This is a genomic window from Ruegeria sp. AP12 (assembly GCF_056540025.1).
Map to the genome: position 1 here is coordinate 172,028 of NZ_JBQFVZ010000002.1, position 438,000 is coordinate 610,027.

General features: G+C 58.4%; 426 protein-coding genes, 5 tRNA genes, 1 pseudogene and 1 riboswitch (1 of these 433 running past the window's edge). Of the genes and pseudogenes, 182 read left to right on the forward strand and 250 right to left on the reverse strand.

Translation table 11 applies throughout. The annotated features are described in order from the left end of the window. From ACR0E6_RS08735 to ACR0E6_RS08765, 7 genes are all read right to left on the reverse strand, one after another. Window positions 1-331 carry the 5' portion of a gluconokinase gene (locus ACR0E6_RS08735; protein WP_170525039.1) on the reverse strand. Its footprint begins 200 nt before the window's first position, so only the first 331 of its 531 coding nucleotides appear in the window; it begins with the start codon at window positions 329-331; its stop codon lies beyond the left edge, outside the window. Window positions 332-342: 11 nt separating this feature from the next. Continuing rightward, on the reverse strand, window positions 343-1,476 hold the full coding sequence (locus ACR0E6_RS08740; RefSeq protein ID WP_170525036.1) for a Gfo/Idh/MocA family protein: 1,134 nt from the start codon (window positions 1,474-1,476) through the stop codon (window positions 343-345). A 12-nt stretch (window positions 1,477-1,488) separates the two neighbouring features. Next, window positions 1,489-2,229 (reverse strand): sugar phosphate isomerase/epimerase family protein, encoded by a 741-nt coding sequence (locus ACR0E6_RS08745; protein ID WP_480582430.1) that lies wholly within the window; start codon window positions 2,227-2,229, stop codon window positions 1,489-1,491. 64 nt (window positions 2,230-2,293) lie between these two features. Continuing rightward, on the reverse strand, window positions 2,294-3,373 hold the full coding sequence (locus tag ACR0E6_RS08750; RefSeq protein ID WP_170525028.1) for an ABC transporter ATP-binding protein: 1,080 nt from the start codon (window positions 3,371-3,373) through the stop codon (window positions 2,294-2,296). Between the two features lie 5 nt (window positions 3,374-3,378). Then, window positions 3,379-4,284: a carbohydrate ABC transporter permease gene (locus ACR0E6_RS08755; protein WP_170525025.1), complete on the reverse strand. Its 906-nt coding sequence runs from the start codon at window positions 4,282-4,284 to the stop codon at window positions 3,379-3,381. After that, a complete protein-coding gene (locus tag ACR0E6_RS08760; RefSeq protein WP_170525021.1) occupies window positions 4,277-5,167 on the reverse strand; it encodes a carbohydrate ABC transporter permease in 891 nt (296 codons plus the stop codon). The genes ACR0E6_RS08755 and ACR0E6_RS08760 overlap by 8 nt, the downstream gene beginning before the upstream one ends. A 79-nt stretch (window positions 5,168-5,246) precedes the next feature. After that, a complete protein-coding gene (locus ACR0E6_RS08765; protein WP_480582431.1) occupies window positions 5,247-6,473 on the reverse strand; it encodes an ABC transporter substrate-binding protein in 1,227 nt (408 codons plus the stop codon). Between the two features lie 174 nt (window positions 6,474-6,647). Here ACR0E6_RS08765 and ACR0E6_RS08770 point away from each other — a divergent pair, with 174 nt between their 5' ends. From ACR0E6_RS08770 to ACR0E6_RS08780, 3 genes are read left to right on the forward strand one after another with little or no spacing between them, the layout of a single operon-like run. Then, window positions 6,648-7,700, forward strand: coding sequence for a LacI family transcriptional regulator (locus ACR0E6_RS08770; RefSeq protein WP_170525018.1), 1,053 nt, complete (start codon window positions 6,648-6,650; stop codon window positions 7,698-7,700). Between the two features lie 23 nt (window positions 7,701-7,723). Then, window positions 7,724-8,779 (forward strand): sugar phosphate isomerase/epimerase family protein, encoded by a 1,056-nt coding sequence (locus ACR0E6_RS08775; protein WP_170525015.1) that lies wholly within the window; start codon window positions 7,724-7,726, stop codon window positions 8,777-8,779. Continuing rightward, entirely contained in the window at window positions 8,776-9,894 is a 1,119-nt protein-coding gene (locus ACR0E6_RS08780; protein WP_480582433.1) for a Gfo/Idh/MocA family protein, read from the forward strand. Before ACR0E6_RS08775 ends, ACR0E6_RS08780 begins: the two co-directional genes overlap by 4 nt. A gap of 334 nt (window positions 9,895-10,228) precedes the next feature. Here the strand turns inward: ACR0E6_RS08780 and ACR0E6_RS08785 are convergent, their stop codons facing one another. Next, complete coding sequence (locus ACR0E6_RS08785) at window positions 10,229-11,041, reverse strand: DEAD/DEAH box helicase family protein (protein WP_480582435.1); 813 nt, start codon at window positions 11,039-11,041, stop codon at window positions 10,229-10,231. A 188-nt stretch (window positions 11,042-11,229) separates the two neighbouring features. Beyond that, complete coding sequence (locus ACR0E6_RS08790) at window positions 11,230-11,928, reverse strand: hypothetical protein (RefSeq protein ID WP_480582436.1); 699 nt, start codon at window positions 11,926-11,928, stop codon at window positions 11,230-11,232. Window positions 11,929-12,296: 368 nt separating this feature from the next. Between ACR0E6_RS08790 and ACR0E6_RS08795 the strand changes: the two genes are divergently transcribed. Next, complete coding sequence (locus ACR0E6_RS08795) at window positions 12,297-12,695, forward strand: nuclear transport factor 2 family protein (protein WP_480582438.1); 399 nt, start codon at window positions 12,297-12,299, stop codon at window positions 12,693-12,695. 213 nt (window positions 12,696-12,908) lie between these two features. Here the strand turns inward: ACR0E6_RS08795 and ACR0E6_RS08800 are convergent, their stop codons facing one another. Beyond that, entirely contained in the window at window positions 12,909-13,394 is a 486-nt protein-coding gene (locus ACR0E6_RS08800; protein WP_480582439.1) for a hypothetical protein, read from the reverse strand. A 71-nt stretch (window positions 13,395-13,465) separates the two neighbouring features. Here ACR0E6_RS08800 and ACR0E6_RS08805 point away from each other — a divergent pair, with 71 nt between their 5' ends. The 3 genes from ACR0E6_RS08805 to ACR0E6_RS08815 all read left to right on the forward strand — a co-directional run bounded on the left by ACR0E6_RS08805 (window position 13,466) and on the right by ACR0E6_RS08815 (window position 15,377). After that, a complete protein-coding gene (locus tag ACR0E6_RS08805) occupies window positions 13,466-13,939 on the forward strand; it encodes a DUF6714 family protein (RefSeq protein ID WP_480582441.1) in 474 nt (157 codons plus the stop codon). Window positions 13,940-13,956: 17 nt separating this feature from the next. After that, on the forward strand, window positions 13,957-14,265 hold the full coding sequence (locus ACR0E6_RS08810; RefSeq protein ID WP_480582443.1) for a hypothetical protein: 309 nt from the start codon (window positions 13,957-13,959) through the stop codon (window positions 14,263-14,265). A gap of 773 nt (window positions 14,266-15,038) precedes the next feature. Next, complete coding sequence (locus ACR0E6_RS08815) at window positions 15,039-15,377, forward strand: type 2 periplasmic-binding domain-containing protein (protein ID WP_480582445.1); 339 nt, start codon at window positions 15,039-15,041, stop codon at window positions 15,375-15,377. Window positions 15,378-15,512: 135 nt separating this feature from the next. On the opposite strand, the gene ACR0E6_RS08820 is transcribed toward ACR0E6_RS08815, so the two are convergent. Continuing rightward, a complete protein-coding gene (locus ACR0E6_RS08820; RefSeq protein ID WP_480582447.1) occupies window positions 15,513-16,862 on the reverse strand; it encodes a tetratricopeptide repeat protein in 1,350 nt (449 codons plus the stop codon). A 434-nt stretch (window positions 16,863-17,296) separates the two neighbouring features. Between ACR0E6_RS08820 and ACR0E6_RS08825 the strand changes: the two genes are divergently transcribed. The 3 genes from ACR0E6_RS08825 (at window position 17,297) to ACR0E6_RS08835 (ending at window position 21,123) form a co-directional block, all read left to right on the forward strand. After that, window positions 17,297-18,559 (forward strand): DUF3179 domain-containing (seleno)protein, encoded by a 1,263-nt coding sequence (locus ACR0E6_RS08825; RefSeq protein WP_170452387.1) that lies wholly within the window; start codon window positions 17,297-17,299, stop codon window positions 18,557-18,559. Between the two features lie 11 nt (window positions 18,560-18,570). Then, window positions 18,571-20,235 carry a sulfatase-like hydrolase/transferase gene (locus ACR0E6_RS08830; RefSeq protein ID WP_480582449.1) on the forward strand — a complete coding sequence of 555 codons (1,665 nt, stop codon included), beginning with the start codon at window positions 18,571-18,573 and terminating at the stop codon, window positions 20,233-20,235. A 69-nt stretch (window positions 20,236-20,304) separates the two neighbouring features. Further along, complete coding sequence (locus ACR0E6_RS08835; RefSeq protein WP_480582451.1) at window positions 20,305-21,123, forward strand: hypothetical protein; 819 nt, start codon at window positions 20,305-20,307, stop codon at window positions 21,121-21,123. Window positions 21,124-21,184: 61 nt separating this feature from the next. Here the strand turns inward: ACR0E6_RS08835 and ACR0E6_RS08840 are convergent, their stop codons facing one another. The 6 genes from ACR0E6_RS08840 to ACR0E6_RS08865 all read right to left on the reverse strand — a co-directional run bounded on the left by ACR0E6_RS08840 (window position 21,185) and on the right by ACR0E6_RS08865 (window position 27,615). Next, window positions 21,185-22,033: a hypothetical protein gene (locus ACR0E6_RS08840; protein ID WP_480582453.1), complete on the reverse strand. Its 849-nt coding sequence runs from the start codon at window positions 22,031-22,033 to the stop codon at window positions 21,185-21,187. A 142-nt stretch (window positions 22,034-22,175) separates the two neighbouring features. Beyond that, window positions 22,176-22,940 carry a hypothetical protein gene (locus tag ACR0E6_RS08845; protein ID WP_480582455.1) on the reverse strand — a complete coding sequence of 255 codons (765 nt, stop codon included), beginning with the start codon at window positions 22,938-22,940 and terminating at the stop codon, window positions 22,176-22,178. Further along, window positions 22,940-23,761: a hypothetical protein gene (locus ACR0E6_RS08850; RefSeq protein ID WP_480552450.1), complete on the reverse strand. Its 822-nt coding sequence runs from the start codon at window positions 23,759-23,761 to the stop codon at window positions 22,940-22,942. Before ACR0E6_RS08850 ends, ACR0E6_RS08845 begins: the two co-directional genes overlap by 1 nt. A 12-nt stretch (window positions 23,762-23,773) precedes the next feature. Continuing rightward, the gene (locus ACR0E6_RS08855; RefSeq protein ID WP_480582457.1) at window positions 23,774-25,738 is read right to left on the reverse strand and encodes a hypothetical protein; all 1,965 of its coding nucleotides are present in this window, start codon (window positions 25,736-25,738) and stop codon (window positions 23,774-23,776) included. A gap of 14 nt (window positions 25,739-25,752) precedes the next feature. Beyond that, on the reverse strand, window positions 25,753-25,977 hold the full coding sequence (locus tag ACR0E6_RS08860) for a hypothetical protein (protein WP_480582459.1): 225 nt from the start codon (window positions 25,975-25,977) through the stop codon (window positions 25,753-25,755). A 123-nt stretch (window positions 25,978-26,100) separates the two neighbouring features. Next, a complete protein-coding gene (locus ACR0E6_RS08865) occupies window positions 26,101-27,615 on the reverse strand; it encodes a DNA cytosine methyltransferase (protein ID WP_480582461.1) in 1,515 nt (504 codons plus the stop codon). An 85-nt stretch (window positions 27,616-27,700) separates the two neighbouring features. Between ACR0E6_RS08865 and ACR0E6_RS08870 the strand changes: the two genes are divergently transcribed. Next, entirely contained in the window at window positions 27,701-28,144 is a 444-nt protein-coding gene (locus tag ACR0E6_RS08870) for a very short patch repair endonuclease (protein ID WP_480552446.1), read from the forward strand. Between the two features lie 164 nt (window positions 28,145-28,308). Here the strand turns inward: ACR0E6_RS08870 and ACR0E6_RS08875 are convergent. The 16 genes from ACR0E6_RS08875 to ACR0E6_RS08950 all read right to left on the reverse strand — a co-directional run bounded on the left by ACR0E6_RS08875 (window position 28,309) and on the right by ACR0E6_RS08950 (window position 37,791). Next, window positions 28,309-28,383 (reverse strand) — tRNA-Phe (locus ACR0E6_RS08875). 79 nt (window positions 28,384-28,462) lie between these two features. Next, entirely contained in the window at window positions 28,463-28,645 is a 183-nt protein-coding gene (locus ACR0E6_RS08880) for a DNA gyrase inhibitor YacG (protein WP_170622997.1), read from the reverse strand. Further along, window positions 28,642-29,664: a ribonuclease E/G gene (locus tag ACR0E6_RS08885; RefSeq protein WP_480582463.1), complete on the reverse strand. Its 1,023-nt coding sequence runs from the start codon at window positions 29,662-29,664 to the stop codon at window positions 28,642-28,644. The genes ACR0E6_RS08880 and ACR0E6_RS08885 overlap by 4 nt, the downstream gene beginning before the upstream one ends. Beyond that, window positions 29,661-30,239: a Maf family protein gene (locus ACR0E6_RS08890; RefSeq protein ID WP_480582465.1), complete on the reverse strand. Its 579-nt coding sequence runs from the start codon at window positions 30,237-30,239 to the stop codon at window positions 29,661-29,663. The genes ACR0E6_RS08885 and ACR0E6_RS08890 overlap by 4 nt, the downstream gene beginning before the upstream one ends. Before the next feature lie 11 nt (window positions 30,240-30,250). Next, entirely contained in the window at window positions 30,251-30,469 is a 219-nt protein-coding gene (infA, locus tag ACR0E6_RS08895; RefSeq protein ID WP_005978431.1) for a translation initiation factor IF-1, read from the reverse strand. A 90-nt stretch (window positions 30,470-30,559) separates the two neighbouring features. Beyond that, window positions 30,560-31,435, reverse strand: coding sequence for a carbon-nitrogen hydrolase family protein (locus tag ACR0E6_RS08900; RefSeq protein ID WP_480582467.1), 876 nt, complete (start codon window positions 31,433-31,435; stop codon window positions 30,560-30,562). Between the two features lie 126 nt (window positions 31,436-31,561). Next, window positions 31,562-31,825, reverse strand: a complete 264-nt coding sequence (locus ACR0E6_RS08905; RefSeq protein WP_170521877.1) for a hypothetical protein — start codon at window positions 31,823-31,825, stop codon at window positions 31,562-31,564. 167 nt (window positions 31,826-31,992) lie between these two features. Then, window positions 31,993-32,586: a GNAT family N-acetyltransferase gene (locus ACR0E6_RS08910; protein WP_480582469.1), complete on the reverse strand. Its 594-nt coding sequence runs from the start codon at window positions 32,584-32,586 to the stop codon at window positions 31,993-31,995. After that, on the reverse strand, window positions 32,579-32,977 hold the full coding sequence (locus ACR0E6_RS08915; RefSeq protein WP_170452409.1) for a ketosteroid isomerase-related protein: 399 nt from the start codon (window positions 32,975-32,977) through the stop codon (window positions 32,579-32,581). Before ACR0E6_RS08915 ends, ACR0E6_RS08910 begins: the two co-directional genes overlap by 8 nt. A gap of 3 nt (window positions 32,978-32,980) precedes the next feature. Then, window positions 32,981-33,433, reverse strand: coding sequence for an arsenate-mycothiol transferase ArsC (locus ACR0E6_RS08920; protein ID WP_170452411.1), 453 nt, complete (start codon window positions 33,431-33,433; stop codon window positions 32,981-32,983). A 3-nt stretch (window positions 33,434-33,436) separates the two neighbouring features. After that, the gene (locus ACR0E6_RS08925; RefSeq protein WP_170452413.1) at window positions 33,437-33,916 is read right to left on the reverse strand and encodes a UPF0262 family protein; all 480 of its coding nucleotides are present in this window, start codon (window positions 33,914-33,916) and stop codon (window positions 33,437-33,439) included. A 99-nt stretch (window positions 33,917-34,015) separates the two neighbouring features. Then, window positions 34,016-35,317, reverse strand: a complete 1,302-nt coding sequence (gene hisD / locus ACR0E6_RS08930) for a histidinol dehydrogenase (RefSeq protein WP_480582471.1) — start codon at window positions 35,315-35,317, stop codon at window positions 34,016-34,018. Window positions 35,318-35,370: 53 nt separating this feature from the next. Further along, window positions 35,371-35,844: a GNAT family N-acetyltransferase gene (locus ACR0E6_RS08935; protein ID WP_480582473.1), complete on the reverse strand. Its 474-nt coding sequence runs from the start codon at window positions 35,842-35,844 to the stop codon at window positions 35,371-35,373. 43 nt (window positions 35,845-35,887) lie between these two features. Continuing rightward, complete coding sequence (locus tag ACR0E6_RS08940; protein WP_170452417.1) at window positions 35,888-36,364, reverse strand: DUF2948 family protein; 477 nt, start codon at window positions 36,362-36,364, stop codon at window positions 35,888-35,890. Further along, window positions 36,361-37,629, reverse strand: coding sequence for a UDP-N-acetylglucosamine 1-carboxyvinyltransferase (murA, locus tag ACR0E6_RS08945; protein ID WP_170452419.1), 1,269 nt, complete (start codon window positions 37,627-37,629; stop codon window positions 36,361-36,363). Before murA ends, ACR0E6_RS08940 begins: the two co-directional genes overlap by 4 nt. A gap of 6 nt (window positions 37,630-37,635) precedes the next feature. After that, the gene (locus ACR0E6_RS08950; protein WP_170452420.1) at window positions 37,636-37,791 is read right to left on the reverse strand and encodes a hypothetical protein; all 156 of its coding nucleotides are present in this window, start codon (window positions 37,789-37,791) and stop codon (window positions 37,636-37,638) included. Window positions 37,792-37,874: 83 nt separating this feature from the next. Between ACR0E6_RS08950 and ACR0E6_RS08955 the strand changes: the two genes are divergently transcribed. Together ACR0E6_RS08955 and ACR0E6_RS08960 are read left to right on the forward strand one after the other, a co-directional pair. Next, window positions 37,875-37,949 (forward strand) — tRNA-Thr (locus ACR0E6_RS08955). A 265-nt stretch (window positions 37,950-38,214) separates the two neighbouring features. Further along, a complete protein-coding gene (locus ACR0E6_RS08960) occupies window positions 38,215-39,222 on the forward strand; it encodes an endonuclease/exonuclease/phosphatase family protein (RefSeq protein ID WP_480582475.1) in 1,008 nt (335 codons plus the stop codon). Between the two features lie 294 nt (window positions 39,223-39,516). Here ACR0E6_RS08960 and ACR0E6_RS08965 read toward each other — a convergent pair whose 3' ends face one another. Continuing rightward, window positions 39,517-40,467 carry a GlxA family transcriptional regulator gene (locus ACR0E6_RS08965; RefSeq protein WP_170521863.1) on the reverse strand — a complete coding sequence of 317 codons (951 nt, stop codon included), beginning with the start codon at window positions 40,465-40,467 and terminating at the stop codon, window positions 39,517-39,519. A 156-nt stretch (window positions 40,468-40,623) separates the two neighbouring features. Between ACR0E6_RS08965 and ACR0E6_RS08970 the strand changes: the two genes are divergently transcribed. From ACR0E6_RS08970 to ACR0E6_RS08985, 4 genes are read left to right on the forward strand one after another with little or no spacing between them, the layout of a single operon-like run. Further along, window positions 40,624-41,331 (forward strand): GntR family transcriptional regulator, encoded by a 708-nt coding sequence (locus ACR0E6_RS08970; protein ID WP_480582477.1) that lies wholly within the window; start codon window positions 40,624-40,626, stop codon window positions 41,329-41,331. A 7-nt stretch (window positions 41,332-41,338) separates the two neighbouring features. Beyond that, on the forward strand, window positions 41,339-42,256 hold the full coding sequence (locus ACR0E6_RS08975; protein WP_480582479.1) for a dihydrodipicolinate synthase family protein: 918 nt from the start codon (window positions 41,339-41,341) through the stop codon (window positions 42,254-42,256). A gap of 3 nt (window positions 42,257-42,259) precedes the next feature. Beyond that, window positions 42,260-43,756, forward strand: coding sequence for an aldehyde dehydrogenase (locus ACR0E6_RS08980; protein ID WP_480582481.1), 1,497 nt, complete (start codon window positions 42,260-42,262; stop codon window positions 43,754-43,756). Beyond that, window positions 43,753-45,093 (forward strand): NAD(P)/FAD-dependent oxidoreductase, encoded by a 1,341-nt coding sequence (locus ACR0E6_RS08985; RefSeq protein ID WP_480582483.1) that lies wholly within the window; start codon window positions 43,753-43,755, stop codon window positions 45,091-45,093. Before ACR0E6_RS08980 ends, ACR0E6_RS08985 begins: the two co-directional genes overlap by 4 nt. An 11-nt stretch (window positions 45,094-45,104) precedes the next feature. Here the strand turns inward: ACR0E6_RS08985 and ACR0E6_RS08990 are convergent, their stop codons facing one another. The 5 genes from ACR0E6_RS08990 to ACR0E6_RS09010 form a co-directional block, all read right to left on the reverse strand. Further along, window positions 45,105-45,839 carry an SDR family NAD(P)-dependent oxidoreductase gene (locus tag ACR0E6_RS08990; protein WP_480582485.1) on the reverse strand — a complete coding sequence of 245 codons (735 nt, stop codon included), beginning with the start codon at window positions 45,837-45,839 and terminating at the stop codon, window positions 45,105-45,107. Then, window positions 45,836-46,567: an SDR family NAD(P)-dependent oxidoreductase gene (locus ACR0E6_RS08995; protein WP_480582487.1), complete on the reverse strand. Its 732-nt coding sequence runs from the start codon at window positions 46,565-46,567 to the stop codon at window positions 45,836-45,838. Before ACR0E6_RS08995 ends, ACR0E6_RS08990 begins: the two co-directional genes overlap by 4 nt. Before the next feature lie 13 nt (window positions 46,568-46,580). After that, the gene (locus ACR0E6_RS09000) at window positions 46,581-47,684 is read right to left on the reverse strand and encodes a mandelate racemase/muconate lactonizing enzyme family protein (protein WP_480582489.1); all 1,104 of its coding nucleotides are present in this window, start codon (window positions 47,682-47,684) and stop codon (window positions 46,581-46,583) included. A 69-nt stretch (window positions 47,685-47,753) separates the two neighbouring features. Continuing rightward, the gene (locus tag ACR0E6_RS09005) at window positions 47,754-49,301 is read right to left on the reverse strand and encodes a trimethylamine methyltransferase family protein (protein WP_480582491.1); all 1,548 of its coding nucleotides are present in this window, start codon (window positions 49,299-49,301) and stop codon (window positions 47,754-47,756) included. A 146-nt stretch (window positions 49,302-49,447) separates the two neighbouring features. Next, the gene (locus tag ACR0E6_RS09010; protein WP_480582493.1) at window positions 49,448-51,274 is read right to left on the reverse strand and encodes a BCCT family transporter; all 1,827 of its coding nucleotides are present in this window, start codon (window positions 51,272-51,274) and stop codon (window positions 49,448-49,450) included. Window positions 51,275-51,726: 452 nt separating this feature from the next. Between ACR0E6_RS09010 and ACR0E6_RS09015 the strand changes: the two genes are divergently transcribed. The 6 genes from ACR0E6_RS09015 to ACR0E6_RS09040 all read left to right on the forward strand — a co-directional run bounded on the left by ACR0E6_RS09015 (window position 51,727) and on the right by ACR0E6_RS09040 (window position 56,880). Then, entirely contained in the window at window positions 51,727-52,632 is a 906-nt protein-coding gene (locus ACR0E6_RS09015; protein WP_480582495.1) for a LysR substrate-binding domain-containing protein, read from the forward strand. Between the two features lie 99 nt (window positions 52,633-52,731). Further along, window positions 52,732-53,886, forward strand: coding sequence for an aromatic ring-hydroxylating oxygenase subunit alpha (locus ACR0E6_RS09020; protein ID WP_480582497.1), 1,155 nt, complete (start codon window positions 52,732-52,734; stop codon window positions 53,884-53,886). Window positions 53,887-53,896: 10 nt separating this feature from the next. Beyond that, window positions 53,897-54,136, forward strand: a complete 240-nt coding sequence (locus ACR0E6_RS09025) for a hypothetical protein (RefSeq protein WP_480582500.1) — start codon at window positions 53,897-53,899, stop codon at window positions 54,134-54,136. A 133-nt stretch (window positions 54,137-54,269) separates the two neighbouring features. Beyond that, a complete protein-coding gene (locus tag ACR0E6_RS09030; protein WP_170622968.1) occupies window positions 54,270-55,739 on the forward strand; it encodes a flavin-containing monooxygenase in 1,470 nt (489 codons plus the stop codon). 4 nt (window positions 55,740-55,743) lie between these two features. Beyond that, window positions 55,744-56,730, forward strand: coding sequence for an alpha/beta fold hydrolase (locus ACR0E6_RS09035; RefSeq protein WP_480582502.1), 987 nt, complete (start codon window positions 55,744-55,746; stop codon window positions 56,728-56,730). A 73-nt stretch (window positions 56,731-56,803) separates the two neighbouring features. Then, window positions 56,804-56,880: transfer RNA gene (locus ACR0E6_RS09040), tRNA-Met, on the forward strand. 71 nt (window positions 56,881-56,951) lie between these two features. On the opposite strand, the gene ACR0E6_RS09045 is transcribed toward ACR0E6_RS09040, so the two are convergent. Beyond that, on the reverse strand, window positions 56,952-57,488 hold the full coding sequence (locus ACR0E6_RS09045) for a ZrgA family zinc uptake protein (RefSeq protein ID WP_170521835.1): 537 nt from the start codon (window positions 57,486-57,488) through the stop codon (window positions 56,952-56,954). 270 nt (window positions 57,489-57,758) lie between these two features. Between ACR0E6_RS09045 and ACR0E6_RS09050 the strand changes: the two genes are divergently transcribed. From ACR0E6_RS09050 to speB, 10 genes are all read left to right on the forward strand, one after another. Next, entirely contained in the window at window positions 57,759-59,030 is a 1,272-nt protein-coding gene (locus ACR0E6_RS09050) for an imelysin family protein (RefSeq protein ID WP_480582505.1), read from the forward strand. Window positions 59,031-59,164: 134 nt separating this feature from the next. Further along, a complete protein-coding gene (locus ACR0E6_RS09055) occupies window positions 59,165-59,458 on the forward strand; it encodes a (2Fe-2S)-binding protein (protein ID WP_170452471.1) in 294 nt (97 codons plus the stop codon). After that, window positions 59,406-59,891 carry a bacterioferritin gene (gene bfr, locus ACR0E6_RS09060; protein WP_170452473.1) on the forward strand — a complete coding sequence of 162 codons (486 nt, stop codon included), beginning with the start codon at window positions 59,406-59,408 and terminating at the stop codon, window positions 59,889-59,891. Before ACR0E6_RS09055 ends, bfr begins: the two co-directional genes overlap by 53 nt. Continuing rightward, complete coding sequence (locus ACR0E6_RS09065) at window positions 59,851-61,413, forward strand: di-heme oxidoreductase family protein (protein WP_480582507.1); 1,563 nt, start codon at window positions 59,851-59,853, stop codon at window positions 61,411-61,413. Before bfr ends, ACR0E6_RS09065 begins: the two co-directional genes overlap by 41 nt. A gap of 1 nt (window position 61,414) precedes the next feature. Continuing rightward, complete coding sequence (locus ACR0E6_RS09070) at window positions 61,415-62,428, forward strand: imelysin family protein (RefSeq protein WP_480582509.1); 1,014 nt, start codon at window positions 61,415-61,417, stop codon at window positions 62,426-62,428. Between the two features lie 3 nt (window positions 62,429-62,431). Continuing rightward, window positions 62,432-63,517 carry a DUF1513 domain-containing protein gene (locus tag ACR0E6_RS09075; protein WP_480582511.1) on the forward strand — a complete coding sequence of 362 codons (1,086 nt, stop codon included), beginning with the start codon at window positions 62,432-62,434 and terminating at the stop codon, window positions 63,515-63,517. A 101-nt stretch (window positions 63,518-63,618) separates the two neighbouring features. After that, on the forward strand, window positions 63,619-65,508 hold the full coding sequence (speA, locus tag ACR0E6_RS09080; RefSeq protein ID WP_480582513.1) for a biosynthetic arginine decarboxylase: 1,890 nt from the start codon (window positions 63,619-63,621) through the stop codon (window positions 65,506-65,508). Between the two features lie 19 nt (window positions 65,509-65,527). Beyond that, complete coding sequence (locus ACR0E6_RS09085) at window positions 65,528-66,739, forward strand: saccharopine dehydrogenase family protein (protein WP_480582515.1); 1,212 nt, start codon at window positions 65,528-65,530, stop codon at window positions 66,737-66,739. A gap of 76 nt (window positions 66,740-66,815) precedes the next feature. Further along, window positions 66,816-67,985 (forward strand): carboxynorspermidine decarboxylase, encoded by a 1,170-nt coding sequence (nspC, locus tag ACR0E6_RS09090; RefSeq protein WP_480582517.1) that lies wholly within the window; start codon window positions 66,816-66,818, stop codon window positions 67,983-67,985. Next, window positions 67,982-68,824, forward strand: coding sequence for an agmatinase (speB, locus tag ACR0E6_RS09095; RefSeq protein ID WP_170736375.1), 843 nt, complete (start codon window positions 67,982-67,984; stop codon window positions 68,822-68,824). Before nspC ends, speB begins: the two co-directional genes overlap by 4 nt. On the opposite strand, the gene ACR0E6_RS09100 is transcribed toward speB, so the two are convergent. After that, the gene (locus ACR0E6_RS09100) at window positions 68,821-69,411 is read right to left on the reverse strand and encodes an HD domain-containing protein (protein WP_480583144.1); all 591 of its coding nucleotides are present in this window, start codon (window positions 69,409-69,411) and stop codon (window positions 68,821-68,823) included. The genes speB and ACR0E6_RS09100 overlap by 4 nt on opposite strands. A 100-nt stretch (window positions 69,412-69,511) precedes the next feature. On the opposite strand from ACR0E6_RS09100, the gene ACR0E6_RS09105 reads away from it, so the two are divergent. Then, the gene (locus tag ACR0E6_RS09105) at window positions 69,512-70,339 is read left to right on the forward strand and encodes a LysR family transcriptional regulator (protein WP_170736377.1); all 828 of its coding nucleotides are present in this window, start codon (window positions 69,512-69,514) and stop codon (window positions 70,337-70,339) included. 2 nt (window positions 70,340-70,341) lie between these two features. Here the strand turns inward: ACR0E6_RS09105 and lptF are convergent, their stop codons facing one another. After that, a complete protein-coding gene (gene lptF, locus ACR0E6_RS09110) occupies window positions 70,342-71,481 on the reverse strand; it encodes an LPS export ABC transporter permease LptF (RefSeq protein ID WP_480582519.1) in 1,140 nt (379 codons plus the stop codon). Window positions 71,482-71,874: 393 nt separating this feature from the next. On the opposite strand from lptF, the gene ACR0E6_RS09115 reads away from it, so the two are divergent. Together ACR0E6_RS09115 and ACR0E6_RS09120 are read left to right on the forward strand one after the other, a co-directional pair. After that, window positions 71,875-73,059, forward strand: a complete 1,185-nt coding sequence (locus ACR0E6_RS09115; protein WP_480582521.1) for a hypothetical protein — start codon at window positions 71,875-71,877, stop codon at window positions 73,057-73,059. 420 nt (window positions 73,060-73,479) lie between these two features. Further along, window positions 73,480-73,875, forward strand: coding sequence for a hypothetical protein (locus ACR0E6_RS09120; protein WP_170622941.1), 396 nt, complete (start codon window positions 73,480-73,482; stop codon window positions 73,873-73,875). 482 nt (window positions 73,876-74,357) lie between these two features. Here ACR0E6_RS09120 and ACR0E6_RS09125 read toward each other — a convergent pair. Beyond that, window positions 74,358-74,433: transfer RNA gene (locus ACR0E6_RS09125), tRNA-Trp, on the reverse strand. A gap of 142 nt (window positions 74,434-74,575) precedes the next feature. Here ACR0E6_RS09125 and ACR0E6_RS09130 point away from each other — a divergent pair. Beyond that, the gene (locus ACR0E6_RS09130) at window positions 74,576-75,283 is read left to right on the forward strand and encodes a DUF374 domain-containing protein (RefSeq protein ID WP_170622939.1); all 708 of its coding nucleotides are present in this window, start codon (window positions 74,576-74,578) and stop codon (window positions 75,281-75,283) included. Here the strand turns inward: ACR0E6_RS09130 and ACR0E6_RS09135 are convergent. The 5 genes from ACR0E6_RS09135 to ACR0E6_RS09155 form a co-directional block, all read right to left on the reverse strand. Then, complete coding sequence (locus ACR0E6_RS09135; RefSeq protein ID WP_170521810.1) at window positions 75,280-75,525, reverse strand: MoaD/ThiS family protein; 246 nt, start codon at window positions 75,523-75,525, stop codon at window positions 75,280-75,282. The genes ACR0E6_RS09130 and ACR0E6_RS09135 overlap by 4 nt on opposite strands. Beyond that, window positions 75,518-77,773, reverse strand: coding sequence for a xanthine dehydrogenase family protein molybdopterin-binding subunit (locus tag ACR0E6_RS09140; protein WP_480582524.1), 2,256 nt, complete (start codon window positions 77,771-77,773; stop codon window positions 75,518-75,520). Before ACR0E6_RS09140 ends, ACR0E6_RS09135 begins: the two co-directional genes overlap by 8 nt. Then, on the reverse strand, window positions 77,773-78,252 hold the full coding sequence (locus tag ACR0E6_RS09145) for a (2Fe-2S)-binding protein (RefSeq protein WP_170452503.1): 480 nt from the start codon (window positions 78,250-78,252) through the stop codon (window positions 77,773-77,775). Before ACR0E6_RS09145 ends, ACR0E6_RS09140 begins: the two co-directional genes overlap by 1 nt. Beyond that, complete coding sequence (locus tag ACR0E6_RS09150; protein WP_480582526.1) at window positions 78,249-79,115, reverse strand: FAD binding domain-containing protein; 867 nt, start codon at window positions 79,113-79,115, stop codon at window positions 78,249-78,251. The genes ACR0E6_RS09145 and ACR0E6_RS09150 overlap by 4 nt, the downstream gene beginning before the upstream one ends. Before the next feature lie 162 nt (window positions 79,116-79,277). After that, entirely contained in the window at window positions 79,278-80,129 is an 852-nt protein-coding gene (locus tag ACR0E6_RS09155; RefSeq protein ID WP_480582528.1) for a LysR substrate-binding domain-containing protein, read from the reverse strand. 104 nt (window positions 80,130-80,233) lie between these two features. Here ACR0E6_RS09155 and ACR0E6_RS09160 point away from each other — a divergent pair, with 104 nt between their 5' ends. Then, window positions 80,234-80,938, forward strand: a complete 705-nt coding sequence (locus ACR0E6_RS09160; RefSeq protein WP_170622931.1) for an SDR family oxidoreductase — start codon at window positions 80,234-80,236, stop codon at window positions 80,936-80,938. Between the two features lie 4 nt (window positions 80,939-80,942). Here the strand turns inward: ACR0E6_RS09160 and ACR0E6_RS09165 are convergent, their stop codons facing one another. The 3 genes from ACR0E6_RS09165 to ACR0E6_RS09175 all read right to left on the reverse strand — a co-directional run bounded on the left by ACR0E6_RS09165 (window position 80,943) and on the right by ACR0E6_RS09175 (window position 84,332). Further along, window positions 80,943-82,214 carry an NAD(P)/FAD-dependent oxidoreductase gene (locus tag ACR0E6_RS09165; RefSeq protein WP_480582530.1) on the reverse strand — a complete coding sequence of 424 codons (1,272 nt, stop codon included), beginning with the start codon at window positions 82,212-82,214 and terminating at the stop codon, window positions 80,943-80,945. A 284-nt stretch (window positions 82,215-82,498) separates the two neighbouring features. Beyond that, a complete protein-coding gene (locus tag ACR0E6_RS09170; protein WP_170452523.1) occupies window positions 82,499-83,656 on the reverse strand; it encodes an acyl-CoA dehydrogenase family protein in 1,158 nt (385 codons plus the stop codon). Window positions 83,657-83,768: 112 nt separating this feature from the next. Continuing rightward, window positions 83,769-84,332 (reverse strand): TetR family transcriptional regulator, encoded by a 564-nt coding sequence (locus tag ACR0E6_RS09175; protein WP_170452525.1) that lies wholly within the window; start codon window positions 84,330-84,332, stop codon window positions 83,769-83,771. A 303-nt stretch (window positions 84,333-84,635) separates the two neighbouring features. Here ACR0E6_RS09175 and ACR0E6_RS09180 point away from each other — a divergent pair, with 303 nt between their 5' ends. The 7 genes from ACR0E6_RS09180 to ACR0E6_RS09210 all read left to right on the forward strand — a co-directional run bounded on the left by ACR0E6_RS09180 (window position 84,636) and on the right by ACR0E6_RS09210 (window position 93,078). Next, a complete protein-coding gene (locus tag ACR0E6_RS09180) occupies window positions 84,636-85,100 on the forward strand; it encodes a nuclear transport factor 2 family protein (RefSeq protein ID WP_170452529.1) in 465 nt (154 codons plus the stop codon). Between the two features lie 11 nt (window positions 85,101-85,111). Then, the gene (locus tag ACR0E6_RS09185) at window positions 85,112-85,732 is read left to right on the forward strand and encodes a pyridoxamine 5'-phosphate oxidase family protein (RefSeq protein ID WP_480582532.1); all 621 of its coding nucleotides are present in this window, start codon (window positions 85,112-85,114) and stop codon (window positions 85,730-85,732) included. A gap of 48 nt (window positions 85,733-85,780) precedes the next feature. Further along, complete coding sequence (locus ACR0E6_RS09190) at window positions 85,781-85,942, forward strand: hypothetical protein (protein ID WP_480582534.1); 162 nt, start codon at window positions 85,781-85,783, stop codon at window positions 85,940-85,942. A 140-nt stretch (window positions 85,943-86,082) separates the two neighbouring features. Then, window positions 86,083-88,554, forward strand: coding sequence for a heavy metal translocating P-type ATPase (locus ACR0E6_RS09195; RefSeq protein ID WP_480582536.1), 2,472 nt, complete (start codon window positions 86,083-86,085; stop codon window positions 88,552-88,554). Then, complete coding sequence (cueR, locus tag ACR0E6_RS09200) at window positions 88,551-88,940, forward strand: Cu(I)-responsive transcriptional regulator (RefSeq protein ID WP_170452536.1); 390 nt, start codon at window positions 88,551-88,553, stop codon at window positions 88,938-88,940. Before ACR0E6_RS09195 ends, cueR begins: the two co-directional genes overlap by 4 nt. A 96-nt stretch (window positions 88,941-89,036) precedes the next feature. Next, entirely contained in the window at window positions 89,037-89,909 is an 873-nt protein-coding gene (locus ACR0E6_RS09205) for an NAD(P)-dependent oxidoreductase (protein WP_480582538.1), read from the forward strand. 70 nt (window positions 89,910-89,979) lie between these two features. Beyond that, on the forward strand, window positions 89,980-93,078 hold the full coding sequence (locus ACR0E6_RS09210; RefSeq protein ID WP_480582540.1) for an aminotransferase class III-fold pyridoxal phosphate-dependent enzyme: 3,099 nt from the start codon (window positions 89,980-89,982) through the stop codon (window positions 93,076-93,078). A 41-nt stretch (window positions 93,079-93,119) separates the two neighbouring features. Here ACR0E6_RS09210 and ACR0E6_RS09215 read toward each other — a convergent pair whose 3' ends face one another. Both ACR0E6_RS09215 and hemP read right to left on the reverse strand, forming a co-directional pair. Beyond that, the gene (locus tag ACR0E6_RS09215; RefSeq protein ID WP_480582542.1) at window positions 93,120-93,596 is read right to left on the reverse strand and encodes a hypothetical protein; all 477 of its coding nucleotides are present in this window, start codon (window positions 93,594-93,596) and stop codon (window positions 93,120-93,122) included. Next, window positions 93,593-93,760 carry a hemin uptake protein HemP gene (gene hemP, locus ACR0E6_RS09220; protein ID WP_170736394.1) on the reverse strand — a complete coding sequence of 56 codons (168 nt, stop codon included), beginning with the start codon at window positions 93,758-93,760 and terminating at the stop codon, window positions 93,593-93,595. The genes ACR0E6_RS09215 and hemP overlap by 4 nt, the downstream gene beginning before the upstream one ends. A 224-nt stretch (window positions 93,761-93,984) precedes the next feature. Here hemP and gph point away from each other — a divergent pair, with 224 nt between their 5' ends. Continuing rightward, window positions 93,985-94,647, forward strand: coding sequence for a phosphoglycolate phosphatase (gene gph / locus ACR0E6_RS09225; RefSeq protein WP_480582544.1), 663 nt, complete (start codon window positions 93,985-93,987; stop codon window positions 94,645-94,647). A 269-nt stretch (window positions 94,648-94,916) separates the two neighbouring features. Here the strand turns inward: gph and dld are convergent, their stop codons facing one another. The 4 genes from dld to ACR0E6_RS09245 all read right to left on the reverse strand — a co-directional run bounded on the left by dld (window position 94,917) and on the right by ACR0E6_RS09245 (window position 101,040). Continuing rightward, window positions 94,917-96,626 (reverse strand): D-lactate dehydrogenase, encoded by a 1,710-nt coding sequence (gene dld, locus ACR0E6_RS09230; RefSeq protein WP_480582546.1) that lies wholly within the window; start codon window positions 96,624-96,626, stop codon window positions 94,917-94,919. 18 nt (window positions 96,627-96,644) lie between these two features. Further along, complete coding sequence (locus tag ACR0E6_RS09235) at window positions 96,645-97,796, reverse strand: alpha-hydroxy acid oxidase (RefSeq protein WP_170452549.1); 1,152 nt, start codon at window positions 97,794-97,796, stop codon at window positions 96,645-96,647. A 12-nt stretch (window positions 97,797-97,808) separates the two neighbouring features. Further along, a complete protein-coding gene (locus tag ACR0E6_RS09240; RefSeq protein WP_480582548.1) occupies window positions 97,809-99,872 on the reverse strand; it encodes a TRAP transporter large permease subunit in 2,064 nt (687 codons plus the stop codon). A gap of 118 nt (window positions 99,873-99,990) precedes the next feature. Continuing rightward, the gene (locus ACR0E6_RS09245; RefSeq protein ID WP_170521774.1) at window positions 99,991-101,040 is read right to left on the reverse strand and encodes a TRAP transporter substrate-binding protein; all 1,050 of its coding nucleotides are present in this window, start codon (window positions 101,038-101,040) and stop codon (window positions 99,991-99,993) included. A gap of 334 nt (window positions 101,041-101,374) precedes the next feature. Between ACR0E6_RS09245 and ACR0E6_RS09250 the strand changes: the two genes are divergently transcribed. Both ACR0E6_RS09250 and ACR0E6_RS09255 read left to right on the forward strand, forming a co-directional pair. Continuing rightward, the gene (locus ACR0E6_RS09250) at window positions 101,375-102,148 is read left to right on the forward strand and encodes a FadR/GntR family transcriptional regulator (protein ID WP_170452553.1); all 774 of its coding nucleotides are present in this window, start codon (window positions 101,375-101,377) and stop codon (window positions 102,146-102,148) included. A 112-nt stretch (window positions 102,149-102,260) separates the two neighbouring features. After that, window positions 102,261-103,085 carry an IclR family transcriptional regulator gene (locus tag ACR0E6_RS09255; RefSeq protein WP_480582550.1) on the forward strand — a complete coding sequence of 275 codons (825 nt, stop codon included), beginning with the start codon at window positions 102,261-102,263 and terminating at the stop codon, window positions 103,083-103,085. Here ACR0E6_RS09255 and ACR0E6_RS09260 read toward each other — a convergent pair. Together ACR0E6_RS09260 and ACR0E6_RS09265 are read right to left on the reverse strand one after the other, a co-directional pair. Next, a complete protein-coding gene (locus tag ACR0E6_RS09260) occupies window positions 103,082-103,648 on the reverse strand; it encodes a tetratricopeptide repeat protein (RefSeq protein WP_480582552.1) in 567 nt (188 codons plus the stop codon). The two genes, ACR0E6_RS09255 and ACR0E6_RS09260, sit on opposite strands and share 4 nt — an antisense overlap. Window positions 103,649-103,678: 30 nt before the next feature. Continuing rightward, window positions 103,679-104,164: an Lrp/AsnC family transcriptional regulator gene (locus ACR0E6_RS09265; RefSeq protein ID WP_480582554.1), complete on the reverse strand. Its 486-nt coding sequence runs from the start codon at window positions 104,162-104,164 to the stop codon at window positions 103,679-103,681. Window positions 104,165-104,267: 103 nt separating this feature from the next. On the opposite strand from ACR0E6_RS09265, the gene putA reads away from it, so the two are divergent. Both putA and ACR0E6_RS09275 read left to right on the forward strand, forming a co-directional pair. Next, window positions 104,268-107,666, forward strand: coding sequence for a bifunctional proline dehydrogenase/L-glutamate gamma-semialdehyde dehydrogenase PutA (putA, locus tag ACR0E6_RS09270; RefSeq protein ID WP_480582556.1), 3,399 nt, complete (start codon window positions 104,268-104,270; stop codon window positions 107,664-107,666). A gap of 42 nt (window positions 107,667-107,708) precedes the next feature. Beyond that, complete coding sequence (locus ACR0E6_RS09275) at window positions 107,709-108,452, forward strand: rhomboid family intramembrane serine protease (RefSeq protein WP_480582558.1); 744 nt, start codon at window positions 107,709-107,711, stop codon at window positions 108,450-108,452. A 7-nt stretch (window positions 108,453-108,459) separates the two neighbouring features. On the opposite strand, the gene ACR0E6_RS09280 is transcribed toward ACR0E6_RS09275, so the two are convergent. Together ACR0E6_RS09280 and ACR0E6_RS09285 are read right to left on the reverse strand one after the other, a co-directional pair. After that, window positions 108,460-109,245, reverse strand: a complete 786-nt coding sequence (locus ACR0E6_RS09280) for an inositol monophosphatase family protein (RefSeq protein ID WP_170622909.1) — start codon at window positions 109,243-109,245, stop codon at window positions 108,460-108,462. Between the two features lie 98 nt (window positions 109,246-109,343). Next, window positions 109,344-110,249: a LysR family transcriptional regulator gene (locus ACR0E6_RS09285; RefSeq protein ID WP_480582560.1), complete on the reverse strand. Its 906-nt coding sequence runs from the start codon at window positions 110,247-110,249 to the stop codon at window positions 109,344-109,346. A 94-nt stretch (window positions 110,250-110,343) separates the two neighbouring features. Between ACR0E6_RS09285 and metF the strand changes: the two genes are divergently transcribed. Both metF and ACR0E6_RS09295 read left to right on the forward strand, forming a co-directional pair. Further along, a complete protein-coding gene (gene metF / locus ACR0E6_RS09290; protein ID WP_480582562.1) occupies window positions 110,344-111,210 on the forward strand; it encodes a methylenetetrahydrofolate reductase [NAD(P)H] in 867 nt (288 codons plus the stop codon). Between the two features lie 234 nt (window positions 111,211-111,444). Next, on the forward strand, window positions 111,445-112,095 hold the full coding sequence (locus tag ACR0E6_RS09295) for a J domain-containing protein (RefSeq protein ID WP_170453140.1): 651 nt from the start codon (window positions 111,445-111,447) through the stop codon (window positions 112,093-112,095). A gap of 59 nt (window positions 112,096-112,154) precedes the next feature. Here the strand turns inward: ACR0E6_RS09295 and ACR0E6_RS09300 are convergent, their stop codons facing one another. Then, on the reverse strand, window positions 112,155-112,673 hold the full coding sequence (locus tag ACR0E6_RS09300; RefSeq protein WP_170622905.1) for a YHS domain-containing (seleno)protein: 519 nt from the start codon (window positions 112,671-112,673) through the stop codon (window positions 112,155-112,157). Between the two features lie 239 nt (window positions 112,674-112,912). Here ACR0E6_RS09300 and yghU point away from each other — a divergent pair, with 239 nt between their 5' ends. Further along, window positions 112,913-113,791 (forward strand): glutathione-dependent disulfide-bond oxidoreductase, encoded by an 879-nt coding sequence (gene yghU, locus ACR0E6_RS09305; RefSeq protein WP_480582565.1) that lies wholly within the window; start codon window positions 112,913-112,915, stop codon window positions 113,789-113,791. A 57-nt stretch (window positions 113,792-113,848) separates the two neighbouring features. Here the strand turns inward: yghU and ACR0E6_RS09310 are convergent, their stop codons facing one another. Both ACR0E6_RS09310 and ACR0E6_RS09315 read right to left on the reverse strand, forming a co-directional pair. Beyond that, window positions 113,849-114,637, reverse strand: a complete 789-nt coding sequence (locus tag ACR0E6_RS09310; protein ID WP_480582567.1) for an SseB family protein — start codon at window positions 114,635-114,637, stop codon at window positions 113,849-113,851. Beyond that, window positions 114,630-115,217 carry a uracil-DNA glycosylase family protein gene (locus tag ACR0E6_RS09315; protein ID WP_480582569.1) on the reverse strand — a complete coding sequence of 196 codons (588 nt, stop codon included), beginning with the start codon at window positions 115,215-115,217 and terminating at the stop codon, window positions 114,630-114,632. The genes ACR0E6_RS09310 and ACR0E6_RS09315 overlap by 8 nt, the downstream gene beginning before the upstream one ends. A gap of 151 nt (window positions 115,218-115,368) precedes the next feature. Between ACR0E6_RS09315 and ACR0E6_RS09320 the strand changes: the two genes are divergently transcribed. From ACR0E6_RS09320 to ACR0E6_RS09335, 4 genes are read left to right on the forward strand one after another with little or no spacing between them, the layout of a single operon-like run. Continuing rightward, window positions 115,369-116,028, forward strand: a complete 660-nt coding sequence (locus ACR0E6_RS09320) for an ATP-binding cassette domain-containing protein (RefSeq protein ID WP_170452578.1) — start codon at window positions 115,369-115,371, stop codon at window positions 116,026-116,028. Then, window positions 116,006-117,592 (forward strand): KpsE/RkpR family capsule polysaccharide export protein, encoded by a 1,587-nt coding sequence (locus tag ACR0E6_RS09325; protein WP_480582571.1) that lies wholly within the window; start codon window positions 116,006-116,008, stop codon window positions 117,590-117,592. Before ACR0E6_RS09320 ends, ACR0E6_RS09325 begins: the two co-directional genes overlap by 23 nt. A 5-nt stretch (window positions 117,593-117,597) precedes the next feature. After that, the gene (gene kdsA / locus ACR0E6_RS09330; RefSeq protein ID WP_170736420.1) at window positions 117,598-118,431 is read left to right on the forward strand and encodes a 3-deoxy-8-phosphooctulonate synthase; all 834 of its coding nucleotides are present in this window, start codon (window positions 117,598-117,600) and stop codon (window positions 118,429-118,431) included. A 15-nt stretch (window positions 118,432-118,446) separates the two neighbouring features. Continuing rightward, window positions 118,447-119,943 carry a phosphomannomutase/phosphoglucomutase gene (locus ACR0E6_RS09335; protein ID WP_480582573.1) on the forward strand — a complete coding sequence of 499 codons (1,497 nt, stop codon included), beginning with the start codon at window positions 118,447-118,449 and terminating at the stop codon, window positions 119,941-119,943. 31 nt (window positions 119,944-119,974) lie between these two features. Here ACR0E6_RS09335 and ACR0E6_RS09340 read toward each other — a convergent pair whose 3' ends face one another. Further along, window positions 119,975-121,927, reverse strand: a complete 1,953-nt coding sequence (locus ACR0E6_RS09340) for an AsmA family protein (protein ID WP_480582575.1) — start codon at window positions 121,925-121,927, stop codon at window positions 119,975-119,977. Window positions 121,928-122,022: 95 nt separating this feature from the next. Here ACR0E6_RS09340 and rimO point away from each other — a divergent pair, with 95 nt between their 5' ends. Both rimO and ACR0E6_RS09350 read left to right on the forward strand, forming a co-directional pair. After that, the gene (gene rimO, locus ACR0E6_RS09345) at window positions 122,023-123,411 is read left to right on the forward strand and encodes a 30S ribosomal protein S12 methylthiotransferase RimO (RefSeq protein ID WP_480582577.1); all 1,389 of its coding nucleotides are present in this window, start codon (window positions 122,023-122,025) and stop codon (window positions 123,409-123,411) included. Between the two features lie 110 nt (window positions 123,412-123,521). After that, a complete protein-coding gene (locus ACR0E6_RS09350) occupies window positions 123,522-123,872 on the forward strand; it encodes a hypothetical protein (protein WP_480582579.1) in 351 nt (116 codons plus the stop codon). Window positions 123,873-123,996: 124 nt separating this feature from the next. Here ACR0E6_RS09350 and ACR0E6_RS09355 read toward each other — a convergent pair whose 3' ends face one another. Then, entirely contained in the window at window positions 123,997-124,182 is a 186-nt protein-coding gene (locus ACR0E6_RS09355) for a hypothetical protein (protein ID WP_170452593.1), read from the reverse strand. A 229-nt stretch (window positions 124,183-124,411) separates the two neighbouring features. Between ACR0E6_RS09355 and ACR0E6_RS09360 the strand changes: the two genes are divergently transcribed. After that, window positions 124,412-124,654 (forward strand): CDGSH iron-sulfur domain-containing protein, encoded by a 243-nt coding sequence (locus tag ACR0E6_RS09360; protein ID WP_170622891.1) that lies wholly within the window; start codon window positions 124,412-124,414, stop codon window positions 124,652-124,654. Here ACR0E6_RS09360 and ACR0E6_RS09365 read toward each other — a convergent pair. The 5 genes from ACR0E6_RS09365 to ACR0E6_RS09385 all read right to left on the reverse strand — a co-directional run bounded on the left by ACR0E6_RS09365 (window position 124,637) and on the right by ACR0E6_RS09385 (window position 126,591). Then, complete coding sequence (locus tag ACR0E6_RS09365) at window positions 124,637-124,915, reverse strand: DUF6455 family protein (protein WP_170521744.1); 279 nt, start codon at window positions 124,913-124,915, stop codon at window positions 124,637-124,639. The genes ACR0E6_RS09360 and ACR0E6_RS09365 overlap by 18 nt on opposite strands. Next, window positions 124,915-125,184, reverse strand: a complete 270-nt coding sequence (locus ACR0E6_RS09370) for a DUF6455 family protein (RefSeq protein ID WP_480582581.1) — start codon at window positions 125,182-125,184, stop codon at window positions 124,915-124,917. Before ACR0E6_RS09370 ends, ACR0E6_RS09365 begins: the two co-directional genes overlap by 1 nt. Window positions 125,185-125,197: 13 nt before the next feature. Then, complete coding sequence (locus ACR0E6_RS09375) at window positions 125,198-125,449, reverse strand: DUF6455 family protein (RefSeq protein WP_170452601.1); 252 nt, start codon at window positions 125,447-125,449, stop codon at window positions 125,198-125,200. A 69-nt stretch (window positions 125,450-125,518) separates the two neighbouring features. Continuing rightward, the gene (locus ACR0E6_RS09380) at window positions 125,519-125,887 is read right to left on the reverse strand and encodes a YigZ family protein (protein WP_170622887.1); all 369 of its coding nucleotides are present in this window, start codon (window positions 125,885-125,887) and stop codon (window positions 125,519-125,521) included. Then, entirely contained in the window at window positions 125,884-126,591 is a 708-nt protein-coding gene (locus tag ACR0E6_RS09385) for a M48 family metallopeptidase (protein ID WP_170622885.1), read from the reverse strand. Before ACR0E6_RS09385 ends, ACR0E6_RS09380 begins: the two co-directional genes overlap by 4 nt. 121 nt (window positions 126,592-126,712) lie before the next feature. On the opposite strand from ACR0E6_RS09385, the gene ACR0E6_RS09390 reads away from it, so the two are divergent. From ACR0E6_RS09390 to ACR0E6_RS09400, 3 genes are all read left to right on the forward strand, one after another. Beyond that, window positions 126,713-126,961 carry a hypothetical protein gene (locus tag ACR0E6_RS09390; RefSeq protein WP_170452608.1) on the forward strand — a complete coding sequence of 83 codons (249 nt, stop codon included), beginning with the start codon at window positions 126,713-126,715 and terminating at the stop codon, window positions 126,959-126,961. A gap of 221 nt (window positions 126,962-127,182) precedes the next feature. Then, on the forward strand, window positions 127,183-127,761 hold the full coding sequence (locus tag ACR0E6_RS09395; protein ID WP_170452610.1) for a nitroreductase family protein: 579 nt from the start codon (window positions 127,183-127,185) through the stop codon (window positions 127,759-127,761). Then, window positions 127,758-128,456, forward strand: a complete 699-nt coding sequence (locus ACR0E6_RS09400; RefSeq protein ID WP_480582585.1) for an EI24 domain-containing protein — start codon at window positions 127,758-127,760, stop codon at window positions 128,454-128,456. The genes ACR0E6_RS09395 and ACR0E6_RS09400 overlap by 4 nt, the downstream gene beginning before the upstream one ends. Before the next feature lie 6 nt (window positions 128,457-128,462). On the opposite strand, the gene ACR0E6_RS09405 is transcribed toward ACR0E6_RS09400, so the two are convergent. Beyond that, complete coding sequence (locus tag ACR0E6_RS09405) at window positions 128,463-128,735, reverse strand: DUF1467 family protein (RefSeq protein ID WP_170452611.1); 273 nt, start codon at window positions 128,733-128,735, stop codon at window positions 128,463-128,465. A gap of 24 nt (window positions 128,736-128,759) precedes the next feature. Next, window positions 128,760-129,164, reverse strand: coding sequence for a methylmalonyl-CoA epimerase (mce, locus tag ACR0E6_RS09410; protein WP_170452613.1), 405 nt, complete (start codon window positions 129,162-129,164; stop codon window positions 128,760-128,762). A 261-nt stretch (window positions 129,165-129,425) separates the two neighbouring features. Here mce and ACR0E6_RS09415 point away from each other — a divergent pair, with 261 nt between their 5' ends. Beyond that, window positions 129,426-130,349 (forward strand): hypothetical protein, encoded by a 924-nt coding sequence (locus tag ACR0E6_RS09415; RefSeq protein ID WP_480582588.1) that lies wholly within the window; start codon window positions 129,426-129,428, stop codon window positions 130,347-130,349. 272 nt (window positions 130,350-130,621) lie between these two features. Beyond that, on the forward strand, window positions 130,622-131,341 hold the full coding sequence (locus tag ACR0E6_RS09420) for a response regulator (RefSeq protein ID WP_480582590.1): 720 nt from the start codon (window positions 130,622-130,624) through the stop codon (window positions 131,339-131,341). A 272-nt stretch (window positions 131,342-131,613) separates the two neighbouring features. Here ACR0E6_RS09420 and aspS read toward each other — a convergent pair whose 3' ends face one another. From aspS to ACR0E6_RS09440, 4 genes are all read right to left on the reverse strand, one after another. Continuing rightward, window positions 131,614-133,389 (reverse strand): aspartate--tRNA ligase, encoded by a 1,776-nt coding sequence (gene aspS, locus ACR0E6_RS09425; protein ID WP_480582592.1) that lies wholly within the window; start codon window positions 133,387-133,389, stop codon window positions 131,614-131,616. A 77-nt stretch (window positions 133,390-133,466) separates the two neighbouring features. Next, the gene (locus tag ACR0E6_RS09430) at window positions 133,467-134,138 is read right to left on the reverse strand and encodes a CPBP family intramembrane glutamic endopeptidase (RefSeq protein ID WP_480582594.1); all 672 of its coding nucleotides are present in this window, start codon (window positions 134,136-134,138) and stop codon (window positions 133,467-133,469) included. Next, on the reverse strand, window positions 134,135-134,782 hold the full coding sequence (locus tag ACR0E6_RS09435; RefSeq protein WP_480582596.1) for an aminotransferase class IV family protein: 648 nt from the start codon (window positions 134,780-134,782) through the stop codon (window positions 134,135-134,137). Before ACR0E6_RS09435 ends, ACR0E6_RS09430 begins: the two co-directional genes overlap by 4 nt. Beyond that, window positions 134,737-135,864, reverse strand: a complete 1,128-nt coding sequence (locus ACR0E6_RS09440; RefSeq protein ID WP_480582598.1) for an aminodeoxychorismate synthase component I — start codon at window positions 135,862-135,864, stop codon at window positions 134,737-134,739. Before ACR0E6_RS09440 ends, ACR0E6_RS09435 begins: the two co-directional genes overlap by 46 nt. Window positions 135,865-136,041: 177 nt before the next feature. Here ACR0E6_RS09440 and carB point away from each other — a divergent pair, with 177 nt between their 5' ends. After that, window positions 136,042-139,386, forward strand: coding sequence for a carbamoyl-phosphate synthase large subunit (gene carB / locus ACR0E6_RS09445; RefSeq protein ID WP_480582600.1), 3,345 nt, complete (start codon window positions 136,042-136,044; stop codon window positions 139,384-139,386). A gap of 58 nt (window positions 139,387-139,444) precedes the next feature. Here the strand turns inward: carB and ACR0E6_RS09450 are convergent, their stop codons facing one another. The 3 genes from ACR0E6_RS09450 to ACR0E6_RS09460 are packed head-to-tail and all read right to left on the reverse strand — an operon-like array spanning window position 139,445 to window position 144,008. Beyond that, window positions 139,445-142,495, reverse strand: coding sequence for an efflux RND transporter permease subunit (locus tag ACR0E6_RS09450; RefSeq protein ID WP_480582602.1), 3,051 nt, complete (start codon window positions 142,493-142,495; stop codon window positions 139,445-139,447). An 11-nt stretch (window positions 142,496-142,506) separates the two neighbouring features. Next, window positions 142,507-143,544: an efflux RND transporter periplasmic adaptor subunit gene (locus tag ACR0E6_RS09455; protein WP_480582604.1), complete on the reverse strand. Its 1,038-nt coding sequence runs from the start codon at window positions 143,542-143,544 to the stop codon at window positions 142,507-142,509. After that, window positions 143,541-144,008, reverse strand: coding sequence for a MarR family winged helix-turn-helix transcriptional regulator (locus tag ACR0E6_RS09460; RefSeq protein WP_480582606.1), 468 nt, complete (start codon window positions 144,006-144,008; stop codon window positions 143,541-143,543). Before ACR0E6_RS09460 ends, ACR0E6_RS09455 begins: the two co-directional genes overlap by 4 nt. 165 nt (window positions 144,009-144,173) lie before the next feature. Here ACR0E6_RS09460 and ACR0E6_RS09465 point away from each other — a divergent pair, with 165 nt between their 5' ends. Beyond that, window positions 144,174-145,298, forward strand: a complete 1,125-nt coding sequence (locus ACR0E6_RS09465; protein WP_480582608.1) for a beta-ketoacyl-ACP synthase III — start codon at window positions 144,174-144,176, stop codon at window positions 145,296-145,298. A 137-nt stretch (window positions 145,299-145,435) separates the two neighbouring features. Here the strand turns inward: ACR0E6_RS09465 and ACR0E6_RS09470 are convergent, their stop codons facing one another. Beyond that, window positions 145,436-145,897, reverse strand: coding sequence for a hypothetical protein (locus tag ACR0E6_RS09470; RefSeq protein WP_170452637.1), 462 nt, complete (start codon window positions 145,895-145,897; stop codon window positions 145,436-145,438). A 359-nt stretch (window positions 145,898-146,256) separates the two neighbouring features. On the opposite strand from ACR0E6_RS09470, the gene ACR0E6_RS09475 reads away from it, so the two are divergent. Continuing rightward, on the forward strand, window positions 146,257-146,835 hold the full coding sequence (locus ACR0E6_RS09475) for a thymidine kinase (protein ID WP_170452639.1): 579 nt from the start codon (window positions 146,257-146,259) through the stop codon (window positions 146,833-146,835). Here ACR0E6_RS09475 and ACR0E6_RS09480 read toward each other — a convergent pair. The 5 genes from ACR0E6_RS09480 to ACR0E6_RS09500 all read right to left on the reverse strand — a co-directional run bounded on the left by ACR0E6_RS09480 (window position 146,832) and on the right by ACR0E6_RS09500 (window position 150,027). Beyond that, window positions 146,832-147,782 carry a 2-hydroxyacid dehydrogenase gene (locus ACR0E6_RS09480; RefSeq protein WP_480582611.1) on the reverse strand — a complete coding sequence of 317 codons (951 nt, stop codon included), beginning with the start codon at window positions 147,780-147,782 and terminating at the stop codon, window positions 146,832-146,834. The two genes, ACR0E6_RS09475 and ACR0E6_RS09480, sit on opposite strands and share 4 nt — an antisense overlap. After that, entirely contained in the window at window positions 147,782-148,120 is a 339-nt protein-coding gene (locus ACR0E6_RS09485; RefSeq protein ID WP_480582613.1) for a tRNA-binding protein, read from the reverse strand. Before ACR0E6_RS09485 ends, ACR0E6_RS09480 begins: the two co-directional genes overlap by 1 nt. Further along, on the reverse strand, window positions 148,113-148,928 hold the full coding sequence (proC, locus tag ACR0E6_RS09490) for a pyrroline-5-carboxylate reductase (RefSeq protein WP_480582615.1): 816 nt from the start codon (window positions 148,926-148,928) through the stop codon (window positions 148,113-148,115). The genes ACR0E6_RS09485 and proC overlap by 8 nt, the downstream gene beginning before the upstream one ends. A 39-nt stretch (window positions 148,929-148,967) precedes the next feature. Beyond that, window positions 148,968-149,468, reverse strand: coding sequence for a YbjN domain-containing protein (locus tag ACR0E6_RS09495; protein ID WP_170452647.1), 501 nt, complete (start codon window positions 149,466-149,468; stop codon window positions 148,968-148,970). 310 nt (window positions 149,469-149,778) lie between these two features. Further along, window positions 149,779-150,027, reverse strand: a complete 249-nt coding sequence (locus tag ACR0E6_RS09500) for an accessory factor UbiK family protein (RefSeq protein ID WP_480582617.1) — start codon at window positions 150,025-150,027, stop codon at window positions 149,779-149,781. 96 nt (window positions 150,028-150,123) lie between these two features. Between ACR0E6_RS09500 and lgt the strand changes: the two genes are divergently transcribed. The 4 genes from lgt to ACR0E6_RS09520 all read left to right on the forward strand — a co-directional run bounded on the left by lgt (window position 150,124) and on the right by ACR0E6_RS09520 (window position 154,342). Beyond that, window positions 150,124-151,011 (forward strand): prolipoprotein diacylglyceryl transferase, encoded by an 888-nt coding sequence (lgt, locus tag ACR0E6_RS09505; protein WP_480582619.1) that lies wholly within the window; start codon window positions 150,124-150,126, stop codon window positions 151,009-151,011. Then, a complete protein-coding gene (locus ACR0E6_RS09510) occupies window positions 151,008-152,075 on the forward strand; it encodes a class I SAM-dependent methyltransferase (protein ID WP_480582621.1) in 1,068 nt (355 codons plus the stop codon). Before lgt ends, ACR0E6_RS09510 begins: the two co-directional genes overlap by 4 nt. Then, complete coding sequence (gene pgeF, locus ACR0E6_RS09515) at window positions 152,072-152,830, forward strand: peptidoglycan editing factor PgeF (RefSeq protein WP_480582623.1); 759 nt, start codon at window positions 152,072-152,074, stop codon at window positions 152,828-152,830. Before ACR0E6_RS09510 ends, pgeF begins: the two co-directional genes overlap by 4 nt. Before the next feature lie 729 nt (window positions 152,831-153,559). After that, window positions 153,560-154,342 carry a Hint domain-containing protein gene (locus ACR0E6_RS09520; RefSeq protein WP_170521706.1) on the forward strand — a complete coding sequence of 261 codons (783 nt, stop codon included), beginning with the start codon at window positions 153,560-153,562 and terminating at the stop codon, window positions 154,340-154,342. Window positions 154,343-154,458: 116 nt separating this feature from the next. Here ACR0E6_RS09520 and ACR0E6_RS09525 read toward each other — a convergent pair whose 3' ends face one another. Continuing rightward, entirely contained in the window at window positions 154,459-154,959 is a 501-nt protein-coding gene (locus ACR0E6_RS09525; protein ID WP_170452655.1) for an Lrp/AsnC family transcriptional regulator, read from the reverse strand. A gap of 215 nt (window positions 154,960-155,174) precedes the next feature. Here ACR0E6_RS09525 and trxB point away from each other — a divergent pair, with 215 nt between their 5' ends. The 3 genes from trxB to ACR0E6_RS09540 all read left to right on the forward strand — a co-directional run bounded on the left by trxB (window position 155,175) and on the right by ACR0E6_RS09540 (window position 159,852). Continuing rightward, complete coding sequence (gene trxB, locus ACR0E6_RS09530) at window positions 155,175-156,116, forward strand: thioredoxin-disulfide reductase (RefSeq protein WP_170736458.1); 942 nt, start codon at window positions 155,175-155,177, stop codon at window positions 156,114-156,116. Between the two features lie 129 nt (window positions 156,117-156,245). After that, window positions 156,246-157,937, forward strand: a complete 1,692-nt coding sequence (locus ACR0E6_RS09535) for an adenylate/guanylate cyclase domain-containing protein (RefSeq protein WP_480582625.1) — start codon at window positions 156,246-156,248, stop codon at window positions 157,935-157,937. Between the two features lie 196 nt (window positions 157,938-158,133). Continuing rightward, window positions 158,134-159,852: a bifunctional sulfate adenylyltransferase/adenylylsulfate kinase gene (locus tag ACR0E6_RS09540; RefSeq protein WP_170736461.1), complete on the forward strand. Its 1,719-nt coding sequence runs from the start codon at window positions 158,134-158,136 to the stop codon at window positions 159,850-159,852. An 86-nt stretch (window positions 159,853-159,938) separates the two neighbouring features. Here ACR0E6_RS09540 and ACR0E6_RS09545 read toward each other — a convergent pair whose 3' ends face one another. The 3 genes from ACR0E6_RS09545 to ACR0E6_RS09555 all read right to left on the reverse strand — a co-directional run bounded on the left by ACR0E6_RS09545 (window position 159,939) and on the right by ACR0E6_RS09555 (window position 161,560). Next, the gene (locus ACR0E6_RS09545; RefSeq protein WP_480582627.1) at window positions 159,939-160,814 is read right to left on the reverse strand and encodes a PhzF family phenazine biosynthesis protein; all 876 of its coding nucleotides are present in this window, start codon (window positions 160,812-160,814) and stop codon (window positions 159,939-159,941) included. A 102-nt stretch (window positions 160,815-160,916) separates the two neighbouring features. Continuing rightward, the gene (locus tag ACR0E6_RS09550) at window positions 160,917-161,141 is read right to left on the reverse strand and encodes a DUF1150 family protein (protein ID WP_050604806.1); all 225 of its coding nucleotides are present in this window, start codon (window positions 161,139-161,141) and stop codon (window positions 160,917-160,919) included. Between the two features lie 5 nt (window positions 161,142-161,146). Then, window positions 161,147-161,560, reverse strand: coding sequence for an Hsp20 family protein (locus ACR0E6_RS09555; RefSeq protein WP_058275530.1), 414 nt, complete (start codon window positions 161,558-161,560; stop codon window positions 161,147-161,149). Between the two features lie 163 nt (window positions 161,561-161,723). Here ACR0E6_RS09555 and ACR0E6_RS09560 point away from each other — a divergent pair, with 163 nt between their 5' ends. From ACR0E6_RS09560 to ACR0E6_RS09575, 4 genes are all read left to right on the forward strand, one after another. Beyond that, window positions 161,724-161,948 carry a DUF465 domain-containing protein gene (locus ACR0E6_RS09560; protein WP_170453145.1) on the forward strand — a complete coding sequence of 75 codons (225 nt, stop codon included), beginning with the start codon at window positions 161,724-161,726 and terminating at the stop codon, window positions 161,946-161,948. 64 nt (window positions 161,949-162,012) lie between these two features. Beyond that, the gene (gene purE / locus ACR0E6_RS09565) at window positions 162,013-162,498 is read left to right on the forward strand and encodes a 5-(carboxyamino)imidazole ribonucleotide mutase (protein WP_170452665.1); all 486 of its coding nucleotides are present in this window, start codon (window positions 162,013-162,015) and stop codon (window positions 162,496-162,498) included. Then, entirely contained in the window at window positions 162,495-163,250 is a 756-nt protein-coding gene (locus ACR0E6_RS09570) for an NAD(P)-binding domain-containing protein (RefSeq protein ID WP_170736464.1), read from the forward strand. Before purE ends, ACR0E6_RS09570 begins: the two co-directional genes overlap by 4 nt. A gap of 2 nt (window positions 163,251-163,252) precedes the next feature. Further along, complete coding sequence (locus tag ACR0E6_RS09575) at window positions 163,253-164,323, forward strand: 5-(carboxyamino)imidazole ribonucleotide synthase (protein WP_170736465.1); 1,071 nt, start codon at window positions 163,253-163,255, stop codon at window positions 164,321-164,323. Between the two features lie 64 nt (window positions 164,324-164,387). Here ACR0E6_RS09575 and ACR0E6_RS09580 read toward each other — a convergent pair whose 3' ends face one another. The 6 genes from ACR0E6_RS09580 to ACR0E6_RS09605 all read right to left on the reverse strand — a co-directional run bounded on the left by ACR0E6_RS09580 (window position 164,388) and on the right by ACR0E6_RS09605 (window position 170,180). Next, window positions 164,388-165,539 carry an alpha-D-ribose 1-methylphosphonate 5-triphosphate diphosphatase gene (locus ACR0E6_RS09580; protein WP_480582629.1) on the reverse strand — a complete coding sequence of 384 codons (1,152 nt, stop codon included), beginning with the start codon at window positions 165,537-165,539 and terminating at the stop codon, window positions 164,388-164,390. Further along, complete coding sequence (locus ACR0E6_RS09585; RefSeq protein ID WP_480582631.1) at window positions 165,536-166,309, reverse strand: alpha/beta fold hydrolase; 774 nt, start codon at window positions 166,307-166,309, stop codon at window positions 165,536-165,538. Before ACR0E6_RS09585 ends, ACR0E6_RS09580 begins: the two co-directional genes overlap by 4 nt. A 38-nt stretch (window positions 166,310-166,347) precedes the next feature. Further along, window positions 166,348-167,190, reverse strand: a complete 843-nt coding sequence (locus tag ACR0E6_RS09590; protein WP_480582633.1) for a DMT family transporter — start codon at window positions 167,188-167,190, stop codon at window positions 166,348-166,350. Window positions 167,191-167,366: 176 nt separating this feature from the next. Continuing rightward, window positions 167,367-169,010: a chaperonin GroEL gene (gene groL / locus ACR0E6_RS09595; protein ID WP_170452676.1), complete on the reverse strand. Its 1,644-nt coding sequence runs from the start codon at window positions 169,008-169,010 to the stop codon at window positions 167,367-167,369. Between the two features lie 55 nt (window positions 169,011-169,065). Further along, window positions 169,066-169,353, reverse strand: coding sequence for a co-chaperone GroES (gene groES, locus ACR0E6_RS09600; protein WP_170352338.1), 288 nt, complete (start codon window positions 169,351-169,353; stop codon window positions 169,066-169,068). A 152-nt stretch (window positions 169,354-169,505) separates the two neighbouring features. Further along, window positions 169,506-170,180 (reverse strand): DUF2161 domain-containing phosphodiesterase, encoded by a 675-nt coding sequence (locus ACR0E6_RS09605; RefSeq protein WP_480582635.1) that lies wholly within the window; start codon window positions 170,178-170,180, stop codon window positions 169,506-169,508. 113 nt (window positions 170,181-170,293) lie between these two features. On the opposite strand from ACR0E6_RS09605, the gene ACR0E6_RS09610 reads away from it, so the two are divergent. From ACR0E6_RS09610 to ACR0E6_RS09650, 9 genes are all read left to right on the forward strand, one after another. Continuing rightward, window positions 170,294-171,274: a TraB/GumN family protein gene (locus tag ACR0E6_RS09610; RefSeq protein WP_480582637.1), complete on the forward strand. Its 981-nt coding sequence runs from the start codon at window positions 170,294-170,296 to the stop codon at window positions 171,272-171,274. Window positions 171,275-171,380: 106 nt separating this feature from the next. Continuing rightward, complete coding sequence (locus ACR0E6_RS09615; protein WP_170452681.1) at window positions 171,381-172,301, forward strand: manganese-dependent inorganic pyrophosphatase; 921 nt, start codon at window positions 171,381-171,383, stop codon at window positions 172,299-172,301. 240 nt (window positions 172,302-172,541) lie between these two features. Next, a complete protein-coding gene (locus ACR0E6_RS09620) occupies window positions 172,542-173,417 on the forward strand; it encodes a TIGR01459 family HAD-type hydrolase (protein WP_480582640.1) in 876 nt (291 codons plus the stop codon). A 101-nt stretch (window positions 173,418-173,518) separates the two neighbouring features. Further along, the gene (locus ACR0E6_RS09625; protein ID WP_170452686.1) at window positions 173,519-173,962 is read left to right on the forward strand and encodes a MaoC family dehydratase; all 444 of its coding nucleotides are present in this window, start codon (window positions 173,519-173,521) and stop codon (window positions 173,960-173,962) included. 183 nt (window positions 173,963-174,145) lie between these two features. Then, window positions 174,146-174,223, forward strand: a complete 78-nt coding sequence (locus ACR0E6_RS09630) for a Stf0 family sulfotransferase (protein WP_480583147.1) — start codon at window positions 174,146-174,148, stop codon at window positions 174,221-174,223. Further along, window positions 174,223-174,339, forward strand: a complete 117-nt coding sequence (locus tag ACR0E6_RS09635; protein WP_480582642.1) for a Stf0 family sulfotransferase — start codon at window positions 174,223-174,225, stop codon at window positions 174,337-174,339. The genes ACR0E6_RS09630 and ACR0E6_RS09635 overlap by 1 nt, the downstream gene beginning before the upstream one ends. 65 nt (window positions 174,340-174,404) lie before the next feature. Continuing rightward, window positions 174,405-175,337, forward strand: a complete 933-nt coding sequence (locus ACR0E6_RS09640) for a bifunctional riboflavin kinase/FAD synthetase (protein ID WP_480582644.1) — start codon at window positions 174,405-174,407, stop codon at window positions 175,335-175,337. Next, complete coding sequence (locus tag ACR0E6_RS09645) at window positions 175,334-175,807, forward strand: YcgN family cysteine cluster protein (RefSeq protein WP_170631967.1); 474 nt, start codon at window positions 175,334-175,336, stop codon at window positions 175,805-175,807. Before ACR0E6_RS09640 ends, ACR0E6_RS09645 begins: the two co-directional genes overlap by 4 nt. Next, window positions 175,807-176,841 (forward strand): threonine aldolase family protein, encoded by a 1,035-nt coding sequence (locus ACR0E6_RS09650; protein WP_480582646.1) that lies wholly within the window; start codon window positions 175,807-175,809, stop codon window positions 176,839-176,841. Before ACR0E6_RS09645 ends, ACR0E6_RS09650 begins: the two co-directional genes overlap by 1 nt. Here the strand turns inward: ACR0E6_RS09650 and ACR0E6_RS09655 are convergent. Together ACR0E6_RS09655 and ACR0E6_RS09660 are read right to left on the reverse strand one after the other, a co-directional pair. Next, window positions 176,828-177,598 carry an alpha/beta fold hydrolase gene (locus ACR0E6_RS09655; protein WP_480582648.1) on the reverse strand — a complete coding sequence of 257 codons (771 nt, stop codon included), beginning with the start codon at window positions 177,596-177,598 and terminating at the stop codon, window positions 176,828-176,830. The genes ACR0E6_RS09650 and ACR0E6_RS09655 overlap by 14 nt on opposite strands. 62 nt (window positions 177,599-177,660) lie before the next feature. Then, window positions 177,661-178,263, reverse strand: coding sequence for a DsbA family protein (locus ACR0E6_RS09660; protein ID WP_480582650.1), 603 nt, complete (start codon window positions 178,261-178,263; stop codon window positions 177,661-177,663). 107 nt (window positions 178,264-178,370) lie between these two features. Between ACR0E6_RS09660 and ACR0E6_RS09665 the strand changes: the two genes are divergently transcribed. Together ACR0E6_RS09665 and rpiB are read left to right on the forward strand one after the other, a co-directional pair. After that, on the forward strand, window positions 178,371-179,390 hold the full coding sequence (locus tag ACR0E6_RS09665; protein ID WP_170452698.1) for a ribose-phosphate pyrophosphokinase: 1,020 nt from the start codon (window positions 178,371-178,373) through the stop codon (window positions 179,388-179,390). Between the two features lie 5 nt (window positions 179,391-179,395). Continuing rightward, on the forward strand, window positions 179,396-179,845 hold the full coding sequence (rpiB, locus tag ACR0E6_RS09670; protein ID WP_170452700.1) for a ribose 5-phosphate isomerase B: 450 nt from the start codon (window positions 179,396-179,398) through the stop codon (window positions 179,843-179,845). A gap of 17 nt (window positions 179,846-179,862) precedes the next feature. Here rpiB and ACR0E6_RS09675 read toward each other — a convergent pair whose 3' ends face one another. The 7 genes from ACR0E6_RS09675 to ACR0E6_RS09705 form a co-directional block, all read right to left on the reverse strand. Then, a complete protein-coding gene (locus tag ACR0E6_RS09675; protein WP_170452701.1) occupies window positions 179,863-180,213 on the reverse strand; it encodes an H-type lectin domain-containing protein in 351 nt (116 codons plus the stop codon). 114 nt (window positions 180,214-180,327) lie between these two features. Further along, window positions 180,328-180,738: a F0F1 ATP synthase subunit epsilon gene (locus tag ACR0E6_RS09680; protein WP_050604827.1), complete on the reverse strand. Its 411-nt coding sequence runs from the start codon at window positions 180,736-180,738 to the stop codon at window positions 180,328-180,330. Window positions 180,739-180,750: 12 nt separating this feature from the next. Further along, a complete protein-coding gene (atpD, locus tag ACR0E6_RS09685) occupies window positions 180,751-182,175 on the reverse strand; it encodes a F0F1 ATP synthase subunit beta (RefSeq protein ID WP_170521672.1) in 1,425 nt (474 codons plus the stop codon). An 18-nt stretch (window positions 182,176-182,193) separates the two neighbouring features. Next, a complete protein-coding gene (locus tag ACR0E6_RS09690; protein ID WP_480582653.1) occupies window positions 182,194-183,072 on the reverse strand; it encodes a F0F1 ATP synthase subunit gamma in 879 nt (292 codons plus the stop codon). A gap of 15 nt (window positions 183,073-183,087) precedes the next feature. Continuing rightward, complete coding sequence (gene atpA, locus ACR0E6_RS09695) at window positions 183,088-184,626, reverse strand: F0F1 ATP synthase subunit alpha (RefSeq protein ID WP_170736488.1); 1,539 nt, start codon at window positions 184,624-184,626, stop codon at window positions 183,088-183,090. Further along, the gene (locus tag ACR0E6_RS09700; protein ID WP_480582655.1) at window positions 184,627-185,187 is read right to left on the reverse strand and encodes a F0F1 ATP synthase subunit delta; all 561 of its coding nucleotides are present in this window, start codon (window positions 185,185-185,187) and stop codon (window positions 184,627-184,629) included. 311 nt (window positions 185,188-185,498) lie between these two features. Next, window positions 185,499-186,233 carry a methyltransferase domain-containing protein gene (locus tag ACR0E6_RS09705; protein ID WP_170622838.1) on the reverse strand — a complete coding sequence of 245 codons (735 nt, stop codon included), beginning with the start codon at window positions 186,231-186,233 and terminating at the stop codon, window positions 185,499-185,501. A 61-nt stretch (window positions 186,234-186,294) separates the two neighbouring features. Here ACR0E6_RS09705 and gloB point away from each other — a divergent pair, with 61 nt between their 5' ends. Both gloB and clpA read left to right on the forward strand, forming a co-directional pair. Beyond that, entirely contained in the window at window positions 186,295-187,062 is a 768-nt protein-coding gene (gloB, locus tag ACR0E6_RS09710) for a hydroxyacylglutathione hydrolase (protein WP_480582657.1), read from the forward strand. Between the two features lie 174 nt (window positions 187,063-187,236). Beyond that, the gene (gene clpA, locus ACR0E6_RS09715; RefSeq protein WP_170452709.1) at window positions 187,237-189,561 is read left to right on the forward strand and encodes an ATP-dependent Clp protease ATP-binding subunit ClpA; all 2,325 of its coding nucleotides are present in this window, start codon (window positions 187,237-187,239) and stop codon (window positions 189,559-189,561) included. A 100-nt stretch (window positions 189,562-189,661) separates the two neighbouring features. Here the strand turns inward: clpA and ACR0E6_RS09720 are convergent, their stop codons facing one another. The 4 genes from ACR0E6_RS09720 to ACR0E6_RS09735 all read right to left on the reverse strand — a co-directional run bounded on the left by ACR0E6_RS09720 (window position 189,662) and on the right by ACR0E6_RS09735 (window position 193,886). Further along, a complete protein-coding gene (locus ACR0E6_RS09720; RefSeq protein ID WP_480582659.1) occupies window positions 189,662-190,318 on the reverse strand; it encodes a phosphotransferase in 657 nt (218 codons plus the stop codon). Between the two features lie 106 nt (window positions 190,319-190,424). Next, window positions 190,425-192,104, reverse strand: a complete 1,680-nt coding sequence (locus ACR0E6_RS09725) for a peptidoglycan -binding protein (RefSeq protein WP_480582661.1) — start codon at window positions 192,102-192,104, stop codon at window positions 190,425-190,427. Window positions 192,105-192,107: 3 nt separating this feature from the next. Further along, complete coding sequence (locus ACR0E6_RS09730; RefSeq protein ID WP_480582663.1) at window positions 192,108-193,286, reverse strand: biopolymer transporter ExbB; 1,179 nt, start codon at window positions 193,284-193,286, stop codon at window positions 192,108-192,110. A gap of 69 nt (window positions 193,287-193,355) precedes the next feature. Next, window positions 193,356-193,886: a gamma-glutamylcyclotransferase gene (locus ACR0E6_RS09735; protein WP_480582665.1), complete on the reverse strand. Its 531-nt coding sequence runs from the start codon at window positions 193,884-193,886 to the stop codon at window positions 193,356-193,358. 67 nt (window positions 193,887-193,953) lie between these two features. Here ACR0E6_RS09735 and ACR0E6_RS09740 point away from each other — a divergent pair, with 67 nt between their 5' ends. Then, entirely contained in the window at window positions 193,954-194,955 is a 1,002-nt protein-coding gene (locus tag ACR0E6_RS09740; RefSeq protein WP_480582667.1) for a DUF2125 domain-containing protein, read from the forward strand. Here ACR0E6_RS09740 and ACR0E6_RS09745 read toward each other — a convergent pair. From ACR0E6_RS09745 to ACR0E6_RS09760, 4 genes are all read right to left on the reverse strand, one after another. Continuing rightward, the gene (locus tag ACR0E6_RS09745) at window positions 194,952-195,782 is read right to left on the reverse strand and encodes an extensin-like domain-containing protein (RefSeq protein ID WP_480583150.1); all 831 of its coding nucleotides are present in this window, start codon (window positions 195,780-195,782) and stop codon (window positions 194,952-194,954) included. The genes ACR0E6_RS09740 and ACR0E6_RS09745 overlap by 4 nt on opposite strands. Before the next feature lie 17 nt (window positions 195,783-195,799). Then, the gene (locus ACR0E6_RS09750) at window positions 195,800-196,720 is read right to left on the reverse strand and encodes a prephenate/arogenate dehydrogenase family protein (protein WP_480582669.1); all 921 of its coding nucleotides are present in this window, start codon (window positions 196,718-196,720) and stop codon (window positions 195,800-195,802) included. Continuing rightward, a complete protein-coding gene (gene hisC / locus ACR0E6_RS09755) occupies window positions 196,717-197,802 on the reverse strand; it encodes a histidinol-phosphate transaminase (RefSeq protein WP_480582671.1) in 1,086 nt (361 codons plus the stop codon). Before hisC ends, ACR0E6_RS09750 begins: the two co-directional genes overlap by 4 nt. 66 nt (window positions 197,803-197,868) lie before the next feature. Beyond that, window positions 197,869-199,284: an aminotransferase class V-fold PLP-dependent enzyme gene (locus ACR0E6_RS09760; protein WP_480582674.1), complete on the reverse strand. Its 1,416-nt coding sequence runs from the start codon at window positions 199,282-199,284 to the stop codon at window positions 197,869-197,871. Window positions 199,285-199,386: 102 nt separating this feature from the next. On the opposite strand from ACR0E6_RS09760, the gene ACR0E6_RS09765 reads away from it, so the two are divergent. Beyond that, window positions 199,387-199,848, forward strand: coding sequence for an Lrp/AsnC family transcriptional regulator (locus tag ACR0E6_RS09765; RefSeq protein ID WP_480582676.1), 462 nt, complete (start codon window positions 199,387-199,389; stop codon window positions 199,846-199,848). 124 nt (window positions 199,849-199,972) lie between these two features. On the opposite strand, the gene rpsD is transcribed toward ACR0E6_RS09765, so the two are convergent. The 3 genes from rpsD to ACR0E6_RS09780 form a co-directional block, all read right to left on the reverse strand. Continuing rightward, a complete protein-coding gene (gene rpsD, locus ACR0E6_RS09770) occupies window positions 199,973-200,593 on the reverse strand; it encodes a 30S ribosomal protein S4 (protein WP_039537647.1) in 621 nt (206 codons plus the stop codon). 311 nt (window positions 200,594-200,904) lie between these two features. Beyond that, complete coding sequence (locus ACR0E6_RS09775; protein ID WP_480582678.1) at window positions 200,905-201,369, reverse strand: hypothetical protein; 465 nt, start codon at window positions 201,367-201,369, stop codon at window positions 200,905-200,907. Window positions 201,370-201,555: 186 nt separating this feature from the next. Further along, window positions 201,556-203,838, reverse strand: coding sequence for an adenosylcobalamin-dependent ribonucleoside-diphosphate reductase (locus ACR0E6_RS09780; protein ID WP_480582680.1), 2,283 nt, complete (start codon window positions 203,836-203,838; stop codon window positions 201,556-201,558). A gap of 129 nt (window positions 203,839-203,967) precedes the next feature. On the opposite strand from ACR0E6_RS09780, the gene ACR0E6_RS09785 reads away from it, so the two are divergent. Both ACR0E6_RS09785 and ACR0E6_RS09790 read left to right on the forward strand, forming a co-directional pair. Continuing rightward, window positions 203,968-204,399, forward strand: coding sequence for a DUF1489 family protein (locus ACR0E6_RS09785; RefSeq protein ID WP_480582682.1), 432 nt, complete (start codon window positions 203,968-203,970; stop codon window positions 204,397-204,399). Window positions 204,400-204,496: 97 nt separating this feature from the next. Beyond that, the gene (locus tag ACR0E6_RS09790) at window positions 204,497-204,880 is read left to right on the forward strand and encodes a hypothetical protein (RefSeq protein ID WP_480582684.1); all 384 of its coding nucleotides are present in this window, start codon (window positions 204,497-204,499) and stop codon (window positions 204,878-204,880) included. Here the strand turns inward: ACR0E6_RS09790 and hisG are convergent. The 3 genes from hisG to hisS are packed head-to-tail and all read right to left on the reverse strand — an operon-like array spanning window position 204,877 to window position 208,148. Beyond that, a complete protein-coding gene (gene hisG, locus ACR0E6_RS09795) occupies window positions 204,877-205,572 on the reverse strand; it encodes an ATP phosphoribosyltransferase (protein WP_170521640.1) in 696 nt (231 codons plus the stop codon). The two genes, ACR0E6_RS09790 and hisG, sit on opposite strands and share 4 nt — an antisense overlap. Further along, complete coding sequence (locus ACR0E6_RS09800) at window positions 205,569-206,657, reverse strand: ATP phosphoribosyltransferase regulatory subunit (RefSeq protein ID WP_170521638.1); 1,089 nt, start codon at window positions 206,655-206,657, stop codon at window positions 205,569-205,571. Before ACR0E6_RS09800 ends, hisG begins: the two co-directional genes overlap by 4 nt. 3 nt (window positions 206,658-206,660) lie before the next feature. After that, a complete protein-coding gene (gene hisS, locus ACR0E6_RS09805; protein ID WP_480582687.1) occupies window positions 206,661-208,148 on the reverse strand; it encodes a histidine--tRNA ligase in 1,488 nt (495 codons plus the stop codon). Between the two features lie 126 nt (window positions 208,149-208,274). Here hisS and ACR0E6_RS09810 point away from each other — a divergent pair, with 126 nt between their 5' ends. Continuing rightward, window positions 208,275-208,469 carry a SlyX family protein gene (locus ACR0E6_RS09810; protein WP_170452743.1) on the forward strand — a complete coding sequence of 65 codons (195 nt, stop codon included), beginning with the start codon at window positions 208,275-208,277 and terminating at the stop codon, window positions 208,467-208,469. 4 nt (window positions 208,470-208,473) lie between these two features. Here ACR0E6_RS09810 and ACR0E6_RS09815 read toward each other — a convergent pair whose 3' ends face one another. The 3 genes from ACR0E6_RS09815 to dnaE all read right to left on the reverse strand — a co-directional run bounded on the left by ACR0E6_RS09815 (window position 208,474) and on the right by dnaE (window position 212,645). Then, complete coding sequence (locus ACR0E6_RS09815; protein ID WP_480583153.1) at window positions 208,474-208,842, reverse strand: hypothetical protein; 369 nt, start codon at window positions 208,840-208,842, stop codon at window positions 208,474-208,476. Window positions 208,843-208,847: 5 nt separating this feature from the next. After that, window positions 208,848-209,060 (reverse strand): YMGG-like glycine zipper-containing protein, encoded by a 213-nt coding sequence (locus ACR0E6_RS09820; protein WP_480582689.1) that lies wholly within the window; start codon window positions 209,058-209,060, stop codon window positions 208,848-208,850. Between the two features lie 84 nt (window positions 209,061-209,144). Further along, window positions 209,145-212,645 (reverse strand): DNA polymerase III subunit alpha, encoded by a 3,501-nt coding sequence (gene dnaE, locus ACR0E6_RS09825; RefSeq protein ID WP_480582691.1) that lies wholly within the window; start codon window positions 212,643-212,645, stop codon window positions 209,145-209,147. A 344-nt stretch (window positions 212,646-212,989) separates the two neighbouring features. Here dnaE and xdhA point away from each other — a divergent pair, with 344 nt between their 5' ends. The 7 genes from xdhA (at window position 212,990) to ACR0E6_RS09860 (ending at window position 222,407) form a co-directional block, all read left to right on the forward strand. Next, entirely contained in the window at window positions 212,990-214,387 is a 1,398-nt protein-coding gene (gene xdhA / locus ACR0E6_RS09830) for a xanthine dehydrogenase small subunit (protein ID WP_480582693.1), read from the forward strand. Further along, the gene (gene xdhB / locus ACR0E6_RS09835; RefSeq protein ID WP_480582695.1) at window positions 214,384-216,786 is read left to right on the forward strand and encodes a xanthine dehydrogenase molybdopterin binding subunit; all 2,403 of its coding nucleotides are present in this window, start codon (window positions 214,384-214,386) and stop codon (window positions 216,784-216,786) included. The genes xdhA and xdhB overlap by 4 nt, the downstream gene beginning before the upstream one ends. After that, window positions 216,786-217,721, forward strand: a complete 936-nt coding sequence (gene xdhC, locus ACR0E6_RS09840) for a xanthine dehydrogenase accessory protein XdhC (protein ID WP_480582697.1) — start codon at window positions 216,786-216,788, stop codon at window positions 217,719-217,721. Before xdhB ends, xdhC begins: the two co-directional genes overlap by 1 nt. Next, window positions 217,718-219,235 (forward strand): ABC transporter ATP-binding protein, encoded by a 1,518-nt coding sequence (locus ACR0E6_RS09845; protein WP_480582699.1) that lies wholly within the window; start codon window positions 217,718-217,720, stop codon window positions 219,233-219,235. The genes xdhC and ACR0E6_RS09845 overlap by 4 nt, the downstream gene beginning before the upstream one ends. A 63-nt stretch (window positions 219,236-219,298) precedes the next feature. Beyond that, the gene (locus ACR0E6_RS09850) at window positions 219,299-220,381 is read left to right on the forward strand and encodes an ABC transporter permease (RefSeq protein ID WP_480582702.1); all 1,083 of its coding nucleotides are present in this window, start codon (window positions 219,299-219,301) and stop codon (window positions 220,379-220,381) included. Next, window positions 220,381-221,301, forward strand: coding sequence for an ABC transporter permease (locus tag ACR0E6_RS09855; protein WP_170452756.1), 921 nt, complete (start codon window positions 220,381-220,383; stop codon window positions 221,299-221,301). Before ACR0E6_RS09850 ends, ACR0E6_RS09855 begins: the two co-directional genes overlap by 1 nt. 32 nt (window positions 221,302-221,333) lie before the next feature. Beyond that, window positions 221,334-222,407 carry a BMP family ABC transporter substrate-binding protein gene (locus tag ACR0E6_RS09860; RefSeq protein ID WP_170521608.1) on the forward strand — a complete coding sequence of 358 codons (1,074 nt, stop codon included), beginning with the start codon at window positions 221,334-221,336 and terminating at the stop codon, window positions 222,405-222,407. 69 nt (window positions 222,408-222,476) lie between these two features. Here the strand turns inward: ACR0E6_RS09860 and ACR0E6_RS09865 are convergent, their stop codons facing one another. From ACR0E6_RS09865 to ACR0E6_RS09880, 4 genes are all read right to left on the reverse strand, one after another. Beyond that, window positions 222,477-223,124: a sulfotransferase family protein gene (locus tag ACR0E6_RS09865; protein WP_480582705.1), complete on the reverse strand. Its 648-nt coding sequence runs from the start codon at window positions 223,122-223,124 to the stop codon at window positions 222,477-222,479. Between the two features lie 100 nt (window positions 223,125-223,224). After that, window positions 223,225-223,881, reverse strand: coding sequence for an outer membrane protein (locus ACR0E6_RS09870; RefSeq protein WP_480582707.1), 657 nt, complete (start codon window positions 223,879-223,881; stop codon window positions 223,225-223,227). Between the two features lie 414 nt (window positions 223,882-224,295). Further along, window positions 224,296-225,924: a N,N-dimethylformamidase beta subunit family domain-containing protein gene (locus ACR0E6_RS09875; protein ID WP_480582709.1), complete on the reverse strand. Its 1,629-nt coding sequence runs from the start codon at window positions 225,922-225,924 to the stop codon at window positions 224,296-224,298. A gap of 27 nt (window positions 225,925-225,951) precedes the next feature. Then, a complete protein-coding gene (locus tag ACR0E6_RS09880) occupies window positions 225,952-227,394 on the reverse strand; it encodes a metallophosphoesterase family protein (protein ID WP_480582711.1) in 1,443 nt (480 codons plus the stop codon). 158 nt (window positions 227,395-227,552) lie between these two features. Here ACR0E6_RS09880 and ACR0E6_RS09885 point away from each other — a divergent pair, with 158 nt between their 5' ends. From ACR0E6_RS09885 to metH, 6 genes are all read left to right on the forward strand, one after another. After that, window positions 227,553-230,621, forward strand: a complete 3,069-nt coding sequence (locus ACR0E6_RS09885) for an ATP-binding protein (protein WP_480582713.1) — start codon at window positions 227,553-227,555, stop codon at window positions 230,619-230,621. 31 nt (window positions 230,622-230,652) lie between these two features. Further along, complete coding sequence (locus ACR0E6_RS09890; protein WP_170452775.1) at window positions 230,653-231,357, forward strand: nucleoside 2-deoxyribosyltransferase; 705 nt, start codon at window positions 230,653-230,655, stop codon at window positions 231,355-231,357. A 220-nt stretch (window positions 231,358-231,577) separates the two neighbouring features. After that, the gene (locus tag ACR0E6_RS09895) at window positions 231,578-232,642 is read left to right on the forward strand and encodes an AbrB family transcriptional regulator (RefSeq protein ID WP_480582715.1); all 1,065 of its coding nucleotides are present in this window, start codon (window positions 231,578-231,580) and stop codon (window positions 232,640-232,642) included. A gap of 95 nt (window positions 232,643-232,737) precedes the next feature. Further along, window positions 232,738-232,949, forward strand: a riboswitch (cobalamin riboswitch). Window positions 232,950-233,071: 122 nt separating this feature from the next. After that, window positions 233,072-233,371, forward strand: coding sequence for a hypothetical protein (locus ACR0E6_RS09900; RefSeq protein ID WP_170452778.1), 300 nt, complete (start codon window positions 233,072-233,074; stop codon window positions 233,369-233,371). A 214-nt stretch (window positions 233,372-233,585) separates the two neighbouring features. Beyond that, a complete protein-coding gene (locus ACR0E6_RS09905) occupies window positions 233,586-234,638 on the forward strand; it encodes a homocysteine S-methyltransferase family protein (RefSeq protein WP_480582717.1) in 1,053 nt (350 codons plus the stop codon). Next, window positions 234,635-237,364 (forward strand): methionine synthase, encoded by a 2,730-nt coding sequence (metH, locus tag ACR0E6_RS09910; RefSeq protein ID WP_480582720.1) that lies wholly within the window; start codon window positions 234,635-234,637, stop codon window positions 237,362-237,364. The genes ACR0E6_RS09905 and metH overlap by 4 nt, the downstream gene beginning before the upstream one ends. Before the next feature lie 28 nt (window positions 237,365-237,392). Here metH and ACR0E6_RS09915 read toward each other — a convergent pair whose 3' ends face one another. From ACR0E6_RS09915 to ACR0E6_RS09930, 4 genes are all read right to left on the reverse strand, one after another. Further along, window positions 237,393-238,172 carry an IclR family transcriptional regulator gene (locus ACR0E6_RS09915; RefSeq protein WP_170521590.1) on the reverse strand — a complete coding sequence of 260 codons (780 nt, stop codon included), beginning with the start codon at window positions 238,170-238,172 and terminating at the stop codon, window positions 237,393-237,395. A gap of 11 nt (window positions 238,173-238,183) precedes the next feature. Next, window positions 238,184-239,542, reverse strand: a complete 1,359-nt coding sequence (locus ACR0E6_RS09920; protein ID WP_480582722.1) for a TRAP transporter large permease — start codon at window positions 239,540-239,542, stop codon at window positions 238,184-238,186. Continuing rightward, the gene (locus ACR0E6_RS09925) at window positions 239,542-240,207 is read right to left on the reverse strand and encodes a TRAP transporter small permease (protein ID WP_480582725.1); all 666 of its coding nucleotides are present in this window, start codon (window positions 240,205-240,207) and stop codon (window positions 239,542-239,544) included. The genes ACR0E6_RS09920 and ACR0E6_RS09925 overlap by 1 nt, the downstream gene beginning before the upstream one ends. A 68-nt stretch (window positions 240,208-240,275) precedes the next feature. Continuing rightward, window positions 240,276-241,514, reverse strand: coding sequence for a TRAP transporter substrate-binding protein (locus tag ACR0E6_RS09930; protein WP_170521586.1), 1,239 nt, complete (start codon window positions 241,512-241,514; stop codon window positions 240,276-240,278). A gap of 109 nt (window positions 241,515-241,623) precedes the next feature. Here ACR0E6_RS09930 and ACR0E6_RS09935 point away from each other — a divergent pair, with 109 nt between their 5' ends. Further along, window positions 241,624-243,219 (forward strand): GMC family oxidoreductase, encoded by a 1,596-nt coding sequence (locus ACR0E6_RS09935; RefSeq protein ID WP_480582728.1) that lies wholly within the window; start codon window positions 241,624-241,626, stop codon window positions 243,217-243,219. An 89-nt stretch (window positions 243,220-243,308) separates the two neighbouring features. Beyond that, complete coding sequence (locus ACR0E6_RS09940; RefSeq protein WP_480582731.1) at window positions 243,309-244,127, forward strand: DUF2189 domain-containing protein; 819 nt, start codon at window positions 243,309-243,311, stop codon at window positions 244,125-244,127. A gap of 31 nt (window positions 244,128-244,158) precedes the next feature. Here ACR0E6_RS09940 and ACR0E6_RS09945 read toward each other — a convergent pair whose 3' ends face one another. From ACR0E6_RS09945 to ACR0E6_RS09965, 5 genes are read right to left on the reverse strand one after another with little or no spacing between them, the layout of a single operon-like run. Continuing rightward, entirely contained in the window at window positions 244,159-245,832 is a 1,674-nt protein-coding gene (locus tag ACR0E6_RS09945; RefSeq protein ID WP_480582734.1) for a thiamine pyrophosphate-binding protein, read from the reverse strand. 4 nt (window positions 245,833-245,836) lie between these two features. Further along, a complete protein-coding gene (locus ACR0E6_RS09950) occupies window positions 245,837-248,248 on the reverse strand; it encodes an FAD-dependent oxidoreductase (protein WP_480582737.1) in 2,412 nt (803 codons plus the stop codon). Next, window positions 248,245-250,656, reverse strand: coding sequence for a GcvT family protein (locus ACR0E6_RS09955; protein WP_480582740.1), 2,412 nt, complete (start codon window positions 250,654-250,656; stop codon window positions 248,245-248,247). The genes ACR0E6_RS09950 and ACR0E6_RS09955 overlap by 4 nt, the downstream gene beginning before the upstream one ends. Continuing rightward, window positions 250,653-251,942, reverse strand: a complete 1,290-nt coding sequence (locus ACR0E6_RS09960; RefSeq protein ID WP_480582743.1) for an aspartate aminotransferase family protein — start codon at window positions 251,940-251,942, stop codon at window positions 250,653-250,655. The genes ACR0E6_RS09955 and ACR0E6_RS09960 overlap by 4 nt, the downstream gene beginning before the upstream one ends. After that, window positions 251,939-253,483: a trimethylamine methyltransferase family protein gene (locus ACR0E6_RS09965; RefSeq protein WP_480582746.1), complete on the reverse strand. Its 1,545-nt coding sequence runs from the start codon at window positions 253,481-253,483 to the stop codon at window positions 251,939-251,941. Before ACR0E6_RS09965 ends, ACR0E6_RS09960 begins: the two co-directional genes overlap by 4 nt. A 109-nt stretch (window positions 253,484-253,592) precedes the next feature. Between ACR0E6_RS09965 and ACR0E6_RS09970 the strand changes: the two genes are divergently transcribed. Beyond that, complete coding sequence (locus ACR0E6_RS09970) at window positions 253,593-254,453, forward strand: LysR substrate-binding domain-containing protein (RefSeq protein WP_480582749.1); 861 nt, start codon at window positions 253,593-253,595, stop codon at window positions 254,451-254,453. A gap of 45 nt (window positions 254,454-254,498) precedes the next feature. Here the strand turns inward: ACR0E6_RS09970 and xylA are convergent, their stop codons facing one another. The 4 genes from xylA to xylF are packed head-to-tail and all read right to left on the reverse strand — an operon-like array spanning window position 254,499 to window position 258,997. Continuing rightward, complete coding sequence (gene xylA, locus ACR0E6_RS09975) at window positions 254,499-255,806, reverse strand: xylose isomerase (RefSeq protein ID WP_480582752.1); 1,308 nt, start codon at window positions 255,804-255,806, stop codon at window positions 254,499-254,501. Window positions 255,807-255,815: 9 nt separating this feature from the next. Then, complete coding sequence (locus ACR0E6_RS09980) at window positions 255,816-256,619, reverse strand: ATP-binding cassette domain-containing protein (RefSeq protein WP_170452837.1); 804 nt, start codon at window positions 256,617-256,619, stop codon at window positions 255,816-255,818. Next, the gene (locus tag ACR0E6_RS09985) at window positions 256,619-257,917 is read right to left on the reverse strand and encodes a sugar ABC transporter permease (protein ID WP_480582755.1); all 1,299 of its coding nucleotides are present in this window, start codon (window positions 257,915-257,917) and stop codon (window positions 256,619-256,621) included. Before ACR0E6_RS09985 ends, ACR0E6_RS09980 begins: the two co-directional genes overlap by 1 nt. Before the next feature lie 60 nt (window positions 257,918-257,977). Next, window positions 257,978-258,997, reverse strand: a complete 1,020-nt coding sequence (xylF, locus tag ACR0E6_RS09990; RefSeq protein ID WP_170521563.1) for a D-xylose ABC transporter substrate-binding protein — start codon at window positions 258,995-258,997, stop codon at window positions 257,978-257,980. 151 nt (window positions 258,998-259,148) lie between these two features. On the opposite strand from xylF, the gene ACR0E6_RS09995 reads away from it, so the two are divergent. Then, window positions 259,149-260,366, forward strand: a complete 1,218-nt coding sequence (locus tag ACR0E6_RS09995) for an ROK family protein (protein WP_480582759.1) — start codon at window positions 259,149-259,151, stop codon at window positions 260,364-260,366. Beyond that, entirely contained in the window at window positions 260,356-261,867 is a 1,512-nt protein-coding gene (locus ACR0E6_RS10000; RefSeq protein ID WP_480582761.1) for a CRTAC1 family protein, read from the forward strand. Before ACR0E6_RS09995 ends, ACR0E6_RS10000 begins: the two co-directional genes overlap by 11 nt. Here the strand turns inward: ACR0E6_RS10000 and ACR0E6_RS10005 are convergent, their stop codons facing one another. From ACR0E6_RS10005 to xylB, 3 genes are read right to left on the reverse strand one after another with little or no spacing between them, the layout of a single operon-like run. Then, the gene (locus ACR0E6_RS10005) at window positions 261,868-263,169 is read right to left on the reverse strand and encodes a cytochrome-c peroxidase (RefSeq protein WP_480582764.1); all 1,302 of its coding nucleotides are present in this window, start codon (window positions 263,167-263,169) and stop codon (window positions 261,868-261,870) included. It lies immediately after the preceding gene. After that, on the reverse strand, window positions 263,159-264,118 hold the full coding sequence (locus ACR0E6_RS10010; RefSeq protein WP_480582767.1) for an aldose epimerase family protein: 960 nt from the start codon (window positions 264,116-264,118) through the stop codon (window positions 263,159-263,161). Before ACR0E6_RS10010 ends, ACR0E6_RS10005 begins: the two co-directional genes overlap by 11 nt. Next, window positions 264,115-265,572 carry a xylulokinase gene (gene xylB / locus ACR0E6_RS10015; RefSeq protein ID WP_480582770.1) on the reverse strand — a complete coding sequence of 486 codons (1,458 nt, stop codon included), beginning with the start codon at window positions 265,570-265,572 and terminating at the stop codon, window positions 264,115-264,117. The genes ACR0E6_RS10010 and xylB overlap by 4 nt, the downstream gene beginning before the upstream one ends. Before the next feature lie 409 nt (window positions 265,573-265,981). Here xylB and speD point away from each other — a divergent pair, with 409 nt between their 5' ends. The 8 genes from speD to ACR0E6_RS10055 all read left to right on the forward strand — a co-directional run bounded on the left by speD (window position 265,982) and on the right by ACR0E6_RS10055 (window position 275,455). Continuing rightward, window positions 265,982-266,371: an adenosylmethionine decarboxylase gene (speD, locus tag ACR0E6_RS10020; protein WP_480582773.1), complete on the forward strand. Its 390-nt coding sequence runs from the start codon at window positions 265,982-265,984 to the stop codon at window positions 266,369-266,371. A gap of 7 nt (window positions 266,372-266,378) precedes the next feature. Next, on the forward strand, window positions 266,379-267,671 hold the full coding sequence (locus ACR0E6_RS10025) for a GNAT family N-acetyltransferase (RefSeq protein WP_480582776.1): 1,293 nt from the start codon (window positions 266,379-266,381) through the stop codon (window positions 267,669-267,671). Between the two features lie 30 nt (window positions 267,672-267,701). Next, entirely contained in the window at window positions 267,702-268,289 is a 588-nt protein-coding gene (locus tag ACR0E6_RS10030; protein WP_170622765.1) for a hypothetical protein, read from the forward strand. 77 nt (window positions 268,290-268,366) lie between these two features. Further along, on the forward strand, window positions 268,367-269,917 hold the full coding sequence (locus ACR0E6_RS10035; RefSeq protein ID WP_480582779.1) for a polyamine aminopropyltransferase: 1,551 nt from the start codon (window positions 268,367-268,369) through the stop codon (window positions 269,915-269,917). Window positions 269,918-270,330: 413 nt separating this feature from the next. After that, window positions 270,331-271,302 (forward strand): hypothetical protein, encoded by a 972-nt coding sequence (locus ACR0E6_RS10040; RefSeq protein WP_480582782.1) that lies wholly within the window; start codon window positions 270,331-270,333, stop codon window positions 271,300-271,302. A 254-nt stretch (window positions 271,303-271,556) separates the two neighbouring features. Beyond that, window positions 271,557-273,479, forward strand: coding sequence for a DUF3604 domain-containing protein (locus ACR0E6_RS10045; RefSeq protein WP_170452890.1), 1,923 nt, complete (start codon window positions 271,557-271,559; stop codon window positions 273,477-273,479). Between the two features lie 159 nt (window positions 273,480-273,638). Then, entirely contained in the window at window positions 273,639-274,469 is an 831-nt protein-coding gene (locus tag ACR0E6_RS10050; RefSeq protein ID WP_480582786.1) for a peptidyl-prolyl cis-trans isomerase, read from the forward strand. Next, window positions 274,466-275,455 carry a HupE/UreJ family protein gene (locus tag ACR0E6_RS10055; protein WP_480582789.1) on the forward strand — a complete coding sequence of 330 codons (990 nt, stop codon included), beginning with the start codon at window positions 274,466-274,468 and terminating at the stop codon, window positions 275,453-275,455. Before ACR0E6_RS10050 ends, ACR0E6_RS10055 begins: the two co-directional genes overlap by 4 nt. A gap of 90 nt (window positions 275,456-275,545) precedes the next feature. Here ACR0E6_RS10055 and ACR0E6_RS10060 read toward each other — a convergent pair whose 3' ends face one another. The 16 genes from ACR0E6_RS10060 to ACR0E6_RS10135 form a co-directional block, all read right to left on the reverse strand. Further along, on the reverse strand, window positions 275,546-277,441 hold the full coding sequence (locus tag ACR0E6_RS10060) for an adenylate/guanylate cyclase domain-containing protein (protein WP_480582792.1): 1,896 nt from the start codon (window positions 277,439-277,441) through the stop codon (window positions 275,546-275,548). A 175-nt stretch (window positions 277,442-277,616) separates the two neighbouring features. Further along, window positions 277,617-278,312, reverse strand: coding sequence for an RraA family protein (locus ACR0E6_RS10065; RefSeq protein ID WP_480582795.1), 696 nt, complete (start codon window positions 278,310-278,312; stop codon window positions 277,617-277,619). Then, window positions 278,309-279,004 (reverse strand): alpha/beta fold hydrolase, encoded by a 696-nt coding sequence (locus ACR0E6_RS10070; protein WP_480582798.1) that lies wholly within the window; start codon window positions 279,002-279,004, stop codon window positions 278,309-278,311. The genes ACR0E6_RS10065 and ACR0E6_RS10070 overlap by 4 nt, the downstream gene beginning before the upstream one ends. Continuing rightward, window positions 279,001-280,125, reverse strand: a complete 1,125-nt coding sequence (locus ACR0E6_RS10075) for a cobalamin-independent methionine synthase II family protein (RefSeq protein ID WP_480582801.1) — start codon at window positions 280,123-280,125, stop codon at window positions 279,001-279,003. Before ACR0E6_RS10075 ends, ACR0E6_RS10070 begins: the two co-directional genes overlap by 4 nt. A gap of 12 nt (window positions 280,126-280,137) precedes the next feature. Beyond that, the gene (locus ACR0E6_RS10080; RefSeq protein ID WP_480582804.1) at window positions 280,138-280,740 is read right to left on the reverse strand and encodes a class I SAM-dependent methyltransferase; all 603 of its coding nucleotides are present in this window, start codon (window positions 280,738-280,740) and stop codon (window positions 280,138-280,140) included. After that, window positions 280,737-281,696 carry a cupin domain-containing protein gene (locus ACR0E6_RS10085; protein WP_170452910.1) on the reverse strand — a complete coding sequence of 320 codons (960 nt, stop codon included), beginning with the start codon at window positions 281,694-281,696 and terminating at the stop codon, window positions 280,737-280,739. The genes ACR0E6_RS10080 and ACR0E6_RS10085 overlap by 4 nt, the downstream gene beginning before the upstream one ends. A 150-nt stretch (window positions 281,697-281,846) precedes the next feature. Next, window positions 281,847-282,821, reverse strand: coding sequence for a nuclear transport factor 2 family protein (locus tag ACR0E6_RS10090; RefSeq protein WP_170452913.1), 975 nt, complete (start codon window positions 282,819-282,821; stop codon window positions 281,847-281,849). Continuing rightward, window positions 282,818-283,837, reverse strand: a complete 1,020-nt coding sequence (locus ACR0E6_RS10095; RefSeq protein WP_480582809.1) for a LacI family DNA-binding transcriptional regulator — start codon at window positions 283,835-283,837, stop codon at window positions 282,818-282,820. Before ACR0E6_RS10095 ends, ACR0E6_RS10090 begins: the two co-directional genes overlap by 4 nt. Next, on the reverse strand, window positions 283,837-284,604 hold the full coding sequence (locus ACR0E6_RS10100; protein WP_170521527.1) for an SDR family oxidoreductase: 768 nt from the start codon (window positions 284,602-284,604) through the stop codon (window positions 283,837-283,839). The genes ACR0E6_RS10095 and ACR0E6_RS10100 overlap by 1 nt, the downstream gene beginning before the upstream one ends. Window position 284,605: 1 nt before the next feature. Then, window positions 284,606-285,658 (reverse strand): ester cyclase, encoded by a 1,053-nt coding sequence (locus ACR0E6_RS10105; RefSeq protein ID WP_480582812.1) that lies wholly within the window; start codon window positions 285,656-285,658, stop codon window positions 284,606-284,608. Next, on the reverse strand, window positions 285,655-286,986 hold the full coding sequence (gene hisD, locus ACR0E6_RS10110; RefSeq protein ID WP_480582815.1) for a histidinol dehydrogenase: 1,332 nt from the start codon (window positions 286,984-286,986) through the stop codon (window positions 285,655-285,657). Before hisD (ACR0E6_RS10110) ends, ACR0E6_RS10105 begins: the two co-directional genes overlap by 4 nt. An 11-nt stretch (window positions 286,987-286,997) precedes the next feature. Further along, a complete protein-coding gene (locus ACR0E6_RS10115; protein WP_170521521.1) occupies window positions 286,998-287,528 on the reverse strand; it encodes an ester cyclase in 531 nt (176 codons plus the stop codon). A 135-nt stretch (window positions 287,529-287,663) separates the two neighbouring features. After that, window positions 287,664-288,545 carry a carbohydrate ABC transporter permease gene (locus tag ACR0E6_RS10120; RefSeq protein WP_170452930.1) on the reverse strand — a complete coding sequence of 294 codons (882 nt, stop codon included), beginning with the start codon at window positions 288,543-288,545 and terminating at the stop codon, window positions 287,664-287,666. 9 nt (window positions 288,546-288,554) lie between these two features. After that, complete coding sequence (locus ACR0E6_RS10125) at window positions 288,555-289,586, reverse strand: carbohydrate ABC transporter permease (RefSeq protein WP_480582818.1); 1,032 nt, start codon at window positions 289,584-289,586, stop codon at window positions 288,555-288,557. Between the two features lie 67 nt (window positions 289,587-289,653). Beyond that, complete coding sequence (locus tag ACR0E6_RS10130; protein WP_480582822.1) at window positions 289,654-290,907, reverse strand: ABC transporter substrate-binding protein; 1,254 nt, start codon at window positions 290,905-290,907, stop codon at window positions 289,654-289,656. A 95-nt stretch (window positions 290,908-291,002) separates the two neighbouring features. Beyond that, on the reverse strand, window positions 291,003-292,049 hold the full coding sequence (locus ACR0E6_RS10135) for an ABC transporter ATP-binding protein (RefSeq protein WP_170521510.1): 1,047 nt from the start codon (window positions 292,047-292,049) through the stop codon (window positions 291,003-291,005). A gap of 105 nt (window positions 292,050-292,154) precedes the next feature. Here ACR0E6_RS10135 and ACR0E6_RS10140 point away from each other — a divergent pair, with 105 nt between their 5' ends. The 6 genes from ACR0E6_RS10140 (at window position 292,155) to ACR0E6_RS10165 (ending at window position 301,122) form a co-directional block, all read left to right on the forward strand. Then, on the forward strand, window positions 292,155-293,159 hold the full coding sequence (locus ACR0E6_RS10140) for a nuclear transport factor 2 family protein (protein WP_480582825.1): 1,005 nt from the start codon (window positions 292,155-292,157) through the stop codon (window positions 293,157-293,159). After that, window positions 293,156-294,040: an amidohydrolase family protein gene (locus ACR0E6_RS10145; RefSeq protein WP_480582828.1), complete on the forward strand. Its 885-nt coding sequence runs from the start codon at window positions 293,156-293,158 to the stop codon at window positions 294,038-294,040. The genes ACR0E6_RS10140 and ACR0E6_RS10145 overlap by 4 nt, the downstream gene beginning before the upstream one ends. Window positions 294,041-294,171: 131 nt before the next feature. After that, window positions 294,172-294,309 carry a hypothetical protein gene (locus ACR0E6_RS10150; protein WP_170452947.1) on the forward strand — a complete coding sequence of 46 codons (138 nt, stop codon included), beginning with the start codon at window positions 294,172-294,174 and terminating at the stop codon, window positions 294,307-294,309. Window positions 294,310-294,488: 179 nt separating this feature from the next. Next, entirely contained in the window at window positions 294,489-296,114 is a 1,626-nt protein-coding gene (locus ACR0E6_RS10155) for a B12-binding domain-containing radical SAM protein (RefSeq protein ID WP_480582831.1), read from the forward strand. Further along, window positions 296,108-299,251 (forward strand): ATP-binding protein, encoded by a 3,144-nt coding sequence (locus tag ACR0E6_RS10160; RefSeq protein ID WP_480582834.1) that lies wholly within the window; start codon window positions 296,108-296,110, stop codon window positions 299,249-299,251. Before ACR0E6_RS10155 ends, ACR0E6_RS10160 begins: the two co-directional genes overlap by 7 nt. Window positions 299,252-299,367: 116 nt before the next feature. Next, complete coding sequence (locus ACR0E6_RS10165; RefSeq protein WP_480582837.1) at window positions 299,368-301,122, forward strand: amidohydrolase family protein; 1,755 nt, start codon at window positions 299,368-299,370, stop codon at window positions 301,120-301,122. A 145-nt stretch (window positions 301,123-301,267) separates the two neighbouring features. Here ACR0E6_RS10165 and ACR0E6_RS10170 read toward each other — a convergent pair whose 3' ends face one another. Continuing rightward, on the reverse strand, window positions 301,268-303,778 hold the full coding sequence (locus ACR0E6_RS10170; protein ID WP_480582840.1) for a CoA transferase: 2,511 nt from the start codon (window positions 303,776-303,778) through the stop codon (window positions 301,268-301,270). Window positions 303,779-303,819: 41 nt separating this feature from the next. Further along, a complete protein-coding gene (locus tag ACR0E6_RS10175; RefSeq protein WP_480582844.1) occupies window positions 303,820-305,487 on the reverse strand; it encodes a GMC family oxidoreductase in 1,668 nt (555 codons plus the stop codon). A 169-nt stretch (window positions 305,488-305,656) separates the two neighbouring features. On the opposite strand from ACR0E6_RS10175, the gene ACR0E6_RS10180 reads away from it, so the two are divergent. Further along, window positions 305,657-306,568 (forward strand): LysR family transcriptional regulator, encoded by a 912-nt coding sequence (locus tag ACR0E6_RS10180; protein WP_480582847.1) that lies wholly within the window; start codon window positions 305,657-305,659, stop codon window positions 306,566-306,568. A gap of 353 nt (window positions 306,569-306,921) precedes the next feature. On the opposite strand, the gene ACR0E6_RS10185 is transcribed toward ACR0E6_RS10180, so the two are convergent. Further along, on the reverse strand, window positions 306,922-307,881 hold the full coding sequence (locus tag ACR0E6_RS10185) for a MurR/RpiR family transcriptional regulator (protein WP_480582850.1): 960 nt from the start codon (window positions 307,879-307,881) through the stop codon (window positions 306,922-306,924). A gap of 164 nt (window positions 307,882-308,045) precedes the next feature. Between ACR0E6_RS10185 and ACR0E6_RS10190 the strand changes: the two genes are divergently transcribed. The 7 genes from ACR0E6_RS10190 (at window position 308,046) to ACR0E6_RS10220 (ending at window position 314,854) form a co-directional block, all read left to right on the forward strand. Continuing rightward, complete coding sequence (locus ACR0E6_RS10190) at window positions 308,046-308,564, forward strand: TRAP transporter small permease (protein ID WP_480582852.1); 519 nt, start codon at window positions 308,046-308,048, stop codon at window positions 308,562-308,564. Beyond that, window positions 308,561-309,844: a TRAP transporter large permease gene (locus ACR0E6_RS10195; protein ID WP_480582855.1), complete on the forward strand. Its 1,284-nt coding sequence runs from the start codon at window positions 308,561-308,563 to the stop codon at window positions 309,842-309,844. Before ACR0E6_RS10190 ends, ACR0E6_RS10195 begins: the two co-directional genes overlap by 4 nt. Before the next feature lie 36 nt (window positions 309,845-309,880). Beyond that, a complete protein-coding gene (locus ACR0E6_RS10200; protein WP_170521489.1) occupies window positions 309,881-310,921 on the forward strand; it encodes a TRAP transporter substrate-binding protein in 1,041 nt (346 codons plus the stop codon). 88 nt (window positions 310,922-311,009) lie between these two features. Then, a complete protein-coding gene (locus ACR0E6_RS10205; RefSeq protein WP_480582858.1) occupies window positions 311,010-312,476 on the forward strand; it encodes a M81 family metallopeptidase in 1,467 nt (488 codons plus the stop codon). Then, window positions 312,473-313,528: a D-TA family PLP-dependent enzyme gene (locus ACR0E6_RS10210; RefSeq protein ID WP_480582861.1), complete on the forward strand. Its 1,056-nt coding sequence runs from the start codon at window positions 312,473-312,475 to the stop codon at window positions 313,526-313,528. The genes ACR0E6_RS10205 and ACR0E6_RS10210 overlap by 4 nt, the downstream gene beginning before the upstream one ends. Before the next feature lie 21 nt (window positions 313,529-313,549). Beyond that, a complete protein-coding gene (locus ACR0E6_RS10215) occupies window positions 313,550-314,455 on the forward strand; it encodes a sugar kinase (protein WP_480582864.1) in 906 nt (301 codons plus the stop codon). Beyond that, window positions 314,456-314,854: a RidA family protein gene (locus ACR0E6_RS10220; protein WP_480582867.1), complete on the forward strand. Its 399-nt coding sequence runs from the start codon at window positions 314,456-314,458 to the stop codon at window positions 314,852-314,854. It begins immediately after the preceding gene. Between the two features lie 164 nt (window positions 314,855-315,018). On the opposite strand, the gene ACR0E6_RS10225 is transcribed toward ACR0E6_RS10220, so the two are convergent. The 12 genes from ACR0E6_RS10225 to ACR0E6_RS10280 form a co-directional block, all read right to left on the reverse strand. Continuing rightward, window positions 315,019-316,803, reverse strand: coding sequence for a thiamine pyrophosphate-binding protein (locus ACR0E6_RS10225; RefSeq protein WP_480582871.1), 1,785 nt, complete (start codon window positions 316,801-316,803; stop codon window positions 315,019-315,021). Beyond that, entirely contained in the window at window positions 316,800-318,209 is a 1,410-nt protein-coding gene (locus ACR0E6_RS10230) for an aldehyde dehydrogenase family protein (RefSeq protein ID WP_480582874.1), read from the reverse strand. Before ACR0E6_RS10230 ends, ACR0E6_RS10225 begins: the two co-directional genes overlap by 4 nt. Further along, window positions 318,190-319,104, reverse strand: a complete 915-nt coding sequence (locus tag ACR0E6_RS10235; RefSeq protein WP_480582877.1) for a sugar phosphate isomerase/epimerase family protein — start codon at window positions 319,102-319,104, stop codon at window positions 318,190-318,192. The genes ACR0E6_RS10230 and ACR0E6_RS10235 overlap by 20 nt, the downstream gene beginning before the upstream one ends. Window positions 319,105-319,258: 154 nt before the next feature. Next, entirely contained in the window at window positions 319,259-320,449 is a 1,191-nt protein-coding gene (locus tag ACR0E6_RS10240) for a Gfo/Idh/MocA family protein (RefSeq protein WP_480582880.1), read from the reverse strand. Then, the gene (locus tag ACR0E6_RS10245) at window positions 320,442-321,116 is read right to left on the reverse strand and encodes a hypothetical protein (protein ID WP_480582883.1); all 675 of its coding nucleotides are present in this window, start codon (window positions 321,114-321,116) and stop codon (window positions 320,442-320,444) included. The genes ACR0E6_RS10240 and ACR0E6_RS10245 overlap by 8 nt, the downstream gene beginning before the upstream one ends. Next, window positions 321,106-322,293: a Gfo/Idh/MocA family protein gene (locus tag ACR0E6_RS10250; protein ID WP_480582886.1), complete on the reverse strand. Its 1,188-nt coding sequence runs from the start codon at window positions 322,291-322,293 to the stop codon at window positions 321,106-321,108. The genes ACR0E6_RS10245 and ACR0E6_RS10250 overlap by 11 nt, the downstream gene beginning before the upstream one ends. Further along, window positions 322,283-323,098 (reverse strand): citryl-CoA lyase, encoded by an 816-nt coding sequence (locus ACR0E6_RS10255; RefSeq protein WP_480583156.1) that lies wholly within the window; start codon window positions 323,096-323,098, stop codon window positions 322,283-322,285. Before ACR0E6_RS10255 ends, ACR0E6_RS10250 begins: the two co-directional genes overlap by 11 nt. An 8-nt stretch (window positions 323,099-323,106) precedes the next feature. Beyond that, complete coding sequence (locus ACR0E6_RS10260) at window positions 323,107-324,999, reverse strand: bifunctional sugar phosphate isomerase/epimerase/4-hydroxyphenylpyruvate dioxygenase family protein (protein ID WP_480582889.1); 1,893 nt, start codon at window positions 324,997-324,999, stop codon at window positions 323,107-323,109. Further along, window positions 324,999-326,294: a TRAP transporter large permease gene (locus ACR0E6_RS10265; RefSeq protein WP_480582892.1), complete on the reverse strand. Its 1,296-nt coding sequence runs from the start codon at window positions 326,292-326,294 to the stop codon at window positions 324,999-325,001. The genes ACR0E6_RS10260 and ACR0E6_RS10265 overlap by 1 nt, the downstream gene beginning before the upstream one ends. Then, window positions 326,291-326,866 (reverse strand): TRAP transporter small permease subunit, encoded by a 576-nt coding sequence (locus ACR0E6_RS10270; RefSeq protein WP_170521464.1) that lies wholly within the window; start codon window positions 326,864-326,866, stop codon window positions 326,291-326,293. The genes ACR0E6_RS10265 and ACR0E6_RS10270 overlap by 4 nt, the downstream gene beginning before the upstream one ends. Window positions 326,867-326,892: 26 nt before the next feature. Further along, on the reverse strand, window positions 326,893-327,903 hold the full coding sequence (gene dctP, locus ACR0E6_RS10275) for a TRAP transporter substrate-binding protein DctP (protein WP_480582896.1): 1,011 nt from the start codon (window positions 327,901-327,903) through the stop codon (window positions 326,893-326,895). A 97-nt stretch (window positions 327,904-328,000) separates the two neighbouring features. Next, window positions 328,001-329,083: a Gfo/Idh/MocA family protein gene (locus tag ACR0E6_RS10280; protein ID WP_480582899.1), complete on the reverse strand. Its 1,083-nt coding sequence runs from the start codon at window positions 329,081-329,083 to the stop codon at window positions 328,001-328,003. A gap of 208 nt (window positions 329,084-329,291) precedes the next feature. Here ACR0E6_RS10280 and ACR0E6_RS10285 point away from each other — a divergent pair, with 208 nt between their 5' ends. Then, a complete protein-coding gene (locus ACR0E6_RS10285) occupies window positions 329,292-329,945 on the forward strand; it encodes a GntR family transcriptional regulator (RefSeq protein WP_480582902.1) in 654 nt (217 codons plus the stop codon). A 267-nt stretch (window positions 329,946-330,212) separates the two neighbouring features. Here the strand turns inward: ACR0E6_RS10285 and ACR0E6_RS10290 are convergent, their stop codons facing one another. Continuing rightward, on the reverse strand, window positions 330,213-331,172 hold the full coding sequence (locus tag ACR0E6_RS10290) for a hypothetical protein (protein ID WP_480582906.1): 960 nt from the start codon (window positions 331,170-331,172) through the stop codon (window positions 330,213-330,215). Between the two features lie 46 nt (window positions 331,173-331,218). Here ACR0E6_RS10290 and ACR0E6_RS10295 point away from each other — a divergent pair, with 46 nt between their 5' ends. Continuing rightward, window positions 331,219-332,148 carry a LysR family transcriptional regulator gene (locus ACR0E6_RS10295; protein ID WP_480582909.1) on the forward strand — a complete coding sequence of 310 codons (930 nt, stop codon included), beginning with the start codon at window positions 331,219-331,221 and terminating at the stop codon, window positions 332,146-332,148. Between the two features lie 172 nt (window positions 332,149-332,320). Here ACR0E6_RS10295 and ACR0E6_RS10300 read toward each other — a convergent pair whose 3' ends face one another. The 6 genes from ACR0E6_RS10300 to ACR0E6_RS10325 form a co-directional block, all read right to left on the reverse strand. Next, window positions 332,321-333,313, reverse strand: a complete 993-nt coding sequence (locus tag ACR0E6_RS10300; protein WP_480582911.1) for a LacI family DNA-binding transcriptional regulator — start codon at window positions 333,311-333,313, stop codon at window positions 332,321-332,323. 52 nt (window positions 333,314-333,365) lie between these two features. Next, a complete protein-coding gene (locus ACR0E6_RS10305; RefSeq protein ID WP_480582914.1) occupies window positions 333,366-334,310 on the reverse strand; it encodes a ribokinase in 945 nt (314 codons plus the stop codon). Then, window positions 334,307-334,717 carry a D-ribose pyranase gene (gene rbsD / locus ACR0E6_RS10310; RefSeq protein WP_480582917.1) on the reverse strand — a complete coding sequence of 137 codons (411 nt, stop codon included), beginning with the start codon at window positions 334,715-334,717 and terminating at the stop codon, window positions 334,307-334,309. The genes ACR0E6_RS10305 and rbsD overlap by 4 nt, the downstream gene beginning before the upstream one ends. After that, window positions 334,714-335,667, reverse strand: coding sequence for an ABC transporter permease (locus ACR0E6_RS10315; RefSeq protein WP_480582921.1), 954 nt, complete (start codon window positions 335,665-335,667; stop codon window positions 334,714-334,716). Before ACR0E6_RS10315 ends, rbsD begins: the two co-directional genes overlap by 4 nt. A 41-nt stretch (window positions 335,668-335,708) precedes the next feature. Continuing rightward, entirely contained in the window at window positions 335,709-337,244 is a 1,536-nt protein-coding gene (locus ACR0E6_RS10320) for a sugar ABC transporter ATP-binding protein (protein WP_480582924.1), read from the reverse strand. 73 nt (window positions 337,245-337,317) lie between these two features. Then, window positions 337,318-338,235 carry a substrate-binding domain-containing protein gene (locus tag ACR0E6_RS10325; RefSeq protein ID WP_480582927.1) on the reverse strand — a complete coding sequence of 306 codons (918 nt, stop codon included), beginning with the start codon at window positions 338,233-338,235 and terminating at the stop codon, window positions 337,318-337,320. Between the two features lie 696 nt (window positions 338,236-338,931). Between ACR0E6_RS10325 and ACR0E6_RS10330 the strand changes: the two genes are divergently transcribed. From ACR0E6_RS10330 to ACR0E6_RS10360, 7 genes are all read left to right on the forward strand, one after another. Beyond that, window positions 338,932-340,185 (forward strand): ABC transporter substrate-binding protein, encoded by a 1,254-nt coding sequence (locus ACR0E6_RS10330; protein ID WP_480582930.1) that lies wholly within the window; start codon window positions 338,932-338,934, stop codon window positions 340,183-340,185. 90 nt (window positions 340,186-340,275) lie between these two features. Further along, a complete protein-coding gene (locus tag ACR0E6_RS10335) occupies window positions 340,276-341,163 on the forward strand; it encodes a carbohydrate ABC transporter permease (RefSeq protein WP_170622694.1) in 888 nt (295 codons plus the stop codon). Further along, the gene (locus tag ACR0E6_RS10340) at window positions 341,163-341,972 is read left to right on the forward strand and encodes a carbohydrate ABC transporter permease (protein ID WP_480582933.1); all 810 of its coding nucleotides are present in this window, start codon (window positions 341,163-341,165) and stop codon (window positions 341,970-341,972) included. Before ACR0E6_RS10335 ends, ACR0E6_RS10340 begins: the two co-directional genes overlap by 1 nt. An 8-nt stretch (window positions 341,973-341,980) precedes the next feature. Beyond that, window positions 341,981-343,009 carry an NAD(P)-dependent oxidoreductase gene (locus ACR0E6_RS10345; RefSeq protein ID WP_480582936.1) on the forward strand — a complete coding sequence of 343 codons (1,029 nt, stop codon included), beginning with the start codon at window positions 341,981-341,983 and terminating at the stop codon, window positions 343,007-343,009. A gap of 11 nt (window positions 343,010-343,020) precedes the next feature. Next, window positions 343,021-344,025: an ABC transporter ATP-binding protein gene (locus tag ACR0E6_RS10350; RefSeq protein ID WP_480582939.1), complete on the forward strand. Its 1,005-nt coding sequence runs from the start codon at window positions 343,021-343,023 to the stop codon at window positions 344,023-344,025. A gap of 18 nt (window positions 344,026-344,043) precedes the next feature. Next, a complete protein-coding gene (locus ACR0E6_RS10355) occupies window positions 344,044-345,072 on the forward strand; it encodes a LacI family DNA-binding transcriptional regulator (RefSeq protein ID WP_480582943.1) in 1,029 nt (342 codons plus the stop codon). Window positions 345,073-345,087: 15 nt separating this feature from the next. Beyond that, a complete protein-coding gene (locus ACR0E6_RS10360; RefSeq protein ID WP_480582946.1) occupies window positions 345,088-345,870 on the forward strand; it encodes a ThuA domain-containing protein in 783 nt (260 codons plus the stop codon). A gap of 243 nt (window positions 345,871-346,113) precedes the next feature. Here ACR0E6_RS10360 and ACR0E6_RS10365 read toward each other — a convergent pair whose 3' ends face one another. Beyond that, complete coding sequence (locus tag ACR0E6_RS10365) at window positions 346,114-347,607, reverse strand: cryptochrome/photolyase family protein (RefSeq protein WP_480582949.1); 1,494 nt, start codon at window positions 347,605-347,607, stop codon at window positions 346,114-346,116. A 657-nt stretch (window positions 347,608-348,264) separates the two neighbouring features. On the opposite strand from ACR0E6_RS10365, the gene ACR0E6_RS10370 reads away from it, so the two are divergent. Continuing rightward, complete coding sequence (locus tag ACR0E6_RS10370; protein ID WP_480582951.1) at window positions 348,265-348,450, forward strand: hypothetical protein; 186 nt, start codon at window positions 348,265-348,267, stop codon at window positions 348,448-348,450. A 466-nt stretch (window positions 348,451-348,916) separates the two neighbouring features. Here ACR0E6_RS10370 and ACR0E6_RS10375 read toward each other — a convergent pair whose 3' ends face one another. The 3 genes from ACR0E6_RS10375 to ACR0E6_RS10385 form a co-directional block, all read right to left on the reverse strand. Next, the gene (locus tag ACR0E6_RS10375; protein ID WP_480583159.1) at window positions 348,917-350,170 is read right to left on the reverse strand and encodes a sensor histidine kinase; all 1,254 of its coding nucleotides are present in this window, start codon (window positions 350,168-350,170) and stop codon (window positions 348,917-348,919) included. A gap of 74 nt (window positions 350,171-350,244) precedes the next feature. After that, entirely contained in the window at window positions 350,245-350,904 is a 660-nt protein-coding gene (locus ACR0E6_RS10380; protein WP_480582954.1) for a response regulator transcription factor, read from the reverse strand. A gap of 37 nt (window positions 350,905-350,941) precedes the next feature. Continuing rightward, window positions 350,942-351,427 carry a PepSY domain-containing protein gene (locus ACR0E6_RS10385; protein WP_480582957.1) on the reverse strand — a complete coding sequence of 162 codons (486 nt, stop codon included), beginning with the start codon at window positions 351,425-351,427 and terminating at the stop codon, window positions 350,942-350,944. A 310-nt stretch (window positions 351,428-351,737) separates the two neighbouring features. On the opposite strand from ACR0E6_RS10385, the gene ACR0E6_RS10390 reads away from it, so the two are divergent. Continuing rightward, window positions 351,738-352,829 carry a hypothetical protein gene (locus ACR0E6_RS10390; RefSeq protein WP_480582960.1) on the forward strand — a complete coding sequence of 364 codons (1,092 nt, stop codon included), beginning with the start codon at window positions 351,738-351,740 and terminating at the stop codon, window positions 352,827-352,829. 192 nt (window positions 352,830-353,021) lie between these two features. Here ACR0E6_RS10390 and ACR0E6_RS10395 read toward each other — a convergent pair whose 3' ends face one another. Beyond that, window positions 353,022-353,225: a hypothetical protein gene (locus ACR0E6_RS10395; RefSeq protein WP_480582963.1), complete on the reverse strand. Its 204-nt coding sequence runs from the start codon at window positions 353,223-353,225 to the stop codon at window positions 353,022-353,024. 329 nt (window positions 353,226-353,554) lie between these two features. Between ACR0E6_RS10395 and ACR0E6_RS10400 the strand changes: the two genes are divergently transcribed. Beyond that, complete coding sequence (locus ACR0E6_RS10400; protein ID WP_480582966.1) at window positions 353,555-353,947, forward strand: hypothetical protein; 393 nt, start codon at window positions 353,555-353,557, stop codon at window positions 353,945-353,947. A 161-nt stretch (window positions 353,948-354,108) separates the two neighbouring features. Beyond that, window positions 354,109-354,588 (forward strand): annotated as a pseudogene (locus tag ACR0E6_RS10405) (AbrB family transcriptional regulator); the annotation flags it as partial. Here the strand turns inward: ACR0E6_RS10405 and ACR0E6_RS10410 are convergent. The 5 genes from ACR0E6_RS10410 to ACR0E6_RS10430 all read right to left on the reverse strand — a co-directional run bounded on the left by ACR0E6_RS10410 (window position 354,557) and on the right by ACR0E6_RS10430 (window position 360,115). Beyond that, on the reverse strand, window positions 354,557-355,537 hold the full coding sequence (locus ACR0E6_RS10410; RefSeq protein WP_170456740.1) for a D-2-hydroxyacid dehydrogenase family protein: 981 nt from the start codon (window positions 355,535-355,537) through the stop codon (window positions 354,557-354,559). The pseudogene ACR0E6_RS10405 and the gene ACR0E6_RS10410 sit on opposite strands and share 32 nt — an antisense overlap. Beyond that, window positions 355,534-355,770, reverse strand: a complete 237-nt coding sequence (locus ACR0E6_RS10415; RefSeq protein ID WP_170456743.1) for a hypothetical protein — start codon at window positions 355,768-355,770, stop codon at window positions 355,534-355,536. The genes ACR0E6_RS10410 and ACR0E6_RS10415 overlap by 4 nt, the downstream gene beginning before the upstream one ends. Before the next feature lie 50 nt (window positions 355,771-355,820). Further along, the gene (locus tag ACR0E6_RS10420; RefSeq protein ID WP_480582969.1) at window positions 355,821-356,909 is read right to left on the reverse strand and encodes a 4-oxalomesaconate tautomerase; all 1,089 of its coding nucleotides are present in this window, start codon (window positions 356,907-356,909) and stop codon (window positions 355,821-355,823) included. Between the two features lie 10 nt (window positions 356,910-356,919). Beyond that, window positions 356,920-358,950, reverse strand: coding sequence for a tripartite tricarboxylate transporter permease (locus ACR0E6_RS10425; protein ID WP_480582972.1), 2,031 nt, complete (start codon window positions 358,948-358,950; stop codon window positions 356,920-356,922). A gap of 76 nt (window positions 358,951-359,026) precedes the next feature. Continuing rightward, on the reverse strand, window positions 359,027-360,115 hold the full coding sequence (locus ACR0E6_RS10430; RefSeq protein WP_480582976.1) for a tricarboxylate transporter: 1,089 nt from the start codon (window positions 360,113-360,115) through the stop codon (window positions 359,027-359,029). Between the two features lie 139 nt (window positions 360,116-360,254). Between ACR0E6_RS10430 and ACR0E6_RS10435 the strand changes: the two genes are divergently transcribed. Next, window positions 360,255-360,923 (forward strand): response regulator transcription factor, encoded by a 669-nt coding sequence (locus ACR0E6_RS10435; protein WP_480582979.1) that lies wholly within the window; start codon window positions 360,255-360,257, stop codon window positions 360,921-360,923. Window positions 360,924-360,976: 53 nt separating this feature from the next. After that, window positions 360,977-362,287 carry a sensor histidine kinase gene (locus ACR0E6_RS10440; RefSeq protein ID WP_480583162.1) on the forward strand — a complete coding sequence of 437 codons (1,311 nt, stop codon included), beginning with the start codon at window positions 360,977-360,979 and terminating at the stop codon, window positions 362,285-362,287. 747 nt (window positions 362,288-363,034) lie between these two features. Here the strand turns inward: ACR0E6_RS10440 and ACR0E6_RS10445 are convergent. Together ACR0E6_RS10445 and ACR0E6_RS10450 are read right to left on the reverse strand one after the other, a co-directional pair. Continuing rightward, the gene (locus ACR0E6_RS10445) at window positions 363,035-364,636 is read right to left on the reverse strand and encodes a trypsin-like serine protease (protein WP_480582982.1); all 1,602 of its coding nucleotides are present in this window, start codon (window positions 364,634-364,636) and stop codon (window positions 363,035-363,037) included. Between the two features lie 158 nt (window positions 364,637-364,794). Further along, complete coding sequence (locus tag ACR0E6_RS10450) at window positions 364,795-365,472, reverse strand: DUF1353 domain-containing protein (RefSeq protein WP_480582985.1); 678 nt, start codon at window positions 365,470-365,472, stop codon at window positions 364,795-364,797. A 245-nt stretch (window positions 365,473-365,717) separates the two neighbouring features. On the opposite strand from ACR0E6_RS10450, the gene ACR0E6_RS10455 reads away from it, so the two are divergent. Then, a complete protein-coding gene (locus tag ACR0E6_RS10455) occupies window positions 365,718-366,650 on the forward strand; it encodes an IS5 family transposase (RefSeq protein ID WP_480582988.1) in 933 nt (310 codons plus the stop codon). A gap of 179 nt (window positions 366,651-366,829) precedes the next feature. Here the strand turns inward: ACR0E6_RS10455 and ACR0E6_RS10460 are convergent, their stop codons facing one another. Together ACR0E6_RS10460 and ACR0E6_RS10465 are read right to left on the reverse strand one after the other, a co-directional pair. After that, a complete protein-coding gene (locus ACR0E6_RS10460) occupies window positions 366,830-367,822 on the reverse strand; it encodes an MBL fold metallo-hydrolase (protein WP_480582991.1) in 993 nt (330 codons plus the stop codon). A gap of 109 nt (window positions 367,823-367,931) precedes the next feature. Further along, window positions 367,932-368,906, reverse strand: coding sequence for a Mu transposase C-terminal domain-containing protein (locus ACR0E6_RS10465; RefSeq protein ID WP_480582994.1), 975 nt, complete (start codon window positions 368,904-368,906; stop codon window positions 367,932-367,934). Window positions 368,907-369,422: 516 nt separating this feature from the next. On the opposite strand from ACR0E6_RS10465, the gene ACR0E6_RS10470 reads away from it, so the two are divergent. The 15 genes from ACR0E6_RS10470 (at window position 369,423) to ACR0E6_RS10540 (ending at window position 382,568) form a co-directional block, all read left to right on the forward strand. Continuing rightward, window positions 369,423-370,370, forward strand: a complete 948-nt coding sequence (locus ACR0E6_RS10470; protein WP_480582997.1) for a hypothetical protein — start codon at window positions 369,423-369,425, stop codon at window positions 370,368-370,370. Between the two features lie 342 nt (window positions 370,371-370,712). Next, window positions 370,713-371,801, forward strand: a complete 1,089-nt coding sequence (locus ACR0E6_RS10475; protein ID WP_480582999.1) for a hypothetical protein — start codon at window positions 370,713-370,715, stop codon at window positions 371,799-371,801. A gap of 834 nt (window positions 371,802-372,635) precedes the next feature. After that, complete coding sequence (locus ACR0E6_RS10480) at window positions 372,636-373,778, forward strand: tyrosine-type recombinase/integrase (RefSeq protein WP_480583002.1); 1,143 nt, start codon at window positions 372,636-372,638, stop codon at window positions 373,776-373,778. After that, window positions 373,775-374,278: a hypothetical protein gene (locus ACR0E6_RS10485; protein WP_480583005.1), complete on the forward strand. Its 504-nt coding sequence runs from the start codon at window positions 373,775-373,777 to the stop codon at window positions 374,276-374,278. The genes ACR0E6_RS10480 and ACR0E6_RS10485 overlap by 4 nt, the downstream gene beginning before the upstream one ends. Continuing rightward, the gene (locus ACR0E6_RS10490) at window positions 374,268-374,945 is read left to right on the forward strand and encodes a hypothetical protein (protein WP_480583007.1); all 678 of its coding nucleotides are present in this window, start codon (window positions 374,268-374,270) and stop codon (window positions 374,943-374,945) included. The genes ACR0E6_RS10485 and ACR0E6_RS10490 overlap by 11 nt, the downstream gene beginning before the upstream one ends. 92 nt (window positions 374,946-375,037) lie before the next feature. Then, window positions 375,038-375,238 (forward strand): helix-turn-helix transcriptional regulator, encoded by a 201-nt coding sequence (locus tag ACR0E6_RS10495; protein ID WP_480583010.1) that lies wholly within the window; start codon window positions 375,038-375,040, stop codon window positions 375,236-375,238. 130 nt (window positions 375,239-375,368) lie between these two features. Then, window positions 375,369-375,617 (forward strand): hypothetical protein, encoded by a 249-nt coding sequence (locus ACR0E6_RS10500; protein WP_480583013.1) that lies wholly within the window; start codon window positions 375,369-375,371, stop codon window positions 375,615-375,617. After that, entirely contained in the window at window positions 375,614-377,701 is a 2,088-nt protein-coding gene (locus ACR0E6_RS10505; RefSeq protein WP_480583016.1) for an AAA family ATPase, read from the forward strand. Before ACR0E6_RS10500 ends, ACR0E6_RS10505 begins: the two co-directional genes overlap by 4 nt. A gap of 313 nt (window positions 377,702-378,014) precedes the next feature. Then, window positions 378,015-378,431 carry an HNH endonuclease signature motif containing protein gene (locus ACR0E6_RS10510; protein WP_480583018.1) on the forward strand — a complete coding sequence of 139 codons (417 nt, stop codon included), beginning with the start codon at window positions 378,015-378,017 and terminating at the stop codon, window positions 378,429-378,431. A 6-nt stretch (window positions 378,432-378,437) separates the two neighbouring features. After that, window positions 378,438-378,857 carry a hypothetical protein gene (locus ACR0E6_RS10515; RefSeq protein ID WP_480583021.1) on the forward strand — a complete coding sequence of 140 codons (420 nt, stop codon included), beginning with the start codon at window positions 378,438-378,440 and terminating at the stop codon, window positions 378,855-378,857. Further along, window positions 378,857-380,521: a terminase large subunit domain-containing protein gene (locus ACR0E6_RS10520; RefSeq protein WP_480583024.1), complete on the forward strand. Its 1,665-nt coding sequence runs from the start codon at window positions 378,857-378,859 to the stop codon at window positions 380,519-380,521. Before ACR0E6_RS10515 ends, ACR0E6_RS10520 begins: the two co-directional genes overlap by 1 nt. A gap of 481 nt (window positions 380,522-381,002) precedes the next feature. Next, window positions 381,003-381,386, forward strand: coding sequence for a type II toxin-antitoxin system death-on-curing family toxin (locus ACR0E6_RS10525; protein ID WP_480583027.1), 384 nt, complete (start codon window positions 381,003-381,005; stop codon window positions 381,384-381,386). 17 nt (window positions 381,387-381,403) lie between these two features. After that, window positions 381,404-381,640 (forward strand): hypothetical protein, encoded by a 237-nt coding sequence (locus tag ACR0E6_RS10530; RefSeq protein ID WP_480583030.1) that lies wholly within the window; start codon window positions 381,404-381,406, stop codon window positions 381,638-381,640. Beyond that, complete coding sequence (locus ACR0E6_RS10535) at window positions 381,637-381,837, forward strand: hypothetical protein (protein ID WP_480583033.1); 201 nt, start codon at window positions 381,637-381,639, stop codon at window positions 381,835-381,837. The genes ACR0E6_RS10530 and ACR0E6_RS10535 overlap by 4 nt, the downstream gene beginning before the upstream one ends. An 86-nt stretch (window positions 381,838-381,923) precedes the next feature. Continuing rightward, complete coding sequence (locus ACR0E6_RS10540; RefSeq protein ID WP_480583036.1) at window positions 381,924-382,568, forward strand: hypothetical protein; 645 nt, start codon at window positions 381,924-381,926, stop codon at window positions 382,566-382,568. A gap of 172 nt (window positions 382,569-382,740) precedes the next feature. Here ACR0E6_RS10540 and ACR0E6_RS10545 read toward each other — a convergent pair whose 3' ends face one another. Beyond that, window positions 382,741-383,607, reverse strand: a complete 867-nt coding sequence (locus tag ACR0E6_RS10545; protein WP_480583039.1) for a hypothetical protein — start codon at window positions 383,605-383,607, stop codon at window positions 382,741-382,743. A 349-nt stretch (window positions 383,608-383,956) separates the two neighbouring features. Here ACR0E6_RS10545 and ACR0E6_RS10550 point away from each other — a divergent pair, with 349 nt between their 5' ends. After that, window positions 383,957-384,304, forward strand: a complete 348-nt coding sequence (locus ACR0E6_RS10550; protein WP_480583042.1) for a hypothetical protein — start codon at window positions 383,957-383,959, stop codon at window positions 384,302-384,304. 176 nt (window positions 384,305-384,480) lie between these two features. Beyond that, on the forward strand, window positions 384,481-384,798 hold the full coding sequence (locus ACR0E6_RS10555; protein ID WP_480583045.1) for a hypothetical protein: 318 nt from the start codon (window positions 384,481-384,483) through the stop codon (window positions 384,796-384,798). Window positions 384,799-384,898: 100 nt separating this feature from the next. Here ACR0E6_RS10555 and ACR0E6_RS10560 read toward each other — a convergent pair whose 3' ends face one another. From ACR0E6_RS10560 to ACR0E6_RS10585, 6 genes are all read right to left on the reverse strand, one after another. After that, window positions 384,899-385,201 (reverse strand): hypothetical protein, encoded by a 303-nt coding sequence (locus tag ACR0E6_RS10560; RefSeq protein WP_480583048.1) that lies wholly within the window; start codon window positions 385,199-385,201, stop codon window positions 384,899-384,901. A 69-nt stretch (window positions 385,202-385,270) separates the two neighbouring features. After that, window positions 385,271-385,645 carry a VOC family protein gene (locus ACR0E6_RS10565; RefSeq protein ID WP_480583051.1) on the reverse strand — a complete coding sequence of 125 codons (375 nt, stop codon included), beginning with the start codon at window positions 385,643-385,645 and terminating at the stop codon, window positions 385,271-385,273. 567 nt (window positions 385,646-386,212) lie between these two features. Further along, a tRNA-Arg gene (locus tag ACR0E6_RS10570) sits at window positions 386,213-386,289 on the reverse strand. 64 nt (window positions 386,290-386,353) lie between these two features. Continuing rightward, window positions 386,354-387,736: an ATP-binding protein gene (locus tag ACR0E6_RS10575; protein WP_480583054.1), complete on the reverse strand. Its 1,383-nt coding sequence runs from the start codon at window positions 387,734-387,736 to the stop codon at window positions 386,354-386,356. A 19-nt stretch (window positions 387,737-387,755) separates the two neighbouring features. Then, complete coding sequence (locus ACR0E6_RS10580; RefSeq protein ID WP_480583057.1) at window positions 387,756-389,174, reverse strand: dihydrolipoyl dehydrogenase family protein; 1,419 nt, start codon at window positions 389,172-389,174, stop codon at window positions 387,756-387,758. Between the two features lie 3 nt (window positions 389,175-389,177). Next, window positions 389,178-389,909 carry a TVP38/TMEM64 family protein gene (locus tag ACR0E6_RS10585; protein ID WP_480583060.1) on the reverse strand — a complete coding sequence of 244 codons (732 nt, stop codon included), beginning with the start codon at window positions 389,907-389,909 and terminating at the stop codon, window positions 389,178-389,180. Window positions 389,910-390,205: 296 nt separating this feature from the next. On the opposite strand from ACR0E6_RS10585, the gene rpmH reads away from it, so the two are divergent. Genes rpmH through yidD form a run of 3 tightly spaced genes read left to right on the forward strand, consistent with a single transcriptional unit; the run spans window position 390,206 to window position 391,030 of the window. Next, window positions 390,206-390,340 carry a 50S ribosomal protein L34 gene (gene rpmH / locus ACR0E6_RS10590; protein ID WP_005980833.1) on the forward strand — a complete coding sequence of 45 codons (135 nt, stop codon included), beginning with the start codon at window positions 390,206-390,208 and terminating at the stop codon, window positions 390,338-390,340. A gap of 25 nt (window positions 390,341-390,365) precedes the next feature. After that, complete coding sequence (rnpA, locus tag ACR0E6_RS10595; RefSeq protein ID WP_480583063.1) at window positions 390,366-390,791, forward strand: ribonuclease P protein component; 426 nt, start codon at window positions 390,366-390,368, stop codon at window positions 390,789-390,791. Beyond that, a complete protein-coding gene (yidD, locus tag ACR0E6_RS10600; protein WP_480583068.1) occupies window positions 390,788-391,030 on the forward strand; it encodes a membrane protein insertion efficiency factor YidD in 243 nt (80 codons plus the stop codon). The genes rnpA and yidD overlap by 4 nt, the downstream gene beginning before the upstream one ends. Here yidD and ACR0E6_RS10605 read toward each other — a convergent pair. Further along, window positions 391,027-391,962, reverse strand: a complete 936-nt coding sequence (locus tag ACR0E6_RS10605; protein ID WP_480583070.1) for an alpha/beta hydrolase — start codon at window positions 391,960-391,962, stop codon at window positions 391,027-391,029. The two genes, yidD and ACR0E6_RS10605, sit on opposite strands and share 4 nt — an antisense overlap. 110 nt (window positions 391,963-392,072) lie before the next feature. On the opposite strand from ACR0E6_RS10605, the gene ttcA reads away from it, so the two are divergent. The 8 genes from ttcA (at window position 392,073) to ACR0E6_RS10645 (ending at window position 400,023) form a co-directional block, all read left to right on the forward strand. Further along, window positions 392,073-392,966, forward strand: a complete 894-nt coding sequence (gene ttcA / locus ACR0E6_RS10610) for a tRNA 2-thiocytidine(32) synthetase TtcA (RefSeq protein ID WP_170634811.1) — start codon at window positions 392,073-392,075, stop codon at window positions 392,964-392,966. Between the two features lie 64 nt (window positions 392,967-393,030). Next, on the forward strand, window positions 393,031-394,563 hold the full coding sequence (locus tag ACR0E6_RS10615) for a putative bifunctional diguanylate cyclase/phosphodiesterase (protein WP_480583073.1): 1,533 nt from the start codon (window positions 393,031-393,033) through the stop codon (window positions 394,561-394,563). 123 nt (window positions 394,564-394,686) lie between these two features. Then, complete coding sequence (gene yidC, locus ACR0E6_RS10620; protein ID WP_480583076.1) at window positions 394,687-396,516, forward strand: membrane protein insertase YidC; 1,830 nt, start codon at window positions 394,687-394,689, stop codon at window positions 396,514-396,516. Then, window positions 396,513-397,250: an MOSC domain-containing protein gene (locus ACR0E6_RS10625; protein ID WP_480583079.1), complete on the forward strand. Its 738-nt coding sequence runs from the start codon at window positions 396,513-396,515 to the stop codon at window positions 397,248-397,250. Before yidC ends, ACR0E6_RS10625 begins: the two co-directional genes overlap by 4 nt. Further along, the gene (yihA, locus tag ACR0E6_RS10630; protein WP_170456095.1) at window positions 397,247-397,900 is read left to right on the forward strand and encodes a ribosome biogenesis GTP-binding protein YihA/YsxC; all 654 of its coding nucleotides are present in this window, start codon (window positions 397,247-397,249) and stop codon (window positions 397,898-397,900) included. Before ACR0E6_RS10625 ends, yihA begins: the two co-directional genes overlap by 4 nt. A gap of 59 nt (window positions 397,901-397,959) precedes the next feature. Further along, window positions 397,960-398,823: an acetylglutamate kinase gene (argB, locus tag ACR0E6_RS10635; protein ID WP_170456097.1), complete on the forward strand. Its 864-nt coding sequence runs from the start codon at window positions 397,960-397,962 to the stop codon at window positions 398,821-398,823. Window positions 398,824-398,842: 19 nt separating this feature from the next. Next, window positions 398,843-399,529 carry a ferredoxin gene (locus ACR0E6_RS10640; RefSeq protein ID WP_480583082.1) on the forward strand — a complete coding sequence of 229 codons (687 nt, stop codon included), beginning with the start codon at window positions 398,843-398,845 and terminating at the stop codon, window positions 399,527-399,529. After that, on the forward strand, window positions 399,526-400,023 hold the full coding sequence (locus ACR0E6_RS10645) for a SixA phosphatase family protein (protein WP_480583085.1): 498 nt from the start codon (window positions 399,526-399,528) through the stop codon (window positions 400,021-400,023). Before ACR0E6_RS10640 ends, ACR0E6_RS10645 begins: the two co-directional genes overlap by 4 nt. A gap of 45 nt (window positions 400,024-400,068) precedes the next feature. Here the strand turns inward: ACR0E6_RS10645 and ACR0E6_RS10650 are convergent, their stop codons facing one another. The 18 genes from ACR0E6_RS10650 to ACR0E6_RS10735 form a co-directional block, all read right to left on the reverse strand. Then, entirely contained in the window at window positions 400,069-400,860 is a 792-nt protein-coding gene (locus ACR0E6_RS10650; protein ID WP_480583087.1) for an amino acid ABC transporter ATP-binding protein, read from the reverse strand. Window positions 400,861-400,872: 12 nt separating this feature from the next. Then, on the reverse strand, window positions 400,873-402,171 hold the full coding sequence (locus ACR0E6_RS10655; protein WP_170456101.1) for an amino acid ABC transporter permease: 1,299 nt from the start codon (window positions 402,169-402,171) through the stop codon (window positions 400,873-400,875). Between the two features lie 3 nt (window positions 402,172-402,174). Beyond that, window positions 402,175-403,407 (reverse strand): ABC transporter permease subunit, encoded by a 1,233-nt coding sequence (locus tag ACR0E6_RS10660; RefSeq protein ID WP_170456103.1) that lies wholly within the window; start codon window positions 403,405-403,407, stop codon window positions 402,175-402,177. A gap of 126 nt (window positions 403,408-403,533) precedes the next feature. After that, window positions 403,534-404,550 (reverse strand): amino acid ABC transporter substrate-binding protein, encoded by a 1,017-nt coding sequence (locus ACR0E6_RS10665; RefSeq protein ID WP_170456105.1) that lies wholly within the window; start codon window positions 404,548-404,550, stop codon window positions 403,534-403,536. 206 nt (window positions 404,551-404,756) lie between these two features. Continuing rightward, a complete protein-coding gene (locus ACR0E6_RS10670; protein WP_480583090.1) occupies window positions 404,757-405,464 on the reverse strand; it encodes an ATP12 family chaperone protein in 708 nt (235 codons plus the stop codon). Window positions 405,465-405,467: 3 nt separating this feature from the next. After that, window positions 405,468-406,139, reverse strand: coding sequence for an HAD-IA family hydrolase (locus tag ACR0E6_RS10675; RefSeq protein WP_480583093.1), 672 nt, complete (start codon window positions 406,137-406,139; stop codon window positions 405,468-405,470). Continuing rightward, a complete protein-coding gene (locus ACR0E6_RS10680; protein ID WP_170624830.1) occupies window positions 406,136-407,179 on the reverse strand; it encodes an RluA family pseudouridine synthase in 1,044 nt (347 codons plus the stop codon). Before ACR0E6_RS10680 ends, ACR0E6_RS10675 begins: the two co-directional genes overlap by 4 nt. A gap of 117 nt (window positions 407,180-407,296) precedes the next feature. Beyond that, on the reverse strand, window positions 407,297-408,103 hold the full coding sequence (locus ACR0E6_RS10685) for a crotonase/enoyl-CoA hydratase family protein (RefSeq protein ID WP_480583096.1): 807 nt from the start codon (window positions 408,101-408,103) through the stop codon (window positions 407,297-407,299). Window positions 408,104-408,198: 95 nt separating this feature from the next. Then, complete coding sequence (locus ACR0E6_RS10690; RefSeq protein ID WP_480583099.1) at window positions 408,199-409,512, reverse strand: replication-associated recombination protein A; 1,314 nt, start codon at window positions 409,510-409,512, stop codon at window positions 408,199-408,201. Between the two features lie 4 nt (window positions 409,513-409,516). Next, the gene (locus tag ACR0E6_RS10695) at window positions 409,517-410,902 is read right to left on the reverse strand and encodes a trypsin-like peptidase domain-containing protein (protein ID WP_480583102.1); all 1,386 of its coding nucleotides are present in this window, start codon (window positions 410,900-410,902) and stop codon (window positions 409,517-409,519) included. Between the two features lie 142 nt (window positions 410,903-411,044). Continuing rightward, window positions 411,045-411,464 (reverse strand): 50S ribosomal protein L17, encoded by a 420-nt coding sequence (gene rplQ / locus ACR0E6_RS10700; protein ID WP_170334079.1) that lies wholly within the window; start codon window positions 411,462-411,464, stop codon window positions 411,045-411,047. 175 nt (window positions 411,465-411,639) lie between these two features. Next, complete coding sequence (locus tag ACR0E6_RS10705) at window positions 411,640-412,656, reverse strand: DNA-directed RNA polymerase subunit alpha (RefSeq protein ID WP_170377644.1); 1,017 nt, start codon at window positions 412,654-412,656, stop codon at window positions 411,640-411,642. A 115-nt stretch (window positions 412,657-412,771) separates the two neighbouring features. After that, complete coding sequence (gene rpsK, locus ACR0E6_RS10710) at window positions 412,772-413,161, reverse strand: 30S ribosomal protein S11 (RefSeq protein WP_008757289.1); 390 nt, start codon at window positions 413,159-413,161, stop codon at window positions 412,772-412,774. Between the two features lie 15 nt (window positions 413,162-413,176). Then, window positions 413,177-413,545: a 30S ribosomal protein S13 gene (gene rpsM / locus ACR0E6_RS10715; RefSeq protein WP_170456119.1), complete on the reverse strand. Its 369-nt coding sequence runs from the start codon at window positions 413,543-413,545 to the stop codon at window positions 413,177-413,179. A 210-nt stretch (window positions 413,546-413,755) separates the two neighbouring features. Then, window positions 413,756-414,403, reverse strand: coding sequence for an adenylate kinase (locus tag ACR0E6_RS10720; RefSeq protein WP_170634780.1), 648 nt, complete (start codon window positions 414,401-414,403; stop codon window positions 413,756-413,758). Beyond that, complete coding sequence (gene secY, locus ACR0E6_RS10725; protein WP_170456125.1) at window positions 414,400-415,764, reverse strand: preprotein translocase subunit SecY; 1,365 nt, start codon at window positions 415,762-415,764, stop codon at window positions 414,400-414,402. The genes ACR0E6_RS10720 and secY overlap by 4 nt, the downstream gene beginning before the upstream one ends. A 109-nt stretch (window positions 415,765-415,873) precedes the next feature. After that, a complete protein-coding gene (gene rplO, locus ACR0E6_RS10730; RefSeq protein WP_170456127.1) occupies window positions 415,874-416,347 on the reverse strand; it encodes a 50S ribosomal protein L15 in 474 nt (157 codons plus the stop codon). Between the two features lie 202 nt (window positions 416,348-416,549). Then, entirely contained in the window at window positions 416,550-416,765 is a 216-nt protein-coding gene (locus tag ACR0E6_RS10735; protein ID WP_170524959.1) for a DUF1127 domain-containing protein, read from the reverse strand. A 267-nt stretch (window positions 416,766-417,032) separates the two neighbouring features. Here ACR0E6_RS10735 and ACR0E6_RS10740 point away from each other — a divergent pair, with 267 nt between their 5' ends. Then, window positions 417,033-417,977: a homocysteine S-methyltransferase family protein gene (locus ACR0E6_RS10740; RefSeq protein ID WP_480583106.1), complete on the forward strand. Its 945-nt coding sequence runs from the start codon at window positions 417,033-417,035 to the stop codon at window positions 417,975-417,977. Window positions 417,978-419,902: 1,925 nt separating this feature from the next. On the opposite strand, the gene rpmD is transcribed toward ACR0E6_RS10740, so the two are convergent. The 30 genes from rpmD to ACR0E6_RS10890 all read right to left on the reverse strand — a co-directional run. Then, window positions 419,903-420,091: a 50S ribosomal protein L30 gene (rpmD, locus tag ACR0E6_RS10745; protein ID WP_170456133.1), complete on the reverse strand. Its 189-nt coding sequence runs from the start codon at window positions 420,089-420,091 to the stop codon at window positions 419,903-419,905. Between the two features lie 12 nt (window positions 420,092-420,103). After that, entirely contained in the window at window positions 420,104-420,673 is a 570-nt protein-coding gene (rpsE, locus tag ACR0E6_RS10750; RefSeq protein ID WP_155148691.1) for a 30S ribosomal protein S5, read from the reverse strand. A 183-nt stretch (window positions 420,674-420,856) separates the two neighbouring features. Then, a complete protein-coding gene (gene rplR, locus ACR0E6_RS10755) occupies window positions 420,857-421,216 on the reverse strand; it encodes a 50S ribosomal protein L18 (protein ID WP_039523386.1) in 360 nt (119 codons plus the stop codon). Between the two features lie 11 nt (window positions 421,217-421,227). Then, window positions 421,228-421,761, reverse strand: a complete 534-nt coding sequence (gene rplF / locus ACR0E6_RS10760; protein ID WP_170456135.1) for a 50S ribosomal protein L6 — start codon at window positions 421,759-421,761, stop codon at window positions 421,228-421,230. Between the two features lie 11 nt (window positions 421,762-421,772). Continuing rightward, window positions 421,773-422,165, reverse strand: a complete 393-nt coding sequence (gene rpsH / locus ACR0E6_RS10765) for a 30S ribosomal protein S8 (protein ID WP_068340741.1) — start codon at window positions 422,163-422,165, stop codon at window positions 421,773-421,775. 13 nt (window positions 422,166-422,178) lie between these two features. Continuing rightward, the gene (rpsN, locus tag ACR0E6_RS10770; protein WP_068340744.1) at window positions 422,179-422,484 is read right to left on the reverse strand and encodes a 30S ribosomal protein S14; all 306 of its coding nucleotides are present in this window, start codon (window positions 422,482-422,484) and stop codon (window positions 422,179-422,181) included. Between the two features lie 19 nt (window positions 422,485-422,503). Then, on the reverse strand, window positions 422,504-423,064 hold the full coding sequence (gene rplE, locus ACR0E6_RS10775; RefSeq protein ID WP_170524974.1) for a 50S ribosomal protein L5: 561 nt from the start codon (window positions 423,062-423,064) through the stop codon (window positions 422,504-422,506). After that, entirely contained in the window at window positions 423,057-423,368 is a 312-nt protein-coding gene (gene rplX, locus ACR0E6_RS10780; protein WP_170456139.1) for a 50S ribosomal protein L24, read from the reverse strand. The genes rplE and rplX overlap by 8 nt, the downstream gene beginning before the upstream one ends. Window positions 423,369-423,370: 2 nt before the next feature. Next, window positions 423,371-423,739, reverse strand: a complete 369-nt coding sequence (gene rplN / locus ACR0E6_RS10785; RefSeq protein WP_008757934.1) for a 50S ribosomal protein L14 — start codon at window positions 423,737-423,739, stop codon at window positions 423,371-423,373. 76 nt (window positions 423,740-423,815) lie between these two features. After that, the gene (rpsQ, locus tag ACR0E6_RS10790; protein ID WP_068340771.1) at window positions 423,816-424,046 is read right to left on the reverse strand and encodes a 30S ribosomal protein S17; all 231 of its coding nucleotides are present in this window, start codon (window positions 424,044-424,046) and stop codon (window positions 423,816-423,818) included. Window positions 424,047-424,050: 4 nt separating this feature from the next. Beyond that, window positions 424,051-424,257, reverse strand: a complete 207-nt coding sequence (rpmC, locus tag ACR0E6_RS10795; RefSeq protein ID WP_010437082.1) for a 50S ribosomal protein L29 — start codon at window positions 424,255-424,257, stop codon at window positions 424,051-424,053. Window positions 424,258-424,436: 179 nt separating this feature from the next. Further along, window positions 424,437-424,787 carry a hypothetical protein gene (locus ACR0E6_RS10800; protein WP_170456140.1) on the reverse strand — a complete coding sequence of 117 codons (351 nt, stop codon included), beginning with the start codon at window positions 424,785-424,787 and terminating at the stop codon, window positions 424,437-424,439. Window positions 424,788-424,984: 197 nt separating this feature from the next. Next, window positions 424,985-425,605, reverse strand: a complete 621-nt coding sequence (locus ACR0E6_RS10805) for a 2OG-Fe(II) oxygenase family protein (RefSeq protein ID WP_480583111.1) — start codon at window positions 425,603-425,605, stop codon at window positions 424,985-424,987. Window positions 425,606-425,787: 182 nt separating this feature from the next. Then, window positions 425,788-427,155 carry an ArsB/NhaD family transporter gene (locus ACR0E6_RS10810; protein WP_170456144.1) on the reverse strand — a complete coding sequence of 456 codons (1,368 nt, stop codon included), beginning with the start codon at window positions 427,153-427,155 and terminating at the stop codon, window positions 425,788-425,790. A 24-nt stretch (window positions 427,156-427,179) separates the two neighbouring features. Further along, window positions 427,180-427,668 carry a CBS domain-containing protein gene (locus ACR0E6_RS10815; protein ID WP_170456146.1) on the reverse strand — a complete coding sequence of 163 codons (489 nt, stop codon included), beginning with the start codon at window positions 427,666-427,668 and terminating at the stop codon, window positions 427,180-427,182. A gap of 227 nt (window positions 427,669-427,895) precedes the next feature. Next, window positions 427,896-428,372, reverse strand: coding sequence for a YHS domain-containing (seleno)protein (locus ACR0E6_RS10820; protein ID WP_480583115.1), 477 nt, complete (start codon window positions 428,370-428,372; stop codon window positions 427,896-427,898). Between the two features lie 185 nt (window positions 428,373-428,557). Beyond that, complete coding sequence (locus tag ACR0E6_RS10825) at window positions 428,558-429,106, reverse strand: amino acid synthesis family protein (RefSeq protein ID WP_480583118.1); 549 nt, start codon at window positions 429,104-429,106, stop codon at window positions 428,558-428,560. A 160-nt stretch (window positions 429,107-429,266) separates the two neighbouring features. Beyond that, a complete protein-coding gene (gene rplP / locus ACR0E6_RS10830; RefSeq protein WP_058283513.1) occupies window positions 429,267-429,680 on the reverse strand; it encodes a 50S ribosomal protein L16 in 414 nt (137 codons plus the stop codon). A 12-nt stretch (window positions 429,681-429,692) separates the two neighbouring features. Continuing rightward, entirely contained in the window at window positions 429,693-430,403 is a 711-nt protein-coding gene (gene rpsC / locus ACR0E6_RS10835; protein ID WP_008758042.1) for a 30S ribosomal protein S3, read from the reverse strand. Next, window positions 430,403-430,783 (reverse strand): 50S ribosomal protein L22, encoded by a 381-nt coding sequence (rplV, locus tag ACR0E6_RS10840; RefSeq protein WP_039538267.1) that lies wholly within the window; start codon window positions 430,781-430,783, stop codon window positions 430,403-430,405. The genes rpsC and rplV overlap by 1 nt, the downstream gene beginning before the upstream one ends. 3 nt (window positions 430,784-430,786) lie before the next feature. Beyond that, window positions 430,787-431,065 (reverse strand): 30S ribosomal protein S19, encoded by a 279-nt coding sequence (gene rpsS, locus ACR0E6_RS10845; protein ID WP_005980699.1) that lies wholly within the window; start codon window positions 431,063-431,065, stop codon window positions 430,787-430,789. A 3-nt stretch (window positions 431,066-431,068) separates the two neighbouring features. Next, entirely contained in the window at window positions 431,069-431,911 is an 843-nt protein-coding gene (gene rplB / locus ACR0E6_RS10850; protein WP_170356688.1) for a 50S ribosomal protein L2, read from the reverse strand. Window positions 431,912-432,137: 226 nt separating this feature from the next. After that, window positions 432,138-433,220, reverse strand: coding sequence for a hypothetical protein (locus ACR0E6_RS10855; protein WP_170456152.1), 1,083 nt, complete (start codon window positions 433,218-433,220; stop codon window positions 432,138-432,140). A 29-nt stretch (window positions 433,221-433,249) separates the two neighbouring features. Beyond that, a complete protein-coding gene (locus ACR0E6_RS10860; protein WP_480583165.1) occupies window positions 433,250-434,398 on the reverse strand; it encodes an alpha/beta hydrolase in 1,149 nt (382 codons plus the stop codon). A gap of 203 nt (window positions 434,399-434,601) precedes the next feature. Beyond that, window positions 434,602-434,898 carry a 50S ribosomal protein L23 gene (locus ACR0E6_RS10865; protein WP_008757532.1) on the reverse strand — a complete coding sequence of 99 codons (297 nt, stop codon included), beginning with the start codon at window positions 434,896-434,898 and terminating at the stop codon, window positions 434,602-434,604. Next, on the reverse strand, window positions 434,895-435,512 hold the full coding sequence (gene rplD / locus ACR0E6_RS10870) for a 50S ribosomal protein L4 (protein WP_155148664.1): 618 nt from the start codon (window positions 435,510-435,512) through the stop codon (window positions 434,895-434,897). Before rplD ends, ACR0E6_RS10865 begins: the two co-directional genes overlap by 4 nt. Then, the gene (gene rplC, locus ACR0E6_RS10875; RefSeq protein WP_170351686.1) at window positions 435,509-436,234 is read right to left on the reverse strand and encodes a 50S ribosomal protein L3; all 726 of its coding nucleotides are present in this window, start codon (window positions 436,232-436,234) and stop codon (window positions 435,509-435,511) included. Before rplC ends, rplD begins: the two co-directional genes overlap by 4 nt. A gap of 18 nt (window positions 436,235-436,252) precedes the next feature. After that, complete coding sequence (gene rpsJ / locus ACR0E6_RS10880; RefSeq protein WP_008756422.1) at window positions 436,253-436,567, reverse strand: 30S ribosomal protein S10; 315 nt, start codon at window positions 436,565-436,567, stop codon at window positions 436,253-436,255. A gap of 198 nt (window positions 436,568-436,765) precedes the next feature. Next, window positions 436,766-437,563: a hypothetical protein gene (locus ACR0E6_RS10885; protein WP_480583122.1), complete on the reverse strand. Its 798-nt coding sequence runs from the start codon at window positions 437,561-437,563 to the stop codon at window positions 436,766-436,768. A 114-nt stretch (window positions 437,564-437,677) separates the two neighbouring features. Continuing rightward, window positions 437,678-438,000: EF-Tu C-terminal domain-related protein (locus tag ACR0E6_RS10890; protein ID WP_480583125.1), on the reverse strand; the 323-nt coding region annotated here is incomplete at its 5' end.

Here is a 438,000-nt window from a genome sequence, read left to right on the forward strand (position 1 = left end):
AAAAAATGAACTTTAAATGCCCGACGTGGGTGCGAAACAGGTCACGATACTGCCGTTTAAGGGCAGAGCAGGCCATGACGACATGCCCCTGACATCGGGCGGTTTCTGCGGCCTCACACAATGCATGCAGCCACGGCAATCGCATCTCATCGTTGAGCGGGGTACCCCGATTCATGGCCCTTCGATTGGCTTCCGGATGGTAATGGTCGGCTTCAATGAATTTAGCGTCCAGTCGCTCCGCGAGACTGCGTGCGATAGTGGTTTTGCCAACACCAGACACGCCCATGACAATAAAGACATGATTTCGGGTGGCCTTTGGGGGTTCAACCATAGGAGTGCAACTCAAATGAGTAGAGCGCGGGCTTGATCCGGGAGCAACGCATCCGGACGTTCGCAAGAGGTGACTATATCGACCCAGCGTCGTTCTTCAGCTGACTGTAGGATTGCGGTCATTATCTCGACCACGTGAGTCGCTAGTTCCAAGCTGCAACGATGCGGCCTTCCCGTGGCGACGGCAGCGGCCATATCCGCAAGTCCTGCACAGCGGTAGTTGGCACGGTCATTCCCTTGCCCGTCCTTGGCATTGGGGATCTCAAATGCATGATTGCGAGACGCAATAGCGGTGGCATCGCCGTCCTGCTTAGCTAGATAAACCTCACCCCCAAAGAAATTTGGATCAGGAAGGTACAGCGAACCATCAGTTCCATAGAGCTCCATATTCTCATGGCGATGGGCGCAAACATCCCAACTCGCGCCAAGGGTGATCAGCGCGCCGTTTTCGAATTCAAGCACGGCGTGAATATTGGTCGGCGTGTCCACAGGCACGGTTTCGCCTTCGCGCGGGCCATTGCCGATGGTGCGGGTCGGAAAGCTGGCCGAAGCCATGGCTGTCACCGCTTTCACCGGCCCGATAAGTTGCACCAGGCTGGTCACATAATAGGGACCGAGGTCAAGAATGGGTCCGCCACCGGGCTGGAAAAAGAAGTCCGGATTGGGGTGCCAAGCCTCCATTCCGCGCGACATTACGTGACAGGTACCACCGATGATGTCCCCGACCAGATTTTCGTCAATGGCTGCACGAGCGAGTTGATGGGCACCGCCTAGGAAGGTGTCCGGCGCCGATCCTACGCGCAGACCTTTTTCCGCCGCCAGGCTCCGCAGTGCTTCGCCCTCTTCAAGGGTCAGCACGAAGGGCTTTTCGGAATAAGCGTGTTTGCCTGCCTCCAAAATCCGTTTGGTCACATCGAAATGTGCCGCCGGGATCGTCAGGTTGACGATGATCTCAATGTCATCAGCAGACAGCAGATCGTCATTCGTATCGGCGCGGACGGAAAACTCTTCGGCCCGTGCCTTGGCGGCATCCATGTTCAGGTCGGCAACCGCCCGGACCTCAAGCGCCTCAAAAAGAGGCGCGAGCTTAAGGTAAGAGTTCGAGATATTTCCGCAGCCGATGATGCCGACACCAACAGTCTTCATGTCTGCGATCCCTCAAAATGCCTGAACAGTGGCCAGCGAGCGGGTCGCCATGCGGACGTGGTCATTGGGGTTGTCATGCTCGATGACATAACGCTCGACCCCGGCGGCATCCATCGCCTGCTTGATCGCGGGCCAGTCCATGATGCCGTGACCAACATCGGCCCAGCCGCTCTCATCGGCATTTTCACCTTCGGGGGCTCGGTCCTTGACGTGCACGGTGGTGATGCGGTCGGCATATTTCGCTAGCCATTTCGCTGGGTTGTGCCCAGCCACTTTGACCCAGGCCAAATCCAGCTCAAGCATGATGTCGTCCGAAGCGGCGGCGATGATATCCAGCGGAATCTGCCCGTCGACAGGAACAAACTCGAAATCGTGGTTGTGCCAGCCGAACTCAAACCCAGCGGCGGTGATCGGTTCGCCGGCTTTGGCCAGACGCGTGGCAAATTCCTGCCAACCGGCCAGAGTTGTCGGGCGTTCGGCCGGCGGAATGAAGGGCACGATCACCGTCTTGATTCCTAGAATCTTGGCAATCTCGATGGCTTTTTGCGGTTCGTGCTCTACGAGATCGGGCGCGAAATGGCCCGTCGGCATGGTCATGCCATGGGTCTCGAGCAAGGCTTTGGTCTTGGCCAGGTCTTCATAGTAAGGGCCAACACCTTCGACCTCTTTGACGCCCAACTCGGCGAGCATCTTGAAGGTCTCTTCAACGTCCCAATTGCGGGAGGAATAAAGCTGATAGGATATAGACGGCATGATCTGTCCTTTAAGATCAAGTTGAGGGGATGGCTTCGGCCCGTTTTCTGGATTGGAAAGCGGCTTAGAGCCGCAATTCCGATTGAATATCAAAGAGCGAGGATTGTGACAGGTCGAAACCAAGTCGCAGTTTCTCACCGACCTTCACATCGGCCTGCCCCTCCATGCGCACGCGGAAATGGTTGCCCGCAACAACACAATCCACCAGCTTGTCTGAGCCAGTTGGTTCAATCAGGTCGATATCCACATCGATCAGATAGGGCGCGTTCTGCACAAGCTCTCCGGTGACCACATGTTCTGGGCGGATGCCCAAGGTCGCAGGGCCTTCGATCGAACCCTCCGAAGAGAATTCGTAGCCGGACAGCGGGATCTTCTGCTCGCCCACTTCGAAGTGACCGTCCTTGATCTGGCCATCCATGAAATTCATTGACGGCGATCCGATGAAGCCCGCCACATATTTGTTGACCGGGCGGCTGTAGATTTCATCAGGGGACGACAGCTGCATGATCTGACCGCCCCGCATGATCGCGATCCGATCGGCCAGCGTCATCGCTTCGATCTGGTCGTGGGTGACGTAGATCATGGTGTTTTCGAGGTTCTGGTGCAGGCGCTTGATTTCGACCCTCAGATCCGCGCGTAGTTTCGCATCGAGGTTCGACAACGGCTCGTCAAACAGAAATACATCGACGTCGCGCACCAACGCACGCCCGATGGCCACACGCTGACGCTGACCACCGGACAGGGCGGCAGGTTTGCGTTTCAAAAGCGGCTCGATTTGCAGGATTTCCGAGGCGCGTTTGATCCGCTCGGCGATCTCAGGCTTTGGCAGGCCCGCATTCTTAAGGCCGAAGGACAGGTTCCCCTCGACCGTCATCTGCGGGTAGAGCGCATAGGACTGGAACACCATGCCGATGCCACGTTCGGACGGCTCGGCCCAGGTAACGTTCTGACCGTTTATGTGGATCTGCCCAGCGGAGATATCCAGCAGGCCTGCAATACAGTTCAACAGGGTGGACTTGCCGCATCCGGACGAGCCCAGGAGCACCAGGAATTCGCCCTTTCCGATATCGAGATTGAGGTCTTTGAGGACTTCAACCGATCCAAACCGCAGGTCGAGATTTTTGATTTCTACTGAATTTCCCATGATGTTCAGCCTTTCACCGCGCCGGCGGCGATGCCGCGCACAAAGAGTCTTCCCGAGACGAAATATATAGTCAGTGGCACCAATCCGGTGAGGATCGTGGCGGCCATATTGACGTTGTATTCCTTCACGCCTTGGGTCGTGTTGACGATATTGTTCAGCGACACAGTCATCGGATAGCTTTCCGGGCCGGTGTAGACGACGCCGAACAGGAAGTCGTTCCAGATGCCTGTCACTTGCAGGATCATCGCGACCGTGAAGATCGGCAGCGACATGGGCACCATGATGCGGAAATAGATGCCCCAGAAGCCCGCCCCGTCGACGCGTGCAGCCTTGAACAGCTCTTCAGGCAGCGACGTGAAATAGTTGCGGAACAGCAGCGTCAGGATCGGCATCCCGAAGATTGTGTGAACAATGACCAACCCCGATAACGATCCGTATAAGCCAATCTCGCGCAGCATGATGACAATCGGATAGAGCATCACCTGATAGGGGATGAAGGCGCCAAAGATCAGGATGGTGAAGAACAAATCCGCGCCTTTGAACTTCCAGTTGGCCAAAGCGTAGCCGTTCACCGATGCGATGATGATCGACAGGATCACCGAGGGGATCGTGATCTGGACCGAATTCCAGAACCCAGTACTGAGACCGTTACAGGTCAGACCGGTACAAGCCTCGGACCAGGCTTTGACCCAGGGCTGAAAAGTCACCTCCATCGGCGGGGCAAAGATATTGCCCATCCGGATTTCCGGCATACCTTTCAGCGACGTCACGATCATGATGTAGAGCGGCAGAGCGTAGTAGGCAGCCACTACAAAGAGCGTGCCGTAGAGAAAGATATTGCGCCGCGAGAAGGCCTTTTGCGGTTTTGGCCCATGTGGGTCGGTGAAAGCGGAAGCGGAAGTATTAGCCACGGTTCTTGCCTCCAAACTCGAGGATAGCCCAGGGGATCACGATGATTGCGACCGTCACCAACATCATGGTCGAGGCAGCAAAGCCCTGACCCAAATTGTTGGCCTGGAACATCATGTCATAGACGTATTTGGCGGGAACTTCGGTGGCGATGCCCGGACCCCCGCCCGTTTGCGCCACGATCAGGTCATAGAGTTTCACAATGCCCGTCACCACCAGTACAAGGGTCGTGATAAAGACCGGGCGCATCATCGGGATGACAATGAAGATATAAGTTTTCCAGGCGGGGATACCGTCGACACGGGCCGCCTTCCAGACCTCTTGATCGATACCGCGAAGACCGGCGAGCATCAGCACCATAACGAGCCCGCTGCCCTGCCAGAGGCCAGCTATGAGCACGCCGTAAATCGCGATATCGGCCGTATAGAGCGGGTCGAAGGTGAAGCTTTCCCAACCCAGACCACGCACGATATTTTGCACGCCGAATTCCGGGTTCAGAATCCATTGCCAGACCAGACCGGTGACAACGAAGCTGAGCGCATACGGGTAAAGAATAATGGTCCGAATGGTATTCTCAAATCGAATCTTTTGGTCAATCAGCGCAGCCAGAATGAAGCCGATCACAAACATCAGAACCAGCATACAGAAGCCATAGATGGCAAGGTTCTCGATTGAAACCAGCCATTTACGCGTTGTCCATAGCCGCTCATACTGGTCAAGGCCAACCCAATTCAAGCGCGGTAAAAGCCCTGAATCGGTAAAACTGTAAACAACCGTCCACACGGTTCCGCCAACAAAGACAAAGAGAGCGGTCAACACCATTGGTATTGCTGCAATCTTTGCTGATTTGTTCCGGAACAGCTGGTTTGGGCGCGTCGAAGTCATCGCCTATCTCCCTGCTGAAAGCCCGACAATCAAAGTGGATGGGTTAGCCCGTTCGAAAACGCGCCAACCCCAGAGTTGTTTAGTTTGCGCGTTCAATAATGCGCACGAAATCGGCGTGTGCATCTTCCGGGGAGTAGGAAGGATCGGCAAAGAACTGCACCATAAGATCGTCGATCTGAGATTTGGTGTCAGGGGTCACCAGCATGTTGAAGTCCGGCAGAAGTGCGCCTTCCGCAAGCAAGGCCAGACCCTGCTGCATGCAATCATTGGCTGCTTCGAGGTCGATATCACCCCGGACCGGCAACGAGCCTTTCGCTAGGTTAAAGCTTACCTGCGTTTCAGGCTTGAGAAGCAGGGCTGCGAGTTCGGCTTGGGCCGCCGATAACTCCGCGTCGTCGAGCACGGGGAAGTAGAATGCGTCACCGCCCGTTGATAGACGCGGGTTTACGCCAAGACCAGGCAAGCAACTATAGTCTTCACCGGCAACCTGACCGGCAACCGCGAATTCACCTTGTGCCCAATCACCCATGATCTGGCCACCAGCCTTGCCCGTGATCAGCATGTTGGTGGCGTCGTTCCAGTTCTGGACGTTGGAGTTGGCAGCCATATCCCGCGCGGACGCGGCTGCGGCGAACACGGAAGCCACGTCTTCGCCCGCGGCAATCTCGATGTTCTTGTCGCCATAAACGCTGGTGAATACGTCGCTTGGCGGCAAGCTTGCCATGAAGACATTGAATGCGCCGGCCTGCTGCCAGCCCTGCTGACCTATGGCCATCGGGATTTTCCCGGCAGCCTCAAGAGCGTCTGAAGCGGCAACGAATTCATTCCAATTGGTCGGTACCGCGACACCGGCGTCTTCAAAAGCACCATGGCTTACCCAGAGCCACTGCCAGGAATGGATGTTCACCGGGGCGCAATAGACGCGCCCGTCGACGGTGCAGGCTTCCAGCAAGCTGGGAGGGTTCACAAGGTCAAGCCAGCCTTCGGCCTCGGCGATGTCGGTGATGTCGCGCAGCAGCCCTGCTTCGATCAGCTCTTCGGCCTGACGACCGTGGTTGAACTGGAACGCGCCCATTGGGTCGCCACCTGTCAGGCGGCTCACCATAACAGCGCGCGCGGCGTCGCCTCCAGCGATCGCGCCGTCAACCCAAGTATTGCCCGTGGCATTAAAAGCATCGGCGAACTGCTGGACCGCTACGGCCTCACCGCCCGACGTCCACCAGTGCATAACTTCAAGCTCAGCGGCTGAAGCGCTGGATGCGGCGACAATCGCCGTTGCTGACATCAGCATTTTAGTCCGGTTCATGGTTTCCTCCCACCTATAACGATATAGTTTTTCTCCTATAACGTTATAGTTTCTCCTTGCAAGTGTTTTTTTGTACGCTTTATTATTGGGGTGCGACCTTTCGCAGACGGAGGCGAAGCAAGAATTGCTGAATAGGTTCAGGCCTGTCTAAGCAATGTTCTGAGGTGTAGGCTAATGAGACGAAGCGCAGATGTAATCGCTGGATTGAGCAAAAAAGAACTGTCGGCGCTGGTTCATCCAGGCGAACGACCGACCCTGAAGACAATCTCGCGAATCAGCGGTTTGGCCGTCGCAACGGTCTCACGCGCGTTGGGGGATGCTCCGGATATCGGCAGCGACACCAAAGAGCTTGTACGCAAAATCGCCGATGCGGTTGGCTATGTCCCAAACCGAGCCGGGGTCCGCCTCCGGACAGGACGAACAAATGTTGTCACCCTCGTCGTGCCCGCGGAGGGCGATGTCATCAGCAGCGCAACTCGCCTTACGAGTTCAATCGCACTCGAGTTGCGCGGGACACAGTTTCACCTGAACGTGTTGCCATGGTTTCCAGACGAAGATTCGTTGCGGCCGATCAAGTACATCGTCGAAACGCGGTCAGCCGATGCGGTGATCTTCAATATGGTCGAACCAGAAGACCAGCGCGTCGCGTATCTGATGGAACGCAAGTTTCCATTTGCGACGCACGGGCGTTCGAAGTGGTGCGCCGATCACGCCTATTCCGACTACGACAACGCTGCATTCATGCGCATCGCTCTAAACCGTCTTGCAGAGCGTGGACGCAGAAACATCCACGCAATTCTACCACCGCTGCATCAGGCCTATGCCACGGACATGAAGCGCAGCCTGCTTGAAACCGCACCTCATCTGAATCTGAGCTATCGAATTGCCGAGAAGATCTCCAGCGACGATTCTTCCGACGACATCCGGCATTGGCTGCTGAACAGGTTTGAAAAGTCACCAGATATCGATGCTGTTGTCTGCGCTTCCCCCAAAGTAGCCATCGCGACCATCGGTGTTCTCGAAGGCCTAGGGCGCAAGCTGGGCAAGGATATCGACGTGTATTCGAAAGAAACCGTGCCGTTGCTGAAGACATTCCGCGACGACATCCTCGTCGAAACTGAGGATGTCGGGAAGACGGGCCGGTTCCTCGCAAAGGCTGTCATGCAGCAGCTGATCGCACCCGATGAGCCGTTGATGCAAAGGCTGCACGTTCCTCCTGAACACTAACAATCCATCGCAAGGAGAAAACGATGGCAACTCAAATCAAGGGGCCAGCCCTTTTTCTGGCCCAATTCGCGGGCAACGAAGCGCCCTTCGACTCCCTGGCCGGGATCACCCGCTGGGCCGCGGGGTTGGGCTACAAGGGCGTGCAGATCCCGACCTTCGACGCACGCCTGTTTGACCTTGAACAGGCAGCGACCAGCCAGGCCTATTGCGACGAGATTAAAGGGATTTGCGCGGACGCGGGTGTCGAGATCACCGAACTATCGACCCATCTTCAGGGCCAATTGGTGGCCGTGAACCCCGCCTATGACGAAGCCTTTGACGCCTTCGCGCCTGAGGTTGTGCATGGTAATCCCAAGACGCGGCAGGAATGGGCCGTGGATCAGATGATGAAGGCCGCCGTCGCCTCCGAACGGCTTGGCCTCAAGCACACGGTCAGTTTCACAGGGTCTCTGGCATTCCCCTATCTCTATCCCTGGCCGCAACGCCCTGCAGGCCTAATCGAAGAAGCTTTTGCCGAACTAGGTCGCCGTTGGATACCGATCCTGAACCATTACAAGGATCACGGGCAGGATATCGGGTTTGAAATCCACCCCGGCGAAGATGTCTTCGACGGCGCCACCTTCGAGATGTTTGTGGATGCCTGTGGCGGCCATGAAGCGGCGATGATCAACTACGACCCGTCGCATTTTCTGCTGCAGCAACTGGATTACCTGCAGTTCATCGACCTCTATCACGACCGCATCAACGCGTTCCACGTCAAGGATGCCGAGTTCAATCCGACCGGGCGTCAGGGCGTCTATTCCGGCTATCAGGGGTGGACGGATCGCGCCGGGCGGTTCCGGTCGCTTGGCGATGGCCAAGTCGATTTCGCGGGCATCTTCTCGAAACTGACCCAATATGGCTATGACAGCTGGGCCGTTCTTGAATGGGAATGCTGCATCAAATCACCGGAACAGGGTGCGGCCGAAGGAGCGCCCTTTATCGAGAAACACCTGATCGAGGTGACCGGAAAAGCCTTTGACGACTTCGCCGGTGCAGAGCGTGACGATGCGCAAATCAAACGGATGCTAGGACTATGAAAAAACTAAAACTTGGAATGGTCGGCGGCGGCCAAGGCGCATTTATCGGTGGTGTGCACCGCATCGCCGCGCGTATCGACGGCAAGTGGGATCTGGTCGCGGGAGCGTTGTCATCCAACCCTGAACGCGCGGCGGCCTCGGCGGTGGAGCTGGGCATCGCGCCGGAGCGGTCTTACGACAGTTTCGAAGTCATGGCCCAGCAGGAAGCCGCACGTGAAGATGGCATTGATGCGGTTGCGATTGTAACGCCAAATCACATGCATGCAGGCCCTACGATCGCGTTTTTGAATGCTGGGATTAACGTGATCTGTGACAAACCCCTTGCCGCGACACAGGACGATGCTGAGGCAATCAAAGTCGCCGTGGACACTTCAAAGGCAAAATTTATCCTGACTCACAACTACACAGGTTACCCGCTTATGCGACAAGCCCGTGAGATGATTGCACGTGGAGATCTGGGGAAATTACGGGTGGTTCAGGCCGAATATGCCCAGGATTGGCTGGCCGAAGACACCAGCAACAAACAGGCCGATTGGCGCACCGATCCCAATATGTCCGGCGCTGGAGCGATAGGCGACATCGGCACGCATGCCTTCAATCTTCTCTCTTTCGTATCGGGTCTTGGTACGGAAGCGCTGTGTGCAGACCTGCATTGTTTCGTAGATGGCCGTAAGGTCGATGACAATGCCCACATCCTTTTACGTTTGGAGGGTGGCGCGAAGGGTATGATTTGGGCCAGTCAAGTTGCCGTTGGTTGCGAAAACAGCCTGACATTGCGCATCTATGGCGATAAGGGCAGCATTGAGTGGAACCAAGAGAACCCAAATCAGATGAGTTTCACCAGATTTGGGGCGGCCACACAAATCCTCACACGGGGCGGCTCTCATTTAGGCGATGAAAATGACCGTTGGACGCGCATCCCTCCTGGGCATCCCGAGGGGTATCTAGAGGGGTTCGCCAATCTCTACAGTGACGCAGCAGATCTTATCAGCGGATCTAGCGATGGGCTTCTCCTCCCAGGGATTGACGTTGCTATGAATGGGATGTGGTTTATCGCAGCGTGTCAGGCAAGCTCCAAAAATGACGCGTCTTGGGTGCACAAAAAATCAAATTAAGGCTTTAAGTGCTTGGGGTAAGCTAAATTGCAGCCGTTACAATATATATAGCGAAAGCCCGCTTCGTCTCGCGTTCTGTAAATTGCCGCCTTTAATAATGTTGCGTCGCTCACGAAGGGTCGAAATCGCTGCCGCACCGCGTCATGGAATTTCGTGCTTGTGCAGAATATTTGCCGCTGCGCGCACTCGCGGCATGAAATTAAGATGACCGGCTTGGGCTCGTTGCCGCCTTTCACTACTTTTTACATCAATGACCGGCCACAGCCCAATTTGGACCTTCGCGACCAACCTTAGCGGTTTCGGATATACCAATGGAGCTGACTTTTACCCGGGACTACACTTGATACCAGTTTTCGACGTCTCGGGCGACTTCCTCGACTGTGAAAGCAGCCTCTACCTCTGCGACAGCACGTTGCACTTCGTTTGGGCTTGCACTGAGCTCCAAGATGTTCGCATTCAGGTCATGGGCTGATCCGGCATCTGAATAAATCGTATCGACCGCAATTCCGATGGCATTTCGGTGTTGCAGCAGGTGTTCAAAAAACCGCAAATAGATCGTCTCCTCGTACGGGGAGTGAATATCCACCTCAGAGACTAAGCCCAATTCTGCGGCTTTGGCGCATGTCTGGCGCCAAGCCAGTTCCATTGTCGATGGTGGCGCATCTCTGGCCTCATCAGGATGTTTTGGGTTCGCAAACGTAGACCTTCGGATGGCTTCGAGATTGGCGCGCAAGCTCTTTGTGGGAACAGGAAAGATGAATGTGGTTTCCTCGGAAGCCAAGGCTGGTTCAACCTGATCCGGCTGCGCCTGGATGAACTCGGAAAACCTGTTTCCGATGATAGGGACTTCACCGATAATCATGTCTGTGAGGTCGGTTTTCTCTGCCAGCCATCGCGCCAGGGCTCTCCGACCCCACAATCCAGCTGCCCTTCGTATCAACGGATGAGTTCCATCCGAAACATCTGGATACTTTGTTAGTATGTCTTCGGTCTGAAACGCCGCGAGCCCCTTATCCCAACGCATGATATGCACGCGACGTCCCAAGGAGACCGAAATGGATATCTGCTGACGCAACAGGAATGACTTTCCAGATGCTGGTAGTCCGGTGAAGAAAACCATGCGGCAACGACGAGCAGCGTCGGCCAAGTGTCTTCCAATCTCAGTGTCCGCAAAACTGTCGATAGAAATTGCGAATCTCCTAATTCGGTGTCGGCCACAGGCCAAAACGGCAATTGGGCTTTGCTGCCCAAAAACCGTTTCCAGAACGCGACCTTTAAAGCCAACCAGACAATATCAGGTGCAATGCGGGTGACACGCGCACCAATGCTGCCTGATCAGTCAGTTGCGAAGCAATAAAACAGGCCCGCCCCGCCAGAACGTGGCAGATGTTCCTCCCCGCAACCGCGCGAGCCGTGCGATGAGTTCCAGGACAACATGTTTCGAGCATCGTTGAGACCTACACGGTCATGGTGTCCGACAATCGCGGATCCGTCCTCACTATTCGAAGTCCAGTTGCTGCATGTCGTGTCACCACCTGCCGTCGAGAAATATCCAGCGGAATCGGAGCCGGTAAGAATGTCATGTTTGTTCGGCTGACTGCCACGCCCATTGACAGGGTTGCCGTTTTCGTCGAGCGCGGTTTGAAGATTAATATTCACGCCGTCACTGTGCAGGTCTTCAACATTGTTGGCGATGAGCTCTCCATTGGCATTATACCAAGGACCCGACCCGATCCGGTCGCGTGCAGAAATGCCATTGGTGATTGTCATCGGGTCAGTGCTGCGATCAATGGACATTGAGGTGCTCAGATAAGCCGCAAAAGCTTTGGAAGAACCGGCCGCCGACGCAAGCGCGTTGCAATGAGCATCGGCACCTTCGAGGCCGCCTAGATTGGCACCATCCCCCTTGCCTACACTAGTGATGAAGAATGACATCTCCTCACCTGCCGATTGCGCCTGTGCGGCCGTTGCGAAACAGCAGACTACGAGTGCAGCAACCCCATGAACAGTTGTTCTGTTGGTGAACTTCGACATGTTTGTCTCCCTTCGTGCTGAGTAATCACTGATGCTAGTCGTATGCTCTGATTGGGTCCACGAAATAGCGCTCACGAATTTGGGAACGTGGCAGTGAAGCGCGCGAGGCATATGCTGATGGAATATCGGTTGGCTCAGATGTGTAGCCGACTTTCGTCACACCCGCAGAAAACAGAAATTTGGGTGCGTCCGACGCTGTCGCTGCGAGTTTTGCGAACGCCCGGTTCGGAGGAGTGCTCTTTATGCTGCGCTGGGATTGAACGCCTAAAACGCGGACCTATGACTTATTGCACGTACGCGTCTAAGATACATCTATGGTCTCACCTTCAAAGCCAAAGAGCGGCCATGTCCGAGAAAGGGCAACCGAAATGTTGTTTGCTGATGCGCTAGAGAAAGCTTCTTCGTACGCTGCTGCTTGGAGTTCCAACGATCCAGCGCAGGTAGCGGCACATTTCGCTGAAGATGGGGCGGCACGGCTCAATTCCGGCAAAGCAATTCGAGGTCGGGGAGCGATTGCTTCGGATTACGCAGCACCGTTCTTCCGTGATTTTCCTGGTTCTTCTGTGTTGCTGCATGATTTTCGTTTATCAGGGAACCACGCTCTCTTCACCGGCATGCTCGTCGGTCCCGGAAAGCGTGAAGATTCTCCTGTTCGCCTGTTGGGCTGGGAGGAGTGGACCCTCGACGAAAATGGCTTGATACAATTGTCTTTGGTTTGGTTCGACAGCGACGACCGTGCCAGACAGGGCGGTGGCACTTTCTCATAGTATTATCGCCACGCAAAGCGGGTATTTTAGCATTTGAGAAGGCAGCAAAGCTGATCCTCAGCAAACGAAAACTCGTTTACGTATTCGGTCTAACTATGCGGAATGTACTCGCAGCCAACTGTGACAGGTGCAGTACCTCCTACCAAATGCGTACCCAATTGCGATTGAAGTGAGATGGCAGGTGGGCTCCAATGGCATTCGTTGCCGAGGTGGTCACACAGTCTTCTGAATCTCCTGCGTTAGGCGCCAATGTTTGGGTATACATTGTTCCTCGCAGGTGACGGGTTTTCCGACCCTTTCAAAGCGATACCCAGTGGCGTGGAAGCAAATGTGACCGCCGCGACGGTCATTCAGTTCGATGGTCCAGGCAAATTCGGAATATTCTTTTCCGTGGATCCGAACCGGTTCTCTGGACCGGGTAATCCGGTCGATTGGCAGCGGTGTAACGGTCGATTTCGGAAACGAAAAGAAAACGGACAGATCGGAAACGCCCTCGAAACACAGATTGACCTGGGAAACGGAGAAACTGAATTGCCCGTTGTCCTGCCTGATCCATTCCTCAATATGATCAATGTCGAGTTTTAGCTCACTCACCCAGTCATCGTTGTCTGGGTCAGGCGAAATCAATTTTAGGGCATAAATGGAATTGTCGTGGAATTCATGACTGACGTCCTGAAAGAGCTTTTGTCCGTTATCCATCGCAATCACTCGAATCCGAATCGTTGCTGATACACTCGATTTCGGGGTTTCAGCCAGTTTAATGTGGCACCATGCCAAAGGTAACGACAACAACGGAAGATCTTGCGACCCAGATCATTGCTGCATTTGACGGCCTTGATCCACCTGCTGATGATGAACTTCTTCACCCCGAATGTATGGATGACGTGGATATTCTTGAATTCTACGGCGGGGTCAAATGGCATGAGATGACCGATCAAATGATCGTTTACGGTTACGCTGCCCCCACTGCCTTCAGCGCCAAGGCATTTCAGTACTATTTGCCTGCGTATCTGCTTTGGGCTCTGCGAAATTCAGACAGTCCGGAATATGCCAGTGAAAGCATCCTACTTGCACTCGACCCTGGCGCATCGAAAGAAATGCTGCACGAGTTCAGGAAGTCCAAGTTCACCCAATTGACGCCTGCACAGACGGAGGCCGTGTCGAGGTTTCTGTACCACTTCAGCGACCATCCTAATCTTGGTGAATTTGCACAAGCCGCATTGATTAACTACTGGATAGAATAAGGCATGTGGTTACCGGCTTGATGTTGTTTACGTATTTGATGTGGCTCTTCGCAGCGCTTTTTGTCGTAACCGGTTTGCCGTTGGCATTGGCTGAGGATGAGCAATGGCAACGGGTATGGGGGGGATCCAGTGCGCTGTCACTTGGCCTTTTTGCGATATCGATGGCAGCAGATGGTTTGCTTAGAGGCCAGATAAGAATTCACTTTTCGGTTATCCGCCGCTCCAGCCAACCGCGTTTGTTCTTCAGCGCTATCGCATTGGTGTTCGCAGCCGGCGCCGGAGTCATCATTGCTGCTATCTGGGCGATTCTCTTTAAGGATTGGTAAGATTTGCCCAGCACGGTGTGACTTCAGAACCAATGGACCAATTTAGACTGAACGAATACGACCGTTGCGATTTCGTTGGTTTGTCAATTTTCCATGCTTTCGAACCAGTCGAACACCATAGTACCCCACTCCATTGAGAAGGAAGTATTGTAGCCTACAGCATTGCACATTCAGCGGGTGCAGACGGAAAAGCCCTAAACCGATCACCCGAGTGGAGCACATGGATGACGGAAGGGTCGGCATAACCTCCGGATGTTTACAACAATCAAAACGGGCAAATTGGGCTCACAACAGCCGTTGGTTACACTTCACGTGAATGTCGGCTTCCGACATTCAGATCAGGTTTGTTTAGCCCGCTCCCCCTATCCTCTTCACTGTTAGTCGTAAGAAATTCCCTGATCATCAGAGAAAAATTCCCTGTTAATCGATCTAGGGAAAATCCACGCAAGCCACTGTTTTTAAGAGTAACTTCGAGCTCCAAACCTCCGAAAACGGCCTAAATCTATTAGTTTTCCCTGTAAATTCCCTGTTTACAGGGAATTTTGGGCCGAGACTAGCTAGCTACAAACTGCCTGCACAGCCATGATCTTCCGATAGAGCAACAAAAAAAAAATCCTCCCGTTTCACCTGATGTGTCTCCAAGTCTCCCGACAATGGGACGAAAGATCGGTTGCACACTTCCTGTCCCAAAATCGAATATCGTAGCCCACGACGCAGCCGCGTCGGGTCTTTTCTCCAGCCTCGCGGTCGCTCCTTCTAATTCATGAAGCGCCTTGTCTATTTGCGTTGATCTGTTGAACGCCTACGGCAGGAAATTGGAACTGAGATCATCGGAACGCTTCGGCGGCCTGGCTTGCGGAACAACGATCTGTATTCGAGGAGGTACGCATTTTTGGGCGGACGGTATGGTGTATCTTGGCGCGATCCAAAAAGGCATGGGCATCGGGATCGGTTGGCGTCCGATGCTCAGTGAGTTTCTGGCAAATGAAACACTGGCTCTTGCCTGCAGCCACGAACACCCAGCATCGCGTGGCTATATTTGCTCGATCACGCCGGAGGGTTCAAGAAAGCCCGGCACGGCGCGGTTCCTGGATTGGATAGGCACAACATAGCCTGAACCATGTGACGGCGGAGCGAGACACTTCCGATTGGAATTTTTGCATATTCAATTCTGGCATCGCAGATTCAGGCAAAATACGAGCGCCTTGCTTCCGGAGTTTGAATTTCAGCGTCGGATGTTTACCGGATCATTGATCAACAGGTAACGGCGCAATTTCGTCCAATGCGGACAGGATATCCTCGGCATGGGCCGGATCAGCAAACAAGGTCCGAAACAAAGCCGCAAGGGGGTAGTCAGGCCAGGCTTCCTGCAAAAGCAGGATTGTTGCAACGGCTTGTTCGTGTTCTCCCAACCGTTGATATCCGGCGGCCAGATACCCAATCGAAATTGCGCTTACCGGGTCGCCCAGTCTTATCGCTTCGTTGAACTGGTCCACTGAATCCTGAAAATCCCCCAAATGGAAACTCGCAGAGGCCAGGACGCTTCGATATGGGAACCTTCGATTGTTCGGGTCGCTCTCTTGCGCGCGCGTGGCAGACGCTATTGCGCGTTCGAACGCGCCGCCAAACAATGCAAACAAAGCGTCAAAATTTGTGACATGGATGTCGTCCGGCGCGAGGCTGATCGCGCGCGCGGATTGCTTGAGTGCTGCATCAAAATCGCGATTGGCGAATGAGACCAAAGCAAGCGCAGAGTGGCTCCACCCCTCATCGGGGGCCAGTTCCACTGCCTTGTTCGCACGCACCCTTGCGAGGTTCAGCAGGTCGCGTTTTCCCTCACCGGGCGGAGCGGTGATTGCCAGAATTCCCATGGCTTGGGCCGAGCCTGCGAAACCGCCGAAATATGTCTCATCCAAAGCGATAGCCCGGTCGAACATACCACGTACTGCGTGCAGCCGTTCACGATCAAGAACCGGAAACATCAACGGGCGCGCCTCGGCGGCCAGGTTCACCGCCTGCAACTTTGTGGGGTTGGTGGAAAACAACGCTTCTCTGACCGCTTGCTGTTTCAAGGTGTCATCGGACTGAACAGAGGTGACTTGCGGCACGTCTGCAGCCTTCGAGAAAAAGACGATTGCCCCAACCCCCAGTGCCAACAGAATGGCCATTCCGGGCAGCAGGTATCTCGGCAACGGCCGCTTCCGTCTCTTTCCTCGCTCGGGCTCCAGCAACTCGAACCGGGGCACGTACCCACCGGGATCGACATGAATACGCAGGCGCTGATCCTTCCCGGAATTCGAGTAATAACTGGCCAGCCGTCGGCGCATTCGGCCCGCGTCGACACGTACCACCGCCATCGGGTCGCCACCTGCGTCCAGCGATCTGCCATAGACGTCCTCGGCAATTGACTTGGCGCGAATGTCCTTGGATTGCCCCGTCAAAAGCTTTTCGACGACGTAGCTTAGAAAAGACTGCAAACGCTCTGCCCCGTCAAATTCGGGGCTTTCCAGAATCGATGCCAAAGCCTGCCGGATTTCTACATCCGAAAGAGTCGACCCAACCGGATCAGGACCCGGATCTGTCTGTAATTTCGTCAACGACATCGCCTTGGAAGCTTTCAGGCAACCTATAAGCCTCTGAAAAATAACATGTTACGTCGTAACATACGTTAAGATACCTGAATATGTAAATGAATTTCAGCGATATTGGATGGGAAAGGAGGGGGAGCGCGCCTCGTCGCTGGGGCAGAACTTGGGAACATGCGATTTGAGGATCACTATGGACACACTGTCGATGTTGTTTCCGGACCGGGCGAATGAAATCGGACGCCTTCGAAGCGCGGACACTGTGTTCGCCCAAATCTGCGTTGATTATGAAAGCCTGGCTGCCCTGTTACCCTGCGATGCCAGTGATCCGACCTACTCTGATTTAATCGATAGCCTTCGGGGGCTTGAGGACGAAATTCACCTTTACCTCGCGTCCAGATCAAAACCTCCCGAAGGCTAACCAGAACACAGCAAAGGCGATCCAAATGCTGGCAAATCTCTTATTCTACGCGGGTCTCATCGTATCGTTGACGATAGGGTTCATGTATTTCCGCGACCTCGGCGACATCAGCCAAATGGTGTTGAAGGTGAAGCGGAACAACATGATCCGATTTATCCGCAACGAAAACGCCTATCTGGCCGCCGGTATCGGAGCATTGATCCTTATGCTTATTGGCCATTTGATGGGCGGTGGCCCCGGATGGTTGTTTTTCCTGGGCATGCCGGCCGTGACCGTGCTGATCATCTTCCTGTTCGTCTTCCCCTGGGTTTGGGTCCACATCGGCCTGCGCAATCAGCAAAACAGCGCGCAGTATTTCCCGATCTCAGAAGCGCGCGATTACATCAATCCATCGGCAAGCGTTCTGGTGATCGAGAACAATGGCCACGCACGCGCTCATTCCGACGCGCAGTTGATGCGCCCGCATCTGGCCGGGAATGCGAAAGGGCTGGGTGGAGACGACATCGTGATGACCTATTGCGCGATGGCCAATCTGGGTCTGGCCTACAAGCCCTTAGTCGATGGCAAAAGACTGGACCTGGAAGTTCTGGCCCAGCACGGCAACAACCTGATCCTGCGCGACAACACCAGTGGCGAACCGATCCAACAGATCTATGGCCATTTCGACAGCGACGCCTCAGGGCAGTCCGCAATGCAGCCCTGGCCAACCTTCCGGATGAGCTTTCGTGGATTTCAGAAAGCCTACCCGGACGGTGAGGTTTTTCTGAACAAACCGTCATCGAACCCATTTCTAAGGCTGTTCGATATGTTCACAGAAACCGTGTTCTCGTCGGGCATCGCAAAGCAGCATCAGGAATCCGCGCCGGTCATGGACAACATGAGCCACAGCGACGACCGCCTTCCAAACAAGACATACGTCTGGGGCGTGACGGTTGGTGACGATGCCGTGTGCTGGACCGATGATTTCATTGCCGAACATCACGGGCTGATCAACGCCACGGTGGGCGGTCGCGAGGTCGTCGTGTCCTATGACCCGACCTATGAAAGCGTTGGCGTCTGGTACAATGACAGCGGCACGCCAGTGACAGAGATCGATTTCTTCGGAAATGCAAATTGCGGCAGGCTGAACCGGGTCGAAACCCTGCGATCCGGGATGTTCTGGCACGTCTGGGTCGAGTTCTTCCCCGGCACCGACATCAACCGCACAACCGCAGGGCACACCGAGCCCACTCGCCCGCAGTCCGCTGTCGACTCCGCAACCGAACAAACACCGGAGCAGAACCAATGAGGAGCACCGAAATGAAAAAACGGATTGGCCTTTCGGCACTCATCTGTCTCGCTGCAAACGTCGCAACAGCGCAGAACGCACCCATTGTCCACGACGCCGAGTACTACATCCTCGAAGCGCAAAACGCGGAACAATGGGCGGCGGATAATGCCGAGGTCGATCAGCTGCTGGAGGACTTCCGGGCCACAAACGAAGGTAAGCCGCCGAACATCCTAAACATATTGATTGACGATATTGGTTTCGGCGATCTGGGCATTCCCGAACTCAACGCTGTGCGCGGGTATTCCACCCCGAACATCAACGATTTTTCGGATCAGGCGATGCGTATGGTGCGCATGTATACCGAGCCTTCGTGCACACCCACCCGGGTTGCGATGATGACCGGACGGCTGCCGGTGCGGATGGGAATGGGCGACACCACCGTCGACATCGCAGGGTTCGGCCTGCCCGCTGAAGAGGTGACACTGGCCGAGGTCCTGTCAGGTGCGGGGTATGCGACAGCGCATGTCGGCAAATGGCATATGGGCGATATCCCCGAAGCCTGGCCGCATAATCAGGGGTTCGACTGGGCCGGTTTCCCGGTGCACCAGCAGGGGCAGCTTACGATCTTCAATGATGACGCAATCCGGGAACAGGTCTCTGTCGGGATATCGGATTTCGATGATCGCTTTGTTCTGGACCACTTCTTTCGCCCCGACCCGGCAGCCATGGTGACCGGGCTAGAGGCCGAAAAAGGAGGAACCGCGCGCGAAGTTCATATGACCGCGGGCGAACGCTGGACAGCAGAAAAATACGACGACATGAACCAGCGCTATCAGGATCAGACCCTGGAACAGCTGCGCAAGCTTGCGGGCGGTGATCAGCCCTTTTTCCTGCAATACTGGCCTCTGATCCCGCTCGATAATACACGCGCAGGCCGCAGCGGGCCGCAATCGCCAAACGGCGGGCTTTATGTCGACAAGATGCAACTGCTTGATGAGTGGCTGGGCGACATCTTTGCCGAATTAGAGGCACTTGGCATCGCCCAAAACACCATCGTCGTCGTCATGGGCGACAACGGTCACTTCACCAAATACGCCCCTCAGTCCGGGTTCACGCCGATGGTTTTCTCGGGCGGCAAAGGCGATGTGTCCGAAGGCGGTATCCGGGTCGACAGCTTCATCCGCTGGCCCGGCATGATCGAGGCAGACGGGATTGTCGGGGATATCGTCCATGTCTCTGATCTGTACACAACACTGGCTCGGTTTGCGGGGGCGGATGCAGGTATCCCCAGGGACCGGTTGGTAGATGGCGTCGATCAATCTGCGCTGTTGCTTTTGGGGGAAACCAAAGGCCGGCGGGATCACCTGATCGTGTATTCGGTCAAAACGCCCAAGGCGATCATCAAGGATCAGCTCAAGCTGCGTATTCCAGGATCCGGTGAAAGCGCAATCCTTGCTGACTTCTTCGATGTTTACCGGGACACGCATGAAAAATACCCGGTCTCTACCGAGGTTGGCGCCTGGGGCGGGCAGGAATTTGTACGCATTCTCGGACGGCATCTGAAGCGCAAGGAAATGTACCCCGACACCGAACCCGCACGCGGCGTTCCTTATGAAGGCATCGACAACCTGCGTCCCGAAACCCAGGCCGCTGTTGAGGCCTTCCTGCTCAAACAATCCTCGGTCAGCAAGTGACCAGCGGCACTGCATTCGTGACGAACTGACTATCCGCCTGGCCGCGGAGTAGATTAAGGAGATTGAGACATGACCATCAGATCAGCCGCCTGCACCGCAAGCACAATTGCTCTGCCCTGTCTGCTTGCTTTTGGCGCATCTGCTCAATCTCTGCCCGCGCCCGGCCAGAATGACGAAGGGTGGCGACATACCCTGGGCTTCTATCTGTTTACGCCACTCAGGACCTCTGGAACGTCAACGGTTGCGGGTGTTTCCGCCGATATTGACCTTGATCTCGGCGATGTGCTGAGCGTTCTGGATTTCGCGGCCGCCGGGCGGTACGAGGCATGGAACGGCGATCTGGGGATTATAGTCGACGCCAATTATGTGGGCATCGAAGAGGATGCAACACTTCCCGGCCCACGCGCGACAGCCGTGAACGTGGATGTCCGGCAGAAGTGGTTCGCGATCCTCGGCGCATATCGCATAGCGGACGGAACCTATGGAGCGAACAACCAACGCTACACCGTCGATCTGCAAGGCGGCCTCCGCTATAACTCGATCCGGCAAGAGATCGATTTCACCACAACCGGGCCAGCAAACCCACCCACCCTTGGCGGAGACCAGGACTGGATCGAACCAGTCATAGGGGCCCGCGGCATGTGGCGCCTCAACGAGCGCTGGACGACCATCGCCTCACTGGATCTTGGCGGCTTCGGGGCCGGAGGCAACGACCTTCAGGTCGGGGCCAATATCGGATTTGACTATCAGCCTTGGGAGAATACGGCGATTACGTTTGGCTATCGTTTTTTCAGTGTCGATTACAGCGATACACTCGACACTGGCGACTTTGCCTATGACGTCACACAGCACGGGCCCTATTTCGGGGTTAAGATTTTTCTGAACTAGGCTCTGGACCCAGTGCTTTCAGAGTTTCGGCATTTTTCCCGGCCAAATGTCGAGTGAGGCATTACCCCGCTCTCATCATATTTCGACAGTGCCGATAGAACTGCATTAGCTCCCAATCCTGCACTGGTGCGCAGTATTCTTCTCGAGGTGTTTCCGCTGCTTTCGCCAGAAGAAAATCCTCATCGATTTTCAAGGTATCTCGGGCCCATTCGATGTCGTCTGATGCCGCTTCTCTGCATCTGTCTAGTGTCTTGCGTTGAAGGGAAAACTTTCTCCCTCCAAACTCACTACAGTAGCTTTGCACGAGCGGTCGATACTTGCTGTAATTGCGACTAGCCCTTTGCCGACAAAGCGGGATTACCTTAGACGCAACTTTAGCTTCAAACAGACTAATAGATGTGTTTCTATTAATTACAGGGATTTCGGCTCCAATAATATCACATTTGCTTAGAAAGTCAGCAACAATGCATCCGCTTTTCAACGCTGACTTGTCAAAAGCACTTATGTGAACGTTTTTTTCGCCAAATAGATCAATGAATTTTTCAAAATTCTCCCGGTACTTTGGGTAGATTTCGATTTCAGAAACCTCATCGATTGTCTGCACCCCTTGTTTAATAATTTGCTGGGAAAAACTATTTGCCCAACTTTCTACACTGCGAGCGTACCCGATCACGCGCACCCTTGATACTCCGAGTTCGCTAAAAAATAGTTTGGCGGCTGCCAACTCCTCATAAGAAAGAGCGCAAAAATCCTCAGCAGAAAGAATAAGCGGGACCATTTGGAAGCGAAAATCGAACACGCTCGACAGCGGCTCAGGGATCTTCAGGCGCAGGCGCAAAAACAGAAGCGCCGCAACGAGACGCGAAGGAAAATCATCTACGGCGCCGCTTTGCAAGAACACCTCGGGCAATTGGAAGCCTCGAAGAGGGAGGCCACCTTGGCATGGTTACACAAGAGAATTACTCGGCCCACCGACCGGCGTTTTTTGGGGCTGCCAGATGCCTTGAAAAACGGCGATCCTGAAAAGAAAGCTTGAACCCTATTTGCACCCGCTACTTTTTCCAGGCATCGAATTCGGCAGGTAGGAGACTGTAAACTTGTTCCTTGCTCATCGAATGCATGTCGAAATTCATTTGCAACTGTTTCGCCACCTTGGTCGCCAAGCGTCTGGCGCTGCCAGGGGTTTCTTTGCCAAGCGCCTTTTTCTTCATAGCTCCGCTGTCGGCATCCAAGTACATTTCGACCGACACCTCCAACAAAGCCGGTGTTGTCAGGAAATCCTTGTCGGAGGTATAGAGCTGCTCGATTGCATCGGAGTGCTCATACATGGGCCGAGACAAGAACAGGCGCGCAGCAGTCTCTCCCAGTTGCCTGTGAAGCCAGAACGAAATGAAAGCCAGATGCCTGTAGTAACGGAACTTGCTGTAGGCGAGAGGAATATACCGATAGGTACTCCATAGATCATGTGAGTTTCCCCGACTGGATCGCTTCAGCAATTGAGGGAGATAGACCGCCGATATCCAAGCCCATAGTCCCACATTCGAATACTGGACCTTGGACAATTCGGCAGGAAGTGTCTCGTGAAGATAGTGGCCGAATTCGTACCTTGAATCGAAGACCATGGAGTCATCGATTGGGTCAGCTCCAGGCACCTGTCGAACCAATTCTGAAGCCCCAGCGATTTTTTCAACCATGGAAAAGAAATCTTCGGAAACCTTCGCTGGCTGCGAAGATTTCACCTTTGCCCTCTCCGCATCCATCAGTTCCTGAAAGGCGGTTACACCATCCGAATTGAACTCGCAAAGCGTTCTCTCCATTACAAAATCTCCTCGATCAGGGTTTTGCCGTCCCGCCATTTCTGACTGGTGAACGCAGCAACGATCTGTTCGACGAGGTCGAGCCTATCAATGTTGTCTGCATCGTTGAGATGGGCAGCTTCTTCTCCCTCGAGGGGTATTGCGAGCCGTTGCTGAATAAAGCTCACCCACTTTGCCAATAGAGAATCCTCGTCAATGTCCTTGATGCTGTCAAATCTCAGAAGAATTCCTGTGGCGACACTTCTCACGATCTCGGGGAAGACATGTGCGGCGAACAGTGGATCGTCGACGAATTTGTGGAAATAGTCGGCGTGCACGAACACCTCGAAGTCTCCTTGCCCATCCCAGCCGACTTGCCAAATGCGATCCCCAATGCTTGTTGAGGGCTTGGGATGGAAGATACCCTGGTTCTGTTCTCCTGAGCCTTCGTCCCCGCTGCCGGTATGGAGCCTTACACGCCCACCTGTCGCGGCGAGGATCTTCCCTGAAGCATCTATAGAACGTGAAATCACCTTCAGGCGAAATTCCAAGTTTGCTCCATCCGGGATCTCATCCAACTCGATTTCATCCTCGGACCTGTATTCCGGAAGCACATGTCGACGAATGTCGCCAAGCGCGAAGACATCGAGAACAAACTCCTTGGGTTCTTCTTTGTCGAGCTTGCACTCTTTCTCGATCGCGGCCCTGTCGAATTTTGCATGTATTCGGACAGTTTCCCCTTGGCGGTCAAGGAGTTGTAAAGAGAAAAGCTCGCTTTTCTGTTTGATCCGAGCTCGACCAGTGAAATTGTGCGTGTCGTTGAATTCAAGCTGAATGGTCATCGGCTAACCTCATCACAATTTAATTCTCGGATGGATCAGCAAGTCCCGGTTTCCATCGAAACCTTTTGCTGAAATCCGAAACTCCGGCTGGAGCAACTCAACGGTGAAGGTATTCTCCGACGCCGAAACAATTTTTGCTGCCCCTTTTGGCGAAATCTCGATTGGAATGGTCTTTCCAAATTGGAAATCAATTTTGCTGTAGTCCCGCCATGATCTGCTTTTTCCGAGAGCCGATACATATGCCGCTTTCACGGAAACTTCGACCGGGAAGGCAACTTCCTCTTCTTCGAACAGTTCGGCAATGTTCCCCACCGGGACCAGGTCGAAACCCGGGTTCTCTGTATCCCTTTCGACCCGAATGGCAGGCGACCTCTTCACTGGGGGGATGTCATCCGGTTCCTCCGACTTTTTCCGCTTCTGTCCACGTTTCTTCTTGGAACCAATCCCCATCGGTTCCATTACAGAGAAGATATCATCTGCGAAATTCTCGTATGTGTTCGCATCCTCATCTTCCCGAGAAAGGATGCGATACATGTATGCTGGGAGATCCATCACAAACCGCAGCGCCCAATCGGATGTGAAGCTTTTTTGTTCATTGAACCGATTCAGGAACCACCTCGTATGCGCCGGCTCTTCGGCTTCCTTGAGGTAGTCCGACATATCTCGATCTTCAGCGATCAAGAAGCAGGTGACATTCTTTGCCGGGATGTTTGAGGGTTGCCTCGATATGATGATCTGGTTCCGGATGAATTGCGCATTATCGGTCAGCTTGTAGTCATCTTTTTTGAAATATACTTCGACCAAACCGACTTGCTGCTCTCCATCAACGGTCTCGAATTTCAGGCTGAAACTGAACCCAACCAATTGACCTTTCTCGAATGCAGAAAACATCCTTCCAAGGTTGTCTTCCGAAAAACAATCCTTGGTAACTGCCCCCCGAGTGTCTCCATGGGCTGTGTGTGTCATGATCGGCTCATTACCAGCAAACCAGTTTGGCTTCCCGCCGGTCTTGAGTTCAAGGATCTCCCGCACAATTCCGACGCGGTGTTCAGTGTCCGAAACAGCTTTCCTGAGCCGCTCCCCTTGATCTGCAATATGCGTGATCACTTCTGATAGGTTTTCCGCGCACACCGTCGTCGTCTCACCGGAAAGGCGATCGACGACTTCGACAACAAGATCACCCTTCAGGATGGGCCAGTAGTAATCGCGTACCGTCGCAAGGAGAAGCCCACCGCTGTCGACTGAACTGGGAATGCCCGGGATGAAGACCGACAAGCCGCTCTCGTCACGCTTCAAGGAGAACTCGGACAGGAACCTCTCAACGTCAGTAGTTTCCTCGATTGGCATGAACTTTTCATTGCCGCCTTCATGAACCGATTGGCCAAATCGGCCGTAGCCGAGATAACTGCTTCCGTTCACTCGATGGTAGGGCAAGTTCGCAAAGCCAAGAAGATACCTCTTCTGATCATCGCTGCGCTTTGTCACCGCCAAAAACAGCGACATCCCGGAAATACGAGTAAGAGTGGTTTTACCAACGCCGTGACTGCCGCTGGATCCTTTACCCTTGCCACTGATCCCATCGTTCCACCAGAAGCCGACGAAGTTGGATCCCGAATGAGCGTTGCTCTTGTCAGTTTCGCCGATAAGGCCCTTGGTGCCTTCATCTTCGATAATCAAACAGCGAAGCTCCCTTCCGGCAAAACTCTCCGCGAATTTTCCCAGATCGATGCTCGACAGGTGGTTGTCAACGGTCTCTCCTGCTTGACCAGTCCGGAGGAATGGCTCGAGGGTTTCCCATGGGAACGAGGCCAACGAAAGACGCACTCTGACCGGCTTCGTCGGATCAAGAGCTGCGTCCAATGAGTTCTGGACGGCTTCTCGAACCAGAGCCGTCGAAGCATCCTGATCGTTGAAGAACTCATTCAGTTTCGAACTTGAATTGCTGTGCTCTGGGCCGGCCTTTGGAAAACTCCACATCACATCTTCCTAATTTACAATTTGAAATCTTGGTCCGAGGCGCGGGTCTGTGCAAAACGCCCCTTCAATGCTCTCATTTCATCGTCGAGCGCCTTCATGATTTTCCGAACATCACCATCATCGAACGAGTAGTTGTTCCTGTTCGAGAGGTTTCCGATGAGGCGGAGATCCTTGATCGCCTTGTTCACGCGCTTCTCGGCGAGTTCCTCAAATTTCTGTCGCTTGTCTCGTTCAACCATCGGCCGTCACCTCCAATTCGCGTGGCGCCCGACTCATATAGTTATTCAATATTGAAAATGTCAACTACATATGAAAAATGTAGTTACCATTTTCGAACTGAAGACTATTTTCGACCTAAGTGACTACCCCTTCGTCGCTTGTTTCAACATGCTGGAAACCGCGCTTGCGATCTGAAATGCCAGATACGGAGGCACTGCATTGCCCACCTGATGGTACTGGGCCGTTCTGCCCCCATGGAAGAAATAGTTATCAGGGAACGTCTGCAACCTGGCTGCCTCTCGGACCGTCAAGGATCGACACTGTGTAGGGTCAGGATGAATGAAATAATGCCCATCCTTTGAAATATGACTCGTCACCGTGGTAGAAGGGCGGCTACCTACCTGAGTCCGGAATCGATCAGCAAAGTGCCCTGTTCCACGGTTCTTATGATCAGGTTGCAGAAAATCAGGGAACTCAGACAATTTCGGAGCCTTCTGATGCTCCTCTGCAAAGATGGAAGAGAACAGGTAACGCCCGAGATCGCCGGTGATGTGCCCTCTGGTTTCATGATGAAGGACGGCCTCCAGTTTTTCGTCCAATAGCCATTCTTCCAGATCCTTCGGAAGCTGATGACCATCAGAGTAGGCTCGCGCCTGTCGTGCCAATGGAAGCTCATTTGTCTTGGCAATTCGTCGGGCACGTTTCCTGACTTCTTCAGGCACATCCCTTGCCTCTGAGATCTCCTTTGCCTGGCCTCGAACTGCATCGATCCAAGCTTCCAGTTGATCACCTCGGCTCAGCCCGCTCCGAACACGTGGGATCCCGGAGAGCGCTCTTTCAACGGTCGTTTGCCGATCTCGGCGCACAAGGAGGGGTTCCTCCCCGAAGTCCAAATTTTCAGAGATATCTTTCCGCACGCCGACCACGATCACCCTGTGCCGGGCTTGCGGTACACCGTGATCTTCTGCGCGGAGAATGAAGTCTCGCGCCGGAGGGTGCCCCACCCCGAGATGTGGCGCAGCAGTCAGCGGAATCAGAGTGTAACCTCTTCCAGCCCCGGCAAGATCATCCAGCACTCGATGGAAGATTCCCCCGCCATCAACCTTGCTCGACAGCATTCCCTTGACGTTTTCCATCACGAAGGCTGCCGGTTCGAGACGCTCCAAGATGTTCACGTATTCTTTATAGAGATAATGCCGGTGATCGTTTTCGAGGACATAGTCCTCTTTGCCCTTGTTGCGCGATCTGCCAGCCAGTGAGTAGGCTTGGCAGGGCGGACCACCAATCAGGATAGTGTTTCCTTGGTAGTCTGCGCGAACCTTGTCGAGAACCCCTGCAATTTCGTCAAAAACACCGGCATCCCCCAGAACCAATTGCCGGACTTCCTGCTCTGCGTGTTTCCATTCTTCCGGATAGAGTTCCGACCAGTTGGGAAATTCCAGGCCCCCATTCAGTGCCGCATAGTACTCCTTTGGAAACTCTTCGCCAAAGCGGCGCAGAAAGGAGCGCAGACGCAATGTCTGCACGGCGTTGGTCTCCATTTCCACAGACAGATGGATTTTCATGCTGACGTCGCCATCACGGCCTGCCTGAGTAAACCCCTCGCCAAGCCCTCCCGGCCCCGCAAACAGGTCGATTATTGCGAATTCACTGCTCATCTACGTCCCTTCTTTGTATTATTCTTTTATCTTCAAGAGCATGATGTGCGCCAGGGCAAACCTGTCACGGCGAGAATGGGATCACATGGCAGACATAGTAACACCCGAAGTGCGCTCCAGGATGATGTCGCGCATTCGTGGTCGAAATACCAGGCCGGAGGTAGTTCTGCGAAAGGCCCTTCATCGCAGAGGATTTCGATTTCGACTGAATGCCAAAAAGTTGCCTGGTTCACCGGACATCGTGCTGCCGAGGTGGAAAACCGTTCTGTTTGTTCATGGTTGCTACTGGCACCGCCACCCAGGGTGCCGGAAAGCCACAACTCCTTCCAGCAACGTCGAATTCTGGGCAAAAAAATTTCGCCAGAATGTGGAAAGAGATGCGCGCAACATCCGCGACCTTCAGGAGGCCGGATGGCGTGTGGGTGTAGTCTGGGAGTGTGCCATAGGCAGCGAGCCACCGCCCGGTTTGATTATTAAGGTGGAAGAGTTCATTGAGGGTGGGCAGCCTGCCCGGATGGATTTCGAGTGACGTGCGACGTCCTTGGCGTTGGCCTCAAAAAAATCAGAGTGTGTGGAGCAGAATGTGGAGCAAATTGTGTAGCAAGCCAGGGCAATCCACGCCTTCCCAACAGTAGATCATCACGCTTTATTGTTATAAAGCAATGACATATATTATTTTTCCTGCGGGAAAAGTGGTGCCCGGGGGCGGAATCGAACCACCGACACGAGGATTTTCAATCCACTGCTCTACCCCTGAGCTACCCGGGCACGGGAACGGTGTTTGCCGTTGGGTGGAGGCGTTCTATGACTTGCGTTCAGCAGTGTCCAGAGGCTTTTTTACATTTTTTCAATGTGGCCGCTGATGGGCTTCGGGCGCGTCAGAAATGTCGGCCTCGATGTCCTCTTCGCGTTGCGATGGAACCGCGTATGAGCCGTTGAGCCATTTGGCCAGATCAATATCCGCGCAACGCTTGGAGCAGAAAGGGCGGAAGCGGTTCACTGTCTCTTCACCACAGATCGGGCAGCTCATTTCCACACCTCTTTCAAAGGGATACGACCCCTTTTGCGCTGCAGCTCGAAGTGGCCCAGAGGGGTCCAGCCTGCCAGCGTTGTTTCGACGGGGTCGTGCCGGAAGGCGGTGCGCAAGGCTTGTTCGAAGCCGCGGCGGTCCTTCTTGGGCATCGGGGCCAGATCCAGCGTGATTTGCCCGCCAAGACCACGCACACGCAAGGCGCGGGCCAATTGTTTCGCACAGGCGAAGTTGGCCTTGGTTCCGGCCGCCAAGGACGTGTCCGAGCCGGTGTTTACGTCCACTGCCACCAGTGCCCGCGTGGGTTCGATGTACAGGAACCCTCCTCCGGTCAAAGGCTCTTTGATACTGCGCGCGGTTTCGAGCGCGTCCAGCACGCCGTGGGTTTCAAACCCGCCGGTCTGGGTGACAACTTCTGCCGGATCGGTCCAGTCGCGCCATGCAAGCAGATGTGGACCATCCCCTTCGCACAGGGTTTCCGGCTCTGTTCCGGGATCGTTCACCACCTGTTCGGACTGTGCGAGCATGGCGCTGATGTCTTCGGCAACCTCATCGGCATCGGCCCCGACACAGCAGGAGCGCAGGATCAGCCCGTAGGGACTGTCGCCCATCATCTCATGCGCAATTTCAAGCAGCCGGTCCCGCTCATCCTCGTCCCTGATACTGCGCGAGATGTTCAGGCCGGGCGCATCAGGTGTGACAATGGCGTAGCGGCTTTTGAACAGAACGCGATCCGTGACCGGCAGTGCCTTGCCGTCTTCTGCGTAGCCCGTGACCTGAACCAGCACCAAGGCACCCGGGGCTAGACCCTTCACCTGCCGCAGAAACGCAGGGCCGTCTGGGGTTGTCAGGAACATGCCCCCCTGCCCCTTGACCGGGCGATCCGCGCGGGCGCGGTAGATCGTACCGGGGGTTGGCGCGTCGCCAGCGATCAGAAAGTCGTCCAGTTTGCCGTCCACCATCAAGGCCGCAGCTTCGCGGCCTTCTATGTGATCCAGAACAATGGTGCGGCCCTTCATGGCGTTCCTCGATGTAATGGGTAACCGATCGCTTGCAGCAGCCCCGATGTTTCGGCCAAAGGCAGACCAACGATGCCGGTGAATGAACCGGAAATCCAGGGGATGAAAGCGCCCGCCGGACCTTGGATGGCATAGGCTCCGGCCTTGCCTTGCCAGTCCCCTGTTTCAAGGTAGGCGTTGACCTCAGTATCGGACAGACGCTTTACCCGAACTTGCGAAACCACGTCCTTTTGCAGAACACGGTCACCACGGCGTACGGCAACCGAGGTGATGACGCGGTGACGCCGACCGGACAGGGCAAAAAGAAATGCCGCCGCCTCACCTGCATCTTCAGGCTTTCCCAGAATGCGGCGGCCCAAAGCAACCGTGGTATCCGCGCACAGAACGATATCCTCGGCATCGGCCTGCACGGCCTGCACTTTTTCGCGTGCGATGCGGCTGCAATAGGGAACCGGCAGTTCCCCTTTCAGCGGCGTTTCGTCGATATTCGGGGGTCTGACAGCATCGGGCTGCACGCCAAGCTGGGCCAGCAGGTCCAGCCGCCTTGGGCTGCCCGATCCTAAGATAAACGCCATTGCGGCAGGCGTTACTTGAAGCGGTAGTTGATCCGACCCTTGGTCAGATCATAGGGGGTCATCTCGACCTGAACCTTGTCGCCGGCCAGAACACGGATGCGGTTCTTGCGCATCTTGCCTGCCGTATGTGCGATGATCTCATGGCCGTTTTCCAGCTCGACCCGAAACGTCGCATTAGGCAGGAGTTCCTTCACGACACCGGGAAATTCGAGCGTATCTTCCTTGGCCATGTTGTCTCCATCGTTACGTTGCACCCGCAGAATCTGCGGGGATGTGCGCTTAAATGAGCCTATTTCGGCCTTATTTCAAGGCCAGAATCATCAAAGCTGAGAGATTGTGGCCGATTCGACTCGGGGGATTTGTTCGTCCCAATGGGTTCGGTTCAGAACATGGCCGTCTGCGCGGACGTTGGCGATGGCAGTCAGATCGACGTCGGCATAAGTCCAGCCGGGCTGGTTCAAGGCACCTTCGGCCAGCACGCCGGTTTGCGGAAATCCCTTGTCGGGCGGGCCAAAGATGCCCCCGGTGCCGGTGTTCATATCAACCGCCTCGGACCAGTCATTGCTGCCGACCAGCGAGGACATCACCGTCACACACTGGCTTTCCAACGCCCGCGACATTGCACCAATCCGAACCCGCCAATAGCCCGAAAGCGCCTCGGTACAGGACGGAACGAGGATGATATCCGCATCGCTCAGCGCCCGGCCCAGCAGGGGAAATTCACTGTCATAGCAGATCAGAATACCGATCTTGCCCAGTGCCGTATCGAACAGTTTGAGCGGACCGCCAGGGGCGATGTCCCAATCTTCACGCTCGAACCGGGTCATGATTTGCTTGTCCTGATGATCCTGCCGACCGTCCGGCGCATATAGCTCGGCGCGATTCACAGGACGGCCAGGCCCGGTAATCACCGGTGCCGAGGCACCCAGAATGTACACTTTGTGCTCAGCCGCAAGGCGCTGATGCAGGGCCTGCGCATCCTCCATCCGGTCGGACACCGCCCGGATCGAGCGTTCCAGATCGCCTGCCACCTCGGGCCCGTCCAGTGTCGACAACTCCATCGCACCATATTCAGGGAAAACCAGAAGCTCGGCCCCCTGCCCTACGGCGTCCGAGACCCAGCGGTCCAGCTTGTCCTCATACTGCGCCCAACTGTCGAGCCAGTCGAGGTTGTAGGCGGCGGTGGCGACTTTCATGTCAGCGATCCCAGCTTATCGGTCCGCGGGCGAGACTAATCGTCTATGTCCGAGTTTGTATAGTGAGCATGGGCGCGGAAACGCGAAAACCGTCGATTTGCCAAACAACTTTTGGCCGGTGTCAGGTCAATCGGTCCGTTGGCTGCCCGAAGCTAGACCCCAACTCTCTTCGTACTGCCCCAAAAGCCGCGACATATTCAGCAGGGAATCAAACAATCTGGCGTATACGTCCCGTGACATCATCGGCTTACTGTCATCCAGCACATTCACAAGGTCCACGATGGTTGAGGCGAAACGTTCATAGACCACAGCATCTGCCGCTGTTGGGTCCAATGTCCAAATATCGTGCTCGTCATAATAGCGGGCTGGCTTGGGTTCGTTCTCAATCATTCTGTGACCTCGTTAATCCAAGGCCAACTTGAGGGGAAAACCCTCGCCGACAAGTCTGCTGGCAAGAAGTCACAAGATGTTGGCAGGAAAAAAGGTCCAAGCAACAGCCACTTGGACGATCTGGTCGGCTCCGGCTGTCTTAAGGTGTTCCGCCTATCAAGAAATGCCTAAAGATTTCTGATCCAGAACTGCAACGGCTTCAGCGTCTCACCGCCTTCCCCGATATCCTTCCACGAAAACTGCGCAATCACACCCTGCAGGGGCTCATAGCCACGGGCGCGCCAGAATACGTCCAGCGGGCGATAGTTCTCGGGTCTCAATGGGTGATTCGACGGGCGCTGCACGCCGCAAAAGGCGCATTTGGTGAAGCCCAAGGCGCGCGCATGAGCTTCGCGCAAGTCAAAGAACTTATGCCCGACGCCCTGCCCGCGATAGTCAGGCAACAGGACGGATTCCGCACAATAGAAGATCTGCGACAGGTCCAGTCCCGTTCCATCGAACGCCGCCGCGAAATCGTCAGCGTGATCCATCAACGGTGCGCCTGTTGACGCACCAACCAGACGATTCCCATCAAACGCGCCAACAACAATGGCCTTGTCACTGTCGCGGTAGGATTGCAGATACGTCCGCTCGTACTCCAGATCGCCGTCGTACAAATACGGCCAGGCCCGAAACACCTCGATCCGCAGGCGCGCCACGTCGTCCAGAGCAGCCTCAAGCGCCGCTCCGGTCAGGGCGCGAACCGCAGTGACCTCAGCCATTCGAGACCTGCTTGGTCCAATCCGCAAGGTTGTAGAAAGTGGTGACGCGAGTGATTTTGCCGTCTTTCAGATCGAAGAACGACCCGGCAGGCAAGCGATAGGTCTGACCATGGGCATCCGGCAACCCTTCGTCGGTTTCCAGATAGGTGCCGTTGACGATGAACTCGGCTGCCGCACGGGTGCCGCCTTCGGCCTCGAACACTACGATGTCGGTCAGGTTCTCGCTATAGCAGCGGTTCATATGGGCGCAGAAAGCCGCGAATTTCTCTTTGCCGACGCGAATCTGGCCTTCGTTCACGTGATGGGCCACGTCATCGGACAAACAGGCCAGCATGCCGTCTAGATCCCCGGCGTTGAAGGCATCGAAATAGGTTTGAACGGTCTGTTTCATGTGTCACTCCGTTGGTTCGCCCCAGCGGTCTTTCAGATGCTTGATGATCTGATCGCGGGTCTGTCGGTAGTGGTGTAGCTTTGTTTCGCGCGTTTCACCCATCCCGGTAGGGTCCATTATTGGCCAATAATCGACATCCAGATGAAAAATCCGGGTCAGTTCCAGCGCTTTGCGCTGACTGGCGGGGGACAGGGCGACGATCAGGTCGAAGGAACTGAGGTCATCGCCCCATTCCTCCATCTCGTCGAATGAGCGTGAACGATGGCGGGACAGCTCAACATCGATCTCGTGGCAGACCGAGATGCAGAACCCGTCAATCTCAAGATCATTATGCACGCCGGCAGACTGCACATAGGTGCCGGTGCCGTAGAACTTTTTCATGATGCCCTCGGCCATCGGAGACCGAACCGAGTTGTGGTCGCAACAGAACAGGATCGACTGCGGCAGAGGCGTCACCCGTTAGCCTCCGAAATGCAGCACGCAGATCAGCGTGAACAGGCGTCGGGCGGTGTCGGTATCCACATCGGCCTTGCCCTCAAGCCGTTCCTGCAACACCCGGCTGCCTTCGTTGTGGATGCCGCGCCGGGCCATGTCGATGGTCTCGATCTGGCTGGGCGGCAGGGTTTTGACCGCGTTGAAATAGCTTTCGCAAATCTGGAAATAGTCTTTGACCACCTGACGGAACGGGCCAAGCGACAGATGGAACTCAGCCGCTTTTTCCGCAGCTTCGGTGGCAATGTCGAAAACCAGCCGCTTGTCGCGGATCGACAGTTGCAGATGATACGGGCCGTCCGGCACCTGACGCCCGTCCCGCGCTGGCAGGGCAAAGCTGTTGTCTTCCAACAGATCATAGATGGCGACCTTACGCTCCTGCTCGATCTCCGGGGTCGGCGGGGGCAGGTTACGGTCGTCCAGTTCGATATGCGAAATGCGGGTCATCTTAACGGTCACAATCCTTCACGTCTGCTCAGACCTATAACAACGCATTTCATTGGGCAACGCACAGAAGCGCCATATTCCACAGGTCTTTGCGTCACATCAGCCGTTCAGCCGTTTCAGACGCGCCGTCACCGACAATCCATGCGCCTCAAGGCTTTCGGATTGCGCCAGTTGTTCGGCTGCCGGGCCGATGGCACGCAACGCTTCGGGGGTCATCTGGCTCAGCGTCGTGCGTTTGAGGAAATCCATAACGCTCAGGCCGGACGAAAACCGCGCAGACCGTGCCGTGGGCAGCACGTGGTTGGGGCCGCCCACATAATCGCCAATGGCTTCAGGCGTGTATTGACCCAGGAAGATCGCGCCCGCGTGGATGGTCTTTTCACTCAGCACCACCGGGTCTGCGACACACAGCTCAAGATGTTCAGGGGCAATACGGTTGGACAGCGCAGCGGCTTCCTCAAGATCACACACGGTGATGATCGCGCCAAAATCGCGCCAGCTTGCCCCGGCAATCTCGCGCCGCTGCAGGGTTTCCAGCCGCTTTTCAACGGCCCGCGCCACGGCCTGTCCGAATGCGGCATCATCCGTGATCAGGATCGACTGCGCGCTTTCGTCATGTTCGGCCTGGCTGAGCAGGTCCAGCGCGATCCAGTCCGGGTCATTGTCCTTGTCGGCAATGACCAGAATCTCGGACGGGCCCGCGATCATGTCGATGCCCACTTTGCCGAAAACCCGCCGCTTGGCAGCCGCGACAAAGGCATTGCCCGGACCTGTGATCTTGTCGACCGGCGCAATGGTCTGCGTGCCATGGGCCAGCGCGGCAACAGCCTGCGCGCCGCCGATGCGATAGATCTCGTCCACGCCTGCCAGTTGCGCCGCCAGCAGAACCAATGGATTTACCTGACCGCCCGGCGTCGGCACCACGATGGCCAGCCGTTCCACGCCCGCCACCTTTGCCGGTATGGCGTTCATCAGCACGGATGAGGGGTAAGAGGCCAACCCGCCCGGCACATAAAGCCCCGCCGCCGAAACCGCCGACCAGCGCCAGCCCAGCGTAGCCCCAGCAGCATCCGTCCATTGCTGATCCTGAGGCATCTGTTTTTCGTGATAGTCACGGATACGCGCAGCCGCCAGTTCCAATGCCGCACGGTCGGCCTCTGATACCTGTGCAACCGCTTCCGTCACCTCTTCGGCCGAAAACGCCAGCGTGTCAGGCGTCAGTTCCAGCCGGTCGAATTTGGCGGTCAGCTCGATCACTGCTGCATCGCCGCGTGCCCGGACATCCTCGATGATCCCGGCTACAACTGCATCAACATCCGGGCTGTCCTCGCGCTTGGCGGACAGCAGGGTTTGAAAAGCGGCTTCAAACTCGGGCGATGTGGTATCAAGGAATACGGGCATGATCGGGCACTCCGGAGCGTTTCACGGGGACATATCGCCGGGACCCGCAGGTCTCAACCCTTCTTGGCGGGGTGCAGCGATTTGCGCATGGGAAACTGGGTCATCCCGCGCCAGTCTTCCGGCTCGCCCGCCTGCACCCACCCGTATCTCAGGTAGAAGGCGCGCGCGGTATGCGTGGCATCCAAGGACGCTTGTTCACATTCCTGATCTGCAAGTTCTTGCTCCAGCCGCGCCAAAAGCGCCCGACCGATCCCACGACGGACATAAGACGGATCGACGTATAGCAGAGAAATCTTGGACCCCAGCCGCACGCCGCCGACGGCTGCAATCTGCCCGGCCAGTTCTGCGACCCAGACTTCGGACCCGGATTGAATCCATCCCCGAATGGTCTGCGGATCCTTGTTGGCCGTCCACAGGGACAGAAGATGCGGGTCTTTCCCATGATCCGCAGCACAAAGATGGGTGATCGACCGGATCAACACCTGGCTCATCTGGAACACGTCGAACACGGTGGCGCGGCGCAGCACCACCCCCTCGACAGGGTTGGTGAACGCCTGCGATATGCCGCGTTTATTCCGGATGGTTCGGTGCCTGACCGGACGGGGCCTGATAGGGCCGCGTCACGTCTTTGAGCGTTGCTTCAATGGCCTCAACCGTCAGTCGGATCGCTCCATCTCCGGCGAGCGTCAGCATGATCTGGCCCGCGCCATCTTCACCGGGCTCAAAATCGACCGACAGAAGCGACATGACCATATCCGTGTCGCTGCGATCGACACCCTGACTGGCCACCGACAGCACGGAATCAAAAACCAACACCGATTGCACCCGCTCGAACGGGCGGTCACGGCGCGTGGCTGCGTCCTTGTCCTCCCAGCGGAACCGGTTGAGCAGCAGGCCAAACCGGCGCTGCGAGGGATGCCATGTCATCTCTGTCACCGGAAACACGGCGTCCTGCGCGAGGGTTGAGATTACCTGCAGGTCATCCGCATCCTCGGCCCCCAGATTCAGCGGGGCCTCGCGCCCGTCTTCAAAGCTTGCGTCTGTCATTGGCCCTTGATCCGTTCGATTTTGGCACCCACACCTTCCAGCTTGCGCACCACATGTTCATATCCCCGATCCAGATGATAGACCCGGCTGACCGTAGTCTCACCTTCCGCCGCCAGCCCCGCAAGGATCAGCGAGACCGAGGCGCGCAGGTCGGTCGCCATTACCGGCGCACCTTTCAGACGTTCGACACCCGTCACCGTGGCGGTGCCGCCATGTACCTCGATATTCGCACCCATGCGCACGAGTTCGGGCGCATGCATAAAGCGGTTCTCGAAGATACGCTCTTCCAGTACCGAAGTCCCCTCGGCCGTGCACATCAGCGCCATCATCTGCGCCTGCAGATCGGTCGGGAAACCGGGGAAGGGCTCGGTCACCACGTCCACAGCGCGCACCGGTCCGTTTTTGCGGGTCACTTTCAGGCCTTTCTCGGTCTCTGTCACGCTGACGCCCGCTGCATCCAGCTTGGCCGCAAACGACTCGACGAGAGACAAACGCCCTCCAAGCAACTCCACCTCACCGCCGCAAATCGCCGGGGCCAGCATATAGGTGCCCAGCTCGATCCGGTCGGTCACAACCTGATGCGTTGCACCGTGCAGCCGCTCGACCCCCTGAATTTCGATGGTCGAAGTGCCCTCGCCGGAAATCTGCGCCCCCATCTTGCGCAAGCAGTCGACCAGATCGACAATCTCGGGCTCGCGCGCAGCGTTTTTCAGAACCGTAGTGCCCTTGGCCAGCGTCGCGGCCATGACGATGTTCTCGGTCGCACCCACCGAGGCAAAGCGCATCTCGTGCATCGCACCTTTCAATCCGCCCGGTGCCTTGGCGTGCAAATAGCCGTCTTTCAGCTCAATCTCGGCGCCCAGCGCCTCAAGCCCTTCGACATGCAGGTCCATCGGCCGCGCGCCAATCGCACACCCGCCCGGCAGCGACACAACCGCCTGTCCGAACCGCGCCAGCAACGGTCCCAGCACCAGATTCGAGGCGCGCATCTTGCGCACGATGTCATAATCAGCTGTCTGGCTGGTCAGGCTGTGGCTGGACATCGCGATCACCTGTCCATCCTGCAATGACGACACCTCGGCCCCCAACGACTGCAACAAGGCTGTCATGGTCTTGATGTCACTCAGCCGCGGCGCATTGGTCAGCGTCAGCGGTTCTTCGCTCAACAGCGTTGCAGGCATCAGCGTCAGACACGCGTTCTTGGCCCCCGCAATCGGTATCTGACCGTTTAGCGGCCCGTTGCCCGTCACCAGAATCGAATCCATCTGCTCTTATCCCTCGTCCTTACCGGCCTTGTTGTCGGATGCCGCCCGCGCCCTGGCCTGCGCCTTGCGCCGCGCCATGTTCGCCTTAAGCGCAGCCTTCAAACGCTCTTCCCGCGCATCCCCGGATTTGCCGTGTTTTTTAGGTGTATCTTTGTCTGCCATGGTCTTTCTCTACAGGAGGCGAAAAAAACCGTCCAGACACCCTTGCGCCCCGTTTCGTTTGAGTCTAATCACCCGCCCACAGCGCTGCTGTAGCTCAGAGGTAGAGCACTCCCTTGGTAAGGGAGAGGTCGAGAGTTCAATTCTCTCCAGCAGCACCATCCCGCTTTTAGTGTTGTGCAATCCTAGCGAAGCCATGATTTCGCTGGCGGCAATGGTCGCCTCGGGCAATCCTTAGGCAAACCCACAGAGTATGACCCTTGAACCGGGCGGTAAACTTGTCCTCAGGGTCCAGTTTTTGCACGAATGGCAATCATGAGGCTGTATCAGAAGATCCGCCATCTGTTCAGCCGTTTGTCTCAAAACGGTATCATTTCTACCCCAATATGTTAGCGTTTTTGTATTCATTTCATTGAGGATCACCCCATGCGTTTTGCGACTTTCAACATTGAGAACCTCGACGACGGCACATCAGAAAACAGCACCGCCGCCTTTAACGATCGCGTCAAAATCCTGCAGCCGATGCTGGAAAGACTGCGGGCAGATGTCATCTGTTTTCAGGAAGTTCACGGGCAGGATATGGACAGCGGCCCGCGAAAGCTTCGGGCGCTTGGCACGTTGCTGACGGGCACCAGGTACGAGCAATTTACACTCTCTTCTACCACGCTGAAAAACAAACCCGATGTCGAAAGATACCGCAATCTGGTTGTTGCGTCCTCGCCCGACATGGCCGTTGAAGAGGTTCGGGAGGTTCAGAACACGCTGGTAAATCCACCATCCTATTCACGGGTCACCGCAACCGGCAATCCGGACCCCTTGGACGTCAAATGGGAACGCCCATCCCTGTATGTACGGTTGAGGAAAGGTCAGGAGGATCCGATCCACATTCTGAACGTCCACTTCAAGTCGAAGATCCCCACTCCGATTCCGGGACAGGGGCCAACAAATTACAAATGGGCCAGCGCGGCGGGCTGGGCCGAAGGGTACTTCATTTCATCCATGAAACGGGTCGGCGCAGCGCTGGAGGCGCGTTTGTTTGTCGACGGTATCTTCGAGAACGAGCCGAACGCCAAAATCCTGATCTGCGGCGATTTCAACGCCGAACCCAACGACGTGCCGATCATGGCCATTCGCGGTACGACCGAAGACACTGGAAACCCCGCGTTGAATGACCGGGTCATGCACCCTGTCGCGCTATCCGTCGCGCAAAGCCGTCGCTTTACCCTGTATCACCACGGAAAGCCCAACCTGCTGGACCATATGCTTGTGTCGCGCCGAATGATGGCAAGTTTTGTGAATGCCGAGATTCATAACGAACTTATCCACGACGAAAGCATCGCCTTCGCAACCGACAGCAAATTCCCAGAATCCGACCACGCACCCATGGTCGCCGAGTTTGACGAAAGCTCTTTCGGGATGTGGGCGGGCGGTTGATAAAGGGCCGTTTTTGGGGAGGTTAGCCGCGATCATCAGCGCCCGATTTCGCGTTTCATACCCAGCATCTGACCTCGTCAAAGTTCAAATGTTAATCATTGTGGCAGAAACTAACGCACAAGTGACATGATCTCGCAATAGTTATGCCAATATCGATATATATCGACACCTAAGCCCGCCGAACGGTTGACTAGTCAGATTTTTTAACGAGGGGGTATCTCGGCGGGTTCAGGGGGTGAGCACGCGATTGTCCGATTTTCGGATGATTGCTGTGCTCCCCCCGCCTTGCCGTTCTCAGTCGATCTTGTTTCTTTGCGAATGCGGCGTCACACCAAAGCTTGACCGGTACACGCGTGAGAAATGGCCGGGATTTTCAAAGCCGCAGGCAATGGCGACCTCGGTGATCGAGGCTTCGGTTTGCAACAACAGCTTCTGTGCCCGCTCCAACCGCATTTCCATCAGATATTTCTTGGGCGAGGTGTTGAGGTACTTGCCGAACAAACGCTCTAACTGACGGGTTGAAATGCCCAAGGTCTCGGCAATATCCGAAGGTGACACCGGCGTTTCGATACTGCCCTGCATGATCTGGATTGCCTTGGCCAGATGTGCATTGCGCATCCCGTTGCGCGACTGAAGCGAGACGCGCTGTTTTGCGGTGGCGTTTCGGACGGCGTTATAGACCATCTGATCGGCCACCTCGATGGCCAGTTCCTCTCCGTGGTCGCGTTCGATCAGGTGCAGCATCAGGTCCGCCGTCGCCGTGCCGCCCGAGGCGGTGATGTGTTTTTCGTCAGCCACAAACACGCTGCGCACCAGGTTCACTTCGGGAAACGCTTCCATGAACGCGTCGTGATATTCCCAGTGAATTGCGGCCTGCATCCCGTCCAGAAAACCAGCCTCGGCCAGCAGCCACGCCCCGGAACACAACGCCCCAATTGGTGTTCCCCGCGCCCGTTCGCGCCTGAGAGTGGACAGCAACGGTCGCGTGACGTGATTGCGCATGTGAATGCCCGACAACACGAATAATTGGTCCGTTTTGGTCAGGTCATCCAAACCGCCATGCACCAAAGTCACCAGCTCGTTCGAGCACACCGCACGTTCGCCATCTTCGGACAGCAGGGTCCACTCATATAGCTTTTCATCGCTGACCAGATTGGCAATCCGCAACGGCTCGACCGCGCAGGAAAAGGCGAGGTGCGAAAACTCCTCGACCAGGATGAAGGTGATGTGCCGCGTATGGCGCATGGTGTTTCCAGTTCAATTGGGCAGTTCGCGCCCGAGTCTTTCAAGAAGTGACATGCTGCACGATTTTTTTCTGTATACAAGTTGTATTTTTTTCGAATACAGGTGGTGCACAGCGACCGAATTTGTGATTCGCCCGCGCCAAGCCAGAGGGCCCTGATGAAAGACGATGCCAAGTCCCGAAAAACCGAACTGACCGAGCATCTGAAGGTCGCAATCCTGACGCTGCGCCTGCAACCCGGCACCGATCTGGATGAGGCGCATCTGTCCGATGCGTTTGGACTGTCCCGCACGCCGCTGCGCGAAGTGTTCCGGCAATTGGCAGGCGAGGGCTATCTGGATCTGCGCGCCAACCGCAGCGCGCGGGTGTCCGAGATGTCTTACACCACGTTGCGCGACTTCTTTCTGGCAGCCCCAATGATCTACGGCGCAATCCTTCGGCTGGCGGCGCAAAACGCCACGCACGCGCAGATCGACGCTTTGAAGGACGCACAACAGGCCTTTAAGGCAGCGCTGCGGTCGGGGTCTGCCGAGGATCGCGCGCTGGCCAACAACCGCTTTCATGACGTGACCGGAGAGATGTCAGGCAATGTCTACTTGCTGCCGTCGTTTAACCGGTTGCTGATCGATCACGCCCGGATCGGGATGACCTTTTACCGGCCTCAGACGGCCAAGATGTCCGAAAACCTGTCAGAAGCCAGCCGTCAGCACGACGCCATCATCGCCGCCATCGAGGCGGGCGATGAGGCGGCTGCTGCGCAGCTGGCCGAGGACCACTGGAACCTGTCACGCGATCAGATCGAGCTGTTCGTGATGCCTGACGCGCTGGATGTCCCGATGGGCATTCCACTTTCGAAACCTGCATGAGGACGGAATGAACCCGATTTTCAGATTTGAGGGGATCTATACCCCGGTGGTCACGCCCTATCACGACGATGGAAGCGTGAATTGGGACGCTCTGGCGCAGGTGATCGAATACCTGATTGAGAACGGCGTGCACGGTCTGATCTCGGGCGGGTCGACCGGTGAGAACTATGCGCAGACTGTCGAGGAACGGCTGGAACTGGCGCGGTTCACACATGAGCAGTTGAAGGGCCGATTGCCCTTGGTTGTCGGAACGGGCGCAATGCTGACGCCGGATTCGATTGCCCTGGCCTCGGGCGCGCGTGAGATCGGTGCCGATGCCATCCTTCTGGCCAGCCCGCCTTATTCGGTGCCGACCGACCGGGAAAATGCGCTGAACGCACTGACCATCGACAAGGCCGCTGACCTGCCTGTCATGCTGTACAACTACCCACACCGCACCGGCACGATGATGGGTGAGGAGTTCCTTGATCGCGTGGGCCGCAGTCGCAACTTCTGCGGCATCAAGGAAAGCTCGGGGGATATCAACCGGGTGCATCTGCTGGCGCGCGATTATCCGCATATCCAGCTGGGCTGCGGCATGGACGATCAAGCGCTGGAGTTCTTTGCCTGGGGCGCACCGTTCTGGGTCTGCGGCGGGTCCAACTTCCTGCCTGCAGAGCATGTGGCCCTGTATCAGGCCTGCGTGACCCAGGGCAATTTCGCCAAGGGCCGCAGGATCATGTCCGCCATGATGCCGCTGATGCGGGTGCTGGAACAGGGCGGCAAGTTTATCCAGACCATCAAACATGGCGTGACCATGAACGGGATCGACGCGGGCGCGATGCGGCCTCCGCTGAAAGGCCTGAACAAGGACGACAAGCGCGCGCTGGAACAGGTGACGCGCGTATTGAAAAAGACAATCGCAGATATCGTGGCGGAGGGCTAAGGCATGGGATTGCTTACTAAGGACGAATACAAATCCATCGCTACCAATCTGGAACTGCCGACCGGAGCCTTCATTGATGGCGCATTCCGCCCGGCGATCTCGGGTGAGACATTCGGGACGGTGAACCCCGCCACCGGCGAAAAACTGGCCGAAATCGCCGCCTGCGGTGCGGCGGATGTGGATTTTGCTGTCGAAAAGGCGCGTGAGGCATTTGACGATGGCCGCTGGTCGAAACTGCATCCATCCAAGCGCAAGGACGTGCTGATCCGGCTGTGCAAGCTGATGACACGCAACGCGCGCGAACTGGCGGTGATGGAGAGCATCGACAGCGGCAAGACCATCTATGACTGCGAAACCGTGGACGTGCCCGAGACGATTCACTGCCTGAAATGGCACGCCGAGGCGATTGACAAGATTTACGATCAGGTCTCACCCGCCAGCGACGATCACATCGCCATGGTGGTGCGCGAACCCATCGGCGTTGTCGGGCTGGTGCTACCGTGGAACTTCCCCCTGCTGATGCTGGCGTGGAAGATCGGGCCTGCTCTGGCAGCAGGCTGTTCGGTCGTTGTCAAACCGGCAGCGGAAACCACGCTGACTGCTTTGCGTCTGGCCGAACTGGCGATGGAGGCCGGTCTGCCGCGCGGCGTGCTGAATATCGTGCCCGGTGGCGGGGCCGACGTCGGAGAACCGATTGGGCGGCATCCGGATATCGACATGGTGTCCTTCACCGGATCGACCGTCACCGGAAAGCGGTTCCTGACCTACTCTGCTGAAAGCAACGCCAAAGAGGTGGTGCTGGAAATGGGAGGCAAGAACCCCGCCATCGTAATGGAGGACGCCGAAAACCTCGACCGTGTGGCCGCGCATGTGGTGAACGGTGCGTTCTGGAACATGGGCGAGAACTGCTCGGCCTCGTCCCGCCTGATCGTGCATAAGGACGTCAAAAAGGAACTTCTGGAGCGCATCGCGCATCACGCCAAACAGTGGAATATCGGCGACCCGCTTGATCCGGAAACCCGTATGGGCGCGCTGGTCAGCGAAGGGCACTACAACAAAGTGTGCGGCTATCTGGATCAGGCCGAAAACGTGGTTATTGGAGGAAAAGCAGAGAAGGGCTTTGTCGAAGCCACTGTGGTCGAGGTGCCCGGAAACGATGCCACTCTGGCGCGCGAGGAAATTTTCGGCCCCGTTCTGTCGGTGATCGAAGTGTCGGGCTTTGATGAGGCCATCAAGATCGCCAATGACACCGACTATGGCCTCTGCGCCTCGATCTTCACCGCCAACGCAAAGCGCGCCATTCGCGGCGCAAGGGCGATCCGGGCGGGTACCGTCACAGTCAACAGTTTTGGTGAGGGCGACATCACCACCCCGTTTGGCGGCTACAAGCAATCGGGTTTTGGTGGTCGCGACAACTCGGTCCATGCCCATGACCAGTACACTCAGTTGAAAACCATCTGGATCGATCTGGCCGATGACGCGGACGAGGCCGTGGATTGACACGGTTCAAGGCCAAAAGACTGCCCCGGCAGACCGGCCCGGCGGGATGGAACGCCATCCTGCCATCCCAGACGCCCCTGCCGGTGCTGGAACAGGACCAAAACGCCGACATCACCATTGTCGGTGGCGGGTTTGCCGGGCTCAGCACGGCGCGACGGCTGCACCAACTGGATCCGTCCCTGAAAATCGTTCTGCTGGAGGCGGCCCAATTCGCTGACAGCTCGGCAGGGCGGAACTCGGGGTTCATGATCGACCTGCCGCATGATCTGGCCTCGGACAATTACGCGGGCGAAGGGTTAGAGGCGGATCGCGCCGCCATCGCGCTGAACCGCAAGGCCATCGGTTTTGCGACCGAAGTGGCCGATGAGTGCGACCTGCCGCAGGAGATGTTCGACCCGTGCGGCAAGTACAACGCCGCCGCCACCAAGGCGGGTGACGCGCATAATCACGAATTTGCCGAGCATCTGACCAAACTGGGCGAGCCGCATACGCTTTATGATCAACAGCAGATGCAAGAGATTACGGGCAGCCCGCATTATACCTCGGGTCTTTATGCACCGGGAACGGTGATGATCCAGCCAGCAGCCTATATCCGGGCGCTGTCGGCCCGACTGGCGGAACAGATCGACGTGTTCGAGAACTCTCCGGTCACCGGTTTTGAAAAGCAAGGTGCAGGCTGGGTGGTCAACACCCCCAAGGCCAAGGTTAGCACCGGGCGGATCATTCTGGCCAACAACGGCCATCTTGAAAGCTTTGGATTCTACCAGCGGCAGTTGATGCATATCTGCCTTTATGCCTCGATCACAGCCCCACTGACCGAGGCGCAGATCAATACGCTGGGCGGGCAGTTGCGCTGGTCGGCAACGCCAGCCGATCCGATGGGCACCTCGGTCCGGCGCGTGTCGGGTAGCTATGGGGATCGTATCCTGATCCGCACCTGTTCCAGCTTTCACCCGAGCATCGAGACCAGCCCGATGCGGTTGCGCAACGCGGGCTGGGTGCATGACCGGAAGTTCATGGAACGCTTCCCGCATTTGCCTGATGTGAAGATGGAGCATCGCTGGGCCGGAATGCTCTGCCTCAGTCGCAATGGATCGGCCGCGTTTGGGCAGTTGGAGGACGGCGTCTTTTCTGTCTGCTGCCAGAACGGCCTCGGCATCGCCCGAGGGACGTTGCAAGGAATGGGCATTGCCGAGCTTGTGCTGCAGGGCGGTTCAGAAATCGCGGATCACTTTCTGGCGCAGCCGGACCTGCCGCGCCTGCCGCCCGAGCCCTTCGCCTCGCTTGGGGCAAACAGCTATCTGATCTGGAAGGAATGGCGCTCGGGCAAGGAATAGAACCGAAGGTCTCAGGGCAGGCTGAGCTTTGCCATTCGCCCGCCATCAACGGTGTAGATCTGCCCGGTGATGAATGCCGCATCCTCCGAGGCCAGAAACGCGACAAGCGCCGCAACTTCCTCGGGCCGTCCGGTCCGGGCGACAGGGTGGATATTTGCAATATCTCGGCGAAACGCATCGGGATCGGGCATCGCGTTGACGAAATCCTCGTTCAGGTCGGTGTCGATCCACCCCGGCGCGACCGCGTTGCAGCGGACGCCTTCGGCCCCGTGATCCACAGCAACAGCGCGGGTCAGGCCATGCAATCCCGCCTTGGACGCGCAATAAGCCGCGTGACCGGGATTGCTGCCCAAACCTTCGATCGATCCGGTGTTTACTATGGAACCCCGCGTTTTGCGCAGATGCGGCAGCGCGGCTTTTATCATCAGGAAGGGCGCGGTCAGATTGACGGTCAGAATGCGCTGCCAGTCCTCAAGGCTCATATCCTCGACCGAGGATTCCTGCATCACGCCTGCGTTGTTGACCAGAACATCCAGACGCCCGGCCTTGGCGATAACGGCATCCACCACTCGCTGCGGGCTGTCCGGATCGGTAAAGTCCGCCGTGATCCCCTCAAACTCCGGGTCTGCCCCACGCTGAGTCGTAAACACGCGCGCGCCTTCGTGCCGCAGCCGTTCGGCGATGGCCCGGCCAATCCCGCTGCGTCCGCCGGTAACAAGCGCGGTTTTGCCTTCAAATCGCGTCATGAGACAGGTTTGCCTCCGTTCACCTCAACCAACGTGCCGCAAACATAGCGCGACGCGTCCGAGACAAGGAACATGATAACATCTGCGATATCCTCAGGCTCGGCTATGCGGCCCAGCGGTACGGTCTGGCCCAGCTCGGCCACGGCGGTGTCGGGGTCAAATCCCCGCTTTTCAAAGCCCGAGCGCAACATCGGCGTGTTCACCTCATTCGGGCAAACGGCATTGATGCGGATGCCCTGATGCGCATGATCCATACCCATGCATTGCGTTAGCGACGCGATGGCCGCCTTGGTCATGCAATAGACCGCGTGGTTCGGCCCCGGACGCAGCCCCCAGCAAGAGGCCGTGTTGACGATCACCCCGCCGCCACCATCAGCCATGATCGGAATCGCGGCCCGGCAGATGCGAAACGGGGCTTCGACATTCACGCCCAAAGACAAGGACCAATCGTCATCCGAGGTCTCGGCGACAGACCCACGCGTAATAACGCCCGCATTGTTGAGAACGATGTCCAAACCACCCAAAGCCGAAGCTGCCGCCTTGGGCAAAGCGTCCGCGTAATCAGGGTTCAGAAGATCACCCGGCAAATGCGCCTCGGCCTCGATCCCGTCCACATTGCGATCAGCCACGGCGACACGCGCACCGGCATCGCGCAAACGCTGCACCAGTGCGATGCCGATCCCACCTGCCGCACCTGTCACAAGGGCTGCTTTTCCGTTCAAATCCATTCTCTGACCCCATCTAAAATGACGCGGCAGGCGCGCCGAACAGGCTTTCGTCAGGCATAACACCCAAGCCCGGCCCGGTTGGCAGATCGATATGCCCGCCGTTGATTTGAATGCCATTTTTCGGATCGTAATGCCCATCAATATAAGGTGCTGCGAGCCAGACGCCCTCCAACAAGTCCGGGCGCACAGTCGCGGCGATATGTGTGCAGGCGGCAGCGATGATATCCCCGCCCCAACTGTCATCGCAGGTATGCGGCAGGTTGCGCGCCTCGCAAATGTCACGGAAGGCGCGCATGGGGTGCAAACCGCCGATCCGAGTGAGTTTCATACCGAATCCGTCCACCAGCCCGGTTCCCGCGGCAGTGATAACGGTGTTCAGGCTGGTGCTGTTTTCATCCATGTAGATCGGATGCTGAATCTGTGGCCGGATTTTCTGCAGATCCTCAATGGTGTTGCAGGGTTGTTCCATGATGAACGGGATCTCGGGGCATTCGCGACTGACACGCAGCGCGTCGTGGGTGGTCCAGCCCCGATTGCCATCGACCGCCAGCTTCATGCCCGAGCCCCGGATCACCTCCCACACTTTGCGGATCGTCTCGATATCCAGCTCGACCGGGCGCCCGCCAACCTTGATCTGCAATCGAGGATAGCCTTCTGCCAGCTTCTCACCCGCCAGCCGCGCGATGTCGTCCGGTGCCCCGACCCCGGTCGCGTAGTAGGACGGCAATCTGCGGCTCACTGCGCCACCCAACAAATCAGCAACCGAAACGCCCAGCGCTTTGCCCAACAGATCATGCGCCGCAATATCCACCGCCGCCTTGGCGTAGTTATGCCCGTTCAACACCGCATCCATCCTGCGATGCAGCGGCACCGGCAGCACCTCGGCCCCGATCAGGCCCGGTGCCATTGTGGCCAATGCGGCGCGGGCACCGGCGGCATGGGCCTCGGCATAGGTCGGACCGACCGGGCAGGTTTCCCCCCACCCCACCAGACCATTCTCGGCCACAAGTTTCACAAGGGTCGTGTCCAGCGCCCAAACTTCGGCATTTGCCATCGTGTAGGGGCCGTTTTTGACCGGCAGTTCGTGGCTGTAGATGTGAATTTCGGCGATCTTCATTTTGGCCTTCGGATCATGAACAAAAAAGGGCCCGCCTGTGCAGGGGCGGGCCAGTACGGGGAGTGTTCTTCAGTAGGTCTGGTTCAACTCATCGGCGGCCGGGATCTCTCGTTCCCGGCGGGCGATGTAGTCCAACAGCTCTTCGTTCTTGGCGATGTCGAGCGTGGGTTCCTGATACTCGGCCAGCAGTTTACGGGCGTGGTTCAGGGCGCGTTCGGTTATTTCGACCTCACCTTCGGCCACCCATTGTTCGATCGAGTTGTTGTCGAACATCTCGGGCATGAAGAACGCGGTTTGGAAATTGTCCTGCGTATGGGGATGGCCCAGATAGTGCCCGCCAGGCCCGACATCCGGAACAGCGGCAAGCGCTTCGTCGAAATCCCCCCATTTCGGCCCCTCGGCCATGCGGTAGGCCATCGCGCATTGCTCGGCATCGACAATGAACTTGGCAACCGAACAGTGCATCCCGGCCTCGTTCCACCCGGCGCTGTGCCAGATGTAATTCGCCCCGGCATGCATAACCGCGCTTAGCGTGGTGGCCGATTCATACCCGGCCTGCGCGTCAAAGGTTTTGGCCCCACCCAACGTGTTCGAGGTGCGCCAAGGAACGTCATAGTACCGCGCCATCTGGCCGATCATGAAGTTCATCAGACTGATCTCGGGCGTGCCTGCCATTGGCGCGCCGGACTTCATCGATACGGTCGACAGGTAATGGCCATAGATCGCCGGAGCCCCTTTGCGGATGACCTGCGTATAGGCCAGCGCGCTCAGCGCCTCGGCGTTTAGCTGTGCGACCGTGGCGGGAACAGAGGCAGGCGTATTGGCCCCGCCCAAAACGAACGGAGAACACAAGACAGGCTGATTGCGACGGCAAAAGGCCCGCATCGCACCCAGCATCGTCTCATCCCAGACCAGCGGCGAATTGCCGTTGCAATTGCCGGTGGTCACCGGGTGATCCTCAAGGAAATCCTCGCCAAACAGGATCGCGCACATCTCCATCACGTCTTCGGCGTTCTTGGGCGAGGTGGTCATGCCCATGAATGTCTTGTCCGAGTGTTTCATTGACGAATAGGTTATGCGCAGATGCCGCTGGCTGATCGGATGGTCATACGGTTCCACGATATGATGCGCCGAGGAATGCAACGCGGGCATCATGTGGCTGAGTTTGTGAAACATTGCCAGATCGTCCAGCGTGGGGTTCCTGCGCACATCGTCCAGATCGCGCAGGAACGGCGCGCCGGTCATCGGCACAAAGATCGAGTGCTTCCCGCCCAAACGCACATTCTTGTTAGGATCGCGGGCGTGGTAGGTGAAGTCCGATGGGATCGTCGCGATCAACTCTCGCACAAGGCCCCGATCCAGATAGACCAACTCACCCTCGACCTTGGCCCCTGCCCTCTTCCAGTCCTCCAGGGCAATCGGGTCGCGGAACTGAACGCCGACGTTTTCAAGTATGTCCATCGAGGCGTTGTCGATGCGTTCCACCTGGCTGCCGTCCATGACCTCGCATAGCGGAATGCCCCGGGTCAGACCGGGCAACATGTCAAAATTCGGTGCGGTGCGCAGTGCGCGGCGGGCCGAGCGCCCACCGGCGCGCGTTGTCGTACGGACGTTCACTTGGCAATCCTCCATCTTGCGTTTCACTTTGGGGGATTCGCCGGGCCGTCACCTCTCTGATTGCGATATGTGCTTGCAGGAAGCGACACGAAAAACGCCGCCCGGATTGGGCGGCGTCTTTTGTTTTCAAGGGATCGCAACAGGCGTTATTCAGCCGCCTGCGCAGACGAGGCCGCGTGTTTGTCGCGCTGCCCGTCGCGGAACAGGGCCTTGCCCAGTGCGACGCACATCAAGCCCATGACCATCGTGAAGGGCAACGCCCCGATGATCATCGCGTTGCGCAGTGCGTCCATCGGGTTGTTGTCCCCGGCTGCAAGGATCAGCGCGCCAATCACAGCGGTCAGGATAACGCCCCAGATGATGCGATGCTTGACGCCGGTTTCCTGACTGCCGCCCGACATGATGGTGTTCATCACCAGAATGCCCGAGTCCGCTGAGGTCACGAGGAAAGTCATGATCAGGATCACGCACATGACGTTCAGCATGGACAGCAGCCCACCGTCGATCATGTAAGACAGGGTCACGAACAGTTTGTTGGTGTTCGATGCCCCGATGATCGCACCTTCTGCGGCACCTGCCAGTTCCAGATCAATCGCCGTACCACCCAGAACCGTCATCCAGGCAAAGCAGACCAGTGCAGGTGCAAAGACACAGCCCAGAATGAACTCGCGCACCGAACGACCCTTGGAGATACGCGCAAGGAACAGGCCCACGAAGGGCGAGAACGCGATCCACCAGGCCCAGTAGAACGTGGTCCAACCGGCTTGCCATCCGAACTGACGGCCCTGCTCACCAGCAGCGTATGCAGCGGTCAGAGTGGCCTCGTCCAACTCGGCTGCGGCGCCTTCAAGGCCGCCTTTGAAGCCGTCAAAGCTGCCCCAGGCGTTGGTTGCGCCGCCGAACAGGTCGTTGGCGTGGGCCTGCGCCTCGGCAGGCAAGGCCGCTGCGAAGGATTCCGCAGACAACGGGCCATAGGCGCTGAAGCTGAGCGACAGGAAGTTCAGGATGTAATCGACCATCGCCGAACCATAGGTCGTCATGGCAAAGACGAACGATCCGAACACGACGAACGTTCCCAGCAGGATGATCGAAAGCACCAGATTGAGGTTCGACAGGTACTTTACCCCGCGCCCGACGCCCGAAACAGCCGAGATGATCGACAGGCACATGATGACCAGCAGACCTGCAATCAGACCCACTTTGCTTGGGGTTGGCACGTCACCGCCCAGATCCATGACCCACTGCATGCCGGTGATGGCGTAGACCCCATCGATGAACTGGCTGACGCCGTAGCCGATGGTCACCGAAACACCGAGGATCGTCGCCACAACGCCCAGCACGTCGACCACATGACCAAGGAACCCGTTCATCAGCCGACCGAACAAAGGCGTCAGCGCCGAGCGAATGGTAAGGGGCATGTTGCGCGTATATGCGTAATAGGCCAGCGACAGGCCGGTCACCACGTAGATCGCCCAGGCGTGGAAGCCATAGTGCAGATAGGTGAACCGGTAAGCCGATTGCAGCGCCTCAGGGCTGTTGCCTTCGACCGAGCCGGACACGACTACGGGGTTCGACCCCCACAGGCCCAGCGGTTCGGCGGTGGCAAACACCATCAGGCCAACGCCCAGACCAGCGCCGAACATCATCGAAAACCACGAGAAATTCGAGAATTCGGGCTTTTCACCCGGCGTGCCCATGATCCGCTTTCCGGTCGAGGGGATGATCGCGACAATCGCCAGAAAGAAAAAGAACAGGCCAACAATAATCACGTAAAAGCCGTTGAAGCTTTCGAGCAGCCGACCGTTCCAGCTGCCCAATGTGCTGTTTGCGTTTGCCGGAAACACCAGCGCCCACAGCACCAAGGCCACCATGATGCCCTTGCTGATCAGCGCGATTGGCACGCTGTAATTTTCATAGAATCCGGCGTCGGCCGTTTCTATCTCTAGATCCGTGAATGGTTCAGGTACCGACATAATTCTCCTCCGTGTTGTCGATCCGATTATCCGGAGAGCTTTTGCAAACGCAGTGCCCTCTCATCTTGTTTTTCTCTCTAGTGCGCGTTTCGCGTCCGCATTCCTGTGCTTGCGCGGGTGTCCTCGGTAGGCGCCGGTTTGGCGTCTTTTGCCGGGCCGTTCGCCTTTGGTCCTTTGCCTTGGTCAGCCAGCCAGATGGGCTCGGACATCTCGGGCCGGGCCCAAAACGCGTTGCTGACAACGTGTGGGACATGACATTTCTTAGGTCGGCTGTTTAAAGCGCCCTTCGCCACAGCGGCTCACTAAAACCGACCCGTTCGGGGGGGATTGACGACTCCAAATTCGCAAACATCAGAATTTGGCGCATTCTCAATGCATCAAATGCTGGCGTTCAACGACAAAAATTTTCATAGTCGCACGAGCATGACTAACCCGAAGCCAGCCAGGTCCCTATGTCCCGTCGCCACTACAAACTGCCGCCCCTGACAACCCTGTCGGCTTTTGAGGCGGCCGCCCGCCATCTCAGCTTCAAAAACGCCGCCGAAGAGCTTTCGGTGACACCCGGCGCGGTCAGCCATCAGATCAAGGCGTTGGAGGCCTATCTGGAGGCACCGCTGTTTCAGCGCAAACACCGCAGCGTTGCCCTGACGGATGACGGCAAGGCCCTGTACGAGGCGCTGTCATCATCCTTCGGGCGCATCTCGAAATCGCTTTCGACCATCCGGGATCGGTCATATGGCGGTAAGGTCACGGTCGGATCGACCACCTCAGTCGCGGCCTTGTGGCTGTCGCCATCCGTGATCCGGTTCTGGCGAGACATGCCCGAAGTAAGCATCGACCAGATCTCGCAGGATCGCCCGTTCAAGGATCGATCCGATCTGGACTTTTTTATCCGCTACGGGCGCGATGGTGATCCCAACTTGGATCATACGCCGCTGTACCGGGATCACCTGATGCCGGTTGGCAGCCCCGAACTTGCCGAACAGTTGGCGGGCACCGGGCTAAGTACCATTGCGCAACAGCGGCTGATACATCTTGATTCCGAAGACAACAGTTGGACAACCTGGCCCGACTGGTTTCGTCAACTCGGCCATACAGACCGGATCACGATGGAAACGCGGGTCAACAGCTATTCGGTCGCATTGCAGATGGCCCGCAAGGGGGCGGGTCTGGCCCTGGGGTGGAAACGCTTGATTCAACCGATGCTGCAATCCGGTAAACTGGTGCCGATCGGATCACATTTTCTGGAAGCGCCGAACCAGTTTTACCTTGTCGGACGCCCGGATGAGGAGTTGTCCGACAACGCCCGCGCCCTGAAAAATTGGATCATCGACGAGGTGCGCGATGGTTCGGTTTAGTTTAACTCATCCATTGATGAGCTTTTCTGATATTGATGTCCCCCCAACCTGTCCGCCAATAGGAAACTGAAAGGCAATTCCCAACCGCAGGAGAGTTCGATGAACAAGCACAGCCCGCTCTCGTCGGTTCTGACCGATGTGAACACAGCCAATGGTCTGCCGAATGAACATTACGTCGATCCGGCCATGTTCGCGGAGGAACGGAAATCTGTCCTGTACGCGAATTGGTCAGGCATCGGGTTCGGCAAGGACGTGCCTGAAATCGGTGATGCCAAGCCGGTCGATTTTCTGGGAATGCCGCTGCTGATCGTCCGGGATCGCGATGGGCAGATCGGCGTGTTTCAAAACACCTGCCGCCACCGGGGCATGATCCTTGTGGACGCGCCAAAGAAGATCGGCGGGGCCATCCGCTGCCCCTATCACAGCTGGTGCTACAGCCTGAAGGGTGAGCTGCGTGCGACACCTCATGTCGGCGGCCCGGGCCAGAACAAGCACGAAGACGTCAAGAACGAAGACCTCGGGCTGGTGCGTATCCGATCGCATATCTGGCGTGATGTGATCTTTGTGAATGTCGACGGCAATGCGCCTTCTTTCGAAGACGCCCACGGCGAGCTGCTGGAACGTTGGAAAGAATTCGAAACCCCGCTATTTCACGGCGGCGACGAATCCTCCTTCAAGCTGGAGGTGAAAACCAACTGGAAGCTGGCGGTCGAGAATTACTGCGAAAGCTATCACCTGCCCTGGGTGCACCCCGGCCTGAACAGCTATTCCCGGCTGGAAGATCACTACAATATCGAAAAGCGCGGGCATTACTCGGGTCAGGGCACTTTGGTTTATCGGCAACTGACAGATCAGGACGGTGCGACCCTGCCGGATTTCGAGGGCCTCAGCGACAAATGGGATGAGGGCGCGGAATATGTGGCGCTGTATCCCAACGTGCTGTTGGGCGTTCAGCGCGATCACAGCTTTGCCATCGTGCTGGAACCGGTGGATCAGGAAAACACCGTCGAGCATATCGAGCTCTACTATGCCAAAAGCGAGGCTGAGACGCCCCAGCATGACGGTCTGAGGGCATCAAACGCGCAGCTTTGGAAAACCGTGTTCGAAGAGGATGTCTTTGTCGTCGAAGGGATGCAAAAGGGGCGTCACGGTATGCTGTTCGACGGTGGCCGCTTTTCACCCGCGATGGATGGTCCCACGCATAATTTCCACCATTGGGTGGCGACACAGATTGAAAATGGACGGTCAGAATAGGCCGTTGGGCATGGACAGGGCCGCGCTTGACGATTTGCTTCTGGCTGCGCACGTGCGCAACGATCACGCGGCCCTTGTACGATACTACACCATGGCCGCTGGTGAACGCGAAGAGGCAGGCGACATTGACGCCGCCTGTTTCTACCTGACCCACGCCTTTGTCTTTGCGCTGGAACACGGCGCACCCGAGGCGGATGAGCTGAACCTGCGATTGGTGCAACACGGGCGGGCCGATCGGCTGAACCTGTGACACGCACACGTGCCAATTGTTCACAGCGCAAGCACCCGCTGATTTACTTTTATTCCCGATAACTTGCTTCTCAAAACCACACCCCTTCCTATCTTTGGTTTATCTCCATATGGTTGTGCCGGGAGGCAAGGTTTTGACGCAAAAGACACAGATGCTGATTGTCGGCGCGGGGTTCGCCGGGTTGACCATGGCGCTGGAGGCCCGCAAACGCGGCATTCGCGACATCATCATTCTTGAAAAGGCCGATGACATCGGCGGCACCTGGCGCGAGAACACCTATCCCGGTGTTGCCTGCGACGTGCCCTCGCACCTGTATTCCATGGCAACGCATCCGAATCCGGACTGGAGCCAGTCTTATGCGGGCGGCGCGGAAATACAGGCTTACCTGCAGAACGTCGCGCGGAATGAAGGACTGTACGATCTGTGCCAGTTCAACCAACGCCTGAAATCCGCCAAATGGGATGGGGATCACTGGCATGTCGAAAGCGAAAGCGGCCAGACCTGGACGGCACGGTTTCTGGTGTCCGCAATCGGTGCGCTGCATATTCCAAGCATTCCGACCATTCCCGGTGCCGACAGCTTCCCCGGTCCCAGCTTCCATTCAGCGGAATGGAACCACGACGTTGACATGACCGGCGCGAGCGTTGCTGTTGTCGGAACCGGGGCATCGGCCATTCAGTTTGTGCCCGAAATCGCAAAGACCGCGAAACAGGTGACGGTCTTTCAACGCAGTGCGCCCTATGTCCTGCCGCGCCCGGACGGTCCAATTGCGCCCTGGGTCCGGCGGCTGTACCGGCGCGTCCCCTTGCTGGCCCGGATCAGACGCGGGTTGATTTTCGCCTTTTTCGAGTTTCGCCACCGCGTGTTCCGGGGCGAAAAGCTCATGGTGGCGTATGCGATGAACATGTGGCGCAAATCGCTGCACGGGGCCATATCCGATCCGGCCGAGCGCGAGAAGCTGACCCCGGACTATCAGATCGGTTGCAAGCGCATCCTCAGTTCCAACGACTGGTACCCCACCCTGACACGGGACAATGTTCACGTTATCCCGTCGGGCGTGGCATCCATCGACGGCGACAAGATACTTGCGACCGATGGGTCAGAAACGCAGGCCGACATTCTGGTCTGGGGCACCGGCTTTCACGTCACCGACATTGCCGAACGTCTGGACATTACCGGCCTGGACGGTCTGACGCTGAGGCAGGCGTGGTCGGACGGGATGCAGGCCAATCTGGGCACCGCCGTCGCGGGTTTCCCGAATTTCTTCATTCTGCTCGGGCCACATACCGGGCTTGGCCACAACTCGGTCGTGCTGATGATCGAAGCGCAGGTCAGCCATATCGGCGAAGTACTGAGCGCGATGGCGGATCAAGGGCTGGACGCCATCACGCCGCATGCCGAGAAACAAGAGGCGTTCACCAAAGAAATGCAGGACCGCCACGCAGACGGTGTCTGGAAATCCGGCGGTTGCACGTCCTGGTATCTGGATGCCAAGGGGCGCAACACGACGCTGTGGCCCGGAACCGTCGCAGAATTCCAAAAGCGTATGGCCCGGTCAGGAATGGAACACTACGGGCCCGCGCCTGACGCGGCAGGAGATTGATGAGATGACAATTGTGCTGATCCTAATCGCCCTTTTGGTGGCCGTCCTGCTGGTTATGCACCTCTGGACCCGGCATCTGACCAACGAGGGGTTCAAAACTGTTCCGCAGTTGGGGCAGATCGTTCCTGTCACCGGGGGCAGCATTCACTATGTTGAAAAAGGCAACCCCGAGGCGCAAACCATTGTCATGATCCACGGTCTGGCCGGGCAGTTGCAGCATTTCACCTATGCTTTGGTCGACGCGCTGGCCGATGAATATCACGTCATCGCCCTGGATCGCCCCGGCTGCGGCTACTCGACCCGCGAAGCGCCCGAGGTCGGGCGGCTGCCGGAACAGGCCCGGATGATCAACGAATTTCTTGAGGTCAAAGGCATATCCGACGCGGTGCTGGTGGGGCATTCCTTGGGCGGCGCGCTGTCACTGGCCATCGCACTGGATTACCCGGACCGGGTGGCAGCCCTTGCCCTGCTGGCACCCCTGACCCACAAGATGCCCGCCCCGCCAGTGATCTTCAAATCGCTGGAAATCCGTTCGGAATGGATACGCAATCTGGTTGGCAACACGCTGGCGGTTCCGATTGCCGCCAAAACGGCCCCCCATTCCCTGCATTTCGCCTTTGACCCGGAACCGGTGCCAGACGACTTTCTAAGCCGCGCGGGCGGCGCATTGGGGTTAAGGCCGTCAGCCTTCGTCACCGCCTCGCAGGATCTTGTCGGCGTGGATGACAGCATCGCAGCCCAAAGCGCCCGCTACCCCGAACTGCGAACCCCGGGCAGCGTGTTCTACGGCGCGCAGGACACGATCCTGTCTCCGGCGCTGCACGGACCTCCGATGACGGAGTTTGGGTTGTTCTACGAAGAGGTTGACGGACTGGGCCACATGACGCCAATCACGGTTCCGGACCAGTGCGCAGATTTCATCCGCAGGGTCATTCAATCCGCTGCGGACACATCGAATTCCGGCGAGGACGAAAACACGCAAACGATCTGAAAGAATCCGCTGTGATCCGGTCTTTTCCCCCTTGACCCTCCCCAGCGGCTCCCTTAAATCGCCTCTCACTCATGGCGGAGTAGCTCAGTTGGTTAGAGCAGCGGAATCATAATCCGCGTGTCGGGGGTTCAAGTCCCTCCTCCGCTACCAAAATTCCCGACAACAGATGGTTTGAATGTCCCCTTGGCGGGCTCATTGGGCGTTGAGCGCTAGGATTGTCTCTAAAGCCCCGACAGATCCACCAGTGGCGTGGCGCGGGTGACGTCGAATGTGTGCAGCCCATCAGATCGCTCGACGCTGACCTGAAATTTCTGAGTCGCTTCGAACCGATCAAAATAGGCGAATTCGATTGTGTTCAGCGCCTCGATGCTCTGACATTGGATCACGTAATCGGCCTGAAACTCGGACAATTCGGGGGTCTCGGATGGGCTTGTTTCGGTTCCGATCGCCTGAGTTGGCTCGCCTTGCGTATCAGATGTCAGGGCCACATTGGCCGAAGCAGTAAAGCACCCGGCTTCTTCCGGAAGTACGAACAACTCCAATGGTTTAGACAAGTCCGAAATTGCCACCGCAACCATGGCGCGGTCCTCATCCGAGGCGGCAGGCCGCTCGAACCCGACGATATCTGCGCTGGGAACCGCCAGAGACAGTGCAAACTCGGCACCCGAAAATTGAATGGCTAACCGTCCGGTCCCACGTTCAGGCTGGCTTTCCAGCTGCGTTGCCTGGGCCGTGACAGCCGCCGGCAAAAGGGACAATGCCAAAACCGCGCATTTCATTAACCAAGTACCACCAAAATAGAATCACACCGATCAGTTTAGCCCGAATCCCCTGTTGCGCAACGCAAGCCCGGCGTTCAGGCCTCGCCAGATATGGGGAATAAGCGGGTGATTGCTACCTTGCCCGGCTTAATTTCTGACAATAAAACTCAGGTTGACAAATCTTACTTAATCACTCAGTTATTGATGCATAACTCCATGTGGCCACTCGCCCACTTAGCCGTTTCTGACAGGAAAGACTCAAACCTCATGACCAGATTATTGACCGCTGCCAGCGCTTTGACACTTTGTGCCGCAACCAGCGCTTTTGCCGGTGATGCGCCCGCAAAAGCCGATGTTCTGAACACCTATGCCGACATCGCCGAAGCCAAATATGACGACAGCCTGATCGCGGCAAAATCGCTGCAAGCGGCCGTTAACGCCCTGATCGCCGATCCGTCGGATGCCACGCTGAACGCCGTCCGCGCAGCATGGCTGGCGGCGCGTGTTCCCTATCAGCAGACCGAGGTCTATCGCTTTGGGAATGCCATCGTCGATGACTGGGAAGGCAAGGTGAACGCATGGCCGCTGGACGAGGGGCTGATCGACTATGTTGACGCCTCTTATGGTGGGCCCAGCGACGAAAACGAGTTCGCCGTTCTGAACGTGATCGCCAACCCCAGCTTTGATCTGTCGGGCAACACGGTTGACGCGTCCCGGATCACGCCGGAGCTGCTGGCCGACACGCTGCACGAGGCAGATGGGGTCGAGGCAAACGTCGCCACCGGCTACCACGCGATCGAGTTCCTTTTGTGGGGTCAGGATCTGAACGGCCACGGTGCTGGCGCGGGCAACCGTCCGGCCACCGACTATGCGCAGGGCGATGACTGCACCAACGGCAATTGCGACCGCCGCGCGCAATATCTGAGCGCTGCCACCGATCTGCTGGTCAGCGATCTGGAATGGATGGCGGCACAGTGGGCCGAAGGTGGAGAAGCCCGCGCCGCTCTGACCCAAAACGAAGACGCTGGCATCAGTGCAATCCTGACCGGCATGGGTTCGCTGTCATATGGGGAAACCGCAGGTGAACGCATGCGGTTGGGCGTGATGCTGAACGATCCAGAAGAAGAGCATTCGTGCTTTGCCGACAACACCCATAACGACCACTACTATAACGGGGTTGGCATCCAGAACGTCTATCTGGGCAGCTATACCCGTATCGACGGTACGCCGGTCAGCGGCGCATCGCTGTCGGAGCTGGTGATCGCAAGCGATCCTGCGCTGGACGCGGAAATGAAGACCAAGCTGGCAAACACGATGCTGGCGCTTGGCGTGATGAAATCGACCGCCGAGGCCGGATTTGCCTATGACCAGATGCTGGAACGCGGCAATGCCGGTGGCGAGGCGCTGATCATGGGCGGCGTCAACGGCCTGATCGACCAGACCAAGACCATCGAACGCATCGTCACAGCACTTGAGCTTGACAACATCGAGTTCGAAGGCTCGGACAGCCTGGACAACCCCGACGCGGTTTTCCACTAAACGGCCCCGTCGGTCGGAAACGGGGCGACACCTCGGTTCCGACCGGTCTGGTCACGAAGACGTATGAAAGCGCGCTGGACCTGAAACAAATAACCTACTATTTAAGTAAGAAATCTAACGAGCCTCGATTCGCCATGATCGTATGCCACTGCACCAACATCTCTGACCACGACATCCGCGCCGCGATTGACTGGATGCGCGCGGCGGATTCGCAGGCCATCATCACGCCGGGCAAAATCTACCACGCCCTCGGAAAGTCGGCGGATTGCGGCGGGTGCATGCCGCTTTTCCTAGACACGATGCGTTCAAGCGATAATCTGGAAGTCCCCATGCAACTCCGCGCGTTGCGCAGCGGAGTATCACAGGAGAAAGCTGATGAAGGGCGATCCCAAGGTCATAGAATATCTCAACAAATCCCTGCGGCATGAACTGACCGCGGTCAGCCAGTATTGGCTACACTACAGGCTTCAGGAAGATTGGGGCCTTGGCCATATGGCCAAGAAAAGCCGCGAAGAAAGCATCGAGGAGATGGGGCACGCGGACAAGCTGATTGAGCGCATCATCTTTCTGGAAGGTCACCCGAACCTGCAAAAGCTGGACCCGCTGCGTATCGGTCAGAACCCAAAGGAAACGTTGGAGTGTGATCTGGCCGCCGAACTGGACGCTCGTGCCCTTTATGCCGAAGCGCGCGACTATTGTAGGGAAGCCGGGGACTACGTCTCTATGACGCTGTTCGAAGGATTGATCGCAGATGAGGAAGGCCATATCGACTTCCTGGAAACGCAGCTCGACCTGTACGAAAGGATCGGCGAAGCCAATTATGCGCAACTCAACGCATCGAAAATGGACGAAGGCGAATAGTCTTTTTGCCCTGTCAGTGGCCGCCCTGGCGGCCACCCCGGCCCTGCCTGCTGAAACCCAAAACCTTCCCCTGCAGGACCTTCACCTGAACATCACCCCCCGCACCGATGACGAACGCGCCCGCGTTGAGGCGGTCACTGCACCGCCGCAGGACTTCAGCGTGCCGCAGCGGTTCGAAGACCTGCCCGCCGGGGCCGCAACGGTTCGCGTGCGCAACGATGCGGATGCGTTTTCCCAACCCTCGGGCAACCTAAGCTTTGAGCAAGAGCTTGATTTCAAGGTCGGCAACGGGCTGTTCAAGAAAATCTGGGTGTCGTCGCCGTCATCGACGCTGGCATCTGACGGGTTGGGTCCGCTTTACAACGCGCGGTCCTGCCAGCGGTGTCACATCAAGGACGGGCGCGGGCACACGCCGAACGGGCCGGATGACAATGCGGTGTCTATGTTCCTGCGAGTCTCCATACCGGGCGGCCCAAACGACGGCTTTCCCGAGATCGAGGATTATATCGCGACCCTGCCAGAGCCGACATATGGTGGCCAGATGCAAGACTTCGCGCTGGCCGGACACCCGGCGGAATACCAGTTGGACATCACTTACGAAGAGGTCCCGGTCGCGCTGTCGGACGGCGAAATCGTGTCGTTGCGCCGCCCGACCTATCGGGCCGCCGATCTGGGCTATGGTCCGTTGCACCCGGATGCGATGCTCAGCCCCCGCGTCGCGCCGCAGATGATCGGCCTTGGTTTGCTGGAGGCGATCCCGGTCGATGATCTGCTGGCCAAAGCCGACCCCGAAGATGCGGATGGCGATGGGATCTCGGGCCGGGCGAACATCGTCTGGTCGGCAGAATACAATGCCCCCATGATGGGCCGGTTTGGGCACAAGGCGGGCATGCCAACGATCATGGAGCAGTCAGCGGCGGCCTTTGCCGGGGATATCGGCATCTCAAGCCCACTGTTCCCGGCCCCGCACGGGGATTGTACCGACGCGCAGATCACCTGCACGGACGCGCCGCATGGCGATGATGACACGCGCGGGTTTGAGATCGATCAGATCGGCATGGATCTTGTGGCCTTCTACAGCCGCAATCTGGGCGTGCCCGGCCGCCGCGACGTAGATAACCCTGAGGTTCTGCGCGGCAAAGAGGTGTTCTACACCACGGGCTGCACCGCATGCCACACGCCGTCCCATGTGACACACCGCATGGACGACCGGCCCGAACAGAGTTTTCAGTTGATCTGGCCCTATACCGACCTGCTGCTGCACGACATGGGCGAAGGTCTGGCCGACAACCGCCCCGAAGCCCGCGCAACCGGTCGCGAATGGCGCACGCCTCCGCTGTGGGGCGTTGGCCTGACCGAACGAGTCTCGGGCCACACGCAATTCCTGCATGACGGGCGCGCCCGCAATCTGCTGGAGGCGATCCTGTGGCACGGGGGCGAGGCGCAGGCGGCGCGCCATGCCGTCGTCTCAATGCCCAAGGCCGACCGGGACGCCCTGATCCGTTTCCTTGAGAGCCTTTGACATGCGCATACTGCCCCTCATCGCCGCATCACTGATGCTACCGGTTAGCGCTTTGGCACAGGATCGTTCCGCAATCCTGCTGGATGCGACCCAGTCGCATATCCTGCCCCGATTCGCAGAACTGGCGGATACCGCTGACGCGCTGGCCGAGACTGCACAGCAGGACTGCGAACCAACCTCACCCGCCTTGCGCGCGGCCTATAGCGCGGCATTTGACGGCTGGATTTCCGTCAGCCATTTACGCTTTGGGCCGACCGAGGTGGATGACCGCGCCTTTGCCATGGCCTTCTGGCCCGACACCAAAGGGTTTACCTCCAAAGCCCTGTCGCAGCACATCGCCGCCGAAGACGCGGCCGTTGAAAGCGTTGAGGTCTACGCCGAAACCTCGGTGGCTGGGCGTGGTTTTTTTGCCTTGGAACGAATGCTGTTTGACCCCGCCTTTGCCGATCAGGGCAGCGCCGACTACCGCTGCGCCCTGATTCAGGTGATCGCGGCAGATATTGGCGTCAACGCCCATGCGATGGCCGAAGACTGGCAGGCCTACGCCCCCAGCCTGACCCAACCCGGCGATGACAGCCGCTATCGAACACAGGACGAGGCACTGCAGGAGTTGTTCAAAGCGCTCTCGACCGGTCTTGAGTTCACCGCAGCAACACGGCTGGGGCGACCGCTCGGAACATTCGACCGCCCGCGCCCCAAACGAGCCGAGGCGCGACGCTCTGAACGATCCTTGCGGCATGTGGAACTGTCGCTGATCGCGCTGCGCGATTTGGCGGCGCGGTTGTCCTCTGATCACCCCGAGGTCGCCGCGGATCTGGACGCCGCCTTCGCCCGCGCGATAGACACTGCACAATCGATTGATGACCCGGCATTGGCCGGCGTGGCGGACCCTGCGGCGCGGTTTCGGATCGAAGCCCTGCAACAATCCATCACCGACATCCGCACCATCGCCTCAACCGAACTTGGCCCGACACTTGGGATCAGCGCAGGCTTCAACTCATTGGACGGGGACTGAGCCTTGACCAGTCGCAGGCGTTTTCTTGCCGGGTTGGCGGCGGCGAGCATCACCCCGATCCGGGGATGGGCATCCGTTGGCGCGCCAGACTATCTGGCTGCAGGGCTGTTCCCCGACGGTTCATTCCGTCTGGCGGGGTTGACCGCCGAAGGAGATATCCTGTTCGCCCTGCCCCTGCCCGCGCGCGGCCACGCCGCCGCCGCACATCCGAACAAAGCGCAGGCTGTCGCCTTCGCGCGCCGCCCCGGAACTTTCGCCGTTGTGATCGATTGCGCCAACGGCACGGAACTGGCCCGGCTTGAAGCCCCGGAGGGGCGACATTTCTATGGTCACGGCACGTTTTCGGCCGATGGCATGCACTTCTTTGCCACCGAAAACGACTATGAAGCCGGTACCGGCAAGGTCAGCATTTGGGACGCGGACAGCTTTGAACGATTGGGAGAGTTCTCGTCGGGCGGCATTGGCCCCCATGACATGCGCCTGATGCCGGATGGGCAATCGATTGTGATTGCCAATGGCGGGATTGAAACCCATCCCGACACCGGGCGCACCAAACTGAACCTGCCGGTGATGCGCCCGAATCTGAGTTACCTCGATCTGTCCGGAACACTGCTGGAACAGGTGGAACTGCCGCGCGCCATGCACAAGAACTCGATCCGGCATCTGGCCGTGCGCGATGATGGGCTTGTCGGTTTTGCGATGCAATGGCAGGGCAGCGCGTCCGAGCATCCTCCGCTTGTAGGTCTGCACCGCCGGGGTGAGGCTGTTACCCTGATCTCAGCCCCCGAAGCGGATCAAAGCCAATTGCAGGGATATGCAGGCAGTATCGCGTTTTCAGCCGATGGGGCGGCCATCGCCATCACCTGCCCGCGCGGCAACGCTCTGCACCGGTTCGATGTGCAGACTGCAACCTTCATGGACGCCTTCGCCTTGAACGATGTCTGCGGTCTCGGGGCCGGTCCGGGCGGGTTGGTCTTCACAGCAGGAACCGGCCTTGTCGGCACGCTGGACGGGCCGCGGACACAGATCCTGACGCGGTCTGATTGCCAATGGGACAACCATCTGATCCCGATCCGCAGTTTCGCATAAAATTCGGCAATCCCTGTCACATAGTTTACACTTGGAAGAATCAAACTGCTGCCGTATTGGCGGGCGCGAAACCGGCACCCCTGACCCAAGGACTGACTTGATTGAAACACACGCCCGACGCACCGCATTCCATCTACGGGGTTGAGAAATGGGGCAAGGGCCTCATCGAGGTGACGGAGGCGGGCGAGATCGGTCTGCGCAATCCGATGGCCCCCGAGGCCGACGCAATCAGCCTGCCCGGCATCCTGACCGATCTGGACGACCGCGGCATCAAGGCCCCGATGCTGCTGCGCGTGACATCCTATCTGGAACACGAGATTGCGCATCTGAACGAAAGCTTCCGCGATGCGATTGCCCGCACCGGCTACCAAGGGGCCTATCGCGGCGTGTTTCCGATCAAAGTGAACCAGCAGGCGCAGGTGGTCGACCGGATCGTCGAATTCGGCAAGACATACGATTATGGGCTCGAGGCCGGGTCGAAACCCGAACTGGTCATTGCCCTGGCGCATCGGCTGTCGCGCGACGCGCTGATCGTTTGCAACGGCGTCAAGGATGCCGAGTTCATCCAGCTTGCCATCCTCAGCCGCAAGATCGGCTTCAATACGGTGATCGTGCTGGAAAGCCCGAAAGAGGCCGACACGGTGATCGAGGTCTATAACGAGTTGGGCATCGAACCGCTGCTGGGCGCGCGGGTGAAACTGACCAACCAGATCAGCGGCAAATGGGAGGAAAGCTCGGGCGACCGATCCGCCTTTGGCATGAACACCGACCAGTTGGTGGCCACCGTGGACAAGCTGAAGGAGGCCGGGCTGCTGCATTGCCTGAAACTGCAGCACTCGCATTTGGGCAGCCAGGTGCAGGACGTCAACGACGTGCGCCGCGCCGTGGGTGAGGCGTGCCGTTATTACACCGAACTGACCCGAGAGGGCGTTCCGCTGACCCATCTGGACCTCGGCGGCGGCATGGGCGTGGACTATACAGGCGAGAAAAAGGCCGCCGAAAACTCGATCAACTACACGGTCGAGGAATATTGCGCCAACGTCGTCGAAACCGTTGCCTATGCGCTGGACGAGGCCGAGGTGCCCCACCCCACGCTGGTCACCGAAAGCGGCCGCGCGGTGGTTGCGACATCCTCGATGCTGGTGTTCAACGTGCTGGAAAGCACGCTTTATGACGCCCCCAACGGCCCCGAGGTTGAACCCGACGACCATCACATGGTCTCGGACCTTGCCGCCGTGCATGGCTACCTGTCCAGCGACCGGCTGCAGGAATGCTGGAATGACGCCAATTTCTATCGCAATGAACTGCGCGCGCTGTTCAGACGCGGCTATGTCGACCTGCGCCAGATGGCCCGTGCCGAACGTATCTACCTGTCGCTGATGGCCCGCCTCAAGGCGCTGGCGGAAAGCGACGAGCTGGACACGGATGTGGACGACCAGCTTGAGAAAGTGGCCGATATCTACCACTGCAACTTCTCGCTGTTCCAGTCCCTGCCTGATGTCTGGGCCATCGATCAGCTGCACCCGATCGTGCCACTGCAAGGGCTGAACGACACCCCCGACCGCCGCGCGGTCCTGTCCGACATCACCTGCGACAGCGACGGCAAGATCGACCGTTTCATTCTGGCTGACGGTGTTTCGCCCAGCCTGCCGGTGCATTCCCTGCCCGAGGATGGCGAATATTATATGGGCGTCTTCTTTGTCGGTGCCTATCAGGAAACACTGGGCGATCTGCACAACCTGTTCGGCGACACCAACGTTGTCACCATCGACCTGCGCGCCGATGGCGGCTTTGACCTGCTGCACGAACAAGAGGGCGACACCATCAGTCAAGTCCTGTCCTATGTCGAGTTCGACCCGCAGGACTGCGTCGCCGCCTTCCGCAAAATGGTGGACGAGGCGATCTCGACCGGTACTCTGCTGGCCAAAGACCGCAAAACCCTGATGGCCGCCTACCGCGACAGCATCAACGGCTACACCTATTACGAATAACCCGAGAGGAGAGGACACCATGGGCAAAACACTGGTTGTCGGCGCAGGCGGCGTATCCCACGCTGCTGTGCACAAGATGGCGATGAATTCGGACATCTTCACCGAAATCACTCTGGCCAGCCGCACGAAATCGAAATGCGACGCCATCGCCGCAGCCGTCAAGGACCGCGTCGGCGTGGACATCAAAACCGCCGAACTGGACGCCTATAAGGTCGAGGACACGGTCAGGCTGATCAAGGAAACCGGGGCGGAAATCCTCGTGAACCTTGCCCTGCCCTATCAGGATCTGGTGCTGATGGATGCGTGCCTCGAGGCCGGTATCCACTATCTCGACACCGCGAATTATGAGCCCGAGGATGAGGCCAAGTTCGAATACCACTGGCAATGGGCCTATCAGGAACGGTTCAAAGCGGCCGGCCTGACAGCCATCCTCGGCTCGGGTTTCGATCCGGGCGTGACCTCCGTCTTTGCCACATGGCTGAAGAAACACAAGCTGGACACCATCCGCCAGATTGACGTTCTAGACGCCAATGGCGGCAGCAACGATCAGGAGTTTGCCACCAATTTCAACCCCGAGATCAACCTGCGCGAAGTGCTGGCCGAAGTGCGCCACTGGGAAGGTGGCGCGTGGAAACACTCCCCAGCCATGACCCACAAGGTCGAGTTCGACTTCCCCGCCATCGGCCCCAAGAACATGTACCTGATGTATCACGAGGAACTGGAGTCGCTCTCGACCCACTTCCCCGAGATCGAGCGCGCCCGCTTCTGGATGACTTTCGGCGACGCCTACATTACTCACGCCAAGGTGCTGGAAAACGTTGGCATGACCCGCATCGACCCGGTGATGCATGACGGCAAGGAAATCATCCCGATCCAGTTCCTGAAAACCCTGCTGCCCGATCCCGGCGATCTGGGCGCGGAAACCAAGGGCAAGGCCTGCATCGGCGACATCGCCACAGGTCAGGCCAAGGACGGCTCAGGCGAGAAGACCTACTACATCTACAACATCTGCGACCACGAAGAATGCTATGCCGAGGTCGGCAGTCAGGCCGTCAGCTACACCACCGGCGTCCCCGCCATGATCGGTGCCGCTCAGGTGCTGAAAGGCAACTGGCGCGAACCCGGCGTGTGGAACATGGAACAGCTGGACCCGGACAACTTCATGGACATGCTGAACGAACACGGTCTGCCCTGGCAGGTCCACGAGCTTGACGGCCCGGTCGAATTTTAACTTCATCTTTTCCTAAATACTCCGGGGGGTCCGGGGGGCTGGCCCCCCGGCCTCTCCAATTCAGGAGACGCCGGTTATGTCCGACATGATGACCACACAAGCCGGAGACGCCGGCGCCTTCCGCAATTTCGACCTCGCCCGCGTCCCCACGCCCTGCTTCGTGGTCGATGAAAGGGCGGTCGAACGCAACCTGACCATCCTCGCCGATATCGGCGCACGGTCCGGCGCGCATGTCCTCAGCGCGCTCAAGGCGTTTTCGATGTTCTCGCTGGCCCCGCTGGTGCGTCAGCATCTCGGCGGCACCTGCGCCAGCGGCATATTCGAGGCACGTCTGGGCCGCGAAGAATATGGCGGTGAGGTCGCCACCTTCTGCGCCGGGTACAAAGACGCCGACATGGATGAAATCCTGTCGCTGTCCGACCACATCATCTTCAACAGCCCGGCCCAGAAGGACCGCTTTCTCGCCAAAGCCCAAGCCGCCAATGTGCAGGTGGGCCTGCGCATCAACCCGGAACATTCCGAAGGCGAGATCCCCAAATACGACCCCTGCGCGCCCTGCTCGCGCCTTGGGACGCCGGTCAGCCAAATGACCTCTGAGACGCTGCAAGGAGTCGACGGCCTGCATATGCACACCCTCTGCGAACAGGGCTTCGAGCCGTTACAGCGCACATGGGCCGCCGTCGAACCCAAACTCGCCCCGTTCATGGACCAGCTCAAATGGCTGAACTTCGGTGGCGGGCATCACATCACCCGCGATGACTATGACCGCGACGGGCTGGTCGCTTTCATCAAGGCCATCCGCGCAAAACACAACATCGACGTCTACCTCGAACCCGGTGAGGCCGTCGCGCTGGATGCGGGCATTCTGGTCGGCGAAATCCTCGACCTGCCCACCAATGGCATGAAGCTTGCGATCACCGATATCTCGGCCACCTGCCATATGCCCGACGTGATCGAGGCCCCCTATCGCCCTGCCCTCATGGACGAGGCCGAGGCTGGCCACACCTACCGCCTTGGCGGTCCATCCTGTCTGGCGGGCGACGTGATCGGCGATTACACATGGGACAAACCGCTGGAGATCGGCCAGCGCTTTGCCTTCCTCGATCAGGCGCACTATTCCATGGTCAAGACCAACACGTTCAACGGTGTTCCCCTGCCGACCATCGCCCTATGGAACAGCGAAACGGATGCGCTGAAGATCATCAAACAGTTCGGCTATGACGACTTTAAGGACCGCCTCTCATGAGCATTTTCCTCGACAGTGAACTGACCGCATCCGAGCGCAGCGAAGACGCCCGGTTCCGCGTGATCCCCGTGCCGCTGGAACGCACCGTCTCATACGGTTCAGGCACCGCCAAAGGCCCCGATGCGATCATCGAGGCCAGCAACGAACTGGAACGCATCACCGGCCACGCCGAGCCCTGCGTCGAAGGCATCTTTACCGAAGAGCCCGTCGATTGCGACGCCGCCCTGTCCGAGATCATGGAACGCATCGCCGAACGCACCGAAACTGCCATTCGCGCGGGTAAGGTGCCGGTGACGCTGGGCGGAGAACACTCGCTCAGCTACGGCGCAGTGATGGGCGTGGCGCGGGCGTTGGGTCAGCCCATCGGCATCGTCCAGATCGACGCCCATGCCGACCTGCGCAACGCCTATCAGGGTGAAAAGCACTCCCACGCCTCGGTCATGCACCTGCTGGCCGAAGAAGGCGTCCGGCTGGCCCAGTTCGGCGTGCGTGCCTTTTCCACCGAAGAGGCGCAAAGCCGCCTAAAGAACCACGTCTTCCACGTAGACGCCGAGGAACTGGTCACCGGCAACATCCACGCGGTCGACCTGCCCGAGGATTTCCCCGAGCTGGTCTATGTCAGCTTCGACGTCGACGGTCTGGACCCGTCGCAGATGCCCGCGACGGGCACGCCCGTCCCCGGTGGCCTGGGCTATTATCAGGCGCTGCGACTGGTCGAACACGCCCTGAAAGGGCGTAAATGCGTGGGCTTCGACGTGGTCGAACTGGCCCCGGATGGCAATGCCGCCTGGGACTTTACCGCCGCGCAGATCGTCTATCGCCTGATGGCGGCCTGTTAACCCTCGGCCGTTTCGTTCAGTTCCATGTGCCCTTCGCCCTTGTTCAGGACACGGCGCAGCATGGGTTCAAAGAATTCCAGCGGTTTGGTCGGATAGTCCGGGTCGAACGCTTTCTGATCGTATTCATGGCAGAAATAGCGGCAGTCCTCCCAATGGGGGCTGTCGCGATACTTGTCCCGCGCGTTGCGGTCGCCGCCAAGGTGATGGTTGTAATAGTACCCTTGGAACACGCAATGATGTTTGAGAATCCAATAGGTTTTCTCGCTGACATAGGGTTTCATCATCGCCGCTGACAGTTCACCGTGATTGTACGGCGACAGAATATCGCCCGTGTCATGGATCAGCGCGGCGACCACCAGTTCCTCATCCGCCCCATCCTCATAAGCGCGCGTGGCGGCCTGCAGGCTGTGCTGATAACGGTTCACCGGATAGGGCGTCCAGTCCTCGTCCAGCGACCGGATTGCATCCAGGATCCGATCCGGCAGGGCCGCGTTATACGCCTCTTCATACTCCATAACGGCGTCCCAGTCGGCTTTGGTCGCCTCTTCGAAACTGGTCCAGGTGGGTTTGTGGCTTTTGTCCAGCATGACATGTCCTTTGGCTTGCGTGTTGGCATCAGAATACTGCACGCTGGCCATCCAAAAAAATGAATTGATTTTATCGGATCGATCAAAAAATACTTTCGATATGCAAACCAAAGCTCTGGAAACTTTTCTATGTGTGGCAGAGACCGGCGGATTTCACGCTGCCGCCCGCAAGCTGAACGTCACACAAACCGCCGTCAGCGCCCGGATACGCGCGCTTGAAGAGGCGGCGGGCAAACCCCTGTTCTCGCGCGGGGCCGGAGGGACGGCTTTGACCGAGTATGGCCGTCAGTTCAAACCCTATGCCGAGCAGATGTTGTCCCTGTGGTCCTTTGCAGCCAATGATCTGCCCGATCAGGTTCACAACCGGCTGGCGCTGCGCCTTGGTGCCCAACTCAGCGTGTGGGACCCGTTGCTGGTGGATTTGGCCGTGCGCTTCGAACAGCGGTTCGGGCAATTGCTGCTGACCTTGAACTATGACCACGACCTGAACATGGTCGATGCGGTTGCAACCCATGTTCTGGATGCCGCCCTGACCCACGAAAGACCCGTGGACCGGCGCGTGATCTGTCACGAACTTCCGCCAGAACGCCTGTGTCTGGTTGAAAGCAAGACGAACACGGAATCCGATCAGGTTTTCGTCAACATAGAACTGGGCGAGGCCTATCAGGATCACGTCAGATCCACCGCGCGCCGCGCATCCGGGCAGACGATATTTCTGGGCAATTGCCTGATGGCCCTGCGCTATCTTCTACAGCGCGGCGGCTATGGATATTTCCCCGACTATGTCATCACGCAGCATTTGAACTCGGGCGAGTTATTGCGCGTGACGGGCGCGCGCGATTTGATGCTGCCGGTGTATCTGGTGGTGCGCGCGGACAATGAAGAGGTCGAGAACATCCTGCAATGCCTGTCTGACCTCCGCCAGTGATCTCAGGCTGGCGAGGGCAATGGCGTCCCGTCTCGGGTCCGTTTGCGCAACAAAGGCCTGCCCGCGATCAGCAGGAACAGCGCCGACACGATCACTCCGATAACAGCGGGAACGTAAAGCAGACCCCACAGCCTTGGATCATCGATGACAACTGGTGACACGAAACCTCGAACCCCTTCGAGCAGGACCAGGATAGTAAAGGCGCCCAGAATCTGGGGCCAAAGGCCAAAGCGGGAAAAGCTGCCCAGCATCAGGGTCGAATACCCTGCCAGCGACACCGCGATACAGATGGCAATCCATGAGAATCGCTGGTGCAACTCTTCGACCAAATGGCCCCGGCTGTGCCGTTCGGCCACTTCCACCGACTTCATGTCATAGATCAGCTCGGCGGTTGAAATCGCCTCGAGACTGCGGCGAGTCATGCCACCGGATCGCGTAAGGTCCGAGATGTCGTAGGACGCATCCTGAAACAGGGTCGACGACAGGGTCCGACCCTCTTGGTTCAGGCGCAGCGCGACCCCGTCCACCATGACCAGATGGATGCCCGCGCTATTGTTGACCAGATAGGCGGTCGCGCTGGAATAGCTCACCGCATTTTCCGGATCACGCCGGTCCGAGACAAAAACCTCTTTCAACGTGCCGTCCAGATCGATGCGCCCGATATAGACGGTCACATTCTCGGCCGGATGCAGGAACTCGCCTTCATTCAGCAACTGAGCGGTCACATCGCCTGCAACCTCGGCCTGTCTGATCTCAAGCTGTTCGACCGAGGCCGGGCGCAGAAACACACTGATCACCGCCATCATCAAGCCTGTGATCAAGCCGAACAGAACCACCGCCCGCGCCAGCCGCCAGGGGCTGGACCCGGTCGCCAGCATCACCGTCAGCTCGCTTTCCCGGCTCAGACGGTTGGTGACGTACACCGCCGCCGCAAACACCGCCATTGGCATCACGGTGCGGATCAGAGTTGGCAAGGTCAGCGCAGTGAATTCCAGAAACACCATGGCCGACTGCCCGCCGCTGATCACGCTGTCAAACAGGCTGACAGACCGGGTAATCCAGAAGACCCCGACAAGGACCAGAGTGAAAAAGCCGAACAGAATCAGCAATTGCCGCAGGAAATATCCATCGAAACGCGACATGGGCCCTCTTTCCGGTTTCTGTTCTGCCGGGACATTAGGCCATTCATCCGCCAGAGGAAACCGGGTTCCGCGCGATGAACGCCCGCGCCCAAGATACCTGTTTAGGGGAAGTGACAGCGGCAGGCAGCCAATCTGCACGCTTCGGGCTTACCAATAGACTTGTAACATGTAGCAGTAGCCAAGTGGCCGATCTGAGGCTAGCCAACGGCGGCAGCCCTCACTGGCTTGGCTTTCCAACTGTGACGCTGTTTAAACAAAGTTGAATTCTTGGTCAGGTATCTGATTGTCGGCAATGCCATGAAAACGCGGTTCGGTCGCGCGATTGGTGGCAAAATAAGAAGCAGGGCCAAATTTCCACGTGGGAACAAGGTTCAACACATAGCAGAGGGCGACGTGGCAAATCAGGAAGAAGCTAATAAGAAGATAGTCTATTTGCACGTGGGGCACGCCAAAACAGGCACGTCCGCACTTCAGACGTTTTTTGCCCGACACACTGAAGAGCTATCTCAAGCGGGAATCTACTATCCACCTCTGGTCGATTTGACCGATGCTATCAAGGGAAAGGCCACAGGCGGCAACGGTACGCCCCTGGGTTCCGTCCTGGCAAAAGACATCGAAGAAACAAGTATCTTCAAAAGAAAAGAGGCTGTTCGAGAAACGGTAGGCGACTTTGTCGCTCGAAATTTGGCGGTGTTTCAAAGGAATGAGCCGCATGTCCTGATCTCAAGCGAATTCCTGCAGGCTTTTGACAGCAAGCGTTTGAAAGAATTTGCGTTGGAGTTGCAAAACTTGGGCTTTGCAACTCACATCGTGTTTTTTGCCAGAAACTACAGTGAGCTATTATTTTCAAGCTGGCAGCAAGGCATCAAACGCGGTCGATTTACCGGTGACTTTCGTCAGTTTATTGAAGCCGCAGAAGACACTATGGGCGCAACTATGGAAGAGATTTTAGCCGCCCAAAGATTGGGTTTGACCTTTGATGTCTTTAACTACGACGATGCCAAACGCGACATATGCAGCTTCTTCTTGGAAAAGGTTCTGAACCTACCACCTGGGAACTGGCCAACAGTGAGCCCTCTCAGGGTCAATCGATCGTTAACTGAACGCGAAAGTCAGTTTCTTCGAATGATAAACGGCGTATTTGATCATGCAACTTATCCGCTGATTGCGGATCGTCTGATCGAGGCTTCCCCGGAACTCGAATTTAGTCATGGTCCATCACCGGATGACATTGCTATCGTCAATCAGAAATTTGCAAAACAAACGGCACTTATTAATCAACAAATCAAGGGAAGCCCACTCACCGAGCCAACGGCAGAACAGGACAACCAAGAAGACGAAACTCAAACCCTAATGCGAATTATGGCCGTCTTCTTTAGATACGTTGAAAATGAAAAAAGACGTGATTTCCGGGGATTGAACCCAGCTGGCACCAAGCATGCAAGGTTGAGTCGCAAGGAGTTGGAAGAGCGCCTTGAGGTAGAAACAAGAAAGACAAATTTGTTGGAGACAAAGCTTGCCAACCTTCGGCGACATCCATTGAAAAAGTTGTACCACAGAGTCGTCAAACGGCTTTAGAGCGACTTTCTGCAACTCTACTCAGCGAAACCAGTGCCTTACGTGGTTGCAGGTGCTGTTCGCGAAGGTTAGGCCCCCGGCACATCTTGCCCCACCCTTCCCTCAATGCAGGAAAGCAACTCGCCCCATCCGGTGGCAGGCTGCTCGTGGCCTGCGTCCCAACAGCAAGGTTTAGGCAAGGGCTCACCCAGCCTCTCTAGCCTTCGTGTATTTCCTATGTGAATTGGTTCCTTTGTCGGAATGCGGACTCGAGTTAAGATTATTTCAAATATGGCGCGCCTGAACGATACCCAGATATTTCAAGCCCTGGCGCCCACCTCAAATTTCATAGTCCGTTCAATGGAGTAACCCATGCCTAAACTTGATCCTCAAACGCAAAAGAAGGTCAACGCATTCTGAAAAAAGAAAAAGCCGGCAGCCGTGAAACACAGCGCGAAAAAAGCGAAGAAACGTGCCGAAACGGCCCTAGCAAAAGCGAAATGGTCCGTGAAACAAGCGCCAGCACCCGAGAAAAAAGCCTATGCCGAAGTAGAGCAAGCGGTCGTGGAAATGTGCGCTGAAGAAGGGCTGGAGGAAGTGCAAAAAGCAATGTCCGACGCAAAAGTGGAAAAGGCAAAAAAGGAAGTAAAGGCGCGGATCAAACAGAGGGTGGGTCAAATTCAGAAGGCCAAACAGCGTGTCAAAAAAGCCTTGGCCAAACTGCCACCGAAACCGGCGCAGGCCGTCGAAAAAGAACTGGAATCCACTTTCAAGTCCACGCTGAAATTCTGGAAAGACCTTGAGGCTGACGCCAAGAAAGAAGGTCTGGCCGATTAATTTGCTCGGCATTTCGCCGCACCGGCCCTAAATTCGCTCGTCAGACGCGTTAAGGCAGTTTCCTGTTTGCCGACCTATGGCCTATGTACTACGCCCACCGGGGTATCAGTATTTGCGACCCCAATTGCTGTCGCTGGGTTGGCAAAGTTTGCAACCCCTCTTTCGCTCTAATCAACAGGGACTAACAGCGAGAGCCCAGGATGTTACGCTGACCTACAGACCAAATGGTGATGGCAGTTTCTTTGTCCTTACCGTTGTTGTGGCCCAGCTCTTTCAGCAACGACGTGTACAAACCCCGCATTTTGCTGGGTCCTGCTCGCTGGCCGCAAAGGTTCTCCCTGAAACCTGGCCGACCACCTAATAAGGTGGAAACGATGCCGGGCTTGATTTGAACCCTGCTTCACACGCTCTTTCAAACGCACAAAAAACGCGCCGAGGTCAGTGACGAGCGCGGTGATACAGTTACGTGATTGGTTTGGAAATGGCAGGGGCAGCAGGGTTCGAACCCGCGACCTACGGTTTTGGAGACCGTCGCTCTACCAACTGAGCTATACCCCTATGGTGAGGCCCCAAATAGGCCAGCCGCGCGGCGGACTCAAGAGGCTTTTTTACAATCTCTCATACTTCGCAATCTGACAAACAAGTTGCGCGGGCCGTGCAGTTGGGTAAGACAAGGTCTGGTCAGCAAAAGGAACCCGGTGTGAGCCTCCGCAAGAAGATCGCAGACAGCGAAGCCGTACTGAACTGGACCGCGCGGCGGATTGCCAGCTATATCCGGATGGTCAACCGCAACACGCGCTGGCAGCGCATCGGGTATGAGGAGCTGGACCAGCTGGCCGAACAGGGTGAGCCGGTCATTGTCGTCCTCTGGCACCAGCGGCTGGCCCAATCCCCTTATTTCTTTCCGCTGGATAAAGGGCGCATCTGTTCAATTACGTCCTCGGCGCGGGCAGGCAGCATGGTAGGTCGGGTGCAGAAGCTGTTCGGCATGGACACGATCGCCATGACCAGCAAAAATTCCAACAATATTGCCGTGTCGCGCGAAGTGATCGGAAAAGTGAAGCAGGGCATTTCCATCGGAATCGCCGCGGACGGTCCGCGAGGGCCGGAACGGGTTCTGTCGACCGTGCCTCTGGTATGGGCGCGCACCTCGGGCAAGCGCGTGTTCGGCATCACTTTTTCCGCCAAACACGGGCGCGAGGCGGGAACCTGGGACCGGTTGCTGATGCCGCGCCCGTGGCGCAACGAAGGCGTGTTTCTGTGCCGTGAGTGGACGGAAACCGTACCGCGCAAGGCCAGCGAAGACACCCTTGAGACCCTTCGCCTCAGCCTTGAGGCGCATATGAACGACATCACAGCCGAGGCTGACCGTATGGTCGGGCGCGCGCCTTGGACGCCCAAGGGCTAACCGCCCCGCAACCTCTGCATCAGATAAACTTCGCTGCCTTCCGGGATAGGTTCGGTCAGGCCGGTTGCAATGACGCGCCCGTCGATGGCGATGGACACACCCGCGTCGATGGGGGCCTGCAATTGCGGGTAGGCGCGCACCAGGGCGCTCAACAGCTCTCCGGTGGTGGTGGCCTCGACCGTCACCACTTGCCTGCCCCCGGTCAGTGACCGGAGGCTAGACCAGAGGTGGACGTCAATCATTGTCCTTCAACGCAGCCAGAATGCGCGGCGGTGACATGGGCAGTTGTTTCATCCGAACCCCTGCCGCGTTCGACACCGCATTGGCGATGGCAGCGAGGGGCGGCACGATGCCTGTCTCGCCGACCCCACGCACACCAAACGGATGGCCGGGGTTCGGAACCTCGACGATCACTGTGTCAATCATCGGCAGGTCGCTGGCGACCGGGATGCGGTAGTCGAGGAAGACCGAGTTTTGCAACCGTCCATCCTCGCCATAGATGTATTCCTCGTTCAGCGCCCAGCCGATGCCTTGTGCAGCCCCGCCCTGATACTGGCCTTCGACATATGCCGGGTGGATCGCCTTGCCTGCGTCCTGAATGACCGTGTAGCGGGTGATCGAGGTTTTGCCGGTTTCCGGATCGACCTCGGCATCGACGATATGGGTGCCGAAGGACACGCCCGCGCCTTCGGGGGTGGCCTCGAAATGCCCCGAGATCGGACCGCCGGTGCGACCCATGTTCGCCGTGATATCGGCCAGCGGTAAGGGATCGAAATCGCCCGCATTGGGCCCGGAAGGAACCGCGCAGCCGTTTTCCCATTTCACCGCGTCCACAGGGATGCCCCATTTGGCCGCCGCGCGTTCGCACAGCTTTTCAACCGCATGTTTCGCCGCCTTGATGGTCGCCAGACCGCTGGCATAGGTCACGCGGCTTCCGTGCGAGACGTCGTTATAACCCAGCGTTGCCGTGTCGGCGATGGTGACGCGGATGTTCTCGTACGGAATGCCCAACACTTCGGCCGCCATCAACGCCATGGACGCGCGCGAGCCGCCGATATCGGGCGTTCCGACCATCAACTGGGCCGAGCCGTCCTCGGACAGCGCCAGCGATACCGAGGTTTCGCCGCCGTGGTTGAACCAGAACCCGCAGGAAATCCCACGCCCCTGCCCCGGTTTCAGTGGGGCCGCGTAATGGGGGTGCGCCTTGGCGGCTTCCAGAGTTTCAACCAGGCCGATGCGTTCGAAGGTTGGGCCGTAGCTGGCCCTTGTGCCCTCATGCGCGGCGTTTTTCAGGCGCACCTCAACCGGGTCGAGGCCCAGCTTGTTGCACAGCTCATCGATCACCGATTCGACGGCGAAGGCCCCCATCGGCGCGCCCGGAGCGCGATAAGCCGCCTGTTTCGGACGGTTGGCCATGACGTCATAACCGATCTGCCTGACGTTGGTCAGGTTATAGGGCGCAAAGGCGCACATGGCGGTCATGTCGCCCGGCGCACCAGGGAAGGCCCCGCCTTGCAGGCGGAACACGCCCTGCGCCGCCGAAATCGTGCCGTCCTTCTTCATCCCGATTTTCACATCCATCGACGCGGATGAGGTCGGACCGGTGGCCCGGAACACCTCGGAGCGCGACATAACGATTTTCACCGGACGGTTGGCCTTGCGGCTCAGCGCCAGTGCGACGGGTTCAATGAAAACGGTGGTTTTGCCGCCGAACCCTCCGCCGATTTCCGACGCGGTTACGCGCAATTGCGAGGTCTCAATGCCCAGCAGCGCGGCGCAGGTTTTCTGTGCGATCCAGTGGCCCTGGGTGGTGCACCACAGCTCACCCTTGCCGTCATTGCCCAGCATACCCAGACAGGCATGCGGTTCGATATAGCCCTGATGCGTCGCCTCGGTCACAAAGCTGTCTTCGATGACCAGATCAGCCTCGGCAAAGCCAGCCTCGACATCGCCATGGCCGCTTTCGTGATAGCGGACAACGTTCGGATGCATGCCTTGCGGCACCGAGTAATCCGCAGCCCCTTCGCGGATCACCGGCGCGTCCGCTGCCATCGCTTTGTCTACATCGGTGACATGGGGCAGAACTTCGTATTCAACCTCGATCAGCTTGAGCGCATCGCGGGCCGCCAAAGCCGAACTTGCGGCAACCGCTGCGACCGCGTGACCGTCATACAGCGCGTTTTCACCGGCCATGACGTTTTCCAGCACGTTCCAGAACTCGCCCGCCAGACCGGGGGCAAAGGGCACGTCAGCGAAATCGGCGCGTGTCACGACGGCTTTGACGTCCTTGTGCGCCTCGGCTTTCGAGGTGTCGATCTTCACGATCCGCGCATGGGCATGGGGCGAGCGCAGAACCGCGCCGTGCAACATGCCGGGGGCCGACATATCCGCGCCGAACTTGGCACGGCCCGTGACCTTGTCCAAACCATCGGGGCGGTTCGGGCGGGTGCCCACAAAGGTGAAGTCAGATTTGCGATCGTCCAGAGCCATTATGACGCCTCCCGCAGGTCTGCTGCCGTTTCCATCACGGCGCGAATGATCTTGTCGTACCCGGTGCAGCGGCAGAGGTTGCCTGCCAGCCAATACCGCGCCTCTTCCTCGGTGGGGTCCGGGTTCTTTTCCAGCAGCGATTTGGCCGCCACCAGAATGCCGGGCGTGCAGATGCCGCATTGCAGGGCAGCGTGCTCGATGAACTTCTGCTGCAATGGATGCAGCACGTCACCGTCTGCAATCCCTTCCACGGTTTCGATCTGTTTGCCGTCCGCTTCGACCCCCAGCACAAGGCAGGAACAGACCAGACGACCGTCAACTGTGACCGAACAGGCCCCGCAGTCTCCGGTGCCGCAGCCCTCTTTCGCGCCGGTCAGGTTCAGTTTGTCGCGCAGACAGTCCAGCAGTGTTTCGCGCGGGTCGCACAGGTATTCGACCGTGTCCCCATTCACGGTTGTGGATACGTGGAGCTTGCTCATACATCTTCTCCCTTCGCACGGGCATAGGCGATCTTTGCGGCGCGCTTGGCCAGAACGCCTGCGACCTCGGTGCGGAATTCAATTGTGCCACGCTTGTCGTCAATCGGGTTGCAGGCGGCAGAGGCCGCAGCGGCCAGCGCGTCAAGCGCTGCATCGTCCAGCGTACTGCCAATGATCGCCGTGGCGCAGTCTTCCACCAGCAGAACAGTCGGTGCCACGGCACCCAAAGACACACGCGCTTCGGTTACGGTATCGCCGTCCAGACGCAGGCTGACCCCGACGCCGACAACCGCAATGTCCATCTCGGTCCGCGGAATGAACCGCAGATAGGCGTCGCCTGCGTTGTCGCCACGGGCGGGGATGTTGACGGCGGACACCAACTCTCCCTTCGCCAGCGAGGTTTTGCCCGGTCCGGTCGGAATATCCTCAACCGCGACCTCTCGGGTGCCATCCGGTCCGGTGACCGTGACCGTCACACCCGCAGCCACCATGGCAGGCACCGAGTCCGCCGCAGGCGACCCGTTGCACAGATTGCCGGTCAAAGTCGCGCGCCCCTGAACCTGAGTCGAGCCGATCAGGTCCATCGCCTCGACCACGCCGGGCCAGTCGCGGCCGAGTTCGGCATGCTCGCTCATTTCCGCGCCGGTGGTTGCCACGCCTAGCGTCCAACTGCCGTCCGCGTTGCGGGTGATGTCATGCACACCGTTGATTTTCTTGACATCGATCAGCGTGTCGGGCGTCACCAGTTCGGCGCGCAACTGCACCAATACATCGGTGCCGCCTGCCAGAAATCGCGTTATGCCCGTTGCGTTTGCCGCCAGGGCCGATGCTTCGGCAAAGCTGGCAGGACTGTGATAATCCATGAATTTACCTCGCGCCTGTTTGTCAGGGTTCACTGGGGATCGGGGCGACGTTAGAGGAGCCTAATGCCCGCGTCTATGGCTGGAATGGTAAATTTTCGCGGTCCCATTTTGCACGGTCGGGGGAACAGCAAACGCTCGGTCCGCCGAGCGCGCTACGGACGCTTAGACCTGTGACAGCAACCAACGCCGCATCGCTTCGACCAGTTTGGGCTGGCGCGGCTTCCTCGGGGTCACGATGTAAAACCCCGGATCACCGCTCAGCACCTGTTCGAAGGGTTTGACCAACTGGCCTAAGGTCAGTTCGGACCCGACAAGCGCCGCATCTGCCAGGGCAAACCCCTGCCCCGCCACAGCCGCATCAATTGCAAGGCTGGTGTGGTTGAAAGTCATCATGCGCGGCCTTCCGTCCACCCCGGCATGTTCCAGAAACAGCGGCCAAAGTCCATGTGAATCGCTAAGCAACGTATGCCCCAACAAATCCGGCACATCAGACGCGCGCCCGGCCAGATCTGGCGCGCAAACCACAATAAGCTCGGTTGAAAACAAGGGCTCGGCCCGCAGATCGGATGTCAGATGCGATTGACCGTGGCGCACAGCGATGTCGGCCCCGTCCTTGCCGAATTCGGCAAGATGTTCCTGTGCATCGATCTGAACCTGAATATCCGGGTGCTTCGCCGTGAAATCCGACAGCCTGGGCACCAGCCATTTCGACGCAAAACTGGGTGTCACGGATATCGTGATCCGACGCTGGTCTGCCGCCTCTTCCACCGCGTTTTCGATCAGGCGAAACGCGCGTCCCAGCGGCGCGCTGAACTTGCGGCCCTCTTCCGTCAGGTGCAGACCGCGCGGCATCCGGTCGAACAGGGCAACGCCCAACCGCGCCTCAAGCCCCCGAACCTGCTGCGCCACAGCCCCTTGCGTGACGCCCAGTTCTTCCGCTGCAAGGCGAAAGTTCAGATGTCTGGCCGTAGCTTCAAAAGCACGCAAAGCGTTCAGAGGTGGAAGGGCTGGCATATCCGCACACAGTAGATTTTCTACAGGCTTAGAGCAGAAGAACTGATTGGTCAAACGCAGCGCCGCGGCTCATTCTCAGGAAAGATGCAAATTGGAGCGCGAAAATGACCGAAAAAGTTGCCCTGATCACAGCCGGCGGCAGCGGGATGGGCGCTGACGCGGCCCGTCGGCTGGCCGCTGACGGGTTCAAAACCGGTATCCTGTCCTCATCCGGCAAAGGCGAGGCATTGGCCCGGGAACTGGGTGGCGTCGGTATAACCGGGTCCAACCAATCCAACGACGATCTGCAACGGCTGGTGGATGCGGCCATGTCCCATTGGGGGCGGATCGACGTTCTGGTCAATTCAGCCGGGCATGGCCCAAAAGGCGCGGTGCTGGATCTGTCGGATGACGACTGGCATCTGGGGATGGAGGTGTATTTTCTAAACGCCGTCCGCCCGACCCGGCTGGTGACCCCGATCATGCAGGCCCAAGGCGGTGGATCGATCATCAATATCTCAACCTTCGCCGCATTCGAACCGGACCCGGCCTTTCCGACCTCGGGCGTATTTCGCTCTGGCCTCGCGGCTTTCACCAAGCTCTATGCCGACAAATACGCGGCAGACAACATCCGCATGAACAATGTGCTGCCCGGCTTCATCGACAGCCTGCCCGAGAAACAGGACTTCCGCGACAGGATTCCGATGGGCCGCTATGGGCGCAGTCGCGACGAAATCGCGCCGGTGATTTCTCTGCTGGCTTCTGAGGGAGGCGGATACATCACCGGACAAAACATCCGGGTCGATGGTGGTATCACCCGCTCGGTCTGACGTATCAGAGCCGCGCCTTGATCAGATGCGTCAGCGCCGCGCCGGTTTCGAAATAAGCACGGCGCAGGCGCGTCCAGCTTTCGCGGTGCTCGGATACGACTGGCACCGGCAGGCATGAGAAATCCCCTGTCAAAAGGCTTTCAGCCATCAACCGCCCGAACATCGTGCCGGGCCCGATGCCGCGCCCGGAAAACCCATGGGCGGACAGGGCGTTTGGGCCAAGCTGAGAGATTTTGGGAATATGATCCGACGTCATGGCAATCCGCCCGTGCCAGCCCTGAACCAGGGGTTGATCGGATAGGTGCGGAAACAGTTCGGCCAATTTGCGACTGACCCATCCTTCATGCGCCGCGCGGCCAGCATGGCTTAGGTCCCCCATCCCGCCGATGATCATGCGCCCGTCCTGATCCAGCCGGAACGATGTCATGATCAGGCCGGTATCCCAGCATCCTTCGCCCTGCGGCAGAATGCTGTTGCGCAGATTGTGGGACAAAGGCGCGGTCGCATATTGAAAGTAGTAGACCGGCACATAGGCGGGCGCGGTGTCGTCGATGCCTTGGTGATAGGCGTTTGTGGCTTGAATGACCGCCCTTGCGCGCACCGATCCGTCGGGGGTTTCCAGAACCCAAACCTCACCTTCTCGGCGCAGTTTGCAGACCGGACTGTTGGTGTAAATCTGTGCGCCGAACTCACGCGCCACTCGCGCCAGACCCCGCACATAGGACAGTGGCTGGATCGTACCGGCCCGAGGATCAAACAGCGCCCCATGGAACGCGTCGCTGCCGGTTCTCTGCGCTGCGGTCTGGGCCGACAACAGTTCGACCGGAGCGCCCGCCGCGCTAAGCTGCGCGTGGCGGGTTTTCAGATCGCGCAACCCGGCAGGTGAATGTGCGCAATGAAGTGTTCCGTTCCGCACCGGCTCGCAATCGATCTGGTGCTTTTCGATCAGGGCAAAGACCTCGGACGGAGCTTGGGACAGAAGGTCAATCAGGCGGTCGCCAGTTGCCTGACCCAAGTGTTTGCGAATGTCGTCGGGGGGCAACCAAAGGCCCGCATTGACCAACCCGACATTCCGCCCCGAGCCGCCATGGCCGATGCCCTGCGCCTCCAACAGACAGACCGACGCGCCGGATTTCGCAGCGTGCAGCGCAGCGGAACAGCCGGTGTATCCGCCCCCGATCACGGCCAGATCGACCGTCACATGGGCTGAGAGCGTCTCGGCGCTCAAGTCTTCACGGCACGTCTCGCGCCACAGAGAGTGTTCAGGGTTGGTCACGGGTCACCTTTCATCCTTGCACGCAGCATTAGCGCGCAAGGCAGCGGCAACTCAAGATGAGGAAAGCGGAACGTGGTTGTCAGGGTCGTGTCGGCGCAAATTTCGATGGCAGCGCTGAATATGCCCCTTGGGCCTGAACAAACCGCCCTCTGCAAACTGCGCGGCCTTTGGCCTTGCGTCCTGCGGACGGCAGGGGACCGGGCAGGCGCGGGCATTGCCCGCGCCTGCCCGGCCCAACCAGCACAGTCGTTTCGACAGAAACGACGAAGATGGGCGGGAGCCCCCTAGACGTCGAGTGACCGCGCGATCAGTTCTTTCATCACTTCGTTGGTGCCGCCATAGATCATCTGCACGCGTGCATCCGCATAAAGACGGGCAATCGGGTATTCCATCATAAACCCATAGCCGCCAAACAGTTGCAGGCATTCGTGCATGATTTCGTTCTGCACCTCGGACCCCCAGTATTTGACCATCGAGGCTGTCGCGGCGTCCAACTCTCCGGCCTCCAGCTTGGCGATACAGTCGTTCACAAAGCTGCGCAGCACTTCGGCCTTGGTCTTGCACTCGGCCAGTTTGAAACGCGTGTTCTGGAAGTCCATGACACGCTGACCGAAGGCCTTACGCTCTTGCACGTATTTCACCGTCTCGGCGATGGCGAAATCGATTGCCCCAAGGGCCATCAGACCGATGGTCAGACGTTCCCAGGGCAATTGCTTCATCAACTGATAAAACCCCTGCCCCTCATCCGGGCCCAGCAGGTTCGTCAACGGCACTTTGACATCCTCAAAGAAGAGCTCGGCGGTGTCGTTGCCCTTCATGCCCAGCTTCTTGAGGTTGCGACCCCGGCGAAACCCATCCGCGCCCTCGGTTTCGACCGCGATCAGGGAGACGCCTTTTGCCCCAAGGGACTTATCCGTTTTCGCCGCAACAACGATCAGGTCCGCCGACTGACCGTTGGTGATGAAAATCTTGGACCCGTTGAGCTTGTAAGAGTTGCCATCCTTCTCGGCCGTCGTCCGCACGGCCTGAACATCGGACCCGGTGCCCGGTTCAGTCATTGCAAGCGCGCCTACCATTTCGCCCGAGATCAGCTTGGGCAGCCATTTTTGCTTTTGGTCTTCGCTGCCATAGGTCGCGATGTAGTGGGTCACGATGGACTGAATCCCATACCCCCAACCCGCATCACCGCGCGCGGCCTGTTCATAGATCGTCACGGCATCAAAGCCCATGCCGCCACCAACGCCGCCATATTCTTCGGCGACCGAACCCGCCATCAGCCCTGCTTCGCCGACCTTGTGCCAAAACGCGCGGTCGACAACGCCGTTGTCGGCCCATGTTTCAACATTCGGGGAAAGTTCATCATCCATGAACCGGCCTGCCATATCGGCAAACATGCGGTGTTCATCTGTAACCCAGGCGGCGGACGAGGTGAAAAGCGACATCTTCAGATCTCCGGATAAGCGTTTGTTATAGGCTACCTAGCCCAGCGCTTCCCGCCAATCCATGTGACGTGGCGTTGGGCCCCTGAACAACGCAACGTTCTTTCCCGGCGGGTTAGGCCAAGGCGGTTTTCAGCAGTAATGCGGCAGCCTCTTTGGCGTCTTCGGCAGGGTCGCCGCTTTTCAACAGCACGGCAGAGACTATTGCACCTTCCTGCAGCAAGACAATCTGTCGTGCCAGCGTTTCAGGTGCAGGGGCGCCCGCCTTTTGTGCAAGGTGCGTGAAATGATCCAGCATCACCTGCTTGTGTCTGGCGGCCTGAACATGGATCGGATGATCGGCTTCCTGATACTCGGCCCCCGCCTTGATGAACATGCAGCCGCGAAACTCGTCCTGTTCGAACCATTCCTTGAGGGCGTCGAAACTGGCCAGGATTTGCCCCGCCGGCGTGTCGGCCCTGTCTGACATACGCCCCAGAACCCACTCGCGAAAGCTTTCGTCCCGCAGGCGCAGGACGGCCAGGATCAACTCTTCCTTGGTGCGGAAATGCTTGTACATCGAGGTTTTCGACACGCCCGTTTCCACCACCAGCTTGTCCATGCCAGTCGCGTGAAACCCGTCGCGATAGAACACCTGCATCGCCTTGCGAACAAGCTCATCTCGTTTGTTTGGGCGCATGATCCCGCTCCTGCATGTACTGACCTGTACATATTAAACTTGGCCGCGCGGTTCAATCCACCTTGCCTACCCCGTTGAAATACATAGCTTTTCGCCCCGTTTCTTAAGGAATTACATCAAGTCACAAAATAATACTTGAGTTTATTGACAGATCGGTACACTTTAGAGGTATTCTTACCGATCAGTTCACCCAAGGATTTGACCGATGAAACGACACGCCAACCTTGTTCCACCACAATATCTGCCGGTCCTGTTGACCCTGGCGATGATCGCCGCTGCACTCGTCTGAAAGAGCACCCGAAAATGTCCCGACCACCGCTGCCGCCCTTCACCGTCGAAACCGCCACGCAAAAGGTTCGTATGGCAGAAAACGCCTGGAATTCCCGTGATGCAGATGTCGTGACCCCGGCCTATACCGAACACAGCCAATGGCGGAACCGGGCCGAATTTCTGTCCGGCCACGCCGACATCCACGCCTTCCTGACCCGCAAGTGGCGCAAGGAACTGGACTATCGCCTGATAAAAGAGCTTTGGGCCTTTTCCGACAATCGCATTGCGGTGCGCTATGCCTATGAATGGCACGATGACAGCGGTCAGTGGTTCCGGTCTTATGGCAATGAGAATTGGGAATTTGCCGAGGACGGGCGCATGTCGCATCGTCACGCCTCGTTAAACGACTTGCCGATCACCGAGGATGACCGCCTGTTTCACTGGCCGCAGGGCGAACGCCCGGAAGACCATCCGGGGCTGTCAGACTTGGGTCTGTGAAAGGACAAACCATGCCGCGCGCCTTTTCCGAACTGACCTTCACCCCAGCCGTTCGCGCCCATCAGGAACGGATGGGATCGGGAAAAACCTATGCCAAGTTTATCGAAGGTGGCCCACAGCAAGGCCACCTGATCGGCGATGCGGAAAAAGCGTTTATCACAGCGCGGGACGGGTTCTATCAGGCCACCGCGTCCGAGACCGGATGGCCTTATGTTCAGTATCGCGGCGGCCCTGTCGGGTTCCTGAAGGTGCTGGGGGCTCAGACCATCGGCTACGCCGATTTTTCCGGCAACAAGCAGTATATCTCGCGCGGGAATCTGGACGGGAACGATCGAATTGCGATGATCCTGATGGATTACGCCAATCAGCGCCGTCTCAAGATTCTGGGGCGTGTGGAGTTTACCGAAGGCGAGGCGGCCACAACCAGCCTGTATCCCGACGGGGCCACCACACGCGCCGAACGCGCCGTGATCATCCGGGTCGAGGCGCTGGACTGGAATTGCCCCAGCCATATCACGCCCCGTTATACCGAGGCTGAACTGCGCCCGCATCTGAACGCTTTGGGACAGCAACTGGCGCAGTTGCAGGCTGAAAACGAACGGCTGAAACAAGCACTAGCCCAATCGGATTAGGTCGCAGAGACCCTTCAAATCACCTTCGCTGACGGAGGACGGACTACCATGCTACGTTCAACGATGAATATCGCGCTGATCGCGCTTGCAGGTGCCGGTTGCGCCTTGCTTGTTGTCCTCTATGGTTTTTTTGCCTCCCCGAATGCGGTCCGGACACAGCCTGCGACGGGCGAACAGACATTGTTGCTGGACCGTTTGCTGCAAAACTGACGGTGCACCTCGTCAAGTGCCCTTCCGAATGCCGCAACTGCATTGACGCCTGTTTTCCGCGAAAATCCATGGCGCCCCCTTGACCTTCCCGTCACTGGAACCCTCATGTGGAGGGCGAAGACAGTTCCGAGACGAGTCGTATGGCACAGCCTCAACCAATACAGATCAAGATCACCGGACTGAACTGCGCCTCCTGCGTTGCGCGGGCCGAAGCTGCGTTGAACGGTGTTACAGGCGTCGAGTCCGCCTCGGTCAACTTTGCAACCCACACTGCGCAGGTCGTAACCACGGGTCCGGTTACGGCGCTGACCGCAGCGCTGGACGATGCCGGTTATCCTGCGGCGATCGAACAGACTGTCCTTGCGCTCACCGGGATGAACTGCGCCTCTTGCGTGGCGAAGATCGAACGTGCGCTTGCCGCGACCACAGGTGTTTTGAATGCGGACGTCAATCTGGCGACCGGGGCGGCTCGGGTGACTTATCTTGAGGATGCCACCACGCCCGCGACACTGGCTCGGGTCGCGGCCGATCTTGGTTATCCGGCCCGGATCGAGGGGCAGAATGGCACTGCCCCCGCGACGCAGGATGATGAGGCGCAAAAGCTGAAGCAGACCACGTTGCTGGCCGCGCTGCTTGCGGCACCGGTGTTCATTCTTGAGATGGGCGGCCACATGATCCCCGCCTTCCACCACTGGGTGCACGGCACCATTGGCGCGCAAACCAGTCAGTTGATTCAATTCGCGCTGACGACCGTTTTGCTTATCGGTCCCGGGCGGGTGTTCTATCAAAAGGGCACCCCGTCCCTGCTGCGCGGAACACCGGATATGAACGCGCTGGTCGCGTTGGGAACCGGTGCCGCCTACCTCTATTCGGTGACCGCGACCTTTGCGCCCGGCGTGCTGCCGCAGGGCACAGCAAATGTGTATTTCGAAGCCGCCGCTGTCATCGTGGTTCTGATCCTTCTGGGCCGCTGGATGGAGGCGCGCGCCAAAGGCAAAACCGGCGCAGCCATTCGCAAGCTGATCGGGCTGCAGCCCAAAACCGCGCGAGTTGAACAGGGTGGCGCTGCTGCCGACCGCCCCATTGCCGAAATCACTGTGGGCGACATCCTGCAAATTCGACCCGGTGAACGCATCGCGGTCGATGGGCAGGTGTTGGAGGGCTCTACGTTTGTGGATGAAAGCATGATCACAGGCGAGCCCGTTCCGGTCGGCAAATCACCCGGCGATCCGGTTGTTGGGGGCACCGTGAACGGAACCGGTGCTCTGCGGGTGCAGGCCACGCGTGTCGGGGCCGATACAGTCCTGGCGCAGGTCATTCGTTTGGTGGAACAGGCGCAGGGGGCCAAATTGCCGATTCAGGGGCTGGTGGACCGGATAACCTATCGCTTTGTTCCGGCGGTCATCACTGTCGCTGTTCTGACCGTCCTCGCGTGGTTGCTATTCGGGCCTGCGCCCTCTTTGCCGCTGGCGCTGGTGGCCGGGGTCTCGGTCCTGATCATCGCCTGCCCCTGCGCCATGGGTCTGGCAACACCGACCTCGATCATGGTCGGCACCGGCCGTGCAGCCGAGCTGGGCGTGCTGTTCCGCAAGGGCGATGCGTTGCAGCAATTGCAACAGGCGACGGTGATCGCATTGGACAAGACCGGTACGTTGACACTGGGCCGTCCCGAATTCGACAATATCACAACGACAACCGGGTTCGATCCGACCGAGGTGCTTCGTTTGGCTGCGGCGCTGGAAGCACGTTCAGAGCATCCGATCGCATCGGCAATCACGCGCGCCGGTCCCGCAGATTTGCCCGATGCCTCCGAGGTTCAATCCCTGACGGGCCTCGGGGTGCGGGGCGTGGTCGAAGGTCGGCGCGTTCTGATCGGATCCAAGACCCTGATGCAGCAGCAAGGCCTTGACCTTGACGACCTGCAAGCCGAGTCCGACGCCCGCGCCACCGAAGGCGCAACGCCGCTTTTCGTGGCGATTGAAGGGCGGCTGGCGGCAGCGCTGTATGTTTCCGACCCAATCAAACCCGGCACGCCCGAGGCTTTGGCGCGTCTGCGCGAGGCCGGTTTGACGTTGGCGATGGTCACCGGCGACAACACCCGTACGGCGAGGGCATTGGCGAACCGTTTGGGTATCGACCATGTCACGGCCGAAGTCCTGCCGGATGGGAAACGGGACGCGATACAATCATTGCAGGACCGGTTTGGCTCCCTGGCTTTCGTCGGCGACGGCATCAACGACGCCCCTGCCCTTGCTGCAGCCGACATAGGTGTCGCCATAGGCACCGGCACAGACGTAGCGATTGAGACTGCGGACGTCGTTCTGATGTCCGGCGATTTGCGCGGTGTTGCGAATGCCGTTGAAATCAGTCGCCGCACAATGCGTAACATCCGGCAGAATCTGGGCTGGGCCTTTGGATATAACATCCTTCTGATCCCGGTTGCAGCGGGGGTTCTCTATCCGTTTGGGGGTCACTTGCTGTCCCCGGCCTTGGCCGCAGGGGCGATGGCCTTGTCCAGTGTTTTTGTCGTCTCAAACGCGCTGCGCCTTCGGCGGGTGCGCGCGGATCTGCCTGATAACGCAAAGGCGACATCCAAGGAGGTCCGTGCATGAATATCGGAGATGTCGCCGCGCAAACCGGCCTGCCCGCCAAAACCATCCGCTACTACGAAGAGATTGCTCTGATCAAACCCTTGCGCGACGACAATGGGTACCGGGTCTTCCGCCCTCAGGACCTGCACAAGCTGACATTTCTGGGCCGGGCCCGCGCTTTGGGCTTCACCATCGAGGATTGTCGCACCCTGCTGGCGCTGTACGAGGACGAAACGCGGGCCAGTGCGGATGTCAAACGGGTGGCCCGCGATCATCTGGCGCAGATCGATGCCAAGATCGCAGACCTGAAGGCCATGCGCGACACGCTGAGTCACCTGATCGACGCCTGTGCAGGGGATGATCGCCCCGACTGCCCGATCCTTCAGGATCTGGGCGGCAAGGCGTGACGCGGGGTTGCTCTTTGGGCGCAGCTTTGCTTTGTCTCTGACCAACACTCCGGCCCGCTGAATGATACGGGGCCGGTCAGCAGAGGGGATCACCAAATGGCAAAAGTTGCGTTTCTGGGTTTGGGCGTCATGGGCTATCCAATGGCCGGACATTTGCAGGCGGCAGGTCATGAGGTGACCGTTTTCAATCGGACGGCTGCAAAGGCCGAAGCCTGGGTTGCCCAACATGGCGGCGCGATGGCGCTCACCCCACAAGAGGCTGCTCAGGGTGCAGACTTCGTGATGGCCTGCGTCGGCAATGACGACGACCTGCGTATGGTCTGCACCGGCGAGGACGGCGCCTTTCACGGCATGGCCGAAGGGGCAACATTCGTTGATCACACCACCGTGTCCGCCAAGGTCACACGCGAGCTGTATGCCGCGGCGCAAAGCAAGGGAATTGCCTTTGTGGACGCCCCGATCTCGGGCGGTCAGGCGGGTGCCGAGAATGGCGCATTGTCGATCATGTGCGGCGGCGATCAGGTGGCTTATGACGCGGCAGAGCCGATCATGCAGGTCTATTCCAAGATCTGCCGCAGGATCGGTGACAGCGGCGCGGGGCAGATGACCAAGATGTGCAACCAGATTGCGATTGCCGGTCTGGTTCAGGGCCTGAGCGAAGCGTTGCATTTTGCCGAAAAGGCCGGGCTGGATGGGCGCTCGGTCGTTGAGGTGATCAGCCAGGGTGCTGCGGGCAGCTGGCAGATGGCGAACCGCTATGAAACCATGCTGGACGATCATTTCGATCATGGGTTTGCGGTGGACTGGATGCGCAAGGACTTGGGGATCTGTCTGGAGACGGCGAATGAAACCGGGGCCTCCTTGCCAGTGACGGCTTTGGTCGACCAGTTCTACAAGGATGTGCAAAAGCTGGGTGGCGGTCGGTGGGACACGTCCTCGCTGTTCAAACGTTTGCGCGCGCTGGACTGAGGTCAGGGGGGCTGTCTGCCCCCCGCCGCGCCTGAGGGCGCGTCTCCCCCCCGAAGATATTTTCAGCCAGATGAAGGGGATCCTGGTGTCGGACGAACAGGGTATGAGCGATATGACTGTGTTCTGGGCAACTGCGCTGCGGCTGCACTGGGGGCTTGAGGCGCGTTTGACGCGGCTGGATGGTGAGTATGATCTGAACTTTCTGGTGCAGGCAAAAAACGGGCAGGATTACATTCTCAAGGTCATGCGCCCCGGCTGCGCACCCGGATTGGTGGATCTGCAGATCAAGGCGTTGGAGCATATTGCCGCGACGGCCCCGGGCCTGCCCTTCCCAAAGGTCTTTGCGGATTTGAATGGCGACGTTTTGCCGGAGATTCAGGACGAAACCGGTGCATCCCGTTTGGTCTGGCTGCTTGAGTGCTTGCCCGGCGAGTGTTACGCGCAAGCCGCGCCCAAAAGCGAGGAATTGATCCTGAGGTTGGGGCGCGTTCTTGGCGCGACGGATCGGGCGTTGGAAGGCTTCGCGCATGACGGGTTGGATCGGGCAGGGTTCAAGTGGGATCTGACGCAGGCCGGTTGGATTGCGGATCAACTGGACGTCGTTCAGGATGAAGACCGACGCAGATTGCTGGGCGAAATCGTCGCCGGGTTCGACGCCATTTCGGACACGCTTGCGAGCCTGCCGAGACAGGCCACTCACAACGACGCCAACGATTACAATGTTCTGGTCGAGAGCGCGCTGGGTCAGGGCCAGACCGTCACGGGCCTGATCGATCTGGGCGATATGTGCGCCGCGCCCCGCGTGTGCGACCTGGCCATTGCCGGTGCCTATGTCGTGCTGGATCACCCGAAACCCGAACGCGCCCTGACAGCGTTGGTACGCGGCTATCACGCCGCGAACCGCCTGAGCCCGCAGGAGCTTGATCTGATCTGGCCACTTCTGCGGATGCGGTTGGCTGTGTCCGTGGTGAACTCGACCCTGATGGCGGCGGAGTACCCGGTTGATCCCTATGTGACGATTTCACAGGCTCCGGCGTGGCGGTTTCTGGAAAACGCTGCGGTCAATGGCGGCTTGATGCCAGCGCGTCTACGCGCCGCATGTCACCTGCCGGTCACCGACGGGGCCGAGCGTGTTCACGCTTATCTGGCGGCACATCGCGGTCACTTTGCCCTGATGTTCGGACAAGACCTTGGCGAGGTTCCCATGGGCTCGCTGTCGGTGGAAAACTCGACCTGGCCGCAAAACCCGTTCCACATGCCTTTGGCAGAGGCCGCGCGGGTCGGGGAAGAGTTCGGAGACGGGCTCTGGCTGGGATATTACAACGAACCGCGGCTGATTTATGCGGAACCGGGGTTTCGCAAAGGCCCGTGGAAGGCGTCCGACCGGCGGACAGTGCATCTGGCGGTGGATGTCTTTGCCCCGGCAGGGACCGCATTGCACGCGCCTGTCAGTGGGCGGGTCGAAGTGGTCGAAAACCGGGACAGCCATCTGGATTATGGCGGCGTGGTGATCCTGCGCCATGAAACGCCCCAAGGCGATCCGTTCTACACCCTCTACGGCCATCTGGACCCCGAGGTCTGTGATCGGCTGAAACCGGGCGATCCCGTGGCGCAGGGCGCGGCCTTCGCACAGCTTGGCGATGCCCGCCAGAATGGCGGCTGGGCCCCGCATGTGCATTTCCAATTGGCGCTGACAACGGTTGGGATGGAGGCCGACTGGCCCGGCGTGGGCGACCCGGACGAGATGTTCCTGTGGCACGCGGTCTGCCCGAACCCCGCCGCGTTGTTGAACTTGCCGGATGACAAGGTGCTCTATCAACCCACCGACAAGCAGACCATTCTGCAAGGCCGTCACGACCATTTCGGCGGTAACCTGTCGTTGACCTATGATGATCCGGTCATGCTGGTGCGCGGATGGAAGCACCATCTGTTCGACGAATGGGGCCGCCCCTATCTGGACGCGTATAACAATGTCCCCCATGTGGGCCATGCGCATCCTCGCATTCAGGCCGTTGCGGCGGATCAGTTGAAGCGCATGAACTCGAACACGCGGTATCTGCACCCGGCACAGACGGCGTTTTCCGATAAGATCTTGTCGAAACTGCCCGATCACCTTGAGGTCTGTTTCTTCGTCAATTCCGGCACCGAGGCCAACGAACTGGCCCTGCGGCTGGCCCGCGCCCATACCGGGGCCAAGGGGATCGTGACGCCGGACCATGGCTATCACGGCAATACCAACGCGGCGGTGGCAATCTCGGCCTATAAGTTCAACAAACCCGGCGGGGTTGGTCAGGCGGATTGGGTTGAACTGGTCGAGGTCGCGGATGATTATCGCGGATCGTTCCGGCGCGACGATCCGGACCGCGCCCAGAAGTTCGCCGATTTCGTCGATCCGGCGATTGCCGCGTTGCAAGGCAAAGGCCATGGGCTTGCCGGGTTTATCGCGGAAACCTTCCCCTCGGTCGGGGGGCAGATCATTCCACCCAAGGGCTATCTGCCTGCTGTTTATGAGAAAATTCGCACCGCCGGGGGGGTTTGCATCGCGGATGAGGTGCAAACCGGGCTGGGTCGTTTGGGTGACTACTATTTCGGTTTTGAGCATCAGGGCGCGCTGCCGGACATCGTTGTGCTGGGCAAGCCCATCGGCAACGGCCACCCTCTGGGCGTTGTGGTCACCACCAAAGAGATCGCCCAAAGCTTTGACAACGGGATCGAGTTTTTCTCGACCTTTGGCGGCTCGACCCTGTCGTGCCGGATCGGCAAAGAGGTGCTGGATATCGTCGATGGCGAAGGTCTGCAGGAGAATGCGCGCCTGATGGGTGCGCGGCTGATCGACGGGTTGCGTCAGATTGAGACTGATTTCGGATGTGTCGGCGACGTAAGGGGGATGGGGCTGTTTCTGGGGGTGGAGTTGATCAACCCTGACGGCTCAGAAGGCACTGAAATCTGCAAATACGTCAAGAACCGGATGCGTGACCATCGCATCCTGATTGGCAGTGAGGGGCCAAAGGACAATATCCTGAAAATCCGCCCGCCGCTGACCATCGAGGCCGAGGATGTGGATATGATTCTGTTCGCGCTGAGGGATGTGTTGTCAGAGGTCGGTGATTTCACCCCGGCGCAGGTTTGCGATCACGACCACCATCACGCGGCATGTGGCTGCTGTTGACAAAGTAACCCCGGCCGTTAAGCCGGGGTTTACCGCGTCGCTTAATGCAACACGGTCGAGGGGGTCTGGTGGCCGGTGGTCTGCACCGGAATGGCCGTCATCATGCGCCGCAGGGTCAGGCCCAGTTCCTCGGACAGTGATGCCAGAGCCGGAGCAAAATCCGGGCGCACGATCAAGGATGCCATCATCATCGCATCCTCGCGCGCGCCTTCGGCTGCCGCGCCAATCATCTGCGCGAAACAGTTTTCATCCGCGCACAGGCATCCGCATCCCAACCCATGCCGCACCAGCGGTCGGCGACCGTGATGGGCACACAGCGAGCACAGTCGATCCAGCGTCAGCATCGCCGCCCGGCCCTGATCCGCGCCCAGCGCAATGTCGAAATCACTTGCGGCATCGGCACGGCCCTTGGGGCCATCGCCCCAAAGCCGCAGATACATAACAGCACCTGCTTCGATCGGGTCGAGGTCGGACAACCGGCCAACGGATGCCCCACCCCGCGACGTCGGCGCGCTCATTTGGTGAGAATCAATTTGCCCGCGCGAGTGATGCGCAGGGTATACATTTGATCGCCCAGCTCGATATGGGCCAGGTTGCCACCCTTTGTCAGCTCTTCGGCTTTGTGCGAAGGCAGCATGGACACAGCATAGGATTGAGTAGGGGTCGGGGTCTGCGCGTTCATCGGTCAACTCCAGAAGTTTTCAGGCAAACGGCCTTGTTTGTTCGCGGTTTTTTACTCTGGCTGACCCGAGAAAGGGCTGGCTCTCTGTTCCTGCGCTTAATCTGATTATTTTAGTAAGGTATGTCAAGTGCCCTGTTTGCACTTGCGAGCATTTGCCGGTTTGCGACCAGCGCCAAGCCGCGATAAGTCTTTGACAAATTCAGCAATTAGGCAGGTATTCAGTGATGGCAGCGGTTGTTTTTGACCTCGATGGAACTTTGGTCGACAGCCTCGGCGATATCGTGGCAGCAGCGAACCGGACGCTGGACGACGTCGGCCTGCCGCCCCTGCCCCCAGAGGTCATCGGTCGATTCGTCGGCAACGGCCTGCCCAAGCTGGTCGAGCGCGTGGTCCTGCACCGCAACCTGCCGATGGACCGTCACGGCGAACTGACCAACGTGATGCTGGCCCATTACAATGCCGGGGCCAGCAAAACGACCGTGCCCTATGATGGAATTCCCGAGGCGTTGGGCGACCTCAAACGCATGGGATGCACCCTTGGCGTCTGTACCAACAAGCCTGAGGTCCCGGCCCGTCACGTGCTGGATGCGCTGAACTTGTCGCATTTCTTCGATGCGGTCCTTGGCGGCGACAGCCTGAACACTCGAAAACCGGACCCCAACCACCTGTTCGCCAGCTTCGACGCGCTCAGCGCCCCAGGGCCACGCCTGTTTGTCGGGGACAGCGAAGTGGATGCAGAAACCTCGGACCGGGCGGGGATTCCGTTTTTGCTGTTTACACAAGGCTACCGAAAATCGCCGGTCGCGGACATTCCGCACACCGTTGCCTATGACAGCGCAACAGAATTGCCGGCGTTGGTATCCCGGATGCTGGAAGAGGCACAGTAAACCCACGTCCAAAGATTATTGAGGGGCCGGCCGAGGGGGTAGTGACCAGCCCCTCATCGGGGAAAAACTGTTTGGTCGCGCGCGACTTGTGGTTGGGTTCGTTCTAACGAATCCCTTTTCGCGGCGAAATTGGGGGTTTCCCGTAGAGAAACAAAAAAAATGAAAAAGGCTGCTTTGGATACCTGCGACGGTCCCGCAGTTTCAATCAGACCGAACTGGCGAACAGGATGCTGTTCACGCTCGTTCCGCGACTTCTGCGAGCCTTAGTCCTATTGTGCGGCAGAGTTCACACCGCGTTGATCCTGATAGTGTTTTGCCTTCGACATTTTCCCGATACCCGGATTGAACGAGTTGGTCGGATCGCAGCATGTGTAATGTGCCGCCAGATCGGGCTTGGCCTTATACAGGTGGCCAACATTGTGTTCTGCCGGGTATTCCGCCCCGCGCTGATCGAACAGCTTCAGCATCGCAGCCTTGAGCGCCTTGGGATCTGCCCCCTTCCGGACCACGTAATCCTGATGCATCACGTGGCACATGAAGTGGCCGTAATAGAGTTTGTGGACCAGTTGATCCTCGATCTCGGGGGGCAGTTTTTCCAACCATTCCCTATCGTTGCGGCGCAGGGCGACATCCAGCGCGATGATGTCTTCAACCTCATTGGCATGGATGGCCATATAGCGCACGGCGGCACCCGCGGCGGCAAACCGGTGCAGACCGGCAATCTTGGCCTCGCGCGCGTCGCATTCGAAGAAATCCGCATCACGGTCTTTCAGAAATTCCGGCAACCAACTGGCGGCCTCGGCGATGCCACCCTCTTTCATCTTCAGGATCAGGTGGTGTTCGTACTTGTCCCGGAACTGCGTCATTCGTTTAGGCAGTACGCGGGGCCACAAAGACACCGCCATTTGCATGAACCTGTCGGTAAAACTGCTGAGGAACGGAACGCGGCGCAAACGGGCATCCACGGCCCCCTTCATGGCAAAGAAGAATGGCAGCCGATCTGTGCCCAGCTTGTCGATCATCACCACCGTGTCCTTGCCGTATTTCGCGGTGATGTCGAATACCTCACGCTGCATGTATTCGGCGGATACCGGCAGAGACTGGAACTCGGACAGGATATGTCGACGCAAGTCTGCCAGATCCTCGGGGTCGTTGGTTCCGATATAGAAGACCTGTTCGGCCTTGTTCTTGGGGAAGGTATCAAGACGCACGGCAAACACCGCCAATTTTCCGGCGGATCCGGCGGATTCGAACAGTTTGGCCTTGTCCGCGTTGAACCGCGCAGGTGTTTCGGCATCCACGTCCCGTACGATCTGCGCATAGTCGCTGGCCGAGGCGCGCTTGTTCGTCGCCCCCGGATTGCGCTCGAACTGTCCTGCATCGAGATTGGCAAGGATTTCCTCGGGCGTTTCGCCCAGATCGATGCCCAGATGGTTGACCAGTTCCAACTCGCCCTGTTCGGTGATCCGGGCATAGACGGACAGTTCCGTATAAACCGGCCCGCGTTCAACCAGCGAACCGCCCGAGTTGTTGCAGACGCCACCCACAATCGACGCGCCGATACAGGATGATCCGATCACCGAATGCGGCTCGCGCCCAAGCGGGGCCAGCAGTTTCTCCAATGCAAACAGGGTGGCGCCCGGAAAGCTGACGATCTGCGCGCCATCATTCAGGGGCACCAGAGCATCCATCCGCCGCGTGTTGATCAGCACCACATCGCGATCATAACTGCCCGAAGGGGTCGACCCCTCGGTCAGTCCGGTATTGGCCGCCTGCATAATGACGATCTTGTCGGCGGCAACGCAGGCTTGCAGCACCTTCCACTGTTCCGACAAAGAACCGGGTTGAATGACGCACAGCGCCTCCCCCTCGCCCGAGCGGAAGCCGCGCCGGAACCGTTCGGTCGCGCGTTCGCCTGTCAGGACATGGCGCGATCCGACGATGGAACGGAAATGTTTGATCAGCGCGTCATTGGTCATGGCAGCCTCCGGCCCGTTCTATACGTTGCGAAAACGGATGTTCTCGCGGCTCAGTTGATCGATGCTGGTGACGCCCATCAGTTTCATGTCGCGTTCAATCTCGGCCCGCATCAAGCCAAGGGAGCGTTCGACCCCCGCCTGCCCTGCAGCGGCCAGCGGGTACAGATAGTGCCGTCCGACGCCCACAGCTTTGGCCCCTATCGACAGTGCCTTCAGCACATGCGTGCCACGTTGGATGCCACTGTCCATCATCACGTCCAGCTTGTCACCCACCGCATCGACAATCTCGGCCAGTTGATCGAACGGCGTGCGCGATCCGTCCAGTTGCCGCCCGCCGTGGTTCGACAGGATGATGCCGGTGCAGCCGATCTCAGCCGCGCGTTTGGCGTCCTCGACGGTCATGACGCCCTTGAGGCAGAACTGACCGTCCCAGTCGCGCACCATCTGCGCCACGTCATCCCAGTTCATCGACGGATCCAGCATGTCGGTGAAATACCCACCGATGGAGCTGGCCCCACCGCCCATATCCACATGCTCCTCTAGCTGCGGCAGGCGAAATTTCTCATGCGTGACATAGTTGATCCCCCACATCGGCTTGATTGCGAACTGGATCATGCCGCCCAGCGTCAGGCGGAACGGGATCGAGAACCCGGTGCGCAGGTCGCGTTCGCGGTTGCCGCCGGTGATGCTGTCAACGGTCAGCATCATCACCTCGACACCAGCCTCTTTAGCGCGCTGCATCATGGCCGAGTTCAACCCGCGATCCTTGTGGAAGTAAAACTGATAGACCTGTGGGTTCTTGTGTTTCTGGCGCAGTTCTTCCAGCGACACCGTCCCCAGTGACGAGACCCCGAACATCGTCCCGTATTTCTCAGCCGCCGCCGCCACCGCGCGTTCCCCCTGATGGTGGAACAGGCGCTGCAGGGCGGTGGGTGAGCAATAGACCGGCATATCCAGCTTTTGCCCCATCACCGTCACCGACATATCCACGTCCTTCACGCCGCGCAGGACCGAGGGCAACAGGTCGCAACGGTCGAACGCGTTGGTATTTTCGCGATACGTCACCTCATCATCCGCGCCACCGTCGATGTAGTTGAAGATCGGTCCCGGCAGCCGCTGTTTGGCCAACCGCCGGAAATCGTGGAAGTTATGACATTGGGTCAGGCGCATTGTTGAGGCTCCTTAATAGGCGACCGAGGGCAGCCAGGTGGCCAATTTGGGCCACAGGAAGACCAGCGCCAGACCGGTCAGCTGCAACAGGACAAAGGGGATGATGCCTTTGTAGATGTGGGTCAGCTTGATCTCGGGCGGGCAGACGCCTTTCAGATAGAACAGGGCGAATCCAACCGGCGGTGTCAGGAAGCTGGTTTGCAGCGTCACCGCGACAAGGATGACAAACCACACCAGCGCCGGTTCATCCAGAACGCCAAAACCGGGAATGTCGATGCCCAACCCGTTCACGATGGGGCGCATCAGGGGCAGCACGATCAGCGTGATCTCGATCCAGTCCAGCACAAAGCCCAGGAGGAAGACGATGAACAGGATGAATAGGATCGTGCCGTTAGCACCGAACCCGGTTGATTGGACGACGTGTTCGATCAGCTCGTCCCCACCCAGTTCCCGCAGGACGTAGGAGAAAACGGTCGCGCCAAGGAAGATCGCGAAGATATAGGCGGTGGTGTTGAAGGTCGAGACCAGCACGTTCCACAGTTTCGCGAAGGTCAGCTTGCGATAGCCAAGCGCCAGCAGCGTCGCACCCAACGCACCGATACCTGAGGCCTCGGTTGGAGTGGTCAGACCAGCAAAGATCGACCCCAGAACCGCGAGGATCAGCATCAGCGTCGGGATGACCGCGATCAGCACGTCCTTGACGGCGGCCCAGTCGGGGGCCTTTGCGCCCTCGGGCACCGGGGCTGCGTCGCGTTTCACCAGCGCGAGGATGAAGATATAGGTCAGGTACAGACCACCGATGATCACGCCCGGAAAGACGGCGGCCATGAACAGGTCTCCGACAGACAGGGCCATCTGGTCGGCCATGATCACCAGCATGATCGACGGCGGGATCAGAATGCCCAGCGTGCCCGAGGCTGAAACCACACCCGCCGCTAGTGTCGGCTGGTATTTCTGCTGCATCATCGAAGGCAGCGACAGCACACCCAGCAGAACAACCGACGCACCAATGATGCCGGTCGAGGCAGCCAGAATGATCCCGATCAGGGTCACGGTGATCGCCAGCCCCCCGCGCACCGTCCCGAACAGGCGCTGCATCGAGGACATCAGACGCTCGGCCACACCGGATTCGTCCAGCATCAGGCCCATGAAAATGAACATCGGCAGGGCCACCAGAACCGCATTAGACATGGTCGCATAGACCCGGTTCACAACAGCACCGAGGGTCAGGTAGTCGAGCCCGGTAAAGGTGCTCTCCAGCCCCGTCCACAGCATCAGATCATTGTCGAACAGGTAAGCCAGACCACAATAGGCCACACCGACACCGGCCAGAACCCAAGCCACCGGGTAGCCGGTAAACAACAGCGCGATGAAGGTCAGGAACATCGCGATGACCAGCTTTTCCTCGGTCGTCTCGACAAGGAAGGTCAGGCCCACGCAAACGGCGGCAAAGACAGCCAGCACCAGCAGGATACGGCGCAGCGGTGCGCCTTCACGTTCCGAGGCCGGTCCGTATAGCAACGCGTGCCCATCGTGGATCAGCCGCGCCAGCGCCGCCAGCGCCAGCAGGATGAAACTGATCGGAATGACCGCCTTGAACGCCCAGCGTGCAGGCAGACCGGTCGGGCTGTCAGACCGTTCATTGACGCGGAAGCTTTCGTAGAAATAGTCGTACCCTTGATCGATCATCAGATAGATGAACGGGGTCAGCAGGGTCAGGATGCCGATCACTTCGATGATCCGCTGCGCCCGGCGTGACAGCTGCATATGCAAGACGTCCACACGCACATGGCTGTCGGTGATCAGGGCATATGAAATGCCAATCATCGTGACGATGCCGTAAAAGTGCCACTGGATCTCATCCAGCTTGGGATAGTTCTGGCTGAACAGGTAACGCAGCGAGACCTGAGAAAAGATCGCCGCCATCAGCAGGACGTTCGCCCACATGACCACGTGACCTACGGCCTTGACGCTGGTGTCGATCGCCACGGCGATTTTCTGGCGGTCAGTCTCGGGATGTTCCAGGATGCCTTCATAGGCTTCGACCGGATCGTTGAGGTTCTTTTGCGTGGCCATGGTCATTCCTCGCTCAGCAGCCCGGCGCGCGGGCGGTGAAAGGTTAGAAAGTCCGAAATTCAGAAACAAAGAACCGGAGCGACGGTTGCCGCCGCCCCGGTTGCGTCAGTCAGGAAGGTTACTGACGCGGGAGGAAGGCGTTGGTCTTCCACAGGTCATAGCCGTCACGGAATTCGTTCATGTCGGCTAGGACTTTGGCAAAGAAGGCGTCGTTTGCGGCTTCTTCAGCAGCAACCTCTTCCCAGGTCGCGCGGAAGGTATCCAGCATCTCGGGCGACCATTGCTTGATGGTGACACCGTTGTTTTCGACATTGTCGATCAGGGCCGCGTGCTGAATGGCTTCGCCTTCGGCAAAGCTGTCCGCCATCGAGGCCTTACAGGCGTTTTCGATGATCGCCTTGTGCTGATCGCTGGTCTCGTTCCAGACATCCTTGTTGATCATCAGCTCAAACACGGTCGCCTGCTGGTGCCAGCCGGGGAAATAGTTGAACTTGACCAGCTTGTGGAAGCCCAGACGCGCGTCGATCGCGGGCATCGAGAATTCGGTCGCGTCGATAGCACCTTTTTCCAGTGCTGGGAAAATCTCACCACCCGGCAGCAGCGAGGTTGCGACGCCCAGTTTCTGCATGACTTTGCCGCCCAGACCGAAGAAGCGCATCTTCAGACCGTTCAGATCTTCGGGCGAATTGATCTCGGTGGCGAACCAGCCAGAGGTTTCGGGGGCAATTACCGCGCAAGGGATGACGTGGACGTTGTAGCCGGCCTGATCGTACATCTCCTGATACAGGCTCATGCCGTTGCCGTAATACAGCCATGCCATGTATTCGCCTGCCTCGGGACCGAAGGGCACAGCCGAGAACAGCGGCGCGGCGGGGATTTTACCGGCCCAATACCCGGCAGTGGTGTAGCCCGAGTTGATCTTGCCGGTGGACACAGCGTCCAGAATTTCGAACGGCGGAACCAGCTTGCCCGGCTCATACACCTTCATTTTCAGCGTACCGCCCGACATCAGGTCCAACTGCTCGGCCACGCGCGGAATCGGCGAGCCCAGGCCCGGCAATTCGGTCGAAAAGGCAATCGGGGTTTTCAGCAACAACTTGTCAGCGGCAATCGCTGGTGCGGCCAGAACGCTGGCAGCAACGGCCAGGCTCGTCAGGGTCTTCTTCATGAAATCTCCTCCAAGGTAGGTCGGGCAAGTGCCTCGATCAGCGGCGCAGGCTCTTCCGGCGCCTCTCCGGTGGTAAATTAACTTTACCATTACAAACCAGTCAACAATTTTGTTTACCAATGGGTAAGCTCACCAAGGCGACTTAAGAGCCTTCCTAATTTAATTTGATCGACGATGGGCATTCCCTCAGCGCTCGCCGTGCCAAAAATCGCATTTAAATGAACGCATTGTGCCCAAAAATCAGGCGCATCGTGTTTTCTTGAGTTTTTCCAACAGATGGTTATATTTATTTACCAATAGACCCGTTCTTTACACCCAAAGCGAGGCGACACCCATGTCCACCAAAGCGATTTTCGAACCAGTCGGACACGAATCGCTGGCTGACGCAGTGGTTGCGCAGATCGAGGATCTGATTGCTTCGGGCATCCTGAAACAGGGGCGCAAACTGCCGTCGGAACGTGATCTGGCTGAGATGCTGCGCGTGTCACGCCCGAAACTGCGCGAGGCATTGTCGGTTCTCGAGGAACGCGGCCTTGTGACCACGCAACACGGCGAAGGCACCTTTGTTGCCGCTTTGACCGGCCAAGCGATGCTGCCAGCCCTTTTGGCCCTTTACGAACGGCACGAGCCTGCGTTTTTCGACTATCTGGAATACCGGCGCGAACAGGAAGGCTTTGCCGCCCGCCTCGCCGCGCGTCGTGCAACCAAGGCCGATAAGGAACGTATTGCCGAGATTCTGGCCGAAAACGAACGTGCCTGGCAGGAGAACGACGCAAAGGCATCGCGCGAGGCTGATTTTGCGCTGCATGCCGCAATTGTCGATGCCAGCCAGAACGCCACGTTGATCCATATGATGGCCTCGATCTACGAGCTGACCAAACAGGGCGTTTTCTACAACCGTAGCTTTTTGAAATCGATTGATGGTTCGGGCAAGAAGCTGCTCGACCAACATCTGGAACTTGGTCAGTCCGTCATAGATGGGGACGAGCAGCGCGCTGAACAGGCCGCGTTCGATCATATCGATTTTGTGGAAGACTCGTTCCGGTTGGGCATCGAACAACAGCGGCGCGAGGTGATGGCTGAAAAGCGACGGATACTCTCAACGTGACTGAGTGAGACCAAGATCGACTCAACGGTCAGGAAAATAAAAATATTTTCCGCTATATGAAAAATACCGCCTGCGCCCTATGGTTTTGCCGAAACGCAACAAGGGGGCTGGATTGGACACACCGAAACGACCGCGCGGCAGGCCGAAATCCCTGTTCAAGGAAAGCTCGGCCGGGACGCTGCAATCCCTGGACCGCGCCCTTGGAACCCTCAGCGCCGTTGCCCGGCTGGAACGCTGCACCCTGACGGATCTGAGCCGCGAAACCGGCGTGCCGACCGCAACCACCCATCGCATACTGGCCACGCTCGCCAATCGCGGCTTTGTGCGTTTCGATGAAGACCGGCAGGAATGGATGGTCGGGATCGAGGCGTATCGCGCCGGGGCCGCCTTTCTGAAACGCAACAACGTGGTCGAAATCTCGCGACCCATCATGCACAGGCTGATGCAGGAGACAGGCGAGACCGCAAATCTGGCCGTACCAGACGCCGGAGACGTGGTCTTTGTCGGCCAGATCGAGACGAAGAACCCGATCCGCGCCTTTTTCCCGCCGGGTGCGCGGACGCCCATGTACGCCTCGGGCACGGGCAAGGCGATTCTGGCCGCGATGGAGCCCGATGGCGTGCGGAAACTGCTGTCTTCATCAACGCTCGAAGCCTTCACTGAACACACGCACAGCGATGTCGCCTCTCTTGAGGCAGATCTGAAGGTTATCCGGCAACGCGGCTGGTCTTATGATGTCGAGGAACGCTATCTTGGGATGTCCTGTATCGGTGCGGTGATATTCAACGAACAAAACCTGCCCTGCGCCGGAGTGTCCGTGTCCGGGCCAACCGCGCGGTTCAATTCGGAAACGATTGATCGGTTCGGCGATCTGGTCTCAGCCGCTGCACGTGCAATCACGCGCGCCGTTGGTGGGCGGCCGATGCACCCTGATTAGATGTCCTGTCCGGGCGGGTCCAACGGCCCACCGGGGGCCAGCAGGGCCCGTTCCGACAACCAGGGATTAAGGTTCAGCGCGTCTTTTAGCGCCGTTCTTGCCTCGTCCAGCCGGTTCAGGCCCAGCAGCGACAAGGCCCGCCCGCTGATGGCGGCGACATGGTTCGGAGACAGCTCAATCGCGATGTCAAGGTCGCGCAGCGCCGATCCGTAATCCTGCCGCAGGTAATTGACAAAGGCCCGCTGATTGTACCCTTCCGCATATTGCGGACAGTAATCGACCAGCGCGTTCAACTCATCCAAAGCCCCGATCAGGTCCCAAGCCTCGCGCCGCGCCATGCCCCGATCCAGCATAGTCTGGGATTTGGCATCGGGCGCATCGGTCCAAAGCTCCCACATCTGGCTGGAGAATACGCGCGCCTCAGTCTCGGACCGGGCCTTTTGGGTCTGCGCAATCAAGTCACCGACGCCGTCGATGTGATCCGGGGCGTCCGGGCAAGACTGCGCTGTCGCCGCAGACGCTACCGCACACCCAATGATCGCTGCCTGGAGTAGATGTCGCATAATCCAAGGATGGCGCGGGATGAGGTTCTGTCAAGTTGCGCCCAGTGCGCCCAGCATTCCGGTTTCCTTTACAGCCTCCATCGCGACAAAGGTCGATGTGCTGGCCACATGCGGCAGGGATGAGATCTTTTCGGCCAAAACAGCCCGGTATTCCGACATGGAACCGGTCCTGACCTTCAGCAGATAGTCGAAATTCGACGCGATCATATGGGCCTGTTCAATCTCGGCGATCTTACGAACCGCGGCGTTGAATTCGGCCAGCGCCTTTTCCCGCGTGTCCGTCATGCGTACCTCGACAAAGGCCACGTGATCCAGGCCCAGCCGGATCGGATCCAGCATCGCGCGGTAGCCTTTGATGACCCCATCCGCCTCAAGCCGTTTCAACCGCGCCTGTGTCGGAGATTTGGACAACCCGATCCGCCGGGCCAGATCCGCGACCGAGATACGCCCATCCTCGGCCAGTGCTTGCAGGATGGACCGGTCAAACCGATCCAGTTCGGGAAAGTGCATTTGCATCGTTCAAACCCCAATTTTCAGGCGAATGGCCCATGATATCTCAATCTTCAAGCGATTGTCCTGATTTTTTACGAATATACTACTAAAAACGCCCGGAGGATTCATGTCACACAGCCTGCGCACCCTAATCGACACTCAAACCTATGCGGACCAGTCATCTGTGCTGCAGTCCCTGATCGACACGGCAAACCTGACCGACGCAGATCGCACCGTCATTTGCGCCGCCGCCGCCCAGCTTGTCCGCGACATCCGGTCAAGCACCTCGCCGGGGATGATGGAGGTGTTTCTGGCCGAATACGGCCTGTCGACCGACGAAGGCGTGGCCCTGATGTGTCTGGCCGAGGCGCTGTTGCGCGTGCCGGATGCAGACACGATCGACGCGCTGATCGAAGACAAGATTGCGCCCTCGGACTGGGGCAAGCATCTGGGTCAGTCCTCATCCTCGCTGGTCAATGCCTCGACCTGGGCTTTGATGCTGACCGGCAAGGTGCTGGATGAGGGCAAGGCGTCCCCCGTCAGCGCCCTGCGCGGGGCGATCAAACGGCTGGGTGAGCCGGTCATTCGCACGGCCGTTGGCCGCGCCATGAAGGAAATGGGCCGGCAGTTCGTTCTGGGAGAGACCATTCAATCCGCCATGGGCCGCGCCAGCGGGACGGAGGCCAAGGGCTACACCTATTCCTATGACATGCTGGGCGAGGCAGCGCGCACCGAGGCAGATGCCGCCCGCTATCACCTATCCTATTCCCGCGCCATCGCCGCCATTGCCGAGGCGTGCACCCATGACGACATCCGCGCAAACCCCGGCATCTCGGTCAAGTTGTCCGCCCTGCACCCGCGCTATGAATTGGCACAGGAAGAGCGTGTCATGGATGAGCTGGTGCCGCGCCTGCGCGCATTGGCCCTGTTGGCCAAAGCCGCCGGCATGGGTTTGAACGTGGATGCCGAAGAGGCCGACCGCCTGTCCCTGTCGTTGCAAGTGATCGAAGAGGTCATGGCCGAGCCTGCGCTGGCCGGATGGGATGGGTTCGGCATCGTTGTGCAGGCTTACGGGCCGCGTGCGGGGTTGGTGCTGGACACTCTCTATGACATGGCACAGCGCCATGACCGCAAGCTGATGGTCCGTCTGGTTAAAGGCGCCTATTGGGATACCGAGATCAAGCGTGCGCAGGTCGAAGGGGTCGATGGGTTCCCTGTCTTTACCCACAAGGCCGCAACCGATGTGTCCTATGTCGCCAATGCGCGCAAGTTGCTGGGCATGACCGACCGCATTTATCCGCAATTCGCGACCCACAACGCCCACACCGTCAGCGCCATTCTTCATATCGCCGAGGACCAGCCGTTCGAATTCCAACGCCTGCACGGCATGGGTGAGACACTGCATCAACTGGTCATGGAAAAGCACAAGACCCGCTGCCGCATCTATGCTCCCGTCGGGGCGCATCGTGACCTTCTGGCCTATCTGGTCCGGCGCTTGCTGGAAAACGGTGCGAACTCGTCCTTCGTAAACCAGATCGTGGATGAGGCCGTGCCGCCGGAAGAGGTTGCCGCCGACCCGTTCACCGCTGTTCAGGCGGCCTCGACACCGCTTCCGACCGGGCCGGAACTGTTTCTTCCGGAACGCCCGAATTCCAAGGGGTTTGACCTGCGGCATACACCGACGCTCGATAAGATCGATGCGGCGCGGGACCGGTTCCGGGCGCATCACTGGTATGCGCAGCCCCTGCTGTCCGAACAGGCCAAACCCGCGGCGGATCAACCTGTCATCAACCCGGCGCACCCTCAGGACAAGCCCGGCGCGGTTGCCCCCGCCAGCACCGCAGATGTCGAACTGGCTTTGGCCTCGGCCAGCCCATGGCAGGCCCCTGCCGCGCAACGCACTGAGGTTCTGAACAAGGCCGCTGATCTGTACGAGGCCCATTTCGGTGAGCTGTTTGCCCTTTTGGCCCGCGAAGCCGGGAAATCGCTGCTCGATGCGGTCGCGGAGTTACGCGAAGCGGTGGATTTCCTGCGCTACTATGCGGCCAACATCCCTGCGGCCAAGCCTGCCGGGATTTTCACCTGCATCAGCCCGTGGAACTTCCCGCTGGCGATCTTCACCGGTCAGATTTCCGCAGCGCTGGCAACCGGCAATGCGGTTCTGGCAAAACCCGCACCGCAAACCCCGCTGATCGCGCATCGCGCCATTCAACTGCTGCACGAGGCCGGGGTGCCCCGTGATGCGCTGCAACTGCTTCCCGGCGGGCCAGAGGTGGGCGCGGCGCTGACTTCGGACGCGCGCATCTCGGGCGTGGCCTTCACGGGATCGACGGCAACGGCGCTGAAAATCCGCTCGGCCATGGCACAGAACATGCGGCCCGGCACGCCGTTGATCGCTGAAACCGGCGGTCTGAATGCGATGATCGTCGACAGCACCGCGCTGCCGGAACAGGCCGTGCAATCGATCATCGAAAGCGCGTTTCAGTCCGCTGGCCAGCGATGCTCGGCCCTGCGTTGCCTGTATCTGCAAGAGGACATTGCCGACGACGTCTTGACGATGCTGAAAGGCGCGATGGACGCACTTCGCGTCGGCGACCCGTGGCTGATTTCAACCGATTGCGGCCCGGTGATCGACGAAACCGCGCGTCAGGGCATTGCGGATCATGTCTCCAAAGCGCGGGCCGAGGGGCGCGTTCTCAAAGAACTCGGCACCCCGCCCGAGGGGGTGTTTATCGCCCCGACCCTGATCGAAATCAGCGGCATCGCCGATCTTGAGCGTGAGATTTTTGGCCCGGTTCTGCACGTGGCCCGCTTTAAGGCGCAAGAGATCGATCAGGTGATCGCGGACATCAACGCCACAGGGTATGGCCTGACCTTCGGCCTGCACACCCGCATTGACGACCGCGTCCAGCACGTGACCGAGGCGATCCACGCGGGCAACGTCTATGTCAACCGCAACCAGATCGGGGCCATCGTCGGCTCTCAGCCCTTCGGTGGCGAGGGGCTATCGGGCACCGGGCCCAAGGCGGGCGGCCCCAACTATATGGCCCGGTTCTGCGCACCGGATCGCCAGACGGCATCTGAGACCTGGAGCGCATCGGCAGAGTTGCCCGCGCCAAAAGGCCAACCTGCCCCGGTGCAAACGCAAACCCTGCCCGGACCGACAGGGGAATCGAACCGGTTGTCCGAGTTTGCACGGCCACCGGTTCTGTGCCTTGGCCCCGGTTCGACGGCATCACGTGCACAGGCCGATGCGGTTCTGGCCTTGGGTGGAACCGCGATTGAGGCCACCGGAGCGCTTGATCTGCATCGCTTGGAGAACCTGACCGGCATTTCGGGCGTTCTGTGGTGGGGTGGTGAGGATACCGCACGCCAGATCGAACAGCATCTGGCCCGTCGCGACGGTCCGATCCTGCCGCTGATCCCCGGCCTGCCGGACCGCGCCCGCGTGTTGGGCGAACGGCATGTCTGCGTCGATACCACAGCCGCAGGCGGTAACGCCGCGTTGTTGGGCGGTGCGGCATAAGCTGACCTTGACGCTGGGCCCTGAAAAGCCCAGCGTCGCGCCATGTTTCCGATCCGAGACCATAACCCCTCGGGGCGCACGCCCTATGTCGTTTACACGCTGATGGCGGCGAATATCCTGATCTTCCTCAGCTATGTGGGGATCATGGATAATCCGCAGCTGATCCAGCGGTTCTATTTCGACTATGCGATCATTCCAGCCCGCATCGCGGACGGCTACGCGTTCGAGACCTTCGTGACATCCATGTTCTTGCATGGCGGCTGGATGCATCTGGCGGGAAACATGCTATTTCTTTGGATTTTCGGAGACAATCTGGAAGACGAAATGGGCCACCTGCCCTTTCTACTCTTCTACCTCGTCGCCGGGGTCGGAGCCGGGCTGATCCATGTGATCACCGCGCCAGACTCGGTTGTGCCGACCATTGGAGCGTCCGGAGCAATCGCGGGTGTGATGGGCGGCTACCTGCTGCTGTTCCCAAAGGCGCGCGTCGATATCCTGCTGATCTTGATCGTGTATTTCCGGGTCTTTTCGATCCCGGCTTTTGTGATGCTGGGCGTCTGGCTGGTGATGCAGTTCTACGGCAGCCTGAACAGCAATCCAGACGAGGGCGGCGTGGCCTATTGGGCCCATACCGGAGGGTTCGTCGTCGGGCTGATCCTGTGTATCCCGCTATGGCTAAAACGCGGCGGCACAGCGTTCTGGGATCGCACCCATGGCCATCCGCCTCACCCCGAGACGAAATACAAGCTATCGCAATCACGCATCCCGCGCGTACCGCGCAAGTAGGCGTGTCTTAGCCCCGGATTACCTTGGCAAAACTGTCAAAGATCGGCTCGTTGGCGCAGATAACCTCGCCGTCTTCCAGCACGCTGCCTTCGGGGTTCAAAGGCTGCACAAAGCCACCCGCTTCTTTCACGATGATCATACCAGCGGCCAGATCCCATGCGTTCAGGCGACGTTCCCAGAACCCTTCGTAGCGGCCAGCCGCCACATAGGCCATGTCCAAGGCGGCAGCGCCCCAGCGACGCACACCGGCACAAGCAGGCATCAAGCGCGCAAGGTCTTGCAGCGTTGCGGGCAAGTCCGAACGGCCACCGAAGGGCAAACCGGTCGAAAAGATCGATTCAATCATGCGGTGACGACCGGACACGCGGATACGCATATCGTTCATCCATGCGCCTTCGCCTTTTTCGGCAAAGAACATCTCGTCCTTGGCAGGGTCGTAGATCACACCGGACACGATCTTACCCTTGTGTTCCAGTGCGATGGACACCGCCCAATGCGGCAAACCGTGCAGGAAGTTGGTGGTGCCGTCCAGCGGATCGACGATCCAGCGGCGGGTCGGGTCCTCGCCGTCAATCGAACCGCCCTCTTCGGCCAGCCAGCCATAGGTCGGGCGCGCACCCAGCAGTTCTTCTTTCAGGATGGCCTCGGCGGCGATATCGGCCTTGGACACAAAGTCGCCCGCGCCCTTCATCGACACCTGCAGGTTCTCGACTTCACGGAAATCCTTGACCAGAGACCGCCCCGCCTTGCGCGCGGCTTTGATCATGATGTTGAGATTTGCACTGCCAACCATTGTGAAAAGGCTCCTGTCCGGTCAAACCGCGCGTATACTGATGCAATGCGCCCTTGCCAAGAGGAATGATACACATAGCAGACCCGCGCAAAACGCCGCTACTGGGCCTGCAGCTTGTGCGCCTCGTCACGGGCCAGTTTGACCAGTTCCTGCACAAAGGGTTTTTCTAGATCTTCCGAGCGGACGGCGGCGTACAGACGGCGCGTGATCCCCTCACTCGTCAGTGGCCGAGTGACGTAATCCGAGTTGTACTTTACCTCGCGCACGACCCAGTCGGGCAGGACGGAGATGCCCCGGTTCGACGCAACCAGCAGCAGGATCACCGCCGTCAGTTCGACCTGCCGGATGGCGGCCGGTTCGACCCGCGCCGGGATCAACAGCTGACTGAAAACATCCAAGCGCGTGCGCTCAACCGGATAGGTGATCAAGGTCTGGCCACGAAAATCCTCAGCCTCGATATAATCCTTCTCGGCCAGCGGATGGGATGAGGCGGCGACAAACACCGCGTTGTAGTCGAACAGTTCGACAAACTCGACACCCGGCAGGTCCTCGGGGTCGGATGAGACGACCAGATCAACCTCTTCCTTCTGCAACGCAGGCAAGGCGTCAAAAGCCAGACCGGGGCGGATATCGACATCCACATCGCCCCAGGATTTTCGGAACGATTCAAGCACAGGGAACAGCCATTCGAAACAGGCATGGCATTCGATGGCGATATGCATCCGGCCCGTGCGACCGTCACGCAATGAGGTGAACTCTTGCTGTGCCGCTTCGACCTGAGGCAGGATCTGTTCCGCAAGGCGCAGCAAACGCAATCCGGCAGCGGACAGTTTCATCGGCTTAGACCGGCGCAGGAACAGTTCGACCCCGGCCTGATCCTCAAGCCCCTTGATCTGATGGCTCAGCGCGGATTGGGTGATGTTCAGCTGATCCGCCGCACGCGCCAGCCCGCCGCATTCGTGGATGGCCTTGATGGTTCGCAGGTGCCGGAATTCGATGTGCATATGTCGCGCACCTCATGTTGTTCTTGAAGAATATGAGTTTGTCTCACATCGCCCCACATGGCACAAGAGGCTCAATTGATCCTGTGAGGCCATGATGACCAAACCTGAAATTTCATTCGAGTTCTTTCCGCCCAAAACGCTTGAGGCCTCATTCCGCCTTTGGGACACGGTGCAAACACTGGCCCCGCTGGAACCCCGGTTTGTTTCGGTCACCTATGGCGCAGGCGGCACCACGCGCGAGTTGACGCGGGATGCGGTTGCAACGCTGCACAAATCGTCCGGCCTGCCGGTTGCGGCGCATCTGACCTGCGTCGATGCCTCGCGTCAGGAAACGCTTGAGATCGCTGACAAGTTCGCCCGCGCCGGTGTTGAAAACATCGTTGCCCTGCGTGGCGATCCGCCAAAAGGTCAGGACAAGTTCATCCCCCACCCCGACGGCTTTGCGCATTCTGTGGAACTGATCGAGGCACTGGCCGAGACCGAGATGTTCAACATCCGCGTTGGAGCCTATCCAGACAAACATCCCGAAGCCCGCAATACGCAAGCGGATGTGGACTGGCTGAAAGCCAAGCTGGACGCGGGTGCCGACGAGGCGCTGACCCAGTTCTTCTTCGAAGCCGAGACCTTTTTCCGGTTCCGTGATGCCTGCGAGAAGGCGGGCATCGACAAGCCCATCGTTCCCGGCATTCTGCCGATCGAAAACTGGAAAGGCGCGCGCAGCTTTGCCCAGCGCTGCGGCACCCACGTTCCCGATTGGATCGATCAGGCGTTCGAGAAAGCCATTCGCGATGATCGTGAGGATCTTCTGGCCACCGCGCTGTGCACCGAGTTGTGCTCTGACCTGATCGAAGGCGGCGTGGACAAGCTGCATTTCTACACGCTGAACCGCCCGGAACTGACGCGGGACGTGTGTTTTGCGCTGGGCATCACACCCAAGGCCGAATTGCAGAACGTCGCCTAATTCAACCATTCATTGCGCCTTGCCCGGGTCCAAAACTGGCCTGGGCTTTTTTGTGTTCGCAAACCGCCGGAAGGCTGGTGCTGACACTGCACCCAAAGGATCGCACGAAATCAGGAACAATCCGCATTCTGACTTCGCATTGTCACCTCAAATCAGCTCAATACTCTGTAAAAATTGACAAAAACACGACACTCGGGAAACTGAGGATGTGTGGTTGTAAAGAGTGAAATGAGTATGGAGCACGTCGACGAGTTCAAGGCGCGCAAGGACGCTTTGGCGGATCTGGGACTGGACCCGGACGCCGATTCAGAAGACATCCGAGACGCATGGCGGCGGATCGCCTTTCATGCCCATCCTGATCACACAGGGGGGGATTCAACAAATTTCGCGCGGGCCAAGGCGGCCTATGACTATCTGCGCAAAAAGGGCTACACCGCGAAAGAGGCCGATACCGGACCACGCAAGCCGAAACGGCCGCGTCTGAGAAAGCGCATCATCGAGCTTGCGCCCGAGGATATCGCAACCTGCCAGGCGATGCTGGATCCCGGTCGCGCTTTGCCGCATATGTCGCAGCGGGATGAGTCCAACTATGTCGCGTCCGACCACGTTCCGGATGCGGTTGGATGTTATGGGCGTCATCTGACGTATTTCGTCACAACACCGGTCTGCCAGGGGGCCAATCGGGTCGCTCTGCCGACCTCTGTCCTCAGCGCTTCGCGCAATACCGAGACCGAAGTTCTGAGCTTCCAGTCAAATGACAAAGGGGCCGGAGAGGTCGTGATCCCGGACACAATCTGCGAACGCAAATTTCCGGGGGCGAAAAGTGTGCGCATCCGGTTCGAGGCCGATCAGGCCATTCGCAACGAATACTGGCTGGCGAGTTAACCGCGCGGAAAGCCCGGCTCTTGAGGGGGTGAGAGCCGGGCTGAGGGTCGTGAGTGGCCTTAGTTTGTGATCGGGCCTTCCGAAGTGAACTTCGGAATGACGCTGGTGGAGGCGTCACCCCCTTCGATACCCGGCCAGTTGCCTTCGGCGATGTTGATGTTGCCCGGAACATCTTCTTCCCAGAAACCGACAACAACATCGGTGATGTTCAGGTACAGCTTGTCATCGACGATGCGCCACAGATTCGGGTTGGCCGGAACCTTACCGCCCTTGGATACGCCATACGCGCAGTGGCCATCATATTGCGGCGCGTAATAGGCCGGGTTTTCCAGGAACTTGTCGCGGTTTTCTTCGGTCGCGAAGGCCCAGGTGGCACCGTTATATTCGGCGGTGATGTCTGCGTTTCCGCGCACACCTTCGGGTTGCGACTGACCGATGGCAACCTGATCCAGGCTGCGATAGGCAACAACGTCATACCCAGAGACAGCAAAACCGGTGCCGTCGACATATTGCGGGCCAGCGAAAGCTGGAACTGCCAGGGCCATGGCCGCGGCAAAGGTCAAAGCAAAGCGTTTCATGTGGTCAATCCTTTTCAAGTCATCTGCCCAAGGGTGCCGTGTTGGCGGGACTGTCGAGACAATATGCTATTTTTTGGTGCTGCGTAGTCCCCCTCGCGCCGCTGTGACCAAGAACGAGAAAACGTGAGAGGTTTGTCTGAATTTATTACAACAACACGGGGTTGGACTCTGGATACTGCAACATTAGCTGTTAGACGATTGGGTGCGCGGACCCCCGGCATTGGACAGAAAGGCACGAGATGAGCGATCAATCCACTTACACCCCTCCGAAAGTCTGGACTTGGGACAGCGAAAGCGGCGGGCGGTTTGCCAATATCAACCGGCCGATTGCAGGTGCCACCCACGACAAGGATCTGCCCGTAGGTCGCCATCCCCTGCAACTGTATTCGCTGGCCACGCCCAATGGCGTCAAGGTCACGATCATGCTGGAAGAGCTGTTGGCCCTGGGCCATGAAGAGGCTGAGTACAATGCCTGGCTGGTCAATATCGGCGAAGGCGACCAGTTCAGTTCCGGCTTTGTCGGTGCCAATCCGAACTCGAAAATTCCTGCGCTGTGGGACCGGTCTGGGGATGAGCCTGTGCGCGTTTTTGAAAGCGCCTCGATCCTGTTCCATCTGGCCGAGAAATTTGACGCCTTCCTGCCCAAATCAGGCCCCGAGCGGACCGAGGTGATGAACTGGGTTTTCTGGCAGATGGGCAGCGCGCCCTATCTGGGCGGCGGATTCGGTCATTTCTACGCCTATGCACCTGAAAAATGGGAATATCCGATCAATCGCTTTGCCATGGAGGCGAAGCGCCAGTTGGACGTTCTGGATCGGGAGCTGGCCGGGAAAACCTTTATCGCGGGTGAGGATTATTCGATTGCCGATATGGCGATCTGGCCCTGGTACGGTCAGCTTGTGCTGGGTCGTCTGTACGACGCCGCCGAATTTCTGGATGTCGAATCCTATAAGAACGTCATGCGCTGGGCCAAGGCCATCGACGAACGCCCGGCTGTGCTGCGGGGACGCATGGTCAACCGCCCGTTTGGCGAGCCGCATATGCAGCTTCACGAACGGCACGAGGCCAGCGATTTCGAGACCCGCACGCAGGACAAGCTGGAACCAGCTGCCGAATAACCGGCGAAAAAGACGACGCGGCGCTGGTTTGCGCCGCGTTTTCCTTTTGGGCGGGGCCTATTTCAGGATCGGAGGTTTGGCCGGGTCGCTTCCCGGTATGGGCCGGACAGTTTCGGGCATCTCGGGCTGCGGCAGATCGAACCTCAGTCCGGTTTTGGCCAGCAATCCTGCCGCCACGTCGTCCGTGGCAAAAAAGCCCACATCCATCGCCCCGGCCTCGATCCCCGAAAAGGTCAGCGCCTCGGACGCGGCCTTGGCCAGCGCAGGTTCTGCGCCCTCAACCGCCCCGACAAATCCCAGCAAGTGACCCGACACACCGCTATGCGATTTGGTCGCCACCAGATAGGCCGCCTGTGCCAGCCCCCCGGCGGTGGCCAGCTTGGCGTCCAGCGCGGTCAACAGCATATCAGGCAGGCCCGCAGGTGGCAGAAACTCGGCCAGCTTCTCGTGTACTTCTTCGGGGGCGTGTTGAAGGGTTGACGCCAACCACCCCAGCGCCTCGAACGGGATCAGCATCGACGAAGGTGCAACTTCGAGGTTCAGACCCAAGCCAATCCCCTGCCTCGCAAGCATGGATGACAGCACCCGACCGGACAGCGCCACATAGGGCACCGGACGGCTCGCAAACTGCGCCAGCCGGTCCTCGCGATCAAAGGCCAGGACGAACTGCCCGTCTGCCACATCAAACACCTCGGGCGAGATGTTTTCGCCCTGTGCTTCTTCGGTCAGCATCAGGAACAGCTCACTATCCGCCAGACGTTCAAAAAACCTCAGCCGGGCGGTGTCGTCCTGCGGGGCGGCCTGCATTGCGGCATGGGCTGTATCCAGCGCGGTTGTCTCAGTCATTCAACACCTCTTGCACCCGCGCGCGCAGAACCGGCAGCAGGTCGGCCTCGAACCACGGGTTATTCTTCAGCCATGCCGTATTGCGCCACGACGGATGAGGCAAGGCAAAGACGCGCGGGGCGTGGGTTTTCCAGTCTTTGACCGTCTCGGTGACGGAACTGCGAATACCAAGGTGGTATTTATGCGCGTGACCGCCGACCAGAACGGTCAACGGTACCTGCCCCAGGGCCTGCATGACGCGATCATGCCAGGTCTTCCGGCAAAGGGCCGGCGGCGGCAGGTCCGCGTTCTTTTCGTCATAACCCGGAAAGCAAAAGGCCATGGGCACGATGGACAGCCTGGCCCGGTCGTAGAACACGGTCTCATCAATCCCCAGCCAGTCGCGCAGGCGATCCCCGGATGGATCGGTAAACGGCCGCCCCGAGGCATGAACCCGCGCACCCGGCGCCTGCCCCGCGACAAGAATCGGAGTGCCCGGCTGAAACCAGACCACAGGGCGCGGCACATGCGCTGTCGCCGTCTGCGCGAACTGATCGGCGCACAGGCGACACGACTGAATATCCTCCATCAGGCTAGTCATGGAATGTTACGTAAGCCTTCCTGCCGCTGGCGCATATTGATGATTTGTTTCATAATTCGACATAATGTAGCCAACATGGGCCGATAGGGAACACTCTCCCTCATCGCCCGACAAGAGCGACACGAAAACTGGATTGAGCAGCAGGCCACCTATGCTTGAGTTCGAGAATGTCAGCAAATCCTTTTGGACCGGGACGCGCCGCAAGGTGATCCTGGACCGGGTCTCGTTCCGGGTCGAACTGGGCACATCCCTTGGCATTCTTGCGCCCAATGGCACAGGAAAAACCACGCTTATCAATATGATGGCCGGACTGGAAAAGCCGGATGAAGGCGTCATTCGCCGCGATTGCCGGGTGTCTTTCCCGATGGGTTTCACAGGTGGCGTTTCCAGCAAGATGTCCGCGCTGGAAAACGCGCGCTATATCGCAAAAATCTACGGCATGGATCCTGACTATGTCGAGGCGTATTGCAGCTGGTTGTGCAATCTGGGCGAATATTTCAACCAGCCCCTGTCGACCTATTCTTCCGGCATGCGCTCGCGTTTCACCTTCTCGCTGATGCTGGCGCTGGATTTCGACATGTACCTGATTGATGAGGGGATGCCCTCGTCCACGGATGTTGAATTCAACAAGAAGGCCGGTGACATCCTGCGGGAAAGGCTGCGCACGACAACCCTTGTGATCGTGTCGCACAGCCCATCGACGCTGGAAAAATTTGCACAGCAAGCCGCGGTTCTTTTGGACGGGCAGCTTTACATGTTTGAAACCTTGGAAGAGGCAAAACAGTTATATGACTACGAAACCCAAGGTTAGAAAATACAACTTGCGCCGAAAACAGCCGGTCGAAGGCTCGGCCGAGGCGCGCGCAGACGCGATCTCGCGCATTCGCAGCGCGACCGAAGGACCATCTGCCGCAAACGCCCCGCAGCCCGGAACCGAACTGGACGACATCAAGCGTGAGGGGCTGACCGGTCGGCAGCTACGCATTGCCCGTCGGCTGGCGCAGAAACACGGGCTTGCGGCCTCGTCCGATTACGATGCCGTTCGTCTGTTGCGAAAAAAGGGGATCGACCCGTTCGAGCGGACAAACCTGCTGGACCTTGCCGCCGCCAAAACCTCCCAAGGGGGCACAACGTCGAAAAAGCCCAAGGACAAGGTCAGGATTCAGCTGCCGCAAACCGTCCAGCACAAGGAATTCAGCCCGCCGGGCCCCGAGATGAGCCCGGCAGAACGCCGAAACCTTGAAATCGGTCAAATCCAGAAGGACATCGCGCGCAGGCGGCGCGTCAAGCTGTATACACTGTTCGCTCGTCTGGCAGCGTTTGTACTGCTACCCACCTTTGTTGTGGGGTTCTATTTCTATCGAATCGCGACCCCGATGTATGCCAGCAATTCGTCCTTCTCGATCCTGCAGGCAGATAGTGCGGGTGGGGCCGTCGGCGGCCTGCTGTCCGGTACGCAATTTGCCACGGCGCAGGATTCGGTCTCGGTTCAGGATTTTCTGGAATCGAAAGAGGCGTTGCTGCTGCTGGACAATGACGCAAGCTTTACCGAAGTCTTTCAACAGGATTGGATTGATCCGATCCAAAGGCTGGCAGCCGACGCCACGCTTGAGGAAGCCTATAAGCTATACAGCCGCATCGTCACGATCGGCTATGACCCAACGGACGGGATCATCCGGATGGAGGTGATTGCCCCTGACCCGCAAACCTCGGCCGAGTTTTCCGATCGCTTGATCTCTTACGCAGAAGGTCGGGTGAACAAACTGTCGGGTGAAAAGCGCGACGACCAGATGCGTGACGCGCTGGAAAGCTTTGAATCCGCGCAACAGGCGCGCCGTCAGGCGCAGGAAGACCTGATCGAGTTGCAGCTTCAGGGCGCGATTCTGGACCCCGAGAACGTGATTGCTGGCCTGCGCGGGCGGATCAACGAAATCGAAATTTTGTTGCAGGACAAAAACCTGGAACTGGCGGCCCTTCTTGACAATCTTCGGCCCAACAAGGCCAAGGTCGACGGGGTCACAGCCGATATCGCACGGCTGGAAGTGGTTCTGGACAACCTGAATGCCGAGATGCTGGATGTTTCGGCAGGCGAAAACTCGCTGGCGCGGTTGAGCGTGCGGATTCAGATGGCGCAGGCCGATCTGGTCGCGCGGGACATGATGCTACAAAACGCTATGCAATACATGGAAACCACGCGCACCGAGGCCAACAGGCAGGTGCGGTATCTGACCGTTTCGGTGAACCCGGTTCCCAGCCAGGATCCGTCCTATCCGCGCAAGTTCGAAAATACGATTTTGGCTTTCCTGTTGTTTGCTGGTATCTACCTGATGATCTCGCTTACCGCGTCGGTCCTTCGTGAACAGGTAGCCTCATAAGACCCATGAAACATGTAAAAATCTCCGACGTTACCGTCGGCAACGATCTTCCGCTGACCATTATTGCTGGCCCCTGCCAGCTTGAGACAGCGGACCACGCCCAGATGATTGCGGGCACCATGAAAGAAGCCTGCGATGCTGCGGGCGCGCAGTATGTGTTCAAGGCCTCCTATGACAAGGCCAACCGCACCTCTCTGTCCGGTAAACGCGGCATGGGAATCGATGCGGGGCTCAAGGTTCTGGACGACATTCGCAAGACCATCGGCGTTCCGGTTCTGACCGACGTGCATACCGAGGCCCAGTGCGCCATCGCGGCTGAGGCTGTTGATGTACTGCAAATCCCCGCTTTCCTGTGCCGTCAGACGGATATGCTGCTGGCTGCCGGGGCGACCGGAAAGGCCGTTAACGTCAAGAAAGGCCAATTTCTCGCGCCGTGGGAAATGGGCAATATCGTCGACAAGGTCGAGAGCACCGGAAACCAGAACATCTTGCTGACCGAACGCGGGACGTCATTTGGCTACAACACTTTGGTGGCGGATATGCGCGGCCTGCCGCAGATGGCCAAAACAGGCTACCCTGTCGTCATGGATGCGACGCATTCCGTGCAACAGCCCGGCGGCAAGGGCGGGTCTTCCGGCGGCCAACGTGAATTCGCGCCTGTCATGGCCCGCGCCGCGGTCTCACTGGGGGTCGGGGCGGTTTTCATCGAGACTCATCAGGATCCAGACACGGCCCCGTCCGATGGGCCAAATATGATTCCGCTGGACCAGATGCCCCAACTTGTTGACACATTGATGCGTTTTGATGCGCTTGCGAAAGCGAATCCTATTCAGATTTAACGATTGAGACTTGTTATGACCAAACCATTCCCCGAGGTGACGCCAAACACCTGGAGCTTTTTGCGTGACGCAATGATCAAGCCCACAGGCTTTCGCGAATATGATGCACGCTGGAAGTACCCCGACGAGATCAACCTGCCCGGCATGACCGCACTTGGTCTGGGTTTGGGCACTCAGATGCGGCGGCGCGGGATTGACCCGGTCATCGCAGTCGGCAACGACTATCGCGACTATTCCCTGTCGATCAAGAACGCCCTGATCCTGGGGCTGATGCAGGCCGGGATTCAGGTCAAGGATATCGGCCCCGCGCTTAGCCCGATGGCCTATTTCGCGCAGTTTCATCTGAACGTTCCTGCCGTGGCGATGGTAACGGCCAGCCATAATCCAAATGGCTGGACCGGAGTGAAAATGGGCTTTGAGCGCCCGCTGACTCACGGCCCGGACGAAATGTCCGAACTGCGCGATATCGTCCTGAACGGCGAAGGCCAGCCGCATGAAGGCGGGTCTTACGAGTTTGTTGATGACGTGAAAGAGGCCTATATCGACGATCTGGTCGGGGATTTCAAAATGTCCCGTCCGTTGAAAGTGGTCTGCGCCACGGGAAACGGCACCGCCTCGGCCTTTGCGCCCGAGATTTTCGAACGGATCGGGGTTGAAGTCGTACCCAGCCACAATCGTCTGGATTACACTTTCCCTAACTACAACCCCAACCCCGAAGCCATGGAAATGCTGCACGACATGTCGGACAGTGTGAAATCCAGCGGCGCGGATCTGGCGCTTGGGTTTGACGGGGATGGCGACCGATGCGGTGTTGTGGATGATGAAGGTGAGGAAATATTCGCCGACAAGGTAGGCGTCATCATGGCCCGCGATCTGGCCAAGCTGCACCCGGGCTCGACCTTTGTGGCAGACGTGAAATCAACCGGTCTGTTCGCCAGCGACCCTGAACTGCAATCCCTCGGCGTCAAAGCGGACTATTGGAAAACCGGTCACAGCCACATGAAGCGGCGCGTGAAGGAAATCGGTGCGCTGGCCGGGTTCGAGAAATCGGGCCACTACTTCCTGGCCGAGCCGGTCGGGCGTGGCTATGACTGCGGGATGCGGGTCGCGGTTGAGATCTGCAAGCTGATGGACCGCAACCCCGGCCAAAGCATGTCCGATCTGCGCAAAGCCCTGCCCAAGACCTGGTCCACCCCGACCATGTCGCCCTACGCGGCTGATACCGAGAAATACGATATCCTCCAGCGACTGGTCGACAAACTGGTGGCCAAGGCGGACGCAGGAGAAAGCTTTGCCGGTCGCGCCATCAAAGAGGTGGTCACTGTCAATGGCGCGCGGGTCATTCTGGACAATGGCAGCTGGGGTCTGGTGCGCGCCTCCTCGAACACGCCGAACCTTGTGGTGGTGTGCGAAAGCAGTGAAAGCGAGGCGGAAATGCGCGCGATCTTTGACGATATCGACGCCGTTATCCGCACCGAGCCGGGTGTTGGCGATTACGATCAGACGATCTGATCCACGGGGGCGTCGCTGGACGCCCCTTTCATCAATCGCCGCCAAACAGTTTCAGCAGACCCTTCTTCGCCTCATCCTCAAGCTTTTTCTTCAGCGCGTCTTCGATTTGATCGCTGTCGGTTATGGTCGTGTCCAACTCATTGCCGACCTTGTCCAGCACCTTCTGCTTGGCATCATCTTCAAGCTCTTTGACTTTGCCTTCCGCCGCCGCCTCGATGACTTTGGTCAGGTCAGGCGTGATCGACGGGCTGCTCCACGGACCGTGGATGCGCACGGGCACCGAAATTCCCTGCCCCGCGTTGGCCCGTAGCGCGGTTGGCGTAAACAGATAGTCCAACGTACGCGCGCCCAGATTGACTTTGCCCGCACCATCGGCGCGGAAGTTTTTCAGGGACATCAGCAGGTCAGAGTTGGTCAACACGCCTTTGTTGATCGAGAAGCTTGCGGTCAGGCTGTCAAACACCGTCGTACCGCCCGACCCGGTTCCCCGGCCCATCAGCCGATCGAGATCGAAGCCCGAAATCACCCCGGACCCGACATCCACATTCCCCTTGCCGCTGAGCGAGCGCATGATCTGGTCTTCACTCTGCCCGACGCCCAGAAACTGAAACGCGCCGGATGCGGTGCCGGACAGACGGTCTACATCTGCAAGTGTCGACAGCGCCTGTTTCAGGTTGATGCCGCTGGCTTTCAGATCGCCGCCCACCGACAATCCGTTGCGGTTATTCGCAACCACCTGACCGTTGAGCTGACCGGAAAACAGCGTTGCCGGGTGCATTTCCAGCACCGCACGCGATCGATCCAGACCAAGCGTCAGGTCAGAGGCGCCGAACTGCATCCCCGGAACGGCAATAGACTTGGCCGTCAGGCGGATTTTGCCGTTGGCCAGTGACAGCGGCGACGCATCAATCGGTGCCTTGGACCACCCGTCCGCCGCAGATGACGCGGCCCCTGCCCCGCCCCCCGATCCGGGCTCGGCATCGGTCACGCGGGACAGGTCCAGCGCATCGGTATTCAGGCGCGCCACGATCTGAGGGGGATCGGCGATTGTGATGTCGGCCTCTCCGGCCAGCCGATTGTCATCAAGTTGCGCCACCATATTGCGCAGGGACACACGGCCATCCTTGGTATAGGTCATCTGACCCGAGATATTTGCCGTGCGGCCCAAACCGTGGGGAACCGCCACACCGCCTTGTCCAAACGCGGTCAACATCTTTTCCGTGCTTTGCGTGATGACCTGCATCTTGCCATCCATCTCGCCCGACAGATTGACATTGCCATTGAACCCGATCTCTCCGCCCGGGGCGGTCAGCGCCACATCCAGCGGCGTCACAGCGCCCGACGAAAAGGCAGGCAAATCGGGCAGTTTCAGATCCACCTGCACTGCACCGCCCGGCACGGCCATACTGGCCTGCATCACCATGGGTGCGGATACGTCCGGCCAACTGGCGGACAGGGTCACACCCGCAAAATCCATCTGCGTCACGCCGTTTTCGACGTAGATCAGCCGCGCATCCGTCAGTTCCAACCGCTCCAGCGTCACGGCACCAGTTTCGCCCGAGGGCGCGCTGCCTACAGCGCCCGCAGACGGCGTGGTCTCAGCCGCGCCCATGACCCAGTTTCCGCGACCCTGTGACAATTCCAGCCGCAGAACCGGGTTTTGCGCAAAGACCCGCTTGATCTTCAGATCGCCCGCCAGCAGTGCGGCAGCATCCACACCAACAGCCAGACTGTCCGCGCTAAGCATCGGCTCAGGCCCGGCCCATGGTGCGTTGCCGAACGTCACGGGCCCGGTTTCCATGCCCAAAACCGGCCAGAAGGACAGGTTGACGTCCCCCGACAGCGTCAGCTCGCGCCCCGTGTTGGCCTTGACCTGCTCAGACAGGATCGCGGCCAGCTTGTCCCCGGGCATCAGCAGCAACGCCCCAATGACCAGCCCGACCACGGCCACCACAATGAACAGAATGCGTATCAGCCATTTCATCTGTCTGCTCTCCGCCTTTTTGGCTTGATTGAAATCATCATCCAAACGCACCGAGACATTTGCAAGGGGAAGCGTTCCCCACTATATGCCGCGCCATGACCACGAACCCGCCAAATCTCCGCCCCGACCTGGCGCCCGCCGCCCGGATGCCCGAGACGTCCCGTTCAAACCAGCCGACCATCGGCATGGTCTCGCTGGGCTGCCCGAAAGCTTTGGTCGATAGTGAGCGTATCCTGACCCGCCTGCGGGCAGAAGGATACGGCATTTCGCCCGACTATTACGGGGCCGATGCCGTGATTGTGAACACCTGCGGGTTTCTGGACAGCGCCAAGGCCGAGTCGCTGGATGCAATTGGTGAAGCTCTGGTTGAAAACGGCAAGGTGATCGTGACCGGCTGTCTGGGGGCCGAGCCGGATTACATCCGTGAACACCACCCCCGCATCATGGCGGTGACCGGGCCCCACCAATACGAACAGGTCTTGGATGCGGTGCATACGGCGGTGCCACCGGACCCGGACCCGTTTGTCGATCTGCTGCCCGCCAGCAGCGTTCAACTGACCCCGCGCCACTACAGCTACCTGAAAATCTCGGAAGGCTGTAACCACAAGTGCAAGTTCTGCATCATTCCCGATATGCGCGGGAAACTGGCCAGCCGTCCGGCCCATGCAGTTCTGCGCGAGGCCGAAAGGCTGGTCGATAACGGGGTGCGTGAGTTGCTGGTGATCTCGCAGGATACCTCGGCCTATGGGCTGGACCGGAAATACGATGTGAACCCGTGGAAAGACCGCGAGGTGCGCAGCCACATCACCGATCTGGCGCGTGAGCTGGGGCAATTGGAGGCCTGGGTGCGCCTGCACTATGTCTACCCCTACCCGCATGTGCGCGATCTGATCCCGTTGATGGCGGATTCCGGGTGCAACATTCTGCCCTATCTCGACATCCCCTTCCAGCACGCGCACCCGGACGTTCTGAAACGCATGGCTCGGCCAGCCGCTGCCGCCAAAACATTGGATGAAATCCGCGCCTGGCGCGCGGTGTGCCCGGACATCACCCTGCGGTCGACCTTCATCGTGGGTTATCCAGGCGAGACCGAGGCCGAGTTCCAGACCCTGTTGGACTGGATGGACGAGGCGCAACTGGACCGTGTCGGCTGTTTTCAATACGAAAACGTGGATGGCGCACGCTCGAACGACTTGCCGGATCATGTGCCCGCCGAGGTCAAGCAAGAGCGCTGGGATCGTTTCATGGAAAAAGCGCAGGCGATTTCCGAGGCGAAGCTGCAGGCTAAAGTCGGACAGACGATTGACGTCATTGTTGACGAAATTGACGATGAGGCCGCCACCTGCCGCACCAAGGCAGACGCGCCCGAGATCGACGGAAACCTGTTCATTGACGAAGGATTCGAGGGGCTTAAACCCGGCGATATCGTTTCGGTCACCGTGGACGAAGCCGGTGAGTACGACCTATGGGGACAGCTTGCCTGACCGCTTCGGGCCGTGCCGGAACACGGCCCATCGGTAAAGCGTGACCCGAGTTTATTGGAGAACGTGCGCCCCCGTTCTCACCTTGAACATGAAGCCAAACGGAGGTTTTCATGTTTCGAGTAACTCATTTTGCCAAACGCAGCATGGTGGTCGCCCTGTCGGCCATGATGCTTTCGACCCCTGCCATCGCTGAAGGTTTTGGCCGGTCGTCGGCTGAAATCGTCTATGTCGGCGGCAAGAAATTCAATTTCCATGTCCGAAGTGTTCGCCCGCATCACCGCCCCTATTTTGCGCCCAAATCCGGGCATCACATCAAGAAACACCGCAAAAGGGCGCACAAACCGCACGTCCACGCGGGTCACAAGCGCAAGGTTTACAGGTACCACCCGCATCGATCCTACCGCGGGCACAGGCATCACGCCTTCAAACACAGGCACGGGTTTCGCTTTAGAAAACACTAATCGGCGGACCAATTGGTAGTCGTTCGACGCAACGCGTCCGGCGATCAAAAAAACCGCCCCTAGGGCGGCATCACATTCTCAAATCTTGGGCAGGCGGTCCAAATCAGGACCGCCTGCAAAGGGTTTATCCCGCAACCGGGTTACAGACAGTCTCGCCTGCTTCGGTGGTCGCCAGTTCATACCCGGCGGCACAGCTTGGGGTACCGGCTTTGTCATAGCTGGGCGAAATATAAACAGGGGTGGGTTCCGGCTGCGCGCAGGCAGTCAGGATCAGCGCAAAGGCTCCAACAGCAGCGAGTTTGATTTTCATGTCCGTCAATCCTCTATTACTTTTCTGATATTGCCCAGTTTTTCGGGGCCGGGTTCAGGATACGGGTTGATCGGCAATCTGGCAACAGAATCGATCACATCCTTGTGAACGAAGGCGAAACCACGCTTGGGACGCCCTGGATCGCAACACCGTCAACGACGCGCGCTACCTTTTTTGGCGCATTGCCCTAAACTCGTGACCTGACATCAGCCAAGAACGGAGAAGCCACATGTCCGACGCCCCCATCATCGCCCAGAAAGAGCCCATGGCGGTCGAAGTTGTCGAAGGAAAGAGTTATTTCTGGTGCGCTTGCGGCCGATCCAAGAAGCAGCCGTTTTGTGATGGGTCGCACAAAGACACCGACTTTGAACCCTTAAAATACACGGCTGAAGCAAGTAAAAAAGTGTTCTTCTGCTGCTGCAAGCACACCGGCAAGGCGCCGTTATGCGACGGATCACACGCGCGAATTTGACGGGCGGCGAAGCCGGTTCAAGGCTTGGGCATTGGCGCAAAACTCGGGGGCAGCATCGGCAAGTTGTTGTTGCTGGGACAACCAGATCGCACATTGCCCACAGCAATTTGACGCCCGGCATCGGGTGACGAGTTCGGCATAGCCTTCGGCGGAAAGTTGCCCCTCGGCCATTGCCTCGGTCAGCGAAATACCCAGGCAACGGGCCACTGAACGCGTCAGCCAAAAGTGTTTTTCGATCTCTCCAAGGGCGACCTGTGGCATCAACCGCCCCCGACCTGAGCGGATTTCAGGGCCGCGAATCGCGCCCGATTCGGGCAGGTTTCAGGCGCATTTGCGATAGCCTGATGCTGATCCAGCCATTCGGGACAGTCCTTTGCCCATGCGCAACCACGACAGAACTGCACCATCTCGGCCCAGTCTTCCTGGCTCAGGTGGCAAGCGTGATGTGCTGCAACGATATCCGCGCCCGTCGCCTGACCCATTCGCAGAACCAGACGCATATGGGTCATGATATCTCCGAGACGTGGCATAGGCCCCTCGCGTTTACGGTCTGAGTTTTTCCAGCAAAGTGTAGTTGCGGCAGTATTCCGGGGCGCGGCTAAGCGCAGACGCTTCTTTCAACAGGGATTGGCAATGTCCGGGGTTCGGGCAATCTGTGCACCGGACCACGGCGTCTGAAATCTGGTCGATTGATACGGCACCCTCGATGGCGGATTCCTGCAAATCGATATCCAGCATCCGCGCCATGTCATCGACCAAACCGGCGTGCAATCGCAAAGTCTCTCGGCTGGGCATGTCCTGTCCTTTCCCTGTCGCGCTTTGGTCAGAGCGTAGTTGGTGGACAGGGGGAATCCTTGATTCAGGTCAAGCAGAGGCCCCAATTTGGTCGAGATAAGCACGCGTTGCGTCCTGAACGCGGCGAAAACGGTCCCCGCCCAGCTTTTTGCCGCCATACCAGCGCGTAACGATGATGACGTGGTTCTCTAACCCCTCACGCTCCATCATGCGAAGGATGACCATGCCCGCCCCGCTTTCTCCATCGTCGGCCTTGAGCGCCCCGGTTGGCAACGTCGCCGCCCAGGTATTGTGCGTGGCCTTTGCATAGGCTTTATCCGTCTTCAGCTCGGCAAGCACCGCGTCAACCTGATCCCGCGATGTCACAGTTGCCCCAGACACCGCGTATTTCGATCCGCGATCGGTCAGAATCACGCCCAGCCGCACCAGTTCAGTCATTCTGTGACACCCAGCTTTCGCGCGGTTTGCTGTACAATTTCGACCCGCTGCGCGTTGGGTGGGTGCGATCCCAGGAACTGGTCACCCGGATCGGGAATGCGGGCAAAATACTTCGCACCGATCAGCGGGTTGTATCCGGCATTGTGTGTGATGAGGGTTCCCAACTGATCCGCCTCAAGCTCAAAGTCTTTCGCATAGGCTTGCACGGCCACCTTTGCCCCCAGTTTCTGCGCCTTTTCAACAGCGGCGTCGCTTTTGCCACGTTGCCGCTCGGCCTCTCCAAACTTGGCTGCGCCAACACGGGCGTTTTCGCTTTGCCGTCCGATGTGATCCAAAACGTGATGCGCAGCCTCGTGCCCCATCACAAAGGCCAATTCATCCGCATTCCGGGTCGAGCGGATCAAGGATCGCGTGAAGATGATCGCGGGCTGTTTCTTGTCATCCAGAGTCTGAAAGGCGTTTGCAGGCGCGGTCGGGTTCAGATCGACCAGAATTCTGAAATCGCAGCTTTGCGGTTTGGAAGACCTCAGACACTGGGCCCGCGCCTCGCGCCCGACCTCGCGGCTGACCTTGCGAAAAGCTGCGGCGCTGGCGGCTTCTTCTGCCGTGAGCCCACGCCAGTCTTCTGCAGGAATCACGCGCAATCTGTCTGTTGCACAGGCCGACAGAAGCAGGGGAAAAACCAGAAATAAGAGAAGGCGCATCAAAGGTCCTATTAGCCGATCAGGCGTTGATCCCAACATAGCCGGACCAACCGGGCAGTACCACTGCGGTTTCGGCCTGTGACGGGTTGCATTGGCGGGCGGTGGCCTGCACTCTGGCCCCATGTTTTCGATTGAGCATGAATTCGACTCGACAGTCATTACCCTCGTGGATGAAGGCCCCAAGCCTTTGCAAGAGGATGTGGTGATCAACAGCTTCGCCGAATGCGTGACGCTGGAACAAATGGACCCCCGCACGGATCAGATCCAGAAGATCACCCTGTCGCCCGAACAGGTCCGCGATCTGGCTGCGGCGCTGGATTTGCCAGAAGGTGTCTATCAGATTCGCGAAACGCAGGATCAGGGCTCGTAGGGTTCGAGCTGTGGCGGTTCTGGCCAAGCGACGCGGAGTCTAAAATCCGTGACCAATGGTTTATTGAATTTTCGTAAGTCGCCAAGCCCCCCATCCAGTGTCATTGCGCTTGCACCCGGCGTGCCGGAATGAAAATGATCCCCAAAAATCCAACGGCCCGCCCTTGAATCGCCAGCCGTACCGCCCAAGATACAGATGGCCGATGTAAAGGAAGTTAACATATGTCCCTGAAAAACCCTGCCGCCCTGGAGTTTTTACAGTCGCGCCGGTCCAGACCGGCCAAAACACTGATTGCTCCGGCCCCGACACGGGACGAGCTTTTGCCTTTGCTGACCGCCGCCGCCCGCAGCCCGGATCATGGCAAACTGGAACCCTGGCGGTTTATCGTGATCGAAAAGGGCGCGATGGCGCGTCTTGCTGACCTGACCGAAGTCTGTGGCAAGGCGCTGAACAAATCGCCGGAAGACATTGCCAAGGCCCGCAGCCAGTTCGACATGGGACATCTGGCCGTGGCCGTGATCGAGGTTCAGAAACCGTCGGAAAAGATCCCGGCGATTGAACAAACCTACTCTGCCGGTGCCGTCTGTCTGGCCCTGCTGAACGCGGCCCTCGCCGCCGGATGGGGCGCGAACTGGCTGTCCGGCTGGCAATCGCATGACCGGGATTTCTGCAAATCCGCCTTTGGGTTGGCCGAAAACGAACGACTGGCCGGCGTGATCCATATCGCAACCGAAGGGACCGCCCCGCCAGAACGCCCCCGGCCGGACGTTGCCGCCCTGACTGAATGGCTCACGGAATGATCATTCTGAACGCGTTCTTCGCGGCCCTTGGTCAGATCGGAGACCCCAAGTTCCGCTCAGTCCTGTTTCGCGGCATCGGTCTGACGATCCTGTTGCTGATCCTTGCCTGTGCTGCCGCGATCTGGTTCATCAACGCGCTGTCTGGCGACGAGATTTCACTGCCCTTTGTTGGAACAGTGTCGTGGCTGAACGATGTGCTGAACTATTCCGGCATCCTGCTGGTTCTGGTGTTGCCGGTGTTCCTGATGGTGCCCGTCGCCTCGGCAATCACGTCGATCTTTTTGGAAGAGGTTGCGCAGGCGGTCGAAGACAAAAACTACGCGCATCTGCCCCCGGCCCCCAAAATCCCGCTTGGCGAGTCCATTCAGGATGGTCTCAGCTTTATGGGCGTTCTGATCGTGGCAAACCTGCTGGCGCTGATCCTGTATGCGATCTTCACGCCCCTTGCGCTGTTTATCTTCTGGGGCATGAACGGATTTCTGCTGGGCCGGGAATATTTCACGCTGGCCGCGATGCGCAGATTGGGGCGTGAGGGTGCGCGCCAGCTGCGTGCGAAACACACGGCAACTATCTGGCTTGCCGGGACGCTGATGGCGATCCCGCTTTCAGTGCCGCTGGTGAATCTGGTGATCCCGATCATCGGTGTCGCCACCTTCACCCATATCTATCATAATGTGTCAGGCCGCGCGGCCTGACACGGCTCAGCGCGGCTCAAGCTGGTTCAGCCAGTCGAAATCCCGAACCGAGATCACCCCGGACAGGATAATCCCGGCGATGATGGCCCATAAGACGATCGAAATGCCCGTGGTGATCCACATCTTCTTCTTCATGTGATGCACCTCCGGCGCACCCGCATGGGTGCCCGGAACGATCTCGCCCAGATCGCCCTGCGTCTTGATGCGAATGGGCAGAACGATCAGCAGGGTCAGAAACCAGATGACTGCAAACAGCACCAACGCGGCAGTGATGGTCATTTCGGGTCCTCCGGGCTTGTGGCGCTACACCTGTTCCAGTTCGACCAGACAGCCGTTGAAATCCTTGGGGTGCAGGAACAGAACGGGCTTGCCATGCGCGCCGATCTTGGGTTCTCCGCTACCCAACACACGTGCACCACTTTCTTTCAGGTGGTCGCGGGCCGCGATGATGTCTTCGACTTCATAGCACACATGGTGGATGCCACCGGCCGGGTTTTTCTCAAGGAAGCCATTGATCGGGCTGTCATCGCCCAGCGGGTACAGAAGCTCGATCTTCGTGTTTGGCAGTTCGATGAACACCACCGTCACACCATGATCCGGCTCGTCCTGCGGCGCGCCCACTTTGGCGCCCAGCGCGCTGCGATACTGCTCGGATGCGGCCTCAAGATCCGGAACGGCGATGGCGACGTGGTTTAGTCGTCCGATCATAGTAAACTCCTCTGTCCTACGTTGAGTGGGTTATGGGGGCAGTTCCGGCAAAGGACAAGTGCGCCAAATCGCCCGTTAACCCTGTGTTATTATCGTCGGGGTTTGAGCACACTGGGTTTGCGCAGTTGGCACCAGAAACCACTGTCCCGATGGAACAGAGACCAGTTATGCACTAAAATTCGAACTGGAGCAGTCAAATTGGGCCAACCAGTTCCGGATATTGCAGAGTAATAGTTTTCCAGCAAGGTAAAGGTGAAACAAATGAACGATGGTCGCAAAAAACAACTGTTTAAACCCGCGGGAAGCCTGTTCTCGTCTGACGTTTATCAGAGCTACACCGCGAGCTATACATGGTGGGCCAATCAGACTGCTCATTTGGGGTTGGGGTTTGTGGCCACTGCGATTGCTATGGAACTAATCTCATGGCTTGCCACATATTTCTGGGTCGCGTTCCTAATTTATCCGCTAAAAGAAATTAGGGATATCCGGCTTGCTCAAATCGCATCGCAATCGCCTTTTCCGGTTAAAAAGTGCGAGATCATAGCCGACTCCGTGACAGATGTTATCTTCGTCAGCCTGGGGGTCGCCCTTGCAGTTTTTCTTCCATGGCCAGACGTATACCTGGCGGTATGGTTTCTTCTTCTTGTCGTCGCTACGTTGTGGGGATGGTGGCGCTTCCATCCTGAAAAGAGAGCTTTTGATAAGTCTGGGTTGCCTTACCTATTTCGACTAGGAACCTACTCTGCTGCAAATTGGGAATACGCTAAAAAGCCTGTGTGTAATTTCCTGAAAGGCGAAGGCCCACAACATTTAATCCTAAGTGGCAAGCTCGGTGACGGGCGAACAACGCTGGCTGTGGCGATTGGCAGTGAAGTGACCGTGGGTCAAAAATATATACGATACATAAGTGCTGCCAACGAGTTGATCGAAGCCGGAAGCCATACGCAAAAGGAAAGTAAGTTATCTGAAAGCTGGTCACTAAACGAGGCCGATTGGGTGATCATCGACAACATCTCGGCTATTCCAAAAAACTTCGAAACAGTAAAGCATCTGAAAAACAAACGATGCATTTGGGTAACCAGCGCCCAAAAACCCTTGCTTAAACAATTGGAAAAACAGTTTGGTAAAAAACAAACCAAAAGCGTTGATGTTTCAAAACTTGGCTACACCAAGCGAAGCAACTGATTTAATGCAGTGCTTCTACAACCCGCCAAGTGCTCAATCGGCCAGAGCATCTTTTGTCTATTTATTGACGTTGGTTACATCGCTTGCGGACCAAGGGTACACGCAGGAGAACGGTTTATGGTGACCCATAACCACACAGTGGCGGATTACCCAGTACAGCCGTACCGATAGCGACCCCTAGCCGGAGGCAAAAATCTCTTAACTGGCCACGGTTAACCCTCTGTTAGCCAGAAGTTCCTAGCGTGAGGCATCTGCTGGATAGGAGATCTGACATGGACGATTCGGTTCCTTTCGCCACAACTATCGCTACGCCCACGGCGACGCGGCCTTTGCTGGGACAGACCATTCTGGTTGTCGAAGACAGCCGCTATGCCTGCGACGCGATCCGCCTGATGTGCCTGCACAGCGGGGCAAGGATCCGACGTGCCGATTGCCTGAAATCCGCACGGCGTCACCTTCAGATCTATCGCCCCTCGGTCATTCTTGTGGATATGGGTCTGCCGGACGGCTCCGGGGCCGATCTGATTGCTGAACTGACTCAGGCCTCGCCCCGGATCAGTGTCATTCTGGCGATGTCAGGTGATACATGCACCGAGTCTGCTGCCCTTGGGGACGGGGCTGACGGTTTTTTGCCCAAACCCCTAAAATCCATGTCTTATTTTCAAAAAGCCATTCTGGAACGCCTCCCCGAGGATCGTCGGCCCAGCGGGTTGCACGCCGTTCGGGACGAAGTCATTCACCCTGATCCACTGGCCTATCAGGACGACATGGCGCATATCGCGGACGTTCTGGCAGGGCCGACCGATCCGCGCATGCTGGATTATGCTGCCCAGTTTCTTCACGGCGTTGCGCGTGAGGCCAACGATACGGTGTTGGCGGATGCGGCGCGGAAACTGTCACTTTCCCGGGCGCAAGGCAGTCCGATCACCGCTCAGGCCGCGCAGGTTGCCGGGCTTGTTCAAAACCGGCTGGAACAGCGGGAGGCGATCTGACATGGCCACCGCCTATTTCATCACCGCATCCCTGGTGTTCGGGTGGATGTACCGGCAAACCCGGCAGAGTGCCCGATCCATTCGCGTGAACCGGCAGAAGCTGGGCAAAGGGATTGATTGATTCCCTTGACGTCGCGTTTGCCGGTCTGCCTTAGACACAAGTGACAAACGCAAACCGCCCGCGCATGGCGAGCGGTTCAGTCGTGATACGGTTTACGCCGCGCAACACGTGCGCTCATCACCAGACAAGCGGCAGGCCGCGACCGACAGGCTTAATCCTGCGGAATGATCCGCAAACCAAGTTCCATCAACTGATCCGAGGTCGGATCGGACGGCGCGTCCATCATCAGGTCCTCGGCGCGCTGGTTCATCGGGAACATCATGACCTCGCGGATATTGGCCTCATCCGCCAACAGCATCACGATCCGGTCGATGCCCGCAGCACAGCCCCCGTGCGGCGGCGCGCCGTAGTGGAAGGCGTTGAACAGGGCGCCAAAGCGCGATTTGACCTCATCCGCGCCGTAACCGGCCAATTCAAAGGCTTTCAACATGATCTCGGGCTTGTGGTTCCGGATCGCGCCCGAGACCAGCTCGTACCCGTTACAGGCCAGATCGTACTGGTACCCGCGCACGTCCAGCGGATTGCCCTGCAGCGCCTCCATACCGCCCTGCGGCATCGAGAACGGGTTGTGTTCGAAATCGATCGCGCCGGTTTCTTCGTCCTGTTCATAGATCGGGAAATCGACGATCCAGGCAAAGGCAAAGCGGTCTTTCTCGGTCAGGCCAAGGTCTTCTCCGATCACGTCGCGGGCCTTGCCTGCGACCTTTTCAAAGGCTTTCGGCTTGCCGCCCAGGAAGAACGCCGCGTCACCAACACCCAGACCCAATTGCTGACGGATCGCCTCGGTACGTTCGGGGCCGATGTTCTTGGCCAGCGGACCTGCAGCCTCCATCCCTTCGCCCTGATCGCGCCAGAAGATATAGCCCATGCCGGGCAGACCCTCTTTCTGGGCGAATGCATTCATGCGGTCGCAGAACTTGCGGCTGCCGCCGGTCGGCGCAGGGATGGCGCGGATTTCGGTGCCGTCCTGCTCCAACAGCTTCGCGAAAATCGCAAAGCCACTATCGCGGAAGTGGTCGGAGACCACTTGCATTTTGATAGGATTGCGCAGGTCGGGCTTGTCGGTGCCATACCACAAGGCCGCGTCCTTGTAGGAAATCTGCGGCCACTCTTGGTCAACCTTCCGGCCACCTCCGAACTCTTCGAACACGCCGGTCAGAACGGGCTGGATGGTGTCGAACACGTCCTGCTGCTCGACAAACGACATCTCAAGGTCAAGCTGGTAGAAATCGGTGGGCGAGCGGTCGGCGCGCGGGTCTTCGTCGCGGAAGCAGGGCGCGATCTGGAAATATTTGTCGAAGCCCGAGACCATGATCAACTGCTTGAACTGCTGAGGGGCCTGCGGCAGGGCGTAGAATTTGCCCGGATGCAGGCGCGAGGGCACCAGAAAGTCGCGCGCACCTTCGGGCGAGGATGCCGTGATGATCGGCGTCTGATACTCGCGGAAGCCCTGATCCCACATGCGTTTGCGCATCGAGGCCACAACGTCCGAGCGCAGGGTCATGTTGCGCTGCATCGCTTCGCGGCGCAGGTCCAGATAGCGATAGCGCAGGCGGGTTTCCTCGGGGTATTCCTGATCGCCGAACACCATCAGCGGCAGTTCGTCAGCGGCACCCAGCACTTCCAGTTCACGCACGTAAACCTCGATCTCGCCGGTGGGCAATTTCGGGTTCACCAGATCCGCGTCACGCGCTTTGACGGTGCCGTCGATGCGGATGCACCATTCCGAGCGCACCTTCTCAAGTTCGGCAAAGGCCGCGCTGTCACCGTCGCATAGAACCTGCGTTACGCCGAAGTGGTCGCGCAGATCGATGAACAGCACGCCGCCGTGATCTCGGACCCGATGCACCCAACCGGACAGGCGAACGGTTTCACCGACATTGGCGGCGGTCAGAGCGGCGCAGGTGTGGCTGCGATAGGCGTGCATGGAATATCCCTTCGGGCGCAGAATTCGTCGCGCCGATACACCCTGTCAGGCCCGGAAAGTCAAGGCAGGTCGCGCCGTCAAAACGGCCTTTGCACATTGCCTGAATAGAAATAAACACCCAGCCCCACGGCAAAGATGATGTTCCCCGCAATCGCGTGCAGCAGAACGGCGTAAAAGAACGAGCCGCGCTTGCGATAGGCCCAGCTGAACAGCAACCCGCCTACAAAGGTCATGATGGTGACAATCCAGCTCCAATACATCAGATGCGCGAAGGCGAAGATGGCCGCGTTCAGCAGGTCGGCCCTGCGCCCGTCCGGCAGGATGGCGTGGTAGCGGCGGAAAAACAGCGGGCGGAATAATAGCTCTTGCGGCAGGGCGGACAGAAGCGGATAGCCGATCCAGATGAAGGCCAGCATCTCGGGTCGGTTTCTCAGCAGAAAAAAGGCCGCATCTGGCCGGGTCAGGTAGATCAGCACGGTACAGAATGCGGCAGTCGCCAGTGTGAATACCGCCAGTTCACGAAATGACCAGTTTGCCCATTCGTATCGCAGTTCTGCCCACTGAAAACCGGGCGTAACATGCAGCAGAACGATGCCCAAACCGGTAAAGGCAAACAGCGCCGGGAACATCCAGTTGGGTGGAAAAAGCACCGCGATCACCAGCGGGGCAATAATGAAAAACAGGCCAAACTCAATCCGCAATCGCGCTGCCGCGACCGGAGGGGCGACCATCGTGCTGTCTTTGCTCACAGATTCACCAACTCCACCGGTATCAGGCCGCGTAACGAATTTCCCATGAAAACAGATTGGGCCTCTTTCAGATCATTCAAGGTCAGAACCGCCTCGGCAAACTCTTCTTGTTCCAGCAATTCTTCGCGCAGAATACCCGGCAAAAGCCCGCTGGACAGGGGCGGAGTCAGCCGTCGCCCTTCGTGGGTTTCAATGAACAGGTTGGTGATAGTGCCCTCGCACAGCTCATCCCGTTCATTCAGGAACAGCAACTCGTCGATACCGTCGGGCATCGCGGCACGAGCGGTGTCATAGAGATCACGCCGGGTGGTTTTGTGGCGCAGCCATATGTCGCCCGAGGTCAGGCGGGTCTCGGACACCCCCACCCGCCAGAGCGGCGGGTTTTCCGCCAGCGGGGCGGTGGTCAGGTCGAACTGACCCGAAACATCCATGGTCAGACGACAGCGCAAGGGGGCCTCACTGGCAACCTCAGACAGAACGCTCAGCGCAGCAGATCGGTCGAAGGGCAAGCCCAACGCCTTGGCGGTGCGCGCCATTCGGTTCAGATGCCGGTCCTGTCGGACAAACCCCTGCCCGGGCCTGAAGCCCAGCGTTTCGATCAGGCGGAAATCAGGCTCAACTGGCGGGCAAAGCGGGCTTTCCATAGGGCTTCCTCGTATTCAGACGGGGCCGTGCTGTCCCAGACCACCCCACCGCCGACATTCAGCGTTGCAGCGGCACCGTCCACCATCAGCGTGCGGATGGCAACGTTGAACTCGGACCGTCCGTCCGGCGCGGCCCAGCCGATCGTGCCGCAATAGATGTCGCGGGGCCAGGGTTCGAGGTCGGACAGGATCTCCATCGCGCGGATCTTGGGCGCTCCGGTAATGGATCCGCAGGGGAACAAAGCGGTCAGAATGTCGGACAACCCGGCCCCGATCTGCAACTGCGCCCGCACCAGCGACACCATCTGATGCACGGTGGCATAGGTTTCGACCTTGAACAGTTCGGGCACATGAACCGAGCCAGGCAAGGCCACGCGGCTGATATCGTTGCGCAGCAGATCGACGATCATCAGATTCTCAGCCCGGTTCTTTTCGTCGCTGGACAGGAAGTTTCGGCGGCGCGCATCCTCGGCCATATCTTCGCTGCGGGGCTGGGTGCCCTTCATCGGTCGGGTCTCGACACGCCCGGTCTCATCTGTGCGGAAGAACAGTTCGGGCGAGCGGCTGAGCAGGTCGGGCAGCCCCTCTTGCTGAATCAAAGCGCCGTGGCCAACGGGTTGCCCAGATGTCAGGGCCGCGTAAAGCGCCGCGCTGTCCCCTTCAACCGTCAGATCGATTGGGAAGGTCAGATTGGCCTGATAAATGTCCCCGGCCCCGATGGCGTCATGCACGGCCCGGAACGCCCGGCTGTATCGTGCCTCATCCCAGCGCGGCTGGAACTGGGCAATGCCGCCCGACGCTTTGGGCAGATCGCTTTGATCCGGTTGGTCATAGACCCCGAAACACAGCAACGGCAGTGCCCGGTCGCCCGGCAGACGGGACAACAAGCGCGGCTCCAACGCATATCCAAGCTCGTAACAGGCATAACCGGCCAGCCAGCCACCCGCCGCGCGCGCCTCATCCAATGCCGCCAGCGCCTGGGGCACCTCGTCCGCCTCGTCCGCGCGGATGATGTGGGATGGCCGGTCGAACCGGGTTCCCGGACCGGCTGGCCCCTGATCGAAACGAATACGCAAGTGCATCCTCATAAGCCGTGCTGCGCGATATAGAGAATACGCCGCCAAGGGAAAGAGGGGAAAGCGGCAATTTCGCACCTGTTTCCGATACCTCTTGCACCTTTTCGCGCGGTCCCTATAACGCAGGACAATTTGGGCGCTGGGGCGGTGCCCTGACTCGCGGACAATCGAAGGAACAAGGCCATGCCGAGAAGAACCGACATCCAGTCGATCATGATCATCGGGGCGGGCCCCATTGTCATCGGGCAGGCGTGTGAGTTCGACTATTCCGGCGCTCAGGCCTGCAAGGCGCTGCGCGAGGAAGGTTATCGGGTCATTCTGGTGAACTCGAACCCCGCGACGATCATGACCGATCCCGGTCTGGCGGATGCCACCTATATCGAGCCGATCACGCCCGAGGTTGTCGCCAAGATCATCGAGAAAGAACGCCCCGACGCGCTGCTGCCCACGATGGGCGGACAGACCGGCCTGAACACCTCGCTAGCGCTGGAAGAGATGGGCGTGCTTGAGAAGTTCGGCGTCGAGATGATCGGCGCCAAGCGCGACGCCATCGAAATGGCCGAGGACCGCGCCCTGTTCCGCGAGGCGATGGACCGACTGGGCATCGAAAACCCCAAGGCCGAGATCGTGACCGCCCCCAAGGACGAAGACGGCAAGAAAGACCTGGATGCAGGTGTCGCCATCGCGCTGGAAACCCTGGAAACGGTGGGTCTGCCCGCGATCATCCGCCCTGCCTTTACACTTGGCGGCACCGGCGGCGGTGTGGCCTATAACCGCGAGGATTATATCCATATTTGCCGCTCGGGCATGGATGCCAGCCCCGTGGGCCAGATCCTGATCGACGAAAGCCTGCTGGGCTGGAAAGAATACGAGATGGAGGTGGTGCGCGACACTGCCGACAATGCCATCATCGTTTGTTCCATCGAAAACGTGGACCCGATGGGCGTGCACACCGGCGACTCGATCACTGTGGCCCCGGCCCTGACGTTGACTGACAAAGAATACCAGATCATGCGCAATCACTCGATTGCCGTGCTACGTGAGATCGGCGTGGAAACTGGCGGGTCGAACGTGCAATGGGCGATCAACCCGGTCGACGGCCGCATGGTCGTGATCGAGATGAACCCGCGCGTGTCGCGCTCCTCGGCGCTGGCCTCAAAGGCGACCGGTTTCCCGATTGCCAAGATCGCGGCCAAGCTGGCAGTGGGCTACACACTGGACGAGCTGGACAACGACATCACCAAGGTCACGCCCGCCTCGTTCGAGCCGACCATCGACTACGTCGTCACCAAGATCCCGAAATTCGCGTTCGAGAAATTCCCGGGCTCGGAACCCTATCTGACCACCGCCATGAAATCGGTGGGTGAGGCGATGTCCATCGGCCGCACCATCCACGAATCGATGCAAAAGGCGCTGGCCTCGATGGAATCCGGGCTGACCGGTTTTGACGAGGTCGAAATCCCCGGCCTGAACGTCGGTGTCTGGGACGAGGCCACCGACAAGGCCGCAGTGATCAAGGCGATCAGCAAGCAGACGCCCGACCGCCTGCGCACCATCGCGCAAGCCATGCGCCACGGCCTGAGTGACGATGAAATCTTTGGTGTCACCAAGTTCGACCCATGGTTCCTGGCCCGCATCCGCGAGATCATCGACGCTGAACGTCAGGTCCGCAAAGACGGCCTTCCCGTGACCGAGGATGGTATCCGCAAGCTAAAAATGCTGGGCTTCACCGATGCGCGTCTGGGCAATCTGACCGGCCGCGACGAAGACAATGTCCGCCGCGCCCGCCGCAATCTGGGCGTCAATGCCGTTTTCAAACGCATCGACACCTGTGCCGCCGAGTTCGAGGCGCAGACACCCTATATGTATTCGACCTATGAGGCCCCGATGATGGGCGAGGTCGAATGCGAAGCCCGCCCAAGCGACCGCAAAAAGGTTGTCATTCTCGGTGGTGGTCCGAACCGGATCGGTCAGGGCATCGAGTTCGACTATTGCTGCTGCCACGCCTGTTTCGCGCTGACCGAGGCCGGGTATGAGACCATTATGGTCAACTGCAACCCCGAGACGGTTTCGACCGACTATGACACCTCGGACCGGCTGTATTTCGAGCCGCTGACCTTTGAGCACGTCATGGAAATCCTGACGAAAGAGCAGGAAGACGGCACGCTGCACGGTGTGATCGTGCAGTTCGGTGGTCAGACCCCGCTGAAACTGGCCAACGCGCTTGAGGCTGAGGGCATCCCGATCCTGGGCACCACACCAGACGCCATCGATCTGGCCGAAGACCGTGAGCGGTTCCAAGCGCTGGTCAACGATCTGGGTCTGAAACAGCCCAAGAACGGCATCGCCGCGACTGACGCGCAAGCGTTGGAGATTGCCGACGAGATCGGCTTCCCGCTGGTGATCCGCCCCTCATACGTTCTGGGTGGCCGAGCGATGGAAATCGTGCGCGATATGGATCAGCTGCGGCGTTACATCAATGAGGCCGTGGTGGTCTCGGGCGACAGCCCGGTTCTGCTGGACAGCTATCTGGCCGGTGCGGTGGAACTGGATGTGGATGCGCTGTGCGATGGTACGGACGTCCACGTTGCGGGCATCATGCAGCATATCGAAGAGGCAGGCGTGCATTCGGGCGACTCGGCCTGTTCGCTGCCGCCCTATTCGCTGTCGGATGAGATCCTCGAACAAATCAAGGATCAGGCGTTCAAACTTGCCAAGGCGCTGAACGTCGTCGGCCTGATGAACGTGCAGTTCGCCATCAAGGATGATGAGATCTACCTGATCGAGGTGAACCCGCGCGCCAGCCGCACCGTGCCCTTCGTGGCCAAAGCGACCGACAGCGCGATTGCCTCCATCGCGGCGCGTGTCATGGCGGGTGAGAAGCTGTCGAACTTCCCGATGCGTCCGCCCTATCAGGAAGGTCAGGATACAAAAATTGCCGACCAGATGACGTTGGCCGACCCGAACATGCCGTGGTTCTCGGTGAAAGAGGCGGTCCTGCCCTTTGCCCGCTTCCCCGGTGTGGACACCATTCTGGGCCCCGAGATGCGCTCGACCGGCGAGGTCATGGGCTGGGACCGCGACTTCCCGCGCGCCTTCCTCAAGGCTCAGATGGGCGCGGGTATGGTCCTGCCGTCCTCGGGCCGTGCGTTCATCTCGATCAAGGATGCCGACAAGACCCCCGCGATGCTTGAGGCCGCACAGGTTCTGGCCGCGCAGGGCTTTGTCCTTGTGGCAACCCGTGGCACACAAAGCTGGCTGGCCGAACAAGGCGTTGCCTGCGATCTGGTCAACAAGGTCTACGAAGGCCGCCCGGATGTGGCCGACATGCTGAAAGACGGTCAGGTGCAGCTGGTGATGAACACCACCGAAGGCGCGCAGGCGGTCGAAGACAGCAAGGTCATCCGCTCCATCGCGCTCTATGACAAGATCCCCTACTTCACCACCGCCGCCGCCAGCCACGCCGCCGCGCTGGCGATCAAGGCGCAGGCCGAAGGGGATGTTGAGGTGATGTCGCTGCAGGGGTGATCCTTCACCCCAAAGGGAACAAAGCAAAACCCCCGGTCCGTGACCGGGGGTTTTTCAATTAAGCAGCGGATTGCGCGGCCATTTGCCTTGCCTCTTCCCGCCTGAAGAACAGCAGGTAGAACACCGGCGCGGCGACCATGGTCAGGACTGTGGCAAAGGCCAGACCGCCCATGATCGTCACGGCCATCGAGACAAAGAACGCGTCTGTCAGCAGCGGGGCCATCCCAAGGATCGTGGTGATCGCAGCCAGCATGACCGGGCGCAGACGCGAGACCGAGGCTTCGATGATCGACTCTTGCAGGGGTTTACCGGTGGCCCGGACCAGATCGATTTCTTCGACCAGAACAATGCCGTTCTTGATCAACATCCCCGACAGGCTCAGCAGGCCCAGCAGGGCGGTGAAGGTGAACGGCAGGCCGGTTCCCAGCAGGCCAATCACAACGCCGTTTACCGACATCGGCACCAGAAGCCAGATGATGATCGGTTGTCGGATCGCATTGAACAGCAGGACCGAGATCAGCACCATGATCAGCAAGCTTAGCGGCAATTGCCTGCCCAGACTTTCCTGCGCGTCGCGCGAGTTTTCGAACTCGCCCCCCCACTCCATCTTGTAGCCGGGCGGCAGATCGATTGCTTCAATCGCGGCGCGCACCTCGGTATGGACCTGAGCAGCGGTAAAGCCCGCCGGGATGTCGGCTCCGACCGTGATGGTCAGAACCCTGTCGCGCCGGTGGACCAGCGTGTTCAGGGCCTGGTATTCAAACCCGTCCACCATCTGTTCGATGGGCACGAAACGTTGCGATTGATCCGAATAGACGACCTGATCGACGATTGAATAATCCCCGTCCGCCGGGCGGCGCAGGATGATCGGGATCAGGCGGTCACGCTCGCGCAGGACCCCGCCGGTGATCCCATCGGTCGAGAATTGCAGCGTGGCGGCAATATCTTCGCGGGACACGCCTGCCGTCTGGGCGCGTTCGGTCGCATAGATCGGCTGCACCGCCAGTTCCTTTTCACGCCAGTCGTGATGGACATGCAGCGCGTTGGGCGAGGCGGCGGCCATGCGCTGCACCGCTTCATCCGCCAGTCGCCGCAGAACTTCCGGATCGCTGCCCGAGAACCGCGCCTGGATCGGATCGCCGCCGCCGGGCCCAAAGACCAGCCGCCTGGTGCGGAACTCGCTTTCAGGAAACTGCACCGAACCAAACGCCTCAAGATCTGCCTGCAAGACAGGGATATCGTCCAGCGTTTCAGTGCGGATGATCATATGGCCGTAGCTGGGGTTCGGATCTTCGGCGGCATAGGTCAGCATGAACCGGGTGGCCCCTTGCCCCACAAAGGTCGTGACCGACACAACGTCGTCACGCTCATTCAGCCATTCTTCAAACACGGCCATATCTTCGGCGGTGCGGGCGATTGTGGTGCCCTGAGGCAGCTTGTAATGCACAAAGAACAGCGGCGTATTCGAGTCCGGGAAGAACTGCTGCTTCATCAGCCCGAAGCCTGCGTAGCAAACCACCGTAACCGCAGCCAGCCCCACGACCACCAGCCAGCGAAACCGCAACGCGCCGCGCAGAACCGAGCCGTAGATGCGGAACAGAATGCCGCTATAGGCGTCCACTTCGCCTTCCTTGCCCTGTTTGAAGAAGTAGTGCCCCAGCATCGGCGTGACCGTGATGGCCAACACCCAACTCAGCAGCAGCGAGATGCCGATCACCGCGAACAGCGAGAACAAAAACTCACCGGTTGCATCGGGGCTGAGACCGATGCCCGCAAAAGCCATGATGCCGATCACCGTGGCCCCCAGCAGGGGAATTTGCGTTTTCGAAGCCACATCTTCCGCCGCATCGCGCGAGGATTTGCCGCGCAGCATGGCGATCTGCATCCCCTCGGCCACAACGATGGCATTGTCGACCAGCATCCCCATGGCGATGATCAGCGCGCCAAGCGAGATCCGCTCCATCTCAATCGAAAACATCGCCATGAACAGCAGCGTTCCGACCACCGTCAACAGCAGCGTCGAACCCACGACAACCGCCGCACGCCAGCCCATGAAAAGGCCCAGAACCGCGACCACGATGGCCACGGACATGGCCAGATTGACCAGAAAGTCGGTCGAGGCTTGTTCGACCACCACATGCTGCTGGTAAATCGGCAGGATTTCGACGCCAAAGGGGATCGCGGTGTCCAACTCGTCAAACTTGGCATCCACGCGCTTGCCGACTTCGACAATGTTCTCGCTCGACAATCCGGCGATGCCCAGGGTGAACGCCTCGACCCCGTCAAAGCGGATCATGATGTCCGGGTCGGTCTGGCGCGCGCGGTAGACGTTGGACATATCGAACAGGTTGATCACCTGCCCCTGAGAGCCGACGGAAAGCCCGGCAATGGCGGACACACTGTCCGAACCTTCGGCGGTCAGGATTGTGGTCCGGTCGTCCGCAGACCGCAGCGAGCCGGATGAATTCACCGAATCCGCGTTCGAGATCGCCTCGTTAATCGCCTGAATCGGCACGTTCTGATTCACCGAGATGGCAAGGTCGGGCTCGATAAAGATCGCCTCTTGCGGCAGGCCCTGAACCTCGACATCGGCGACGCCACTGACGGTCAGCAGCTCACGCCGAAGAAACGTAGCCAGTTCGTGTTTTTCCGCGTCCGAATAACCCTCGGCCGTCACCGCGTAGAACAGGCCAAAGACGTCACCGAAGCCGTCATTCACGTAAGGCTGGCCGACGCCCGAGGGCAGGCCGCGCGCCGCATCGCGAATCTGGGCGCGTAGGCGGGTCCAGATGGCGGGCAGTTCGTCACCGTCATAGGTGGACTTGATCTCGACCTCGATCAGCGACCGGCCGGGTTGGTTGACCGAGGTGATCGTGTCCACCTCGCCCATTTGCTGGATGGCGGATTCAAGCGGTTCCGAGACCTCAAGCGCCACTTGTTCAGCTGTTGCGCCGGGATATTGGGTGATGATGACGGCGTTCTTGATGGTGAATGCCGGGTCTTCGAGACGACCCAGAGACAGAAAGCCCCAGATACCGCCAAACAGGGCAATCAGGATGATCAACCACGTATATAGTGGCCTGTCGATCGAGGCGCGCGCGATGTTCATATCTCAGCCCCTCAGTTCCCAAAGCCGGAAAACCGGCGCACGGTTTGACCGTCGGCCAAGGCGGCGCCACCTGCGACAACAATCTCTTCCCCGCCAGACAGGCCGGTCAACACCCGAACACCACCCAACTGGGTCGGCTCGATGGTCACGGGGACGCGGCGAACGGTGCCCTCTTCTGCGCCAACCGGTGAATAGATCATGACGCCCAAATCTCCGCTCGCATCTGCGACGATGGCGGTGGTGGGTACGATGATGCCAACGCGCTGGTCCTGAACCTGAACATTCACGGTGACGGATGATCCGGGCAGAATCTGCAGCCCTTCCGGCGGGGTCAGGCCGAACTGGATGCGGAAGGTCTGACCCACGCTGGAGGTTTCAGCATCGAATTCGCGGATTTCCAGCGGAAAAACCTCATCACTGGCGGGAAACTTGGCAGAGATCGTGATGTCGTCCTGCTGGCCGGTGCGTTGGAACAAAATCTCGGGAACATCCACTTCGATCCGCAACTCGGACATATCGTGGATGCGCACAATCGGTGTGCCTGCAGAGACGGTCGTAAACGCCTCGACCGTACGGCTGGAGACCAGCGCATCGAACGGGGCGGTCAGCGTGGCGTGTTCCAGTTCGTATTCGGCATCGCGCACGGCGATAGCGGCCAGTTGCGCCTCGGTCTCGGCGTCGTCGACGGCGACCTGGCTGGCCGTGGTGCCCCGCAGGCGCGACAGTCGGGCCTCGGTCCGGTCTGCCTGTTCCTTTTGCAGGCGCGCCCGGTCCAGGCGCAGCTGGAACGGCTCGGAATCAAGCTGGGCGATCAGCCCGCCTTTGGGAATAACAAAGCCCTCGGTGACAGGCATTTCGACAATCTGGCCTGACACCTGAAACGCCAGATCAACCGTCTGCCGCGCCGCCACACGGCCAAAGAACTGGCGCGAAAACCCCGGCGTGGTTTCCTGCACAAGCATAAGTTTGACCGGCTTTGCAACCTCTTGCGCGGCCATCGGCGATGCCAGAACAGCCAAAACAAGGCCCAGAGAAGTCAGCAGTTTCATTTCTTCAATCCCTCGGGAATTCCCGTTTTCAGAATGGTGTCACGTATCTTACACGCCAGATGCGCGAATTGAGCGGTTTCTTCTTCGTTCAGGCCAGACGCGCGATGAAACAGCGCCCCCGCTTCGGCCACAAGCATATTGCGGGCATCTTCGCCCTGTTGGGTCAGCACCAGCAACCAGGCCCGCCGATCCTGCGGGTCACGTTCGCGTGTCAGATACCCCGCCTTTTCAAGCCCATCCGCCGTCGCTGTAATGGTCGAGGGCACGGTCAGCATGTCCGTGGCCAGCACCCCCATGCGCTTGGGCCGATCCAGTTTGATCAGCATATGGCATTCCGGATGGCTCAGATCGGTCTCCATCGAATCGAAAACTTCTTCGAGTTTCCAATACAGCGCATAGACGCCCATGATCGCCTGTATCTCGGGGCTAAGGCGGCCCAACCTTGTGCCAATGTCGTCCTGCACGGTGCGTCTCCTGCGTGATTGCTGGCCATATACTTCAAAATTTGAAATATTCAAGATATGAAGTTGAAATCGGCCCCTCAGAGTGTATTCCCTTGGGTTAACAACTCTTGATCAAATGCCGCTGTGACTGCATTTTAGGCGGATTCGAAACCTTCAGGACCCGTCATGTATACGCCCGCCATCACCGGTACCGGTGTTTTCACGCCAGAAAACGTCATCACAAACGCTGAGCTTGTGGAAGCATTCAACGCCTATGCCGATAAGCAGAATGCCGAAAACGCCGAGGCCATCGCCGCCGGTCAGATGGAACCGATGCAGCATTCCTCGGAAGAGTTCATCGTCAAGGCCTCGGGCATTCAAAACCGCTATGTGATGGACAAGACCGGCGTTCTGGATCCGGACATGATGTACCCCGCCCTGCGCCAGCGCAGCGATGACGAGCCGGGGATCATGACCGAGATGGCAGTGGATGCCTGCAACAAGGCGTTGGCGCAGGCCGGTCGTACGGCCGCGGATGTGGATCTGGTCATCTGTGCCGCGTCGAACCACGAACGCGCCTATCCGGCGATTGCGATTGAGATTCAGCAGGCCCTGGGCATTGACGGGTTCGGGTTTGACATGAACGTGGCCTGTTCCTCGGCCACTTTCGGCATTCAGGCGGCGGCGGACATGGTGCGGTCCGGCTCGGTCCGGGCGGCGCTGGTGGTCAACCCCGAGATCTGCTCGGGCCATCTGGAGTGGCGCGACCGCGATTGCCACTTTATCTTCGGCGACGTTGCCACCGCCACGCTGATCGAACGGATCGAAGACGCCCAAGGCCCGCATTTCGAGGTCCTGTCGACCCGTTGCGCCACTGCCTTCTCGAACAATATCCGCAACAATAACGGTTTCCTGCGCCGGTCGCGCCCGGCAGGCATGGTGGACCGTCGCGATATGCAGTTCATGCAGAACGGTCGGAAAGTGTTCAAAGAAGTGCTGCCGATCGTCAGCAAGCATATCGGCGACCACATGGACGCCGAGGGCGTCAGCAGCGATGACCTGAAACGCCTTTGGCTGCATCAGGCCAACAAGACGATGAATGATTTCATTGGCAAGAAAGTGCTGGGCCGCGAGCCGGAAGCCGGTGAGCAGCCGAACATCCTGCAGGACTATGCCAACACCTCATCCGCCGGATCGATCATCGCGTTCTCCAAATATTCGGATGACTTGCAGGACGGAGACGTCGGGCTGATCTGTTCTTTCGGGGCTGGCTATTCGGTCGGATCGGTGATCGTGAAGCGGCACGTTTGATGGGCATTGCAACATCCGCCTGACCCGCTTTGCGATCCGGGGGCCAACGCACGGCGTCCAAAGCGTTTCCGCGCGTCGTTGGGTCAATCTGACCAGCGCTCAGCGCGCACGAGGCGCGTCAAGGATTTCATCGGCTCTTAGCTGACGCTTTCTTCCTCGAGATGCAGTTTCATCTCGATCAGAACCTGTTGCAGCAGGCTGGTCTCTTTCAGCAAACGCTTGGCTTCGTTCACCGTGATGATGCCGTCTTCAATCGCGGCCTGATATTCTGTCATCAGCATCGCAAAGCGCTGACTCAGGGCAATGACATCCGAATTCACGCCGCCGGTTCGTGGCTTGTCTGTGTTGCGCCCGTCATAGGACAGGGTGATGTTCTTGAGATCGGCCAAAGCCGAGGTCACATGCGGATAGGCCGCCGCATTCTCTAGCCGGGCCACGGCGTCAACTGGCATGAACCTGTCGGCATGTTCCGCATTGTCAGAATAATACCGGCCCAGAGTCGCCTTTGATTTACCCGTAATCTCGCACGCCGCTTCGATCCCGACGTCTTTGACAAGCGCCTCGGTGTGTTTCTTCAGATAAGCCCCGATCTCTGCCATTGTTTTACCTTTGTTACCTGCACGCGCTGTTCCACCCCTGTTGTTGGGGGAAAGCCTCGGGAAATTTCCCATAACAGAGTCATAATTGAAATGTCATACATTGGCTATCCCTCAGATATGCGAGGGATTTTGTGAGTGAGTGGCGGCAGTTCCTGCCGGTAATGAGTGATCGTGGGGCAGGATTGTTTAGCCTCACACCGTTAAGGCCGCATGTTGGCCGACGGCGTCGCTGTTGTGAGAGTGGTGGTTCCATCCCCAAAGAGCATGTGCTCGGCCTTCGCAACTGCAATGGCGACGTCGATTCTTTTCAGGCATTTTGAACCCTTGTCCGTTTGGCGGATGCGTTTTAGACCCGGCGCATGGCAAAGCTGTATTTCAACTACTCTACTATGAACGCGGGCAAATCGACCGTGTTGCTGCAGGCCTCGCACAATTATCGCGAGCGCGGCATGGACACCTACCTGATGACTGCCGCTGTTGACGGGCGCGCGGGAACAGGTCGCATCGCGTCACGTATCGGCATTTCCGAACAGGCCGACACGTTCCGGCCTGACACAGATGTGTTTTCCATGATCGATGCCCGGCTGAAACAAGGCTCTGTCGCCTGCGTTTTTGTCGATGAGGCGCAGTTTCTGTCGGAAGATCAGGTCTGGCAGTTGGCGCGCGCCGTTGACGACCTGCGCGTCCCGGTTCTGGCCTACGGGCTTCGGGTGGATTTTCAGGGCAAACTGTTCCCCGGATCCGCCGCTTTGCTGGCGCTGGCCGATGAGATGCGCGAAGTCCGCACCATCTGCAAATGCGGGCGCAAAGCCACGATGGTGATTCGTCAGGATGAGAACGGCAGGGCCATCACCGAAGGCGCACAGGTTCAGATCGGCGGGAACGAGACCTATGTTTCACTCTGCCGCAAACACTGGCGCGAAGCCGTCGGCGACTAGACGCGATTGGGCAGGTCCCGGCCCGCAACAAACGCCGCCACGTTATCCAGCGCCATGTGCCCCATGCTGGTCCGAACCTCTTCGGTCGCGGTGCCCAGATGGGGCAACAGGGTGACGTTCTCCATATCGCGCAAGGCCTGAGGGACCGCAGGTTCGAATTCGTAGACGTCCAGCCCCGCCCCGGCGATCTGACCCGCCTGAAGGGCAGCGATCAGGGCGGCTTCGTCCACCACCTCTCCGCGCGCGATGTTCACCAGAATGGCTGCCGGGTTCATGGCCTCCAGCACCGTCGCGTTGATCAAATGGCGGGTTTCGGCCCCACCGGGCACGGCCAGAACCAGAAAATCGACCGACGCGGCCAAAGCAGCCAAATCCGCAAAGTATTCTGCATCGAAATCCAACTGCTTGGCGCTCCGGGACTGGTAGGCAATCTGCATCCCGAACCCGAAATGACACCGTCGGGCAATGGCCTGACCGATGCGCCCCATACCCACGATACCGACGCGCTTGCCGGTAACGTGATGCCCCAGCATCTGAGTGGGATGCCAGCCCTGCCACGCGTCAGACCGGACCAGACGTTCCCCCTCACCCGCGCGGCGTGCGGTGGACAGCAGCAGAGTCATCGCGATGTCTGCGGTGGCATCGGTGACGGCGCCCGGCGTGTTCGTGACCGTGACCCCCGCCGCGTTCGCCGCTTCGACGTCGATATGGTTGTAGCCCACACCGAAATTGGCCAACAGCTTGCAGCGTGGCGCAGGCACATCCGCAAACACGGCGGCAGAGAATTGGTCGCCCAAAGTTGGCACCACCACGTCGTAGTCTTCCAACGCCCGCTTCATCTCATCCTGTGACAGCGGCGAGGTGGAGCTGCGGATGTCGACCTCAAACTCGGCCTTTGCCCGCGCCTCAACTGCTGGCGTCATGGGACGGGTGATCCACAGTTTCATCAGTGCATCCGTCCGCCCAGCGGGACCTTTCCGTCCGGTCCGATCAACACGATCTCGCCGTTTTCGTCGGGCAGGCCCAAGACCAGCACCTCGGACATGAACTTGCCAATCTGGCGCGGAGGGAAGTTGACCACCGCCATGACCTGCTTGCCGACCAGAGTTACCGGATCGTAATGCGCGGTGATCTGGGCCGAGGTCTTACGCTCGCTAATCTCATCGCCGAAATCGATCCACATCTTGATCGCGGGCTTGCGGGCTTCGGGGTAGGGCTCGGCCCGGATGACCTCGCCAACGCGGATATCGACTTTCATGAAGTCGTCGAAGGAAATCTCACTCACCGGACAGTTCCTTGGATCGGTCGGTCGCGGCTTTGACCGCGCGTTGCAGCAGATCGGGGAACCCTTCCTTCTCGTGCATCAGAACCTCAAGCGCGGCCTGCGTGGTGCCGTTGGGTGATGTCACATTGACCCTCAGTTGCGAAGGGTCCTCTTCCGCCGCCATCGCCAAAGCCCCTGCCCCGGCCACGGTGGATTTGGCCAGTTTCATCGCCAGATCGTGCGGCAGGCCCTGCGCCTGTCCCGCGGCGGCCAGCGTTTCGATCAGGTGGAAGACATAAGCCGGACCCGAGCCGCTAACGCCGGTCACCGCATCAATCTGCGCTTCGGCCGACAGGCGCACAGTCTCACCGATGGCCGAGAGCAGGTTTTCTGCCAGCGCCAGATCATCTTCGGATGCATGGGTGTTGCCGATCATCGCCGTAATACCCTGACGGATCGCGGCGGGCGTGTTTGGCATCGCCCGCACAATCGGGGTGCCTGCACCCAGCACATCCTCGAACGTGGCAATCGATGTACCTGCCGCGACAGACACGAACAGGCTGCCGCCCCCGCCCAGCGCCTGTATGGCGGGCAATGCGTCACCCATCATCTGCGGCTTGACGGCCACCAGAACCACGGCGGGTGCTTCCGGCAATGTGGTGTTGATATGAACGCCCTGCGCCTTCAGCCAATCTGACGGGTACGGATCGATCACCCAAACGGATGAGGCGGGCAGGCCGTGTTCGAGCCAACCCGCCAACATCGCGGACCCCATTTTTCCGCATCCCAACAGCACCAGGCCGTGTTCGGCCACGCGCGACATGTCCATGATTGCCCCTTCCCTGACGTAACGGTTCGGGGCAAAGCTTTACGCCCGGCCGTAAGCCTCTGCAATGGCAACCTGCATCGCATCTTCCGGGTCGCGATTGCCCCATGTCACCAGCTGGATCGCCGGGTAGTAGCGTTCGGCGCTCATGACGGCGGCGGTGATCATCGTATCGATCTGATCCGGGCTTGCCATCTGGCCACCGGCCAGCACCAATCCGTAGCGATAAACCATCAGCTTCTGGTTCGCCCAATATGTGAACGCCCCCGCCCAGCACTGATCATTCATCCTGTTCAGCAACTCATACAGCTCGCTCTCACGCTCGGACGGTGGTTCCATCTCGAATGAGCAGACCATGCGCAGCGTTTCATCATAGTTGGACCACGCCAGTGTAATGGAATATGTCCGCCACTGCCCCTCAACAGCCATGGCGATCTGATCGTCGCCGATGCGGTCAAAATCCCAGTCGTGATGTTCGGCCAGATGTTCAACAATATCGATCGGATGAAGGTCTTCTTCGAGAAACTGCTCGGAAAGGGCCATAATGCCACCTCACTAATCTCTAGCATTTCGGGGCTGGCAGCGCCCCAGCGCTAGTTGCCTGCTCTACAAGCCGGGCTTCCCCCATGGGCCTGTACTAAATATGGTGCGCCGCTGGATGGAATCTGGCAACCCTATTTCTTGGGGATAACAGCAATAAGTTGTGGACAGTCAGCAACGGCGAACAAAATATTGGCACTTGCGCCAGCTTTGTCTTGATTAATTCCTGCAAGACGGCAAGATACACTCCACCGCACAATCCGGAATTGGATTGCGCGGCGTTTGTTTTGTCTAAAAAACTTCGATTTGGACGTTACTTGTCCAGTTTCGCCTCAAGCGCGGCGATGCGCGCCTCAAGTGCTGCGTTCTCTTCCCGGGCCTTCTGGGCCATGGCGCGCACGGCATCAAATTCTTCACGGGTAACAAAGTCACGGTCGGCCAGCCAGCGGTCGATCATGGAATTCATCGCATTCTCGGCCTCTTCCCGCGCGCCCTGCGCCACACCCATGGCGTTGGTCATCAGCTGGGAAACATCGTCGAGGATCTTGTTGCGGGTCTGCATGGTTATTCTCCGATTGCGGGCTTTTCCCTATATGGGGAATGATTGGCGCAGGCTCAAGGTTGACTTGCCCCGTAAACCCCGGGCAATGAGACGCACATGCAGGCTGTTCTGAATTTCCCCGATCTGTCACCCGAATTGTTCTCGATCTCACTCTTCGGGATGGAGTTCGCCTTAAGATGGTACGCGCTGGCCTATATCGTCGGCATTCTGATCGCGTGGCGGCTGGCCATTGTCGCCCTGCGCCGCCCCGCGCTGTGGCCCAATGACACGCCGCCGATGAAGCCCGAACAGCTGGACGACCTGCTGACATGGATCATTGTCGGCGTCATCCTTGGCGGTCGGCTTGGGTTTGTGCTGTTTTATCAACCGGCTTACTACCTGTCGCACCCGACCGAGATTCTGAAGGTCTGGCAAGGCGGTATGGCCTTTCACGGCGGTTTGCTGGGCGTCATCCTTGCGTCTTATCTATACGGTCGGCGTCACAAAATCCCGATCCTGTCGCTGGGCGATCTGGTCGCCTACACGGTTCCGCCCGGCCTGCTGCTGGGGCGGCTGGCCAATTTCGTCAATGCCGAGCTTTGGGGCCGACCCAGTGAGCTGCCATGGGCCGTGATCTTCCCCGGCATGGCCGCGCAGGATTGCCCCGGCGTCGTCGCGGGAATGTGCGCCCGCCACCCCTCGCAACTTTATGAGGCCGCGCTTGAGGGCGTTTTGCTGGGCGCGGTCCTGCTGTGGCTGGTCTACCGTCGCGGGGCCTTTCACGCACCGGGCCGGATCATGGGGGTGTTTCTGGCCGGGTACGGCGCCTCCCGCTTTATCGTTGAGTTCTTTCGGCAACCGGACGCGCAGTTTGTCTCGCCCGGCAATCCGCTGGGTCTGGCATGGCATGTCGGCGGCTATGGCCTGACCATGGGGCAGTTGCTGTGCCTGCCCATGATCGCGCTGGGCCTATGGTTCGTCCTGCGCGCGCGGCGTTCGGCATGAATCTGTCGGACCACTTGATCGCGCGCATCCGTCAGGATGGCCCGATCAGCGTGGCTGAATATATGACCGACTGCCTGTTGCATCCCAAGCTGGGCTATTACAGCACCCGCGACCCGCTTGGGGCGCAGGGCGATTTCATCACCGCCCCCGAGATCAGCCAGATGTTTGGCGAACTGATCGGGTTGTCGCTGGCTCAAAGCTGGATCGATCAGGGACGCCCCGCGCCTTTTACCCTTGCCGAACTTGGCCCCGGACGCGGCACGCTGATGGCCGATGCGCTGCGCGCCACGCGGCAAGTCCCCGGATTCCATGCTGCGGCTAAGATCTGTCTGCTAGAGGCATCGCCTGCATTGCGGCAGATTCAGGCCGAAACGCTGAACCAGTACACGCCCGAATGGATCGGAAACACCGCCGACCTGCCTGAACAGCCCTTATTCCTGATCGCCAACGAATTTTTCGACGCCCTTCCCGTTCGTCAGTTCATCCGTGACGGCGACGGCTGGCGCGAACGGCTGATCGGAGAATTGGACGGCGCGCTTGCCTTTGGTCTGGGCCCAAATGCGCCTCAGGTCGCGTTAAAGGACAGGCTAGTCGACACCAAAGACGGAGATCTTGTCGAACTCTGCGCGGCTGCAATCCCGATCATGACGGTCCTCGCCAGTCGCGTCGCAACTCATTGCGGGGCCGCATTGATCATCGACTATGGCGATTGGCATTCACTGGGCGACACCTTGCAGGCGTTAAAGGCCCATGAACGGTCTGATCCGTTGACCGATCCGGGGCAGTGCGATCTGACGGCGCATGTGGATTTTGAACCGCTGGCCATTGCCACACGCGCGGCAGGTTGCTCGCATACGCGGCTGACCCCTCAGGGTGTCTTCCTTGAACGGTTGGGAATCACGGCCCGGGCGCAGGCCTTGACGAAAGCCGTGGACGGTTCAATGCAAGAACAGGTGATTGCTGCACATCGCCGGTTGACGCATCCCGATGAAATGGGAAACCTGTTCAAAGTGCTGGGCCTGTATCCATCACATTCAGCGCCACCGCCGGGACTGGAGCCATGACACTGGAAATTCTGACCTCTGAAATGCTCGCGCCCGTGCGCCACGGCTTCTTTACCCGACGGGGCGGTGCGTCGTCCGGGATCTTTTCGGGGTTGAATTGCGGCTATGGGTCGTCGGACCAAACCGAAGTGGTCGCGCTGAATCGCAGACGTGTGGCCGAAGCCATGGAGGTGACGCCTGACGAACTGGTCGGCATTCATCAGGTGCATTCCCCAACCGTCTTGACCATCGATGCCCCGATAAAAGGCGAGAAGCCCAAGGCCGATGCGGTCGTCACCGCAACGCCAAACCTTGCCCTGACAATTCTGACCGCAGATTGCCAACCGGTGCTGTTTGCCGATCCTGACGCCAATGTGATCGGGGCCGCCCATGCCGGGTGGCGCGGCGCTCTGGATGGCGTACTCGAGGCCACTCTGGAGGCCATGGAATCACTCGGCGCGACACGCGAAAACACCCGTGCTGTCATCGGGCCGTCAATCTCGCAGCGCGCCTATGAAGTCGGGCCCGAGTTTCTGGACGACTTTCTGGCCGATTCCCCCGAAAACAGCCGGTTTTTCGCCAATGGTCACGAAGACAGGCTGCAGTTCGACCTGCCCGCGTTCGGCCTGCACCGGCTGCGACAGGCCGGTGTCGGGCACGCCGAATGGACCCGTCACTGCACCTATTCCGACCCGGATCGCTTTTATTCCTACCGCCGTGCGACGCATGCAAAAGAAGCCGATTACGGACGTCTGATTTCTGCGATCAGATTGTAGAATTAGCCTCGATTAAGGCAATCCCGCCACCTTTCCGCCACATTCATTGTGTTTACCTGAGGGCAGAATCGTAGCGTAATTTTTTGCCAGTACTCAGATGGTTATCTGACTTTCAGACATGTGAATTCTGGCACCTCAACACGGAGGATCTGTCAAACTTCACCTTCTGTCCTGATAATTTCCCGGATACGTCACATCACTGCCGCAAATCTGCGTCACATAAGGGTTACAAAAGGAAAAAGGGGCGTCAGACCCCGCGTCAGAGCAGGATCAGAAATGAAATCGAAATCTCGTTTTCTCAGCGCGGTTGTTGCGGCCGCGCGGGACCAGAAACTGGAAATGCCGTGGAAACGAGTTTCTAGCAATTCTGTCAGGGTCGCCCGCCGGTTGGCAGCGCGTCGCTGAAAAAGAAGCCCTCGGGACCAAGCTGCCGGTCCTTCTGGGAAACGCGTGTCAGGGATGCTCCGACCTGATGTGCGTTCGGTCGCATAACGCTATGCGGCCTTTGGTTCAGGGGTGTGTGTGCGGGCAATTTCAGCCTGCAAAGTACGAGTTTGTCTGGGGGGTCAATGTGTTGACCAATGGAATGCGACGTTTTTCTCGCTGTGCACTGCGATTACGGGTGCCCAAGGGTCTCTCATTCATTTCAAGGCAAAGAACTGTTCCGTCAGGCGGGCCTGCACGGGGGTACGCCCCGTCTGTTCGGAAATTAGAGGGGAAGGAATATTAATGACTATTCCTAATTCACTGGCCCGCGCAGCCAGAAATGCCGTCGAAACGTCGGCTTTACTGCGCGAGGCTCCAAGACCAACCGCCAAACCCAAGGCGCAACTGCGCCGATACGAGGTTTGCACGCTGCTCGATAACGGGGATATCGCGCAGACACGCCACATCGCACCGGCTCTGCCCATGTTCGAAGACGCGTTTTGCGCCTTTTCGCGCGGCTCGCTGGTCGAGACAGAACAAGGACCGATGGCAATCGAAGATCTGTTGCCGGGGGATACGGTCCTGACGCAGGATGGCACATCGGAAACCATCGTTTGGAAAGGGTCAGTTACTCTGATCCCCGGGCGCGAGGATTCGCGGGGGCGCACACGACCTCTGACGCGAATCATGGCCGACACGTTTGGAATGCAAAAGCCGATGTCAGGCGTTATCGCAGGCCCGGCGGCGCGTTTGCTGGGGACACCTGCGCATTTGCGACACCTGCATGGCGACGCGCCGGTTTTGACGCCAGTTGCGGAATTTCAGGATGGGATGAGCGTGATTGAAACAATGCCGCCGACACCGGTGGAACTGTTTCACATTTGCCTCAGGAAACATTCGGTCATTCGGGTTGATGGTTTACAGTTCGAAACCTATCACCCAGGAGTAAACGCGGTTCGGATGATCAGTCATTCCTTGCGGTCGATTTACCTGAACCTGTTCGCGCATATCGAATCGCTGAGCGATTTTGGCCCGCTGCTGATGCCGCGCGCCGGAGACGGAGAGGTGGACGCGATCACTGCGTAAACGTTAACGATTACTGCATCCTGGGGGCATTATGCAGATATTACTAAGTTGGATTGTATCCTTGGCGGTCGCAGCAATGCTGCCGCCCAGTCAAACACATCAGAATCAGATGCGGTTCACGCCGTCCGGTTCATGCGTTCTTCCAGAACGTCGAATGGCACGCCTGGTTCGTCTTTTGCGCCGCGGATAACAAGCGACGTTTTAACGCTGGCCACGTTTGGCGTGGTCAGCAACTCTCCGGTCAGGAACTGCTGAAAGTTGCTCAGATCGGGGGCCACGCATTTCAGAATGAAATCTACCTCGCCGTTCAGCATGTGGCATTCACGGACCAATGGCCATTCACGGCACCGGTCTTCAAAGGCGCGCAGCTCGGCTTCGGCCTGACTGTCCAGACCGACCATTGCAAAAACCTGCACCTCGAACCCCAGTTCGCGCGCGCTGACTTCGGCGTGGTATCCGGTGATATAGCCGGATTCCTCCAGCGTGCGCACACGGCGCAAACAGGGCGGGGCCGAAATCCCGACGCGTTTGGCCAGTTCGACATTGGTCATGCGACCGTCTGCCTGCAACTCTGCCAGAATCTTACGATCAATCTCATCCAGCCGCGTCGTGACCATAAAATGCTCCTGATTTTTTCGGTTCTTATATCAGCACCCACCGAGTGCGCAATAATGTTTCGCAGGGGCGCAATATTATTCGGTGACGGGTCGCGAATTTGCCCGCGCCTGGGAAAATGAGCCCGGACAGGAAAGGGCTTTAAGCCCTGCCCCCGCGTCGCTATATCGGGGCGACGGGCAAACGGCCCAATTCAGGCAGTTCGAGCGGGGGTACAATGGCCGACACACGACACACCAAGGTTCTGATCATCGGATCTGGACCGGCAGGATATACCGCAGGCGTCTATGCCAGCCGGGCGATGCTGGAACCCATTCTGGTGCAGGGAATCGAGCCCGGCGGGCAGTTGACCACCACGACCGAGGTTGAAAACTGGCCCGGCGATACCGAGGTTCAGGGCCCCGATCTGATGGTGCGCATGCAGGACCACGTCAAGGCGATGGGCTGCGAGGTGATCGGTGACATCATCAGCGATCTGGATCTCAGCCAGCGCCCCTTCACCGCCAAGGGTGACAGCGGCACCACATACACGGCCGATGCCGTCATTTTGGCGACCGGCGCGCGCGCCAAATGGCTGGGCCTGCCGTCGGAAGAGAAATTCAAAGGATTCGGCGTCTCGGCCTGCGCCACCTGCGACGGGTTCTTCTATCGCGGGCAAGAGATCGTTGTGATCGGCGGCGGCAACACCGCCGTGGAAGAGGCGCTGTTCCTGACCAACTTCGCCAGCAAGGTGACGCTGATCCACCGCCGTGACGAATTGCGGGCCGAAAAGATCCTACAGGATCGCCTGTTAAAGAACGAAAAGATCGAGCCGCTGTGGTTCCACCAACTGGAAGAAGTGGTTGGCACCGATGCACCTTTAGGCGTCGAGGGTGTCCGCGTGAAAAACGTCAAGACCGGCGAGATCACCGAGATCCCCTGCAAAGGCGTCTTCGTCGCCATCGGCCACGCGCCCGCGAACGAGTTGGTCAAGGACACGTTGGACACCCATATGGGCGGCTATGTCGTGACCAAGCCGGGCTCGACCGAAACGTCCGTACCGGGCGTGTTTGCGGCGGGCGACCTGACCGACCACATCTATCGTCAGGCCGTGACCAGCGCCGGAATGGGCTGCATGGCCGCGCTGGATGCGGAACGTTTTCTGGCGGAACAGGAATAATTCCGGGGCCAGGGGTGTGGCTTAACCCCACACCCCTGGCCGTTTTTCCCGCACCTATGCAGGTCGGCTTGACCCTTGCCGGGCGGCCCCGCACACTCGGCCCTGACGAAGCATCTGCGGGTACTGGCATTGGACAACGCACTCTGGCGCGGCGGGTGGGCAACCCGGCTCAGGATCGGCAGCGGTCTGGTCCTGTTTGTCTTTGCCTTCTTCCATTTCATCAACATCGGTCTGGGCCTGTTTCACACAGACTATCTGCACGGGATGCAGGATGGCCGAAAAGCGGTCACACGGCATGATGTCGTCAGTGTCTTGCTCTATGCCGCGCTGATCGTGCATGCGGGGTTGTCGCTGGCCTCGATCGCGCAGCGCAGAACGCTCAGGATGCCGCTCAGCACAGCGTTGCAGATCGTGCTGGGCCTGCTGATCCCGCTGCAACTGATTTCCCACATCATTCACACCCGCGTCGCCCACGAGATTTACGGCGTCAATGATGAGATGGGCTATATCATCATCCTGATGTGGCCCAGCACGGCAGTCTGGATGCAAAGCCTGCTGCTGTTGATTGTATGGATCCATGGCTGCATCGGGTTGCACATGTGGCTGCGCCTGACGTCGTGGTGGTCGAAGACCGTACCCTACCTGATCGGCGTTGCGGTCTTTGTTCCCTCGTTCGCGCTGGCGGGCGTTCTGACCGAAGGCAGGCGCATCTGGGCGGATTTCGCGGATGAGTTTCTGCGACAGCAATATATCGAGCATTACAACTGGCCCTCACCCGAAGCCTTCCAGACCATGTTCACAGTCAAGGATAACGCGGTTCTGGCCTTTCTGATCACTTTGGGCGCTTGCGGGGCCATCTTTGCCGGGCGCAAGCTTTGGCGTCGCAGGCATTCGGTTCGCATCAAATATGCACGTGGGCCCGAGGTCGTCGCAGAAAAGGGCATGACCTTGCTGGAAATCTCGCAAGCCAATGGCATTCCCCACACCGCGCTGTGTGGCGGCAAGGGGCGGTGCACCACCTGTCGCGTCATTGTCGAAGAGGGCGGCACCCAGCTTGAGGCCCCCAGCGATGTCGAGGCCCGCAGTCTGGCAGCGGTCGGGGCCTCTGCGCAAACACGGCTGGCGTGCCAGATTCGCCCGACCGAGCCGCTGACCGTCTTTCGCGTGTTTCGCCCCGATGGCGGGCGCAATCGGGGCCATGCAAGCCAAGGGCAGGAACGGCAACTGGCCGTTCTGTTTTTGGACATGCGCGGGTTCACGGCCCGCACGACCGGCCAATTGCCCTATGACATCGTCTTTCTGTTGAACCGGTTTTTCGATGCAATCGTTCCAGCCATTACCGACGCAGGCGGCATTGTCGACAAATACATGGGCGATGGCCTGCTTGCGGTGTTCAACAAGCCCGACGCAACGGCGTCAGCGAAGGCCGGGTTGCGGGCGGCGATAGAGATCAGCCTGGCGCTGGACAGCTTCAATCAACGGCTAGAGGCTGAAGGCAGCCCCGGCATCCGCATCGGCATGGGCTTGCATCTGGGCGATCTGGTGTTGGGTGAGATCGGCGCGGCGGGCCATGCCTCGCAAACGATTATCGGCGATGCGGTCAACGTCGCCAGCCGCCTGGAAAGCGAAACCAAGGCGCTGGGCGTCGAGTTGTTGGTGTCGGACGAGTTGCTGCAAGCCGCTGACCTGACAATCAACCCCGACCGCATCCGCCTGTTCCAATTGCGCGGCGTCAGCCAACCCGTACCGGCGCTGCCGGTCACCCGTGCCGCCGACCTGCGCGAGGCATCGGTGACACAAGAACAGGCATACTCTGGCTGACCCGAAATCGCATTCGGTCCGGAACTGCGGTCGCAATCCGACGTAGCATATGGAAAATCCTTCCATTTCGGAGGAAATCAGCGCATATCGTCCTTTGTTTCACAACCGCTTGTGGACTTCGGGCAAAAGTCGGGGCAAACGCCCCTCAAAAGACCGAGAATCACCGGCAATCCAACACTGCGACAAGAGTATTCTGATGACGATGTTAAGTAATCTGGCCCCGATCCCTGAATTGTATGTGTCCTACGAGTCGGCACAGAAACTGAAGGTCGACGCCGCCGACCTGACCAGCTGGGATCTGAGCCCGCGCCAAATCTGCGATCTGGAACTGCTGATGAATGGCGGGTTCAACCCGCTCAAGGGCTTCCTGTCCGAGGCCGATTACGACAACGTCGTCGAGAATATGCGTCTGGCCGATGGCACCCTGTGGCCGATGCCAATCACGCTGGACGTCAGCGAGGATTTTGCAGACAGCATCGAGCTGGGTCAGGATATTGCCCTGCGCGATCAGGAAGGCGTCATTCTGGGCACCATGACCGTGACCGACCGCTGGACCCCGGACAAGGCACGCGAGGCTGAAAAGGTGTTTGGCGCCGATGACGACGCGCACCCTGCGGTGAACTATCTGCACAACGTGGCCGGCAAGGTCTATCTGGGTGGCCCCGTTGTCGGCATCCAGCAGCCGGTACACTATGATTTCCGCGCCCGCCGCGACACGCCGAATGAGTTGCGCGCCTATTTCCGCAAGCTGGGCTGGCGCCGCATCGTCGCGTTCCAAACCCGCAACCCGCTGCACCGTGCGCATCAGGAACTGACCTTCCGCGCCGCCAAGGAAGCGCAGGCCAACCTGTTGATTCACCCCGTGGTCGGCATGACCAAACCGGGCGATGTGGACCACTTTACCCGCGTCCGCTGCTATGAGGCGGTGCTGGACAAATATCCCGCATCCACCACCTCGATGTCGCTGCTGAATCTGGCGATGCGCATGGCTGGCCCGCGCGAGGCGGTCTGGCACGGCCTGATCCGCGCCAACCACGGCTGCACCCATTTCATCGTCGGCCGCGACCACGCTGGCCCCGGCAAGAATTCCGCCGGTGAGGATTTCTATGGTCCCTATGATGCACAGGACCTGTTCCGTCAGTTCCAGGATGAAATCGGCGTCGAAATGGTCGACTTCAAACACATGGTCTATGTGCAGGAACGCGCCCAGTACGAACCGAATGACGAGATCGCCGACAAGGATAACGTCACGATCCTGAACATCTCGGGCACCGAACTGCGCCGCCGTCTGGCTGAAGGGCTGGAAATTCCGGAATGGTTCAGCTTCCCCGAGGTTGTGGCCGAGCTGCGCAAGACCAAGCCGCCGCGCAGCCAGCAGGGCTTTACCGTGTTCTTCACCGGCTTTTCGGGCTCGGGCAAATCCACCATCGCCAACGCGCTTATGGTCAAGCTGATGGAGATGGGTGGCCGCCCGGTCACGCTGCTGGATGGGGACATCGTTCGTAAGAACCTGTCATCCGAGCTTGGTTTCTCGAAAGAGCATCGCGACCTGAACATCCGCCGCATCGGCTATGTCGCGTCCGAGATCACCAAGAACGGTGGTATCGCCATTTGTGCTCCGATTGCGCCCTACGCCACCACCCGTCGCGCGGTGCGCGAAGATGTCGAGCAGTTCGGTGCCTTCTGCGAGGTTCACGTGGCCACCAGCATCGAGGAATGCGAACGGCGCGACCGCAAGGGCCTGTATAAACTGGCGCGTGAGGGCAAGATCAAGGAATTCACCGGCATTTCAGACCCCTACGACGTGCCCCAGAACCCCGAGCTGACGGTCGAGACCGAGAATGTGGATGTGGACAACTGCGCCCATCAGGTTTTGTTGAAGCTGGAAAGCATGGGCCTGATCGCCGCAACATGATCTAAAGGCATACTGAATGAAAAGCCCCCGGTTCGCCGGGGGCTTTTTTGTTTCCAAACTGTCACCGAGCCAAGTTTCGTTGAGCCTTAGCCCAAATCGACCTGTCCGCGCATCAGGATATGACCGCAGCCTGCCACCTTGATCCCGGTCATGGCATCACGCGACCCGACGCGGGTGACGGTCGCCTGACCGGGGCGGCCCATATCGTGGCCCTGCTCGGCAATGAAACTGTCCTTGTCCATCAAGGCGTATTTCCACAGATATGCCGCCATCGCGCCGGTTGCTGATCCGGTGAACGGATCCTCGGGCGGGCTGGGCGGTGCCAGCAACAGGCGCGAGAACGTGTCCCCCGCAGATGTCGCGCCTTGCAGCGTCACCAGAAACGGTTCCGCCATATCCGAGCCCGAATAGCCAGCGGCGGCGGCTACTTCTCGCAATGGCCCTTCATCCAGCCGTGCCGCGCGCAGGGCATCGTGATCGCGCAGGACTGTGATACAGAACGGCAACCCGGTGGAAACCAGTTGCGGCGGCGAGATAATGGCACTTTCCGGCAGGCTGATGGCCGAGGCCACCAATTCCGCTGGAACATGTACGCCGAACTGCGGCGCGACTTGCGTCATTTCGATCTGGTCCCCGATCAACCGGATCGACACAATCCCGGCCCCGGTTTCCAAGGTCAGCGCATCGCCCGAAATCATCCCGCGCGACCGCATCGCGGCAACTGTCGCAATTGTCGGATGCCCGGCAAAGGGAATCTCACGGCTGGCCAGAAAGTACCGGACGCGAATATCGGCCACCTCGGACGGGCCGGTAAAGGTGCATTCTACCAGCGAGGTTTCCCGGACATAGGCCATGCACACATTCTCGGGCAGTTCCGCGCCTTCGTGCACCACGGCACAGCCGTTACCGCCAAAGGCCCGGTCGCTGAACGCGTCTACCCAATCGAAGTCAAACCAGCTCATGCGAAAACTCCCTGACACAGATGATGCGGCGGCGTCCGCCTGTGGTCATGTGTCGCGCGTGTCGCTGGGAATGTCACGCCCTATCCGGTGTGAAGGGGCCGTTCAGTGAACGGCCACCGGGGACAGGTCATGCTGTCGGGCCAGCACAAAGGCCAGCTTGCGGTCGGCCACCAGCGCCAATTGCTGGCCATCCGAGTCGTGTACCGCATAAAGCTGATCCAAATCGCCTGCCTGATCGCGCAGATCACGCGGCAGATCGGCCACCTCGACCGTTTTGACATAAACGATACGGTCGCCTTCGGTGTTGATCTCAATCGGTGTATTCATTGCTCTTACCCCTTCCGTATGTTGATTGTCTGAACCACGGTTTCCGGCACGGCGCGGGTCAGATCCACATGCAGCAGACCGTTTTCCATAATCGCCTCACCGACCTCGACACCGTCCGCCAGCACGAACATGCGCTGAAACTGACGCGCCGCGATGCCACGGTGCAGGAATATGCGCCCCTCGCTGTCGTCGCGTTGACGGCCCCGGATCACCAGCTGGCGATCCTCGATCGTGATCGACAGATCCTCTTCCGCGAACCCGGCCACCGCCAGAGTGATGCGGTACGAAAAGTCCGAGGTCTGTTCGATGTTGTAGGGCGGATACCCTTCATTACCAGCCTTTGCAGACCGTTCCAGAAGGCGTTCCAACTGCTCGAACCCCAAAAGATGCGGGTAAGAGCCAAGAGTAAGTTTTGACACGTTTTCTCGTCCTTTATTGCCAAAGCGACGTGTTGTGCGGCCCCGTTCCGGCAACCGCGCATAATAGAATATGGGAAGAAACCAGGATGTCCACAAGGTCTGGCGCGATAACGTCTGACACACTATCTTGTTGATGACGCACCACAACCAGCCCGAGTCGCCAATGAACGCGCCCACCGACCTTTCGATGAAAACAGATGACGTTCTGCGGGTTGAGCTTGAGGTTTTCCGACGACAGCACCGCGATCTGGACGAAGCTATCGAGGCGCTGCAATCCACCGGAACGGCGGATCAACTGACGATCAAACGGTTGAAAAAGCAGAAATTGCGGCTGAAAGACATTATCCGTCTGATCGAGGATCGCCTGACCCCGGACATCATCGCCTAACGCATTGCCACGAAGGCGGATTTGGATATAGTGCGCGCTCTGCAAACGGGCGGGGATTTAGCGGATGGGTAACGTCAAGGTCGGGATCATCATGGGCAGCCAGTCGGACTGGCCCACGATGAAAGAAGCCGCAGATATTCTGGACGAGTTGGGTGTGGCTTATGAAAAGCGCATCGTGTCGGCCCATCGCACACCGGACCGTCTTTGGGACTATGGCAAAACCGCTGTTGAACGTGGTCTGAGCGTGATTATTGCCGGTGCAGGCGGTGCGGCGCATCTGCCGGGCATGATGGCGTCGAAAACCCGCGTGCCGGTGATCGGAGTTCCGGTGCAGACACGGGCCTTGTCGGGGGTCGATTCGCTTTATTCCATCGTGCAGATGCCCAAGGGGTTTCCTGTTGCTACCATGGCGATCGGATCGGCGGGCGGCGCAAATGCGGGGCTGATGGCTGCCGGTATTCTGGCCCTGCAGGATGACGCTTTGGCCGAACGGCTGGATGCGTGGCGCGCGGCCCTGTCAGCCTCAATCGCTCAAGAGCCCGAGGGATGAGCCGCATCGGCTTTGTCGGAACCGGGCACATCGCAGCGCCGATGGTGCGTTTTCTGGCGGCCAAGGGGCATGACATCTGCGTCACCCAGCGCAACGCCGAGGTGTCCTCGCAACTGAAATCGGAACTCGGCGTGACAGTCACGGACCCGCAAACCGTGATTGACGCCTCTGAGATCGTCTTTCTGTGCCTGCGCCCTCATGTGGCCGCCGACATTCTGACCCCGCTGACGTTCCGCGCCGATCAGCAAATCGTGTCGGTCATGGCTGCAGTCCCTTCGGATCAACTGGCCGAGCTTTGCGCACCTGCGAAGGATTTTGTTCAAACCATTCCTCTGGGCTTTCTGGAAACCGGCGGGTGCCCTCTGGCCGCATTGGGCAATGATCGCCTTCTGGCCGATCTGTTCGAGCCGGAAAACCCCGTGATCAGGGTCGAGAGTGAGGCCGCCCTGAATGCCCATTTCGCGATTTGCGCCATGGTGCCGGGCTTGCTGGATCTGATGGCAACCGGGTCGGAATGGCTGGCCGGGCAGACAGGCGACGCAGACGGTGCGGAATTTTATGCGACACAGCTGTTCTCGGGCTTTCTTTCCGCGATGGAAAAGGGCAAAGCGGGGCGACTGGCGGCCGAACGAGATGCGCTGGCCACCGATGGAACGCTAAGCCTGCAAATGACCGAGAGTTTGCGGTCGGGCAAAGCACATGACGCGCTGAACGCGGCTCTGGCGGCGATTGGCAAACGGTTGGAGACCTGATGATGACAAAGATGCTCGCCCCCGGCGCAACGATTGGAATTCTGGGCGGCGGTCAATTGGGCCGGATGCTATCGGTTGCGGCGGCACGGCTGGGCTTTGTCAGCCATATCTACGAGCCCGGCGCAAACCCGCCTGCGGGACAGGTCGCAGATCGGGTGACAACGGCGGCCTATGACGATGCCGAGGCGCTGAAAGCCTTCGCGGAATCGGTCGATGTCATCACCTATGAATTCGAAAACATCCCCACCGAGGCGCTGGACATTCTGGAAGCCCACCGCCCCATTCGCCCCGGACGCGAGGCACTGCGGGTCAGTCAGGACCGCCTGACCGAAAAGACATTTCTTCAGGATCTGGGACTGAACACTGCGCCCTTTGCGGACATCACCGATATGGCCAGCCTTGAGGCCGCGATTGACCAGATCGGCGCGCCTGCCATCCTGAAAACCCGCCGCTTTGGCTATGACGGCAAAGGACAGGCGCGCCTGAGCACGCCCGAGGATGCCGAGACGGCTTTGGCCGACATGGCCGGAGCACCTGCGATTCTGGAAGGCTTCGTCAATTTCAGCCACGAGGTATCAATCATCGCGGCGCGCGGTCTGGACGGTCAGGTGGCCTGTTTCGATCCCGGCGAAAATGTCCATCGCGATGGCATTCTGCGTACAACGACCATCCCTGCCCGACTGCGGCCTGCGCAACGCAGCGACGCGATCCTGCTGGCGGCCAATATTCTGAACGCGTTGGACTATGTCGGCGTGATGGGTGTCGAGCTGTTTGTGACGCCAGAGGGCCTGATCGTGAATGAAATCGCCCCGCGCGTCCACAACTCGGGCCACTGGACGCAGAATGGCTGCGCCGTGGATCAGTTCGAACAGCATATCCGGGCAGTAGCTGGCTGGCCTCTGGGTGATGGCCAACGTCATTCGGACGTGGTGATGGAGAACCTGATTGGTGACGACATGGACCGCGTACCTGAATTGGCGCAGGAACGGGATGTCGCCCTGCATCTGTATGGCAAGGCCGAGGTCAAGCCGGGCCGCAAGATGGGTCATTTCAACCGGATCGTTCGGGGCTGAAAATCGCGCTGACGCGCGATGCCTCCGGCGGAGGTATTTTTGAACAGAAGAAGGCGGGCCGGGATCAGGTGATGAACCGGGCCGCGATATCTCCGGACATGTAGCTGACGCGCCCTGCCGCCAGCGTCGCGGCGACACGGTAGGTTTGCGCGTCCAGAATGACCAGATCGGCGCGTTTGCCCGGTTCAAGCGTGCCGCGATCCGTCAGGCCAAGAACACTTGCGGGACCGGACGAGATCAGGCCCCACGCGCCTGCCAAATCCAGAACGCCAGACTTGGCCAGCATCAGCGCGGCACGGCGGGGGCTGGGATAGTGGTAGTCCGACGCCAGAGCGTCGCAAAGGCCCATCGCGACAAGTTCGACCGCGCTTGCATTCCCTTTGTGTGACCCACCGCGCACAACGTTCGGCGACCCGAGTATGACGTGATCACCGGCCAGGCGCGCGGCCTCGGCCGCCTCCAGCGTTTCCGGAAACTCGGCGATCAGGGCACCCTGATCCCGCCACCAGGCACGGGTCTCGGCGGTTGCGTCGTCATGGCTGCCCAGACGAACACCCATTTCCGAGAGCTCGGCGCTGAGCGCCTCAACCGCTGCGGGAACGTCACCCCGGCGCGCGTGCATGTCGAGAAGCAGTTCGAAATGCGCGTCAGGATTGCGTCCGGCTTTCAACGCCTGCCCGGTCAGGCGCGGCGGCTTTTTGCCCTGGGCCAGCCGGTCATGTGGCAAGTGGTCGTTGAACACCACGTAAGGGACCTGCCAATCGGCGATGCGCCGGGCCATACCAGCGTAATCGTCGAGCATATTGGTCTCGAACCGCAATTGCGGGATCAGATCGGTGACCGTGTCGGTTTTGACGGCCCGGATCGCCTCAAACACCTGCCCCGCGAACTCCGGCCCCCGCACACCGCCTTCCCAGCTGTAGAACTGGGCCAGCACGGCGGTCGTGATCCCGTTTGCGGCCAGTTCGGCCTCGACGGACAGGATGCCTTCGTTCATCTGCTTCATCGCACCACGACGCGGGGCGATGTGGCGTTCGAATCCGTCGCCGTGAAGGTCGATGATCCCCGGCAAAACGACATAGCCGGACAGGTCAACTTCGCGCCCAACCTGCGTTTCCTGCACCTGCCCATCGGCGATCGAAAGCGGCGCGCGAGACAGGCTCTCTTGCGGCAACAGCACCTCTGCGCCGGTCAGCGTAAGGTTTAGTCGGGTCATCGTGTCGGTTCCGAGTCAGGCTCGGAACAGTCTTCGCCGATGCAGATTTCTTCGATGACGTCGAGCACGCTGTCGAGCCACGTGATTTGCGGATCAAACTGTCCGAATTCGATGAAATGCAGCGCCTGCGCCATGACGCGTGGGTTGTTCATCATGAAGGTATGCGTGACCGGCAAAACGATGTGATCTGCCATGCCATCGACCTTCGTTGTCTCAACCGACACTTTGCCATCATCGGGGCCGTCGATCAGTGATGAGAACAGAGGGTTCAGAGAATTCTCACCCGCGATCACGCCCAGATCGAAATCCACGGCAGGCAGCTTGCGCGGGATGCCTTCCGGCCCCGTTCCCAGTTGCAATCCGGCAGGGCCGTTCAGATAGCCGAACACTTCCCATGCACTGAGTTCATCGACCAGTTGGCTGCCCTGATTGGGCGGGCCCAGCATGACTGCGCGACCCATGTTTTCGGGATGGTTGTCCTGTAGCCAATAGCGCAACAGGATGCCGCCCATCGAATGCGCCACAACGTTTGCCTTGTCCTCGCCACAGGCCGCAAACGCGTCCGGCAGGGTTTGTTCGGCCAGTTCGGGGATACCCATATCGGTCGACGGGTATCCGGGCCGAACGACCGTATAGTCATGGGCCTTGAACAGCTGCTCCATAACTGAAAACGACGCCTCGGTCCGTGCCAGCCCATGCAACAGGATCACGCATTTCGCGCTGGCGGCGGCAGGCAGACACAGGAAAATCAGGGCGCACAGAAGTCTCATACCCGCCCAATAGCGCCGATCTGAAGCTGTGGAAAGACCTACCCTCGGGTCCGGCGCAGAACGGCCAGGGCGATTCCGCCCAGAACCAATGCTGTCCCCGCCATCAGGCGCGGGCCAGCAACCTCGCCCAACAAGACAACACCTCCGACGATGGCGATCACCGGCACGCTGAGTTGAACCACCGCCGCGACCGACGGGGACAGCTGCGGCAGCACACGGTACCAAAGCGCATAGCCCAGGCCCGATGTTACGCCCCCAGACAGCGCGGCCAGCAGGTAGCCCAAACCGCTCATTTGCCAATTGCCACCCATACCGACCAGCACCAGACCTGTGATCGGCAAGGCAACCACAAAGTTCGCAGCCGTGCTTGCCAGCGCGTCCGGTTCGGACCGTCCCGCCAAGGAGTACATGGCCCAGCCCAACCCGGCCGCAACCATCAGCCCCGCGCCCAGCGCATCGACCTGAACCGAACCACTGGGCCAAAGCACAAAGGTCAGTCCCGCCAACGCGATCCCGGCCCCTGCGACCTGCCGAACGGTCGGCGCCGCCCCCATGATTGCGCCGACGGCAAACATGGCGATCTGCACCACCGCAAACAGGATCAACGCGCCCAGACCCGCGTCGAGGGTCAAATAGGCCAGCGAAAACCCGATCATATAAAGGAACAACGATCCAGCCCCCACAATCCGCCTGCGCGACCGCAGCGGCATTGCGGCGCCGCGCAGCAGTACCAGCACCCACAAAACTGCAGCCCCAGATAGAACGCGAAACACCGCGAAGCTGGCCGGGTCACTGGCGCCGCTGTCAATCGCCAGCCGGTTCAGGATCGAGTTCGCCGCAAAGGCGCACATGGTCAGGGCAGTCAACAGAAGCAGTCTCATTCCAACCGCATAGCTGGTTCCGCTGGGTTTGCACACTCACATTGTCTCAGCCGACCCAAATCTTCTTCTGTTCAAAAATACCTCCGCCGGAGGCATAGCCGCGCAGCGGCTATTCAAAACGAAACGGGGCCGCCCAAAGGCGACCCCATAACTCAGTCTTCCAAAAAGACGACGTCTTACATCATGCCGCCCATGCCGCCCATGTCGGGCATGCCGCCACCGGGTGCTGCGCCTTCTTTGGCAGGCTTGTCGGCAACCATTGCTTCGGTGGTGACCAGCAGGCCGGCAACCGATGCCGCATCTTCCAGAGCGGTGCGGACAACTTTGGCCGGGTCGATCACGCCGAACGAGAACATGTCGCCATATTCTTCGGTCTGAGCGTTGAAGCCAAATGCAGCGTCCGACGATTCACGGACCTTGCCAGCAACAACCGCACCGTCAACACCTGCGTTTTCAGCGATCTGGCGCAGCGGCGCTTCGATGGCCTTGCGAACGATGTTGATACCTGCGTTCTGGTCAGCGTTTGCGCCTTCCAGAGCTTCCAGTGCTTTACCGGCCTGAACCAGAGCAACACCACCGCCTACGACAACGCCTTCCTGCACAGCAGCGCGGGTCGCGTTCAGAGCATCGTCCACACGGTCCTTACGCTCTTTCACTTCGACTTCGGTCATGCCGCCGACACGGATCACGGCAACACCGCCTGCCAGTTTGGCAACACGCTCTTGCAGCTTCTCACGGTCGTAGTCGCTGGTGGTTTCTTCGATCTGAGTGCGGATCTGGCCAACGCGGGCTTCGATCTCGGCTTTCTCGCCAGCACCGTCGACGATGGTGGTTTCGTCTTTGGTGATTTCGATCTTCTTGGCGGTGCCCAGCATGTCCATGGTGACGGACTCGAGCTTCATGCCCAGATCTTCGCTGATGACCTGACCGCCGGTCAGGATCGCGATGTCTTGCAGCATGGCCTTGCGGCGATCGCCGAAGCCCGGTGCTTTGACAGCAGCAATTTTCAGGCCGCCGCGCAGTTTGTTGACAACCAGAGTCGCCAGCGCTTCGCCTTCAACGTCTTCTGCGATGATCAGCAGCGGCTTCTGCGACTGGATCACCTGCTCCAGCAGCGGAACCATCGGCTGCAGCGAGGACAGTTTCTTTTCGTGCAGCAGGATCATGCAGTCGTCGAGCTCTGCGATCATCTTGTCTGCGTTGGTGACGAAGTAGGGCGACAGGTAGCCGCGGTCGAACTGCATACCTTCGACAACATCGGTCTCGGTTTCCAGACCTTTGTTTTCTTCGACGGTGATAACGCCTTCGTTGCCAACCTTCTGCATCGCATCCGCGATCTGCTGGCCAATCTCGGCTTCGCCGTTGGCCGAGATGGTGCCAACCTGAGCAACTTCGGCCGAGTCTTTGACTTCACGCGATGCGTCTTTGATGCCCGCAACAACCTTGGCAGTTGCCAGGTCGATGCCGCGCTTCAGGTCCATCGGGTTCAGGCCAGCTGCAACCTGCTTGAGACCTTCGCGAACGATGGCCTGTGCCAGAACAGTTGCGGTGGTGGTGCCGTCGCCGGCTTCGTCATTGGTGCGGCTGGCGACTTCTTTCACCATCTGCGCGCCCATGTTTTCGAACTTGTCTTCCAGTTCGATTTCCTTGGCAACCGAAACGCCGTCTTTGGTGATGCGCGGTGCGCCGAAGGATTTGTCCAGAACCACGTTGCGGCCTTTGGGGCCCAGGGTCACTTTGACAGCGTCGGCCAGGATGTTCACACCTGCCAGCATGCGGTTACGGGCATCGGTGTCGAACTTGACGTCCTTTGCAGCCATGTCGTTTCTCCTTGAGAAATAAGTTGGAAATGAAGATCAGAGAAAGCGCTTGGGCTTACTCGATGATCCCCATGATGTCGCTTTCTTTCATCATCAGCAGCTCTTCGCCGTCGACCTGAACCTCGGTGCCCGACCATTTGCCGAACAGGATCTTGTCGCCAGCTTTCACAGCCATTGCGATCAGCTCGCCGCTGTCCTTGCGCGCGCCTTCGCCGGTTGCGACGACTTCGCCTTCGCTGGGCTTTTCTTTTGCGCTGTCAGGAATGATCAGGCCGCCTGCGGTTTTCTCTTCGCTTTCTGTACGGCGAACCAGCACACGGTCATGAAGCGGTTTCAATGCCATCTTTGCAGCTCCTTGGGCTCAAAGTTTATCTATCCTCCCCTCACCGGCTGGTGAGGCGTTAGCACTCGGGGTGTGTGAGTGATAACGACGCATAGCTAGGGGGTCTGAAACCCCGAGTCAACAAGCGGATACGGATTTTTTGCCACAAGGGATCAGTCGGCCTGTTCCCAACTGTAAGCCCAGTGTTTCAGGCCCTCGGACCCTGCATCCGACAATGCATAGATGCCTTTTTCGACCTTGTCGAACCAGCCGTAATGGTTTTCGCGCATCAAACGGGTGGCAGCGGGCACGCCGGTGGCCGATGCAACCTCGGCCCCCTTGGTGGCACCATGTTCCGCCAGATGGGCGGCGCATTTCAGCGCATCCTGCCGATAGGCCGTAACGATCCCGTGGCGGGTTGCGCCGCCCGCGTTTGGATCCCCTTCCAACCGGTCAAATTCGCGCAACATCCGCGCGGCCTTGGCTTTGTTCTTGCGCGGAGCGTATGGGCCGGGATCGCACTGAACCTCGACAACCCCGTCGTTTCGCACGGTGATCAAGCCCAGCCCCAACCTGCGGCACAGGGCCAGATTGTCCCGCAAGGCACGCCGGGCCGTGCGCCCCGTGGGCTTACTGACGCCCAGATACACCTGATCGCTGATCCGCAGCCGCGCGACAGCCTGATGGAACAAGGCCAGTGAGAACCGCAGTTTCAACTCGACGATCACCGGCTCGGACTCGTCGCGCATGGCGACAATATCGGCTGCGCCGACCTCACCTTTGACGGTATAGCCCTGCCCCTCCAACATTGCCTTGATCGGGGGGTAAAGATCCTGCTCGCGCTCCATGCGCCCATGCTATGCGTTTTGGGCTGAAATGCCAGACGGGTTGCCTTGAATATGCTGCATTTGCATGACTACATCCTTGGTCGTCCCGCCTGACAAATCTCTGAGGTTCATCCATGCGTCTGTTGGCCCTGTTCGGTTTTCTGCTACTCCCCATGACGGCCAGCGCCGCGTGTGAGGGGCATGATCTGCGCCCGCTTATGTCCGAAGCGGACCGCTCGGAACTGCATCAGGCACTGGCTGACATCCCCTATCCGGAAGGAAACCACTGGATCGCCCGCAAGGGCGACACCACGCTGCATCTGATCGGCACATTGCACACAAACGACGCGCGCATGGATGCGGTGGTCGAACGGTTGGCGCCAACCCTTAGCCGGGCCGACGCCTTCTATTTCGAGGTCACTCAGGCCGAGATGAACACGTTTGAGCAGGGCTTGGCCAAGGACCTGAGCCCGGTAATGATCACTTCGGGGCCCACATTGATTGAGCTGATGAGTGCCGAGGATTGGGCCGCCCTGTCAGGGTCGCTGACGGAACGGGGCATTCCAAGCTGGATGGCCGCCAAGATGCGGCCCTGGTTTCTGAGCATGATGCTGGGCATTCCGCCCTGCCTGATGCAGAACCCCGACGCGAAATACGGCATGGACGCGCGTCTGACAGATCTGGCCGAGGCCAACGGCATCCCCCAGCACTCGCTGGAACGGATCGAAGACCTGATGACCATGTTCGACGATCTGCCGCTGGATCAGCAGGTGGACTCGTTGGTGCGACTGGCCGGGGCGATGCAAAGCGACGCCAATCATCTGACCACCATGGCCAATGCCTATCTGGAAGAACAGCACGCCCAGATCCTGCAACTGGCGCGGTTGCAGGGGCTTGAGGCCTCGGGCCTGTCCGAAACCGAATACAACGCGGAATGGGACCAGTTCGAACAGAAACTGCTGGTGACCCGCAACGCGAATTGGATGAGGCATATTCTCGCCATTCAGAATCAAACCGCCGTCATCGCCGTGGGTGCCGGGCATCTCAGCCAAGATTTCGGTCTTCTCGCCTTGCTGGAACAGGAAGGGTATACGCTGACCCGCGCGCCGTTCTGACCCAGGCGCATAGCAGACCAACAGTCGCAGCAGGCCGCAACCGGGTGACAAGCGGTGCCTTGCACCCTATAAGGCGCGCAAATTTCCAATCCTCAGGATAGCTGACATGACAACCCTCGTATTTGGCCACAAATCTCCCGACACAGACTCGACCGGTTCTCCGATCCTGTGGTCGTGGTACCTGAACGAAGTGAAAGGCGAACAGGCCGAGCCCGTTCTGCTGGGCGAACCCAACACCGAAGCGGCCTTTATGCTGCAACGCTGGGACCTGCCCAAGCCGCGCATCATCGACGATGTCGAGGCCGACGCGCCGGTTGTAATCGTGGACACCAACAACCCGGCGGAACTGCCCGCGAGTGTCAACAGCGCCGATATCCGCGCGATCATCGACCACCACAAGCTGGTCGGCGGGCTGGAAACCAAGGGCCCGATCGACATCACCGTGCGCCCGCTGGCCTGCACGGCAACCATCATGGTTGACCTGATGGGCGACTATGCCGCCAAGATGCCCGAAGCCGTCAAAGGCGCGGCGCTGACCTGCATCTTGTCGGACACGCTGGAATTCCGCTCGCCCACCACCACCGCGCATGACCGCGCCGTGGCCGAGAAGCTGGCGGCTGAACTGGGTCTGGACGTCTCGGCCTATGCGGCTGACATGTTTGCGGCGAAGTCGGATGTGTCCTCGTTCTCGGACGCCGAACTGATCCGCATGGACAGCAAGGAATACGAGGTCGACGGCACCAAGTTCCGCGTTTCTGTTCTGGAAACCACCGCGCCGGGCGTTGTGCTGGACCGAAAAGACAGCTTGGCTGCATCCATGGTCGATGTGGCAAAGGAAGACAGCGTTGATCAGGTTCTGCTGTTCGTCGTGGACATCCTGAACGAAGAAGCCACCCTGCTGGTCCCGAACGATCTGGTCAAAACCGTTGCCGAGAAAAGCTTTGGCGCATCGGTCGAGGGCGACGCCGTTGTCCTGCCCGGCATCATGAGCCGCAAGAAACAGATCATCCCGAACCTGAAGGTCTGATCTTCTGTCATTCCCGTGTGAAAGGCGTCCGAACCGGGCGCCTTTTTCTTTTTGCGAGGCTCTGCCTCGCGCTCCGGGATATTTTTGGCCAGATGAAGAACGGATTCCTTGCTTCATCTGGCCCGAAATATCCCGGGGGAGACGCCCGGCACGGGCGGCGGGGGCAGAGCCCCCTCTGGCAAAACCCGTCAAGCTCTGCCATAGGCTTGGCAGCCGCAGTTCATCGCCGAAAGAGACCCAATGACCCAGATTATCTCCTCTCTGACCGAGATCTCCGACCGATATAAGGCGCTTTTTGTCGATCTCTGGGGCTGCGTTCACAACGGTATCACCGCCTATCCCGAAGCGGTGGCAGCGTTGCAGGCCTACCGCGCCGCTGGCGGGCTGGTCGTGCTGGTAACAAACTCTCCCAAACCGCGCGCCGGGGTTGCATCGCAGCTGACCCAGTTCAACGTACCCGCCGATGCCTATGACACGATCGCAACCAGCGGAGATTCAGCCCGGTCCGCCATGTTTCGCGGCGCGGTCGGGCACAAGGTGTATTTCATGGGAGAATGGCAGCGCGATGCGGGGTTCTTTGAGCCGCTGAAGCTGCTGCACCACCCCATCCACATCGAACGTGTCCCGCTGAAAGAGGCTGAGGGCATCGTCTGCTGTGGACCTTTCGATCCGATGGCGGACCCCGATGTGAACCGGCCCGATTTCCTGTACGCCAAGCAGATGGGCATGAAGCTGCTCTGTGCGAATCCCGACATCGTTGTTGACCGGGGCGAGGTGCGTGAGTGGTGCGCGGGGGCTCTGGCAAAGCTTTACACCGAGATGGGTGGCGAGAGCCTGTATTTCGGCAAGCCCCACCCGCCCATCTACGATCTGGCCCGCCGCCGCCTTCAGGAATTGGGCGCGGATGTTGCCGACTCTGACATCCTTGCCATTGGAGATGGCCCCCACACCGACATCCTTGGCGGGATGGGAGAGGGAATCGATACCCTGTTCATCTCGGGCGGGTTGGCGGCAGCGGAAACAAAAACGTCGCACCATCCGCACGCTGATTCTCTAACTGACTATATCCAAAGGGAAAAGATCAACCCGACATATACAATCGGTCGCTTGCGATAGTCATTTTTGACTTGATTTTCTGCAGTTGCGAAGTAATAAAGTTGCCAACCTAGGCCTGATGGTGGATTTTTCTTTCACGGCCAACTTCGAGTGAGGGCAACATGTTGGACAATCTTCCACGCGGAACGATCTGTATCGAAGACATCGAGATGGGCATGTCCCGCCACCTGCGCAAAGTGGTGACGGATGAGGATATCGAGATGTTCGCGCAGGTTTCGACCGACCGGAATCCGGTGCATCTGGATGACGATTATGCGCGTGACACGATCTTTGAAGGGCGCATCGCCCACGGGATGCTGACGGCGGGTCTGATCTCGGCCGTGATCGGAGAGCAGCTGCCTGGCCATGGCACCGTATACATGGGTCAGTCGCTGAAATTCCTGGCCCCCGTGCGCCCCGGCGACATGGTCTATGCCGAGGTGAAAGTCATCGACATCGACTTTGCCAAACGCCGCGTCAAGCTGGATTGCCATTGCTCGGTCGACGGCAAGAAGGTCCTGATTGGTGAGGCTATGGTTCTGGCCCCGTCGCGCAAATTCGACTGAGCCTTGATCACATCACGTCACAGCAAAGGCGCCCAAACCGGCGCCTTTTTTGTTGTTGGCGTACAAGATCATGGGATCGTAGAGGGATAGCCGTTCATCAGGCCAATGGGTCAAATAGTGCCCCGCTTCAATTCCTATTTCATCTGAACCAGCTCCTACAGTGGCAGCACTCTGTGATGTCGACTGTTACGTGAAACCGGGTGCGCGGGTCGGCCAGACACCTATTTTCACGCGCCATCCCCGTCGGATTGGCCTAGGTGATGCAAACCCTGGCTCTTGATCCGGATCTGGCGCAGGGCGTCGAAACGCCGACGGCCAAACTCTCGGATGCCACGAACAGGGACTGGGTTCGCCAATTCGCGGCAAAGCACATCTGAGATGCCGTGCATGCAAGAACAATCAGGTGCTTGAACCCGCGTGACAGTCCAGCTAGGCAAGCCATATGCACATCATCCGGGATTTTCAGTACATCGAGCCTCAGGACCGCGGCGCCAGTGTGGCGATCGGGAATTTTGATGGCGTTCATTTGGGGCACCAGTCGGTGATCGAACTGGCGCGCCGCGCTGCCCCTGATGCGCCTTTGGGTGTTTTGACGTTCGAGCCGCATCCGCGCGAGTACTTCGCCCCGGACGCCCCCCCTTTCCGGTTGATGCGGGGCAACGCGCGGGCGCACCGGCTTGAGAAGCTGGGCGTGCAGATGCTGTACGAACTGCCGTTCAATGCGGCGCTTGCCGGGTTGTCCCCGGAAGAGTTCGCCAGAAACGTCATTTGCGATGGGCTGGGCCTGTCCCATATCGTTGTGGGGGCAGATTTCTGTTTTGGCAAAGGTCGTGTCGGCACCGCGCAGGATATGGTCAACTTTGGCGAGCAGATGGGATTTGGCGTCACCATTGCACCACTGATGGAGCGGTCGGAAAACGTTGTTTCCTCGACCGCCATTCGCACCGCTCTCAGCGACGGGCGTCCGCGTGATGCGGCCGCCATGCTGGGCCATTGGCACCGGATCGAAGGCGTGGTGATCGGGGGCGAGCAGCGCGGGCGCGAGTTGGGCTTTCCAACCGCGAACATGTCCATCGAAGGTCTGCACCCGCCCAAATTCGGGGTGTATGCCGTGCTGGTCGACGTGTTGGACGGACCGCATCAGGGCAGCTATCACGGGGCGGCCTCGATCGGTGTGCGCCCCATGTTCCATGGCGAAGCCCCCAACATCGAAACCTTCCTGTTCGACTTTTCCGGTGATCTTTACGGCTCGACCCTGTCCGTCGGTCTGATCGACTTCCTGCGACCAGAGCTGACATTCGATGGGCTGGACGGCCTGATCGCGCAGATGGGTGCCGATTGCGAAAAGGCCCGTGGCATTCTGGCCGCCCTATGACCACCGATCCGATTGAACGCACGGGCCTGCCGGCCCGGTTTTGGGAACGCAAGCCCTTGCGCAAGATGAACCAGCGCGAGTGGGAGGCCCTGTGCGACGGCTGCGGCAAATGCTGCCTGAACAAGCTTGAGGATGAGGACACAGGCGAGGTTGCCCTGACCTGCGTTGCCTGTCGCCTGCTGGACGATGAAAGCTGCCGCTGCACGCAATATGACATCCGGCACCAGTTCGTGCCCGAATGCATCGTCATGACTCCCGACAATATCGACGACCACGCCTATTGGTTGCCGCAAACCTGTGCGTATCGATTACTGTGGGAAGGCAAACCTCTTTACGACTGGCATCCTTTGATATCTGGTACGCCGGACAGCGTACACGCGGCGGGCGTCTCGGTTCAGGGCCGCACGGTGTCCGAGTTCGAAACCCCCATGGAAGAGTGGGAAGACCATATTATCGAGGAGCCAACCTGATGTATTTCGCGTCTGACAATTCCGGCCCGGTTCACCCGCAGGTCATGGCCAAGCTGGCCGAGGCCAATCAGGGGTACCAGATGGCCTATGGCGCGGACACGATGATGAACGAGGTGCGCGACCGTATCCGCAGCATCTTCGAGGCACCGGGCGCTGCGGTTTATCTGGTGGCGACGGGGACGGCGGCAAATTCGCTGGCCCTTGCGACGCTGTCCAACCCCTGGGAAACGGTCTTCTGTTCTCCGGTCGCGCATATCCACGAGGATGAGTGCAACGCGCCCGAGTTTTACAGCGGGGCCAAGCTGACACTGGTGCCGGGTGGCGACAAGATGACCCCCGACGCGCTGCGCGGCTCGATCCTGGGCGAAGAAACCCGTGGGGTGCACGGGCCACAGCGCGGGCCTGTATCGATCACTCAGGTCACCGAGCGCGGGTCAGTTTATTCGCTGGAAGAGTTGCAGGCCCTGTGCGGTGTGGCCAAGGAATACGGCCTGCCCGTCCATCTGGACGGGGCGCGGTTCACCAACGCGCTTGTTGCCCTAAATTGTTCCCCGGCCGAGATGACGTGGAAATCGGGTGTCGATGCGGTCAGCTTTGGCGGCACAAAGAACGGCCTGATGGGCGTCGAGGCCGTGGTGTTCTTTGACGAAAGCAAAGCGTGGGAATTCGAGCTGCGCCGCAAACGCGGGGCGCATCTGTTTTCCAAGCATCGCTACCTGTCGGCCCAGATGGCGGCGTATCTGGAAGATGATCTGTGGTTGAAAATGGCGCGTCAGGCCAACGACAACTGCGCCCGGCTGGCCGATGGATTGCGCGCCAAGGGGGCTGCGTTCCTGCACGAGCCGCAGGCCAATATGATCTTCGCCTCATTCCCGCGCGCCAAGCACAAACAATTGCACGAGGCCGGGGCGGTCTATCACCTCTGGGGTGCCGAGCTTGAGGGGGACGATGACGACGAAAACCTCGCCTGCCGATTGGTTTGCGACTGGTCGATTGGCGCGGCTGAAATCGACCAGTTCCTCAGCCTGCTGTAACGCCCGTCGCGGGGTTGGCTTTCCAGAACTCCTGAAGCAGCGCGCCTGTCTCATGGGGGTGCGAGATGGGCAACATGTGCCCCGCGCCGCGTACCACCTTATGCCGCGCATTTGGCAGGCGCTGCCGCAAACCTTCGCAGATCACCGGCAGTGTCGGGTCGGTTTCTGATCCGCTCAGCAACAGGGTCGGCATCGTGACGCGCTTGCAGTTCTCCGGGTCCAGCAACCCGGCGCGGTCCTCGTACAGCACGGGATGGGAGGCAGGAACAACATGTATTCCCCGCACCATGCTGGCCCGCGTTCGTTCGGGCAGGTCAGGCCATTTCGGGCTGATGCCGGTGCTCCACATCCGGTTGAACAGCCGTGCGGCCAAAGCTGTATCGCCCGCCGCGAAGGCTGCATTGATCGGTTGGGACGCGTGGATGTGCTGGTCGAACAACTGGGGCGCATCCTGTTTTGCCACGGCAAAGAATACGGGTTCGATCAGGGTCAGGCTGCGCACGTATTGCGGGTTTACCATTGCCAGCCGCAGCGCGGCGATCGCCCCAAAGGAATGACCGATCAGATCCATGGGTTCGGTCAACTCCTGCGTCGCCTGCCCAGTCACCGCATCGAAGAAATCGCTCTGCCCGTCCCAATCCGGACTGCGCCCGTGCGACGGCATATCTGGGGCGATCAGAGACGCGCTGCCCTCCAGAACCTTGGCCAAACCGGACCACGCGCCGGAATGCGCAATGGTGCAGTGAAGGGCGAGCAATTTGCGCTCCCCCTTCCCCAAATGCCGGACGAAGGCCGCGTGTGACGCCGCAGCCAAGGCTGTCACCCGTTCATCCCTGCCAGATGCCGATCCAGATCGTCCAGCCGGTCCTGACCCCAGAACCGCTGGCCATCGGGTGTGAGGTAGAACGGCGCGCCAAACACGCCGCGATCCACGGCCTCTTCCAGATTGGCGGCATAGGTCTCGGCCCCGACCAGCAAGCCACTATTGGCCAGATCGGGGTCAAACCCGGCATTCGACAGACAGTCGCGGATCACATCATCCTGTGCCACATCCTTTTCCTCGGCCCAGCAGGCGCGCAGGATGAACTGGCACAGCTTGCCCACATCGCCCGAGCCATCCTTGATCGCGGCGATCACCGCATAGGACGACGGGGCCATATTGGTCGGCCAGTGTGCGGGCTGCAGATTGAACTCCATCCCCAGATCCCTGGATTGCCGCAGCAACTCCTGCGCGCGGTATTCGGTGCGCGAGATATGGCGGTCTTTTGGCGGCGTTCCCCCGGTGCGCGCGAACAAGGCCATGATATCCAGCGGTTTGTAATTGATCGTCGCGCCGTGCTTCGCCGCGATCTCTTCCAGCCGGGAACCGGCCAGATAGGTGTAGGGCGAAATTGTCGCAAAAAAGTAGTCAATCTGGGTCATGTGCACTTTCTCCGCAGCGTTATCTTTGCGGGACGGTAAGGCCATGCTAAGCGGTGTCAACATCACGAATCTGTCACATTGCCAACGCTGCCCGGGGATCTCAGCCAATGCCGACACTCCACGAACCCAAGCTTATTGCTGGGAACGCAAACCTTCCGCTTGCCGAAACCATCGCTCGCCGCATGAGCCTGTATCGCGGCGTTGACCAGGGTCTGGTCGATGCGCGGGTCGAGCGTTTCAATGACGGCGAGATCTTCGTCGAAGTCTTCGAGAACGTACGGGGCGAGGATATGTTCATCATCCAGCCGACCTCGAACCCGGCCAATGACAACCTGATGGAACTGCTGATCATCGCCGACGCGCTGCGCCGGTCGTCGGCCCAGCGGATCACCGCCGTGATCCCCTATTTCGGCTACGCCCGTCAGGACCGCCGCACCAAGGCCCGCACGCCAATCAGCGCCAAGCTTGTCGCAAACATGCTGACCGGTGCAGGGATCGAGCGGGTTCTGACCATGGACCTGCACGCAGCCCAGATTCAGGGGTTCTTTGATATCCCGGTAGACAACCTTTACGCCTCGCCGATCTTTGCGCTGGATGTGAAGCATCAGTTCAAGGACAATCTGGACGAAATCATGGTGGTCTCGCCCGATGTCGGCGGCGTGGCCCGCGCCCGCGAGTTGGCCAAGCGCATCAACGCCCCGCTGTCGATTGTCGATAAACGCCGGGAAAAAGCGGGTGAAGTGGCTGAAATGACCGTGATCGGTGACGTCAAAGACAAAATCTGCTTGATTGTGGACGATATGTGCGACACCGCCGGAACGCTGTGCAAGGCGGCTCAGGTCCTGCTGGATAACGGCGCGAAAGAGGTTCATTCCTACATCACCCATGGCGTCATGAGCGGCCCCGCGGTCGAGCGTGTGACCAATTCGGTCATGAAATCTCTGGTCCTGACGGATACAATCCAGCCGACCAAAGAGATCCTGAAGGCCAAGAATATCCGCATCGTTCCGACCGCACCGATCTTCACTCAGGCCATCCTGAACATCTGGAACGGCACCAGCGTGTCATCTCTGTTCGAAGACAAAACGCTGACGCCGATCTACGAATCCATGTACCAGATGGACTGAATGTGATGACTGCCAACAAACGTATTGTCCTGTCCAGCGACCACGCAGCGATCGATCTGCGTCAGGCCGTGGCCAACCACATCGCCCAGCAAGGCTGGGAGGTGGTCGATATCGGCCCGACGACCCGGGAAAGCACGCATTACCCCAAACACGGCAAAGCCGCAGCGCAAGCTGTGGCGTCGGGTGACTGTCAGCTGGGCATCATCCTTTGCGGCACCGGGCAAGGGATCATGATGGCGGCGAACAAGGTCCCCGGCATCCGTTGCGGCGTGTGCTCTGACGCCTTCTCGGCCCGGATGATCCGCCAGCACAACAATGCCAACATGCTGTCCATCGGTGCGCGCGTCGTCGGCGAAGGTCAGGCTCTGGACATCGTGGACGCGTTTCTGTCCGCCGAGTTCGAAGGCGGCCGCCACGCTACACGAGTGGATATGATCGAGGCGCAGGACAGCTAATCCGCGCCCTGCTCCGATCAGGAGATATTCCAATCATCTGCGTGGGCGACTTCACCAATAGCCGTCCATGCAACCCGGATGCGGGCGATACGGGTATCCGACCAGGTGCGGAATACAGCCGTGAACCCCTGGGGCGTCACATCCTGCGCCTTCACCTCTGCCCGTAATGCCGAAGACGTGTCCACGTCCCACAGCGAAATGCCCACCTGTACAACCGGGATCGACCGAAAGGCTTCGCTGAATCGAATCTGAGCCCGACGTTCGCGCGGGCCTTCGCCGGTCCACATATCGCCGCCTTCGGCGAATTCGGAAAACAGCACCTCTTCGCCCTGATCGATGCCGATGGGATGGGTAAGAAATTTCTTCATTCTGTCATCATTATTCTTGAATTCCCGCAACTTATCCCGGCTTTTCGGCAAAAGCACGACAAAAAAACGGCCCCGCAGGTGCGAGGCCGTTCAAATTTTCAGCTGTGATGCCTGTTACAGGCTCATATGCGTTCCAAGCGCTTCCATGTCGGCCAGCAACTTGGCGGCATCATCGACGATGGTCTGGTCGTCACCACCCTTGGCCGCCTCGTGCGAGGCGCGGGCGTCTTCGATCAGCTCGTCCAGATGTGCGCGGGTCACTTCGGCCACCGGGATCGCTTTTTCGGCCAGAACCGAAAGGCTGTCGCCGTTGATCTGGGCAAACCCGCCGGTGACCAGGTATTCGCTGGACCCTTCGGGTGCCTCAACCTTCAGCAGACCGGGGCGCAGCGTGGTGATGGTGGGGGCATGATCGGGCATCGCCGTCATGTCCCCGTCCGCGCCGGGAATCTGGACCGCGGTAGCGCTGAGCGAAGCGAGGCTCCGCTCGGGGCTGACGAGGTCGAATTGCATCGTGTTTGCCATCAGGGATACTCCTTAGGCGGCTTCTGCTGCCATCTTCTCGGCTTTGGCGATCACTTCTTCGATGCCGCCAACCATCAGGAAGGCCGCTTCGGGCAGGTGATCGTATTCGCCAGCCACAACGGCCTTGAACGACGAGATGGTGACATCCAGAGGAACCTGAACGCCCGGCGAACCGGTGAAAACCTCGGCCACGTCGAACGGCTGCGACAGGAAGCGTTCGATCTTACGGGCACGGGCCACGGTCAGCTTGTCCTCTTCCGACAGTTCGTCCATGCCGAGGATGGCGATGATGTCCTGCAGCGACTTGTAGCGCTGGAGGATCTGCTGAACGTCGGTCGCAACCTTGTAGTGCTCTTCACCAACAATCGCCGGGTCAAGCAGACGCGAGGTCGAGTCGAGCGGGTCAACCGCAGGGTAGATACCCTTTTCCGAGATCGCACGGTTCAGAACGGTTGTCGCGTCAAGGTGCGCAAACGAGGTCGCCGGCGCAGGGTCGGTAAGGTCGTCCGCAGGCACGTAGATCGCCTGCACCGAGGTGATCGAGCCCGACTTGGTCGAGGTGATGCGTTCCTGCAGCGCGCCCATGTCGGTGGCCAGTGTCGGCTGATAGCCCACCGCCGAAGGAATACGACCCAGCAGAGCCGAAACCTCGGAACCCGCCTGCGTGAAGCGGAAGATGTTGTCGACGAAGAACAGAACGTCGGTACCGGACTGGTCGCGGAACTGCTCGGCCAGGGTCAGACCGGTCAGAGCAACACGCGCACGCGCACCCGGAGGTTCGTTCATCTGACCGTAAACCAGCGCAACCTGCGATTCCGACAGGTTGTCGGGCTTGATCACGTTCGATTCGATCATCTCGTGATACAGGTCGTTGCCTTCACGGGTCCGTTCACCAACACCTGCGAACACGGAAAAGCCCGAGTGCACTTTTGCGATGTTGTTGATCAGTTCCATGATCAGAACGGTTTTGCCAACGCCCGCGCCGCCGAACAGGCCGATTTTACCGCCTTTGGCGTAGGGGGCCAGCAGGTCAACAACCTTGATACCGGTGACCAGGATTTCCGACTCGGTCGACTGTTCGTCAAACTCGGGTGCGGGTTGGTGGATCGCGCGGGTCTCGGTTGCGACAACCTCGCCCTTTTCGTCGATCGGCTCGCCGACAACGTTCAGGATGCGGCCCAGGGTGGCGTTACCAACCGGAACCGAGATCGGCGCGCCGGTGTCGGTAACCGCTTCGCCACGGACCAGACCTTCGGTCGCGTCCATCGCAATGGTGCGGACAGTGTTTTCACCAAGGTGCTGAGCAACTTCCAACACCAGGCGCTTGCCGTTGTTGGTGGTTTCCAGCGCGTTCAGAATTTCAGGCAGCTGATCATCGAACTGCACGTCAACGACGGCCCCGATGATCTGTGTGACTTTGCCTTTTGCATTCGCCATGTTTCGTCTCCGGTTTTCTTACAGCGCTTCGGCGCCGGAAATAATTTCAATCAGCTCGTTGGTGATCACGGCCTGACGCGAGCGGTTGAACTGGATCGTCAGCTTGTCGATCATCTCACCCGCGTTGCGTGTCGCGTTGTCCATCGCGGACATCCGTGCACCCTGTTCAGACGCTCCGTTTTCGAGCAAGGCCGAGAAGATCGCGGTCGCAACCCCCTTGGGCAGCAGGTCGGCCAGAATGGCCTCTTCGCTGGGCTCGTAGTCGAAAATGGCACCGCTGTCGTCACCCGTCGCTTCATCCTCGAACGAGGCGGGGATGATCTGCTGTGCCGACGGGATCTGCGTCACAACGTTGACGAACTTCGAGTAGAAGATCGTGGCAACGTCGAACTCGCCCCCGTCAAAGCGGGACAGGATGTCCTTGGCGATGTCCTGCGCGTTGGTGTACCCCAGACGCTTGACCTCGCTCAGGTCGATATGTCCAACGAACAGATCGCCAAAATCACGCTTGAGCGCGTCGCGGCCTTTCTTGCCGACGGTCAGAACCTTGACCGTCTTGCCTTTGGCACGCAGCTCGTCCGCCTTTTGGCGGGCCAGCTTGGCGATGTTCGAGTTGAAGCCGCCGCACAGGCCGCGTTCAGCTGTCATGACAACCAGCAGATGGACATCATCGCTGCCCGTACCCCGGAGCAGCTTGGGGGCGCTGTCGCTGCCCCCGACCGATGCCGCCAGCCCCGCCATCACGGCATTGAACCGCTCGGCATAGGGGCGCGAGGCTTCGGCAGATTCCTGGGCGCGGCGCAGTTTTGCAGCCGCGACCATCTGCATGGCCTTGGTGATCTTGCGGGTCGATTTGACCGACTCGATCCTGTTTTTAAGGTCCTTAAGATTTGGCATATGCCCGCCTCTCCCTTAAGCGAAGGTTGCGGCGTATTCGTCCAGCGCAGCCTTGATCTTGTCGGAAGCGTCACCCTTGATCTTGGGATCTTCGTCCGTGATCCACTGAAGCAGATCCGCGTGTTTGCCACGCAGGTGCGCCAGCAGGCCAGCCTCATAACGGCCAACGTCGGACACGTCGATCTTGTCGAGGTAACCGTTGGTACCGGCGAAGATCACGCAGACGATTTCAGCGTTGGTCAGCGGCGAGTACTGCGGCTGTTTCATCAGCTCGGTCAGACGCGCACCACGGTTCAGCAGCTGCTGGGTCGCGGCGTCAAGGTCGGAACCAAACTGCGCAAAGGCCGCCATTTCGCGGTACTGAGCCAGTTCCAGTTTCACCGGACCGGCAACCGACTTCATCGAGTTGGTCTGAGCCGACGAACCCACACGCGAAACCGACAGACCGGTGTTCACGGCGGGACGGATGCCCTGGTAGAACAGTTCGGTTTCAAGGAAGATCTGACCGTCGGTGATCGAGATCACGTTGGTCGGAATAAACGCCGAAACGTCGCCACCCTGAGTTTCGATAACCGGCAGAGCGGTCAGCGAGCCCGCGCCGAAATCTTCGTTCAGCTTGGCCGAACGTTCCAGCAGACGGGAGTGGAGGTAGAAAACGTCGCCGGGATAGGCTTCACGTCCGGGCGGACGGCGCAGAAGCAGCGACATCTGACGATAGGACACAGCCTGTTTCGACAGGTCATCATAGATGATCAGCGCGTGGCGACCGTTGTCACGGAAGTACTCGGCCATCGCGGTTGCGGCGTAGGGTGCCAGGAACTGCATCGGTGCCGGGTCGGACGCGGTTGCGGCCACAACGATCGAGTATTCAATCGCGCCGGATTCTTCCAGCTTCTTCACCAGCTGCGCAACGGTCGAACGCTTTTGACCGATGGCAACGTAAACGCAGTACAGTTTCTTCGACTCGTCGTCGCCTGCTGCGTCGTTGTAGGTTTTCTGGTTCAGGATCGCGTCCAGAGCAACGGCAGTTTTACCGGTCTGACGGTCACCAATGATCAGCTCACGCTGGCCACGGCCAATCGGGATCATCGCGTCAACCGATTTCAGGCCGGTTGCCATCGGCTCGTGCACCGATTTACGCGGGATGATGCCGGGGGCTTTGACGTCAGCAACACCACGCTTCGACGCGTTGATCGGGCCTTTGCCGTCCAGCGGGTTGCCCAGACCGTCAACAACGCGGCCCAGCAGCTCGTCACCGATCGGAACGTCCACGATCGAGTTGGTGCGCTTGACGGTGTCACCTTCTTTGATGTCACGGTCGGAACCAAAGATAACGACACCGACGTTGTCGCTTTCCAGGTTCAGCGCCATGCCCATGATGCCACCGGGAAACTCGACCATTTCACCCGCTTGCACGTTGTCCAGGCCGTATACACGGGCAATCCCGTCACCGACGCTCAGCACGCGGCCGATCTCGGCCACTTCGGCTTCTTGACCAAAATTCTTGATCTGGTCCTTCAGGATTGCAGAAATCTCTGCAGCTTGGATTCCCATTTATCCGACCTCTTTCATTGCATTCTGTAGGGAGTTCAGCTTCGAACGGATCGAACTGTCGATCATTTTCGAGCCCACTTTAACGACAAGACCGCCGATGAGGCTTTCATCCACGGTCGCATTGATTGTCACGGTCTTGCCCACACGCTCGGACAGCGTCTTGGACAGTTTTTCCATTTGCGTCTTGGTCAGCGCCTTGGCCGAGGCGACATCGGCGGTCACTTCGCCGCGCTCGTCGGCCAGCATGTCGCGCAGAACCTGCACCAGCTGCGGCACCACGAACAGGCGGCGTTTCTGCGCCATCAGGCCCAGCGTGTTGCCCAGAATGGTGTTCAGACCCATTTTCGCAGCGATTGCGGTGATTGCGCCTTCTTGTTCAGAGCGGGAAACCAGAGGCGAGGCAATCAGGTCGCGCAATTCGGCGCTGTCGCCCAGTGCTGCTGCCAGATCATTGATGCCGGTTTCCAGACCTGCGAGGTCATTATTCTCTTTCGCGATCTCGAAAATCGCGGTGGCATAGCGCTCGGCGATGCCTGTGGAAATCGAAGCTGGTTCGGACACGTCCACCCTTCCGATATTTTGGGCCCCGAATTCGCGTTGCGGCAGCTACCCCGGGGGCGTGAAGAAACCCCGTCCATAAAGGGCGGGGATCAAAATCACCGGGGATGTAGCAGAGCCGAACCAAGCTAGCAATATATTATCACGGCCAGCGCCTTATCCACAAAACGTTGAATTTCATACACTTACGAAAAGTGCGACCCTTTTGACCGGCTGGCTTGAGATAAAAATGTTACCAAACTGTAGGTTTTTGCGATTCCTGTGGCCGATTTTCATCAATTTCGGGCGGTAAAAACGCCCCGCAGGTTTCGCGGTTACGCGGGCTTGAGCAGCCCGTCCAGTGCCTTGATCGGCCGTTTTGCGGTATCTTTCGTTACACTGCCGCTGGGTGGGCGGATATGTTTGCTGACCTCGACCATAAGAACGCCACCGGCCATGACTGTCGGGATCCGCTGGCCCGTCTTTTCGATCAGACTGCCGGATTTCAGCCAGAAGCGCCGGAATGACGGCGGCAGATAAAGCGCCGAGCAATGGTTTTCACGCTTGAAATGATGCGCCTTCAACTGGTTTTCCAACTGTGTCGCCGAATACGGACGCCCAAAGCCAAAAGGCGTGCGATCGGTTCGGGACCACAGCCCGGCCCGGTTCGGTACGACGAACAGGGCCTTGCCACCCGGCCCCAGAACCCTCCAGCATTCGTCCAGCAACTGGCTTGGGCGTTCCGAGGTTTCCAGCCCGTGCATGACCACCAGCTTGTCGACATGACCGGTTTCGATGGGCCACAGCGTCTCTTCGGTCAGGACCGAAACATTGGGCATGCCCGCAGGCCAGGGCATCACGCCCTGCGGACCGGGCATAAGGCCGATCACGCGGCGCGCATCGGCCAGATAGGGGCGCAGCAAAGGCACCGCGAACCCAAATCCCGCAACCGTTTGGCCCTTGGCTTCGGGCCACAGATCGACAAGCCGCCCACGGATCGCCGCCTGCGCCGCACGGCCCAGCGTGCTGCGGTAGTAAAAGTTCCTCAGATCCTGCACATCAAGATGCATTGCGGATACCCGGTCAATCGGCTTAGCTGGGCGCAGTCTAGCAATGAAAGGGCAAAAGGCCATGCCTCTTGAGATCGTAACCATCCCATGTCTCAGCGATAATTACGCATTTCTGGCGCATGATGCCGCAACCGGCCAGACGGCCCTGGTCGATGCGCCCGAACCGGGGCCGATTCTGGCCGAACTGGACCGCCGCGGCTGGAGCCTGAGCCACGTGTTGCTGACCCACCATCACTGGGATCACGTCGATGGCCTGCCCGATATTCTGGAAAAGCATCCGGCCAAGGTGATCGGGGCCGCCGCAGACGCCCATCGCCTGCCCCCGCTGGACCTGCAAGTGTCCGAAGGTGACAGCTTTGAGATCGGAGGAGAGCCGGTCGAGGTGCTGGACGTTTCGGGCCATACGGTTGGTCACATCGCATTTTATCTGCCCCAAAGCGCCGTGGTCTTTACTGCAGACAGCCTGATGGCCCTGGGCTGTGGTCGCCTGTTCGAAGGTACGCCGGATCAGATGTGGGCCTCGCTTAGCAAGCTGGCGGCGCTGCCCGACGATACTCTGGTGTGTTCGGGCCATGAATATACCCTGTCAAACGCCAAGTTTGCCGTCACGGTCGATCCCGATAACGCCGCCTTGCAACAACGCGTTGCGGATACCAACCGCGCCCGCGCCGCCGGAGAACCGACAGTTCCGTCAACTTTGGCCCTTGAGAAAGCAACAAATCCATTCCTGCGGGCCTCTGATCCCGCGATTCAGGCGCATCTTGGCATGGTGGGGTCTGACCCAGCCGCTGTTTTTGCCGAGATCAGGGGTAGAAAAGACCGGTTTTGATGCCTATTTGCCCCTCTTCACGGACACGGTCACAACAAATGTGACTGTCAAGTGAAAGAAAACCCTTGAAGCCGGGCGTCGATCAACCAAACTCTAATAGTATGAGGACATGGTTGGGATGGGGTTCCGGCCGAAAGCCCGCCCCCTTCTGACCCAAGACAGAGGAGCACCCGCGTGCCTTCATTCTCGAGCACATTGGAACAAGCCATCCACGCGGCCCTTGCGGCTGCGAATGAACGGCGACACGAATTTGCAACGTTGGAGCATCTGCTGCTGGCGCTGCTGGAAGAACCCGATGCCATTCGGGTCATGAAGGCCTGCAGCGTCGATCTGGACGAATTGCGCAGCACCTTGGTCGAATTTATCGACGAAGACCTGTCTAATCTGGTCACTGACATAGATGGGTCCGAAGCAGTGCCCACTGCAGCCTTCCAACGTGTTATCCAGCGCGCCGCGATCCATGTTCAAAGCTCGGGACGGACCGAAGTGACCGGGGCCAATGTGCTGGTCGCCATTTTTGCCGAACGCGAAAGCAACGCGGCCTATTTCCTGCAAGAACAGGACATGACCCGTTACGATGCGGTGAATTTCATCGCCCATGGCGTTGCCAAGGACCCGGCCTATGGCGAAAGCCGCTCGGTCTCGGGCGCGGATCAGGTCGAGGAAGAGGTGCAGTCCAGCGCTGGCGATGGTGAGCAGAAAGAAAGCGCTCTGGGCAAATACTGCGTCGATCTGAACGCGAAATCGCGGGCCGGAGACGTTGACCCGCTGATCGGCCGCGCGGATGAGGTCGAACGCTGCATTCAGGTGCTGTGCCGTCGCCGCAAAAACAACCCGCTGTTGGTGGGGGATCCGGGCGTGGGTAAAACCGCCATTGCCGAGGGTCTGGCCCATAAGATTGTGGGCGGCGAGGCCCCGGATGTGTTGTCTAACACCACCATCTACTCGCTGGATATGGGCGCGTTGCTGGCCGGAACCCGCTATCGTGGGGACTTTGAAGAACGGCTCAAGGCGGTTGTGACCGAATTGGAAGATCACCCCGACGCGGTTCTGTTCATCGACGAGATTCACACCGTAATCGGTGCCGGTGCCACATCAGGCGGGGCGATGGATGCCTCGAACCTGCTGAAACCTGCCTTGCAGGGCGGCAAGCTGCGCACCATGGGCTCGACCACTTACAAGGAATTCCGTCAACATTTCGAAAAGGACCGCGCGCTGAGCCGCCGGTTCCAGAAGATCGACGTGAATGAGCCTTCGGTAGAGGACAGCGTGAAGATTCTGCGCGGTCTGAAACCCTATTTCGAAGAACATCACGAGATCAAATATACCGCAGATGCCATCAAGACAGCCGTCGAACTGTCGGCGCGCTATATCAACGACCGCAAGTTGCCGGACAAGGCCATCGACGTGATCGACGAAGCCGGTGCCGCGCAGCATCTGGTCGCCGAAAGCAAGCGTCGCAAGACCATCGGTGTGAAAGAGATCGAAGCGGTCGTCGCCAAGATCGCCCGCATCCCGCCGAAAAACGTCACCAAGGATGATGCGGCGGTTCTGAAAGACCTCGAAGCCTCGTTGAAACGCGTGGTGTTCGGACAGGACCTAGCCATCGAGGCGCTTGCCAGCGCCATCAAACTGGCCCGTGCCGGTCTGCGTGAACCTGAAAAGCCAATCGGCAACTACCTGTTCGCCGGTCCGACCGGTGTGGGCAAGACCGAGGTGGCGAAACAGCTGGCCGACAATCTGGGCGTGGAATTGCTGCGCTTTGACATGTCGGAATACATGGAGAAACACGCGGTTTCCCGTCTGATCGGTGCCCCTCCGGGCTATGTCGGGTTCGATCAGGGCGGTCTGCTGACCGACGGTGTCGATCAGCATCCGCATTGCGTGCTGCTGCTGGACGAGATCGAAAAGGCCCACCCGGATGTGTTCAACATCTTGTTGCAGGTGATGGACCATGGCGAGTTGACCGACCATAACGGTCGTACGGTGAATTTCCGCAACGTGGTGCTGATCATGACCTCGAACGCGGGCGCGCAGGAACAGGCCAAGGCCGCCATCGGCTTTGCCCGCGACCGCCGCGAGGGCGAGGATACCGCCGCAATCGAACGCATGTTCACGCCGGAATTCCGCAACCGTCTGGACGCCGTGATTTCCTTCGCGCCGTTGCCGAAAGAGGTCATCCTGCAAGTGGTCGAGAAATTCGTCCTGCAGCTTGAGGCGCAATTGCTGGATCGCGGCGTGACCATCGACCTGACCCCCAAAGCCGCCGCGTGGCTGGCCGACAAGGGCTATGACGACAAGATGGGCGCGCGTCCGCTGGGCCGTGTCATTCAGGAGCACATCAAGAAACCTTTGGCCGAGGAATTGCTGTTCGGCAAACTGGCCAAGGGCGGCGTGGTGCGCGTCTCGGTCAAGAAGGGCGAGTTGGATCTTGAAATCCTAGGCCCCGATCAACGCCGCATTCCGGGTGATAAGCCGCCGTTGCTGACTGCCGACTGATCGGTGAAAATACGAATGAGAAAACCCGCCAGTCTTTGGCGGGTTTTTTCGTTTCATAGCATTCTCGCGATGAGAACATACTGGGCAGTACCCAACCAAGTCACCGGTTGCGTGAGCGGAAACTGGTCACGTGGCATGGCACGGGCAAAACCAGTGGCTCTCTGCCCCGCGCTTCCCGATATGCAAGCGCCAAACTGACCGCATAACGCGGCCCATCTACACCCTGAGAAAAGGCAGATAGGACAGCGATACTCAGATCGCGCGCCTTGCGCAGCCTGCCCGCTTTTGTGGGCACAAAATACTCAAAATCGATAAAACGAAGCTGACGACCGTCCCAGCACATATCCCGAAAAGCGGGACGTCCATGCGCCAATCCCATCGCGTGAAGACGCGCCAGCGCGCGCCCAGCAGCCCGGCACGCCCTGAGCTTTTCCGCAACCGTAATGGACCTTTCGGTGCAAAACTTGGTCAGGCTGCGACCCGCATCCTCAACCGCTATGTAACCGCATCCTTCGGCCAGGATTCTGGGGACAGGCGCACCAAGGTTCCAAAGATTGCGATGAGAAGACCGATCCCGTTCAAAAGCCTGTTCGGGATTTCCTTTGACAAGCCAGAGGTGGGGGGCAAACCGTTCGACACGTTTCAGCCAGAACTTGTCGCCTTGCCTGGTCTGACACAGGGCCACGCGCTGATGGGACGCAAGCAGAGCCTCATCGACCGCATTAGCCAGACTTGTCACCCAGCCTTTCAAACACATCCCCTCTCAACCTCTTGAAATAATATAGGAAGCGAAGTGCCGTGTTTCATCGGATCCAGAGGCGAAATTCCCGCCGGGCAGAACGATTTAATCCAAAGTTGACGCCTTACCGCTCGGTCAGTTTCAACTCGATCCGTCGGTTTTGCGCGCGGGCTTCGGGGGTGTCGGCTGGATTGACGGGCTGGAACTCACCAAACCCGTTGGCTGCCAGACGGTTCGGCGAGATGCCCAGCGCATCGACCATGTAGCGCACGACCGACAAGGCGCGACCCTGGCTCAGTTCCCAATTGTCGCGATACCGCCCGGACCCGGCCAGGGGCACATTGTCGGTATGGCCATCGACCCGGATCACCCAATTCAGGCCCTCGGGGATTTCGGCGGCAACGGTGCGCAGGATCGCGGCGACCTTTGCGACCTCCTGCCGGCCTTCGGCGGACAATTCTGCTGAACCTGTGTCAAACAGCACCTCGGATGAGAACACGAACCGGTCACCTTCGATCCGTACGCCCTCCTGATCGCCCAGAACATCGCGCAACCTGCCGAAAAACTCGGACCGATAGCGTTGCAGGTCCTCGGCCTGCGCGGTGAGTTCCTGATTCTGCCCGGCCAGAGCTTCGGCCTCGGCCTCAAGCCGCTGACGTTCGGCCTCTTCCAACAAGCGGCGGCGGCGTTCTTCGGACGCGGCCCGCGCAAGCGCTGCGTTCAGGTCCTGACCCAAGGTCTGAATCTGGATGTCGGCGGCGGCGTTGCGTTCTTCATAGTCATCCAGCAACGCCTGTAGGGATCCCAACTGCCCCCGCAGGGCCGCAATCTGCTGGTTCAACAAAGCGGCCTCGCGCTGTGCCTTCGCCGAAATCGCCTGCTCTGCAGAGAGTGTTTCACGCGCGACGTCCAAAAGCGCCGCGCGCTGTTCCGCCAGCGTTCTTTGCGCATTGGCGTCGGTTTCCGCCTGTGTCTGCGCATCCAGAGCAGCCTGCAACTGGGCTTGCAGATCTTCGTTGTTCAATTCACCGAACTGGCGTTCCAACTCGGCACGGGCCGCTTGCGCGGCGGCCAACAAGGTCAGCGTGTCCTCGGCCTCTTTCCGCTGCGCCTCAAGCGCCAAAGTCATCGCGGTCAGTTCGGCATCGGCATTCTGCAAACGGTTGCGCAGGTTTTCCGCTGCGGCGGCTTCGGCAAGCCGTGCGGCCTCTTCATCGCTAAGCTGTTCCTGCAATTCCGCGATCTGCGCCGCGCGCTCCTCGCCGCTTTGTTCCAGGTCGGCGACCAGTGCTTCCAGCGCCTCGCGCCGGGCGGCGGCAAGGCGAGCGGCCTCGGCCTGCGCGTCGATTTCCGCGCGGCTTTGGGCCAATGCCTGATCCAAAGCGTCCCGTTCACCCAACAGGTCCGCACGCTGTGTTTCCAAAGCGGCAATGTCGTCCTGCGCGCGCGCCTGATCGGCCAGCAACGTTGCGACCTGAGCCTCAAAATCCGTAATGCGGGTCTGCGCCTGCGCCAGATCGTCCTCGGCCTGTGTCAGGGTGGCATTCAAGGCCCCCAGCCGGGCCTGCAAGCGGCTGTTTTCACGCTCTTCCAACCCCAGCGCACCGGCCAGCGCCGCGACCTCGTCCGACAGGGCGGTCAGTTCATCCTCCTGCCCCGAGATCGTCTCGCGCAGCACGAACTGCACCACCATGAAGATGGTCAGCACAAAGGTCAGCACCATCAGAAGACCCGTCATCGCATCCACGAATCCGGGCCAGACCGAGCCCTGGAACCGTTGACCGGTGCGACGGGACAGGGCCATGGGTTACTCTCCTTCGGGCGTCGTGCGCACGGCGCCGCGTGGCAGGGTCATGGCCTTGACCAGCAACTCGATGTCCTTGCGGAATTCGTTCATGCTTTCCTGACGGCCAGCCGAAATCTCTTCGAGGATGCGCAGCAGTTGCACGTCCATGGACCGCAGACGCATCCGGCTTTCGGCGTCGATGCCGTCGCCTGCGCCGTGATCGCGCATGTGATCCAGCAAGGCGTCCTGCCCCAAGGCCACACGTTCCAGCGCTGCTGTAATGCCTTCGTTATCCGCCTGACGCTGGTTCATTTGTCCGATGGCATCGACCAGTTGCCCCAGCTTGTTCGACACGTCGGCGCGGTCGGTTTCCTGCGCCACAAACAAGGTTTGCAGCGCGTCCATCTGTTCGGACATGGCATCCAGAACCGGGGTCAGCACGGCAATCTCTGCCCCGCCTTCCTCGCCCGAGGCAAAACCGACGCGGGTGATCGACGACAACCATTCCTCAAGTTCGCGGTAAAACCGATTCTGGCCGTGGCCCGCAAACACCTCTAGCAAGCCGACGATCAGCGATCCGGCCAGACCCAAAAGCGACGATCCAAAGGCCACGCCCATGCCCTGCAACTGCGCCTCAAGCCCGGTCATCAGGCGGTTGAAAACAGCAAGACCTTCCTCACCTTCTTGCGGGTTCAGGCTGCGGATGGTGTCGACGATGGCGGGGACCGTGGTGGCGAGGCCGAAGAACGTGCCCAACAGACCCAGATAGATCAGAACGTTGGTGATATAGCGCGTGATCTCACGCTCTTCTTCGACCCGCTCGGCCACCGAATCCAGAATGGACCGCGTCGAGGTCGAACTGATCTGCGACCGCGCGCCACGTTCCCGCAGCAGCGAGGCCAATGGGGCCAGCAACTGAGGGGTCCGGGCATCTTCGCGCACCACGCCGCCCACAAAGGCCTCGATCCACCGAACCGAGCCGATCAGTTGCAGAACCTGATAGAAACAGGCGAAAACGCCGATGATGAACACCAGCAGAATGAAGCCGTTCAGGTACGGGTTGGCGAAGAAGACCGGCAGAACGTAAGGCAGTGCCAGAAATACGCCCAGCCCCGACAGGCCAATCGCCAGCAACATCAAAAGGATTTGACGTGTCGGATGCGAGAAGTGGGGTCTCGCGCCCTGATGTGCCTGCGCCATGCGCGTGGTTCCCGGTTTTTATCTGCTCTGGCCCGAATCTAGCGAAATTACGCCGACGACGCCAAGGGTTTATGAGGTGATGCTGCGCACCCGTTGCGCCAACCACTCAAGATCGGGATCATGCAACCCGATCTCGGCCAGATGCTCGGTGGTGTTGTAGAGGTATTCGGTGTTTGGCCCGCGCCCGCCCACTGCATGCGCAATGATCTGGGCCTGTTCCTCCAACGGCATACCTCCGCAATACTGCATGTGATCGGCATCAATCACATAGGTAACCGCGTTGACAATCTCACCACTGTCCAAATGCACGTCCAGCATCTTTTCGACATAGGCGGACGAGATCAACTCTCGCTCGCGCAGTTCGTGCAGCGTGCGCTCTTCATGTCCGGCTTCGACCGCCAGCGCCAGCCCCATGCACTGCGCATCTGGCTGCTCATCCAGAGCCAGAACAAGACCGGGATGTTCATCGGTTCCCCGGTGATGGATCGAACTCATGCAGAACGATCGCGCGTATCCGTGCAAAGTGGCAAGCTCACTGCGGGCCACAGGGAACCCGGGGTTCCACAGCAGCGATCCATATCCGAAAACCCACATCGTCATTGCACTGGTCCTTGCCCGTTTCGGCCTATAAACATCAATTCCGAGGCAGGAAAAAGGGCCAAAGCTCATGCGCCGTCTGATACGAGTATTCATTTTTATCGCGATTGTCTGGAGCGCCTATTGGTTCATCGCGGGCTATGGTCTGCGCAATGCGATTACAGCCTGGTTCGATGCCCAACAATCGCGCGGATGGCAGGCAGACTTCTCGGATGTCGAAACGGCAGGCTTCCCGGCTCATCACGTCACGCGGTTGAACAACCCGGCGCTGGCCGATCCGGTGACTGGCACGGCGTGGAGCGCCGATTGGATCGAATTCCAAAGCCCTGCCATTTGGCCCGGTCGGCAGATCCTGCGCTTTGCCGAAACGCCGCAGCGTTTGTCCTATTTCGATCAGACTGCAACCATTGAGGCACAAGAACTTCAGGCCGAACTGCATCTGCAGCCAGGTGTAGCGCTGGTGCTGGAGAAAATGGCACTGACTGCCGGACCTTGGCTTATTACGGAAAACGGTGAAGCACTGGCAGGAGGGGAGACCCTCGGCCTCGTGATGGAGCAGACGGCAACGCCCGAAGCCTACGCGATCACCGCCCAAATCGATGGTTTTGCCCCGGGTGACGATCTGCGTGCGCTGATGCAATCGGCAACCTCTCTGCCCCAGCAGTTTGACACGTTGGAGCTGGATATGCTGACCGCCTTCGACAAACCGTGGGACCGGACCGCGCTGGAAGAAAGCCGCCCTCAACCCGTGGCCATTGATCTGAAGCTGGCCGAGGTCAAATGGGGTGAACTCCGCCTTTTTGCCGCGGGTGAGTTGGACGTGGACGCGCAGGGCATTCCAACCGGCGAGATCGCGATCAAGGCCGAGAACTGGCGCGACATGATCGCGATGGCCAACGCGGCCGGAGCCCTGCCCGATCAGGCCGTCGATCCGGTTACCCGTGCGCTGAACTTTCTGGCCGGGCTGGGCGGCAATCCGAATGCGTTGGACTTACAGCTGAATTTTCGCGATGGGCTCGTCGCGCTGGGACCATTGCCCTTGGGTCCTGCCCCGCGCCTGATCCTGCGTTAACGGCAGAAGGGGCCGCTGCGGTAACGTGCTGTATCCAGATGGAAATGATCGCGGTGATAGCGGTCCGAGTTTGGTCCCAGCACCGTACCAAAGGGTCCACACGCCCCGCGCCAAACTTTCTTGAGTTGCTTCTGCGAGGGGTTCTTGCGCCAACCATCATAAACGGTGACGACCTCACCATCCGCCATGACAAACCCCGAGATATCTATTGCCCGGCCCTTGCCGTGTTCAGAAACGCGGGCGCCCTTGCGATTGTTCCGGGTCCGGCAGGCATAATGGGCAGCGACCTGCAACTGCACCACCGGCCCGCGCCGTTTGAACGTCGGTTTGACGGACTTATCCACCCATTCATTCAATGCGATGGCTGTGCCGCAATCCATTTTGGACGGGCGACTGAGCGCCACACCCGATACGGACGTGATCTCCACCGCGTCCTTGATCCCACAGGCCTTGGTCTTGCTTGAGACACGGCCAACCGGTTTGCCCTGTATCGCGATATCGCCACAGACGGACCCTTTGCGCAGCTTGCGTTTCTTGAACAGAACGGCCTCTTCCAACGATTTGGGGCGAAGATAGGGCATCAGGGATGTGTACGGCCCCAACAGTGGCAAGTCTGACGGGCGCGCGGCGGCAGCTGTGACCTGCGGTGACTTCGGACGCAGCTCAGGGCGGAGTTTCGGGATGCTCAATGCCGTCGTCGCGCGGCTGCTGGCAGCAACCAAGTCCACGGTTTCGGAGGCTGCATCCGGGCGCGCGACAGGAACCAGCGAGTGTTCGGGTGCCGATGCCTGAGCGGCAACGGCCCAAAGCGCCGCTCCGATCAGCATATGCGCCCAAACAGGTTTCACGAACTGACCTTTCCCCGGCCAAAATCTGGCGCATCGGTGTCTTGGCCCGCATCGATAATCCCCCGCCGGATCGCGCGGGTGCGGGTAAAATAGTCGAACAGATGATCCCCGTCCCCGGTGCGAATGGCCCGCTGCAGCGCAAACAGTTCCTCAGTGAATCGCCCCAGAATTTCCAGCGTTGCATCCTTGTTGGTCAGGAACACGTCGCGCCACATGGTCGGGTCCGAGGCTGCAATCCGGGTGAAATCCCGGAAACCCGCCGCCGAATACTTGATGACCTCGGTATCGGTCACCCGGCGCAGGTCGTCCGCCACACCCACCATCGTGTAGGCGATCAGGTGCGGCGCATGAGAGGTCACGGCCAGAACCAGATCATGGTGATCTGCGTCCATCTCATCGACATTGGATCCCATGCCCTCCCACAAGGCGCGCAGCCGCGCGATGGCATCCCGGTCTGAACCTTCGACGGGCACCAGAAGGCACCAGCGGTTGTCATAAAGCTCTGCAAAACCTGCTTCGGGGCCAGAATGCTCGGTCCCGGCCAACGGGTGGGCCGGGATGAAATGGACGCCCTCGGGGATATGGGGCGACACGGCTTGGATCACATGACGCTTGACCGAGCCCACATCCGTCATCGTCGCGCCCGGCTTCAGAACCGGGGCGATCTCCCGCGCGACTGCGCCCATAGCGCCAACCGGAACGCACAGCACGACCAGATCGGCACCCTCGACCGCCTCTTGCGCGGTGTCACACACGCGGTCGCACAACCCGATCCGGCGGGCCGTTTCCCGCGTGGCCTCCGAGCGCGCATAGCCCGAAACCTCACCCGCAAGCCCGGCGCGTTTGATCGCCCAGTACATGGATGAGGCGATCAGGCCCAACCCGATCAGCGCCACACGGTCGTATATCTGGCTCATGCAGCGCCCCCTTTGAACGCAATAATGGCCGCAACCACGCGGCGGCAGGCCTCTTCATCGCCAACGGTGATCCGCAGCGCGTTGGGCAGGTTGTAGCCTGCAACGCGGCGCACAATCAAACCCTGCGTTTTGAGATAGTCGTCACATGCCTCGGCCTCGGCTTGATCCGCAAAGCGCGCAAGTATGAAATTGGTGCAGGACGGGTCCGAGGGTACGCCGACCTTGGCCAGTTCATCTGCCAGCCAAACCCGAAGCCGCGCGTTCTCGGTCTGGCAGAAGGACAGGAATTCAACATCGTTCACCGCCGCCTTTGCCGCAGCCAGAGCCGTCAGCGACAGGTTGAAGGGCTGGCGCACCCGGTTCAGCACATCGATGATCGGCTGATGGGCATAGCCCCAACCCACGCGCATGCCGCCCAGACCGTACACCTTTGAAAAGGTCCGGGTCATAATCACATTCTCATGGGCGTCCACCAGCCCGGCGCCGCCATCGAACCCATCGACAAACTCGGCATAGGCCCCATCGATAACCATCAGGCAGGTTTCGGGCAGTGCGCTGGCCAGACGGTCCAGCTCGGCCTCGGGGATCATGGTCGAGGTCGGATTGCCCGGGTTGGTCACAAAGACGATCCGCGTCTGCCCGGTCACTGCGGCCAGAATGCTATCGACATCCACATGGCGGTCGCGCTCAGCCACCATAACCGGCGTCGCCCCGGCCATACGCGCAATGATCGGGTACATCGAGAACCCGTGTTCGGTATAGATCACCTCATCCCCCGGCCCCGCATAGGCCTGAGCGATGAATTGCAGCACTTCGTCACTGCCAACACCGCAAATGATCCGCGCCGGGTCCAGCCCGTGCCGCGCGCCAATAGCAAAGCGCAGACTGGCATGATCGGTGCTGGGATAACGATGCAAGGTCGCGGCGCTATCGCGCACAGCTTCAATCGCCTTGGGGCTGGGTCCAAACGGGTTCTCATTGGAACTCAGCTTGATCACATGCTCGACCCCCGCCACATGCGACTGGCCGCCCTGATATAGCGCGATGTCCATGATGCCGGGTTGCGGGGTGATCTTGGTCATTGAGAGGCTCCGTTGATTGGAGCCTCTCATACCTGTCTCAAGAGGTTCAGAAAAGCGGCAATTCCCTCATGCGGCCTTGAAGCGCGCGGTTGCCGGGTCGGCGTTGTAATAGGGCGCAAATTCCGCAGTCCGGCGGGACAGGTCATTGACGCTGTCGATGATGAACCGAACCGTTTCTTCGCTCATGAGGTACGAGAAGTTCAGCCGCACCCAGCCGGGTTTTTTCATTTCCTCTCCCGCAGACAGCGCCGCGTGCAATTCGTCTGACGTCGCCCGGTCGATGCCCAGCAGCCGGTGCGCATAGGGCCCCGCGCAGGCACAGCCACCACGGGCCTGAATACCGTAAATGTCGCTGAGCATACGCGTGAACAGCTGCTGATGCACCGGCTGCCCCGCATTATCCCGCACAAGGAACGAGTAGATCGGTAGACGATGCGCCGACTCTGTCCCAAGCAAAGTCAGGTTTGGATTGTCCTTCCAGCCGTCCAGCGCCATGCGGTTATACAGCGCCTCACGCCGCGCAATTTCATCGGTTCCCACCACGTCCTTTACGATAAAGGCCAAGGCGGCACGGATATCCCCGATCACATTCGGCGTTCCCGCCTCTTCGCGCGTGGCAAGATCGGCGCTGTAGTCATGCCGCCAGGGTGAGACGAAAGTGACCGTCCCGCCACCAGGCCAGCTGGGGCTGGTGCGCTGCACCGCCTGCCCGTTTAAGATCAGCACACCCGACGCGCCCGGCCCACCCGGAAACTTGTGCGGAGAGGCCACAATCGCATCCTTGCGCGCATCCTCTGGCCCCATTTCCATGGGCAGATACGGCCCGCCACCGGCATAATCCCACACCACCAACGCCCCGTGGCGCTTCAGCAACCGCGTGACCGGATCGGGATCCGTGATAATCCCCGTCACATTGGATGCCGCTGAAAACGACCCGATCACAAGATCCGCATCCGCATGGCGCACCAACGAATCTTCGAGTGCACCCATATCAACCCCGCCATCCGCGGCTTCGGGAATCTCAACCACCAATGCCTTGCTTTCACGCCACGGCAGGATGTTCGAGTGATGCTCATACGGCCCGATTAAAACAACCGGCCGGTCGGCCTCCTCCACTCCAAGAAGGCTGACCAGCCGGTTCAAACCCGCAGTGGCTCCGGACCCGGCAAAGATCACCGCGTCGTCTCCCCTCGCACCAACAATGCGGGCAATTTCAGCACGCGCCTCATGGCGGAGCCGCGTCATGTAAGACCCACAGAAAGAGGCCTCGGTATGGCTGTTGGCATAGAACGGCAGAACATGCTCGGCCACAAAATCCTCAACCTGCCGCAATGCGCGGCCCGAGGCGACGTAATCCGCATAAACCAGCGGTACGTCCCCGTGCAGACCCGGAATCAGAACATTCTCTCCGATCAGCCCATCGCGCAGCTTGGAATTGCGAGTGGTGGATTGGATTTCTGCGCGAAACTTGGACAAGGTCATTACACCGGCTCCTTACTGTGACACCAATGTGATTGAGCAAAAGCGAGTAAACTTCACCAATCTTTGCATGGAAAACGCAAATTTTGTGTCATATGATCAGATATGACCGAAAAATTAGATCAAATTGACATGCGTATTCTGCAAGCGCTGCAAAAAGACGCCACCCTGTCCCAGCGAGAACTCGCAGATCAGGTCGGCCTCTCGCAAAACGCCTGCTGGCGGCGGCTGAAGGCGCTGAACGAAGACGGTGTTCTTCTGGGTTCCACCGCCCGGATCGCGCGCGAGAAACTGGGGCTCAACCTGGTGGTATTCGTCATGCTGCGCACGCGCCACCATTCGGCGGACTGGCTACAAGCCTTTCGCCGCCATGTGCTCACCATCCCCGAAGTGGTGGATTTTCACCGCATCGGCGGCGACTACGATTATCAGCTCAAAGTCGTCACTCAGGACATGGCATCCTACGACAAGGTCTACCAACGCCTGATTGAGAAGGTCGAGCTGGACAGCGTAACCTCATATTTCGCCATGGAGGCCATTGCCGAAGCCCGCCCCCTGCCACTCTGATCCGCCCTTCATCTGGCCAGAAATATCCCGGGGGAGTCGCGCAGCGACGGGGGCAGAGCCCCCTTCAAACAAAAAAGACCGCGCCAGATGGCGCGGCCCTTCGAATTTCGAATGTCAGCGAAGATCAGTTCTTCGCGTAGAATTCAACAACCAGGTTCGGTTCCATGACAACCGGATAGGGCACATCACCCAGACCCGGCGCGCGCACGAAGGTCGCGGTCATTTTCGAATGGTCGGCGTCGATGTAGTCAGGCACATCGCGCTCGGCCAAAGCAGCCGCTTCCAGAACAACGGCCAGTTGCTTGGATTTGTCGCGCACTTCGATCACGTCGCCTTCCTTGACGCGGTAGCTGGGGATGTTGACCCGCTTGCCGTTCACTTTGACATGGCCGTGGTTCACGAACTGACGTGCGGCAAACACGGTCGGCACGAACTTGGCGCGGTAGACAACAGCGTCCAGACGGCGCTCCAGAAGGCCGATCAGGTTTTCACCGGTGTCGCCTTTGACACGCTCGGCTTCGGCGTAGATGCGGCGGAACTGCTTCTCGGTCAGGTCGCCATAGTAGCCTTTCAGCTTCTGCTTGGCGCGCAGCTGCAGACCAAAGTCCGACAGTTTGCCCTTGCGGCGCTGGCCGTGCTGGCCGGGGCCGTATTCGCGACGGTTGACCGGGGATTTCGGACGACCCCAGATGTTCTCGCCCATCCGGCGGTCGATTTTGTACTTGGCAGACGTGCGTTTAGTCACGGCTGATCTCCTTTACTGTGGCATTTCGGCTTGATCCGAAAACCGGTTCCCACTTTTCGGGCCGAAATAGCGTCTCCGCTCGGACCGTTCGGTTCCAGTTCAGACCAGACATCATGCCGGGTTATAAAGGGCGTTGTCCTCTTGAGGTTTCCCCCATGACAGGCATCCCCTTGCGGGGGCCACCAACACCAATGAAGCCGCGCTTATATCTGCAGATCAGTCAGAGTCAATAAGCTATTCGGCAAGAAATTCCCGGGAAAAGGGCGCAATTCGAAAGGTCGCAGGTCGCTAAGCCTGGATTGCCGCTGCGCTTAGGTCTTCCGCGTCACAGCGTGCAGCGGAAAGGTAACGACGGTCGCGTTCTGAGGGGGCTCGATAAACGCCTGACCGCCAAAGTCCGAAACATCGCAGATCCAGAATGACTGATCGCGCGGTGGGCACCCGTCCGAGAATACAAAGGTCGGGTCAATCTCGCCGTCCTGAACAACCAGATCCGCGCTGAAACGTTGCGCGCCATTGGTCAGAACCACCGAGCCAAAAGCCTCACCGGAGATGTCCCGAACAATCGCAAATCGGTCACTGGTCCGAGAGGATACAGCGCCAATACCGCCCGCCCGTTCAACCGCCTGCTCGGCACCATCGCTCAGCAAGACAGCCTGCCCGCGCCAGGACCACGCAGCCCCAACGACCAAAAAAGCCAGAGGCGCCGCCTCAAGCTCATCAAGCTCTGTCTGTTTCCACGATATGGCTATACGACCGCTTTGCCCTGGTCTCATCTGCCCGCTCAAACCTTTCAACATCCCACCACTTACTCACACGTCCATATCAACCCTGAATTCGGCGAAAAAGAGACCGAATTCAAGCAATCCGAAGATTGTTGCAAAACTGATTCAAATGGGCACCGATCAGTTCGCTACCCTTCACTGTTACAACCGGGTGTCAGACGTCAAATAACAGATAAGTTACCCGCACTTAGAGTGGCCGCAGCTGCGACAGGTCATGCAGCCTTCGATCATGACCATATCGAACTGCCCACATGACGGGCAGGCCTTGCCGCGCGGGGCGTCCATGTTCACAACCTGCGCCTGCGGGTCGGATTTCAGGCCCATCCCCTCGCCTTCCAGAAAGCCTATGCTGATCATGTGCTGTTCGATCACACCGCCGATCGCCGCCAGGATCGAGGGGATATACTTGCCCTTGACCCAGGCCCCACCACGCGGATCGAACACCGCCTTCAGTTCCTCGACCACAAAGGACACGTCTCCGCCACGACGGAACACAGCCGAGATCATTCGGGTCAGGGCCAGCGTCCAGGCGTAATGCTCCATGTTCTTCGAGTTGATGAACACCTCGAACGGGCGTCGGCGGCCTCCGATGACGATGTCATTGATCGTCAGGTAGATGGCGTGTTCGCTGTCGGGCCATTTCAGCTTGTAGGTCGACCCCTCCAGCGCTTGCGGGCGATCCAGCGGTTCGGACATATACACGACCTCGCCACCATCGACCTCATGCGGCGCATCGGCGCTTTCGCCCGGTGCCTTGTCGTCGCTTTCCGATACCGTCAGGACCGAGCCGGTCACGTCGTTGGGGCGATAAGTCGTACAGCCTTTGCAGCCCTGATCCCAGGCCTGCATATAAACATCCTTGAACCCGTCAAAGCTGATGTCTTCAGGGCAGTTGATCGTCTTCGAAATCGAACTGTCGATCCATTTCTGCGCCGCCGCCTGCATCTTGACGTGATCAGACGGGCTCAAAGTCTGCGCGTTGACGAAGTAGTCCGGCAGATCCGCGTCTCCGAACTTGTCGCGCCACATCTGCACGGCGTAGTCGACGACCTCTTCCTCGGTGCGCGAGCCGTCCTTCTGCAACACCTTACGCGTGTAAGCATAAGCAAAGACCGGCTCGATCCCCGAAGATACGTTCCCGGCATAAAGCGATATGGTTCCCGTCGGCGCAATCGAGGTCAGCAGAGCGTTACGGATACCGTGTTCGCGGATCGCTTCGCGCACGTCGTCGTCCATCTGCTGCATCGTGCCGCTGGCCAGATATTTCTCGGCATCAAACAGGGGGAACGCCCCTTTCTCCTTTGCCAGGTCCACCGACGCCAGATATGCGGCGCGGGCGATCGCGTGCAACCAGCGCTCGGTCTGACGCGCCGCCTCGTCGGACCCATAGCGCAGGCCCAGCATCAACAGCGCATCGGCCAGACCGGTCACGCCCAGCCCGATCCGGCGCTTGGCCTGCGCCTCGGCCGCCTGTTCCGGCAGCGGGAATTTCGACGCGTCCACCACGTTGTCCATCATCCGAACGGCAGTCGCGACCAGCTCCTGCATCGCGGCCTCGTCCAGATGCGCGGCATCTTCGAACGGTTCAGCCACCAGACGCGCCAGGTTGATCGAACCCAGCAGGCAGGCGCCGTAAGGCGGCAGAGGTTGCTCACCACACGGGTTGGTCGCCGCAATGGTTTCGACATAGCTGAGGTTGTTGGCCTTGTTGATCCGGTCAATGAAAATCACGCCCGGCTCAGCATAATCGTAGGTGGCCTGCATGATCTTGTTCCACAGATCGCGGGCCTGAACGGTGTGATAAACCTTGTCGCCGAACACCAGCTCCCACGGGCCATCAGCCTTGACGGCCTCCATGAAGGCATCCGTGACCAGTACCGACATGTTGAACATGCGCAGGCGGGCCGGATCGGATTTGGCGGTGATGAACTGTTCGATATCCGGGTGATCGCAGCGCATGGTCGCCATCATCGCCCCGCGACGCGAGCCTGCGGACATGATCGTCCGGCACATCGCGTCCCACACATCCATGAATGACAGCGGGCCAGAGGCATCCGCCGCCACCCCATGCACATCCGCGCCACGCGGGCGGATGGTCGAGAAATCATAGCCGATCCCCCCGCCCTGCTGCATGGTCAGCGCGGCCTCTTTCAGCATGTCAAAGATACCGCCCATGCTGTCGGGCACGGTGCCCATCACGAAGCAGTTGAACAATGTCACCTGCCGCGCGGTGCCTGCCCCTGCGGTGATGCGCCCGGCGGGCAGGTATTTGAAATCCTCCAGCGCCGCAAAGAACTTATCCTCCCAATGCGCCGGGTCAGCCTCAACCCGCGCCAGATCGCGGGCAATGCGCCGCCAGCTGTCCTCGACCGTCTGGTCGATGGGCGTGCCATCCGCCTGTTTAAAGCGGTATTTCATGTCCCAGATCTGCTCGGCGATGGGGGCGGCAAAGCGGCTCATTGGTGATTCCCTGTTCTGAAAGAGGTATCCAGACTACCCTAATACACACACCTGCCACAACACCTTGATGACACCGGCCAGCGAGCTACAATATAAAGATGGGCCTCGGGACGACTCTGTGGGAAAGCTGTGGATAACTACGTAAACCTCATAAAACTCTCGGTCGGCTCGGAAAGCGTCAAGACACTGCAAGCGTGGCAGGACAGTCGCAAGCCTCTGTATGAGGACGGCTGCCCGCGCCATGTCACCCGCATGTGGCCAAAGCGCGAGGCCGAGATTCTGAATGGCGGGTCAATCTATTGGGTGATCAAGGGCGTCATCCAATGCCGCCAGCGCATCTTGCGTCTGGACGAGGTCCGCGGCGAGGATGGCATCCGCCGCTGCGCCATTGTGCTGGACCCCGAGGTGCATCGCACCCAGACCGCCCTGAAACGCCCGTTTCAAGGCTGGCGTTACCTCAAGCCCGAGGACACCCCTGCCGACCTGCCGAAAACCCGCGAACAGGACGACGCCCTGCCCGACGATCTAAACCGCGCGCTGGCGGAAATCGGGGTGCTGTAAAAACCAACGTCAACTCGTCCTCAGGTCTGCGCGTTGTGGATGCGCCAAAAAACACATAAAGTGCCCATTTAATTTATTAAGTTAACGAGGGCACTTTATGATGAATGGACAAATCCGGACAATTTTATTGGCGGCTGTTTGTGTGGCAGGTGGAACGAGCGTTCTTGCTGCCCCAAAGGACGGAAAATACAGCCTGACAGTACCTTCAAAAAACCCCTTTCCAGTGACGGTCACCATTGCCAGCGGCAACATTGCAGGTATCACATCCTCCACGCTGCAAAACATCAACGGCGCCAGCGTTTCGGGGAACAGCAAAAAGCAATCCATCAGTTTCAGCTTCGACAGCGCGAACTGCGGAGGCGGCAACACCGGCACCATGACATTCGACCTGAGAAAGAATGTCGTTTTCAAAAAATGGAAGGGGACGTGCGGGTCAAAACGTTTTGACGTCAGCAAATCTGTGACCGCTGCCCCTGATTAGGTTTTGCTCACCCGGTCCATCACTTCTGCAAGCACCCGCTTGTCATCAGGCGAATAACTGGCCACCCGGCTGCGCCACAGGGTCGCCTGTGACTGCAACACAAGCCCGTCCGTCAGGATTTTCAGGTGATTGGCGCGCAGGGTTTCGCCGCTGGATGTAATGTCCGCAATCGCCTCGGCGGTTTCGTTCATCACCGTGCCCTCGGTCGCGCCCTGACTGTCGACCAGCGTGTAATCGGCCACGCCTGCGTCCGTTAGAAACTCCCGCACCAAACGGTGATATTTGGTGGCAATCCGCAGCCGGTGGCCGTGAGCCTTGCGGAACGCCGCCGCTGCCGCATCCAGATCGTCCAGCGTATCCACATCCACCCAGCAGGCGGGCGTGGCGATGATCAGGTCGGCCTTGCCGAACCCAAGCCGCGAGACTTCTTCGACCTGCTGTTCCCAACGTGGCAGTTTTTCCTGCACCAGATCGATGCCGGTTACACCCAGATGAATACGCCCCGCCGCAAGTTCGCGGGGGATTTCCCCGGCGGACAACAGGATCAGGGAGACGCCATCAATGCCTTCGACCTTACCGGCATATTCCCGGTCCGAGCCGCTGCGCGACAGGGTGATGCCGCGCTTTTCGAACCACGAAAAGGTCTTGTCCATCAACCGGCCCTTCGAGGGCACGCCCAGTTTCAGGCTCATTGCGCGTCCTCCTCAACCTCAAGCATCAGGTCCGGGCGCAGTACGCCGCCCACGGCGGGGATTTCCGCGCCGTTGCCCAATTGCCGCGTCAGCGCGTCATAGCGCCCGCCGGTGGCAATCGGTGGCAGGTCGGGGCGGCCCTCGGCGTAGAAGCCAAAGACAAACCCGTCATAATATTCCATCGACGTGCGGCCATAGGCGGCCTCGAAATCCAGCCGTTCCACATCCACACCGCGCGCCTGAAGCGAGGCCACACGCGCCTCGAGCCGGTCCAGCGCCGGGGTGATCTGCGGCAGGTCAACTGCCACGTCACGCAGCTGCTCCAACGCAAAGGGCATGGTTTCGCGCACGTTCAGCAGCGTTTCCAACCCGACCAGCTCATTGTCGGAAATCGGCGGAGTGTCACGATCCTCGCGCAGCGCCGCGATCCGCGCCTCGATCTCGGATGCGCGGCGTTTGCCGATCATTGGGGCGTCGATGGCCAGAGGGTCAGCAGCATCCAACCGCGTATCCCGCCCTTCGGGGCCAGCCTTACGCCCGGCGAACCGGTCCAGCAGAGTGCGGAACCGGCGCGGACGCCACAGATGCCGCATTAGCGCATCCTTGCGTCTGTCGGTCGTGCGCAGGCCCTGCACGGCGGCCGTCAGAATACCGATATCCCCTGTTGCAGCACGCAGAGGCAGCCCGCGCAATTGCAACGCAAACAGCGAGAATACCTCGGCATCCGCGCCGGCGGGGTCATTGCGGTCAAAGACCTCGTACCCCACCTGAATGTATTCGTTGGACCGGTCCGGGTCGTGTTCCTGCCGCCGAAACACCTCGCCGGAATAGGTATAGCGCGCGGGCTCGGCCCCATCGTTCATATGCATCTGCACCACGGGCAGCGTGAAATCCGGGCGCAACATCTGTTCACCGCGCAGCGCGTCCGAGGTCACATAGGCACGGGCGCGGATGTCTTCGCCATAGAGGTCCAGCAGCGTGTCCGCCGGTTGCAGCAGGGGCGTGTCCACCACTTGCGCCCCGGCGGCCTCGAACCGCACCCGCATCATCGCGGCGCGGGCCTGTATCTGGGAACGGTTGGGCATGGCTCAGTCCTGACTGTCCAGAATTTCGCGGACCTTGGCGACCAGATCGCCGCGCGGCACTTCGAACTGGCTGGGGCGTTCTTTCCATTCCTCCAGCGTGGCGCTTTCGGCAATCTTGGCACCAAGGATCAGGTCCTTGATCTGCACGATCCCGTTTGCCTTTTCATCGCCCCCTTCGATCACCGCAATCGGAGAGTTTCGCTTGTCCGCATATTTCAGCTGATTGCCAAAGTTCTTGGGGTTGCCCAGATAAACCTCGGCCCGGATGCCCGCATTGCGCAGTTCGGCCACCATCGCCTGATAGTCGGCCATGCGGTCACGGTCCATCACGGTGACGACCACCGGGCCGGTGGCCTGCGCGGCGATGCGGCCCTTTTCGCGCAGGGCGGCCAGCAGGCGATCAACGCCGATGGACACGCCGGTTGCGGGAACCTCCTGCCCGGTGAAGCGCTTGACCAGATCGTCGTAACGCCCACCGCCCGAGACCGAGCCGAACTGCCGCTTGCGGCCTTTCTCATCGAAAATCTCAAAGGTTAGCTCGGCCTCATAGACCGGCCCGGTGTAGTAGCCGAGGCCACGCACGACCGAGGGGTCAATCTCGATCCGGTCCGCGCCGTATCCGCCTGCATCCAGCAGCGCGCCAATCTGTTCCAATTCGGCAATGCCGTCTGCACCGATCTTGCTGTCACCCACGGCGGCGCGCAGGTTGGCCAAAGTTCCGGCGGTATCAGCGGCCTTTGACGTCAGGAAGGCAATCACCGGCTCGGCCTGATCGTCGCTGAGACCCACACCGTCGATGAACGCGCCCGAGGCATCCAAGCGACCCTTGGTCAGCAATTCACGCACCCCGGCCTCACCCACCTTATCGAACTTGTCGATGGTGCGCAGAACGTTGTCGCGGGCAGCGGCGTCTTCGCCAAGCCCCATCGCCTCAAGCACACCATTCAGAACCTTGCGGTTATTGACCCGCACCAGATAGTCGCCGCGCGGGATGCCGACGGTTTCCAGCGTGTCCGACAGCATCGCGCAAATCTCGGCATCCGCAGCCATCGAGGCCGTGCCCACCGTATCCGCATCACATTGATAAAACTGACGATAGCGCCCCGGCCCGGGCTTTTCGTTCCGCCAGACCGGACCCATCGCATAGCGGCGATAGGGCGTGGGCAGATCATTGCGGTGCTGCGCATAGACGCGGGCCAGAGGCGCGGTCAGGTCATAGCGCAGCGCCATCCAGTCGCCTTTATCGCTTTCGTCCACTTCCTGCCACGCAAAGACGCCTTCGTTCGGGCGGTCCACATCGGGCAGAAACTTGCCCAGCGCCTCGACGGTCTCGACCGCACTGCTTTCCAAAGCATCGAACCCGTACCGATGGTAGACATCCGCAATAGCCCGCAGCATCTCGGTGCGCTGCGTGACTTCCTGGCCGAAATAGTCGCGGAACCCTTTCGGCGTGATGGCCTTGGGGCGGGGCTGTTTCTTGGGCTTGGCCATGTGGGGCGTCCTTGGGCGTTTAGTGTTCCGCGCGCGGTCTATCCCATGGCCCGCATCGGGGCAAGGCGCGCTTTGGCTGGCCTTGGCCCCAAAGGCCCGCTATGACCGTCGCGGAAGGAGCCCGCAATGCAGCATTTGGAAGAACAGATCGCCCATCTGACCCGCACGGTGGAAGAGCTGAACACGATCGTCACCGCGCAACAGGACGAAATCGACCGCCTGACCCGCCGGGTCGCCATGCTGTATCAACGCGAGGCCGAGCGGGCACAGGAAGGATCAGGCGGCATCGTCTATGGCGACGAACGGCCGCCGCATTACTGAGGGGTCACAGCCCCAGCGTGGATTTCACCGCGTTATCGACCACACCACCCAGAAGGGCATTCTTGTCCGCCGCGCAGCCCTCGGACAGCGCCGCGATGAAAGCTTCGCGCAGTTGGGCTTTTTCCGCGTCGGTGGTCGCGTGATCTTCGATATTGATCTGACGATTATAAAGCGACAGGGCCGTCATCTTTTCGACAACGGCGACAACAAAGGCTTCGTCGCCATCCGCCTCTTCGGCGATCGAAGCGCAGGTATAGTGCATCACGGGTAAGGCGTCCTGCACCATCTGCTCTGCCGCGTCGTCAGCGAACGCGCCATCCGGCAGTGAAAGGCAAAGCCCGGCAGCGGCGATTTTGGACAGGGTCATACGCATCACGTTCATTTCCAGTTATGTCCGATAATCGCCCCGGCCACACCGCCGATTGCTGCGCCCTTGCCGTCGCCGATCAAAGCGCCGACACCCGCACCGATCAATGCGCCTTCGATTGTCTTTTTCTTCTTTTTGTCATCCGCAAAACCCGCAGTCGCCACCGAAAGCGAGATCGCCCCGGCCAACATCAGCGCTTTGGACCCAATTCCTGAAAGTGCCAAACCAATGCCCTCCTGTTTCACAGGTCAATGAGAGTATGGGTTCAGCTTAGCTAGGCAAAAAGCCTGTGGCAACAAATCCGGGGGTCAGACCTCCTCGACCGACAGAACGCCATCCAGCGATTTGATCGCGCCCTTGATCTGCGGGTTGATCGGAAACTCCTGCCCCAGATCCATCTCAACATCGCCCGGCAGGGTCGGGTCCATCAAACACACCTGAATCGGCCCCTTCGATGCCCCCTTGGCGACGCTCGCCGCGTCCGCCAGCACCGTGGCGACGGTGGACAGGACCTGCGGTTGCTCCACAAAAATGCGCAGGCCGGTTGCCCCGGCCTCGGCAACAACCGAATCCGCCGGACCAACCGAGCGGCCCAGCAGTTTCAGCTGGTCTGCCTCCATGGTTGCCTCAGCCGTCAGCACCACCTGCGCTCCGGTTTCCAGAAACTCGCGGCATTTCTCCAACGTGTCCGAGAACAGCGTGACCTCATATGCCCCCGTCGGGTCCGAAAGCTGGGCAAAGGCAAACCGGTTGCCGCGCGCGGATTTCCGTTCCTGCCGCCCGGCCACGACACCGGCCATTTTGGCGATCAACGGGCCCGAGCGCGCCTTTTCCGTCACCTCATCCAGCGTCAGCACCTGCTTGCGCTTCAGCGCGGGCATATAGTCGTCCAGCGGGTGGCCGGAAAGGTAGAAGCCGATGGCCTTGAACTCTTCGCTCAGCCGTTCCGCAGGCAGCCAGTCGGGCGTGGGCGACAGGCGGGGTTCAGGCAGGTCGTCCCCTGCCTCACCAAACAGCGACACCTGGTTCGAGTTCTTCTGTTCATGGATCGCCGCCGAATACTGCACCAACGGATCGAGGCTTTCGAACACGCGGCGGCGGTTCTTGTCGAGTTGATCGAACGCCCCGGCCCGCGCCATCATTTCCAACGGGCGCTTGCCGACCTTCTTCAGGTCAACACGGCGGGCAAAGTCGAACAGGTTGACGAACGGTTTGTCGGCACGCCCCTCGACCACCAGATTCATCGCCTCGACGCCCACGTTTTTCAACGCGCCCAGCGCATAGACCAGATGCCCTTCGACCACATCGAACGTCGCAAGTGAGCGGTTCACGCAAGGCGGCACGTGGGGCAGTTCCAGACCCTTGCGGACCTCTTCGAAATAAATCGCCAGCTTATCGGTCAGATGGATATCGCAGTTCATGACGCCCGCCATGAACTCGACCGGATGGTTCGCCTTCAGCCAGCCAGTCTGATAGCTGACCACCGCATAGGCTGCCGCGTGGGATTTGTTGAAACCATAGTTGGCGAATTTCTCGAGCAGGTCGAAAACCTCGGACGCCTTCTTTGCATCCACGCCATTCTCACCCGCGCCTTTTTCGAACTTGGGCCGCTCGGCATCCATCGCCTCTTTGATCTTTTTACCCATCGCGCGGCGCAGCAGGTCGGCCCCGCCAAGGCTGTACCCTGCCATCACCTGAGCGATCTGCATCACCTGTTCCTGATAAACGATGATGCCCTGCGTTTCTTCAAGGATATGGTCGATCAGAGGGTGAACAGATTCGATCTTGCGCAGCCCGTTCTTGACCTCGCAATAGGTCGGGATGTTCTCCATCGGACCGGGACGATAGAGCGCCACAAGGGCCACGATATCCTCAATGCACGTCGGCTTCATACGCTTGAGCGCATCCATCATGCCGGTGGATTCCACCTGGAACACCGCCACCGTCTTGGCCGCAGAATACAGCTTGTAGGTCGCCTCATCATCCAGCGGGATGGCGTTGATCTGGTTCTCGGCCCCGTCGGCAGGTTCATAGAGTTGTGTACCGTCCGCCGCCACGTGCAAGGGCCGCCCGGATTTGAAGATCAGGTCCATCGCGTTCTGGATCACGGTCAGCGTTTTCAGACCCAGAAAGTCGAACTTTACCAACCCGGCCTGTTCCACCCATTTCATGTTGAACTGGGTCGCAGGCATGTCGGATCGCGGGTCCTGATACAGCGGCACCAGCGCGTCCAGAGGCCGGTCGCCAATCACCACACCGGCGGCGTGGGTCGAGGCATTTCGCAGCAACCCCTCGACCTGCTGGCCATAATTCAGCAGGCGCTCCACAACCTCTTCGTTGCGTGCTTCTTCGCGCAGTCGCGGTTCGTCTTTCAGCGCCTTTTCGATGGAAACGGGTTTCACCCCTTCAACCGGGATCATCTTGGACAGGCGATCCACCTGCCCATAAGGCATCTGCAGCACCCGCCCGATATCGCGCACGGCGGCCTTGGACAGCAAAGCACCAAAGGTGATGATCTGCCCCACCTTGTCGCGCCCGTATTTCTGCTGCACGTATCGGATCACCTCTTCGCGGCGGTCCATGCAAAAGTCGATGTCGAAGTCGGGCATCGACACCCGCTCGGGGTTCAAAAACCGTTCAAACAGCAGCGAATAGCGCAGCGGATCAAGGTCGGTGATCGTCAGCGCATAGGCCACCAGCGAGCCCGCGCCCGAGCCCCGCCCCGGCCCCACCGGAATGTCGTGATCCTTGGCCCATTGGATAAAGTCCGCAACGATCAGGAAGTAACCGGGAAAGCCCATGCCTTCGATGATACCCAGCTCGAAATCCAGCCGCTCCTGATATTCGTCGGGCGTCACCGCATGGGGGATCACGGCCAGACGTTTCTGCAATCCTTCATTGGCGATGCGGCGCAGTTCGGCGACCTCATCATCAGCAAATTTCGGCAGGATGGGATCGCGACGATAGGCCATAAAGGCGCAACGCCGCGCGATCTCGACCGTGTTTTCTATCGCCTCGGGCAGATCAGCGAACAGCGTCACCATCTCCTGCTGCGACTTGAAATAGTGCTGCGCGGTCAGACGGCGGCGGCCCTCTTGCTGATCGACATAGGCCCCTTCCGAAATACAGATCAGCGCATCATGCGCCTCATACATATCCGAGGTCGGGAAATAGACGTCATTGGTGGCAACCAGCGGCAGGTTCTTGGCATAGGCCATCTCGACGTGGCCCCGCTCGGTCAAGCGTTCAGCCTCGGGCTGGCCACCTTCACCCGGATGGCGCTGCAACTCAATATACAGCCGATCCGGGAACATTCCCGCCAGCCGGTCCACCAAAGCCTCAGCCGCCGGGCGCTGCCCCTGCTGCAACAGCATCCCAATCGGTCCGTCCGGCCCACCGGACAGACAGATCAGACCATCCGACCGTTCCGTCAACTCGTCCAGCGTCACCTGCGGCAACTGCCCGCCCTTGTCCACGTAAAGGCAGGAACTCAGCTTCATCAGGTTCTCATACCCAACCTCGGACTGCGCCAGCAGCACCAGCGGCGCGGGCGCTTTGGGCTTTTCACCGGGCTGCGCCCGCACATAGGTCAGATCGACCTGACATCCCATGATCGGCTGCACCCCGGCCCCGCTGGCGGTGACGGAAAATTCCAGCGCCGAAAACATCGAATTGGTGTCGGTCACCGCAACGGCGGGCATCTCGGCCTTTTCGCAAAGCGCGGGCAGCTTTTTCAGCCGCATGGCCCCTTCCAACAGGGAATATTCGGTGTGAACGCGGAGGTGAATGAATCGTGGGGAACTGCTCATGACCCCTACGCTATCCCAGCCAGAGGCGCTGCAAAAGCGGGAACCGACGCTTTGGGATGCCTAAAAAATCGGCGCTGATTATTCGGCTTTTTCAGAAGGTGCTTCGGGGGCCGCGGCTAGGCCGCTGCAGAAAACGCTTTAATTTCAATCGCCTGAATATTACTGAAAACCCGCACCTTCGCGCCGTTTGGGGGTAATGGTGCATCATACAGGCAGTTTTTCTTGCCAGAGAACCTGCCCTGTTTCTAACATCACACGGCAAGCACTCCGCCCGCCACTCTTTCTACGTCGCATCGAAGGAGGGCACCCAAGGGCGCAACCGGGTAACGCGACGGGTTTCTCGTATGACGATCACGTTTCTTCTGAACGGAGAGACAGTGGAACTGGCGGATGTCGATCCGACAGCCACCCTGCTGGACTGGCTGCGCGAGGATCGCGGCCTGACCGGCACCAAGGAAGGTTGCAACGAAGGCGATTGCGGTGCCTGCACCGTCATGGTGACGGATGCGGATGGCCACAAGGCGCTCAATTCCTGCATCCTGTTCCTGCCTCAGTTACACGGCAAAGCGGTCCGCACCGTCGAAGGGGCCAGCGGTCCAAACGGCGAAGCCCACCCGGTGCAACAGGCCATGGTCGACCTGCATGGCTCGCAATGCGGCTTCTGCACCCCGGGCTTCGTGATGTCGATGGTCGCAAGCCACGCCACCGGTGCCACCGATCACGACACGCAACTGGCCGGAAACCTCTGCCGCTGCACCGGCTACGCCCCGATCATCCGCGCCGCCCAAGCCGCCGAACCAAAACCGACACCGGACTGGATCACCAACGACCAGTCCTTCTCTTGTTCAAAAATACCTCGGGGGGAGGCCGCAGGCCGGGGGGCAGAGCCCCCCTTCCTCCCCAACAACTCCGACGAACTGGCAGCTCTTTATGCCGACCACCCCAACGCCACCCTGATCGCAGGGGCCACCGATGTCGGGCTCTGGGTCACCAAGCAGTTGCGCGATCTCGACTCGGTGATTTTCCTCAGCCGCTGCGACGACCTGAAACAGATCACCATCACCGATGACGAAATCCGCTTTGGTGCCATGGTCGACATGAATCGCATGGGCGAGGCGCTGGCCGATCTGCACCCTTCCTATGCAGAAATGATCCGCCGCTATGCCAGCGTTCAGGTGCGCCACGCGGCCACCGTGGGCGGCAACATCGCCAACGGCTCGCCCATCGGGGACAACCCGCCTGCCCTGATCGCGCTGAACGCCACGCTGCACCTGCGCAAAGGCGACAGCCGCCGGGCCCTGCCGCTTGAGCAGTTCTTCATCGACTACGGCAAGCAGGACCGCACCCCGGGCGAGTTCGTCGAGGCCGTCAGCTTCCCGCGTCAACCCGACCGGCTGAAGGCGTATAAACTCAGCAAACGGTTCGATCAGGATATCTCGGCCGTCTGCGGCTGTTTCAACATCACCGTCTCGGACGGCACCATCACCCGGGCGCGCATCGCGTTTGGCGGCATGGCGGCCATCCCGAAACGGGCAACCCATGTCGAGGCCGCGTTGATCGGCAACCCGTGGACGCGCGACACCATTCAGGCCGCGCTTCCCGCCTTTGCCGACGATTTCACACCACTCACGGACATGCGCGCCTCGGCCACCTATCGACTGGAAACCGCCAAAGCGATGCTCGAAAGATATTTCCTCGAAGATCAGGGTGAGGTGACAAACGTGCTGGAGGTATCGGCATGAGCGTGACCAAACCCCTGCCGCATGACGCGGCACCGCTGCATGTCTCGGGCACCGCGCGCTATGTGGACGACATCCCGACCCCCAAAGGATCGCTGCATCTGGCCTTTGGCCTTAGCCCGATTGCCAAGGGCAGGATCACCGCGATGGACCTGTCTGCGGCGAAAGCAGCCGACGGGGTCGTCGCGGTCCTGACCGCCGACGACCTGCCCTTTGCCAACGACGTCTCGCCCTCGATCCACGATGAACCGCTGCTGTCGGACGGCACCGTGCACTATATCGGCCAGCCGGTTTTCCTTGTGGTTGCGACCAGCCATCTGGCCGCCCGCAAAGCCGCGCGACTGGGGCAGATCGACTATGCCGAAGACACCCCGATCTTGACGGTTGAAGAGGCCCTGGCCGCCGACAGCCGGTTCGAAGACGGCCCGCGCATCTACGCCAAGGGCGACGCCGACGCGGCCATCGCGGGCGCGGCCCATGTGATCGAAGGCACGTTCGAGATCGGCGGACAGGAGCATTTCTACCTCGAAGGGCAGGCCGCGCTGGCCCTACCAAACGAGGGCGGCGACATGCTGGTCCACAGCTCGACCCAGCACCCGACCGAGATCCAGCACAAGGTGGCAGACGCCCTGGGCGTGCCCATGCACGCGGTACGGGTTGAGACCCGGAGGATGGGCGGAGGCTTTGGCGGCAAGGAAAGTCAGGGCAACGCGCTGGCCGTCGCTTGCGCCGTGGCGGCACGGGCAACCGGCAAAGCCTGCAAGATGCGCTATGACCGCGACGATGACATGACCATCACCGGCAAGCGCCACGCATTCCGGATTTCCTACAAGGCCGGGTTCGATGAAAATGGTCACATTCAGGGCGTCTCGTTCCTGCAATATGCGATCTGCGGCTGGGCGCAGGACCTGTCCCTGCCGGTTGCCGACCGCGCCATGCTGCATTCCGACAATGCCTATCTGCTGCCCAACGCGCGCATCGAGAGCCACCGGTTGAAAACCAACACCCAATCCGCCACCGCCTATCGCGGGTTCGGAGGTCCTCAGGGCATGGTCGGGATCGAGCGCGTGATGGATCACGCCGCGCATGAACTGGGACTGGACCCGGTCGAGCTGCGGCGGCGGAACTACTACGAGCCTGCGCATGTTGTTGCTGACCCTGTTCTCACGGAAAAACCGCTCGGCCACGTTGACCCGCACGAAGACCTGACCAGCCGCGGCGCCGTTGAGATGGGCGACGCCCCGGTGCGCCCCTTGCCTGCTGGTGGCAACACCACGCCTTATGGCATGGAGGTCAGCGATTTCGAACTGCACGGCATGACCGAGGCGCTGCTGAAATCCAGCGACTATACCGCGCGCAAGGCCGCTATCGAGAAATGGAACGCTGAGAACGCAGTCATCAAGAAAGGCATCGCCTTTTCTCCGGTCAAGTTCGGCATCTCCTTCACGCTGACACATCTGAATCAGGCGGGGGCGCTGGTGCATGTGTATCAGGACGGCTCGGTCCACCTGAACCATGGCGGCACCGAGATGGGTCAGGGCCTGTTCCAGAAGGTGGCGCAGGTCGCGGCCTCGCGCTTTGGTATCCCGTTGGAGATGGTGAAGATCACCGCCACCGATACCGCCAAGGTGCCCAATACATCGGCCACGGCGGCCTCATCGGGTAGTGACCTGAACGGCATGGCCGTGAAAGCCGCCTGCGACACGATCCGCGACCGGATGGCTGACTATCTGGCCGAACGGCATCAGGCCGATCCGTCGATCGTGACCTTCTCGGACGGGCATGTGTCGGTCGGTGAGGAACGCTATAACTTCGCCGAGGCTGCTGCGATGGCCTATCAGGGCCGGGTCAGCCTGTCGGCGACCGGTTTCTACAAGACGCCCAAGATCGAATGGGATCGGATCAAGGGCCGGGGTCGCCCGTTCTTCTACTTCGCCTATGGGGCCTCGGTGACCGAAGTTGCCGTAGATACTTTGACCGGCGAAAACCGCATTCTGCGCACGGATATCCTGCATGACGCAGGTGCCTCGCTGAACCCCGCGCTGGATATCGGACAGGTCGAAGGCGGCTATGTGCAGGGCGCGGGCTGGCTGACGACCGAGGAACTGGTCTGGGACGACAGGGGCAATCTGCGCACCCACGCGCCCTCGACCTACAAGATCCCCGCTTGTTCCGACCGGCCCGACATCTTCAACGTCGCGCTCTGGGACGGAGAGAACCGCGAGGATACGATCTATCGCTCAAAAGCGGTGGGCGAGCCGCCCTTCATGCTGGGCATCTCGGCCTGGCTGGCACTGTCGAATGCGGTGGCGGCCTGCGGGGATGGATACCCGGCATTGGATGCCCCCGCCACGGCCGAGGAAATCTGGCGCGGCGTCCAAAGGATGAAGGGAGGCATCTGATGGGATTTGATCTGGAGGCTTTGAGGGAGGCGGTCAAAACCCACGGAAAAGTGGTCCGGGTGGTCATCGCCGGGATTAAAGGGTCGTCCCCGCGCGAGGTCGGTGCCGCAATGCTGGTCTGGGAGGGCGGGCAATCGGGCACCATCGGCGGCGGTACGTTGGAGTATCAGGCGGCGCAAGCTGCGCGCCATCAAACCGACCACGTACGGCTGAGCCAACACGCGCTTGGCCCGGATATGGGCCAGTGCTGCGGCGGGGCGGTGTCGCTGCTGAGCGAGATTTATGACCTTGATACGGTGAACGGTCTTGATGACAAGATCATCGCTCGCCCGGTTTCGGGTGGCGAAATGCCCCTATCCGTCAAACGGCTGCTGGCGCGGGCGCGTGGTCAGGGCATCGAGCCAGACCCGCAATTGATTGATGGCTGGATGGTCGAACCGGTTCACCAACCGGCTCGCAATCTTTGGATTTGGGGCGCTGGCCATGTGGGCCGGGCGTTGGTTGACGTTCTGTCGCCCCTGCCCGACCTGGCCCTCACATGGGTTGATACCGGGCCAGAGCGCTTCCCTGAAACCGTACCGCACGGCATTACCGTCGTCCCAGCGGCAAAACCGGCCGAGTTGGTGCGCCACGCGCCGCGCGATGCCGAGCATCTGGTGCTGACTTATTCACACAATCTGGACCTGGAACTGTGCAACCGGCTGCTTTTGCACGATTTCCGCTTTGCTGGGCTGATTGGCTCGGCTACGAAATGGGCGCGATTCCGGTCGCGGTTGGCGGCCCTTGGGCATTCGCCCGAGCGGATCAGCCGGATCACCTGTCCAATCGGTGACCCCGGTCTGGGCAAACACCCGCAGATGATCGCCGTTGGCGTCGCGGCACAGCTGCTGCGCCCGGCCCGGCGGAACGAATTGAAGAAGGACCTGAGCGCGTGACCACTCCACTTTTAAGCTTGCAAGGGCTGACCAAAGCCTATCCCGGCGTCGTGGCCAATGATCAGGTGTCCTTTGACATCGGTGAAGGCGAGGTTCACGCCCTGCTGGGCGAAAACGGCGCGGGGAAATCCACGCTGGTGAAAATGATCTATGGGTTGGTGAAGCCTGACAGCGGTACGATGCTGCTGCGCGGTCAGCCATTTGCGCCACCTGAACCCCGCGCGGCTCGGGCAGACGGCATTGCGATGGTGTTCCAGCATTTCTCGCTGTTTGACGCGCTGAATGTGGCCGAAAATATTGCTCTGGGGATGGAGAACCCGCCCCCGATGGGCGATCTGGCCTCGCGTATTCGGCAAGTGTCCGAGACCTATGGCCTGCCGCTGGACCCTTATCGCACGGTCGGTGATCTGTCCGCTGGTGAACGCCAGCGGGTCGAGATCATTCGGTGTCTGCTGCAAGATCCCAAGCTGCTGATCATGGATGAACCGACCAGCGTGCTGACCCCGCAGGAGGTCGAAATCCTGTTCGAGACGCTGAACAAGCTGCGATCCGAGGGCACCTCGATCCTGTATATCTCGCACAAGCTGGAGGAAATCCGCACGCTATGCGATCACGCCACCATCCTGCGTCTGGGCAAGAATGTGGGCGAATGTGTTCCAGCTGAGACCTCGGCGCGGGACATGGCCGAGATGATGGTGGGCTCGACCCTGCAAACGCCGGAACGGTCCGGTCGCGCGTTCGGCGAGGTTGCGCTGGATGTCAGCGGCTTGTCGGTGCCGTCGCCATCGGAATTCGGGACGGCGTTGAAGAACGTGCATATGACCGTCCGCAAGGGCGAGGTTCTGGGCATCGGTGGCGTTGCCGGGAACGGACAAGATGAATTGCTGGGGGTTCTGTCGGGTGAAATCACGACAGCCGCTGATGCAATCAAGTTCAACGGACAGCCGGTTGGCAAACTTGGACCGAGCGCGCGCCGGAAGCTGGGCGTGCTGACAGCACCCGAGGAACGGCTGGGCCACGCGGCGGCACCGGATATGAGCCTGACTGAGAATGCCCTGCTGACCGGATCGGTCCGCGAAGGGCTGGAGAGCAACGGTTTTCTGAAATGGGCAGAAACCAAGGGTTTCGCCGAAAAGATCATCGAGGCGTTCGACGTGCGCACGCCGGGGCCGGAGAATGCGGCGCGGTCGCTGTCAGGCGGCAATCTGCAGAAATTCGTGATCGGTCGCGAAGTGCTGCAGAACCCCGACGTGCTGGTGGTGAACCAGCCGACCTGGGGTGTTGACGCGGCGGCTGCGGCCTCAATCCGGCAGGCGATTCTGGATCTGGCGGCCAAGGGGACAGCGGTTGTCTGTATCTCGCAGGATCTGGATGAGTTGATGGAAATCTCGGACAGCTTTGCCGCCCTGAACGAAGGACGGCTGAGCGCGCCACGCCCGACGACGGGCCTGACCGTGGACGAGATCGGCCTGATGATGGGCGGCGCGCATGGCATGGAGGTGGCGCATGTGTAAGCTGATGAACCGCCTCCGGCGGCCGTATTTTCAACGAGAAGAAGAACTTAGGGGGATGAGCAGGTGATTGTGTTGGAGAAGCGGCCGCAGCCGTCGAAGGCGTGGTCTTATGCGACCCCCTTGGTGGCGGTGCTGGCGACCATGGTATTTGGTGGCATTCTATTCGCCATTTTGGGCAAGAACCCTGTCGAGGCCATTGGCACCATTTTCTGGGAACCGCTGTTCGGTGAGTTTGCCTTTTACTACCGCCCGCAATTGCTGGTGAAAGGCGCGCCGCTGGTTCTGATCGCCATTGGTCTGTCGCTGGGCTTTCGGGCCGGTATCTGGAATATCGGGGCCGAGGGGCAGTATATCATGGGCGCCATTTTCGGCGCGGGCGCTGGTCTGGCGTTTTATCCGCTGGAGGCGTTCTATATCTTTCCGATCATGGTGATCGCCGGGGCGTTCGGCGGCTGGCTCTGGGCGATGATCCCGGCCTTTCTGAAAGTGCGTTTTGGCACAAACGAAATCCTTGTGTCGCTGATGCTGGTCTATGTGGCCGAGCAGATGCTGGCCTCGGTTTCGCTGGGGCTGTTGAAAAACCCCGAAGGGTTCGGCTTTCCCGGCTCGCGCAACCTGCAGTCTTATGACAGCGCGCATAATGCCGAGTTGATTGCAGGTTCCGGTATGCATTGGGGCGTCGTGACCGCGCTGATCGCTGTGATCTTTGCCTATGTGCTATTGAACCGCCATATGCTGGGCTTCCACATCCGCCTGACCGGAGAAGCCCCGCGTGCCGCGAAATTCGCAGGTGTGAACCCGGCGCGCCTGATCCTGTTCTGCCTCGGCCTGTCCGGTGCGTTGGCCGGATTGGCGGGGATGTTCGAGGTGTCCGGCCCTTCGGGCGTGGTCAGCATCGACTTTAACGTGGGCTATGGCTTTACCGCGATCATCGTGGCCTTTCTGGGCCGGTTGCACCCGATGGGCATTCTGCTGGCTGGTGGCCTGATGGCGTTGACCTATATCGGCGGCGAGATTGCGCAATCCCAACTGGGCCTGCCCGCCGCCGCCATTCAGGTATTCCAGGGGATGTTGCTGTTCTTCCTGCTGGCCTTCGATCTTTTGACCAACTACCGCATCCGTGCGGCCCGTAGCGAGGTAGCGTAATGGACCTTGGTGAAATCAACCCCGTCCTTCTGGTCGCCTCGCTGATGGTGGCCGCAACCCCCCTGCTGCTGGCCGCGATCGGAGAACTGGTCGTCGAAAAGGCTGGCGTTCTGAACCTTGGCGTCGAGGGCATGATGATCGTGGGTGCCATCAGCGGCTTTGCGATCTCGGTCGAGACCGGCTCACCCTGGCTGGGCTTTATTGCTGCCGCGATTGGCGGCGCGGTGCTGTCCCTGCTGTTTGTGCTGCTGACGCAGGTGGCACTGGCCAATCAGGTGGCAAGTGGTTTGGCGCTGACGCTGTTCGGTCTGGGTTTCAGCGCGCTGATGGGTCAAAGCTATGTCGGGGTCAAACCCCCCAGCATGGGCGACATCCATATTCCCTTGATCAGCGATATCCCGGTGATTGGGCCGATCCTGTTCCAGCATGATCCGATCCTGTATGTCGGCATTGCGTTGACCGCCGCTGTTTGGGCCACGCTGAAATACACGCGCGTCGGTCTGATCCTGCGTGCAGTGGGCGAAAACCACGACGCGGCACATGCCCTGGGCTACAAGGTCATCAAGATCCGCATCCTGGCGATCCTGTTCGGCGGGGCCTGTGCCGGTCTGGGCGGCGCCTACATCAGCCTGATCCGCGTGCCGCAATGGACCGAGGGCATGACGGCTGGCGTGGGATGGATCGCCTTGGCACTGGTGGTGTTTGCCAGCTGGAAACCCTGGCGGGCCTTGCTGGGTGCCTATTTGTTCGGCGGAATCACGGTGTTGCAGCTGAATTTGCAGGCAGCGGGCGTTGCCATCCCTGTCGAGTATCTGGCAATGTCGCCCTATATCATCACGATCCTTGTGCTTGTGATCCTTTCGGCCGACAAGAGCAGCGCACCTGCCTCACTGGGCCGGATCTTCCATGCCTCACACTAGGGGCCAACTGAACCAACTTGGGGAGTAACTAAATGAAATTTAAATCACTTCTGACGACGGCTGCGATAGCGCTGGGTCTGGCGACCGGCGCTGTGGCGCAGGACAAAACGAAGGTTGGGTTCGTCTATGTCGGCCCCGTGGGCGATGGCGGCTGGACCTATGAGCACAACAAGGGCCGTCTGGCGGTCGAGGAACACTTTGGCGACAAGGTCGAGACTGTCTTTGTTGAATCCGTTCCCGAAGGCCCCGACGCCGAGCGTGTGATGACCCAGATGGCGCTGGAAGGCGCGGATCTGATCTTTACAACCTCTTTCGGTTATATGGACCCGACCATCAACGTGGCCAAGAAGTTCCCGGATGTGAAATTCGAGCACGCCACCGGATATAAGACTGCCGACAACGTTTCCGTGTACTCGGCCCGGTTTTACGAAGGTCGCGCGGTTCAGGGCCATATCGCCGGAAACATGACGGAATCGAACATCATCGGTTATATCGGCTCGTACCCGATCCCCGAAGTGATCCGTGGCATCAACTCGGCCTATATCCACGCCAAGAAGGTGAACCCGGATGTCGAATTCAAGATCGTCTGGGCCTACACCTGGTTCGACCCGGCGAAAGAAGCTGACGCCGCAACGGTTCTGATCGAACAGGGCGCGGACGTGATCCTGCAACACACCGACTCGACCGCGCCACAAGCGGCAGCGCAAGAGGCAGGCAACGTGGTCACATTTGGTCAGGCCTCGGACATGAGCGAATACGCGCCATTCCCGCGCGTGTCTTCGATCATCGATGATTGGGCACCGTATTACATTGCACGGACCCAGGCCGTCATGGATGGCACATGGGAAAGCGCCAACACCTGGGATGGTATCCGCGAAGGCATGGTCGCAATCGGTGAAATCACCGACGCCGTTCCGGCTGATGTCAAAGAAGAAGCCTTGGCCCTGAAAGCCGCCATGGCTGCGGGTGAATACCACCCCTTCACCGGTCCGCTGAAGAAGCAGGACGGCAGCGATTGGCTGGCCGAGGGCGAAACCGCTGATGACGGTACGCTGGCTGGCATGAACTTCTATGTCGAGGGGCTGGAAGGCGAAATTCCGCAGTAAGTCCTAAGTCAAGCAAACAGAGAAAGCCCGCACCGATGTGCGGGCTTTTTTGTTTCGGACTAAACCCGGTTAGAACAGGCCAAGGAACCTTGATTTCTTTCGGGTGCTTCCGTCTTCAAAGGAATAGCCAAACAACTCGATGTCACGCGCGTAGGCCTGCGCAACCACATCCCGGCTGTCGTCATCGAAATAGTCACGGTAGTCCGAACGCGCCGTCTTTTTCCTGTGACGCGCCGTCGATCTTCGAAGGCCAAGCTGTTTCATCACCACTTTGAGATCGTCATCAAAGCGTTCGAACCGGCCGATGAAATCTATCGGCATCTCGCCCGAGCGTGTCGTCAGAAAGTAGCTCTGCGGTATGAAATACCGGATCTTGAGGAAGCGGTCCGGGTCACGCGCAAATGTCGCCATGAACTCGTCAAACGACCCGCAATCGCTGACTTCTGTCAGATCCGGGCGCCGCTGGCACACATAGTGATAGGCCGAGACAAAGCGATCCCACGGGTTTCTGACGAAGGTGAACTTGTAGTAGTCATCGGCCTCATCCCCCACCAGTTTCAGCAGCCCGGATATGGTCGCGCGTTCTTCATCCTGTGGATGGCGTTCGTTCACACGACGACTCAACAGATGGTCGCGCTTCAGCAAAGTGGTCACAGTCGACCCGCCGGTTTTCGGGATGTGCACGAAAACAGTGCGAAGATTGGTGTATACAGGCATCCGGCTTCCTTAACAGTGCCACGTGTCGGCGTGGTACGGCTTTGGTGATCGGTTGGTTCAGCGGTCAAACGCGTGTACCGCTACTTCGGCGCGGTCGCAATCAGAACCGATATGCGACACGCGCGGTTATGGTGCTCAGATCAAAGTCACTGTCGTTGGATGCTTCGTCAAACTGGCCCGAGACGTCGCGATAGGTGTAATCAGCGGCGACAAACCAGCGATCCGTGACGTTGTATTCGACGCCCACGCCGACATTGAAACCATCCAGCGTCGTTTGACTTTCCCGAGACTCAAAAGCTGCACTTGGATGAACGCGCAGGCGCGACCAGGACCAGCCCACAGCACCGTAAAGCAAAAAATCACCGCGGATATATCCGACGCGCCCGCGTACATCTGCGAAATCCATGACCTCACGGTTTTCCGGTGCGGGTGCTCCGCGTTCAAGCACGTAAGACAGGTTCGAATACCGGGCTTCGGCGCCGTACAAGATATTGCCGCGTTGCAGGTTGTAGCCAACCAAGACACCGAAACTGCGTCCGTTATCCGGATCGAACGAGGCATCTAAGGTTCCACCGGACAAGACAGGGTAATCCGTGTCACCGCTTGCAGTGCCAGCGCCAATTTCCAACCCGGCATAGAGGCCATGAAAGGCCCCGTCAGCCCCTGTCAGCCCATCTTGCGCCTGCGCGGTTTCTGGAATGAACAGCGCAAGCTGTGCCAGCACAATACCTGCTACCGCATTTCGCATATTCGACATACGTAACACCTCAATCGTTCCTTTTTTCGCCGCCTTACAGCGCCCGATACACAAAATCTAGCAGCACCTTCTGAAAAGCCAAAAACGACTTATTCTTTTCGCGCGCCTGCGGGACATACCCGCAACAGTCGCTAAAATAATGGGCATCTTCCAAGTTGTGCCTGATCAAATCGGCCCGTTCGTAACTCACTGTCTCATCTTGAGAATACCACGGGCAAGCGCATTCCTAAATCCCTTATCGTCCTGAACACTCGGGACATGTTCGCCGCATGGCGCTAAAGCCACATCGCGTCCGTTGAGTGATCGGATGCTCTGACCAAATCACCGCAACGATCTGCGCGTACACTCAAAATCCAGCAAGAAATTGCCGAAACCCCAAAAGGAAGGGATTCTTGGGGTCACTGACACAACGCGTCAAGCCCGCCCAAACCGGTCCAGCACGTTGCGGGTGATCTGCTCGACCTGCCAATCGCGGCGCGTCAGGCCCATGACCCACTCGCAGGTGGCGGCGGTAAAGACTTCGCCTTGCCCACGCTCCCAATGCACAATAACTCCGTTTCCGCGCGTGCTGCGGTCAAGCGTTTCCTGGGTCAGTTCGCCGAACAGTGTCCGTGCTTTGAAAGCAGCGTCGGCGCTGCCGATATGCATCGTCTCACCCCAAATTCCGTGATCCGGCTCTAGGTTTGTTGCCAGACCCATGGCCAGAATAGAGATGTCGGGATCAGCTCCATCGGTCCCTGTCGGAAACGGCAGGCCATCCTCCATTCTGTAATCCAGCCCGTCGACCTCGTACCCGTAAATCCGCGAGCTACTTCCCAGTTGATCGCCATAGCCCAATTGCGTTCCGGCAAGTGCCCAGTGATCGGGGCGGTAGACCGTGAAACCGCTGTTCTGCCCCGCACACCGGCCCAAGCCCGCGTAGATGCCCTTAAGCCCGTTCACCCCGAACGTCTGGGCACCCGGCCAGTTCACCGGATCAACCTCCCACGCTGCTGTCACCAGATGCTGCTGGTCCGTTCCGGCCAGCGGATCGAGCTCTGCCGTGTATTTGTAGCAGATCTGGGTCTGCCCTTCGTCTTCGATCCGGGTCTGCCACAGGAAATTCCCTGCAAACCGGGCGACCCGACCGCCGTTGGTGACAAAGCGATCCACGGCCTTGCGCATATTCGCCGACCAATACTCGTCATGCCCGACAAAAACCGCGCATCTGTGGCGTTCCAACAGGTCGGGATCAGCCTCCAGATCATGTTGGGTGGCAAAGTCGAATTCATAACCCTGCGCTTCGGCCCACCTGGCAAAATGCCGTTCATAGCTGGCCCACCCGGCCGAGGCATATTTCTTCGAATACCCATAGGCATAGGCCCATTCCATATAGGGGTAACGCACCATCTCACCAGCAGTATGAGCCCTGTCAGGCACCGCCCGAGGGGCCCCGGCTGGCAGTTTGCAAAACCCCCGCGTCCAGGGGCGTTGGGTTGAAACAACAGGCGAAAAGGCATTCTGGTCCGGGCCGGTGATACCCTCGTAATGATTGGACCCGCCCCAGCAATTATACGCCAGCCATGTGCCCGTGGCGCAAACCAACAGATATGGCGCGGCTGGTTTGTCCTTTGCGCGGCGCAGCAGAAACAGATGGTGTTCTTCGACGTGATCCCCGTCTCGCCCGGCCCTGAACGTCACCAGATACCCGCCTGCAGGCCAGTCGGCAGGAATGGTGAATTCGTAAGACGCCTCCCAATCGCACCCGGAAACCGAACAGTCGAAGGGCGTATCCTGATGCACCCCTTTCAACCCGCTTTCCCGAAGCACGGGCTGGTAGGAGACCCCATCCCGGCCAATCTCCAGATCCCATTTCTGCGCGGTTGTCGAAACGCGCAGCGCCACGCGTTCACCCGGGGCGTAGGTCATGCGGTCGGTGTAACCCCAGATCTCCAGCACATCGGCGTCACGGGACGGGCCAATGTAATAGTTGTCCAGAATATGCCGCGCCTTGGCGCGGGTTCGTGGCGTGATGGCCGGTTCGCTGGATTCTGAACGCGTCATTGGCGGATCGGCTTCGATGGGTCGAGTTCAGTCTTTGGTCGCATCTTCAGGCTGGCTTGGCTCATAAGCGGCAAGAAACGCCTTAAGCCGCGTGTTGTGGGTTTTGACCGCAACTGCGGCTGTTTGCGAAAACTGTGCCCAAGGCCATTGAGTGCCGTCAACAAGCGAGGACAAACGGTCGAACAAGGGGTTATCGGCACCTTCCGGCCCCGCCTTATGCAACGCCACGCGGTAATCACCTGGGGCATCCGCTTCGTTATAAAAGCGCAGCGAGGCAAGGTTCAGGTCGGCATCCATAAGAACCGCCGCCCCTCCGATCAGGGGTTGCGGGTCGGGGCTGTCGACCACCCAGCCGCCGCTGTTGACGGCGGTGAAACGGGGGGCAGTGAAATCTTCGATCTCCATCACTTTCTCAAATGGCTTGTGCGTGTGGCCGAAAACCACGGAAATGTCGGCGGGCACCGGCTTGTCGCCATAGGCGGCCCTGATCTGACCCTGAACCGGAACCTGCAAAAACCGACGCAGACCTGCACCACCATCGCTGAGCAGATGCTGCGCCGAGCCTCGCTCGAACGCTTTTCCGACCAGATCGCCCACCAGTTCTCCGGCCCCCTCGCCCAGCGATTTGCCCAGTGACCCGGCCTTGGCCTCCAGAAAACGCCGGACCGCCGCGCCTGCCAGCGCCCCCAGTTCCTTGGGGCTGTTGCCGAGGTTATAGATGATCTCTTCATCCGGCCCGATCCGGCCTGAACGACCGATCAGGGACCAGACAAAATCGATCCAGGCAAAGTTCTGCGCCTCCCATTCCTCCATCGTGACAGGGGGCTTGGTGTCGGGGAACAGAGTATCGGCAAAGGTGCTGGCCAGCAGATAGACATCTTCGATGAAGTGACCGTGGGTATAGATCACCAGCTTTTGGCCCGAGGCAAAGGCCAGGTTGGGATAGACCGTTTCGACCGTAAGATCGGACAGCCACGGCAAGCGTCGGCCAATCGATTGCAACAGGCAATCAGGCAGCGGATCGGGGTCCATCAGCGGCGTGGTATGCGGCACGGTTGGCGCGCTGTCCTGCCAGTCGGACCCTGCCAGATGATCGGCAAACCGGCGCTCCCGGCAGGTTTGCCACAGATGGTGATCATGGTTGCCCGGCAGATAGATCATCTTGGTCGAGAACAACCGGCTATCGGAATCCTCGGGCATGGCCAGTTCCAGAAACTGCTGAAACGCCATGGCCGAAACGGTCTTGGTGCTGAAGGCCAGATCCAGAATATCGCCATTCAGGATCAGGGTCGGAAGGGGCGCATCCCCGTTCGCGTTGATCAGATGACGCAGGCAGCCCACCAGTTGCACCAGCAGATCGCTTGGATGGTTCGGGTCCACTTTACCATCGGCCCTAGTCAGCCGCGTCAGGATGCTGTTATCGGCCCCGAAATGCATGTCGGACAGGCTGATGTACCGGATATCGCTCATGATTGTGCTTTCTCCTGCGGCCCGTTTTTCGAGGCGATCGCCGGGGATATGACCCGGGTCAGAGGCGCCAACTCTTACTTGACGCAGGGGAACTCATGCGGTCAAGCTGAAAGAGTTAACGCGTTAAACCTTATTTTGGGGCGTTTCAGGGGGCAGAGATGGTTCATTCCGACGAAGACCTCTCGAACCGGCACAATGTCGTCGGCGAACGCCGGCAGCTTGTTGTGGTCTTCGTCGATCTGGCCGGATCGACCGATCTGAGCGGCCGGATCGACACCGAGGATTACGCCGCGCTGATCCTTGCCTATCAGGAAACCGGACGGCGCATTTTCACAGACTATGGCGGACGGGTCGCCAAGTATCTGGGCGATGGCCTGTTGCTGTATTTCGGCTATCCGCAGGCGCGGGAAAACGACGCTGAGCGCGCTGTGCGGGCCGCGCTGGACCTATTGAACGCGATGAAACAGCCCCTTCCCGGTACGGACCCGGACGCTCCACGCCTGCAGGCCCGCATCGGGGTGCATACCGGCGAGGTGGTGGTGGGTGAAAGCGAACAGGGCGGGCGCGATGTTCTGTTTGGTGAAACAGTGAACATTGCCGCCCGGATCGAGGCGAAGGCCCGTCCAGGAACAGTATTGGTCAGCGATCCGGTGATGTCGCTGCTCAAACAGAAGTTCGTATCGCAACCTCTGGGTCCGGTTGACCTGAAAGGCGTCGCCCGCCCGTTGCCTCTGCACCGCGTATTGCGCCCTGCCGCTGCCAATGCCAGGTCTGGAAGCATCACAGGCTCGACCCTGCTGCTGGGGCGCGAGGCGGTGCTGGGTCAATTGCGCGAACTCTGGCAAAAGGCTACCGAACACGGGCCGGTCGCGGCAACGGTGAAAGGCAATCCGGGGATTGGCAAAACCAGCCTGCTGCGTGCCTTCCGGGCCCAATTGGCCGAAACCCCCCATATCTGGCTTGGGGTACAGTGTGACGCGCTGTCGTCAAGCGCGCCGCTTGCACCCTTCATCGGGCTGATCCAGCAAAGCCTTGGTATCACTCCGGGCATGGAGGACGACGAGGCGCTCAACCGTCTCAGACAGGGTGTGACGCAACAAGACAATGCACCGGACGAGACCGTGCCGCTGATTGCCCGGTTGCTTGGTATCCATACCTCCGACACGGCCGCGTTGGAAAATTCCAGCCCGGAAACCCTGCGCCACCGGACACTTCTGACCCTCGGGCACTGGCTTGCACGACTTGCCGTTGATCGCCCTGTCGTGCTGGTCTGCGAAGACCTTCACTGGTGTGACGCCACCAGCCTGGAACTTCTGGAGATGCTGCTCGACTGGCCTCAGCCGCTGCCGGTTTTCTGCCTTGTGGCGCAGCGCGATGATGGCAGTCCGGGGCTGCCCGCAAAACGGTCCGAAGTGATCGCGCTTGCAGCGTTGGATCACGACCAGGCGACGCAGTTGGCGCAACGGGCCGCAGCCCCCGCGGACCTGTCGGATGCGGTACTGGAAGATATCCTGACACGCGGCGCAGGCAACCCCCTGTATATCGAAGAACTGGCCCGCTTTGCCGGGGAAAACCAGACCGGACACCGCCAAAGCCGCGCGGTTCCGCCAACCCTGAACAGCCTGATCATGGAGCGGCTGGACGCTCTGTCGCCCGAGTCGAAAAAGACCGCTCAGGTCGCCGCCGTTCTGGGCGAGGATCTGGATATGTCGATCCTGTCCCAGGTCGCCCAGCGCGATGAGGTCGAGATATCCGGAACGGTCGGGGATTTGCTGGAGGCCGATATTCTGCGTCCGCGTTCGGGCACCAATGACGGCTACATGTTCCGCCACGCGCTGACGCAGGACGCGGTCTATGCCACGCTTCTGCGGGCCGAGCGGACCGATCTGCATGCCCGCGCCGCTGTGTGCCTTCAGGACGGGACGGCGGAACAGCCCGACAAGATCGCCCATCACCTGCATGCTGCCCGGCATTTTACCGATGCCGCCATCTGGTACCGCGACGCCGGGCTGCGCGCGGTCAAGCAAGCTGCGGTCGAGGATGCAACGGTGCTGTATCGCCGTGCTTTGGCCTCGCTGGAGCAGACCGAGGAAAACCGCCAGCGGGACGAGATCGAGCTGTCCATCCAGATCCCGCTGGAAAACGCGATCATGGGCGTGCGGGGCTTTGCCTCACCCGAAATCAAACCGGTGCTGGATCGCGCGTTGGAACTGGCCGAACGTCTTGACGACGCGGATGAGACCTCATCGGCGCTGAACGGGCTGGCCGCGCATTTTCTGGACAAGGGAGACTGCGCTAAGGGCATAGAATATGCCGACCGCATTCTGGCTGTGCCCGGCGCGACCGCAAACCGGATCGGCATGTTGCGCGCCCATACCACGCTTGCCTTTCTGCGGTTTCAACTGGGCGAAGGTGAGATTGCCGTTGAACATGCGGAAGAGGCGATCCGTCTCTACCGCCCCGAGGATTACGCCGAGGTTACTTATGGGATTGGCACCGATCAGGGCGTTCTGGCCTATGGGGTCAGCGCGGTCGCCCATTGGTGGTGCGGCGCGCCCGATACGGCGCTGAAACGTGCCGAGGCGGGGTTGGCGCTGGCCGAGGGGTTGAACTCGGCGCTCAGCTTGGCCGCCGCACGGGCCTTTCTGATCATCACCCTGCATTGCCGCCGGGACAGTGACCGCGCCTATGCTCTGGCCACCGAGACCTATGAGACATGCGCCCAGCTTGGCATCCCGCTTTGGGGCGGGTTAAGCCAGTTGTTCCGGGCCGGACAACCCATCGACCCGCCGGACAAGCGTTGTCAGGAGGTTGATGCCGGTCTGGCCTTGCTGGCGAAAACCGGCAGTCAGACAGGCTCGGGCATGGGGTTTGCGATCATGGCTGACACACGGCTGGCCAATGACGATCCGGATACGGCGCTGGCGATCGTTGACACCGGGCTGCAACTGTCGGGGATGTTGAACCAGCCGGTTTGGAACCCGGACCTGATGCGGTTGAAAGCACAGGTGCTGGCTGTTCTGGACCGACAAGATGAGGCCGAGGCGCTGCTGCGCACCGCAATTGACGAAGCCGGGGCTGCCGGATCGGTTTCGCTGGCCCTGCGCTGTGCGCGGGTGCTGTCTGATATGCTAAACGGCACCGCGCGCGAAGCCGAAGGCGCGCAGTTGGTTGCCGATTGGGCCGGTCGGCTGGAGCCCGGCGCAGCCGCTTCAGACCCGGCCTGACGACACTGAATTTTAACCAGAGGACCATTTCATGACAGACCATATCGTTTTCTGCTCGGGCCCGATGTTCAGCGTCGGTGATCTTTGGGAGCAATATAACATCGCCGCCGTGCTCGAGGCCGGAGGGTTCGGCACCTATCTCGCCCCGCGCGACGGCGTCGAGATCGCCAAGATGATGGATATGTTGCAGGACCCTCAGGTCTGGTCACAAAAGGGCCAGGAGATGCTGTATATCATCCTCAAGGTCGGCTACGCGCAGGATATCTACCAATTGCTCGGGCGCTGTTCGAGCCTTGTGTTCAACATGGATGGCCGGGTGCCCGATGGCGGCAGTATTGTCGAGGTGACAACAGCCTACGCCGCTGGAATGCCCCTTGTGATCTACAAGACGACACCGGTGACGCTGTTTGGTGGGGTCGATAACCCGATGATTCAGGGGCTTTCGACCAATTGGGACTATGTGCATGACACCGCATCCATCGTGCCCGCCCTGCTCAAACGGATCGAAGCTCAGTCGCAGAACGGCTATGTCTACACCCCGCCCCCGAATGTCAGCCTTGTGATGGAGGTTGGGGCGATGACGGCAGACCCCAGTTCGGACCTTCACAAGCGGCTCGACGCGATTTCGAATGCGCCAAACGAGAAGGCCGCGCTGGAAGCGGGTGAGGAACTGATCGACTGGGCGAAAAGCAACAAGGCTTATCAGGCTGCATTTGGCGGGTCGGCACCCACGTAAGCCCTGTTGGATTGGTGGGGTTGAAACGAATTCAGTGACACTCGCCTTGATTTCGACACCTCGTTCCCGGATCTCATCCAACACACGCTGATAGCGCCAAGCTGCATCACGGGCCGCTCCTCACTCGGGCATGCCGAATGGTCGGTGCGCGTGGTCTTGCAAACCGCGCCCATTTGTATACCATTGGATACAATTGACCCAATGACATCGGGCCTGAAATTTGTCCGTCCAAGCCACATCACCAAGCCGCCCCGTTAGGCGGGCCATTACCTTCGGCCTTGCCGGGCTGGGAACGGTCGTATTCTGGATGCTGGGCCTGCCACTGCCCTTTCTGTTCGGCCCCATGACCGCCTGCCTGATTGCGGCACTGGCGCATGCGCCGATGGAGGGGTTCGGGCAGATCTCGGTCGCGGCGCGCACTATCCTGGGCGTGGCGGTGGGGGCTTCGATCACGCCTGATCTGTTTGGCCAACTGCCGAAAATGGCAGCGTCGATTGCTCTGATCCCACCCTTCATCCTGTTGATCGCTTTGGTCGGGGTGCCGTTCTTTCGCAAGGTCTGGGGCTTTGACGACAAAACGGCCTTTTACGCCGCGATGCCTGGCGGGTTGCAAGACATGATCATCTTCGGCACCGAGGCCGGTGCCAATCCGCGCGCCCTGTCCCTGATCCATGGCACGCGCGTGCTGATCATCGTGACGCTCGCCCCGTTGCTCCTGACCCTGTTCTACGACGCTGACCTGACCAACCCCATTGGCGAACCCGCCCGCGACCTGCCTTTGCACGAACTGGCGCTGATGGTCGTCGCCGCCATTGTCGGCTGGAAAGGCGGTGAGCGGATCGGCCTGTTCGGAGCGTCCATTCTGGGCCCAATGATCCTGACTGCGGCCTTGTCACTGGGCGATTTCATCCACACCCGCCCACCGCGCGAGGCGATCCTTGTCGCGCAATTCTTTATCGGCTGCACCATCGGCGTGAAATTCGTCGGCGTCACATGGGTCGAGCTGCGCAAAGTTGTGGCGGCGGGCTGCGCCTATGTTGTTGTGCTGGCCGTACTTGCAGCAGCCTTCACGGCCCTTGTGACCACGTTGGGTTTTGGACAACCGATCGAGGCCTTCCTCGCCTATGCCCCCGGCGGGCAGGCTGAAATGACGGTCTTGGCCATCGTCTCGGGCGCGGATCTCGGGTTTGTCATTACCCACCACCTGACACGGATCGTTCTGGTGATCATCGGCGCGCCCATCGCGGCCAGTCTTCTGGTGCGCTGGTCCGGCTCTCGGGATTAGAGGTGTTTCGCAGTTTGATTTGGGTTCAATTCCTGCCGGGTTGCAATCCGACGCTGCGTGCTTTGCTGGCACCGGTGGACAGGGCTTTGGCCTTATGAGACTGTGCTGCCGATGGTGTCCGACGCTCTGAGTCGGCTGAAAAGGGAATGCGGTGCGGGCAAACGCCCAAAGCCGCAACTGCCCCCGCAACTGTAAGCGGCGAGCGACCCCCGACAGACCACTGGATGACCCCGCTTGGGTTGTCCGGGAAGGACGGGGACAGCGATGAACCGCAAGTCAGGAGACCTGCCATCTCCGGCGCATATGTGCCGCAGTCACCTTAACTCGGGCGGGGTGCCCGTGGACGGAGCGACAAGAGATGGACCGCACTGGCCAGACATCACTGTTGATGCCCCACACAAGCCGCCCAAAAGCGCGGAGGGCGGCGTTATGCTTGACCTGACCATTTCCCAACTGGATACCGGCCACGTGCCACCGCAGCGCGCGCAAGAACTGGGGCAGATGGGCTATATGCAATGGCTGGGTGGCCTGCCCGGTTCCGCGAACTACCACGCGCAGGCGCGGATTGCTTTGGCCAAGGCCAAACCGTTTGCCGAGACCTCACCCGCCATCGCTGTGTTCTGCGACCTGCTGGCCCGATCCATGCAGATGCCCCTGGAACCATTGTTCCTGGCCCTGCCCGCAAAACAGCGCCGAGGGGGCCATCGCGCGCGCCGAGCCGCCTTGTAACCTCATGCGGGCAATTCAGCTTGTGCCATCGCCCGCATTTTGGACGATTTTGGCCGGGCAATGCTTTGGCTGCTTATTGGTGATTCGGTTGGATTTGCGCGCCGAACAAGACACATTATGATGCAAGCTCATAATTTTGTCGAATAACAATCATTTCACCTCATAATGTCAACGCGCTATACCTTCGGCCAACACAGCCGATTGGATACCGCGAATGCTTGACTTTACCTTGCCCGACACACCCGCGCTCGCGACGCTGCGCGCATTGGCTGCCCAGCGCATCCTGATCCTTGACGGGGCCATGGGCACAATGATCCAGGCGCTGAACATGACCGAAGAGGATTTTACCGCCAACGGTCACATCCATGGCCCCGGTTGTCGGCATCATTATCACCCGGACCTTCCGCAACAGGGCAACAACGACCTGTTGGTGCTGACCCAGCCGCAGGCAGTTGAGGACATTCAATACGAGTTCGCAATGGCCGGGGCGGATATCCTTGAAACCAACACTTTTTCCTCAACCACCATCGCGCAAGCCGATTACGGGCTGGAGGCTGCGGTGCATGATCTGAACGTCGCAGGCGCGCAGGTGGCGCGGCGCGCGGCGGACCGGGCCACGGCTGAGGACGGCAAACCCCGGTTTGTGGCCGGGGCTGTGGGCCCGACGAACCGGACGGCCTCGATCAGCCCGGATGTGAACGATCCCGGATACCGCGCCGTCAGTTTCGATGATCTGCGCATAGCCTATGGCCAGCAGATCGACGGGCTGATCGAAGGAGGCTCTGACCTGATCCTGATCGAGACGATCTTTGACACGCTGAACGCCAAGGCGGCGATTTTCGCGGCCTTCGAGAGCTTCGCCAAGGCCGGACGCTGCCTGCCGCTGATGATCTCGGGCACGATCACCGATGCCTCGGGCCGGACGCTTTCTGGCCAGACACCCACCGCCTTCTGGCACTCGGTCGCCCATGCGCGCCCTTTCACCGTCGGGCTGAACTGCGCCCTTGGCGCTGCATCCATGCGCCCGCATATGGCCGAGATTTCGGGCGTGGCGACCGCCCTGACCTGCGCCTACCCCAACGCGGGCCTGCCGAATGAGTTCGGCCAGTATGACGAAACACCGAACCAGACCGCCGCTCAGGTCGAAGAGTTTGCCCGCGATGGCATCGTCAACGTGGTCGGCGGTTGCTGCGGCACCACGCCCGACCATATCCGCGCGATCGCCGAAGCGGTTGCGCCCTTTGCCCCCAGAAAGGTACCCGCATGACCCGTCATCTGCGCCTCTCGGGGCTGGAGCCTTTTGTCCTGACGCCAGACATCCCCTTTGTGAATGTGGGTGAGCGGACCAACGTCACCGGCTCGGCCCGGTTTCGCAAATTGATCGTGAACCGCGACTATGCCGCCGCGCTGGACGTTGCGCGGGATCAAGTGGAAAACGGCGCTCAGATCATCGACATCAACATGGATGAAGGGCTGATCGACAGCAAACAGGCGATGGTCGAATACCTGAACCTTGTCGCGTCCGAGCCCGATATCGCCCGCGTGCCAATCATGATCGACAGCTCGAAATGGGAGGTGATCGAGGCCGGGCTGCAATGCGTGCAGGGCAAGCCGGTGGTGAACTCGATCAGCCTGAAAGAGGGAGAAGAGGCGTTTCGCCATCACGCGGGTCTGTGTCTGGCCTATGGTGCCGCCGTGGTGGTCATGGCCTTTGACGAGGCCGGTCAGGCCGATACGTTCGAACGCAAGACCGAGATTTGCGCCCGCGCTTATCGCATTCTGGTCGAGGATATGGGGTTCCCACCCGAAGACATCATCTTTGACCCCAACATCTTTGCCGTCGCCACCGGGATCGAAGACCACGACAATTACGGCGTGGATTTCATCGAGGCGACCCGCTGGATAAGGCAGAACCTGCCCCATGCACATGTGTCGGGCGGCGTGTCGAACCTGTCTTTCAGCTTTCGCGGCAACGATCCGGTGCGCGAGGCGATGCATGCGGTGTTCCTGTATCATGCCATTCAGGCCGGGATGGATATGGGCATCGTCAACGCGGGCCAGTTGGCCGTTTATGACCAGATCGACCCAGACCTGCGCGAAGCGTGCGAGGATGTGGTCCTGAACCGCCAGCCGAAATCCGGCGGCACCGCGACCGAGAACCTGCTGGACATCGCCGAACATTTCCGTGGCGACAAGCGCGAGGAGAAAACCCGCGACCTGGCCTGGCGCGACTGGCCGGTCGAGAAACGGCTGGAGCATGCGCTGGTCAACGGCATCACCGAGTTCATCGAAGAAGACACCGAGGCCGCGCGCGCCGATGCGGAACGGCCTTTGCATGTCATCGAGGGCCCTCTGATGGCCGGGATGAACGTGGTCGGCGATCTGTTCGGCGCGGGCAAGATGTTCCTGCCGCAAGTGGTGAAATCGGCCCGCGTGATGAAGCAGGCCGTGGCCGTGTTGCTGCCCTATATGGAGGAAGAAAAGCGCCGGAATGGCGGTGAGGGCCGGCAATCTGCGGGCAAGGTGCTGATGGCGACCGTGAAGGGGGACGTGCACGATATCGGCAAGAATATCGTCGGCGTGGTTCTGGCCTGCAACAATTATGAGATCGTGGATCTGGGCGTCATGGTCCCGCCGCAGAAGATCCTGCAAGTCGCGCGCGAGGAAAATGTGGACATTATCGGCCTGTCCGGGCTGATCACGCCGTCGCTGGACGAGATGGTGCATCTGGCCTCGGAGATGGAGCGCGAAGCGTTCGATATTCCGCTGCTGATCGGCGGCGCAACCACGTCGCGGGTGCACACAGCGGTCAAGATCGCGCCGCGTTACACGCATGGGCAGGCGGTCTATGTCACCGATGCCAGCCGCGCTGTCGGGGTTGTCGGCGCATTGCTGAGCCCGACGCAGAAGCCCGATTATGTCGCCGGGATTCAGGCCGAATATGCGGATGTGGCCGACAAGCACGAGCGCGGCGAACGCGCCAAGAACCGCCTGCTTTTGGCCAAGGCGCGGGCGAATGCGCTGAAGCTGGATTGGGATGATTACGAGCCCATTGCTCCGTCCTTCACCGGCGCGCGCGTGCTGCCCGATTGGGATCTGGCCGAAATTGCGCGCTATATCGACTGGACGCCCTTCTTCCAGACCTGGGAAATGCGCGGTGTCTATCCCGGAATTCTTGAAGATGAAAAACAGGGCGCGGCGGCGCGGGCGCTTTTTGCCGATGCGCAGGCAATGCTGGAACAGATTATCGCAGAGCGCTGGTTCACACCCCGAGGGGTTGTTGGATTTTGGCCTGCCAACACGGTCGGCGATGACATCCGGCTGTATACCGGCCCGGATCGCGCTGAAACTCTGGCCGCCCTGCACACGCTGCGCCAGCAGACCGTAAAACGCGGTGATCGACCGAATGTCGCGTTGTCGGATTTTGTCGCCCCGGAAGGCCATAGTGCGGACCATGTCGGCGGGTTTGTCGTCACGGCGGGACCGGAGGACTCTGACATTGCCGAGCGGCTGGACAAGGTCAACGACAATTACGGCGCGATCCTCGTCAAGGCTCTGGCCGATCGGATCGCCGAAGCCATGGCCGAGATGCTGCATGAAAGGGTCCGGCGTGAATTTTGGGGTTACGCAAAGGGTGAAGACTTCGACCCACAGGCCCTGATCAGCGAACCTTATGCCGGTATCCGCCCCGCGCCGGGCTATCCGGCCCAGCCCGATCACACCGAAAAACGCACGCTGTTCAGCCTGCTGGACGCCGAGGCCGCGACCGGAGTGGCGCTGACCGAAAGCATGGCGATGTGGCCCGGCTCATCTGTCTCCGGGCTCTATATCGGGCACCCGGACAGCTACTATTTTGGTGTTGGCAAAGTGGAACGCGATCAGGTCGAGGACTACGCCCAGAGAAAACGAATGACCGTGGAAGAGGCCGAACGCTGGCTGGCCCCGGTGCTCAACTACGTCCCGGCCAAGGCATCGCGCAAGGCAGCCGCGTAAGTCGATATGTTGTCAGTCAATCGCCGGGCTATGAGGTCAGCAAACCCGACAGTTTGCGCGCACCGTCCTGTAGCAAGGCAAGAAATTGCTTCAAACTGTTCAGATCATGGCGCTGCGTCGGCGCATGAACGGACAGAGTGGCGGCCAGCCTGTTGTTCTTGTCTATGACCGGGACCGCGATGGCCGTCATACCGGGCATGAACTCCTCATCATCTGTCGAAAACCCGTTCTGCGCGACGCGGGTTATCTCGGCCCGCAAGGCCTGGGGCTTCGTTATCGTGCGATCGGTATTCGGGCTAAGATTACCTGCGGAAAGAAACCCATCCAAAGTGCTCGGACGCAGGGTCGACAGATACATCTTGCCACTGGCGGTGCAGTGAAACGGGACTTGTGTTCCGATCGGCAACTGAATTCTCAGCGGCCATTTCGTCTCGACCCGGTCCAGATAGATCATACCCTCGCGATCCGGGATCGCCAGATTGCAGGTTTCACCGATTTCATCCGCGACGCCGCGAATAATGGCCAAACGGGCTGTGCGAAGATGTTCGGACGACACTGTATTCAGCGACAGCTGCCGCAAGCGCGGACCGGGACCATAAGACCGACCATCCAGATCACGCTGAAGAAACCCCTCGGCCTCGGCTGTTTGCAGCAGGCGATGTATCGTCGGCTTTGCCAGACCCAATGCGTCGATCAGGTCCGAGGGTTTGACGGCGACCCCGCGCCGTGCCACCTCTTCCAGGATCAGCAGCAGGCGCAGGTTCGTGGGAATCTGGGTGTCTTTGTCTTTTGTGTCCGCTTCGGTCATCCCGCAACAGTCTAGTTATTTGGCAGCAGGATCAACGCCAGATCGGGCACCAGCGAAACCAGAATCCAGACCGACAGCAGTGCTACCAGATAGGGAACTGTATAGCGCAGAAGCCGGAAATAGGGCACGCCAGTCACGCCCGACGCCACATACAGGTTCAACCCGTACGGAGGCGTAATGAACCCGATGGACGCGCCGACCAGAAAGATCACCGAGAAGTGGATCGGGTCAATCCCGACCGAGGCTGCAATCGGCGCAAGGATTGGCGCAAGGATGATGGTCACCGGCAGGCTTTCCAGCACCATGCCCGAGAAGAAGACAATCACCATCGAGGTAAACAGCACCGCATGGTAGCCGCCCATCGAGGTCACGAAATTCCCGATGGTTTCCTGCGCCCCCAGCAGGGACAGGATTTGCTGCATCACCACTGAAATCGCGATCAGCGGCGCAAGGATGCCGGTGATCTGGGCTGAGCGGATCACAATTGACGGAATTTCCGGGATCGTGAAGCCTTCGACCACGAACATCTCGGCAAAGGTCTTTTCGGTGGGTGTAATGTCATTCCGCGCGCCCATGATGCGGTTGATCGGATAGCTGACCAGACCCGCGATGACACAGAAGCCCACGGTCACCCCCGCCGCCTCGGTGGGTGAGAATTTGCCCGTATAGATGCCCCACAGCACAAGCCCGATGGCGAAGAACCCAAGCCAGGCGCCGAACGCGGTTTTCAGAACGCGGTTCAGTTGTAGCGGGATCAGGTGGCCCCAGCCATTCATGCGGCAGATGATCCAGCAGGCAAACTGCATGCCAAAGACCATCAGCGCGCCGGGCAGGATACCGGCCACGAACAGCTCAGAGATCGGCAGGTTCATCAGGAACCCGTAGACGATGAAGATAATCGACGGAGGGATGATGATCCCCACCGTCCCGCCCGCCGCAGCGGTTGCCGCGCTGAACCGTTCGTCATAGCCGCCCTTGACCATCTCGGGGTGCAGCATCGAGCCGATGGTTGCTGTCGTCGCCGAGTTCGACCCCGAGATCGCCGCGAACAGCCCGCAAGCCCCCAGCGAGGCCATCGCCAGCCCGCCGCGTATCCAGCCCAGACAGGCATAGGCAAAATCGCTGAGCCTGCGCGCAATGCCTGACTTGTTGATCAGGTCTCCGGTCAGGATAAACAGAGGCATTGCCAGAAGGGCGAACCCCTTGTTGAAGACGTTCAGCAGTTCGGCCCCCATATTGTCCAGCGTCAGGCCAAGGACAAATGAACAGCCGATGACCCAATAGCCGATGACCAGCAGCACCGGCACACCCAGCATGAACAGGAAGGTGACCCCAAGCGAGATCAGTGTGACCATGGTTCCATCTGTCATCAGTCTGCTCCGATCACGGCCTGCTTGATCAGCGGCTCGCCTGTTTTCCAGTTGCGCAGATCGTCGGCGAGGTTCTGAAACACCCGCCCGACCATCAGAAAGAACGACAGCGGCGCGGCCAGAAGGAACCACCACTGCATGATGTTGTCGGTGCCCAACACGATCTGGAAATTCGAGGCTGACAAGGCCACCAACCGCGTTGTGGTCACGATGACGATCACCGCAAAGATGAACCACAGGACTGCATCCAGGATCAGACAGGCCAGTTGCCCTCCGCGCGGCATGGCCGTGCGAAACTCGCTAAAGCTCAGATGCGTGCGCAGGCGGACGTTGTAGGAGGCTCCGAACCAGGCCATCACCATAAACAGCAGCGGAGGGATCGTGGTCGACCACGGCTCTTGATCGTTGAACACGAACCTGTCGATCACACCCCAAAAGATGATCAGGGCAATCGCGAGGTAGGAATAGACCATCACAGACCGTTCGAAATGACGTTCGACAAAGGGAACTGCCCGATAGATCAGCATGATCACGAACCCGCCGATGGCCGAGGCGACCGCACCCAAAACCCAAGCCGCGTCGGATTCCAGTGCGGATTGAATCTCGAACGAATCCTGGCTGAGAAAAGCGCTGAAAATCGCGCCGATATCTGCCCAAAACGACATGTACCCCGTCCTCCCAGTCGGTGTGTTTTTTGGAACCGGCCCGCGTGGGGCCGGTTCGCATCAGCTTATCAGGCCTGGCCCATCCACCAGCGGCGCGGCTCGACATTCTCGGGCAGCATATCTGCCGGGATCTCGCGCGCGATGTCATAGATCTCCTGATAGGTGTCGATACCACCCGCCCATTTGTTCAGACGCTCACGCCACTGCGCCCACGGCTCGGGGTTGAAGTTGGGGGCGCACATCTCTTCGGCCAGTTTGATCTGATCATCCGGCAGGAAGGCCGCGCGCACGCCGTTTTCGGCAAAGATCGTGCCCGGCAGTTGCGGGTCCGAGAAGCCAACGGTGTTCAACAGCGCCGCCTCGTTTGCGCCCTGAATCAGTGCCTGAGTGAAGTATGAGGACTCCATCACGGCATCCTGCAACTCACCGCCAAGGCTATCGAAGACCTTGGCCGACATCGAGGTATGCTCGGTCCCGCAGAAGAACTTCAGGTTCACCGACTGCGATACCACTGGTGCCATGTTGGCATAAGCCACAGCCGAGGCCCATGTTTCGGCCCCATCGATCAGACCGGTTTTCAGCGCGTCCAGCGTTTCTTCCCACGCCACCGGAACCGGGTTCAGATTCAAAAGCTGCATGGCGATCCGGCCCAGCTGAGTGCCCGTCACGCGGTTCTTGGTGCCGAACAGTTCCTCCAACTTGGTGACAGTTGGCTTGTCGGCAAAGGTTGATCCCATTTGCAGACCGCGCAACTCGCAATGGGTGAACAGGAACTTCAGCCCGTGCCGTTTTTCCAGCGGGTCGCGCAGGATGCGCTGACTGGCGGGGCTATAGAAGAAGTGATACTGCGCCGCGCGGCTGGGGAACATATAGGCATAGTCCAGCACGTTCAGATAAGGCGCGCCACCGGCCGAGTTCTGGGTCGAAGCCGCATAGATATCGACAATGCCCTGCTGGGTTTTCTCGACACAGCTTAGCTGACCGCAGATCTGGTTGTCGCCGATGAACTCGATGCGAATCTCACCATCTGTGCGTTCTTCAAGGTCACGGGCGAATTCGATGGCCCCGGCGCGCTCGATCAGAAGGTTGCGGGTATTGAAGCCCGACGCACCAAATTTCAGCGTATGCTTCGGCTCTTTCGAGAAGCGTTTTTCGTAATTCGATTCAGCGGCCTGCGCCAAATTCGCCAGACTCATCGCGCCGCCGAACCCGCCTGCCGCAAGCAGCGTCGAGCTCATGCCATAGCGTCCGGCCACGCGGAAGAAATCCCGCCGTGAAATCCCGCTTAGTTTCTTACCGATCTCCATTGCTTACCTCCCTGATCGCAATTATTGAGACGTTTTGTATCAAAAAATGCTAGTATAATTCCTGCATCTTGCATAGAGTTTTTTTCAACGACGTTGGAAGGAGGCGATCATGGAAGTGGATTATGCGATTGTCGGAGCAGGGTCTTCGGGCTGTGTCATCGCCAATCGGCTCAGCGCCGATCCCAATACCAAGGTCGCCCTTTTGGAAGCCGGTGGGCCGGATACCAACCCGTGGATTCACATCCCGGTCGGCTATTTCAAAACCATGCACAACCCGTCGGTCGATTGGTGCTATCGAACCGAACCCGACCCCGGGCTGAACGGTAGAAGCATTGATTGGCCGCGCGGGAAAGTGCTGGGCGGATCATCCTCGCTAAACGGGCTATTGTATGTGCGCGGACAGAAAGAGGATTATGACCGCTGGCGCCAGATGGGGAATATCGGCTGGGGCTGGGACGACGTGCTGCCCCTGTTCAAACGTTGCGAGGATCAGGAACGGGGCGAGGATGAATTCCACGGTGTCGGCGGGCCCTTGTCCGTGTCGAACATGCGCATCCAACGCCCGATCTGCGACGCCTGGGTCGCGGCGGCGCAGGCTGCGGGCTATCCGTTCAACGCCGATTACAATGGGGCCGAACAAGAAGGGGTCGGCTATTTCCAACTGACAACACGCAATGGCCGACGGTGCAGCGCGGCTGTGGCCTACCTCAAACCTATCCGCAATCGCGACAACCTGAACATCATCACCCATGCCCTGGTGACAAAGATCGAACTGGACGGGAAACAGGCGACCGGAGTGGTCTATCAGGACCGGTCCGGCGAAACCAAGACGTTGAAGGTACGTCGCGAGATCATTCTGTCCGGCGGCGCGATCAACTCGCCACAAATCCTGATGTTGTCCGGGATCGGAGACCCTGATCACCTGAAAGCCAATGGCATTGAACCGACCCACGCCTTACCTGCTGTCGGCAAAGGGCTACAGGATCACCTGCAGGCCCGTCTGGTGTTCAAATGCAACGAACCCACGTTGAATGATGAGGTGCGCAGCCTGTTCAATCAGGCGCGCATCGCGCTGAAATATGCGCTGTTCCGCGCAGGTCCAATGACAATGGCGGCCAGCCTGGCGACCGGCTTCCTGAAAACCCGCCCGAATGTACAGACGCCGGATATTCAATTCCATGTTCAGCCATGGTCCGCCGACAGCCCCGGCGAAGGCGTACATCCGTTTTCCGCCTTCACCATGTCGGTCTGCCAGCTTCGCCCCGAAAGCCGGGGAGAGCTGCAATTGGATGGTCCCGACCCGTCCAAATACGTGAAGATCATCCCCAACTACCTTTCAACGGAAACCGATTGCCGAACCATCGTCGCCGGCGTGAACATCGCGCGCAAGATCGCCACCCACAACCCGCTGGCCTCGAAAATCTCCGAGGAATTCCGGCCAACATCGGACCTGTCTTGCGACGACTATGAAGGCACGTTGGATTGGGCACGGTCGAACTCGGTTTCGATCTATCACCCCACTGGAACCTGTGCGATGGGCACCTCGGAAAACGCGGTTGTGGATCCGGAACTGAAGGTGAAGGGGATCGATAACCTGCGCGTTGCCGATTGCTCGATCATGCCGGAAATCGTCAGCGGGAACACCAATGCGCCCGCGATCATGATTGGCGAGAAAGCAAGTGATCTGCTAATCGCGCGCAGTTGAACCAAGCGACAGTGCCAATCCGCGCCATTCACCTCGGTTGCCCTGATGCACCACCTGATGCAAACTGATCTGCGGAGGAGGGATGTGCCATGACATCCAAAACCGCAGGGTCCACGCCACCGGACAATCTGGCGCCGCAGCAGCCAGCCGCGCCCAAGATCAACAAGGTGACAGCGGATGACATCACCGCATCTCTGAAAGCCGGGTTTTCCGACTTTCTGGCGCGCCCTTTCATGAGCGGTTTTTTCGGCCTGTTCTATGCGGTTTTCGGTATCCTGCTGGTTTGGTGCCTGATCTGGCTGGGAAAAATCTGGATGATCATCCCCGCCATTGTCGGCTTTCCGCTGGTTGCGCCGTTTGCTGCTGCGGGTCTGTATGAAATGTCCCGCCGCTTGCAGAAAGGCCAGAGTTTCGGCTGGTCAGACATCCTGACTGTCATGGCCAATCAACGCAAACGCGAGATGGGTTGGATGGCCTTTGTCACCCTGTTCATCTTCTGGGTCTGGATTTACCAGGTTCGGCTTTGGCTTGCGATCATACTGCAGAATGCGTCTTTCTCGGATTTCGACGGTTTTTTAAACACCGTTTTCTTCACGCCACAGGGCTGGACCTTCCTTGCTGTCGGCACCTGCATAGGCGCGTTGCTGTCAGCTGTGCTGTTTGCGGTGACTGTCGTTGCCATGCCCATGTTGCTGGACCGGGAAACCAATTTCGTGTCGGCGATGCTCACGTCCATTCGGGTCGTCAACGAAAGCCCGGTGGTCATGCTGGGTTGGGCGGCGATCATCTCGGTCACGATGTTGCTGTCGATGGCCCCGGCGTTTCTGGGCCTGATCTTCACCCTTCCCATCCTTGGGCACACCACATGGCACCTGTATCAGCGGGCGGTGACACCGGCGGAGGGGTGATCCATCCCAACCCGGATCAGCAAGATCACCCCTATTCCCGGCGCTGCGGTGCTTTGAACAAATCCTTGCGAAGGGTCATCAGCGCGCCGGGGTCGATTTTGGCCTGAATAACAGTTGTTTCCCCCGAGGCTATTGCCTGTTGCAACGCAGGACCCATGCCACCGGGGCCATCGACCCAGATGCCTTTGCCGCCACAAAGTTCCGCGAATTTGTCAAAGCGGGGGGACTGGATTTCAGCCCCCAACAGACGTCCGCCATAGAACTCCTGCTGATAGGCTTTCTCGGCCCCCCATGCCTCATTATCCAGAACCACGATCACGATGGGCAGATTGTGTGAGATGGCGGTCTGGATTTCGATCATCGTATACCCCACCGCACCGTCGCCCATGACGGCAACAACGGGCCGGTCGGGGGCTGCGGCCTTGGCCCCGATGGCGGCGGGCAGGCCAAAGCCAACCAATCCGAAATCCAAAGGGGTGATCAGCGACAAAGGCTCATAATGCGCCAGCCGATCAGCGGCTTGAAGGCAGGTGTTGCCGGTGTCCAGCGTGACGATGGCGTTTTCGGGCAGCGCGTCGCGCAGCTCGCCCAAGGCACGGCGGGGATGCATGGGCAGGGTCTCGATTGCTGCTTCCTCGGCGCGCTCGGCCCGAAGGGTCTCCATGTCGGCACGAAACGCATCACGCCATGGATCGCAATCAGGTTTAGCGGCCGCATCGGTCAGGACCTCGGCAGTCAGGCGCGCATCCCCCTGGGCCGCAATTTCAGCCGGGAAATAGCGCCCCACCGCAGATCCGTCGATATCCACATGGGCGATCCGCGTCTCGGCCCCCACATAATCGTTTGAATGAAAGGTCGAGTTGAACCCCAGCCGTGCCCCAAGCACGACCATCACATTCGCCTCTTTCGTCAACCGGCTGGCCACCCGGTTGCCACGCGGCCCGGCCTGCCCCGCAAACCACGGGTGTCCGTGGCGCATCACGTCGGCATGGCCGGTTGATGCAACCACCGGCACCTCAAGTGTCTCGGCCAAAGCGGTCAGCGCGTCTCGCCCGGCGCTCCATTTGAAGCCACCGCCGGCAAAAATCACCGGGCGTTTGGCTTCACCCAGAAGCGCGGCGATGGCGGCAACATCTTCGGAGGCCGCAGGACCGGGCCGGGCGATGTTAACTGACACCGGGTCAACCGCAAGCACCTCAGCCGCAAACAGGTCGCGCGGCACATGCAGCACGACCGGCCCACGACGGCCCGAATTTGCCAGCCGTATTGCATCTTCCAGCATCGGGACCAGACGCGACGGGTCCGTGACCATGACCGAGCGTTTGGAGATCGGGGCAAACAGCGCCACCTGATCGACCTCTTGAAACGTGTCCTTGTGTTGATCGGCCCGCGTGATTGCGCCTGCGATGACGACCAGCGGGGAATAGGCCAGATGCGCCTCAGCCACGGCGGTGACGATATTGACCACGCCCGGCCCGGCCTGCGCGCCCAGAACAACACCGGGCTTGCCGGTCATCCGCGCCCAGGCATCGGCCATATGCCCCGCCGCCCGTTCATCGCGCGCACCGACATACGCGACCTCGCCCCCCTGATACATCGCGTCATACAGTTCAAGCATCGAGCCGCCCAACAGGCCGAACACGGTGTCGATCCCATTGGCCTTGAGTACGCGATAGACGGCCTCGCCGCCGGTGATGTGGGTCATGGGTCTAGTCCTCGGATCGGGGTCTCAGATTTTGTGGGTCAAACAGGGCGTCGTCATGCACGGTCACGGGGATGGCACGGTTCAGGATTTGCACGCTGAGGCCATCGCGCGGGGTGCCTTTGCGCACGAACAGCCAGCCCAGCGACTTGCCCACCGTATAGCCATACCCGCCCGAGGTGGTCAGACCAACGGGCATGCCATTCAACAACACAGGCTCGCCGCCATGAATGTCGATGCCGTCGGCACGGAGTTCCGCATAGAAGAGCTGCCAGTCCGGGTCGCGGGCTAAAAGGGCATCCTTGCCGATGAAATCGCGACCTTCGACGCGGACAAAGCGGTCAAGGCCAACGTCGAACGGACCGACATCCGTGGTCAGCTCGCCGCTGGCGCGATAGGCTTTCTCCATCCGCATCCCGTTGAACGCGTAAGAGCCCAGATCGACCAGCCCGTGCTTGGCACCAGCCTCAAACAGCGCATCATAGAGCGCGCCGATCCGGTCCAGCGGCGCGTGCAATTCCCACCCAAGTTCACCCACAAAAGACACCCGCAGCGCATAGCAGGGGATGCCTGCAACGGTGATCTCCTGCCCTGACAACCAGGGGAAGGCAGCGTTGCCGAGGTCAGCCTCCGTCAGTTCCGACATGATCCGGCGCGACGCCGGTCCGGACAGGGCCAGCATCCCCCAATCGGCGCTGCGATTGACCATCTGCACGTCTTCACCGGGTCGGATATGGGATTTGATCCAGTCAAAATCCGGGTTCGCCCGCGCGATGGCGGAACCGCTGAAATAGCGACCATTGGCGATGCGCCAGATGGTGATTTCGGTCTCGAACCGGCCCTTGGGGGTCAACAGGTGGTTGAGGCTCAGCCGCCCGTCTGTGGCGGGGATTTTGTTGGCCGATAGCCGGTCGAGCAAGGCACCCGCATCCTTGCCGGTGATCTCGAACTGGGCAAAGGCGCAGAGGTCGATCACGCCAGCGGCGGCGCGTGTGGCTTTGGCCTCGGCCATGGCGTTTTGATGCCAGGTCTGGTGGCCCCAGCCGATCTGCTCGACCTCGCCGACCGCACCGAAATAGCGCGGGCGCTCCCAGCCAGCGACCTCGCCAAACACCGCGCCCTTGGCGGCCAGCCGATCATAAAGCGGATGGCGGTTCAGCGGGCGCAGGCTGTCGAACTGCTTGCCGGGACAGGGCGTGTCATGGCGGCGCATGAACTCGTCCTTGGTGCGTTCGACGATGAAATTGTCGGTGCTGAAATCGCCATAGCGGCGTGGGTCCATCCCACGGGTGTTGATCCGGGTTTCGCCATGCACCATCCAGTCGGCCAGCACCTTGCCAGCCCCACCACCCCATGCGAGCCCGATCGAAGACCCGCAGGACAGCCAGACATTCGGCGCACCCGACGGCCCCACCAGCATACCGCCATCCGGCGTATGGGTGATCGCCCCGCGCACCACACGCTTGATCCCTAGTTCCGCCAGTACGGGCATCTTGCCGAATGCCACCATCAGAAAATCGCCAATCGAGTCGTAATCGGCCTCGAACAAATCATTCTCCGCCGCCCATGGCGCGCCTTGCGGCATTTCCCAAACCGTGGGGCAGACATGGCCTTCATAAATCCCGATCAGTCCCGATTTCTGCTCCTGCCGGATATAGCCGCCAAAGGCATTGTCGCGCATGACGGGCAATTCCGGACGGTCGAGAAACTCGGGCACCGTATCCGTGACCAGATAGTGATGCAGGCAAGACATTGACGGGATTTTCAACCCGAACCATTCCCCCACCTGATTGGCATACGAGCCTGCGGCGATCACCACATGCTGGGCCAGAACATCACCCTTTTCCGTCGCCAGACGCCACATATCACCCTTGCGCGATGCGCCGGTGACGCGGGTGTGCCGCTCGATCCTGGCCCCCCGCGCGCGGGAGGCAGCGGCCAGCGCCATGGTGACACCGGATGGATCGATATGGCCGTCTTCAAAGGTCTGCACGGCGGCCTTGATGTCAGAGGTCCGGTAGAAGGGGTTGCCTTTGGCCACTTCCTCGGGCCCGACCAGTTCCATCGGCAGATCAAGCAGCTTGCCGACCCCCATAATCGACTTCATCCAGTCGACCTCATCATCGGTGGTGGCGATCCGGAAGCCGCCGACCTGATGCCAGCCGATGCTCTGGCCGGTCTCTGCCTCGACGCGCTTGTAGGTCTCGATCGAGGTTTTGTTGATCCAGCCCGCGATCCGACTGCCGACCGCATGGGCGATCTGGCCCGCCGCGTGCCAAGTGGAGCCGGAGGTCAGTTCGGCCTTTTCGAACAGGATCGTGTCTGTCCAGCCGTTTTCAGCCAGCTGAAACTGGGCGGCGACGCCCATGATCCCGCCGCCGATGATCGCGACCTGAGTGGTGCGGGTCGTATCACTCATTGGAATGCCTCTTTGGCGGGTTTCAGGGCGGCGCGGGCGGTAAAGCGGGTGCAGGCGATTTCCACCTCCACCGCCCATGTGCCATCTGCGGTGGAAGATTTTTCGTCGAAAAATCTCGGCGTGCCCGAGATCATCGCCAGCGCAACGGATCGGCCAAACCGGTAACTCCACGCGGCGGAGGTGATCTGGCCCGCGACCTTCCCTTCGAAATAGACCGGCTCGTCATGGATCGGAATCGCATCCGGGTCATCGAATAACAGTGAAACGGTCCGGCGTGCGGGCGTGTGATCCCGCAACGCCTCTTCGCCCACAAACCCGGTGACCATGGCGCAGAATGCATCCAGACCGGCCTCGTGCGGGGTGGTGCCGGGGGTCAGCTCGTGTCCGAAAGCGCGGAACCCGCTTTCGATGCGAAGGCTGCCGCTGGCGTAAAGACCCGCGTGGCTGGCCCCGGCAGCTAGCAGCGCCTCATACGCGGCCATGGCCATGTCGGTCTGGATATAAAGCTCGTACCCCTCTTCGCCGGTGAAGCTCAGCCGCCCCGCCCAACCACGTGCAAGGCCGATTTCGACCGGCGCGAAGTGAAAGCGTTTCAGATCGGGGACCGGCATGTTCGAGGTTGCCTGCAAAACGGAGCGCGCCTGTGCCCCGGCCAGTCCCAGAATGGCATAGCCGCTTGTCACGTCGGTAAATTCTACCCGGAAATCGCCCCGTGTCTCGCGCATACGCTTGAGGACGCGCACGACCTCTCCCGCGCCGGTGATCAGCAGATAGGTTTCGGGACCATGGCGCTGAACCGTCAGGTCGCTTTCCACCCCGCCATGCGCGTTCAGGATTTGACTGTAGGCGATGCGCCCGTCGGGCATATCCATCTGCGCCGCGCAGAGACGATTGAGAAAGGCGCAAGCGTCCGGTCCCTGAACCATGATCTTGCCAAAGGCGGACTGATCCAGAATGGCGGCACCGTTGCGGCAGGCCTCGACCTCGGCCCCGACCTGCTCGCGCCATGCGGGCACACCGAATGTCAAAGGCAGGTGCGCGGCCTTGCCGCCGAAGTGCACGGCGCGCTCCCAGCCGCCGCGCGATTCAAACTGCGCCCCCGCAGCCACCAGCCCGGCGTGAATGGGGGACCGGCGCTGACCGCGCGCGCTGTCCATCGCCCGACCCGGATAGGGGTTGTCGTAATGGCGGCCCAGCACCTCGGGGATGCGGGCCTCCAACGCGCCCAGCACGTTCATCTCGGGGCTGAACCGGCGAATATCGGCCTCGTTCAACTCCATGGTCGGCTCGCCCGCGATGATCCATTCGGCCATCGCCTTGCCCGCCCCGCCAGCCAGCGCGATGCCGGTCGAGTTCATGCCCCCCATCAGGAACAGACCCGGCACCTCGGGGCTTTCGCCCAACATGAACTGACTGTCGAGGGTAAAGCTTTCGGGCCCGTTCAGCAGCATCCGCACCTCGGCCCGCTCCAACGCGGGAATCCGGCGCAGGGCGTTTTCCATCATTGGCATGAAATGATCCCAATCCTCGTCCAGCAGATCAAAGCTGAAACCCTCGGGCAAACGGTCCAGAGGCAGACCCTTGGCGTTGGGTTCAAAGCAGCCCACCAGCAGCCCCTCGACATCGTCGCGGGCATAAAGGAACGCGTCCTGATCGTTCAGCGTCGGCAGATGCGCCCCTTTGCCAAGCGCCTGCACCTCGGGCAGGGGTTTGGTCAGGATGTAGAAATGCTCGCAGGCATAGAGCGGCATATGGGCACCGGCCATCGCCGCCATCTCGCGGGACCAGAGGCCACAGGCGATCACCACCTCGTCGGCCTCGATCACATGATCCCCCACCGCGACGCCTGCGATACGCCCAGCCTTTTTCCGCAAGCCGGTGACAGCGGTATCCTCGAAGATCCGCACCCCCCGTGCCCGTGCGCCTTTCGACAGCGCCAGCGCCACGTCCGAGGGGTTCACCCGCCCATCCGCCGGGGACCAGACCGCGCCGATCACGTCATCGGTTTCAATCAGCGGCCACAGTTCTTTCGCGCGGGCGGCATCGACCACCTCGGCCTCAAGGCCAAAGGCACGGCCCAGCGAGACCTGCCGTTTGATATTGGTCAGCCGGTCCGGGTTGGTGGCCAGCGTCAGCGACCCGGTCTGGGTCCAGCCGGTGGCTTGGCCGGTTTCACGCTCCAACTCCCTATAAAGATCAATCGAATAGTTGATCAGCTTGGTCAGAGTTGCCGAGGGCCGCAGGCGGCGCACCAGACCGGCAGCGTGCCACGTCGTGCCGCTGGTCAGTTTCGAGCGTTCGAGCACCACGATATCCGTGCGCCCCTCGCGCGCCAGATGATAGGCGATGGAACAGCCGATGACGCCGCCACCGATCACAACCGTGCGGGCATGGGATGGCAGGGTCATGGCATTACCCCGTCGCGGATCATGTCGCACAGCGTGGCGCGAAACGCCTCCAGCGCCTCATAAATCATGTGTGGCTCATGCGCCGCCGAGGTGACACCGGACGTGTAGGACATCATATCCACCCCGCGTGCCACCAACCCGTCGCGATAGGCTTTGACCGTCGATTTGGGCAAGCCGCGTATCTGAGCCGGGCCAAGACCGTCCAGAGAGTCTTGACCAAAGAACACATGAAAGACCGAGCTGTCGCCATAGGCCACACCGGCAACGCCCAGATCGGCCAAAGCGGTATTCATGCCGTCCCGCATCCGTTCGGCCATCGCATCGGCCTTGGCCTGAGCCTCGCCACTGGCCAGCAACGGCATTGCGGCGCAGGCTGCAGCGGCCACCAGCGGTGAGGCATTGAACGTGCCCTTATGACTGACCGCTGGTGCGATGCCGTCGCGCATGGTCGTGTTGTTCATCAACTTCATGATCTCGGCCCGGCCGCAGACCGCACCGCCCGGCAGACCGCCGGTGACGATCTTGGCCAGCGTTGTCAGGTCGGGCAGGATACCATCACGCGCCTGTCGCCCGCCGGGGGACCAGCGGAACCCGGTGATGATCTCATCAAAGATCAGCACCACACCCGCCGCCCGCGCCACGTCGTGCAGTGCCCGCAATGTCTCGCTCGACAACGGAACCGATCCGTAGTTCGCCCCGGACGCCTCGATGATGACCGTTCCGATACGATCATCTCGCAGCGCATCTGCCATCGCGTCGGGGTTTGCCGCGCAGACATGGATCAACTCATTCACCGCCTTTGGTACGCCCAGCGACGCGGCATGATTTGTTCCCGGTTTTGCACCTTTGAGCGCGTGGTCGTGCCAACCGTGGTAATGCCCATCCACACGCAGCACGTGGTCCTTGCCGGAATACGCGCGGCCCAGACGCAAGGCGAGCATCGTCGCCTCGCTGCCTGACGCGGTGAACCTCGTACGCTCGGCGCAGGGGTATAACCGATTGACCCATTCGGCCCAGAGGATCTCAGCCTCGTGACAATCGGCACTGAAGATCGACTGTCCGGCCTGCCGTCTGATCGCCTCGATGATCGCAGGATGGCCATGGCCCAGCAGTTGGCTGGCGCTGCCCATCTTGAAATCGATATAGCGGCGGCCTTCGCTATCCCATTTCTCGGCCCCCTGCGCATGCTCGATGTAGACAGGATGCGGATCGCGATAGCGCAATTCGTGGCTGACACCGCCCGGAAGGACCGCGCGGGCGCGCTGGCTGAGGTCAGAATTCTTCATTCAGGTCGTCCGATTTGGGTCCGTGTCAGACGGATGTCAAAACTGCCACGCAAGCTGCGGTCGATGTGATCGGGGATATGCGCAGGGAAGTGGCTGTTCAGGATCTCACGCGCCCGTTCGCGGGCGACGTCGCCGATCCTTTGTCCGCCGTGTTCCTCCCAGTCACGCGGGGCCCGACGGTCGCCGATTTCGGGGTAGAAATAGTCCGACTTCATCCGGCTGAACGTGTGCATTTCGCCCAGGTAATGACCCTCTCCCCTGCACACATCCGCAATGACATCTGCAGCGATGTTTTCCGGCGTGGCCTCGATCCCGCGAATGGTGCGCAGGATGTTGCCCAGCAGATCGTTGTCACTGACATAGGCGGCATGGCTGACACCCAGAAGGCTCGACATCATGCCCGCCGCCTGCGTGACGATGTTCGACCCCGCATGGGCGGCCATGGTCACGGCCAGTGATTTCTCGGCACCGTATTGGGCGTCCAGTCGCTTGGCATCGGTGATCCCGGCAATCGAGCTGGTAGGCAGATCCCAGTGCCGCCCCATCTGTGCCGCCCCCGCCATCAGGATCGCCTGCTCGCCGCCGCCGCCACTCATGGATCCGGTGCGCAGATCAGCCACAAGCGGTTTGGGCGCAAAGATCGCCTTGACCTCGGGATCGACCAACCGCGCAAAAACCAGCCCGGCCAGAGTTTCCGCCACCGCCTGCACCAGCGACCCAGCAATCGTCGCCGGGCTGGTCGCCCCGGCCTGACCGGCGCTGATCAGCTGAACGGGAAACCCTGCCCTGATCGCAAGGTCCAACACCTCGCAGGCCTCTTCGGCGAAGCGCATCGGCGGGACCACGTGGCAGACCATGACAGTCAGAAACGAGCGGGCACGAAACGCGGCCTCACTGCCTGCGATGCTGTAGCAAAGCCGGGCGATCTGGGCGACGTTTTGCGGTTCAGTGATCGAGATCGACACATGCTTGGACGTGCCTGCCAGACAGGCATAAGCGGTATTAAGGTCCATCACGGCGGGGTCTTCGATATCCCGCGCCACGACCGACCGGCTGAAATGATGGATATTGTCCATCTGATCCACGATCCTGGCTGCATCATAAAGGTCCTGCAACGTGGAATCGCGATATTCGTGCGTGTTAAGGTCGAACACCCCCGGAGCCGCCCCGCCGGTTGACATATGCACCCGCGATCCTTCGATTTTCAGGTCTCGGTCGGGGTGCTGTCCACAAAGCGAGAACCCACGTTGCGCCCCGTCAATCGCCCAGCGCACCAGATCGGGCGGAAACAGCAATCGCCCGTCACCCGTCCGCACACCGCCCGCCGCGACAACCTTGTCGATCATCGACGGGGTGGCCTGACTTAGACCAAGCGTTTCCAGCAGCGCAAAGGCAGAGGTTTCGACCAACGCCACCTCATCCGGGGAAAGCGGTTTGAGACGACCGCCCATGACCCCCGGCCAGACAGGCAGAGAGCCTTCGCTTTGCAGGGTGTCCTTCAGCCGGTCTTTACGACCTCGGCGGCGGCTGGGTTTGACCATTGACTCATGAAGTTTGCTTTTCGTCGAGATCAGGCTTTCATATCCAGAACACGTTTACAAAGGCAGCTTACTCAGCAATAGATGAGTAAAACTATTCAATAGGCTTGGCATGAAACCGTCCCTTCCCGCCTTGCGCGCCTTTGAGGCCGCCGCCCGGCTGGGCAGTTTTCGCGCCGCGTCCGAAGCCTTGTCAGTCACCCCGACGGCGATCAGCCACCATATTCGCGGGCTGGAAGATCGGCTTGGCACCAAGCTGTTCGTGCGCAGCGGTCGGGATGTCACACTGACCGAAGACGGCGAACGACTTGCAAACGCCGCCGCTCAGGCCTTTGGGATATTGGACGAAGCGGTGCGCACGCTCCACCGCCGGTCCCGCAAGGTGGTCCGCCTGGCGGCCGGCCCGATTTTCACCGCGCGGTGGCTGATGCCAAAGATCAGCGATTTCTGGGCCTCTCACGCGGATATCGAGCTTGAGGTTCTGCCCACTTTCGAACCCGGAACAAGCGTGCGGGAAAACCTCGACATCGTGATCCGCTGGGACCGCATGGCCGAGACATCGGGTGACGCGATCAAATTACTTGAACTCAGCCCTGTCGCCATTGCGTCCAAGTCATTCCTTGACACCCACGGCCCCATTAAGGACCCGAAAGACCTGCTGAATTTACCCCTGCTGCACCAAAGGAACCACTGGGGATGGCTGGATTGGTTCGCAGCCATGAACGTGCCCGTCCCAAACCGGCTGCGCGGTTCGATCTTCCAGGACGCAAACGCCCTGCTGCGCGGTGCTGCCGAAGGGCAAGGGATCGTGATCGGCTGGCTGCCGCTGATCGATCAGGACCTTGCCGAGGCACGGGTCGTTCGCCTTTTCGATGAAAGCATCCCCCCCACCCATGCCTATTTCGTCGAGGTGCGCGGAAGCCGCCCCGTGAGGCGGGAGGTGCAGCAGGTCGTGGACTGGCTTGCGGGCTGATGCTGCGCTATTGCTTGCGGATTGAAGCGCGTTTGATTGTGGTCGTCACACGAACCTGTTCACATAATTCTCCAGTATCTCCTGACGCCCTGAATGTGGTTCGGGGTTGATCCCATCCCGCAAGACTCGGGCGGCAATGTCGTCGAGGCTGCTGTTCAACATGGCTTGCGCTGAGGGTGAGCTCCAATTGGAATACCTGTCAGAAAGCGCAGCATCCAAGCCCCCGTCTTCGATCATTGCGGCAGCGGCCCTGAGACCTCGGGCGCAAATATCCATGCCACCGACATGCGCGGCGACAAGGTCTTCTGCGTCAATCGACTGACGGCGGATTTTGGCGTCGAAATTCGTGCCGCCGGTTGTAAAGCCCCCCGCTTTCAGAATGTAGTAGTAGGCCAAGGCCACATCGGGCGTGTTGTTGGGGAATTGATCCGTGTCCCAACCCGACTGATAGTCGTTTCGGTTCATGTCGATGGACCCCAACATCCCCTCGGCCGCGGCAACTGCGATCTCGTGTTCAAAGCTATGACCGGCAAGGATTGCGTGTCCCTGTTCGAGATTCAGCTTCACTTCGTCCGCCAACCCGTATTTCCGCAGAAACCCGATGCAGGTTGCAGCGTCATAATCGTATTGGTGCTTGGACGGCTCTTGCGGCTTGGGTTCGACAAGAATGGCACCCTTGAAGCCGATCTTGTGTTTGTATTCCACGACCATGTTCAGAAACCGGCCCATATGGTCCAGTTCGGTCTTCAGGTCGGTATTCAGCAGGGTCTCATAGCCTTCGCGGCCACCCCAGAGGACATAGTTTTCGCCGCCCAGCTTGTGGGTTGCGTCCATGCACGATTTCACTGTTGCCGCCGCAAACGCGAACACGTCGGGATCGGGATTGGTGCTGGCCCCGGCCATCCAGCGTCGGTGGCTGAACATATTGGCCGTCCCCCACAGCAGTCGGGTGCCGGACGCCTGCATCTTTTCACCGATATAGTCGGTGATGTCTTCCAGCGTTCTCAGATTGTCGGCGAAATTGCCCTGTTCGGGCCGAATATCGGCGTCGTGCCAGCAAAAGAAGGGCTGACCCAAAATCTCGAACAATTCGAATGCGATATCCGCCTTCATCCGGGCCCGGCCCATATCGTCCTGCGGATGCCAAGGGCGTTCGAAGGTGGGTCCGCCAAAGGGGTCTCCGCCCTCCCACGCGAAGGAATGCCACCAGGCGACCGCAAATCGCAGATGATCTTCCATGCGTTTGCCCATGACCACCTCGTCCGGGTCGTAGTGGTGGAAGGCCAAGGGGTTTTTGCTGTCCGTACCCTCGAACTTGATCTGTTCGATCCCGTCGAAAAATCCGCTTTTCATTCCTGCCCCCTAGTCCGCCTTCTGACCGGGCTGTTTGCCCAGAATGATCATCGACAAAAGATCGTCATCGGTGACGTCTGCGATATCGACAGTTCCCACCAGTTTCCCGTTTTTCATCACCGAGGCGCGGTCGCACAGATCCATGACCGCGTGCACGTCGTGATCAATCAGGAAGATCCCGATGCCCTGCGCCTTGAGTTGATGGATCAGATCCGCGACCATCTGCGTTTCATGCGGGCCAAGCGCCGCGGTGGGTTCGTCCATGATCAGGATGCGGGCATTGAAATAGACGGCCCGTGCAATCGCCACAGACTGTCTTTGGCCGCCCGACAGCGCAGACACCGGATCGCTGAACTTCTGAAAATTCGGGTTAAGCTGCGCCATGATCTTGCGGCATTCAGCCTCCATGGCGGCGTCGTTGACCAGCCCAAAGGGCGTCGTCATCTCGCGCCCCAGAAACAGGTTCGACGTTGCATCCAGATTATCGGCCAGCGCGAGGGTCTGGTAGATGGTCTCGATATTATTCGCCCGCGCATCACGTGGGTTGTTGATCTCAACCGGATTGCCATCAATCAGGATCTCGCCATGATCCATTTGATAGGCACCCGAAAGCACCTTGATCAGCGTCGATTTCCCGGCCCCGTTATGGCCAAGCAAGCCAACGACTTCGCCGGGGTAAAGATCGACCGATACATGATCGACCGCCTTGATCCCCCCGAAGGAAATCGAAATGTCGCGCATTTCGACCAAGGGCGGCGCACCGGTTCCGCGAGCGGATGTTGAGGGCGTTTTCTGCGTGTCCTGAGCTTGCATCACTTTGCCCCCAGTCGCTTGCGGTAGACGATGTCGATATAGACGGCCAGCACAAGAACGCTGCCGACCACGATGTTCTGGAACGGCGCGTCAACGCCAACCATGGCCATGCCGGACTGAAGCGCCTGCATGATCAATGCGCCAAGGATCGCGCCGTAGATTGTGCCGATGCCACCGGACAAGGCGGTCCCGCCGATCACTGCCGCCGCGATGACCCTCAACTCATCCAGCGTACCGATGTCGTTCGAATGGTTCGCCAGCCGCGCCGAGGCGACCACGGCGGATACAGCGCACAGGAACCCCATCAGCGCGAAAATCTTGACGGTCAGAAGCCGTGTATTGATGCCGGATAGCTCTGCCGCGTCCGGGTTGCCGCCGGTGGCAAAGATATAGCGGCCGAACCGGGTTTTCCGGGCCACAACAGTTAGGGTGACCGCAACGATGATCAGGATGAGGACCGAGATCGGGATGCCGTACCCCACGACCAATCCCTCGGGCATCTCCTCTCCACGTGCTTCGAACATGCGTTGCAGTCGGCGCGTGGGAATAGCGTAGCTGTTGACAATGTATACATAGCCAAGGATCGCGACAGCGATGATCCCGGCCAGGGTGCCTTCGGCCCAGACGGGTTTGACAGGAAACCCGTGCGCGGATTTTGCGCGCCGTCCGCTCCACAAAGCCCAGATGGCGATTGCGGTGGCGAACAGCCCGAACAGCCAGCTTACCGTTGTGCCCAGGGTTCCGTTTGTTCCGCCGAACATAAGGAAGGTGCTGTCCAGCGGGCCAATGGTCTGGCCGCTGGTCAGGTACCAGGCCACGTTTCGCCAGACCAGGAAACCACCAAGGGTGACAATAAAGGCCGGTATCGTGAGATAGCCGACCAACCAGCCGTGAAAAGCACCGATCACCGTGCCCGCAAGCAGGCCGATCACTATGGTGACCGCCCATGTTGCCGGGTTGTTCAAACCCATCCCCAGCATGTGCGGCAGCAGTTCGGTCTGTGTCATTGCCATCACCGCCGAGGTTGTCGCCAGCAACGCCCCGACCGACAGGTCGATATGCCGCGTGACGATGATGAACACCATCCCGCAGGCCATGATGGCCACTGAAACCGTCTGGATGGACAGGTTGAACAGGTTGCGCGGGGTCAGGAACCGTCCGTCGGTGACGATGTTGAACCCGATGCACAGGATGACAAACGCGCCGATCATGCCCAAAAGCCGCATATCCAGTTCCAGTTGCTGGAACAGGCTGGGTTTTGCCTTTTCAGGTATCGGCTGAGACGAAGTTTCGGTCATTTCCGATCTTTCATTTTCAGCAAGTACCCCCGGCCCAAACAGGGCCAGGGGCTGAGTGGTTTAGTTACAGGGGGCAGGTCCGTTTTCGACGCCCTGACACAGCGCTTCCTGCGAAATCCATCCCGCATCCACGACGACGGACAGGTTGTCCTTGGTAATCGGGACCGGAGCAAGGAAGACCGAGTTCATCTCGGTGCCGCCCGGCGATGTCCAGCTGACCACACCATCCACGTCTGCAGGGCTTGTGCCACTGCTCAGCGCAACCGCAATTTCACCGGCGGCTTTGCCCAGTTCACGGGCATCCTTCCAGACCGAAACAGTCTGTGTTCCCAGTGCAACCCGGTTCAGCGCCGCATGATCGCCGTCCTGCCCGGATACCGGAATACCCTCCATGCCCTGCGCCGTCAGCGCCGCAACAACACCGCCTGCTGTGCCGTCATTCGACGCAACAACCGCGTCCACGTTGTTTTCATTCGCCGTCAGGATCTGTTCCATGTTGCGCTGCGCATTCGCAGGCAACCAGCCGTCGGTATAGGCCTCACCAACGATGACGATGTCACCGCTGTCTACCGCCGCACCGATGATCTCTTGCTGACCGCCCCGCAGGAAATCGGCGTTTGGATCGGTGGGGGACCCCTTGATCATCACGTAATTGCCCTTGGGCATGGCATCAAAGACGGCGCGGGCCTGCATGCGGCCGACCTCGACATTGTCGAAGGTCAGGTAAAAGGCCCGGTCATCCTCGATCAGACGGTCATAGGCAATCACCGGGATACCTTCGTCAGCCGCAGCCTGAACGGCCGGCCCGATGGCCTGTGCGTCTTGCGCCAGAATGATCAACGCGTCCACGCCCTGTGCGATCAGGCTTTCAATATCCGAAAGCTGCTTGGCGGATGACGACTGCGCATCAGATGAGATGTATTCAGCGCCACCTGCTTCCAGCGCTGATTTGATGGCTGCTTCGTCCGTCTTCCATCGCTCTTCCTGAAAGTTGGACCAGCTTACGCCGACCACCGGCTCTGCGAAGGCAGCAGAAGCCAACAAGGTGGCCGCAGCCGAGAAGCTGAGAATTCTTTTCATGATTTCCTCCCATTTGCCGAGCCATCGAATCTCGATTCGCGGCTCTCACAATTTTGAATACCATATTTATTTCAGTCGGTAAAATATTTACTCTACAAGAAGGCGGCAATTTCAAATAGATTGGGCCAACGGCAAGATTCGCGAGGATAAGATGCTGAAAAGCAAAGCCTCTCTGGTTTCATTAGAGCAAAGAAACACCACCCGCCTGCGGGTGTTGGAGCATATTCGAGCGCAAGGATTCGTCTCGCGGATCGATATCGCATCCGCTTTGCAAACCAGCCCGGCCACCGTCACGGCAGCAACAGCCGATCTTATTTCCGCCGGGTTGATCAAGGAAACCGAAGGCGAGGCGCAGCCCGGTTCCGGTAAACGAGGCAGGCCCAGGGTTTTGCTGCAACTGGACGGGCAATCCCACCTTGTGGCGGGTCTGAAAGTCGCGCGGCAAGTGATTTCGGTTATTCTGGTCGACTTTGAAGGCAACGAAGTAACATCACACAAACAGCCACTGGAACACGCCCGAATGACACCGGCGGAATTCGTCGAGGCAGTGGGCAAGGCACTTCAGGAAACCTGCAGGCAGATTGGCGGCACGCTCGACAATCTGGCCGGTGTTTCCATTGGCGTGGCGGGTCTTGTCGATGCAAAACGGAACTTTGTGCACTGGTCGTCTTCGATCACCGACCGGAACATCGATTTCAATCTATTGCTGTCGAAGGATATCCCCTGCCCGGTCTTCGTGGACAACGACGCCAATCTTGTCGCCAAAGCCGAACAGCTGTTTGGGCTGGGCAAGGGGCTGAAAAACTTTCTGGTTGTGACGATCGAGCATGGTGTCGGTCTGGGAATTGTTCTGGACGGAAAACTCTACCGCGGAGAACGCGGCTGCGGCGCGGAATTCGGTCACACCAAGGTTCACCTTGACGGGGCATTGTGCCAATGCGGCCAACGTGGATGTCTTGAGGCTTATGTCGGGGATTATGCCCTGATACGCGAAATGACCGTCACAGGCCACGACAGTGAGATGGGGAGCGTGTCCGACATCTATGATCGCGCCAGTTCCGGGGATGAAAGGGCTGCGTCGGTGCTTGCCCGCGCTGGTCAGATGTTCGGCCTTGGGGTGTCAAATCTGATCAACCTGTATGACCCTGAATGTATCGTCGTGTCCGGCACCCAAATGAGCTTTGAACACCTCTGCTCAGACCAGGTGATGAACCGCATCCGAAACGGCGTTGTCAGTGTCGATGCCCCCCTGCCGGAACTCAAAGTCCACGATTGGGGCGATCTGATGTGGGCCAAGGGTGCGGCCGCCTATGGGATCGAACAGATATCAATCCTCAAAGTGCAGGAGCTTACGGCCCATGCGTCCTGAACCGCTGGTCTTTTTGGTTCTGGTCAGTGGGGCTTACGCTGAGGGGCCTTCCCCCGAATTCCAGCGCGTTGACGTCCCAGCTCATATCTACGATGGCGGATGGGAGCATTTTGTCGGCGGCGGGGTCGCGGTTTTCGATTGCAACGGTGACACGCTGCCAGAGTTGTTTGTTGCAGGTGGATCAAACCGATCTCAAATGTTCAAGAATACCTCAGGCGACACGATTTCCTTTCGGGCCGAAACACCCGATCAATTGTCGCTGACCGGGGTAACCGGTGCTTATCCCCTGGACGTTGACAGCGACGGCTTGATGGATCTGGCAATTCTGCGCGTTGGCGCAGACCTGCTTTTGCAGGGCCTGCCAGATTGCCAGTTCAAGCCCTTCGATAGCCTTGGTTTTCTGTCCGCCGACCATTGGACCACCGGCTTCTCGGCCACTTGGGAAGACGGGCAAGACTTGCCCACTCTGGCCTTTGGAACCTATGTTGATCGATCCGATCCGGACGGTCCGTTCGAGGCCTGCGGGCCGACCCTGCTCTACCGCCCCGAAGGGCACGGCTACGGGCAACCGCAACATCTTGAACCCGGCTATTGTTCCCTGTCCATACTGTTCTCGGATTGGGCACGAACGGGGCGTGCGGATCTTCGTGTCAGCAATGACCGCCACTATTATGTGCGCAACGGGCAAGAGCAGCTTTGGGCCATGGAACCGGAACCCCGCCTGTTCACGCCCGAGGACGGCTGGATGCCCTATTCGATCTGGGGCATGGGGATCGCCTCGCGCGATCTGACGGGGGACGGCTTTCCCGAGGTTTACCTGACCTCCATGGGCGATCAGAAGCTGCAGGTGTTTGACCCAGCGGCGCAAGGCCCAACGTGGCGCGATGCCACTTATGACAAGGGAACGACAGCCCACAGACCTCATGTCGGCGATGATGGCAGGCCGTCGACCGGGTGGCACGCGCAGTTTGGCGACGTCAACAACGACGGCCGCGACGACATTTTCGTTGCCAAGGGCAATGTAGAACAAATGCCGGATGCCGCTTTGAACGATCCCAACAACCTGCTTGTGCAGACACCCCATGGGCAATTCGCTGAGACCTCGGCTGAGGCGGGCGTTGCTTCAATGACAAAGTCCCGCGGTGCGGCAGTTGCCGATCTGAACAATGACGGGCGGCTTGATCTGGTGGTCGTCAATCGAGGCTCGGAACTGGAAGTCAGCCAGAACATTTCGCGCGCGGGCCACTGGCTGTTGCTTGGCGTTTCTCAGGATAGATCCAACCGCTTTGCAGTTGGTGGATTTGTCGAAATAAAAACTCCGGCAGGGGTTCAAACCCGCGAAATAACGATTGGTGGCGGTCATGCAGGGGGCATCTCGGGGTTTCATCATTTTGGCCTGGGCGATGAAAGCGACGCGCAAGTTCGGGTCATTTGGCCGGGCGGAGAAACGGGCAAATGGCAAAGGGTCAGCGCCAACCAAATCGTCCGGATTTCCCGTTAATCACTGATCCACCGGCAGGCCACTTGGAACTTGAGAGGGCACCCCCAACCGCTTTGCCGGGTCTTCAAGACTTGCCAGAAAGCTGAGAAGAGCGTCGATCTCCTGATCCGTCAGAGACAGTGGCGACAGGCTGTTGCTTTCCGCGATCTCGTCTATGTGTTGCCGATCCAATAACGGGCTTTGATCATCAGCACCGGGGAAATCCGGCAACAGGTCCATTTCAATCGTGTAATTCCGCAAAGAGGCCACTGGGTCCAAATGGTGGCGCACCATATCCTCGAGCCGGGCGAAGGCACCGTTATGTCCGTAAGGCGCGGTCAATGTCACATTGCGCAGCGATGGTGTGCGAAACGCAAATGCATCTTCCGGGTTACCTGTGACGCGAAAACGCCCGTCATCGCGCAGATGACTTTCAAATCGCGCGGATTTTCCCGGCCCGATCTGCGGCACTGCAATCGAATGGAAGCCGTGATCTGTCTGGAACCAACCTGAATGGCAGGTGCTGCACCCGGCCTTGCCATAGAACAGGCCCATGCCGGTTTCGGCGTCTTCCGGCAATTCACCTTCGCCTCTCATCGCGCGGTCAAAGGGGCTGTTATCCGCGCGCCACTCGAACGCGATGAAATCTGCGATCGCGTTGGCAATGGCGGTAAAGGTAATCTCGGCATCCGGGGCGATGACGCCAAACCTCTGCCGGTATTCCGGAATGGCCGCAACACGGGCGGCTATCAAATCCCACGCGCCGCCTTGCTGGGTCAAAAGACCCAGTCGAACCGCCTTGCTGACGTCATTTTCCGAGTAGTGACCCGCCATTTCATCCGGCGAAAGCACCGGGAACATGGCTTGCGCCGCCAAGGCGGATTGAAAGCCGGGCCGCATATGCGTGCCCAGCGGCGTTCTGATCCCGTTCGGTTGCGTGGGGTCCGCCTCAAGCCGCCCATCGTGGAAAAACGTTGTAAACTCCGTCGCGCCGAGGTTCCAAAGCCCCGGTGAGTTTCTGGGAATACGTTGCTCAGGCGTGTTCTCGGGAACCAGCCTGCGTTCGGGACCCAGACCAAGCCCCCCTTCCCCGATGCCAAGGGACAGGCCATCTGATGTACCAAGATCGGGATGGTGACAGGTTGCGCAACTGATGTTCTTGTTGCCGGACAAAATCGGGTCATAGAAAAGCAGCTGCCCCAGTTCGACGCTGTTTAAATCAGGCTCGAGGAACTCGGGCCGATCACCAAGGTTCTGGGCACTTGTGCTGCCTGCGCTTGAGATCAATACGCAAAGAACCGGAAAGAGCCACCTAACCTTCATCACGACCCTCTGAGATCTCAAGGGTAAGCACCTGCCGGTACGGGCTTTCGGGCGTATGGATAATCGAAGGAAAGGACGGGATGTTGGGGGCGTTTGGGTATCCCGAAGGTTCGATGCACAGACCGGGCGATGCATATGGCGGTTTTGCCAGATTGGCACCTGAATAGACCTGCGCACCGGGCTGGTCGGAATAGGCTGTCAGCGTCAGGCCGGACGGCGCAGTGAACACCACCACCGGCGCGTTCGGGTTACGATCCTGATCGAAGCAGAAATAATGGTCGATCCCCTTTGACGCCTGTCTGATCGGACTTGGCGCCGAAAACTCCAGTTCGCTGCCAATGGTCGAACACAGTCGACCAGTAGGAATTCCCTGCTCATCGATGTGCAGATATCGGCTTGAGGCAAGTTCCAATCGATGTGAGTCAACGCCTTCGAAGCCACCCAAAGTGTAGTAGTTGTGTTGCGTGACACTGATGGGCGTCGGACGGCAAGGATGTGCCGTGATCGTGTAGATCAATCGCGGAAACCGCAGGGTGACGCGGACCTCGAACCTGACATCGCCGGGGAACCCGCCTTCCCCATCACGTGACCGATGGCTCAGCACAGCCTCGTTTGGTGCCGTCTGCGCAAGGGTCCAGAATTGCCGGGACAGGCCCTGCGCGCCGCCATGCAGAGTGTTGGTGCCTTCATTTGCGCTCAGGTCATGCCTACGACCCGCCAAGTCAAATTGGGCACCGCCGATCCGGTTCGCGACGCGCCCAATAATTGCGCCCATGAAACTTGTATCCGAGAAATACGCGGCCGGGTCATCGAACCCAAGCACAAGTGACGTGTCCTTGTACCACCACCCTTGCGTGATCGCCCCGTAGTTCAGAACCGCGACCTGCATGTCACCATCCGACAACATGGCCGTTTCGATCCGAGAGCGCGTTCCCGCATCAGGTGTCATCTTGCAGCCAACGGCGCCAACGCCTTGTAGAATTGCCGGTATCGCCCGTATTCGCGTTCATACATGTCGATCAGGTCGCTGCGCGGATCGATACGATCCTCGATTTCAGGCGGCGTCATAACCTCGGCTGGCGCGGCGCTGTTGACGGCGCAGATGGCAAGGCGCGCGGCCCCCATTGCGGCACCGAACTCGCTGCCCTTGGGCAGGTCCAGCGGCACTTGCAAGACGGTGGCCAATGTCTCCAACCAGAACCGGGATCGCGCGCCTCCGCCCACTGCCATCAGACTGCTTGGTCTTGTCCCCGTGCGTTTCAGGGCCTCAAGGCAATCCCTCATCGCAAAGGCAACGCCCTCCATGACGGATTGCGTCAGATCAACGGGCTCCGAGGCGACATCCACGCCCAAGAACGCGCCCCGGATGTGGCTATCGTTATGCGGCGTCCGTTCGCCCGACAAATAGGGCAGGAACGTAACCGACGACGGGCCCGACACCGTGCGAGGCACGGCCGCAACCAGTTTTTCAACCGGCTGGCCCAGGTTCCGTGACAACCAGTTCATGCTGTTCGTGGCGGACAGGATGACCCCCATTTGTATCCACTTGTCAGGTACGGCGTGACAAAAGCAATGCACTGCCGTTTCCGGCGCAGGGGCGTAACCATCCCGCGCAACAAGCAATACGCCCGACGTTCCCAGCGAGACAAACCCCGTGCCGTCCCGAATACTGCCAATGCCACAAGCCGCAGCCGCGTTATCCCCTGCCCCTCCGGCCACGATTACATCGCCGGAAAGCCCCCATTCCTGTTTCAATGCGGCCTTCAACGCGCCGCCCGGATCGCTGCCTTCAACCAATCGAGGCATCTGATCGGCGCGCATATGACCCAATGCAAGTGCGGTTTCCGACCACTGCCGGGTTCCAACATCCAACCAGGATGTTCCGGCACTGTCTGACACGTCCGAAATGTATTCGCCCGTCAGCCAATACCGCAAATAGTCCTTCGGAAGCAAAACCTTGGCTGTCTTCGCAAACACATCGGGCTCGTGTGAACGCACCCACTCCAGCTTTGGCGCGGTAAAGCCCGGGAAGACAATGTTGCCCGAGATCGCGCGCATGCCCTGTGCCTGATCCAGCACTGCCGCCTCTTCGGCTGAGCGCGTGTCATTCCAGAGGATACAGGGCCGCAACACGCGACCGTCCGCATCCAGAAGTGTCGCGCCATGCATATGTCCGCTCAGACCAATTCCACGCAATTTGGAAAACGCCTGTGCATCACGCGCGCGGAGTTCGGTGACAACCTTTTTGCATGCATCGATCCAATCTGACGGAGTCTGCTCGGACCACCCGGGTTTGGGCGTTGACGTCGAAATGCTGACTTCGGCGGCACATAAGACGAGACCGGCGTCATCCACCAGAATCCCTCTGAGACCGGACGTTCCCAAATCCAACCCAAGGTACATTCGGCATTATCCCGTGCTATTATTTTAGTTGATAAAATTAATTGTAGCAGAAATCTTGTCAAGGTGCCTCGAAAGATACGACTTTCCCATCCTGAAAAGGCCGCTATGGGCGAGCACCTCTCACGTGCCCAGCGGAAAGTCGCAGTTTCAATTGCCGTGACGCGGACAAGAACAGACTGTTTTCAGTATGGTTAGGCTGCCTTCACAAATTGAGCTGTCATTTTGTAATTTAACCCGGCCTTCCGGTTTCAGTTAAGTGTGAGTCGGGGCAAGCCAAAATCTCCCATTGGTTGTGCATTTCCGCCACAGCGCTTCCGTCAAAAAAGCTTAACGTCGCGATCAGATTGACTAATTATATCAATAGACTAATCGTGCCGTCATATTACGTGATTTGAGGCTATTGCTATAAATGGACCCTGCTTCTTCGCCATTAGGCATACATCTTATAGCGGATTTTTTCGATTCGACTGCGCTTTATGATCCTACCCCTGCTCAAGACGCTTTGACGCGCGCGGCACTGGCTGCCAAGGCCCAAGTTCTTAGCGTCGAGACCCATGATTTCGGACAGCGTGCCGGCTTTACCGGCGTGGCGTTGCTGGCCGAGTCCCATATCTCGGTCCACACCTGGCCCGAGCATGGCTATGCCGCCATCGACATATTCATGTGCGGCGAGGCCGAGCCGCAGCGCAGCCTGGACGTGCTGAAGTCCTTTTTCCGCCCGCAACGCGTCGAAGTACAGTCCATCCAGCGCGGTCTGATCGGCCAAACCGTACCGCGGCTGGCGGTGGCAGGTTGCTGAAGGGCGAATGAAAGAACTGCGCAGATGCCCGGTCACGATCTCTCTTATCCTGTGCGCGATCTGCGCCTACTTGCTGTTGGGTCCGGTGCGCTATTCGGGGCCGGTCCTGAGCTTGCCCGACCATCTGGTGTTCGTGATCCGGCATGGGGATCTGAACCATCTGACGCTCAATTGCCTGATGATCCTTGTTGGCGGTTCCCTGACCGAACCCCGGCTGGGCAGCATCGCAACCGCAGGTCTTGCGGTTCTGAGCACGCTTGCCGGAACGGTGGCAGAGTTCGCTCTGGCCGGGCCGGGATTTGTGGGGTTGTCGAGCGTTTCCTACGCCCTCGTCGCCTATGGCGTGGTTGCATCGCGCCCAGCAGCGCAGCGTGTCTGGGCGCTGGCGCTGATCTGCGGGCTGCTGACGGCCGAGTTTCTGTATCTGCGGTCTCAGATCGCGGTTTTCACCCATATTGCATCCGCGTTGATCGGAGGAGGTCTTGCCGTGTTTAACGCCCTGTTCGGCTCGAAAGGTCCGACGCTCAAACCTATGGAATGGCGGCATGTTTCGCCCGCCGTTCAGATCATCGCCCAGACCGACGAGGATGATGCGCTTGAGGCTGAAAGCACGTTCGTCAACGAAGGCACCGACAACATGTTTGTGCTGCTGGACCGGGGCGACGTGCTGGGACTGATCGGCTATAGCGTCGACGAAGACGTCCCCGATGTTGCCTGGCTGTCCTGGACCTATCTGGATCAGGCCCATACCGGCAAAGGTCTGGGCGGGCAGATGCTGAACGACTTGTTGGGCAAGCTGGCGCAGCTGCACATCCGCAAGATTTTCATTGAAACCAGCGACTATGAAGAGTTCGGCAAAAAGATCTATGCCGCCGCACACAAACTGTATGAAGAGTTCGGCGCTTCGGTCGAGCTGACTGTGCCCGGATATCACAGCCCCAAAGAGGCGAAGATCATCTATGGGCTGGACAATCCCGACGCGCCGGACCTGCCGCCCGCGCCTCCGGCCTCGACCGCGGGCCTGTCTGTCATTGACCTGCATAAAGCCGCTGAAACCGATGATGTCGCGGGTCTGCGCTGGCGTGAAGCCGGGACCGGGCTGGCCGGGCTGGATCAGCAGCTTTCGCTTGCGCGAACGCAAAAATACCGCATGGCGGTTCTGGCTGTCCCCTCTGACCTATCCGATGCCCACGCGGATGAATTGCAGGCGCACGGGATGACGAAATGCGGCGAACTGAATGAGTTCTACGGCAAGGACCTGCACCAGGTGTGGTGGTCCTGCCCCCTTGGTGAAACCTGAAAACACTGACTAAACTCGATAGGAGATTTCATGTTTGGAAAACTTAAACTGATTGCCATTTTGGGCGTTCTCGGCTTCGTCGGCTACACGATGTTCCTGGCCCCCAAATCCGAACAAACCGCCGATCTTGGGCAGGTTCTGGACCGGACCGAATTTGCGATCAATCAGTATCAGGAATACCTGACAGCCAACAGCATCGCCGAAGCCTCGGACGAGCAAGTGGATGAATTCACAATATATCTGACGCAGGTCATGAACTCGGAACCGCGCTTTTATGACAAGCCGCTGGGTCTGGAGATTCTGTCCGACGCCAAATTCTCGGGCTATGCGGATCCGAACGGCAACGGCGTTCGCGACTCGGACGAGGGCGAGGTTTTCACCATCGAGATCGACGAGGCCAACAACCGTCTGATCGCCACCGACACCGCCGGTGAGTCCGCAGGCCTGCGTTTCTCGGGCGCTGGTTTTCTGGCGGGTGCGCTGATTGGCAACCTGATCAGCCGTCAGCGTTCGGCCGGGATCAGCGCGTCCAGCTTCAACAATCGCAGCGTGACACCGCGCAACAGCTATTCGGCCCCACGCAGCGCCCGCGCCGGTGGTTTGCGCGCCGGTAAATAAGCGCCGCGCCTACCCGAACCCCAACTTTGGCCCGGCGCGCTGATCGCGCCGGGCTTTCCAGTTTTCCGGATTTCACCATGACCGACACACTGACACCGCGTTACACCGACCTGCCGCGCCGACAGGCGATGGTTCTGCTTGGCGCGATCCTTGTTGTTGCCCTGTGCGGCATCGTCTACGAACTGATCATTGGGACGGTGTCCAGCTACCTGCTGGGCAACTCGGTCTATCAGTTTTCACTGACCATCGGCTTTTTCATGTTTGCCATGGGGGTCGGGTCGTATGTCTCGCGTTTTTTCCACGGCAACCTGATCCAGACCTTTATCTGGGTCGAGCTGATCCTGGCCCTGATCGGCGGCCTGTGCAGCGTGTCCCTGTTCATGCTCTTTCCCTATGCCCCGTGGTTCTACACGGTTGGCATGTTCACCTTCATCTCGTCCATCGGGTTTCTGGTCGGGCTGGAGATTCCGCTGCTGATGCGGGTCCTGTCCGAAAGCAGCACGACGCGGGAATCCATCGCCGACGTGCTGTCGCTGGACTATGTCGGCGCGCTGTGCGGGTCGGTTCTGTTTCCGATCCTGCTGCTGCCGTCGATTGGGCTGATCTCGTCCTCGTTCGCCATTGGCCTGACCAATGCCATGGTCGCGTTGCTGAGCGTGCTGTGCCTGCGCGATCAACTAGACACGCCCAAACGGATGCTGGGCTGCGCCATCGGGACCATTGTCCTGCTGTTCGCGCTGACTCTGCTGGCCGGGCGGATCACCGCATTCGCGCAGGATCACCTGTATTTTGACCGCATCGTCTGGCGCAAGCAGTCGCAATATCAGTCGCTGGTCGTCACCAACACCTGGCAGAAAAACGATGTCCGCCTTTACATCGACGGCCATCTGCAATTCGCCGAAGCGGATGAATATCGCTATCACGAAGCCCTGGTCCATCCCGCCCTGTCCTGGGGTGAGGCCGCCCCCAAATCCGTGCTGGTTCTGGGCGGAGGCGACGGGCTCGCCGTGCGTGAGATCCTGAAATACCCAACCGTGTCGCGCATCGATCTGGTGGACCTCGACCCGGCGATGACCGATCTGGGGCGCAATCTGGCCCCCATCGCGCGTCTGAACGAAAACAGCATGGAGGCGTCGGCCCTGCACGTGCACAACACCGACGCGTTCAACTATGTCAAATCCACCGACCAGACCTATGACCGGATCATAATCGATTTCCCCGATCCCCATAACGAGGCGCTGTCCAAGCTCTATTCGGTCGAATTCTACGCCATGGTCCAGAGCATCCTGACCGAGAACGGCGTACTGGTCACCCAAAGCAGCTCGCCGTTCTTTTCGCCTCATACCTACTGGACGATTTCCAGAACCTTGTCCGAGATTTTCCCGCAGGTCGTGACGTACCAGATGTCGATCCCGTCCTTTGGCGTCTGGGGATACAACCTTGCCGCCAATGACCCGAACTCGACGCTGGGCCAGCTTCCGGACGGTCTGCGCTTTGTCACGCCTGATGTTTTTGCCGCCGCGCGGGTGTTTTCCGAGGACCTTCTTCCCAAGCGCGAACTGGCGGTCAATTCCATCTTTGATCCGGGCATCTATCACGAATATTCGCGCGACGTTTCGGGGTACTGAGCACTCCGTGACGCCGGGTGGAGGGCCGGCTTTTGCTGGGGTCGTTTCGGATCTGAACGTTCTGGACCGAGTTGTCTGTAAAATATGATGTTAGAAGTCTTACGGATAAGCGGACCGAATGGGTTCAATTTCGTTGGGTCGTGACGTGTAACTATCCGGTACAATGGCTTTCCTGCGCCCGCTTAGCAGAGCAAACCCAAATCCCGAAACATTGCCCGGCGAATTCAACGATATTCCGATCACTGAATATATTTGCTACCTTAGCGCTATTGGTGACGCCGCCAACCTAGGTGATCAGTTCCGTGGGGCCAGCAATGCGAAGAATTCTTGCAGTCGTGATATGCGTCCTTGGGCTGGCCATACCGCGTGCATCATACGCCTGCGCGGTGTGTATTGAGCTGCCGGACGCATCCTTGGCCGATCACATTCTATCCGCGGAAGTCATCGTGCTGGCGGGCCCAGCATCAGACAATCCTTTCAGGTTCGAGGCGCAAAAAGTTCTCAAAGGGGATAACGAAAAGCTTAAATCCGCACCGGACATTCCGTTTTTGATCGACAGCGTTACACGACGGTCGTTCCGCTCGGATCCAACGCGAACCGTTTTGCTGACCTATGGACCGACCTACAAGGATAGTACTGGTCGCAGTTCTTCGCGGCATTGGAGACGTTTGTTTATTCTGAACCCCGAAAGACACGGCTTTCTGGAAGACCTTCGTACCTTCGGTCGGCTTTGGGCCTACGGAGAAACGGATAATCCCGACAGGGTTTTGTTCTTTGCCCGGTATTTAGGGCACTCGGATCATGTGTTGCACAACATGGCCCTGGTTGAAATCGGTCGCGCACCCTACGCGCTCGTGCGCCCGTTGAGCGACAGAGTTCCCGCAAGCTTGATTCTACAGGAATTCAGCGACATAAACCGCTTCGCATACAGATCCGCCGCCATTCGTTTGCTCGGGTTGCAATCCGATCCCCAGGCGCGCTCGTTTGTGCGCGCGCGATATGTTCGTTCGCTGGAATCGGGGGGGCTGAATTCTTTCGAGTGGGCTCTTGCTGGAATAGAAGCGGACCAATCGACTGCGATCAGCGCCATTGGCGCGGCCCTTCAAGATCCTGGCAAGACAAAAGAACACAAAAAGGCGTTGATCCGGGCTTTGGCCGAAGCGGGCACCTTACAATCGGAGTTCAAGCCAAAAATCGTTCAGATCTTTTCCGCTGCTCTGGAAAATGACCCCGAGCTTTTGGTTCAAATCGCTGTCGCAACGCGAAATTGGGGTGAAACTGCGCTGCTTCAACAGTTTGAAGCCTTAGCCGCTTTGGAAGAAACGGACCCCGCAACGCAGTTTGTTCTCAATATGGTTTTGGAAGCTGATTTACCGGCAGATTGATTTGGGTCTGTTCATGCCTCGCCGGTGCTGCACGTCTACGCTCGGGCCTTGGCGCTTGAGCCGACCAAGTAGTCAGCACTTGGCGCACGAAGGAACACGCCTGCATTGCTCAGACCAGCGTTCTGACCAGCTTCAAGCACGCCGGAAAGAAAAACCTCACAGAAACCAAAACAGCATGATATAAACAAAATCGAATATAAACAAATTGCGAATACTCTACTTCTTCGCAGAATTTTTCGATGTGGGAGGTCCCAATGCTTCGGTTATCCGTTTGTTTTGTCGCTTTGATGTTGGCACCGGCAAGTGTTCTTTCTGACGCCGTGCCCAGCGAACAGGCGGCAGAAGGTTTATTTCAGGATCAGCCGTATTCCCCATATGCCGAACGCTCGTTCCCTGAACGTCCGCTTTGGGGGGACACCCATCTTCACACCGGGCTTTCGCTGGACGCCGGGGCCTTTGGGAACACTCTGCTACCAGATGAAGCCTGGCGTTTCGCAAAGGGCGAGCAGGTCATTTCGTCGACAGGTCAAGCTGTCAGATTGGCACGACCTCTGGATTGGATGGTTCTTACGGATCACACGGACCTGATGGGATTTGCGCCGGACCTTCAAGCCGGAAAACCGGGCGTTATTGCTGATCCAAAAGGGTTAGAGTGGTACGAAGGCTATAAAGCTGGCGGGGAAGAGGCCGGGAAAACGGCCTTCGATATTATCACCAATTTCTCGCAGATGACTTTGCCGGAAATTCTATTGGAATCCTACAGCCCCGGCGCAGACGCTTTTGCGTTCACTTGGGAACATATCGTTCTGGCGGCCGAACGGCATAATGACCCCGGAAACTTTACCGCCTTCATCGGGTTCGAATGGACCTCGGTTCCCAAGGGTTTCAATCTGCACCGGAACGTCATGCTGCGTGACGGCCCGATCCGGGCCTTGCAGATGGTTCCCCCGGTTACGCAGCCCCCTTACGGCGATACGGACCCTAAATCGCTCTATGCCTGGCTTGAGGAGTATCAAGAAAAAACCGGGGGCCGCGCAGTTGCCTTTGCGCATAACGGCAACCTTTCGAACGGATGGATGTTCCCGACCGAGGATACGTATCACGGCGGCAAGGTTGACGAGGAATACGTCGCGGCCCGCGCCAAATGGGAACCTCACTATGAGGTTACGCAGATCAAAGGTGACGGCGAAGCCCACCCCTTCCTGAGCCCGGATGACGAATTTGCGGATTACGAGAACTGGGACGTCGGCAACCTCGACATAACCGAATTGAAAACCGATGACATGTTGGCCGGAGAATACGCCCGTGAGGCACTGAAACGCGGTTTGATGTTAGAAGAAAAATTCGGCGTGAACCCCTATAAGTTCGGCATGGGCGGTGCGACGGACAGCCATACCTCTCTGGCCACGGCGGAAGAAGACAACTTCTTTGGCAAATCCGTCAGCGTAGAGCCCTCGGCCTCGCGTATCAAGCACCCGTTTATCGCCAATGATCTGGGTGAGATTCCCGGTGATCTGCTTGTAGCGTCCGGCTATACGGCTGTTTGGGCGACCGAAAATACACGTGCTGCGATTTTTGACGCATTCAAGCGGCGTGAAACCTACGCGACCACGGGCCCCCGGATCGGCCTGCGGTTCTTTGGTGGGTGGGATTTCAGTGATGCTGATGTCGAAACCCGCTTTCTGGCAGATATTGGCTATACCAAAGGTGTTCCGATGGGGTCGGACCTGCGCCCCCGCGAAGGGGACGGCGCGCCATCCTTCCTGATCGCCGCTTTGCGCGACCCGATCGGGGCAAATCTGGATCGTGTGCAAGTCATTAAAGGCTGGCTTGATGCCGAGGGTGCCTTGCAGGAAAAGGTCTATGATGTTGCGTGGTCAGACAACCGTGTTGCAGATGATAGCGGCAAGATCCCCGCGGTGGGGAACACGGTGGATGTGGATACCGCCAGCTGGACCAACACAATCGGAACCGCCGAACTGGTCACTGTCTGGTCTGACCCTGATTTCGACCCGAACGCGCGGGCCTTCTACTACGTGCGGGCGATCGAAATCCCGACCCCGCGTTGGGTGCTGTACGACAAGCTAAGGTTCGGCTCCGAGCTGCCCGAGGATGCAGTGCTCACGCATCAGGAACGCGCGTATTCGTCCCCGATTTGGTATACGCCGGCCGAGTGATCCGCTGCGTAGTGCAGATCTGCGAACCGAGGTCGTGACCGCGACCTCAGTGGCCACAGCCAGCCCCTGAATCGGCAGCCGTCCATCACCTTGCAAAATCCAACCCTCTGATGCCAGCATCGAGGCGTAGAACCAGATCACGTTTTACGAGGAGCCTTCATGCGAATACTGAAAGAACCTCTGTTCCACTTCTTCCTGATTGGAGCGGCCATTTTCGGTTGGTTCCATATTGTTGCGCCAGAGTACCAGACGGCGGAAACCTCCGAGACGATTGCAATCGACGAAGAAGATGTTGCGGCTTTGTCCTCTCGGTTCAAAGCCAGATGGAAACGCCCACCAAACGATACAGAGCTTCAGTCTTTGGTCGATGCATCCATCCGCGAAGAGGTTCTGGTCAGGGAGGCAAGGAAACTGGGCCTGGATCGCGGAGATACCGTGATCAGGTCTCGGCTAAGCCAAAAGATGGATTTCCTGACCGAAGCAATCGCCATGTCGGTTGTTCCGAAAGATGAAGATTTACAGGCATTTGTCGATCAAAACCCGGACCGCTATGCAACGCCTGACAAGGTTGCCTTCACCCACGTCTTTCTGGGGGAAAGGCCAAGCGAGGCAGAAATTGAATCAGCTTTGGCCGCGCTGCCTGAGACCGACGAAACCTCGGCTTTCGGGACCTCAACGCTGCTGCCCGCTTCGATGCCGTTGACCGCGACAAAGGTCATCGACTCGGTCTTTGGGACAGGGTTTTCTACGGGGCTAATACTGGCCGAAACAGGCCGCTGGACTGGGCCTGTCCAATCCGGATACGGGACGCATCTTGTGCAGGTAATTGCCGTTGAACCGAGCCAGACACCGCCGATGGCTGACATTCGCGATGCGGTACTTCAGGACTGGCGTCGCGCCACAAGCGAAGACATGGCTCGGGCGCAATACGAGACGCTTGCCGCCAGCTACGAGATTGTAATCCCCGATCTTTCAGGCTTGGCGAAATGAGACCCCTGATCTGCCTATTGTTTGCGATGTCGCTGTCCTGGCTGGGTGGCAACGCCACAGCCCATGCCCTTGACCCGGGATACTTGGAAATGCGGCAGATCGCGCCGGACACCTGGGCTGTTCATTGGCGAAAACCCGATGTGAATGGTCAACCGATGGCGATTGAGCCCGTATTGCCGGAAACCTGTGTTCCGGCCCGTGGTCCAGATCCCGTTTTCGACAGCCGGGCCTGGGTTTCATCCTGGGTCACGGAATGCCCCAAGGGCATGGCAGGTGAATTCATCGCCATTGAGGGTCTGAAAAGGCAGTTGAATGACGTATTGGTACGTTTGCACCCGACGGTATCCGAACCTGTGACGCTTCGACTAACCCCTGACGCGCCCGTTCAGGGAATTCCTTCCGATCAAACGACGTGGTCGGTGTTCGTGGCATATTTCCAGTTGGGATTTGAACATATTCTGGAAGGCTGGGATCACCTGCTGTTTGTTTTGGCGCTGTTCATTCTGGTTCGCGATCCTTGGCGGTTGGTCGGCGCCGTGACAGCTTTCACCCTTGCGCATTCCATAACTCTGGCGCTGGCAACTTTTGGCGTGCTGAGCATTCCCGGCCCGCCGGTTGAGGCCGTTATCGCGCTGTCTATCGTCTTTCTGGCTATGGAGATCGTAAAAGGCAGCGAAGGTGGATTCCGGCTTTCGAACCAAAAGCCCTGGATTGTCTGTTTCGGGTTCGGGCTTTTGCATGGGCTGGGTTTTGCAGGGGCTTTGGCCGACATTGGGCTGCCCGCGAACGATATTCCTGCGGCGTTGTTTGCGTTCAACCTGGGTGTTGAAGCCGGTCAGCTGAGTTTCGTCAGCGCTCTGGCTCTTATGGTTGCTGTCTGGCGGCTGATCGCGCGCCCGGTTGGCCAGAGGGCCACAGTGATTGCCGCCTATTGTATCGGCTCGGTGTCGATGTATTGGCTCATTGAACGAACCAGCGGGTTTTGACTGATCCCCGGCGTTGCTCTTCCAGAGAGTGCCGCAGTAAATGAACGCGCAACACGGCAATCATTCAGGTCAAATACAGCCCGAAGGCGATCAATCGGCGGGTCGGTCCGGCAATCCGGCAGTCCGCAAATCGTCGATAAAGCGATCCGGAATGCCCTGATCCCGGAACTTGCCCTTAAGACTGTGTCGTTGATCCTCAATCGTATAGCCAGGTTGATTTTCCAACAGCTTGTCTATCGAGGCTTTGGCCTCCTCCAACCGCCCCAACCGGACATACAGCGCCGCCTGTGTACGGCGCGCCAGATTAGGAATGTTTGTCATCCGATCGATCGCGTCTAACCCGGCTTCATACTCACCAGTGAAATATTGCGCCCAGGCGAGGCTCCACAGGTACCAGTCCGGATGATGCGGATTCAGCCGGATCGCGGTTTGAAGCCTTTCGACGGCCTCGGTCGCGCGGCCAAGATATACCAGCGTTTCGACCGAGCCCGCCAGCACACCCGCCGAGTTCGGATTAAGCGCAATGGCGCGGTCGTACTCTCTTTCGGATTGCTCAAGATCGTTGGCCTGCATATACGCGTGCGCAAGAACCCAATGCGCCAGGGAACTGTCGGGATCAAGTTCAACAGCTTTGCGAGCCGCCGCAAAGGCGAGGTCCAGAGCTTGGTCTCGTGGCCGGTCAGCACACCATCCCCACCGATCACAATTGATATGCACCCAGGCAAGGCTGAAATATGCAACGGAATAGTCGGGGTCCAGTTTGATAGCCTCTTCAGCCAACCGCTTGGCTTCTTGATTACCGGCCGGCGTGAATTTGAAACGTTCGGCGCGGCTTAGATAAACAAGTTCGTACGCTCCGTGGCTTTGAGTGGACTGGCGCAGCAATCGGTCGAATTCGGCAAGATCAAGGTTCTGTTCCAGCGTCGCAACAATTGTTCGGGTAATTTCATCCTGCAACGCAAAGATATCCGTCAAATCGCGATCATAGGTTTCAGTCCAAATTGCATTCCCGGCCGCCGCGTCAATAAGGGTTGCATTCACGCGAAGCTTGTCGCCGAACTTTTGCTGGCTGCCTTCAAGTACGTACCGCACGCCAAGTTCTTTAGCGATTTCACGAATATCTGCCGACTTGTCGCGGTAAAAAAAGCTCGAATTTCGGGCGATGACAAAAAACTCGGGGAACCGGGAAAGCTTGGCAATGATCTCTTCACTGATTGCGTCGCTAAGGTAGCCCTTGTCGGCACCCTGGCTTACGTCGCTGAACGGCAGCACGGCAATCGAAGGCTTGTCCGGCAGTGGATGTTCCATTTCTGTCGTTCCTACCGGCTGAAAATCCGGTGTAATGAAACGCCAAGCGACAAATCCGACGACAAGAGCCAAAGCCAAAAAGGCAATGGCAGCCGTCCGCACGGCAAAGGGTTTTCGGTCAGGTTTTGCGGTTTTGACCGAAGATACTAGCTTTGCCGCTTTCTCGTTCAGGTCCAGGCGAAACACCGGAACAGGCTGTTCGATATTCTTGACCGTGATCCCGCCCAGATCCTCGAAATCCAGATCAAGTTTTCCGCGGACCTGACTGAAGACGTTGCGGTGAACGCAGACTCCGCCGGCTTGGGCGAGGCTCTCGATCCTTGCAGCCAGGTTTACACCGTCACCGAAAATGTCCCCGCTCTCATCAATCACGTCACCGACGTTGATGCCGATACGAAATTCTATTCGGTCGCCAACGGGAACGTCCGAATTCCTGCCGGACATGGCGCACTGTATTTCGACGGCAAATCGGACCGCATCGACAACGCTGGCAAATTCCATCAACGCACCGTCGCCCATCAGCTTGATCGTTCGCCCGCCATACTGAACGGCCTTTGGATCAATTAATTCCGAGCGATGCGCTTTGAGCGCGTTTAGTGTTCCCGTCTCGTTTTTTCCCATGAGGCGGGAATAACCCACTACATCGATTGCAAGTATGACCGTGAGTCGACGTTTCACCATGGGCCTCCCTTAGTGCAGGTTAAGGAAGAACGGTTGGAAATTCCACTTTGCCCAACGGTCTTCGAAATGCAGGGCTTCATAGCGCAGTTATTTTGGGGTCACGCGGCCTTGGCGATTGCCGGTCACTCATGGCCGAGGTCAGCAACTGACGGTTCCTATCAGCAATCAGCTGTCAGGTTCGGGCGGATTCGAATTCAGACCACGCGGTTTCAAAAGCTTCAAAATCAAATCCAGGCTGGCTGGCCGCGTCCAGGACAATGCGCTCGGTCGTCAGCAGCTTTTGGATCGCGGCCTCTAGTTGGCCCACGACGTCTTCGGGCACCACCAGCGCGCCGTGACGGTCAGCATGGATCAGATCGCCGGGATTGACCGTCAGGCCAAAAACCGAGACCGGAGCGTCGAGCTCGCGCACATGGACAAAGCCGTGGCTTGGGCCGACCGACCCGGCAACCACCGGGAAGCCTTGCGGCAAATCCCCAAGGTCACGCATCACCCCGTTGGTCAGCGCACCCGACAGGCCGAAACCTTTGTGGACCGTCGTGTTGATTTCACCCCAATAGGCACCGATGCAATCGGGGAAATCCAGATCCTCGATCACCGCGACGGACGGTGACGGTGCTTCTGCCATGTATCTGTAATAGGCCATGCGCCGCGCCCTGATGATTTCGGGCGGTTCGGCGGGCGGATTGACGGCGGCGATTTTGGCAGTCCGTGCATACCCCACCATGGGCGGTTCTTCAGGGGCCGAGCAGTGCATGGTGCCGCGCGTGAAACGGTCGAAACCGCGCTGGCCTTGTGCCACTTCGATGGCATTGCAGACCGTGGGGGTATCAACCTTGCGAAGCAAAGACAAAAGGGACGGTTTCATAGGTCCTCCAACCAGCGCGAGATTGCGGCTGTGGTTTCATCGGGTTTTTCGAGGGTGGGCAGATGCCCTGCGCCGGAAATGATTTCGAGCGTGCTGTTGGCCAGAAGGCGGTGCATCAATTCATGGCGTTCGACGGGGCAAAGCCCGTCATCCTGACCGCACAGGACCAGAGTTTTGCCTGCATAGGCAGACAGGGTATCGCATTGATCAGGGCGATCCATCAGCGCCTGCGATTGACGCAGGAATACGTCCGGCCCCAGATCGGTCGCCATCGCCATGCACAGGTCAAGAACGGCCCCCTGCCTTGGTCCGTCTGCCAGATAGTTGGGCTTCATTTCGTCCCGCATAACGTGCCACAAGCGCCCCTCGCGCACCGCAACCATCTGGGGGGCGCGGCGGGCCTTTACCTCGGGGGTTTCAGCAAGCGGGTTGGTATCGAGCAGCGCAAGGCGCGACACGCGCTCAGGGGCCTGACGCACCACCTCCATCGCGACGATCCCACCCATCGAAAGGCCCAAAAGCGCAAAAACAGGCGGCGCGTTTCTCAGAATGTCTGCCGCCAGAACTTGGACGCTGTCATGCTGGCCAAGTGGAAAGGTCATTACGGGCATTCGGCCCGACAGCGCCTGAATCTGCGGGCCGAAAAGGCGCGCATCGCACATCATGCCGGGCAACAGGATCAACGGAGTCATGATGCGGTCAACTTGGCCCCGTCTGACAACGCCGCCAGCTTGGCATAAGCGATCTGAGGATCAACCGCGCCAAAGCCCGCAAATGTGCCAAAGCCGCAATCGCTGCCCGCGATAACGCGATCGGCACCTACGATTCCGGTGAACCGTTCAATCCGCTGAGCCACAAGTTCGGGATGTTCAACGAAATTGGTGGTAGTGTCGACCACCCCCGGCACAAGAATCTTGTCATCTGGAATTTCGGCTTTGCGATCCCGAAACACCGTCCACTCATGCGCGTGGCGGGGGTTTGACGTTTCGAACAGGACATAACGCGACTTGGTCGCCATCAGGGTGCTGAACACCTTGTCCATCGCAATATCGCAGCAATGCGGGCCTTCGTAATTGCCCCAGCAGATATGCACGCGAACTTTCTCGGCAGGCACGTTCTGCAGCGCGTGGTTCAGGGCCTCGACATGCATGTTGGCGATCATGACGAACTCGTCATCAGACAGATCGGTGAACAGCATATGCCGGGACAGTGCCAGATCCGGGCAATCCAGCTGAAGGTCCAGACCTGCCGCCACGATGGTTTCGTATTCTTCCTTCATGGCATCGGCCAACGCGGCCAGATACGCCTCGCGCGTGGGATAGAAATCATTCTGCAGGAACAGCGAAATGACACCGGGCGAGGCCGCATTCATAAAACCCCGTTCGGCCCCGTGCTGCGTCATGGCGGCTTTGAGGTTGGCGATGTCCTTCTCCAGCTCACCCTGCCCTTTTGAGCGAACCTCATCCGTGCACATGGGCCGCGCATATTGCGGCGTGCCACCATCATCTGCCAAGCGTTGCAAGAAACCCGGAAACATCTTCAGATCCGCAGGCGCATTGCGCGGGCTGTCACCCGAAAAGCCGGTGTAGCGGTCTTTGACATAAGTTGCGTAGGAGATTTTCGAGGTCTCCCCATCGCTGACAATATCGACCCCGGCTTCAACCTGTTTGCGCACCGTCTCGGACACGGCATCCGCCATACAGGCGTCAAAGGCCCCCGCGTCGTAGGGTTCATTGTTTTCACGGGCGAAGATGAAATCCACGACCTCCTGCGTGCGGGGCAGAGACCCGACATGGGTGGTTTTTACGGTCATTGGGGCCTCTCCTTACAGTTTTCGTGCCATCAGGACTGTGTGGCTTTGGGTTTCGGGGTCTTCGGCCAGAAATCCGGTCAGGTGCAGCCTGTTTTCTTCCAGACACACGGCATAGCCTGCCGGGGACAGCGAGGCGTGATATACGCGCTCGGCTCCTACCGTGCCGCTGACCTCACCCGCACTTGGACCGACGGTCAGCATCAGCATTCCACCGGGCCGCAAATGGCGCGCCATACGCGCGATGCAACCCTTCTGCTCATCTGCTGTCAGATGAAAAAAACTGTTCCACGCGATGATGCCGTCAAACTGCTGGTCCAGCTCGAAATCCCGCATGTCGGCTTTGCGCCAATCGCCATCGGGCCAGCGGTCCCGCGCCAAGGCCAGCATCGCCTCGGAAAAATCGACGCCGGTGACGGCGAAACCTTCGGCCATGAACCAGCGCGCTATAGGGTCGCCGGTGCCGCAGCCCAAATCCAACACATGATCGCCGGGCTTCAGGCTGGCCGTAAAGCGCGCCAGCCAGCGCGCCTCGAACAAAGCCTTCGAGCGGCGCTTGTCGTATTCGCTCGCCTGCCGCTCGTAAACGTCGTGTGTGTCATTGGGATCTGCTTTCATCCTGTCCAGGTCGCTCCTGCCGGGTCATCGGTTGCGGTGATCCGGTACAGGCCCGCCTGCCCGGTCATCGATGGAACAACGCGATAGGATTCACCGGGCAGAACCAAAGCGGTGTCTCCAACGGACAAAGTGGTTTCGTAGCCGTCGACAGTGACACGCCAATGGCCGCTGGCTGGCATTAACACCACGGGTTTCTCAGTTTCGGTCGCGTCTGCTACGCAAGAGCCCCGCCCAAGGAAATCGACCTCAAAACCCGGTCTGTCCTTGATCAAGCCATCCTCGCCAATAACCACGGCTGGCTTATTGGACGACAATGCCATCAGATCCCAGTACCGGGCCACGTATTTGCCAACCACATCCTCAACCGGAACCTCGGGATACGTCTTCAGTTGGTCTTCGGTCAGCAAAGGCATCGGGCGCACATTGTGCGGCAGCTCCTGCCCTTTCTTGGAATCATAAAGAACGCCGTTGTCGCCCAGCATCAGACCATGCGCCTGCGCGTCTTCGATCACCTGCGGTGCCCATGTGACGCCGCCGCCCGCATCATCGCCGCCGAGGATCGACATGATCATGCCGTAGTCCTGACCGACATTTTCAAAGCCACGAAAGATACCGGTGGGGATGTTGAAGATGTCACCTTCTTCGGCAATGAACTCACCAGCCGTGCCATAGCGGCCCCAGAAGAACCGCCAGCGGCCTTTGGCGACAAAGAACACCTCGGCCGTGGTGTGGCTGTGCAAAGAGTTGCGGCATTTCGGAGGTTGCCCGGCAGCGCCGATATTGAACCCGATCTTGTCGGTGATGTGCACATGCTGATCCGGAGATTCGGACACCCCACCGCCGATGATGGTAAAGTTCTCTTTCTGATCGCTGCCCGGTGTGTGGGCGTCGATAAACGCGGTTTTGCAGGGTTTCAGTTCGCCGTAGCGGACGATGCGTTGTTGAATGGTGCTCATGTCAATTTTCCTTGTGTTTGGGGTACAACGATCTCAACCCCAAAGCCCGGAGGACGGTTGTTCAGCCGCCGGGCGCGCAGGCTGGCCCGATGGGCGTGGAACCGCCGCATCGCCTGCCCGGCATCCAGATTTGACATAAGACAGGCCATCTTAAAGATCACCGGTCTTCAACAGGATCTGTTTCCAGACAGATGTTTCATCGAACAGCGTGTATTCGCGGCGCAGGCCCCACGGACCGAATTCGGCATGGCTGATGCCAAGCACAAAAACCTCGGCTCCGGTTGGTACACCGAAGACACCCCACCCATCGTGTTTGCCGTGCAACGTCCAACGAAGCGCGGCACGCGGCGGCATCATCGGGTCGTCCCGACCGATATGGTGCTGGATTTGGAACTCGGCATTCGGGAACGAGGCGCGCAGGCCCATCCAGAAACGATCAACCGGTCCCCAACTATGCCCGGTGGTGCCGCCGGGGTATTCCGACTGCACGGCCCGGTCATATTCGGCCTCAATAGCGCTCATATCCGCGCTCATGATCCGGGTCAGGATATCGGCGTATTTCTGACCCCATTCATTGTCATTGCCGCTGCCTTCATACGGGCCAGGCTGATCATTCGATGGGGTGTAAGGCCGCACGCAAGCCTCTGGTCCGCCTTCGCGTGCGATCAGATCACGGGCATAGTCTTTCGACTCCCAGCCCATCTGCTGCACGATTGCACCCTGGTCCCGGATCAGCCACTCATCATTGATCTGGTTATTGATGGCGTGGCAGTCGGCCAGAATACGGTAGACCAGCTTTTTCCCGGTGGCCTTGCCGTACACCCCGTCCCCAAGATGGGTTGCAGTCGACAAAAGACGGTGTGAGGACAGCATCCCCTCTTCCGGCGTACCGGACCAGATCACGTCTTCGCCCAACAGCGTCCGATCCGGAAACTCGGCCAGCGTCGCCATCGTGGCCGCTATTACCCCCTGATTGCCGACAACCACCGATCCGGGCGAACGCACGACAATGTCCGGCGCATAGTAATCATGCAGCGTGGCAATTCCGCGATCTTCCCAAATCTCTTTGGTGATCCCGATGATGTAATCGGGAAAGTCTTTGAATTTGGGATCAAACCCCTTCATGTTTTCCATCCTTCAGGTACGCGGGCCGATCCGCGAACGATCAGCGGCCCATCAATCTCTAAACGTCGGGGACCCATGCGCGGGTCATTGATTTTGCTTAGCAAGATGTCCACGGTTTCAGACACCATGCGGTTTGCCGGTTGTCGGACGGTGGTCAGGTCGTAGCTGGGCCAGGCTGCTACGGTAACGTCGTCATAGCCCACAACCGACACATCCTGTGGGATCTTCAGGCCAATTTCGAACCTGAGCGTGTCCATAACGGCGATGGCCATATGGTCGTTTGCAACAAAGACGGCCTCGGGCGGATCCGAGGCGAACATCCTGCGGGCCGCTTCCTGCGCCTTTTCGGTTCCGAAATTGCCGACCTCGCGGGCATGCAGCGCAACGCCTGCTTCGTTCAGCGCGGCCGTAAAACCAGCTTCGCGATCCCGCTGCGTCGACGCGCCCTCCCACCCGGCGATGTATCCGATCTTCTTATGTCCGGCGGCCAGCAGGAACTCGGCCGCCTTGCGCCCGCCCGCCGTGTTGTCCGAGGTGACCGATGACATGGCCGGGTCATCCTGCGCCCGGTTAAACAGTACCATCGGCACACCGGCAGCGCGGCACCGATCGGAAAGGTCCGATGACAATGCAACCGACGCCGCAATGATCCCATCCACCTGAAAATCAAGAATTTCTTCGACAACCTTGTCGATATTCTGAGCTGAGTTCGAGGCCATGAAGATCAAGACGTGATAGCCGCGTTCCTGCAACGCGTTGGTCAGTTTTTCCAGCGCCTCGGGGTAGAACTGATTGTTCAGATAGGCGACCACAAGGCCAATGATCCGGCTTCTGCCCGACACCACAGCCCGGGCCAGAACATTTGGACGATAGCCCAACTCCTCTGCCGCTTTGCGGACCTTTTGAATGGTCTTTTTGGAAGCCGATGCGCCGGGGGTGAAAACACGACTGACCGCCGATTGGCTTACTCCGGCCAACCGCGCAACGTCCATCGATGTGACCTTCTGTATTGCCATCAGTCCGCCGTCCAACCTCCGTCCACCAGCATGGAGGTGCCCGTGACCAGCGCCGAGGCGTCAGAGGCCAGATAGACAACCGCGCCCATGATGTCTTCGATCTCACCCGGTCGGCCCAGCTTGATCTTGTCCAGAATCCAGGCGCGTTTGTCAGGGTCTTCAAAGGTTGGGCGCGTCAGATCGGTCAAAATGAAGGTCGGGCAGATTGTGTTGACACGAATTTTCTCCGGGCCGAATTCCAGAGCCATGGCTTTGGTGAAGCCTTCGACAGCAAACTTCGAGGCGCAATAGACCGCACGCTCGCGCCCGCCGACATGGCCCATCTGGCTGGAGATATTGATCAGCGATCCTGACCGCCCGGCCTCCAACAACCCCCTTGCCACGGCCTGAGTCAGAAAATACGCACCCCGGACATTCACATCCATGACGGCATCAAAATCCTCGGGGCGCGTGTCCACAGCCTTGCTGTGACGCGCCAACCCGGCTGAGTTCAAAAGAACATCAAACGGGCCGCTTTGTGCCACTGCCTGCGCCGTCGCCTCGATATCCGACACATCCAACTCCAGCACATTGGCCTGCCAGCCACGCGCCTGCATTTCAGCGGCTATGTCTTGCAGCGCGCCGGTCCGGCGCGCTGCTAATGTCACCTCTGCCCCGTGTTCCGCCAGCGCCACGGCACAGGCCATGCCGATGCCAGAGGATGCCCCCGCAACCAAAGCGCGCTTGCCGCTTAAACTGAAACTGGGGGTGCTGGGGAATTGGGGCATATCAAACCTCGCCGACCGGGAATGGAATCTCGCCCTGTACGCGTACCTTGTTGAATTCACGCAGCCGGGCAAAGACATCTACGCCCAGTTGCCGGTAGGCGTCCAGCACGTCGACCAAAACCCAGTTTTCACGGATCAGACCATTCTCCAAGCGCCAGAAATCAAGGCTGCGCATGGTGATCCGCTTGCCAGATGGCGCAATGCCCATCCAACCGTCATGGGTCACCGTCTGGATCATGTTCGGCCAGCCGGTCACGGCGGCGTATTCAGCATCCCCGAAGAAATGATAGGTGATGTCGTCCACGTATTTGCCGCGATCCGGCATCCCGTTCAGGAATGGGATCTGATGCCAATTGCGGAACCCTGCAATGCCGCGCCCGGTGCCGATCCCTGCGGGGCCATACCAGTTCATGCGAGGATGCCAGAATTTTGGCATCTCCATCACCTCAGGGCCACCCTGGCTTGGGTGTTTCTTGAGGTGTTCCAGCATTTCAACGATATGGGCGCAGGACGCCTGAGATTTGGCCTCATCCCACGGGCCCGGCACAATTCCGTCTAAGGTGGCAGGGCCTGGAATACAGAACTCCAGACCCAAGGACGGCGCCATGGGCCAGGCTTTGGCCTGCATCATCACTTCAGGGATATCCCAGAGCGTCTGAATCTCGACCACTTGCCCATCCACGACGCGATAGAATTCGTGATACCGCATATGGGTCAGGTGCCCGGTTGGCGGAATGTCCAGCCACGGGGCGACAAAGGTGCCGTAGTAATGACCGCCGCACCCGATCCAGTCATCGCCATGTTCGGTTTTGCCGCCCATCACGATCCAGTCCCGTCGTTCAAGGTCGGGCATGGCTTTCAGCAGGGGCGCATAGCAGGTGTCATAGAGTTCCTGCGGACCGGTCAGATCACCGAAGGGATGCGGCATATGGATGACGGCGTCGGCGGCGATCACGCCCTTCAGCGCCGCCTGAACACGGACGTCGTCAAAGTCATACATCGCGGCCCGAAGCGGCGCGATCAGTGCCTTGTTCGCCGAATGGATATCGCTCATTCCGCCGCCTCTCGATAAGGCGCACCTTCGCCATAGGGAACATTGATGCCCCCATAGCGACGCACCCGGATATTGCACTGCTCAGCATGGCCAACGAAACCTTCGAGCATACACAGGCGCGACCCGAACTCGCCGATCATCGTTGCGGCTTCATCCGTCAGAACCTTTTGATAACTGTGCGTTTTCAAGAATTTACCGACCCAAAGACCACCAGTATAACGCCCGGCTTTCTTGGTGGGCAGCGTGTGGTTGGTGCCGATCACCTTGTCACCATTGGCCACATTCGTTCGCGGCCCCAGGAACAGCGCGCCATAGCAGGTCATGTTCTCAAGGAACCAATCGTCGCGGTCGGTCATGACCTGCACATGCTCGGACGCGATGTCATCGGCCACTTTCAACATCTCTTCATACGTGTCGCAGACAATCACCTCACCATATTCATCCCAACTGACGCGGGCCGTGTCCGAAGTTGGCAAAATGCCCAGAATACGGTCGATCTCGGCCAAGGTGTCCTCGGCCAGTTTGCGCGAGTTGGTGAGCAGAACACAGGGGCTGTTATACCCATGCTCGGCCTGACCCAGCAGATCGGTGGCACAAAGCTCGGCATCTGCGGCAGTTTCATCTGCGATCACCATGGTCTCGGTCGGGCCTGCGAACAGGTCGATGCCGACACGGCCAAAGAGTTGCCGCTTGGCTTCCGCAACAAATGCGTTGCCGGGACCGACCAGCATGTGCACGGGCTCGATCGTTTCCGTTCCGACGGCCATGGCACCCACAGCCTGAATGCCGCCCATCACGTAGATCTCATGCGCGCCGCCCAGATGCATCGCCGCGATGACAGCGGCATTGGGCTTGCCCTGAAACGGCGGGGTGCAGGCGATGATGCGCGGGACACCGGCAACCTTGGCGGTCGCGACAGACATATGCGCCGACGCCACCATCGGGAACTTGCCGCCAGGAACGTAGCAGCCCACAGACTGAACCGGGATGTTCTTATGCCCCAGGATCACTCCGGGCAAAGTCTCCACTTCGATGTCCAGCATTGAATCGCGCTGAGACTGGGCGAAATTCATCACCTGCGCTTGCGCGAACTTGATATCCTCCAGTTCCCGTTCAGACAGCGATGCGATCAGATCATCGATCTGTTGCTGGCTCAGGCGATAGCTTTCGGGTGAGTAGTTGTCGAATTTCTCCGACAATTCGCGCACAGCCGTATCCCCACGCGCTTCGATGTCTTTCAGGGTCGCCTCGACGACAGCGCGGGTCTTGGCATCATCTTCGGCCCTGTCGGCCTCGGGTTTGCCGCGTTTCAGATATTCGATTGCCATTATCCTGATCCTCAGTTTGCGGGCCGGGGCGGCGTTTTCTCGCCCCGGTCAAATGCTTCCCAGCCTTCGCCGTTGAAGACGTCCACGCCCAGCTGTGCGGCGACATGAGCGAAATCGACATTCACCCAATTGTCGACGATCTTGCCGTCGACAACTTTCCAGAAGTCCATGTAGCGGATTTCGACCCGCTTGCCGGTTGGGGCGATCCCCAGAAATTCGCCTGAATGGGTGGCTTCCTGGCGACCGAATGCGGCGGCCCATTCGCCCATGTAAAGGCGGGCCTCATCAATGCAGGTCTTGTCCGAAAACGCCGCCTGAAACGGGCGTTGCCAGTTGTCCTGAAACTGTTGCAGGCCGGTTTTGGTGCCACATCCCTGATTGCCCATCCAGCGGAAGCCCTGCGAGAAGAACTCGCCAATGTCGTCGATGCGATGATCGTTCAGCCCATCGACCATCCCTTCGATAACAGCGCGCGTTTCTTCGGTTTTGCTCATATCCGTGTCTTTGGTCAGCACGGCCTGTTCGGGGCGGGAGCCCTTCATGTGTCTCGTCCTTTTGTTGGTGCGTAAGGAATTTCCGTTTTTTCAGAGAGTGTTAATGCTCTGACAGAAAATCCCTCGGCATCCGGTTGAGCGCCGGATGGCGCCCAATGGCCTTATGTCGTGCAGACGCGCTCATCAGCCTTTCACCGCACCGGCGGTCAGTCCGCTGACGATCTGGCGCTGGAAGAACAGGATCAGGACGAACAGCGGGGCAGTCGCCGAGACAACGGCCGCGACGGCATACATGACCTTGCCTTCAACCTGAGTGGTGCCCATGAAGCTGTTGATGGCGGGAATGATGGTCTCATTCTCTTCACTCAAGAGCATCACGGCCACGGTAAAGTCGTTGTAGGCCAGCAGGAAACTGAACAGACCGGTGGTGATCACGCCGGGCCACATGACCGGAACGATCACATGCCGGAAAGCCTGAAACCGGGTGCAGCCATCGACCATGGCACTTTCGTCCATGTCTTTCGGGATGTTCTTGAAGAATGAATGCAGCATCCACAGGGTAAAGGGCTGATTGATTGCCACAAGCACAATGATGGTCGTTGGCAGAATGCCCCAGACGTTCCATTCGAAGAACCACAGCAGATAGCCTGAAACCAGCGTGATATGCGGCATGGCGCGGAATACCAGCGCCGCCATCAGGATCCAGAACGCATAGCGGAAACCGGACCGGGCCAATGCGTAGCCGCCCAATGTTCCGAAGGTCAGCGAGATGACCACGGTGAAGAAGACAACGATGCCGGTGTTCTTGAAGTTGAACCAGAAATCTTCCTCGATCCACGCGCCGTAATAACCTGCACCGGTAAAGGCGCTTCCGGTTTGCTCGATAGTGTTTGTGCCGCGCAGCGCGTTCATCCAGTCGGCTTTCGACAGGAAGTCAGCCTGAACCTTGAAGCTGCCCCAGAAGGTCCAGAAGAAAGGGAACGCTGCGATGATCAGCCAGAACGCCACAAAGGTGTATGAGAACAGCTTTAGCGGGGTCATGCGGGATTGTGCTTTGGTCGCCATGTCGTGTCCTCAGTGAGATTTACGGGTGAAGTCGCGCCATGTGCGCACCAGCACCGGCATCATCAGAATGACCACGATGATGATGGTGATCAGCGAGGTCGCGCCAGCCGAGGCGTAAAGCGGATTGCCGCTTTCGCGCAGGTCGTTGAAGATAATCCAGCTGAGCGAGCGCGCATGGGCCTCGGCCTTGAAGCTGACGATGGGTTCAAAGACACGCAGATTGTCCATGATCATCATCAGGGTCACAAACGAAACCAGCGGCATCAGATGCGGCACAACCACATGGATCATGCTCTGCCATTTGCTGGCACCGTCGATCTGCGCCGCTTCCATCGTGTCTTCGGGCACCGTCTGAAGCCCGGCATAGAAGGTGATGAAGCTGAACGGCAGGGTGTGCCAGACACCATACACCATCAACATGATCCACATCAGCGGCGTGGATGCCTTCAGGCTGAGGGTTGGATCATTGAAAAGCCGTTGAATTGTTGCTCCGATCACCCCGTCACCGTCGACCATCCAGAACAGGATCAAGGAACCTACCAGTGGGGTTACGAGGAATGGCAAAAGGGAAATGAAGATCGCAAGGCCCTTCAACGCGCGTGGCAGGTTGTTCACCCCAACCGCAATCGCCAGACCCAGGACCAAGACCAGAGGCGTCACAATGAAGGTATAGGCCAGCGTAAAGGTCAGAGCGTTGTAAAATGGCAGGTTGTAAACCTTCGACCAGAACTCACCCAGGCTTTCTGAAGTTGACCAGGCCTCCCCAATGTCGGCGAGTGCCAGATGTGACCGGTCGAAATACGTGCCCAGACCGTTGAAACGACCCAGCGGTTGTTCTTCCCGCAGCTTCTCGGTCGCTTCCGTATCAACTGTTGTCGTCGGGTTACATCCAAACGGACCGCAACTTTCCGAGACGATCAGAACCTGCTCGTGTTCGACAAAAAGCGACTGGATAAACACCGACACGATCGGCAGCGCGATGAACAAGATCATCGCTGACAGTGTCGGCAGAACAAACCAGAAGAAGGTGCGGTGTTTCATAACATGCGTCCCGATCTAAATTCGAGAAAGAGAGGGGGCCGTGACAGCCCCCTCAAGTCGGGGAGATTTACTGGAGGAAGCCAGCCTCTTTGGCCGACGTTCTGTAGGTTGCCTCGACATCGGAAAGCGCTTGCTCCGCAGACTCGCTACCCTTCATGAAGTCAGACAGCTCCTTGCCGAGAGCGGCGTGCAGAATGCCGATCTGAGGGATCATCGGGTAGGGTTTTGCGCCGCCCTGCGCTGTAGCAGCAACGCCAGCAGCGGCCGCCCCTGGTTCATATCCTTCCAGCAACCAAACGGCATCGTCATTGTTTGCCGCGACCATCTCGGGTGTCAGCGCGCTGGCAAGTGCCGCAAAGGTAGCCTCTGCTTCTTCATCCGACACGTTGGAGGCAATCGAGAAACCATCCCACCACAATGTCGAAGCCGGGGTCGATCCCCCGCCAACAGTTGGAGCCGAAGACAGAACAGTGTTCGAGGTTACCTCTTCCGAGGACCCTTCATCATCCAGAATTGGCGAGCCGCGCGAACCCCACATGACGCCCAGGGCTGCCTGACCAGCTTCCCACAGGCCTTGCGTCTCGTTCGAGGCGTGAGTCAGGTGATCCGGGTGCGCGTATCCAGCCAGAGCCTTCATAACTTCAAGCGTGGCCAGACCCTTTTCATTGTTGATCGCTGGCTCGGCTGTGCCCGGCTCAAAGAACTCTCCGCCATGCCCAAGGTAGATCATGTTGAACACCTCAGCGAGGTTCCAACCACCGTCCCCGGCGCTTAGGTTCATCACGATCGGATGTTCCATGATGCCGGCGGCGCGGATCATCTCGGCGGCTTCAAGGACTTCTTCGTAAGTTGCCGGAATACCGTCAAAGCCTGCCTGCTCAAGAATGTCCGTACGCGAGAACAGGTGCTGCGAGTTGGCCATAAAGGCCACAGCCATGACATTGCCATCGATGGTGATCAGAAGGTTGGGCGAGATGTTTTCGCCATACTTTTCAACCAGATCATTCAGCGGACGCACCAGACCGTCATTCATCAGCTGGGTCAGCGTCGCGTTGGCCAGAATGACCGAGGTGTATTCAGACGGGTTCGGCGTCAGGGCCGCGTTCATGATCTGGCGCGCTTCGGTTGTGTGGTTGGTCGAAAACTCGGACGCCCCACCTGCACAGTTTTCCTCGGCTGTGCCTGCAACGGCATGGATGGCCGGAAAATCACTGGCCAGAATTCGGATGGATTGACCTTCGGGACCGCAGTTCGCCGCATATGCAGCCGAACCCATCAATCCGACGAAAGTGGTTACGGTAGCTAGCTTTTTCAGAAACATCTCATCTCCCTGTTTCTCTGAAGTGTCGTGCGCGCCCCTGTCACGCACAAAGTTCTGGTCCCGAGGCTGATCCCCGGTGATTTACGGGGCTACTTTCAGATCCGTTCGCCGGTTTGGCCGTCAAACAGATGGCAAATCTCGACCGGCACCGAGATCGACACCATGTCGTCAATTTCAGCCCGGAAATTCTTGTCGGCCTTCACGGAAACCAGCGCGCCACCAACGCGAACCGAGATCATCGTCGCGTCGCCCAGCAACTCTTGGGTATAGATCGGAGCGTTGATTTGCCCCTGCCCGTTTTCCGCAAGCGTGGCATCTTCTGCGCGGAACCCCAGTGTCAGCGGGCCCTCGGGCGCTTGCACACCGGGAATCTCCACGTTCTTCGTGACAAAAACTCCGTCGCGAACCTCGCCTTCCATCAGGTTCATCGCCGGGTTGCCGATGAAGCTGGCGACAAATGTGTTGGCAGGCGTGTCGTAAATCTCGGTCGGGCTGCCTACTTGCTGCACGACGCCCTTCTTCATAACGACCACACGATCAGCAAGCGTCATCGCCTCGATCTGGTCATGCGTTACGTAGATGGTTGTCACCGCAAGCTCGTGGCTCAGGTTCTTGATCTGAGCGCGCGTGGAAACCCGCAGCTTGGCGTCTAGGTTCGAAAGCGGCTCGTCCATCAGGAAGACATTCGGCTCGCGCACAATTGCGCGCGCCAGGGCGACGCGCTGACGCTGACCACCGGACAGTTCCGCCGGTTTGCGATGCAGAAAATCATCAAGTTCGACCATAGCCGACGCGCGGCGCACCTTGTCGTCATGGGTCGACGGGTCAATGCCGCGCACTTTCAGCGGAAATCGGATGTTTTCGTAGACGTTCATATTCGGGTAGAGCGCATAGGACTGGAACACCATCGCCACGTCGCGGTCCTTGGGCTCCATATCGTTGACGCGCACCCCATCGACCAGAATGTCGCCTTCGCTGGCATCTTCCAAACCCGCAATCATGCGCATGGTCGTCGTCTTGCCGCAGCCCGAGGGCCCCAACAATACAAGGAATTCCTTGTCAGCTATGGTCAGATCGAAATTGTCGACGCCGACAAACGAACCCCATCGCTTGCCAACATTCCGCAATTGAATCTCGGCCATCAGCCCCTCCCGTCAGTTTTTTTGCATACGCTTGCATTGACGGTAGACTTAACTGCGGCATTTTGGCAAGATTTTTTTGCAATCGTATGCAGGGAGCGCCTTCACATGCCAGATTTTTCGGCGGAAAAACAAGTCATAAGAAACTTCTACGCCAAGCTGGACACTGCCGAACCGGGGACTGAAAGCAGCGTTTTGGCCGAGTTCTACGGCTCGAATCACATATGGCGAGGCTTTCATCCCTTTGACGAAATTCACAACGCTGCAGAGGTCGCGCACACCTTCTGGACCCCATTGAAGACTGCCCTGAAAAACCTGCAAAGACGGCAGGATATCTTTATGGCCGGGGCCAACGAGATTGATGATTTCTCGTCGGTCTGGGTTGTTTCGATGGGGCATTTGATGGGGTTGTTCGATGCACCCTGGCTGGGCATCACACCGACCGGCAAACTGGCGTTTCTGCGGTATTGCGAATTCAACAGGGTCGAAAACGGGCAGATCACCGAGACAGCCATGTATTTCGACATACCGCATCTGATGCTGCAAGCTGGTTTGCAGCCCTTTCCACCGCAAACGGCAGCGCAGCTTGTTCAGCCCGGACCCATGACCCATGACGGGTTGATTTTCGAACCGCAGCCTCCTGAAGAAGGGCAAAAGACCCTTGCCGCAATCAACGCGATGATCGCAGATCTCGGCCAATGGAACAGCGGTCTGAGCCTTGAGGATGAACTGCGGCGCACATGGCACGAAGACATGCTGTGGTGGGGGCCGACCGGCATCGGCGCGACCTACACGATCAAGCGGTATGCCAAACAGCATGCCGGGCCATTCCGGGCCGGGTTCACGGACCGGTCAAAGACCAAACATATCTGCCGCATCGCCGAGGGGCATTACGGGGGGTTCTTCGGATGGCCCAATTTCACCGCACGGCCCACCGGTGGTTTCATGGGCATGCCCGCCACAGACAAGGCGGGTGAGTTCCGCGTCATCGACATCTACCGCCGCGCCGGAGACAAGCTGGCCGAAAACTGGATCTTCATCGATCTGCTGCATTTCTGGAAACAGCAAGGCATCGATATTCTTGAACGCACACAAGAGGTGCCGCGCACATGACCGGCTGGATCGACGCCCATCACCATCTTTGGGATCTCGGGGCGGTTCACTACCCCTGGCTGATGGCCCGCGGGGTAAAGCGCTTTTTCGGGGATCCGACGCCAATTCAAAGAAACTACTTACTGGATGAATTCCGGTCCGACGCACAAGCCAACGGCATTCGCGCCTCGGTTCACATTCAGGTCGGCGCTGAAGACGGTCTGGCCGAGGCCCGCTGGGTTCAATCTGTTGCCGATGCCAATCCCGATTGGCCAATGGCGCAGGTCGTTTTCTGTGATCTCACCGCACCGGATCTGCCCGACCAACTCGACGCGTTCCAAAACCTAAACACAGTGCGCGGCGTGCGCCAGATCGTCGGGCGTGCACCGGGCGAGGATGCCCGGACCGGCACCAATGCCCTGTTGGACGACCCCCGCTTTCTCGCAGGATTGCAGGAGGCAGGGCGCGGCGGGCTGAGCTTTGACTTGCAACTCATCCCCGAGCTTTACGCAAAAACCGCCCACATCCTTGCGCAAGCCCCGGACACGCAGATAGCGCTCTGCCACGCGGGCTCGCCTCATGACCGGAGCGCTGACGGTTTGGACCAGTGGGCTGAAGATCTGCGAGCATTGTCAGAGCTGCCCCACATAACATGCAAGTTGTCCGGTTTGGGCATGTTTGATCACAGTTGGTCAGGTCAGAGCATTCGTCCGATCATTGATACTTGCCTCGCGCAGTTCGGAATGAACCGAGTGATGATCGGGTCGAACTTTCCAGTCGACAGCCTCTACAGTGACTATACAACACTGATGAAAGCCTTCCGCGATCTGATCCCAGATCAGGCCAAGTCAGCAGTATTTCGCGAAACCGCGGAACGGTTTTATCGATTTGGTACTTCTTAGAGCGGTTAGCGGGTGCGTTGAAGATCTGGAAGCAGGTCAGAGCCAGCAGGCTTTGCGGCGGACATATTTCAAGTCTGTTCAGGTCAATCCCAACGACTAGGCTCAGCACCCAAACTACTGGATGCTGCAAAATGCAACAGAATCCAGCAGTGTCCGACCCTGTCAATCGAGGGCGATCCTTTGCGCTCGACTACAGCTGGGCGCGCGAGATTCTGTGTTACACTCAGGTCTTCAAGGCTTCGAAAATACAGATCACTTTCGAGCTTTGATCGTGCAGTATCGTGCCGGTCACCTACGGCTATTCGCCCCAAGCCGGACAAGCCGATACCCCAACGTTGTCGCTATTTTTTTGATTTCCAAACAACACGTTACCCGGAAATCAATGAATTAGTGACTCAAGAGTGTCTATTAGCTTAAACTTTATCCATTAACGGGTCGAGGTATTTCAATGAAATTGAATTCCAAAGAGCCTAACTCTGAGAGTGGGTATCCTGAAACCAATATCATCATAATTTGTGCGCGCCTTCTTCAAGATCGATCTGAAAGAGGATCGCGCGATTTCTTACAATCAATGAGCGCGCTTCACTTGGGATCATTGATTGATCGGAAAAAATATAATCTGAAAATTCATTTGGAAGATTGGCATGGCCCATACAATTGCGCCGAGACTACTGGTGTGGATATCTGCGTTCTGACCGGACTCCAAACGGATTTTGACCGCATGCGGCAACTTGCATATTCCTTTCGAAGCGCCGGTGCAAAGGTGGTCGCCGGGGGTAGTTTGTGCACGCTGTTTCCAAGATTCGCCAGTCAATTTTTTGACACCGTCTGTGCAGGCGGGGTGGAAGCGTTCCGGGATTTTCTAACCGACTACGAAATCGGCGAAACGAATGAGATCTATTATTCGTCGTCGCATCAGATTCGAGATTATGAGATTGATCACGGTTTGCTTTCAGAGAATGGAATCGACCTGCCGCTTCATTTAATCGAGGCGTCACGTGGATGCAGCTTTCGTTGTGATTTCTGTGTTCTTCCGGCAGAAAATGCCTTGCACGCTAAATACAAATTGGAGCGGGTGGCCGCAACGATCGACGACGCAATCAAAAAAAGTCCGTCGGGCAGCGCTCGCGCCAAATACCCAATTATCTGGTTCATCGACAACAACTTTATCGACAACCGCGCCCACATGAAGGCAGTCGTCAACCTTCTTGCCCGCAACCCAAAAGTCAGAGCGTGGGGCGCAATGCTCACGCAAGATGCTTTGCGGGACCGGGATTTGATCAATCTTCTTGTTCAATCAAAATGCAAATACGTCTTTGTTGGAATTGAGTCGCTTGATGAGAATTTTCTGAAGAGCCACAGAAAAAAGCAAAACCTGTCACGCAGATCGAATGTCATCGACGACGTTATTTATGCCGAAAAGCAGGGTTTGTGTGTCGGATACGGGTATCTCTTTGACCCTGAGACAACATCTGTCGAGACAATGCGCCGACAATTGCGCCACATTGGCGATAGGCGCGATTTTCCGCTACCCTGTTATTGCAGTTTTGTGACGCCCTTACTCGGAACCGGATTTTTTTGGAAGTGCGCCCGCGAGAGGCGCCTTATGCCCAATGTCCGTCTGCGAGATCTGGATTGCGAGACTATCGTGGTAAACAACACGATTAGCTCCCATGATGAAATTACGGTTTTCGCTCGAGAACTGCTTGAGAGCCCCGGACGTCTGTTTGGCTGGGCAAATGTTGTTTCATCAACACTGTACCGGCTTTTCCGGACTCGCAGTCTTAATCCATATTTTTGGTTTATTGCTGTACGTTCCAACCTGCGCATGATGTCTTTTGCCTCTCGATATTCAGATGTGGCAGAGCGCAGTTTCATTGCCGGCCAAGATCGTCTGGATCCTCAATATGCCAATATACCGGACGGCATTACCGAGGCGGATCGAAGAAAGTATTTCGAGCCAATTATGATAACCGGCAACGACGGACAACTGGCAAGTTGGCTGATGGATGCTGCGCCCAAAGATGTATTGGAAACCGACGAGATGCACTTGATGGAGGCGCATTCATGCTGAAGGGTCAAAACTCGCAATCGTCAGGCGGCGAAAGACGTCAGATTACAGCTTTGTTTTGTGATCTCGTTGATTCCACCCAGTTGTCACAACATATCGACCCCGAGGACTTGCACAGCATTCTAGAAGGGTTTCGCGAGGAATGTATGAATGCGGCCCGGGCGGCGAACGGGAAAATCGGCGGCTTTTCCGGGGACGGTGTTCTTGTTTACTTCGGTTACCCAACCGCTCACGAGGATGCCCCTCGATTTGCAATTTCGACCGGGCTGGAGATTGTGCAACGCATATCAAAACTCAACGAACGGTTCTCTCTCGCGCTCGACAAACAGCTGCAGATACGTATCGGTATTCACACCGGAATAATGTTTGCGAACGATACGGGGGCTGACGAAGGGCCGGAGGCTGCAGAGATCGTTGGCGACGTTCCCAACGTAGCCTATCGCGTCCAAGGAATGGCAGAACCCAATTCGATTGTTATCAGCGCAAATACCCAACCACTGGTCTCTGGTTATTTTGACCTTGAAACGATGGGGTCGGTCGAGCTTAAGGGTGTTTCTGTTCCGATAGAGCTGTTCCGCGTCGTTTCCAGCCGCGATGTGCCCAACAAGCTCTCCATCCGGCTTCATAAAGTTGTCAGCCCTCTTGTGAATCGTACAAGCGAGCTAAGAATTCTCGAGGAGACGTGGAAGAGTACGACCGAAGGTCAGGGTCGCTGTATTGTCCTGATAGGGGAAGGTGGGATAGGAAAATCCCGCCTGATCAGGGTGCTGCGCAAAAAGCTTTCAGCTCAGGGTAATGCCAATATTCTATCTCTTTATGGCTCAGCAGAACATAAGAATGAGGGGTTCTTTCCCATCTTCGATGGTATAGCGCGGCTATCGGCATTGAACATGCCGGACGCGACCCACAACACCCCTGCTCAACTACACGAATTACTAAGTGAGGCAGAATTCGATGGCTCAGATCTCGCGAATTCCCTATCGCAGTTCTTAACCAAAGAACCCAAGCAAACGAGCGAAACGAGAGATTCCTGGGAGCTTCGCCAAAAGCTGGTTTCTGATCTGATCCAGTTTATTCTGTCACTTGCGGAACAGAAGCCGTTGCTTGTCATTCTCGAAGACGCGCACTGGGTCGATCCTTCAACGATGGAACTGTTCGGCCGTTTGATCGCGGAGATTTCATCACGGCAAATTATGATAGCAATAAGTTCGCGTGAACCGATCGCTATGCTAGCCGGAACCCTCGCAGTTGAAGTCGCGTTGGACCCGCTTTCTCGCGATGATAGCAGAAGATTATGCCTGCAAGTGGCTGATGAAGAAACTTTGGTAACCGACGCGGTTGACGCGATTGTCGCTCGGGCCGATGGAAATCCATTGTTTATTGAAGAGGTCACTCGCGTATTTCTCGATGCCGCCGACAAGGAAAGTCATTACGATTCAGGTACCAGCGGATTCCGTGTTCCCGCGACACTGCGGGATTCTTTGATGGCCCGATTGGACAAGCTGGGTCCGGAAAAGGAGCTTGCGCAAGTTGCCGCCGTTTTTGGCCGCAGTTTCGACAGGGCGGGTCTGAGTGCAATACTCGGATGGGATGAACTTGAAATCGATCAGGCACTGGAATCCTTGCTTGCGGCGGGACTGATCTTCAGGGTTATTCGAGACCCTTCCACTGATTATCGCTTCAAACATGCGTTGGTGCGAGATGTGGCCTATCTGTCCCTGCCGAAACCGCGGCGACGGGAATTGCACAAGGTCGCGCTGGACTTTCTCAGAAAGATGCCTTCCGACCGCAGTTCCTGTTCGCCGCTTGTACTTGCACAACACGCGTCCCGGGCGGGATTTGCCAAGATCGCGGCGACCTACTGGCTGCAGGCGGCGCAGCTTTCGTTAAATGGATCATCTAATCTGGAGGCAATCGCAAACCTTCGCCATGCGCTGGAAGAGGCAGAAAAACTGCCCGAAGGGCAAGAACGGGATCAGTTGGAGTTGGCGGCGCAAACCGCGTTGCTGGGACCATTGTTCGCGACCAAGGGTTTTGTGGCGAGCGAGGTTGAAACCGCAAGTGATCGCGCGCTTGAACTGTGCCACAAACTTAACGACACACAGCGTTTGTTTCCGCTGCTATACGCGCGTTGGGTTTCACGGCAAACTGCCGGAGATGTCTATTCCGCACTGTCGCTGGCCCAAGAGTTTCTGTCGCGGGCCCGGCGCGAGTCGCACGACGACGCAATTCTCGTAGGGCTGCGCCTAAGCGGGTTCTCACTCTTCTTGTCAGGCCGCCCCGCCGAAGCGCGCGAGCACCTGGAAGCGGCCTTGCATCAATACCAAACTGAACGGCATCGTGATCTCGTCTACTTCTATGGCACCGATGTACGTGTGATGGCACTGTGCAGCCTGGCGCTGGTCTGTTGCGCCGAGTGCCGCGGTGGTGAAGCCAGCAGGCTGATCGAGCGTGCGTTAGTTGAAGCGAAGGAATTGAACCATGCGCACACGCTGGGCTATGCGTTGTCATTCGCGCATTTTGTAAAGCTGAACACCGCGCAGTTCGACGAAGCTGAAACGATCTCGGAAACGATCTTTGACTTTGCAAAAGAGCGCAACATGCCATTCTGGGAGGTGCTCGCTGACGAATGCCTAGGCATTGTCGGGATCATGCAAGGGTATGCTGCAGAAGCAGTCAACCGCTTGGAAAGAGGTTTGGCGATACATGCCGAGACCGGGGACAACTTCGCTGAGCCGTTCAAGCTGGTTTTCCTTGCGAAAGCGTATGCGATGCTGGGAAGGCAGGATGAGGCGCTAACGGCCTTGCAGAGCGCCGAAGAGGCAGTCGAAACCGGAGGAGAACTTTGGGCCCAACCAGAGGTCATTCGAGCCAAAGCCGATCTGCTCGCCGCAGGGCGGGCTGCTGATCCGGCTGCCATTGAGGCCTTGTATTGTTCATGCATAGAGCAAGCCCGCGAACAAGGGTTCAAGTCACATGAGTTACGCGGCGCCCTGTCGTTCGCGGAATTCTTGGGCGCAACCGGGCGGCCTCGTGAAGCCGCCCAGGCGCTTTTGCAAGCGGTAGAGGGGTTGGACCCAGCCGCTGACAGCAAGGAAGCCGAAATGGCGCGCGCGATTATCGAGGGCCTGTCGAGCTGATCATCCCTCGAATTTGGAGCAAGTGCCAACAAAGCAGCATTCCTTCTTGCTGCAACCAGCAGGACAACGGTGCCGAGGGGCCAAAAACTCCCGGCGGGACAAGACCGGAGTAAAAGATGGCCGACCAAACCAAGAAACTCTCACCAGGGACCGGTCGCAGGCTGTTCATGAAGGGCGTCGCAGCGCAACTTTTGCTCAGCGGTTGTACGGTCTGGCCGCCACGCGCTTCCACTAGGCAACTGCCGATTCGAGCAATCGACCCCCACTGCCATGTTTGGAACGCGTCCGACATGCCGGCTTGGGGTTTCGTCTACTATGTGCTGCTAGGTCACGATGAAGAATTCGGGCACCCCGTAGGGGTGAAGAAAAAGATTTATGACCCATTGGTGGCTTTCTACGTAAACCTCATTTTTGGAAAGGCCACCACTGCCAGAGAAGAGCTAGAATTGCTCAGCGATGAAGGGTTAGAGGCAACAGCAAGGGCTAAGTCGGACGAGGAGTTTGAAGATGATTTGGCAAAAACATTGGATTTCTTTCTCAACCAACCAACCGTGGCATCGCAGTCATATGGCGTCGACGCCCAACCCTTGCGCGATATGATCGTCAAGGATCTCAAACTGACGCCTGACGGTTCCGAGTATAACTCCAGGACAGCTGCGCGCCGCGCGATGCGAAGCCGTTCCGTTCTCTTTGCACCTTTAGTGTTTGTGCGACACATGCGCCAAAACCGGTCGTTTCTGATAAATGAAATGAACCGGATCTATGGTGGCGAAGCACGTGTAGGATTGTTCACTCCGGCGCTTATCGACATGAAGGCCTGGCTGGCTGGGGAGCCTGGACAGGAGTGCAATCTAACTGTGCGCAGAAACACCTACAGGGGCGATGTGCGCGACGACCAGCGTTCAAAACTGATCGATCAGCTTATTCTTATGGATAAGTTGCAGCAAAAGCGATTTGACACGCCGTTTCACTGTATGGTCCCTTTTGATCCTTGGCGTCAGGCACGGGATAGACAAAAAGGACGCTCAGAACATTCGAAAGGGGATAATCACACTCGGGAAAGCGCGCAGCAGCTTTCTGCGTTGGGCATGGTGCAATGGGCTATTGATTGTCTCGGTTTTGTCGGCGTGAAGATTTATCCGGCAATGGGGTTCAAGCCATTGGAAAACGGTAAATTTGATCTATACCCGTGCCGCGCGATCAAAGAATTTCGACAGTTTCACAAAGAGTTAGATAAATCGCTCGAGGAGCTCTACAGGTGGTGCGTCAATGACGAAAATGACGTACCAATCTTGACCCATGCATGGAACAGTCAGGCTCCGGCCGATGGGCTGGGCAAACGGGCTAATCCAAAATACTGGCGGCCAGTACTCAAAAAGCATGAGTTTTCGAAACTTCGAATATGTCTTGCGCACAATGTTGGACTTAAGCCGAATAAAAAAGGGGAACTTCCAAAATGGACACATGAATTTGGGAAAACAATGAATCTTCCTGATCGAGCTGTTTATGCCGATATCTCTGATTTAGGGGACATCCTGCTTTGGAAGAACAACTTAAATAAATATGCCAGAGGTTTACGCGATTTCGTCGATGACTATGACGAAGACTGTAACCGGTTAATGTATGGCAGTGACTTCGCTGCTCTAAGCCGAACACCACGCTATGCGCGGTATCCGGACAGAATGAACGCATTACTTGATGCGGCCGGATTTGACGAAGCGCAAAAGCACCGTTTCTTTCAGAAAAATGCGTTGGATTTTTTGGGTTTGCGCCCAGGCAGGAAAGCCTACGAACGCCTACGTGAATACTATGCGCGACATGGCCTGAGCTTCGAGCGAATATCGAGCTTTACTCTGTCAACTAAAGCTTGATTGCCCAGCCTTGGTCTTTTGCCGATGCCAACATGATTGATCAAGACTGTACCCACAGCGTTTTTGTCGCTGCGCATTGCCACTTCGCTGGGATCGCTAAAAGGACTTGCCTCTACTCCCTGCCACTATCGACTTTGGTATTCACCTAGCTCGGCAGGTATTCCTCACTCCAAGACTCGGCGACATCGCGGGATTTGATCATCACTTCGATGGCCTCGCTCGAATAGCCAATTTCACCGAGGATCGTGCGGGTTGAAGTACCGAACTTCTCGGATGGCTCGACGGCAAAAACCTTTGCACGGGTTGGGCGCACCGCGTAGGGATCAAGCTGTGTGACTTCATGCCCGCTGGGGTGATCGGGATAAATCGAGAAAGAGTAGCTGCCGTTTTCGGTGCCCGGTGTGCCATCCGCCACGCGTGAATTCCTCGCCCGCAAGGCGTCAAGGTTTTCGCAGATTGCCACGCCGATATCGGCGGCGCGCAGCTTTTCCACCCAATCCGACGCAGGCAGGGATTGGAAAGCCGTCGCCAGATAGGCGGCGCGGTCTTCTTCTGGCAGATCAGGCAAATCCTCCAAGCCTTCGACTTTGCGGAACCTCGGTAGGTCGGCTTCGTAGGCGCTGAGCAGGACGTAGCGACCTGATGCGGTGCTATAGAACCGGGTCAATGCATCATAGCCATTTGCCTCGGGGCCTGATGGCTCGTCAAATAGCCCACGGCCCTTGTAATCAAAAGCAAAGGGGATCTGCAAAAGGCCGCTATTGGAACTGAGCGAGGTGCGCCCGCGCCCAATCCGACCGAAGCGGTATTTTTGATAAAGGGCTGCCGCTACGCCAAGCGCGCCACCAAATCCGCACATAACGTCGATCGTGCCCACATGGGCGTGCTCCTCTGGTCGGTCCATGGCACCACCAAAGCGCAGCATGATGCCGGTTGTCGCCTGAACCAGATCGTCATAGCCGATGTAATCGGTCCGCGTGCCCCGGCGGACACCGCTGAAACAATCGAGCTTGCAGAACAGCGCATCCGGGTTGAGCTTGCGCAGGCTGTCAGCATCAAGACCCATTTTCCTGATCTGATTGTCGGGTGCGTTCCAAACGATGACATCGACAGACTTCACAAGGTCTTCGAATACCCGGCGTCCGTGATGTGAGGTGATATCGGCCAGAACAGAGCGTTTGCCGCGCATCTGCGACATGCCATAGATGACGGTGTTCCAACTGTCATACATCGGCACCGATGGGTCGAGCTTGATCACCTCGGCCCCGAAGCGTGCCAGATAGCTGGCCGAATGCGGGCCCGCGATCACATTGCACAGGTCCAGAACACGCACGCCGGACAGCCAGCCTTCCCTGGCGGCTGTGTCAGAAGGGGCTGGGATCTCGGTGCGGTGTTTCTGCAATAGTTTCAGCGCTTCGTTGAAGTCGACCCATCGGCGGGGCTCGGGCTGCAATGCCTCTTCACCGCTTTCTTCCATCCAAACCACCGGGCCAGGTTGCGTCATGTCCCCGTAGATCGGGTCGTGAACGTCGATCATCAGCCCCGAGGTCTCGGCATATTCGTCGTGAATCCATTCCTGCAGCCAGCGCTGCGGCGCGCCGGGGATCAGCCCACGGCCGAACATTTTCTTCCACTCGTGCGATGTGCGGGTCATGAAGACCTCTTTCATCCGCGCGGCGATCTTGTCGGCCCAGAACTTCGGCATCGGATAGACACCCAGCGAGGTGTCGTGTTCCCATTCCGACCATGGTTTGTAGGTGTCTTCTTCTGACGTCAGCCCGTCCGTGACCAACTCGTCATAAATGCCGAGCACTTCCAGACAGCGGCGGGCGTGGTTCTTATGGCTGGGGCAGACCACATAGAACATGCGCCCGTCCTTGCACATGTAGCTTCGGAAGAACGGGTCCAGCAACTCCTGCAGATCTTCATATGTAACATTCATCGGCAGGCCTTCGATGCGCCGGCGTTCAATCTCGACCTCGCGCTGGGTCAGATAGCGCTCGGGCATGTTTTCAACCTTGATCGAGTTGTAGCAGAGCCCCTCCATCACGGCGGCTGCCAAGGGAACTTCGATCTGGTCGCCAAGGCCAGTCACCTGACGGGACTGCAGAGCCAACACCGTGGCAGAAGCCGCGATCTGCGACGCGTAAGCCGAGGCAAGCGGCAGAGGAGAAAATGACGGGTTCAGCCCCATCAAAACCCGATTCAGCCCCATGTCGGTAAACACGCCGGAACTTGCCGCGACGATGCTTTCATAGGCACGCAACTCGCGCCGTTCTTCGTCGTTCGAGGCAAAACCGGGGATTGAGATCGTGATCAGCTCGGGCCTTTCGTCACGCATTGCCGCAAAGTCTATTCCAAGCGCGGCCAGTTTCCCGGGGCGGAAGTTCTCGACGATGATATCGGCCTCGGCGCAGAGCGTCTTGGCCCTGTCCAACCCCTCTGGTGTCTTGAGGTCCAGATTTACGATCACCTTGTTTCGGTTCAGAGCAGCATTAGCCGGGCTGTCCCACATCGGGCCGTCAGGTGGGTCGATATGAACCACGGTTGCGCCCAGATCGCCCAGCAACATCGCAACAGCAGGGCCCGCGATGTACTGACCGAAATCGACGACCTTCACGCCGGTTAGCGGAAGATTGGAAAACGAATTGCGCATGGGTCCTCCCGGAAACTCTTATACCCGCATGTCGTCGTGTCTTATTGGCCCGCCAGCATCCAGCCTGCGGCCTTTTCTGCGATCATGATCGTGGGTGAGTTGGTGTTGCCACTTGTGATCTCTGGCATGACAGAGGCATCGACCACGCGCAGGCCGGCCACGCCCTTCATGCGCAGATGCGGATCGAGAACGGCGGTTTCATCGTCCTCGCGGCCCATCTTGATCGTACCAACTGGGTGAAAGATCGTGCTGGCAATGTCGCCTGCCAACCGGGCCAGTTCCTCATCGGTTTGATATTGGATGCCCGGTTTGAATTCTTCTGGCTCGTAAGCTTCCATAGCGGGCTGAGCCATGATTTCGCGCACCTGCCGCAGGCTTTGGGCGGCCACTTTCCGATCTTCGTCTGTGTCCAGATAATTGGGCGTGATCTGGGGCGGCTGACGGAAATCCGAAGACGCGATGCGGACATGCCCACGGCTGGTCGGGTTCAGGTTGCAAACACTGACGGTGATAGCGGGGAAATCATGCAGGTCTTCACCAAACGCCTCAAGGCTCAGCGGCTGGACATGGTATTCGAGATTGGCGTGCGGGCGCGTCGGATCCGAACGGGTGAAAGCACCCAACTGGCTGGGCGACATGCTCATCGGGCCCGAGCGTTTCAGCACATATTCCAGACCGATCTTGGCCTTACCTACAAGGGAATTGGCCAAGGTGTTCAGCGTCTTGGTGCCCTTGACCTTGTAAACCGCACGGATTTGCAGGTGATCCTGCAGATTTTCGCCCACATAGGGCGCATCCATCACCACATCTATCCCATGCTCTTTTAAAAGGGCCGCCGGACCAATCCCCGACAGTTGCAGGATTTGCGGTGAGTTCACGGCACCAGCCGACAGGACCACCTCTTTTGAGGTCGCGACCGCAATGGGTTGTCCTTTGTGGTGAACGACCGCTCCGGTGCAATGCAATCGACCGTCTTCGCCTTTTTCAAAGGTCAGCTTCTCGACCTGCGCCTCGGTCCATATTGTCAGGTTCTGACGCGACTTGGCGGGGCGCAGAAACGCCTTGGAGGTATTCCATCGCCACCCCGCGCGCTGGTTGACGTCGAAATAGCCCACCCCGGCATTGTAGCCTGCGTTGAAATCATCGGTCTTTGGAATGCCGTTTTCGACCGCAGCATCGGCAAAACTGTCCAGAACATCCCAGCGCAGACGCTGTTTTTCGACCCGCCATTCACCGCCATGTCCATGCAGGTCGGAAAACCGGCTGTTGTCGCCGGTGTGCGGGTCGGCGCCATCGTCCAGCTTGTAGTGGTTCTCATGAGCCTTAAAGTCGGCCAGCGAGTTTTCCCAACTCCAGGCCTCTTCACCGGTAAGCTTGGCCCAGTTGTCATAGTCGCGGGCTTGGCCCCGCATATAGATCATCCCGTTGATCGAGGAGCACCCGCCGAGCGTCTTCCCGCGCGGGTAAAGCAGGCTGCGTCCGTTCAAACCTTTGGCTGGCTGGGTCTTGTACATCCAGTCTGCGCGCGGGTTGCCAATGCAGTAGAGATAGCCAACCGGGATGTGTATCCACGGATAGGTATCGGGCTTGCCCGCCTCAAGCAGCAATACCCGGTTCTTCGGGTCAGCACTCAGCCTGTTGGCCATCAGGCATCCGGCTGATCCGCCACCAATCACGATATAGTCGAACCTGTTAGCGCCGTCAGACATGTTCGTCTTCCACCTGTTCTGTCGTTTCATTGCCAACTGTGCCGCAGGCGGAGCGATGAACCGTCTTGGTTCGTGGTGACCTAAGGCAAGCCGGTTTTGATGATTTCTGAAGCGCGCTTACAGAAAAAGCTAATGACAATTCGCACAATGCCATATTAGTAAATTTTATATGGACCGGTTTTCGAACATTAACACCATTCTGGCCTTTGTGACGGTGGCTCGTGAAGGCAGCGTTTCACGCGCAGCCGAGGTGTTGAACCTGACCCAACCGGCCATCAGCCATCAGATCAAGCGTCTTGGTGAAGAGACGGGGCTTACGCTGTTCAACCGAACGCCGACCGGGTTGCAGATTACCCATGACGGAGCGGCGGTCCTAGCGAAGGCGCAAAGAGTTCTCGATGCAGTCAGTGACTTCCACCGCAGCGCCCGCCAGCGCGTCGGTCGCCTGAGTGGAAAACTGACAATCGGCACGATCGTCGACCCGGAGTTCATTCGGTTGGGCCGTCTGTTGGCACATCTGCGCGCCGAGCATCCGGGCATCGAAACCGAACTGGTACATGGGGTCAGCGGAGACATCCTGACATGGCTCAGGCGGGGTCGGGTCGATGCGGGGTTCTACCTGTGTGGACCCGATGACCTTTCCAGCATCGAGTTGGACGGAGGCGATCCGGTGCACGCCATAAAGCTGGCCGATTTCACCTATCGCGTGATCGGGCCTGCTGGTTGGCAGAAGCAGGTGGAAAGCTCCGACTGGTCTTCGCTTACAGCCCTGCCTTGGATTGGCACCCCCGAAGCCTCTGTCCACCATCGCCTTCTGGCCAAGGTTTTCGAAAGTCAGGACAGCCGCCCGAACGTGGTCGCCTTGGTGGATCAAGAAGCTTCGATGCTTGAAATGGTAAGATCCGGCATTGGCCTGAGCCTCTGCCGCGACGCCATCGCGCTCCATCAAAAACAATCCTTCGGACTTGCCGTCTGCAATTCTGTGTCGGTTCCTGCTTGCCTGTGTTTCGTGGCGTTAGAACGGCACAAGGATAGCCCGATGATAGCTGAGACATTCGACCTGCTGCACCGGTCCTGGTGAACTGGTTTTCAGAAGCGGCACAATGACTGACGTTGAAGCTGTGGCGGTTATCGAACCGCCCTGATCAGATGAAAGACCTTTTAGTCGCAAAAAAGGCAACACCTCGCCATTTTCGCCTCACGTCTTTCATCCAGCGCCTAGGCTGGCTTTCTGTTCAGACGGCGAAGCCGCCTGTTCTCGGTAGGCTACCGCGTGGTGAACGTGGGAGTGGGGCGAGGCAACGCTATTCAACAATGGTGGTGCGGCGCGCAGGCTCAGCTTAGGACAAGGCGCCGTTTAGTAGGGTCGCCCGTGGGGGGGGAAGTCAGCGCCTTAACCGCAAACAGAAGAGCGTAGCATTTTTCAACGCTGGGTCAGTCGCCCAGCGGCTGCGGGCCTGTTCGTCCATGATAGGCGGTGAGGGATGCCCGGATCCGCCGCAGGTTCTCTTTGGTCTCGTCCGTCATCTCCTGCGCCACGGTCATTGCCAAGGCATCGACGATGGCCAGATGAGCGTATCGGGACGCGGTTGGTTTGTAGATGTCGCTGTCTTCCGGCAGGTCGGTCAGCAGGGCGATTTTTGAGGCATTGGCCAGTCGCGTATTTGGCCGGGTGATGCAGATCGTTGTTGCCCCATAACCGTTGGCGACTTCGGCCGCGGCTACGATTGCGTCCGCTTCGCCGCTGGCTGAGACCAGAAAAAGCACATCCTCGGCCCGCAGAGACGCGGCGCGCATTTGCAGAACATAGCTGTCATTGGTGAAAAAGGACGGGATACCCAGCCGGAAAAACCGGTTGGACGCTTCCTGCGCGACGAAGGACGAACCGCCGCCAATTCCGGAAAACAGGATCTGGCGCTTGTCCAGACAGGCATCTCGGGCCGCTTCCAATGCGTTTGTATCGACCTGACGGCGCATGGTCTCCATGGTTGTGAACATGGCGCCAAGCACCTGATCGATGGCGGTATCCGCGTCCGATCCTGCGTTACCGGGGTTGCCAAACAGGTATTGCGCGCTGACGGCGATGTTCTGCGCCAGACGCAGCTTGAAATCCCTGAACCCCTCGCAGCCAAGGCTGCGGCAGAACCGGACGACCGTTGGCTTGCTGACCGCGCATTGCTCGGCCAGATCGCCAATCGCCATGGCGCTGATGTCGTTCAGGTGCTCTTTGACATAGTCCGCGACCTTCTGTTCCTGAACGGCCAGCTTGATCTGACCGCTGTGCAGGGCCGAAATCAGATCCACAGCGCCCGAGCGCCCTTTGTGGGGCGGGAATTCGTTCTGGCCGGAGAGTTGGTCGTCGTTCGGCACGGTTTGGCCTTTCTGCATTTTCATGAAACTTAGTTACACAATTTCTTGTGAGCAAACAAGAAATGCCGGGGGATCGGGGCGGATACAGCGATATTTCGTAACTCAGTAACATTTTTTCGTTGATTTGGCGTCGATACCCACGCAAAATGAAACTAAGTTACAGATTCGCGATCTTGGGAGGGATGCGAATGTCCAACTGGTTTGCCGAAGCAAGCGCGCGGATAAACTCTGTCATCGAGGGGATCGTTGCCGCGCTGATGCTGGCCCTGGTTCTGGATGTCTGGCTGGGTGTCATCGACCGCTATTACTTTCACTGGCAATTGCCGTGGCCCGAGGTGTTGGCGCGGTACCTGATGATCTGGGCGGCGCTGCTGGCGGTGTCCTCGGGGATCGCGCGGCGCGATCACATCGGGCTTACGGCGTTTGTCATGGTGCTGCCGCGCCCGGTTCGACGCCTTTTGCTGATCGTGATGGACGTTCTGGCACTGGCCCTGTTCCTGTATGTCGCCTGGTTTGGCATCAGCTTTGCCCAAAGCGGAGCGCCGAGGCAGGCCATGATCTTCGGCGCAAGCCTTGCCCCGTTCTATGCGGCCATTCCTGTGGCAGCGGCCTTGTCGGCGGTGCAACTGGTGCTGGTCCTGTTTCGGGATCTGGGTACTCAGATCGACGCACCACCCTTTCCCCATGAGGTGGAGGATATGTCGTGATCGTCGCCGTCACATTCGTCGCCCTCATCCTGTTTGGAATGCCCATCGGGTTCGCCATTGGTCTGGCCGGAGTCGTTGGCCTTATCGACATGGGTGGCACCCAGTTTCTGGCCATCGGGCCTAGCAAGGTCTTCAACGGGCTCAACATCTTTCCCTTTCTCGCCATGCCGTTTTTCATTCTGGCGGGCGAGATCATGAACGACATCGGGATCACCAGCCGCCTTGTGAAGCTGGCGCAGGTTCTGGTGGGCCGGTTTCGCGGCGGGCTGGCCCATACAAACATGCTGGCATCGGTGTTTTTCGCGGGGCTGACAGGCTCGGCCACGGCGGACGCGGCGGCCTTTGGCAGGACGCTGGTGCCTGCCATGGTGAAAGAGGGCTACAGACGCGACTATGCCTGCGCCGTCACGGCAGCGGGGTCGATCATCGGCCCGACCATTCCGCCCTCGGGGCTGATGGTGGTCTACGGCTCGCTTATGGGTGTGTCGATTGCCGGTCTGTTCGCCGCTGGTGTCTTGCCCGGACTGGTGATCTGCCTAGTGTGCATGGCCGTCATCGCCATCGGCGGCAAGCGCGAGAACCTGCCCAAAGCCCTGCGCGGTGCCACCCCGCGCGAAGTCTGGGAGACGTTCGTATCTTCGCTGACCGCTCTGGCGATGCCGGTGATCATTCTGGGCGGCATATTGGGCGGTATTGTTACTCCAACCGAAGCTGCCTCGATCGCCGTCGCCTACGCGCTGTTCATCGGAATCTTTGTGTACCGGACGCTGACGTTCAAAGGCTTCTACCGGATGCTGGTGCGCACGGCGCGTATCACCAGTGTGATATTTGTCATTATCGCCTTCGCGGGCATTCTGGGCTGGTGGATGAGCTTTGAGCGCATCCCGCAGCTGATCGCCGAAACCGTTCTGGGCCTGTCCGACAACCGGTATGCCGTCATCGCCATCATCATCGGGCTGTTGCTGATCGTCGGCATGGTGATGGATATCACCGCGATCCTGATCATCCTCGCCCCGGTTCTGGTGCCGCTGACACAGCAGGTCGGGCTCGAGCCGATCCATGCCGGGATCATTTTCGTGCTGGCCCTGAATATCTCGCTGATGACGCCACCTGTGGGGGCCTGCCTGTTCGTGTTGTCCTCGGTCACGGGTGAACGGCTGGAACGGATATCGCTGAAACTCTTCCCGTTTCTGATCGCGGAAATTGGCATCCTCTTTGTCTTTGCCTTCTGGGAAGACGCGGCCCTGTGGCTGCCCCGGATGTTGGGCTTTGCCCAGTGACGAACTCATCAAAACCAAACCAACAGGAGAAGTAACATGAAGAAACTGCTCACAACCGTCGCGATGACAGCGACCATGATGGCCAGCACGGCGCTGGCCGAAGGTGGTGTCATCAAGTTCGGCCATGACAACAAGACCGACCCGTTTGAAAATCCGGCACATGCCTGTACGGCCGTGTTTTCGAACCTTGTAACCTCGGGCACCAATGGCAGCGTGTCGGTTGAGGTCTTCGGCTCGAACCAGCTGGGATCAGCGGCCGAGCATGTGCAGCAGGTGCGCGACGGGATCATTCAGGCGACGCTGACCTCGACCGGTGCGTTGGCCAGTTACTATCCGCGCATCGATGTGCTGAACCTGCCTTTTGCCTTCAACGGCAACGCCGCGACCTATGAGGTTTTCGATGGCGAATTCGGCGAAGCTCTGGCCGCCGATATCGAGGCCGAACTGGGCGATGTTGTCGTGCTGGGTTTCCCGGATACCGGCGGTTTCTTTGCCGTCACCAACTCGCAACGGCCGATCGCGGACCTGAAGGATTTCGACGGCATCCGCATCCGCACCATGACCCTGCCGTCGCATCAGAAGATCGTGCAGGCGCTGGGGGCCGAGGCTTATCCGCTGTCCTGGGGCGAGGTCTATTCCGGGCTTCAGACCGGCGTGATCGACGGGCAGATGAACCCGGTTCCGATCATCTCTTTCGCCAACTTCGCCGAGGTGCAGCAATACCTGACGCTGACCAACCACCTGTTCTCGCCCTATACTTTCATGATCAACCGCGCGTTCTTTGAAAGCCTGTCCGAGGCTGAACAGGCCACGATCCGCACCGCCGCCGAAAACTGCGTCACCGCCAGCCGTGGCCTGTCGCGCATCATCGAAGCGTCGGATCGCGGGCTTGCGGGGCTGATGGACCAGATTCAGGTGACCGCGCTGAATGACGAACAGCGCGCCGCGATGGCTGCAGCAACGCAGCCCGCGTTCGAGGCGCATGTTCAGGAGAATCTCGACGAAAAGGCCAATGAACTGCTGACCAGCTTCAAGGCCGCGGTCGATGGCGCCAACAGCGCCTCGTATCTCGACTGATCCTCCCAGACTGCCGGAGACAACCGGCAGCACCTTACGTCGGAGGCCGCGATACGGCCTCCGACCTCACCAGCGAATTGGAATGAACATGCGCGTCTTTTGTGCGTCCCTTGCGACCGAAACAAATACGTTTTCCCCCCTGCGCACGGATTTCTCCGATTTTGAGCAGAGCTTTTACGCACCACCCGGCCAGCACCCCGAGACGCCAACCCTGTGCAGTGCCGTGTTCCCGGCATTGCGGAAACGGGCGCAATCCGGTGGGCTGGAGCTGATCGAAGGCACCGCCACCTGGGCCGAGCCGGGCGGTTTGCTGAACAAGGAAACATGGCAGCGGCTAAAGCAGGAAGTGCTGGATCAGGTCAAAGCCGCGCTGCCCTTGGACGGGGTCGTTCTGGGGCTGCATGGCGCGATGATCGCCGAAGGGTGCCTGGATTGCGAAGGTGTGCTGATCGAAGCCATTCGGGATATTGTCGGGCCGGATACGGTTATCGGCGCCAGTTTCGACCCGCACAGCCATCTCAGCCGGAAACGGGTCGAGAATGCGGATGTCATCACCGTGTTCAAGGAATTTCCCCACACCGATTTTGTCGAAGCGGGCGAATCTTGCGTCGACCTGACCCTGCGCGCGATCAAGGGCAAAATCCGGCCCGTCATTTCGGTTTACGATGTCCGGATGCTGGATGTCCTGCCGACCAGTCAGGAACCCATGCGCAGTTTCGTGGACCGGATCAAACAGATGGAGACCGAAGGCGAGGTTCTGTCGGCCTCGGTCATTCATGGCTTCATGGCCGGGGACTCGCCGGATTTGGGGGCCAAGATCATCGTGCTGACCGACAATGACCCGTCTAAGGCGGATCGCATCGCCCGTAATTTGGGGGCAGAGCTGTTTTCCTTTCGGGGTCAGACCAAGCCAGATTACCTAACCCCTGCCGAGGCGCTGTCCAAAGCGGCACAGGCCCCGCGCGGTCCTGTCGTTGTGGCCGATGTCTGGGACAACCCCGGCGGCGGCGTGGCAGGCGATTCAACCCTGATCCTCGAACAGGCCATCGCGCGCAACATGACCTCGATTGCCTTTGGCACGATCTGGGACCCGATGGCCGTGCGCCTGTGTCATGCCGCAGGTGAAGGCGCGGAGTTCGATCTGCGCTTTGGCGGCAAAACCTCCGCTCTAGCGGGCAACCCAATCGACGCCACGGTCAAGGTCCTGCGCAACCAGCGCGACGCAGTGCAAAGCTTTGGCGCATCCGTTGTTCCGATGGGCGATTGTTCGGTCATTCAACTGGGCGGGATTGCGGTCGTTCTGAATTCGAACCGCAGTCAGGCATTCTCGCCCGATTTGTTCACCAATCTGGGCATCGACATTTCGCAAAAGAAAGTGCTGGTCGTGAAATCGACAAACCATTTCCACGGCGCGTTTTCCGACGTCGCAAGTGAAATCATCTATGCCGCCGTCGAAGGCCCCTATCCGAATGATCCAACCAAAACGCCCTACAAGAATCTGACACGCGCGATCTGGCCCATTGTCGAAGACCCCCACAAGGAGGCCGCAGAATGATTTTTCCCGAAATCGACACTCCGGCGGTTCTGATCGATCTGGACATCGCCGAGGCCAATATCGATCGCTTTCAGGCCCATTGCGCCAAACACGGGCTGGCCGTGCGGCCCCATATCAAAACGCATAAGCTGCCATTTCTGGCCAAACGCCAAATGCAGGCCGGGGCCATTGGCATCACTTGCCAAAAGGTCAGCGAGGCCGAAGCGATGATTGGCGAAGGTGGCATCGACGATGTGCTGATCACCTACAACATCCTCGGCGATATGAAACTGTCCCGCCTGCGCGCGCTGGCCGAGAAAACGCGCCTGATCGTTGTGGCCGACAACACGGAAACGGTAGACGGGCTGTCGCGGTTCTTTGCGGACACGGCTGAGCCTTTGGGCGTTCTGGTGGAATGCGACACGGGTGCCGCGCGCTGTGGCGTGACCTCGCCCGTGCAGGCGTGCGAATTGGCCCGATACATCGCGGACAAGCCCGGACTGACGTTCGGAGGGCTCATGACCTATCCGCCGGTTGGGCAGGAAGGCGCGGTTCAGGACTGGCTCAGCACCGCAAAAACCCGGATCGAACAGGCCGGGCTGACGGTCAGTGTGATCTCGAACGGCGGCTCTCCGGGTATGTGGCAGGCGCAGGACGTGCCGATTGCGACCGAATACCGGATCGGCACCTATGTCTATAATGATCGTTCCCTGCAGGCGCGGGGCGTCTGTACATGGGATGAATGCGCACTGAGCGTGCTGGCCACGGTGATCTCGGTTCCCGCGCCCGACCGCGCCGTGATCGATGCCGGGTCTAAGGTTCTGACATCCGATCTGCTGGGACTGGAGGGGCACGGGTATGTTTTGGGCCGACCGGACATTCTGGTTCAGGGCCTGTCGGAAGAGCACGGTGTTTTGAAGGCTGACAAGATCAACCTCAAGGTTGGCGATCGCATTCGCATCATCCCGAACCACGCCTGCGTCGTCACCAATATGGTAGATCAGGTCGAAACCGTTCGCGGCAACAGCCACCTTGGCCCTTTGCCGGTCGTCGCGCGGGGGAAAGTGCAGTGATGCGTTGGGAATGGCGGCGCGATGCGTGACCTAATTTGTCTGGGCGAACCCCTGTTCGAACTGAACGCCCAACCGGATGGCACGTTCCAAAGCGGCTTTGGTGGCGATGTCTCGAACGTGGCGGTGGCAGCGGCCCGGCAGGGTACAAAAAGCGCACTGATCTCAAGCGTTGGTGCGGATCACTTTGGCGAGCAACTGAGGGGTTTATGGTCACGCGAAGGGGTGGATCATACCCCTGTGGCGCAGGTCCCCGATGGTGAGACCGGTATGTACTTTGTCTTCCACGACGAAAGTGGACACAGGTTCGTCTATCGCCGAAAGGGCTCTGCCGCGAGCCGGATGACCCCGCGCGACGTGCCCAATGAAGCCATCGCAAATGCCGGGACGTTCTACACCTCCGGCATCAGTCTCGGGGTGAGCGACGACCTGCGCGCTACAACGCAGCACGCCATCCGCACCGCGCGCGCTGCTGGTGTACCAGTTGCCATCGATCCCAATCTGCGCACCGCCCTGTGGTCGCTGGAACAAGCCCGCGCGGTCACACATGACGCAATGCGAAACTGCCGGATCGCATTACCCGGACTGGACGACGCGCGGCAATTGACGTGTCTTCACAGCCCCTCTGAGATTATCGATTTTTACCATGATCTGGGGGCTGAAATCGTGGCCCTCACGCTGGGGTCGGACGGCGTCGCACTGTCACAAGGCGACGGTATCCACAGCTTGCCCGGATTAAAGGTCGATGCCGTAGACGCCACCGGTGCCGGTGACTGTTTCAACGGCATTTTCCTGTCCTCCTACCTGCGCACGAGGAACGCACTGACATCCGCCGAGCTTGCCAACTGCGGGGCCGCACTGTCGACCACGGGCTTTGGCGCCGTCGCCCCCATCCCTTACCCAAACGAGTTAACAGAAGGAAAAACCTGAATGTCTGAGAAAAAGATCCAACGCCTGGGCGATGACAAAACCGGAGCAGGCGGCCAGCCCTTGCCCTTTGCGCCCGCGGTACGTGCCGGAGATTTCGTGTTCATCTCAGGCCAGGTCGCGATGAAGGAAAACGGCGAAATCGAACCCGGAGGCATCGAGGCGCAAACCCGAAGAACCATGGAAAACCTGATCGCCGCTCTGGCACTTGCGGATTGTACGCTGGAGGACATCGCCAAGGTTGGCGTCTGGCTGGACGATCCACGTGACTTCTGGACCTTCAACAAGGTCTACGCGAGCTATTTCCCCAATGGCGGCCCCGCCCGATCCACTGTCCGCTCGCAAATCATGGTCGACGCCAAAGTCGAGATCGACGCGGTTGTTTATAAGCCGGTTGGGTGATCCGTAGACGGGCCAGATTGCAGGAAGCCGACGTTCACAATACCTTCGCTACTTTGGCGTCAAACTTGAAGATGCACTTGCAATCGCAAAAGCGATTAAAATTTCGCCAAACACGGATGAGCATTGGCACAAGAAACTGGGCGCGTCTGACGCGCCCGGTTTCGTCACGTCGCGACGTGCGACACATCCTTGTCAGGCGAGTATATGTCCAAGATGTTCCAGTGCCCGGTCGTTGGCGTCGGGTTGTTGATCATTGGCACATCAAGCACAGTTGGTTTGCCGCTGGCGATCGCTGCTTCCAATGCGGGTTGCAACTCATCAGCGGCGCTTAGCCTGTGCCCTTCCGCGCCATAGGCCCTCGCGATCTCGGCATAGCCCGGTCCGTTGGCGGGTGTGGCAGCTGATCCGGGGAAGGTTGTTCCATAGGTCAGACCGTAATGCGCCTTTTGCAGACCTGCGATGGTGCCGAAGGCGTTGTTGTTCATCACCAGCCAGATGATGCCCAGATCAAGTTCGACCGCCGTCGCCAGCATCGAGGGGTTTTGGCCGAAACCACCATCGCCAACCAGGCTGATCACCACGCGATCGGGTGCTGCCAGTTTCGCGCCGATCGCGCCCGGGGGGCCAAAGCCCATCGTCGCGAACCCGCCCGGCGTCAGGATCGAACCGGGGCTCAGAATATCGAATTGTTGCCCTACCCCGTTTTTATTCCACCCAACATCCGTGGTGATAATGGCATCCTCGGGCAGGGCCTTGCGCGTATCCGCCAGAATACGTTCGGGCATCATCGGAAAGGCTGTTGAGGTCACCATGTCCAAGTTGCACGCTTTGAACTCCGTTCGGAAGTCAGCGATCTTCTGTTCCAGCGCGGGACGGTTGAAGCCGTCGGGATACATCTCGCGGGCAACGCGGGTCAGAACGCGCAGCGCGGCTTTGGCATCTGCGACGACGCCGATCTCGGTGGGATAGTTGCGGCCGATTTCCTGCGGTTCGATGTCGATATGAATGACCTTTGAGCCGGGAATGTTGAACGTATAACCGGGGTACCAACTGGAACAATCAGCCTCTTTGAACCTTGTTCCTACGGCAAAGATGTAATCCGCATTCAGGCAGGACTGGTTCACCAACTCGGTGCCCCAAAACCCGGTCATACCCAGCACCAGCGGATGGTCGTCCCGCAATGCGCCCTTGCCCATCAGGGAATGCGCGACGGGCAGGCCCATATGTTCAACAAACTCGCGCAACTCCTCGCTAGCCTGTGCCAACAGGATACCGCCGCCGACATAAGCGACCGGGTTTTCGGCCTTCGCCAGTGCTTCGACAGTCTCTCGCGCTGTTTCATCGTCAATCGACGGTTTCTTGAGCGCGCGCGTGTTGTCGCGGATACGGTCGAAACTGTCCGAGGGGATCACCTCGGAGAAGATGTCCATCGGCACATTGACCAGCACCGGCCCGGGCTGGCCGCTTTCAGCCAGATGGAACGCCTTTTCCAAGATTTCGGCCATCAGGTCCGCACGATCCACCCGCCAGGCACGTTTGACGAAGGGGCGATAGATCTCCCACTGGGCGGCGTCTGCGTGCAGGTTCACCTCCTGATGCGGATGCTTGCCGTAGTAATGCGTGGGAATGTCGCCTGCGATCACAACCATCGGGATACAGTCCAGCGCGGCATTGGCGACCCCGGTGGCACAGTTTGTCAAACCCGGGGAGAGGTGTGACAAAACCACCGAGGCCTTGCCCGTCACGCGGGCATATGCATCCGCCGCGTGGCTGGCGATTTGTTCATGGCGCACCGTGACGAAATCAATCGGGCTTTCGGCCAACGCGGCCAAAACCGCGATGTTCGTGTGGCCACAAAGCCCGAACACATGCTTGACGTCACGGCGTTCGAGGAAATCAACGATATGTTCGGCGACGGTTTTGCCGTCCAGTTTCGCTCCGTCCATCATGCGACCTCCTGCCCGTAGAACTCACCGAACAGGTCCGGCTCCGAGGGGCGATCCTCGGGGATCGGACGGCTGACCCAGGTGTAATTCATCATATGTTTCATGGTGACGTTTTCATTCGTGATGTTGCCGCCCCAGATGCCGCAACCAAGGCTGCTGGTCATGGGCATACCGTTGGTCCATGCACCGGCGTTGGCCTTGGACTGAGGCTGCCGCACCATCATGCGGCTGACCGGAGCCAGACGCGCGAGCCGGTCGATGTGATCGTCATTGTGGCTGTAGATGCCGCAGGAATGGCCCTTGCCCCCGGTGTTGTAGATCTGGCGGACTGTATCCAGCGCATCATCGAACGTGTCGAAATGGTAAAGCGCCATCAGAGTTGTCAGTTTCTCCTTAGAGAACTTGTGCTGGGGCCCGATTTGCCCCTGATTTTCGACCATCAGAAACTTGCGATCTTCGGGGATCGAGAACCCGGCAACTTTGGCCGTTTGCTGCGGCGGACAGGCGATGGTCGGGAACGTGCGGTTGCCCTTTTCGTCCCACATGGCTGCTTCGAGCATGGCCTTCTCTTCGTCCGAACACAGATACCCGCCTTCGGCTTCAAGCGCTTTGACCATATCGTCGTAGACCGAGCGCTGGATGATGATGTTACCGTCGGCTGAACATCCCGAGCCAAAGTCGGACGTCTTTGAAATACGCGTATTCTGCGCGGCGATATCCAGATCGGCTGTCTCATCGATGACGATGGACGAATTGCCCGCGCCAACGCCATAGGCCGGACGTCCGGAACTATACGCCGCTTTGACCATGGGCTTGCCACCTGTCGCCAGCGTCAGGTCGCAAATCTCCATCAGATGTTGCGTCAATGGGATCGACGGTTTGCGAATGGATTGAAACAAATCCTCGGGGGCACCGGCGGCACGGCAAGCAGCACGCATGACTTCGACCATTTCATAGGTGGTGTGGGCGGTTCGCGGGTGCGGGCTGAAGATAACCGCATTCCGGGCGTTGGCGGCGGACACGCCAGTTACCGGCGGTGTCATCGCCGGGTTGGTCATCGGGATCAGGGATGCGATCACACCGGCGGGTTTGGCGTATTTCACCAGCCCTTTTTCCTCGTCCACCTCGACGATCCCGGTCGATGGTGTCCGCAAGACATCACGCAAAACCATGTGAATCTTGAACCGCTTTGCAGGACGCCCTTCGCGATCTCCGATACCGCTTTCGTCCACGCCTTGCTGGGCCAGACGCGTGAAGGTCTTCTCATTCCCCGCATACCACGCAATGGCCTGAGACAGGCGGTCCAGCCTGTCCTGATCCCAATCCTCGATCTCGGCCATGGCAGCGCGGGCGCGTGCCAGCATGTCACCCGCCATATTGCGGTCGTTTTCAGTGAGCTCTTTGCCCATGGTGATCCTCTTGGTGTTTTAGAATGGCTGCATCGGGCATACGGCGCTGTGACCGCGCCGCACCGAATGTTCGCTTGGCGTGGCTGAGACAGCGACGCGCGTGTTCTTCATATCCCAACTCGGCAACGCGGCTTTGGTTGGGCAGTTCGATGGAATAGTCGACGGGTGGCATCCGTTCGATGATGCCGGTGAAATCGATCCAGCCCTCGCCGGGATAAAGCCGCGCATCACGGGCCAGCTGGATCATGCCCTCGCGCGTATCGGCGATGCCGGGCAGGCAGTCTGAGATATGCAGGAAGTGAAACAGGCCCGAGGGGACGTGTAGCAATTCTCCCAAATCCACACGACTGAGGTGCAGATAGAGTGTATCGACCAGAATACCGCCATTCGACTGATCGGAAGCGCGGACAATATCAAGTGCCTCGTCCAAGGTACGCAGGCGGGAAAAGCTTGGAAACTCAAGGTCTACGGTCAGCCCATAGGGTGCGGCCAGTTCGCAGGTTTCAGAATAGACGTCGATCAGAAAGTCACGATCATCGCGGGTGTCGGTCCACGCGCTCATGATCATGCGCTTGGCGCCCAGTTCCCCGCCGATCTCCAGAGAAGGCTCAAAACTGCGCGGGTCAACATCTTCGGTGATGCGCGCAATCTCGATATCCAGAACCTTCAGGCCGGTGGTAGAGAGAGCCGTTTTGGTGGCCTGCACCTGCGCCTTGTCGATCGGGGATTGAGTGAATTCACCGGGTACATGCATCGGAATGAAGCGGGGGCTGACGGCATCGTAACCGGCCCGCGCGGCGATATAGACCAACTCGGGCGGCGTACAGCCAATCAGCGTCAGATGCGCCAAGGAATAGAGAGAGGGGCTTGCGCCAGCCTCTTCGGGTTTCACCATGAACGACAGCTCCACGTGTCTGCGAATCTCAAATTCATCACACGTAGTACAAAATATCTGATATTTTTAAAAATATCAACTTTTAATGCAGAGCAGGAGATGGAAACGCCCGGACAACGGCCCGGGCGTGTTTAACCTTTGTGCTGCCAGGGCTTTAGATGGCGACCCAGTCACCTCCGGACTGGTGAGAGCGCACAGAGGCATCAATGAATCGGACGCCATCCGCGCCTTGTTCGACACTGGGATATGTCAGCCAATCGGCGGGAACGGTGACACCATCCCGGCGCGCGGCCACGGCCATGGCGAATTCCGTATAAAGGTTGGCCCAGGCTTCGATAATCCCTTCGGGGAAGCCACGCGCGGTCCGGATCAGTCGTTCCGCTCCGGGGCCGATGCCGTGCCCGTGACCTCGGCTGATGATACGGTCCGGCTCTCCGAACCGATTGAACTTCAGCTGTTCCGAGTTCTCAAGGTCCCACTCCAAGCCCCCTTCGCTGCCGAAGACCCGCAACCGCAACCCGCCCCGGTTTCCGGGGGCAAGGCGCGTTGCCATCAGGGTGCCCGGAACCTCATTTTGATAGCGGGTGAACATGAACACCGTGTCTTCCAAAGGCTTTGGCGCGCCGCAGACATGGAACTCGGCCCGCAGATCGGTCATGGGCAGGCCCGAGACAAAACTGGCAAGATGCGCGGCGTGGGTGCCGATATCGCCGACACAGCTGGTCGGACCAGAGATTTTGGGGTCCAGCCGCCATTTCACATGGGGCGCATCGGCCACATCTTCGGGCGTCATCCAATCTTGCATGAACTCAACATGGATCTGGTTGATCTTGCCGATGCCGCCTTCGGCCGCGATTTGCTTGGCCTGCCGGATGACCGGAAAACACGACATCGCATAACCGACAGCAAAGATGTTTCCCGTGCGCGCGGTGATCCCCTCAAGCCCCTCGGCCTCGGTGACTTCGTTGGTCAGGGGTTTGTCGCACAGTACGTCAATGCCCGCCTCCAGAAAGGCTTTGGCAGCGTCGAAATGAACGTGGTTCGGGGTGGTGATCATCACCGCATCCACACCATCAGGCCGTGCCGCCTCGGCCTGCGCCATCTCGTCGAAGGACGCATAGCACCTGTCTGCTGGCAGGAACCACTCGGCCCCGCGCGCCTTGCTGCGCGCCGCGTCGGAACTGAGCGCACCTGCGGCGACCTCCCACCGGTCGGTCATCCGCGCGGCCGTTGCTTGCGTGACAGAGATACGCCCACCGCCAACAACGCCCAGCCGCAAACGACGAGACAATCGTGGGAAAGGACCGTCAAAATTCAGGGTTTCGGGTAGAAGCCGCTCAGCCATTCTGAACCTCCATGTCCGGGGCCCGTGCGCCTTCGGGCAGGATTTCAACCGCCATGAAGATGCTGGGGGTAATCGTCTCGTATTGATGCCAGGGATAGTTGCCTTCGGCGTCATACATCGGTTTGTGCGTCGTGCCGGGGGCCATGAATTCTTCGAGGTAAAGGGATTCAACATCCCGCTCACGGCATTGCTGCATTTTGCCAAAGCCTACGATCTGCGTATGCACTTCGCGAAACCCCGGTACCGGGCAGAACGGATGATCCTTATGCAATCCGACATTCAGCGGCACCGAGCCCGAGTGGTACATGGTCAGTCCAACGTTACCCACGAAGACCTTTGGCGACATATAGTGGCTGACACCGCGCAGACGCTCTTCCTGGCGAACATCAAAGGCTGAAGGCCATGTATCCTTCACCCATGCGAACAGCGCATTGTCATCGGCATGGGCGTCGAAGCCATGGACAATGACCGCCCGTTCCACGTTTTGGACGGTGCTGTTCTGCACGATCACCGACGAAAGCGGCGCAACCGTCTGATCCTCGACCGCGAGGTCCCTCCCCCCGAGGTTCAGAACAATGGCACGACCCTCGACAGATACTCCATCTTCATCGGTGATGTGCTGGACGCGAAAAAATGGCTGGGCAAAGTCGAGTGTCTCAATCGGCATGGACCAGCTCCTTCCTCTCATCGTTCAGGAAATCGACCGGCAGAGGTGCAGGCGCTTCGCACCGGCTTTCTATTGTCTGGTAGGCACCGAACTTCGGTGCCCGTTCAATCGCGTCCATGACCTCGAACACGTGATAGGCCAGCGCGCCACTTGCACGGGGTTGGCGGCCTTCTTGTGCCGCCAGGGCAAGATCCAACAGGCCGAGGCCACGACTGTCTTCATTAAACCCATGTTTGTTCTCGACCACCTGCCAGTTTTCACGACCGGTTGGACGAGGCTGATGCGACCAGCGCGAGGTGTCCCGCGTTTTCAGCCAGACATCGCCCTGAAAGATGTTGGCACCATGAACCGGGTCAGGGTCGGGGATGCTGATGGTCCCGTCTTCACCATAGATCTCGAACCGGGGCGTTTCGCTGTCCCAGACGTCGAAGCTCATGGTCATCGACCCGATTGCGCCGGATGAGAACTGCAGCAGGCTCAGGGAGTGTGTGTCGACCTCGACATCCATCCATTCACCGTTGCGAGCGCCATTTTCGATCATCCTTTTGTCGAACGTGCGTCGCGCCATTCCGGCGACGCGGTCAACGGGGCCAAGGCAACAGACCATCGCCGTCAGGTAGTATGGCCCAAGGTCCAGCAAAGGCCCGCCACCGGCTTGGTAGTAGAAATCCGGATTGGGATGATGGCGTTCTGTCCCGTGGGTACCGACATGGGCGAAAACCCCTGTTGGATTCCCAATCGCGCCTTCATCGATCAACCGACGAACGGTCTGCCAACGACCGCCCAGAAACGTGTCGGGCGCGCAGCCGACCAGCAACCCCTTTTCCGAGGCCATGTGCACGATCGCCCTTCCATCCGTTCGGTTCATGACCAGTGGCTTCTCGGAATAGACGTGCTTGCCCGCCTCCAGCGCGCGCAGGCTGATTTCGGCATGGGCGGCTGGTATTGTCAGGTTCAGAACGCAGTCAATCGTTGGATCTTCGAACACGTCATCTGGCGTGCAGGCCCTGGAGATGCCGTATTGATCCGCCTTGGCGCGGCTTTCCAAAGGATCGAGGCTGGCGCAGGCCACGACCTCGACGCTCGAAAATTTTGATAGTGTTTTTAGATAGATATCGCTGATACGACCACAGCCGATAAGGCCGACCCGGAAGGATTTCGATGTCTCAATTGTCATCATTCCTGTCTTCGTAGAAGGGTAAGTAATTCGGGGGCATGGGCCCTTTGTTGCGCCCGCCCTGCCCCATCTGTTCCCAGGCGTGGGCGAGTATTCCAACCGAGCGGGACAGGCAGAACAGCCCTCGCGACAGGGGCGCGGGAAAGCCAAGTTCGCAAAAGATCACCGCCGTTGCACCGTCGATATTCATGGCGATGGGCCGACCGCCGCGTTGGCGACCAAGCTCGGCCTGAACCTCTTCTCCGATATCGGCAAAGCGGCCGGATACTGTGCCTTCTGCCGCCGCGTCACGAACAAGCTGCATCAGCCGGGGGGCGCGTGGATCGACGGGTTTGTGAAATCTGTGGCCAAAGCCCGATACGATCTTGCCGTAGGTCTCGCGCCAGCTGTCCAGACCGTCCCGAACCGCGTCATTCAACGCAGCCCCCGCATCCATGCGGGCGGCGATATCATAATACAGCTCGGCGCATTGCTCCCCTGCCCCGCCATGTACATCGCCCAGCATGTTCACCGCAGTCGCCATCGCGTTGTTGAGGCCAACCCCGCAGGTCGCAGCCATACGCGCCGCCGCGATCGAGGGGGCCTGTGGGCCGTGATCCACGCCTGCGACCAATGCGGCCTCGAACAAACGCGCCTGCGCGTCGCTGGGCAGATCGCCCCGCACCATCAGCCAGATCATCTGCGGGAACGAGACGTTCCCGATCAGGTCTTCGATAGGATAGCCACGAAAAGCGATCTGGCCGGGTTTCATGTCGATGATCGAGGTTCGCCACCATTGGCGGACCGCGCGCTCATCGCTTGTCATCTGTGTGGTCATTGCGTCTGCACCTCTTTCACCGCTTGGGTTTTGCTTTGTGCAGCAAGGCGAATGGGCGCGTTGCGCGCGCCGTACCCGGCATAGCCCGCGCGGCGTTCAACAATTTCAAAGAAGAAGCCGTTAAAGATGGGACGGCTGTAGATCTGAAAATACTCGGCACCCGCTGCCCGGTCGTAAAGGATGTTGCCCTGACGCATTTGGGCAATCAGATCGTCATCCAACCCGAAAGTCGCTTGCAGATCGGCGTAGTAGTTTTCCGGAATCGTCAGGCTGGGAAAGCCGGACTTGCGCAGTTGCGCCGAGGTTTCAAATATGTCGTCCGACTGAAAGGCGATGTGCTGAACGCCTGCTCCGAAACCGTCTTCCAGGAATGACGCCGCCAAAGTCCGACGACCAACGGCCCCGTTCAGGTTCAGACGCACTTCGCCCTCGGGGCTTTCGATGGCCTGGCTTTGCACGACACCGGACGGGTCGGCAACGTTCACGATGGGCGACTTTGCCATCTCAAAGGTCGAAATGTAGTAGAGCAGCCAGCTTTGCATCTCATCATGGCGCATGGTCTGGGCCAGATGGTCAATGCGACGCAGACCGGCGGGCTGGGTCGCCTTGGTTTTCGCAACTGGCTCGAACTCGATATCCCAGACTCGATGCAGGTCGGATTTCTCATCGATGAAATGAACGACGTTGCCACCAACGCCCCGAATGGCCGGGATATCCAGCTCTCCGGTCCCCACCGGTTGCGAGAAATCCGGCGCCCCCAGCGCGGTGGCGCGCTGAACCGTCTGATCCGCATCCTTGACGCGCAACCCCATGTCACAGACCGAGGGGCCGTGGCCCAGCAAGGCTGAATGGGCGAAACCTTCCTTTTCGGTATTCACCACGATGTTGATCGCGCCCTGTCGCCACAGCTCGACGGATTTGCTGACGTGCTTTCTCTCCATTCGAAAACACATGGCTGACAGCCTATCTGCCAGCTGCGCGCCGCTTACCTCGTCGGCCGTGAATTCGACGAACTCAAAGCCTGACGCATAAACGCGTTCGGGCAGGTCAGGGATGCCGAAATCGGTTCCCGGCTCGGTCCGCGACACCTCATCCAGAAGGTTCACCAGCGACCTGTAGCTGTCGCGGGCCAGTGTGCGACCTCCGGGTTGGGGGGCCGCCTCGTTGACGCGGGCAATGGACCAAGGCCCCTTGTACCCGGCGCGGGACAACACCCGAACGAAGCCCGCAAGGTTGAGCGCGCCGAGCCCCGGCAAAAGCCCGAAATGCCGTTTGAGCCTGCGAATATCCATCTCAAGCCGGGGCGCGTCGGACAGCTGCACATGAAACAGCCGATCTCCGGGGATGTCTCGAAGTCGGGCTGGTTTGGACCCGTCGGCAAGCGAGAAAAATGAGTTCAGGGCCAACCCGAAATGAGGGCTGTCAATCGCCTCGACAATGCGCAGCGCCTGTTCGTCCGAGTGGATAAGATCGGACCATGGCAAGCCCATATAGGCAAGACGCAGCCCCATCTGTTTGGCGATCTCGGTCGCCTCGCCAAGGTCCGCGATCACCTGTTCTTCGGTGGCATCAGTGCCCACTTCAAACGCGGACCCCACAAGCAAAAGATCTGTGCCCAACGCATCCATCAGATCGAATTTACGCTTTAGCCGGTCAAAGGCGCGTTCCCGCCCCGAGCCGGTCTGACCTTCGAGGTTGTGGAACGGCTGCAGCAGGCAAATCTTCAGGCCGAGGTCCGACGCAATATCGCGGATGTGCGAGGGCGGCCCGGCAAACGCGGTCAGGTCAGGTTCGTGCAACTCGACGCCGTCAAACCCAGCCCCGGCGATGGCGTGCAGCTTCTCTGCCAGATCGCCGGGTATGGAGGTTGTCGAAACCGACAGGCACATTACCCCTGATACCCGAACAGACGCGGCAACCACAGGACCAGATCGGGCATCAACATCATGATCACTAGGGCGAAGATGAGCACAGCAAGAAAGGCCCAGATTTCCGAGATGATTTCACGCAGCGGAATGTCCGTCACGGCGTTGATCACAAAGAGCAGAATGCCATAGGGCGGCGTGATCAGACCGATCATCGAGTTCACGACGACCAGCACTCCGAAATGAACCAGGTCGATCCCAAGCGCCTCGCAGGTGGGAATGAACAGGGGCACGATCACCAAAATGATCGTTGTTGCGTCCAGCACGCATCCCAGCGCAAGGATCAGCAGGTTAACCAGGATCAGGAACACAATCGGGCTGACATCCGACCCCTCCAGCAGGGCCGAGATCGACTGTGGAATCTGTTCCTGAATGACGATGAAGTTCAGGATGAACGCACCACCAATGACCACCCCAACGGCTGCGGAAGACCGCGCGCTGTCGACGAACACCTGATACAGCCCCCGGAAGGTCAGTGCGCGGTAGAACAACGCTGCCAGCAGCAGGGCGTAGAATGCAGCCACGGCGGCGGCCTCGGTCGGCGTGGTGACGCCGCCATAGATACCATAGAGCAGGATCGCAGGCATCAGCAGTGCGGGGAACGCATTGGCGGTTTTTGCGGGCAACTCGCGCAGCGGAACAGGTTCTTCCAGTGCAAAGTTCCGCTTTCCGGCCAGATAATAGTTCATCGCCATCAGGACGATGCCCATGATCAGGCCCGGCAGAATACCGGCCAAAAACAGCGAGCCAATTGAGGCTTTTGAGACCAAAGCGTACAGAACCATTGGGATCGAGGGCGGAATGATCGGACCAATCGTCGCCGAGGCCGCCGTAATCGCTGCAGCATAGCCTCGGCTGTAGCGGCCATCCTTGGTCATCATCTCAATGATGATCTTGCCGATCCCTGCCGCATCCGCAACTGCCGAGCCGGACATGCCCGAAAAGATCAATGACGCCACCACGTTGACATGCCCAAGACCGCCCTTGAACCGCCCAACCGCAGCAACGCAGAAGTTCAGCAGACGGTCCGTGATCGAGCCCGCATTCATGATATTGGCCGCGACGATGAACAAAGGCACGGCAAGCAGGATCGTGCTTTTGTAGAAGCCTTGCAGGATTTTCTCACCCGCAAGCGCGACGTCCAGACCAGCGACACCCAGATACATCAGTGACGCCAACAGGATGGAATAGCCGATAGGTGTCCCGATGCCTGCCAGAACAAAGAGCGTCAGCAGGCAGGAAAGAAGTTCAAAGCTCATTTGCTTGCGTCCTCGTCGTCTTCCACGTCAACGCGGGGATGATCGTCGACCACGTTAAATCCCACGACCATTTCAAGTTCGGTTTTAGGTGGTCCATTGCGCATGATGTCGAAGAACAGCCATGCATAGCGCGCGGCTACGACCAGCATGAACACGGCATAGATCGAAAACACCGTGCGCAGCGGTACCTTCTCGCCCGAGAACGGGTTGCGAACCGTCGCGGTCTTGCGGATTTTCATCCAGTCGATGTAGTCCCATGTCGGCAGAAAACTGTAGAGCATCCCAATAACGATGGCGGCGGCTGCGAGCATCGCAAAGACCTGACGGACACGTCGGGGCACCGACAGGTAGATGATGTCGAACTTCACGTGATCCCGTTCACGTACGATGAAGGCGCAGCTGAAAAAGATCACCCAGACCCAGAGGATGCCGATCAGTTCAAGCGTCCATCCGGCGGGGGTAAAGAAGTAACGCAACAGAATTTGCAGAAGGAAGATCAGGAAGATTGCCGCCAGCATCCCGCCGGCAATCGCTTCGGTCAGTCGGGAGAACCCCTTTATGAAGCCTTTCATGGTGGTTCTCCCTTCCGTAATTGGTCTTAGTTGCCCAGCGCGTTGATTTGTTCCAGAACGCCGTCCGGCCACGACCCGGCAAACTCGCTTTCAAGATACATGGACTGTACCTGATCGCGGAACGCGGCCAGATCGGGCTCATAGACTTCCATGCCCTGCTCTTTCAGGAAGCTGACCAGATCCTCTTCCTTCTGAAGCTGCTTCTGGCGACCCGATTCCGCTGCTGCGTCCGCAGCTTCCTGAACCTTGGCCTGTTGTTCCGGCGTCAATCCGTCCCAGACCTCTTTGCCGATGGCGATGTAGTTCAGGTCAACCAGGTGGGACGTCAGGATTATCTGATTGGTCACTTCGTAGAACTTGGCATCCACCACGGTCGGCAGCGGGTTGTCCTGGCCGTCAACAGCGCCGGTGGACAGCGCAGTATAGACCTCAGAGAAGGCCATCGGAGTTGGGGCAGCACCCAGCGCCTTGCCAAGGAACTGCCACGCATCAGTGCCCGGCATCCGTAAGTTCACGCCTTCCAGATCGGCCGGAGTTGTGACCGTCAATTCATCCTTGGGCTGGCGCAGGTTCACCTGACGACGACCCAGATACATGACCGACAGCAGTTTGACGCCCAGTTCATCCTCGGCCTTTTGCTTGAAGGCATCCATAAGGGGATCGTTGAAGACGGCCACCTGATGCGCTGCGTCCTGATGGACATAGCCGGCGGTAAAGATCGAAAACTCGGGAAAGAACTGTGCCAGTTCCTGCGCCGAGGTGATCGACATCTCCAGATTGCCCCGGCTGATGGCGTCCAGCTCGGTGCCTTGCGCGAAGATGGTGCCGTTATAGCTGGGCTCATAACTTGCGAAATCGGCGACCATGGGCGCAAAAATCTCGGCCATGGCGACCGAGCGCTGGTCGGTCTCCGATCCCGACGTTGCCATTCGAAGTTGCACTTTGTCTTCCGCCAGCACGCCACTTGTTGCGCTGAACAGAACACCGGTTGCGACCAGGGCTGACACAGCAGCCCGGCGGGTAAGATTGGTAATCACTTTGCTCCTCCCTGAGACATCATGATGTTTTTTGACGATTCCGAGTTTTGACCTATTTTGGACATTTTGCAAGATTTTTTACAAAATATCTGATATTTTAGATTACCGAGATCTTAGCCTGCGGTGACTGCTGATAGCTTTCTATCCTAACGGTTTTCCCCGTCCGGCAGGAATTTTGTATTGCTTCAATGACTTGAAGCGTTCTCAGCCCCTCCCACCCGGAGACAATCGGCTCTGCCTTGTGGCGCGCCACGTCAACAAAATGCCTGAGCTGATTGACCAAAGGGTCCGAAGCCCCCTTTTTCAGCGCCGTTGACGAGATCGGTGTCCACCAATCCCGTTGCCCGCCCGGATAATTCCAGAGCCGAAGGTCAGGGACGGATAAGGACCCATGAGATCCCCCGATCATATAGCTGCTTTCCGTGGTTGATGGGTAAATCGGATATTCCTGGGACGTCATCTCCCAACTCCACGGGGCAACGATGCTGTCGGACACGGTTATTGTCCCGATCGCGCCACCTTCGAATGTCAGCAACGCCCCGGCCACATCTTCGTTGTCATACCCGCGTTGCGACGCGGCGGACTGCGCCTGTACGGTCACGACCTCTCCGGCCAGATAGCGCAGAAGATCGACGTCATGGACCAGATTGACCGAGATGGGCCCCGCCCCTGGTTTCTTGCGCCAGGGCGCAGCCTCAAAATACGCGTCTGGCTTGTAAAACCAGCAATTCGCATGAACCGCGCGAACATCGCCGATCTTCCCGTCTGCAATCGCTTCCTTGGCGGACTTGATCAAAGGGTTGTACCGTCGATGATGCCCGACCATGAGCGGCACATCTGCCTTCGCGGCCTCTTGTACCAGCTCAAGCGCTGCATTGGCTTCGACAGCAATCGGTTTTTCGACCAGAACTGGGCACCCGTGTCGGACGCATGTCAGCCCCTGTTCAACATGCAACGTCGTCGGGGTCGCAAGCACAGCGCCGTCCGGTGATTGGTGGGCAAACATATCCTCGAGGGTCTTGTAACACGCGACACCATGCTCGGCGGCATATGCACGGCCCTCGTCGCTGGGATCGACGACCGCCACAAGATCGACATGACGCAACGCCCGGATCGCGTCCGCGTGGCGGCGTCCAACAAGGCCAATGCCGATGATGGCGATGCGAAAGTTCTGAGACACTGTGTTTCCTTCCGGAGGGTTCGGACATCTCCGAAACCTGAATGTTCGACCGAGCAGCGTTGCCCAACTTGACCGCGACCGTATTGGGGTTTTTGCGATTCCGCAATAATGTATGATATTTTTATTTTTACCATACATCAGTTTGGATTGCTGATACCCCTGAAAAATGCTAATTGAACGAAGAAACCAAGAATATCGGGTGAAACGCATGGCGAAGCAGCCGTCTACGATAGGTGCAAGCACCTATCTGCGAATCAAGCGGGATATCATCTTCGGAGAGCTGCAGCCCGGCTCCAAACTGAAGCTGGACGCCTTGAAGGAACGCTATTCGGCAAGCCTGTCGACACTTCGCGAGACCTTGAACAGGCTTGCCAGCGACGGATTTGTAGAAGCCCCCGAACAACGGGGTTTCCTGGTCACGCCGGTCTCTCGCGAAGACCTGACCGAGATTTCAGAGCTTCGGGTCCTGTTGGAATGCCACGCTTTGGAACTGTCCATTGCGAACGGTGATACGGATTGGGAAGGCAACCTCGTTGCCGCACACCACAAACTGCACCTGATGGAACAGCAGCTACTCAAGGGCGACGAGTCCGAGAAAGAAACCTGGAAACGATATGACTGGGAGTTTCACCAGGCGATGATCGCGGCCTGCAATTCCAGGAATCTACTGTCTCTGCACTCGATCATCTACGACAAGTATCTGCGGTACCAGATGCTTGTGCTGACCTATCGCGGCGAAGAGGCCGTCAAAGAGCACAAGGGCATGTTCGATGCGGCATTGGCCCGAGACGCTGGCACCGCCAAGAAGCTGTTGGAAGATCACATCCGAAACGGTCTCGCACACACGCTGGAGGCTATGTAGGGCGGCATACAGATAGCGTGCTTTTACCTCTTCAGGTCGATTTGGAAAAGACTATCTCAAAATTCCACAGCTACATCGAGAAATTTGTGAACGGCCCTAGGCGGCCGTTCGATCTTGCTCGCTAACGTTGCCCGCGCAATCCGCAACAAGGGCATTCGCTCCGCTTGATCGATTTCGGTTGCGGAAGAGGTCAGGACGGCGAGACGGAACGACCGTTCGCTTGGTGACAGCGAACGGTCAGGCTGAAGCGAGACAAACGCTGAATCGCTAGAGCCCCGTGTCGTAGCTGGTCAGTCGAAAGCTCTTTGGTTTGACCAGTTCGCCCATGGCCGCAAACTCGTCCGCCCAGCTTTGTGCTTGCGCGTTCAGGGTCTCCATATCTGGGCGATTGGTCCAATAGTTTACGCAAAGCCAAATACCGTTTTCACCTTGGCCCACGGTACGGTAGAGCAGCGTGTCGTTCTGGTTCATTTTTTGCGTGATGGTCTCAAAAAACGATCGAACATCCGAGGGGTCTGCGCCGTCCGCTTGTTCAAACAAAACGATCTCAACATGTTTCGGCACACGCAGATCATCCGCGCCTACTTTCTGGGTCTTTCCTCCCTTCAATCGCCTGAGTGGCATCTGCAAAGCTGTCGGACGGTCGTCGGGTTGGGCCAGCGGCATGCCGTCAACAGGCCGCGCGCCAAAGTAGAGATGGCCGGCTGAGACATAGAGCACCTCATATTCTGTGGTAGGCGCATTCGCCGCTATCCCCATGACTGAGCATCCGGTTTCAAACACATTCTGCTCATTGCCGACGGACCACTCTTCAGGTCCACAAGCGCCCGTCTCGGCTGAGTTCAGAATCCCCGCGAAGCCTTCCAACTGCGGCGTGATGGTCAGATAGTCGTTGACGGTCAGATCAACGTTACGTGCGCCCTGCGCCACTTCGGATGCCCCGAGGATGTTGACGTCACCGCCAAACTTCAACTCCAGAAGCGGTGCGGAACAGTTGGCATCGGAATAAGTGGTGAAATGCGCATCGATGCGGCCGGGTGCAAACGTGATCGAACGCTTAAGGTACCAAGGTGCGACGCCATCCTGCCCGACCTGTGGGCGCAGTTCGCAAGCAATGCTTTCCCAAGTCCCGTTAAGATCAAACGCGCTACCCTGTGCCAGGGCAGGTGTGGCCAGTACACTGGCAGCAAGGAGGCAAAGTGTTTTCGAGGCCAGTTTCACAGTCATATCCCCTCTCGGCTCATGATACTGCAACGCTGACAGAGCAGATGACATGAATCAAATCGATGAATACAATGCTTGCATGAGCAAGGTTAATGGAAGCCTCGCAGCCCTCGACTTGAACCTGATCACCGCATTGGATGCGCTTCTGGACCGACGATCCGTTTCGGACGCAGCTTACGCCGTAGGTCGCACACAGTCTGCAATGTCGCACAGCCTTGCGAGATTGCGCGACCATTTTCGCGATCCGATTCTTGTTCGTGACGGATGGGCGATGCGGCTCACTCCATTCGCCGAAGAGTTGCATCCCCGTGTAACAGCCGCGGCCGAAGCCGCAAAACTGATGTTCACAACCGATTTCGAGTTTGACCCTGCTACGACCACACGCCGCATTCGTGTTGCGACGCCGGATCTTTGCACGTCGCTGTTCACGGATTTCATCGGCGACATCGCGAACGCGGCTCCGCTCGCTTCCGTTGAGTTCCTTGAAGGGAACATGGCGCGGCAGGCCGTTTTAAGCTCCAAGGCAGACATTGGTTTGGGCTTTGGCCGCCAAAAATCGGACACGAACCTGGTTCTGCACAGAATTGCGCCACTCGAGTGGTGCACGTTCACGCCCGAAACGCATGAATACAGCCGGAATCCGACAACAAAGGTTTGGAGCGCATCTCGACATGTCCTTGTTGGATTAGGTGGTGTGCAAGAAGGGCCGGTCGAAAAGATTCTTCGAAAACACGGCATCGATCGCCATGTCGTTTGCTACGCATCAAACTTTTCTGCTGCGCTAAACCTTGCTTCGGAGACAGATGCACTCATAACGACATTGCGCGCGCCGTTCGAGAAAACAGCACGGCTTTTGGGGATGTTGGCCCAACCAACTCCGTTTGCGATGCCTCAAGCGACGGCCACGCTGATGTTCCGTGCCGATCACGGGAATCCGTTTTCAATCTGGTTGAAGAAGCTCTGCCTGGGCGCTGTTTAGACGGTGTTCGCACACGGCCAACATTTGGTGCATTGGGGTCAACCGGAGTGGGCGCATCAATGAAGTTAAAGCAACCGCTCTCCAACTGCGAAATGGTGGGTAGGCCAGCTCCAATTGTGCGAATTTCCATTGAGGTCGCTTCGCACGAGGCACTGTAAACTTCCTGTGGATTTTACCTGGGGGCAGTTGAAGATCCTCGAACGACGACAGAACCTTCAATCATAAGATCTTCATCGAAAACGTTCTTTCCATCCAGCAGGCGGGTTACCGCTGCGTGGCAAAGTTCCATTGCAGGTTGTGAAACGGTCGTCAGGCGGGGGATTACATGCAGTGCAAGGTCAATGTCGTCAAACCCGACCACTGACAGGTCATCGGGCACTCGTAATCCAAGATCGTTTGCTGTTCGCAATGCACCAATTGCCATCTGATCATTTCCGGTTGCTATCGCACTTGGTCTGGGCGTTTCAGATTGGGTGAGAACCTGCCGCGCAAGTGCCTCGCCGCTGTCATAGTCAAACGTGCCTTCCAGTACATTAAGTGCCACATCGTCAGCACCTGATGCGAACCGTTCGACAGCTTCGACAAAACCCTGCTTTCTAAGCCTGCCAACTTCGGTGTCTTGTGGACCGGCCAGGTAGGCTATCCGTCTGTGGCCAAGATCAAGCAGATAATCGGCCGCTTTTGCGGCTGATGCGGAATGATCGATACTCACAAGTCCCGCAGTGCCGAAGCGACGGTCCAGAGACACGATCGGGATGTCAGAGTTCCCCAGTGTGGCGTTGCTGGAATCGTTTGTTGCGACAATGACAAGCCCGTGCAGCGACTGTTCAAGCAATGCCGAGATCTGACGTGCTTCTGTTTCCGGATCGTCCATGGTTGTTGTCAGCATCACGGTGTAGCCGCGCGCTGATGCCTCTTTTTCGATCCTCATCGCCAGCTTTGCAAAGAACGGGTTGGTTATATCCGGAACAACAAGTCCAATCACATTCACCTTCTTCGTGCGCAATGCGCGCGCGGCCTGATTTGGCTTGTAGCCAAGATCCTCGACCGCCTTAAGAACCTTCTCGCGTCGCGCTGGTTTTACCGTGCTGTCATGCGACAGCACTTTTGACACCGTCCCGACCGAGACCCCCGCAAGCCTGGCCACATCCTTTACAGTTGCCATATCCGAACCCGATTCAGCCTGGCCGCATATTTTACGGCCACAATTGGTATTCTCAACCATTTGCCAAACAGTGGGAATATGACCTTTTCCTGAAACTTTCCAGTTGGTGTTTGAAGGGCGCGGATGTTGACGCCCCGCGCTGCGTGGTTGCAAACGCCGCTGCATCCATTGCGGTTACTATGGCCTGATCGATGGTCTCTTTGGCGGCCAATCCGTGTGCAAGGGCACCGTTAAAGCAATCACCCGCTGCAACAGTGTCGATTGCGGGGACATTCGGCGCGGTCATCTGACCGTGCTCGCCATCAATGCACCAGGCGACACCCAGCCTGCCCATTGTGACTATCGCGCCCCGCCGCACCGAACGACACAGCGCGCGTGCGGCGATGCGTGCCTCATCCAGTGTGGTGGGCAAGGTTCCGAGAATGAGGTGCGTTTCATGCGTGTTAGGTGTGATGATGTCGAAGGCCTTCAGGATCGATTCACTCCAGAACGGAACGGGCGCGGGCGCGGGATCCATGATGACCAATCCTCCGGCTTCATGCGCAATGCGCGCGGCGGCCAGAGATGCAGAGATCGGAACCTCGTTTTGAAGCAGCACAACAGTGCTTTGCCGCAGGGCATCCGCGTTGCGTTCAACCATCTTCGCGTCCATGACAGCATTCGCCCCTTGCGAAAGACGAATGATATTCCCTCCATCGGGTCCAACATCGATAAATGCCATGCCCGAGGACCGATCCGGCAGCTCGGCAACCCGCAATTCGACGCCCGCTGCCCGAATGTCGGCAACGGCGTCGTGGCCAAAACTGTCTTTGCCGACGGCGCCGATCATCGTCACCTGACTGCCCAGCCTTGCAGCGGCCACTGCCTGATTGGCACCCTTGCCGCCAAGTGTAATCTGGGTGCTGCCCGCCGCGACCGTCTCGCCCACTCCGGGCCAGCGCTCGAGATACGATGTCAGATCGACATTGATGCTTCCTACAACAGCAATACGGGTCAAAACGCCACCCCGCACACCAGAATGACATTTGCGAAAGGTGTGGTTTCACCTGTGCGAATGATTGCCTTTGCCTGTGATGTTCGCACCTTGAACTCTGCATGGGGCAGGACGGACTGTCCTACCACCGCCCCATGATTTGCGGGCCAGACGGTCAGCAGGTCAGTGATCTTGCCGGTGACTATCGTGCTGGCTTCGGTCGTAAGTATCGCGTGTTCCACAATCAACTCACTTCCCAGTGCTGTCAGGACCTGCTGCAGATCGGGCACGCCGGCAGTCACAGCGAGGTCGATAACGGCGACGCCCCTAGGGTGTGGCAGCCCTGCGTCAGCCACCACAACTTCATCGAGGTGGCCAAGCTCGGCAACGAGGGCGCTCAGGTGCCGGTTCAGGAGGACGCCGCGTTTCACGACGCCGAATACTTTGCGCGATAATGATCAAGAATGACCGCCACGACGATGACAACACCGGTGATCATCTGCCGCATGAAGTCACTCAGGCCGATCAGGATCAGACCATTGGCCAACACGCCGATGATGATGGCCCCCAAAAGCGTTCCGATGACTGATCCACGACCACCGCTCAGGCTGGTGCCACCAATGATGACGGCCGCAATTGCGTTCAGTTCGAACCCAATTCCTGCAATCGGAGAGGAGATGTTCAGTCGTGCCATATATATGATCGCTGCTATCCCGGCGGTCATGCCACAAATCGAAAAGGCTGCGACCTTATACCAGAACACGGGATGACCGGCCAGGCGCACGGCCTCTTCGTTGTTGCCGATCCCATAGATCAGACGCCCGAAAACGGTGCGGTTCAGCACGAACCAGGCAACTGCGACCAACCCAAGAGCAACCAGAAAGACCACCGGCACGCCATAGATCAGTTTTGAGCCAAACTCTTCGAAGGCAAACGGAAAAGAGTAGATCGTTTGCGCGTCCGAGATCTGAAGTGCTGCGCCCCGGGCAATGTTCAGCATGCCCAAAGTGATGATGAAAGAGGGCAAAGCCCAGTAGGCGCTGATGGCCCCATTCAAAACCCCACACAAGGTTCCCGCCAGAACACCGGCCAATACGGCCAGAATGATCAGCTCTGTTTCGCCAATTCCGGGCAGTGTGATGGCTTTGCCTGCCACAATGGCGGCGAAGGCCATGACGGACCCGACGGACAGATCGATGCCTCCGATCAGGATCACAAAGGTCATTCCAACGGCCAGGATCAGATTGATCGTAATCTGCGTCAGAATGTTGGTGATGTTATTGGCAGACAGAAAATGTTCGCTGGCAATCGAAAAGAAAACCACGATCACAAGCAGGGCCAATCCGATACCTGCATTGTTGACGATAGATCGTAAAGACACAGCGTTCTCCCTTGATGCAGGCGGAATTGATTCAATCGTGCTCATGCCGTTTTCCTTTCAGTGTCGCTCTGCTGCCCGTAGGCGAGATGCAGGATTCGTTCCTGTGAAAATTCCGTCCGTTCCAGGCTGCCCTGAATGCGGTGATTGGCCATGACGAGAATACGGTCCGCCAGTGTAATCAGTTCGGGCAGTTCCGAAGAGACAACGATCATGGACATACCTTCGGACACCAGATCGCGCAGGATCGAGTAGATTTCTGCCTTGGCACCAACATCGACACCGCGTGTCGGCTCATCCAGCAATAGAATGTCGGGATTCCGTGCAAGCCATTTTGCCAAAACGACTTTCTGTTGGTTGCCGCCGGACAGGCTGGAGGCCGCATCCGACAGTTTCCCGTATTTCAAATGCAGTCTAGCACCGCTTTGGGTCGCCAGTCGTCTTTCTTCGGCAAAGTCCAGAAGCCCGCGCTTTGTTACCGAGGCCAGATCAACCAGCGTCGTGTTTGCCGCTATCGGCATATCGAGGATCAGACCTTCTTCTTTACGGTCTTCCGTCACGAAACAGATCCCGGCCGAGATTCCATCTCTTGGGCCCTTGATGTTCAACGGCGCACCGTCGCGGAACACTTGTCCCGACACAGTTGGATCGGCCCCGAATATGGCCCGCAGAACTTCGGTGCGTCCGGCACCCACCAATCCGGCAATCCCAAGAATCTCGCCCTTGTGCAGATCAAAAGAAACGCCGTCGGGCCCGGGATTGGCCATGGTGCGCAGGTTTTGAACCGAAAGGGCGATGTCGCTGCTTTGTTTGACCTCGCGCGCATGCGAGGCGTCGACCTCCAACTCGCGCCCGACCATATACCGGACAACGTCCGCCGATGTTACGTCTGATATGTCTTTGGTCACGACCGTCTGACCATTGCGGAACACCGTGACACGCTCGCAAATGGCAAAGACCTCTTCCAGATGATGCGATACGAACACGACGGTTACGCCCTTCGCCCTGATCCCGGCCACGATCTCGAACAACCGCTCGGTTTCGCGCTCGGTGAGCGTGGCTGTCGGCTCGTCCAGAATAAGGATGCGGCTTTCGCTTTGCAGGGCGCGGGCGATTTCAACCAACTGCCGATGCGCAATCCCAAGTGTTCTTACGGGGGTCGAAACGTCGATGTCACTTAGCCCGATTGCATCCAGTGCCAGCCGAGCCCGGCGCTTCATTTCGCCCCGGTCCAGAATGCCAAACCGTTTGCGCGGCAGATGTTCGATCGAGATGTTTTCCGCGACGCTGAGATCGTTGAGCAGATTGAACTCCTGATGAACCACCTGAATTCCGGCTGTTTTTGCGTCATGCGGGTTTGACGGCTTATACGATTGTCCGTCCAGTTCCACTGTGCCTTCGTCAAAGGGGTGGACGCCGGAAAGCACCTTGATAAGGGTCGATTTTCCGGCGCCATTCTCGCCAACAAGTGCGTGGACCTCGCCCGCGATCAGGTCAAAACTTACCCCGTCAAGAGCATGCACGCCACCAAAGGACTTTCGCAGGTTCTTCACAGTCAGGAGTGAGGTATCAGCGCACATTGGATCGACCTTGTTCAGCCAGAGTGATGGATGCCCGATTAGAGGGGTAACGGGCATCCGCAGGAGTTGCGTCTTATTTGGTAACCAGTTCGATAGGTGTCTTGACCCACCCTTCCAGTTGCGGCCCACCGGCGATGACTTCGAGGGCCAGATCGATCGAATTCGCGGCCATGTCGGCACCAAACTGATCCACCGACGCAAGCAAGCGACCATCCTCGATCATCGGAAGAACCGCTGGGATCGCGTCAAATCCGACCACCAGAATGTCGTCGCGCCCCGCAGATTCCAGCGCCTTGACCACACCGATGGCCATCGAGTCATTGGCTGCCATCACGCCCTGAATATCGGGGTTTGCCGTCAACATGGTCGAAAAAACCTGATTGGCTTCTTCGGTTTCCCAATGCGCAGTGCGGCTGTCGAGCAGGTCAAGCTTGTATTCCGCAACCGAGTCTTCGAAGCCCATGCGCCGCTGATTGGCATTGTCTGCACCGGGGTTGCCTTCGATGATGACGACCTTGCCACCCTCGCCCAGAGCTTTGCCCAACGCATCACCCGCCAGTTTCGCCCCGCCGCGATTGTCCGGGCCGACAAAAGCCAGTTCCACGCCCTGCTGTTCCTTTGCGCCTTCGTCCAGTGCGACGTCAAAATTGACCACAATGATTCCCGCTTCCATCGCGCGTTTCAGCGGGCGGACCATCGCCTTGGAATCTGCCGGGGCAACGACGATTGCATCGACGCCCTGCGTGATAAAGTTCTCAACCGCATTGATCTGGGATTCAAAATCCGTCTCGTTCTGCATCCCGACGGCAATCAGTTCATAGTCGCCACGCTCGACAGCGTGCGCCTCTGCCCCAACCAGCATGTTTTGAAAAAACTCATTGGCCAGCGACTTCATGATCAGGCCAACAACCGGTTTATCGTCAGCCCCCGCCATACCTGCGGACAATAGAATTCCGGTCGCTGCCGCAGCAGCGAATTTCATGAGCTTCATAAGAGCCTCCCTAGGTTTTCAGCTTGTTCGGAAAGGCAGTCTTTCACGCCGATCCACCGTCTTTATACGAAGCCATCGAATCGCTTTTCTGTCAATATGAAACGTTTCATAATTGAATATTGAGGACCCGCCGAAAACACTTACGGCGCGTCTTGGAAAATTTACCTTATTATTTTCAACCGCTTACAGACCGTTCGCCACGCAGCGGATTTATGACGACTAAAAACGACGGAACCAGGGACCAACGCCGAAGCGCAACGATGATTTTCGCAGCCGAAAGGCAACGGAAGCACTTTCCGAACATTTCGTGAAAGCAATGATTCGCCATCGAAACCGTCGCGAAATAAGTGCTGAAACAGCTTTGTTTTCTGGCACCCGAAATCGCCGGTTTTGATACCGTTGCCCCGCGGTTTAGAACGGCCAAGCCGGTTCAGGCAACGTTGATCATGCCTCGCCTTACAGTTCGGGTGTGCACACTGTTTCAGCGCGATGCTCAGCAAACGTATTGGAGAACAGACGATCTCAAATTTCTAAGTCTGCATTTGGCCGGCCTTCAGCGCTGCAAAAATGTATTCGTTTACATTTTTATGTAATCGTATACATTTTGAACAAAGAATCATCGAAACTGGGAGGAAAAACATGAAAAGGTTTGTCACAGCCAGTGCGATCGCTACTGCGATTTCTTTAGTGCCAATAATGACATACGCACAGTCGGAAGTGGTTGTTTGGGTTGCCGGGGAACCCGGCCAAACAAATATCTACGATGATCTCGCCGAAGCCTATAATTCGCAGAATTCGGATGTTACGGTGACAATCGTCAAGAACTCTTCCGACCTGTTTAACCCTGCTTTGATCCCCGCCCTTTCGGCTGGCGAAGGGCCTGATCTTTTCTCGTTTGGAACCGGCCCGGGTCAACCGGCGGCCCTTATTGCGGGCGGTCTCGTTGCAGATCTGACAGATGCCTATTTCGCAAATGACTGGAGCAGCACAATCCCCGAAGGCATCGTGGTGCAGACATCAAGCGACGGCAAGCTTTGGGCCTTTGGGAACGAGGTCGAGACGACCGGTATGTTCTACAACAAGGCAATCTTTGACGAACACGGAATTTCAGTGCCCACCACATGGGCTGACATGGAGGCCGCCGTGGCGAAACTGCAAGAGGCGGGCTTTGATACACCCATTGGTCTCGGTGCTGCCGACAAATGGCCCGTGTCGCACTGGCAGTCGATGATGTTTGGTCGCTACGCGGGTCCCGAAGGTATCGAGGGCGTTCTATTTGGCGACGGCGCATGGACTGACGAGCCCTTTGTGGCTGCCTCGGCAAAACTGCAAGAGATAAGCAAAGCGGGCTGGTTCGGACCGACACCGGTTGCAATCGGATATGGTGAACTGATGGACCGGTTTTGGGCCGGTGAAGTGCCGATGACCTTCACCGGACCTTGGGTGATCGGGGGCGGAACCGAGGCCGCAGGTGATCGCATCGACGACTTTAGCGTCTTCGCCGTGCCGCCACTTGAAGATGGCCAGAAAATCCACCCCACCAACTCTATCGGCAGTGGCTGGTACATTCGCGAAAGCTCTGACAACAAAGACGCCGCGATTGACTTCATGAACTATATGTTCGCGTCGCAAGAAGGTCGCGTCGCGCTGTTGAACGCCGGCACAGTTCCTGTCGGCCCACTTGATCAGGCGCTGAGCGAGGCCCAGATGCCCGCGTTGGCCGTGGACATCTGGAAAGCATCGGACGATCACGCGGCAAACGGATCCGTTCCGGCGTTTCTGGACACCATCACACCGGGAAGCCTGACCACGGTTTCTTATGATGGGCTGCAAGCCCTGCTTCTGGATGTCATGACGCCCGAAGAATTCACTGCGGAAATGCAATCCGCATGGGCCGCCGCGAAGGAAGCCGGTGAAATCATGCTGCCCGGTGGCATCGCCGAACGGTAAGGCCTTTCGGCAAAACGCCGGTCCATGGGCGCCGTGCCTGTGGACCGGCGCACTCCCAAAGAACCACTCGCATTAGTCGAAGGTGGAGCCATGTTTCTCGACCCGGATTCCAAATTAGCGCAGCGCCTGAACCCTGTTCTGTTTCTGCTGCCCGCGCTGACGATCTACATCGTCTTTGCGATCTACCCGACCTATTCGGTGCTGGAATATTCCTTTACCGATTGGGACGGAATCAGCCCCGAGCGGAATTTTGTCGGGTTGGAGAACTATCAAAAACTGTTCTCTGACAAGATCTTCTGGGAGGCTTTTCGGAATACATTTGTCTGGTCCGGCGTGATCATCGTTATCAATGTCGGTCTTGGCCTGGTGATTGCCGCTATGCTCGCGCGGGTTTGGAAAGCGCGATTGCTGATCCAGACATGCATCGTTCTTCCGGTCGTGATCTCTCCGATGGCCGTCGCCACGATCTGGCGGTGGATGTATCAGCCGACAGGTGTCATCAATCAGGTGCTTGAGAATATCGGGTTGGGGGCTTTCGCCACCCCCTGGCTGGGCAGCCCCGATGTGGTGTTATACGCGCTGGCCTTGGCACATAGTTGGTCGACAATCGGGTTGAGCGTCATCATCTTCCTTGCCGGACTTCAGGCCGTTGACGAGGACCTGTACGAAGCCGCGCGGGTCGATGGCGCAAATCCGTTGCAATCCTTCCGCTATGTCACTTTGCCCGCCCTGAGGCCTGTGACGGCTGTGGTCTTTATTCTGACACTCACGCAATCGTTCAAGGTCTTCGACATCGTCTGGGCCACAACTCAGGGTGGCCCGATCCGGTTCAGCGAAATTCTATCGACCTACATGTACAAACGCGGGGCGCTGGAGAACCAGTATGGCTATGGGTCGGCCATTGGCGTCGCGCTGCTGGTGATCGTCAGTATTGCAACGATCATCTACATGCAGATTCAGAACAGAGAGGATCGGTGATGGGACGCTGGATTCTGCTGTTCATTCTGGGCGTCATCGCTGTTGTGATGGTCTCTCCGCTCATTCTGACGGTCTTCACATCGCTCAAGCCCACGACCGAATTGGTGAACCCGCCGTGGTATCCGCCGATCAGCCTGACCTTCCAGCATTATGCGCGCGTTTGGACCGATGGTGGCTTTAGCGTGTATTTCTTCAACACCCTGATCATCTCGGTCGTTGATGCTGTCGTCATGATCTTTATCGCCTCGCTTGCGGCCTATGCCATGGTTTTCATGGAGTTTCGCGGCAAGGTGGTGCTGCAAATCCTGTTCCTGATTGGATTGATGATCCCTGTGACGGCCATTGTCCTGCCGCTGTTTCAAATCGTTCGGTCCTTTGGCCTTCTCAACACCCATCTGGGTGTCATCTTCGCGGACCTTGCCCTGGCCGTGTCGGTTTTCGTCTTCATGTTCTCATCGTTTTTTCAGGGCGTCCCCAAGGCGCTGCACGAAGCGGCCCGGATCGACGGTGCGACCGAGTTTCAGATTTACCGCCGCGTCGTCATGCCGATTGCCACACCCGCAGTGGTCACAACCGCGCTGCTTGAGTTTCTCTGGAGCTGGAACGATCTGCTGCTGCGACTGCTTCTGTTGACCCAGGACGAAATGCGCACGCTGTCGGTGGGTCTGTTGAACTTTCAGGGCACCATGACCCGCGACGTGACCGGATTGTCCAGCGGCACCGTGATCATGGCGATCCCGGTCGTTCTTTTGTTCCTGTTCTTCCAACGCCACTTCGTGCGCGGCATGACCGCGGGCGCGGTGAAGTGAGGCGAAACATGTCGAAACCCCTTCTCATCCTGGATCAACACTTTCGCCAGTTGGAAGAATTATTCCGACCGTCTGCCTACACCGCCTTGGGCGAGCTTTGCGACATTCATGGTGGCGTAAACTGGCCGATGCCGCGTAAGGACTTTCTGGCCCATCTGCCAGAGGCAGAATTTGTGGTGGCAGCGAAACCGGAACTGACCCGACCAGAGCTGGATGGCGCCAAAAACCTCCGGGCTGTGATCGAGGTATCGGGCACCTTTCAAACCGGTCTCGACTATGGTGCGTGTTTCGAGCGCGGTATCGAAGTGTTGTCTTGCGCGCCGGGATTTCGACGCTCGGTCGCGGAAATGGCGCTTGGTCTGATGATCGCAGGCAGTCGCGGCATCGTTGATGAGCACGAACGCTTCCGCGTCGGATCCGAAAGGTGGTTCAACGACAATATCGGCACGGATTTCTCGCTTTACGGTCAACGCATTGGGTTTGTCGGATTCGGGTCCATCGCGCAGGAATGCGTACGTCTTCTTGCGCCATTTTCCCCAAAGATCGAAGCCTATGATCCGTGGCTGAAAGCAAGCGGAACAGTGTTTGACGGTGTCGAATTCTGCGATTTGGAGCAAGTGACCACCAACAACCGCCTTGTCGTCATCGCGGCAACGCCCACCGACGAGAATTATCAGCTTGTGTCCCGAACCCTTATCGAAAAGATGAAACCCGGGACGCTGGTTGTTGTGATCAGCCGGTCTCATCTCGTCGATTTCGACGCCCTTGTTGAGGCCGCCAGCGCTGGCCGCATTCGCGTCGCCAGCGACGTGTTCCCACAAGAACCGGTGTCCAAGCGCGCCGCGTTGCGACAGGTCGACAATGTCATCTGGTCGCCGCACCGTGCAGCTGCCGTGGAAGGTGGCCGCCACCCGATTGGAGACATGATCCTGCATGACGTCGAAGCGATTTTGTCAGGGTCCCCTGAACGGCGGCTGCAAGCTGCGTCTTTGGATACCGTAAGAAACATCATCCGTGCGCCACTGGCGGCCGGGTAAGGGAGGAAGAGATGGCTGGAGTTGAACTCAGGAACCTGTCCAAGGCTTATGGTAATGTCGAAGTGCTTCACGACATCAACCTGTCGATTGCAGACGGGGAATTCATCGTCTTTGTCGGCCCTTCCGGATGCGGAAAATCTACGCTGCTCAGGATGATTGCAGGCCTTGAAGAAGTGACCGGAGGCGATCTGATGATTGGCGGCAAACGCGCCAACGATCTGTCGCCGCGCCAACGCGACATTGCCATGGTGTTCCAGTCCTATGCGCTTTACCCCCAAATGACAGTGGCCGAGAATATGGGGTTCTCGCTCAATCTTGAGCGCCGTTCGAAAGATGAAATCCAAAAGAAGGTGCAAGAGGCCGCCGATGCGCTGAAACTTGACCCATTCCTTGACCGTAAACCGGGCCAGCTGTCCGGTGGTCAAAGGCAGCGCGTGGCCATCGGTCGCGCCATTGTCCGCAACCCGCAGGTTTTTCTGCTGGACGAACCGCTTTCGAATCTTGACGCGGCGCTTCGTTCGGAAACTCGGGTGGAAATCAGTGAACTGCATCAACGTATGGCAACAACGATGATCTACGTCACCCATGATCAGGTCGAGGCAATGACCATGGCGGATCGTATCGTGGTCCTGAACGGCGGCTATATCGAACAAGTCGGCAGCCCAATGGACCTGTACAACCACCCCGCCACCGAGTTTGTCGCGGGGTTCATCGGTTCACCCAAGATGAACTTCGTCAAGGGCCGTTATGCTCAGGCCGTAGGTGCCTCGACCTTGGGCATTCGGCCCGAGCATTTTGCCGTCGGTCAGGCTGACGACGCATGGGAAGGCAAAGTGACTCTGGTGGAACGGCTGGGCCACGACACAATTCTATATGTGCGGGTTCCGGATGCAGGTGTTCTGACCGTAAGCCTTGATGGTCAGCAGAACCAAGATGTAGGAGACACCATCCACTTGCGACCCCAACCGGGATTCATCCATAAATTCAATGACCAAGGGCGGCCGATTGCCGCCTGAATCAAGTTGGAAGAAGATATGAGTTCAAAGCGTCCAACCGTCAAAGATGTGGCTCGCGAGGCTGGTGTCTCGATCGCAACCGTCAGTCGAGCCATGTCGCGCCCGGACGATGTGAAAGCCGCAACGCGCGAGCACGTGTTCGAGATCATGAAACGGCTGGGCTATCGGGCCAATCAGGCGGCAGGTGACTTGCGGCGCGGACGCAGTAAAACCCTGCTCGTTCTGGTCTCTGAGATCACGAATGCCTTTTTCGCCGAGTTCTTCAAGGGCATCGAAGAAGAAGCGCGCGCGCATGGTTACGTCCTTCTCATAGGCGACACCTCGGAAGACGCCGAAAGCGAGCGCGCGTTCTCGGACATGCTGTTGATGAACAAGGCTGGCGGGCTGATCCTGAACACAAACGGCTTTCTCGAGGATTTGTTGCCCAGCGACGCCAACGGCGCCTATTCAGGCCCGCCGGTTGTTTCTTGCGGCGGGCACAAGGAAATTGATCTGCCGACAGTGCGAACGGATGACGTCTTGGGCGGGCGCCTGGCCGCCGGGCACCTCATAGAACTAGGGCACCGCGATATCGCTCAGGTGTGTGGACCGCTACACACCAATGGGTTCGAGCGCCGCTATCACGGCTTTAACCAGACGTTGAAAAACGCGGGCATCCCATTGCAAAAAGACCGTGAATTGATGGGTCAGCTCTCGGTCGATTATGGTCTGGAGGCAGCCGAGCAATTGCTGGCATCGAGCAATCTGCCGACTGCGGTATTCGTTCACAACGATGAAACAGCCACCGGATTGCTGCACGGGCTGGTGCGCGCCGGAGTGCGGGTGCCGGAAGATATTTCTGTCATCGGCTATGACGACATGCCCTATGCCGCCATTTTCAACCCGGGCCTGTCCAGCATACGCCTACCACGCCGCGACTGGGGACGTCTGGCTTGCCGAAAGCTCGTGTCGATCCTGAACGAAGAAGAAGGGGCCGACCAACCGATCATCATCGCCCCCGAACTAATCCCACGTGCAAGCACCGCCGCGCCACGAAACAACCGCTAATCGGAGCCTTTCATCATGATCCGCGCCGTCGTATGGGGCGAAAACGTCCACGAACAGACCAATCAGGTAGTCGCCTCGATTTACCCCCGTGGTATGCATGACTGTATCGCCGGCGCGCTCAACCAAGACCCGGAAATCGAAGCGACAACCGCAACTTTGCAGGAACCGGAACATGGTTTGCCCCAAAGCCGACTGGACGGAACTGACGTGCTGCTTTGGTGGGGGCACGCCGCACATGGCGACGTCTCGGACGAGGTTGTGGATCGCATTGCAGATGCCGTTTGGGGAGGGATGGGCTTGATCCTGTTACACTCGGCGCATTTTTCCAAAATCTTCAAAAAACTCATGGGCACGCCATGCTCATTAACCTGGCGCGAAGCTGGTGAGCGCGAACGCCTTTGGGTGACAGCCCCCGGACACCCGATCACGTCAGGGCTGCCGAACTATTTCGAACTCGAGCATGAAGAAATGTACGGCGAGCCTTTCAGCGTTCCGGACCCGCTTGAAACGGTTTTTGTCAGTTGGTTTCAGGGCGGCGAGGTCTTCCGGTCAGGCCTGACCTACCGCCGCGGGGCCGGTAACATCTTCTATTTCCGGCCAGGGCACGAAACCTATCCCACGTATCATGACGAGACTGTTCGACTGGTTCTCCGCAACGCGGTGAAATGGGCAAAACCATCCACAACACGCATCACCGATGTCCAAGCGGCGCCCAATCGAACGGTTGAAAACGCAATTGAACCTATCGAAGAACGCGGTCCAAAACTGCACTCGGACGGGGAAGATGGGTTTCGCTAGATGCGTCTTGTCGAGAACTTGACTAAAGCCAAGGTTGATCGCCTTTGCCCAACTACTCCGGATATCACTGTTGATGGCAACCGTACCCGCAAATGCTGAAGATGTGTGGCCGAATAGATCCTTGAGCCAAAGCCTGAACCTCTTTGGTTTGGCGAAAACAAGCCAGAAACACCGTTTCGGCCATTCTGGAACGGACTTCGTAACAGACTCTATCGGGTAACAGGTCAATGTCCGGTAGCGCTTTCATTGCTGCCGAGTCAGAGAAACCTCGGCGACGATCAGGTGCTTTTTCTTGGTCTCCGAATCCATCCGTATTGCCGTTTTACACATCATCGACCAGCGCGGATTTTGTGCAAGCCTGTCCAGATGTTTGAAAATGAAACGCCAATACAGGCCGTCCCAAACCTCTGCCCAAGGGCCTTTGCCCCAATGGCTCATCTTCCGGATATAGTTTGAACCCGAAAAATAGGGTTTGGTGGTCATCAGCCCACCATCGGCGTGCTGGCTCATGGCATAGGTGTTTGGAACCATGACCCAGTCATAGCTGTCCACGAACATCTCCATGAACCAGCGATAAACTTCATCAGGGTCGATCTCGCACAGGAACATAAAACCACCCAGAACCATCAGCCGTTCGATGTGATGACAATAACCAGTCTGCAGAATGCGCCCGATTGTGTCGTCAATCGGGTCGATGCCGGTGGTGCCATTGTAGAAAGAGGCGGGCATCTTGCGGCTGTGGCCCCAATGATTGGTGGTCCGCATCTCGACGCCAAGATGTTCATAGGTGGCGCGCATGAACTCTCGCCAGCCAATGATCTGTCGGATAAACCCCTCGACCGAATTGAGGGGGATATCCCGTGTCTGCGCGTGTTCAAGCGTCGCGTCCAGCACTTGTTTGGGCGTCAGCAGCCCGATGTTCAGCGCGGGTGTCAGAACAGCGTGCCAAAGCCAGCCTTCCCCTTCAACGATGGCATCTTCAAAATCGCCGAACTGACGAAACCGGCGTTCGAGGAATTGTTGCAACCAATCCGCTGCGGCCCCATGCGATGTCGGATAGTAAAGCCTGTCCAGCGACCCAGGCGCGTCCGGAAACTCAGAGATCACGCTATCCTTTGCAGCCTGGTCAACGGCGCCATGCGTGGGCCAATCAATCCACGGCAAACTGCCAAGCAGCGCTTTTGGAACCTTTTTGCGATTATCCCCGTCAAAGCTCCACCGGCCCCCCATTGGTTGATCGCCGTCCATCAAGACATCCAGACGACGACGCTGACTTTTGTAGAACTCGGCCATGAACCAACGTTTTCGGCCTGTGATCCACGCCGCGTTATCTGCACCTGTGTTCAGAAAGCCGGGCGATGGACGTATCTCCAGAGCGATACCCACAATCTCTGCGGCCTTTTCGACTCGATTTCGCGCAATGAAATCCACCGGATCCGCCATCACGACGCGATAAATCCCTGTCCTTGCCAGCCGCTGAAACAGACGTTTGCAAGCATCTGTCCGCATTTCATAAGGGTAAATTTCGGCATTCAAACCTTTGGCGATCAAATCCTGCTGGAAACGCGCCATGCTGGCCCGATGGAGCCAGAGCTTTTGCTTATGCATCCGCGCGGGATACCTCGCGTCGCCAAAGAACAATGGATCCTCGAACAAAACCACCAGGTCCGGGGGCTCTGCAAAACCCGGATGATCGGTAAATAGCTGGTTGGGCAGAAGGATTGTGGCAATGGGCATGGTCGTTCCGGCACGTTCTATTTAGAAGCGAAGTATGACACGCCGTACCTTTGGCAAATAATTGTTCTTCTTTTGCCCCGGTCGCCGCCGTTTGCGCGCGCCGGAACGATTCATCGCAACAAGTTCAGATTTGCCAGAATGGTTGGGATTTTCTTTTTCAAAGTGAAAAAGCCGGATTTTGCGTAGGGCCAGGCGACACTATCGTAATTGCGCCTCACCCGGTGCAGCGAAACACCAGCCTCGGCCAATTTGGGTTCGGCTCTGTCCAAACGCGTCCTTACGGGACCGATGGGTGGATAGGCGGTAGCGACGGTTCGCACCCCGATCTGTTGGGCGGCTGCAAGGATCGGTACACTCCAGTCATCGACGGGCTGAGGCCGCATGTCAGAGCTTGCCAGCATGCTGTTCAATGCATCCCTAGCAAATCCGAGCGTCGCCTTACCCATTGGCTGAGGAGACCTGCCAACATCCCCAATACACCTGCCGGTTCGTGCGACATAAGATGTGCGCCGCATAAACGCACGACCTCGTCAACGCGTGTGTAGAGCTGGTCCAAATTAGTTTCGCAGAGCCACGTTTAAAACTGCAAAACGACGGCCAGTGCAGATCCTTCCTTTCAACCACTCGCCCAACTACCTCTCGGAAAAGGACGTCAAAATGAATATGTTTGCCAAGACACCCTGTTTCTCCTCGGCTTTGCTGACCGGCGCTGCGCTGGCCGATCCGTACATGGAAATGAGTATTCCCCTAGAACGGGCACAAACTGCGGCCACAGTCGCATCTCAAAGCTGCGCAGGTATGGGATTTGCCACCACAGTTACGGTCGCAAACCAACGCGCGTAGCCCCGCGTCCAACTGATACGCGAAGGCGCGTTTCCCCACACCGTTCACACCAGCAGCCGCAAAGCAACCACGGCCGCATCACGCCGCGAAGCGTCCTCGGTGATTGAGGCCCAAAATGAGCATGAACCTACGTTAGGTGCTGTCTTCAATTAATTCGGCCTGGTTACCCTCTCAGAGGACATCCCGATCGTTTACGAAGGCGCCGTCATCGGTTGCATCGGAATTGTCGGTTCTCTTGGTGAGGATGCAGATGGCAAGGAATTCGAAGACATCTGCGCCGAAGCAGGTATTGCGGCTATCAGTAAATATCTGAAGCCGTAGTCCAGGCCAATTTGAACTGAGGGGCGTCCCTTGTTGCCCCTTCTCCCTACAACTTCTACAAGGTCTACTTTTGAATTAACCAGAGACTTTAGCGTAGTGTGGGAACAGAGCCGAGACGCCAGCTACATTTGACGATACGCTTTTCTCATAGATCAATCGTCACTTCACAAGCCAAGCCGCCTAAACGTTTCGATGCTCCGAGTTCTAGCTTCGCACCATAAGCAACCAACAAATCCACGGAAATAGACAGGCCCAACCCTGTTCCCGTTACAGAGGTGTCCAACCGACTGCCGGAACGCAGGACCTCATCTCGGGCACTTTCCGGAATACCGGGTCCATCGTCCTCGACGCAAAGTTCGATACCGCTGTCCGTGCGTTTCGCGGTGATTTGGAATGTTGCCCGGCTCCACTTAAGGGCGTTGTCGAGAAGGTTTCCGATCACTTCCTCGATGTCCTGAGGGTCCATTCGGACGCGAAGACCAGCCTCGCAATCCGAGACAAGCGTCTTCCCCTCGCGCTCTGCCATGACCGAGAACAGTCGGGACAGCCGTTCGACCGAATTCGATAGGTCTGTCCTGGAATGCGTCAACTCTCCGGTGTTTGATGCACGCATGCGCGCGAGTGAACGGCTAAGCTGCGCGTCTATTCGGGTCAGGGCCTCTTCCGCGGGCTCGGTATGTGCTCCGGCGTCTGCCAGTTCGGCCAATTCGTTTCGCAATATGGCCGTTGGTGTTTTAAGCGCATGCGCCAGATCCGCCGCCTGCCTTCGCGAACCGGCGACAATTTCGCGATTTCGATGCAGCAATTTATTGAGATCTTCCACCAAGGGGGAAACCTCATCCGGGTAGTCTTTGGGAACCAGGTCATCGCCCTGATCCCAGCGATGGGCCACATCGGCGCGCAATTTCCTGAGCGGGCCGACAATGGCGGACATCAGCAAAAGAGAACCGGCCACGCCGATCAAACCGACCAAGCCGAAGACCGGTAACAAGTTTCTTTGTGCAGCGCTGCGTTCGTTGATCAGTTCGCTTCTGCTTTCGGCGACTGTTACGCCCCACTCCGTCCCGTCTTCGAACGTAATCTTCTGGTAGACGCTGCGAATGGCCTTACCATCCGGGCCCATGGTGTTCCAAACGGTTGTTTCGCCACTTGCGCTTGGAGGTTCGGCAATCGTTTCATCGAAGAGCGAGGCAGACGTATAGATGGCCCCGGCACTGTCCGTTACTTGCCAATAGCGTCCCGAGTAAGGCGTGCCATAGGCCGGGTCGAACACCAATTGTCGCAAGGTTTCAGGGTCATCCGTGGTGGCGCTGAGACCAACGACAAGTTGGGTATGCCGGTCCTGCAACGCTCCGTCGAACTGATCCAGAACGCGCGTATTGATGTAGGAAAACACCACCAACGTACCAACGCCTACCGACAAAGCTCCCGAGGCGATACCACCGAGTAAGGCCCGTTGACGCAACGAGAGCATCAGGTTGGATCGATCATGTAGCCGCGCCCCCTGACGGTGGTGATCAAATCAGAGCCCAGTTTTTTGCGCAGGCGAGTAACGAATACGGCAATCGTGTTGGAATCTCTGTCGCCGTCATATTCGTAGATATGTTCGGACAACTCAGTGCGTGACACCATACGACCTATGTTGTGCGCCAGATATGTCAGAACTGCGATCTCCTGCGCGGTCAAATCGACAGGAATGCCTGCAACACTGACCCGACCGTTTCGTGTATCCAGTGAGACATCCCCCATTTCTATTACAGGGTTCAACTGGCCGCTCTGGCGCCGCAAGATGGCACGAACCCGCGCGGCCAGCTCGGGCATGTGAAACGGCTTTGTCATATAGTCATCCGCGCCGGCATCCAGGCCGTCGACACGTTCGCTCCAGCCGTCCCGGGCAGTCAGGATCAAAACCGGGGTTTTAACGCCCGCGTTGCGCCATTCACGCAGGACCGAGATACCGTCACGCTCGGGCAGGCCAATATCGAGGATGATCATGTCGTACGGTTCAGTCGACCCCAGATGCAGGGCATCCGTACCATTAGTTGCCACGTCGACCACGCGGCCTTCCGCACCCAACAGCTTTTTCACTTGCTCGCAAAGCTGGGGTTCGTCTTCAGCAAGGAGTATTCGCATATCGAGAGACTATAGGTAAAGGGTCGTCAGCTTCACGCTATTTTTTACCGCCGCCTTTTCCGCCACCATTGCCGCCGCCATTACCGTTGCCATTTCCACCGCCGTTGCCGCCCCCGTTTCCGCCGCCATTGCCGCCTCCGTTACCGTTGCCACCGCCATTGCCGCCACCGTTACCATTGCCACCGCTGTTACCGTTGCCACCACCGTTGCTGTTGCCGCCGGCATTGCTGCGACCTGCGCTGTTTCCACGGGTGGCAGAGGCGCTCTGACCATTATTGCTTTTGGATTTGGTTGAATTGCGTGCGGCCTCGGAAATCTCGCGCCCGATACTTGAACGGTTCGAGACGACTGTGCCGGTTTGGGCATTTACGATCACACTGACGATCTTTCCGCCCGGCTTTTTGACCAGAATACGATAGTAAATCTTGTCCGTTTTGAATGCGCGCGCGTCGACTGGCGTTCCACCGAAGGCTTTTTCCACGCCCTTGATGACACGGTTCAGCCGTATTGCGCTGCCGGACAACGTCGCCATGCGCAGTTCAGACTGTTTGAGTTCACGCGCGTCCGCCGCCGCTTGCCCTCCGGACAAGACGGTCAGCAAAGCCACAACCAGAAATAACACTTTGGCTTGCATTACACCCTCAAACACAGTCGACGAAGACTATAAGGCCGGACATGAACCGATGATGAACAAGCAGTTAGCCCTGCGTTCAAGCGACCTCAAGTTTAATGCAGCCCAACTTTGTTGATTCGACCAGGGAACATGCTGCCCGGATACAGCGGCTAAGCTGTGAATGCTGACGGCCGTTGCTGTGAGTTGTGAGGAGATTGAGATGAAAACCACCAATTGCGGACTGCTGAAAGCCTCGACAATCGCAATCGCCTTGCTGGGCTCAACGGCCATTGTCGCCACTGTCGCAACTCCCGATTTTGCCTTTGCCAAGCCAGGCAACGGCAATGGCGGCGGCAATGGCAATGGCGGCGGCAACGGTAATGGTGGTGGCAGCGGCAACGGGGGCGGAAACGGCAACGGCGCTAAGGGCGACAGCGGGGATCGCAGCTCTGCTGGCAATAGCGGTCGCGGGAAAGGGGCCGACAAAAGCCGTGGCGGCAGCAAGGCCGGGAAATCCGGACAGAGTAAAACAAAGTCTCAGTCTGCTCGGTCCGGTCAGAAGAAAGGCGGAGGGTTCTCTCTGAAGGACTTGTTCAAAGGGAAAAGCAAAGCCCGCAAAACAGAATCCACTCGCAAGGGCGCCACGACAACACGTGGAGCGCAAAAGGCCAAGGCGCAAAAAACGGTTCGCGAGACTGTAATTGTGGATGAGTCGAAACGCCCCGTTTCCCGAACCAAAGGCAACCGTCTTGCAGCGCTACTTGGCGCTCATCCCTCGGAACTGGGCGCGCTTAACGCGGCCAATGCTAGCCCAACTGCACTGGCCAATGCCGCACCCAATTCACGGGTTGGCAGAATAGCCAAGTACCGAGACACGGTGCTGGCAGGTGAGCCATTGCGTGAGGAACTGGAAGAACAGTTGGAGGTTCTTGCAGGACTGGAACAACCAGACCGGTCAGTTCAAGAAATCGAGGATGATTTGGAAGCCGCGCTGGGCGACGTTCAAGCCAACCGAGACAAGGTTGAAGAGCTTGAGCAGGCTTTGGAAGACGCGGGTGGTACAGATCCTGACATCGAAGCGCAGCTGGCAGAAGCCCAGGCCGCTTTGGACGACTCGATCGAGGAAGCCCAGGACCTAAATGACGAAAGACAGGCCGCCATTGACTACAATGAAGCTGTCGAAGAGGCAGAGGAACTTGCAGAGCTTGTTGAAGAGCAGGACCTGGCTGAACGTGAAGCCTTGGAAGCAGCCGCCAACAAACCGGTCACCGACGCGGTTGAAGCGCAGGTTAAATCGCTTCTTGGACTATGAACCGAAGCTGATTGCCCATTGTTGACCTCCACTCTTGGACGTCCCGAAAGCCGGGACGGTCAAGGGCCTTTCGACACTTTAAGTGTTGGCTTTCGGCAATCGCGGCGCGCACAAAGAAAACCCCGCCCCAAGATGGGACGGGATTTAGGTACAATTCCGATATTTAGGACGAAATCGAGAATTGTTCGGGGGTCAGCTGACTCGCCTTAGGACGTTTTGGTGAGCCTCGGATAGCCGCTTGTTTTTAATAATCTCTGTCAGTGCATTTTCGACAGGAGGGAAGCGACCATTGCTCGAATTCATCGTGGTTTGCAGACGCTCTTCAACAGATTTACCGGCGGTTAGCATCGCAGCAGCTCTGCTGTCGTCTTCAGTCACAAAGGCAGGCTTGACCATCTTATTCCCCTTGTTTCCACCAAACGAACTAGGTGTCGTTCGATCCAACTCGATCACTATGCCCAAGCTTGGTTGAACGCATTGAGAATACATTGTTCACCTTCGGTTAATGTTGTTTACGAGACAAAAACAAATGAATTGTCTGGCCGCCCGACCCTGCTATTACCCCTCCCGGTTTGACGATTTGGAAGGTCGTTTGGTGAGAATGTCGTGCGAAAAAACCAACGCGGCATAGCACAAGTCGCCATCGACAAGCCATTCTCCGCCTATGGGTTGGCTAAATCCGGACGGAGATCATAACTGGGATATGACGCCAAAGGAGGCAAAAAATGATGAAAACGGCATTGGGATTCGCGGCGACGTTATTCATCGCTCAGACCGCGCCTGTTTCGAGCGCGAGCTTCGACGCTCGTTCTCACAATCTTAAACATATTATCGATATAAACACGGCACTGCAGCCCGTTATGGTGAAATCCAAAGCAAAACATTGCCCACCGGGATTGGCCAAGAAAGCGGTTCCATGCGTACCGCCAGGCCAAGTCAAACGATATCGGGTTGGGGATTACATCTACGATGGGTATGTGCGTATCGACAATCCCAGCCGATATGGACTGCGGCGAAACGGCTATTATGTGCGTGCCGGAGACTATGTGTATCAGGTGAACCGAGAGACGCACGAGGTGTTGAACCTGATAGGTGCCATAGCAGATATTCTTAACTAACTGTCTGCTTCACTGACTAAGTATGCACGGTTGGCCGTCGTTCGGACGCAAACCGAAAACGGAGCAATGGGCTTGAACGGGATATTGGCTCAGCTTTGAGAGTTCTTTGGGGTTCAGATGGTCCAGGGCCCCGCGCTCGGCCAAAATAGTGATCAGATCTGGCCGCCATTGTCGGCTGGAAAGGCGGAGAGCGGATCGGCCTGTTCGGGGCGTCAATCCTGGGGCCAATGATCCTGACGGCAGCCTTGTCACTGGGCGACTTCATTCATACCCGACCGCCTCGCGAGGCCATCCTTGCAGCGCAGTTTTTCATTGGCTGCGGAATTGGTGTGAAATTCGTAGGTGTCACATGGGTCGAACTACGCCGGGTAGTGGCAGCGGGCTTCGCCTATGTCATTGTCCTTGCCGTCCTGGCAGCCGCTTTCACCGCCGTTGTCACCACCTTGGGACTGGGCCAACCTGTCGAGGCGTTTCTGGCCTTCGCGCCCGGTGGGCAGGCAGAGATGACGGTGCTGGCCATCGTCTCGGGCGCGGATTTGGGCTTTGTGATCACCCACCATCTGACAAGGATCGTGTTAGTGATCATTGGTGCGCCCATCGCCGCAAACCTTATTCTGCGTTGGTCCAAACCTCGGGGTTGATCATGTGGATCGGAGCGCCTTCGGCATAGGCGTTCACCTGATCGAAAATATCCGCGAATTGCAGGTCGAACTCATCCTCAGTGACAAAGCCGATATGTGGGGTCGCGATCAGGTTGGGATGTGACAAAAGCGGGTCGGTCGGATCAATCAGTGGCTCGGAATCGAACACATCAATCGCCGCTTTGCCGGGGCGACCGACGTTCAGCGCCTCAAGCAAAGCACCAGGTGCGATCAGCCCGGCTCGCGAGGTGTTCACAAACAGCGCCTCCGGCTGCATCTGTGCGAAATCCGATGCGGTGATGATCCCGCGCGTATCCGGTTTCAAGCGCACATGGACCGAGATAACATCGCTGCTGCCAAAGAACGCTTCACGGCTGGGCGCGACCTGCGCGCCATCCGCCTGCGCACGCGCCCGGCCTTCTACGGATGACCACCAGACCACATTCATCCCAAAGGCCTCGGCATAACTTGCAATGGCGCGAGCAATGCGGCCATAGCCATAGAGCCCCAACTGACGCCCCCTCAGCGTCTTGCCCACGCCCGCCTGCCAGTGCCCTGCTTTGACCGAGGCCATTTGTGCGGGCAAATTCCGCATCCCGGCCATGATTAACGCCCAAGTAAGTTCGGCTGCAGCATAAGACGGCGTCCCGCCATGCATGTTTGAGCACAGCAGCACGTCGTGATCTGTGCAGGCCTCAACATCGACATGAGGATAAACGCTGCGCTGGCTGATCAGTTTCAGGTTTGGTAATTTCTCCAGCAAGGCGCGGGTGACTTTGGTACGTTCGCGGAACAGGACAAGCACCTCTGCGTCCTGCAGTCGTTCGGCCAGAGTGTCAGCGTCTTCGACATGATCCGTCCATACCGTCACCTCATGAGCGGTGAGTTTCTCAAAGCAAGGCAGGCCACGCAGCGTGCCAAACCAGTCATCAAGAATGTGGACCTTCATCGGCTTTCTATACCCTGCTCGGTGTTCAGTTTTCTTGGCGTCGGGACAAAATGCGGTGCGTCAAGGGCGGCCAGAGCGTTTCGGACCCGTTCGCTTTGATCCAGCAGATGGTTGAACTGCTCATCACACCCGGCGATCGGCGTTGGGTATTCTGCCATATCTCGCCGCAAGGCCGCTTGCGCCAGCTTTAGTTCCAGACGCGCGATACCGAGGCATTCCGAATAGTCGACCATCGTGACCTCCTCTTTTGTATACCATGGTATACTTTATGGCTGCCACCTAATCAACTCCCGTCCCAAACAGATTGCGGCACATAAACATGCCCGTCAGCCAACTTGCGCGCAGTTCGAACTAAGCCCGCCGCGTTCACGGTGAAACCTTCGTCGGTAGAGAAATTGACCAGCACGTCTATTTTGCCCGAGGCGTGTTCCAGAACAACTTCGGCTGGGCTTTTAGTGGGGCGATCCAGCAAACCGTCGGCGACGGTTCCGGGCGTCAAAGCACAAGACGCCATGCATTGCGCGCCGGTGACCGCCATGGTCGGGTGGGTTTTCCACGGCATGAAATACCGCACCGCAAGCGTTCCGCACTCTCTGGCCGGAGCAACAAGGCCGAACTTAGGGGTGACCGATTTGGACACATCCCCCATACCCATCCGCTGCCCTGCTTCGATCCTAACGGCCTCCATCCGGTAAAAGAACGCGCGGTTTGCGTCCAGCTCCTTGGCGCTCTCATAGCCCGTCAATCCGAAGTCTGTGGCGCGGGCTATAGCCATCGGCATAGCGACATCCATGCAGGTCAGTTCGACGCCCTGAACTGCATCGCGCAGGTTGCCCGTAGGCAGGAACGCTCCGGTGGCCGAGCCCACCACGCCCATGAAACTCAACTGCACCGGCGCTGAATGACCGGGAACGCCGGCGATCTCCGCATCACCCTCATAGGTCAATTCGCCCCCGGGTGTATTCACCTTGGCCACGACCCGAGCCCCAGTGTTGACGGCCCGAATGCGAACTTCAGTTTCATCGCCCTGCGGTTTGAACAGGCCCATCTCGATAGCCGCAGGGGCAACCCCGGACAGGATGTTGCCGCAAGTCGGTTTGAAATCGACCAGCTTGTCCTCGACCGAGACCTGAGCGAAGAAATAGTCGATATCGGCCCACTCATCCTCACTGACCGACAGCATCGCGACTTTTGTGGTCACCGCCGCGCCGCCGCCGATGCCGTCGATGTTCAGCGACTGCCCGGAACCAAGGGCGGCTATCAGCACCTCGGCCAGCGCGTCCAGATCCTCGGGCAAATCCGAGCGACGGAAATACGGGCCTTTCGACGTGCCGCCACGCATCAGCATATAAGGGATTGCGGTTTGAGTCATTTTGAACCCCTCACTTCAACGGCCAGGGCAGGCTGACCATGTCCTGCAACAGACCCGGCGGGAAATCGCGGTTCAGAGCGCCCGCCATCAGGCACATGAACCCGATGCCGCAGGCGGTCAGGATCAGAGTCATCTGCCAGCTGGACCCGGCGCGGATACGGAGAAAGGCGATCAGGAACCCTATCAGGGCGAGGATGAAGCCCACCACCCACGTGGCCGCGATCAAACTGGCGAACCATGCCAGAGTGGACCACAGACCGTGGGGTGCGCTGGCGTCTTCACCGGCGATTTCCTTGTCGGCAAAGATCGCGTCACCCTCGGGCCGCCGCATCATCTGGATCAGAAGGATCACGCAACAGAACAGCGAGACGCTGCCGATCACCAGCGGGATGATCTTGTCGGTCATATTGTAGTCGGGGATCATGTTGGCGTTGACCAAAGCGACGATCAGATAGGCCATGATCACCAGCAGAAAGATAAGCGGCGCGCGTTTGGTACCGGCCTGAACATCACCCTCGGCCATGATCATCTTGGCCTGCCGGATACCCAGAATGACCGAAACAACCGTGACAACGATCAGGACGATCACGATGGGGCTGAAGACATACTCCATCCCCTCGCCAAAGCTTTTGCGGAACCGGAATGAGGCGATCTGGAACGCCTGATTGGTGAACTTCTCAACCGGGTTCGACAGAACGAAACCGATCAGGAAGGCGGGGCGCGACCAGTCGAAGCGGCGCAGGAAGATGCCGATCAGGCCGATCACGAACAAGGCCAGCAGGTCTTCGAAGTTCTGACCGGACTGGAAGGCCGCAAAGCTGATCAGCATGAACAGGAACGGGGCCAGATAGGTGAAGCGGATCGTGGTCAGCTTGGCGATCCCGCCCGATGCCGCGATGCACAAGATCGTGCCCACGACGTTGGCCAGCGCCAGCAGCCAAACGATTGAATAGGTGATGTCGAGATTGTCTTTCAGCATGCTTGGACCGACCTCGATATCGCCAGACCCCAGCAGGGCCACCGCGCCGATAAAGATCGCCATTGAGCCGGAACCGGGAATGCCAAACAGCAAAGTTGGCACCAGCCCGCCGCCCTCCTTGGCGTTGTTCGAGCTTTCCGGGCCGATGACTCCGCGCACTTCGCCTTTGCCGAAATTGTTCTTGTCCTTGGTGGATTGAACCGAATGGCCGTAGGCAATCCAGTCGACAACCGAGCCGCCGAGGCCGGGTATGACGCCAACAATCACGCCAATGATCGAACAACGCACCGACAGCCATATATTTGCGAACCAGTCTTTGACACCGTCCAGCCAACCGGCGCCCAGTGAGGCCCCTTTGGCAATCGACCGATCTTGACGCAGCAGCGATACGATCTCGGGCACCGCAAAGATTCCCAGGCCAACGATAACCAGCTTCAGGCCGTCCGTCAGATAAGGAATGTCATAAGTCGCCATGCGTAGCGAACCGCCTGCATCCGCCTCACCAATCGTGCCGACCATCAGGCCCAGACCGGCGGCGGCGACTCCTTTCAGCGGGATCCGCCCGGCCAAAATGGCGACCATCGACAGGCCGAGAATTGTGATCATCAACATCTCGGGCAGGCCGAAGGCCAGAACGATGGGCCGCGCGATCAGAATGAACATGGTCAGGAAGGTCGCGCCGACCAGCCCGCCGAAGAGGGACGAGGAAAAAGCCGCCGACAGCGCCCTTGCCGCTTCGCCCTTTTTCGCCATGGGGAAGCCGTCCAGCACGGTCGCCTGCGAGGCCGAGCTGCCGGGGATGCCCATCAGGACGGACGCAAAAGTGTCCGACGTCGGCACCACCGCGACCATCCCGATCATCAGCGCCAGACCAAGGATCGGGTCCATTCCGAACATGAAAGGCAACAGCAGGGACAGACCGGCAATACCGCCAAGCCCCGGAAAGACGCCCACAGCCAGCCCCATGACGACGCCGAGAATGAGATACCCCAGAACGATGGGTTGCAGGATTAAACCCCACGCGTCACCAAGCGCAGGTAGAGCGGTGGCGAAAACCTCCATAGCGGCCGCCTTTCATAAACTGTTTTGTATGTAGAGAAACGCGCGCCCTTGGTTAGGCGCGCGACGACGTGTCAGCTTATTTCAGCTCGACGCCGTAGGCCTCTTTCAGCCAGTTCAGGACGTATTGCTTGGCGTTGTCATCCACATTGGTCGCCGTCTGCAGAGCAGATTTCGAGCCTTCGCCGACAAACACAGGATACTTACCAACGCGCTTGGAAGAAATGTCCGCAAAGTCACCACGCTCGGTCACAGCTTGGAACGCTGCTGTATAGGCATCGACGACCTCTTGCGGCGTGTCACCAGGCAGGAAGGCCAGCTTCTGAACCGGGAAGCCTGCCACGAAGAAGGCTTTCCACGCATCCCAAGCCTCACCACTGGTTTCGCAACCATCTGTGGCCTCGCAAACCTCTTTGAAGGTTGGAATGTCCGGGAATGTCGGGTCGCGCACGATATTGCCATCCGCATCCAACGCGCCCCACGTCATCATCGGAACGGCCTGACCAGCCTCGACCAGCGGGGCCGAGCCGCCCAGATAGCCCGAGGACGTTTGGTAATCGATATTGGCTTCACCACGTTCGAACATCAGGCGGCCATCACCGCGGCCCTTGATGCCAAAGACAGGCTCAACATTCATGCCCAGCATCTGCCAGGCCAGCAGCGGCACAAGGTCTAAACGAGTCGCGCCCTGCGAGCCGTAGATGAAGTTGGTGTCTTTCAGCGCATTGGCAGAACCATCAAACTTGGCTCCATCCTCGGCGTTCAGATAGGCAACGCCACCGGTACCCGACGCCATAACCGGAATCCAATCGTTGTATTCGTAGCGCACACGCGGGTCGCTCAGCAGATAGGGGAATTGTGTTGAACCCGACGTGCCAAACAGCAGGGTGCCATCGTCGTGCTCCTGCTCCTGAAACCAATTCGCGCCCTTGGTCGATCCTGCACCGGGCATGAACTTGACTACCACAGTCGGCTGACCCGGCAGCGCCTCGGACAGAAGCGGGGCAAAGAAGTTGGCCCATTTGGCCGACCCGCCCGTTTCCGAGAACGGAATGACCCATTCGATGGTCTTGCCCGAGAAATCGACCTCGGCAGCGGCAGGTGCGGCGAGTCCGGCGGCGGCAATCAGCCCCACGACGGCGCGACGGGTGAAGTTGGAAATGGCCATTGGTTCCTCCCTGTTGACCAGACAACCACGTCAGCGCCCTCCGCACCACCGTGATTGCAAATAGAACTGTGGGGTTGATTCCCCCTCCCATCTGGCAATCATGGAGCGCCAACCTTGCGCGAAACTTGCAGGAGCCCGAATGCGGATCGTCATCGTCGAGGATAACGAGACCCTCGCCAACGCCATTGCTTACCGCCTGAGGGATCGGGGCCATGCCGCTGATGTGCTGACAGATGGTGTCGCGGCCGATTTGTATCTGGAACAGGAAGGCGCAGACCTGATCGTTCTGGACATCAACCTGCCGGGTCGGTCAGGGCTTGAGATCTTGCGGTCCCTGCGCAACCGGGGCGACAGCGCGCCTGTCATCCTGCTAACCGCACGTACCGAGACCAGCGACCGCGTGTCGGGCCTGGATATGGGCGCCGACGATTACCTGGTGAAGCCCTTCGAAATGGACGAGCTTGAGGCCCGCATCCGCGCGCTGTCCCGTCGCAAGCAACTGGATTATGGCGCGCGCGAGACCATCGGATATCTTGAGTTCGACCGCACCGCCCGGCAGGTGAGCGCAAAGGGCCAAGTTCTCGATGTGCCGCGTCGGGAAATGGCTGTGCTTGAATGCCTGCTGGAACGGCGGGGCAGGATCGTCCCCAAAAGTCAGTTGACCGATTACGTCTACGGCGTGGGCGCCGATGTCGACGATTCAGCCGTCGAGCCACATGTGTCACGACTGCGCAAACGCCTTCAGAACCTTGGCATCCGGATCAAGACCGCCCGTGGCCTTGGATATCTGCTAGAGGTGCTGAAGTGATCCGGCACGGTTCACTCAGGCTCAGGCTTTTCATTCTGATCCTGACGCCATTGGTGCTGCTCGCAATCCTGCTTGGATATTGGCGCTACACCGTGGCCCAGCAAACGGCGCAGGAGCTTTTTGACGACAGCCTGTTGTCCGCCGGTCTGGCCATTTCGCGCGACGTGGCTGTGTCAGAAGGCGATGCCTTGTCGCCCACCACGCGCAGCTTGATCCGCGATGCGTCAGGCGGAGAGATTTTTTATCACGTGACCGGACCCGGCGGAATCTACGTCACCGGATATGCATATCCACCGGCCGCCGCAAACCCGTCAGAGCAGGACGCGTACCAGCCGCAATTTTTCGAAGCAGTTTATCGGGATGAGTCGGTGCGCGTCCTGAAAATGACCGAGCGGGTCACGTTGGACAACTTGGTAGGCGATGCGACAGTGACAGCTTGGCAACGCGTTGCGGACCGCAACGCTTTTGCCAACGAACTGTCGATCCGCGCTGGGATCCTGATGGGTATTCTGCTGGCCACCCTTGCCGTTGTCGTGTGGTTCGGGGTCGCACGCGGGTTGCGCCCCTTGCTGGATTTGCAGGATGCGATCGACCTACGCTCACCTGACGACCTGAGCGAAATCAGACGCCCGGTCCCGGTCGAGGTTCATGGAATTGTTCAGACCTTGAACCGGCTGTTTGGACAGGTCGAGCACAGCATCAACGCCCATCAGGTGTTTATCTCAGAAGCCGCGCATCAGCTGCGAAATCCCGCGGCAGCGGTTCAGTCCATGGCCGAGGCGTTGCGGGACGCAAAAACGGATGAGGACAAGGACAAACGGATTATCGAACTTGTGTCAGCGGCGAAAAACTCCGCCACAGTCGCCGAGCAGCTATTGTCGTTGGAGCGGTTGCGGCAACCTACGCATCAGGATCAGATGGACAAGATTGATTTCCGTGCGGTTGTGGAAGAGGCCTGCGCTGACATGGGCGTTCATATCCTCACAAAAGGGATCGATTTTGAAGTCACATTGCCAGAACCAACAATCTTGGTCTCGGGAGATCGGATCTTCTTGGCAGAGGCTATCAAAAACCTGCTGGACAATGCGCTTAAGCACGGCGGCGCTAAATTGAGGCAAATATCAGTTGTACTGCGTTGTGACGCGAGGAACGTCAAACTAACCGTATCTGATGACGGAACCGGCCTTTCACACGACCAAAGCGAAGCCGTTTTCAGTCGATTTTCGCAGCTGGAATATTCCGAAGGTAGCGGTTTAGGGTTGTCGATTGTCTCAGCTGTCGCGAAGCGTCACGGAGGAGTGGTCGCGATCAACCAAGTCGAAAAAGGAGCAAGCGTTACGATTCAGCTTCCCATAGCCCTGTAGTTTGTTTCAATTTCTGCTCGGAACCCGAAACCTGTCACAATCAAAGAGAGATTTTTCGATTACAGCGAATGACCGGTTTCCGCCAGTTTCATTAGAATAACAACGCGTTCTTGCGCAAACAGTAAAGGCGCAGCCTGCTCCGCTGCACCTGTTTTGGGTCATCGGTATCTGGACAAGCCAAACGCCTCTGGCTGTAAGGGTAAGACGCTGCCTTCCCCCTCGGGCAACCCTATTGGACAACACCGTGTCCTCGGCTGCGCCTGCGAGCCGTACCACTATTGTCTAATAGCATTGCCTCGCCCCCATCCGCGTTCGCCACGTGGCAGATCAGCAGGAACAGGCGCCTTCGGCGACTGATCTGCAAATCAGCCCTGATTTTCCCAAAAAGAAGTCAGGATCAATGAGATCGGTCCAGGTGTTAGATGAAGGAAGTGAGGCGAAAATGGCAAGGTTCTGTCGCTGGTGGCAGAACTATGTGTCGCCTGACACAAGCACTGTAGAACGTCACTGATTTTTGACTCAATCGACAGCCAAAACCTCAATAAATCAGTGAAATCCGTCATTCAATTCTGGCCCAAACGTCAAGCATTTCTGACCTTACTTCATGTCACGGCAATAAAATTGAAACTTTTGCGATCCGGTTGTGAAGCTTCAAAAAAAAATTTTGCACTTGTTTCAGTTAACCCATCTCTCACTGTTATGGGAACTGCCTTGTTAAGGCTCTGATACAGTTCAGGAAACCGCCCCTCAACATCGCGTTCCAATGCAGTCTGACATATTTTCAACAACCGAATAGCTTTCTAGAATCGTTACTCCCTCAACCGATGCCAAAAGAGCCCGCGCGTCAGCGGAGGCGAGATCAACGTACTGACTCTCATGAGCCCCGCACAAGCGTGCACCGCTCGATAGAACAGCAAAAACGCCAAGCGTTCCATCCTTCAATCGCAAATAGGCACCACTCCCGCTGTCTGTTGCGCAGCTATCGTTGTCCCCTGTTTCGGAATGCAAATCCTGAACATAGGCAATTCCTTCCGCTTCACGTATGAAATTGCTGGATATCACTCGACGGGTTTCCTTCCGCGCCTCACGATCCGCTTCGTCAGGCCCAAATCCAGCAAGGTTGATTACCGCACGCTGAGCAGGCCTTGGAACGATATTGGCCTGGGTTACTTTCGCCACAAAAGCACTCGGTATGGCGACCCTCACAACTGCTAGATCACGCACTGTGGGAAACCGACCCTCTCTCTCCATGACCTCACAGTCTTGCTTCAACTGTTCTGGCCCACCAATCGTTTTGACGTCATCTATCATGAACAAAGTAGATGTTTGGCCTGTGCCACCCGAGCTTGTATATAGATAAGCACCATTGGGAGCTTTTATGTATTGGCTTAGAAACCCGCCGGTTTCGGTGCCAAGAGCAATTGCTTGTGGCCTACGACACACACAATGGGCCGCAGTTAATACGGCATTTTGACTAATCACCGTGGCCGAACAATAGAGGTTAACCGGCTGTAGCTCCTCGTCCGAGATGCTAACAACACCTACCGACGGCATAAAACATGCGCTCAATGCTGCCCCTTTAGAGCCGCGACAATCCAAGATTTCGTTCAGTACAGCCAAAGACTTGCCGCCATGTATGCAATGCGACATCACTGAACCATCAGGTTGAACGCACCAATTGTTGAGGAACGCTTGAACAGCGTCACGTGCTGCTTTGGTATCGGCAGTTTCGTTTTGGCGTTCCTCACTACGCATGGTGCACGCCAACCACATTGAGTAGTTGCTGAAGTCTTGCTTCAGGTTGCAAGCTTCTTCGTCCCCCGCGCCAAGCTGCCATCCTACAAGCCCAGCAGCGGAGGAAACCTGCGTTGCTACAAACCAAGATCCAGTTATCGACGGACCCTGACCGTTGTTCATCTCATTAATGGGGTCACGAGAAAAACCAACAGGGTCGCATGGCGCTTCTTGGAACTTTTCTATGTAGTCTCCGCTATTCTGCCACATCGACCTGGGGTTAACTTGCCATTGATAGATTTGCATCTGGTCCACGAAAACCCCATTGGCTACATCCGGATCTAGAAGATCGCGGTTGTCGACTCCGTACCGATCCCCATAGTACTGGACCCAATCACCAGGTTGAGTAACTTGCAAATTGGTGCCACCCAACCGTTGGAAGGGGCCTTGATTGTTTTTCCCAACGAATAGTGGTTCAACGCGAATGGCTTTGTCTGCAGCCAATTGATCAACATTCGCGCTTGGGTACGCATTGCAAGGATTTCGATCAACATTCCAAACAGACACGAAGTCGGCATAGGCTGGCGTTCCATTAACAGGCTCCAGCTGGCGCAAATGATCACTCGCCCAAACAGGCCAGAAGACATTATAAGGGTTTTCTTGCCACGAATATTCGTCTGCGCTAGCCCCACCGCTAGCGAACACTCCTAGCACAAGACCTACCCAGACGCGCGCACTTGCGCTACGAAAAACCCAACCAGCGGCCCATGGTATCATTGATCATCGCCCAGAGGCAGCTTTAGATCGCGACGAGCCTCCATAGCCATATGGTTCAAATCCTGAACTTCAGTGTCAGCATTAATCTCTGAAACGAGCGCTTGTAGCTTTTCAAGCCGCTCTGGGGTGAACGGTGCACCTGGAAAATACTCGACTGAAACATATTCGTCAGAAGTTCGCACGCAGTCCTTCAATAGATCGCAAGGCTGCCCCGGTTTCAGCGTCGTCCAAGAAGCTCCAAATGTGACTACAGCGAGATACATCGCCTTGGCCCTGGCAGTTTCCACATTTTCATCCAATAGAGCGTCAAAGAACATTCGATGAGTGTTCCAAGAGGGGCGTACGCGGTGATCATAGGTTACATAGTGGTCGTGCAACGCCGACGGTCGCTCAAATTCAGGTTCGAACTTTCCTCCGACAACCCACCGCACGTACCACGGGATACTGGCTCCATCCGTGAGGTTGCCTGCCGGCACCTCCCAATTGTCACCTCTGTTGTCTGTGTATCCAACTGCACGGGTGATCTTACGCAACCGATTTGGATCGTCAGCTGTAGTTGGACTACCGTCTTCAAGGAACCAGCCATCTTCATATTCAATGGGGTTGGTGAATGAACCTGCGTTCGCAACCACTGGCGCAATCAAAAGACAAATCAGGCATTTTGGAAATTTCATATTGGTTCTATCCTCCCAAAATTAGAAAAACTTTCAATCTATTAAAGAGTATATGATACTTGTTTTTGGCAAAAATTCAAACAGATCCGACTATTGAGCATTGGCGCTGCTGAGCACAGTGACCGCCCCAGGAAACGCTCCCCCAATCAACTTTGCTTGTTGCGCACTCTTTGCATCAATATGGCTTTGTTGCACAAATGGGTTCAAGGATTCATCTTGTGAATCCAGTAGGGTAGCAACTGTGCATGAGCAGTTGGTCCCCTACGAAGTACAAGACCAGGAACTGGCCTTCGTACAATACGGCGCTGAAACAGCGCGGTTCGCTATCAATCTGGTTTGATCCCGAGATACCTTGGCATGCGCGTCCGACAGGCAAGCGGGGTCATCAGCCTGAGTTCAGTGATGCTGCGATCCAGGTTTGCCTGACGATGAAGGTGCTTTTTGGCATCCCTCTTCGACAGACGACCGGCTTTGTCGAAAGCCTGTTACGGCTGGCCGGGCTTGACTGGAAAGTCCCAGACTTCAGCACTCTGTGCCGCCGACAGAAGACATTGAATGTCTCCATCCCTTACCGCAGTGGAGCGGGGCCACTCCATCTGCTGATCGACGCGACCGGGATCAAGGCCGAGGGTGAGGGCGAGTGGAACGCTCGCAAACACGGTGGGTCGAAGAAGCGCCTTTGGCGCAAGCTCCACCTCGGTGTGGACGAGGACACACTGGAGATCCGCTCTGTCGGTGTCACCACAAGCAACGTCGGCGATGCTCCGATGCTGCCCGATCTGCTGGAACAGATCCCGCCCGACCAGGAGATTGCCACGGTCACCGCTGATGGGGCCTATGACACGCGAAGGGGCAACAATGTGATTGCCGCTCGGGGAGCCGCCGCCATCATCCCGCCGCGCAAGAATGCCCAACCCTGGAAGCCAACCACGGCGGGCGCTGTCGCGCGAAACGAAGCCGTTAGGGCCTGCAAATATCTCGGACGCGCACTCTGGCGAAAGCTCACCGGATATCACCGCCGCAGCCGTGCAGAAACGAAAATGAACTGCGTCAAACTACTCGGCCAAGGCATCATGGCCCGAGACTTCGACCGGCAGGTCGCTGAGCTTCAGGTCAGGATTGCGGTGCTCAACCGCTACACCGCTCTCGGCACACCCGTCACTGAGCCCGTAGGATAAGTCCGTCCGGGGAAAGTGCGTATTCCCAAAAGAATGTCGCTTGAATCCCAATAGCACTGCCGCCCAATCCCAAAGAGAACGTGCATCATGGTAGGTGATTTTGCAGAAAGGGGAAATGTGCCCTTCAACCGATTTGTGCAACAAAGCTGTTACCTCCCATAAGCCGGAAAATCCACATCTTAATCTTTGACTCTTGCAAGTTCGCCACTCTGAATTCGCCATACTTCGTCCAGAAGTACCACTCCCGCATTAACATCAGGGTGATCTTTACTCACTACGCGAAAGAAGTTTTTCAACCTGGCTAAAGAGGTCACTTCAACAGTTTCACCTATTGGGTCGAATAGGTTGTCGAAATGTATGGGGACAACGTGCTTGGGTTTAAGATCGCCCACTACTTTGGCAAGAAAGTACTTGGTTGCTGGGCGCCCTACTAACGAAAGAAAAAGAACGTCGACTCTACCTTGCAAGCCCTCTATTGAATCGCGAGGAATTCCAGCGCTTCCGATATGAAGGATGGTTACTTCTGGGTGAGAAATAAGAAAGTTCAGCACCTCACCGCGGCCGTAGGCGGTGATAGGCGCAGGCACTGAGAATTCAACGTCGACTTCCCGGTCCAGTGGATCAATTAACAAAGGAGGTCTGCCATGCCTTCCATTCAGAACTTCGATTGAAAATAGGCTATCCGTCTGAAGTTTTGTGATCGTCTGACCGGGCTCTACAACCGTAAACTTGTCATAACCATGTGCAAGGACGACTTTTTTCGCGTCGGCAGAGCCAAATACGCGAGCTTTTGTGCAATCCGCAAACTCAGCCACATCCAAAACGTGGTCATAGTGAGTATGCCCCACCAAGATCGTCCTCACGCGCTTGTAATGTGGTTGCATGCATCGATCGATCACTTTTGATTTCTCAACGACAGCGTCTCTTTGCAAGAAAATATCGAACGGTTGGTTCTCACTGCGTGAAACGAATGGGTCGATGAGTACACTTGTTTTTCCGTCATCGATTATGATTGATGCGGCTCCAAACCAACTGAACTTCACCCCTCTTTCGAGACCTTCGTTCGTCTCAGTGAGACGATTTGGTATGTTGGAATCTAGATACTGGGTAACCCCTGCACTAGGCAGCAGCACACATATGAAAATCATCAAGAAAATAAAATAACTTCGCATTGTATGAGTTGCTCCCCAATCTTTAGATTGGTTTCTGCTTATTTAAGTGTAAAATACACGACTTGATCTGACATTTCTGCTCTTCTGGAGCGCAAGCAAGGAGTATCGATCAATTACAAGCATTCAAGAGAAGATGATCAAGCCGAAACTGGGGCTGCTGGAACTTGCTAAGCAACTCGGCGAATGCTGCAGCCCGCTTCAAAGGCGGCTCCTTGATCTGATCGCTGGTGAGCTTGATCGGGCCAAGCTGCCGTGCTGCGCATTGCTCAGCGTCAATCTCCCTGATCCGCCGAATAGCGCGGTCCACCACACCCTGTGTTAAGCTTGCGGCTGCGCGATTGTTCTGACGCAGTTCAAAGATTGCCCGCTCCCACGATGCGAACGATATCCCTTCCAGCCCTTCAACCCTTGCACCCAGCGTTGACCACCCACTGTCTTTGCCGCGCTCTAACCAGACAGAAATGTGCCCCATATCTTCGGGATCGATACTGACTTCGACACTCTGCTGGCCGTATTTTTGAAAGTGTTCTGCCAGACGTTTGGAATGATAGTTCACGCCGTTCATCAAAACGCCGTGCCGACCAGTCTCACGATTGAATTTCAGCCCCAGGATATGGCGAAGCTTGTGCTTGCTCATCGGGGGAGACCAGCCGAACTCGGTGACCAGCTTGCCCCACATGTTGTTTGGTGTTGCGTACTCCAATCCCCGGTGGTTGCGATTGTGGTAGACATCGACCGTGAACCGCACCAGCAACTCCAGGATACTCTCGGCGGTATGCACCGCGTATTTTTCCGATGGGTAATCTCCTCTTTGCTGCGGATTGGAAAATGTGCGCCCGGTCAAATAAGGCATCAACAAAGTCGCCATCGAGCGGAACAAGCGCTCGATAACCCCTCTCAACTTGGGAGCGCCAGCAGGTAGGACAGAGTAGTCGATCGCCAGATCGGAAAGCGCTGCCTTGAAATCTGCGTTTACGAAGGCCGGACCATTGTCGACAACAACGTGATACACATGGCCATGCTGAGACCAGGACGTTTCACACCCCAACTGGGACGCAAGCATGGTCTTGTCTCGCATGGCCATCCAGACAACTGCTTTCGCATCTTCGGCACTTGGCTTGGTCGAGAGTTTGAGACCGAGTATCGACCGGCTGGCGACATCAATGGCGGCGCATACGGGCCGCACGGAGCTATGCAAAGTCTACTTTTGCACCGTTGCTGCCATTGGTGATGATCAGTGCCGCCACCGCAGCGAAGGTCTGCTTGGTGGCCCTATCCGTCAAACGCCACGGAGAGCCCGAAGCTGCCCTCGATCTCACTCCCGCTTTTCACCCTCGCAACAGGTCGCGAATCGAACAAACCGAACACCCGGTTTCGCCAACTGAGAGGCGAACAGACCTCACCCTCGCGAAACTTGATAAATCCTTACTTGTTGAATTGAACAAAGTAGTTGCAACCCGCTGCATTTTAAACTCCCTTGGGCTATTCGACAAACACTCAATAGCTACGGAAGATGGTATGAACCAATCCAACCCAAAGTGCTTTGAGTGCGAGCCTGCGCGCGTCAATGGTAGTGATTTCAAAGGGGAGATTTTGAGCTTTGTCGAATTGCCTTGCGAATAGCTGGGGTGGTATTGCTGACTGCCTCACCATCCTTCCAATCGCATTACCCCCTGATAGCTCTTTCGATTGGATTGCTCCGTTAACCCAGTTTCTTGTGACTTTGCTTGCAGCCGCTTTGTCGTATTTTGTGGCGAGATATACAGTTAAGAAGGCGGCTGAGATTGATAAGGAGAAACTCCGGCTTGAGAGAGCGGATGAGGCTCGCAGCAAAGCGTTGACGGTTGCTATCAAGATCACAAACTATGGTGATCTACTTGCCAACGTGGAACGACATTTCACCAGACAATTCAGGCAAGCAGAGATTGACGGTTTTTTGAACGGTGAGCCTTTTCAGGCAATTAGGCCATCTCAAGGCAGAGATTTTGCACCTGAAGTCGTCAACCCTTCTGAATTATCGTTTCTCGCAGACCTACAAAAGTTCGAATTAATGTCACAGGTGATGCTCCTTTACCGTAGAACCTTAAATGTAATCCATTTGATCACTGTGCATTCCAAGGAATTGGTCGAACTCGAAGAATGGAAGCAACAGCTTCCCGGTTTCAAAGGCAATTTAGACGGAGATATAGCTAGCGACGGCATCCCCATCGAATTCGCCGACGCCTTTAACCGCCGCGCAGCGAACTTGAACATATTGATCTCGGAAATTGTTGAGCAGACCGATGACACCTTGGAGCTTCTTCCTAAAGTGTTTCAGGAGTACGTTCAGGTATGCCGAGCTGAATTCAAAGGAGGTTTTCCACAGATTTCGTTTCAGTACCCCAGAGAACCCATTACTTATGAAGCCATTCGAAGCGCCTGTCTCTCTAGTTCCATTCCGTTCAGCATTAGCACTGCGCAGTCTAGCGAAAATGGCAATGACGAGGATAATACGACCGGTACTGGAAGATGGTCACCTGCGAAAAATACCCCAGAACATCAGCAATGATATTAGGTTCTAGACCGCCAGCGCAATGTTGCTGAGTCTGCTGCCTAAGTATAGCTGCAGTTTGGGAAGATCGGTGCTGCACTAGCAGCGACTGGCAGCTTTGTAGCCTTCGCTACTGCAGCGAAAAACACCTAGACTGAAAAGCAGAAGTTCGCTGCGTATGCGATATGGGTTCTTAAGAATTCGAAAAGCTGCCTTAGTGTCGGGCTCCACAAACTCGCCTCCTCATTGCTAGTAAACGATGTTGGCAATCACTATATAGAGTGTAGCGCGGCGCAGCGATGACAAGAGATAGACGATGAGAAACCCAAGGGGTTCGACATTTCCAAGCTAGGCATGGAAATGAGCGATGAAGAACGCGCGGATACGGACAAACGGCAGCGCCGTAAGTTCAAAGACTCGTCTTCTGGTTTGGACAGCATCGGAGCGGCCCAGAAAGCCGCTCTTGGATTAGGTGCGTCGGGCGTTTTTGCAGCCATGGAACGTCAGTCTGAACTATTGAAGCGCATCGTGGACCCGGTTGGGTTACGCAGTCTGACCATGGGAATAGATCGTGCGTCTTTTGGAGTTTCAACGTCAATTCTGGACGGCCTGGAATTAGACAATCCTTTCAGCCGTTTGGCGGCCGATATGGAGCGGCAATCCAAAATCGTCGACAGCCTATCTCTGGGTGTTGATCGGCAATTAGGTTTGATGCCCAGTATCTTGCAAGACTTCGAGTCCAGTTATGCTCTTGGCATTACGCGAACGCTGGACCTACCGCGTATCGGGGCCACTTTTGCAGCCTTAGATATCGGCAAATATGGCCGCATTTTCGACAGTGTAAATGCATTGCGAGATTTGGGACTCGGTGCAGAGTTCGGGGACCGTTTCAACATCCTTGCCACCGGCCTTACTGAGCAAATGCAGGCTTTTGGCCAAATTGGCAGCATCGCGGCGACGGCGCAGATAGGACTAGGCCTGTCCGGCAGCATCGAAGAAATGCTCGCCCGGACCATCGAAGCGCAAGAGTCATTGGCGGAACAGGAACAAGCGCCGGTCGATGAGACAACGCGCCAAAGGCTCGCACGTCAGTTGCAAGTTCTGTGCAACATCATCACCATTCTGTCTTTCTTCATGATGGTGGCGCTCGAAATAGAAGATCGTCTTTCAGACGATGAAGACGCTGCTATTCGAGCAAACACAGAGACGATGGAGCAAATGCAAGTTTCAATCGACACGCTCACCTCGCAGCTACAGGAAATGACCGCAGCGCAAGAGGCTGCAACAGAACAAGACAGGGCCGCTGACGCGGCTATCGCAGACCTTCTGCGTAAGATTGCCGATAGTTTGGCAAACGGACAGTCATCCGCCCTGACGGATGCAGAGCAGCCTTCTGGCCTGTCAGAGCAAACGGATAGCAGTGGAAGCAAGCCGCCATCGGAGAACTAAAGGCATAATCTGCCTTCTGCCTCAAAGCCGTTTGGATTTTCCCACGAAATAGCTGATGTACTTCCGCGCTTGTCATTCGTAAAGCTGCCGTTAGTAGCGCTTCGCACTGCGACAGCAGCGAAGGTCCGCTTGTGTGGCGACTATTACTTTTTGAAGTTTGACAGAAGGGTTCGATCGCAAATAGCGGTAAGCCCTCTTTCCCATCACCTTCCATTCGTGGGCCAGCGGGATTTGGACAAGCCAAACGCCTTTGGCCGTCAGGGTGAGGGCGCGGCCCTCCCCCTCGGGCAACGCTATTAGACAGGACCGTGTCCTCGGCTGTGCCTGCGGGCCGCACCACCCCTATCGAATAGCATTGCCTCGCCCCCTCCCGCGTTCGCCACGTGGCAGATCGGCAGAAACAGGCAGCTTCGCTGTCTGATCTGCAATTCAGCCCTGACTTTTCATAAGGGAAGCCAGATCAAACAAAACTGTCTGCAGGAGCCTTAAAATGGGAAATATGGGTCAGTTTAAGACGCGAAGGCCAAAATCAATTGTTGTCCAACATCGGGGGTGCCTTCCGGTGTCGAACGTTCACCTCGTTTCTGGTCCAACTGTGACGGTTGGGTCAGGTTCGTGTGACGTTCAACAAGCACCAAGTGGCGGACCGAGGAGGATTCGAACCCCCGACCCCTTGATTCGTAGTCAACGAGTATCTGACATTCAAATGCTTGAATCCAATAAATAAACTATTGATTATATATGTTTTTATATAATTATTGATGACGTACGATGATTGACATTAACGCCTGATAACGTCCATAGACTGACATATTACTGACACGAGGCGCTGACATGGCAATCAAGCTAAGCACCCGCAATCTGGCCGAGGCGCAGGCGGGCAAACTGATCTGGGATACTGAGGTTAAGGGCTTTGGCGCACGCAAAGCCAACAATGGGGATGTAACGCTATTCCTCAATTATCAGGTGCGCGGAACTGGGAAGTATAAGCGCCTAACAATCGGCAAGCTGGGCGAGTTAACGGTTGATGCAGCCCGCAAGAGGGCCGCCCAGATGCGGCTTGAGATACGCACAGGAGCCGACCCCAGCCAGCAGGCCGAGACAGCGACAGCCAAGGCTAAACACGGCGACACCTTGGGCCAGCTTGTCTCGCAATGGCTCGACAGCCCCAAGCACTCTTGGAGTGCCAGCACCCGCGACGGATACGTAGGAGCGATGCGCCGCGACGTTCTCAATTCTGACGCCGCCGAGATTAGAATAGGTGATGTAACACGCGCCGACCTGATGCGCATTGTGGACCGCGCAACCGACCGCAGTGCATCCAGTGGCGCGTTGACTTTCCGCACCCTCAACAGCTTTCTGACTTGGGCCGATAGCCGAGGGCTGACAGAGGTAACTTTGCCCAAAGCCAGCAGAGCCGCACCCACACCTAAGCCACGCACCCGAGTTATGACCGAGGATGAGATCAATGCACTCTGGAACGCCGCCGAGACTATGACGCCCCTTACCGCTATTGCGGGGCGTCTCGTTCTGATGACCTGTGTTCGCACAGGAGCCTTGCAGCAATTGCAGCGCGATTGGATTCGACAAGACGGTATCGTTTGGCCTGCCGAGGTAATGAAAGGCAAGCGCGAGTTTTGGACGCCTCTTACGCCTTGGGCATACGACCAGATACGGCCCGTTCTCGCTCAAGAGGGCGCGGTATTCGGGCAAGGCACGACACGGTTAAAGCAGGCGCTGCCCACATGGCGCAAAGCGGCTGGGGTTGATGCAACAGTAAAGCCGCATGACGTGCGCCGAGCAATGCGCACTTGGGCCGCCGCCAGTGGATACGGATACGAGGCCAGCGAGGCTGCATTAGCGCACGAGGTGCAACGCTCGGCATTGGACAAGGCTTACATGCAGCACGACTATGCAGAGGAAGCCGCCGAGGTTTTGCGCGGCTGGCAAAATCATGTGCAGGAGTTGGTAGAATGAGGATCGACGAAGAGAGAGAAAACGTTTCCGTCAAACATCGATACCGTAACTCACAACAGTCTGCAGAGTTGGTAGCCAAGCACCTTAAGAATGGGAACGTTTCAGACGCTCTTCACTGGTTAGAAAGCCTGAAGAATACGTTCGAAAAAGAAAAGTGGGACAAGCGAGAGTTTGAGTTTGATTACCCTTCTGCTTTGGACATCGTCAATCTAACCGAGCCAATTCGGTTGGCCAAATCTACGAGCCAGCTAGCGTATTCAATGGGGCAAATCTGGCAACTGTGCGATACCGCTTTGCGTCGAGCGTGCGATGCACGGTTTTTAGAAATTGCTGCGGCAAACGCAGGACGCAGAAAACGTGAGGAAACTCAGCGGTTACGCTCTAATTCTGACAATGCGATGTCCGCAGAGCTACAAGCCGTGGGCCTTGCATTAGAGCTGGTTTTGGCGGTGACCGCCAGAGTTAACAGCTTTGCGGAACTGGAAAAAAATGATCGATGACATAACGGCAGCCATAGACAGCTTGCGCCCTCTGGTTCCAGAGTTTGATCGCGCGTGGTATGCGGCCCAGCGTGGCGAGGAATACCCAGTCGCGGACGAACTGGCCGTTGATGTGGTCACGGTACTTGAGGCTCTGGCCCAAGAGGCAGCACCCGACATTATCGCCCTTGGCCTCAACCCAGATTACAGGGAGACGTTACGCAATGGCGTTACGTCTGACGCCGTTGCATTCTACCTTGCCTGCTACGAGGCCCGTGCAACGTTCAGGTATTGGGCTGATGAGGGCGACTTTGACGCCCAGCTAGGAGCCGTTGAACTGGCGGCGCACAAATGGCTGGGAAGTCTCAGTACCAGCCCAGAGGCCGCCGATTTGCGCAGCGCCAAGGCACAGGCCGCGATTGCTGAATTGAAGCGCAGGAGCCAGCAGAGCGGCAACACGCGCAAAGCCGCCAACAGGAAAGCCCGCAAGGCTGCCGCTTGGGCTGTGTTTGGCCTCGACAAGCCGAACGGGCCGAGCCTGATTGCGAGGCTCAATACGGCTACGCCCGAGCAATTGGAACGGCTGGCCGAGATTTACGGCTATAAGGATGCCGTTACGTTCAAGCGTAACGCAGGGGACAGAGATTCCGCATTGCGAAAACAACTGCAGAGGGACAGCAAAAAGTAATTTGGGGGACAAGCATTGTTTGTCCCCTGACAGACCGCTTTTTATGCACACAATGGATTGTCACCGAGAATCACGAATTGTGAGGTGACACGATGCGACACGCAAAGGCTGCGATATCCGAGCAGCTACTGACCGCCAAGGAAACCGCCAAGATACTGGGCATAGCGCACGAGACGCTTGCCAGATGGCGTGCGCAAAAGCGCGGCCCCCGCTGGACGCAAACGGGCCGTTACATCCGTTACAGACGCTCTGACGTAGAGGCGTGGCTTTCTTATAATGATGAGACCGCCTGATGCCTCGACACACCTTGGTCCAAACGTAAACGAGGCGACCACCAGCCGCCCCGCTCAAGTCAGTTATCGTAATCGATTGGAACGCATTCACGATAACGGCCCGAGCGTTATCCGACAAGGAAAACCCCAGATGCACATTGAATGGGTAAACGACAAACCGAACGAGGGATATTGCGGCCTCATCCGTGTTCGTATCTCCGAAGGCATACCGAATGCCACATGGCTGGCTTCTGCCGAGGCATTGGAGAGAGTACCTGGTACCTCATACCTGCGCCCTAGTACCCGTATTCTTCATGAGACTGCGATGAGCGAGGCGCAAGCCAGAGCCGCCGCTGTGCTGCTGTGTGTGCGTCTGATGGCAGATGAGGTGGCGGCATGAATGTGCAGCACATGGGCGACCCTAATGACATCTGGCAACGGGCCTATGCCGAGCGCAACTGGATGCTCTGGGCCATTACCGAGGCGAACCCCGAGACAGGGAAAACGGGCAAATACCCGACGATGCCTAACGGCGTGCGGTATCCGTACACCAAAGACAAAGCCGCCCAGTTTACCCGAGCCGAGGTGCAGCTGCACCTTGAGCTACCACGGCCCGAGAACCTGTCGTCGATCAACGGCGACAAGATCATAGGTTTTGAAACTGGCTATCTGTCACGGCCCGACTCAGTCCTCGTTTTCGGTGATCTCGACAATTGCCGCGACCCCGTAACAGGTGCCGTGTTGCCTTGGGCGACTGAGATACTGAACCAAACGCTTACCTACGCCGAGGCCAGCGTATCTGGAACGGGCGTGCGCGTTGTGATGCAGCGAATGCAGGGCGATGAGCAACACAGCCACCGTGAGGCGAACGATTGCGGGTTTTTCGCCAATGGTAAGCTGGGCGTTGTTCTGACGTTCAAACCCCTTCAAGGCTACAATGTCCAGCCAGCCCCAGCACCAGCCCTGCGCGATGCGATACTTGCCCGTCGCGGTCCTGTAGCCGCCGAGGGTGATGTTGCCACGTCCGAGATTGAGGCCACGGTATCCCCTGACCTTATGGCCGCCATGCTGAACGCCCTGCCCAATGACGGGCCGCCGAACGGCAGTAAGAACAAGCGCGGCCTCACCTATGACGACTGGATAGACGTAGCACTTGCGGTGTGTAACAGCTTGGGACATGCCGAGGGGCGGGTCATGTTCGACGCTTGGAGCCAGAAATCCGAGAAATACGACGCCAAGGCGACAGCTAAGGAATGGCGCGGTCTCAAGCCCGATGGCCGCCTGACACTCGGTCGCGTTCACTATCTCGTAAAGCAGGCCAATGGCGGCACGTTACCGCCCGAGGCGGCGCGGCTCATGCAGGAGCGACATTTAGAACCTCATCTGGCCATTATGCCGCCTGCGCACGTTGCTATGGCTGCCGTGTCGCGGTTGCCCCCGCAACCACAACGATTGAGCGGGTATAAGGGTAAGCGTACGTCCAAGCAGTTTACAGACGGATACGAGCCTTTCGATTACTTACTCGACGGTGTCCTTCAAACTGGACGCGTTCAGGCCCTGACAGGCTTCACAGGCCACGCCAAGACAACAACCGCCCTGCATCTGGCCATTGCCGTTGCACAAGGTGCGCAGTTTTGCGGACACGATACCTTGCAAGGGTCCGTTTACTTTCTAGCAGGCGAGAACCACGACAATACGCGCGTGCAGTTTCTGGCCGCCTGTCACGCTCAAAGCATCGACCCAGCCAAGTTGCCAATCTACTGGCATGAAGGGCCGTTCAATGTTCAGCAGGACGGATGGCAGATCATTGCCGACGTAGCGGGCATAAATGACCTGCGTCTCATTGTTGGTGATACGCACCAAGCGTTCTTTCAGGGCGACAGCGACAACGACAATATGCAGATGCTGGAAGCAGCACGACAGTGGCGGCCACTCACCCAGCAAATCCCCAGCCGCCCGACGGTCATCATTCCGACGCACCCGAGCGGCAAGACAGCGGACAGACAAAATCTCGTGCCGCGTGGTGGCGGTGCATTCCTCAACGAAATCGACGGCAACCTGACGACGTGGAAAGACGACATGTTTATCCGCATCGGCTGGCAGGGCAAACACCGTGGCCCAGACTTCAAGCCCATGACGTTTGAATTGGAGTTGTATAACGATGGCAAGGTTACTGACGCCAAGGGCCGCCCGTTGCAGGTTCCTGTGTTGACCGAGACGACTGAGGGCAAGGTCATCGACAAGGAAGCTGTTGCCCGTGTCGCTGAGTTACGCATTCTTGATTGGTTGGCTGTGTATCCAGACTCTACATACCGACAAGTTGCCGAGGGGGCGGCAATGAGTGTGGGTTCCGCGCACAAACGCATCAAAGGGATGATTGATGATAAGCGGCTCAAGTCGCTGGGGCGTGGTGTGTATCAAGTCACCAAGAAGGGCGAGGACTATAAGAACGCAATACGTATAGACAATGAGGATATAGGCTGATGACGTTCTATGTCCGCAATCCTATACAAAAAGTTTGTTCACTGCCCCAAAAACGGCGTGAACAAAATGTTCAGTTTGTTCGCGAACAAATGGGCGCTGAACACGTGAACAATACGGTATGTTTTCCCTGCGCTATCTAGGGCTTACGCTGCTTGTTGACGATGAACAAAATCACACTCAGACGTTTTGTTCATTCACGTACAGTCCCTAGAAGGACTGTACGTGAACAACGTGGCCCAAAACGGAACGAATTAAAGCGTGCGAACGTCAACGTGTGTGATGTACGGCAACGCACGCAACAGCGTGTGCAGCCATGACTGTTGAGCGTAAGAGCCGACGGCCCGAGGTGGCCCAGCGTAAGCGGTGGTACGGAACTGCACGTTGGAAGAAGCTGCGTGCAAGAGTGTTGGCCAACGATCCTATTTGTTCCGTTTGTCATGCTGCTGCTGCAACTGCCGTTGACCACGTTGAGCATCGTTATGACAACTCGACGTTCTGGGACATCCAAAATCTTCGTCCGATTTGCCAACCGTGTAACTCACGTCTGCGTCACGTTGCTGATGCCAACGCCAAGCGCAACCCGTTGGCCGCCCGCTCTGCTGCTTGGGGAGGGTACCAACAAACTCGCGATGGGGGCCGCTCCACTGATCGCGGGGCAAAGGAAACACACACAGCACCTGTTCGTGACCGTGTGGCCGAGATTTTCAACCGTTACAAGAGAGGTGTGTAACGCCAAATGCCCAATCCAACTACATGCCAAAAATCGCAACTTTCAGCGATTCAGAGCCAAACAGCCGAAACCGCGCCGTTTGAGGTGCCAAACATGCCCGCCAGTCTTAATCCAGCTTACTGGGTCGAGTGGGACGGCCTCATTCGGCACTTGCACAGGCAAGAAGCATGGACATCCGAGAAGGCCAGCGTTGTTGAGGCGTATATTATCAACCTCGCTGCGATCCGCAGCGCACAGATGCGCATGAACTTAGATGGCGGGCCAATCGGTCCAGACGGTAAGGCGCACCCGTCCTCTGCAATTATCGTGCGGCACTCAGGAGCCTTGAACAAACTTGGCGAACAACTCGGGCTTGGTAAAGGCAAGCTGTTGCCCGTCAAAAAGGACGAACCGCAAACACCGGGAAATTCGGTCTGGCAAGCCTGATGAGTTACATCCGCCCCGTAACGCCAGCCAATCCAGATTGGGCGCACGCACCAGACGCCCAGTCGCTTGTGCCTGTACTCGACCGAGACGCAGTTACAGCCGAGCGGTTCGTTACGTTGTGCGGAAAGTTTACGCTCACCCAAGGCCCAGCGGCTGGGGATCGATTAGAGCAACACTGGCTGCCGTGGCAACGCGATGCACTGAAGGCCAGCTTTCAAGTGCGCGAGTCGCTCTGGGTTCTGGGTAAGGGCAGCGGCAAATCTGTAAGCGTGGGTGCCTTTGCTCTGGGCTATGTCATGTTGTCCTCAATTCTCGGGAAAAACACGCGCGGGCAAGTTGTCATAATGGCCGCGAATATCGAAGGCGCAAAGATCGTGTTCAACCACATCTTAGAGGCCATTCTGGCGGATGATGAGTTGCGCCCCCTATTCCGTAGTAACGCCCAGTCCAAGAGCCTGACGCACGTTACAAGCGGTATCGTTATCCAGATTATCTCGTGCAACATGCGTAACGCAGTGGGCCGCCGTCCTGTGTTACTGATCTTGGATGAGTTGCACGAAATGGCGCAACTGAGTGACGCAACCGCCGCGATAAATCAGCTACGCCAAGGCGGCGCGAACTGGGGCCGAGACTTCAAGGTACTCGCCATTACGACAATGTCGATTGAACCGCCCGTGGGAGAATTTAAACGCCAGCTTGCCTACGCGCGATCCGTACGAGGCGGTGACATCCAAGACCCCGACTTTCTGCCCTTGCTCTACAATTTCCCGCTAACCGAGCGGCCCGACCTTGATCCGCTGGACCCTGACAATTGGTGGCGGGGTATGCCCTCGCTGCGCACAGCCGATCAACCCGGCACGATGGATGCCGCCGAGTTAGAGCGCGAGTTACGGCAAGCGGCTGATGCTGACGATCAGGAAACCTTTGCCCTCACTTTGTCCCAGCGCCTTGGGATTGAGCGAAACGAGAGCGCCGCCAATGCGGAAAGCATCCTGCATCTGCACTTTGACAAATGCCCGCGTCTGATACCGAGCGGCCCGTATGATTTCACCGTTGCGGGCATCGATGCAGGCGGGCTTGATGACCCAGCCGCCGTGTGCATTGCCAGACGCCCGAAGGCCGCTCCGCGCCGCCTAGAATTGACCGTGCATCAGTTCCTTACCCAGACGGGTTACGATCGTGCGCCCGATAACCTACGCGACACTTACGACGCTGCCGTAAAGAACAAAACTCTGCACATTCATGAAACGGCAGAGGCGATGCAGGCCGCCATGTTCGATCTGGTGGCCCAAGCTGGCTGTGACGTTGTGGGCGGCGATGAACACGGCCAGACGGGCTTTGCGCAGGCGCTGCGTGACGCCACGAGCAAGAGGTTTGAGGCGATCCCGCAAACTTGGGTATTGGGTGCTGCCCTAGCCAGCCTAGAGGCGCGTCTACTCGACGGCGCGGTATCACACAGTCATTGCCCGCTGCTACTGGCGAATGTGGACAATCTCTTGGTTGAGGAACTGCCGAACGGAAACCGCAGGCTCAAGAAACGCGACAATCGATTGAGCGGCCAAGGTTACGCCAAGATCGACGGCATCATATCCGTAATCAACGCAACGGCCCTGATAGATGAATACGGCCACCGCGCCTTTGATGCTGGGCGACTTATTGGATGACTTATGAACAAAATTACACGCGGTCAGAGACTGTGTTCAGGTTGTTGGCGATGTTAGAAACCATTTTCTATATTTTAGGAGGTGCTTCGTTTTGGCTTTGCTTAACCTGTACCTCATTGATGGTGGGGACTCAGATTTAGTACAGGGGTATATTTATCATGGGAGATGGGTCTCCAATCAGCGTTCGCCGAGAAAAGCGTTGTGTTTGGTTGCGATTATTGGATTTTTGGCGTTTTTGATTTTTTCGGGCAACCTGTTCTAGAAAAGATCAAAATTGCGGTGCCATACTAATCATCGATGCTGCCAGTTACACACAGTTGACGATCTGGTGCATAACGGACCATCCTATGAATATGTCAAACGATCAGAAAACTCAGCCAGAACGCGTAACAAAAAAACCGTCTCGCGAAGAAGTTAAGGCAACGATCAAACGGACGGCCAAAGACATGAAAGACGTGTTGGACCGGCTGGCCGATAAGTAATGATCTATCAGGTCACGTACGATGACATCCTGCTGGTTTATTGCGAAGCATTGCGGGTACCAGATGCCAAACCGTACATCAAAAGCCAACACAGCATTCAAAGCGCTATTGCCAGACCGTATGCGTCATTTGGTGGCGAGAATGTGTATCCAACGTTGCATGAAAAAGCCGCCGCGCTTTTGCACGGTGTCGCCAAAGCACACGGCTTTCACGACGGCAATAAACGTGCGGCTGTGCTTGTCACCATGACCATGATCCGACTGTCGGGATACGATCTGCCGCCTGTTTCTATCGATTTTCTGGACAAGATTGTCGTGCGTCTGGTCGAGGGCAGCATGTCACGCGAAGCTGCGGCATTTTGGTTTCACACAGTCATTGAATGAACTATAGGTAAAAAGCTATGAACCATCATATTTTCGCCATTGGTGCTGCGTGTGCTTTGGGATTTTCCGTATTCAGCTTTCTTAGAGCAATGGACAAGGTCAGTGTGCTGGCCAGCTTCACAGGCGGAACAGTCAGCTCAGCAGGTAAAATCACGCTTGCGTTGTACGCTGCGCCTTACAGCATAGTAGGCGGGTTATTACTGTCTGCCCTATTGTTCGTCGCTGCAGCAGTTATCGGAAATAACAAGTCATGAGTGACTTCGGCGGCCTCATTTTCTTGATTCTAATAACGGTTGCAGCGATCTGGCTCTACATCCTGCCGATCACGATGGCTGGGCGGCGCAACCGATCCGGATTGATCTGGTTTCTTATTGGTTTGGTCGGATCGCCTTTGCTGGCCATCTTGTTATTGCTCGCATTGGGTGACGCACCAGAGCAGCCGACGAGTTAGCGTCATTGAGCCACTCAAACAGTTGACATTAATCAGCCCGAGTTGTTGCCTTGTCTCACTAAAAGTCATTTTTTTGGAAGATTTTTATGAGTTGGGATTTTGAAAAGAAGGTCGAAATAGCTTCCCTCTGTTTTGCTGGATTAGGCTTGATTTTGACCGGGGCAGGCACTTTTTTTGCGGGCTATCAGACTTACCAACTCAATCAATCGCTCAAGACGCCGTACCTGACAAACCTGCAAGAACGGCAGATTGATGCTTGTAGCGGGTATTTGCAGGCCAGTTTCTATTTCACGGTTGAGTATGAGCCTTCGGGGTGGACGATCACCCCTGAGTACCAGTCCATGAAACGTGAGGACTGGCGGTACGAATACGAAGTCATGACAGGGGAGGATATTTTTAATCACATGCTTTCAGATACCGCACTTGGCGATATTGAAGCGTTGAGCCAAGCAACAGGTCAATTGTCCGCGTTTGTTAAGGAAGAAACGCGAAAAGAAATTGAGACAGTTATCTCTCAACTAAATCTGGCCAATGCCCGCGACAATTCGGCTCTAGCTTTGTATGAGGCACCAGACGACGAAACAGATGAAGGTAAAGAACAGCGCAGGAACAAGCGGGAGGACTTGTTTAGGATGGCAAGAGAAGACAAAACAGCGGCAGTCAAAGGAATCAAGCAAATCCAAACCAAATGCCGCGATGTAATGACTGGTGAAAGAACGGGTTTGTTTTAACTGCGTCCAACCGGCCCTTTTTGCACCGACTCAGTCGTCATGGTGTGATCCGAAATCCGGGATCAATACTCATCGCGTCTTCTCTGTACGTCACTGCGGTAGTTTTGATCCTGCTCATAATAGTGACCCAGACTTACTCGGTTCTTGAAGCAGCGGGCTGGGTTTCACCGGACTAGAACGACCGAACCGTTATCGTGATCAGCAGGTAAACAAAAAAGACCAAGAAACCGACGATACCCATCGAGCGGATCGGTTTCTCTTCAATCGGCAAGACGTATTGCAGTGCGTTGAGGATCGGGCCGGAGCGAACCAAAAGGCGGATTATCACAGTTCCAAGTGCTGCGGCCCAAAGCCAGAAGCTGGTGATGAAAGCTGTGAAAAGAACGGCAACACCCATGGGAGTTTGAAAATCCCAGTTCTTAAAAAGACCAAATAGAAAATTTGTAACTAAACTCGGTAGTTCTATTAGGCTCGGTGTATTCAGAGGATCAAGTAGAAGAATATGATAGATGAACCAAACCACCATCAAGGTGGTCGCAAAAACAATGATAATTGTGCACGCAAAGTCCACGATTACAGCCCAATATAGCGAAATTTTTCCATTCAAACTCTTTTGAAGTACGATTCTAGTGACGTACAAAGCTGGAAAGTCACCAAGGCCGTTGAAGGAGGCTCCTAAAAGCATCATCGGTATGACCGACCAATACTCATCTTGTTCAGGTAAAAGAGAACTGCGGACCTCGGGAACAAGGAGAGACATGAACACTAGCACGACGGCAAATGAAACAGTCGACAAAACAAACGATCGCCAGAAGCACTTCCAACTCCAATGCCTTTCCCCAAACACCTTTTCAAACATCGCTAAGACTGACTGAGCGACAGGGCTGTTTCCAGGTGGTGGTTTGAGCAGTATGAGCCAAGCGGCTAGATCGTCCCGAAACTCTTTCGAGATACAGTCGTCGCCTTTCCAGAATACGGCAAGAACAGCCAGAATGATGGCTGAACCGCCCAGAAGTTCGACAAGATCACCCCACGGCAAGACTAAATTCCTTTGTGTAAATGTGGTGCCATCTTACCTGGTAGCGGGGATTTTCCAATTTAGAAATCTGTTGGTTTTCCGTATTGACGGCTGAGTCTCACCTCTGGATCAAAGCGGACACCTACCATCCGCTTTGCAGCACCATGTCACACGATAGATGCTGCTCGTCATAGATGGCAGCCTGACGATCAAAGCGGACCCGAACGGAAAGTGACGGATCGCAGGACGTGCGGATCGGCCAGTGATTGACATTACCGGGGCATCACTTGGCCGAATTTCACAAGCGCAAACCGTGACTATTCCCTATGTCGAAAGTGGTGGTGAACTGACCGTAGAGGGGAATTGAGAAATGACCAAACCAGCAGCACACAGGTTTAATCGCAAACCGTACGCTTGGACCGTTGAGGTTAAAGGTATTGGCACCGTCCCGGTTTTCCACGACACCTGCTACACCGCGCCGAACTACTACCACGAGTCCAAGGCCGATGTGGCCCGTTTTAACGCTCGGATGGACGCGCTGGAGGCAACCAGCCGCATGATCCTGCAACGCGACACATCACCCACCGACATCACTTGTGCGGGGTATGTGGGCGGCAACAGCACGACCGCGGTGCGGGCAACCGTGTTCACCGTGGACAACGTACAGATCGACCGTGACGCATTGACCGTTGCGTTCAGAGTTACGGGGCTGGCGTGATGGTGCGGACACTGACACTGGCCACTTGCGCGGCCCTGATCGCTGCGGGCGAAGGCTGTGACGAATGATCATCATCTGTCTGATCGCGGTCCTGATTTGCCTGTGGCGTCGGGCGTGGGGTTGGCTGGTGTTCTGGGTGCTGATCTGGATTATCTTTACGTAAGGAAACTGACAACATGACCAAACTGACCGCTGCCATCGTACTGGCACTGACCGCTTCGACCGCGACCGCACAGGTCGCCATAGCTGCGGACGACAAGACGATCACGATCGCCAGTGCTGATGGTGTGAAGGTCGTGCGTTGGCTACAGGAACGCGACAATACGGTGGTGGAAATCATCGCAGCCGACGAAGACATCAACCTTCAGTGCATTGCGCTAGATGCTGCTGGAGAACCGCTGGCCGCTTCGACCACCATCGGTGCGTTGGGTAAGGCCCGGTTCGATGAACTGGACGCATCGACCGTTGCCGATGTGATCTGTCGTGAAGGATGACCAATGATTATCAAAATTGCTACATTGATCATTGTCGTTTTGGTCCTGTGGGCGATACTTCGGGTGATCTTTCGACCGAAGCGCTGAACTAAGATGCCGATCAGGACAGCACAGCACCCAAAACCGCGCCGATGATTACCGAAACAACAGCGACAGCGGCGGACCAGTAGGTGGTTCGCTTGGCGATCTGTTCGTTAAGTTCCGCTGCGCGTCGGTCCAATTCCATTTGTGATAACGTTGCCGCCTGCACAATTGCGCGTTCGTTGGGTGACAGTCTTGCCTGCGCAATCTCAAGACGCAGTTTGAAATCGGATTTTTCGGCAAGTTCCCGTTTGGCGTCCGCCTCACTCAATACAACAACGTCACCACGTTCACTGAAAATTTGATAGTCGCCAGATTTCATAAATTTTCCAATCTAGTGAATCACTTAAATTCCTCTTGTGCGGCAGCGGCCTCGTGTGACATCGCTGTTTCAATTCTGGCGGCATTCAGCCGAGAATATCGAAACGAATGCTTTGTCTGGTGCATTTGGACCGCTGCGCGAAACTACAATAGTTTTGAAGTCCTTCGTAACCGCCAACATGTAGTGGATCACCGCGTTGTTGCTGGGGTTTGTCCAAAAATTGATGCACGTGTAGGTGTGGTGAGTGTCGTTACAATGAAAGACAGAAGTGGTCTTCTCTTGGCTGCTAGGGTCTTCAATGTGCAAAAGTCCGCGGTCACCCAAAATGACTAACTCGTCCTTCTTGGTACCTTCCTGATAAAAGGTGCAATTGATCACGCCTTCTGCAACTGCAATTGAAAAACTTACTACAAATAAGAACGCGGAAATGAGTACAATTTTCATCGTTCGGTCTTCTCACATATTTTCAAATCGTCCCACCCTTCTTTGTTACGACAGTTTAAGCCGCATTCGTAATCACCAGAATTAGACCAGCCATTGCTTTGCATAGTGTTCTGAGCCGCCGCTCTGCATTCCTGCAACGATGCGAAGGTTCCGATTTCGATGTGTTGCAACAAGTTGCTTCGGTCGGGATATACAAACCCCTCCCATTTATCCTCTTCGAGACAGCCTGACAAAATCCCCGCAAGTGCGAGTAACTTTAAACCATCCGCACTACGCAAGTGCCTAAATTTCAAGTCCACAAATCAATCCCGCAAAATCATTCTTAAACTTTTGATAATTGCATCGTTATCCCATGTGATGCATTGCCTCAATCCTCGACCGAAGTTTGGCAGAAGTAGACAACGACCTAATGCTTGGTCCTAACATGTTGGGCGATGAGAAAAAGCACGGCTGGGCTGAAACTGGCCAAGCGAATCTTACGGGATGGATCGAAGCGCCGTGACTGACACCAGACTGACACGGCCCTTTTTGCCAACTACCAATTTTCCGCCAAGTGATTGATTTTAATGGCGGACCGAGGAGGATTCGAACCCCCGACCCCTTGATTCGTAGTCAAGTACTCTATCCAGCTGAGCTATCGGTCCGCGTTGGTGAGGCGGTATTTAGACCCGGGGCGGTGGACGTGCAAGTCGATTCTTCAAAAAACTTTCAAAAAGTCACGTCGCCGCGGGGAAGCCTTATTTCAAAGGTTGTTCCGCTTGCGCTGGTGTCTTTCAGAAGCAGATCTCCGCCATGGCCGCGCACCAGTTCCTGTGAAATCGCAAGGCCCAGACCCGAGCCTCCTTTGCGGACGCCGCCCTGAAAGGGTGTGAACAGATTCTCGCGCGCCTTTGGCGGCAGACCGGGGCCCGTGTCGCTGACTTCGATGCACCAGCTGGTCTCGAACTCGCATCCGGCGATGGTCACGCGGCCGGGTTGGCCTGATGCGACCAGGGCCTGTCTGGCATTGCGCACAAGGTTCATGATGACGCGGAACAACTGCTCGGGGTCGGCGCGTACGACCAGGTCCTCGGGGACTTCGTTGACGATTTCGACGTGGGCATCCGCAACGGCCAGTTGTTCGCTGGCCGCCACATCCGCCGCCACGTCTCGAACCCGGACCATTGTCAGGGTCGGCGCGGGCTCTTCAGCGCGGCCGAAGGCCAGGGTGCTTTCGCACAGTGAGACGGCCCGGGTGATCGAGTTGACCAGTTTCGGCGCCAGACGACCAACCAGCGGGTCATCGCTGGATTCGATCCTGTCGGTGAACAGCTGCGCCGAGGTCAGGATGTTGCGCAGATCATGGCTGACCTTGGCGACGGCTCCGCCAAGTTGCGCCAGACGCTCGCGCTGCTTCAGGGCCTGGGTCAGATCGGTCTGCAAGGTTTTCAGTGCCTCTTCCGCCTCGCGCAGTTCCGTGACTTTGGAGGCAGGTGCAATGATACCCCGCGCGTCCTCAGGCGCGCTGGCGTAGCGCTGCATGTAGCCGACAACGCTTTTGATCGGACGCACAAGGACGACGCGAACCGCCAGAAACAAAAGCGACGCCGTGATGATCGAGATTACAAAGGACAGGCCGAGAATCCGAAGGCCGTAATCCACCATCGCCATGCGCAAAGGCGCGCTGTCGATGGTCACCTCGATCAACAGCCCGGCCCCTTTGACCGGCTCTCCGATCACGCGAACGACTTCGTTTTCGACCGTGAAGATACGGTTCACCGCGTCGCGGATCAGAATCCAGGGGCCCGCATCGCGCAGATCATAGGTATTGGTGATCTGCTCGGGGATGGGCGAGGACAGCATCAACTGCCGCACCTCGTCACGCCGCAAAACCACGTTATAGACACCGGCATTGGCCAGCAGTTCGGCCTCAAGCTCATCGGCCAGCATGTCGTCGGCCAGCAACGCAAGCGAGGCGATCTGCGCACGCTCAAGCCTGTTCAGCAGAAAGTCTTCGCGAAAGCGCGCAATCGAGGGGACAAAGATCAGGATTTCGGCCAACATCACGAAGACCGTCGTCAGGATCAGGAAACGGCCCGAAAGCGAGTTCAATTGGCGCTCCTTCTTTAGGTCAGGGGATCCAGCGCTGGACGAACCTGACCACTCGTTTAACTGTCTGATTCTCAAACAGCCTCGGCGAGAAATAAGCACCCGCCACACGTTTGTTAAGCTCTCCTATCGTCGGATAGGGGGAAACCATCGCGGCGATCTGACCCATCTTAAGGTTATTGGCAAGCGCAAGAGACCACAAGTTGATCAGTTCCCCGGCTTGATGCCCCACGATCGTTGCACCGACAGGTCGGCCTTTTACGACCATAACCTTGATAAACCCTTTCGTCTTGCGCTCGGAAATGGCGCGGTCGTTGTGGTGATAATCGAACCGGGCGATTTCCACCTTGTCCCCATGCTGTTCGCGCGCCTGCGCTTCGGTCAGGCCAACCTGGGCCAGTTCCGGGTCGGTATAGGTTGCCCATGGGATATGCGCGGTCTTGGCCTTGGATGGCAGGCCAAACAGAGCGGATCGGATGATGATACCGGCATGATACCCGGCGACATGGGTGAATTGCAGCCCGCCAGCGACGTCGCCGATGGCATAGACCTTGCGGTTGCTGGTGCGCAGAGCGTCATCGACCCTGATACCCGTCCGGGTGCGGTCGATCCCCGCCGCCTCGAGGTTCAGGCGTTCAACGTTGGCCTTGCGTCCGGCGGCCATAAAAAGGTGGGTACCGGCAAAGACCTCTCCGGTTTCTGTGACAACCTCGACCGCGCCGTCTGCGCCCCTGATCTCGGCGACCATCGCCTGTTCGCGGATATCGACGCCTTCCGCCTTCAGGGTATCCAGCACGATTGCGGCGGCTTCGGGATCATCCTTGCCCAGCGCCTTCAGGCCCTCGATCACCGTAACTTTGCAGCCCAGCCGGATATGCGCCTGCGCCATTTCCATACCGATGGGGCCGCCGCCGATGATAAGCAGGTGATCGGGCTTTTCACGCAGATCAAAGATGGTCTCGTTGGTGTAGAACGGTACCGTCTCCAGACCCGGTATCGGAGGCACAAGCGGCGATGAGCCCGTCGCGATCACCACGCGGCGGGCGGTGATCACATTGTCCCCCGCCTGCACCTGCGTTGGCGACAGGAAGGTCCCAAACTCGCGAAAGACCTTCACGCCGAAACCTTCGAACCGGTCCTGACTGTCCATCGGTTCGATCTGTGCGATTACGTCGTGCACGTGGTCCTTGGCGGCACCATAGTCCACCTGTGGGACGACATCCGACACCCCAAAGGGTGATGCGTGGGCTTGCGCATAGGCGGCCTTGCCACTGGCAATCAGCGCTTTGGACGGGACGCAGCCGAAATTCAGGCAATCGCCACCCATCTTGTGACCTTCCAGCAGAATCACGTCGGCCCCCATCTGGGCGGCCCCCGCAGCCACGGACAGGCCACCTGACCCGGCACCGATCACCAGGATATCGGTCTTCAGTTCGGTCATGAGTCAGGCGTCCTTTTTGCCACGCAGGGCTTTGATCACAATCGGCAGAGCAGCCAGCACACACAGACCAATGATAGGCCCGATCACAAACGGCTCCCACAACAGGGACACGTCTGGGGTTTCACCCCGGTCGAACACCCCGCCCAGCCCGACGCCGATCCAAGTGTAGACAATGCCGCCCGGAATGATACCCAGCGCGGTTGTGATCAGGAAGTTGCGGAACTTCACGCCGACCAGCGCGGGCACCAGATTGGCGACAAAGAAGGGAACGACCGGAACCAGCCGCAACAGGAACAGGACCGAGATCTCATTCTCACGCAGCCCGTCTTTCAGCTTTTTGACCGTACCTTCCGAGGATTCCAGCCGCGCCGTCAGCGACTCGCCCAATCCCCAACGCGCAGCCAGGAAGATGGCAGATGCGCCAACGGTCGCTGCAAAAACGTTGAATACCGTGCCCGCGAACAGGCCGAACAGGAACCCGCCGGTCATGGATGCCACAGCCGCGCCGGGCAGCGAGAATGCAACGATCACGATGTAGATCGCCACAAAAGCGGCCGCCATTGCCCAGTAATTTGCATCGCGCCAGGCCAGCAGCGCCTCGCGATTGTCGCGCAGGGTCTCGAAGCTCAGGTAATCGCCAAGCGTAAAGAACCCGACCGCAGCAGCGGCAAGGATAACAAGCAAGGGGATATGACGCGCAATTCCGCTGCGCGGTGCCTGGGTCGTTTCGCTCATCTGGCCATCCGGCTTTGTCTGTTTCATTCCTGACCCAACATGCGCTGCCCGAAGGCCAAGCAACAGGGCCCTCACGCGGCCTTGAACTATGTGGCAGTGAATGTGAGGGTTTCGGGCGCAAAACCCGAAATTTGAAACCTTTTCCGGGGCCGGGATACAGAATTGTTGCAAAAGGCGTCAAAACCCCGGTCTTGGGGTTTGACTTACCCCCCGCTTAGCAGTAGAGGACGGGCTTCGAACACTAGGGCCAGGCGAATCCGCGCCGCACCCGACCGCTATAGATTGGAGACGGAGCGATGAAACGCACCTATCAGCCTTCGAACCTGGTTCGCAAACGCCGCCACGGTTTCCGCGCGCGCATGGCCACCAAGGCCGGCCGCAAAATCCTGAACGCACGCCGCGCACGCGGTCGCAAATCGCTGAGCGCATAAGCCGCTCACCGATCAGGTTGTGAACATGACGCCGCCGGAGGCCCCTGAGGATGGTAGAAACCACCCCCGGGAAACGCCCCCGGCGGCGTCCGTTTGCGCGCCTGTATCTCTGACGGTTCTCAAAACCCGATCGGATTTCCTGAAAGCGGCACGCGCGCGCCGACAGGGCACGTCGTCGATGATGGTGCAGGCCCGCAAGCGCGTGCCTGACGAAGCCTCGGGGCTGCGCGTTGGGTTCACCTGTTCCAAGAAAGTGGGCAACGCGGTCGCCCGCAACCGCGCCAAGCGACGCTTGCGCGAAGCGGCAAGAGCCGTTTTGCCACAACATGGACAGGACGGGTGGGATTACGTCCTGATCGGCCGCGCCAATGTCACGGCAGATCGCCCATTCGCGGCGCTGCTGGATGATCTGAGATACGCGCTGCGCAAGATACATGCGCCGCGCAAGTGACCTTTCTGTCCCATATCATTGCGCTGCCAATCCGGGCATACCGGCTGATCTTCAGCCCATGGGTCGGATTCAACTGCCGCTATCAACCGACCTGCTCGGCCTATGCGCTGGAAGCGCTTGAAAAGCATGGCCCGATCAAAGGCATATTGCTCGCCGCACGTCGCATTGGCCGGTGCCACCCCTGGGGCGGCGATGGCTATGACCCGGTGCCCGAAAAGACCACCAAACCGTCCGACTAGAACAGCGCCAGATTGCCCCGGTCAGTGAACTTTCGGGTCGGAATGACTTCGCGATCCAGTTTGCCCGTCAGTGTGTGGTGCAGGTCTTCGTAGAACCGCGACGAATCGAAGTACCAGCTATGGGTGGCCGATGGGCCGTCCGGATAGTCATCGCGATTGTCTTTGAAATATGCGCCGCAATACAGGTTCACGGCCTTTTCCGGATGATCGTCCGGCATGCCGACACGCCCCAGCCTGCGCGACACGCCGACCCGTTTGACCTCGGACACTGACAGCACCTCATCAAACGGGCTGTAATAGCATGTCAGCCGTGTGCAGTGGCGCATCAGGGACGAGGTTTTGGAACTGCCATCCCGGAACGACTTTGCCGACACATCCGCCGCGACGAAAGCGATCTGGCTGGTCATCCAGCTGTGCTGTGCGATTTCGTGGTCATCATCGGCAAAATCCATCGCCTCGCGCACCAGAAACGTCCCCATGGAATGGGCAAGCACATGAATGTTGTATCGGCAATCCGGCGTCTGCATGCGCGACAGACGTCTGATCCCATGGGTAAACAGCTTGTCTGCCGAACGCCGCGCGTCGGCCCGGTCCGAACTGTAGCCCAGCACCGATCCGTCACTGGGCCAGTCAAAGCTGACAAGCGCGCCTTTGAAGCCATGTGCCTCCAGCCCCTTGCGGATTTTCCGGTGCCGCTCCAGCATCTCGAACTGTTCGGTGTTGAAGCCGTGCACAAAGATGACGATGTTGCCCTTCTCATCATCCGTCGCACCGGCTTCGTCCTGAACTTTTCCGACCCATTGCGACACCGGAACTTCGTGTTTTCGGGCCGGTGTCTTCACGTTCGACGGAATCGCCAGATACCGCGCCGTGCCCAGTTTGTTCGAATAGTGATCTCCGCTGCGCCCGCGGACCGAGAAAAAATAGTCCATTACTAGCTCCAACTCCAAATCCCGCGAAGATAGCATAATCGGGGTGGTTTCCCAAACCGGCGAACGCGCAACACCTTGCCCGGACCAACGGTCCGCTGTAACCACGGCCCATGTTTGATGATGCAGACGATATCCACCCGCTCTTCGCCGGCGCGCCCTCGACCACCGAGTTCAAGAAGCTGCGCAAGCGCATCGTGCGCCAGACGCGCGAAGCGATCGAGCAGTATGGCATGGTGGACCCGACCGCCCATGACAAGGACGGCAAGCCGCCCCGCTGGCTGGTCTGCCTGTCGGGCGGCAAGGACAGCTATACCCTTCTGGCGGTTCTGTATGAGCTGAAATGGCGCGGCCTGTTGCCCGTGGATCTGCTGGCCTGCAATCTGGATCAGGGCCAACCCGGCTTTCCCGCAACCGTCCTGCCCGAGTTTCTGGAGCGTATGGGCGTGCCCCATCGGATCGAGTATCAGGACACTTATTCCGTCGTCATGGACAAGGTCCCGCAAGGCCGCACCTATTGCGCGCTATGCTCGCGCCTGCGCCGCGGCAACCTGTACCGCATTGCCCGCGAAGAGGGATGCTCGGCCGTGGTGCTTGGCCATCATCGCGACGACATTCTTGAGACTTTCTTCATGAACCTGTTCCACGGCGGGCGTCTGGCGACCATGCCGCCGAAACTGGTGAATGAAGAAGGCGACCTGTTCGTCTATCGCCCCCTCGCCCATGTGGCCGAGGCGGATTGCGAGAAATTCGCCAACGCCATGCGTTACCCGATCATCCCCTGCGATCTGTGCGGCAGTCAGGACGGGTTGCAACGCCAGCAGGTCAAACAGATTCTCGACCAATGGGAAAAGAACAGCCCCGGTCGCCGTCAGGTGATGTTCCGCGCCCTGACCAATGCCCGCCCCTCGCATCTTTTGGACCCGAAACTGTTCGATTTCGCCAATCTTGCGCTGAAACCGGACGAAAAAGCCGAAAATTCGGATGAAATTCCTCGGCTGCGTTAACGACTGACTCAGACTGATTTCCTACGGTTGGCCCGTGCGATCACTGCCAGGGGCCAAAAGACCGATGCGGAACCGACCTTCACTTGACCGTCTGGCGCGTAGCCTGACGTCCCTTCTGAATAGCTCTTCCGCTTTGGCATTTGTCCCCGCGCTCAGCCTTGGTGCGTTCTGGATCGGGGGAGAGCGTGCTTTGGTTGCGACGGCACTTGGCCTTCCGCTGCTGATCGCCGGGGCCAGCACGCTTGAGGCGAAAGCCGGGCGCGGGCAACACTCGGGCGGTCTGCTGACCAATGATCGGTTCGACATTGAACTGAGCGGGATATTTGATCGCTCAAGGCACAGCGGCGACGTGTCGGCCTGCCTTGCCATCGCGCTGGATGACCACACGCAGATCCTTGATCTGCACGGGCAGGCAGCGGCCAATCATATCATGGAACAGATCTGCGTGCGCGTCCTGTCGATGATCCGTGGCCAGGATATTGCAACACGTCTGGGCGACAACAGGATCCTGATCGCCCTGCGCCCGTCGCAACATTTGGACCTTGAGGCCTGTATCCAGATGTCAGGGCGCATTCAATCCGCCGTCGAAGACCCTGTCATGCTGAATGGCACAGGGATCTATGCGTCCTGTTCTATCGGATTCTGCCTGAGTTCACGAGAGGCGGACGGTGAAGCCGAAAACTGGAAAGAGGCCGCGATCAGCGCCTTGATCGAGGCGCAGCAAAACGGCCCCTCAACGATTCGCGCCTTTTCCTCGGATACCCGTCGCCGGTCGCGCATTCGCACCAACCTACGGAAAGAGTTCGACGCAGCCCTGAATGGCGGCAAAATCCGTCCATGGTTCCAGCCGCAGGTTTCGACCGATACAGGCCGCGTCACGGGGTTTGAGGCTTTGGCCCGGTGGGAACATCCCCAAAAAGGCGTGCTGGGGCCGCATGTGTTCCTGCCCTTTGCCGAACAGGCCGAATTGATGGAACGCTTTGGTCAGGCCATCCGCCACCACGCCTTTCAGGCCATGCGCGATTGGGACCAGGCCGGGGTCATCGTGCCCCGGATCGGCATCAACTTTTCATCTGACGAGTTGCGCGACCCCGGTTTGATTGACCGCCTCAAATGGGAACTGGATCAGTTTGACCTGACACCGGACCGTCTTGCCGTCGAGGTTCTGGAAACCGTGTTTTCCCGCCGACCGGACGATGTGATCACCCGCAATGTCACCGGCCTTGCGGCGCTGGGATGCTGCATTGATCTGGATGATTTCGGCACCGGCCACGCCTCGATTGCGTCAATCAAACGGTTCCACGTGTCCCGGATCAAGATCGATCGATCCTTTGTCGCGAAATCCGATCAGGACCCAAGCCAACAGCAACTGGCCAGCGCGATCCTGACCATGGCCGAACGGCTGAAAGTGGAAACTCTGGCCGAGGGCGTCGAGACACCGGGTGAACATGCCCTGATGGCACAACTGGGCTGCGATCACGTTCAAGGGTTCGGGATCGGAAAGCCCATGCCGTTTGAAAAAACGCTGGACTGGATTGCCGCACATGGCAACAAGGTCAACGGTGTTCCGAAGATTGGGCGCCAAACGGGGTCATAAGGCGAACTTTAGGCCGATCAGACCCCTGCCGTGACGAAATAACAACCGATTCCGCTTGACCTTTGGGCCTGCACTCTGTTGAACCCTGCGGGTGTCTTTCACTGCTCAAGGTGGCTGTCCCAGATGGACGATCAGAACAAGAATCTCATCCTCGCAACCGCGCTCAGCTTTCTCGTGATCCTGGTCTGGTTCGTGCTGTTCCCCCCGCCGGAACCCACACCTGCCACCGATCAGACCGAGATCGCCGCCACCCAAGAGTCCGAGATTCAGACACCCAGCGCAACAGCGACCGGTGCTGTGGGCGAAGCGACCGCCGCCACCGAAGAGACACTGCCCGAAGAACAGGCCCCGCGGGTCGCGATTGACACCCCGCGCCTGAAAGGCAGCCTTTCGCTGTCGGGCGGACGCATCGATGAGCTGTTCCTGAAAGACTACAAGGTTTCCATCGAAGACGGCGCGCCCATTGTCGAGTTGCTGGCCCCGGTGGGATCAGACTCGGCTTATTACGCGCTGTATGGCTGGGCTCCGGGCTCGGGCGTGACCGGCACGGATGTCCCCGGCCCCAACACCCTCTGGACGCTTGAGCAGGGCGCAACATTGGGCGTGGACACTCCGATCACGCTGGCTTGGGACAATGGCAACGGCCTGACCTTCCGCCGCACCGTCTCGGTCGATGAAAATTACATGTTCTCGGTGACCCAATCGGTTGAAAACACCACCGCAGCCGAGGTCAGCATGGCCCCCTATGGCATTCTGGCGCGGCACGGCATTGGCGAAGATGGCGACCTTCCCGGCCTCAAGAACTTCTTCATCCTGCACGAAGGCGTCATGGTCATGGCCGACGGCGTTTTGGATGAAATCGACTATGGCGATGTACGGGACTTTGACATCGACCCCAACGAGCGCGCGCAGGCCGAGGTGTTTCAGGTCAAGGAAGGCGGTTGGGTCGGGTTTACCGATCACTATTGGATGACGACGCTGATCCCTGCGGAAGGCGCAACGTTCAAGGCAGCCGCCAAATACGACGCCCGCCGCAAGATCTACCAAACCGAAACCGTGCTTCCGACCCTGACCGTCGCGCCTGGCGCGACCGAGCAGGTGACGACGCAGCTGTTTGCCGGTGCCAAGGAATGGGACACCATTCGCGAATATCAGGCGGAAGGCGTGCAGAAGTTCATCGACAGCATCGATTGGGGCTGGTTCTACTTCCTGACCAAGCCGATCTTCTGGCTGCTGCACAACATCAATGTGCTGATCGGCAATATGGGTTGGTCGATCATCGGTCTGACCCTGATCATCAAAGCGATCCTGTTCCCGCTTGCGTTCAAATCCTACGTCTCGATGGCGAAGATGAAGGAATTGCAGCCGCAGATGGAGGCCCTGAAAGAGGCCGCTGGCGACGACCGTCAGAAGATGCAGCAGGGCATGATGGAACTGTACAAAAAGGAAAAGGTAAACCCGGCTGCGGGCTGTCTGCCGATCCTGATGCAGATCCCGATCTTCTTCTCGCTGTATAAAGTGATCTTTGTCACCATCGAACTGCGTCAGGCCCCATGGTTCGGCCCGTTCCGGGACCTGAGCGCACCGGACCCGACCTCGATCTTCAACTTCTTCGGCTTGCTGCCCTGGGCGGGACCTGCACCCGAAAGCCTCATGGCGCTGATCTTCATCGGTATCCTGCCGCTGCTGTTGGGTATCTCGATGTGGCTGCAGCAAAAGCTGAACCCGGCCCCAACCGATCCGACGCAGGCGATGATCTTCGCGTGGATGCCATGGGTCTTCATGTTCATGCTGGGCGGGTTTGCCAGCGGGCTGGTGGTCTACTGGATTGCGAACAACACAATCACCTTCACCCAGCAATACCTGATCATGCGCAGTCAGGGCTACAAACCTGACGTGTTCGGCAACATCAAGTCCGGCTTCAAGCGGACGCCTAAGACGGACGGAAAATGATCGGGACAGTCTCAGCCCTTTGGCGGCACCCGATCAAAAGCCATGGGCGTGAAGCCCTGGATCAGGTCACAGTAATCCCCGGGCAGACCATGCCCGGGGATCGCGTTTGGGCCGTCGCGCACGAGGCGGCGAAGACCGATGGCACCGAATGGGCGCCTTGCGCCAATTTCAGCCGTGGTTCAAAGGCGCCCAAGCTGATGGCGATCTCGGCCCGGATGGAAGGGGACCGCGTCACCTTGCATCACCCCGAACGCCCGGATCTGAGCTTCGCGCCCGACACGCAGCAGGATGTGTTTCTGGATTGGGTCAAACCGCTGATGCCTGCGGATCGCGCAGCCTCCGCCCGAATTGTCCGGGTGCCGGGGCGTGGCATGACCGACAGCGATTACCCCTCGATCAGCTTGTGCAACATGGCCTCGCACCGCGCGATCGAACAGAAACTGGGCCGGGAATTGTCACCGAAGCGCTGGCGCGGCAATATCTGGTTCGAGGGCCTGCCCCTATGGGAAGAATTCGACTGGCTGGGTCGCGACGTGCAAATCGGTCAGGCCGTTTTCCACATTCGCGAACGCATCACCCGCTGTCTGGCGACAACTGCCAATCCCGAAACGGGTGAGCGGGACGCAGATACCCTGGGCGCGCTCAACAGTTGGGATCATCAGGATTTCGGCGTCTATGCCGAGGTCATTCAGGGCGGCGAGATCCGCCTTGACGATAAGGTTAACCTGCTATGACATCGCTGCCCTTCCCGCTTGCCGAAGACCCGGACGAGTTCGCGCAAGAGCGTGGGCGCAAGCTGTTCGCCGGGCCTTCGGAATTTGTCAAAGGGGTCGTTGCCATGAACGGCCTGCCCGCCCCCGACCGGCTTGAGGTCTGTTTTGCCGGGCGTTCCAACGTGGGCAAGTCCAGCCTGATCAACGCGTTGACCGGCACCAAGGGTCTGGCGCGCGCGTCGAACACGCCGGGCCGCACGCAGGAAATCAACTTTTTCACCCAAGGCCCGGAACTGTATCTGGTGGACCTGCCCGGCTATGGCTACGCCAACGCGCCGGTCAAGGTGGTGGAGAAATGGCAACGGCTGCTCAAGCAATATCTAAGCGGCCGACAGACCCTGCGCCGCGCCTTTGTGCTGATCGATTCGCGCCATGGGGTGAAGCCCGTCGACGCCGAGATCATGAAGCTGCTGGACACCAGCGCCGTGACCTTTCAATGCGTCATGACCAAGGCCGACAAGGTCAAAGCGAATGATCGCCAGAAGGTTCTGGATCAAGTGCGCGCTGCGCTGTCCAAACACCCTGCGGCCTTCCCTGAAATCGTGCTGACTTCGTCCGAGAAAGGCGACGGAATTCCCACCCTGCGCTCGATCATTGCGCATCTGGAATAGCTTGGCCCTTGGCAGCGCCGTGCAAACCTCCTAACACGGAACGCCAGAGGGACTTAGCCATGAAGACACGTGACATGAACCGGGATTGGATCGCCACCGCCGCCACCTTGAACAGTGCCCTGCCCTATCTGCAGCGCTATGACGGGGCCATCGTCGTCATCAAGCTGGGCGGTCACGCCATGGGCAGTGACGAAGCGATGGAAAGCTTTGCCCGCGACGTGGTTCTGATGCGGCAGGTGGGTGTGAACCCGGTGATCGTGCATGGCGGCGGACCGATGATCAACGCGATGTTGGGTCAGTTGGACATCCAGTCCGAATTCGTGAACGGCAAGCGCGTCACTGACAAACCCACTGTTGAGGTGGTCGAGATGGTGCTGTCCGGCCTTGTGAACAAACGCATCGTGCAGGCGATCAACGGTCAGGGTGGCAGTGCCGTGGGGCTCTCCGGAAAGGATGCCAACCTGATTGTCTGCGATCAGGCCGATCCGTCGCTTGGGTTTGTCGGATCGCCGTCCGAGATGAACCCGAAAATTCTGCACGATCTGTTCTCACATGATGTGATTCCGGTGATTGCACCTCTGGGTGCGGGCAAGAATGGCGAAACCTTTAACATCAACGGCGACACCGCAGCCGGGGCGATTGCATCGGCGTTGAAAGCGGATCGCCTGCTGCTGCTCACCGATGTATCCGGTGTGAAAAACGCAGGTGGTGAGGTTGTGACCGAGTTGAAAGCCGGTCAAATCCGCGAGATGACGATGGACGGCACCATTGCGGGCGGCATGATCCCCAAGACCGAAACGGCGCTGGACGCGCTGCACAGCGGCGTGCGGGCCGTGGTCATTCTGGACGGGCGCGCACCCAATGCGGTCCTGCTGGAGCTGTTCACCGAGCACGGCGCGGGTTCGCTGATCCGGCCCGACTGATCCAATCTGCGGAGGAGAGATGACCGGATATCCCCCACCCTCCTCTTACATGGCCGCAATCAGCTTTGGCTGGGTGGGGCGCGTTGCGCATCAATCGGGTCTGATCGTCATGGGTGCGACCCATCCACGGGTCAGCGGCGCCAAAGGGCTGGACGGGGGGACTCTGGTCTTACTCGGGGCGGGTTCGGCTTTTTGGCCGGTTTTAAAAGCGTCTCCCGAATGGAAGGGTCCTGATCCGGTGGACCGTTGGTCCAGGCGTGTCATCGGCGGGATGGCACAGTCACTGGGCGCAGAGGCCCATTTCCCATTCGGCGGACCGCCTTACGCCCCATTCATCGACTGGGCGCTGAAATCCGGACGCACCTTCAGCAGCCCGGTTGGCGCATTGGTTCATGACACGGTCGGCATGATGATCTCGTACCGTGGCGCGCTGCATTTTGCGCAGGAATTCGACATCCCCGAGGTCAACGCCGCCTCGCCCTGCCTTGCCTGCCCAGCCCCCTGCACGACGGCCTGCCCGGTCGGGGCGCTGAATGCCGAAGCCTTTTACAGCGTCGATGCCTGCCATGACCATCTGAATTCGCCCGAGGGGCAAAGCTGCATGACCGGCGGATGCCTTGCCCGGCTGGCCTGCCCACTTAGCAGCGGCGCGGGCCGCGACCCGGAACAGTCCGCCCACCATATGAAAGCGTTCCACCCGTCATGACCCGCACTCTGATCCTGACCCGCCACGCAAAATCCAGTTGGGATTATCCAGCGCTTGACGATCACGACCGCCCACTGAACAAGCGCGGGCGCAAGTCGGCCCCGGCGATTGCCGGATGGCTGCGCGAAAACGGGTGGCTGCCGGATGAGGTCATCAGCTCCACCTCAGCCCGGACCCGCGAGACATGGGACAGGATGGGCCTGCAGGCCGCCACGGTCGGCTTTACCCGGACCCTTTATCATGCCGGGCCAGACGAGATGCTGGCCGCTCTGTCAGGCGCAACAGGGGAAACGGTGCTGATGCTGGGGCACAATCCGGGCATCGCGGGTTTCGCACAGCACATCGTGCGGCAAGGCCCAGATCACGCCAGATTCTACGATTACCCCACCTGTGCGACAGCGGTTATCCGGTTCGACATCACAAACTGGGCAGATGTAACATGGCGCAGCGGGGCGGTATTGGGATTCACCATTCCGCGTGAGTTGCTGGAATAAAAAAGGCGAGGCCAAAGCCCCGCCTTTTTTCGGATTTCAACCGGTTCAGTGCCCCAGAATCTGGCTGAGGAACAGCTTGGTCCGCTCGCTCTGCGGATTGTTGAAGAACTCTTCCGGTTCGTTCTGTTCCACGATCTGACCGGCATCCATAAAGATCACGCGGTTGGCGACCTGCCGGGCAAAGCCCATCTCATGCGTCACACACAGCATGGTCATGCCTTCCTCGGCCAGTTCGATCATGGTGTCGAGCACCTCTTTGATCATCTCGGGGTCCAGCGCCGAGGTCGGTTCATCGAACAACATGATCCGCGGCATCATGCACAGGCTTCGCGCAATCGCCACGCGCTGCTGCTGACCACCGGACAGCATACCGGGATACTTGTCGGCCTGTTCCGGGATCTTCACCTTTTCCAGGAAATGCATCGCACGCTCTTCGGCCTCTTTCTTGGGCGTCTTGCGCACCCAGATCGGGGCCAGCGTGCAGTTTTCCAGAATGGTCAGGTGTGGGAACAGGTTGAAGTGCTGGAACACCATGCCAACCTCGGACCGGATCTTGTCGATGTTTTTCAGGTCATTCGACAGCTCGATCCCGTCCACCACGATCTTGCCCTGCTGGTGTTCTTCCAGCGCGTTCAGGCAGCGGATCAGGGTGGACTTACCTGACCCCGACGGCCCCGCGATCACGATCCGCTCGCCCTGATTGACGGTCAGATTGATGTCGCGCAGCACGTGGAAGGATCCGTACCACTTGTTCATGTTGTTGATTTCGATGGCGACCTCGTCGCTCACCTGCATTTTCGAGCGGTCGATTTCGCGTTCTACTGCAAGTTCAGACATGTGTTGAACTCCTTAACGATGATCCGTGGCAAGGCGACGCTCGAGCCACTGGGAATATTGAGAGATGCCGTAACAGACGACGAAGAACAGAAGCGCGGCAAAGCCCAGAAGCTCCCAATAGACGCCGTTCCATTCGGTTGACGCCAGGATGGGACCCCGGATCATGCCCACCAGATCGAACATCGAAATGACCGAAACCAGTGTGGTGTCCTTGAACAGGCCCACGGCCACGTTCACGATCCCGGGGATCGAGATCTTCAGAGCCTGCGGCAGGATGATCAGCCGCATCGCCTGCGGGTAATCAAGGCCCAAGCTGTCTGCTGCCTCGTACTGTCCACGCGGAAGCGCGGCCAGACCGCCGCGGATCACCTCGGCGATATAGGCGGCCGAGAACATGGTGATCATGATCACAACGCGCAGGAACAGGTCGACCGTGCTGTCAGGCGGGAAGAAATAGGCCAGCATCACCGAAGCCACGAACAGCAGCGTGATCAAAGGCACGCCACGGATGAATTCGATGAAGATAACGCAGACCCACTTGATCAGCGGCATGTTGGACTGACGGCCCAGCGCCAGGGCAATGCCCAGCGGCACCGACAGCGACACACAGGTCACGCCCAGCATCATGTTCAGCATGAAGCCACCCAGGTCACGGCTGGGAACAGCCGAAAGCCAGGCGTTTTCTGACGCACCTTCCGGGATCAGCGCCCCGCCGACATTCCATATGATCAGCGCTACGACAATCGCGCCGAAGAACCCGGCGGCAAAGCTGTTTTTGCCCAGTTTCTGGAAAACGGCACCTGCTGCCACACAGCCCACCAGCGCGACCAGTGGCGCAAGGATCGTACCCCCCCAGATCAGCCAGAAGGCGATGAACGGGTACAGGCCGGTAAAGATCAGCAGCTTGCGGGGCAGATCGAAGAACAGCACCGGCGCAAACGCCACCAGCATCAGCACAAAGGCCAGATTCGGGCGCCAGTAAGCTTCAGCCGGGTATTTGAACCCATAGATCAGCTGCGGCCAGCGTTCCGTCAGAACCGCGAAACAGGCCCCGGTCTTGCCCGCCAGAATCTCGCGGCATTCCGCCAGTGAGTTTGCGTTCCAGACCCCGTTGAGCATCCATGGCAGAATGTTCTTCAGCAACAGATAGATCAGGACCAGCGACAGCAGTGTCAGGATGGTGTTTGTGACGCCCGAAAACAGGTTCTCGCGCAGCCATTTGATGGCACCCGTCTGGTTTGCGGGCGGTGGCGAGGGCGGGATTGTCCCGTCAGCCACAAAGGCGATCGGATTTGTTGATTGATCGGCCATGGCTCAGCGCTCCTTCAACTTGACGGATGCGTTGTAGATGTTCATCACCATCGAGATCGTCAGCGACGCCGTCAGGTAGAACAGCATCAGCAGCAGAACACATTCGATCGCGCGACCGGTCTGGTTCAGGGTGATACCACCCAAGGTCGCGGTGATATCTGCATATCCCACCGCAATGGCCAGCGACGAGTTCTTGGTGATGTTGAGGTACTGCGAAATCAGCGGCGGGATGATCACCCGCAACGCCTGAGGCAGAACCACCAGGTTCATGATCCGACCCGGACGCAGGCCAAGGGCCGCAGCAGCCTCGGTCTGACCTTTAGAGATCGCCTGAATACCCGCCCGCACGTTTTCAGCGATAAAGGCACCGGTGTAGATCGACAGCGCGAACCACAGGGCGATCAGCGGGCCACCGACCTTGATACCACCGCTGAAGTTGAAACCCTTCAACTCGGGGATGTCCCAGGTCAGGCCCATGAGAACCATCAGAACGACAAGCGGACCCAGCCAGATGGCCAGTTTGATCATGAACGTCTGGGGGCGCTCGCCAGTCTGTTCTTGTTTCAGCGTGGCGCGTTTTTCGACTTCGTGCGCAGCGAACCACGAACCCACCAGACCGGCGATTACCAGCAGCCAGTTCAGAATTGTCGCGCCAAACAGCCCGTTGGTGAATTCGGGCCGCGGGATATAGACACCCCGGTTGGTGAATGCGAACGCATCAAACAGCATGGTCGAAGACGGGTCTTCGCCCCGGAACGCCCTTGGCCCCGGCAGCACGGCCGTCATGATCGTAAAGATGATGATGATCCAGATCAGAACCGGGATGTTCCGGAAGATCTCGACATAAACCGCCATCAGTTTCGACACGAGCCAGTTGTTGGACAGTCGCAGAACCCCCGCGATCACTCCAAATATGGTGGCCGTGATACAGGCCAGAACAGCAACCAGAAGCGTATTGAGAATACCAACAATCGCCGCGCGTCCGTGCGAGGATTGGCTGTCATATTCTATCAGTCGCTGGTTGATGTCATACCCGGCTGAGTCGCCAAGAAAGGTATAAGAAATATTGAGCCCTGCGGCTCGAAGATTCTGGATCAGGTTATTGCCAAGATACCAGATGGATAGCGCAATAACGATGGCCGCAATCACCTGAAAGGTCAGCGATCTGTAGCGGGTATCGTTTATGAGCATAGACAACCGAAAATCAGCTTTCGGTGGGTCAGTCATAGTCGACATGTTTTGGGATCCCCGTAGCTTGTGGACTGTTTTTACCCCGGCGAGGTTGTCCCCGCTCCGTTCCTGTCCACAGCAGTTATAGTAGAAGAGGGCGCAGGTTGCCCTGCGCCCTCTCCCGTTGATGACTTAGCGGAACGGCGGCGAGTACAGCAGGCCGCCTTCGGTCCACTGAGCGTTAAGGCCGCGTGCCAGACCGATCGGAGTTTCTTCACCGATGTTTTTGGCAAACACTTCGCCGTAGTTACCACCGGCTTTGATCGCCTTAGCAGCCCAGTCAGCGTCCAGACCCAGCATTTCGCCCAGGGTACCTTCGGTGCCCAGCAGACGGTTCACTTCCGGGTTGTCAGTGCCGCTCGACAGTTCGTCGATATTGGCCGAGGTCACCCCCAGTTCTTCAGCCGAGATTAGCGCGTTCAGGGTCCAGCGGACAACATCGCCCCACTCGTGATCGCCGTGACGGACCAACGGGCCCAGCGGCTCTTTCGAGATGATTTCGGGCAGCAGGACGTGATCACCGGGATTTTCGAACGTAGCACGTGTCGCGGCCAGGCCCGAAGCGTCGGTGGTGTAAACGTCACATGCGCCAGCCAGATACTGCTGCTGCGCTTCTGCGTTGGTTTCGATCGGAACCGGCTCGTAGCTGATGTTGTTGGCACGGAAGAAATCGGCCAGGTTCAGCTCGGTGGTGGTGCCAGTTTGGATGCAGACAGTTGCGCCGTCCAGTTCCTTGGCCGAGCTGACGCCCAGTGCCTTTGGAACCATAAAGCCCTGACCGTCATAGTAGTTCACACCGGTGAATTCGAACTTCAGGTCAACGTCACGGCTGAAGGTCCAGGTGGTGTTCCGGGCCAGCATGTCGATTTCGCCAGACGCCAGCGCGGTAAAGCGAGTCTTGCCGGTGGTCGGAACGAATTCAACAGCGTTCGCATCGCCTAGAACAGCAGCAGCTACAGCACGGCATAGCGAAACGTCAAAGCCCTGCCATTCACCATTCGCGTCGGGTGCCGCAAAGCCAACCAGACCGGTGGTCACACCACAGTTCAGAGTCCCACGCGCCTTGACGTCGTCAATGGTACCCGCCACTGCTGCGCTTGCGGCCAGACCGGCAACTGTTGCCGCGCCCAAGATTACGGATTTTTTCATTTTTACCTCTTCCTGATTTTCCGCCCTTTGAAAGGCGGCTCTGTCCGGCAAGTGGATGCCGGTAAGGTTACCCCAAAGGTGTCTCCCCTTTAGTGGGCATGAGTTTGGGCGCAATCATAAACAAACGTCAAGGGCCGGATCAGTGAAAACGATGGATCTGGCCCGCTGGTTCATGCACTTACGCCCAAAAATCAGGTTGTGACGGATCAAACTGACAGGTCGAAGAACCTCTTGGCGTGCAGAAAGGCGGCTTTCTTTACCTCACTGGCTGCATGGGCCTCGTCGTCGTGGCCCCATTGCTCGATTTGCCAGTCCTCATCCAGACGCGAAATGCGCCATATCTCGTCCGGATTGCGCCAGTTCATGGCCGCAGCAAAGCCCAGGACCAAGGACCCGGACAGGCTGACCAGATCGTGGAACGCCGCCAGCTGGAACGCATCCATGTCATGCACGCGGGCGCGCAGATGCTGCAACGCCTCTGGCGATTGCGGCTTGTGCAGGACACCCGCGACGGGGATCAACCGGGCTGACAAATGTTCAGCGGCCCAGTCCAGCGCCGGGTCCCATTCCGTGGCCTGACGCATCTGCAGCTCTTGCGGGTGCGTGGCGCGGTAGCACAGCAGATCAGAGTCGCCGTAATCCGCCAGCATATCCGCCACTTCGCCGTGCTGAATGCACACCTTGTCGATGGCGGCATTGGCCGAGCGGGTGAAGGGCATGGTGGCAGGGTCCACCTCTTTTTCCTGTGCCTCCCATTCGGCAGCCACGGCCTGAGCCATCGCATGTGTCGGCAGGATCAACGCCGCTTTGGCCGGGGTCTTGACCCGGCGACCATCCAATTCGACCGTGTGGCCACCCTCGGCCTCGACCACGGTGCTGTTTGTCCAGAAGCGTTTCGGTTTCCAATCGCTCATGTCTCAGGTCCAAATCGTGTCCAGCGCGCGGGGCAACTGGTCGAAGGTTTCGATCATACAGGTGGCAGAGGTCAGCGCTGATGAATCGTGATAACCCCAGGACACACCGATCCCGGCAACTCCGGCAGCGGCGGCCATGTCCATGTCATAGCTGGTATCCCCGATCATCACCGCGTTCGCCGCCTCGACCCCGGTTTCCGCCAACGCGGTCTGCACCATCGAAGGATGCGGTTTTGACGGGTGATGATCGGCCACCTGCCGGGTCACAAAGTAACGCTCCAGCCCATGCGCCTCGATCAACGCGCCCAGACCGCGCTGAGATTTGCCGGTTGCGACACCCAAAAGGATTTCGGGCACCGCATACAGGGCTTCAATCGCCGCGCGCGCACCAGGATACAGCGGCGAACTGGCGGCACCCAGGTCCAGCCGGTGGGCGTGGAAGGCTTGCTTGTAGCCCTCGACCAATTGCGCCTGCACCGCGTCGGACTGATCCGGCGCCAGCCGCGCAATGGCCTGTGGCAGGGACAGGCCGACGATCGACAGAATCGCCTCTCGGGGCGGGACAACAACCGAAGCCGCCTGAAAACTGGCGGTCATGCAATGGACGATGCTGCCCTGACTGTCGACCAGAGTGCCATCGACATCGAACAGAACCAGCCGCAGGGGTGCGCTCATTGCAGCTCCTCAAACGGGTCGTCGGCGGCAAGGTCTTCGGTCCAGCCGAACGTGTCCCAACTGTGCTTCATATGCTCAGGCAGGGGCGCTTCGATGGTGATCGGTTTGCGCGTCATCGGGTGCTGAAAAGACGCACGCCGCGCGTGCAGGTGCAGCTTCTTGCTGATGATCCCACCCAATTGCGCGCCCCAGCCATCGCCGAGGTTTTCCTGACCCGATCCGCCGTATTTCCCATCCCCGATGATCGGATGCCCAATCGCGGCCATATGGGCGCGCAGTTGGTGGGTCCGGCCAGTGATCGGCTCCATTGCCACCCAGGCGGCGCGCCCCGCCACACGGTAGAGCGTTGCGTAATGCGTATGGGCGCGTTTTGCACCCGGCGTGCTGTCGATGTCGCCCATATGCACCGGGATCATCTTCTCGCCCTCGCCCTGCTTGCCATGGCCTGCGGCCTTGACCAGACCGGTCTTGATCTCTCCCAGATAAGGCGTGGGCACACCTGCGACCAAGGCCCAATAGATCTTGCGCGTGTCGCGGTGCCGGAAGGCGGCGGTCAGCCCTTTGGCGGCCTCGCGCGTCCGCGCCAGCAGCAGAACACCGGATGTGTCCTTGTCCAGACGATGCACCAGACGCGGGTTTTCGTCATAGCCAAAGCGCAACGCTTCGGACAGGCTGTCCACATGACGTGTCTGGCCGCTGCCGCCCTGCACCGGCAGGCCATGCGGCTTGTTCAGTGCCAGAACATGATCGTCGCGGTAAATCACGCAGGACTGGATCATCTTCGCATCCGCGTCGGACACGCTCCGCTTGACCTCGGCTGGTTTGTGATCCGCGTCGGGTAAGGGTGGCACGCGCACGACCTGCCCCACCTCTAACCGGGTCGAGGCTTTGGCCCGGCTGCCATCCACGCGCAACTCGCCCTTGCGGCACATCTTTTCGATGCGCCCCTGGCTGACATGCGGGAACAGGCGGCGCAGCCAGCGGTCTACCCGTTGATCTCCGTCGCCGTCTGCGACCGTAATCATCTGTACGCCACTCATGCCATTGCCCCTTGCGCGGCGCGGCTGACCCGCCCGGATTGCGCTATTGCCAGTGTCCTAGAAAACATGCGCGTCTGTCGCCCGCAACGGCGCAAGAGTCAAGCAATCAGCGGCCCGTCAGATGTTCCGGAAATCTCCGTGCCGCCCGGCCCCGTCCCGGAACCGCCCCGCGCCTGCGGTGCCTTCGCGGCGGATCGCTTCCAACCCGTTGGCCCATTCGAGCTTCAGCCCATCGCGCACAGACATCCCGCGCGTTTCGATGATCGAGCGTCGGTCAGCCCGCACCGCCTCTTGCGGGAAACGCGCGATGTCATGGGCCATGGCCTCGGCAGCGGCCCGCGCCTCGCCATGGGGCACAACCTTCTCGGCCAGCCCGATGCGATAGCATTCCTCGGCCTCGACCTTGCGCCCGGTCAGCGCGATTTCCAGCGCCTTGCCCTGCCCGACCAGACGCGGCAGGCGGACTGTCCCGCCATCCATCAGGGTCACGCCCCAGCGGCGGCAAAAGACACCTTGATAAGCGGTTTCGGCCATCACCCTGATATCGCACCACAAGGCAAGCTCCATCCCGCCCGCCACGGCGGCCCCCTCTATCGCACCGATCACCGGTTTCGACAATTCCAGACGCGATGGCCCCATTGGCCCCAATGTCGACGGGGCTGATCCTATGGGAAAGCCGTGTCTCTCGTAATACGCTTCACCCAGTTCCGGATCGGCCAGGGTTGCGGCCATCTTCAGGTCCCACCCTGCGCAGAAATTGCCGCCTTTGCCCCAGAACACCGCCACCTTGGCGTTGCTATGCTCAAACTCCAGAAAGGCATCGGCCAAGGCCTTCGCGTGATCGGCATCCACTGCATTGCGGGCCTCGGGCCGGTCATGAATGACGGTCCAGACATCCTCGGATTTTTCGATTGATACGGGCATGACGCGTCCTCCCTTGCAGTCACTGACCCAAGGGAAACCCGAGTTGCGCCACCTGTCTCCTGTGACGCCACGGCAGCAGCGGACCTGACCCTGCGTTACCCGCTGTTTCGCTGCGACCGCAGCTTGGCAAAGTAATCCAGTCGTTTCTTCAACTCACGCTCGAACCCGCGCTCGACCGGTTGATACAGAACGGGCCGTTTCATCGTCTCGGGAAAGTAGTTCTGGCCTGAAAAACCATCTTCGGCATCATGATCATATGCATAACCTGCGCCGTAGCCCTGATCTTTCATCAGCGAGGTCGGCGCGTTCAGGATATGCTTGGGCGGCGGCTCGCTGCCCGATTGCTTGGCCAGCCGCATCGCCGCCTTGTAGCCCACATAGGCCCCGTTCGATTTCGGAGCCAGCGCCAGATAGACCAGCGCCTGCGCCAGCGCCAACTCGCCCTCGGGCGAGCCGAGCCGTTCGTAGGTTTCCCACGACTGCAAACAAATCGCCTGCGCCTGCGGGTCGGCCAGACCGATATCCTCGACCGCCATACGGGTGATGCGCCGCGCCAGATAGCGCGGGTCTTCGCCGCCGGTCAGCATCCGCGCAAACCAGTAAAGCGCCGCATCGGGGTCTGAGCCGCGCACCGATTTGTGCAGGGCCGAGATCAGGTTGTAATGCTCGTCCCCCGACTTGTCGTACTTGGCCGCGCGGCGCATCAGACGTGTCGACAGCGCATCCGGGTCCAGCGGTGCATCGACGTTCCAGGCGGCGACTTGCTCGATCAGGTTCAGCAAGGCACGCCCGTCGCCGTCGGCCATTTCCTGCAGCGCATCGCGTGCCGCCGGAGTCAGAGGTAGGGTTTTGCCCAGTTCCTTCTCGGCCCGTTGGGCAAGACGCTCCAGATCTGCAAGGCTCAGACGCTCCAGCACCAACACCTGCGACCGGCTGAGCACAGCGGCGTTCAACTCGAAGGACGGGTTCTCGGTCGTCGCCCCGACCAACAGGATGGTGCCATCCTCCATATGCGGCAGGAATCCGTCCTGCTGGGCTTTGTTGAAGCGATGGATCTCATCCACGAAAAGCAAAGTACCCTGCCCGTTCTGACGCCGGATCTTTGCCGCCTCGAACACCTTTTTCAGGTCCGGAACCCCGGTGAAAATAGCGCTGATCTGAACGAAATGCAGATCGGTTTCCTGCGCCAGAAGCCGGGCGATCGTTGTCTTGCCGACACCCGGCGGCCCCCAGAAAATCAGGCTGGACAGGCTGCCCGAGGCCAGCATGACACCCAAAGGCGCATCCGGTCCCAGCACCTGCTGCTGCCCGATCACCTCGGCCAGCGTTTGCGGGCGCAGCCGATCCGCCAAAGGGCGATGAGGGGCCGGTGCAGGCTCGGTCGCGCCGGTGTCGAACAGGTCGCTCATGGCGTTACAGCCGGAACCGCAGTGACAGGGTGCGCCCGCCGCGCTGGATCGTCATCTGCACCCGACGGCTGGGATCGGTCAGCGCTTGCACAACGTCGCGCGGGCGTTCAATGGCGGCACCGTTGATCGCGTCCAGAACATCCCCGGTGCGCAGTCCGGCGCGCGCACCATATGGCCCGGGATCAATGACCACGACCCCGGTCTGGGTCAGGCGCAGCCCCAGCTTTGTGATAACCGCCGGGTTGACCCCTGATACCTTCAATTCGGGCAGCACCGTACGGTCGTCCAGAGTGGTTTCTTCAGCGGCAGGTGTTTCAGGCGCTTTGATCAGAGCCACTTCCACATCTTCGCGATCCTCGCCGCGTAACCGGGTCAGAACCGAGGTTCCACCGACCCCGGCAACGGACATGCGGAATTTCATCTCGGCGGGAGAGTTCACCTCATCCCCGTCCACGTGCGTTACCACATCGCCGACCCTCAGACCGGCCTCGGCCAGTGGGCTAAGGTCATGCAGATCTGAAATCACCACGCCCAATGGGATGGCCAGACCCAGCGACTCGGCGATATCCGCGCTCATGTGCTGGCCAGTGATCCCCGCCCAGGGGCTGACGAAACTGTCATTGCCGGCCTGCGCCTGCCGCAGAAACTCGGCCACCAGATTGGCCGGAATGGCAAAGCCGATCCCGTTGGACCCACCTGACCGCGTCAGGATCGAGGTATTGATCCCGATCAGATCGCCATTCACATCAATCAGCGCCCCGCCCGAGTTGCCCGGATTGATCGCCGCGTCGGTCTGAATGAAATACCCTCGCGCATTGCCCGTGGCTGTCCCGGTCCGTGCCAGACCCGAGATAATGCCCGATGACACCGTCTGCCCCACGCCAAACGGGTTACCGATGGCCAGCGCAAGCTCGCCCACCTCAACCTGATCCGAGTCCCGCAGGTTCAGGTATGGCAGGTCAGACGCATCCTCCAGCCGCAGAATGGCGATGTCGCTTTCCTCATGCCCCAGAACGACTGTCGCCGAAAACTCACGCCGGTCGGTTGTCACCACGCGGATTTCGGTCGCCGAGCCCACAACATGGTAATTCGACACCACATAGCCGTTATCGGACAGGATCACGCCCGAACCCAGCGAGTTTTGCACGCGCGGCTGCGGGGTGCCAAAGCCGCCACCAAAGAAATCCTGAAAGAACGGGTCCGAGAACAACGGATTGGCGCGCCCCTGCCGGACGATCTTGGCATAGATGTTCACAACCGCCGGAGCGGCTTGTTTGACGACCGGGGCAAAACCCAAGCTGATTTCAGCCTGGGACTGCGGAACCCGTGTCTCCGCTGTGGCAAGTGATGCCGACAAAATGGAGAAAGCTAAAACTGTCGCGCGCAGCATTCCGACCTCAATCTTCAGAGACCCGTAGGATATGCGGCCACCGGGCCGGTAATGCAAGCGCGGCACCCGTGACCGCGTTCGGGAAAAAGAAAACCCCCGCGTCCGGGACGCAGGGGTTTGCCAGTCAGATCGTCGGATCGACTTATTCTTCTGCAGCCTCTTCGGCAGCAACGCGGGCCTTGTCGGCCGCGCCTTTGGCGTCGACGTCACGATCAACGAATTCGATTATCGCCATCGGCGCCATGTCACCATAGCGGAAGCCAGCTTTCAGGATGCGGACATAACCGCCCTGACGCTCGGCGTAGCGGGGGCCCAGAACTTCGAACAGCTTTGCGACGTCCTTGTCTTCTTTCAGCTGTGCTGCGGCCTGACGGCGGGCGTGCAGGTCGCCGCGCTTGCCCAGAGTGACCAGCTTTTCGATGATCGGGCGCAGTTCTTTTGCCTTGGGCAGAGTTGTTTTGATTTGCTCATGTTCGATGAGCGAGCCAGCCATGTTCGCAAACAGCGCCTTGCGGTGCTCATGAGTACGGTTCAGGCGGCGGTAACCACGTGCGTGACGCATTTTTCAGTTCCTTCTTGCGTTTTGCTTTGTCTGGCACCCGATGCGTGTCAGGCGCTCTCCTTGGGGCATCATTGCCCTTGTTGTCCCCGGCAGTCCGGGCATTTTCGTGGATGGGTGAAATCACCCATCCTACTGGGGTTCGTCATGTAGGATGGGTGCTTGCACCCATCTCACCTCAGAACGCGTCTTCGAATTTCTTCGCCAGATCTTCGATGTTGTCGGGCGGCCAGTCCTCGACATCCATGCCAAGGTGCAGACCCATGCCGGACAGCACTTCCTTGATCTCGTTCAGCGATTTGCGGCCGAAGTTCGGGGTGCGCAGCATCTCGGCTTCGGTCTTCTGAATCAGATCGCCAATGTAAACGATGTTGTCGTTCTTCAGGCAGTTTGCCGAACGGACCGACAGTTCCAGCTCGTCCACTTTCTTCAGCAGAAGCGGGTTGAACTCCAGACCGTCGTCCTCGTCCTGGCGGCCAGCCGATTCCGGCTCGTCGAAGTTGACGAAGATCGACAGCTGATCCTGCAGGATGCGCGCAGCATAGGCCAGCGCGTCCTCGGGCGTGATCGACCCGTCGGTTTCGATCTTCAGGGTCAGCTTGTCATAGTCCAGAACCTGACCTTCACGGGTCGGCTGAACGTCATAGGCAACCTTTTTGACCGGCGAATAGATCGCGTCGATAGGGATCAGGCCGATAGGCGCATCTTCGGGCTTGTTCTTCTCAGCCGAAACGTAACCCTTGCCAGTGTTGACAGTCAGTTCCATGAACAGGTCGGCGCCATCGTCCAGGTGGCAGATGACGTGGTCGCGGTTCAGAACCTCGATACCGGCGCTTTCGCTGATGTCGCCAGCGGTGACAACGGCGGGGCCTTTGGCATTGATCGACAGACGCTTGGGGCCTTCGACTTCCATGCGCAGCGACACGCCTTTGAGGTTCAGGATGATGTCGGTGACGTCCTCACGCACGCCCGCAACCGAGGAGAACTCGTGCAGGACGTTGTCGATCTGAACGCTGGTGATGGCCGCGCCTTGCAGCGAGCTCATCAGAACGCGGCGCAGGGCGTTGCCCAAGGTCAGACCAAAGCCACGCTCCAGCGGTTCAGCAACCAGGGTTGCCTGACGTGCAGGGTCGTTGCCCGGCTTGCCGTCCAGCTGTGTCGGCTTGATCAATTCTGCCCAATTCTTGTGGATCATGTAATCCCTCCATTCCTGTCCGCGCCCCATGACCAACAAGGTGCAGACGCCCGAGGTTCAAAATGACGTGCTGGGGCCGTGCAAAAACACTGGCCCCAGCTCAATTCAAAATCGCTTAGACGCGGCGACGCTTCGGCGGGCGGCAGCCGTTGTGAGCAATCGGTGTCACGTCGCGGATCGACGTGATGTTGAAGCCCACGGCAGCCAGCGCGCGCAGAGCCGATTCACGACCCGAACCGGGGCCCTGAACTTCGACTTCCAGCGTCTTGACGCCATGTTCCTGCGCCTTCTTGCCTGCATCTTCAGCAGCCATCTGAGCGGCGTAGGGGGTCGATTTCCGCGATCCCTTGAAGCCCATGGTACCGGCAGACGACCACGAAATGGCGTTGCCCTGTACGTCCGAGATCAGGATCTTGGTGTTGTTGAAGGTCGAGTTCACATGGGCGACGCCCGATGCGATGTTCTTGCGCTCTTTGCGCTTAACGCGAGTCTTATCACGTGCCATCAGTCAGACCCTCCCTTATTTCTTCTTACCAGCGATGGCCTTTGCGGGGCCTTTGCGGGTACGAGCGTTGGTGTGGGTGCGCTGACCGCGAACCGGCAGGTTGCGGCGGTGACGCAGACCGCGATAGCAGCCCAGGTCCATCAGGCGCTTGACGTTCATCTGAACTTCACGACGCAGATCACCTTCAACGGTGTAGTTTTCGTCGATGTATTCGCGAATTTTCAGAACTTCGGCGTCGGACAGTTCGTTGACGCGACGGGTCGCTTCAATGCCCACGGCTTCGCAGATCGCTTTGGCCGAGGTGTTGCCGATACCGGTGATATATGTGAGGGCGATAGGTACCCGCTTGGCAGTCGGGATGTTTACGCCGGCAATACGTGCCACGTGTCACTTTCCTTTTTGTTGCGGTTCCGTAACTCCGGAACCTTTTTTCACAACACTTGATCTTGGCAGTGACGCCAGAGGATCCAGCATTATTTCGAGGTAGTCGGGGCAAACGGAACGAATCCCGCTTGCGGTCTTGATTCCCTATAGGGATGGGGGTCGATATGGGCTTTTCCTGTTCAGGTCAAGCCCATAAACGGTTCAACCTTTTCAGGCGTCCAGAACCTGCGCGATCGAGCCCTGAACCTCGGCAATCTCGCCCAGCCCGTTCACCTTGGTCAACGCACCTTTGGCATAGTAGTAGCCGATCAGCGGCGAGGTCTTTTTGTAGTATTCCATCAGACGGGTCTTGAGGCTTTCCTCATTGTCGTCGGCGCGGCGCTTGAAGTCGTTTTCCTTGCCGCAGTTGGTGCATTTGCCATCTGCAGGAATCGGCTTGGTGATGTCGTTATAGACTTCACCGCAACCGCCACAGGTCGACCGGGCCGTGATGCGCTGGACCAGCGCGGTATCGTCGACCTCCATCTCGATCACCGCGTCCAGGCTGTTGCCGGTGCTGTCCAGCAATTCACCCAGCGCGTCCGCCTGCGCCAGCGTGCGCGGGAAACCGTCAAAGATGAAACCACCCTCGGCACCCTGTTCCAGCTTTTCGCGGATCAGGCCGATGACGATCTCATCGGTGACCAGCTCACCCTTGGCCATGACCTCGGCCACGCGGTTGCCCATCTCGGTGCCGCTGTCCTTGGCCTCGCGCAGCATGTCACCAGTGCTCAGCTGGACCATGCCGCGTGTTTCGACCAGGTGACGCGCCTGCGTCCCTTTACCTGCCCCCGGGGGGCCAAGAAGAATGATGTTCATCGACGAGCGGGTCCCTTCCTGCCGCGTTTCTTGCTTTTGCCGCGCAGTTGGGACTTTTCGATCAGCCCTTCGTATTGATGCGCCAGCAAATGGCTCTGAACCTGCTGGATCGTGTCCATGGTTACAGAGACGATAATCAGAACCGAGGTGCCGCCGAAGTAGAACGGGATGGCAAACTGGCCCCGAAGGATTTCAGGCAACAGACAGACCGCTGCCAGATAGGCCGAGCCCAGAACCAGCACGCGGTTGACCACGTATTCCAGATATTCGGCGGTTTTCTTGCCCGGACGGATACCGGGAACAAAGCCGTTCTGCTTTTTCAGGTTATCCGCCACATCATCCGGTTTGAACGACACGTTGAATGTGTAGAAATAGGCGAAGAACACGATCATCGAGGCAAAGAACAGCAGATACAGCGGCTGTCCGGGGCCAAAGTTGGCCAGCATCCAGGACATGATCGGACCGTTGGCCGCCCCCGACGAGAAGGTCGAGATCGTCACCGGCAGCAGCAGCAGCGAGCTGGCAAAGATCGCGGGGATCACGCCCGCTGGGTTGACCTTGACTGGCAGGTGGCTGGATCCACCCTCGTACACTTTCATACCAGCCTGACGGCGCGGGTACTGAATGTGGATCTTGCGCAAGGCGCGCTCCATGAAGACCACAAAGGTAATCACGGCAATGACCATCACGATCACGCCCACGATCACGGCAGGGCTGATCGCGCCGCTGCGGCCCGAGGCAAAGAACTGCGCCAGCGCAGCCGGAACCTCGGCAATGATGCCGACGAAGATGATCAGGGAAATCCCGTTGCCGATGCCGCGCGCGGTGATCTGCTCACCCAGCCACATCAGGAACATGGTGCCGCCGACCAGAGTGATCATGGTCGAAAACCGGAAATACAGCCCCGGATCGGTCGCCAGATCGCCCGATTCCAGCGACACGGCCAGACCATAGGCCTGAACGGTGGCCAGCGCCACGGTGCCGAAACGGGTGTACTGGTTGATCTTCTTGCGCCCCTGCTCGCCCTCTTTCTTGAGCTGTTCGAGCGCGGGAACCATAGATGTCAGCAGCTGCACGATGATCGAGGCCGAGATATAAGGCATGATGCCGAGGGCAAAGATACCCATCCGACCCAGCGCCCCGCCGGTGAACATCGAAACCATGCCGCCGATGCCCTGCCCCGCCTGTTCCATGAACTCGCGCAGCGCCTGTCCGTCAATGCCCGGCACCGGAATGAAGGTGCCCAGACGATAGACGATCAGCAAACCCAGCGTGAACAGGATGCGGTTGCGCAGATCGGTGGCTTTGCCAAGGGCAGCCCAGCTTGTATTGGCTGCCATTTGTTCTGCTGCTGATACCATAAATCGGTCTCTCTTATGCAAACGCCGCCCGGAACCGTTTTCCGGCTCGGACGGCGTCTAGGAAAACTGTGAGGTCTATGTAAGCGGGTCTGGGCCCGCTCACAAGCGCTTACTCTGCCGCAGCAGCTTTTGTGACCTTAAGTGAGCCGCCCGCTTTCTCGACCGCTTCGACAGCGGCTTTCGAGGCACCGGTGACTTCCAGGTTCACCTTGGCGCTGATTTCGCCCTTGGCCAGAACGCGGATGCCGTCCAGCTTGCGACGAACCAGACCGGAAGCAACCAGCGCGTCTTCGGTGATCGCAGCTTTGGCGTCCAGCTTGCCGGCATCGACGAATTTCTGGATCAGGCCCAGGTTGATAACGGCGAATTCCTTGCGGTTCGGCTTGTTGAAGCCACGCTTGGGCAGGCGCTGGTACAGCGGCATCTGGCCGCCTTCGTAGCCGTTGATGGCCACACCCGAACGGGATTTCTGGCCTTTGATACCACGGCCACCCATTTTACCTTTGCCGGAACCCGGACCACGGCCAACGCGGGTGCGTTTCGGTGCGGCGCCAGGATTGTCGCGTAATTCGTTCAGTTTCATTTCGCTTCTCCTTAGCCGGATGTGACCCCCGAAGCGTGATGGGCCAAACACGGCGTTTCTTGGTTTTGATTCTCGTGGACGGAAATCCACCGGAGCGCTCTACAGCGTTGTGCCTTCAGTTGCAAGGTTTGTTGTCGACTGCCGCCAAAAAGCAAAAGAGGCGCCCGAACGGCGCCTCTTTCACTGTGAGTGGTGGGGTATTTTACGAGCAATATGCATGCTCACGCGCGATATCCGCGATATCGCAGCGACGAACGCCGATGTCGTCCAGTTCGCGGTTGCTCAGACGCTGCAGCTCGGAATAGGTGCGCTGGTATTCCGCCGCTCGGGCACGGGCTGCCTTGATGCGTTCAACCAAGGTTGCAACGCGGGCGCTGAAGTTGAATCCGGTGTTCGAAAAAGTAGCTGTGTTTGCCATATCTCATTTCCTTTCTGTATTGGGGCGTATTCCCCAATGTTCGCTTGTTTGTTCCTTGCTTGGACAAGGCTCAGATAGGCGCGGCTGGTAACGCTAACAACGGAAGTTTCGGTCTAGCCGCTATGCGTTTCGGGAATGGCAGGATCCTGCGCCATTTGACCGAGACCCTCTGGCCCGGCAAACCAGTATTGGCCCGGCCGCTTCTCACGTTTCGCAAAAATTGGTAGTCTTGCGCAGAAGTCAGCGCAGGATGCAGGGTGCAAAATCATGTCATTGGATCTTTTGACCAAGGGGGAAAAGTACTTTCTTCTATACACGGGAACCGGCACCGATCTGATATTCAACCGAGGCGTCGAGCTGCCGGGCTTTGCGTCATTTCCCCTGCTCGAGCATCCGGACACACGCGCAATTCTGGCTGACCAGATGGTCGAACTGGCGCAACTTGCGGGGGAACTGGGCCTGGGATGCATTCTGGACGCGCCCACCTGGATGGCAAACGCCGATCGCGCAGCCCCCTTGGGATATGACAAAGATCGACTGGATGCGGTCAATCGGGATGCAGTGTCCTTGATGGATGAAATCCGTCGGTCAGCCGGTCGTGACGACATTCTGGTATCCGCCTGCATCGGACCTCGTTACGATCCATATGCTGATATTCCCGCCATGCCAGAAGATGAAGCCTGCGCGTATCACACTGCTCAGCTGGCCACACTGAAAGAAACCAGCGTTGACCTCGTCACCGCCTACACGTTCAACCGTCCCTCCGAGGCGATTGGGTGCATTCTTGCAGCGCGGCGTCTGAATCTGCCTATCGTGATGTCATTGGTTGTGGAAACCGACGGTCGGCTGGCCAGCGGCCTGAGTCTTGCCGAAGCGATAGACCAAATAGATGAAGCGACAGATGCGTCAGCGCTGTTCCATATGGTCAACTGCGCTCATCCGTCCCATTTCGCGAGTGCCATGGACAATCACCCCCGGTTGAAAGGGGTCGTTGCCAATGCCTCAAGCTGCTCGCACGCCGAACTCGACGAGGCCGAGTATCTTGACGAAGGCAACCCGTGGCAACTGGGACGGGAAATTGCCCAAATCGTGAAAGAAAACCCGTCTGTGCATGTATTCGGCGGGTGCTGTGGGACAGATATGCGACACCTGCGTCGTATGGGTTCGGAAGTGAACGCTGACGTGATTTCGATGAAGGAAACGAAACTTTAGACTCGTCAAATCGAAACCCTCAAACGAAAAACACCCCCGAAAGTTCCTGACGCATTCCGTGCGGTGGGACATAAGACTGTGGCCCTTCGCCTCCTGTTCTGTCGTCAGGACTATTGAGCCGTAAGGCAGCATCTCTTTCAGCAAGGCGAAGTGCGCGCCCTTGGTGTAGATGTCCCGGGTAGTTACGCCTTTGAACGATCCCCGCTCATCTGTTTCGTCGAAGGGGAAGCCAAACCAGCCTTCAGAAATCTCGCGGATCTTGGTGATCATGCCGTCGGTGCGGTTCATGATCTCTTTGCGTTCGTCCTGCTGTTCCTTCGTCCTCTTTGGCATTCGCCGCTTGGCACGTATCTGGAACGCTCGAATCTCGTTCACGCAGGCTCCAAAGAACTGGCTCTCATGAAACCGACCGGTTGGACGCTGCCAGGAAAACTTCGGCGCCGATGCGACCTTACTACCGGGATATTCTTGTGAGAGGTTTTGGGGCTGTCCGTCTTCGTCCAGATACGTCGAGTTGAAAACGTCGAAGGGGGCAACCCTGGGATCAAAATCGACGTCGAGCCGATAAACGTAACCGCTGCGTGCATCGGCGGTGACCGCGCAATTCAACTGGGTATTCCGTCGGTCAGCCGCGGTTTCCCAGTTCACCGTCAGAACCATGTCATCATGGCTGAGGCGATGTTCGATCAACTCGCCGCTCTTTTCGACTTTGGACTTCCAACGGCGCAGCATCTCGCGCTCGTAGGCAAGGTAGACCTCCTCGAACCAAGCGATGCGATCGTAGATACGGGACATGCCGATGCTTTTGCCGGTCGCAATGCTTAGGGTTCTCTGAATATCAATGATGCCTGCACTGTTTAGGACTGCGCCGAGGATGCGAAGGTTGTCCGCGGTGTTTTTCTGCCCAGCATGAGGCAGGGACACAGAAAAGCGCGCCCCTTTCTTGCCCTTGCACGGCTTGTGCACCACTCGAATAGATTTTGGAGCGGCGTTTCTCTTTGCAGGCTTGCCGCTCCGGTCCTTGGTTCTTTCATGTGCGCCATTCAGCGCAAACTCGTCAGGCTTGTCGAGAAGACGCACACCGCAAGCGCCGCATGAAGGTCCATCGAGGACGCCATTGTAGTTCCGCAACCGGTCGACTTCTTCCGCAAGATGGACGGGGGAGAGGATTGAGAACCCGGAATTGCATGGTGAACCATCCCGAGTTTGACCGAGACAGCGAATGGTTCTCTGATCCGACCACTCGTGAGGATTATCCTCAAACTGGAATGCGGTGGAAACGCGCAGATGTTTTTTCTGGGAGCCAGCGAGCTTGTATGCGCCAGGACCATTGGTCTCATAGAGCTTGAACTGTCCCGGGGTGAGGTCCGGCCGCTTTGACCGCCAGAGTTCCCGCCGCTCTGCGCGCTCCGTCATTGGATGACCGAAGTTGGAACAGTCGGGATTGCCACAGGTATTGATTTTGTGCTCGCCGGCGCCCGGATAGAGCTGCGAGAGCTTGAAGTTGAAAGTAGCCAAGCCTGACATCGGAACCTCGAATATGCGCGGTTCCGCCTTGAGTCGTTTTTTCGACCAGAAAGCAGAAAGCGCGCGCAATTTGGAGTGGTCACGGAAGAAAATCCGTGGATTCCGCACCAATGCGAACATCAAGCTTGTGGCCGAAAGATATTGGCTCTATTTTGAGAACCAGAAGCGAAAATATTTGGTTTGATTGAACTTTTTTCGCGCCGAGTGACCGTCTGAGGTGCCCGAGAAAATTTTCTCGGGATTTTGGCGTTATGGCCCTGTGATCTGCAAATCAATTTCCCCTTCAAAATCAAAACCCTGCCGCGACTTGCGCGACAGGGTTTGTTGTTGGCGTGTCCCACCCCACGGAATGCGTCAGAAAGTTCCGGGGGTGTTTTCTGTTTGAAGTTCAATCGCGCTTAGTCGCGCTCTTCGATGATCTCAACCAGATGCGGGATCTTGTTGACCATGCCGCGAACCGAAGGCGTATCTTCCAGCTCGCGGGTGCGGTGCATCTTGTTCAGGCCCAGACCGATCAGGGTTGCGCGCTGTTCGGCGGGGCGGCGGATCGGGGAACCGATCTGCTTGACGACGATGGTTTTTGCCATGGGTCGCTCTCCTTATGCTTCTGCTTCAGCAGCAGCTGGTGCTTCGTCCCGCTTGGGCAGGATGTCAGCAACTTTTTTGCCACGACGTGCGGCAACCGAACGCGGGCTCTGCTCTTTCTGCAGGCCGTTGATGGTGGCGCGGATCATGTTGTACGGGTTCTGCGAGCCCAGCGACTTGGACACAACGTCCTTGACGCCCAGCATTTCGAACACGGCACGCATCGGACCACCGGCGATGATACCAGTACCTTCAGGTGCGGTGCGCATAACCACTTTACCGGCGCCGTGACGGCCCTCGATGTCGTGGTGCAGGGTCCGACCTTCGCGCAGTTGCACGCGGATCATCTGACGCTTGGCTTGTTCAGTCGCCTTACGGATGGCTTCAGGTACTTCTTTCGCTTTACCCTTGCCAAAGCCGACGCGGCCTTTCTGATCGCCGACAACCACTAGAGCGGCGAAGCCAAAGCGCTTACCACCTTTTACGGTTTTCGACACGCGGTTGATTGCGACCAGGCGATCTGCAAATTCCGGTGCTTCTTCACGGTCGCGGCCACGGCCCCGACGGTTTTCACGTTCTGCCATTTGGCATCCCTTTTCTCATGTGGCGCTTGTCGCGCCAGTTTTCTCAATCGAAGTGAGCCACGAAAAAAATCCAGGCCCCCCGATCATCGAGGCGGGCGGACCCGCCTTCAAAGCAAGATGGGTGCAAGCACCCATCCTACGGTTCTTTGTCGTGTAGGATGGGTGCTTGCACCCATCGCCACATCAGATCTTCAGACCACCTTCACGCGCGGCGTCGGCAACTGCCTTCACCTTGCCGTGGAACAGGAAGCCACCACGATCGAAATAGGCCTCTTCGACGCCTGCCTTCTTGGCACGCTCGGCGATGGCCGCGCCCACTTTGGTGGCCGCTTCGACGTTGTTCTTGCCAACAACACCCAGATCTTTTTCCAGGGTCGAGGCCGAGGCCAGGGTCACGCCACGAACGTCGTCGATCAGCTGAACGCTGATGTTCTTGTTCGAACGGTGAACCGACAGGCGTACACGGCCGGCGTTGACTTTGCGAAGTTTGTTCCGAACGCGCAGGCGGCGCTTCAGAAACAGGGTTCTTTTGCTGTTTGCCATTGTTTGCGTCCTTACTTCTTCTTGCCTTCCTTGCGGAAGATGAACTCGCCCTTATAGCGGATGCCCTTGCCTTTGTACGGCTCGGGACGGCGCCATTCGCGGATTTTGGCCGCGACTTCGCCCACCTGCTGCTGGTCGATACCTTCCACAACGATCTCGGTCTGCTTCGGCGCGGTGATGGTGACACCTTCCGGAGCAGTGAAATCAACATCGTGGCTGTAGCCCAGGTTCAGCTTCAGGGTGTTGCCCTGCATCTGAGCCCGGTAACCCACACCCTGGATCTCCAGCTCTTTTTTGAAGCCAGTCGTCACACCGGTCACCAGATTGGCAACCATGGTGCGGCTCATGCCCCACTGCTGGCGGGCACGCTTGGACATGCCACGAGGGTCGATCTTGACCACATTGTCTTCAACCGACAGCGTAACATCGTCGGTGGCGGTGAAGCTGCGGGTGCCTTTCGGACCTTTCACTTCAATGGTCTGACCCGACACAGAGGCGGTTACGCCGCTGGGCAGCTCGACCGGCTTTTTACCAATTCGAGACATTGCAGACCTCCTTAGAAGACGGTGCAGAGCACTTCGCCGCCAACATTGTTGGAGCGAGCGTTTGCGTCCGACATCACACCTTTCGGAGTGCTGACAATCGACACGCCCAGACCCTGACGGACCTGCGGGATGTCATTGACGCCCATATAGACGCGACGGCCGGGCTTCGAGACCCGCTTCAGTTCGCGAATGACAGGGGTGCCTTCGTAGTATTTCAGGCTGATTTCGATGGCCGGATGACCGTTTTCACCGGTCGTCTTTTCATAGCCACGGATGTAGCCTTCGTCCGCCAGCACATCCAGAACCCAACCGCGCAGCTTGGAAGCCGGGGTGGAAACGGTGGACTTGCCGCGCATTTGCGCGTTGCGGATACGGGTGAGCATATCGCCGATAGGATCATTCATATCTATGTCTCCCTTACCAGCTCGATTTCACCATGCCGGGGATCTGACCAGCAGAACCCAGCTCGCGCAGCGCGATACGGCTGACCTTCAGCTTACGGTAGTAAGCGTGGGGACGACCGGTCAGCTGACAACGGTTGTGCAGACGGGTAGCCGAGCTGTTGCGCGGCAGTTTCGCCAGTTTCAGACGCGCTTTGAAACGCTCTTCCATCGGGCGGCTCTCGTCATTCGCGATTTCTTTCAGCTCGGCACGCTTTGCGGCATATTTGGCCACCAGGCGTTCGCGCTTCTTCTCGCGTTCGATCATTGCTTTTTTAGCCATGTCTCAATCCTCCCGGCGCTTACGCGTTGAACGGCATGTTGAAAGCTTTCAACAGTGCCTTAGCTTCAGCGTCGGTTTTCGCTGTGGTGGCAATTACGATATCCAGGCCCCAGACCTCGTCGACCTTGTCGAAATCGATTTCCGGGAACACGATGTGCTCTTTCATGCCCATGGCAAAGTTGCCCTGACCATCGAAAGACGGCTTCACACCGCGGAAGTCACGAACGCGCGGCAGCGCGATGGTGATCAGACGATCCAGGAATTCGTACATCCGGTCACCGCGCAGGGTCACTTTCGCGCCCAGCGGCATGTCCTCCCGGACGCGGAAACCCGCGATCGACTTCTTCGCCTTGGTTGAAACGGCCTGTTGACCAGCGATTGCAGTCAGATCCTCGACAGCGGCTTTCGCTTTCTTCGAGTCCTTGACCGCCTCAGCACCACAACCGATGTTCAGAACGATCTTGTCCAGCTTGGGCAGCTGCATGTCGTTCTTGTAGCCGAACTCTTCTTTCAGAGCGGCACGGATGGTTTCAACGTACTGAGCTTTCAGACGCGGGGTGTAGGTTGCGGAATCAAGCATCGATCACGTCCCCTGTGGTCTTGGCGAAGCGCACCTTCTTGTCACCTTCCATGCGGAAGCCAACGCGGGTTGCTTTGCCGTTCTTGTCCAGCAGCGCCAGGTTCGACAGCTCGATCGGGTTTGCCTGAGGCAGGCGACCACCTTGCGAGTTCTGCGACTGACGGGTGTGGCGGATGGCGATGTTGATGCCATCGACAACAGCTTTACCGGCTTTGGGGTCAACCGAGGAAATGGTTCCCTCTTTGCCCTTGTCCTTGCCGGCCAGCACGACGACCTTGTCGCCTTTGCGGAGTTTAGCAGCCATGATTACAGCACCTCCGGAGCCAGCGAGATGATTTTCATGAAGTTCTTGCCGCGCAGTTCGCGAACAACGGGGCCAAAGATACGGGTACCTACGGGCTCGTTGTTGTTGTTCAGGATGACGGCGGCGTTGCGATCGAAACGGATCGCGGTGCCGTCTTCGCGACGGACTTCCTTGGCGGTGCGTACGACGACGGCCTTGCGGACGTCCCCTTTCTTTACGCGGCCGCGCGGGATGGCTTCCTTCACCGAGACGACAATGATGTCGCCGACGGAGGCGTATTTACGCTTGGAACCACCCAGGACCTTGATGCACTGAACTCGGCGTGCGCCGGAGTTGTCAGCGACATCCAGATTGGTCTGCATCTGGATCATGTGGTTTCTCCCGACCTGTGGGGGCTGGTCTTGTTAGATCCCCCAGGGTTTCGACAAATGGGAAAATCCCGGAGGCTTACGCCTCCAGCACTTCCCAACGTTTCGTCTTCGATTTCGGCGCGCATTCGATGATGCGGACTGTGTCACCGACCTTGAAGGCGTTCTTTTCATCGTGAGCCCGGTATTTCTTGGACTTACGGATGGTTTTCTTCAGAACCGGATGCGTAAAGCGGCGCTCGACGGATACGGTTACGGTCTGTTCGTTGGCGTCGCTGGTCACGGTGCCTTGCAGGATACGCTTGGGCATCTGATTACTCCTCGGATGCCGCGGCAGCGGCCTTTTCGTTCAGAATGGTTTTGACACGGGCAGCATTGCGGCGGGCCGCTTTGATACCGGCTGTGTTTTCCAGCTGACCGGTTGCCTGTTGAAAGCGCAGGTTAAAGCTTTCTTTCTTCAGGTTGGCCAGTTCCTCGCGGAGCTGGTCCGGGGTCTTGTCACGCAGTTCTTGGGCGTTCATCGCCTTTTTCCTTTGCTCAAAACACCAGAAGGCCCCGTACACGGGTCACCTTTGACCTGGTGGATGAATGATAGACACACGAATCGCCCGACAATGCCGGGAGATCACAGGATGCCGCCGTATAAGGGTTTGGGGGGTGGGTGGCAAGAGGAAGTTTAAGGCTTTCCGTGTATGGGAGTTTAGCGATCATCCCAAAAACAAAACGTTGCGTAGTCGTTCACCCAACAGGCTTCTTCACGCTGTAGGTCACGCTGGATTCCGTGAGCGTGAGCGGCATAGGGTTCGCCGTTCCACGCAACTACGCCGGTCCCATCATCCTCGACATAGAAACCGCCCCAATACTTACCGTTGTAGGTTTTGAAATCAAAGGAGCCGAAACCATCGGTCGGGTCAAATTCGCATGGCCCATCAACCTTGGTTTCCCCATATTCAATAATAAGGCATGAAACCTCTCTGGCCTGCCCTAGCTGTGCAAAAGAGGGTGTGACAACACTAAGACTGCCGATCAATGCAAAACAGATCTTCTTCATTTCTCTCGTTACTTCTTGGTTGTGGAACTAAGTCGGCATTTGATTTTAAGGGAACAATATGCAGGCGACTCGTATGATCCGGTAAACTTCTACTTCCAGTTAAGAACACTAATAATTCTAGCAAGCTACAATCAGGGCTCCGCCCGTTCGCCCCTCAATCGCTCCACCGGAGCGATTGCCGCTGCGCGGACCGGGGCTCACTCCCACTTATAATTGAAACTCACCGAAATCCGCTCGTCCTCGGCCATGTTCATCGGCACCTCGTGGCGCAGCCAGCTTTCCCATAGCAGAACGTCCCCCACCTTCGGCTTCATATAGATGAACGGCTGCAAGTCCCGCCGCCCGCCTTTAAGACGTGTCGGCGCGGCCATCATGCGGCCCGAGCGGGGGTCTTCCAGTTTCAGCGCGCTCGCCCCTTCGGGCATTGCCACGTAGGTCGTGCCTGAAATGACGCTGTGCGGATGCAGGTGACTGGAGTGCATCCCGCCCTCGGGCAGGATGTTGATCCACAGATCCTCAAGCTTCAGCGCGCCCTCACCCAGATCGAATTCCAGATCCTTGGCAAAGGCCGCGACGTGCTGGTCCAGCGCCTTGACCAAATCGGCGAAGATCGGGAAGCGCCAGGGCAGATCGGTCAGCGAGGCATAGCTGGTATAGCCGGGATAGCCGTTCTCTTCGCACCATTCCTGCCCGGCCTCATCATCCTCGGCGATGACAAGGCAAGAGCTTTCCAACTCATCCGCGTCGATCTTGGGATCGAACTCAGACAAGGCGGCGCGGTAAAGACGGGTAACGAAGAGTGATTCAATCTGTGCCATGCCCTGGCTATAGCCCAGCCGGGACGCAAGGGCGAGACCAGCCGCCTTAGAAAAGCGGCTGGTCGGGTGCGACCAATCGTTTAGCATTTATTGTGTATCGAAATGCGCTGCCTCGACCTTCGGTCGAACGCGCCTTCCGATGCTTGCACTCGGCAAAAAGCCAAACGCTTTAATACAAACGCTTAATAGAAGTAGCGCAGCCAGATATAAACGTTGGCGATCATCAGGGTCAGGATCATGATCGGGAAGGCCATGATCGCGAACTTGACGAAACCGATGGGCTGCTTGGCCTTCTCGGCAAAGGCCGCAACGGTCAGGTTGGCGCTTGCGCCCAGCAGCGTGCCGTTGCCGCCCAGACAGGCGCCAAGGGCCAGCGACCACCACAAGGGCTCGATCGCCTCGGGACCGCCAAACGTGTCGGCGGTGGATTCGATCAGCGGGATCATCGTCGCCACAAAGGGGATGTTATCCAGAATGGCCGACAGGATGCCCGACGCCCAGAAGATGAAGAACGCGGTCCACATCATGTCGCCCTCAGTCAGTTCCAGAACCTTCTGGCCGAAGAAGTCCAGCAGACCCACGTGTTCCACACCCGCGACAATCACAAACAGGCCGCCGAAGAAGAAGATCGTGATCCACTCGACCTCGCCAAAGATGTGGTGCACGGATTCGGATTGCTCTTCGCCGTGCTGGTGACCATAGGCCAGCAGCATCAGCAGCGCCGCACCCGCCAGCGCCGAGGTTCCGGGCTGGACGCCATAGCTGTGGCCCAGAGTGAAGCCCAGCAAAACCAGCGCCAGAACGAACAGGGATTTGATCATCAGCCGGACATCGGTGATCGCTTCGTCTTCGTTAAAGCGCATGATCTTTTCACTGGCGGATTTTGGAATGGCGGCCAGCGTGCGGCGGTTCATCAGATAGATGATGCCGGTCAGAACAACCAGACAGATCGCCGAGATCGGGGCCAAATTGACCACAAATTCGTTGAAGCTCAGCCCTGCGGCCGAGCCGATGATGATGTTGGGCGGGTCACCGATCAGCGTGGCCGTACCACCAACGTTCGAGGCCAGAATTTCGGCAAAGAAGAACGGAAAGACCGGTGTTTCCAGCGCATCCGTGATCAGCAGGGTAATCGGCGCGATCAGCAGCACCGTGGTCACGTTATCCAGAAGCGCGGAAAACACCGCCGTGATCAGCGTCAGCATGATCAGGATGCCGGTCGGGTTGGCCTTCACAAGTTTTGACGCCTTGATCGCCACATATTGAAACAGCCCGCATTTGCTGGTGATCCCCACAATCACCATCATGCCGATCAGCAGTGCAAGCGTGTTTGCATCCACCCCGGCGACGGCCTGTTCCTGATTGAGGATGCCAAACAACACCATCAGCGATGCGCCCAGCATGGCAAGAATGGCGCGGTTCACCTTTTCAGTGATCAGCACCGCGTAAACGGCGACAAGAATGCCAGTGGCAATCCACAGAGGATCAACCCCCAACAGTTGAGGAACGGAGAACGCGTGTTCTCCATGCGAAACAGAATGATCGGTCACAATTTTGGTCCGGTATTTTAGGGGTTAACTCAGCGCGTGATCTATCAGCGAGTTCGGGCTGACAGTGCCGACAAACCGTTTGGTGTCGGGCTCAACCAGGAACACATGGCGCTTGAATTTGTGGATCAGGAAGATGCCCTCCATCACCGGCGTATCCGGGGCGGTCACGGGGATATTGGCCGGGTTGGACGTGTGATCGCCGACCCGTTCCTCATTCAGGCGCGTGACCTGTTCGCGGAAATCTTCCTTGGTCAGATCCATGAAGCTCAGGTTGCTGATTGGCACCCGGCTTGTTTCCGAGCTCATGCCGATCAGTGCGGCCTTGGGCAGGATCATCTTGATCAGGGTCGGTGCGGTAAACACACCCAGAAACTTTCCGTTCTCGTCGACAACCGGAAGAAAGCGCACCCGGCTGTCCCGAATGATATCGAACGCTTTTGCGACAGTGTCATCCGGATGTATCGTTTTCTGCGTTTCAGGCGAGACCATCACGTCCCGGCAGGTAAGGCCCATCGTTTTCCTCGGCTTTCGAACTGTATCGCGGCGCTCAGCTGTTTTTGCTGGTTGGCGAAAGCACACTTGCACACTTGCCAAACACCGAGCCCGCGAGAGAATGTCGTTGATGCGGGCGTCATTTCACTAACCGGTGGGATTGGCCAGACTTCAAATAGATTTTTTTTCAGGACGTCGGGTGAATATCGCGCCCGGCACGCGTTTTGGCGGACGGAAGCGCCCAAAGGCTATTGCTGCAACAGGTCAGGCCAGTACCCATTCGCCTTTGCGATATTCTCATCGATCCTGTTGGCCCAGATGCGCCGGACCTCGATACTGTAATTCAGGTAAAGTTTGTCGTCCCAGATACGCCACGCAATCGGGTCCACGTCCGCCACCGCATTCTGACTTGCGGCATAGGCACAATAGCCGCCGAACTGAGGTGCGAACCTGTCCGGGTCAGACAGAAACTCCTGCCGGTTTTCGTCGTTCAGAAATACCCAGGTGGCCCCATTGTATTCGGCACTGATCTCGGGATCGCCTTTTTGCGGATTGCCGCCGCGCCAATAGCTCATGACGTCGTAGCCGTTCATGGCCAGACCGTTGAAATGGCCCAGGTTCACTTCGGGTGAGGCCGCCCCGAGGGGTGTCGCGCTAAACAAAACCGCAAAAGTCAGGAACACAGACACCACGACGTCGTGGATGGTTCGGACAATGGTTGTCATGGCGGTCCTTCCCGGCAAAGCTACCGTTAACACTGCCACGTCTGACGCCACAATGCCATTCAACTGTGGGTGCGCATGACCATAGCGCAACAGAACGCCCCGCCGACCGCCCGGCAGGGTCGGTTGTTTCAAGGCCGGGTTTTCAGACCGCCCCCTTCTGGCCGAGACCCGCTTTGGTTCAGGTCTTAATCAATGATGCGCCCCTTGCCGCAGCGTGGCGTCGGGCGACCGCCATCGGCATAGGCCACACATAACACCACCTCATCCGGCAAAGGCGCGTCAGATATGGTCAGGGTCATCGTATCATAGTGGTTGATCGACCATGGATCGTCCTTGTGCCCCAGCGGCAAGTCCAAGGCGCAACCCGGCGCGCCCAGTTTGGCGTTTGACGGAATGACAGCTTCGCCGCCGCCAATCGCCGCGCGCATCGGGGCACCAAGCTTGGGGTGGATGAGTGCTCCGCCATGCTCGGCATCTCCGCTCAGGCCCACAATCGCGGCCTTTCCGTATGAGATCGGCGCAGCCTTCAACTCGGCAACGGCATCAGCCACCAATTCCGCGCCCAATGTGCCGCCAATGTCGAACAACGCACTCAGATCCTCGGAAAACACGCCCGCCAAAGGGTTTTTGAACACCGCCACAGCCGCGACACGGGTGATCGGCGCGCAGGGCTGGCCCATCTGGTCAGAGGTAATCACCTCTTTGAAAAGGAGTTTCTTGCGCAGCTGAACCATCGAGGCCTCCTGTTGTTCCGACAGCAAATCAGGGGCGACTTTGTGGTTCATCAACCAAATACGCAATCCAAATCCAACGCCATGACACAGAAATGAAAAACCCCCGCCGGTATCCCGACGGGGGTCAAATTTGTCACGAACGGGGTTACCCCCGGGTCGCTTACCAGTCTTCGCGGACCACGACGCGGGTCTTGATCGGCAGCTTCATCGCGGCCAGGCGCAGGGCCTCGCGGGCGATGTCGTCATTGACGCCGTCGATCTCGAACATCACGCGGCCAGGCTTGACCTTGCAGGCCCAGCGGTCGACCGAACCTTTACCTTTACCCATACGAACTTCGATCGGCTTTGCAGTGACCGGAGTGTCCGGGAAGATGCGGATCCAGACGCGGCCCTGACGCTTCATGTGACGCGTCATGGCACGACGTGCAGCTTCGATCTGGCGTGCGGTTACACGCTCAGGCTCAAGAGCTTTCAGGCCGTAGGTGCCAAAGTTCAGATCAGAGCCGCCCTTGGCGAGACCCTTGATCCGGCCTTTGTGCATCTTGCGGAATTTAGTACGCTTTGGTTGAAGCATATCTTTCCCTCCTTAGCGACGACCGCCACCAGCACCACGAGGTGCAGGGCCGTCCTGGAGTTCCTGTGCTTTACGGTCACGTGCCTGCGGATCGTGCTCCATGATCTCACCTTTGAAGATCCAGACCTTGATCCCGATGATCCCATAGGGGGTCATCGCTTCGGCATGTGCGTAATCGATGTCGGCACGCAGGGTGTGCAGAGGCACGCGGCCTTCGCGGTACCACTCGGTCCGTGCGATTTCGGCGCCGCCCAGACGACCAGCGACGTTCACCCGGATACCCAGGGCGCCCATGCGCATGGCGTTCTGAACCGAGCGCTTCATTGCGCGGCGGAACGAGACACGACGCTCCAGCTGCTGAGCGATGGACTCGGCAACCAGCTGCGCGTCAAGCTCGGGCTTGCGCACTTCGACGATGTTCAGGTGCAGTTCGCTGTCGGTCATACGAGCAAGCTTTTTGCGCAGAACTTCGATGTCTGCACCTTTCTTGCCGATGATGACACCGGGACGTGCAGTGTGGATCGTGACGCGGCACTTCTTGTGCGGACGTTCGATGATCACACGGGCAACACCGGCCTGCTTGCACTCTTTGTTGATGAACTCACGGATCTTGAGGTCTTCCAGCAGAAGATCACCGTAGTCCTTGGTGTCGGCGTACCAGCGGCTGTCCCAGGTGCGGTTGACCTGCAGGCGCATGCCGATCGGATTTACTTTATGACCCATTAGGCTTGCTCCTCAACTTGACGCACCTTGATGGTGATCTCCGAGAACGGCTTCATGATCTTGCCGAAACGGCCACGGGCACGCGGGCGACCGCGCTTCATGACCAGGTTCTTGCCAACCCATGCTTCGGCGACGATCAGTTCGTCAACGTCCAGGTTGTGGTTGTTTTCGGCATTCGCGATTGCGGATTGCAGGCACTTCTTGACGTCCTGCGCGACGCGCTTGTTCGAGAAAGTCAGGTCGGTCAGAGCCTTCTCGACTTTCTTGCCGCGGATCATCTGCGCAACCAGGTTCAGTTTCTGCGGGCTGGTGCGAAGCATACGGGTTTTCGCCATTGCTTCGTTTTCAGCCACGCGGCGGGGGTTCTTTTCCTTGCCCATGACTTACTTCCGCTTCGCTTTTTTGTCTGCGGCGTGGCCATAATAGGTACGGGTCGGCGAGTATTCACCGAACTTCTGACCGATCATGTCTTCCGAGACGTTGACGGGAATGTGCTTCTGGCCGTTGTACACACCAAAGGTCAGACCCACAAACTGGGGCAGAATGGTGGAACGACGCGACCAGATCTTGATGACTTCGTTGCGGCCCGACTCGCGCGCTGCTTCGGCTTTTTTCAGCACGTAAGCATCGACGAAAGGACCCTTCCAAACAGAGCGAGACATGGATTAACGTCCCTTCTTCTTGGCGTGCCGCGAGCGGATGATCAGCTTCTGGGACGCTTTGTTCTTGTTGCGGGTTCGCTTACCCTTGGTGTCCTTACCCCACGGCGTAACCGGTGTACGGCCACCCGATGTACGACCTTCACCACCACCGTGCGGGTGATCGATCGGGTTCATTGCAACACCACGAACCGACGGACGAACGCCTTTGTGACGCATACGGCCGGCTTTACCGAGGTTCTGGTTGCTGTTGTCGGGGTTGGACACGGCACCAACGGTGGCCATGCATTCCTGACGGACCATGCGCAGCTCGCCCGAGCTCAGACGGATCTGAGCGTAGCCGCCATCGCGACCAACGAACTGAGCGTAAGTACCGGCCGCACGTGCGATCTGACCGCCTTTACCAGGCTTCATCTCGATGTTGTGGACGATGGTACCGATGGGCATACCCGAGAACGGCATTGCATTGCCCGGCTTGATGTCGGCCTTTGCCGACGCGATGACCTTGTCACCAACAGCCAGACGCTGCGGAGCCAGGATATATGCCTGCTCGCCGTCTTCGTATTTTACCAGTGCGATGAATGCGGTCCGGTTCGGGTCATATTCGATCCGCTCGACGGTTGCCGCTACATCAAATTTGTTCCGTTTGAAGTCAACGATCCGGTAGAGACGCTTTGCGCCACCGCCGCGGCGGCGTGAAGTGATCCGTCCGGTGTTGTTCCGGCCGCCCGATTTGGTCAAACCCTCTGTGAGAGACTTGACCGGACGTCCTTTCCAAAGCTCCGAACGGTCGATCAGCACCAGCCCGCGCTGGCCCGGCGTCGTCGGCTTGTACGACTTGAGTGCCATGCTTTCTGTCTTCCGTTTAGCAAGTGCGAGGGGTTCCCCCGCTATGTGATAGGCCCCCGTAGGTGCCAAGGGTATAGGGCCCCGAAGGTCCCCGGTTACAAATATCACAGGCCCCGGAACGAATCCGAGGCCGCAAGATTGGGAGCGTGTAACAGATCAATTGCACACCGTCCACAGCAAAGGCGCACTTTTCTAAGCAGCGGAGCCGATTGCCCGAAACAAGGCGCTAGTCCAACCAATGTTCAGGTTTTCGTTCAAGCAACCAAGGCGCCGTGTTTCGGAGGGCCCGAACAAACCGCGCATTGAAATCTTCGGCAATTTCTTTTCCGGCGTCTCGCCCAATCGTTGTGCCTTGCTGCGAGTCCCTGCTCATGACCTCGTCAAGCCGACTAGGATCCACTTCCAGTTCCCCGACTTCCTGCGCGATCCTCTCGGCTTGCCGCAGCGGATCAGCAACCAGTGCCCCATAGCTTATCACACTTATCTTCAGACCACGCGCTTTTGCCAGACGCATGGACTCAACCATGTCACTTAACCGCCGGGCCAAACCTACAGGTCGCCCGCCCCACAGCCTGTGCCTGGACCTGGCCCAGGAAACGGGATCTCGTACCAGGAATAAGCATACCGATTCCGGATGGTGACTGCACAGGTCTTCACAGAATGGCGTCACGTTTGACCGCAGCTTTATGCCCATGCTTTTCTGCCCTGCCAAGCGGGTTTTATCCGCGATATCTGCAAGAGCGACCCGAGTCAGCATTCGGAAATCCGCAGGCTGATGATGCAATTTCGGGTTGCCCGCGAGATTGGTTAGAGCGTCCGGTTCAGACCAGGTCAAAAGACCAGCCGCATCACATATCTTGGCAAACAGCGTCGATCCGCAGCGACCAATCGAAAATATGAAAACCGGTCGCGCCGTCAACGGCCGTTGCCAGGATCCGAGATTGCCAAACTTAACCGCGTACCCGTCAGTCGCATTTTGTCGAATGCCCTGATAGTAAAAGCTGTAGCCGGACAGCGAAGCTTCATCCTTTACACGACACCAAAACACCTCGGAGTTTTCTGCGTCGATATGGTGGATATGCAGGTTCGCGAAAGCCTCAGGGCTGAGTGTCACGGGTCCTTCGTCTGCCAGCCGAAGAACATGGCGCGAAGACACAGCTGTTTTCGACTTTCGCGTACCAACGACCCGATACTTCTGGGCCGGGATAGGCGCTGCGTTGTCGGCCTGCTTTACCGTCTGAGAATCTCTGGTCATTCTGCGCGTTTTGTTTTCATTGTTGTCACTCGGGTCTTTCAGGCTGTGGCGCAAAGTACTTCTCTGTGAACTCTATAAAAGTCTCACAATAAAACCGCAGAATATCCTGCGAAACGGGCTGGTTCTCGGAAAAAAAACTCCATACTGTGGTAAACGCCCGGCCTCGTGTCGAAAACCACGTCCACGCCCGCGTTGCGCAGCGCTTCGACCATTGCTGAGGTCTGGGCATGGACCAGATCGCATTCGCCAACAAAGGTGAAGGTTGGCGGCAGGCCGGACCAATCTTTCGTGCGGATTGGGGCCTCATAGGCCGTTACATCGGCACCGCCCCGTCGCCCTGCCCCCAAAAGCCGGTCCCATCCAAACCGGTTCAACGATGGCGGCCAACTCTGATCGGCCGGTGCGACTGGCGTCCAGTTGGCCTCGTCGTCATCGATCATCGGGCAGATCGGGAACTGGAACGCGACATTGACCTCACCGCGGTCACGCGCGCGCAGTGCGGTGGACAGGACCAGCCCACCTCCGGCGCTTTCGCCGCCGAGAATGATCTGGTCGGGCCGTCCGCCGATCTCGTGGGCATTGCGGGCCGCCCACACCAACGCGTCATAACAATCGTCATGCGCCGCCGGGTAGGGCATATCCTTTGCCAGCCGATAGTCGGGAACCACAAATACGGCGTCCGTCGCTTTCAGCAGATTGGCGATCGGTTTGAGCGACGAGCTTTCCGGCGTCCCGATCAGGTATCCGCCGCCATGTAGATGCACGACAACAGGCAGGGGTTCCTTCTGCGCTTTAGGCGAGATCACAAGGGTCCGGACCGAGCCCGAGCCGTCGCTGCGCGGAATCTGAATCTCGCGGCATTGATACGTCTCCGGAAGCGGTGCTATCGGGTGTTTCGACAGGGCATCCAGCAGCCTGACCGCCCACAGTTTTGCGGGCCAGTTGCGCAACAACTTAACAGCAATCCGCCCGACCCAGTCACTGACCGTCCGGTTGCTGAAGAACGCCCCGTGCCCGCAATCATGCTGGATCGCAAACAGGCGCAGCAAAAAGGCCGCATTGAGGACCGAGATTGCAAAAGCCAGCCAATAGCTGACCGACAGAAGCGCCCAGGACAAAGCCCATAGCGCAAAAAATGGAACTATGCTGACGCCAAGCTCGAATGCGCTGCGCATCTGGTTCGGCTCACGGTATTTGGCCAGCGTCGTCACCCAATCCCGCGCTGCGGCCATTTCCGGTTTTCCGGGGTCGAATCTATGGGTCGAGTCATACGCCTGCCATTTTATTACGTTTGCAACCGGATAGAGGAACACTCCGGCATCGCAAGCGGTTTATGGAATTGCCGCGACGTCGCGAGATCAATTTCCAGTGTCACCGCCATACGAAAAAACCCCCGCTCTCGCGGGGGTTCTGTTCTTTTCCAAAGACGTTCCGATCAGAGACCGGTGGATACGTCGATGGTGTTGCCCTCTTCCAGGGTCACATATGCTTTTTTGACGTCTTTCCGACGGCCCAGCTGGCCGCGGAACCGCTTGACCTTGCCTTTGGTCACGGTGGTGTTCACCGCTTTGACCTTCACACCAAACAGCGCCTCAACGGCCTCTTTGATCTGCGGCTTGTTGCTGTCGATCGCCACTTCAAAGACAACCGCGCCGTTTTCGGACGCCATGGTCGACTTTTCGGTGATGATCGGCTTGCGGATCACGTCGTAGTGTTCTGCCTTCGCGCTCATTTCAGACGAGCCTCCAGTGCTTCGACAGCCGCTTTGGTGAGCACCAGGGTGTCACGCTTGAGGATGTCATAAACGTTTGCACCCATCGACGGCAGGATATCCAGACCTTCGATGTTGCGCGACGCCTTCAGGAACCCTTCGTTCACGGTCGCGCCGTCGATGACCAGAGCGCGTTTCCAGCCCAGGTTTGCAACCTGTTTGGCCAGAGCGGCGGTCTTGCCTTCGGCTTCGGCGTTCTCGATCACAACTAGTTCACCTGCCTTGGCTTTGGCCGACAGAGCGTGGCGCAGGCCAAGCTTGCGGAACTTCTTCGGCAGGTCGTGGCCGTGCGAACGAGGGGTCGGGCCCTTGTAGATACCACCCTTGCGGAAGATCGGCGCGTTACGGTCACCATGGCGTGCGCCACCGGTGCCCTTCTGGCGATAGATCTTCTTGGTCGAGTAGCTGGTTTCCGAGCGGGTCTTGACCTTGTGGGTGCCGGCCTGCGCGTTGTTGCGCTGCCAACGGACCACACGGTGCAGGATGTCCGCGCGCGGCTCGAGACCGAACAGATCGGCGTTCAGCTCGATGTCGCCGGCTTTGCCGCCGTCCAGTTTGATTACATCAAGTTTCATGCTTCACCACCTTCCGCGGGCGCTTCTTCCGCAGGTGCTTCGGTTGCAGCCGATTTCACAGCAGCCGGGAAAGGCAGGCCTTCCGGTGCTTTCTTCTTTACGGCGTCCTTGACGGTGACCCAACCCGATTTCGGTCCGGGAACGGCGCCTTTGATGAAGACCAGACCACGGTCGGCGTCGGTTTTGACAACCTCCAGGTTCTGGGTGGTGACACGGGCAGCACCCATGTGACCGGCCATCTTCTTGCCTTTGAACACCTTGCCCGGGTCTTGACACTGACCGGTCGAACCGTGCGAACGGTGGCTGATCGAAACACCGTGCGAGGCGCGCAGACCACCGAAGTTGTGGCGCTTCATCGCACCGGCAAAGCCTTTACCGATCGAGGTGCCCGACACGTCAACTTTCTGACCTTCCAGGAAGTGTTCTGCCGAAATCTCGGCGCCCACTTCGATCAGGCCATCTTCGGAGACGCGGAACTCGGCCAGCTTACGCTTGGGCTCGACCTTTGCAGCGGCATAGTGACCGCGCATGGCCTTCGAGGTGCGTTTTGCCTTGGCAGCACCGGCGCCCAGCTGAACGGCGGTGTAGCCGTCTTTGTCAGCGGTACGCTGTGCAACAACCTGCAGGTTGTCCAGGTGAAGAACGGTCACAGGAATCTGCTTGCCGTCTTCCATGAACAGGCGGGTCATGCCAACTTTTTTTGCGATAATACCAGAGCGCATAATCTATACCCTCCGATCTTACGACTGCAGCTTGATCTCGACGTCCACACCAGCAGCGAGGTCGAGCTTCATCAGCGCGTCAACGGTCTGGGGGGTCGGATCAACGATGTCCAAGAGACGCTTGTGCGTACGGATCTCGAACTGGTCGCGGGATTTCTTGTCAACGTGAGGGCCTCGGAGAACCGTGAACTTCTCAATCTTGTTCGGCAGCGGGATCGGGCCGCGCACGTTCGCGCCGGTCCGCTTGGCAGTGTTGACGATCTCTTGCGTGCTGGCATCCAGAACGCGATAGTCAAATGCCTTCAGCCGAATACGGATGTTTTGGCTTTGCATATTAACAGCCTTTTATCAGGCGTTGAGGTTGAGAGGAGGACAGACGCGCATCGCCAACCCTCTTCGAACCCAAAAGGCGGGAATCACCCCGCCTTGACGTTCTTGTTGAGAACTCGCGCGTATTAGTGGGGTTGGTGGGGTTTGGCAAGGGGGAAATGGCTGTCCTTGACAAACCGATGGTCACCAAAACAGCGCGCCTCAGATGTAGCCAGGCTTTTGCAGTCTTTCATAAAGACCAGCGGCCAAGTTCATGTCCCAACCATCTGAGGGTACCGTCCGCCACTCGTTGTCTTCTGACCAAACCCCGTTCCGGTACTGGACAAATAGAATTCTGAGGAAGTCTGGCTCAAACGAGCACGTTTTTCCTTTCAGTGTTTCCAATGTCTGTACAGGCAAATTTTCGAGTGCAGCGGCGATACTTTCATCATCTGCAGCTTCATATTCTGACAGTCTCCAGCAATGCTCATACACTAACCAAGGCCCGAACGAGTCTGTCCAAGCCCAGCCGCGTCGTGTCCTTTCCATGTAGCCGCAAGCACAGAAGGCCTCGCATATTCTTGTCGTTGAGTTGTTTTTGGGCACTACGGGCACGTAATGGTCAGCAAACTCGTCTGCGTAGTGCGAATTACAAGCGAAAGCCTCAAGCAGTTCGTCAAGATCATCACGTCGATAGTCTGTTGGCAGCTCGATGCTTTGACCGGCTTCCCAAGTAAGCAAGCCGTAGATTCCCTCATTGCGCATTAACCCCGCCCGGGTCAAAGCGCTAAACCCCTTTTCAAAGTTGGACTGCCCACCGGCGTGCAAAAGCGTTGGTGCTGGTGACATGTGCTGCGAGCGCCAAGACATCTCATGAGCAAGCCAAGGAAGAATGGATAATGCCAAAGACCGCTCGTTGGAACTAAGCTCTCGATTCATTTGGGAAATACCGTGCTTTGCAATTGTGTTTGTGAGACCAGTTACCAATCTGACTGCGAGATTGTCCATCGGTAGAAACATGATGGAAACCTTTCGACCAAAAAGGCCGCCCCTTGTGGGAGCGGCCTTCTTTAGTTCGACGGTGTGGGCTCTCATTGCTCATTCAGAGCAACTGCCGCCCACCGCTTTCCAAAATTATTCAATAATTTTGGAAACAACACCCGCACCAACGGTGCGGCCACCTTCGCGGATGGCGAAGCGCAGACCGTTTTCCATCGCGATCGGTGCGATCAGCTCAACGCCGAACGATACGTTGTCGCCGGGCATGACCATCTCGGTGCCTTCCGCCAGGGTCACGGTGCCGGTCACGTCAGTTGTACGGAAGTAGAACTGAGGACGGTAGTTCGCGAAGAACGGAGTGTGACGACCGCCTTCTTCCTTGGTCAGGATGTAGGCTTCGGCTTCGAACTTGGTGTGCGGTGTAACCGAACCCGGCTTACACAGAACCTGGCCACGCT

Excerpts from the sequence above, each read along its gene's own strand:
- ACR0E6_RS08995 (WP_480582487.1), bottom strand. The coding sequence starts at position 46,567 with ATGGATTTGAACGGAAAAGCAGCCCTTGTGACAGGTGCGGCAGGTGGG.
- ACR0E6_RS10155 (WP_480582831.1), top strand. The coding sequence starts at position 294,489 with ATGAAATTGAATTCCAAAGAGCCTAACTCTGAGAGTGGGTATCCTGAA.
- atpA (WP_170736488.1), bottom strand. The coding sequence starts at position 184,626 with ATGGGAATCCAAGCTGCAGAGATTTCTGCAATCCTGAAGGACCAGATC.
- ACR0E6_RS09540 (WP_170736461.1), top strand. The coding sequence starts at position 158,134 with ATGACGATGTTAAGTAATCTGGCCCCGATCCCTGAATTGTATGTGTCC.
- ACR0E6_RS09575 (WP_170736465.1), top strand. The coding sequence starts at position 163,253 with ATGACAAAGATGCTCGCCCCCGGCGCAACGATTGGAATTCTGGGCGGC.
- ACR0E6_RS10240 (WP_480582880.1), bottom strand. The coding sequence starts at position 320,449 with ATGGCTGAGCGGCTTCTACCCGAAACCCTGAATTTTGACGGTCCTTTC.
- xdhC (WP_480582697.1), top strand. The coding sequence starts at position 216,786 with ATGGGATTTGATCTGGAGGCTTTGAGGGAGGCGGTCAAAACCCACGGA.
- ACR0E6_RS09195 (WP_480582536.1), top strand. The coding sequence starts at position 86,083 with ATGGCACAGCCTCAACCAATACAGATCAAGATCACCGGACTGAACTGC.
- secY (WP_170456125.1), bottom strand. The coding sequence starts at position 415,764 with ATGGTATCAGCAGCAGAACAAATGGCAGCCAATACAAGCTGGGCTGCC.
- ACR0E6_RS10555 (WP_480583045.1), top strand. The coding sequence starts at position 384,481 with ATGACCAAACTGACCGCTGCCATCGTACTGGCACTGACCGCTTCGACC.
- ACR0E6_RS10540 (WP_480583036.1), top strand. The coding sequence starts at position 381,924 with ATGAGTTGGGATTTTGAAAAGAAGGTCGAAATAGCTTCCCTCTGTTTT.
- ACR0E6_RS10380 (WP_480582954.1), bottom strand. The coding sequence starts at position 350,904 with ATGCGAATACTCCTTGCTGAAGACGAACCCCAGCTTTGCGAGCAAGTG.
- ACR0E6_RS08850 (WP_480552450.1), bottom strand. The coding sequence starts at position 23,761 with ATGACCATTCAGCTTGAATTCAACGACACGCACAATTTCACTGGTCGA.
- ACR0E6_RS09585 (WP_480582631.1), bottom strand. The coding sequence starts at position 166,309 with ATGAGACTTCTGTGCGCCCTGATTTTCCTGTGTCTGCCTGCCGCCGCC.
- ACR0E6_RS09625 (WP_170452686.1), top strand. The coding sequence starts at position 173,519 with ATGTTGGACAATCTTCCACGCGGAACGATCTGTATCGAAGACATCGAG.
- rpmC (WP_010437082.1), bottom strand. The coding sequence starts at position 424,257 with ATGAACGCCCAAGAACTGCGTGACAAGACCCCGGACCAGCTCCGCGAG.
- xylA (WP_480582752.1), bottom strand. The coding sequence starts at position 255,806 with ATGAAAAGCGGATTTTTCGACGGGATCGAACAGATCAAGTTCGAGGGT.
- rplP (WP_058283513.1), bottom strand. The coding sequence starts at position 429,680 with ATGCTTCAACCAAAGCGTACTAAATTCCGCAAGATGCACAAAGGCCGG.
- ACR0E6_RS08835 (WP_480582451.1), top strand. The coding sequence starts at position 20,305 with ATGACCATCAGATCAGCCGCCTGCACCGCAAGCACAATTGCTCTGCCC.
- ACR0E6_RS09525 (WP_170452655.1), bottom strand. The coding sequence starts at position 154,959 with ATGGTCACGACGCGGCTGGATGAGATTGATCGTAAGATTCTGGCAGAG.
- ACR0E6_RS09480 (WP_480582611.1), bottom strand. The coding sequence starts at position 147,782 with ATGAAACTGTGGATCACCCGTCCCATGACGCCAGCAGTTGAGGCGCGG.
- ACR0E6_RS09285 (WP_480582560.1), bottom strand. The coding sequence starts at position 110,249 with ATGCACATCGAATTCCGGCACCTGCGAACCATCAAGGCCATCCACGAA.
- xdhB (WP_480582695.1), top strand. The coding sequence starts at position 214,384 with ATGAGCGTGACCAAACCCCTGCCGCATGACGCGGCACCGCTGCATGTC.
- lptF (WP_480582519.1), bottom strand. The coding sequence starts at position 71,481 with ATGTCGCGTTTCGATGGATATTTCCTGCGGCAATTGCTGATTCTGTTC.
- ACR0E6_RS09605 (WP_480582635.1), bottom strand. The coding sequence starts at position 170,180 with ATGGAGCGCGAGCAGGATCTTTACCCCCCGATCAAGGCAATGTTGGAG.
- ACR0E6_RS09915 (WP_170521590.1), bottom strand. The coding sequence starts at position 238,172 with ATGACCGAAGCGGACACAAAAGACAAAGACACCCAGATTCCCACGAAC.
- ACR0E6_RS08790 (WP_480582436.1), bottom strand. The coding sequence starts at position 11,928 with ATGTCGAAGTTCACCAACAGAACAACTGTTCATGGGGTTGCTGCACTC.
- ACR0E6_RS10585 (WP_480583060.1), bottom strand. The coding sequence starts at position 389,909 with ATGAGCGAAACGACCCAGGCACCGCGCAGCGGAATTGCGCGTCATATC.
- ACR0E6_RS10145 (WP_480582828.1), top strand. The coding sequence starts at position 293,156 with ATGACCGGCTGGATCGACGCCCATCACCATCTTTGGGATCTCGGGGCG.
- xylB (WP_480582770.1), bottom strand. The coding sequence starts at position 265,572 with ATGTACCTTGGGTTGGATTTGGGAACGTCCGGTCTCAGAGGGATTCTG.
- ACR0E6_RS09235 (WP_170452549.1), bottom strand. The coding sequence starts at position 97,796 with ATGCGCCTGACCCAATGTCATAACTTCCACGATTTCCGGCGGTTGGCC.
- ACR0E6_RS09660 (WP_480582650.1), bottom strand. The coding sequence starts at position 178,263 with ATGACCCAGATTGACTACTTTTTTGCGACAATTTCGCCCTACACCTAT.
- hemP (WP_170736394.1), bottom strand. The coding sequence starts at position 93,760 with ATGAACGCGCAGACCCCGACCCCTACTCAATCCTATGCTGTGTCCATG.
- ACR0E6_RS09070 (WP_480582509.1), top strand. The coding sequence starts at position 61,415 with ATGCGCATACTGCCCCTCATCGCCGCATCACTGATGCTACCGGTTAGC.
- rpsN (WP_068340744.1), bottom strand. The coding sequence starts at position 422,484 with ATGGCTAAAAAAGCAATGATCGAACGCGAGAAGAAGCGCGAACGCCTG.
- ACR0E6_RS09360 (WP_170622891.1), top strand. The coding sequence starts at position 124,412 with ATGTCCGACGCCCCCATCATCGCCCAGAAAGAGCCCATGGCGGTCGAA.
- ACR0E6_RS08795 (WP_480582438.1), top strand. The coding sequence starts at position 12,297 with ATGTTGTTTGCTGATGCGCTAGAGAAAGCTTCTTCGTACGCTGCTGCT.
- ACR0E6_RS09300 (WP_170622905.1), bottom strand. The coding sequence starts at position 112,673 with ATGAAACGCTTTGCTTTGACCTTTGCCGCGGCCATGGCCCTGGCAGTT.
- yidC (WP_480583076.1), top strand. The coding sequence starts at position 394,687 with ATGGACGATCAGAACAAGAATCTCATCCTCGCAACCGCGCTCAGCTTT.
- ACR0E6_RS10260 (WP_480582889.1), bottom strand. The coding sequence starts at position 324,999 with ATGTGCCTGTCGGTTTCGACAACCTCCATACCCGGCGATCTGGCAGAG.
- proC (WP_480582615.1), bottom strand. The coding sequence starts at position 148,928 with ATGGACATGTCGCGCGTGGCCGAACACGGCCTGGTGCTGTTGGGATGC.
- rplQ (WP_170334079.1), bottom strand. The coding sequence starts at position 411,464 with ATGCGTCACGCACGTGGTTACCGCCGCCTGAACCGTACTCATGAGCAC.
- ACR0E6_RS09035 (WP_480582502.1), top strand. The coding sequence starts at position 55,744 with ATGACAATTGTGCTGATCCTAATCGCCCTTTTGGTGGCCGTCCTGCTG.
- ACR0E6_RS09945 (WP_480582734.1), bottom strand. The coding sequence starts at position 245,832 with ATGACCCACATCACCGGCGGCGAGGCCGTCTATCGCGTACTCAAGGCC.
- ACR0E6_RS10465 (WP_480582994.1), bottom strand. The coding sequence starts at position 368,906 with ATGGCCATGCGAGACAAGACCATGCTTGCGTCCCAGTTGGGGTGTGAA.
- ACR0E6_RS10010 (WP_480582767.1), bottom strand. The coding sequence starts at position 264,118 with ATGACACCTGATGCGGGAACGCGCTCTCGGATCGAAACGGCCATGTTG.
- rpmD (WP_170456133.1), bottom strand. The coding sequence starts at position 420,091 with ATGGCAAAAACCATCGTCGTCAAGCAGATCGGTTCCCCGATCCGCCGC.
- ACR0E6_RS09900 (WP_170452778.1), top strand. The coding sequence starts at position 233,072 with ATGCTTGACCTGACCATTTCCCAACTGGATACCGGCCACGTGCCACCG.
- ACR0E6_RS09640 (WP_480582644.1), top strand. The coding sequence starts at position 174,405 with ATGCACATCATCCGGGATTTTCAGTACATCGAGCCTCAGGACCGCGGC.
- ACR0E6_RS10820 (WP_480583115.1), bottom strand. The coding sequence starts at position 428,372 with ATGACAACCATTGTCCGAACCATCCACGACGTCGTGGTGTCTGTGTTC.
- ACR0E6_RS10475 (WP_480582999.1), top strand. The coding sequence starts at position 370,713 with ATGAGCGATGAAGAACGCGCGGATACGGACAAACGGCAGCGCCGTAAG.
- ACR0E6_RS10825 (WP_480583118.1), bottom strand. The coding sequence starts at position 429,106 with ATGGTTCAGCTGCGCAAGAAACTCCTTTTCAAAGAGGTGATTACCTCT.
- argB (WP_170456097.1), top strand. The coding sequence starts at position 397,960 with ATGAAGACACGTGACATGAACCGGGATTGGATCGCCACCGCCGCCACC.
- ACR0E6_RS08865 (WP_480582461.1), bottom strand. The coding sequence starts at position 27,615 with ATGAGCAGTGAATTCGCAATAATCGACCTGTTTGCGGGGCCGGGAGGG.
- ACR0E6_RS09885 (WP_480582713.1), top strand. The coding sequence starts at position 227,553 with ATGGTTCATTCCGACGAAGACCTCTCGAACCGGCACAATGTCGTCGGC.
- ACR0E6_RS10655 (WP_170456101.1), bottom strand. The coding sequence starts at position 402,171 with ATGGCCGATCAATCAACAAATCCGATCGCCTTTGTGGCTGACGGGACA.
- kdsA (WP_170736420.1), top strand. The coding sequence starts at position 117,598 with ATGAAACATGTAAAAATCTCCGACGTTACCGTCGGCAACGATCTTCCG.
- ACR0E6_RS09175 (WP_170452525.1), bottom strand. The coding sequence starts at position 84,332 with ATGCGCCCAAACAAACGAGATGAGCTTGTTCGCAAGGCGATGCAGGTG.
- ACR0E6_RS10285 (WP_480582902.1), top strand. The coding sequence starts at position 329,292 with ATGGCGAAGCAGCCGTCTACGATAGGTGCAAGCACCTATCTGCGAATC.
- purE (WP_170452665.1), top strand. The coding sequence starts at position 162,013 with ATGGGTAACGTCAAGGTCGGGATCATCATGGGCAGCCAGTCGGACTGG.
- ACR0E6_RS08950 (WP_170452420.1), bottom strand. The coding sequence starts at position 37,791 with ATGGCAGACAAAGATACACCTAAAAAACACGGCAAATCCGGGGATGCG.
- ACR0E6_RS10065 (WP_480582795.1), bottom strand. The coding sequence starts at position 278,312 with ATGAAACCGTCCCTTTTGTCTTTGCTTCGCAAGGTTGATACCCCCACG.
- ACR0E6_RS09800 (WP_170521638.1), bottom strand. The coding sequence starts at position 206,657 with ATGCCCAACCGTTCCCAGATACAGGCCCGCGCCGCGATGATGCGGGTG.
- ACR0E6_RS10490 (WP_480583007.1), top strand. The coding sequence starts at position 374,268 with ATGATCGATGACATAACGGCAGCCATAGACAGCTTGCGCCCTCTGGTT.
- rpiB (WP_170452700.1), top strand. The coding sequence starts at position 179,396 with ATGACTGCCAACAAACGTATTGTCCTGTCCAGCGACCACGCAGCGATC.
- ACR0E6_RS10690 (WP_480583099.1), bottom strand. The coding sequence starts at position 409,512 with ATGAGCGACCTGTTCGACACCGGCGCGACCGAGCCTGCACCGGCCCCT.
- ACR0E6_RS09050 (WP_480582505.1), top strand. The coding sequence starts at position 57,759 with ATGACCAGATTATTGACCGCTGCCAGCGCTTTGACACTTTGTGCCGCA.
- rpsH (WP_068340741.1), bottom strand. The coding sequence starts at position 422,165 with ATGAATGATCCTATCGGCGATATGCTCACCCGTATCCGCAACGCGCAA.
- ACR0E6_RS08915 (WP_170452409.1), bottom strand. The coding sequence starts at position 32,977 with ATGAAACAGACCGTTCAAACCTATTTCGATGCCTTCAACGCCGGGGAT.
- ACR0E6_RS09340 (WP_480582575.1), bottom strand. The coding sequence starts at position 121,927 with ATGAAATGGCTGATACGCATTCTGTTCATTGTGGTGGCCGTGGTCGGG.
- ACR0E6_RS10095 (WP_480582809.1), bottom strand. The coding sequence starts at position 283,837 with ATGGCAATACAGAAGGTCACATCGATGGACGTTGCGCGGTTGGCCGGA.
- ACR0E6_RS09510 (WP_480582621.1), top strand. The coding sequence starts at position 151,008 with ATGAATCTGTCGGACCACTTGATCGCGCGCATCCGTCAGGATGGCCCG.
- ACR0E6_RS10055 (WP_480582789.1), top strand. The coding sequence starts at position 274,466 with ATGAGACCCCTGATCTGCCTATTGTTTGCGATGTCGCTGTCCTGGCTG.
- ACR0E6_RS09580 (WP_480582629.1), bottom strand. The coding sequence starts at position 165,539 with ATGACCCGACTAAACCTTACGCTGACCGGCGCAGAGGTGCTGTTGCCG.
- yghU (WP_480582565.1), top strand. The coding sequence starts at position 112,913 with ATGAGCGATCAATCCACTTACACCCCTCCGAAAGTCTGGACTTGGGAC.
- ACR0E6_RS09645 (WP_170631967.1), top strand. The coding sequence starts at position 175,334 with ATGACCACCGATCCGATTGAACGCACGGGCCTGCCGGCCCGGTTTTGG.
- rplO (WP_170456127.1), bottom strand. The coding sequence starts at position 416,347 with ATGAAACTGAACGAATTACGCGACAATCCTGGCGCCGCACCGAAACGC.
- ACR0E6_RS09140 (WP_480582524.1), bottom strand. The coding sequence starts at position 77,773 with ATGGCTCTGGACGATCGCAAATCTGACTTCACCTTTGTGGGCACCCGC.
- ACR0E6_RS10165 (WP_480582837.1), top strand. The coding sequence starts at position 299,368 with ATGGCCGACCAAACCAAGAAACTCTCACCAGGGACCGGTCGCAGGCTG.
- dnaE (WP_480582691.1), bottom strand. The coding sequence starts at position 212,645 with ATGAGCAGTTCCCCACGATTCATTCACCTCCGCGTTCACACCGAATAT.
- rplE (WP_170524974.1), bottom strand. The coding sequence starts at position 423,064 with ATGCTTGATTCCGCAACCTACACCCCGCGTCTGAAAGCTCAGTACGTT.
- ACR0E6_RS09415 (WP_480582588.1), top strand. The coding sequence starts at position 129,426 with ATGAACGATGGTCGCAAAAAACAACTGTTTAAACCCGCGGGAAGCCTG.
- ACR0E6_RS09145 (WP_170452503.1), bottom strand. The coding sequence starts at position 78,252 with ATGAGCAAGCTCCACGTATCCACAACCGTGAATGGGGACACGGTCGAA.
- ACR0E6_RS10660 (WP_170456103.1), bottom strand. The coding sequence starts at position 403,407 with ATGTCGACTATGACTGACCCACCGAAAGCTGATTTTCGGTTGTCTATG.
- ACR0E6_RS09180 (WP_170452529.1), top strand. The coding sequence starts at position 84,636 with ATGTCCCGACCACCGCTGCCGCCCTTCACCGTCGAAACCGCCACGCAA.
- ACR0E6_RS08760 (WP_170525021.1), bottom strand. The coding sequence starts at position 5,167 with ATGACTTCGACGCGCCCAAACCAGCTGTTCCGGAACAAATCAGCAAAG.
- ACR0E6_RS09170 (WP_170452523.1), bottom strand. The coding sequence starts at position 83,656 with ATGTCGCTTTTCACCTCGTCCGCCGCCTGGGTTACAGATGAACACCGC.
- ACR0E6_RS10720 (WP_170634780.1), bottom strand. The coding sequence starts at position 414,403 with ATGAACATCATTCTTCTTGGCCCCCCGGGGGCAGGTAAAGGGACGCAG.
- ACR0E6_RS10215 (WP_480582864.1), top strand. The coding sequence starts at position 313,550 with ATGCGTGACCTAATTTGTCTGGGCGAACCCCTGTTCGAACTGAACGCC.
- ACR0E6_RS10340 (WP_480582933.1), top strand. The coding sequence starts at position 341,163 with ATGGGACGCTGGATTCTGCTGTTCATTCTGGGCGTCATCGCTGTTGTG.
- ACR0E6_RS08765 (WP_480582431.1), bottom strand. The coding sequence starts at position 6,473 with ATGAACCGGACTAAAATGCTGATGTCAGCAACGGCGATTGTCGCCGCA.
- ACR0E6_RS09790 (WP_480582684.1), top strand. The coding sequence starts at position 204,497 with ATGATGAATGGACAAATCCGGACAATTTTATTGGCGGCTGTTTGTGTG.
- ACR0E6_RS10735 (WP_170524959.1), bottom strand. The coding sequence starts at position 416,765 with ATGGCAAACACAGCTACTTTTTCGAACACCGGATTCAACTTCAGCGCC.
- ACR0E6_RS10350 (WP_480582939.1), top strand. The coding sequence starts at position 343,021 with ATGGCTGGAGTTGAACTCAGGAACCTGTCCAAGGCTTATGGTAATGTC.
- ACR0E6_RS10400 (WP_480582966.1), top strand. The coding sequence starts at position 353,555 with ATGATGAAAACGGCATTGGGATTCGCGGCGACGTTATTCATCGCTCAG.
- ACR0E6_RS09870 (WP_480582707.1), bottom strand. The coding sequence starts at position 223,881 with ATGTCGAATATGCGAAATGCGGTAGCAGGTATTGTGCTGGCACAGCTT.
- ACR0E6_RS09890 (WP_170452775.1), top strand. The coding sequence starts at position 230,653 with ATGACAGACCATATCGTTTTCTGCTCGGGCCCGATGTTCAGCGTCGGT.
- infA (WP_005978431.1), bottom strand. The coding sequence starts at position 30,469 with ATGGCCAAGGAAGATACGCTCGAATTTCCCGGTGTCGTGAAGGAACTC.
- cueR (WP_170452536.1), top strand. The coding sequence starts at position 88,551 with ATGAATATCGGAGATGTCGCCGCGCAAACCGGCCTGCCCGCCAAAACC.
- ACR0E6_RS09775 (WP_480582678.1), bottom strand. The coding sequence starts at position 201,369 with ATGAGACCAGGGCAAAGCGGTCGTATAGCCATATCGTGGAAACAGACA.
- ACR0E6_RS10640 (WP_480583082.1), top strand. The coding sequence starts at position 398,843 with ATGACCGGATATCCCCCACCCTCCTCTTACATGGCCGCAATCAGCTTT.
- nspC (WP_480582517.1), top strand. The coding sequence starts at position 66,816 with ATGTCCGACATGATGACCACACAAGCCGGAGACGCCGGCGCCTTCCGC.
- ACR0E6_RS10220 (WP_480582867.1), top strand. The coding sequence starts at position 314,456 with ATGTCTGAGAAAAAGATCCAACGCCTGGGCGATGACAAAACCGGAGCA.
- yihA (WP_170456095.1), top strand. The coding sequence starts at position 397,247 with ATGACATCGCTGCCCTTCCCGCTTGCCGAAGACCCGGACGAGTTCGCG.
- ACR0E6_RS09215 (WP_480582542.1), bottom strand. The coding sequence starts at position 93,596 with ATGAGCGCGCCGACGTCGCGGGGTGGGGCATCCGTTGGCCGGTTGTCC.
- ACR0E6_RS10430 (WP_480582976.1), bottom strand. The coding sequence starts at position 360,115 with ATGGCCATTTCCAACTTCACCCGTCGCGCCGTCGTGGGGCTGATTGCC.
- ACR0E6_RS09385 (WP_170622885.1), bottom strand. The coding sequence starts at position 126,591 with ATGCGCCTTCTCTTATTTCTGGTTTTTCCCCTGCTTCTGTCGGCCTGT.
- rimO (WP_480582577.1), top strand. The coding sequence starts at position 122,023 with ATGACCACGAACCCGCCAAATCTCCGCCCCGACCTGGCGCCCGCCGCC.
- ACR0E6_RS08975 (WP_480582479.1), top strand. The coding sequence starts at position 41,339 with ATGAACCCGATTTTCAGATTTGAGGGGATCTATACCCCGGTGGTCACG.
- ACR0E6_RS09025 (WP_480582500.1), top strand. The coding sequence starts at position 53,897 with ATGGACAGGGCCGCGCTTGACGATTTGCTTCTGGCTGCGCACGTGCGC.
- ACR0E6_RS10330 (WP_480582930.1), top strand. The coding sequence starts at position 338,932 with ATGACATACGCACAGTCGGAAGTGGTTGTTTGGGTTGCCGGGGAACCC.
- ACR0E6_RS09000 (WP_480582489.1), bottom strand. The coding sequence starts at position 47,684 with ATGAAGATCGCCGAAATTCACATCTACAGCCACGAACTGCCGGTCAAA.
- ACR0E6_RS10395 (WP_480582963.1), bottom strand. The coding sequence starts at position 353,225 with ATGGTCAAGCCTGCCTTTGTGACTGAAGACGACAGCAGAGCTGCTGCG.
- ACR0E6_RS10705 (WP_170377644.1), bottom strand. The coding sequence starts at position 412,656 with ATGATCCACAAGAATTGGGCAGAATTGATCAAGCCGACACAGCTGGAC.
- rplB (WP_170356688.1), bottom strand. The coding sequence starts at position 431,911 with ATGGCACTCAAGTCGTACAAGCCGACGACGCCGGGCCAGCGCGGGCTG.
- ACR0E6_RS10365 (WP_480582949.1), bottom strand. The coding sequence starts at position 347,607 with ATGCCCATTGCCACAATCCTTCTGCCCAACCAGCTATTTACCGATCAT.
- ACR0E6_RS08830 (WP_480582449.1), top strand. The coding sequence starts at position 18,571 with ATGAAAAAACGGATTGGCCTTTCGGCACTCATCTGTCTCGCTGCAAAC.
- ACR0E6_RS09160 (WP_170622931.1), top strand. The coding sequence starts at position 80,234 with ATGACCGAAAAAGTTGCCCTGATCACAGCCGGCGGCAGCGGGATGGGC.
- ACR0E6_RS08890 (WP_480582465.1), bottom strand. The coding sequence starts at position 30,239 with ATGGCGTTTATCTTAGGATCGGGCAGCCCAAGGCGGCTGGACCTGCTG.
- ACR0E6_RS10800 (WP_170456140.1), bottom strand. The coding sequence starts at position 424,787 with ATGAAGAAGATCTGTTTTGCATTGATCGGCAGTCTTAGTGTTGTCACA.
- ACR0E6_RS10860 (WP_480583165.1), bottom strand. The coding sequence starts at position 434,398 with ATGGCCGCAGCGCGGGATTGGGTGACGACGCTGGCCAAATACCGTGAG.
- ACR0E6_RS09760 (WP_480582674.1), bottom strand. The coding sequence starts at position 199,284 with ATGACCTTGTCCAAGTTTCGCGCAGAAATCCAATCCACCACTCGCAAT.
- ACR0E6_RS10485 (WP_480583005.1), top strand. The coding sequence starts at position 373,775 with ATGAGGATCGACGAAGAGAGAGAAAACGTTTCCGTCAAACATCGATAC.
- ACR0E6_RS10390 (WP_480582960.1), top strand. The coding sequence starts at position 351,738 with ATGAAAACCACCAATTGCGGACTGCTGAAAGCCTCGACAATCGCAATC.
- ACR0E6_RS08750 (WP_170525028.1), bottom strand. The coding sequence starts at position 3,373 with ATGGGAAATTCAGTAGAAATCAAAAATCTCGACCTGCGGTTTGGATCG.
- ACR0E6_RS10200 (WP_170521489.1), top strand. The coding sequence starts at position 309,881 with ATGAAGAAACTGCTCACAACCGTCGCGATGACAGCGACCATGATGGCC.
- ACR0E6_RS10090 (WP_170452913.1), bottom strand. The coding sequence starts at position 282,821 with ATGAAGGGGTTTGATCCCAAATTCAAAGACTTTCCCGATTACATCATC.
- ACR0E6_RS10615 (WP_480583073.1), top strand. The coding sequence starts at position 393,031 with ATGCGGAACCGACCTTCACTTGACCGTCTGGCGCGTAGCCTGACGTCC.
- ACR0E6_RS10250 (WP_480582886.1), bottom strand. The coding sequence starts at position 322,293 with ATGACAATTGAGACATCGAAATCCTTCCGGGTCGGCCTTATCGGCTGT.
- rnpA (WP_480583063.1), top strand. The coding sequence starts at position 390,366 with ATGACGCCGCCGGAGGCCCCTGAGGATGGTAGAAACCACCCCCGGGAA.
- ACR0E6_RS10130 (WP_480582822.1), bottom strand. The coding sequence starts at position 290,907 with ATGTTTCTGAAAAAGCTAGCTACCGTAACCACTTTCGTCGGATTGATG.
- ACR0E6_RS08910 (WP_480582469.1), bottom strand. The coding sequence starts at position 32,586 with ATGGCTGAGGTCACTGCGGTTCGCGCCCTGACCGGAGCGGCGCTTGAG.
- ACR0E6_RS09765 (WP_480582676.1), top strand. The coding sequence starts at position 199,387 with ATGACCGAAAAATTAGATCAAATTGACATGCGTATTCTGCAAGCGCTG.
- metH (WP_480582720.1), top strand. The coding sequence starts at position 234,635 with ATGACCCGTCATCTGCGCCTCTCGGGGCTGGAGCCTTTTGTCCTGACG.
- ACR0E6_RS10420 (WP_480582969.1), bottom strand. The coding sequence starts at position 356,909 with ATGACTCAAACCGCAATCCCTTATATGCTGATGCGTGGCGGCACGTCG.
- ACR0E6_RS09295 (WP_170453140.1), top strand. The coding sequence starts at position 111,445 with ATGGAGCACGTCGACGAGTTCAAGGCGCGCAAGGACGCTTTGGCGGAT.
- ttcA (WP_170634811.1), top strand. The coding sequence starts at position 392,073 with ATGTTTGATGATGCAGACGATATCCACCCGCTCTTCGCCGGCGCGCCC.
- ACR0E6_RS09375 (WP_170452601.1), bottom strand. The coding sequence starts at position 125,449 with ATGCCCAGCCGAGAGACTTTGCGATTGCACGCCGGTTTGGTCGATGAC.
- aspS (WP_480582592.1), bottom strand. The coding sequence starts at position 133,389 with ATGCACGCCTATCGCAGCCACACCTGCGCCGCTCTGACCGCCGCCAAT.
- rplR (WP_039523386.1), bottom strand. The coding sequence starts at position 421,216 with ATGGCAAACAGCAAAAGAACCCTGTTTCTGAAGCGCCGCCTGCGCGTT.
- ACR0E6_RS10565 (WP_480583051.1), bottom strand. The coding sequence starts at position 385,645 with ATGAAAATTGTACTCATTTCCGCGTTCTTATTTGTAGTAAGTTTTTCA.
- ACR0E6_RS10070 (WP_480582798.1), bottom strand. The coding sequence starts at position 279,004 with ATGACTCCGTTGATCCTGTTGCCCGGCATGATGTGCGATGCGCGCCTT.
- carB (WP_480582600.1), top strand. The coding sequence starts at position 136,042 with ATGCCGAGAAGAACCGACATCCAGTCGATCATGATCATCGGGGCGGGC.
- ACR0E6_RS10185 (WP_480582850.1), bottom strand. The coding sequence starts at position 307,881 with ATGAAAATGCAGAAAGGCCAAACCGTGCCGAACGACGACCAACTCTCC.
- ACR0E6_RS09010 (WP_480582493.1), bottom strand. The coding sequence starts at position 51,274 with ATGTCGGTACCTGAACCATTCACGGATCTAGAGATAGAAACGGCCGAC.
- ACR0E6_RS10290 (WP_480582906.1), bottom strand. The coding sequence starts at position 331,172 with ATGACTGTGAAACTGGCCTCGAAAACACTTTGCCTCCTTGCTGCCAGT.
- ACR0E6_RS10075 (WP_480582801.1), bottom strand. The coding sequence starts at position 280,125 with ATGACCGTAAAAACCACCCATGTCGGGTCTCTGCCCCGCACGCAGGAG.
- ACR0E6_RS09960 (WP_480582743.1), bottom strand. The coding sequence starts at position 251,942 with ATGAAGAATTCTGACCTCAGCCAGCGCGCCCGCGCGGTCCTTCCGGGC.
- ACR0E6_RS10535 (WP_480583033.1), top strand. The coding sequence starts at position 381,637 with ATGAGTGACTTCGGCGGCCTCATTTTCTTGATTCTAATAACGGTTGCA.
- ACR0E6_RS09865 (WP_480582705.1), bottom strand. The coding sequence starts at position 223,124 with ATGCCTGTATACACCAATCTTCGCACTGTTTTCGTGCACATCCCGAAA.
- ACR0E6_RS08870 (WP_480552446.1), top strand. The coding sequence starts at position 27,701 with ATGGCAGACATAGTAACACCCGAAGTGCGCTCCAGGATGATGTCGCGC.
- ACR0E6_RS09970 (WP_480582749.1), top strand. The coding sequence starts at position 253,593 with ATGAAACCGTCCCTTCCCGCCTTGCGCGCCTTTGAGGCCGCCGCCCGG.
- hisD (WP_480582471.1), bottom strand. The coding sequence starts at position 35,317 with ATGCCCGTATTCCTTGATACCACATCGCCCGAGTTTGAAGCCGCTTTT.
- ACR0E6_RS10100 (WP_170521527.1), bottom strand. The coding sequence starts at position 284,604 with ATGCCCCAATTCCCCAGCACCCCCAGTTTCAGTTTAAGCGGCAAGCGC.
- ACR0E6_RS10205 (WP_480582858.1), top strand. The coding sequence starts at position 311,010 with ATGCGCGTCTTTTGTGCGTCCCTTGCGACCGAAACAAATACGTTTTCC.
- ACR0E6_RS09810 (WP_170452743.1), top strand. The coding sequence starts at position 208,275 with ATGCAGCATTTGGAAGAACAGATCGCCCATCTGACCCGCACGGTGGAA.
- ACR0E6_RS10045 (WP_170452890.1), top strand. The coding sequence starts at position 271,557 with ATGCTTCGGTTATCCGTTTGTTTTGTCGCTTTGATGTTGGCACCGGCA.
- ACR0E6_RS09100 (WP_480583144.1), bottom strand. The coding sequence starts at position 69,411 with ATGCTGGACAAAAGCCACAAACCCACCTGGACCAGTTTCGAAGAGGCG.
- rpsQ (WP_068340771.1), bottom strand. The coding sequence starts at position 424,046 with ATGCCCAAGCGTATCCTGCAAGGCACCGTGACCAGCGACGCCAACGAA.
- ACR0E6_RS09920 (WP_480582722.1), bottom strand. The coding sequence starts at position 239,542 with ATGACAGATGGAACCATGGTCACACTGATCTCGCTTGGGGTCACCTTC.
- ACR0E6_RS10140 (WP_480582825.1), top strand. The coding sequence starts at position 292,155 with ATGCCAGATTTTTCGGCGGAAAAACAAGTCATAAGAAACTTCTACGCC.
- ACR0E6_RS10175 (WP_480582844.1), bottom strand. The coding sequence starts at position 305,487 with ATGTCTGACGGCGCTAACAGGTTCGACTATATCGTGATTGGTGGCGGA.
- ACR0E6_RS10370 (WP_480582951.1), top strand. The coding sequence starts at position 348,265 with ATGAATATGTTTGCCAAGACACCCTGTTTCTCCTCGGCTTTGCTGACC.
- ACR0E6_RS09365 (WP_170521744.1), bottom strand. The coding sequence starts at position 124,915 with ATGCCACAGGTCGCCCTTGGAGAGATCGAAAAACACTTTTGGCTGACG.
- ACR0E6_RS09105 (WP_170736377.1), top strand. The coding sequence starts at position 69,512 with ATGCAAACCAAAGCTCTGGAAACTTTTCTATGTGTGGCAGAGACCGGC.
- ACR0E6_RS09620 (WP_480582640.1), top strand. The coding sequence starts at position 172,542 with ATGACCCAGATTATCTCCTCTCTGACCGAGATCTCCGACCGATATAAG.
- ACR0E6_RS10035 (WP_480582779.1), top strand. The coding sequence starts at position 268,367 with ATGACCGACACACTGACACCGCGTTACACCGACCTGCCGCGCCGACAG.
- ACR0E6_RS10670 (WP_480583090.1), bottom strand. The coding sequence starts at position 405,464 with ATGAGCGATTGGAAACCGAAACGCTTCTGGACAAACAGCACCGTGGTC.
- ACR0E6_RS09185 (WP_480582532.1), top strand. The coding sequence starts at position 85,112 with ATGCCGCGCGCCTTTTCCGAACTGACCTTCACCCCAGCCGTTCGCGCC.
- ACR0E6_RS09570 (WP_170736464.1), top strand. The coding sequence starts at position 162,495 with ATGAGCCGCATCGGCTTTGTCGGAACCGGGCACATCGCAGCGCCGATG.
- ACR0E6_RS09280 (WP_170622909.1), bottom strand. The coding sequence starts at position 109,245 with ATGGTTGGCAGTGCAAATCTCAACATCATGATCAAAGCCGCGCGCAAG.
- ACR0E6_RS10510 (WP_480583018.1), top strand. The coding sequence starts at position 378,015 with ATGACTGTTGAGCGTAAGAGCCGACGGCCCGAGGTGGCCCAGCGTAAG.
- ACR0E6_RS10675 (WP_480583093.1), bottom strand. The coding sequence starts at position 406,139 with ATGAGCGCACCCCTGCGGCTGGTTCTGTTCGATGTCGATGGCACTCTG.
- ACR0E6_RS10225 (WP_480582871.1), bottom strand. The coding sequence starts at position 316,803 with ATGATGGACGGAGCGAAACTGGACGGCAAAACCGTCGCCGAACATATC.
- ACR0E6_RS09370 (WP_480582581.1), bottom strand. The coding sequence starts at position 125,184 with ATGCCACGTCTCGGAGATATCATGACCCATATGCGTCTGGTTCTGCGA.
- ACR0E6_RS09935 (WP_480582728.1), top strand. The coding sequence starts at position 241,624 with ATGGAAGTGGATTATGCGATTGTCGGAGCAGGGTCTTCGGGCTGTGTC.
- ACR0E6_RS09310 (WP_480582567.1), bottom strand. The coding sequence starts at position 114,637 with ATGACTGAGACAACCGCGCTGGATACAGCCCATGCCGCAATGCAGGCC.
- ACR0E6_RS08780 (WP_480582433.1), top strand. The coding sequence starts at position 8,776 with ATGAAAAAACTAAAACTTGGAATGGTCGGCGGCGGCCAAGGCGCATTT.
- ACR0E6_RS10085 (WP_170452910.1), bottom strand. The coding sequence starts at position 281,696 with ATGAGCACCATTCAACAACGCATCGTCCGCTACGGCGAACTGAAACCC.
- ACR0E6_RS10515 (WP_480583021.1), top strand. The coding sequence starts at position 378,438 with ATGCCCAATCCAACTACATGCCAAAAATCGCAACTTTCAGCGATTCAG.
- ACR0E6_RS09730 (WP_480582663.1), bottom strand. The coding sequence starts at position 193,286 with ATGGCGCAGGCACATCAGGGCGCGAGACCCCACTTCTCGCATCCGACA.
- ACR0E6_RS10605 (WP_480583070.1), bottom strand. The coding sequence starts at position 391,962 with ATGGACTATTTTTTCTCGGTCCGCGGGCGCAGCGGAGATCACTATTCG.
- ACR0E6_RS09250 (WP_170452553.1), top strand. The coding sequence starts at position 101,375 with ATGTCCACCAAAGCGATTTTCGAACCAGTCGGACACGAATCGCTGGCT.
- ACR0E6_RS09405 (WP_170452611.1), bottom strand. The coding sequence starts at position 128,735 with ATGACCATCACTGCCGCGTTGGTGCTGTTTGCAGTCATCTGGTTTCTG.
- ACR0E6_RS09745 (WP_480583150.1), bottom strand. The coding sequence starts at position 195,782 with ATGCTGATCGGAGCGGCGCTTTGGGCCGTTGCCGCTCAGGCATCGGCA.
- ACR0E6_RS08860 (WP_480582459.1), bottom strand. The coding sequence starts at position 25,977 with ATGGTTGAACGAGACAAGCGACAGAAATTTGAGGAACTCGCCGAGAAG.
- ACR0E6_RS09995 (WP_480582759.1), top strand. The coding sequence starts at position 259,149 with ATGCTGAAAAGCAAAGCCTCTCTGGTTTCATTAGAGCAAAGAAACACC.
- rplD (WP_155148664.1), bottom strand. The coding sequence starts at position 435,512 with ATGAAACTTGATGTAATCAAACTGGACGGCGGCAAAGCCGGCGACATC.
- hisD (WP_480582815.1), bottom strand. The coding sequence starts at position 286,986 with ATGGCAATCGAATATCTGAAACGCGGCAAACCCGAGGCCGACAGGGCC.
- ACR0E6_RS09155 (WP_480582528.1), bottom strand. The coding sequence starts at position 80,129 with ATGCCAGCCCTTCCACCTCTGAACGCTTTGCGTGCTTTTGAAGCTACG.
- rpmH (WP_005980833.1), top strand. The coding sequence starts at position 390,206 with ATGAAACGCACCTATCAGCCTTCGAACCTGGTTCGCAAACGCCGCCAC.
- hisS (WP_480582687.1), bottom strand. The coding sequence starts at position 208,148 with ATGGCCAAGCCCAAGAAACAGCCCCGCCCCAAGGCCATCACGCCGAAA.
- ACR0E6_RS09500 (WP_480582617.1), bottom strand. The coding sequence starts at position 150,027 with ATGCAGACCCGCAACAAGATCCTCGACGATGTTTCCCAGCTGATGACC.
- trxB (WP_170736458.1), top strand. The coding sequence starts at position 155,175 with ATGGCCGACACACGACACACCAAGGTTCTGATCATCGGATCTGGACCG.
- rpsJ (WP_008756422.1), bottom strand. The coding sequence starts at position 436,567 with ATGCAAAGCCAAAACATCCGTATTCGGCTGAAGGCATTTGACTATCGC.
- ACR0E6_RS09440 (WP_480582598.1), bottom strand. The coding sequence starts at position 135,864 with ATGCACTTGCGTATTCGTTTCGATCAGGGGCCAGCCGGTCCGGGAACC.
- ACR0E6_RS09335 (WP_480582573.1), top strand. The coding sequence starts at position 118,447 with ATGACCAAACCATTCCCCGAGGTGACGCCAAACACCTGGAGCTTTTTG.
- hisC (WP_480582671.1), bottom strand. The coding sequence starts at position 197,802 with ATGACCAAGATCACCCCGCAACCCGGCATCATGGACATCGCGCTATAT.
- ACR0E6_RS09740 (WP_480582667.1), top strand. The coding sequence starts at position 193,954 with ATGCGCCGTCTGATACGAGTATTCATTTTTATCGCGATTGTCTGGAGC.
- ACR0E6_RS10170 (WP_480582840.1), bottom strand. The coding sequence starts at position 303,778 with ATGCGCAATTCGTTTTCCAATCTTCCGCTAACCGGCGTGAAGGTCGTC.
- ACR0E6_RS09135 (WP_170521810.1), bottom strand. The coding sequence starts at position 75,525 with ATGATTGACGTCCACCTCTGGTCTAGCCTCCGGTCACTGACCGGGGGC.
- ACR0E6_RS08960 (WP_480582475.1), top strand. The coding sequence starts at position 38,215 with ATGCGTTTTGCGACTTTCAACATTGAGAACCTCGACGACGGCACATCA.
- ACR0E6_RS10500 (WP_480583013.1), top strand. The coding sequence starts at position 375,369 with ATGCACATTGAATGGGTAAACGACAAACCGAACGAGGGATATTGCGGC.
- pgeF (WP_480582623.1), top strand. The coding sequence starts at position 152,072 with ATGACACTGGAAATTCTGACCTCTGAAATGCTCGCGCCCGTGCGCCAC.
- ACR0E6_RS09395 (WP_170452610.1), top strand. The coding sequence starts at position 127,183 with ATGTCCCTGAAAAACCCTGCCGCCCTGGAGTTTTTACAGTCGCGCCGG.
- ACR0E6_RS09875 (WP_480582709.1), bottom strand. The coding sequence starts at position 225,924 with ATGACGCGTTCAGAATCCAGCGAACCGGCCATCACGCCACGAACCCGC.
- ACR0E6_RS09205 (WP_480582538.1), top strand. The coding sequence starts at position 89,037 with ATGGCAAAAGTTGCGTTTCTGGGTTTGGGCGTCATGGGCTATCCAATG.
- ACR0E6_RS09965 (WP_480582746.1), bottom strand. The coding sequence starts at position 253,483 with ATGGTCAAACCCAGCCGCCGCCGAGGTCGTAAAGACCGGCTGAAGGAC.
- ACR0E6_RS09520 (WP_170521706.1), top strand. The coding sequence starts at position 153,560 with ATGACTATTCCTAATTCACTGGCCCGCGCAGCCAGAAATGCCGTCGAA.
- ACR0E6_RS10150 (WP_170452947.1), top strand. The coding sequence starts at position 294,172 with ATGCAACAGAATCCAGCAGTGTCCGACCCTGTCAATCGAGGGCGATCC.
- ACR0E6_RS10460 (WP_480582991.1), bottom strand. The coding sequence starts at position 367,822 with ATGCGAAGTTATTTTATTTTCTTGATGATTTTCATATGTGTGCTGCTG.
- ACR0E6_RS09720 (WP_480582659.1), bottom strand. The coding sequence starts at position 190,318 with ATGTGTTTGAAAGGCTGGGTGACAAGTCTGGCTAATGCGGTCGATGAG.
- ACR0E6_RS09320 (WP_170452578.1), top strand. The coding sequence starts at position 115,369 with ATGCTTGAGTTCGAGAATGTCAGCAAATCCTTTTGGACCGGGACGCGC.
- ACR0E6_RS10560 (WP_480583048.1), bottom strand. The coding sequence starts at position 385,201 with ATGAAATCTGGCGACTATCAAATTTTCAGTGAACGTGGTGACGTTGTT.
- ACR0E6_RS09475 (WP_170452639.1), top strand. The coding sequence starts at position 146,257 with ATGGCAAAGCTGTATTTCAACTACTCTACTATGAACGCGGGCAAATCG.
- ACR0E6_RS08855 (WP_480582457.1), bottom strand. The coding sequence starts at position 25,738 with ATGTGGAGTTTTCCAAAGGCCGGCCCAGAGCACAGCAATTCAAGTTCG.
- ACR0E6_RS10335 (WP_170622694.1), top strand. The coding sequence starts at position 340,276 with ATGTTTCTCGACCCGGATTCCAAATTAGCGCAGCGCCTGAACCCTGTT.
- gloB (WP_480582657.1), top strand. The coding sequence starts at position 186,295 with ATGCCTCTTGAGATCGTAACCATCCCATGTCTCAGCGATAATTACGCA.
- ACR0E6_RS09380 (WP_170622887.1), bottom strand. The coding sequence starts at position 125,887 with ATGACTGAACTGGTGCGGCTGGGCGTGATTCTGACCGATCGCGGATCG.
- ACR0E6_RS10080 (WP_480582804.1), bottom strand. The coding sequence starts at position 280,740 with ATGAAAGCAGATCCCAATGACACACACGACGTTTACGAGCGGCAGGCG.
- ACR0E6_RS09690 (WP_480582653.1), bottom strand. The coding sequence starts at position 183,072 with ATGCCAAATCTTAAGGACCTTAAAAACAGGATCGAGTCGGTCAAATCG.
- groL (WP_170452676.1), bottom strand. The coding sequence starts at position 169,010 with ATGGCTGCAAAGGACGTCAAGTTCGACACCGATGCCCGTAACCGCATG.
- ACR0E6_RS09985 (WP_480582755.1), bottom strand. The coding sequence starts at position 257,917 with ATGACCGAAACTTCGTCTCAGCCGATACCTGAAAAGGCAAAACCCAGC.
- ACR0E6_RS09420 (WP_480582590.1), top strand. The coding sequence starts at position 130,622 with ATGGACGATTCGGTTCCTTTCGCCACAACTATCGCTACGCCCACGGCG.
- ACR0E6_RS10255 (WP_480583156.1), bottom strand. The coding sequence starts at position 323,098 with ATGACAAGCGATGAGCGCGCGGTCCGCCAATGGTGGCGAACCTCGATC.
- ACR0E6_RS09855 (WP_170452756.1), top strand. The coding sequence starts at position 220,381 with ATGGACCTTGGTGAAATCAACCCCGTCCTTCTGGTCGCCTCGCTGATG.
- ACR0E6_RS08745 (WP_480582430.1), bottom strand. The coding sequence starts at position 2,229 with ATGCCGTCTATATCCTATCAGCTTTATTCCTCCCGCAATTGGGACGTT.
- ACR0E6_RS09390 (WP_170452608.1), top strand. The coding sequence starts at position 126,713 with ATGTTTTCGATTGAGCATGAATTCGACTCGACAGTCATTACCCTCGTG.
- ACR0E6_RS08805 (WP_480582441.1), top strand. The coding sequence starts at position 13,466 with ATGCCAAAGGTAACGACAACAACGGAAGATCTTGCGACCCAGATCATT.
- ACR0E6_RS10105 (WP_480582812.1), bottom strand. The coding sequence starts at position 285,658 with ATGAGCGATATCCATTCGGCGAACAAGGCACTGATCGCGCCGCTTCGG.
- ACR0E6_RS09735 (WP_480582665.1), bottom strand. The coding sequence starts at position 193,886 with ATGACGATGTGGGTTTTCGGATATGGATCGCTGCTGTGGAACCCCGGG.
- ACR0E6_RS10865 (WP_008757532.1), bottom strand. The coding sequence starts at position 434,898 with ATGAGCGCGAAGGCAGAACACTACGACGTGATCCGCAAGCCGATCATC.
- ACR0E6_RS09495 (WP_170452647.1), bottom strand. The coding sequence starts at position 149,468 with ATGGCCCTTTCCGAGCAGTTTCTCGAAGAAGACCTTCATCCGATCGAT.
- ACR0E6_RS09240 (WP_480582548.1), bottom strand. The coding sequence starts at position 99,872 with ATGGCCACGCAAAAGAACCTCAACGATCCGGTCGAAGCCTATGAAGGC.
- ACR0E6_RS09880 (WP_480582711.1), bottom strand. The coding sequence starts at position 227,394 with ATGAGCGATATCCGGTACATCAGCCTGTCCGACATGCATTTCGGGGCC.
- ACR0E6_RS09020 (WP_480582497.1), top strand. The coding sequence starts at position 52,732 with ATGAACAAGCACAGCCCGCTCTCGTCGGTTCTGACCGATGTGAACACA.
- ACR0E6_RS10265 (WP_480582892.1), bottom strand. The coding sequence starts at position 326,294 with ATGAGCTTTGAACTTCTTTCCTGCCTGCTGACGCTCTTTGTTCTGGCA.
- ACR0E6_RS10885 (WP_480583122.1), bottom strand. The coding sequence starts at position 437,563 with ATGTTTCTACCGATGGACAATCTCGCAGTCAGATTGGTAACTGGTCTC.
- ACR0E6_RS09665 (WP_170452698.1), top strand. The coding sequence starts at position 178,371 with ATGCCGACACTCCACGAACCCAAGCTTATTGCTGGGAACGCAAACCTT.
- atpD (WP_170521672.1), bottom strand. The coding sequence starts at position 182,175 with ATGGCGAATGCAAAAGGCAAAGTCACACAGATCATCGGGGCCGTCGTT.
- ACR0E6_RS09350 (WP_480582579.1), top strand. The coding sequence starts at position 123,522 with ATGTTTCGAGTAACTCATTTTGCCAAACGCAGCATGGTGGTCGCCCTG.
- ACR0E6_RS09265 (WP_480582554.1), bottom strand. The coding sequence starts at position 104,164 with ATGCAAATGCACTTTCCCGAACTGGATCGGTTTGACCGGTCCATCCTG.
- metF (WP_480582562.1), top strand. The coding sequence starts at position 110,344 with ATGACCAAACCTGAAATTTCATTCGAGTTCTTTCCGCCCAAAACGCTT.
- ACR0E6_RS09150 (WP_480582526.1), bottom strand. The coding sequence starts at position 79,115 with ATGGATTATCACAGTCCTGCCAGCTTTGCCGAAGCATCGGCCCTGGCG.
- ACR0E6_RS08925 (WP_170452413.1), bottom strand. The coding sequence starts at position 33,916 with ATGACCCGCATTTCGCATATCGAACTGGACGACCGTAACCTGCCCCCG.
- ACR0E6_RS10425 (WP_480582972.1), bottom strand. The coding sequence starts at position 358,950 with ATGGAGGTTTTCGCCACCGCTCTACCTGCGCTTGGTGACGCGTGGGGT.
- ACR0E6_RS08940 (WP_170452417.1), bottom strand. The coding sequence starts at position 36,364 with ATGACAGACGCAAGCTTTGAAGACGGGCGCGAGGCCCCGCTGAATCTG.
- ACR0E6_RS09450 (WP_480582602.1), bottom strand. The coding sequence starts at position 142,495 with ATGAACATCGCGCGCGCCTCGATCGACAGGCCACTATATACGTGGTTG.
- ACR0E6_RS10320 (WP_480582924.1), bottom strand. The coding sequence starts at position 337,244 with ATGTGCGCTGATACCTCACTCCTGACTGTGAAGAACCTGCGAAAGTCC.
- ACR0E6_RS10495 (WP_480583010.1), top strand. The coding sequence starts at position 375,038 with ATGCGACACGCAAAGGCTGCGATATCCGAGCAGCTACTGACCGCCAAG.
- ACR0E6_RS09245 (WP_170521774.1), bottom strand. The coding sequence starts at position 101,040 with ATGAAGAAGACCCTGACGAGCCTGGCCGTTGCTGCCAGCGTTCTGGCC.
- ACR0E6_RS10270 (WP_170521464.1), bottom strand. The coding sequence starts at position 326,866 with ATGAAAGGCTTCATAAAGGGGTTCTCCCGACTGACCGAAGCGATTGCC.
- ACR0E6_RS10360 (WP_480582946.1), top strand. The coding sequence starts at position 345,088 with ATGATCCGCGCCGTCGTATGGGGCGAAAACGTCCACGAACAGACCAAT.
- ACR0E6_RS10000 (WP_480582761.1), top strand. The coding sequence starts at position 260,356 with ATGCGTCCTGAACCGCTGGTCTTTTTGGTTCTGGTCAGTGGGGCTTAC.
- rpsE (WP_155148691.1), bottom strand. The coding sequence starts at position 420,673 with ATGGCAGAACGTGAAAACCGTCGGGGCCGTGGCCGCGACCGTGAAGAA.
- ACR0E6_RS08800 (WP_480582439.1), bottom strand. The coding sequence starts at position 13,394 with ATGGATAACGGACAAAAGCTCTTTCAGGACGTCAGTCATGAATTCCAC.
- ACR0E6_RS10435 (WP_480582979.1), top strand. The coding sequence starts at position 360,255 with ATGCGGATCGTCATCGTCGAGGATAACGAGACCCTCGCCAACGCCATT.
- ACR0E6_RS09675 (WP_170452701.1), bottom strand. The coding sequence starts at position 180,213 with ATGAAGAAATTTCTTACCCATCCCATCGGCATCGATCAGGGCGAAGAG.
- ACR0E6_RS09550 (WP_050604806.1), bottom strand. The coding sequence starts at position 161,141 with ATGAATACACCGATTGAGATCAACACCGAAGGCGACCGTATCGTTTAT.
- ACR0E6_RS10680 (WP_170624830.1), bottom strand. The coding sequence starts at position 407,179 with ATGAGTGGCGTACAGATGATTACGGTCGCAGACGGCGACGGAGATCAA.
- ACR0E6_RS09015 (WP_480582495.1), top strand. The coding sequence starts at position 51,727 with ATGTCCCGTCGCCACTACAAACTGCCGCCCCTGACAACCCTGTCGGCT.
- ACR0E6_RS10115 (WP_170521521.1), bottom strand. The coding sequence starts at position 287,528 with ATGAAGGGCTCCCGCCCCGAACAGGCCGTGCTGACCAAAGACACGGAT.
- ACR0E6_RS09085 (WP_480582515.1), top strand. The coding sequence starts at position 65,528 with ATGGGCAAAACACTGGTTGTCGGCGCAGGCGGCGTATCCCACGCTGCT.
- ACR0E6_RS09470 (WP_170452637.1), bottom strand. The coding sequence starts at position 145,897 with ATGGCAGAGATCGGGGCTTATCTGAAGAAACACACCGAGGCGCTTGTC.
- ACR0E6_RS08905 (WP_170521877.1), bottom strand. The coding sequence starts at position 31,825 with ATGATTGAGAACGAACCCAAGCCAGCCCGCTATTATGACGAGCACGAT.
- lgt (WP_480582619.1), top strand. The coding sequence starts at position 150,124 with ATGCAGGCTGTTCTGAATTTCCCCGATCTGTCACCCGAATTGTTCTCG.
- ACR0E6_RS08770 (WP_170525018.1), top strand. The coding sequence starts at position 6,648 with ATGAGACGAAGCGCAGATGTAATCGCTGGATTGAGCAAAAAAGAACTG.
- ACR0E6_RS10300 (WP_480582911.1), bottom strand. The coding sequence starts at position 333,313 with ATGGCAACTGTAAAGGATGTGGCCAGGCTTGCGGGGGTCTCGGTCGGG.
- ACR0E6_RS09905 (WP_480582717.1), top strand. The coding sequence starts at position 233,586 with ATGCTTGACTTTACCTTGCCCGACACACCCGCGCTCGCGACGCTGCGC.
- ACR0E6_RS09055 (WP_170452471.1), top strand. The coding sequence starts at position 59,165 with ATGATCGTATGCCACTGCACCAACATCTCTGACCACGACATCCGCGCC.
- ACR0E6_RS10415 (WP_170456743.1), bottom strand. The coding sequence starts at position 355,770 with ATGGTCGACTATTCGGAATGCCTCGGTATCGCGCGTCTGGAACTAAAG.
- xylF (WP_170521563.1), bottom strand. The coding sequence starts at position 258,997 with ATGAAAAGAATTCTCAGCTTCTCGGCTGCGGCCACCTTGTTGGCTTCT.
- putA (WP_480582556.1), top strand. The coding sequence starts at position 104,268 with ATGTCACACAGCCTGCGCACCCTAATCGACACTCAAACCTATGCGGAC.
- ACR0E6_RS10645 (WP_480583085.1), top strand. The coding sequence starts at position 399,526 with ATGACCCGCACTCTGATCCTGACCCGCCACGCAAAATCCAGTTGGGAT.
- ACR0E6_RS10815 (WP_170456146.1), bottom strand. The coding sequence starts at position 427,668 with ATGGGCCTTACCTGCCGGGACGTGATGGTCTCGCCTGAAACGCAGAAA.
- ACR0E6_RS08825 (WP_170452387.1), top strand. The coding sequence starts at position 17,297 with ATGCTGGCAAATCTCTTATTCTACGCGGGTCTCATCGTATCGTTGACG.
- ACR0E6_RS10520 (WP_480583024.1), top strand. The coding sequence starts at position 378,857 with ATGAGTTACATCCGCCCCGTAACGCCAGCCAATCCAGATTGGGCGCAC.
- ACR0E6_RS09725 (WP_480582661.1), bottom strand. The coding sequence starts at position 192,104 with ATGGCCCTGTCCCGTCGCACCGGTCAACGGTTCCAGGGCTCGGTCTGG.
- ACR0E6_RS10685 (WP_480583096.1), bottom strand. The coding sequence starts at position 408,103 with ATGCCCGTATCAATCGAAAAATCCGAGGATGTCTGGACCGTCATTCAT.
- ACR0E6_RS09780 (WP_480582680.1), bottom strand. The coding sequence starts at position 203,838 with ATGAGCCGCTTTGCCGCCCCCATCGCCGAGCAGATCTGGGACATGAAA.
- ACR0E6_RS08965 (WP_170521863.1), bottom strand. The coding sequence starts at position 40,467 with ATGCGCCATACGCGGCACATCACCTTCATCCTGGTCGAGGAGTTTTCG.
- ACR0E6_RS09815 (WP_480583153.1), bottom strand. The coding sequence starts at position 208,842 with ATGCGTATGACCCTGTCCAAAATCGCCGCTGCCGGGCTTTGCCTTTCA.
- ACR0E6_RS10180 (WP_480582847.1), top strand. The coding sequence starts at position 305,657 with ATGGACCGGTTTTCGAACATTAACACCATTCTGGCCTTTGTGACGGTG.
- ACR0E6_RS10005 (WP_480582764.1), bottom strand. The coding sequence starts at position 263,169 with ATGAAGGTTAGGTGGCTCTTTCCGGTTCTTTGCGTATTGATCTCAAGC.
- ACR0E6_RS10030 (WP_170622765.1), top strand. The coding sequence starts at position 267,702 with ATGTTTGGAAAACTTAAACTGATTGCCATTTTGGGCGTTCTCGGCTTC.
- ACR0E6_RS10580 (WP_480583057.1), bottom strand. The coding sequence starts at position 389,174 with ATGACCGAACTGAAGACCGATATCCTGGTGATCGGTGCCGGGTCAGGT.
- ACR0E6_RS09860 (WP_170521608.1), top strand. The coding sequence starts at position 221,334 with ATGAAATTTAAATCACTTCTGACGACGGCTGCGATAGCGCTGGGTCTG.
- ACR0E6_RS09590 (WP_480582633.1), bottom strand. The coding sequence starts at position 167,190 with ATGAGACTGCTTCTGTTGACTGCCCTGACCATGTGCGCCTTTGCGGCG.
- ACR0E6_RS10480 (WP_480583002.1), top strand. The coding sequence starts at position 372,636 with ATGGCAATCAAGCTAAGCACCCGCAATCTGGCCGAGGCGCAGGCGGGC.
- ACR0E6_RS10120 (WP_170452930.1), bottom strand. The coding sequence starts at position 288,545 with ATGGCGACCAAAGCACAATCCCGCATGACCCCGCTAAAGCTGTTCTCA.
- ACR0E6_RS09260 (WP_480582552.1), bottom strand. The coding sequence starts at position 103,648 with ATGCGACATCTACTCCAGGCAGCGATCATTGGGTGTGCGGTAGCGTCT.
- ACR0E6_RS10135 (WP_170521510.1), bottom strand. The coding sequence starts at position 292,049 with ATGGCCGAGATTCAATTGCGGAATGTTGGCAAGCGATGGGGTTCGTTT.
- ACR0E6_RS09705 (WP_170622838.1), bottom strand. The coding sequence starts at position 186,233 with ATGCATCTTGATGTGCAGGATCTGAGGAACTTTTACTACCGCAGCACG.
- ACR0E6_RS10125 (WP_480582818.1), bottom strand. The coding sequence starts at position 289,586 with ATGAAACACCGCACCTTCTTCTGGTTTGTTCTGCCGACACTGTCAGCG.
- ACR0E6_RS09315 (WP_480582569.1), bottom strand. The coding sequence starts at position 115,217 with ATGACTAGCCTGATGGAGGATATTCAGTCGTGTCGCCTGTGCGCCGAT.
- rpsS (WP_005980699.1), bottom strand. The coding sequence starts at position 431,065 with ATGTCTCGCTCTGTTTGGAAGGGTCCTTTCGTCGATGCTTACGTGCTG.
- ACR0E6_RS08845 (WP_480582455.1), bottom strand. The coding sequence starts at position 22,940 with ATGGAGAGAACGCTTTGCGAGTTCAATTCGGATGGTGTAACCGCCTTT.
- ACR0E6_RS09650 (WP_480582646.1), top strand. The coding sequence starts at position 175,807 with ATGTATTTCGCGTCTGACAATTCCGGCCCGGTTCACCCGCAGGTCATG.
- ACR0E6_RS08970 (WP_480582477.1), top strand. The coding sequence starts at position 40,624 with ATGAAAGACGATGCCAAGTCCCGAAAAACCGAACTGACCGAGCATCTG.
- ACR0E6_RS09435 (WP_480582596.1), bottom strand. The coding sequence starts at position 134,782 with ATGGAAAGCCCGCTTTGCCCGCCAGTTGAGCCTGATTTCCGCCTGATC.
- ACR0E6_RS09455 (WP_480582604.1), bottom strand. The coding sequence starts at position 143,544 with ATGAAACTGCTGACTTCTCTGGGCCTTGTTTTGGCTGTTCTGGCATCG.
- ACR0E6_RS10410 (WP_170456740.1), bottom strand. The coding sequence starts at position 355,537 with ATGAAGGTCCACATTCTTGATGACTGGTTTGGCACGCTGCGTGGCCTG.
- dld (WP_480582546.1), bottom strand. The coding sequence starts at position 96,626 with ATGACCAATGACGCGCTGATCAAACATTTCCGTTCCATCGTCGGATCG.
- ACR0E6_RS08740 (WP_170525036.1), bottom strand. The coding sequence starts at position 1,476 with ATGAAGACTGTTGGTGTCGGCATCATCGGCTGCGGAAATATCTCGAAC.
- ACR0E6_RS10665 (WP_170456105.1), bottom strand. The coding sequence starts at position 404,550 with ATGAAAAAATCCGTAATCTTGGGCGCGGCAACAGTTGCCGGTCTGGCC.
- ACR0E6_RS10210 (WP_480582861.1), top strand. The coding sequence starts at position 312,473 with ATGATTTTTCCCGAAATCGACACTCCGGCGGTTCTGATCGATCTGGAC.
- murA (WP_170452419.1), bottom strand. The coding sequence starts at position 37,629 with ATGGATTCGATTCTGGTGACGGGCAACGGGCCGCTAAACGGTCAGATA.
- ACR0E6_RS09930 (WP_170521586.1), bottom strand. The coding sequence starts at position 241,514 with ATGGAGATCGGTAAGAAACTAAGCGGGATTTCACGGCGGGATTTCTTC.
- rpsK (WP_008757289.1), bottom strand. The coding sequence starts at position 413,161 with ATGGCACGTGATAAGACTCGCGTTAAGCGCAAAGAGCGCAAGAACATC.
- ACR0E6_RS10450 (WP_480582985.1), bottom strand. The coding sequence starts at position 365,472 with ATGAAATTTCCAAAATGCCTGATTTGTCTTTTGATTGCGCCAGTGGTT.
- ACR0E6_RS10355 (WP_480582943.1), top strand. The coding sequence starts at position 344,044 with ATGAGTTCAAAGCGTCCAACCGTCAAAGATGTGGCTCGCGAGGCTGGT.
- ACR0E6_RS10190 (WP_480582852.1), top strand. The coding sequence starts at position 308,046 with ATGTCCAACTGGTTTGCCGAAGCAAGCGCGCGGATAAACTCTGTCATC.
- ACR0E6_RS10625 (WP_480583079.1), top strand. The coding sequence starts at position 396,513 with ATGATCGGGACAGTCTCAGCCCTTTGGCGGCACCCGATCAAAAGCCAT.
- ACR0E6_RS10550 (WP_480583042.1), top strand. The coding sequence starts at position 383,957 with ATGACCAAACCAGCAGCACACAGGTTTAATCGCAAACCGTACGCTTGG.
- rplC (WP_170351686.1), bottom strand. The coding sequence starts at position 436,234 with ATGCGCTCTGGTATTATCGCAAAAAAAGTTGGCATGACCCGCCTGTTC.
- ACR0E6_RS08900 (WP_480582467.1), bottom strand. The coding sequence starts at position 31,435 with ATGAAAGTCGCCACCGCCGCCTACAACCTCGACTGGCTCGACAGTTGG.
- ACR0E6_RS09950 (WP_480582737.1), bottom strand. The coding sequence starts at position 248,248 with ATGAGTGATACGACCCGCACCACTCAGGTCGCGATCATCGGCGGCGGG.
- ACR0E6_RS09955 (WP_480582740.1), bottom strand. The coding sequence starts at position 250,656 with ATGACCCTGCCATCCCATGCCCGCACGGTTGTGATCGGTGGCGGCGTC.
- rplX (WP_170456139.1), bottom strand. The coding sequence starts at position 423,368 with ATGGCTGCTAAACTCCGCAAAGGCGACAAGGTCGTCGTGCTGGCCGGC.
- rpsC (WP_008758042.1), bottom strand. The coding sequence starts at position 430,403 with ATGGGTCATAAAGTAAATCCGATCGGCATGCGCCTGCAGGTCAACCGC.
- groES (WP_170352338.1), bottom strand. The coding sequence starts at position 169,353 with ATGGCATTGAAACCGCTTCATGACCGTGTGCTGGTTCGCCGTACAGAA.
- ACR0E6_RS10805 (WP_480583111.1), bottom strand. The coding sequence starts at position 425,605 with ATGGCACAGATTGAATCACTCTTCGTTACCCGTCTTTACCGCGCCGCC.
- ACR0E6_RS08880 (WP_170622997.1), bottom strand. The coding sequence starts at position 28,645 with ATGAGCTGCCCGATCTGTGGTGAAGAGACAGTGAACCGCTTCCGCCCT.
- ACR0E6_RS10650 (WP_480583087.1), bottom strand. The coding sequence starts at position 400,860 with ATGTCTGAACTTGCAGTAGAACGCGAAATCGACCGCTCGAAAATGCAG.
- ACR0E6_RS08980 (WP_480582481.1), top strand. The coding sequence starts at position 42,260 with ATGGGATTGCTTACTAAGGACGAATACAAATCCATCGCTACCAATCTG.
- ACR0E6_RS09210 (WP_480582540.1), top strand. The coding sequence starts at position 89,980 with ATGAAGGGGATCCTGGTGTCGGACGAACAGGGTATGAGCGATATGACT.
- ACR0E6_RS10345 (WP_480582936.1), top strand. The coding sequence starts at position 341,981 with ATGTCGAAACCCCTTCTCATCCTGGATCAACACTTTCGCCAGTTGGAA.
- ACR0E6_RS10235 (WP_480582877.1), bottom strand. The coding sequence starts at position 319,104 with ATGGTGAAACCCGAAGAGGCTGGCGCAAGCCCCTCTCTCTATTCCTTG.
- ACR0E6_RS10160 (WP_480582834.1), top strand. The coding sequence starts at position 296,108 with ATGCTGAAGGGTCAAAACTCGCAATCGTCAGGCGGCGAAAGACGTCAG.
- gph (WP_480582544.1), top strand. The coding sequence starts at position 93,985 with ATGGCAGCGGTTGTTTTTGACCTCGATGGAACTTTGGTCGACAGCCTC.
- mce (WP_170452613.1), bottom strand. The coding sequence starts at position 129,164 with ATGATCGGACGACTAAACCACGTCGCCATCGCCGTTCCGGATCTTGAG.
- ACR0E6_RS10505 (WP_480583016.1), top strand. The coding sequence starts at position 375,614 with ATGAATGTGCAGCACATGGGCGACCCTAATGACATCTGGCAACGGGCC.
- ACR0E6_RS10295 (WP_480582909.1), top strand. The coding sequence starts at position 331,219 with ATGAATCAAATCGATGAATACAATGCTTGCATGAGCAAGGTTAATGGA.
- ACR0E6_RS10325 (WP_480582927.1), bottom strand. The coding sequence starts at position 338,235 with ATGAAGCTCATGAAATTCGCTGCTGCGGCAGCGACCGGAATTCTATTG.
- speD (WP_480582773.1), top strand. The coding sequence starts at position 265,982 with ATGGACCCTGCTTCTTCGCCATTAGGCATACATCTTATAGCGGATTTT.
- xdhA (WP_480582693.1), top strand. The coding sequence starts at position 212,990 with ATGACGATCACGTTTCTTCTGAACGGAGAGACAGTGGAACTGGCGGAT.
- ACR0E6_RS09275 (WP_480582558.1), top strand. The coding sequence starts at position 107,709 with ATGTTTCCGATCCGAGACCATAACCCCTCGGGGCGCACGCCCTATGTC.
- ACR0E6_RS09325 (WP_480582571.1), top strand. The coding sequence starts at position 116,006 with ATGACTACGAAACCCAAGGTTAGAAAATACAACTTGCGCCGAAAACAG.
- ACR0E6_RS09355 (WP_170452593.1), bottom strand. The coding sequence starts at position 124,182 with ATGAAAATCAAACTCGCTGCTGTTGGAGCCTTTGCGCTGATCCTGACT.
- ACR0E6_RS09925 (WP_480582725.1), bottom strand. The coding sequence starts at position 240,207 with ATGTCGTTTTGGGCAGATATCGGCGCGATTTTCAGCGCTTTTCTCAGC.
- ACR0E6_RS09610 (WP_480582637.1), top strand. The coding sequence starts at position 170,294 with ATGCGTCTGTTGGCCCTGTTCGGTTTTCTGCTACTCCCCATGACGGCC.
- rplN (WP_008757934.1), bottom strand. The coding sequence starts at position 423,739 with ATGATCCAGATGCAGACCAATCTGGATGTCGCTGACAACTCCGGCGCA.
- hisG (WP_170521640.1), bottom strand. The coding sequence starts at position 205,572 with ATGAGCCTGAAACTGGGCGTGCCCTCGAAGGGCCGGTTGATGGACAAG.
- ACR0E6_RS08775 (WP_170525015.1), top strand. The coding sequence starts at position 7,724 with ATGGCAACTCAAATCAAGGGGCCAGCCCTTTTTCTGGCCCAATTCGCG.
- ACR0E6_RS09635 (WP_480582642.1), top strand. The coding sequence starts at position 174,223 with ATGCAAACCCTGGCTCTTGATCCGGATCTGGCGCAGGGCGTCGAAACG.
- ACR0E6_RS08885 (WP_480582463.1), bottom strand. The coding sequence starts at position 29,664 with ATGAAGGGCCGCACCATTGTTCTGGATCACATAGAAGGCCGCGAAGCT.
- ACR0E6_RS10050 (WP_480582786.1), top strand. The coding sequence starts at position 273,639 with ATGCGAATACTGAAAGAACCTCTGTTCCACTTCTTCCTGATTGGAGCG.
- ACR0E6_RS09400 (WP_480582585.1), top strand. The coding sequence starts at position 127,758 with ATGATCATTCTGAACGCGTTCTTCGCGGCCCTTGGTCAGATCGGAGAC.
- ACR0E6_RS09680 (WP_050604827.1), bottom strand. The coding sequence starts at position 180,738 with ATGGCAAACACGATGCAATTCGACCTCGTCAGCCCCGAGCGGAGCCTC.
- ACR0E6_RS10025 (WP_480582776.1), top strand. The coding sequence starts at position 266,379 with ATGAAAGAACTGCGCAGATGCCCGGTCACGATCTCTCTTATCCTGTGC.
- ACR0E6_RS08990 (WP_480582485.1), bottom strand. The coding sequence starts at position 45,839 with ATGACGCGATTTGAAGGCAAAACCGCGCTTGTTACCGGCGGACGCAGC.
- ACR0E6_RS09190 (WP_480582534.1), top strand. The coding sequence starts at position 85,781 with ATGCTACGTTCAACGATGAATATCGCGCTGATCGCGCTTGCAGGTGCC.
- ACR0E6_RS10740 (WP_480583106.1), top strand. The coding sequence starts at position 417,033 with ATGTCATTGGATCTTTTGACCAAGGGGGAAAAGTACTTTCTTCTATAC.
- rplV (WP_039538267.1), bottom strand. The coding sequence starts at position 430,783 with ATGGGCAAGGAAAAGAACCCCCGCCGCGTGGCTGAAAACGAAGCAATG.
- ACR0E6_RS10525 (WP_480583027.1), top strand. The coding sequence starts at position 381,003 with ATGATCTATCAGGTCACGTACGATGACATCCTGCTGGTTTATTGCGAA.
- ACR0E6_RS10230 (WP_480582874.1), bottom strand. The coding sequence starts at position 318,209 with ATGGGCAAAGAGCTCACTGAAAACGACCGCAATATGGCGGGTGACATG.
- ACR0E6_RS10245 (WP_480582883.1), bottom strand. The coding sequence starts at position 321,116 with ATGCCGATTGAGACACTCGACTTTGCCCAGCCATTTTTTCGCGTCCAG.
- ACR0E6_RS09545 (WP_480582627.1), bottom strand. The coding sequence starts at position 160,814 with ATGAGCTGGTTTGACTTCGATTGGGTAGACGCGTTCAGCGACCGGGCC.
- ACR0E6_RS09750 (WP_480582669.1), bottom strand. The coding sequence starts at position 196,720 with ATGAGCCAGATATACGACCGTGTGGCGCTGATCGGGTTGGGCCTGATC.
- ACR0E6_RS09465 (WP_480582608.1), top strand. The coding sequence starts at position 144,174 with ATGTATACGCCCGCCATCACCGGTACCGGTGTTTTCACGCCAGAAAAC.
- bfr (WP_170452473.1), top strand. The coding sequence starts at position 59,406 with ATGAAGGGCGATCCCAAGGTCATAGAATATCTCAACAAATCCCTGCGG.
- rplF (WP_170456135.1), bottom strand. The coding sequence starts at position 421,761 with ATGTCTCGAATTGGTAAAAAGCCGGTCGAGCTGCCCAGCGGCGTAACC.
- ACR0E6_RS09065 (WP_480582507.1), top strand. The coding sequence starts at position 59,851 with ATGCGCAACTCAACGCATCGAAAATGGACGAAGGCGAATAGTCTTTTT.
- ACR0E6_RS10455 (WP_480582988.1), top strand. The coding sequence starts at position 365,718 with ATGAGCAGTTGGTCCCCTACGAAGTACAAGACCAGGAACTGGCCTTCG.
- ACR0E6_RS09615 (WP_170452681.1), top strand. The coding sequence starts at position 171,381 with ATGACAACCCTCGTATTTGGCCACAAATCTCCCGACACAGACTCGACC.
- ACR0E6_RS09560 (WP_170453145.1), top strand. The coding sequence starts at position 161,724 with ATGAACGCGCCCACCGACCTTTCGATGAAAACAGATGACGTTCTGCGG.
- ACR0E6_RS10695 (WP_480583102.1), bottom strand. The coding sequence starts at position 410,902 with ATGCTGCGCGCGACAGTTTTAGCTTTCTCCATTTTGTCGGCATCACTT.
- ACR0E6_RS09980 (WP_170452837.1), bottom strand. The coding sequence starts at position 256,619 with ATGCAAGCTCAGGACACGCAGAAAACGCCCTCAACATCCGCTCGCGGA.
- ACR0E6_RS10530 (WP_480583030.1), top strand. The coding sequence starts at position 381,404 with ATGAACCATCATATTTTCGCCATTGGTGCTGCGTGTGCTTTGGGATTT.
- speB (WP_170736375.1), top strand. The coding sequence starts at position 67,982 with ATGAGCATTTTCCTCGACAGTGAACTGACCGCATCCGAGCGCAGCGAA.
- ACR0E6_RS09940 (WP_480582731.1), top strand. The coding sequence starts at position 243,309 with ATGACATCCAAAACCGCAGGGTCCACGCCACCGGACAATCTGGCGCCG.